Source organism: Labrys sp. ALF-8 (genome assembly GCF_059699065.1).
In genome coordinates this window covers 1-444,844 of record NZ_AP048537.1, presented here as the reverse complement: position 1 = coordinate 444,844, position 444,844 = coordinate 1, and the positions used below count along the sequence as shown (strand labels likewise).

Annotated in this window: 435 protein-coding genes and 4 pseudogenes (1 of these 439 cut by a window edge); 216 read left to right on the top strand and 223 right to left on the bottom strand. The window is 64.3% G+C overall.

All coding sequences use genetic code 11. From position 1 onward, the window contains the following. The 9 genes from AC6H34_RS02195 to AC6H34_RS02155 all read left to right on the top strand — a co-directional run. Positions 1–508 carry the 3' portion of an ABC transporter permease gene (locus AC6H34_RS02195; protein WP_448146346.1) on the top strand. 446 nt of this gene lie to the left of the window's left edge, so 508 of the gene's 954 nt are visible here — the last part of the coding sequence; its start codon lies beyond the left edge, outside the window; the stop codon is at positions 506–508. Between the two features lie 12 nt (positions 509–520). Then, positions 521–1,411 carry an ABC transporter permease gene (locus tag AC6H34_RS02190; protein WP_497537752.1) on the top strand — a complete coding sequence of 297 codons (891 nt, stop codon included), beginning with the start codon at positions 521–523 and terminating at the stop codon, positions 1,409–1,411. Positions 1,412–1,419: 8 nt separating this feature from the next. Next, on the top strand, positions 1,420–2,508 hold the full coding sequence (locus AC6H34_RS02185) for an ABC transporter ATP-binding protein (RefSeq protein WP_448146348.1): 1,089 nt from the start codon (positions 1,420–1,422) through the stop codon (positions 2,506–2,508). A 34-nt stretch (positions 2,509–2,542) separates the two neighbouring features. Beyond that, positions 2,543–3,544: an ABC transporter ATP-binding protein gene (locus tag AC6H34_RS02180; protein ID WP_497539837.1), complete on the top strand. Its 1,002-nt coding sequence runs from the start codon at positions 2,543–2,545 to the stop codon at positions 3,542–3,544. 666 nt (positions 3,545–4,210) lie between these two features. Then, a complete protein-coding gene (locus tag AC6H34_RS02175) occupies positions 4,211–5,494 on the top strand; it encodes an ABC transporter substrate-binding protein (protein ID WP_497537751.1) in 1,284 nt (427 codons plus the stop codon). Positions 5,495–5,548: 54 nt separating this feature from the next. After that, on the top strand, positions 5,549–6,490 hold the full coding sequence (locus AC6H34_RS02170; protein WP_497537750.1) for a carbohydrate ABC transporter permease: 942 nt from the start codon (positions 5,549–5,551) through the stop codon (positions 6,488–6,490). Further along, complete coding sequence (locus AC6H34_RS02165; RefSeq protein ID WP_448146351.1) at positions 6,487–7,320, top strand: carbohydrate ABC transporter permease; 834 nt, start codon at positions 6,487–6,489, stop codon at positions 7,318–7,320. The genes AC6H34_RS02170 and AC6H34_RS02165 overlap by 4 nt, the downstream gene beginning before the upstream one ends. Positions 7,321–7,324: 4 nt before the next feature. Beyond that, positions 7,325–8,452 carry an ABC transporter ATP-binding protein gene (locus AC6H34_RS02160; RefSeq protein WP_497537749.1) on the top strand — a complete coding sequence of 376 codons (1,128 nt, stop codon included), beginning with the start codon at positions 7,325–7,327 and terminating at the stop codon, positions 8,450–8,452. Positions 8,453–8,508: 56 nt separating this feature from the next. Continuing rightward, positions 8,509–9,237 (top strand): SDR family oxidoreductase, encoded by a 729-nt coding sequence (locus tag AC6H34_RS02155; RefSeq protein ID WP_448146353.1) that lies wholly within the window; start codon positions 8,509–8,511, stop codon positions 9,235–9,237. A 143-nt stretch (positions 9,238–9,380) separates the two neighbouring features. Here the strand turns inward: AC6H34_RS02155 and AC6H34_RS02150 are convergent, their stop codons facing one another. From AC6H34_RS02150 to AC6H34_RS02100, 11 genes are all read right to left on the bottom strand, one after another. Next, positions 9,381–10,307, bottom strand: coding sequence for a ketopantoate reductase family protein (locus AC6H34_RS02150; protein ID WP_497537748.1), 927 nt, complete (start codon positions 10,305–10,307; stop codon positions 9,381–9,383). Between the two features lie 176 nt (positions 10,308–10,483). Then, on the bottom strand, positions 10,484–11,512 hold the full coding sequence (locus AC6H34_RS02145) for a GGDEF domain-containing response regulator (RefSeq protein ID WP_497537747.1): 1,029 nt from the start codon (positions 11,510–11,512) through the stop codon (positions 10,484–10,486). Positions 11,513–11,525: 13 nt separating this feature from the next. Then, entirely contained in the window at positions 11,526–12,545 is a 1,020-nt protein-coding gene (cheB, locus tag AC6H34_RS02140) for a chemotaxis-specific protein-glutamate methyltransferase CheB (RefSeq protein WP_497537746.1), read from the bottom strand. Positions 12,546–12,567: 22 nt separating this feature from the next. Then, complete coding sequence (locus tag AC6H34_RS02135) at positions 12,568–14,832, bottom strand: hybrid sensor histidine kinase/response regulator (protein ID WP_497537745.1); 2,265 nt, start codon at positions 14,830–14,832, stop codon at positions 12,568–12,570. Continuing rightward, positions 14,829–15,485 carry a chemotaxis protein CheW gene (locus AC6H34_RS02130; RefSeq protein ID WP_497537744.1) on the bottom strand — a complete coding sequence of 219 codons (657 nt, stop codon included), beginning with the start codon at positions 15,483–15,485 and terminating at the stop codon, positions 14,829–14,831. The genes AC6H34_RS02135 and AC6H34_RS02130 overlap by 4 nt, the downstream gene beginning before the upstream one ends. Continuing rightward, positions 15,482–16,741 (bottom strand): CheR family methyltransferase, encoded by a 1,260-nt coding sequence (locus AC6H34_RS02125; protein WP_497537743.1) that lies wholly within the window; start codon positions 16,739–16,741, stop codon positions 15,482–15,484. The genes AC6H34_RS02130 and AC6H34_RS02125 overlap by 4 nt, the downstream gene beginning before the upstream one ends. After that, positions 16,741–17,205, bottom strand: a complete 465-nt coding sequence (locus AC6H34_RS02120; protein WP_448146360.1) for a chemotaxis protein CheW — start codon at positions 17,203–17,205, stop codon at positions 16,741–16,743. The genes AC6H34_RS02125 and AC6H34_RS02120 overlap by 1 nt, the downstream gene beginning before the upstream one ends. Before the next feature lie 34 nt (positions 17,206–17,239). Further along, on the bottom strand, positions 17,240–18,877 hold the full coding sequence (locus AC6H34_RS02115; protein WP_497537742.1) for a methyl-accepting chemotaxis protein: 1,638 nt from the start codon (positions 18,875–18,877) through the stop codon (positions 17,240–17,242). Positions 18,878–19,284: 407 nt separating this feature from the next. Beyond that, the gene (locus AC6H34_RS02110; RefSeq protein ID WP_497537741.1) at positions 19,285–20,859 is read right to left on the bottom strand and encodes an amidohydrolase family protein; all 1,575 of its coding nucleotides are present in this window, start codon (positions 20,857–20,859) and stop codon (positions 19,285–19,287) included. A 3-nt stretch (positions 20,860–20,862) separates the two neighbouring features. Further along, positions 20,863–21,798: a DUF1989 domain-containing protein gene (locus tag AC6H34_RS02105; RefSeq protein WP_497537740.1), complete on the bottom strand. Its 936-nt coding sequence runs from the start codon at positions 21,796–21,798 to the stop codon at positions 20,863–20,865. Further along, entirely contained in the window at positions 21,795–21,956 is a 162-nt protein-coding gene (locus AC6H34_RS02100) for a ribbon-helix-helix domain-containing protein (RefSeq protein WP_448146364.1), read from the bottom strand. The genes AC6H34_RS02105 and AC6H34_RS02100 overlap by 4 nt, the downstream gene beginning before the upstream one ends. A gap of 244 nt (positions 21,957–22,200) precedes the next feature. Here AC6H34_RS02100 and AC6H34_RS02095 point away from each other — a divergent pair, with 244 nt between their 5' ends. The 3 genes from AC6H34_RS02095 (at position 22,201) to AC6H34_RS02085 (ending at position 24,972) form a co-directional block, all read left to right on the top strand. Further along, positions 22,201–22,947 carry a GntR family transcriptional regulator gene (locus AC6H34_RS02095; RefSeq protein ID WP_497537739.1) on the top strand — a complete coding sequence of 249 codons (747 nt, stop codon included), beginning with the start codon at positions 22,201–22,203 and terminating at the stop codon, positions 22,945–22,947. Continuing rightward, positions 22,944–23,636, top strand: a complete 693-nt coding sequence (locus AC6H34_RS02090; RefSeq protein ID WP_497537738.1) for a flavin reductase family protein — start codon at positions 22,944–22,946, stop codon at positions 23,634–23,636. The genes AC6H34_RS02095 and AC6H34_RS02090 overlap by 4 nt, the downstream gene beginning before the upstream one ends. A gap of 232 nt (positions 23,637–23,868) precedes the next feature. After that, entirely contained in the window at positions 23,869–24,972 is a 1,104-nt protein-coding gene (locus tag AC6H34_RS02085; protein ID WP_497537737.1) for a BMP family ABC transporter substrate-binding protein, read from the top strand. An 88-nt stretch (positions 24,973–25,060) separates the two neighbouring features. Here the strand turns inward: AC6H34_RS02085 and AC6H34_RS02080 are convergent, their stop codons facing one another. After that, positions 25,061–26,110 (bottom strand): LysR substrate-binding domain-containing protein, encoded by a 1,050-nt coding sequence (locus tag AC6H34_RS02080; protein WP_497537736.1) that lies wholly within the window; start codon positions 26,108–26,110, stop codon positions 25,061–25,063. 276 nt (positions 26,111–26,386) lie between these two features. On the opposite strand from AC6H34_RS02080, the gene katG reads away from it, so the two are divergent. After that, positions 26,387–28,594 (top strand): catalase/peroxidase HPI, encoded by a 2,208-nt coding sequence (gene katG, locus AC6H34_RS02075; protein ID WP_448146369.1) that lies wholly within the window; start codon positions 26,387–26,389, stop codon positions 28,592–28,594. 175 nt (positions 28,595–28,769) lie between these two features. Beyond that, positions 28,770–29,288 carry a methylated-DNA--[protein]-cysteine S-methyltransferase gene (locus AC6H34_RS02070; protein WP_497537735.1) on the top strand — a complete coding sequence of 173 codons (519 nt, stop codon included), beginning with the start codon at positions 28,770–28,772 and terminating at the stop codon, positions 29,286–29,288. A gap of 9 nt (positions 29,289–29,297) precedes the next feature. Here AC6H34_RS02070 and AC6H34_RS02065 read toward each other — a convergent pair whose 3' ends face one another. The 6 genes from AC6H34_RS02065 to AC6H34_RS02040 all read right to left on the bottom strand — a co-directional run bounded on the left by AC6H34_RS02065 (position 29,298) and on the right by AC6H34_RS02040 (position 35,130). Then, on the bottom strand, positions 29,298–30,182 hold the full coding sequence (locus AC6H34_RS02065; RefSeq protein WP_497537734.1) for an NAD(P)-dependent oxidoreductase: 885 nt from the start codon (positions 30,180–30,182) through the stop codon (positions 29,298–29,300). Between the two features lie 134 nt (positions 30,183–30,316). Beyond that, positions 30,317–30,943 (bottom strand): Pvc16 family protein, encoded by a 627-nt coding sequence (locus AC6H34_RS02060; RefSeq protein WP_448146372.1) that lies wholly within the window; start codon positions 30,941–30,943, stop codon positions 30,317–30,319. After that, the gene (locus AC6H34_RS02055; protein WP_497537733.1) at positions 30,940–32,136 is read right to left on the bottom strand and encodes a phage tail sheath family protein; all 1,197 of its coding nucleotides are present in this window, start codon (positions 32,134–32,136) and stop codon (positions 30,940–30,942) included. Before AC6H34_RS02055 ends, AC6H34_RS02060 begins: the two co-directional genes overlap by 4 nt. Positions 32,137–32,162: 26 nt before the next feature. Then, complete coding sequence (locus tag AC6H34_RS02050) at positions 32,163–32,771, bottom strand: histidine phosphatase family protein (RefSeq protein WP_497537732.1); 609 nt, start codon at positions 32,769–32,771, stop codon at positions 32,163–32,165. Positions 32,772–32,888: 117 nt separating this feature from the next. Further along, positions 32,889–34,094 carry an MFS transporter gene (locus AC6H34_RS02045; RefSeq protein WP_497537731.1) on the bottom strand — a complete coding sequence of 402 codons (1,206 nt, stop codon included), beginning with the start codon at positions 34,092–34,094 and terminating at the stop codon, positions 32,889–32,891. Positions 34,095–34,098: 4 nt separating this feature from the next. Further along, positions 34,099–35,130, bottom strand: a complete 1,032-nt coding sequence (locus AC6H34_RS02040) for an aldo/keto reductase (RefSeq protein WP_497537730.1) — start codon at positions 35,128–35,130, stop codon at positions 34,099–34,101. 278 nt (positions 35,131–35,408) lie between these two features. On the opposite strand from AC6H34_RS02040, the gene AC6H34_RS02035 reads away from it, so the two are divergent. Both AC6H34_RS02035 and AC6H34_RS02030 read left to right on the top strand, forming a co-directional pair. Continuing rightward, a complete protein-coding gene (locus AC6H34_RS02035) occupies positions 35,409–36,308 on the top strand; it encodes a LysR family transcriptional regulator (RefSeq protein WP_497537729.1) in 900 nt (299 codons plus the stop codon). A 115-nt stretch (positions 36,309–36,423) separates the two neighbouring features. Further along, positions 36,424–37,221, top strand: a complete 798-nt coding sequence (locus AC6H34_RS02030; protein ID WP_497537728.1) for an SDR family NAD(P)-dependent oxidoreductase — start codon at positions 36,424–36,426, stop codon at positions 37,219–37,221. A gap of 24 nt (positions 37,222–37,245) precedes the next feature. On the opposite strand, the gene AC6H34_RS02025 is transcribed toward AC6H34_RS02030, so the two are convergent. After that, positions 37,246–37,770: a TetR/AcrR family transcriptional regulator gene (locus AC6H34_RS02025; protein WP_497537727.1), complete on the bottom strand. Its 525-nt coding sequence runs from the start codon at positions 37,768–37,770 to the stop codon at positions 37,246–37,248. Between the two features lie 228 nt (positions 37,771–37,998). Between AC6H34_RS02025 and AC6H34_RS02020 the strand changes: the two genes are divergently transcribed. From AC6H34_RS02020 to AC6H34_RS01995, 6 genes are all read left to right on the top strand, one after another. After that, positions 37,999–39,039: an efflux RND transporter periplasmic adaptor subunit gene (locus tag AC6H34_RS02020; RefSeq protein ID WP_497537726.1), complete on the top strand. Its 1,041-nt coding sequence runs from the start codon at positions 37,999–38,001 to the stop codon at positions 39,037–39,039. Continuing rightward, positions 39,036–40,115, top strand: a complete 1,080-nt coding sequence (locus AC6H34_RS02015) for an efflux RND transporter periplasmic adaptor subunit (RefSeq protein WP_448146381.1) — start codon at positions 39,036–39,038, stop codon at positions 40,113–40,115. The genes AC6H34_RS02020 and AC6H34_RS02015 overlap by 4 nt, the downstream gene beginning before the upstream one ends. Further along, complete coding sequence (locus AC6H34_RS02010) at positions 40,112–43,156, top strand: efflux RND transporter permease subunit (RefSeq protein ID WP_448146382.1); 3,045 nt, start codon at positions 40,112–40,114, stop codon at positions 43,154–43,156. Before AC6H34_RS02015 ends, AC6H34_RS02010 begins: the two co-directional genes overlap by 4 nt. Before the next feature lie 231 nt (positions 43,157–43,387). Then, positions 43,388–45,013, top strand: a complete 1,626-nt coding sequence (locus AC6H34_RS02005) for a Na+/H+ antiporter (RefSeq protein ID WP_448146383.1) — start codon at positions 43,388–43,390, stop codon at positions 45,011–45,013. 40 nt (positions 45,014–45,053) lie between these two features. Continuing rightward, entirely contained in the window at positions 45,054–46,166 is a 1,113-nt protein-coding gene (gene gbd, locus AC6H34_RS02000; protein WP_497537725.1) for a 4-hydroxybutyrate dehydrogenase, read from the top strand. A 119-nt stretch (positions 46,167–46,285) separates the two neighbouring features. Further along, a complete protein-coding gene (locus AC6H34_RS01995; protein WP_497537724.1) occupies positions 46,286–47,980 on the top strand; it encodes a thiamine pyrophosphate-binding protein in 1,695 nt (564 codons plus the stop codon). A 25-nt stretch (positions 47,981–48,005) separates the two neighbouring features. On the opposite strand, the gene AC6H34_RS01990 is transcribed toward AC6H34_RS01995, so the two are convergent. Next, the gene (locus AC6H34_RS01990) at positions 48,006–48,443 is read right to left on the bottom strand and encodes an Lrp/AsnC family transcriptional regulator (protein WP_448146386.1); all 438 of its coding nucleotides are present in this window, start codon (positions 48,441–48,443) and stop codon (positions 48,006–48,008) included. A 124-nt stretch (positions 48,444–48,567) separates the two neighbouring features. On the opposite strand from AC6H34_RS01990, the gene rocF reads away from it, so the two are divergent. The 5 genes from rocF (at position 48,568) to fosX (ending at position 52,451) form a co-directional block, all read left to right on the top strand. Beyond that, the gene (gene rocF / locus AC6H34_RS01985; RefSeq protein ID WP_497537723.1) at positions 48,568–49,503 is read left to right on the top strand and encodes an arginase; all 936 of its coding nucleotides are present in this window, start codon (positions 48,568–48,570) and stop codon (positions 49,501–49,503) included. A 145-nt stretch (positions 49,504–49,648) separates the two neighbouring features. Further along, complete coding sequence (gene ocd, locus AC6H34_RS01980; RefSeq protein ID WP_448146388.1) at positions 49,649–50,701, top strand: ornithine cyclodeaminase; 1,053 nt, start codon at positions 49,649–49,651, stop codon at positions 50,699–50,701. 195 nt (positions 50,702–50,896) lie between these two features. After that, positions 50,897–51,349 (top strand): DUF6314 family protein, encoded by a 453-nt coding sequence (locus AC6H34_RS01975; protein ID WP_448146389.1) that lies wholly within the window; start codon positions 50,897–50,899, stop codon positions 51,347–51,349. Between the two features lie 77 nt (positions 51,350–51,426). Then, a complete protein-coding gene (locus AC6H34_RS01970; RefSeq protein WP_497537722.1) occupies positions 51,427–51,936 on the top strand; it encodes a hypothetical protein in 510 nt (169 codons plus the stop codon). 65 nt (positions 51,937–52,001) lie between these two features. Beyond that, the gene (gene fosX, locus AC6H34_RS01965; protein WP_448146391.1) at positions 52,002–52,451 is read left to right on the top strand and encodes a FosX/FosE/FosI family fosfomycin resistance hydrolase; all 450 of its coding nucleotides are present in this window, start codon (positions 52,002–52,004) and stop codon (positions 52,449–52,451) included. 98 nt (positions 52,452–52,549) lie between these two features. Here the strand turns inward: fosX and AC6H34_RS01960 are convergent, their stop codons facing one another. After that, entirely contained in the window at positions 52,550–52,933 is a 384-nt protein-coding gene (locus AC6H34_RS01960; RefSeq protein ID WP_448146392.1) for a winged helix-turn-helix transcriptional regulator, read from the bottom strand. Positions 52,934–53,053: 120 nt separating this feature from the next. Here AC6H34_RS01960 and AC6H34_RS01955 point away from each other — a divergent pair, with 120 nt between their 5' ends. The 8 genes from AC6H34_RS01955 (at position 53,054) to rnhA (ending at position 61,907) form a co-directional block, all read left to right on the top strand. Then, positions 53,054–54,118, top strand: coding sequence for an LLM class flavin-dependent oxidoreductase (locus tag AC6H34_RS01955; protein WP_448146393.1), 1,065 nt, complete (start codon positions 53,054–53,056; stop codon positions 54,116–54,118). A 235-nt stretch (positions 54,119–54,353) separates the two neighbouring features. Next, entirely contained in the window at positions 54,354–55,913 is a 1,560-nt protein-coding gene (locus AC6H34_RS01950) for an FGGY-family carbohydrate kinase (protein WP_497537721.1), read from the top strand. A 276-nt stretch (positions 55,914–56,189) separates the two neighbouring features. Beyond that, positions 56,190–57,200: a substrate-binding domain-containing protein gene (locus AC6H34_RS01945; protein ID WP_497537720.1), complete on the top strand. Its 1,011-nt coding sequence runs from the start codon at positions 56,190–56,192 to the stop codon at positions 57,198–57,200. A gap of 274 nt (positions 57,201–57,474) precedes the next feature. Further along, positions 57,475–58,461 carry an ABC transporter permease gene (locus AC6H34_RS01940; RefSeq protein ID WP_448146396.1) on the top strand — a complete coding sequence of 329 codons (987 nt, stop codon included), beginning with the start codon at positions 57,475–57,477 and terminating at the stop codon, positions 58,459–58,461. Next, positions 58,461–59,252, top strand: a complete 792-nt coding sequence (locus AC6H34_RS01935) for an ATP-binding cassette domain-containing protein (RefSeq protein ID WP_497537719.1) — start codon at positions 58,461–58,463, stop codon at positions 59,250–59,252. Before AC6H34_RS01940 ends, AC6H34_RS01935 begins: the two co-directional genes overlap by 1 nt. Before the next feature lie 233 nt (positions 59,253–59,485). Continuing rightward, entirely contained in the window at positions 59,486–60,472 is a 987-nt protein-coding gene (ispH, locus tag AC6H34_RS01930) for a 4-hydroxy-3-methylbut-2-enyl diphosphate reductase (RefSeq protein WP_448151239.1), read from the top strand. Further along, entirely contained in the window at positions 60,472–61,437 is a 966-nt protein-coding gene (locus AC6H34_RS01925) for a homoserine kinase (RefSeq protein ID WP_497537718.1), read from the top strand. The genes ispH and AC6H34_RS01925 overlap by 1 nt, the downstream gene beginning before the upstream one ends. Beyond that, positions 61,434–61,907, top strand: a complete 474-nt coding sequence (rnhA, locus tag AC6H34_RS01920; RefSeq protein ID WP_448146399.1) for a ribonuclease HI — start codon at positions 61,434–61,436, stop codon at positions 61,905–61,907. The genes AC6H34_RS01925 and rnhA overlap by 4 nt, the downstream gene beginning before the upstream one ends. Positions 61,908–62,009: 102 nt before the next feature. Here the strand turns inward: rnhA and AC6H34_RS01915 are convergent, their stop codons facing one another. Then, positions 62,010–62,492 (bottom strand): peroxiredoxin, encoded by a 483-nt coding sequence (locus tag AC6H34_RS01915; protein ID WP_497537717.1) that lies wholly within the window; start codon positions 62,490–62,492, stop codon positions 62,010–62,012. A 34-nt stretch (positions 62,493–62,526) separates the two neighbouring features. Continuing rightward, entirely contained in the window at positions 62,527–63,351 is an 825-nt protein-coding gene (locus AC6H34_RS01910; protein ID WP_448146401.1) for a protein-disulfide reductase DsbD domain-containing protein, read from the bottom strand. A gap of 178 nt (positions 63,352–63,529) precedes the next feature. On the opposite strand from AC6H34_RS01910, the gene AC6H34_RS01905 reads away from it, so the two are divergent. After that, positions 63,530–64,144, top strand: coding sequence for a YqgE/AlgH family protein (locus tag AC6H34_RS01905; protein ID WP_448146402.1), 615 nt, complete (start codon positions 63,530–63,532; stop codon positions 64,142–64,144). A 196-nt stretch (positions 64,145–64,340) separates the two neighbouring features. On the opposite strand, the gene AC6H34_RS01900 is transcribed toward AC6H34_RS01905, so the two are convergent. After that, a complete protein-coding gene (locus AC6H34_RS01900) occupies positions 64,341–67,223 on the bottom strand; it encodes an EAL domain-containing protein (RefSeq protein WP_497539836.1) in 2,883 nt (960 codons plus the stop codon). 669 nt (positions 67,224–67,892) lie between these two features. Here AC6H34_RS01900 and galU point away from each other — a divergent pair. Further along, positions 67,893–68,768 (top strand): UTP--glucose-1-phosphate uridylyltransferase GalU, encoded by an 876-nt coding sequence (gene galU / locus AC6H34_RS01895; protein WP_448146403.1) that lies wholly within the window; start codon positions 67,893–67,895, stop codon positions 68,766–68,768. 256 nt (positions 68,769–69,024) lie between these two features. On the opposite strand, the gene AC6H34_RS01890 is transcribed toward galU, so the two are convergent. From AC6H34_RS01890 to coxB, 11 genes are all read right to left on the bottom strand, one after another. Continuing rightward, on the bottom strand, positions 69,025–69,612 hold the full coding sequence (locus tag AC6H34_RS01890) for a GNAT family N-acetyltransferase (RefSeq protein WP_448146404.1): 588 nt from the start codon (positions 69,610–69,612) through the stop codon (positions 69,025–69,027). Between the two features lie 20 nt (positions 69,613–69,632). Next, on the bottom strand, positions 69,633–70,892 hold the full coding sequence (locus AC6H34_RS01885) for a M16 family metallopeptidase (protein ID WP_497537716.1): 1,260 nt from the start codon (positions 70,890–70,892) through the stop codon (positions 69,633–69,635). Then, positions 70,889–72,301 carry a threonine synthase gene (gene thrC, locus AC6H34_RS01880; RefSeq protein WP_497537715.1) on the bottom strand — a complete coding sequence of 471 codons (1,413 nt, stop codon included), beginning with the start codon at positions 72,299–72,301 and terminating at the stop codon, positions 70,889–70,891. The genes AC6H34_RS01885 and thrC overlap by 4 nt, the downstream gene beginning before the upstream one ends. Positions 72,302–72,616: 315 nt before the next feature. Next, the gene (locus AC6H34_RS01875; protein WP_497537714.1) at positions 72,617–73,366 is read right to left on the bottom strand and encodes an SURF1 family protein; all 750 of its coding nucleotides are present in this window, start codon (positions 73,364–73,366) and stop codon (positions 72,617–72,619) included. Between the two features lie 7 nt (positions 73,367–73,373). Continuing rightward, complete coding sequence (locus tag AC6H34_RS01870; protein WP_497537713.1) at positions 73,374–73,751, bottom strand: DUF983 domain-containing protein; 378 nt, start codon at positions 73,749–73,751, stop codon at positions 73,374–73,376. A 62-nt stretch (positions 73,752–73,813) separates the two neighbouring features. Then, positions 73,814–74,650 (bottom strand): cytochrome c oxidase subunit 3, encoded by an 837-nt coding sequence (locus AC6H34_RS01865; RefSeq protein ID WP_448146409.1) that lies wholly within the window; start codon positions 74,648–74,650, stop codon positions 73,814–73,816. A gap of 29 nt (positions 74,651–74,679) precedes the next feature. Beyond that, positions 74,680–75,282 (bottom strand): cytochrome c oxidase assembly protein, encoded by a 603-nt coding sequence (locus AC6H34_RS01860; protein WP_497537712.1) that lies wholly within the window; start codon positions 75,280–75,282, stop codon positions 74,680–74,682. Between the two features lie 9 nt (positions 75,283–75,291). Continuing rightward, positions 75,292–75,537 (bottom strand): hypothetical protein, encoded by a 246-nt coding sequence (locus AC6H34_RS01855; protein ID WP_448146411.1) that lies wholly within the window; start codon positions 75,535–75,537, stop codon positions 75,292–75,294. Beyond that, a complete protein-coding gene (cyoE, locus tag AC6H34_RS01850) occupies positions 75,534–76,457 on the bottom strand; it encodes a heme o synthase (protein WP_497539835.1) in 924 nt (307 codons plus the stop codon). Before cyoE ends, AC6H34_RS01855 begins: the two co-directional genes overlap by 4 nt. 177 nt (positions 76,458–76,634) lie before the next feature. Then, on the bottom strand, positions 76,635–78,272 hold the full coding sequence (ctaD, locus tag AC6H34_RS01845) for a cytochrome c oxidase subunit I (RefSeq protein WP_497537711.1): 1,638 nt from the start codon (positions 78,270–78,272) through the stop codon (positions 76,635–76,637). Between the two features lie 32 nt (positions 78,273–78,304). After that, entirely contained in the window at positions 78,305–79,177 is an 873-nt protein-coding gene (coxB, locus tag AC6H34_RS01840) for a cytochrome c oxidase subunit II (protein WP_497537710.1), read from the bottom strand. 355 nt (positions 79,178–79,532) lie between these two features. Here coxB and AC6H34_RS01835 point away from each other — a divergent pair, with 355 nt between their 5' ends. Next, positions 79,533–80,078 (top strand): invasion associated locus B family protein, encoded by a 546-nt coding sequence (locus tag AC6H34_RS01835; protein ID WP_497537709.1) that lies wholly within the window; start codon positions 79,533–79,535, stop codon positions 80,076–80,078. 110 nt (positions 80,079–80,188) lie between these two features. Here AC6H34_RS01835 and AC6H34_RS01830 read toward each other — a convergent pair whose 3' ends face one another. Further along, complete coding sequence (locus tag AC6H34_RS01830; protein WP_497537708.1) at positions 80,189–81,838, bottom strand: acyl-CoA dehydrogenase family protein; 1,650 nt, start codon at positions 81,836–81,838, stop codon at positions 80,189–80,191. 158 nt (positions 81,839–81,996) lie between these two features. Here AC6H34_RS01830 and AC6H34_RS01825 point away from each other — a divergent pair, with 158 nt between their 5' ends. Further along, a complete protein-coding gene (locus AC6H34_RS01825; RefSeq protein ID WP_497537707.1) occupies positions 81,997–83,400 on the top strand; it encodes an MATE family efflux transporter in 1,404 nt (467 codons plus the stop codon). 21 nt (positions 83,401–83,421) lie between these two features. Continuing rightward, positions 83,422–84,096, top strand: coding sequence for a DUF937 domain-containing protein (locus AC6H34_RS01820; protein WP_497537706.1), 675 nt, complete (start codon positions 83,422–83,424; stop codon positions 84,094–84,096). Between the two features lie 127 nt (positions 84,097–84,223). On the opposite strand, the gene AC6H34_RS01815 is transcribed toward AC6H34_RS01820, so the two are convergent. Continuing rightward, positions 84,224–84,532 carry a DUF1127 domain-containing protein gene (locus AC6H34_RS01815; protein ID WP_497537705.1) on the bottom strand — a complete coding sequence of 103 codons (309 nt, stop codon included), beginning with the start codon at positions 84,530–84,532 and terminating at the stop codon, positions 84,224–84,226. Between the two features lie 201 nt (positions 84,533–84,733). Here AC6H34_RS01815 and AC6H34_RS01810 point away from each other — a divergent pair, with 201 nt between their 5' ends. Continuing rightward, complete coding sequence (locus tag AC6H34_RS01810) at positions 84,734–85,612, top strand: LysR substrate-binding domain-containing protein (protein ID WP_448146419.1); 879 nt, start codon at positions 84,734–84,736, stop codon at positions 85,610–85,612. A 497-nt stretch (positions 85,613–86,109) separates the two neighbouring features. Here the strand turns inward: AC6H34_RS01810 and AC6H34_RS01805 are convergent, their stop codons facing one another. Beyond that, the gene (locus tag AC6H34_RS01805) at positions 86,110–86,247 is read right to left on the bottom strand and encodes a hypothetical protein (protein ID WP_448146420.1); all 138 of its coding nucleotides are present in this window, start codon (positions 86,245–86,247) and stop codon (positions 86,110–86,112) included. Positions 86,248–86,521: 274 nt separating this feature from the next. Here AC6H34_RS01805 and AC6H34_RS01800 point away from each other — a divergent pair, with 274 nt between their 5' ends. Next, the gene (locus AC6H34_RS01800) at positions 86,522–87,124 is read left to right on the top strand and encodes a TetR/AcrR family transcriptional regulator (RefSeq protein WP_497537704.1); all 603 of its coding nucleotides are present in this window, start codon (positions 86,522–86,524) and stop codon (positions 87,122–87,124) included. A gap of 39 nt (positions 87,125–87,163) precedes the next feature. Here AC6H34_RS01800 and AC6H34_RS01795 read toward each other — a convergent pair whose 3' ends face one another. The 10 genes from AC6H34_RS01795 to AC6H34_RS01750 form a co-directional block, all read right to left on the bottom strand. After that, the gene (locus tag AC6H34_RS01795) at positions 87,164–88,021 is read right to left on the bottom strand and encodes a slipin family protein (protein ID WP_448146422.1); all 858 of its coding nucleotides are present in this window, start codon (positions 88,019–88,021) and stop codon (positions 87,164–87,166) included. A gap of 108 nt (positions 88,022–88,129) precedes the next feature. Continuing rightward, positions 88,130–88,555: a hypothetical protein gene (locus tag AC6H34_RS01790; RefSeq protein WP_448146423.1), complete on the bottom strand. Its 426-nt coding sequence runs from the start codon at positions 88,553–88,555 to the stop codon at positions 88,130–88,132. A 122-nt stretch (positions 88,556–88,677) separates the two neighbouring features. Continuing rightward, positions 88,678–90,222, bottom strand: a complete 1,545-nt coding sequence (locus tag AC6H34_RS01785; RefSeq protein ID WP_497537703.1) for a c-type cytochrome — start codon at positions 90,220–90,222, stop codon at positions 88,678–88,680. A 15-nt stretch (positions 90,223–90,237) separates the two neighbouring features. After that, positions 90,238–91,566, bottom strand: a complete 1,329-nt coding sequence (locus AC6H34_RS01780; protein WP_497537702.1) for an NADH:flavin oxidoreductase — start codon at positions 91,564–91,566, stop codon at positions 90,238–90,240. Beyond that, positions 91,563–92,522, bottom strand: coding sequence for a hypothetical protein (locus AC6H34_RS01775; RefSeq protein WP_497537701.1), 960 nt, complete (start codon positions 92,520–92,522; stop codon positions 91,563–91,565). The genes AC6H34_RS01780 and AC6H34_RS01775 overlap by 4 nt, the downstream gene beginning before the upstream one ends. A gap of 1 nt (position 92,523) precedes the next feature. Beyond that, positions 92,524–94,296 (bottom strand): peroxidase family protein, encoded by a 1,773-nt coding sequence (locus tag AC6H34_RS01770; protein ID WP_497537700.1) that lies wholly within the window; start codon positions 94,294–94,296, stop codon positions 92,524–92,526. Between the two features lie 365 nt (positions 94,297–94,661). After that, positions 94,662–95,909: an ROK family transcriptional regulator gene (locus tag AC6H34_RS01765; RefSeq protein WP_448146428.1), complete on the bottom strand. Its 1,248-nt coding sequence runs from the start codon at positions 95,907–95,909 to the stop codon at positions 94,662–94,664. 66 nt (positions 95,910–95,975) lie between these two features. After that, positions 95,976–96,899, bottom strand: a complete 924-nt coding sequence (locus AC6H34_RS01760; RefSeq protein WP_497537699.1) for a DMT family transporter — start codon at positions 96,897–96,899, stop codon at positions 95,976–95,978. Positions 96,900–97,018: 119 nt separating this feature from the next. After that, positions 97,019–98,389, bottom strand: a complete 1,371-nt coding sequence (locus AC6H34_RS01755) for a glutamate--cysteine ligase (protein ID WP_448146430.1) — start codon at positions 98,387–98,389, stop codon at positions 97,019–97,021. Positions 98,390–98,532: 143 nt separating this feature from the next. After that, a complete protein-coding gene (locus AC6H34_RS01750; protein ID WP_497537698.1) occupies positions 98,533–99,276 on the bottom strand; it encodes a 16S rRNA (uracil(1498)-N(3))-methyltransferase in 744 nt (247 codons plus the stop codon). 119 nt (positions 99,277–99,395) lie between these two features. Between AC6H34_RS01750 and AC6H34_RS01745 the strand changes: the two genes are divergently transcribed. Continuing rightward, positions 99,396–100,004 (top strand): hypothetical protein, encoded by a 609-nt coding sequence (locus tag AC6H34_RS01745; RefSeq protein ID WP_497537697.1) that lies wholly within the window; start codon positions 99,396–99,398, stop codon positions 100,002–100,004. 16 nt (positions 100,005–100,020) lie between these two features. After that, positions 100,021–100,977: a 4-hydroxybenzoate octaprenyltransferase gene (gene ubiA / locus AC6H34_RS01740; RefSeq protein ID WP_497537696.1), complete on the top strand. Its 957-nt coding sequence runs from the start codon at positions 100,021–100,023 to the stop codon at positions 100,975–100,977. A 183-nt stretch (positions 100,978–101,160) separates the two neighbouring features. On the opposite strand, the gene AC6H34_RS01735 is transcribed toward ubiA, so the two are convergent. After that, positions 101,161–101,523: a DUF8817 family protein gene (locus AC6H34_RS01735; RefSeq protein WP_497537695.1), complete on the bottom strand. Its 363-nt coding sequence runs from the start codon at positions 101,521–101,523 to the stop codon at positions 101,161–101,163. Continuing rightward, complete coding sequence (locus AC6H34_RS01730; protein WP_497537694.1) at positions 101,520–102,395, bottom strand: ChuX/HutX family heme-like substrate-binding protein; 876 nt, start codon at positions 102,393–102,395, stop codon at positions 101,520–101,522. The genes AC6H34_RS01735 and AC6H34_RS01730 overlap by 4 nt, the downstream gene beginning before the upstream one ends. 265 nt (positions 102,396–102,660) lie before the next feature. On the opposite strand from AC6H34_RS01730, the gene AC6H34_RS01725 reads away from it, so the two are divergent. From AC6H34_RS01725 to hmuQ, 9 genes are read left to right on the top strand one after another with little or no spacing between them, the layout of a single operon-like run. Beyond that, positions 102,661–104,778 (top strand): TonB-dependent hemoglobin/transferrin/lactoferrin family receptor, encoded by a 2,118-nt coding sequence (locus AC6H34_RS01725; protein WP_497537693.1) that lies wholly within the window; start codon positions 102,661–102,663, stop codon positions 104,776–104,778. A gap of 11 nt (positions 104,779–104,789) precedes the next feature. Then, a complete protein-coding gene (locus tag AC6H34_RS01720) occupies positions 104,790–105,662 on the top strand; it encodes a heme/hemin ABC transporter substrate-binding protein (RefSeq protein ID WP_497537692.1) in 873 nt (290 codons plus the stop codon). Positions 105,663–105,665: 3 nt separating this feature from the next. After that, complete coding sequence (locus tag AC6H34_RS01715) at positions 105,666–106,736, top strand: FecCD family ABC transporter permease (protein WP_497537691.1); 1,071 nt, start codon at positions 105,666–105,668, stop codon at positions 106,734–106,736. Then, the gene (locus AC6H34_RS01710) at positions 106,733–107,539 is read left to right on the top strand and encodes an ATP-binding cassette domain-containing protein (protein ID WP_497537690.1); all 807 of its coding nucleotides are present in this window, start codon (positions 106,733–106,735) and stop codon (positions 107,537–107,539) included. The genes AC6H34_RS01715 and AC6H34_RS01710 overlap by 4 nt, the downstream gene beginning before the upstream one ends. A gap of 11 nt (positions 107,540–107,550) precedes the next feature. Next, the gene (locus tag AC6H34_RS01705) at positions 107,551–107,970 is read left to right on the top strand and encodes a hypothetical protein (protein ID WP_497537689.1); all 420 of its coding nucleotides are present in this window, start codon (positions 107,551–107,553) and stop codon (positions 107,968–107,970) included. Between the two features lie 23 nt (positions 107,971–107,993). Beyond that, entirely contained in the window at positions 107,994–108,665 is a 672-nt protein-coding gene (locus tag AC6H34_RS01700; RefSeq protein WP_448146441.1) for a MotA/TolQ/ExbB proton channel family protein, read from the top strand. After that, on the top strand, positions 108,662–109,111 hold the full coding sequence (locus AC6H34_RS01695) for an ExbD/TolR family protein (protein WP_448146442.1): 450 nt from the start codon (positions 108,662–108,664) through the stop codon (positions 109,109–109,111). The genes AC6H34_RS01700 and AC6H34_RS01695 overlap by 4 nt, the downstream gene beginning before the upstream one ends. Continuing rightward, positions 109,108–110,172, top strand: a complete 1,065-nt coding sequence (locus AC6H34_RS01690) for a TonB family protein (protein WP_448146443.1) — start codon at positions 109,108–109,110, stop codon at positions 110,170–110,172. Before AC6H34_RS01695 ends, AC6H34_RS01690 begins: the two co-directional genes overlap by 4 nt. Positions 110,173–110,200: 28 nt before the next feature. Then, a complete protein-coding gene (gene hmuQ / locus AC6H34_RS01685; RefSeq protein WP_497537688.1) occupies positions 110,201–110,536 on the top strand; it encodes a heme-degrading protein HmuQ in 336 nt (111 codons plus the stop codon). 126 nt (positions 110,537–110,662) lie between these two features. Here the strand turns inward: hmuQ and AC6H34_RS01680 are convergent, their stop codons facing one another. Together AC6H34_RS01680 and AC6H34_RS01675 are read right to left on the bottom strand one after the other, a co-directional pair. Then, positions 110,663–111,505, bottom strand: a complete 843-nt coding sequence (locus AC6H34_RS01680) for a helix-turn-helix domain-containing protein (protein WP_497537687.1) — start codon at positions 111,503–111,505, stop codon at positions 110,663–110,665. Continuing rightward, positions 111,502–111,867, bottom strand: coding sequence for a nuclear transport factor 2 family protein (locus AC6H34_RS01675; RefSeq protein ID WP_448146446.1), 366 nt, complete (start codon positions 111,865–111,867; stop codon positions 111,502–111,504). Before AC6H34_RS01675 ends, AC6H34_RS01680 begins: the two co-directional genes overlap by 4 nt. Positions 111,868–111,995: 128 nt before the next feature. Here AC6H34_RS01675 and AC6H34_RS01670 point away from each other — a divergent pair, with 128 nt between their 5' ends. The 6 genes from AC6H34_RS01670 (at position 111,996) to lpxK (ending at position 116,671) form a co-directional block, all read left to right on the top strand. After that, positions 111,996–112,496 carry a GNAT family N-acetyltransferase gene (locus AC6H34_RS01670; RefSeq protein WP_497537686.1) on the top strand — a complete coding sequence of 167 codons (501 nt, stop codon included), beginning with the start codon at positions 111,996–111,998 and terminating at the stop codon, positions 112,494–112,496. Between the two features lie 98 nt (positions 112,497–112,594). Continuing rightward, entirely contained in the window at positions 112,595–113,392 is a 798-nt protein-coding gene (locus tag AC6H34_RS01665) for a 3'(2'),5'-bisphosphate nucleotidase CysQ (protein WP_448146448.1), read from the top strand. Positions 113,393–113,411: 19 nt separating this feature from the next. Continuing rightward, positions 113,412–113,654 carry a DUF4170 domain-containing protein gene (locus tag AC6H34_RS01660; protein WP_448146449.1) on the top strand — a complete coding sequence of 81 codons (243 nt, stop codon included), beginning with the start codon at positions 113,412–113,414 and terminating at the stop codon, positions 113,652–113,654. Positions 113,655–113,664: 10 nt separating this feature from the next. Continuing rightward, complete coding sequence (locus AC6H34_RS01655) at positions 113,665–114,372, top strand: lysophospholipid acyltransferase family protein (RefSeq protein WP_448146450.1); 708 nt, start codon at positions 113,665–113,667, stop codon at positions 114,370–114,372. Further along, positions 114,369–115,652 carry a 3-deoxy-D-manno-octulosonic acid transferase gene (locus tag AC6H34_RS01650; RefSeq protein ID WP_497537685.1) on the top strand — a complete coding sequence of 428 codons (1,284 nt, stop codon included), beginning with the start codon at positions 114,369–114,371 and terminating at the stop codon, positions 115,650–115,652. The genes AC6H34_RS01655 and AC6H34_RS01650 overlap by 4 nt, the downstream gene beginning before the upstream one ends. Further along, positions 115,649–116,671 carry a tetraacyldisaccharide 4'-kinase gene (lpxK, locus tag AC6H34_RS01645; protein ID WP_448146452.1) on the top strand — a complete coding sequence of 341 codons (1,023 nt, stop codon included), beginning with the start codon at positions 115,649–115,651 and terminating at the stop codon, positions 116,669–116,671. Before AC6H34_RS01650 ends, lpxK begins: the two co-directional genes overlap by 4 nt. A 6-nt stretch (positions 116,672–116,677) precedes the next feature. Here lpxK and AC6H34_RS01640 read toward each other — a convergent pair whose 3' ends face one another. The 5 genes from AC6H34_RS01640 to AC6H34_RS01620 all read right to left on the bottom strand — a co-directional run bounded on the left by AC6H34_RS01640 (position 116,678) and on the right by AC6H34_RS01620 (position 123,889). Then, entirely contained in the window at positions 116,678–116,950 is a 273-nt protein-coding gene (locus AC6H34_RS01640; RefSeq protein ID WP_448146453.1) for a hypothetical protein, read from the bottom strand. 260 nt (positions 116,951–117,210) lie between these two features. Further along, positions 117,211–117,432, bottom strand: coding sequence for a DUF2093 domain-containing protein (locus AC6H34_RS01635; protein WP_448146454.1), 222 nt, complete (start codon positions 117,430–117,432; stop codon positions 117,211–117,213). 149 nt (positions 117,433–117,581) lie between these two features. Next, positions 117,582–119,144 carry an exodeoxyribonuclease VII large subunit gene (gene xseA, locus AC6H34_RS01630; protein ID WP_497537684.1) on the bottom strand — a complete coding sequence of 521 codons (1,563 nt, stop codon included), beginning with the start codon at positions 119,142–119,144 and terminating at the stop codon, positions 117,582–117,584. Between the two features lie 31 nt (positions 119,145–119,175). Beyond that, entirely contained in the window at positions 119,176–120,285 is a 1,110-nt protein-coding gene (locus tag AC6H34_RS01625) for a calcium:cation antiporter (protein ID WP_448146456.1), read from the bottom strand. Positions 120,286–120,457: 172 nt separating this feature from the next. Then, on the bottom strand, positions 120,458–123,889 hold the full coding sequence (locus AC6H34_RS01620; RefSeq protein ID WP_497537683.1) for an AAA family ATPase: 3,432 nt from the start codon (positions 123,887–123,889) through the stop codon (positions 120,458–120,460). Positions 123,890–124,089: 200 nt separating this feature from the next. On the opposite strand from AC6H34_RS01620, the gene AC6H34_RS01615 reads away from it, so the two are divergent. From AC6H34_RS01615 to AC6H34_RS01605, 3 genes are all read left to right on the top strand, one after another. Beyond that, positions 124,090–125,112 (top strand): zinc-dependent alcohol dehydrogenase family protein, encoded by a 1,023-nt coding sequence (locus AC6H34_RS01615; RefSeq protein WP_497537682.1) that lies wholly within the window; start codon positions 124,090–124,092, stop codon positions 125,110–125,112. Between the two features lie 147 nt (positions 125,113–125,259). Then, positions 125,260–126,420 carry a winged helix-turn-helix domain-containing protein gene (locus AC6H34_RS01610; RefSeq protein WP_497537681.1) on the top strand — a complete coding sequence of 387 codons (1,161 nt, stop codon included), beginning with the start codon at positions 125,260–125,262 and terminating at the stop codon, positions 126,418–126,420. Between the two features lie 127 nt (positions 126,421–126,547). Then, positions 126,548–127,978 (top strand): MFS transporter, encoded by a 1,431-nt coding sequence (locus AC6H34_RS01605; protein WP_448146460.1) that lies wholly within the window; start codon positions 126,548–126,550, stop codon positions 127,976–127,978. Between the two features lie 95 nt (positions 127,979–128,073). On the opposite strand, the gene zwf is transcribed toward AC6H34_RS01605, so the two are convergent. Together zwf and AC6H34_RS01595 are read right to left on the bottom strand one after the other, a co-directional pair. Continuing rightward, positions 128,074–129,450: a glucose-6-phosphate dehydrogenase gene (gene zwf / locus AC6H34_RS01600; RefSeq protein ID WP_448146461.1), complete on the bottom strand. Its 1,377-nt coding sequence runs from the start codon at positions 129,448–129,450 to the stop codon at positions 128,074–128,076. A 112-nt stretch (positions 129,451–129,562) separates the two neighbouring features. Next, entirely contained in the window at positions 129,563–130,159 is a 597-nt protein-coding gene (locus AC6H34_RS01595; protein WP_497537680.1) for a GNAT family N-acetyltransferase, read from the bottom strand. A 394-nt stretch (positions 130,160–130,553) separates the two neighbouring features. Here AC6H34_RS01595 and AC6H34_RS01590 point away from each other — a divergent pair, with 394 nt between their 5' ends. From AC6H34_RS01590 to AC6H34_RS01575, 4 genes are all read left to right on the top strand, one after another. Then, entirely contained in the window at positions 130,554–131,897 is a 1,344-nt protein-coding gene (locus AC6H34_RS01590; RefSeq protein WP_448146463.1) for an extracellular solute-binding protein, read from the top strand. 104 nt (positions 131,898–132,001) lie between these two features. Then, a complete protein-coding gene (locus tag AC6H34_RS01585) occupies positions 132,002–132,886 on the top strand; it encodes a carbohydrate ABC transporter permease (protein WP_497537679.1) in 885 nt (294 codons plus the stop codon). Continuing rightward, positions 132,883–133,713: a carbohydrate ABC transporter permease gene (locus AC6H34_RS01580; protein WP_448146465.1), complete on the top strand. Its 831-nt coding sequence runs from the start codon at positions 132,883–132,885 to the stop codon at positions 133,711–133,713. Before AC6H34_RS01585 ends, AC6H34_RS01580 begins: the two co-directional genes overlap by 4 nt. Before the next feature lie 70 nt (positions 133,714–133,783). After that, positions 133,784–134,932, top strand: coding sequence for a Gfo/Idh/MocA family protein (locus AC6H34_RS01575; protein ID WP_448146466.1), 1,149 nt, complete (start codon positions 133,784–133,786; stop codon positions 134,930–134,932). Positions 134,933–134,938: 6 nt separating this feature from the next. Here the strand turns inward: AC6H34_RS01575 and AC6H34_RS01570 are convergent, their stop codons facing one another. From AC6H34_RS01570 to AC6H34_RS01560, 3 genes are all read right to left on the bottom strand, one after another. After that, entirely contained in the window at positions 134,939–135,637 is a 699-nt protein-coding gene (locus AC6H34_RS01570) for a TPM domain-containing protein (protein WP_497537678.1), read from the bottom strand. After that, positions 135,637–136,461, bottom strand: a complete 825-nt coding sequence (locus AC6H34_RS01565) for a TPM domain-containing protein (protein ID WP_448146468.1) — start codon at positions 136,459–136,461, stop codon at positions 135,637–135,639. The genes AC6H34_RS01570 and AC6H34_RS01565 overlap by 1 nt, the downstream gene beginning before the upstream one ends. Positions 136,462–136,669: 208 nt before the next feature. Then, entirely contained in the window at positions 136,670–137,278 is a 609-nt protein-coding gene (locus tag AC6H34_RS01560; protein ID WP_448146469.1) for a LemA family protein, read from the bottom strand. On the opposite strand from AC6H34_RS01560, the gene AC6H34_RS01555 reads away from it, so the two are divergent. Beyond that, complete coding sequence (locus tag AC6H34_RS01555; protein ID WP_497537677.1) at positions 137,268–138,407, top strand: PASTA domain-containing protein; 1,140 nt, start codon at positions 137,268–137,270, stop codon at positions 138,405–138,407. The two genes, AC6H34_RS01560 and AC6H34_RS01555, sit on opposite strands and share 11 nt — an antisense overlap. 37 nt (positions 138,408–138,444) lie before the next feature. Here the strand turns inward: AC6H34_RS01555 and ppdK are convergent, their stop codons facing one another. Then, a complete protein-coding gene (gene ppdK, locus AC6H34_RS01550) occupies positions 138,445–141,111 on the bottom strand; it encodes a pyruvate, phosphate dikinase (RefSeq protein WP_497537676.1) in 2,667 nt (888 codons plus the stop codon). 365 nt (positions 141,112–141,476) lie between these two features. Here ppdK and acuI point away from each other — a divergent pair, with 365 nt between their 5' ends. Further along, a complete protein-coding gene (gene acuI / locus AC6H34_RS01545) occupies positions 141,477–142,463 on the top strand; it encodes an acrylyl-CoA reductase (NADPH) (RefSeq protein ID WP_448146472.1) in 987 nt (328 codons plus the stop codon). 33 nt (positions 142,464–142,496) lie between these two features. Here acuI and AC6H34_RS01540 read toward each other — a convergent pair whose 3' ends face one another. From AC6H34_RS01540 to AC6H34_RS01530, 3 genes are all read right to left on the bottom strand, one after another. Continuing rightward, positions 142,497–143,408: a LysR family transcriptional regulator gene (locus AC6H34_RS01540; protein ID WP_448146473.1), complete on the bottom strand. Its 912-nt coding sequence runs from the start codon at positions 143,406–143,408 to the stop codon at positions 142,497–142,499. Positions 143,409–143,724: 316 nt separating this feature from the next. After that, a complete protein-coding gene (gene glyS, locus AC6H34_RS01535) occupies positions 143,725–145,830 on the bottom strand; it encodes a glycine--tRNA ligase subunit beta (protein WP_497537675.1) in 2,106 nt (701 codons plus the stop codon). A gap of 54 nt (positions 145,831–145,884) precedes the next feature. Further along, positions 145,885–146,811, bottom strand: a complete 927-nt coding sequence (locus tag AC6H34_RS01530; RefSeq protein ID WP_448146475.1) for a glycine--tRNA ligase subunit alpha — start codon at positions 146,809–146,811, stop codon at positions 145,885–145,887. A 334-nt stretch (positions 146,812–147,145) separates the two neighbouring features. Here AC6H34_RS01530 and AC6H34_RS01525 point away from each other — a divergent pair, with 334 nt between their 5' ends. Next, positions 147,146–147,562, top strand: coding sequence for a hypothetical protein (locus AC6H34_RS01525; protein ID WP_448146476.1), 417 nt, complete (start codon positions 147,146–147,148; stop codon positions 147,560–147,562). 40 nt (positions 147,563–147,602) lie between these two features. Here the strand turns inward: AC6H34_RS01525 and AC6H34_RS01520 are convergent, their stop codons facing one another. Beyond that, positions 147,603–147,776 carry a hypothetical protein gene (locus tag AC6H34_RS01520; RefSeq protein ID WP_448146477.1) on the bottom strand — a complete coding sequence of 58 codons (174 nt, stop codon included), beginning with the start codon at positions 147,774–147,776 and terminating at the stop codon, positions 147,603–147,605. Positions 147,777–147,806: 30 nt separating this feature from the next. Then, positions 147,807–148,739, bottom strand: coding sequence for a S49 family peptidase (locus tag AC6H34_RS01515; protein WP_448146478.1), 933 nt, complete (start codon positions 148,737–148,739; stop codon positions 147,807–147,809). A 389-nt stretch (positions 148,740–149,128) separates the two neighbouring features. Between AC6H34_RS01515 and AC6H34_RS01510 the strand changes: the two genes are divergently transcribed. Next, a complete protein-coding gene (locus AC6H34_RS01510) occupies positions 149,129–149,419 on the top strand; it encodes a hypothetical protein (protein WP_448146479.1) in 291 nt (96 codons plus the stop codon). A gap of 175 nt (positions 149,420–149,594) precedes the next feature. Here the strand turns inward: AC6H34_RS01510 and AC6H34_RS01505 are convergent, their stop codons facing one another. From AC6H34_RS01505 to AC6H34_RS01485, 5 genes are all read right to left on the bottom strand, one after another. Further along, complete coding sequence (locus tag AC6H34_RS01505) at positions 149,595–150,356, bottom strand: SDR family NAD(P)-dependent oxidoreductase (protein ID WP_448146480.1); 762 nt, start codon at positions 150,354–150,356, stop codon at positions 149,595–149,597. Positions 150,357–150,395: 39 nt separating this feature from the next. Further along, positions 150,396–151,199: an ABC transporter permease gene (locus AC6H34_RS01500; protein ID WP_497537674.1), complete on the bottom strand. Its 804-nt coding sequence runs from the start codon at positions 151,197–151,199 to the stop codon at positions 150,396–150,398. Beyond that, positions 151,199–152,062, bottom strand: a complete 864-nt coding sequence (locus tag AC6H34_RS01495; RefSeq protein ID WP_497537673.1) for an ABC transporter permease — start codon at positions 152,060–152,062, stop codon at positions 151,199–151,201. The genes AC6H34_RS01500 and AC6H34_RS01495 overlap by 1 nt, the downstream gene beginning before the upstream one ends. 276 nt (positions 152,063–152,338) lie before the next feature. Continuing rightward, the gene (locus AC6H34_RS01490) at positions 152,339–153,502 is read right to left on the bottom strand and encodes an ABC transporter substrate-binding protein (RefSeq protein WP_497537672.1); all 1,164 of its coding nucleotides are present in this window, start codon (positions 153,500–153,502) and stop codon (positions 152,339–152,341) included. Positions 153,503–153,551: 49 nt separating this feature from the next. Continuing rightward, a complete protein-coding gene (locus AC6H34_RS01485; protein ID WP_448146484.1) occupies positions 153,552–154,643 on the bottom strand; it encodes an ABC transporter ATP-binding protein in 1,092 nt (363 codons plus the stop codon). Between the two features lie 107 nt (positions 154,644–154,750). On the opposite strand from AC6H34_RS01485, the gene AC6H34_RS01480 reads away from it, so the two are divergent. After that, positions 154,751–155,593: a helix-turn-helix transcriptional regulator gene (locus AC6H34_RS01480; RefSeq protein WP_497537671.1), complete on the top strand. Its 843-nt coding sequence runs from the start codon at positions 154,751–154,753 to the stop codon at positions 155,591–155,593. A gap of 3 nt (positions 155,594–155,596) precedes the next feature. On the opposite strand, the gene AC6H34_RS01475 is transcribed toward AC6H34_RS01480, so the two are convergent. Together AC6H34_RS01475 and AC6H34_RS01470 are read right to left on the bottom strand one after the other, a co-directional pair. Then, the gene (locus AC6H34_RS01475) at positions 155,597–156,349 is read right to left on the bottom strand and encodes a tRNA1(Val) (adenine(37)-N6)-methyltransferase (protein ID WP_448146486.1); all 753 of its coding nucleotides are present in this window, start codon (positions 156,347–156,349) and stop codon (positions 155,597–155,599) included. Continuing rightward, positions 156,346–156,570: a putative signal transducing protein gene (locus AC6H34_RS01470; protein WP_448146487.1), complete on the bottom strand. Its 225-nt coding sequence runs from the start codon at positions 156,568–156,570 to the stop codon at positions 156,346–156,348. The genes AC6H34_RS01475 and AC6H34_RS01470 overlap by 4 nt, the downstream gene beginning before the upstream one ends. A gap of 192 nt (positions 156,571–156,762) precedes the next feature. On the opposite strand from AC6H34_RS01470, the gene AC6H34_RS01465 reads away from it, so the two are divergent. After that, entirely contained in the window at positions 156,763–157,779 is a 1,017-nt protein-coding gene (locus tag AC6H34_RS01465; protein ID WP_497537670.1) for a polyprenyl synthetase family protein, read from the top strand. Between the two features lie 34 nt (positions 157,780–157,813). On the opposite strand, the gene AC6H34_RS01460 is transcribed toward AC6H34_RS01465, so the two are convergent. From AC6H34_RS01460 to hisD, 5 genes are all read right to left on the bottom strand, one after another. After that, a complete protein-coding gene (locus AC6H34_RS01460) occupies positions 157,814–158,638 on the bottom strand; it encodes an ABC transporter permease (protein ID WP_448146489.1) in 825 nt (274 codons plus the stop codon). Continuing rightward, positions 158,635–159,810: an ABC transporter permease gene (locus tag AC6H34_RS01455; protein WP_497537669.1), complete on the bottom strand. Its 1,176-nt coding sequence runs from the start codon at positions 159,808–159,810 to the stop codon at positions 158,635–158,637. Before AC6H34_RS01455 ends, AC6H34_RS01460 begins: the two co-directional genes overlap by 4 nt. Beyond that, complete coding sequence (locus AC6H34_RS01450; RefSeq protein ID WP_497537668.1) at positions 159,807–160,871, bottom strand: ABC transporter ATP-binding protein; 1,065 nt, start codon at positions 160,869–160,871, stop codon at positions 159,807–159,809. Before AC6H34_RS01450 ends, AC6H34_RS01455 begins: the two co-directional genes overlap by 4 nt. 102 nt (positions 160,872–160,973) lie before the next feature. Further along, positions 160,974–162,023 (bottom strand): ABC transporter substrate-binding protein, encoded by a 1,050-nt coding sequence (locus tag AC6H34_RS01445; protein ID WP_448146492.1) that lies wholly within the window; start codon positions 162,021–162,023, stop codon positions 160,974–160,976. Positions 162,024–162,193: 170 nt separating this feature from the next. Next, complete coding sequence (gene hisD, locus AC6H34_RS01440) at positions 162,194–163,501, bottom strand: histidinol dehydrogenase (protein WP_448146493.1); 1,308 nt, start codon at positions 163,499–163,501, stop codon at positions 162,194–162,196. A 144-nt stretch (positions 163,502–163,645) separates the two neighbouring features. Here hisD and AC6H34_RS01435 point away from each other — a divergent pair, with 144 nt between their 5' ends. The 5 genes from AC6H34_RS01435 (at position 163,646) to AC6H34_RS01415 (ending at position 169,815) form a co-directional block, all read left to right on the top strand. Continuing rightward, positions 163,646–164,191: a cupin domain-containing protein gene (locus tag AC6H34_RS01435; RefSeq protein ID WP_448146494.1), complete on the top strand. Its 546-nt coding sequence runs from the start codon at positions 163,646–163,648 to the stop codon at positions 164,189–164,191. Positions 164,192–164,301: 110 nt separating this feature from the next. Then, positions 164,302–165,369, top strand: coding sequence for a phosphotransferase (locus AC6H34_RS01430; protein ID WP_497537667.1), 1,068 nt, complete (start codon positions 164,302–164,304; stop codon positions 165,367–165,369). Next, positions 165,366–166,664, top strand: coding sequence for an aspartate aminotransferase family protein (locus tag AC6H34_RS01425; protein WP_497537666.1), 1,299 nt, complete (start codon positions 165,366–165,368; stop codon positions 166,662–166,664). The genes AC6H34_RS01430 and AC6H34_RS01425 overlap by 4 nt, the downstream gene beginning before the upstream one ends. 168 nt (positions 166,665–166,832) lie before the next feature. Next, a complete protein-coding gene (locus AC6H34_RS01420) occupies positions 166,833–167,546 on the top strand; it encodes an RNA polymerase sigma factor (protein ID WP_497537665.1) in 714 nt (237 codons plus the stop codon). Next, on the top strand, positions 167,536–169,815 hold the full coding sequence (locus AC6H34_RS01415; protein WP_497537664.1) for a YfbK domain-containing protein: 2,280 nt from the start codon (positions 167,536–167,538) through the stop codon (positions 169,813–169,815). The genes AC6H34_RS01420 and AC6H34_RS01415 overlap by 11 nt, the downstream gene beginning before the upstream one ends. Positions 169,816–169,908: 93 nt before the next feature. Here AC6H34_RS01415 and AC6H34_RS01410 read toward each other — a convergent pair whose 3' ends face one another. The 12 genes from AC6H34_RS01410 to AC6H34_RS01355 form a co-directional block, all read right to left on the bottom strand. Next, complete coding sequence (locus AC6H34_RS01410; protein ID WP_448146499.1) at positions 169,909–170,235, bottom strand: hypothetical protein; 327 nt, start codon at positions 170,233–170,235, stop codon at positions 169,909–169,911. 120 nt (positions 170,236–170,355) lie between these two features. Then, on the bottom strand, positions 170,356–170,874 hold the full coding sequence (locus AC6H34_RS01405) for a F0F1 ATP synthase subunit B family protein (RefSeq protein WP_448146500.1): 519 nt from the start codon (positions 170,872–170,874) through the stop codon (positions 170,356–170,358). Positions 170,875–170,886: 12 nt separating this feature from the next. Beyond that, positions 170,887–171,432, bottom strand: a complete 546-nt coding sequence (locus AC6H34_RS01400; protein ID WP_448146501.1) for a F0F1 ATP synthase subunit B — start codon at positions 171,430–171,432, stop codon at positions 170,887–170,889. Positions 171,433–171,573: 141 nt separating this feature from the next. After that, a complete protein-coding gene (locus tag AC6H34_RS01395) occupies positions 171,574–171,801 on the bottom strand; it encodes a F0F1 ATP synthase subunit C (RefSeq protein WP_448146502.1) in 228 nt (75 codons plus the stop codon). Between the two features lie 45 nt (positions 171,802–171,846). Then, positions 171,847–172,581 (bottom strand): F0F1 ATP synthase subunit A, encoded by a 735-nt coding sequence (locus tag AC6H34_RS01390; RefSeq protein ID WP_448146503.1) that lies wholly within the window; start codon positions 172,579–172,581, stop codon positions 171,847–171,849. A 43-nt stretch (positions 172,582–172,624) separates the two neighbouring features. Next, positions 172,625–173,059 (bottom strand): AtpZ/AtpI family protein, encoded by a 435-nt coding sequence (locus AC6H34_RS01385; RefSeq protein ID WP_448146504.1) that lies wholly within the window; start codon positions 173,057–173,059, stop codon positions 172,625–172,627. Positions 173,060–173,286: 227 nt separating this feature from the next. Continuing rightward, positions 173,287–173,883, bottom strand: a complete 597-nt coding sequence (locus AC6H34_RS01380) for an ATP-dependent Clp protease proteolytic subunit (RefSeq protein ID WP_448146505.1) — start codon at positions 173,881–173,883, stop codon at positions 173,287–173,289. Positions 173,884–173,899: 16 nt separating this feature from the next. Continuing rightward, on the bottom strand, positions 173,900–174,337 hold the full coding sequence (locus tag AC6H34_RS01375; protein ID WP_497537663.1) for an SRPBCC family protein: 438 nt from the start codon (positions 174,335–174,337) through the stop codon (positions 173,900–173,902). After that, positions 174,334–174,648 (bottom strand): ArsR/SmtB family transcription factor, encoded by a 315-nt coding sequence (locus AC6H34_RS01370; protein ID WP_497537662.1) that lies wholly within the window; start codon positions 174,646–174,648, stop codon positions 174,334–174,336. The genes AC6H34_RS01375 and AC6H34_RS01370 overlap by 4 nt, the downstream gene beginning before the upstream one ends. A 303-nt stretch (positions 174,649–174,951) precedes the next feature. Further along, the gene (locus AC6H34_RS01365; protein ID WP_497537661.1) at positions 174,952–178,410 is read right to left on the bottom strand and encodes a chromosome segregation SMC family protein; all 3,459 of its coding nucleotides are present in this window, start codon (positions 178,408–178,410) and stop codon (positions 174,952–174,954) included. A 42-nt stretch (positions 178,411–178,452) separates the two neighbouring features. Then, positions 178,453–179,112: a DsbA family protein gene (locus AC6H34_RS01360; RefSeq protein WP_448146509.1), complete on the bottom strand. Its 660-nt coding sequence runs from the start codon at positions 179,110–179,112 to the stop codon at positions 178,453–178,455. A gap of 93 nt (positions 179,113–179,205) precedes the next feature. Beyond that, on the bottom strand, positions 179,206–179,733 hold the full coding sequence (locus tag AC6H34_RS01355; protein ID WP_448146510.1) for a DUF721 domain-containing protein: 528 nt from the start codon (positions 179,731–179,733) through the stop codon (positions 179,206–179,208). Positions 179,734–179,757: 24 nt separating this feature from the next. Between AC6H34_RS01355 and mutY the strand changes: the two genes are divergently transcribed. The 4 genes from mutY to AC6H34_RS01335 all read left to right on the top strand — a co-directional run bounded on the left by mutY (position 179,758) and on the right by AC6H34_RS01335 (position 184,678). Next, positions 179,758–180,822, top strand: coding sequence for an A/G-specific adenine glycosylase (mutY, locus tag AC6H34_RS01350; protein ID WP_497537660.1), 1,065 nt, complete (start codon positions 179,758–179,760; stop codon positions 180,820–180,822). A gap of 212 nt (positions 180,823–181,034) precedes the next feature. Continuing rightward, positions 181,035–181,499: a DUF4126 family protein gene (locus AC6H34_RS01345; RefSeq protein ID WP_448146511.1), complete on the top strand. Its 465-nt coding sequence runs from the start codon at positions 181,035–181,037 to the stop codon at positions 181,497–181,499. Continuing rightward, entirely contained in the window at positions 181,496–182,866 is a 1,371-nt protein-coding gene (locus AC6H34_RS01340; protein WP_497537659.1) for an FAD-containing oxidoreductase, read from the top strand. The genes AC6H34_RS01345 and AC6H34_RS01340 overlap by 4 nt, the downstream gene beginning before the upstream one ends. 378 nt (positions 182,867–183,244) lie before the next feature. Next, positions 183,245–184,678: an amidase gene (locus AC6H34_RS01335; protein ID WP_497537658.1), complete on the top strand. Its 1,434-nt coding sequence runs from the start codon at positions 183,245–183,247 to the stop codon at positions 184,676–184,678. Between the two features lie 17 nt (positions 184,679–184,695). On the opposite strand, the gene AC6H34_RS01330 is transcribed toward AC6H34_RS01335, so the two are convergent. Further along, a complete protein-coding gene (locus AC6H34_RS01330) occupies positions 184,696–185,829 on the bottom strand; it encodes a site-specific DNA-methyltransferase (RefSeq protein WP_448151242.1) in 1,134 nt (377 codons plus the stop codon). A 247-nt stretch (positions 185,830–186,076) separates the two neighbouring features. On the opposite strand from AC6H34_RS01330, the gene AC6H34_RS01325 reads away from it, so the two are divergent. Continuing rightward, positions 186,077–186,523, top strand: coding sequence for an RbsD/FucU family protein (locus AC6H34_RS01325; protein ID WP_497537657.1), 447 nt, complete (start codon positions 186,077–186,079; stop codon positions 186,521–186,523). 118 nt (positions 186,524–186,641) lie between these two features. On the opposite strand, the gene rnhB is transcribed toward AC6H34_RS01325, so the two are convergent. Further along, a complete protein-coding gene (gene rnhB / locus AC6H34_RS01320) occupies positions 186,642–187,241 on the bottom strand; it encodes a ribonuclease HII (protein ID WP_497537656.1) in 600 nt (199 codons plus the stop codon). A gap of 191 nt (positions 187,242–187,432) precedes the next feature. Between rnhB and AC6H34_RS01315 the strand changes: the two genes are divergently transcribed. Next, complete coding sequence (locus AC6H34_RS01315) at positions 187,433–187,891, top strand: hypothetical protein (protein WP_448146516.1); 459 nt, start codon at positions 187,433–187,435, stop codon at positions 187,889–187,891. Positions 187,892–188,084: 193 nt separating this feature from the next. On the opposite strand, the gene AC6H34_RS01310 is transcribed toward AC6H34_RS01315, so the two are convergent. Then, positions 188,085–189,209 (bottom strand): PA0069 family radical SAM protein, encoded by a 1,125-nt coding sequence (locus tag AC6H34_RS01310; RefSeq protein ID WP_497537655.1) that lies wholly within the window; start codon positions 189,207–189,209, stop codon positions 188,085–188,087. A gap of 198 nt (positions 189,210–189,407) precedes the next feature. On the opposite strand from AC6H34_RS01310, the gene AC6H34_RS01305 reads away from it, so the two are divergent. Then, positions 189,408–189,923, top strand: a complete 516-nt coding sequence (locus AC6H34_RS01305) for a glycosyltransferase (protein WP_497537654.1) — start codon at positions 189,408–189,410, stop codon at positions 189,921–189,923. Between the two features lie 46 nt (positions 189,924–189,969). On the opposite strand, the gene AC6H34_RS01300 is transcribed toward AC6H34_RS01305, so the two are convergent. The 7 genes from AC6H34_RS01300 to uxaC form a co-directional block, all read right to left on the bottom strand. Beyond that, positions 189,970–191,049: an ABC transporter ATP-binding protein gene (locus tag AC6H34_RS01300; RefSeq protein WP_497537653.1), complete on the bottom strand. Its 1,080-nt coding sequence runs from the start codon at positions 191,047–191,049 to the stop codon at positions 189,970–189,972. Between the two features lie 110 nt (positions 191,050–191,159). After that, positions 191,160–192,248 carry a Gfo/Idh/MocA family protein gene (locus AC6H34_RS01295; protein ID WP_497539834.1) on the bottom strand — a complete coding sequence of 363 codons (1,089 nt, stop codon included), beginning with the start codon at positions 192,246–192,248 and terminating at the stop codon, positions 191,160–191,162. Beyond that, positions 192,248–193,285: a Gfo/Idh/MocA family protein gene (locus tag AC6H34_RS01290; protein ID WP_497537652.1), complete on the bottom strand. Its 1,038-nt coding sequence runs from the start codon at positions 193,283–193,285 to the stop codon at positions 192,248–192,250. Before AC6H34_RS01290 ends, AC6H34_RS01295 begins: the two co-directional genes overlap by 1 nt. 39 nt (positions 193,286–193,324) lie before the next feature. Continuing rightward, a complete protein-coding gene (locus AC6H34_RS01285) occupies positions 193,325–194,200 on the bottom strand; it encodes a carbohydrate ABC transporter permease (protein ID WP_497537651.1) in 876 nt (291 codons plus the stop codon). Then, positions 194,193–195,128 carry a carbohydrate ABC transporter permease gene (locus AC6H34_RS01280; RefSeq protein WP_448146523.1) on the bottom strand — a complete coding sequence of 312 codons (936 nt, stop codon included), beginning with the start codon at positions 195,126–195,128 and terminating at the stop codon, positions 194,193–194,195. Before AC6H34_RS01280 ends, AC6H34_RS01285 begins: the two co-directional genes overlap by 8 nt. 5 nt (positions 195,129–195,133) lie before the next feature. Continuing rightward, complete coding sequence (locus AC6H34_RS01275; RefSeq protein WP_497537650.1) at positions 195,134–196,423, bottom strand: ABC transporter substrate-binding protein; 1,290 nt, start codon at positions 196,421–196,423, stop codon at positions 195,134–195,136. Positions 196,424–196,577: 154 nt separating this feature from the next. Beyond that, on the bottom strand, positions 196,578–197,978 hold the full coding sequence (gene uxaC / locus AC6H34_RS01270; RefSeq protein WP_497537649.1) for a glucuronate isomerase: 1,401 nt from the start codon (positions 197,976–197,978) through the stop codon (positions 196,578–196,580). 196 nt (positions 197,979–198,174) lie between these two features. Between uxaC and AC6H34_RS01265 the strand changes: the two genes are divergently transcribed. Next, positions 198,175–198,834, top strand: coding sequence for a GntR family transcriptional regulator (locus AC6H34_RS01265; protein WP_448151243.1), 660 nt, complete (start codon positions 198,175–198,177; stop codon positions 198,832–198,834). 74 nt (positions 198,835–198,908) lie between these two features. Next, positions 198,909–200,177 carry a Gfo/Idh/MocA family protein gene (locus AC6H34_RS01260; RefSeq protein ID WP_497537648.1) on the top strand — a complete coding sequence of 423 codons (1,269 nt, stop codon included), beginning with the start codon at positions 198,909–198,911 and terminating at the stop codon, positions 200,175–200,177. Positions 200,178–200,254: 77 nt separating this feature from the next. Here the strand turns inward: AC6H34_RS01260 and ypfJ are convergent, their stop codons facing one another. Together ypfJ and AC6H34_RS01250 are read right to left on the bottom strand one after the other, a co-directional pair. Next, entirely contained in the window at positions 200,255–201,178 is a 924-nt protein-coding gene (ypfJ, locus tag AC6H34_RS01255; RefSeq protein WP_448146527.1) for a KPN_02809 family neutral zinc metallopeptidase, read from the bottom strand. 164 nt (positions 201,179–201,342) lie between these two features. Further along, a complete protein-coding gene (locus AC6H34_RS01250) occupies positions 201,343–202,176 on the bottom strand; it encodes a uracil-DNA glycosylase (RefSeq protein WP_448146528.1) in 834 nt (277 codons plus the stop codon). A gap of 139 nt (positions 202,177–202,315) precedes the next feature. On the opposite strand from AC6H34_RS01250, the gene AC6H34_RS01245 reads away from it, so the two are divergent. Then, positions 202,316–203,701, top strand: a complete 1,386-nt coding sequence (locus AC6H34_RS01245) for a cell wall hydrolase (RefSeq protein WP_497537647.1) — start codon at positions 202,316–202,318, stop codon at positions 203,699–203,701. Between the two features lie 97 nt (positions 203,702–203,798). Beyond that, entirely contained in the window at positions 203,799–206,543 is a 2,745-nt protein-coding gene (locus AC6H34_RS01240; protein WP_497537646.1) for a DUF2339 domain-containing protein, read from the top strand. A gap of 19 nt (positions 206,544–206,562) precedes the next feature. Here the strand turns inward: AC6H34_RS01240 and AC6H34_RS01235 are convergent, their stop codons facing one another. From AC6H34_RS01235 to AC6H34_RS01225, 3 genes are all read right to left on the bottom strand, one after another. Then, positions 206,563–207,069, bottom strand: coding sequence for a tyrosine phosphatase family protein (locus tag AC6H34_RS01235; protein WP_448146531.1), 507 nt, complete (start codon positions 207,067–207,069; stop codon positions 206,563–206,565). A gap of 104 nt (positions 207,070–207,173) precedes the next feature. After that, positions 207,174–207,782: an HD domain-containing protein gene (locus AC6H34_RS01230; RefSeq protein ID WP_497537645.1), complete on the bottom strand. Its 609-nt coding sequence runs from the start codon at positions 207,780–207,782 to the stop codon at positions 207,174–207,176. Between the two features lie 2 nt (positions 207,783–207,784). Further along, positions 207,785–208,402, bottom strand: a complete 618-nt coding sequence (locus AC6H34_RS01225) for a DNA-3-methyladenine glycosylase I (RefSeq protein ID WP_448146533.1) — start codon at positions 208,400–208,402, stop codon at positions 207,785–207,787. Between the two features lie 183 nt (positions 208,403–208,585). On the opposite strand from AC6H34_RS01225, the gene AC6H34_RS01220 reads away from it, so the two are divergent. Then, the gene (locus AC6H34_RS01220) at positions 208,586–209,593 is read left to right on the top strand and encodes an LLM class flavin-dependent oxidoreductase (RefSeq protein ID WP_497537644.1); all 1,008 of its coding nucleotides are present in this window, start codon (positions 208,586–208,588) and stop codon (positions 209,591–209,593) included. Positions 209,594–209,624: 31 nt separating this feature from the next. Here AC6H34_RS01220 and ygfZ read toward each other — a convergent pair whose 3' ends face one another. Next, positions 209,625–210,476 carry a CAF17-like 4Fe-4S cluster assembly/insertion protein YgfZ gene (gene ygfZ, locus AC6H34_RS01215; RefSeq protein ID WP_497537643.1) on the bottom strand — a complete coding sequence of 284 codons (852 nt, stop codon included), beginning with the start codon at positions 210,474–210,476 and terminating at the stop codon, positions 209,625–209,627. Positions 210,477–210,606: 130 nt separating this feature from the next. Here ygfZ and AC6H34_RS01210 point away from each other — a divergent pair, with 130 nt between their 5' ends. After that, positions 210,607–211,932, top strand: a complete 1,326-nt coding sequence (locus tag AC6H34_RS01210; RefSeq protein ID WP_497537642.1) for a dihydroorotase — start codon at positions 210,607–210,609, stop codon at positions 211,930–211,932. A gap of 12 nt (positions 211,933–211,944) precedes the next feature. On the opposite strand, the gene AC6H34_RS01205 is transcribed toward AC6H34_RS01210, so the two are convergent. Next, positions 211,945–213,468 carry a rhomboid family intramembrane serine protease gene (locus AC6H34_RS01205; protein WP_497537641.1) on the bottom strand — a complete coding sequence of 508 codons (1,524 nt, stop codon included), beginning with the start codon at positions 213,466–213,468 and terminating at the stop codon, positions 211,945–211,947. 156 nt (positions 213,469–213,624) lie between these two features. On the opposite strand from AC6H34_RS01205, the gene AC6H34_RS01200 reads away from it, so the two are divergent. From AC6H34_RS01200 to AC6H34_RS01170, 7 genes are all read left to right on the top strand, one after another. Then, the gene (locus AC6H34_RS01200; RefSeq protein WP_448146538.1) at positions 213,625–213,873 is read left to right on the top strand and encodes an exodeoxyribonuclease VII small subunit; all 249 of its coding nucleotides are present in this window, start codon (positions 213,625–213,627) and stop codon (positions 213,871–213,873) included. Between the two features lie 29 nt (positions 213,874–213,902). Further along, a complete protein-coding gene (gene dxs / locus AC6H34_RS01195) occupies positions 213,903–215,831 on the top strand; it encodes a 1-deoxy-D-xylulose-5-phosphate synthase (RefSeq protein WP_497537640.1) in 1,929 nt (642 codons plus the stop codon). Next, positions 215,831–216,562 carry a TlyA family RNA methyltransferase gene (locus tag AC6H34_RS01190; protein WP_497537639.1) on the top strand — a complete coding sequence of 244 codons (732 nt, stop codon included), beginning with the start codon at positions 215,831–215,833 and terminating at the stop codon, positions 216,560–216,562. Before dxs ends, AC6H34_RS01190 begins: the two co-directional genes overlap by 1 nt. 77 nt (positions 216,563–216,639) lie before the next feature. Then, a complete protein-coding gene (locus AC6H34_RS01185; RefSeq protein WP_497537638.1) occupies positions 216,640–217,863 on the top strand; it encodes a class I SAM-dependent RNA methyltransferase in 1,224 nt (407 codons plus the stop codon). A 179-nt stretch (positions 217,864–218,042) separates the two neighbouring features. Beyond that, positions 218,043–218,558 carry a gluconokinase gene (locus tag AC6H34_RS01180; RefSeq protein WP_497537637.1) on the top strand — a complete coding sequence of 172 codons (516 nt, stop codon included), beginning with the start codon at positions 218,043–218,045 and terminating at the stop codon, positions 218,556–218,558. Between the two features lie 58 nt (positions 218,559–218,616). Then, positions 218,617–220,035 (top strand): FAD-binding oxidoreductase, encoded by a 1,419-nt coding sequence (locus AC6H34_RS01175; RefSeq protein WP_448146543.1) that lies wholly within the window; start codon positions 218,617–218,619, stop codon positions 220,033–220,035. Positions 220,036–220,135: 100 nt separating this feature from the next. Further along, the gene (locus tag AC6H34_RS01170; protein ID WP_497537636.1) at positions 220,136–220,858 is read left to right on the top strand and encodes a 3-keto-5-aminohexanoate cleavage protein; all 723 of its coding nucleotides are present in this window, start codon (positions 220,136–220,138) and stop codon (positions 220,856–220,858) included. 6 nt (positions 220,859–220,864) lie between these two features. On the opposite strand, the gene AC6H34_RS01165 is transcribed toward AC6H34_RS01170, so the two are convergent. Continuing rightward, positions 220,865–221,080, bottom strand: coding sequence for a hypothetical protein (locus AC6H34_RS01165; protein ID WP_448146545.1), 216 nt, complete (start codon positions 221,078–221,080; stop codon positions 220,865–220,867). Positions 221,081–221,095: 15 nt separating this feature from the next. Beyond that, positions 221,096–221,821 (bottom strand): SOS response-associated peptidase, encoded by a 726-nt coding sequence (locus AC6H34_RS01160; RefSeq protein ID WP_448146546.1) that lies wholly within the window; start codon positions 221,819–221,821, stop codon positions 221,096–221,098. On the opposite strand from AC6H34_RS01160, the gene AC6H34_RS01155 reads away from it, so the two are divergent. From AC6H34_RS01155 to AC6H34_RS01140, 4 genes are all read left to right on the top strand, one after another. Next, positions 221,820–222,257 carry an NUDIX hydrolase gene (locus tag AC6H34_RS01155; RefSeq protein WP_448146547.1) on the top strand — a complete coding sequence of 146 codons (438 nt, stop codon included), beginning with the start codon at positions 221,820–221,822 and terminating at the stop codon, positions 222,255–222,257. The two genes, AC6H34_RS01160 and AC6H34_RS01155, sit on opposite strands and share 2 nt — an antisense overlap. Positions 222,258–222,286: 29 nt before the next feature. Then, complete coding sequence (locus AC6H34_RS01150) at positions 222,287–222,694, top strand: TIGR02301 family protein (protein WP_448146548.1); 408 nt, start codon at positions 222,287–222,289, stop codon at positions 222,692–222,694. Between the two features lie 87 nt (positions 222,695–222,781). Beyond that, entirely contained in the window at positions 222,782–223,042 is a 261-nt protein-coding gene (locus tag AC6H34_RS01145; protein WP_448146549.1) for a hypothetical protein, read from the top strand. Between the two features lie 118 nt (positions 223,043–223,160). Then, positions 223,161–223,802, top strand: a complete 642-nt coding sequence (locus AC6H34_RS01140) for a hypothetical protein (protein ID WP_448146550.1) — start codon at positions 223,161–223,163, stop codon at positions 223,800–223,802. A gap of 88 nt (positions 223,803–223,890) precedes the next feature. On the opposite strand, the gene AC6H34_RS01135 is transcribed toward AC6H34_RS01140, so the two are convergent. From AC6H34_RS01135 to AC6H34_RS01125, 3 genes are all read right to left on the bottom strand, one after another. After that, positions 223,891–224,826, bottom strand: coding sequence for a histone deacetylase family protein (locus AC6H34_RS01135; RefSeq protein ID WP_448146551.1), 936 nt, complete (start codon positions 224,824–224,826; stop codon positions 223,891–223,893). A 120-nt stretch (positions 224,827–224,946) separates the two neighbouring features. After that, complete coding sequence (locus tag AC6H34_RS01130) at positions 224,947–225,810, bottom strand: SDR family oxidoreductase (RefSeq protein ID WP_497537635.1); 864 nt, start codon at positions 225,808–225,810, stop codon at positions 224,947–224,949. Between the two features lie 11 nt (positions 225,811–225,821). After that, positions 225,822–227,588 (bottom strand): acyl-CoA dehydrogenase family protein, encoded by a 1,767-nt coding sequence (locus AC6H34_RS01125; protein WP_497537634.1) that lies wholly within the window; start codon positions 227,586–227,588, stop codon positions 225,822–225,824. 385 nt (positions 227,589–227,973) lie between these two features. Between AC6H34_RS01125 and AC6H34_RS01120 the strand changes: the two genes are divergently transcribed. Together AC6H34_RS01120 and AC6H34_RS01115 are read left to right on the top strand one after the other, a co-directional pair. Continuing rightward, complete coding sequence (locus AC6H34_RS01120; protein WP_497537633.1) at positions 227,974–228,942, top strand: L-threonylcarbamoyladenylate synthase; 969 nt, start codon at positions 227,974–227,976, stop codon at positions 228,940–228,942. Positions 228,943–229,152: 210 nt separating this feature from the next. Beyond that, on the top strand, positions 229,153–230,202 hold the full coding sequence (locus tag AC6H34_RS01115; protein WP_497537632.1) for a sulfotransferase family protein: 1,050 nt from the start codon (positions 229,153–229,155) through the stop codon (positions 230,200–230,202). A gap of 48 nt (positions 230,203–230,250) precedes the next feature. On the opposite strand, the gene ald is transcribed toward AC6H34_RS01115, so the two are convergent. After that, positions 230,251–231,369, bottom strand: coding sequence for an alanine dehydrogenase (ald, locus tag AC6H34_RS01110; protein ID WP_497537631.1), 1,119 nt, complete (start codon positions 231,367–231,369; stop codon positions 230,251–230,253). A 156-nt stretch (positions 231,370–231,525) separates the two neighbouring features. Here ald and AC6H34_RS01105 point away from each other — a divergent pair, with 156 nt between their 5' ends. Beyond that, a complete protein-coding gene (locus AC6H34_RS01105) occupies positions 231,526–231,999 on the top strand; it encodes an Lrp/AsnC family transcriptional regulator (protein ID WP_448146556.1) in 474 nt (157 codons plus the stop codon). 181 nt (positions 232,000–232,180) lie between these two features. Here the strand turns inward: AC6H34_RS01105 and ribB are convergent, their stop codons facing one another. The 7 genes from ribB to AC6H34_RS01070 form a co-directional block, all read right to left on the bottom strand. After that, positions 232,181–233,476 (bottom strand): 3,4-dihydroxy-2-butanone-4-phosphate synthase, encoded by a 1,296-nt coding sequence (ribB, locus tag AC6H34_RS01100; protein ID WP_448151244.1) that lies wholly within the window; start codon positions 233,474–233,476, stop codon positions 232,181–232,183. Between the two features lie 188 nt (positions 233,477–233,664). Beyond that, the gene (locus AC6H34_RS01095; protein WP_497537630.1) at positions 233,665–234,015 is read right to left on the bottom strand and encodes an anti-sigma factor family protein; all 351 of its coding nucleotides are present in this window, start codon (positions 234,013–234,015) and stop codon (positions 233,665–233,667) included. Then, positions 234,012–234,464 carry a sigma factor-like helix-turn-helix DNA-binding protein gene (locus AC6H34_RS01090; RefSeq protein ID WP_448146558.1) on the bottom strand — a complete coding sequence of 151 codons (453 nt, stop codon included), beginning with the start codon at positions 234,462–234,464 and terminating at the stop codon, positions 234,012–234,014. Before AC6H34_RS01090 ends, AC6H34_RS01095 begins: the two co-directional genes overlap by 4 nt. 155 nt (positions 234,465–234,619) lie before the next feature. After that, positions 234,620–235,684: a nickel/cobalt transporter gene (locus tag AC6H34_RS01085; RefSeq protein ID WP_497537629.1), complete on the bottom strand. Its 1,065-nt coding sequence runs from the start codon at positions 235,682–235,684 to the stop codon at positions 234,620–234,622. Beyond that, positions 235,681–236,328 carry a DUF1007 family protein gene (locus tag AC6H34_RS01080; RefSeq protein WP_448146560.1) on the bottom strand — a complete coding sequence of 216 codons (648 nt, stop codon included), beginning with the start codon at positions 236,326–236,328 and terminating at the stop codon, positions 235,681–235,683. The genes AC6H34_RS01085 and AC6H34_RS01080 overlap by 4 nt, the downstream gene beginning before the upstream one ends. Before the next feature lie 95 nt (positions 236,329–236,423). After that, a complete protein-coding gene (locus AC6H34_RS01075; protein WP_497537628.1) occupies positions 236,424–237,125 on the bottom strand; it encodes a DUF1045 domain-containing protein in 702 nt (233 codons plus the stop codon). A gap of 21 nt (positions 237,126–237,146) precedes the next feature. After that, positions 237,147–238,733, bottom strand: coding sequence for a gamma-glutamyltransferase family protein (locus AC6H34_RS01070; protein ID WP_497537627.1), 1,587 nt, complete (start codon positions 238,731–238,733; stop codon positions 237,147–237,149). A gap of 102 nt (positions 238,734–238,835) precedes the next feature. Here AC6H34_RS01070 and AC6H34_RS01065 point away from each other — a divergent pair, with 102 nt between their 5' ends. From AC6H34_RS01065 to AC6H34_RS01045, 5 genes and pseudogenes are all read left to right on the top strand, one after another. Next, complete coding sequence (locus AC6H34_RS01065; protein ID WP_448146563.1) at positions 238,836–239,081, top strand: hypothetical protein; 246 nt, start codon at positions 238,836–238,838, stop codon at positions 239,079–239,081. A 25-nt stretch (positions 239,082–239,106) separates the two neighbouring features. Beyond that, positions 239,107–240,000: pseudogene (puuE, locus tag AC6H34_RS01060) on the top strand (allantoinase PuuE); the annotation flags it as partial. A gap of 13 nt (positions 240,001–240,013) precedes the next feature. Then, positions 240,014–240,937, top strand: a complete 924-nt coding sequence (locus AC6H34_RS01055; RefSeq protein WP_497537626.1) for an alpha/beta hydrolase fold domain-containing protein — start codon at positions 240,014–240,016, stop codon at positions 240,935–240,937. A gap of 351 nt (positions 240,938–241,288) precedes the next feature. Then, entirely contained in the window at positions 241,289–241,591 is a 303-nt protein-coding gene (locus tag AC6H34_RS01050) for a hypothetical protein (protein WP_497537625.1), read from the top strand. A 409-nt stretch (positions 241,592–242,000) separates the two neighbouring features. Continuing rightward, complete coding sequence (locus AC6H34_RS01045; protein ID WP_448146566.1) at positions 242,001–242,588, top strand: L,D-transpeptidase; 588 nt, start codon at positions 242,001–242,003, stop codon at positions 242,586–242,588. A gap of 266 nt (positions 242,589–242,854) precedes the next feature. Here AC6H34_RS01045 and AC6H34_RS01040 read toward each other — a convergent pair whose 3' ends face one another. The 3 genes from AC6H34_RS01040 to AC6H34_RS01030 all read right to left on the bottom strand — a co-directional run bounded on the left by AC6H34_RS01040 (position 242,855) and on the right by AC6H34_RS01030 (position 244,185). Continuing rightward, positions 242,855–243,043, bottom strand: a complete 189-nt coding sequence (locus AC6H34_RS01040; RefSeq protein WP_448146567.1) for a hypothetical protein — start codon at positions 243,041–243,043, stop codon at positions 242,855–242,857. 317 nt (positions 243,044–243,360) lie between these two features. Then, on the bottom strand, positions 243,361–243,579 hold the full coding sequence (locus AC6H34_RS01035; RefSeq protein ID WP_497537624.1) for a hypothetical protein: 219 nt from the start codon (positions 243,577–243,579) through the stop codon (positions 243,361–243,363). Between the two features lie 207 nt (positions 243,580–243,786). Next, positions 243,787–244,185: an RT0821/Lpp0805 family surface protein gene (locus tag AC6H34_RS01030; protein WP_448146569.1), complete on the bottom strand. Its 399-nt coding sequence runs from the start codon at positions 244,183–244,185 to the stop codon at positions 243,787–243,789. Positions 244,186–244,277: 92 nt separating this feature from the next. Between AC6H34_RS01030 and pdxH the strand changes: the two genes are divergently transcribed. The 4 genes from pdxH to AC6H34_RS01010 all read left to right on the top strand — a co-directional run bounded on the left by pdxH (position 244,278) and on the right by AC6H34_RS01010 (position 247,606). Further along, positions 244,278–244,928, top strand: coding sequence for a pyridoxamine 5'-phosphate oxidase (gene pdxH, locus AC6H34_RS01025; RefSeq protein ID WP_497537623.1), 651 nt, complete (start codon positions 244,278–244,280; stop codon positions 244,926–244,928). A 103-nt stretch (positions 244,929–245,031) separates the two neighbouring features. Beyond that, positions 245,032–245,781 carry an SDR family NAD(P)-dependent oxidoreductase gene (locus tag AC6H34_RS01020; protein WP_448146571.1) on the top strand — a complete coding sequence of 250 codons (750 nt, stop codon included), beginning with the start codon at positions 245,032–245,034 and terminating at the stop codon, positions 245,779–245,781. A 230-nt stretch (positions 245,782–246,011) separates the two neighbouring features. Continuing rightward, on the top strand, positions 246,012–246,830 hold the full coding sequence (gene fabI, locus AC6H34_RS01015; RefSeq protein ID WP_448146572.1) for an enoyl-ACP reductase FabI: 819 nt from the start codon (positions 246,012–246,014) through the stop codon (positions 246,828–246,830). Positions 246,831–247,024: 194 nt separating this feature from the next. Further along, positions 247,025–247,606 carry a histidine phosphatase family protein gene (locus AC6H34_RS01010; RefSeq protein WP_497537622.1) on the top strand — a complete coding sequence of 194 codons (582 nt, stop codon included), beginning with the start codon at positions 247,025–247,027 and terminating at the stop codon, positions 247,604–247,606. Between the two features lie 79 nt (positions 247,607–247,685). Here AC6H34_RS01010 and AC6H34_RS01005 read toward each other — a convergent pair whose 3' ends face one another. Continuing rightward, on the bottom strand, positions 247,686–247,955 hold the full coding sequence (locus AC6H34_RS01005; protein WP_497537621.1) for a hypothetical protein: 270 nt from the start codon (positions 247,953–247,955) through the stop codon (positions 247,686–247,688). 167 nt (positions 247,956–248,122) lie between these two features. After that, on the bottom strand, positions 248,123–248,380 hold the full coding sequence (locus AC6H34_RS01000) for a PsiF family protein (RefSeq protein WP_448146575.1): 258 nt from the start codon (positions 248,378–248,380) through the stop codon (positions 248,123–248,125). A gap of 198 nt (positions 248,381–248,578) precedes the next feature. Here AC6H34_RS01000 and aroC point away from each other — a divergent pair, with 198 nt between their 5' ends. Further along, on the top strand, positions 248,579–249,694 hold the full coding sequence (gene aroC / locus AC6H34_RS00995; RefSeq protein WP_497537620.1) for a chorismate synthase: 1,116 nt from the start codon (positions 248,579–248,581) through the stop codon (positions 249,692–249,694). 95 nt (positions 249,695–249,789) lie between these two features. Here the strand turns inward: aroC and AC6H34_RS00990 are convergent, their stop codons facing one another. Beyond that, positions 249,790–250,719 carry a DnaJ C-terminal domain-containing protein gene (locus AC6H34_RS00990; protein WP_497537619.1) on the bottom strand — a complete coding sequence of 310 codons (930 nt, stop codon included), beginning with the start codon at positions 250,717–250,719 and terminating at the stop codon, positions 249,790–249,792. A gap of 154 nt (positions 250,720–250,873) precedes the next feature. Between AC6H34_RS00990 and AC6H34_RS00985 the strand changes: the two genes are divergently transcribed. Continuing rightward, complete coding sequence (locus AC6H34_RS00985) at positions 250,874–251,584, top strand: HAD family hydrolase (protein ID WP_497537618.1); 711 nt, start codon at positions 250,874–250,876, stop codon at positions 251,582–251,584. Next, entirely contained in the window at positions 251,584–252,393 is an 810-nt protein-coding gene (locus AC6H34_RS00980; protein WP_448146579.1) for a DUF1499 domain-containing protein, read from the top strand. The genes AC6H34_RS00985 and AC6H34_RS00980 overlap by 1 nt, the downstream gene beginning before the upstream one ends. Here the strand turns inward: AC6H34_RS00980 and AC6H34_RS00975 are convergent. Continuing rightward, complete coding sequence (locus tag AC6H34_RS00975) at positions 252,378–253,286, bottom strand: MBL fold metallo-hydrolase (RefSeq protein ID WP_497537617.1); 909 nt, start codon at positions 253,284–253,286, stop codon at positions 252,378–252,380. The genes AC6H34_RS00980 and AC6H34_RS00975 overlap by 16 nt on opposite strands. A 393-nt stretch (positions 253,287–253,679) precedes the next feature. Here AC6H34_RS00975 and AC6H34_RS00970 point away from each other — a divergent pair, with 393 nt between their 5' ends. Both AC6H34_RS00970 and AC6H34_RS00965 read left to right on the top strand, forming a co-directional pair. Beyond that, a complete protein-coding gene (locus AC6H34_RS00970; protein ID WP_448146581.1) occupies positions 253,680–253,892 on the top strand; it encodes a cold-shock protein in 213 nt (70 codons plus the stop codon). A gap of 104 nt (positions 253,893–253,996) precedes the next feature. Beyond that, entirely contained in the window at positions 253,997–254,596 is a 600-nt protein-coding gene (locus tag AC6H34_RS00965) for a glutathione S-transferase (protein WP_497539833.1), read from the top strand. A gap of 26 nt (positions 254,597–254,622) precedes the next feature. Here the strand turns inward: AC6H34_RS00965 and AC6H34_RS00960 are convergent, their stop codons facing one another. Further along, positions 254,623–255,300 carry a helix-turn-helix transcriptional regulator gene (locus AC6H34_RS00960; RefSeq protein ID WP_497537616.1) on the bottom strand — a complete coding sequence of 226 codons (678 nt, stop codon included), beginning with the start codon at positions 255,298–255,300 and terminating at the stop codon, positions 254,623–254,625. Positions 255,301–255,399: 99 nt separating this feature from the next. Between AC6H34_RS00960 and AC6H34_RS00955 the strand changes: the two genes are divergently transcribed. After that, on the top strand, positions 255,400–256,299 hold the full coding sequence (locus AC6H34_RS00955; RefSeq protein WP_497537615.1) for a DMT family transporter: 900 nt from the start codon (positions 255,400–255,402) through the stop codon (positions 256,297–256,299). 89 nt (positions 256,300–256,388) lie between these two features. Here the strand turns inward: AC6H34_RS00955 and AC6H34_RS00950 are convergent, their stop codons facing one another. Next, positions 256,389–257,015 carry an outer membrane protein gene (locus AC6H34_RS00950; protein ID WP_448146584.1) on the bottom strand — a complete coding sequence of 209 codons (627 nt, stop codon included), beginning with the start codon at positions 257,013–257,015 and terminating at the stop codon, positions 256,389–256,391. A 248-nt stretch (positions 257,016–257,263) separates the two neighbouring features. Next, on the bottom strand, positions 257,264–257,752 hold the full coding sequence (locus AC6H34_RS00945) for a hypothetical protein (RefSeq protein ID WP_448146585.1): 489 nt from the start codon (positions 257,750–257,752) through the stop codon (positions 257,264–257,266). A 188-nt stretch (positions 257,753–257,940) separates the two neighbouring features. On the opposite strand from AC6H34_RS00945, the gene AC6H34_RS00940 reads away from it, so the two are divergent. The 6 genes from AC6H34_RS00940 to AC6H34_RS00915 all read left to right on the top strand — a co-directional run bounded on the left by AC6H34_RS00940 (position 257,941) and on the right by AC6H34_RS00915 (position 262,883). Beyond that, entirely contained in the window at positions 257,941–258,690 is a 750-nt protein-coding gene (locus AC6H34_RS00940) for an SDR family oxidoreductase (protein ID WP_448146586.1), read from the top strand. A gap of 114 nt (positions 258,691–258,804) precedes the next feature. Next, entirely contained in the window at positions 258,805–260,775 is a 1,971-nt protein-coding gene (gene uvrC / locus AC6H34_RS00935) for an excinuclease ABC subunit UvrC (RefSeq protein WP_497537614.1), read from the top strand. A 52-nt stretch (positions 260,776–260,827) separates the two neighbouring features. Continuing rightward, entirely contained in the window at positions 260,828–261,433 is a 606-nt protein-coding gene (pgsA, locus tag AC6H34_RS00930; RefSeq protein WP_448146588.1) for a CDP-diacylglycerol--glycerol-3-phosphate 3-phosphatidyltransferase, read from the top strand. Then, entirely contained in the window at positions 261,430–261,681 is a 252-nt protein-coding gene (gene moaD, locus AC6H34_RS00925; RefSeq protein ID WP_497537613.1) for a molybdopterin converting factor subunit 1, read from the top strand. The genes pgsA and moaD overlap by 4 nt, the downstream gene beginning before the upstream one ends. Before the next feature lie 109 nt (positions 261,682–261,790). After that, on the top strand, positions 261,791–262,255 hold the full coding sequence (locus AC6H34_RS00920) for a molybdenum cofactor biosynthesis protein MoaE (RefSeq protein WP_448146590.1): 465 nt from the start codon (positions 261,791–261,793) through the stop codon (positions 262,253–262,255). Between the two features lie 334 nt (positions 262,256–262,589). Next, positions 262,590–262,883 carry a hypothetical protein gene (locus AC6H34_RS00915; protein ID WP_448146591.1) on the top strand — a complete coding sequence of 98 codons (294 nt, stop codon included), beginning with the start codon at positions 262,590–262,592 and terminating at the stop codon, positions 262,881–262,883. 153 nt (positions 262,884–263,036) lie between these two features. Here the strand turns inward: AC6H34_RS00915 and AC6H34_RS00910 are convergent, their stop codons facing one another. Together AC6H34_RS00910 and ilvA are read right to left on the bottom strand one after the other, a co-directional pair. Further along, positions 263,037–263,216: a hypothetical protein gene (locus AC6H34_RS00910; protein ID WP_448146592.1), complete on the bottom strand. Its 180-nt coding sequence runs from the start codon at positions 263,214–263,216 to the stop codon at positions 263,037–263,039. Positions 263,217–263,340: 124 nt separating this feature from the next. Further along, positions 263,341–264,888 (bottom strand): threonine ammonia-lyase, biosynthetic, encoded by a 1,548-nt coding sequence (gene ilvA / locus AC6H34_RS00905; RefSeq protein WP_497539832.1) that lies wholly within the window; start codon positions 264,886–264,888, stop codon positions 263,341–263,343. 130 nt (positions 264,889–265,018) lie between these two features. Between ilvA and AC6H34_RS00900 the strand changes: the two genes are divergently transcribed. Beyond that, positions 265,019–266,524 carry a caspase family protein gene (locus tag AC6H34_RS00900; RefSeq protein WP_497537612.1) on the top strand — a complete coding sequence of 502 codons (1,506 nt, stop codon included), beginning with the start codon at positions 265,019–265,021 and terminating at the stop codon, positions 266,522–266,524. Positions 266,525–266,613: 89 nt separating this feature from the next. On the opposite strand, the gene AC6H34_RS00895 is transcribed toward AC6H34_RS00900, so the two are convergent. Both AC6H34_RS00895 and AC6H34_RS00890 read right to left on the bottom strand, forming a co-directional pair. After that, the gene (locus tag AC6H34_RS00895) at positions 266,614–268,020 is read right to left on the bottom strand and encodes an MATE family efflux transporter (RefSeq protein WP_497537611.1); all 1,407 of its coding nucleotides are present in this window, start codon (positions 268,018–268,020) and stop codon (positions 266,614–266,616) included. Positions 268,021–268,154: 134 nt separating this feature from the next. Next, complete coding sequence (locus AC6H34_RS00890) at positions 268,155–269,402, bottom strand: MFS transporter (RefSeq protein ID WP_448151247.1); 1,248 nt, start codon at positions 269,400–269,402, stop codon at positions 268,155–268,157. 332 nt (positions 269,403–269,734) lie between these two features. Here AC6H34_RS00890 and AC6H34_RS00885 point away from each other — a divergent pair, with 332 nt between their 5' ends. Beyond that, positions 269,735–270,133: a hypothetical protein gene (locus AC6H34_RS00885; protein ID WP_448146595.1), complete on the top strand. Its 399-nt coding sequence runs from the start codon at positions 269,735–269,737 to the stop codon at positions 270,131–270,133. 233 nt (positions 270,134–270,366) lie between these two features. Here the strand turns inward: AC6H34_RS00885 and AC6H34_RS00880 are convergent, their stop codons facing one another. Beyond that, complete coding sequence (locus AC6H34_RS00880) at positions 270,367–270,537, bottom strand: hypothetical protein (RefSeq protein ID WP_448146596.1); 171 nt, start codon at positions 270,535–270,537, stop codon at positions 270,367–270,369. Positions 270,538–270,690: 153 nt separating this feature from the next. Then, positions 270,691–271,815, bottom strand: coding sequence for a mandelate racemase/muconate lactonizing enzyme family protein (locus tag AC6H34_RS00875; RefSeq protein ID WP_497537610.1), 1,125 nt, complete (start codon positions 271,813–271,815; stop codon positions 270,691–270,693). Positions 271,816–271,972: 157 nt separating this feature from the next. Here AC6H34_RS00875 and AC6H34_RS00870 point away from each other — a divergent pair, with 157 nt between their 5' ends. The 13 genes from AC6H34_RS00870 to AC6H34_RS00810 all read left to right on the top strand — a co-directional run bounded on the left by AC6H34_RS00870 (position 271,973) and on the right by AC6H34_RS00810 (position 284,298). Continuing rightward, positions 271,973–273,163 (top strand): sugar ABC transporter substrate-binding protein, encoded by a 1,191-nt coding sequence (locus AC6H34_RS00870; RefSeq protein ID WP_497537609.1) that lies wholly within the window; start codon positions 271,973–271,975, stop codon positions 273,161–273,163. 109 nt (positions 273,164–273,272) lie between these two features. Next, a complete protein-coding gene (locus AC6H34_RS00865) occupies positions 273,273–274,799 on the top strand; it encodes a sugar ABC transporter ATP-binding protein (RefSeq protein ID WP_497537608.1) in 1,527 nt (508 codons plus the stop codon). Between the two features lie 8 nt (positions 274,800–274,807). Beyond that, entirely contained in the window at positions 274,808–275,776 is a 969-nt protein-coding gene (locus AC6H34_RS00860) for an ABC transporter permease (RefSeq protein WP_497537607.1), read from the top strand. 3 nt (positions 275,777–275,779) lie between these two features. After that, on the top strand, positions 275,780–276,496 hold the full coding sequence (locus tag AC6H34_RS00855) for a FadR/GntR family transcriptional regulator (protein WP_448146601.1): 717 nt from the start codon (positions 275,780–275,782) through the stop codon (positions 276,494–276,496). Continuing rightward, entirely contained in the window at positions 276,493–277,539 is a 1,047-nt protein-coding gene (locus AC6H34_RS00850) for a Gfo/Idh/MocA family protein (protein ID WP_497537606.1), read from the top strand. Before AC6H34_RS00855 ends, AC6H34_RS00850 begins: the two co-directional genes overlap by 4 nt. Then, a complete protein-coding gene (locus AC6H34_RS00845; RefSeq protein ID WP_448146603.1) occupies positions 277,539–278,357 on the top strand; it encodes a sugar phosphate isomerase/epimerase family protein in 819 nt (272 codons plus the stop codon). The genes AC6H34_RS00850 and AC6H34_RS00845 overlap by 1 nt, the downstream gene beginning before the upstream one ends. Beyond that, on the top strand, positions 278,345–279,148 hold the full coding sequence (locus AC6H34_RS00840; RefSeq protein ID WP_497537605.1) for an SDR family NAD(P)-dependent oxidoreductase: 804 nt from the start codon (positions 278,345–278,347) through the stop codon (positions 279,146–279,148). The genes AC6H34_RS00845 and AC6H34_RS00840 overlap by 13 nt, the downstream gene beginning before the upstream one ends. Next, positions 279,145–279,942: an acetoacetate decarboxylase family protein gene (locus tag AC6H34_RS00835; RefSeq protein ID WP_497537604.1), complete on the top strand. Its 798-nt coding sequence runs from the start codon at positions 279,145–279,147 to the stop codon at positions 279,940–279,942. Before AC6H34_RS00840 ends, AC6H34_RS00835 begins: the two co-directional genes overlap by 4 nt. Positions 279,943–280,020: 78 nt before the next feature. Further along, positions 280,021–280,335: an L-rhamnose mutarotase gene (locus tag AC6H34_RS00830; protein ID WP_497537603.1), complete on the top strand. Its 315-nt coding sequence runs from the start codon at positions 280,021–280,023 to the stop codon at positions 280,333–280,335. Positions 280,336–280,339: 4 nt separating this feature from the next. Next, entirely contained in the window at positions 280,340–281,110 is a 771-nt protein-coding gene (locus tag AC6H34_RS00825) for an SDR family NAD(P)-dependent oxidoreductase (RefSeq protein ID WP_497537602.1), read from the top strand. Positions 281,111–281,220: 110 nt separating this feature from the next. Then, positions 281,221–282,186 carry a C-terminal binding protein gene (locus AC6H34_RS00820; protein WP_497537601.1) on the top strand — a complete coding sequence of 322 codons (966 nt, stop codon included), beginning with the start codon at positions 281,221–281,223 and terminating at the stop codon, positions 282,184–282,186. A gap of 165 nt (positions 282,187–282,351) precedes the next feature. Next, positions 282,352–283,383: a ribonuclease T2 family protein gene (locus tag AC6H34_RS00815; protein WP_497537600.1), complete on the top strand. Its 1,032-nt coding sequence runs from the start codon at positions 282,352–282,354 to the stop codon at positions 283,381–283,383. Between the two features lie 234 nt (positions 283,384–283,617). Continuing rightward, the gene (locus tag AC6H34_RS00810) at positions 283,618–284,298 is read left to right on the top strand and encodes a DUF2161 domain-containing phosphodiesterase (protein ID WP_497539831.1); all 681 of its coding nucleotides are present in this window, start codon (positions 283,618–283,620) and stop codon (positions 284,296–284,298) included. On the opposite strand, the gene AC6H34_RS00805 is transcribed toward AC6H34_RS00810, so the two are convergent. Next, entirely contained in the window at positions 284,282–285,442 is a 1,161-nt protein-coding gene (locus AC6H34_RS00805) for a diphosphate--fructose-6-phosphate 1-phosphotransferase (RefSeq protein ID WP_497537599.1), read from the bottom strand. The two genes, AC6H34_RS00810 and AC6H34_RS00805, sit on opposite strands and share 17 nt — an antisense overlap. A 321-nt stretch (positions 285,443–285,763) precedes the next feature. Here AC6H34_RS00805 and AC6H34_RS00800 point away from each other — a divergent pair, with 321 nt between their 5' ends. Further along, positions 285,764–286,177: a VOC family protein gene (locus tag AC6H34_RS00800; RefSeq protein WP_448146611.1), complete on the top strand. Its 414-nt coding sequence runs from the start codon at positions 285,764–285,766 to the stop codon at positions 286,175–286,177. A 75-nt stretch (positions 286,178–286,252) separates the two neighbouring features. Continuing rightward, the gene (locus AC6H34_RS00795) at positions 286,253–286,867 is read left to right on the top strand and encodes a pyridoxamine 5'-phosphate oxidase family protein (RefSeq protein WP_497537598.1); all 615 of its coding nucleotides are present in this window, start codon (positions 286,253–286,255) and stop codon (positions 286,865–286,867) included. A gap of 282 nt (positions 286,868–287,149) precedes the next feature. On the opposite strand, the gene AC6H34_RS00790 is transcribed toward AC6H34_RS00795, so the two are convergent. From AC6H34_RS00790 to AC6H34_RS00780, 3 genes are read right to left on the bottom strand one after another with little or no spacing between them, the layout of a single operon-like run. Next, positions 287,150–288,103 carry a hypothetical protein gene (locus tag AC6H34_RS00790; protein WP_448146613.1) on the bottom strand — a complete coding sequence of 318 codons (954 nt, stop codon included), beginning with the start codon at positions 288,101–288,103 and terminating at the stop codon, positions 287,150–287,152. A gap of 53 nt (positions 288,104–288,156) precedes the next feature. After that, on the bottom strand, positions 288,157–289,518 hold the full coding sequence (locus AC6H34_RS00785; RefSeq protein ID WP_497537597.1) for an MBL fold metallo-hydrolase: 1,362 nt from the start codon (positions 289,516–289,518) through the stop codon (positions 288,157–288,159). Continuing rightward, the gene (locus tag AC6H34_RS00780; protein WP_497537596.1) at positions 289,500–291,401 is read right to left on the bottom strand and encodes a serine protease; all 1,902 of its coding nucleotides are present in this window, start codon (positions 291,399–291,401) and stop codon (positions 289,500–289,502) included. Before AC6H34_RS00780 ends, AC6H34_RS00785 begins: the two co-directional genes overlap by 19 nt. Before the next feature lie 380 nt (positions 291,402–291,781). Between AC6H34_RS00780 and AC6H34_RS00775 the strand changes: the two genes are divergently transcribed. Further along, positions 291,782–292,720: a DUF6454 family protein gene (locus AC6H34_RS00775; protein WP_448146616.1), complete on the top strand. Its 939-nt coding sequence runs from the start codon at positions 291,782–291,784 to the stop codon at positions 292,718–292,720. A 31-nt stretch (positions 292,721–292,751) separates the two neighbouring features. On the opposite strand, the gene AC6H34_RS00770 is transcribed toward AC6H34_RS00775, so the two are convergent. Then, on the bottom strand, positions 292,752–293,231 hold the full coding sequence (locus AC6H34_RS00770; RefSeq protein WP_497537595.1) for a hypothetical protein: 480 nt from the start codon (positions 293,229–293,231) through the stop codon (positions 292,752–292,754). Between the two features lie 252 nt (positions 293,232–293,483). Here AC6H34_RS00770 and AC6H34_RS00765 point away from each other — a divergent pair, with 252 nt between their 5' ends. Both AC6H34_RS00765 and AC6H34_RS00760 read left to right on the top strand, forming a co-directional pair. Then, positions 293,484–293,903, top strand: coding sequence for a hypothetical protein (locus AC6H34_RS00765; RefSeq protein WP_448146618.1), 420 nt, complete (start codon positions 293,484–293,486; stop codon positions 293,901–293,903). Between the two features lie 8 nt (positions 293,904–293,911). Beyond that, positions 293,912–294,385 carry a hypothetical protein gene (locus AC6H34_RS00760; RefSeq protein WP_497537594.1) on the top strand — a complete coding sequence of 158 codons (474 nt, stop codon included), beginning with the start codon at positions 293,912–293,914 and terminating at the stop codon, positions 294,383–294,385. Between the two features lie 58 nt (positions 294,386–294,443). Here the strand turns inward: AC6H34_RS00760 and AC6H34_RS00755 are convergent, their stop codons facing one another. Together AC6H34_RS00755 and AC6H34_RS00750 are read right to left on the bottom strand one after the other, a co-directional pair. Further along, positions 294,444–295,037, bottom strand: a complete 594-nt coding sequence (locus AC6H34_RS00755) for a hypothetical protein (RefSeq protein ID WP_497537593.1) — start codon at positions 295,035–295,037, stop codon at positions 294,444–294,446. A gap of 182 nt (positions 295,038–295,219) precedes the next feature. Continuing rightward, entirely contained in the window at positions 295,220–296,035 is an 816-nt protein-coding gene (locus AC6H34_RS00750; RefSeq protein WP_497537592.1) for an outer membrane protein, read from the bottom strand. An 801-nt stretch (positions 296,036–296,836) separates the two neighbouring features. Here AC6H34_RS00750 and AC6H34_RS00745 point away from each other — a divergent pair. Then, positions 296,837–298,045 (top strand): multidrug effflux MFS transporter, encoded by a 1,209-nt coding sequence (locus AC6H34_RS00745; protein WP_497537591.1) that lies wholly within the window; start codon positions 296,837–296,839, stop codon positions 298,043–298,045. A 19-nt stretch (positions 298,046–298,064) separates the two neighbouring features. On the opposite strand, the gene AC6H34_RS00740 is transcribed toward AC6H34_RS00745, so the two are convergent. From AC6H34_RS00740 to AC6H34_RS00705, 8 genes are all read right to left on the bottom strand, one after another. After that, positions 298,065–299,777, bottom strand: coding sequence for a GMC oxidoreductase (locus AC6H34_RS00740; protein ID WP_497537590.1), 1,713 nt, complete (start codon positions 299,775–299,777; stop codon positions 298,065–298,067). Between the two features lie 477 nt (positions 299,778–300,254). Then, on the bottom strand, positions 300,255–300,548 hold the full coding sequence (locus AC6H34_RS00735; protein ID WP_448146624.1) for a GYD domain-containing protein: 294 nt from the start codon (positions 300,546–300,548) through the stop codon (positions 300,255–300,257). Between the two features lie 351 nt (positions 300,549–300,899). Further along, a complete protein-coding gene (locus AC6H34_RS00730; protein ID WP_448146625.1) occupies positions 300,900–301,682 on the bottom strand; it encodes a lytic murein transglycosylase in 783 nt (260 codons plus the stop codon). Between the two features lie 188 nt (positions 301,683–301,870). Next, the gene (locus tag AC6H34_RS00725) at positions 301,871–302,110 is read right to left on the bottom strand and encodes a hypothetical protein (RefSeq protein WP_497537589.1); all 240 of its coding nucleotides are present in this window, start codon (positions 302,108–302,110) and stop codon (positions 301,871–301,873) included. Positions 302,111–303,241: 1,131 nt separating this feature from the next. Further along, positions 303,242–304,057, bottom strand: a complete 816-nt coding sequence (locus AC6H34_RS00720) for a 2-keto-4-pentenoate hydratase (protein WP_448146627.1) — start codon at positions 304,055–304,057, stop codon at positions 303,242–303,244. Positions 304,058–304,480: 423 nt separating this feature from the next. Beyond that, entirely contained in the window at positions 304,481–305,305 is an 825-nt protein-coding gene (locus AC6H34_RS00715) for a hypothetical protein (RefSeq protein WP_497537588.1), read from the bottom strand. Positions 305,306–305,494: 189 nt separating this feature from the next. Then, positions 305,495–305,722, bottom strand: coding sequence for a hypothetical protein (locus tag AC6H34_RS00710; protein ID WP_448146629.1), 228 nt, complete (start codon positions 305,720–305,722; stop codon positions 305,495–305,497). Positions 305,723–305,915: 193 nt separating this feature from the next. After that, positions 305,916–306,449, bottom strand: coding sequence for a DUF3455 domain-containing protein (locus tag AC6H34_RS00705; RefSeq protein WP_497537587.1), 534 nt, complete (start codon positions 306,447–306,449; stop codon positions 305,916–305,918). Positions 306,450–306,763: 314 nt separating this feature from the next. On the opposite strand from AC6H34_RS00705, the gene AC6H34_RS00700 reads away from it, so the two are divergent. Next, complete coding sequence (locus tag AC6H34_RS00700) at positions 306,764–307,258, top strand: hypothetical protein (protein WP_497537586.1); 495 nt, start codon at positions 306,764–306,766, stop codon at positions 307,256–307,258. 166 nt (positions 307,259–307,424) lie between these two features. Next, complete coding sequence (locus tag AC6H34_RS00695; RefSeq protein WP_497537585.1) at positions 307,425–308,063, top strand: YceH family protein; 639 nt, start codon at positions 307,425–307,427, stop codon at positions 308,061–308,063. 29 nt (positions 308,064–308,092) lie between these two features. Here AC6H34_RS00695 and AC6H34_RS00690 read toward each other — a convergent pair whose 3' ends face one another. The 3 genes from AC6H34_RS00690 to uvrB all read right to left on the bottom strand — a co-directional run bounded on the left by AC6H34_RS00690 (position 308,093) and on the right by uvrB (position 314,288). Then, positions 308,093–309,670 carry an AlbA family DNA-binding domain-containing protein gene (locus AC6H34_RS00690; RefSeq protein ID WP_497537584.1) on the bottom strand — a complete coding sequence of 526 codons (1,578 nt, stop codon included), beginning with the start codon at positions 309,668–309,670 and terminating at the stop codon, positions 308,093–308,095. 211 nt (positions 309,671–309,881) lie between these two features. Further along, positions 309,882–311,525 (bottom strand): hypothetical protein, encoded by a 1,644-nt coding sequence (locus tag AC6H34_RS00685; protein WP_497537583.1) that lies wholly within the window; start codon positions 311,523–311,525, stop codon positions 309,882–309,884. A gap of 123 nt (positions 311,526–311,648) precedes the next feature. After that, positions 311,649–314,288: an excinuclease ABC subunit UvrB gene (gene uvrB, locus AC6H34_RS00680; RefSeq protein WP_497537582.1), complete on the bottom strand. Its 2,640-nt coding sequence runs from the start codon at positions 314,286–314,288 to the stop codon at positions 311,649–311,651. Between the two features lie 288 nt (positions 314,289–314,576). Here uvrB and AC6H34_RS00675 point away from each other — a divergent pair, with 288 nt between their 5' ends. The 3 genes from AC6H34_RS00675 (at position 314,577) to AC6H34_RS00665 (ending at position 317,983) form a co-directional block, all read left to right on the top strand. Next, on the top strand, positions 314,577–315,224 hold the full coding sequence (locus AC6H34_RS00675) for a tetratricopeptide repeat protein (protein ID WP_497537581.1): 648 nt from the start codon (positions 314,577–314,579) through the stop codon (positions 315,222–315,224). A gap of 179 nt (positions 315,225–315,403) precedes the next feature. Further along, positions 315,404–316,207, top strand: coding sequence for a PA3715 family protein (locus AC6H34_RS00670; protein WP_497537580.1), 804 nt, complete (start codon positions 315,404–315,406; stop codon positions 316,205–316,207). Positions 316,208–316,345: 138 nt separating this feature from the next. Beyond that, on the top strand, positions 316,346–317,983 hold the full coding sequence (locus tag AC6H34_RS00665) for an acyl-CoA synthetase (protein ID WP_448146639.1): 1,638 nt from the start codon (positions 316,346–316,348) through the stop codon (positions 317,981–317,983). A gap of 206 nt (positions 317,984–318,189) precedes the next feature. Here the strand turns inward: AC6H34_RS00665 and AC6H34_RS00660 are convergent, their stop codons facing one another. Together AC6H34_RS00660 and AC6H34_RS00655 are read right to left on the bottom strand one after the other, a co-directional pair. Further along, a complete protein-coding gene (locus AC6H34_RS00660) occupies positions 318,190–318,585 on the bottom strand; it encodes a GCG_CRPN prefix-to-repeats domain-containing protein (RefSeq protein ID WP_448146640.1) in 396 nt (131 codons plus the stop codon). Positions 318,586–318,768: 183 nt separating this feature from the next. Further along, on the bottom strand, positions 318,769–319,140 hold the full coding sequence (locus tag AC6H34_RS00655; protein ID WP_497537579.1) for a septal ring lytic transglycosylase RlpA family protein: 372 nt from the start codon (positions 319,138–319,140) through the stop codon (positions 318,769–318,771). Between the two features lie 325 nt (positions 319,141–319,465). On the opposite strand from AC6H34_RS00655, the gene AC6H34_RS00650 reads away from it, so the two are divergent. The 3 genes from AC6H34_RS00650 (at position 319,466) to AC6H34_RS00640 (ending at position 322,385) form a co-directional block, all read left to right on the top strand. Next, positions 319,466–320,416 carry a mitochondrial fission ELM1 family protein gene (locus tag AC6H34_RS00650; protein ID WP_497537578.1) on the top strand — a complete coding sequence of 317 codons (951 nt, stop codon included), beginning with the start codon at positions 319,466–319,468 and terminating at the stop codon, positions 320,414–320,416. Between the two features lie 11 nt (positions 320,417–320,427). After that, on the top strand, positions 320,428–321,390 hold the full coding sequence (gene trxB / locus AC6H34_RS00645; RefSeq protein WP_448146643.1) for a thioredoxin-disulfide reductase: 963 nt from the start codon (positions 320,428–320,430) through the stop codon (positions 321,388–321,390). A gap of 104 nt (positions 321,391–321,494) precedes the next feature. Then, positions 321,495–322,385, top strand: coding sequence for a LysR family transcriptional regulator (locus tag AC6H34_RS00640; protein WP_448146644.1), 891 nt, complete (start codon positions 321,495–321,497; stop codon positions 322,383–322,385). Between the two features lie 364 nt (positions 322,386–322,749). Here AC6H34_RS00640 and AC6H34_RS00635 read toward each other — a convergent pair whose 3' ends face one another. Next, positions 322,750–323,553, bottom strand: a complete 804-nt coding sequence (locus tag AC6H34_RS00635) for a hypothetical protein (RefSeq protein WP_448146645.1) — start codon at positions 323,551–323,553, stop codon at positions 322,750–322,752. Positions 323,554–323,675: 122 nt separating this feature from the next. On the opposite strand from AC6H34_RS00635, the gene AC6H34_RS00630 reads away from it, so the two are divergent. Both AC6H34_RS00630 and AC6H34_RS00625 read left to right on the top strand, forming a co-directional pair. After that, positions 323,676–324,287, top strand: coding sequence for a TIGR02466 family protein (locus AC6H34_RS00630; RefSeq protein ID WP_448146646.1), 612 nt, complete (start codon positions 323,676–323,678; stop codon positions 324,285–324,287). A gap of 183 nt (positions 324,288–324,470) precedes the next feature. Further along, a complete protein-coding gene (locus AC6H34_RS00625) occupies positions 324,471–325,307 on the top strand; it encodes a DUF535 family protein (RefSeq protein ID WP_448146647.1) in 837 nt (278 codons plus the stop codon). A gap of 12 nt (positions 325,308–325,319) precedes the next feature. Here the strand turns inward: AC6H34_RS00625 and AC6H34_RS00620 are convergent, their stop codons facing one another. The 5 genes from AC6H34_RS00620 to dgoD all read right to left on the bottom strand — a co-directional run bounded on the left by AC6H34_RS00620 (position 325,320) and on the right by dgoD (position 329,317). Next, a complete protein-coding gene (locus tag AC6H34_RS00620) occupies positions 325,320–326,072 on the bottom strand; it encodes an SDR family NAD(P)-dependent oxidoreductase (protein WP_497537577.1) in 753 nt (250 codons plus the stop codon). A gap of 262 nt (positions 326,073–326,334) precedes the next feature. Next, complete coding sequence (locus AC6H34_RS00615) at positions 326,335–326,496, bottom strand: hypothetical protein (RefSeq protein WP_448146649.1); 162 nt, start codon at positions 326,494–326,496, stop codon at positions 326,335–326,337. A gap of 38 nt (positions 326,497–326,534) precedes the next feature. Next, positions 326,535–327,272 carry a FadR/GntR family transcriptional regulator gene (locus tag AC6H34_RS00610; RefSeq protein ID WP_448146650.1) on the bottom strand — a complete coding sequence of 246 codons (738 nt, stop codon included), beginning with the start codon at positions 327,270–327,272 and terminating at the stop codon, positions 326,535–326,537. 94 nt (positions 327,273–327,366) lie between these two features. Next, positions 327,367–328,143: an SDR family oxidoreductase gene (locus tag AC6H34_RS00605; protein WP_448146651.1), complete on the bottom strand. Its 777-nt coding sequence runs from the start codon at positions 328,141–328,143 to the stop codon at positions 327,367–327,369. Between the two features lies 1 nt (position 328,144). After that, complete coding sequence (dgoD, locus tag AC6H34_RS00600; RefSeq protein ID WP_448146652.1) at positions 328,145–329,317, bottom strand: galactonate dehydratase; 1,173 nt, start codon at positions 329,315–329,317, stop codon at positions 328,145–328,147. Positions 329,318–329,664: 347 nt separating this feature from the next. Between dgoD and AC6H34_RS00595 the strand changes: the two genes are divergently transcribed. Next, complete coding sequence (locus tag AC6H34_RS00595) at positions 329,665–330,723, top strand: calcium:cation antiporter (protein WP_497537576.1); 1,059 nt, start codon at positions 329,665–329,667, stop codon at positions 330,721–330,723. A 45-nt stretch (positions 330,724–330,768) separates the two neighbouring features. Here the strand turns inward: AC6H34_RS00595 and AC6H34_RS00590 are convergent, their stop codons facing one another. The 7 genes from AC6H34_RS00590 to AC6H34_RS00560 all read right to left on the bottom strand — a co-directional run bounded on the left by AC6H34_RS00590 (position 330,769) and on the right by AC6H34_RS00560 (position 337,438). After that, positions 330,769–332,346 carry an ABC transporter substrate-binding protein gene (locus AC6H34_RS00590; protein WP_448146654.1) on the bottom strand — a complete coding sequence of 526 codons (1,578 nt, stop codon included), beginning with the start codon at positions 332,344–332,346 and terminating at the stop codon, positions 330,769–330,771. Positions 332,347–332,784: 438 nt separating this feature from the next. After that, positions 332,785–333,603: an SDR family oxidoreductase gene (locus AC6H34_RS00585; protein WP_448146655.1), complete on the bottom strand. Its 819-nt coding sequence runs from the start codon at positions 333,601–333,603 to the stop codon at positions 332,785–332,787. A gap of 27 nt (positions 333,604–333,630) precedes the next feature. Then, positions 333,631–334,440, bottom strand: a complete 810-nt coding sequence (locus AC6H34_RS00580; RefSeq protein WP_497537575.1) for an HpcH/HpaI aldolase family protein — start codon at positions 334,438–334,440, stop codon at positions 333,631–333,633. A 31-nt stretch (positions 334,441–334,471) separates the two neighbouring features. Further along, the gene (locus AC6H34_RS00575) at positions 334,472–335,203 is read right to left on the bottom strand and encodes an amino acid ABC transporter ATP-binding protein (RefSeq protein WP_497537574.1); all 732 of its coding nucleotides are present in this window, start codon (positions 335,201–335,203) and stop codon (positions 334,472–334,474) included. After that, positions 335,184–335,840 (bottom strand): amino acid ABC transporter permease, encoded by a 657-nt coding sequence (locus AC6H34_RS00570; RefSeq protein ID WP_448146658.1) that lies wholly within the window; start codon positions 335,838–335,840, stop codon positions 335,184–335,186. Before AC6H34_RS00570 ends, AC6H34_RS00575 begins: the two co-directional genes overlap by 20 nt. Further along, on the bottom strand, positions 335,837–336,559 hold the full coding sequence (locus tag AC6H34_RS00565; protein WP_497537573.1) for an amino acid ABC transporter permease: 723 nt from the start codon (positions 336,557–336,559) through the stop codon (positions 335,837–335,839). The genes AC6H34_RS00570 and AC6H34_RS00565 overlap by 4 nt, the downstream gene beginning before the upstream one ends. 66 nt (positions 336,560–336,625) lie before the next feature. Next, a complete protein-coding gene (locus AC6H34_RS00560) occupies positions 336,626–337,438 on the bottom strand; it encodes a transporter substrate-binding domain-containing protein (protein ID WP_448146660.1) in 813 nt (270 codons plus the stop codon). A 421-nt stretch (positions 337,439–337,859) separates the two neighbouring features. Between AC6H34_RS00560 and AC6H34_RS00555 the strand changes: the two genes are divergently transcribed. Continuing rightward, entirely contained in the window at positions 337,860–338,606 is a 747-nt protein-coding gene (locus AC6H34_RS00555; RefSeq protein WP_448146661.1) for a FadR/GntR family transcriptional regulator, read from the top strand. Continuing rightward, on the top strand, positions 338,599–339,261 hold the full coding sequence (locus tag AC6H34_RS00550) for an RraA family protein (protein ID WP_497537572.1): 663 nt from the start codon (positions 338,599–338,601) through the stop codon (positions 339,259–339,261). Before AC6H34_RS00555 ends, AC6H34_RS00550 begins: the two co-directional genes overlap by 8 nt. A gap of 37 nt (positions 339,262–339,298) precedes the next feature. Here the strand turns inward: AC6H34_RS00550 and AC6H34_RS00545 are convergent, their stop codons facing one another. Together AC6H34_RS00545 and AC6H34_RS00540 are read right to left on the bottom strand one after the other, a co-directional pair. After that, positions 339,299–339,742: a BA14K family protein gene (locus tag AC6H34_RS00545; protein ID WP_448146663.1), complete on the bottom strand. Its 444-nt coding sequence runs from the start codon at positions 339,740–339,742 to the stop codon at positions 339,299–339,301. Between the two features lie 135 nt (positions 339,743–339,877). Next, complete coding sequence (locus AC6H34_RS00540; RefSeq protein ID WP_448146664.1) at positions 339,878–340,678, bottom strand: extensin family protein; 801 nt, start codon at positions 340,676–340,678, stop codon at positions 339,878–339,880. A 156-nt stretch (positions 340,679–340,834) separates the two neighbouring features. Between AC6H34_RS00540 and AC6H34_RS00535 the strand changes: the two genes are divergently transcribed. Next, the gene (locus AC6H34_RS00535; RefSeq protein WP_448146665.1) at positions 340,835–342,082 is read left to right on the top strand and encodes an MFS transporter; all 1,248 of its coding nucleotides are present in this window, start codon (positions 340,835–340,837) and stop codon (positions 342,080–342,082) included. Positions 342,083–342,356: 274 nt separating this feature from the next. Beyond that, a complete protein-coding gene (locus AC6H34_RS00530) occupies positions 342,357–342,974 on the top strand; it encodes a LysE family translocator (protein ID WP_448146666.1) in 618 nt (205 codons plus the stop codon). A gap of 15 nt (positions 342,975–342,989) precedes the next feature. Here AC6H34_RS00530 and AC6H34_RS00525 read toward each other — a convergent pair whose 3' ends face one another. Then, positions 342,990–343,898, bottom strand: coding sequence for a LysR family transcriptional regulator (locus AC6H34_RS00525; RefSeq protein ID WP_448146667.1), 909 nt, complete (start codon positions 343,896–343,898; stop codon positions 342,990–342,992). 113 nt (positions 343,899–344,011) lie between these two features. Here AC6H34_RS00525 and AC6H34_RS00520 point away from each other — a divergent pair, with 113 nt between their 5' ends. The 3 genes from AC6H34_RS00520 to AC6H34_RS00510 all read left to right on the top strand — a co-directional run bounded on the left by AC6H34_RS00520 (position 344,012) and on the right by AC6H34_RS00510 (position 346,107). Further along, positions 344,012–344,725, top strand: coding sequence for an SDR family oxidoreductase (locus tag AC6H34_RS00520; RefSeq protein ID WP_448146668.1), 714 nt, complete (start codon positions 344,012–344,014; stop codon positions 344,723–344,725). A gap of 10 nt (positions 344,726–344,735) precedes the next feature. Further along, positions 344,736–345,113, top strand: a complete 378-nt coding sequence (locus AC6H34_RS00515; protein ID WP_448146669.1) for a VOC family protein — start codon at positions 344,736–344,738, stop codon at positions 345,111–345,113. A gap of 142 nt (positions 345,114–345,255) precedes the next feature. Then, positions 345,256–346,107 carry an EamA family transporter gene (locus AC6H34_RS00510; RefSeq protein ID WP_497537571.1) on the top strand — a complete coding sequence of 284 codons (852 nt, stop codon included), beginning with the start codon at positions 345,256–345,258 and terminating at the stop codon, positions 346,105–346,107. On the opposite strand, the gene AC6H34_RS00505 is transcribed toward AC6H34_RS00510, so the two are convergent. Continuing rightward, positions 346,091–347,065 carry a LysR family transcriptional regulator gene (locus tag AC6H34_RS00505; protein ID WP_497539830.1) on the bottom strand — a complete coding sequence of 325 codons (975 nt, stop codon included), beginning with the start codon at positions 347,063–347,065 and terminating at the stop codon, positions 346,091–346,093. The genes AC6H34_RS00510 and AC6H34_RS00505 overlap by 17 nt on opposite strands. Before the next feature lie 154 nt (positions 347,066–347,219). Here AC6H34_RS00505 and AC6H34_RS00500 point away from each other — a divergent pair, with 154 nt between their 5' ends. Both AC6H34_RS00500 and AC6H34_RS00495 read left to right on the top strand, forming a co-directional pair. Then, positions 347,220–348,200: an amidohydrolase family protein gene (locus tag AC6H34_RS00500; RefSeq protein WP_497537570.1), complete on the top strand. Its 981-nt coding sequence runs from the start codon at positions 347,220–347,222 to the stop codon at positions 348,198–348,200. Positions 348,201–348,461: 261 nt separating this feature from the next. After that, on the top strand, positions 348,462–349,808 hold the full coding sequence (locus AC6H34_RS00495) for a GntT/GntP/DsdX family permease (RefSeq protein ID WP_448146673.1): 1,347 nt from the start codon (positions 348,462–348,464) through the stop codon (positions 349,806–349,808). A gap of 84 nt (positions 349,809–349,892) precedes the next feature. On the opposite strand, the gene AC6H34_RS00490 is transcribed toward AC6H34_RS00495, so the two are convergent. Next, a complete protein-coding gene (locus AC6H34_RS00490) occupies positions 349,893–351,653 on the bottom strand; it encodes a DEAD/DEAH box helicase (protein ID WP_497537569.1) in 1,761 nt (586 codons plus the stop codon). Between the two features lie 340 nt (positions 351,654–351,993). On the opposite strand from AC6H34_RS00490, the gene AC6H34_RS00485 reads away from it, so the two are divergent. After that, positions 351,994–353,586, top strand: a complete 1,593-nt coding sequence (locus tag AC6H34_RS00485) for a rhomboid family intramembrane serine protease (protein ID WP_497537568.1) — start codon at positions 351,994–351,996, stop codon at positions 353,584–353,586. A 119-nt stretch (positions 353,587–353,705) separates the two neighbouring features. Here AC6H34_RS00485 and AC6H34_RS00480 read toward each other — a convergent pair whose 3' ends face one another. Further along, positions 353,706–355,199: an MFS transporter gene (locus AC6H34_RS00480; RefSeq protein WP_497537567.1), complete on the bottom strand. Its 1,494-nt coding sequence runs from the start codon at positions 355,197–355,199 to the stop codon at positions 353,706–353,708. A 297-nt stretch (positions 355,200–355,496) separates the two neighbouring features. On the opposite strand from AC6H34_RS00480, the gene AC6H34_RS00475 reads away from it, so the two are divergent. The 4 genes from AC6H34_RS00475 (at position 355,497) to AC6H34_RS00460 (ending at position 357,950) form a co-directional block, all read left to right on the top strand. Continuing rightward, positions 355,497–356,081, top strand: a complete 585-nt coding sequence (locus AC6H34_RS00475; protein WP_497537566.1) for a TetR/AcrR family transcriptional regulator — start codon at positions 355,497–355,499, stop codon at positions 356,079–356,081. Positions 356,082–356,151: 70 nt separating this feature from the next. Then, positions 356,152–356,901, top strand: coding sequence for a 3-oxoacyl-ACP reductase family protein (locus AC6H34_RS00470; protein WP_497537565.1), 750 nt, complete (start codon positions 356,152–356,154; stop codon positions 356,899–356,901). Positions 356,902–357,067: 166 nt separating this feature from the next. Then, positions 357,068–357,520: a MarR family winged helix-turn-helix transcriptional regulator gene (locus tag AC6H34_RS00465; RefSeq protein WP_497537564.1), complete on the top strand. Its 453-nt coding sequence runs from the start codon at positions 357,068–357,070 to the stop codon at positions 357,518–357,520. 28 nt (positions 357,521–357,548) lie between these two features. Further along, entirely contained in the window at positions 357,549–357,950 is a 402-nt protein-coding gene (locus tag AC6H34_RS00460; protein WP_448146680.1) for a DUF1398 domain-containing protein, read from the top strand. Positions 357,951–357,964: 14 nt separating this feature from the next. On the opposite strand, the gene AC6H34_RS00455 is transcribed toward AC6H34_RS00460, so the two are convergent. Further along, positions 357,965–358,609 (bottom strand): LysE family translocator, encoded by a 645-nt coding sequence (locus AC6H34_RS00455; RefSeq protein ID WP_497537563.1) that lies wholly within the window; start codon positions 358,607–358,609, stop codon positions 357,965–357,967. Between the two features lie 120 nt (positions 358,610–358,729). Between AC6H34_RS00455 and AC6H34_RS00450 the strand changes: the two genes are divergently transcribed. The 3 genes from AC6H34_RS00450 to alkB all read left to right on the top strand — a co-directional run bounded on the left by AC6H34_RS00450 (position 358,730) and on the right by alkB (position 360,986). Further along, positions 358,730–359,434: a helix-turn-helix transcriptional regulator gene (locus AC6H34_RS00450; RefSeq protein ID WP_497537562.1), complete on the top strand. Its 705-nt coding sequence runs from the start codon at positions 358,730–358,732 to the stop codon at positions 359,432–359,434. 103 nt (positions 359,435–359,537) lie between these two features. Next, positions 359,538–360,335 (top strand): DUF72 domain-containing protein, encoded by a 798-nt coding sequence (locus tag AC6H34_RS00445; RefSeq protein WP_497537561.1) that lies wholly within the window; start codon positions 359,538–359,540, stop codon positions 360,333–360,335. A 3-nt stretch (positions 360,336–360,338) separates the two neighbouring features. Continuing rightward, positions 360,339–360,986: a DNA oxidative demethylase AlkB gene (gene alkB, locus AC6H34_RS00440; protein ID WP_497537560.1), complete on the top strand. Its 648-nt coding sequence runs from the start codon at positions 360,339–360,341 to the stop codon at positions 360,984–360,986. Between the two features lie 18 nt (positions 360,987–361,004). Here alkB and AC6H34_RS00435 read toward each other — a convergent pair whose 3' ends face one another. Further along, positions 361,005–361,895, bottom strand: a complete 891-nt coding sequence (locus tag AC6H34_RS00435) for a LysR family transcriptional regulator (RefSeq protein WP_448146685.1) — start codon at positions 361,893–361,895, stop codon at positions 361,005–361,007. 387 nt (positions 361,896–362,282) lie between these two features. Between AC6H34_RS00435 and AC6H34_RS00430 the strand changes: the two genes are divergently transcribed. From AC6H34_RS00430 to AC6H34_RS00420, 3 genes are read left to right on the top strand one after another with little or no spacing between them, the layout of a single operon-like run. Beyond that, positions 362,283–362,537 carry a DUF3175 domain-containing protein gene (locus tag AC6H34_RS00430; protein ID WP_497539829.1) on the top strand — a complete coding sequence of 85 codons (255 nt, stop codon included), beginning with the start codon at positions 362,283–362,285 and terminating at the stop codon, positions 362,535–362,537. A 12-nt stretch (positions 362,538–362,549) separates the two neighbouring features. Continuing rightward, complete coding sequence (locus tag AC6H34_RS00425) at positions 362,550–362,870, top strand: plasmid stabilization protein (RefSeq protein ID WP_448146687.1); 321 nt, start codon at positions 362,550–362,552, stop codon at positions 362,868–362,870. A 39-nt stretch (positions 362,871–362,909) separates the two neighbouring features. After that, positions 362,910–363,617, top strand: a complete 708-nt coding sequence (locus tag AC6H34_RS00420; RefSeq protein ID WP_497537559.1) for an MgtC/SapB family protein — start codon at positions 362,910–362,912, stop codon at positions 363,615–363,617. A 94-nt stretch (positions 363,618–363,711) separates the two neighbouring features. On the opposite strand, the gene AC6H34_RS00415 is transcribed toward AC6H34_RS00420, so the two are convergent. The 5 genes from AC6H34_RS00415 to AC6H34_RS00395 all read right to left on the bottom strand — a co-directional run bounded on the left by AC6H34_RS00415 (position 363,712) and on the right by AC6H34_RS00395 (position 370,458). After that, entirely contained in the window at positions 363,712–364,263 is a 552-nt protein-coding gene (locus tag AC6H34_RS00415) for an SRPBCC family protein (RefSeq protein ID WP_448146689.1), read from the bottom strand. A gap of 80 nt (positions 364,264–364,343) precedes the next feature. Next, positions 364,344–365,606, bottom strand: a complete 1,263-nt coding sequence (locus tag AC6H34_RS00410) for an RNA polymerase sigma factor (protein WP_497537558.1) — start codon at positions 365,604–365,606, stop codon at positions 364,344–364,346. Further along, entirely contained in the window at positions 365,603–365,977 is a 375-nt protein-coding gene (locus AC6H34_RS00405) for a YciI family protein (protein WP_497537557.1), read from the bottom strand. The genes AC6H34_RS00410 and AC6H34_RS00405 overlap by 4 nt, the downstream gene beginning before the upstream one ends. A 226-nt stretch (positions 365,978–366,203) precedes the next feature. Beyond that, entirely contained in the window at positions 366,204–367,088 is an 885-nt protein-coding gene (locus AC6H34_RS00400; protein WP_448146692.1) for a response regulator, read from the bottom strand. Beyond that, positions 367,081–370,458 (bottom strand): hybrid sensor histidine kinase/response regulator, encoded by a 3,378-nt coding sequence (locus tag AC6H34_RS00395; protein WP_497537556.1) that lies wholly within the window; start codon positions 370,456–370,458, stop codon positions 367,081–367,083. Before AC6H34_RS00395 ends, AC6H34_RS00400 begins: the two co-directional genes overlap by 8 nt. 466 nt (positions 370,459–370,924) lie before the next feature. On the opposite strand from AC6H34_RS00395, the gene urtA reads away from it, so the two are divergent. The 5 genes from urtA to urtE all read left to right on the top strand — a co-directional run bounded on the left by urtA (position 370,925) and on the right by urtE (position 376,850). Beyond that, on the top strand, positions 370,925–372,229 hold the full coding sequence (gene urtA, locus AC6H34_RS00390; protein WP_497537555.1) for an urea ABC transporter substrate-binding protein: 1,305 nt from the start codon (positions 370,925–370,927) through the stop codon (positions 372,227–372,229). A 205-nt stretch (positions 372,230–372,434) separates the two neighbouring features. Beyond that, on the top strand, positions 372,435–374,027 hold the full coding sequence (urtB, locus tag AC6H34_RS00385; protein WP_497537554.1) for an urea ABC transporter permease subunit UrtB: 1,593 nt from the start codon (positions 372,435–372,437) through the stop codon (positions 374,025–374,027). Continuing rightward, on the top strand, positions 374,024–375,163 hold the full coding sequence (gene urtC, locus AC6H34_RS00380; RefSeq protein WP_497537553.1) for an urea ABC transporter permease subunit UrtC: 1,140 nt from the start codon (positions 374,024–374,026) through the stop codon (positions 375,161–375,163). Before urtB ends, urtC begins: the two co-directional genes overlap by 4 nt. Before the next feature lie 94 nt (positions 375,164–375,257). Then, positions 375,258–376,031, top strand: a complete 774-nt coding sequence (urtD, locus tag AC6H34_RS00375) for an urea ABC transporter ATP-binding protein UrtD (protein ID WP_448146696.1) — start codon at positions 375,258–375,260, stop codon at positions 376,029–376,031. Between the two features lie 123 nt (positions 376,032–376,154). Beyond that, positions 376,155–376,850: an urea ABC transporter ATP-binding subunit UrtE gene (gene urtE / locus AC6H34_RS00370; RefSeq protein ID WP_497537552.1), complete on the top strand. Its 696-nt coding sequence runs from the start codon at positions 376,155–376,157 to the stop codon at positions 376,848–376,850. Positions 376,851–376,860: 10 nt separating this feature from the next. On the opposite strand, the gene AC6H34_RS00365 is transcribed toward urtE, so the two are convergent. Next, positions 376,861–377,526: a TetR/AcrR family transcriptional regulator gene (locus AC6H34_RS00365; RefSeq protein ID WP_448146698.1), complete on the bottom strand. Its 666-nt coding sequence runs from the start codon at positions 377,524–377,526 to the stop codon at positions 376,861–376,863. A 400-nt stretch (positions 377,527–377,926) separates the two neighbouring features. On the opposite strand from AC6H34_RS00365, the gene AC6H34_RS00360 reads away from it, so the two are divergent. Beyond that, a complete protein-coding gene (locus AC6H34_RS00360; RefSeq protein WP_448146699.1) occupies positions 377,927–378,277 on the top strand; it encodes a hypothetical protein in 351 nt (116 codons plus the stop codon). Positions 378,278–378,426: 149 nt separating this feature from the next. On the opposite strand, the gene AC6H34_RS00355 is transcribed toward AC6H34_RS00360, so the two are convergent. The 4 genes from AC6H34_RS00355 to AC6H34_RS00340 are packed head-to-tail and all read right to left on the bottom strand — an operon-like array spanning position 378,427 to position 382,362. Next, a complete protein-coding gene (locus tag AC6H34_RS00355; protein ID WP_448146700.1) occupies positions 378,427–379,251 on the bottom strand; it encodes a sugar phosphate isomerase/epimerase family protein in 825 nt (274 codons plus the stop codon). A gap of 3 nt (positions 379,252–379,254) precedes the next feature. Beyond that, complete coding sequence (locus tag AC6H34_RS00350; protein WP_448146701.1) at positions 379,255–380,088, bottom strand: carbohydrate ABC transporter permease; 834 nt, start codon at positions 380,086–380,088, stop codon at positions 379,255–379,257. Then, positions 380,085–381,008 carry a carbohydrate ABC transporter permease gene (locus AC6H34_RS00345; RefSeq protein WP_448146702.1) on the bottom strand — a complete coding sequence of 308 codons (924 nt, stop codon included), beginning with the start codon at positions 381,006–381,008 and terminating at the stop codon, positions 380,085–380,087. The genes AC6H34_RS00350 and AC6H34_RS00345 overlap by 4 nt, the downstream gene beginning before the upstream one ends. A gap of 4 nt (positions 381,009–381,012) precedes the next feature. After that, positions 381,013–382,362, bottom strand: coding sequence for an ABC transporter substrate-binding protein (locus AC6H34_RS00340; RefSeq protein WP_497537551.1), 1,350 nt, complete (start codon positions 382,360–382,362; stop codon positions 381,013–381,015). A 192-nt stretch (positions 382,363–382,554) separates the two neighbouring features. On the opposite strand from AC6H34_RS00340, the gene AC6H34_RS00335 reads away from it, so the two are divergent. Continuing rightward, positions 382,555–383,709, top strand: a complete 1,155-nt coding sequence (locus AC6H34_RS00335) for a Gfo/Idh/MocA family protein (protein WP_497537550.1) — start codon at positions 382,555–382,557, stop codon at positions 383,707–383,709. A 148-nt stretch (positions 383,710–383,857) separates the two neighbouring features. Here the strand turns inward: AC6H34_RS00335 and glpK are convergent, their stop codons facing one another. After that, positions 383,858–385,354: a glycerol kinase GlpK gene (gene glpK / locus AC6H34_RS00330; protein WP_497537549.1), complete on the bottom strand. Its 1,497-nt coding sequence runs from the start codon at positions 385,352–385,354 to the stop codon at positions 383,858–383,860. An 85-nt stretch (positions 385,355–385,439) separates the two neighbouring features. Then, the gene (gene glpD / locus AC6H34_RS00325; RefSeq protein WP_497539828.1) at positions 385,440–386,957 is read right to left on the bottom strand and encodes a glycerol-3-phosphate dehydrogenase; all 1,518 of its coding nucleotides are present in this window, start codon (positions 386,955–386,957) and stop codon (positions 385,440–385,442) included. 574 nt (positions 386,958–387,531) lie between these two features. On the opposite strand from glpD, the gene AC6H34_RS00320 reads away from it, so the two are divergent. From AC6H34_RS00320 to AC6H34_RS00285, 8 genes are all read left to right on the top strand, one after another. Further along, positions 387,532–388,344 (top strand): DeoR/GlpR family DNA-binding transcription regulator, encoded by an 813-nt coding sequence (locus tag AC6H34_RS00320; RefSeq protein WP_448146706.1) that lies wholly within the window; start codon positions 387,532–387,534, stop codon positions 388,342–388,344. A 129-nt stretch (positions 388,345–388,473) separates the two neighbouring features. Further along, positions 388,474–389,550 (top strand): ABC transporter ATP-binding protein, encoded by a 1,077-nt coding sequence (locus AC6H34_RS00315; protein ID WP_448146707.1) that lies wholly within the window; start codon positions 388,474–388,476, stop codon positions 389,548–389,550. Positions 389,551–389,558: 8 nt separating this feature from the next. Next, positions 389,559–390,641, top strand: coding sequence for an ABC transporter ATP-binding protein (locus tag AC6H34_RS00310; protein WP_497537548.1), 1,083 nt, complete (start codon positions 389,559–389,561; stop codon positions 390,639–390,641). Continuing rightward, positions 390,641–391,534, top strand: a complete 894-nt coding sequence (locus AC6H34_RS00305; protein ID WP_448146709.1) for a carbohydrate ABC transporter permease — start codon at positions 390,641–390,643, stop codon at positions 391,532–391,534. Before AC6H34_RS00310 ends, AC6H34_RS00305 begins: the two co-directional genes overlap by 1 nt. Next, positions 391,531–392,328 carry a carbohydrate ABC transporter permease gene (locus tag AC6H34_RS00300; RefSeq protein ID WP_497537547.1) on the top strand — a complete coding sequence of 266 codons (798 nt, stop codon included), beginning with the start codon at positions 391,531–391,533 and terminating at the stop codon, positions 392,326–392,328. The genes AC6H34_RS00305 and AC6H34_RS00300 overlap by 4 nt, the downstream gene beginning before the upstream one ends. A 2-nt stretch (positions 392,329–392,330) precedes the next feature. Further along, complete coding sequence (locus AC6H34_RS00295; protein ID WP_448146711.1) at positions 392,331–392,657, top strand: DUF2160 domain-containing protein; 327 nt, start codon at positions 392,331–392,333, stop codon at positions 392,655–392,657. 51 nt (positions 392,658–392,708) lie between these two features. Beyond that, positions 392,709–394,454, top strand: coding sequence for an ABC transporter substrate-binding protein (locus AC6H34_RS00290; RefSeq protein WP_448146712.1), 1,746 nt, complete (start codon positions 392,709–392,711; stop codon positions 394,452–394,454). Between the two features lie 101 nt (positions 394,455–394,555). Further along, positions 394,556–395,368 (top strand): tetratricopeptide repeat protein, encoded by an 813-nt coding sequence (locus tag AC6H34_RS00285; RefSeq protein WP_497537546.1) that lies wholly within the window; start codon positions 394,556–394,558, stop codon positions 395,366–395,368. Here the strand turns inward: AC6H34_RS00285 and AC6H34_RS00280 are convergent. The 3 genes from AC6H34_RS00280 to AC6H34_RS00270 form a co-directional block, all read right to left on the bottom strand. Beyond that, on the bottom strand, positions 395,354–396,067 hold the full coding sequence (locus AC6H34_RS00280) for a hypothetical protein (RefSeq protein WP_497537545.1): 714 nt from the start codon (positions 396,065–396,067) through the stop codon (positions 395,354–395,356). The genes AC6H34_RS00285 and AC6H34_RS00280 overlap by 15 nt on opposite strands. Before the next feature lie 170 nt (positions 396,068–396,237). After that, positions 396,238–397,668, bottom strand: coding sequence for an aldehyde dehydrogenase family protein (locus tag AC6H34_RS00275; RefSeq protein WP_448146715.1), 1,431 nt, complete (start codon positions 397,666–397,668; stop codon positions 396,238–396,240). A gap of 233 nt (positions 397,669–397,901) precedes the next feature. After that, the gene (locus AC6H34_RS00270; RefSeq protein ID WP_448146716.1) at positions 397,902–398,651 is read right to left on the bottom strand and encodes an SDR family oxidoreductase; all 750 of its coding nucleotides are present in this window, start codon (positions 398,649–398,651) and stop codon (positions 397,902–397,904) included. 113 nt (positions 398,652–398,764) lie between these two features. Here AC6H34_RS00270 and AC6H34_RS00265 point away from each other — a divergent pair, with 113 nt between their 5' ends. Then, complete coding sequence (locus AC6H34_RS00265; RefSeq protein ID WP_497537544.1) at positions 398,765–399,685, top strand: LysR family transcriptional regulator; 921 nt, start codon at positions 398,765–398,767, stop codon at positions 399,683–399,685. Positions 399,686–399,813: 128 nt separating this feature from the next. On the opposite strand, the gene AC6H34_RS00260 is transcribed toward AC6H34_RS00265, so the two are convergent. Further along, positions 399,814–400,206 (bottom strand): cupin domain-containing protein, encoded by a 393-nt coding sequence (locus tag AC6H34_RS00260; RefSeq protein ID WP_497537543.1) that lies wholly within the window; start codon positions 400,204–400,206, stop codon positions 399,814–399,816. 186 nt (positions 400,207–400,392) lie between these two features. Between AC6H34_RS00260 and AC6H34_RS00255 the strand changes: the two genes are divergently transcribed. The 4 genes from AC6H34_RS00255 to AC6H34_RS00240 all read left to right on the top strand — a co-directional run bounded on the left by AC6H34_RS00255 (position 400,393) and on the right by AC6H34_RS00240 (position 405,617). Next, the gene (locus tag AC6H34_RS00255) at positions 400,393–401,643 is read left to right on the top strand and encodes a sarcosine oxidase subunit beta family protein (RefSeq protein ID WP_497537542.1); all 1,251 of its coding nucleotides are present in this window, start codon (positions 400,393–400,395) and stop codon (positions 401,641–401,643) included. Positions 401,644–401,756: 113 nt separating this feature from the next. Further along, the gene (locus tag AC6H34_RS00250; protein ID WP_497537541.1) at positions 401,757–402,032 is read left to right on the top strand and encodes a sarcosine oxidase subunit delta; all 276 of its coding nucleotides are present in this window, start codon (positions 401,757–401,759) and stop codon (positions 402,030–402,032) included. Further along, a complete protein-coding gene (locus AC6H34_RS00245) occupies positions 402,029–405,010 on the top strand; it encodes a sarcosine oxidase subunit alpha family protein (RefSeq protein ID WP_497537540.1) in 2,982 nt (993 codons plus the stop codon). The genes AC6H34_RS00250 and AC6H34_RS00245 overlap by 4 nt, the downstream gene beginning before the upstream one ends. Further along, positions 405,003–405,617, top strand: coding sequence for a sarcosine oxidase subunit gamma (locus tag AC6H34_RS00240; RefSeq protein WP_497537539.1), 615 nt, complete (start codon positions 405,003–405,005; stop codon positions 405,615–405,617). The genes AC6H34_RS00245 and AC6H34_RS00240 overlap by 8 nt, the downstream gene beginning before the upstream one ends. A 9-nt stretch (positions 405,618–405,626) precedes the next feature. On the opposite strand, the gene AC6H34_RS00235 is transcribed toward AC6H34_RS00240, so the two are convergent. Next, a complete protein-coding gene (locus tag AC6H34_RS00235; protein ID WP_448146722.1) occupies positions 405,627–406,043 on the bottom strand; it encodes an Lrp/AsnC family transcriptional regulator in 417 nt (138 codons plus the stop codon). A 162-nt stretch (positions 406,044–406,205) separates the two neighbouring features. Here AC6H34_RS00235 and AC6H34_RS00230 point away from each other — a divergent pair, with 162 nt between their 5' ends. Continuing rightward, complete coding sequence (locus AC6H34_RS00230; RefSeq protein ID WP_497537538.1) at positions 406,206–407,867, top strand: M20/M25/M40 family metallo-hydrolase; 1,662 nt, start codon at positions 406,206–406,208, stop codon at positions 407,865–407,867. Between the two features lie 66 nt (positions 407,868–407,933). Here the strand turns inward: AC6H34_RS00230 and AC6H34_RS00225 are convergent, their stop codons facing one another. Beyond that, entirely contained in the window at positions 407,934–408,248 is a 315-nt protein-coding gene (locus tag AC6H34_RS00225) for an ArsR/SmtB family transcription factor (RefSeq protein WP_448151250.1), read from the bottom strand. A 612-nt stretch (positions 408,249–408,860) separates the two neighbouring features. On the opposite strand from AC6H34_RS00225, the gene AC6H34_RS00220 reads away from it, so the two are divergent. Then, a complete protein-coding gene (locus AC6H34_RS00220; RefSeq protein ID WP_497537537.1) occupies positions 408,861–409,073 on the top strand; it encodes a hypothetical protein in 213 nt (70 codons plus the stop codon). A gap of 9 nt (positions 409,074–409,082) precedes the next feature. Here the strand turns inward: AC6H34_RS00220 and AC6H34_RS00215 are convergent, their stop codons facing one another. Together AC6H34_RS00215 and AC6H34_RS00210 are read right to left on the bottom strand one after the other, a co-directional pair. Further along, the gene (locus tag AC6H34_RS00215) at positions 409,083–409,448 is read right to left on the bottom strand and encodes a Rap1a/Tai family immunity protein (RefSeq protein ID WP_448146725.1); all 366 of its coding nucleotides are present in this window, start codon (positions 409,446–409,448) and stop codon (positions 409,083–409,085) included. A gap of 119 nt (positions 409,449–409,567) precedes the next feature. After that, positions 409,568–411,262, bottom strand: coding sequence for a dihydroxy-acid dehydratase (locus AC6H34_RS00210; protein ID WP_497537536.1), 1,695 nt, complete (start codon positions 411,260–411,262; stop codon positions 409,568–409,570). Positions 411,263–411,643: 381 nt separating this feature from the next. Between AC6H34_RS00210 and AC6H34_RS00205 the strand changes: the two genes are divergently transcribed. Next, entirely contained in the window at positions 411,644–411,949 is a 306-nt protein-coding gene (locus AC6H34_RS00205; RefSeq protein ID WP_497537535.1) for a lipoyl domain-containing protein, read from the top strand. A 29-nt stretch (positions 411,950–411,978) separates the two neighbouring features. Here the strand turns inward: AC6H34_RS00205 and AC6H34_RS00200 are convergent, their stop codons facing one another. Together AC6H34_RS00200 and AC6H34_RS00195 are read right to left on the bottom strand one after the other, a co-directional pair. Then, positions 411,979–413,190, bottom strand: coding sequence for an MFS transporter (locus AC6H34_RS00200; protein ID WP_497537534.1), 1,212 nt, complete (start codon positions 413,188–413,190; stop codon positions 411,979–411,981). A gap of 123 nt (positions 413,191–413,313) precedes the next feature. Then, a complete protein-coding gene (locus tag AC6H34_RS00195; protein WP_448146729.1) occupies positions 413,314–414,936 on the bottom strand; it encodes an ABC-F family ATP-binding cassette domain-containing protein in 1,623 nt (540 codons plus the stop codon). Positions 414,937–415,289: 353 nt separating this feature from the next. On the opposite strand from AC6H34_RS00195, the gene AC6H34_RS00190 reads away from it, so the two are divergent. From AC6H34_RS00190 to AC6H34_RS00170, 5 genes are all read left to right on the top strand, one after another. Continuing rightward, the gene (locus tag AC6H34_RS00190; RefSeq protein WP_497537533.1) at positions 415,290–416,816 is read left to right on the top strand and encodes a sugar ABC transporter ATP-binding protein; all 1,527 of its coding nucleotides are present in this window, start codon (positions 415,290–415,292) and stop codon (positions 416,814–416,816) included. Positions 416,817–416,837: 21 nt separating this feature from the next. Beyond that, on the top strand, positions 416,838–417,833 hold the full coding sequence (locus tag AC6H34_RS00185) for an ABC transporter permease subunit (protein WP_497537532.1): 996 nt from the start codon (positions 416,838–416,840) through the stop codon (positions 417,831–417,833). A 56-nt stretch (positions 417,834–417,889) separates the two neighbouring features. Beyond that, entirely contained in the window at positions 417,890–418,837 is a 948-nt protein-coding gene (locus tag AC6H34_RS00180; RefSeq protein ID WP_497537531.1) for an ABC transporter substrate-binding protein, read from the top strand. A 189-nt stretch (positions 418,838–419,026) separates the two neighbouring features. Further along, entirely contained in the window at positions 419,027–420,061 is a 1,035-nt protein-coding gene (locus AC6H34_RS00175) for a substrate-binding domain-containing protein (protein ID WP_448146733.1), read from the top strand. Continuing rightward, on the top strand, positions 420,058–420,816 hold the full coding sequence (locus AC6H34_RS00170; RefSeq protein WP_448146734.1) for a response regulator: 759 nt from the start codon (positions 420,058–420,060) through the stop codon (positions 420,814–420,816). The genes AC6H34_RS00175 and AC6H34_RS00170 overlap by 4 nt, the downstream gene beginning before the upstream one ends. On the opposite strand, the gene AC6H34_RS00165 is transcribed toward AC6H34_RS00170, so the two are convergent. The 4 genes and pseudogenes from AC6H34_RS00165 to AC6H34_RS00150 all read right to left on the bottom strand — a co-directional run bounded on the left by AC6H34_RS00165 (position 420,758) and on the right by AC6H34_RS00150 (position 423,874). Next, a complete protein-coding gene (locus AC6H34_RS00165) occupies positions 420,758–421,972 on the bottom strand; it encodes an ATP-binding protein (protein ID WP_497537530.1) in 1,215 nt (404 codons plus the stop codon). The genes AC6H34_RS00170 and AC6H34_RS00165 overlap by 59 nt on opposite strands. A 6-nt stretch (positions 421,973–421,978) precedes the next feature. Then, positions 421,979–422,185: pseudogene (locus AC6H34_RS00160) on the bottom strand (hypothetical protein); the annotation flags it as partial. Positions 422,186–422,337: 152 nt separating this feature from the next. Continuing rightward, a pseudogene (locus AC6H34_RS00155) lies at positions 422,338–422,625 on the bottom strand (HAMP domain-containing protein); the annotation flags it as partial. Positions 422,626–423,658: 1,033 nt separating this feature from the next. Beyond that, the gene (locus tag AC6H34_RS00150) at positions 423,659–423,874 is read right to left on the bottom strand and encodes a hypothetical protein (RefSeq protein WP_448146736.1); all 216 of its coding nucleotides are present in this window, start codon (positions 423,872–423,874) and stop codon (positions 423,659–423,661) included. 71 nt (positions 423,875–423,945) lie between these two features. Between AC6H34_RS00150 and AC6H34_RS00145 the strand changes: the two genes are divergently transcribed. The 3 genes from AC6H34_RS00145 to AC6H34_RS00135 all read left to right on the top strand — a co-directional run bounded on the left by AC6H34_RS00145 (position 423,946) and on the right by AC6H34_RS00135 (position 426,100). After that, entirely contained in the window at positions 423,946–424,164 is a 219-nt protein-coding gene (locus tag AC6H34_RS00145; protein WP_448146737.1) for a hypothetical protein, read from the top strand. Between the two features lie 441 nt (positions 424,165–424,605). Next, entirely contained in the window at positions 424,606–425,526 is a 921-nt protein-coding gene (locus AC6H34_RS00140) for a hypothetical protein (protein WP_497537529.1), read from the top strand. A 76-nt stretch (positions 425,527–425,602) separates the two neighbouring features. Continuing rightward, entirely contained in the window at positions 425,603–426,100 is a 498-nt protein-coding gene (locus tag AC6H34_RS00135; RefSeq protein ID WP_497537528.1) for a lysozyme inhibitor LprI family protein, read from the top strand. A gap of 305 nt (positions 426,101–426,405) precedes the next feature. Here the strand turns inward: AC6H34_RS00135 and AC6H34_RS00130 are convergent, their stop codons facing one another. Both AC6H34_RS00130 and AC6H34_RS00125 read right to left on the bottom strand, forming a co-directional pair. Beyond that, entirely contained in the window at positions 426,406–426,732 is a 327-nt protein-coding gene (locus AC6H34_RS00130; RefSeq protein WP_448146740.1) for a hypothetical protein, read from the bottom strand. Continuing rightward, positions 426,729–426,902 (bottom strand): hypothetical protein, encoded by a 174-nt coding sequence (locus AC6H34_RS00125; RefSeq protein WP_497537527.1) that lies wholly within the window; start codon positions 426,900–426,902, stop codon positions 426,729–426,731. Before AC6H34_RS00125 ends, AC6H34_RS00130 begins: the two co-directional genes overlap by 4 nt. A gap of 223 nt (positions 426,903–427,125) precedes the next feature. On the opposite strand from AC6H34_RS00125, the gene AC6H34_RS00120 reads away from it, so the two are divergent. Continuing rightward, complete coding sequence (locus AC6H34_RS00120) at positions 427,126–427,431, top strand: hypothetical protein (protein WP_497537526.1); 306 nt, start codon at positions 427,126–427,128, stop codon at positions 427,429–427,431. Positions 427,432–427,587: 156 nt separating this feature from the next. Here AC6H34_RS00120 and AC6H34_RS00115 read toward each other — a convergent pair whose 3' ends face one another. Next, the gene (locus AC6H34_RS00115; RefSeq protein WP_497537525.1) at positions 427,588–427,935 is read right to left on the bottom strand and encodes a GNAT family N-acetyltransferase; all 348 of its coding nucleotides are present in this window, start codon (positions 427,933–427,935) and stop codon (positions 427,588–427,590) included. 426 nt (positions 427,936–428,361) lie between these two features. On the opposite strand from AC6H34_RS00115, the gene AC6H34_RS00110 reads away from it, so the two are divergent. Genes AC6H34_RS00110 through AC6H34_RS00100 form a run of 3 tightly spaced genes read left to right on the top strand, consistent with a single transcriptional unit; the run spans position 428,362 to position 433,662 of the window. Further along, positions 428,362–428,664 (top strand): hypothetical protein, encoded by a 303-nt coding sequence (locus AC6H34_RS00110; protein ID WP_448146743.1) that lies wholly within the window; start codon positions 428,362–428,364, stop codon positions 428,662–428,664. Positions 428,665–428,718: 54 nt separating this feature from the next. Further along, a complete protein-coding gene (locus AC6H34_RS00105; RefSeq protein WP_497537524.1) occupies positions 428,719–429,843 on the top strand; it encodes a ComEC/Rec2 family competence protein in 1,125 nt (374 codons plus the stop codon). A 57-nt stretch (positions 429,844–429,900) separates the two neighbouring features. Then, positions 429,901–433,662 carry a CHAT domain-containing protein gene (locus AC6H34_RS00100; RefSeq protein WP_497537523.1) on the top strand — a complete coding sequence of 1,254 codons (3,762 nt, stop codon included), beginning with the start codon at positions 429,901–429,903 and terminating at the stop codon, positions 433,660–433,662. 260 nt (positions 433,663–433,922) lie between these two features. Here AC6H34_RS00100 and AC6H34_RS00095 read toward each other — a convergent pair whose 3' ends face one another. Continuing rightward, the gene (locus AC6H34_RS00095) at positions 433,923–434,204 is read right to left on the bottom strand and encodes a hypothetical protein (RefSeq protein ID WP_497537522.1); all 282 of its coding nucleotides are present in this window, start codon (positions 434,202–434,204) and stop codon (positions 433,923–433,925) included. Positions 434,205–434,292: 88 nt separating this feature from the next. Between AC6H34_RS00095 and AC6H34_RS00090 the strand changes: the two genes are divergently transcribed. The 4 genes from AC6H34_RS00090 (at position 434,293) to AC6H34_RS00075 (ending at position 436,649) form a co-directional block, all read left to right on the top strand. Further along, positions 434,293–434,496: a hypothetical protein gene (locus AC6H34_RS00090; protein WP_497537521.1), complete on the top strand. Its 204-nt coding sequence runs from the start codon at positions 434,293–434,295 to the stop codon at positions 434,494–434,496. 104 nt (positions 434,497–434,600) lie between these two features. Next, entirely contained in the window at positions 434,601–434,801 is a 201-nt protein-coding gene (locus AC6H34_RS00085; protein ID WP_497537520.1) for a hypothetical protein, read from the top strand. Between the two features lie 191 nt (positions 434,802–434,992). Next, entirely contained in the window at positions 434,993–435,286 is a 294-nt protein-coding gene (locus tag AC6H34_RS00080) for a hypothetical protein (RefSeq protein WP_497537519.1), read from the top strand. A 94-nt stretch (positions 435,287–435,380) separates the two neighbouring features. Continuing rightward, positions 435,381–436,649, top strand: a complete 1,269-nt coding sequence (locus tag AC6H34_RS00075; protein WP_497537518.1) for a DUF8462 domain-containing protein — start codon at positions 435,381–435,383, stop codon at positions 436,647–436,649. An 86-nt stretch (positions 436,650–436,735) separates the two neighbouring features. Here the strand turns inward: AC6H34_RS00075 and AC6H34_RS00070 are convergent, their stop codons facing one another. From AC6H34_RS00070 to AC6H34_RS00005, 14 genes and pseudogenes are all read right to left on the bottom strand, one after another. Beyond that, complete coding sequence (locus AC6H34_RS00070; RefSeq protein ID WP_497537517.1) at positions 436,736–437,098, bottom strand: hypothetical protein; 363 nt, start codon at positions 437,096–437,098, stop codon at positions 436,736–436,738. Positions 437,099–437,114: 16 nt separating this feature from the next. Next, positions 437,115–437,309, bottom strand: coding sequence for a hypothetical protein (locus tag AC6H34_RS00065; RefSeq protein WP_497537516.1), 195 nt, complete (start codon positions 437,307–437,309; stop codon positions 437,115–437,117). Further along, the gene (locus tag AC6H34_RS00060) at positions 437,278–437,571 is read right to left on the bottom strand and encodes a hypothetical protein (RefSeq protein WP_497537515.1); all 294 of its coding nucleotides are present in this window, start codon (positions 437,569–437,571) and stop codon (positions 437,278–437,280) included. The genes AC6H34_RS00065 and AC6H34_RS00060 overlap by 32 nt, the downstream gene beginning before the upstream one ends. Beyond that, positions 437,568–438,221, bottom strand: a complete 654-nt coding sequence (locus AC6H34_RS00055; protein ID WP_497537514.1) for a hypothetical protein — start codon at positions 438,219–438,221, stop codon at positions 437,568–437,570. Before AC6H34_RS00055 ends, AC6H34_RS00060 begins: the two co-directional genes overlap by 4 nt. Before the next feature lie 163 nt (positions 438,222–438,384). After that, positions 438,385–438,738 carry a ubiquitination-like system serine protease family protein gene (locus AC6H34_RS00050; RefSeq protein WP_497537513.1) on the bottom strand — a complete coding sequence of 118 codons (354 nt, stop codon included), beginning with the start codon at positions 438,736–438,738 and terminating at the stop codon, positions 438,385–438,387. A gap of 7 nt (positions 438,739–438,745) precedes the next feature. Continuing rightward, positions 438,746–439,267, bottom strand: a complete 522-nt coding sequence (locus AC6H34_RS00045; protein WP_497537512.1) for a glycoside hydrolase family 108 protein — start codon at positions 439,265–439,267, stop codon at positions 438,746–438,748. A gap of 46 nt (positions 439,268–439,313) precedes the next feature. Continuing rightward, positions 439,314–439,844, bottom strand: a complete 531-nt coding sequence (locus tag AC6H34_RS00040) for a hypothetical protein (RefSeq protein ID WP_497537511.1) — start codon at positions 439,842–439,844, stop codon at positions 439,314–439,316. Next, positions 439,841–439,972, bottom strand: a complete 132-nt coding sequence (locus AC6H34_RS00035; protein WP_497537510.1) for a hypothetical protein — start codon at positions 439,970–439,972, stop codon at positions 439,841–439,843. Before AC6H34_RS00035 ends, AC6H34_RS00040 begins: the two co-directional genes overlap by 4 nt. Before the next feature lie 159 nt (positions 439,973–440,131). Further along, positions 440,132–440,470 carry a septal ring lytic transglycosylase RlpA family protein gene (locus AC6H34_RS00030; RefSeq protein ID WP_497537509.1) on the bottom strand — a complete coding sequence of 113 codons (339 nt, stop codon included), beginning with the start codon at positions 440,468–440,470 and terminating at the stop codon, positions 440,132–440,134. A 49-nt stretch (positions 440,471–440,519) separates the two neighbouring features. Further along, on the bottom strand, positions 440,520–441,455 hold the full coding sequence (locus tag AC6H34_RS00025; protein ID WP_497537508.1) for a hypothetical protein: 936 nt from the start codon (positions 441,453–441,455) through the stop codon (positions 440,520–440,522). A 53-nt stretch (positions 441,456–441,508) separates the two neighbouring features. After that, complete coding sequence (locus AC6H34_RS00020; protein WP_497537507.1) at positions 441,509–441,925, bottom strand: hypothetical protein; 417 nt, start codon at positions 441,923–441,925, stop codon at positions 441,509–441,511. After that, positions 441,925–443,739 (bottom strand): hypothetical protein, encoded by a 1,815-nt coding sequence (locus AC6H34_RS00015; RefSeq protein ID WP_497537506.1) that lies wholly within the window; start codon positions 443,737–443,739, stop codon positions 441,925–441,927. The genes AC6H34_RS00020 and AC6H34_RS00015 overlap by 1 nt, the downstream gene beginning before the upstream one ends. Positions 443,740–443,747: 8 nt before the next feature. Continuing rightward, complete coding sequence (locus AC6H34_RS00010; protein ID WP_497537505.1) at positions 443,748–444,410, bottom strand: hypothetical protein; 663 nt, start codon at positions 444,408–444,410, stop codon at positions 443,748–443,750. 8 nt (positions 444,411–444,418) lie between these two features. After that, a pseudogene (locus AC6H34_RS00005) lies at positions 444,419–444,844 on the bottom strand (hypothetical protein); the annotation flags it as partial.

Here is a 444,844-nt window from a genome sequence, read left to right as displayed (position 1 = left end):
CCTGATCACCATCTATCTGTTCGCCGTGAAGCTTCAATGGCTGCCGGCAGGCAACCGGACGACCGTCGGCGGCAGCGGGACCTTTCTCGACTACGTCCATCATCTCATCGCTCCGGCTCTCGTGCTCGCCCTCGTCGAGGTAGCGATCTGGAGCCGCTACATGCGCACCTCGATGCTCGATGTGATCCACCAGGACTATATCCGCACAGCGCGCGCCAAAGGCCTGCCCGAACGCACGGTGCTGTTCCACCACGCATTCCGAAACGCGCTGCTGCCGATGATCACGCTGGCGGGGCTCGAAGTGCCGACCCTTCTGGGCGGAGCGCTCGTCACCGAGACGGTATTCACCTGGCCGGGGATGGGCCGCCTGTTCCTCGATTCACTGGGTTATCGCGACTATCCGGTGGTGATGGGCATTCTGATGTTCTCCGCCATCCTCGTCCTGCTCGGCAATCTCCTGGCGGACCTGCTCTGCGCGGTGGCCGATCCGCGCATCCGGCTGACATAGGGGAGACGCCTCATGACCCACGCCGCTCCCTCCCTCCAGACTGCCCGCCCCGCGCTGTTCCGCCCGCGCAGCCGGGCCGTTCGCCGCTTCCTGCGTCATCGCCTCGCAGTCTTCGGTGCGATCGCCATCATCCTGCTCGTCCTGGCGTCGATCGCGGGGCCCTGGATCATTCCCTTCGACCAGCTGCATATCGATCTGCGCGCCCGATTTTCGCCGCCTCCCTCGGGCGGGCACCTGTTCGGCACGGACCAGCTCGGCCGGGATCTCATGGTCCGCTTGCTGATGGCCGGCCGGATCTCGCTGGCCATCGGGTTCGCCGCCATGCTCATGAGCACCGCCATCGGCATTCTGGTGGGCGTGACGGCCGGCTACTATGGGCGCTGGATCGGCGGCGCACTGATGCGTTTCGTCGACGCCGTGCTCTGCTTTCCCTCCATCTTCCTGCTGCTGGTGCTGGCCGCGTTCATTCATCCGAACGTCGTGACGCTGACCCTCATCATCGCCGCGACGAGCTGGATGGAAGTGGCGCGCGTGGTCGAGAGCCAGATCCGCACCCTGCGGGAGCGCGACTTCACGGCAGCCGCCGAACTTCTCGGCGCGTCGGGGCGCTACATCATGTTCAACGAGCTGCTCCGCAATGCGGTGGGACCGATCATCGTGGCAGCGACCCTTACGGTGGCGCGGGCAATCCTGATGGAAGCCTATGTCAGCTTCCTCGGCTATGGCATCCAGCCGCCGACGGCGAGCTGGGGCAACATGCTGAACAATGCCCAGCAATATCTCGGCTCCGCCCCCTGGCTCGCCATCTTCCCCGGGCTGATGATCACACTGGCGGTGACCAGCTTCAACTTCGTCGGCGATGGCTTGCGCGATGCCCTCGACGCTCGTTTCGATCTGGCCTGAGGAGCGGCATGCCCGGTATCGTCCCGCATCGACAAGCAGTTCTCACCACCGCACCGGACAACGGAGGGGGTGTCCCGGCGAGCAGCCCAGCTCCCGTCCTGGAGGTGCGCAATCTCTCGGTGACCTTCCGCACCGAGAGCGGTCCTGTCCGCGCGGTGCAGGACGTATCGTTCACGCTTCGAGCCGGCGAGACGCTGGCGCTGGTCGGGGAGTCCGGGTCTGGCAAGAGCGTCACCAGCCTTGCCATCATGCGCCTGACGCCCCCGGCGCCCAAGGTTACCCTCGGCGGGTCTGTCCTGCTTCACGGAGGCGATGCGCCCCGCGACCTGACGACCCTCGGACGCGAGGCGATGCGTGCCGTGAGAGGCAACGAGATCTCCATGATCTTCCAGGAGCCCATGACGTCGCTCAACCCGGTGCACCGCGTCGGCGACCAGATTGCAGAGGCCGTCATGTTCCATCGGAATGTCGGGCGGCGGCAGGCTCTTGCGCGTGCCGAGGAACTGTTGGAGCAAGTGGGCATCCCGGAGGCGCGGCGGCGACTGCAGTCCTATCCCCATCATCTGTCCGGCGGCATGCGCCAGCGCGTCATGATAGCCATGGCGCTTGCCTGCGATCCCCGCGTCCTGATCGCCGACGAGCCGACGACGGCGCTCGACGTTACCGTACAGGCGCAGATCCTCGAACTCCTCAAGGAATTGCAGGCCACCACCGGGATGGCGATCGTCTTCATCACCCATAATCTCGGCGTGGTGGCGGAGATCGCCGATCAGGTCATGGTCATGTATGCGGGCCGAATCGTGGAGCAGGGCGGCGTCGTGCCGGTGATGAAGGAGCCGCGCATGCCCTATACGCAGGGGCTCCTGCGCTCGATGCCGCGCATGGATCTAGCAGGCGAGCCCGGCACCATGCTGGAGGCGATACAGGGCAGCGTTCCCGACCCGCTCGACCTGCCCCCGGGGTGCGCCTTCGCCCCCCGCTGCACCCATTGCGAAGCGGGCGTCTGCGACAGGGCGATACCCGCCCTGGAGCCAACGGAGGCGGGCCATATGGTTCGCTGTGTCCGGTGGCGAGCGCTGGCTGGAGCGGAGGCCTAGAATGTCGTTGTCCGAGGATCCAGTTGCGATACAGGTGGCAGGCAAGTCCCTGCTGCGGGTGCAGAACCTCAGGCAGTGGTATCGCATCAGTTCGGGCTTCCTCGGCAAGCGGGACCTGGTGCGCGCCGTCGAGGACGTGTCGTTCGACATCGGGCGCGGGGAGGTCCTCGGCCTGGTCGGTGAGTCCGGGTCGGGGAAGAGCACCCTGGGAAGGGCCGTGCTCCGCATGACGGAGCCGACGGAGGGCCGAATCCACCTCGAGGGCAGGGACATTACCCATCTGAGCCGCCGGGAATTGCGGCCGCTGCGCCCGCGCATGCAGTTGATCTTCCAGGACCCGTTCTCCTCGCTCAATCCGAGAATGACGGTCAGGCAGATCATCGCGGCGCCGCTCGTCATTCAAAGGCCGGACCTGGGCGAGCCGGCCCGGAGCGCACGCGTCGTCGAGGCGCTCGAACTGGTCGGACTTTCCGGTCAGTATGCGGATCGTTACCCGCACGAATTCTCGGGAGGCCAGCGGCAGCGGATCGGCATTGCCCGCGCCTTCGTGACGGAGCCCAGCTTTCTGGTTGCCGACGAACCCGTCTCGGCCCTGGATGTGTCGATCCAGGCACAGATCGTCAATCTGCTCGTCAGCATCCAGAAGAGGCTGAACCTGACGATTCTCTTCATCAGCCATGATCTGGCGGTGGTGGGATATCTGTGCGATCGGGTGGCGGTGATGTATCTCGGGCGCATCGTCGAAATCGCCCCGACGAAGGCGCTGTTCCGCTCCCCGCGCCATCCCTACACGGAGGCGCTGCTGTCGGCGGTCCCCGTCCCCGATCCGACGGTAAGGCGGTCCCGGATCATTCTCAGGGGCGATGTTCCGAGTCCGATCAACCCGCCCTCGGGATGTGGTTTCCGCACCCGCTGCCGCTATGTACTCGATGCGTGCGCCCAGGCCGTGCCGCCGTTGCGGCAGACGGCAGGGGGGCACTCGGTCGCATGCATACGCGACGACATCGAACTGACGGGCGCGGGGCAGTCCGCCTGAGGCGGCGTCATGACTTCGGGCGTACGCGTGGCCTGCGCGTAGATGAGGGCGCATGGCAATTTCTGTCAATTCCTTTCACATGGACGACCGGCCGGCACCTGATCCATGTATGGATATTTGATGCAATAATCTGTTCATTTGAAAAGTTTATGTCAGATATTTTTCCCTATATTCCAATTATCCAAAGATATAGGTGATATATGAAAAATAATATGTGATGTTTTTGAACTATTTTGAGATTTTACATATTTTATACGTGCGATCATGATTTTTATTGAGCTTGTTGGGGGCACTCGAAATCGCAAGTGACTGCTGTGGAGCCCGTTTTCGAAATCTTATCTTTTTCTGTTTTGGCTTCGCTCGAATTTTGATGGCCAAAATAGAAAGATATTGACAGAAATTGGAAATATCGTTCTTAATTCATTCGAGGGCATGCACAGGTTGGCATGGCCTCGGCAAAAGAGGCGCCAAGCGCCCATAAGGCTCCGTGGAGGCTGCGGCCCATATCGCCACCCATGGCGATCAATCAGCAGCGTCTCGCTGGAGCGCCCAAGCCCGCCCCCGACCAAGGGGCGGTCGCTCGAGACGGCATGACGACCGAGCTTATGCGCGAAGGAGGAAACGCGGGTAAGCTTCTAAAATATAATAAACCGAGGAGGAAATATCATGCGAGGCAGGAAATTGCTGGGCGCAAGCATGCTTGCGTTTGCTCTTTCGACGATGTCGGCACTGGCACAACAGAAAGAGGTGACCGTCTGGTCATGGTTCGTTCAGAGCACCATGCAGAAGTCCATCGATGCCTTCCAGAAGGCGCATCCGGACATCAAGGTTACATATACATACTATAACTACTCGCCTGAATATATCACGGCCCTGAAAGCTGCGGCCGCCTCTGGCAGCCTGCCGGATGTCATCGGCCTTCAGCCGGGATCCCTGACGCAGCAGTACCGGGAGAATCTGGAACCCGTCGACCAGCTGGCCGCAAAGACCTGGGGCGAGGGGTGGCAGGACAAGGTGTTCCCCGTCAACCGCCGCCAGATGCAGATGGGCAACCCGGCAGGCGACAAGAACAACTACATCGTCCCGCAGGAGTCCCAGGTTCTCTGCATCTGGTATAACCGCAAACTCTTCGACCAGTTGAAGATTTCCGTTCCCAAGACCTATGCCGACCTCAAGGGCGCAGCCAAGGCGCTTACCGACGGCGGCTACATTCCGATGTTCCAGGGCGCCGCCGACGGCTGGCAGAACGAGAACGTCTTCCTGATGCTGGCGAACCAGTTCTCTCCCGGCATCATCGACAAGGCGCAGGCCGGCCAGGCTCCGTGGACCTCCCCCGAACTGGTGTCGGCGATGAAGGCCTGGAAGGGCCTGTTCGACGACGGCATCTTCCAGCAGGGTGCTCTCGGCGCCCATGCCTATCCGACAGGCGCGCAGCTGTTCGCCCAAGGTCGCGTCGGCATGATGGCCCTCGGCTCCTGGTGGATGCAGGAAAGCAAGTTTCCGCCCCCGCTGTCCGAGTTCGTCCAGAACATGGACGGCTTCGACTTCTTCTACCTCCCGGCCGTCAAGGACGGTGGCGCCGCCAGCCCGCCGGTCGGCGGTATCGATATCGGCTATGGCCTGACGAAGAACGGCGCGAAGAATCCGGAGGCCTGGACCTTTCTTTCGGAGCTGACCAACGGCGTCGGCCTGCAGGAGGCTCTCAACGATCTCAACGATCTGCCGGCGTTCTCGGGGCACGAGCCGAAGGGCGATATCACCGATCATGTGAAGGAGATGTCGGCGCGGTTCATGGCCGATCTGCCCAAGGCGGAGAACCAGCGCTTTGCCTCCCCCGCCGTTTCCGAAGCCCTGGACAACGCGCTTGCCGGTGTCGCGGCGGGCAGCCTCGAGCCGGAGGCGGCGCTTGCCTCGGTACAGGCGGCGACCGACAAGGCAAACGGCAAGTAGCACTCTCCCGGCCGGGCGCTCGGCGCCCGGTTCCCTTCCCGGAGATGATTGAATATGCACGCAGAGTCCGGGCAGGCGGGACCGGTCGTCCTCGTCGCCGAGAGGCGGCCGCGCCGCAGCCGCCTTGCCTCCTACGGCTTCGTGATACCGGCGACGACGCTGTTCGCCGTCTTCATCGCCTATCCCATCCTGTGGGTGCTGGGCCAGAGCCTGTATGGCAGGAATGCGGCCGGCGTCACGGCGTTCACCGGCGTCGCCAACTACGTCGCGGTCCTCGGCGATGCGACCTTCTGGATCGTCGTGCGCAACATGGTGCTCTGGGCCGTCATCACCATTCCGGTGCAGATGCTGATCGGCGGCCTGCTCGCCTATTTCATCGAGCGTCACACCCATCGACTGCGCGGCTTCTTCCGCACGGCCTTCTTCCTGCCGGTGGTGACCTCGGTCTCAGTGGTTAGCCTCGTCTGGGTACAGATCTACGCGCCCTATTACGGTATCGCCCAGGAGTATCTGAAGCATCTGGGCATCGTCATGTCGAACTCGCCCATCGGCGATCCCAAGACGGCCATCTACGCCCTCATCATCGTCAACATATGGCAATGGACCGGATTCTCGATGCTGATGTACATCGCCGGCATCGCCAACATGCCCAGCGAGATACTGGATGCCGCCCGCATCGATGGCGCGACGGGCTGGCGCCTGGCGGTGCATGTCGTCGTTCCCATGCTCGCGCCCGCGACGAAGTCGCTGCTGCTGCTCGGCATCATCGGCACGCTGCAGACCTTCCCGATCGTCCATCTGATGACGGGGGGCGGTCCCAATCGCGCCAGCGAGGTCTTCGGCACCTACATCTTCAAGCAGAGTTTCGTGATCGGGGACACGGGCGGCGGCGCCGCTCTCTCCGTCATCGTGCTGCTGCTCGCACTCATCCTGTCCCTGGCGCAGATCATCCTTCTCGGCGCCCGCCTGACGCCTGCGGCGAAGGAGCGACCATGACTGCGCTCGGACGAAACCGGCTCCATGCGATCGTGGTCCATGCCGTGCTCTTCGCGGCACTGGCGCTGTGGATGGTGCCGCAGATCTACATGCTTTCCATCGGCCTCAGGACACCGGCGCAGGCCTTCGATCCGGCGCTCGTCACCTGGCCCGTCACCTTCGACAATTTCGTCACGGTGATACGGGACAACCCGCTGAGCAGGATCTTCCTCAACAGCCTCATCGTGACGGTGGCGACAGTCGTCATCGTGGTCGCCGTGTCGTCGCTCTTCGCCTTCGCATGCGCGGTGCTGCGCCTGAGGGGGACGCTGGTCCTCTACACGACACTGCTAACGACCCTGATGGTGCCGCTCGCCTCGCTGGTGCTTCCGCTCGCGATCCTTCTGAAGAACTTCGGCTGGATCAACACCTATATCGGCCTTGTCCTGCCCTATGCCGCGCTGGGCGTGCCGTTTGCCATCGTGATCCTCAAGGCTTTCATGGAGGATTCCCCGCAGGAACTCTTCGAGGCCGCGCGTGTCGACGGCTGCACTTCCTGGCAGACCTATTGGCATGTTGCCCTGCCGCTCGTCCGGCCGGCGCTCGTCTTCGTCACGATCTGGCAGTTCATCGTCACCTGGAACGAGTTCTTCCTCGCTTTGATCGTGCTGACCAGGGCGGAGATGAAGACGCTGACCATCGTGCCGATGCAGTATTCGGGGCTCTACATGGCCAATCCGGGTGCCCTCTTCGCGATCCTGACGCTGATCGCGCTCCCCTTGATCCTCCTCTATGTGCTGGTCCAGCGCGCCTTCGTCCGAGGCCTGCTCGCCGGTGCCGTGAAAGGCTGAACCCATGGCGACGCTTTCGATCGACAATGTCACCAAGCGCTTCGGAAGCCTCACGGTCATCCCGGAGCTTTCCCTCACCATCGAGCATGGCGAGTTCTGCGTGCTCGTCGGGCCTTCCGGCTGCGGGAAGTCGACGCTCCTGCGCATCATCGCGGGCCTGGAACCCATCACCTCGGGAAGGATCCTGATCGACGGCGCCGACATGAGCGAAGCCGAGCCGCCGGAGAGGGGGGTCGCCATGGTGTTCCAGTCCTACGCGCTGTATCCGCACATGGACGTCAGCCGAAACATCGGCTTCGGCCTGGAGATAGCCCGTACGCCGCGGGCCGAGATTTCCGAGCGTGTCGCGAGGGCCGCCGAAAAGTTGAGGCTGTCCTCCTATATCCGGCGCAAGCCGCGGGAGCTTTCGGGGGGGCAGCGGCAGCGCGTCGCCATCGGCCGGGCGATCACCAGAAAGCCGAAGCTCTTCCTCCTCGACGAGCCTCTGTCCAACCTCGACGCGGCGCTCCGGGTGGGAATGCGCCTCGAGATCGCCCGGCTGAAGGCCGAACTCGGCTCGACGATGATCTACGTTACGCACGACCAGGTGGAGGCGATGACGCTCGCCGACCGCATCGTGGTGATGAATGCCGGCCGTATCGAACAGGTCGGAACACCGTTGGAGCTCTACGAACATCCGGCCAACCTCTTCGTCGCCGGCTTCATCGGATCGCCGGCCATGAACCTGCTGAAGGGAAGGGTGGAGGCGGTCGAGGGGAGCGGGGCGAGGATACGGCTGGAACTCGGGACGGTGGTGCCGGTCACGGTTTCGGAAAGTCTTGAGCCGGGGGACAGCGTCACGCTGGGCATCCGCCCCGAGCATATCTCCTTCTCCTTCGGCGAGGGGCCCGGCGACCATGTGGGCGTGGCCTACATGGTCGAGATGCTGGGCAGCGACACCTTCATCCACTTTCGGCACGGCGAGGAGGGATTGGTCATCCGCGATGGGATGGGTCGCCGCGCCCGCGCCGGCGACAGGATCGCCATGTCGTTCCCGGCGGACGCCTGCCATCTCTTCAATGCGGCCGGCCGCCGGATCTCCGTGGCGGCCGGCGTTCCCGCAATCGACACCCCTGCGCCGGCGCATCACTGAGCGGCGCAGGGTTCATTCAGAAAGTTCGCGCAAGAACACTCCCAGGAGGAAAACGAATGACTGACTTCAACGGACGCACCATTCTCGTAACCGGGGGTAGCGGAGGAATCGGGGGCGCCACCGTACGTCATCTCAAGGCGGCGAACGCCGAAGTGATCGCCAGCGGTCGCTCCAACGAAGCACTCGAGGAGATCGCGAGGGAAACCGGTTGCCGCACGCTGGTGTTCGACCTTGCGTCGGAGCAGGAGATCCGCGGCGCGCTCGAAGGCCTGGACCTGTGGGGCGTCGTCAACTGCGGCGGCTTCGGCGGCGAGATAGCGACGCCGATGGATACCGACATTGCGATCTTCGACAAGGTCATCAGCATCAATGCGCGCGGCGCCCTGCTCGTCACGAAATACGCAACCCAGTCGATGGTCCGTCTCGGCAAGGGTGGCGCTATCGTCAACGTCTCCAGCCAGGCGTCGCTCGTCGCGCTCGACGGCCATATATCCTACGGCTCCTCGAAGGCGGCGCTCGACAACATCACGAGGGTATCCGCCCTCGAACTCGGCAAGTACGGAATTCGCGTCAACAGCGTGAACCCAACCGTGGTCATGACGCCGATCTCGTCCGGCCACTGGAGCCAGCCGCATGTCGCCGAGCCTTTCCTCAAGCAGATGCCGCTCGGGCGCTGGGCGACGGTGGACGAAATCGCCGCCCCCATCGTCTTCCTCCTCAGCGACGCCGCCTCAATGATCACCGGCGTGTCCCTGCCCATCGACGGCGGATATACCTGCCGGTAGCCACCAAGGACCGCCTCAATCGGATCGCTGGTCGAGCCTGAAAAATTCAGTCTCGATCGGCGTTGCCGAGCACCGGAGCGGAGATCCCGGTCGCCATGGGAAGGGCCCGCATCCTCCAGATTCCCCTCTGTTGCGATAGCTTACTATTCCTCGGCATGTCCCGCTCGCCGCCGGGTCCCCTCGGGCGACGTCTCCAGCAGCTTGACCATGACCTGGAGCGCCCGGTTGGCCGGCGTGGGAATGCCGAGTTCCTCTCCCTTCCGGACGACATAACCGTTGAGGTGATCGATCTCCGTCGGCCGTCCGCGTTTGAGATCCTGGGCAGTCGAGGAGTATTGATCCGGCATCGTCGCGGCGAGCCCGAGAACGGTGCCCAGCAGGTGCTCCGGCAGGCCGATGCGCAAGGTTCGGCAGACTGCACGGCATTCCTCGAAGACATCCTCCATGACCTTCGACACGCCGTCGACCCGCATCATGGCACCATAAGGGGCACCGGAGACGGCGGAGAGGGCATTGTATGCGCAATTGACGATCAGCTTTGCCCATAGCGCCTCGACGACCGTTTCGGAGACGGTGGCGGGGACGCCGGCCCTGACGAACATCTCCGCCATCGCCTGGCTCGAAGGTGAACTGCCGATCGCGATGTCGCCGCGGCCATGATGCCTGACATGACCCGGAGCGACGATTTCGGCAGCGACATAGACCGCGGCGGGGATGACCGGCCGCGCGAGGACGGCTTCCAGGCGATCGGCATTGTCGATTCCGTTCTGGAAGCAGAAGACAACCGCGTCCGCCTTCAGATTGGGAGCCATTGCCCTTCCTGCCTCTTCCGTATCGAAGGATTTCACGCAGCAGAGGATGACATCACAATCGGCAAGAGCGGATGGATCGGTATCCGCCTGTGCCGGCACGGCATGGCGGGAGCCCGAAGTTTCGAGGAGCAGGCCGGATGCCCGCACCCGCTCGACGAGGGCGGGGCGCCCTACGAGGCTGACTCCATGACTGGCCTTCGCGAGCATTGCCCCATAGTAGCAGCCGACAGCGCCGGCCCCCATGATACCGATCTTCATCGTTCCTCTCCGAGATGATGCCCATCTGCATGCAGCGGATGCTCGTTGCAATAGGAGAGAGGCCGCAGGTGCGCAGTCTGTAGAGACCGGCGTTCGGGCAGGACATCGGCCGGTTTCCGGATCGCCTGATCGGGAGTCGCATTCCGTTCCGACTGATGCCGGGAAGCAGGCGGGACCTACTCTTTCGGTGGAGCAGGGGCCTCGTGGAACACCACCCTGTCGCGACCCTCGAGCTTCGCGCGGAACAATGCCTGGTCAGCATTGTAAAGCAGTTCGCCGGCTGAGTTACGCTCGTCCGGCAAGGCGTTGGCGACGCCGATGCTGATCGTCACGCGTCCCGTCCCGTGCGGGATCTCGAGGTCGCGAACGGCCTGCAGCATATGTTCCGCAACCTGTCGTACGCCGGCCTCGGATCCGTTGATGAGGACGGCGACGAACTCCTCGCCACCGAAGCGGGCGGCCAGGTCCGTGGGACGCGTGAGGCTGTCCTGGATGACCCGCGCGACCCGCTTCAGCGCTTCATCGCCCGCGAGATGGCCATAGGAATCATTGTAGCGCTTGAAGTTGTCGACATCGATCATCAGGACTGAGACGGGCGTCTGCCTGCGCCGTCCGCGTGCCCATTCCAGGTTGAAATATTCGTCGAAGTAGCGCCTGTTGCCCAGGGAGGTGAGGCCGTCGATGCGGGTGAGACGCTCGAGTTCGAGATTGGCCTTTATCAATTGCCGCTGGCTCTCGCGCAGGGCCCGGTAGGCCTGGTTGCGCTGCACATGGTCGAGATAGGCGCGCGTGTGGTAGCGGATGCGGGCGATCAGCTCGATACGGTCAGGCAGCTTCACCAGGTAGTCGTTGGCGCCCGCATTGAATGCTTCGCCCTTGACCGCCGGTTCGTCCTTGGCCGAGAGCACGATGACGGGCACGGCCTGCGTCGCCGGGTTCTGGCGATACTGGCGTACGAGATCGATCCCGTCCATGCCCGGCATGACGAGATCCTGGAGGATCACCGTGGGTTTCGTTTCGTTGGCGATCCGGATCGCTTCGAACGGATTGGTGCAATAGTGGAAGTCGAGTTCGGGCTGACCCGCTAGGGCGCGGCGGATGGCTTCGCAGATGATCATCTGGTCGTCGACGAGGAGGACCATCGACAGGTATTTGTCGGCGGGCCCCGGGACGGGTTCGAAGTCGAGATCTGAATCTTCCGACATTGGCAGAGGTCCTTCAGACGGTGTGGCCGCAGGCCTGGACCAGGCGGGGCGCTATAAGATCGAGAGGCAGTATTTCGGCGGCGGCTCCGATCGCCGCGGCGGCCTTGGGCATGCCGTAGACAGCGCTCGTCGCGGCATCCTGGGCGATGGTCAGGTATCCCTTGTCGCGCAGCAGCTTGAGGCCCTTGGCGCCGTCGCGCCCCATGCCGGTCAGCAGTACCGCGACGACATCGCCGCGCCAGCGCCGCGCAACGCTTTCGAAAAAGACGTCCACGGAGGGCCGATAGAGATTGTCCCGCGGCTCGGATGTGTATGTCAGTTCCCCCGTCGATCGGAAGACGAGATGATCGTTCGTCGCGGCAATGAATACCGTGCCGGTTTCCAGCCGGTCGCCATCCCTGGCGGAGCGGATCGGCAGGGCGGTATGCTGCCCGAGCCAGCTTACCAGGCCCGGAACGAACTGCGCATCGACGTGCTGGATCAGCACAATAGCAGCCGGCAGATCCCTAGGCAGCTTGCTGAGCACGGCGGCGACGGCGGCAGGCCCCCCTGCCGAGGCCCCGATTGCGATGAGGCGACGCGCAGGAGCGAAGGAAGCCCGGGTGTTCCTCCCGTTTCCCCTGGTCAGCGGACTGTCCTTCACGAGTTTTGCGATATTGGAGATCTTGAGCAGGAACTGGTTTGCCTGGACCGAGGTTCCCCCATCCGGGGCCATCGTCGGCACCTCGATCGCGTCAAGCGCGCCGAATCCCATGGCGTCGTAGACCTCGGGCACGTTGGCATCGATGCTCGCCGTCACGACGAGGATGGGGCAGGGGGTGGCGGCCATGATCCGCCGAGTGGCTTCGACGCCACCCATCTCCGGCATGGTCAGGTCCATGAGAACCAGGTCCGGCAGGTCGAGGGCACAGGCCTCCACGGCCTCGCGCCCGTTCGTCGCGACCCAGGCCACGTGATGCTCTGCCGTGGTTGCGATGGTGCGCCTGAGCAATTCGACCGCCATGGGCAGGTCGTTGACGATACCGATCCTCATGATGGGGGACTCGCGGCTGTCTTCATTCGTTGGCCTCCCCGATGAGATCGGCGACGGCACGGATCAGGGTCTCGTCGTGAAAGCTGCCCTTGGCGAGATAGTAGTCGGCCCCGGCATCCAGGCCGCGGCGGCGATCCTCTTCCCGGTCCTTGTAGGACACGATCATGACGGGGGTCCCGCTGAGCCGTACGTCGCTCTTGATGAGCCTGACCAGTTCGATGCCGTCCATGCGCGGCATGTCGACATCCGTGACGACAAGGTCGAACGGGTCAGAACGCACTGCGTTCCATCCATCCATGCCGTCGACCGCGACCTCGACCTGATAGCCGCGCTGATCGAGCAGCTTGCGTTCGAGTTCGCGCACGGTCAGGGAATCGTCGACCACGAGGACACGCTTGCGCTGCTTGCGGGCGGCTTCGTCCGAGCTACGCTTCAACGCGCGCAACTGCCTGGAGGACGCCAGTTTCTCCACCGAACGCAGGAGGTCGTCGATATCGACGATCAGCACCGGCGAACCGTCATCCATGAGCGCCGCCGCTGCGATGTCCTTGATCTTGCCGAGGCGCGTATCCAGCGGACGGACGACAAGCTCGCGCTCGCCCACGAAACGGTCGACGATCAGCCCGTAGGCATGATCGTGATCACCGATGACGATCACGGAAAGCTGGTCGCCGCCCGGCTGCCACTCCTCCCGCTCCAGCACCTCGTGGGCGGTGATCAGGCCGATCTGGCGGCCCTCGAACCGGAAGTGCGGGCGCCCCTCGACAAGCTCCACGACTTCGCGAGCCACGCTCGATGCGCGGATGATGCCGACCAGCGGAAAGGCGTAAGGCTCGCGGTCGATTTCCACGAGCAGGGTGCGTACCACGGAACGGGTTATCGGCAGTTCGAGCTGAAAGCTCGTGCCGGCGCCCAGCTTCGAGGAGACGTTGGCGAAGCCTCCCACCTGCTTGGCCATGGCGCGGACGGCGTCGAGACCCACGCCGCGACCCGAGATGTCGCTCACATTCGCCTTCAGGGAAAAGCCGGGGAGGAAGAGGAACTCCAGAAGTTCTTCCGGACTCAGGCTGACGGCTGATCCGGCGCTGGCCAACTGGCGGGCAACGATGCTTTCCCGCAGGGCGGTGAGGTCGATGCCCCTGCCGTCGTCGCTGACGATCACCTGCAGGCGGCCGGCGCTGTGCCGGGCCTCCAGCCGGATCGTGGCCTCTTCCGCCTTGCCGGCCGCCAGGCGCTCGGCCGGCGTTTCGAGCCCGTGATCCACCGCATTGCGCAGGAGATGTCCGAGCGGCGCGTCGAGCTGCTCCAGGATGTCGCTGTCGATGGTGGTGGAGCCGCCGACGATCTCCAGCCGGACGATCTTGCCGAGCGCCAGCCCGAGGTCGCGGACCATGCGGGAATAGTGCCTGACGCCGTCCTCGAACGGGCGCATGCGGCTGGCGAGAGTCTCGTCGTAAAGCCGGTTGGCCAGGTCGCTGACGCGTCTGTCTATCGAATCGAGCTCATCGAGCCGCTGCGCGAGGAACTCCTGCATCGCCGCGAGCTTGCGCTGCGCGCTCGACGAGGCAGACTGTTCGCCCGCCTGGATATCCTGCTGCCAGGATGCCGATGCATCGAGGGTCCGGGCGAGATCAGACTGCAGCCGCTTCAGCCGGGTGAGTCCGTCGGCGAAGGGTCGCAGTCGCCTGGCCTCGATCAGGGCCTCTCCAGCCAGGCCGAGCAGGCGGTTGAGGCTGCCTGCCGTCAGCCGGACGATGCGATCCGATGCCGCATTGCCCGAGGCCGGGACGGCCGGCTCGGCGAACTCGACCCGCTGCGGCGGTTGGCTGGACTCAGCCTGCAGGAAGGATTGGGCGGCGGGCGGAAGCGCGGTGTCCGCTGCCGGCGCATCGGGCGTCGAGGCATGTTCCAGCGCCTTCACGAAGTCGACGACTTCGGGCGCTTCTTCGTCCGTACTCAGTTCCGGCTGCGATGAGAGGGAGCCGAGCAGATCGACGCCCTTCAACAGGACGTTGATGTGCTCGCGCCCGAGTCGAATCTGGCCGCGCTGGGCGCCGACGAAGCACTCCTCCATCGCATGCGTGACGGTGACCGCCGGCATGAAATTGATGATGCGCGCCGCCCCCTTCAGGGAGTGCGCGGACCGCATGCAGGCTTCGAGGTGATCGGCCGCGGTCGGATTGCGCTCGAGCGCGAGCAGCCCGGTCGTCAGGGCATGGGACTGCGTCTCGAGTTCGGCTCGAAACAGGTCGAGCATGGAGAACTGGCTGAAATCCTCCCCGCTCATGCAAGACTCCGATCCAGCATGTCCAGCACCAGTGCCGCGTCGAGGCAGCCGACCGTTCGTCCTTCCCACGCCAGCATCGAGGTCGTGAAGGTCGAAGGAGCCTTGCTGATCGTCGCGGGGACGGCAAGGCGCATGCTCTCGCTGCTGCGCCGAAGGCCATGCACTTCGTCCGCATGGAAGACGATCCGCCTGTGCTCGTCGCCGATCACGACCATGCGCCGCAAGCCGTCGGAACGGGCGGCACGAAGCTGGGACGTGCTCCCCGCGACATGGAGAAGTTCGCCGAGCGAGGCGCAGACGAGCAACTCGCCGCGAACGTTGACGAGGCCGAGCACGACGGTGTCGCGACGATGGGGAAGCGAGTGCACCGGCCTTGGTTCCACGACGTCGTGACAGGCGTCGGCGGGCAATGCCAGCCACTCCTCTCCGATGCGGAAGATCATGATGGCGCTCGCCTCTTCCGAAGCGGAGCCCTCGGTACCGGCGGCCCGGTCATCGCGGGCGAAGTGACGGGCCCATTCCTCCCTGTATCCGGCGGGGAGAGGGCGATCGAGCAGGTTCCTGGCCATCTGCGAGGCATTGGGTGGCGTCGCGGCGTCTCCGCCGTCCTGGATATCCTGATCCGGCCGGCGGGCGTTGGCTGGGGCCGTCATGACTTGCGCTTCCTTTGTTCGATCTTGGCAAGACGACCGGCAAGGGCCCTGGCAGCTGCGCTATCCCCTCGTCTCTGCAGCAGCAGGCCAAGATGGGCGAGCGTTTCCGCGTGGTCGGGCGCGAGATACAGCGCCTTGCGATAGTTCTGGATCGCCTCCTCCGCCGCGCCGTCCGCGTCGGAGATGAGACCCATCAGGTAGAAGATCTCGGACGATGGCCCGAACTGCGTCAGATGGGCATCGGCGGTCTGCCTGGCCTCCGCCAGCCTGCCCGTATCGGCCGCCCGCTCGATCGCGGCAAGGCTGGCTGCCGCCCTGTCGACCGAAGGCACGGTGGGTATTTCCTTGATGATGCGCGGCGTACTGAAGGGCCTTGCCGGCATTTCCTTCATCGCGGGTACCGGTTTGGGCCTGCGCATGCCCGCAGCCGCGATGCTTCTCGCAGACGGCGAAGGTTGCGGATTGCCCGTCGGCCGTTCCGCCTTGCGAAATGCAAATGCTCGTGGGGAACGGATGGAGACATAGCCGCAGGTCGCTGGAATGCCGGACTCGCCGGGGCCGACCAGCAACAGTCCGGCCGGCGAGAGCCACCCTCCAAGTCGGTGCAGGGCCTTCTCCTGGGTATCCCGGTCGAAATAGATCAGCAGGTTGCGGCAGAAGATGATGTCGTAGAATCCCTGCCCGATGGGGGGGATCCATTCGAAGAGGTTGGCCCTGATGAAGGTGACCTGCGCGCGTACCCTGGCATTCGGCTGGAGCCCGACATCGACATTGTCGAAATAGCCGGCGCAGAAGCCGAGATCGCCGCCGCGGAACGAGTTGCGCCCATAGATGGCACGCTCGGCCTTTTCGAGATTCTGGCTGCTGACATCGATCGCGTCTATCCGGAAGTCCTCCGCCGCGAACCCGGCTTCGAACAAGGAAATGGCGATTGAGAACGGCTCCTCGCCGGTCGAGCAGGGGACGCTCAGGAGCCGTATCGGGCGGTCGAGGCCGGGAGTGGCCTGGAGATGGCGAGAGACGGTCGCGAAGGCCTCGCGGTCCCGGAAGAACCAGGTCTCGGGCACGATGACCGCATTGATCAGTTCCTGTCGCTCCTGGAACGATGTCGCCAGATGCTGGCGATAGATCTGGATGTCGGTCATCCTGCAGGCATTCATGCGCTGCTTGACCGCGTGGTCGATGACGGAGGAGCCCACCGTTCCGCTGTGCAGGCCGATCGCCTCCTTCAGGAACAGTTCGACCGCATCGGACATCACGACACCGCTTCGATCTGCCGGAACAGCGCATCGCGGATGCCGGCCGGCAAAAGAGCTTCCACCCGGACCAGCTGGAGGATGCCGTGATCATCGGTCGCGACGGGGCCGAGATAGGGCGGCGTGCCGGCGTCGACGCCCGACGGTCCGAAGTCGCTCGCATCGCGGGCGATGATCTCGGTCGCGCGCTCGGCGACCAGGCCGAGAAGAGGCTCGCGACCGCCTTCTGCGGGATAACGCACGAGGATGATCCGGGTGCTCATCACTTCTGCCGAGGGGCGGCCCAGCGCGAGGACGCACAAGTCGATCAGCGGGACCGGGCGGCCGTGATAGCTGATCGCGCCGACGACACCGTCAGGCGTGCCGGGAATGGCCTTGGCGGCAACATAGGGCAGCACCTCCTCGATCTGTCCGACATCGAGAACATAGCGGTCCTTGTCCAGGTGGAACATCAGGAGGAGCATCGTTCGACCCTGCTCTGGTAACGCCGATTCCCCGTCACGCTCTCAGCTTGAAGCGCGATATGCTGGTGCGCAGGCCGCTCGAGACCTGGTTCAACTCGTCGATCGCGCTCGTAGACTGCTGCAGGGATTCCACGGTCTGCTGGGCTGCCTCGCTGAGCTGGACCAGGGCCTCGCTGATCTGGACCGCGCCGGCGGCCTGGGCCTGCATGCCTTCGTTCGCCACCTCGAACCGGGGCACGAGTCCCTGGACCTGATCGATGATCTCGGAAAGTCGCCCGCCGACCTCCTGGACTTCCGACATGCCGCGGCGCACTTCCTCGGAAAACTTGTCCATCCCCATGACGCCGGCGGCGACGGCCGACTGGATGTCCCTGACCATCTGCTCGATGTCGTAGGTCGACGTTGCGGTCTGGTCGGCGAGGCGGCGGATTTCAGTGGCGACAACCGCGAAGCCGCGCCCATATTGCCCGGCCTTCTCTGCTTCGATGGCCGCATTCAGCGAAAGCAGGTTGGTCTGGTCGGCGACCTTCGTGATGGTCGTCACCATCTGGTTGATGTTTCCGGCCTTCTCGCTCAGGACGGCGAGCTTGGCGTTGATGGCGGCTGCGGCGTCCACCACATGGCGCATGGTGGCCTCCATGCGCGACAGGCCTGCCTGTCCCCCGCCTGCCAGCGTTGCCGTCTGCTCGGCAACGGCGGACAATTCGTCCATGGAACGGGCGAGCTCGTTGGAGGTAGCGGAGATCTCCTTTGCCGTCGCCCCGATTTCCGTGGTTGTCGCGGCGATTTCATGGGCGGTCGCCTGCTGCTGCTTGGAGGTCGCGGCGACTTCGGTGATCGATGTGTTGACCTGGATGCTGGACTTCTGCACCTGGCCGATAAGACTTGTGAGATCGTCGGCCATCGAATTGAAACCGGAGCCAAGAGTGCTGAATTCATCTTGGCGTCCCAGGTCGAGGCGCTCGCTGAAATCGCCATGCCGCATCGTCTCGACGGTGGAGAGCAGCCGCCCCAGCGGGTTCATCACGGCGCGGAAAAGAAGATATCCGCACAACACGGAGAGAATAAGCGCGGCAAGGAAGCCTATTCCCAGGCCATAGACGGCCACGAGAACGGCATCGACGATGCGCTTGGTCGAATTGTCGGATTCACTCCGATTGTAGCCGAACATCGCGCCGAGCGAGGATGTTATCTTGTCGTAGGGCTGCTCCAGCCGATCCCGGATGTCGTGGCGGACATCGGGCACGGCGCCCGCGGTGCCTGCGACCAGGCCACGCTGCAGAATCTCGTCCTCCGCCGGAAGGATCTGGTTCGCGATCTCCTGAACGGTGTCATAGTTCTTCTGGTCCTGTTCAGTGTCGATCGTCGTCTTGTACTTGGCTATCAGCTCTCGAAGGCTATCGCGGTTGGCCTTGATCTCATTCTCGACACGTGTCCGGTCCGGCTGATTGTCCTGGAGCGCGAATTCCTCGACGAGCCCATAGGCCTTGGTCCAGGAGGACTGTAGTTGTGCACTATAGTAGAGCGCCGGAACCGTACTGGATTCCAGGGTGGTTGCTTCCTTCTCGATCTGCAGGAGCCAGTAGTATATAGCCAGCGTCATGATCGAGATAATCACCAGAATGATCGCAAAGCTTAGAAGAATACGATTCTTGATCGTCAGTTTTTTCATGGGCTTGCGATCTCATTCGAGTTTTGCAGTCGTATTGGCCGGTGACGCGAGCACGCACCGGAAGTGCGGAATCCCTGCGGTCGCCTCGAATCGGGAAAGGCGCCCCACACAAGACTTATCACCCTAATTCTTTTTAGGGATTTCAATAGCAATTAAGGTTTATTTGGCCAAGAAGCGATAGGGTTGCGAGGGTGAAATGCTCATCCTGTCCGCATCTCGATGCGGGGCCGGACGAGCCCGGCTGAAGACGATTCACTCCGGCAGCTTCACCGCTGGAAAGTCCCACGTCGCATGCGGACGACACCTGTTGGGCCGCCGGCGTTTCGTGATTTCCGGAATGGCCGTGCCTTCCGCGACTATTCAGCCGGCTCCGCCATCGTCGTCCGGCTTCCTCGGTTTGCGGGACTTCAGCGCGATCGCTGGCTTTCCTCGTGGAAGCGGTTGTAGCGGTAGGACCTGGCCGCCGGGTTCTCGGGGCAGGTTCTGAACCAGTCTTCCAGGTACAGCGCGAGCCGGTCCGTCATCAGACGGGCGTTTTCCTCGGCCGGGGAGGGCGGCGCCGACAGGCGGGCGGCAATCTCCGCCAGTACGGCGTCCCGGTCGATCGAGATGGTCCTGCCGCGCTCGACCACCTTGCATCCAGCCACGAACACCGTATCGACGGCCTTTTCGCGCGCCCTCAACACCACGGCATCGAGCAGGGATGTCCTGGCGTCGAGCCAGGGACGGGCCACCGCATCCCAATCGAGCAGCACGATATCGGCCGCCCGGCCGGGGTCGAGGCGCCCGATCCGATCGGCGAAACCGGTCGTCTCGGCCGCATGTTCGCTGGCCATCCTGAACACGGCTGCAGGCGACAGGCGGCGGCCCCAGAGGTCGGAACCACGATGCAGTGCCCACACCAGCCCCATTTCGGTCAGCATGTTGCGGTCGTCGTCGATGTTCGACTGGTCGATCCCGAGTGCCACCCGGATGCCCCGCCGCGTCATCTCGGTGACCGGGGCGATGCCGCTGGCGAGGCGCAGGCCAGAACTCGCGTTGTGGCAAACCTGGCAGCCATGCCCGGCGAGGAGGTCGAGATCGTCCGGGCTTACCCAGATGCCGTGGCCGAGGGTGAGATCGGGCCCGAGGCAGCCGAGATGATGAAGATGCCCGATTGCCGAGCGGCCGGTGCGCCGCCAGGCGAAATCGGCCTGCCGTTCGGTTTCCACCAGGTGCATGTGGATCTTGGCCTGGTTTCTTCGCGCCGTATCAAAGATCGCCTCGAGGCAGGCATCGCTGCACCAGTGCAAATTGGCAGGGGCGAGTTGCAGCGAGACACCCTCCCGATCGCGCTCCCGCCAACGACGAGCCGTGTCTTCGAAGAAGGCCATGTGGCGATCGACGGGCGCCAGGCTGGAGGCGAGCTCGGCGCCGAAATGACGTGAGAGGTCATCCGGCAGGCGCGCGAGGAAGGCATCGTCGTCCTCATAGGTGAGCTGGTTGCGGTCCCGGATCATGAAGGACCACGACACCCGCATGCCGATTTCGCGATAAGCCGAAATCACCTCGTCGGCTGTGGCCTGCCAGGCGTCCTCCGGTCCGCTCAGGCCCCCCTGGATATGCTGCACGGCGGTCGTACCGCTCTCCAGCATCTCGATGGCGGAATATAGCGTGTCGAGGCGATGGCCGACCCGCCGCATGCCGCGAAAATGAGGCAGCCAGAGTTCCAGTGGCGCAAAGGGCACTCCCATCATCAGCGGGGTAAGCCCGAAATGATGGTGGGCATTGATCAGGCCTGGCATCGCGATCATGCGCGAGCCGCCTTCCACCGGCAGGTCCGGGTAGGCCGCGATCAGCGCCGCGGCCTCTCCGATCTCCGCGACCTTGCCATCGACGACACGGATGGCGGCCCCTTCGGCGATCCTGGCTGTTCCGTCGTCGCCGACGCCCCGGATCACAGCCCTGGTGCGGATCAGGAAGTGGCCTGGCCCTTCGCGCATGACTCAGCGATCGCCGATGGCGGGCGCGCCGCTCTCGGCGGCCCCGAGGAAGCGCTGTTCCCACCAGGTGAACAATACATCGCGCAGGGCTGCGCCGTCGTCATCGCCGTAGACTGGCAGGCGTAGGCCATCCAGCATGGCGGCTTCCTTCCCGGACAACGGCACCGCCACCTCCTCGATCGTGATCGGCACGTTCACGAATTCCGGCATGTAGGAGGGATCGCGCCTCAGCGCCCGGTCGGCCTTGATCTCGGCATTGCGGAAATCCCGCGGTGTCCGCTGGCTTTTGAGAACAGGTACCTTGGGAACGGCGTCGAGATCGGCGTCCGTCGCCTCGAAGACGGTGAGCTTGATGGGCTTGAGCGAGAAATTGCTGGTGCGCATCACGTCCGCGCCGCAGACGTTCGGCACGGCCAGCACGTCGACGAGAGCGAGGAGATCGACATGGTCGCCTGCCTTCGTTTCCTGCCGAGTGATGGTTGCGCGTCCCTCGAGCGTCACCTCGGTGCACATGAACAGGTTGAAGCTGTCATGGACGTCGTCGGGGGTCAGGCCGTATTCGCGCTGCGCTTCGGCCTGGATGTCATGGCAATTGGTGTGGGCATCGAAGCCATAGGCGCTTTCATAGACATAGGCGCTGCAGCGGGGGAACAGGACGTCGTTGCGCCCGTAGCTGTCTTCCAGGATGTAAAGAAGCGCGCGCTCGCGTGGAGGAGCGGACCACAGGAACGCGCCCTTGGTCGGGTTGAAGCCGTGCACGGTACGTGTACGACCGCAATGCATGAACTCCTTGTAGTCATGCAGGTTGAAGCAATTGAAATCAACGCATTGGAGACCTTCGACCTGCTCGATGCGCAGGATCTGGCCCGCGAGAAGTTCGATTGCCTTGCCGGTGCCCGGCTGCATCACCCATTCGGACAGAATCCGCCGCTCGTTCATTTTGCGTCTCCGGTGGCCGCGGCGCGCTTGCTGGCATATTCGCGCAAGGCCAGTCGCACCAGGGAGGCGCGGTCGGCGGCAAGGCCCTGTGCAATCGTGCGGTCGATCAGCTCGAGTTGCTGCTGATTGAGTTTCAAAGTCACGATTCGATCAGTCACGCCCATCTCCCGGGTATGCATCTTGTATACGACATGTGTCTCCGCTATCGCCGGAGCCATAGCCTGCGGGCAGGTTCTGCCCTTTCGAGTGTTTAGTTTTCTGCGCATTTCGGCAAAAATGAAGCCTAAACATTAGGCGGCCGTGCCCTAAATTTCCGCATCTCGCATACTTGATGAGGATATTCTCGTATACAATAATGATGCTGTTCTCTTCGGTATCCTCTGTCCGCAACGGCCAAACGCCATGTCTCGCTCTTCGCCCCGTGCCGATGTCGCCTATCAGGCCTTGCGCCAGGCGATCATCGAGCAGGCGCTCCTGCCGGGCGCCAAGCTCCCGGAGGACCAGATCGGAGCCCATTTCGGCATGAGCCGAACGCTGGTGCGGGCGACGCTGGCCCGCCTGCATGCCGAGGGACTCGTCGATGCCCGGCCCAAGCGCACCGTCACGGTGGCCCAGCCAAGCCTGGACGAGGCCCGGGAGGTGTTCGAGGTGCGCCGCGCCCTGGAGCGGGAGGTGGTGTCGCTCGTCATTCGCCGCTGGCGCCCCGAATATGGCGCGGAACTGGAAGGTCATGTGCGAGAGGAAAATGCCGCCAAGGCGCGGCATGACGAGCGCGTCTCGATCCGTCTGGCCGGCGAGTTCCACATCAAGCTGGCGGCCATGTCCGGCAACGGCCTGCTTCAGCGCTATCTCGGTGAGATCGTTTCCCGCTGTTCCCTCATCCTCGCGCTCTACGGCCGTCCGCATTCCTCGGAATGCGCGGTCAACGAGCACTCGGACATCATTGCGGCGCTGAGGCGGGGTGACGCGGAGGGAGCCATTCGCCTGATGGACGAACATGTCGGCTCCGTCGAGCGTCGGGCGTTGCTGGCGGACGGTTCGGGCGAGGAAACGGATCTCGGCTCCGTCCTGGCACGATATTCCCATGAAATAGAAGCTGGAAGAAGCCTGCCTACGCTGGCCGCCAGCAGGAAGAGGCAGGCACGATGAGGCCGCCTGACGAGAGTACCACCATGCATCACCACTTCGACTTCACGGCCCTGTCGGCGCGCGACCGCTACAAGCTGCTTATCGGCACCGTCATCCCCCGGCCGATCGCCTTCGTCACGACCGTGGACGAGAAGGGGCGGGTGAATGCGGCACCTTTCAGCTTCTTCAATGTCCTGTCGGCCGATCCCGCCATCGTGGCCATCGGTGTCGAGAACCACCCCGACATGCGCTTCAAGGATACGGGCCATAACATTCGGATGACGGAGGAATTCACCGTCAACATCGTCGATGACGCGATGGTCGATGCGATGAACGTCTGCGCCGTACCCTTTGCGCCAGATGTCGACGAACTGGCGATGGCCGGGTTGACGGGCTTGCCCGGCACGCATGTCGGTTGTCCGCGCATCGCGGAAGCCCCGGCGTCGCTCGAGTGCCGCCGCTACATGACACTCGAGGTGGGAAAGTCGCGCGAGATCGTGCTGGGACTGGTGCTTGGCTGCTTCGTACGGGCCGGCACGGTCGATCCCCTCACCAAGCATGTCGACCAGCGGGGCATGGATGCCATCGGACGCCTGGGAGGACATGGTTATTCGCGCATCCGGGATCAGTTCGACCTGCCGACCTTGTCGGTGGAGGAGTGGGAGCGGCGGCAGGAAGGGAGCCTGAAGCCGGACGTCGTGGGCGGCTGAGCGCGCCGCAACGTCACCAACGGCCGGACCAACGCGGCCGATTTCACAAGAAACGAGCATTCACGGCGCGGTTTTTCCGCGCCGTGGGAAACCCGTGCGCAAGACCAGCATCGAGCGGACGCCCCCAGCGGCGGACCGTGCCCGAACCAAGGGCCCGCAGAGGCTCTCCAAAATCGTCCAGACCAGAGCAACAAGGCCGCTGCATGGTGCGCGGCCGAGCCAGGGGAATGCCATGACCGACACCTTTCTCAACCGCCGCAGTTTCCTTGCCGGGGCAGCCGGCTCCGCCCTCGTTCTTGCCGGGGGGCAGCGCGCCCGTGCCGCCGATGGCGTTACCATCGGCATGATCTATGTGGGGCCCAAGGACGATTTCGGCTGGAACCAGGCGCATGCCGTCGGCGCCAAGGCTCTGAAGGACCTCCCTGGGGTCACATTGCTCGAAGAGGAGAACGTGCCTGAGACGGTCGCCGTCATGCAGACGATGGAATCCATGATCAATGTAGACGGAGCCAAGTTGCTGTTCCCCACCTCCTTCGGCTATTTCGATCCCTTCATGATCGAGGCAGCCCGCAAATATCCCGATGTCGAGTTCCGTCACCCGACCTCGCTCTGGGACAAGAGCAAGCATCCGATGAATCTGGGCGGCTATTTCTGCTATCTCGACCAGGGCCACTACGTGAACGGCATCGCCGCCGGCCTGTCGACCAAGTCCAACAAGATCGGCTTCGTGGCCGCCAAGCCGATTGCGCTGGTGCTGCGCAACATCAACGCCTTCACCCTGGCGGTGAAGAAGGTGAATCCTGCCGCATCCGTCCATCTGGTGATCACCGGCGAATGGTCGCTCCCGGTACGCGAGGCGGAGGCGGTGAATGCTCTCATCGACTCGGGCTGCGATGTCATCGCCAGCCATGTCGACAGCCCGAAGGTGGTGATCCAGACGGCCGAGGGGCGCGGAGCCAAGAGCTGCGGTCACAATGCGGACCAGTCCATGCTGGCGCCGAAGGGCTTCATCACGGGCGCGGAGCTCAAATGGGGCACGGTCTACAAGGCGTATGCCGGCATGATCGCCAAGGGGGAGAAACTGCCCAACGTCAACGAGGGCGGTTACGACAAGGACATGGTTCAGTCCACCGCCTTCGGGGCCGGAGCCACCGAAGAGGCGAAGGCGGCCGCCACCAAGGCGATGGCTGAGGTGAAGGCCGGCGCGCCGATCTTCGTCGGGCCCATCAAGGACAACAAGGGCAAGCAGGTCATCGCCGGCACCCTCGGCCTCTACGAGCCGACGCTCTGGAACATGGACTATCTCGTCGAGGGGGTGGTCGGCTCCACCAACTAGCCCGCGGTCGCGGCAAGTTCGCTCGCCCTGTCGGTCATTCCCGGCCTTCGTTCGCCGGGAATGACGGCCTGTCCTGCCGCAGCCCCGGTCAGGTCCTGGCCGCCGTGGTCTTGGTGGCGGCCTTTGGGGATGACGAGCGCCTGCCTTTGGCAGCGAGGGCGACCCTTTCCCTCTTGTTCGCGCGCCCGTCTTTCCCGCCATCGGCTTCGGCGGCGAGGGGCAATGGGGGTGATTTGTGCCGCTCCCGCAACAGGGCAGCCGAATCCCGCACGATGTCGGAGATCTGCAGCAGCTGGCTGACCAGCGGGCTGGTCTTGCGCCAGATCATGCCGATGGTCCGGGAAGGCTGGGGACCCGTGAAGCGGGCGATGGATACGGACGCCGAGCGCGTTTCCATCGCTACGGCCATCTCGGGAATCAGAGTGACGCCGATGCCCGCGCCGACCATCTGGACCAGGGTGGACAGTGAACTGCCGTCCAGCAGTTCGCGCGTCAGCACCGAATGCATGTTGCAGAAGGCCAGCGCCTGGTCGCGGAAGCAATGGCCTTCCTCAAGAAGGAGCAGCCTCATCTCGCGCAGCATTTCCCGATCGGGCACGGGCTTGCCCTCGTCTTCCCCCGGCCGCACCAGCACGAAGTCCTCTGTGAACAACGCGACTTCGGTGAAGGAAGGCTCGGAGACGGGCAGGGCGACGATGGCTGTGTCCAGGCGGCCGTCCGCCAGCTCCTGCAGCAGCTTGGGCGTCAGGGTCTCGCGCACATGGATGTCGAGCCCGTCATGCAACCTCATCAGGTTGCCGATCAGGGTCGGCAGCAGATAGGGCGCGACCGTGGGGATGACGCCGATGCGCAGCGGTCCAACCAGGCGCTCACGCGAGGCTCTCGCCAGATCCTCCAGTGCGTCGACCGACCGCAGGATGTCGCGGGTGCGGAGAGCAAACTCCTTGCCGAAGCTGGTGAGCTGCACCTGGCGCGGCCCGCGCTCAAACAGCGCCGTGCCCAGCGAATCCTCCAACTCCTTGATCTGCATCGACAACGCCGGCTGGCTGATGGCGCAGGCATCCGCGGCGTGCCCGAAATGGCCATGCCGGGCCAGCGCCTCGAAATAGCGCAACTGCCTGAGTGTCAGGTTTGCCATAACTGTGCCTTATCGCCGCAATCAGAAAACCCAACTTAAACTAATCAAAATGCTTTGGTAAAGCTGTTCCAATCTGGGCGATGCGGGAGTACCGCATGGCGCGGATGGTGTTGTTGCAAGGCGTACATGGTGCGGCCGAGCGGGGCAGAAGGGGCATCCCGCCTCCCTGCCGTCGGGGCGTGCGGTACTGGCCATGACATGGGATTGTCTTCCAGGAACTTCATAATTTCCTGGTGATGGACAGATGAATCAGCGTGACCACGATCGGAGGAAATCATGGACGGAAATGATACGGCGACCGCGGGCAAATGCCCTGTGGCGCATGGGACGCGCCCGAACGTCATTCAGGGACGCTCGAACCGGGACTGGTGGCCGAACCAGTTGAATCTCAAGATTCTTCACCAGAACTCCTCTCTCTCGAATCCGATGGGCGAGGCCTTCAACTATACGGAGGAGTTCAAGAAGCTCGATCTCCAGGCCCTCAAGAAGGACCTTCTCGCCCTGATGACGGATTCGCAGGACTGGTGGCCTGCCGACTTCGGGCACTACGGACCGCTCTTCATCCGCATGGCCTGGCACAGCGCCGGCACCTATCGCACCGGCGACGGCCGTGGTGGCGCAGGAGCCGGTCAGCAGCGCTTCGCGCCGCTGAACAGCTGGCCGGACAACGTCAACCTCGACAAGGCCCGCCGCCTGCTGTGGCCGATCAAGCGCAAATACGGCAACAGGATCTCCTGGGCCGACCTGATGATCCTCACCGGCAACGTCGCGCTTGAGTCCATGGGCTTCAAGACCTTCGGCTTCGGCGGCGGCCGCGCGGACGTCTGGGAGCCGGAAGAAGACGTCTACTGGGGCAATGAGGACACCTGGCTCGGCGACAAGCGCTATACCGGCGAACGGAATCTCGAAAATCCGCTCGCAGCCGTGCAGATGGGCCTGATCTACGTGAATCCGGAAGGTCCCAACGGCAATCCCGATCCCCTCGCGGCGGCGCGCGACATCCGCGAGACCTTCGCGCGCATGGCCATGAACGATGAGGAAACCGTTGCCCTCATCGCCGGCGGTCATACCTTCGGCAAGACCCACGGCGCAGGCGATGCAACCCTGGTCGGCCCCGATCCCGAGGCTTCCGGTATTGCCGAGCAGGGCCTCGGCTGGAAGAGCAAGTTCGGTTCGGGCAAGGGCGGCGACGCGATCGGCAGCGGCCTCGAGGTCATCTGGACGACGACGCCGACGAAGTGGAGCAACAACTTCTTCTGGAACCTGTTCGGCTATGAATGGGAACTGACGAAGAGCCCCGCTGGTGCGCATCAGTGGCAACCCAAGCATGGCGCCGGTACGAATACGGTGCCGGATGCGCATGACTCCTCGAAGCGTCACGCACCGTCCATGCTGACCACGGACCTCGCGCTCCGCTTCGACCCGGAATACGAGAAGATCTCGCGGCGCTTCCACGAGAACCCTGACCAGTTCGCGGATGCCTTCGCCCGCGCCTGGTTCAAGCTCACCCACCGCGACATGGGGCCGCGTGTCCGCTATCTCGGCCCGGAGGTCCCGGCCGAGGAACTGATCTGGCAGGATCCTCTTCCGGACCTCGACCATGCGCTCATCGACGCGCAGGACATCCGCGACCTCAAGAGCAAGATCCTCGCTTCGGGTCTGTCTGTCTCCGAGCTGGCTTCGACTGCCTGGGCTTCGGCCTCGACGTTCCGCGGCTCGGACAAGCGCGGCGGCGCCAACGGTGCACGCATCCGTCTGGCGCCCCAGAAGGATTGGGAGGCCAACCAGCCTGCCCAGCTTGCGAAGGTGCTCGGCGCTCTGGAGGAAATCCAGAAGGCGTTCAACGCCGCGCAGACGGGCGGGAAGAAGGTGTCGCTCGCCGATCTGATCGTCCTGGGCGGCAGTGCCGCCATCGAACAGGCGGCGAAGAACGCCGGGCACCAGGTGGAAGTTCCCTTCACGCCGGGCCGCACCGACGCGACGCAGGAGCAGACCGATGTCGAATCCTTCTCCGTGCTCGAACCGATTGCCGACGGGTTCCGCAACTTCCTCAAGACTGAGTTCTCGATCTCGGCCGAAGGCCTTCTGATCGACAAGGCTCAGCTCCTGACGTTGACTGCGCCCGAGTTGACGGTTCTGGTCGGCGGCCTGCGTGTGCTCGACACGAATGTCGGACACTCCCAGAACGGGGTCTTCACCAAGCGGCCGGGGGCTCTCACCACCGACTTCTTCGTGAACCTGCTCGACATGGGCACGGTCTGGCAGGCTGTTTCGGACGCCGAAGCCCTGTTCGAGGGTCGCGATCGCGCCACGGGCGAGCTGAAGTGGACCGGCACCCGCATCGATCTGGTCTTCGGCTCCAACTCGCAGCTGCGCGCGTTGGCGGAAGTCTATGCCTCCGACGACTCGCAGCAGAAGTTCGTGCGGGACTTCGTGTCCGCCTGGACCAAGGTGATGAACCTCGACCGTTTCGATCTGGTCTGATCCAGGCCGGTTGATCGACAGAACGATCGGACGCCCGCCGTCACGCATGACGGCGGGCGTCCTGCATTTGGGGGGCCGCCCGCCAAAGCAGGAAACGGGCGGCGAGAGCGCGCGCCATCGGCTATGGATCGGCCATGAAAACGGGGATGTCCCCCATCAGGACGAGGGTTTGGCCATGGCCATGAAGCAAGGCGCCGTGCGCAAGGAATATGTATGCAAATGGGTGGATACGCCGGTCGGCCGGCTCAGGCTGGTCGCCAGCCGGGACGGCCTCGCGGCAATCCTCTGGGACAACGATCGTCCCGGGCGGGTGCGTCTCGACATCGCCGGGGAGGCGGAGGACCATCCCATTCTCCTGGAGGCCGAAAAGCAACTCGGTGAGTATTTCGGCGGCAGGCGCAAGGCGTTCGACATGACGCTCGACTTCACCGGCACCGCCTTCCAGAAGAAGGTATGGGCGGCGCTGCTCGCCATTCCCTTCGGCGAGACCCGCAGCTATGGCGAGATCGCCCGGCAGATCGGCAGCCCTCGCGCGGTGCGCGCGGTCGGCGCGGCGAATGGCCGAAATCCGATTTCGATCATCGCGCCCTGCCATCGGGTCGTCGGCTCCGGCGGCAGCCTTACCGGCTTTGCCGGCGGGCTCGACGTCAAGGCCCGGCTTCTTCGCATGGAGGGCGCGGAGGTCACGGCATGAGATGGCCGGTCAAGATTCCTGCCGCCCGTCCGTCCTGGCCTCGATGGCACGGATGACGGCGGCCATGTCGGCCTGGCCGAGACCCAGCGCTTCGGTTTCGCCATAGAGCGCATGGCAGATGTCGAGCAAAGGCGAGGATATCCTCGCTTTTCGGGCGGCCTCGGCCACCAGGCCGCTGTTCTTCAACACGTCCGAGATCGCCGCCTGCACCGTGAAGTCATGCGCGACCAGCTTGGCGATCTTGATACGCGAGACATTGCTCGCCATCGGGCCTGCATCGAGGACGGCCTGGAACTGCAGCATGTCGAGCCCGCGGCGTTCGGCGAAGTGCGCGGCTTCCGCCAAGCCCGTGACAGTGGTGATCAGGTAAAGATTGACGGCGAGTTTCATGGTGAGGGCGCCGGGAACCTTCCCGCAAAGGAACGTCTGGTGGCAGATCGGCGCGAGCAGCGGACGGACCTGCGCGATGGCCTCCTCGTCCCCCGCCAGCATGCCGACCAGTTGACCAGCCTCCGCAGGCTTGCGCGAACCCGAGACGGGTGCCTCGATATAGCTGCCACCGGCCGCCGCGATATCCTCGGCGAGAGCCTGCGATGCTTCCGGGGAGATGGTGCCCATCTGCACGATCACACGGCCGGCCAGGCGCTCCCGAAAGCCGGAGGTGCCACGGCCGAGGACGGTATCGATGGCGGCTGCGTTCGCCAGCATCAGGATGACAACACGGCAGCGCCCGAAGACCGCGTGAGGATCGGAGGCGACCTCGGCGCCCGCGACGCGGAGGATCTCGCTCTTGTCGGGCGTGCGATTCCAGACCAGAAGCGGCGTTCCCGCCCTAACCAGATTGAGGGCCATGACCTCACCCATCACGCCCAGGCCGATGAAGCCGATGGCCATGTTTCCTCCTGGCAGCCCGTCATCAGGATCCAGAGGGTAGGCGCTCCCGGCACGGACGTCTTGAACGATCCTGCGCGGAAGCCGGCTGCCCATGTCAGGCTGGACGAGCCGTTCGGCCTGAACGCATTTGTGCTTCAGGGCGGGCTCGGGGTTGGCACCACCGGTGCCCCCGGGCCGGCCTGCGCGTCGATATCCTGGAAGGCCAGCGTCACGACGTAGAAGGCGCTCGGGCAAAACGGAGCCCGTGCTGCGATCCACAATCCGGCCGTGCTGTCGATGCCCAGGGGCTGGGACTTGATGGTGAGGCTTTCGAAGCCGGCGATCAGATTCTCGGCGGATAGCGCCCGGTACATCGGATCGGGATGCCCGGAAAAGCCGGCGAGGGCCGTGCGAATGAGAGGGGCGGGCGGGGAGGGAGTTTCCTGCAGCGCTTCGATCGCCGCGCCGAGTCCGATGTCACGCCCCACGCCCGAACCGTGCCCGCTCACGAGATAGGAGAGATCGAGCAGCAGGGGCGGCTCGCCGGGGCGGTTGCCGAGTGACCCGCGCTGGAAGCCGGGTGCATTCCGGAGCGATGCGTTCGGCACGGCCTGGCACAGGAAGAGATTGACGCTGGGTTCTTCCATGCCGCTCTTCGGTGGCGGCCCGATGGTGACAGGGGGCGGCGTGAAGCCCAGGGGCTGTGCAGTCTCACGCAATGTGTCTTCGATGATGTAGCGCAGGATTTCGCCGGTAGCGGCGATGGCGAGAGGGGCGTTCATGGCGATGGCGGATCTCCTGTCTGTCCGGCCAGTTGCCTGACCGTCACGATCACGAATTCGGCGGGTCTCAAGGGCGCGAATCCGACGACCACTGTGACGATGCCATTGTCGATATCGCTTCGGCTCGTCGTCTCGGCGTCGCATTTCACGAAGTAGGCCTGGCTTGGCGAGCGGCCCTGGAAGACGCCTTGCCGGAACAGATTCTGCATGAAGGCGCCGACTGTGAGGCGGATCGCAGCCCAGGTCCGCTCCTCGTTGGGTTCGAAGGTGACCCATGCGAGGCCCTGGCGCAGGCTTTCGGAGATGAAGAGGGCCGTGCGCCTCACAGGCACGTATTTCCACTCGCTTGCCAGATCATCTGCACCCAGAAGCGTGCGGGCGCCATAGACAACGGTGCCATGAGCGGGAAATGCCCTGATTCCGTTGAGGCCGATCGGATTGAGCAGCGCCTGCTCCGCGTCGGTCATGGCCACGACCGGGCCCTGGACGCCGGCGACTGTCGCTGCGGTGCCCGCCGGCGCCTTCCAGACGCCGCGGCTGTCGTCGGTACGGGCGACAATGCCAGCGATGGCACCGGAAGGAGGGCAGGACCGGCGGGAACCCGGGGCGAGCGGATCGTCGATCGAGAGCCAGGGGAAATAGGCGGCCGCATTGGCGCTGGAGAGGCCGAAGCCCGTCGTCATCCAGGCCGCTGCCTCATGAGCGTCCTGCACGTCGGGCGGGGTATCGACGATGAGGAACGCCGCCTTGTCCTCGCATAGCGTGCAGCCAGCCCGATAAATGTCGCGATAGTCGGGACGGGCGGGCGTGTCGGGATCGGCCGGCCGGGCGAGGACGGCGTCCGGCAGGCAGAGGAGGTTGAAGGGCTCGGCTGGACGCAAGGCCTCGACGCCCTCGATCAGGGCTGTTCCCTCCAAGGCCGTCGCGGTTCCGGGAGGCACCCGGACGACCAGCGCCTCGCTCCCTCCATTGAGGAAGAATTGCTGGACGGCGTAGGACATCGCGCTGTCTCGGGAGAGGCCGCCGAACCGGCGTTCGAAGTCACCCCAGCCAAGGACCGTAATGGGCGTCAGCTCGGGCCCGGAAAGGGCGGGGCCGACAAATGCCGACACAGCGGTAGGAACAGGCCGTATCGTCCTGACCCCGCCTGCCGTCTCTTCGATGAATACACCCGTAGACTTTGTGTTGGGCATGGCGGCCCTCCAGCTTTGGCCCGCCGTCAGGATGCCGCAACCGGTGCCTCCTCATCAATCCGTTTCCAACCGTGCAGCAGCCTGTGGCTCCGGGCGTCGAAGGCGAAGTAGTTCCCACCGCCGCCACCGGGCTGGTCATGGGTGCGGCTGATCGGTACGGCCAGCAGATGACAGAGCAGCAGCGCACCCACGCCGCCATGGGCGATAATGGCGATGTCGCCTTCGCCACGGTCGCTATCCAGGATCCCGGTCACGGCCTGGACGATGCGCGCCTGGGCGTCCACGGCCCGCTCCCAGCCACGGACGCTGAGCTCTGGATTGGCGAAGAAGGCGTTGGCGGTCTCCTCGAACTCCTGCGATTTCAGGTAGCCGGTGGCGGATCTGTCGTTCTCGTGCAACGCCTCGACGATCCCGACGGGGAGGTCGAGATGGCCAGCGAGGATATCGCCGCCGTTTCGCGCCTTCTCCTCGTTGCTGGCATAGACGGCGCCGATCCCCGCCACGAAGCCGCGGCGGTTGAAGGCCTCGTGGCGGGCGCGGCCGCGCGCCGAGAGCCGCCAGTCCGGCACCGGGACGGCGGCGTCGATCTCGACGTCCGCATGCGTGATGAAATAGACGATCCGCGCTGTTTCCACCGCTGCCCTCCCGCGCCGCTGTCCTTGCCCGGCTGGCGCTCTTCGTCTTCAGGCCGAATCGCCGAGAATAACAAAACGCCTCGATATCAATGGCTTGAATTGAAAAGCTATCCTAACCTATAGGCGTTTTGCCCTAGGCTCCACCAGGAAGAGGAGTAGCGCAAGCGCTCCCATGGAACCCCCGGTGGCGGCCGTCGCCGTCCAGCCGCCCCAGTGATAGGTCAGGGTGCCGAGCACCGACCCCATGGCGCCTCCGATGAAGGTGCAGGTCATGTAGAAGGCGTTGACGCGCCCGCGCACGGCCGGCGGCACGGAGAAGATGATGCGCTGGCTGACGACCTGGTTGGCTTGCACCGCCGCATCGATGATCACGGTCAGCACCACCAGGAGGGCAAGTGCCAGCGCCGCCGCTGCCCAGCCGGTGGCGTAGAAGGCGAGGGCGATCGTCAGCATGGCGCCGGCCGAGGTCGCGCGGCTCAGGCCCCTGTCGGCCAGGCGCCCGGCGATCGGCGCCGCGAAGGCCCCTCCCGCTCCGGCGAGGGCGAACAGCGCGATGCCGTGCTCGCTCATGCCGAAACGCTCGGCCAGCATCACCGGCGAAGCTGTCCAGAACAGATTGAAGGCCGCGAAAAGCAGCAGCTGGTAGGCCGCGCGCCAGCGCACCACCGGCAGGTCGCGGACGAGGCTGAAGATGGAGCCGAGAATCTGGCCGTAATGCATGCCGCCATGCGGCCTGTACCGCGGCATCATGCGCGTGAGGGCGAGGCCGATGAAGATCATCAGCACGGCCGAGCACCAGAACACCGCCCGCCAGCCGAAGCTCGCCGCGATGAAAAGGGAGATCGGTCGAGCCAGCATGATGCCCGTGAGCAGGCCTCCCATGATGTTGCCGACCACCCGACCGCGCTGGGCCTCGGGCACGAGATGGGCGATGAAGGGCAACAGAACCTGGGCTCCCGTCGAGCACAGCCCGATCAGCAGGGAAGCCACGAAGAAGGGCACGGCGCTGGTGGAGACGGCCGCCCCCACGAGGCCGATCACCGTGCAACTGAGCGTCGCCAGGACGAGAAGCCGGTTCTCGACGAGATCGGCCAGCGAGACCAGGAGGAACAGGCCGAGTCCATAGCCGATCTGGGTGACGCTGACGACGGATCCGGCGATGTCGGGGCCGAGCCCGATGGCAGGCGCGATGGAAGCAACCAGCGGCTGGGCGTAGTAGAGATTGGCGACGAGGGCTCCCGTCGCCAGTGCCACCATGCTGATCAGGGCCGTGGACGGACCCCGATCCTCGCCGATGGCTGCGGTCTGAACTTGATCGACCATCGGCTCAGCCTTGCGCCGCGGGCAAGCGATTGGCGCTCTGGCGCTCGATCATCCAGCCGGGATATTCGGGCGGCAGGGCACTTACCTTGTCGAGGCGCGCCAGTTCCTCCGCCGTGAGCCTGATGTCGGCGGCGGCAAGGTTGTCGTCCAACTGCTCGGTGGTTTTGGCGCCGATGATCACCGACATCACGAAGCGCTGGTGCAGAACCCAGGCCAGCGCGATCCGTGCGACCGATACGCCGCGGGCATCTGCGATCTCTCGCATGACGTCGACGCAGTCGAAGGCCCGGTCCCTGTTGACGGGTGGGAAGTCGAAGGTGGCGCGGCGGGCACCCTCCGGACCCTTGCCGTCGCGGTCGTACTTGCCCGAGAGCAGGCCACCCGCGAGCGGACTCCAAACCATGAGGCCGAGCTTCTCGGCCTCGAGCAGCGGGGCGATCTCACGCTCGAGGTCGCGGCCGGCGATGGTGTAGTAGGCCTGCAGCGTCACGGGACGCGTCCAGCCATGCCTGTCGGCGACGCCGAGCGCCTTCATGATCGTCCAGGCCGACCAGTTCGAGACGCCGACATAGCGTACATGGCCCTGGCGCACGAGATCGTCGAGGGCGCGCACCGTTTCCTCGATGGGCGTGACCTGGTCGAGGCCATGGATCTGGTAGAGGTCGATATAGTCGGTGCCGAGCCGCTTAAGGCTGGCCTTGACCGCATCCATGATGTGGCCGCGTGAGGCGCCCCGGTCGTTGACGCCCTGTCCGACGACGCCGAGCGCCTTGGTGGCGAGCACGACGTCCGTCCTCTTGTGGCCGGAATTGACGATGGCCTTGCCGGTGATCTCCTCCGAAAGGCCTTCGGAATAAACATCCGCCGTATCGATGAAATTGACGCCTGCATCGAGGGCCTTGGCCACGATGCCATCGGCCACCGACTGGTCGAGTGTGCCGATATTGGTCCAGAAACCACGGCCGCCGAAAGTCATCGTACCCAGGCAAATTTCCGACACGAGCAGGCCGGTGCCGCCGAGCGTATTGTAGCGCATGGAATTATGTCCGTGAAAATAAAGGGATAGCTCTCGTTACTGAAGTAACGGGAAAGGCGAGAGGACCCGCGAAGACACATCGCTTCCGGGTGGTCTCGACGGGAGGAGCATAAGCCCATCCCTTCACCATCATAACCCGTTCGATGCTCCACAGGCTGTTTAGCTGTGCTATATAATCAGGCCTGGCGCACGAGCGCTCCGATCGTCATTGCGCCCGCAGCGGCGGTTCCTGTTCCACGCGATGAGGCGACCGCTTCGGCGGCCGATTCCGTTTTTCCATGGCCCGCAGCGATTCCTTCGATGGTCTTTCCGAATTCCTCGCCATCGTGCGGCAGGGCAGTTTTCGAGCGGCGGCGATCGAGCTCGGCGTTACCGCCGGTGCGGTGAGCCAGGCATTGCAGTCGCTGGAGCGACGGCTCGGCCTGCCGTTGTTCCACCGCACCACCCGCAAGGTCTCGTTGACCGAGGCCGGCGAAAGGCTGCTCGTCCAGCTCGCGCCGGCCGCCGACGTCATCACGACGACGCTGGAGGAATTGGCACAGCTGCGCGCCGATCCGTCCGGCACGCTGCGTCTTCTCGTCCAGCGGGCCGCCCTGCCGCATGTGATCGAGCCGGTGATGCCGGCATTCCGTCATGCCTGGCCGGATCTCAAGGTGGAGATCACCGTCGAGGACACGCAGGCCTCGATCGTGGCGGGCGGCTATGACGCGGGGATCCGGATCGGGGAATTCATCGATCGCGACATGGTTGCGGTGCGGGTCTCGCCTTCCTTCAGCTGGCTGGTCATGGGTGCGCCGTCCTATTTCGCCAGCCATGGCCGGCCCGAGATTCCCGAGGACATCGCCCAGCACCAGTGCATCCGCTATCGCCGTCCCGATGTCGGCGACGTCTATCGCTGGGAGTTCGAGCGTGACGGCCAGTCGCTCAGCATCGATCCTCCGGGGTCGCTCCTGGTGAACGACTCGAGCCTCGTCAGGTCGCTGGCGGTCCAGGGGCTCGGCCTGGTCTACACCTCGACCCTGCTGGCGGCCCGGGAACTCGAGGCCGGGCTGCTGCAGCCGGTGCTGAAGGGCTTCGCACCCTCGCGCGATGCCTTCTTCATCTACTTCCCGCGTGCCAGCCGCAACCAGCCCAAGCTGCGGGCCTTTGTGGAGGCCTGTGCGAAAGGCGTGCGTTGAGAGACGCAGCCGGGCCATTTACAAATCGGCATAGGTCGGACGAAATGGGGGTATGACCCGGCCGCCGCCCGGTCGAGCAGGAAGGCGCCCGACAGAGCGCTGCGAGGACAGGACCATGCACGACACCGACGAAACCGTTTCCACCAACCTAGCTGGTTTTTTTGGCCTCGCCGGCAAGGTGGCCGCCGTGACAGGTGCGGGAAGCGGGATCGGCCTGGCGGCGGCGCAGGCCCTTGCAGCGGCGGGAGCACGGGTCGTTGTGCTGGACAGGGCAACCGTCGAGCCCGATGTCCTCGCTTCCATCAAGGGCAGCGTCCCCGCGTCCTCGCTGGTCATGGATGTCGTCGACGAGGAGCAGGTGAACGCCGCCTTCGACGAGATCAAGGCCACGCATGGGAGTGTCGACATCCTCGTCAACAATGCAGGCCTCGCCATCCGCGACGCTGCGATCAACCTCAGCCTCGAGGCCTGGGAAAAGGTGGTCGCGGTCAACATGACCGGCGTCTTCCTTTGCGCGCGGACGGCGGCACGGCAGATGATCGCCGCCGGCCGGGGCGGGGCCATCATCAATACGGCGTCGATCATGGGCCTGTCCGGCGGCGGGCTCTATCCCAACATCTCCTACCAGACCACCAAGGGCGCCATCGTCAACATGACGCGGGCGCTCGCGGTGGAGTGGGCACCGCACAACATCCGCGTCAATGCGATTGCGCCGACCTATGTCCGGACGCCCTTCATCGCCCCCTTGCTGGCGCAGCCGGACCTGATGCAGCGCATCGAGGCGATGACGCCGCTGCGCCGCATCGCCGAGCCGCACGAGATATCGCCGGCCATCCTTTTCCTGGCCGGGCCGGGAGCGGCGATGGTGACGGGCCATACGCTGCCCGTCGACGGCGGGTTTCTCGCGCAGTAGCGCGGCTCCGCCGGGGGAAGCAACTCAGCAAGTCTTCGCCGCGAACTCGTCCAGCTTGCTGAACAGGGCCTCCAGTTCCTCGTCGCTCGACTGGAAGAAGTTCATGCCGCGGCCTACCAGGATCCCGAAGACGGCGAAAAAGAACAGCGTGCGCTCGACGCCGGTGCCGCTGCCATCGCGGGTGAGCCGGCTGGTCAAGGCGCTGAACAGGCCGCGAACGGCTTCCGCGGCTTCCGGAAGCTCCGCGGAGGCGACGAAGAGCCGGGGGGAGACGCCGCCTTTCTCGCGCATGATCTGCCGAGCGTGAATTGCAAGCGCTTCGGCGAAAGTCCTTGTATAACGGGCAGTTTCTTCAATTTCCGCAATCAGTTTCTCAATATCGCGGCGGATCGCCTCGGCGACCAGCGCGGTCTTGGCCGGAAAGTGATGCAGGACGCCGCCCTTGCTGACGCCGGCTTCGGCGGCGACCATGTCGATGGTCAGGTTGTGCACGCCCACTCGTTCGATGACGATACAGGTCGCGGTCAGCACCTGATCGATCGTCTCCATGCTGCGCTGTTGAGACTTGCGTGCCCGGACGGCCTTCGGTGGGGGAGTGGGTTGGGACATAATTCTCGAAACGATGCTTTTAAAAAACCGTCTGGACGGTTTTGTTTTTAACTGTTAAGTGACCGCAATGCAACCCTGTTAGTCACCCTGTTCCAGGATAAGGCGAGGATGTCTATGAGATCCAGAGCGTCATGGCGGACGACGTCCGCTTCGTGCCTGGCGATTGGAGTGGCCCTTGCGGGAACCACGGTCGTGCCGGCCGTGGCCGGCGGGCCGCCCGCGCGTGTCGAGGCGGTCACCGCGAAGGCCGGCAACTTCAGCGACGAAGTCAGCCTGATCGGCGACATCGAAGCCCAGGTCCAGAGCGACATTTCGTTCCGTGTCAGCGGCCGGATCGTCGAACGGCTGGTCGATGTGGGCGACCACGTCACGCCCGACCAGGTCCTGGCGCGGGTGGACGGCAAGGAGCAGCGCATCGCCCTCGATACCGCGACGGCGGCCCTTGCTTCGGCACAGGCCCAGCTCCAGCAGAGCGAAGCGACATTCCAGCGCCAGAAGACCCTGATCACGAGCAACGCCACCTCGCAGTCGTCGCTCGATTCCGCGCAGGAGAGCCTGAGCGTGGCACAGGCTGCGGTGGCGGCGGCGAAGGCCCAGGTGGCGCAGGCCAAGGAACAGCTCGGCTACGCCGATCTGCGCGCCGGCGTATCGGGTACCGTGACCTCCCGCAGCACCGAGGCGGGACAGGTGGTGCAGGCCGGGCAGACCGTCCTCAGCATCGCCCAGGATGGTCCGCGCGATGCGGTCTTCGACGTCTACGAGGCATTGATCGACAAGCCTCCCGCTTCGCCCGCCGTCGACATTTCGCTGGTTGCCGACCCCAGCGTGGCGACCACGGGAACGGTTCGGGAGGTTTCTCCCATCGTCGATGCCCGCAAGGGCACGATCCGCGTCAAGATCGGCCTTGCGGAAACCCCGCCCGCGATGACGCTCGGCACGGCGGTGCGCGGCCATGCCGGCCTGGCGCCTCAGCGGCGCTTCGTGCTGCCGGCCTCGGCGCTGTTCATGTGGCAGGGGAAGCCGGCGGTATGGACCGTCACGGCCGACACCAGGCAGGCCGAGCCGCGCACGGTGACGCTCGACCGCTATACCACGCAATCCATCGTCCTCGCCGACGGCGTCAGGGATGGCGACGTCGTGGTCACCAAGGGCGGCCAGCTGCTGCGCCCGGGCCAGGTGGTCGAGACAGTCGAGGTGAAGGCGCAATGAAGTCAAATCTCCTTTCCGCCACCGTGGGAGCGATGCTTCTCGGCCTGGCGTGGCCGGTGCTCGCCCAGGAACCGGCGCGTCCGGTGCTCACCGTCACGGCGCATTCCCGGGACACCGCGACGTTCGGCCCCTTCATCGGCAGCGTCGACGCACGCTATCAGACCAATCTGGGCTTCCAGGTCGGCGGCCGCATCATTTCGCGCGAGGTCAATGTCGGCGACCGCGTGAAGCAGGGCCAGAGACTGGCCGCCGTCGATGCAACCCTCCTGCGCCTCGCGGTGCAGTCGGCGGAGGCGGATCTCGCCAATGCCAGGGCACAGCTTGCCAATGCCGTGCTGACGGAGAATCGCAGCAAGGCGCTGGTCGCCACTGCGACCGCCTCGAAGGCACAGGTCGACACGGCCGTGGCCGCCCGCGAGACAGCCGATGCCAAGGTCACCCAGTCGGAGGCGTCGCTGCGCCAGGCCCAGAACGTGCTGAGCTACGCCGAACTCGCGGCGCCCTATGACGGGGTCATCACCGCCGTGAACTCGGATGTCGGCAAGGTCGTCGCGGCGGGCGACATCATCGTCACGCTGGCACGGCCGGACGTACGGGAGGCCGTGGTCGACGTGCCCGACTATCTCGCGACCGAGCTCATCCAATATCCGCGGTTCGACGTGATTCTGGCAGGCGATCCCTCCGTGAAGGCGGGCGCCACGCTGCGCCAGCTCGCCCCGGCATCGGATGCGGTCACCCGCACACGCCGGGCGAGGCTAGCGCTCGACAATCCGCCTGACGGCTTTCGTCTCGGCTCCACCATTTCCGTCTCGGCGGTTCGCAGCGTGCCGCCCTATATCGCCGTGCCGCGCACGGCCTTGGCCGGCGATGGGGACAAGCCCTCCGTATGGATCGTCGATGCCGCGAGATCCATCGTCGCTTCCCGGCCGGTGAAACTCGTCTCGACGAAGGACGGCTATGCCGTCCTCGACGGCCTCAAGGACGGCGACATCGTCGTGGTGGCGGGCGTCGACTCCCTTCAGCCCGGGCAGTCCGTGCAGCTTCCAGTCACCCAGCGTCCCGAGGGCCAGAAATGAGCAGTTTCAACCTGTCCGACTGGGCCCTTAGGCATCGTTCCTTCATCTGGTACCTGATGATCGCCTCCGTGATCGCCGGCGCGCTGTCCTATCCTCGCCTTGGCCGCGAGGAAGACCCGTCCTTCGACATCAAGACCATGGTCGTGCAGGTGCAATGGCCCGGCGCGACCCTGGACGAGACGATCAACCAGGTGACCGACCGCATCGAGAAGGAGCTGCAGCAGATCGGGGCGCTCGACTATACCCGCAGCTACACCAAGCCGGGTAGCGCCACCATCATGGTGAACTTCAAGGACACCACCAACGGGCGCGCCCTGACCGATGCCTTCTATCAGGTGCGCAAGCATGTGAACGACATCTGGTACACCCTGCCGAGCGGCGTGCAGGGGCCGTTCTTTAATGACGAGTTCGGGGACGTCTACGGCAACATCTATGCCTTCACGGCCGACGGCATCAGCTTCCGCCAGTTGCGCGACTATGTGGAGACCGTGCGCGACCGCGCTCTCTCGGTGCCCAGTGCCGGCAAGACGCAGATCCTCGGCGCGCTGGACGAGGTGATCTATCTCGATTTCGATACGGCACGCCTCTCGAGCCTGGGCGTTGACCGCCAGTCGGTGATCGCCTCGCTGCAGGCACAGAACACGGTTTCCGCCGCTGGCGTCATCCAGGCCGGCCAGGACAGGGTGAGCGTGCGCGTCGGCGGCGGCTTCAAGTCCGAGGAGGATCTGCGAGCCATCAATCTGCGGGTCAACGACCGCTTCTTCCGCCTGAGCGACGTCGCCACCATCACGCGCGGCTATGAGGATCCGCCATCCTCGCTGTTCCGTTTCGACGGCAAGCCGGCGATAGGCCTCGCCATCGCCATGGCGCCGAACGGCAATCTGCTGCAATTCGGCGAGGACCTGAAGAACGCGATGACGGAAGTGACCGCAACCCTTCCCATCGGTGTGGGCGTGCATCTGGTCTCGAACCAGCCAGCCGTGGTGGAGGAGGCGATCTCCGGCTTCACGCGGGCGCTGATGGAAGCCGTCATCATCGTCATGGCGGTGAGCTTCGTCAGCCTCGGGCTGCGTGCCGGCCTGGTGGTGGCGATCTCGATCCCGCTGGTGCTCGCCATCGTCTTCCTGGTGATGGAATATACCGGCATCTCCCTTCAGCGCATCTCCCTCGGCGCGCTGATCATCGCGCTCGGCCTCCTGGTGGACGACGCCATGATCACCGTGGAGATGATGATCAGCCGCCTGGAGCATGGTGACACCCTCGCCAAGGCGGCGACCTACGCCTTCACCTCCACGGCCTTTCCGATGCTCACCGGCACGCTGGTGACGGTCGCAGGGTTCATCCCCATCGGCCTCAATTCGAGCTCGGCGGGCCAGTACACCTTCACCCTCTTCGTGGTGATCGCGGTGGCGCTGCTGGTTTCCTGGATCGTCGCGGTGCTGTTCGCTCCGCTTCTCGGCGTCACCATCCTGCCGAGGACGATGAAGAAGCACGAGGAGAAGCCGAGCTTCCTCGGACGTATCTTCAGGTCCACGCTGCTCGCCTGCATGCGCTGGCGCTGGCTGACCATCGCGTTCTGTCTCGCATTGCTCGGTGCCTCGGTGGTCGGCATGGGGCATGTGCAGCAGCAGTTCTTCCCCTCGTCGGATCGCCCGGAACTCCTGGTCGACATGACGCTGCCGCAGAACAGCACCGTCGCCGAGACCAAGGCGCAGATGGACCGCCTGGAGAAGACGCTGGAAGGCGACGGGGACGTCGAACGCTGGAGTTCCTATGTCGGGCAGGGAGCCGTGCGCTTCTACCTGCCGCTCGACCAGCAGCTCGCCAATCCGTTCTTCGGGCAGGCCGTGGTTGTCACCAAGGATATCGAGGCGCGCGAGCGGGTGAAGGCCAGGCTGGAAGCGCTCGCCCGCGACCAGTTCCTCGGCATCGACATCCTCGTCCATCCGCTCGAACTCGGCCCGCCGGTCGGCCGTCCCGTGCAGTATCGCGTCAGCGGTACCGACATCCAGCAGGTGCGCGAGCAGGCCGTGAAGCTGGCGGGCGTGATCGCCAGCGATCCCAATCTCGGCACGATCACCTATGACTGGAACGAGCCGGGCCGCGTGCTGCGCGTCGAGGTCGACCAGAACAAGGCGCGCCTGCTCGGCGTCACGTCGCAGGACATCGCCTCCATTCTCAACGGCACGCTCGCCGGGAGCGCGTTCACGCAGGTCCGCGACAACATCTATCTCGTCAATGTCGTGGGCCGCGCCACGGCGGATCAGCGCAATTCGGTGGAGACGCTCGAAAACCTGCAGATCTCGCTGTCCGGCGGCACCGTGGTGCCGCTGAGGGCCGTCGCCAACATCGGCTACGAGATGGAGCAGCCGATCGTCTGGCGCCGATCCCGCCTGCCGACCATCACCGTCCGGGCGGCGCTCGTGGGGGATATCCAGCCTGCCACCGTTGTACAGCGCCTCCAGCCCAAGATCGATACCTTCGCCGGTCAGCTTCCCGATCACTACAAGGTCGAGATCGGCGGTGCGGTGGAGGAAGCCGGCAAGGGCCAGTCGCCGATCATCCAGATCGTGCCGATCATGCTCCTGGTGATGGTCACGGTGCTGATGATCCAGCTCCAGAGTTTCCAGAAGCTCTTCCTCGTGGTGAGCGTGGCGCCGCTTGGCCTGATCGGTGTGGTGCTCGGGCTGCTGCCCTTCCACCAGCCGCTCGGTTTCGTCGCCATCCTCGGGGTGCTGGCCCTGATCGGCATCATCATCCGCAACTCCGTGATCCTGGTGAAGCAGATCGAGGATCACGAGAAGGAAGGCCAGGACCGCTGGGATGCCGTGGTGACCGCCACAGTGCATCGCATGCGCCCGATCCTGCTGACGGCGGCCGCCGCGAGCCTGGGCATGATTCCCATCGCCCGGGAGGTCTTCTGGGGGCCGATGGCCTATGCCATGATCGGTGGCATCCTGGTGGCGACGCTGCTGACGCTGCTCTTCCTGCCGGCGCTGTACGTGGCCTGGTACCGGATCAAGGAGCCGAAGGGAGCGTAGGGCGGGCTTGTCGAATCCTCAGCGGTTGAATGAGATGAGGCCGACGGGAATATGGGCGCCTAGTGTGTTTCCCTTACCCGTCGACGGGTCGAGGGGAACTTCGCCGGCGCACCCCCTCCGGACCGTCTGCTCCGGGCCGGTCGCGGGTGCTTGCCGCCTTCGGCTCTGATTGCGTCTGGACGCCGGAATGCCTAGCATCCCGGCGATTTCTGTGGGGGGATCCTGACAGCCGTGGACGTCGCTCTCGCCATCCTGCTGCTGCTGTTCATCCTGACCCTCTGCGGGGCCCTAGCGAGCTTCGTGAAGGTGCCGCTGCCCATCCTGCAGATCGGCATCGGCCTGGCCCTGGCCTGGCCGGTAGACGGACTGCACCTGACGATCGATCCCGAGCTCTTTCTTCTGGTCTTCATTCCGCCGCTGTTGTTCGCCGACGCCTTCGTGGCGCCCAAGCGCGAATTCAAGGCCCTGAAGGTACCCATTCTCGGCCTAGCCTTTGGTCTGGTGTTCTTCACCGTCTTCATCATCGGCTATGCCCTGCACTGGCTGATTCCAGCCATGCCTCTGTCGGTCGCCTTCGCCCTGGGCGCGGTGCTGTCGCCCACCGATGCCGTCGCGGTGTCCTCGATCGTCGATCGCAACCGCGTGCCCAGCAGGCTGATGCAGATTCTAGAAGGGGAGGCGCTCCTCAACGACGCATCGGGCCTGGTGGTGTTTCGCTTCGCCGTGGCCGCCACCCTCACGGGTCAGTTTTCGCTGGCCGAGACGGCGCGCGTGTTTTTCCTGGCCGTCGTGGGCGGTATCCTGGCTGGCTTCGTCGCCGTTTTCCTTTCGGTCCAACTGCTCAGGCTGCTCAAGAAGCGCGACGGCACGCCATCCGAGGCCGTGGCGATCCTCACCGTGCTTCTGCCCTTTGCGGCCTATCTCCTCGCCGAGCATTTCGAGGCATCGGGGATCCTGGCCGCGGTCACGGCGGGCCTGACCGTCGGCCGGGCGGGTTATTTCCGCCACATGAGCGTCGGGGCCCGGTTGCAGAGCAGCGTCATCTGGGACACGTTTCCCTTCGCTTTCAACGGCGCCATCTTCCTGCTCCTGGGCATCCAGTTGCCGACGATCCTGCGCTCGGTGCCGGCGGAGCTTTCGGCACGGTTGCCGGTGATCGAGCCCTTGCTCACGGTGCTGCTGCTCACCTTCGCCCTGATCGTCATACGTTTCGCCTGGATATCCGGAGGAATTGCCTTCCGGCAACTGGTGGGACGTCTGCGTGGGCGCACCGAACCGCGGGAGGGCCTGCGGGTGAAGATTGCGACCTCGGTTGCCGGCGTTCGCGGCGCGGTGACCTTGGCGGGCATTCTCTCCCTGCCGCTGGCGCTGCCGGACGGTTCGCCCTTTCCTTCCCGGGATCTTGCGATCTTCCTGGCGGCCGGCGTGATCCTTTGTTCGCTCGGGCTTGCCAGCCTTCTCCTGCCCACGATCACACGTGGGCTGAAGATGGCCGCGGACGACCCGATAGAGGAGGAGGAGCGCTTCGCCCGCATCGCTGCGGCCGAGGCCGCCATCGAACAGGTCGAGATCCTTGCCGCCAAGGCGGAGGTGGCCGGCCGATTGGTGGCGCGCGACGTAGCCGGCCGGCTCATCGAGAATTATCGCCGCCGTGCCGCCTTCAACGATACCAGCGAGGACATCCACAGGGAGGCACGCGATGCGTCCGATATCGAAAAGGAACTCCTGACAGCGGCGCTCAATGCAGAGCGGACTGCCATCCGCAAGCTCCTCCTGGAAAACCGCATCAACGACGAGACCCTGCACAAGCTGCTCTCGGAAACCGTCCTCGCCGAGGCGTTGCTCGCACGCACCTGAAGATCGAACCCCAACATCCATTGATATCGAAGACATTGCCATGGCCACCATCAGCTATCTCACCCGTATCGAATTCGACGAAGGCGCGGTCTCCAGGCTCCCGGCCTTGCTGGAGGGACTTGGCGTCGAGCGCCCGCTGCTGGTCACCGACCGGGGGCTGGTGGCCACCGGCATGATCGAGCGTATCGCCGGGCTTTTTGCCGAGCGGCCGGCGATTTTCGACGGCACGCCCGCCAATCCGACCGAGGAGGCGACGCTGCAGGCCCTGGCCCGCTATCGCGAGGCTGGCTGCGATGGCCTGGTCGGCCTTGGCGGCGGCTCCTCGATCGATCTCGCCAAGGCGGTGCGGCTGCTCACCGGGCATGAGGGGCCGCTGGCGCAATACACGCTGGTCGCGGGTGGTGTATCCCGCATCCATGGCGGCATCTGCCCGATGATCGCCGTGCCCACCACTTCGGGTACCGGCTCGGAAGTCGGCCGTGCGGCGGTGATCATCACGGCGGAGGGGCGCAAACTCGGCATCATCAGCCCCTTCATGCTGCCCAGCATCGCGCTCTGCGATCCCGAACTCACCTATGGCCTTCCGCCCCATCTCACGGCGGCGACGGGCATGGATGCCATTTCCCATTGCCTCGAGACCTATATGGCGCCCTCGGTCAATCCGCCGGCGGACGCCATCGCCATCGACGGTCTCAAGCGTGGCTTCGGTGCGATCCGCGCCGCCGTTGCCGATGGCGCGGATCGCAAGGCCCGCTGGGAGATGATGATGTGCGCGCTCGAAGGCGCGATGGCTTTCCAGAAGGGCCTCGGCGCCGTGCATGCGCTCACCCACCCGCTTGGGGCCATACGCGAGCTCAACCTGCATCACGGCACTCTCAATGCCGTCCTGACGCCGGCCGTGCTGCGCTTCAACCGTGGCGCGATCGGCGGCAAATGGGACGTCCTTGCCGGCATCCTCGGCGGTGATCCCGCCGAGGTCGTTGCCACACTTTGCCGCGACATCGGCCTGCCGTCGGGGCTTCGCGCCATGGGCGTCACCGAAGCGATGATGGAGCAGGTCTCAGGCGAGGCCCTCAAGGACCACTGTCATGCCACCAATCCAAGGCTGGCGACGCGCGAGGAGTATCTCGAATTGCTGCACGAGTCGGCCTGATGAGGATTGCCGGGACACGCCGGGCCATGACAAAAAAGCGGGGGCTGCGCCGCTTCGTCGAAAGGTTCTCGCGTCTCGGCGTCGTCGGATGATCCGGATATCCTCCCAGGAGATTTGGCATGACGAGGAAGGCGATCGTTCCCGTGGGGTCCGTCAGTCCGCGCCGGGGAGCGGCCGTGCTGCTGGAACTCCTCCGCAACGAGGGTGTCGACTACATCTTCGGCAATCCCGGCACCACGGAACTCCCGCTGATGGACGCCCTGGTCGATACGCCGGACATCAGCTACATCCTCGCCCTGCAGGAGGCGAGCGCGGTGGCCATGGCGGACGGCTACGCCCAGGCGGCTGGCAAGCCCGGCTTCCTCAATCTCCATACCGAGGGCGGCCTGGGCCACGGCATGGGCAACCTCTTCAATGCAAGCATTTCGATGACGCCCCTGGTGGTCACCGCGGGCCAGCAGGACTCGCGCCACACCATTACCGACCCCCTGCTGTTCGGCGATCTCGTTCAGGTCGCCCGTCCGGCGGTGAAATGGGCACAGGAAGTCACCCACGCCGACCAGTTGCCGATCCTGGTGCGGCGCGCCTTCCACGATGCGAGCGCACCACCGCCCGGTCCCGTCTTCCTGTCGCTGCCGATGGATGTGATGGAGGAGATGAGTACGATCGGCATCTCCGAGCGCTCTGTGGTGGATCGACACCCGGTCGCGGGCTCGCTCGACAGGCTTGCCGAACATCTCGCCTCCATCACGCCGGGACGTCTCGCCATCATCGCCGGCGACGAGATCCACGGCAGCGACGCAGCCCAGGAAGCCGTGGTGATCGCCGAGATGCTGGGAGCGCCTGTCTTCGGCTCGTCCTGGCCTTCGCGCATACCTTTCCCCACCGCCAATCCACTCTGGCGCGGCAATATGCCGACCAAGGCCGTGGACATCGCCCACCGGCTCGCTGACTACGATGCGATCTTCGCGCTCGGCGGCAAATCGCTGATCACGATCCTCTATACGGAGGGGTCGGCCGTGCCGCCCGGCTGCGCGGTGTTCCAGATGTCGGCCGACGTGCGGGACCTCGGCCGGACCTATCCGACGAAGCTCTCGGTGGTGGGCGACATCAAGCACTCGCTGCATGCGCTTGCTCCCCTGCTCGTGAAGGCGATCGCCGGCCGCACCGAAGTCTATTCCGCGCTATTGCGCCAGGCCGCGCTGGATCAGCAGCAGCGGTGGCATGATCTGGCCGACCTTGCCGCGACCCAGACGGACATGGTCCCCGTCACGCCGCTGGTTGCCGCCCAGCAGGTCGTGCGGGCGATCGGGCCCTATGTCGCCATCGTGGACGAGGCGATCGCCACATCCCTGCATGTGCGCGGCTTCCTCAACAGCTCCTCGCCACGCCAATATTCGTTCCTGCGGGGCGGGGCGCTCGGCTGGGGCATGCCGGCGGCTGTCGGCTGCTCCCTCGGGCTCGGACGAGAGCCGACGGTCAGCATGGTGGGGGACGGCGCCGCCCTCTATTCCCCGCAGGCCCTCTGGACGGCGGCGCACGAAAAGCTGCCGGTGACCTTCGTCGTCATGAACAACCGGGAATACAACATCCTGAAGAACTTCATGAAGGGGCAGGCGGACTATGCCTCGCATCGGCAGAACCGCTTCATCGCCATGGATATCGACGATCCGCCGATCGACTATCAGGCGATGGCGCGATCATACGGCGTGGCGGCGCGGCGGATCACGCGGGCAGGGGATATCGCCGGCGCGGTGGAAGCGGGAATTGCGAGCGGCCAGCCGAACCTGATCGAGATCGTGATCGGGACCTGACGTCTGGTCAGCGCTGGCGCGATTGTCACAGCCGCGCCTTCGTGCTCCTGGGCGTCGCGAGCAGAAGATTCGTCTCCGACGCGTTCACGCCGGGAATCAGCCTGATCCGCCGCAGCACCGCGTCGAGGTCCGTCAGGCTCTGCGTCGCGAATTCCACGACGATGTCCCACTTGCCGTTGGTGGTGTGCACCGCGCTCACCTCCGGAAAGCCTCCGAGCGTATCGATCACGCGGTCGGCGGCTCGCCCCTCGACTTCTATCAGCACGATGCCGCGCACGGGCATGGAGATGGCGTCAGCGCGCAGGATCACCGTGTAGCCGATGATGTCGCCGTGCTTTTCCATGCGCTCTATGCGCGAGCGCACCGTGGCCCGCGACAAGCCGAGCTCCACCGCCAGGTCGGAGATGCTGCGGCGGCCGTTATGGCGCAACAGGGTGAGCAGTTGCTGGTCGATCTCATCCATGGATTTCACAATGGCTAGGGCTTAGCGCCAATTTGATAAGCCATATTATCACTATTGCCAATTTGTATTGTTCATATCGCCAATCTCCCTCGGTACAATGCGTGGAAGTCAAACGAGGTTGGATATGCCGTCGACATCATGTGTTCTCCTTGGTGCGCCCGTGCAGGAAGGCGCGGGCCGTCTCGGCTGCGACATGGGTCCCAGCGCCTTTCGGGCCGCGGGTCTTGCCGCCGCGCTGGAAGAACTCGGCCACAAGGTCTCCGATCGCGGCAATCTGGCTCCGGCCAGCCCGCGTGTGCTCAGGCATCCGAACCCGGCCGTGAAGAACCTGCCGGAGATCGCGGCCTGGACGGAGGCGTTGGCGGATGCCTCCTACCGGATGAGCGCAGAGGGCATGCCGATCGTTTTCGGGGGTGACCACAGCCTGGCCGCCGGCACGCTCTCCGGCCTCAGCCGCCGCGCGGCCGAACAGGGCCGGGAGTTCTTCGTGCTCTGGCTCGACGCCCATCCCGACTTCCATACGCTCGACAGCACCGTCAGCGGCAATCTGCATGGCTGTCCGGTGGCCTACGCCACGGGACAGGCGGGTTTCGAGGACTTCTTTCCGAACCTTGCGACGCCGGTGAAGGCCGGCAATATCTGCATGATGGGCATTCGCAGCGTCGATCCCGCCGAGCGCAAGGCGCTCACGGCAGTTGGCGTCACCGTGCACGACATGCGCGCCATCGACGAGCATGGCATCGCTCCGCTGCTGAAGGCCTTTCTCGCGCGTGTCGAGACGGCCAACGGCATCCTGCATGTCAGTTTCGACGTCGATTTCCTCGACCCCGGCATTGCACCGGGCGTCGGCACGACCGTGCCCGGCGGCGCGACCTTTCGAGAGGCGCATCTGGTCATGGAGATGCTCCATGACAGCGGGCTCGTGCGAAGCCTCGACCTCGTGGAGCTCAATCCCTTCCTCGATGAGCGCGGCCGCACCGCGATCCTCCTCGTCGACCTCGTCGCCAGCCTGATGGGTCGGCGAGTGATGGACCGTCCGACAAGGGCGGGAACGGCCTGAGTCCCGGCCCTCCCTTCATGGGAGGGGCGATGCGAAGCTTCAGGGTGGAGCGGGAAACTCCACCGTTTGCAAGTCCACTTCAACGCGGCCGCACGGCCAGCCCTCCCGGCGCAGCCCGAGAGGAGGGCGATATCGGAGCAAGCCTATGCTGCCAAAACTCAATGTAGTGCCCTTCGTCAGCGTCGACAGCATGATGAAGCTGGTGAATACCGTCGGCGTTGAGCGCTTTCTCGTCGAACTCGCAGGCTTCGTCGAGGCGGACTTCAAGCGCTGGGAGAGCTTCGACAAGACGCCGCGCGTGGCTTCTCACAGCGCTGAGGGTGTGATCGAGCTGATGCCAACCAGCGACGGCGAGGTCTACGGCTTCAAATACGTCAACGGCCATCCCAAGAACACCAGGGAGGGACGCCAGACCGTGACGGCCTTCGGCGTCCTCGCCGATGTCGGCACGGGCTATCCCGTGCTGCTGACGGAAATGACCATCCTGACAGCGCTGCGCACCGCCGCCACCTCGGCACTCGCTGCCAAATATCTGGCGCCGAAGGGCGCGCGCACCATGGCCATCATCGGCAACGGCGCGCAGTCCGAATTCCAGGCTCTTGCCTTCAAGGCACTGCTCGGCGTCGATCGCCTGCGCCTCCACGACATCGATTCCTCCGCCAGCCGGCGCTGCGCCCGGAACCTCGCGGACTTCGGCTTCGAAGTCACCATCTGCAGCACGGTGGAGGAGGTCATGCTCGGTGCCGAGATCGTCACCACCGTTACCGCCGACAAGCAGAACGCCACCATCCTCACCGACAACATGGTCGGGCCGGGCATCCACATCAACGCCGTGGGCGGCGACTGCCCGGGCAAGACCGAACTGCATGCCGACATTCTGCGCCGTTCCGGCATCTTCGTGGAGTATCCGCCGCAGACCCGCGTCGAGGGCGAGATCCAGCAATTGCCGGTCGACTATCCCGTCACCGAACTCTGGCAGGTGATGACGGGGGCGGCCGAGGGACGGGTCAACAGCCGGCAGATCACCCTGTTCGATTCCGTGGGCTTCGCCATCGAGGACTTCTCGGCCCTGCGCTATGTGCGCGAGCAACTCGCCAGGACCGGCCTCTATGAGGAACTCGACCTCCTCGCGGATCCCGACGAGCCGCGCGATCTCTTTGGCATGCTGCTGCGCGCAAACCAGCCGGCGGCGGCCTGAGTCTCCAGTCATAAGAAGAAAAGGCGGCACGGTTTCGGCCGCGCCAGACTGTCGGGAGCGGGCTGAGATGATCGGCCCGCTCTTTTTCTTTCGATCGGTCGACTCGCCTCAATCCCGCCCGGCCTTGCATTCGCCGCTTCGGGCTGACATTCCTGCGCGCCTCTCTCGATGAACCGACATCCGCGACGAGGAACCATGTGGCTTCGCCATGCCATGCTGCCTGCACTCGACGGCCAGTGGTCGCTCGACCGTATCGTCGAGGAACTCCACACGGGCAAGCCGATGGCCGCGATGCGCGGCACCGCCGTCTTCACCCTAGGCGCCGATGGGGAGGCGGCCTACACCGAAAGCGCGACACTGGCGCTCGAAGGTGGTCCAGTCATGCCGGCGACACGCCGCTATTTCTATCGCCAGGAAGAGGACGGGCTTTCGATTTTCTTCGATGAGTCCCGATCCCGGCTGCTCCATCGGCTTGTGCTCGAGCAGAAGGACGGCGGCCTTGCCGGCGCCGACCTCCATCTCTGCGCGCCCGACCGCTACGATAGCCGCTACGAATTCCGCCTCGACGGCGGGTTTGCCGTGACCCATGTCGTCGAAGGGCCGCGCAAATCCTACGTAAGCCGCACACTCTATGGCAGGCCGGCCTGAGCTGCGGCTTTATTCCCGATTGGATATAGCGACCGAGGCGTTATGATCGCGCGATCTCGTGCTGCCGGAGATCGCATATGCGCCCGCTCGCCCATTTTTCGTCGCTTGCCCTGGCCCTTTCGCTGATGGGGGCGTCACCGGCCTTTGCCGATGACGGGGCCTGCAGGAACTTCAAATGGGATCTCGCGCGCGAGCAGGCCTGGTTCCAGGCTTCCCCGCCGTCGCTCACCTCGGGCGCGACCTTGGCCAAGACAGAGGGGGCGGCGGCGCTGCAGCTCAGCCCGGTCGATGGTCTCGCCTTCGTGGTGGCGCCAGAACACAAGCCCGCCGTGGCCACCTTCGGTGCGATCATATCCACGCCGGCGCTCGACAAGCCGGCCGTCTACCAGGTGACCTTGTCGGACGAAGGGTGGATCGACGTGATCCAGGACGGCACGACCATAAGGTCGGGTGCCTTCAGTGGCCAGAAGGGCTGCCCGGGCCTTCGCAAGAGCGTTCGTTTCGACCTGAAGCCGGGTCCGGTGACGATCCAGATCAGCGGTGTGAAGGCGCAGACGATCAACGTCGCGCTAGGCCCGGCGGATTGAGCGATCGCCCTCAATTCCGACGCAAAGCCCGGCTCCCTTCGGATATCCACGTCAGGGAGGCATTTTTGATTCAGGGCTTGAGCCATCTGACCTTTATCGTGAAGGATCTCGATCGCATGGAGGAGATCCTCACCGTCGTGCTCGGTGCACGCAAGGTCTACGACAGCGGGAGCGAGACATTCTCCCTGTCCAAGGAGCGCTTCTTCCTCGCGGGCGAGGGCGAGGATCTCATCTGGATAGCCACGATGGAGGGCGAGGCGCTACCGGGGCGCACCTATAACCATGTCGCCTTCAAGATTGCCGACGCCGATTACGAGGATCGTCTCGAACGCATCCGCCGGCTCGGCCTCGATGTCCGCGAAGGCCGCGCGCGTATCGAAGGCGAAGGACAGTCGATCTACTTTTACGATGACGACAATCACATGTTCGAGCTGCATACAGGTACGCTCGACGAGCGGCTGAGACGCTATGCTCACGGGAAAGCCGGAAGTGCGGATCTTCCGGCCCGCTCCTGACAGCGGGATTGCTGGAGGGATGCAATCGGCTCTGTCTTCGCCGCTTTCTCGACGGCTTCCCCTTTTCCAGGGTTGGACGAAGACATCCGGGCTTCCAGTCACGCTCGATCGAAAAGCTCGCGGGCCCGCAGGATCGCCGGACGGTTGGCGAAGGCCCAGCGTCCCAGCGCATTCACGGGCTCGCGCAGGGAATGGCCAAGTGGGGTGAGTTCGTAGTCGACCCGCGGCGGAATGCTGGGCGTGACGGTCCGGCTTACCAATCCGTCACGCTCGAGCCCCTTGAGCGTCAGGGTCAGCATGCGTTGCGAGATGCCGTCGATGCTGCGCTTGATCGCGCTGAATCGGCGCGGTCCGGCGCTCAGCGACATCACGATCAGAATGCTCCATTTGTCGCCGATGCGGGAGAGGATCTCCGTGACAGGACGGCAGCTCTCGGCAACGTTGCCGGGATCTATGGTTACATCGGTGTCACCGAGCGCCATGAATGTGCCTCCTTGTTCGTGCCGAAGCTGTATCTTATTTAGCCCAAGTTACGTTTTGTAACTAAAAATTTCACATCACATGCCGCGGGTCCGGCCACCCGCGACGAGGCTTCGCAAACCATGGAACTCGGGCTTTACACTTTCGGGGAAACCACCGCGGATCCGACCACAGGCGTGGTCATCAGCGCCCAAGAGCGCTTCGCCAACCTGATGGAGGAGGTCCAGCTGGCCGATCAGGTCGGCCTCGACGTCTTCGGTATCGGAGAGCATCATCGACCGGATTTTGCTGCCTCGGCTCCCGCCGTCCTGCTTGCCGCCGCCGCCATGCGCAGCAAGCGGATCCGGCTCACCAGCGCGGTCACCGTGCTGAGTTCCGACGATCCGGTGCGGGTGTTCCAGGAATTCTCGACGGTCGATCTTCTCTCCGGCGGGAGGGCGGAAATTCTCGCGGGCAGGGGCTCTTTCATCGAGTCCTTCCCTCTCTTCGGCTATGACCTCAAGGACTATGACAGCCTGTTCGCCGAGAAGCTGGACCTGCTTCTGAAGATCCGCGAACAGACCACCGTCAGCTGGCAGGGGCGGCATCGCCCGGCGCTCGATCGCCAGAGCGTCTATCCGCGCCCGGTACAGCAACCCCTTCCGGTGTGGGTGGGCGTCGGCGGCAATCCGCAATCGGTGATCCGGGCCGGTACGCTGGGCCTGCCCATGGCCCTGGCCATCATCGGTGGCGAGCCGGCCCGCTTCAAGCCGCTGGTGGAGCTCTATCGGGAGGCCGCGCGGCGCGCCGGGCACGATCCGGCGAAACTGCCCGTAAGCATCAACTCGCATGGCTATATCGCCGAGGACAGCCGGCAGGCTGCGGACGAGATCTTCCCCTATTACGTTGACGTCATGGGCCGCATCGGCCGGGAACGCGGCTGGCCGCCCCTCAGCCGTGGCCAGTTCGAGGCCTCGCTTGCGCCGACCGGCTCCGAATTCGTCGGAGACCCGCAGCGGGTCATCGACAAGATCCTGTACGAGTACGAGTTGTTCAGGCACGATCGCTTCCTGCTGAAGTTCAGCATGGGCAGCATCCCCCATGCTAAAATGATGAAGTCGATCGAGCTGTTCGGCACGGTTGTCGCGCCTGCGGTGCGCAAGGCGCTCGCAACGTCCGAGCGCGCCGACATCCTCGCCATCTCCTGAAGCGCGATGCATTGGGACGAAGGCCGGCCCGAAGGCCTCGCCCGAAATGAGGAGTCGCCTGCAACCAAGGGTTCAGTGCAATTCGCCGACGCCATCGCGGCTGGAGGGGATGGGAAAGCCCCTTCTTTCAACGCTCGGGAGATTTAACCTTTCACTTTTGTATGAAAACAAACAAAAGCGTTGATTTGTGATTGCCGCCGTCTAAGGTGTGCCCGTTTCTAAGGAAGGGCACCTCATGGTCAGTCGCTATGTCATCGGCCTCGACTACGGCACGGAGTCGGCGCGGGGCGTGCTGCTGGACGCCGATAGCGGCGAGCAGGTCGCCAGCCATGCCCATTCCTATCGCCATGGCGTGATGACGAGGATGCCGGACGGCCGCACCCTGCCGCCGTTCTGGGCGTTGCAGGACGCAGCCGATTACATCGAGGCGGCCGAGGCCATTCTCTCCGCATTGGGGCGGGGCAGGCAGGTAGAGGGAATCGGCCTCGGCTTCACCGCGAGTTCGCCCCTGCCGGCAACGAGAGAGGGGGGGGCACTGTCGCAATTGCACCCGCAAGATCCCCACGCCTATGTCAAGCTGTGGAAGCATGGGGCGGCACAGGCGCAGGCCGAGGCGATCAATGCGCAAGGCGGCGCCTTTCTCGACAATTTCGGCGGCAAGGTATCCGGCGAGTGGCTGCTCGCCAAGGCCGCCCAGATCGCCGAGGAAGCACCGGAAATATGGGACGAGACGGGCCGGTTCATCGAGGCTGGCGACTGGCTGGTCTGGCAGTTGACGGGCAACGAGACCCGCAGCCTCGGCCTCGCCACCTACAAGGCCCAGTATTCGGCCGAGTCGGGCTATCCCTCTCATCTCGTGCCCGGGCTTGCCGACAGGCTTTCGGCGCCGAAGCGGGTGGGATCGTCGGGCGGCCGCCTTTCGACAGCGTGGCGCGAGCGTACCGGCATTTTCGGCGAAGCCGTGGTGGCCGTCGCGGTGATCGATTCCCATGTCGTCCTGCCCGCGGTGGGCGGCGTCAGCGATGGCTGTCTCGTCGGGGCGCTCGGCACTTCCGCGGTCTACCTCGTGCTTGGCAAGGATTTCAGACCGCTGCCGCCGGGAATCGAAGGGGTAGCCTTCGACGGGTCCATGCGGGATCTGTGGTGCTACGAGGCGGGGCAGGCCGGCTTCGGCGACACGCTCGCCTGGTTCGTCCGGACCTTTCCGCGTTCGCAGGACCCCGCCGAGAATTTCCGCCTCTACAATGAGGAGGCAGCGACGCTCGCCCTCGGCGGTAACCATCTGCTCGCACTCGACTGGTGGAACGGCAATCGCGTGCCCCTGGCGGATTCCGGGCTGAGCGGCCTGCTCATCGGCTTGAAGACCGGCACAACCGCCGCCGGGATCTATCGGGCGCTGCTGGAATCGCTCTGCTTCGGCGCCCGCAGCATCTTCGACCTGTTCGTCGCGGGCGGCTTCGCCATCGAGCGCATCCTGCTGTCAAGCGGCCTTGCCCTCAACAATCCCCTGCTGATCCAGATCATGGCCGACGTGTTCGAGCGCGAGGTCGAGGTGCCGCAGATCGACAATCCCACCGCCGTCGGCGCGGCCATCCACGGGGCGGTGGCGGCTGGCGTGGTTGCAGGCTACCCCGAGGGTTCTGCCCGTTTCGGAGCACGCAGCTTCCGGCGCTATCGTCCCGACGACGATGCCGCCTCGGCCTATCGCGGTCTTTACCGAAACTACAAGGCCCTCTGCGATAGCCAGCAGCTGCGCGGCGTCATGCACGATCTCAATCGCATCGGCACGGACTGAGCCCCTGCCGCCATCGCGGGGCTGGGCAAGGCGTCATGAGGGGAGCGGGCATCCCCCCTCGTCCCGAGCCCGCAGATGCGCCATTTCCAATGATGCGGCAGGAAGGCCCGCGCCTCGAATTGGCGCCGACAGACAGGCACGGTTGTTATGCCTAAAAACAATCAAAATATATTTGCATTCATTCAGCGATGATGCATTAATCGCCTGCCTTCGCTCGCAAGGCCATCATCGAGAAGAGAGCGACAAGCTCCAACCATAAAACCCTGGGAGGATTCCATGCCATCATTTCGTCCGAGCCGTCTGTCCACCACCGCCCTGCTGACCACGGCCGCTCTCGGCCTTGCGGTATCCTTCACCGCCGCCGATACGGCCAGGGCAGCCGATCAGGTGATCGTGGGCCTCGTCACCAAGACCGAGGTCAATCCCTATTTCGTGAAGCTGCGCCAGGCCGCCGAGGCGGAGGCCAAGAAGAAAGGTCTCAAGCTGATCGCGCGCTTCGGCAAGTTCGATGGCGACAATGAAGGCCAGGTCGCCGCCATCGAGGATCTCATCAGCGCCGGCGCCAAGGGCATCCTCGTAACGCCCAACAATTCCACCGGCATGCTCGGAATCATCAAGAAGGCGCGCGATTCCGGCATCCTCGTGATCGCCCTCGATACCGCCACGGATCCCGCCGATGCCGTGGATGCAACCTACGCCACCGACAATTTCGAAGCCGGCGTCAAGCAGGGCTCCTATGCCAAGGCGGCGCTCGGCGACAAGAAGCCCGTGCTCGCGATGCTCGACGGCACGCCGGGCGGCACCGTCGATACCTTCCGGCATAACGGCTATCTTCAGGGCTTCGGCATCAAGGAAGGCGATCCGGTCATCGCCGGTTCCGCCATCACCAACGGTGCGCAGGACAAGGGCCAGACCGGCATGGAGAACCTCCTGTCGAAGAATGGCGACATCAACGTGGTCTACACCATCAACGAGCCTGCGGCCGCGGGTGGCTATGCCGCGCTGAAGTCCTTCGGCAAGGCCAAGGAAGTCATGCTGACCTCGATCGACGGCAGCTGCCAGGGCGTGAAGGACGTCAAGTCCGGCAAGGTGGCCGCCACCGTGATGCAATTCCCCTACAAGATGGCGGTGGCTGGCGTGGATGCGGTGGCCGAGTATGCCAAGTCGGGCAAGAAGCCGACCGGCTTCATCAACACCGGCTCGGAACTGATCAGCGACAAGCCGATGAAGGGCCTCGAGTCCAAGGATACGGCCTGGGGTCTCAAGAACTGCTGGGGCGGCGAGTGAGTCCGGCGCGCCGGTCCCGTGACCGGCGCCGCTTCCTTCCGCATGCCGGCCTTCGAGGCCGGCATGCCCTCTGCCTTCGCACCGACGTCGAGAATGCCTGTCCGGCGAAGCGGAGAGAGGCACTGAAGATATCGCCAGTGCTTCGCCGCACTCGCAATAACGAGCATCACCCTGCTTCCAGTGCCTTCCCGGACAGCGTCCTGGCACCGGCAGTCCCTTCCGGGGAGACTTTCGTTCCCCGACCAATCCTCATATCGGCCTAGTCGAGGATTTGATGAGCACGACCACCGTATCGGCGCCCGAAAAGGAGCGCAGCCTCCTCGCCCGCATCTTCGCAACGCCCGCAGCCGGCCCTTTCCTGGTGCTGGCGGTGTTCTGCGTCATCTTCACCAGCATCAACGACCGTTTCCTGGCGCTGCAGAATATCTCCCTGATCCTCCAGCAGACGGTCGTCGTCGGCACGCTGGCGATTGGGCAGACGCTCATCATCCTCACGGCGGGGATCGATCTTGCCGTCGGCGCGATCTGCGTGCTCGGCACGATCGTTGCCGGCAAGATGGCGGATACCGGCTACGATCCCGTGCTCTCCATGGCCTTCGCGGTTCTGCTCTGCACGATCTGCGGCGCCGTGGCCGGCGGACTGATCAGCGGCCTGAGGCTGCCGCCCTTCATCGTCACCCTCGGCACACTCGGCATCATCACCGCGGCCCTGCGCCTCATCTCGGCCGGCGGAGCCTTTCCCGTGGACGATGAATTCCTGTCGTGGACCGGCAACGGCGAAAGAGTTTTCGGCTTCGTGGTGACCTATGGCGTCATCGCCATGCTCCTGCTCTACGTCATCGTCTGGTATGTGCTGAACCAGACCAAATGGGGCCGGCACGTCTATGCCATCGGCAACAATCCCGAGGCGGCGCGTCTCGTCGGCATCCCCGTGCGCCGGCATCTCCTCTCGGTCTACGTGCTGGCCGGGTTCATCTACGGCATTGCCGCCTGGCTGGCGCTGGGCCGGATTCCCAACGCCGATCCGAATTCCCTCCAGACGGCGAACCTGGATTCGATCACGGCGGTCGTTATCGGCGGCACCTCGCTGTTCGGTGGACGCGGAGGGCTTCTCGGTACCCTGATCGGCGCGCTGATCGTCGGCGTGCTGCGCAACGGCCTGACTCTCGCTGGAATCGATCCGCTCTGGCAGGACCTGATCACAGGCATCCTGGTCATCGTGGCCGTGGCCTTCGACCAGCTCTCGCGCGGGAGGCGCTGATGAACACCAACGCTCCCGGCGAGGTCATCCTCGAGGCTCGCAATGTCGTGAAGCGCTACGGCCATGTGACGGCTCTCGACGGCGTCGATTTCGAACTGCGCAGGGGAGAAATCCTTGCCGTCGTCGGCGACAACGGCGCCGGCAAGAGTTCGCTCATCAAGGCGCTCACCGGCGCCTTGAGGCCCGACAGCGGCGAGATCCTGCTCGACGGCGAACAGGTGCATTTCAGGGGCCCGCTCGACGCCCGCTACCGCGGCATCGAGACGGTTTACCAGGACCTCGCCGTGGCGCCCGCGCTCGACATTTCCTCGAACCTCTTCCTCGGCCGCGAACTGCGCATGCCGGGTATCCCGGGCACCGTGTTCCGCCGCCTCGACAAGCGCAAGATGCGCGAGGAGGCCAGGAAGGCGATGGCGGAGCTCAAATTCCGCCTTCCCTCGATCCATAACGCCGTCGAGGCCCTCTCGGGTGGCCAGCGACAGGGCGTGGCGGTGGCGCGGGCGGCGCTGTTCGCCAAGAAGCTCGCCATCATGGACGAGCCCACCGCCGCTCTCGGCGTGCGTGAAACCGGCCAGGTGCTCGAACTGATCCGCACCATAAGGGACCGCGGCCTGCCGGTGGTGCTGATCAGCCACAACATGCCGAATGTGTTCGAACTCGCCGACCGCATCCACATCATGCGGCTCGGCAAGCGGGCCGCGGTGGTGAGTCCGAAGACCCATTCCATGGCCGACGTGGTGGCGATCATGACCGGCGCCGCGAAGGTCGAGGACTTCGAGAAGCGCGGCTAGCGGCCCCGGGATCGCGGGACAGGAGTGGCGGTCTCCGGCCGCTGTTCCTGGAAACGAGGCCTTGGCAGACGCTGGTCCAATGCCGTGCTCTTTCCTGCAATTCGAGCGCCTGCAAGGCTTTCATCCGCCTTTTCCGTCGCGTGGGTAAACCGTTTTCGGGCGGCGGACAAGATGTCCGCGATCCCAGGATTCGCTTGACGCGCCTCGCTCATGAGCCCCATATCCGGCGCGTGATGACTGCTGAAAAACCCGCGCTCAAGATCCTGCTCTGTTCGCCCCGAGGCTTCTGTGCCGGCGTGGTGCGGGCCATCGACGCCGTCGAGCAGGCTCTCAAGATCTACGGCCCGCCCGTCTATGTGCGCCATGAGATCGTGCACAACAAATATGTCGTCGAGAACCTTAAGGCGAAGGGCGCGATCTTCGTCGAGGAACTTGACGAGGTGCCGCAGACCGGGGCGCCGGTAATCTTCTCGGCTCATGGCGTGGCCAAGTCTGTTCCGGCCGCCGCGCAGGCGCGCAATCTTTTCGCCATCGACGCGACATGCCCGCTGGTGACCAAGGTTCATCGCGAGGCCGAGATCCACTACAAGCGGGGTCGCGAGATCGTGCTCGTCGGCCATCGCGGCCATCCGGAGGTGATCGGCACCATGGGCCAGCTGCCGGAGGGCGCGGTGCGCCTGATCGAGACGGTGGCCGATGTCGCCGCCTTTGAGCCGGCCAATCCGCAGGCGCTTGCCTATGTCACGCAGACCACGCTTTCCGTGGACGATACCCGCGACATCGTGGAGGCGCTCAAGGCGCGGTTCCCCGCCATCGTGGGGCCGCACAAGGAGGACATCTGCTATGCCACGACCAATCGCCAGGAGGCGGTGAAGGCCGTGGCGCCGCAGGTGGAAGCCTTCATCGTGGTAGGCGCCCCGAACTCATCCAATTCGCAGCGCCTGCGGGAGGTCGCGGAGCGCTCGGGTTGCGTCATCGCGGAACTGGTGCAGCGGGCGTCCGACATCGACTGGAGCCGCTTTGGCAATCTTGCCTCGCTCGGCGTGGCCGCCGGCGCTTCCGCACCCGAGGTCCTGGTGGAGGAGATTCTCGACGCCTTCGCCGAGCGCTATGTCATAACGGTCGAGACCGTTTCGACGGCGGACGAGAGCGTGTTCTTTCCCTTGCCCCGGGATCTGAGGACCGGCGATCTGCGCCAGCCTGAAAGTGTGGCGCGCTGATGGCCGTCTATACCGAAGTCAATGATGAGGATCTCGCCGGTTTCGTCGCCCAATACGATATTGGCGGCGTCCTGGCCTGCAAGGGCATTGCCGAAGGGGTAGAGAACACCAACTACATCCTTCGAACCGAGAAGGGGGCCTATATCCTCACCCTTTACGAGAAGCGGGTGAACCGGACGGATCTGCCCTTCTTCATGGAGTTGATGGAGCATCTTTCGAAGAGCGGCGTGACCTGCCCGACGCCGATTCACCGGCGCGACGGCAAGGTGCTGGGCGAACTCGCAGGTCGTCCGGCCGCCATCATTTCGTTCCTTGAGGGCGTGTGGATCAAGCGGCCGAATGTAGAGCATTGCGGTGCCGTCGGCAGGGCGCTCGCCGCCATGCACAACGCCACCATCACCTTCCCGATGAGCCGGCCGAATGCCCTCTCCCTTGCGGGCTGGCAGACACTAGCGAGCCAGGCGGACGGCCGGGCCGACAGCGTGCTGCAAGGCCTTGCCGCCACCATCGCCGAAGAGATCGCCTTCCATGAGCGGCATTGGCCGCAAGGCCTGCCCAACGGGGTCATCCACGCTGATCTCTTTCCCGACAATGTCTTCTTTCTCAAGGGTAGGCTCTCGGGCCTGATCGATTTCTATTTCGCCTGTACCGACATTCTGGCCTATGACGTTGCGATCTGCCTGAATGCCTGGTGCTTCGAGTCCGACCATGCCTACAACGCCACGAAGGGGCGGGCGTTGCTGGCAGGATACCGCGCGGTGCGGCCGCTTTCGGATGCCGAGATGAACGCCATTCCCGTGCTCGCGCGCGGTTCGGCCCTGCGCTTCATGCTCACCCGGCTGGTCGACTGGCTCAACGTGCCGGCGGGCGCCCTCGTCAAGCCCAAGGATCCGCTGGAATATTGGAAGAAGCTGCGCTTCCATCAGCGCGTCACCAGCCCGGCCGAATACGGATTCGATCTATGACGGAAAAGAAGGTGACGCTCTATACGGACGGTGCCTGCTCCGGCAATCCGGGGCCGGGCGGCTGGGGGGCGATCCTGATGTTCGGCGAGCATCGCAAGACGCTGAAGGGCGGGGCGCTCGAGACCACCAACAATCGCATGGAACTGCAGGCGGCGATCGAGGGATTGGAAGCGCTGAAACGCGGCTGCACAGTGGATCTGCATACCGACAGCCAATATCTGAAGAACGGCATTACCGGCTGGATCCATGGCTGGAAGCGCAACGGCTGGCGCACCGCCGACAAGAAGCCGGTGAAGAACGAGGACCTCTGGCGCCGCCTCGATACCGCGCTGGAACGCCATGAAGTGGAGTTCCACTGGGTGAAGGGGCACGCTGGCCATCCCCTCAACGAGGAGGCCGACCTGCTGGCCCGCGAGGGCATGGCGCCCTATCTGCAGGAAAAGCGCGACCGCGCCGCTGCGCTGTCCTGATCCGGGTACGCGGGCATCTTGCCCGCTCCTGGAAACGACGGCTTGGAAGAAGAGTAGAACGGGCGCGATGCCCGTCCACTCGGGGCAGTCCCGATATCCCGCTTAGAGCGCCTGCAGGATGGTGTCCGCGCCGGAGATATCCAGCTTGCCGCCGTCGTCGAGATTCAGAACCTTCACCACGCCGTCCTCCACGAGCATGGCGTAGCGCTGGGAGCGCGTGCCGAGGCCGGCGGCCACGCGATCGAGCTCCATGCCGGTCGCCTTGGCGAATTCGCCGCTGCCGTCCGCGAGGAATTCTATCTTGCCGAGGCCGCCCGTGGCCTTGGCCCAGGCCTGCATGACGAAGACGTCGTTGACGGCCGTTACCGCCACGGTATCGACACCCTTGGCCTTGAACGCATCGTAGTGTTCCAGATAACCCGGCAGGTGGTTGCGATGGCAGGTCGGCGTGAAGGCGCCGGGAACAGCGAACAGGACCACCTTCTTGCCGCCGAAGATGTCGGAGGTAGTACGGGGCGCGGGCTGGTCCTGCGTCACGACGCGGAACGTCACTTCGGGAAGCTTGTCGCCGGGCTTGATCGTCACGTGAGTCTCCATTGGGGAGGGATTGATCGCGGGGTTACGGCAAACGATATAGGCTTTCGATGCCGCCCCCGCCAGTCGAGAGCGTGAAGCGAAGTTCATTTCCGCCGAGCGTGGCATTCTTCGGCAATCCGTCGAGCTGAAGGACGAATTGCTGCGGGTTAGCCTTGTCGGCACCCGGAGCGGGGTTCGGCATCGGTAGATACCATTTCGCCGGCGCCTCCACGAAAAGCGAGGAAGCAGACGGTGCCTTCACGTCGATGGTCAGCCTTGCCGGCCTGACGGAGGTGTCGAGGGTGACCTTGCTGATTGCGGACGGCCCATCGGCGCCGATCGCCTCCTCTTTGGGGATGCGCTTCCCGGCCTCGGCGATGGCATCGGCGCCTTCCCCGCCTTGTGCCCCTGGCGCGAGAGTGAGCTCGGCGCTGCCCTTGGCCGGAACGCAGATCTCGTGGCAGATCGCATAGTCCAGTGAAAGGACGAGCCTCACGGGCCGGGTGGGATCGGCCGCCGTCACCTTCAGCGGCAGCACCACGTCGTCCTTGTAGACGGCGGAGGAGCCCCCCTCGTCGTCAAAGCGGGAAGGGGCGGGCCAGAGCACGGCTACACCGCCGAGATTCTCCGACTTCGACCAGTCGAAGGTCGGAGGAATGCCGGCATCGCCGGGGCTGCGCCAATACGTCTTCCAGCCCTCGTCGAGCCGGATCTCCAGGCCTGCGGGGCCGTTTGCCGGTGCGTTGCCGGGCAGCAGGCGGATGGCGGCGCCATCCACGGCGGACCACGCCGATGCCTCGGCGGCGAGAGCGGCGGCGGACGGGCCCATCAGGGCTATGGTGAGGGCGGCAAGGGCGAGGCTACGCATCAATCCAGGGTCGAGATTCGAGGGCCAGATATCGCAAACGGATAGCTGCGAATGGTTTATTGTACCAGCCACGAAGGCGTTACCCCCTCGTGAAGTCGCCAAAGAGGGGATGCTGCTTCGCCATGGTTGACCAAAATTATGCCTTAACAAAGCCGGTTCGATGCGGCACGATTACGGCATGAAGAGCTACATTCCCTTCGGCAATGATTCTTCCGGCGGATTTCTCGACGGCAAGATGCTCGTGGCCACGCCCGTGCTGCAGCATGATGAACGCTTCGCCCGTGCCGTCATCTATGTCTGCGCGCATTCGGCCGAAGGCGCCATGGGTATCGTGGTCAATCAGCCTGCCAAGAACATCAAGTTTCCCGACCTGCTGAAGCAACTCGGGGTCATCGAAGGCCTGTCCGATCTGAGGGCCCCGCGAGGGGAACCGATCCGCATCGTCAATGGCGGGCCGGTCGAGTCCGGCAGGGGCTTCGTGCTTCACACAAACGATGTCTTCATCGACAATTCGACCATGCCGATCGAGGACAATATCTGCCTAACCGCGACTCTCGATATCCTGCGCTCGATCGCGCTCGGCGAGGGACCGGAGAAGGCCCTGCTGGCGCTCGGCTATGCCGGTTGGCAGCCAGGCCAGCTCGAGCGCGAGATCCAGGCCAATGGCTGGCTCCATTGCGATGCCGACGCGGCGCTGCTCTTCGACGCCGATGTGGATACGAAGTATCTCCGCGCGCTGAAGAAGCTCGGTATCGAGCCGGGCATGTTCTCGCCTGACGCCGGCCACGCCTAGTGCAAAGCGCGTTTGGGTAGAAACGCCACTTTTCTCCAACTCTTTGTTCTTCGACGCGTCTTTGCGTTCTGCCGATTCCGTCAAAACGCAAAACGTTTTGCGCTGGGAGCCTTTCCGGCACCGCGGACGTGCGGCGGGCGCTTCTTTCCGTAAGTTCGTCGTTTCCAAGAGCCGGCAAGATGCCGGCAATCCCGGTTTACGCTCTCAAGCGTACGGGCCCCGCGATCAGGCGTCGTGCTTCTTCCGCCGTAACCGGATCGCCGAAGGCCTCGCCCTGGGCAAACTGACAGCCAAGCTCGGCCAATTCCTCGGCATCCGAATCGATCTCGGCGCCGTCTGCGATGACCTCCATGCCGAGGTCTCCCGCCATGCCGATGATGGATTTCAGGATCACCGGCCGGCCGCGGCTGTCCGGCTTCACGAAGCTCGGGTCGATCTTGAGCATGTCGAAGGGAAAACGCTGCAGATAGGACAGGCTCGAATAACCCGTGCCAAAGCCGTCCATCGCGAGTCCCACGCCCAGATCCGAGAGCTGAGCCAGGATCTGGGCAGCATATTCCGGATTCTCCATCACCAGGCTTTCGGACACTTCCAGCTTGAGCGAGCCGCGCTCGATGCCGGCGCGCGCCATCACCGCCTTGATGTCCTGCACCAGGTCTTGCCTCAGCAACTGGCGGCTGGAGATGTTGACCATGCCGAAGAGCGGCGGGTCGACTTCGACGAGACGCTGCCAGATCGAGAGCTGGCGGGCGATGCGATCGAGGACGAACAGACCGACATCGACGATTAGGCCGGTTTCCTCGGCCATGACGTTGAACTCGGCGGGCGGCAGGCGGCCAAGCTTGGGATGCTCCCAGCGCACGATGGCCTCGAAGCCGGCAATCGTACGATCCTGCAGGTGAACCACGGGCTGGAACAGCACCTTCAGTTCATCGCGTTCGATGGCGCGTCGTAGATCCGCTTCCAGAGACGAACGGTCGGGGCGCTCGACCCGCAGCGCGGTGCGGAAAACCTCGATGCGGTCGCCACCGATCTTCTTGGCGTGATACATCGCGATCTCGGCATCCTTGATCAGCTCATCCGCCTTTACCGGAGCCTGGGGATCGTAGGTGGCTATGCCGATCGAGGCGGTGAGGAAGATCTCGCGGTCGGCGACGGCGACCGGCGCGCGCAACGACCGGCGGATCGCTTCGGCAAAAGCCGAGATGCGCTCGGGATCGGGCTCCGAGAGCAGCAGCATGCCGAACTGGTCACCGAAGATGCGGCAGACGCTATCACGCGGCTTCAGGAGGCGCGAAAGGCGGCGCGAGACCGTGAGAAGGATGGAATCCCCGACGGAGTGGCCCACGGCATCGTTGACCTGCTTGTAGCGGTCGAGATCCAGCAGCAGCACCGTCGGCTTGATGGACGGATCGTTCTTGGCGAAGGTGAGGGCGGTCTCCAGGCGGTCGGTGAACAACTCGCGGTTGGGCAGGCCCGTGAGGTTGTCCCGCACCGCATCATGCAGGAGCCGTTCCTCAGCCGTCTTCTGCTCCGTGATGTCGGAGACGGTGCCGACGCAGCGCACGACTTCGCCGTCGGAGCCGACCACGGGGCGGGCCTTGAGGTTCAGCCACATGTAGTGGCCATCGGCGGCGCGGATGCGGAAATCCTGACTGACGCGGCCGCGGCGCTGGTCGATGACCGCATCGAGCGCGGTGCGGAAGCGGTCCCGGTCGAAGATGTGGACGAGTTCCAGCCAGCCGCTGGCAGGTCCGTCGAGGGCGCCGGGGGCCACGCCGAGCAACTGGTCGGCCTCGGGGCTGACATAGATGCGGTCCGCGGGGACGTCCCAGTCCCAGACCACATCGCCGGAGCCGGTGAGCGCGAGGGCCTTGCGCTCGGTGTCCGTCATAAGGCCGGGCGCGAAGGCGCTGCCGGCAAAGGCGTGCTGCATCACCGTGAAGCCGATCAGCATCACCACCAGCACCAGGCCGCCCGTCAACGCCGGCTGTACGAGGTCGTTGGTGAGATGGCCCATGATGGTCAGCCCCGCCGCCGCCACCCAGCCAAGCAGCAACGTCCAGGTGGGGATGAGCATCACGGCGCGGTCATAGCCATAGAAGGCCAGGAAGAGGATGATCAGGAGACCCACCACGGCGAGCGTGGCGATAGAGATGCGGGCGACGCCGGCCGCAACCGGTGCGTTGATGACCGCGAGGCCGACGAGGGCGGCCAGCGCCACCAGCCAGAGCGCGGACACCACGCTGTAGCGCACGTGCCAGCGATTGAGATTGAGATAGGCGAAGAGGAAGACCAGCAATGTCGCGGAGAATACCGCCTCGGCGCCGGCTCGCCAGACCCTGTCGCCGTCGGGTGCGATGGCCAGGAATTTGTGCAGGAAGCCGAAATCGATGGCGAGATAGGCCAGCACCGCCCAGGCCAGCGCCGCCGCCGCCGGGAACATCGCCGTACCCTTGACCACGAAGGCAATCGTGAGGAAGAGCGCCAGCAGGCCGGCGATGCCGAGCACGATGCCCTTGTAGAGCGTCAGCGAGTTGACCTTGTCCTTGTAGGCGTCGGGATCCCATAGATAGAGCTGCGGCAGCTTCGCGGTGCGCAGTTCCGCCACGAAGGTGATGCGCGAGCCCGGGTCCAGCGTGACTCGGAAGACATCCGCATCGTCGTCGTCCTGGCGCTCAGGCTGGAAGCCCTGGCTCGGCGTGATTTCGGCTATGCGAGAGGCGCCGAGGTCCGGCCAGACCAGCCCCGATCCGACAAGGCGGAAATGCGGGGCCACGACTATGCGATCGATCTGTTCGTCCGTGGTGTTGGCCAGCGCGAAGACGATCCAGTGCGGATTGGTACCTGGCTGCTTGGAGCGCACCTCGATGCGGCGCACGATGCCGTCGGCCCCTGGCGCCGTCTGGATCTGGATGCGATCGCCCTGGCTGGAATAGCTCTCGACGGCAGGCAGGAGGTCGATCGCATCGACATCGCCATTCACCGAAACCGGCTCTAGTGCATGCGCGGCGCCACCGACAATGGCCATGACGAGCATCATGACCATGGCGGCTGCGAATACGCGAATGAACTGCAACATGCGATCTCCAGCCAGAGTTTGGCACCCCCGCACCAGCCTCCGGTCCTTTATCCTTGACGGGCCTACCCCACTGCCACTCGATTGTGTCGAGAACCAGTAGCCAGCTATGGCAAAATGGGCAAGCCGCAGCCTTTCGGATTCGTGAGGACGTCAACCGGAATGATGCGCCGCGGAATTCGGACCGATGGCGGCGCCGGAGCTTGTCTTATCTTTGAAATATTTCGCAGTAATTCTTATGGTTGAGCTCTCTCGTTGCGAGAGTACCACTTTTTTGGCATTAAAGTCGGGCGTGCCCCCTTGGCCTGCCATGAACCGGGAATCGAGGTTTGACGAGATGAAGAGAGGCGAGATGAGAAGGGCGCGCATAGCGACACCGCAGATTGCACCCTCCTGTTTTCATTTTCCAGCCAAGATCGTTCACCTCTAGAGCGTTTTGCGTTTTGGCGGAATCGGCAAAACGCAAAGACGCGTCGAAAAACAAAGAGTTAGAGAAAAGCGGCGTTTCTACCCGACACGCTTTGCTCTCGTCGAACTCCATGCTTCTTGACCGCCTCCCGGTTGCCGCTCGTATCGAGTGTCGATAGGGTCGGCTCGCATCTCCCCCCGGGGAGGTCACAACTGCCTCTGGAACAACAAGGTCCCCTCGGGGTCTATCGAAGGTTTCTCATGACGCGCATTCGTAAAGCAGTGTTTCCTGTCGCCGGCCTCGGCACCCGCTTCCTGCCCGCAACCAAGTCCGTACCAAAGGAAATGCTGACAGTGGTGGACAAGCCGGTCATCCAGCATGTGGTGGATGAAGCCCGCGAGGCCGGCATCGAGCACTTCGTTTTCGTCACCGGCCGCAACAAGGCCGTCATCGAGGATCACTTCGACATCGCCTACGAACTCGACGCCACGCTCAAGGAGCGGGGCAAGATGGAAGCCTATGAGGAGTTGCAGCGAAGCCTCCCGGGCGCCGGGCAGACGAGCTTCACGCGCCAGCAGGCCCCGCTTGGTCTCGGCCATGCCGTGTGGTGTGCCAGGGACATCATCGGCGACGAGCCCTTCGCCCTGCTGCTGCCCGACATGCTGCATCACAGCAAGGGCAAGAGCTGCCTCGCCGAAATGGTGGAGGCCTATGACCGGGTCGGGGGTAACCACATCGCCGTCTTCGAGGCACCGGAGGACCAGACCCATCAGTACGGCATCGTCGGCAAGGGCGAAGGCGTAGGTGGCAACGCCTTCGAGATCACCCAGATGGTGGAGAAGCCCAAGAAGGGTACGGCCCCGTCGAACCTTGCCGTTTCAGGCCGCTACATCCTGCAGCCTGAGATCTTCGGTCTTCTGGAGAAGCAGGAGCGCGGTGCGGGCGGTGAAATTCAGCTCACCGATTCCATGCTGAAGCTGGCCCAGCAGCAGAAATTCTACGGCTCCGTCTTCAAGGGTCGCATCTTCGACTGCGGCATGAAGATCGGCTTCCTCACCGCCAACGTCGCCTATGCCCTGGAGCGCGACGGGCTCGGCGACGAACTGAAGGCGGAACTGAAGGCCCTCCTGGCCTAAGGGGACTGCACTACATCGAAGGGCGTCTTTCGGATACGGAAGGCGCCCTTCCTGTGTGGCGGGTTATCCGGCCGAAAGCGGCTGGAACTCGAAGTTGCGGTCGAGAGCCGACGCCTTCCAGTCCGGCCGATGCGACGTTTCCGAGATGGCGGTCGGAGACCGCCACTCCAATCCGGCGTCTCCCTTGCAAAGTCAGCACCGAGGGCAAGGCTGCCTGCGACTCCAGGAAAAGAGTCTCGGCCCAAACGCATTCGGTTCAGCGTATGGGATCATCCGCCAGGATGGCGTAGAGCAGATGGTCCCGCCAGGCGCCGGCTATGCACAGATAGGATCGCGCATAGCCCTCACGAATGAAGCCAACCCGTTCCAGCAAGCGAATCGAGGGCTCGTTCTCCGGCAGGCATGCCGCTTCGACGCGGCGCAACCGCAGACCATTGAAGGCGTAGGGCAGTACGGCACGAACGGCGTCGCTCATATAGCCCTGGCCAGCATGGGTCTTGCCCATCCAGTAGCCGAGTGAGGCGGTCTGGGCCACGCCGCGGCGAATCTGACCGAGAGTGAGGCCGCCCACCAGCGCGCCATCGCTCTGGCGAAAGATGAAAAAGGGATAGGCCGCGTCAGCCCGCACATCCTGGCTGTAGCGCTTCAGGCGGGCGCGGAAGGCCATGCGGGTGAGGTCATTCGGCGGCCAGGTCGGCTCCCAGGGGCGCAGGAATTCGCGGCTTGCCGCCCTCAGGGCGGCCCATGCCTCGAAATCGCGCATCTCCGGCGCACGCAATTCCACCCTGCGGCCCTGGATGGGAGGCAGCACATCCGTAAAGGAGAACGGCCGCAGGAAGGACATTCAGGAAAAATCCTCGCCGGTCATGCTGCCAACCTGGTCCGGATCTTGTCGAGGCGGGGGAGCTTCTTCACAGGGCCGATGGCGGCCAGGGTCGGGGTCGAGGCCAGCAGGGCTTCCCCGGCCTTGCGCACGTCGTCCACGGTGACTGCGTCGATCTTGGCGATCAGTTCCGATGGGGGCAGGGGGCGGTCCCAGATCAGGATATGGCGCGCCATCTGCTCCGCCCGCATGGAGGAGGATTCGAGCGCCATCAGGAGGCCTGCCTTCATCTGCGCCTTGGCCCGTGCGATCTCCGCTTCGCCCGGCGCCTGCGCCGTTGCACCGGCCGTGTCGAGTATCACCGGAACGAGATCCTGCAAATCGTCCGGGCCTGCACCGGCCGAGATGCCGAACACGCCGGTATCCGAATAGCCCCATTGGAAGGCATAGATGGAGTAGCACAGGCCGCGCTTTTCGCGCACTTCCTGGAACAGCCGGGACGACATGCCTCCGCCGAGGATATTGGTGAAGACCCCGAGTGCAGGACTCAACTCATCGCGATAGGAACGTCCGCCAAAGCCGATCAGCACATTGGCCTGCTCGTGATCGGTCTCCTCGACATGTTCGCCGCCCTGATACGTCGCCGCTGAAGGCGCCGGGCCGCTGCCGTCGGGAAGGCCGGCAAACAGGCGGGCGGCATCCTCGACGACGCGGCCATGATTCACGGCTCCGGCGGCCGCCACGACCATCCGGCCGGCACGATAATGCGTATCGAGATAGGCTTGAATGGCCCCGCGATCAAACGACATCACCGTTTCCGGCGTGCCGAGGATCGGACGGCCGATCGGCTGGCCCGGAAAGGCGGCCTGGTTGAACATGTCGAACACGAGGTCGTCCGGCGTATCCTCGGCCGCGCTGATTTCCTGCAGGATGACGTTCTTCTCCCGCGCCAGTTCCTGCTTGTCGAAGACCGACTGCGTGAGGATGTCAGCCAGGATGTCGAAGCCGAGGGTAACGTCTTCCTTCAGCACGCGGGCGTAGTAGGCGGTCTGTTCTCCGGAGGTGGCGGCGTTGAGTTCGCCCCCCGCGTTCTCGATCTCCTCCGCGATGCGCTTGGCATCCCGGCTCCGTGTTCCCTTGAAGGCCATATGCTCGAGCAGATGGGCCAGGCCATGCTCCTTCTCGCCTTCCGAGCGCGCGCCGGCACCGGCGAACACGCCAAGCGAGGCGGTTTCGAGATGTGGCATGGCATCGGTGACGATGGTGAGGCCCGACGGCAACCTGGTGACTTCGACACTCATGCCGCTTCACCCTGTGCGGCGCGCGAATGCTGGCGTACGAAGGCCTCGATGGCGCCCTGGTCGTTCGGGAGCACGGTGAAGTGCTCCGGCCGCTCGTGGAGATCGGCGAGGAAATCCGGCAATTTGGGTTCGACGCCGGAGGCGGCCTTCACCGCGGCCGGGAACTTTGCCGGATGGGCCGTGCCGAGCACCACCATCGGTACGCTGCGGTCGGTCTCGGACTTCCAGGCCGCAACGACGCCCACGGCGGTATGCGGGTCGAGAAGATAGCCGCAACTGCGCCAGACCAGGCCGATAGCCTTGGCGACCTCCTCCTCGTCGGCGCGTTCCGCGTCGAATTCGTCCGCGATCGTGTCATAGGCAGCGCCGTCGACCACGAAGGCGCCGGACTGGGCAAGGCTCGCCATCAGTCGCCGGACCTGGACCGGATCCCGGCGATGCGCATCGAACAACAGGCGCTCGAAATTGGAGGAAACCTGGATGTCCATCGAGGGCGACGTCGTCTCGACCACGCCGCGCGCCTCGTAGACCCCGGTGGCGACGGTGCGCGCCAGGATGTCGTTGACGTTGGTGGCGATCAGCAGGCGCTCGATCGGCAGGCCCATGCGCTTGGCGACGTAGCCGGCGAAGATGTCGCCGAAATTGCCGGTGGGCACCGAGAAGGAAACAGGCCTGTGCGGGGCTCCGAGCGCCACCGCGGCCGTGAAATAATAGACGACCTGCGCCACGATGCGGGCCCAGTTGATCGAGTTGACGCCCGACAGGCCGATCTCGTCGCGGAACTCGAGATGGTTGAACATCGCCTTCAGCTGGGCCTGGCAGTCGTCGAAATTGCCCTCGAGCGCCACGGCATGAACATTGGGCGCATCGACCGTGGTCATCTGCCGGCGCTGTACATCGGAGACGCGGCCATGCGGATAGAGGATGACGATGTCGACCTGATCGAGCCCGCGGAAGGCCTCGATCGCCGCGCTGCCCGTATCGCCGGAGGTGGCGCCCACGATGGTGGCGCGCTTGTTGCGGGCCTTGAGGGCGTGATCCATCAGGCGGGCGAGGAGTTGCATCGCCACGTCCTTGAAGGCGAGCGTCGGGCCGTGGAACAGCTCCTGCACGAAGAGATTGTCGCCGATCTGCACCAAGGGCGCGACGGCCGGGTGATCGAAGCTGGCATAGGCATCCTGCAGCATGTGGCGCAGCGCCTGCGGAGCGATCTCGTCACCCACGAAAGGGGTGATCACCGCTTCGGCCACCTGCCAATAAGGTTTGCCCGCGAAGGAAGCGATCTGGGCATGCGAGAGGACAGGCCATGTCTGCGGCACATAAAGGCCGCCATCACGGGCAAGGCCGGCGAGAAGGGCATCGCAGAAGCCGAGGACGGGTGCTTCGCCCCGGGTGGAAATATAACGCACGGGTCTATCCTTTTCGGTGCCGGCTCACGGCAGCCTGGTCCAGGCAGTTCGGGGCATGAAGATCGCTCCCGGGTACTGTCGCCATTCTCGCAAACAAACGTCCAGTTTGCAGGACGGCGGCTGAAGATCCTCGAAACCACGAACGCGGGCGTTCATGGGATCCCGGTTTTCCGCTTCACTCCAGCCTGAATGACGAAGCATTCCGGCCTCGGCGAGAGGCCGTTCGGCCCCGATCCACTTGCATCATGCTCTGAGTTCCATCCTGTAATCCGCATGACGCGTGTGGGCAAGGCGCGTATCGCCGTCTCGTTGTCCCTAAGCGTCCTTGCCGCGCCGCTGTCGCAGGATGAGGACGACGTAGACGGCCAGCAGGCCGATGGCGAGCCCGAACCAGGTCAGCGCATATTGCAGGTGATTGTTCGGGAAGGAGAGGATGGTTTCTCCACCCTGCGGCAGGCCCCCCGGTGCGCTCTGGTCCGCGTCGATGAAGAAGGGGGCGACATGCAGCAGCTTCTCCGCCCTGGCGATTCCCTCGATGTCGCGGGTGAACCAATCGCCGGTGGCGGGGTTGTCGGCCGGGGTGAAGAAGTTGCGGTCCTCCGTCCACCGGGCGAGGCCGGCGATGGTGACAGGGCCCGCAACGAGGCCTGCCTGTCGGGTCGCTGGATCCTTGCCGCTCTCTGGCACGAAACCTCGATTGATCAGGATGGTCGAGCCGTCATCGCGAACAAGCGGTGTCAGCACCCAATAGCCGACGCCCTTCTGCGGCCCTTTTGCGTCCGGAAGATTGGTGAAGGAGCGAATCTCCTTGGAGTGGTCGAAAACGCCGCTGACCTGCCAATGGCGATATTCGACATCGTCCCGCGTCAGGCTCGGCCACTGCGCCTCCGCTGGAGGAGCAACCGGAGCAGCGGTGGTTCGCTCGCTGACCTCGCGAATCAGGCCTTCCTTCCACTGCAGCCGCTCCAGCTGCCACACGCCGAGCGCCACGAGGAAGGCGCCCATCGCCAGCATGAACAGGGTGGGAATCAGCAGCGAACGCTGCCGGGGCGCGGGCGCGGTCATGCTCGGCTCACTGCTCGAGCCGGCCCTCGGCCGCCTGCTTGGTGTATTGCAAGGCGACCAGAATGCCCTTCATCACGCGCAGCAGCGAGAGGCACACAATCAGCGAGAGAGGCAGCCACAGCAGTATGTGCACCCAGATCGGCGGCGAGAAGGTGAACTCGACATAGAGTGCCAGTCCCAGGATGATGAAGCCGGCGACCAGGATGACCAGTACGGCCGGGCCATCGCCCGAATCCGCGAAGCTGTAATCCAGGCCGCAAGCGCTGCATTTCGGCTTCAGGCTGATGAAGCCGGCGAACATCTTGCCCTGGCCGCAGCGCGGGCAGAGGCCGCGCGGGCCGGTCCGGAACGGCGAAATCGGCGCGTAGTGGTGGTCCTGCGACATGGGGTTCTCCAAACTGAAACGGCCGGGTAATCCCGGCCGCCTCAACAACTGCTATGCCGGGCTCAGCCGTGCACGCCGCCGGGGCCATGGCCCCAGATATAGATGCAGGCGAACAGGAACAGCCAGACCACGTCGACGAAGTGCCAGTACCAGGCGGCGAATTCGAAGCCGAGATGGTGGCGTAGCGTGAACTGGTCCAGGCTGGCTCGCCACAAGCAGACAGCCAGGAAGATCGTCCCGACGATCACGTGGAAACCATGGAAGCCCGTCGCCATGAAGAAGGTCGAACCGTAGATATGGCCCGAGAAGTCGAACGGCGCATGGGCATATTCATAGGCCTGGCAGGCCGTGAAAAGCAGGCCGAGGATAACGGTGAGGATGAGCCCGTTGCGCAGGCCCTTCTTGTCACCTTCGAGCAGGGCGTGATGCGCCCACGTCACCGTCGTGCCGGAGGTGAGAAGGATCAGCGTATTGAGCAGGGGCAGGTGCCAGGGATCGAGCGTCTCGATGCCCTTGGGCGGCCAGACGCCGCCGGTCAATGCCGTGCGGGCGACTTCCTGCGCTTCGCCGGGAAATAGGGCGACGTCGAAATAGGCCCAGAACCAGGCGACGAAGAACATCACCTCCGAGGCGATGAACAGCATCATACCGTAACGGTGATGGAGCTGCACGACCGGAGTGTGGTCTCCTTCCGCCGCTTCCTTGATGACGTCCCACCACCACATCATCATGGTGTAGAGAACGCCGATCAGGCCGACGCCGAATACCAGAGGGCCGGCCGAGTAGTGGTGCATCCAGGTGATCAGGCCGATGGCCAGGACGAAAGCCGACATCGAGCCGACAAACGGCCAAGGGCTCGGATTGACGAGGTGGTAATCATGGTTCTTGGCGTGAGCCATGGCTTTCTCCAGATGCCGGTCGCCCGGATTTACAACTGCGGTTTCGTCTTGCTCGGCTCTGCCGTCGCGACAGGAGTCACGGGTGGCTTCGCCGGATAATAGGTATAGGAAAGCGTGATTGTCTTCACGCCCCTGAGATAATCCACCTTGTCGATCGCAGGATCGACGAAGAAGACCACGGGCAGCTCACGGCTCTCCCCCGGCGCCAGGGACTGGCTGGTGAAGCAGAAGCACTGGATCTTCGAGAAGTAGGCCCCCGTCTCCTGCGGCGTCACATTGTAGGCGGCCGAGGCGTAGGTGGTTTCGTTGGAGAGATTGGTGATCCTGTAATAGACCGTCCTGACCTCGCCGGCCTTCACCGTCACCGAACGTTGCTCGGGCTCGAACTTCCAGGGCAAGGCCGGATTGATGTTGGAATCGAAACGCACTTCGAAGCCGCGGTCGATGGTCTGGGCGGGCGCCGCTTCGGCCACCCTCGTCGTGCCGCCGAAGCCCGTAACCTTGCAGAACAGGCTGTAGAGCGGCACTGCCGCATAGGCTGCACCGACCATGGATGCCACGAAAGCCACGCAGCACACGGCGATGAGGCCGTTGCTGGCCTTGGGCTTGGATGCCTGGGGGCGTTCGGGCATGCTCATCCTTCAGAATCCCTGGTCGCCGATGCCGGGGCCCTTGACGAAGCTCACTGCGTAGACCAGCAGCACGAAGGCGATCAGGGCGCCCGCGAGCGCGATGCTGCGCCAGTGGAGCCTGCGCGCCTGGTCCGGCGGGAGCTTGGCCATCCAGCTGTCCCGGGGCGGGCGCTGGTAGGCGAGAGGGCGGAACAGGATGATCAGCACCAGGACGATAAGCGCCGGGCCGACGAACCACAGATGGTTGCTCATCATGCCATTATCCTCGCAATGACGGCTTCGCCCAGGAGGCAGGCGAACAGCACGAAGAGATAGAGGATCGAATAGCCGAACATGCGCTTGGCGGGAGCCATGTCGTCGGGCTTGCGCCAGATGTCGATGGCCAGCCAGAGCATGCCGAGGCCTCCGAGACCCGACACGATGCCGTAGGTCCAGTGCGCGAAGCCGAGGAACCAGGGCAACATGCCGATGGGTGCGAGCAGCACGGTGTAGATCAGGATCTGCCTGCGGGTCTCGCGGGCACCCGACACGACCGGCAGCATGGGCACGCCGGCCTTCTCGTAGTCGCCCGACTTGAACAGGGCCAGCGCCCAGAAATGCGGCGGCGTCCACATGAAGATCAGGGCGAACAACACCAGGCTTTCGACGGACACGGTTCCGGTGGCTGCCGCGTAGGCGACGACCGGGGGCAGGGCGCCCGCCGCGCCGCCGATGACGATGTTCTGCGCCGTCCAGCGCTTCAGCCACATCGTATAGACGACGACGTAGAAGAAGATGGTGAAGGCCAGCAGCCCCGCGGCGAGGGCGTTGGTGAAGACGCCGAGCACGAGTACCGAGGCGCAGGACAGGATGATGCCGAAGGTGAGCGCTTCATTGGGATCAACGCGGCCGGCCGGAATCGGGCGATTGCGCGTGCGGCTCATGACAGCGTCGATATCCGCGTCGTACCACATGTTGAGCGCGCCCGAGGCCCCGGCGCCAACCGCGATCGCGATCAGGGCAGCCAGGCCCACCACGGGATGGATATGAACCGGCGCCATCACCATGCCGGTGAGTGCCGTGAAGACCACGAGAGACATCACGCGCGGCTTGAGCAGGGCCACGAAATCGCCCGCCGAGGCGATGCTGATCGCGGAATCAGCCTCGTCTGTGTGGCCGTTCGTGGGCATGCCGATATCGGTCAACGCTGTTTCCTTCTTGCCAGGCCCGGATGGTGGCCCGTTGGTGCTTGACGTTTCTTGCTTGAACCTTCGTCGCTCGAAGGCTCGAGGAAGAAACCGATGCCCTCCCGTCGGGAGGCGAGAAGGCGGCCGCTGCTGCGGCCGCCCTCGAAAGTTCTTCGTTCGAGGTGCTCAGCGAATGCGGGGCAGGGTCTCGAACTGGTGGAACGGTGGCGGGGAGGACAGCGTCCATTCCAGCGTGGTGGCGCCTTCGCCCCAGGGATTGGCCGCGGCTTTTTCCTTGTGCTTGAAGAGCGCGTACCAGTTCACATAGAGGAACCAGATCACGCCGGCGGCGAAGATGAAGGCACCGAGCGAGGAGACGAAGTTCCAGCCGGCGAAGGCGGGATTGTAGTCGACGACATGGCGCGGCATGCCGGCGAGGCCGAGGAAGTGCTGCGGCATGAAGAGCATGTTGGCGCCGATGAAGGCGATCCAGAAATGCACCTGGCCCATCCAGTCCGGGATGACGTAGCCGAACATCTTCGGGAACCAGTAGTACCAGCCGGCGAAGATGGCGAAAACGGCGCCCAGCGACAGCACGTAGTGGAAGTGGGCCACCACGTAATAGGTGTTGTGCAGCGAGCGGTCGACGCCGGCATTGGCCAGCATCACGCCGGTCACGCCGCCGATGGTGAACAGGAAGATGAAGCCCGTCGCCCAGACCATGGGTGCCTTGAAGTCGATCGAGCCGCCCCACATCGTGGCGATCCAGGAGAAGATCTTCACGCCCGTCGGCACCGCGATCACCATGGTGGCGAAAACGAAGTAGGCCTGCGTGTCGACGTCGAGGCCGACGGTGTACATGTGGTGGGCCCACACGACGAAGCCGACGACACCGATGGCGACCATGGCGTAGGCCATGCCGAGATAGCCGAAGATCGGCTTGCGCGAGAAGGTCGAGATGATGTGGCTGATGATGCCGAAGCCGGGAAGGATCAGGATGTAGACTTCGGGGTGGCCGAAGAACCAGAACAGATGCATCCACAGGATCGGATCACCGCCATGGGCGGCGTCGAAGAAGGCGGTCCCGAAGTTGCGGTCCGTCAGCAGCATGGTGATGGCGCCGGCGAGGACCGGCAGCGACAGCAGCAGCAGGAAGGCGGTAACCAGCACGCCCCAGGCGAACAGCGGCATCTTGTGCAGCGTCATGCCGGGCGCGCGCATGTTGAAGATGGTGGTGATGAAGTTGATGGCGCCCAGGATCGACGAGGCACCCGCGAGGTGCAGTGCCAGGATCGCGAAATCCATGGCCGGGCCGGGCGTGCCGGTGAGCGAGGACATCGGGGGATAGGCCGTCCAGCCGGTGCCGACGCCGTAGTCGGTCGGGCCGGGGCCGCCGGGAACGAACATCGAGATGATCAGGAGGCCGATCGCCGGGATCAGCAGCCAGAACGAGATGTTGTTCATGCGCGGGAAGGCCATGTCGGGCGCGCCGATCATGATCGGCACGAACCAGTTGCCGAAACCACCGATCATTGCCGGCATCACCATGAAGAAGATCATGATGAGGCCATGGGCCGTCACGAAGGCGTTGAACGTATAGGCGTTGGAGAAGATCTGCTGGCCAGGCACGGCGAGTTCCGCACGCATCATGACCGACAGGAAGCCGCCGATGATGCCCGCGACGAGCGCGAAGATCAGGTACAGCGTGCCGATGTCCTTGTGGTTGGTCGAATATACGTAACGGCGCCAGCCGGTCGGATGATCATGCGCATGATCATCATGGGCATGGTCGTCATGCACCGATGCATCGGGGGCAGTGGCCATCTTTGGTATCCTCTAGTCGAGCCGTCAGGCCGTTACTGTACAATAGCGGCCGCCGAAGCGACCTTCGTGGGGCTGCCGCCGTTCAGGGCGGTCTTCTTGCTTGCGGCCCACTTCTGGAACTCCTCGTCGCTGACCACGCGCACGGCGATCGGCATGAAGGCGTGGTCATGGCCGCAGAGCTGCGAGCACTGGCCATAATACCAGCCTTCGCGGGTCGCCTTGAACCAGGTTTCGTTCAGGCGGCCGGGAATGGCATCGATCTTGATGCCGAAGGAATTGACCGAGAAGGCATGGATCACGTCGGTCGATGTGACCTGCACGACCACCGTCTTGTTGACCGGCACCACCAGCTCGTTGTCGACGGCGAGCAGCCAGGGCTTGCCCTCGGCTTTCACCTTGTCCTCGTCGCGGCGCATGGTGGAGGTGTAGGTGAAGTCGCCGTTATCCGGATATTCGTAGTCCCAGCTCCACTGGCTGGCCGTGGCCTTGATGGTGAGATCGCCCTTCGGAATGACCTCTTCCATGTAAAGCAGCTTAAAGGAAGGCAGCGCGATGCAAACCAGCACCAGGATCGGCAGCACGGTCCATGCCACTTCCAGGCCCGTATTGTGCGTGACCTTGGAGGGAACCGGATTGGCCTTCTTGTTGAAGCGGAAGACCACGTAGAGAAGCAGGCCCGCCACGAACACGGTGATCGGGACCAGGAAGTACCAGAGCACGTAGTGATGGAACCAGCGAATGTACTCCATCACGGGGGTGGCGGCTTCCTGAAGGCCGGTCTGCCAGGGCTGGGGTTCGCCCAGTCCCCCGCTCTCCTGGGCGAAGGCCGTGCCCAGCATGAGGCCCCATGCCAGGGACGACAGCGCCGCCGCCCAGCCCATTTTGTTCTTAAGATGGAAAGCCATCCGCCTTCTCTCCAATTCCCCGCCAGTCGCCGGTGCCCGAGATACGTCACCTTGGCACGGTGCCGGCCCTTGAGCGCCAATCGTAGTTTATCTGGCGCGCAGATTTCACGGATTGGAACTCATGTAAAGCACACGGTCACTCAAAAACCACAATCCACAGCGCATCGCAATGGCTGGGAGTCACGCGTTTGTGCGGCAATTGGGCGCGAAAGCGCCACAGACTGTCTGCAGGCTGGTTCCCGCACCGTCACGGCAGCGTCCTTGACAGGCCGGGCCTGTCTGGTACCCGTCGCGGCTGAGTTCCAAAGCGGGCCCGCGGGCCCTGATTCGGCGAGGACATAACTTGCTGGCACATATGCTGAATAATGCCCTGTGGGCGCCCTTGCGACGTCTTGCGGGTCTGTCTCTTGCCGGCCTCCTGCTGGCCGGTGCTCTCGCCGGAACCGCGCAGGCCCAGAACGACACGGAACAGTATGGCGCGCTGCGCTCCAAGCATGACAACTGGCAGGTCCGCTGCGATACCCCGCCCGGTGCCCAGCGCGAGCAATGCGCCCTGGTCCAGGCCGTCACGGCTTCCGATCGCCCGAACATCGCGCTGTCCGTCCTCGTCCTGCGTACCGCCGACCAGAAAAGCCGCCTGCTGAGGGTGATAGCGCCGCTCGGCGTCCTGCTGCCGGCCGGCCTCGGCCTGAAGATCGATAACCAGGATGTCGGCCGCGCCGGTTTCGTGCGCTGCATGCCTACCGGCTGCCTTGCCGACATCGTGCTCGACGATGCGCAGATCGGCATGCTGCGCAACGGCAAGGAGGCGACCTTCATCATCTTCCAGACACCGGAGGATGGAATCGGAATTCCCCTGACGCTGAAAGGCTTTGGCGAAGGTTTCGACGAGCTGAAGTGAGGGGATGACGGAGTGGTGGCTACCGATCGCCATCCTCCTGTCAGCAAGCATAGGGGCTCCAAGACGGCACTCGGCTATTGCTGTTCCAGGCTTGCGCGCTCCCCGGAAGGTCAAGGGCCGCCCCCGGGGACCCTCTCCAGAATCGATTCCAGGTTCAGCCCTGCCGGCAGCGCGCCGTAGCAGCCCCGCATGCCGCCGCCGAGTCGCCCGGCGACGAAAGCTTCCGCCACCGCTGCAGGCCCGTGGCGCAGCAGCAGCGATGCCTGCAGACCCAGCGCCAGGTCCTCGACCAGCCTGCGGGCCCGTCCCTCGGCCGTGGCGAGGTCGCGCAACGCGTCTCCAATCTGGGCGACGAAGCGGTCATATGCACCGTCGTGCCCCCGCGCCGCCTCGAGTTCGGTCCGTAATGCCTCCTCGACTGCGCGCTCGCGCGCGAGCGCGCGCAAGACATCGAGAGCGTTGACGTTGCCCGAGCCTTCCCAGATCGCATTGACGGGGGCTTCCCGGTAGAAGCGCGCAAGGGGGCCGTCCTCGACGAAGCCGTTGCCGCCCAGGCACTCCAGCGCCTCATAGCTGTGGTTGGGCAGGCGCTTGGTCACCCAGAACTTGGCGATGGCTGCGCCGATGCGGGCAAAGGCCGTTTCTTCCGGCGAAGCCCCGTCGAAGGCGCGGGCCACACGCATGACGAGGGTGGTCGCCGCCTCTGCTTCCAGGACGAGGTCCGCCAGGACAGGCTGCATCAGGGGCTGCTCTATCAGAAGCCGGCCGAAGGCCTTGCGATGAGCGGCGTGGTGGACCGCCTGGACGGCACATTGGCGCATCATGCCGGCACAGACGAGAGCCGCATCGAGCCTGGTCTGGTTGACCATGGCCATGATGGTGGCGACACCCCGACCTTCGTCGCCGACGCGCCAGGCCAGCGCTCCCGCATACTCGATCTCTGCCGAGGCGTTGGACCGGTTGCCGAGCTTGTCCTTGAGTCGCTGGATCAGGACCGGGTTGCGCCTGCCATCGGGCCGCCAGCGCGGCGTGAAGAAGCAGGTGAGCCCGCCCGGTGCCTGGGCGAGGGTGAGGAAGCCATCGGACATCGGCGCGGAGCAGAACCATTTGTGTCCGGTGAGCTCGTAGTGCTCGCCGCCGAGGGGCACGGCCCGGGTCGTGTTGGCCCTGACGTCGGAGCCGCCCTGCTTCTCCGTCATCGCCATGCCGATGGTGGCGCCGCGCTTGGCCGCGACGGGCCTCGATGCCGGATCGTAGGCATTGGCGAGGATGCGCGGCGCCCACTCCTTGTGGAGCGGCTCGTTGTGCCTGAGCACGGCGAGGCTGGCACCCGTCATGGTGATCGGGCAGCAGACGCCGGGCTCGACCTGCGTGAGCATGTATTCCAAGACGGCATGGGCAACGAATGCTCCCGGCTGCCCCGAAGCCGGAAGGGAATGGATGCCGGCTTCCAGGCCCCGTGCCATCAAGGCGTGATAGGAAGGGTGGTACTCGACGAAATCGATACGCTGGCCAAAGCGATCATAGCTGTGAAGCTCCGGGGGATGGCGATCGGCCGCCTCGCCGAGCACTATGGCATCCGCCGTGCCGATCGCGGCCCCGAAGGCACGGGCGGCGTCCTCGGCCCAGCCGGCTCCCTCGCGCCTGATCGCTTCCCGCAATCCGGGATTGGTTTCGAACAGATTGTAGTCGATCAGGGGCGGAACCTGGTTTGCGACCTGGTGGGTCGGCAAGTCGCTGATCGGATCCTGCGCAATCATGCCCGGCCTCCTGCGTGCACGGTCCAGATTACCGTGGGGGAGAGTCCATGGCGAGGGTGTGACGGCGATATCTGTTTCCTCGGTCGTCGGAACGGCCTATATGCCGCGGCGAAAGCCTCCTCCCGGCAGGCGAGGATGCGAGCGAGACTGGACAGCCCATGGATTCCCCCCAGGCCGACGTCAACCTGCCCGCCGGGGGCAGGGCGCAGCCGGCCACGATGTCGCCTCCGGCCAAGTTCGTCACCGGCTCCATCATGCACCATGTGATCGTGATGACCTCGACGGGTTCGATCGGACTGATGGCGGTGTTCGCCGTCGACCTCATCAACCTGTGGTACATTTCCCATCTGGGCGATACCGTCGCCACGGCGGCCGTGGGTTATGCCTCGACCGTGCTGTTCGTCACCACCTCAATCTGCATCGGCATCATGATCGCGGCCGGAGCGCTGTGTTCGCGCGCCCTTGGGGCGCGTAACCGACCCTTGGCGCGCCGGTACGGCGCCTCGATCCTGGTGTGGATGCTCGTGGTGACGGGAGTGTTCGCCGTCCTCACCTTTCCCCTCATCGGTTGGATGCTGCGCCTGCTGGGCGCCACGGGCCGCACGCTGGACCTGGCGACCCTCTACCTGCAGATCACCATGCCGACTGTGGTGCTGATGGGACTTGGCATCGGCCTCTCCGGCGTGCTGCGCGCCGTGGGCGATGCCAGGCGCGCCATGTATGTGACGCTGTCGGGCGCCGTGGTCGCCGCCATCCTCGACCCGATCTTCATCCTCTGGTTCGGCCTCGGCGTGGAGGGAGCCGCCATCGTGATCGTGTTCTCGCGCCTCGCCCTCGCGCTGGTCGGCTGGTACGGCGCGGTGCGCGTGCACGATCTCGTCGGCCGTCTTTCCGTCAGGCAGGCGCTCGAGGACGCGTCGCCGATCGCGGCGATCGCCGGCCCGGCCGTCCTCGCAAATCTCGCTACGCCCGTCGCCAACGGCTACATGACCGCCGTTCTCGCTCCCTTCGGGGATGGTGCCGTGGCAGGCAACGCGGTGATGGGGCGGCTCATCGCCTTCTGCTTCGGCGGCATCTTCTCGCTGTCCGGCGTGGTCGGACCGATCTTCGGCCAGAACTATGGCGCCGGCCGGCTCGACCGCGTGCACCGGACGCTCTCGAATGCCTTCCTCTTCACGACGCTCTATGCGCTGGTCGTGTGGGCTGTGCTGGCTCTGTGCCATCACCTGGTCATCCGCCTCTTCAATATCGAGGACCCCGAGGCCGCGCGCCTGATCGAGTTCTTCTGCCTGTTCGTGGCGGGATCCTGGGCCTTTCACGGCCTGCTCTTCGTGGCGAACGCTTCGTTCAACAATCTCGGCTTTCCCATTGCTTCGACGGTGTTCAACTGGGGCAAGGCCACGCTCGGCACCATCCCCTTCGCTGTCCTCGGAGCGAAGCTATGGGGAGCCGAAGGAGCCCTGGCGGGGCAGGGGGCAGGCGCGGTGCTGTTCGGCATAATTGGTGTATGGTGGGCCTACAGGTCGATCGGGCAGCTGAAGGCGCCCGTCGCCGAGGCTTGATCGGATGGGGCGGAAACAAGCATGAATACTCTCTTCGATCTCATGAACAGCGCACAGGACGGCAGGGCAGTCGACAATATGGCCCGCCAGTTCCAGCTCAGCCAGGAGCAGGCCATGGCCGCGATGCAGGCCCTTCTGCCCGCCTTCTCGCTGGGCATGAAGCGGCAGGTGGAAAATGCCAGGACGGCACCGGTCCTGCCCAACTTCTTCGGCCTCACGGGCATGCCCGAGGCCGATGCCTTCCAGAACGCGGCCCAGGCCTTCACGCAGCAGGCTGTCCAGCAGGGCCAGCAGATCATGGCGGCCCTGTTCGGCTCCCCCGAGATGGCGCGGGCCCTGTCAAAGCTTGCGGCGGCCCAGAGCGGCGTGGCGGCACCGGTGATCGCGGCGATGATGCCGGCGATGGCATCGATCCTCGTGGGCGGACTGGCTCACGCCGCGACACCCCGCTCATCGGGCAATCCGATGGCAGACATGGTCTCCTCCATGATGCAGGTATTCCAGCCGCCCGCTCCGAAGCCGGAACCGGCCATCGACCTGGCGGCGCTTTGGGCCCCTTTCCTCGCGCCCTACCAGCCCCCCAAAAAGGCCGAGCCGAAGGACATGTTCAGCCAGATGCTCGAAGCCGGCAACAAGGTGCAGAAAGCGCAGGCCGAGGCGATGCAGTCGTTCTTCGAGACATGGTGGGGCAAGTAGGGCCGCGCTGCGCATGGAAAGCGGCGGGCATCGCCCATGAAAAAGCCCGCTTCAGGCGAAGCGGGCTGAGGTGCGGAAGTCACGCTTCCGGGGCGTTCTGCCGCAGGGGTAGCGGCCAGAAGTCGGGTCAGCCTCCCAGGCCGACGAAATTGTCGTGCTTTGCAGCCTTGGAGGCGCGGCGCCAATCCATCTGCGCCTCGACGAGATGGGCCGAAGGATCATGCCAGAAGGGCTGGGCAAGCGCTCCGTCGACATCCATGTGCGTAATGCCGAGGTCACGGAGAATCGCAGCGTCCGCATGAGCCAACTCGTTGATCTCTCGGCGGTTTTTGAGCGCGACGGCAATGGCCGATACCTTCGTGGCGACAGCTTGAAGCGCCACGCGGAAGATCGAGACGTGGGAGGAGGACTTGCTGTTGACGGTTACGGTATTCATCGGACTCTCCATCGGCGGCCGGTGATGTAACGACCCCGCACGGGCCGTTCCAATCATCACCAAAACTGAACGGTCGGACTATGAAACATTGTCATTGATCAATCCAACGAATGTTTCTAATGTTCAGCATAAGCGATTGTTATCGAAGCTCCTGGAGGGCCTCCTGAGGCCCGTCCCTCAAGCAGGAAGGAAAGGTGCATCATGGCTGTCTTGCTGGATATCGATCAGCTCCGCACCTTCATCGCCATTGCCGAAACCGGCAGTTTCACGCGCGCCGCCGAGATCGTGTTCAAGACCCAGTCTGCCGTCTCCATGCAGATGAAGCGGCTGGAGGAGCGCATCGGCAAGCCGATCTTCGAGCGCGACGGGCGTTCCTCCAAGCTGACGGAGGACGGCGAGAAACTGCTCGACTATGCAAGGCGCATCGTCAAGCTCAACATGGATGCGGTCGGCGCCTTTTCGGAGAACGAACTCACTGGTCGCGTCCGCCTCGGCGTGCCCGACGATTATGCCGATCGCTACCTGCCGGACATCATGGCGCGCTTTTCCCAGGCCAATCCGCGCGTGGAAGTGACGATCATGTGCGAGCCGACGCCGATGCTCGTCGACCGCATCCAGGCCAATGACCTGGACCTGGCCATCATCACCCATGTCGAGCACAAGGGGCCCGCCGAGTTCGTGCGGCACGAGCGGCTCCTGTGGGTCACCTCCAGTCGGCATCAGGTGCACAACGAAACGCCGCTGCCGCTGGCGCTGGGACGCGCGAGTTGCTGCTGGCGACAGGCGGCGCAGGAGAAACTGGAAAGCCTCAGCCGGCAATACCGCGTGCTCTATTCGAGCTGGAACTCGACGGCGGTGGGGGCCATGGTCCTCGCCGGGCTGGCGGTTTCCGTATTGCCCGAGAGCGCGCTCAAGCCCGGCATGCGGGTGCTTGGGCCCAGCGACGGCTTCCCGCCGCTACCCTCCTGCAAGATCGGGCTCCTGCGCAACTGGCGCGAACAGACGTCCCTTGCCGATGCGCTGGCGAACCTCATCATCCAGAGCCTCGACAATCTCGCGCAGAACGAGGCGGCCGAATAATCCGCGGCCGCCCGACCGCAAGTCCTCTTTCGACCCCTCCTCGCTGCTTCAGGAAGTGGGCCTGAACGGAAGATGCCGCCAGCGTGACGGCTGCCGGCATCCTGACTCCATGGCGCCTTATCTGGCAGGTTCGGCCGGTCTGGCAGGCCTGCGATTCGCGGCAGGGCGTATCGATTGGGGAGGGGCTTTTCGCGCCGCCGGGATCGATCCGGTGATGCCCGGGTCGGTCTGCCGATGCTCGCCGTTCCAGCCGTTTTGGTTCCACATGGGCATCGCCGCCGGCGCGCTTGGCCGTTCTGCCTGGCCGTAGCCGTAACCTCGCTGGATGGCCCAGAAGCTGTCCATTTCGTTTGTGCCGCCTGCGTGAGCCGCGGGGCCAACAACTATGCTTCCAAGTATCAGCAATAGAGATGTTGCAAATAACTTCATCATTCAACTCCCTTTTGTCCCGTTTTTTTACCTCCTGGATGGGGACGTCCCTGGTTATTCGAAATCCGTCACGCCGCGGCCAGGAAATGAGCCTGGCTGTGGGCGTCCGAGACCGAGCGGTCGACGGTTTCGTTCCAGATTGAGATGAGTGTGATGCCCGTGATGAAGAAGCACGCCGCAATCAGGGCGTAAATAAAGACCTTCATCTGGAAAGTCCTTCAACTATAAATTGTAAAGCTTGTATGGGCTTCGATATTTTGAAGCTGTGAAATAATATCCCGCGTTAGGATGTCGGATATAATAAGAGGTATGATGAATATAGCTTGTGGGAGGTCTAGAAATACCAAGCGGAGGATCGTTGAAAATTAAGGCCTCACGGCTCCCACATCAAAACACATTCTTTGCGTTTCCTCTTTGTTGACATTGTCAACGTACGCCTTTTTGTTGACGCTGTCAACGAGAGTGGTTCATTGTATGGGGATGGGTATTCCACGTTGCGATCATCTGCTCATCGCGGCAGCGGCGCTGCTGGACAAGGCGGGTCCTGCGGCCGTGACCCTGCGCGATGTCGGCCGTGCCGTCGGCGTATCCCACAATGCCCCCTACAGGCACTTCGCCAGCAAGCAAGATCTGCTGGCTTCGCTGATCGCGCGGGAACTGCGGGACGTCTGCAAGGAGGCCGAGGCCCTGGAGCGGCGGCCTTCGCCGCAAACGCTGATCCTCACTTTCGCCCGATGGGCGCTCGCCTATCCCGAGCGCTTCCGGTTGATGATCTTCCACTGGCCCGATGGGGCACACGCGGATCTGTGCGAGGCGAGGTGCCGCTGGCAGGCCATGTTCATTCGCGCGATCGAGATCCAGCAGGCTGCAGCCTTGTTGCCCACCGGCGATCCCGAGCGGTTGAGTTGTCTCATCCGCTCGACCGCCCTGGGGGCGATACAGCACTATCTCGCCACCGGCGGGAAGGATACGCCTCCCGCGGAAGTCATCGGCGATCTCTTCGGTTACTTGGCGCGGGGAGCGCAGCGGGCACCGCCGACGAATGCCGCTCTTGCCGCTGGCCTGTCCGGCGCGGTCGATTGACCGCCGAACGACGACGGAAGCCGTTTCCCCCTATCGAGGTCACGCGGCGCTCTTGAGCGGGCTCGGCTGCCCCTGGCTGGCCAGCACGAGTGCCGAGGCGGGATTGAGGCTGTCGACCATGGGCGTCGGAATGAGAATTGTCGCTCCGCGCTCCTTGGTCGTTTCGTAGATGATGTTCATCGCGCGCAGCTGCAGTGCCGCCGGATGGCTGGCATAGGTTTCCGCCGCCTCCACGAACCGGCCGGCCACCTCTGCTTCGGCCGAGCCGAGGATGACCCGAGCCTGTTTTTCACGCTCGGCCTGGGCCTGACGCGACATCGCATCCTGCAGGGCCACGGGAATCGCGACGTCGCGGATTTCGACCGACATCACCGTGATGCCCCACTCGGCCGTCTTCGCGCCGATGACGTTGCGGAGCTGCTCATCCGCCGCCTTGCGGTCGGAAAGCAGCGAGGACAGCATGGAGGAGCCGATCATCTCCCGCAGCGAGGTCTGGGCCACGCGGTCGATCGCTTCGCGGTAGTTCGTGATCTCCAGCGCCGCCCGGCGTGCGTCATGCACATGCCAGAAGATGATGGCGTCGACATTGACCGGGACCGTGTCGCGCGTCAGCGCCTGCTCGGCATTGAAGGCGGTCGTCTGTATGCGCTCGTCGATGATGGCGACGACGTTGTCGATAACGGGAATGATGAGGAACAGACCCGGGCCATAGACGCCCTGCAGGTTTCCGGCGCGCAGCACCACGAATTTCTGCCAGGTGTTGGCCATCTTCAGCGCTGCCGACACCAGGAGGGCCAGGAGGAAGAAAATCCCAGCGAGCCAGAATTGACCGAGATAGCCAAAAGCCGCGCCGACGATGAGCAGGACACATGTTGCGAACAAGGTAATGGGATTCATGACGAGAACTCCCGCGGAGCAATCCCGAGCATGGCGGGCCGGGGCCGCAACCTCGCCTAGGATATGGCGACGGGAGCGCGGCGGGAAAAGGGGCTCGTCTTCCAGTCCCTACGGATGCGTCATCAACCTTGCCGTCAAAAGCTTTCGGTACAGCAGGGCGATCACTGTGGCGAAGAAGCCGTCGAAGAGGGCGAACCACAGGAAGCCGCCGCCGCAGAAGATCCAGATCAGCGCCATCCAATAGCGGCCGATGATTCCGATGAGGTTCGGGGCGCGGGTGATCAGGGGATCGACCAGGCCCGGCACGTAGAGCAGGGTCACGAGCAGCAGCGTCGCACCCCAGCCGCGAACCCAGCCCGTGGGGATCGGCTCCGGCAGGCCCGCCATCTGGGAGACCCACAGGGGACAGAAGATGCAGGCTAAGCCGATGGCGAGATGGCAGAACATGTTGAAGCCGAGCACGAGCCGGTATGTGCGCAACGCCCGGGCTGTCTGGGCTTGGTTCCATCCGATGGTCAGGGTCGCGTCGCTCATGTCAGGCTCCAGGGTCTTCGGCGGCCTCTAGGGCAAAGGCGTTCAGATCGTGACGTCGCTGGTCTAACTCATTGATATCGAGGCATTTGAGATCCACGAGGTTCGATTTCGAGGTGGAGGCGCTAGAATGTCAGGAGATAGGCGAGCAAGTCCCCCTTCTGGGCGGCGGGCAGGTTCGTGCCGTAGAGATGGCCGGTGTTGTGGTTGCCGGGCTTGCTGGTGTCGTAGCAGAAGCCGGTTAGCTGCGTCTGGGCGGGATCGCAGGGGGGTGACAGGAAGCCGCCATTGGCGGGGTCGACCACATCGGAGCCGCGGAGGAAGGCAGCGGGACGCTGTTCGGGCGGATTGAGCAGGTCCTTGAGCGCCGGTACCGAACCATTATGCAGATAGGGGCCGCGGAGCCACAGTCCGTCGAGCGGCATGTTGGCGTAGCCGTCCGTCTTCTGGAAATACTTGAAGGCGTAGGGTGTTCCGGCGAACAGTTCGGTCAACTGGCGTTGACGGAAGGCCTCGGTGTAGCTGTCGAGACGCGCCCGATCGGTGCCGATTCGCTCGATGGGATCGACCTGTCCGAGGGAGCCGCCCTTGAAGACATAGCCAGCCGAATCCTTGTAGCCGTGGCAACCGCTGCACGCATCCATGTAGAGCGCCCGGCCCCGTTCGACGGCGCTGGGATCGGGCGTGAAGGGGGAGGCGGGCGGCTTGAGAGTGAGCAGCCAATCGGCCACCCGGTCGATGGCGGCATGATCGGCTGTTTCAGGCGTGACCCCGGCACCGAGCGCGGCGGAAAGATTGCGCTCCGCAAGGGACGTATTGTTGCCGTCCCAATGCAGATGCATGCCTTCCCTGGGGCCCTGCTCGAAGATCGAGGGAAAGTCGGAGGCGCCGATGACTTCGGCATCGGTGAGGCTTCCCGCTGGTATTCTGAAAGGCCCGACCTTATAGGGGTTGAAGGTGTCGACTCGCCCGGGACCCCAGTCGGGCTGGCGGGCGAGAAGGGGATCGATCTGGTTGAGGCGCCGCAGCAAGCCTTCGCGCAAGCGCGGCAGCACCACGAATTTCCATGCCGCCCTCTCGACCGTGCCGAAGCGGGGTCCTGTTGCCTCAACCGCAGGCATCAGCGTCTCGGGTGCGAGTCTCTCATCCGTGGCCGTGGCCAGGACGAAGCGCACGAAGCTCTCGAACTTCAGATTGTTGGAGGGCATCCCCGGCACGATGACGGGCCGGGCACCCTCCTTCGCACGGTAGGTTCCGGTGTGGCAGACGGCGCAATTGAGCCAGACGAGATCGATGCCGCGCACCGTTCGCCTGGAAACGCCGATGGGCAGGTCGCGCCGGTGCCCGCGTGCATCCGTCTCGTAGAGAAAGCCGAAGGCGCTGTAGTCGTCGCGGCCGTCGAATGCCTCGGGGAACAACCTCGGCAAAGCCATCCAGACCCGGTAGGGGATGCCGCTTTCCGGCTCCGATCCGATCGAGCCGTATTTGAAGTGCTGGACAATATTGCCGTAGCGAGGGGTGCCCTGCCGGGTCAGCATCACGAGACCGGTCAGGGCGAGATAGGCGATCGCCACCGCGATTGCGATCAGCACGATACGCAGAGGCTGCCATCTCCTGCGCCGTTCGGCGAGTTGGCGTTCCACTTCGGTGACGAAATAGGCGTCCGGCATCGTCCCCCTCCGTTCCTATGGGATGACGAGATCGGGTTTCGTGGCGTAGACCGAGTAGATCTGCTGCAGCATGGCCTCGCGATCGGGAAAGCGGCTTTCCTCGTAACAGCCGAGAGGGTTCTTGGCCGCGTTCACCAGGCATTTGTTGCAATAGGTGCAGGCATTCGCCGGCTTGTCTATTCCCGCCTGCCATTGCTGCGGCAGGTCGTTGTTGGCGATGAGCGATCGGGCAATGGAAACGCCGTCGCAATAGTGTGCCTCGATGGCTTTCCGTACCACCGATGCAGTCTGGAACCCCCCGGTAACGATGACCGGAACCTTCAGGGCCTGCCTGAACTTTCGGGCTTCCTCCAGACTGATGCCCTCGATGCCGTACCCCCTCTGCAGGCGGAACCAGATCCAGCGGAAGATGGGGCGCAGCACCGGATAGCGGAACAGCAGGAAATTGCGGAAGGTATTGAGACCGGACGCGATCATGGCGTCGTAGACGACGGCGAGCGTCTCCAGCGACAGGTCGCCCGGCGGATTGAGCGGGTGGGGAAATAGCGATCCCATCGACACATGCACGGCGTCAACGCCGGCCGCCTCGCAATAGCGGGCGATCTCGATGGCCTCGTCGATGGTGTTGCCCCTCTTCTCCCAGGGAATGACATTGTTGTGGTCGGCGGCGCCGAGCTTGACCTGGAGGTGGAAATCGCGGCCGACATGGCTGCGGATCGAGCGGATCACTTCCAGCAGGAAGCGGGCGCGGTTCGGCAGCGAACCGCCATAGTGGTCGGTGCGGTCGTTGATGCCGGACGACAGGAACTGGCTGAAGAGATAGCCGTTTGCCGAATGCAGCTCGACGCCGTCACAGCCAGCCTCGCGGGCTCGCCAGGCCGCGCGGCCGAATTTCTCCACCAGGATACCGATCTCGCCCGCCGTCATCGCCTGGGTGGGAAAACCGTGAAGCGTCTCCGCCTTGTTGGTCGAGCTGGCGGTCGGGACATGCTGGTTGGTTACTCCAGGCACATCCATCTGCCGCCCAGAATGGCTCAGTTGCATGATGAAGCGGCAATCGTGCCTGTGCACCGATTCCACGATCCTTGCCCAGAGTGGGATGTGGGCATCGGTATGGTTGGTGCCGTAATTGGCGGCGATCCGCCCCTCGATAGCCACCGGCACGAAGGAGGTGATGATTGCGCCCACGCCTCCCCTGGCGAATTTCGTCTCCCAGTTGAGCCGGGTCTGCGTCGGCGAGCCGTCCTCGTTGTCCCAGCGGCCCGAGATGCTGGAACGGAAGATGCGGTTCTTCACCGTGAGATTGCGAAATTGAAGGGGCTGGAAGATCGGATCCGCGCTCATGGACCGCCCTCCGGTACCGGCTGCTCGGCCGCATTGTCCGGCTCGGGCCGGATATCCTCGGGCGGAACATGCGGCCGATCGCTCGCCTGCACCCAGATCAGCGAGAGCAACTGGAGCACGAAGCCGGAGGCCGGGCAGAAACTCCAGCTTCTCTCCTGGAAGGCCACCTTCGGGTCGAAGGCGCGCTCGGCCGCGACGCCGAGCTGGTAAACCACGAGCGACCCCGGTTTCAACGATGCACCCGGGATTTCGCCGACGCTTTTTGCCTGGCGCAGGACGGAAACGGGCGCGACGAGGCAGGCCATGGCCGCCGCCGTATCGTCCAGCGTGGAGCGTCGCACCGGGTCTGCATAGCTCTCCCGCATGCGCGCGAGGCTCTTGACGATGTTGTGGATCGCAATGCCGATGCCATGCACGGCTACGGGATCATTCCCTACGGACTCGGCCAGCAGGTGACGATCGGCATTCAGCGTTCCGGTGAGGGTCGACCAGACCCAGCGCAGTGGGTTCTGGCTGCGCGCGGCGCCGTCGAAGCGCGTCGCCGCCTGCCACAAGCGGGGAGAACTGGTGAAGTCGGGGTTGAACAGGCGGCCGATCAGCGACTGCAGGGCAGGGCCGACCACCGTTTCCGGTGCGCTGCCCTTGACGTAGGCGGCCAGAGGCTCGATTGCCTCGATCAATTCCGGCGTGGGTGTCGCCGCATGGCGTAGCCTCTCGGAAAGCGCCGCCTGGTTGGCCCGCCGTTCGGTGTCGTCCCGCGCCCTCATGGTGGGAAAGTGGATTCCCTTGATGGCGAAGACATGCATGAGCCGCCCCGCCAGGACACGATTGAGGAGAGGGCCACGCCTTTCATAGTTGCGGTCCAGCCTCGGATCCCCGTCATCCTCCGCGATCGTGCGGTGATCGTCGACCAGCGTGATGTCGACCAGCAGGGGGATCCGGATGTGGCGGCTCATTTCAGCGCCTCGCCTTGGTCCAGGGGAAGAACACGTTGCGCACGACGGCGAAATCCGGCGCGAGTTCAGGCAGATGGCGTTCGAACACGGTGCGCAGCGAGTTCTGCTGGACCCAGTCGAAGCCCGCCGGGGTGTAGACCTCCGGCCGGAAATCCTCGGTGAAGAAGCGGTCGCTCTTGAGGCGGCGCGAGGCCATCAGGATGAAGATGCGGAAGACGGTGTCGGAAAAGCCGAAGCCGGGCGGAGAACCATTGCGAGCATCGCTTTCGGCAAGCGTTCCGACCAACAGGTCCACTTGCTCGACGCTGGCATAGACCTCCTGCAGTTCCCTGCGCCAGGTTTCGTTGTTGGTGAGTTCCTCGAAGTTCTTCGGCACGGGCGCGCCGATCTGGCGGCGGAACTCGCAATAGCGGGGGACGCCGCGCTCGCGATCGCGCAGGACGTCGACAGCCGCGAGGTCGATGAACACGGTGTCGTCGGCCCTCTTGTCGAGCCGTCGCAGCGCATTGGGAAAATTGTGCAGCACCAGCGCGCCGGGATGGGAAGTACCCAGGCTGTAGGCCACGTCGAGGAGCGAGGCCCGCTGATAGACGTCTCGCGCCTTGTTGGCGAAGACGTCCGCGAGGCCGCAGTCGAACAACGCGCCATCATCCTGGTGGCCGCGGAAGGAGAACCCGTCCGGAATGAGCGAGTGCAGGCGGTAGGACGCGGCGAACTCCTCCGTCATCGCATAGGGCGCGGTGTGGTGGTTCTTGGGCGAGCCGGGAATGCCGGAGAGGATTTCGCCGTCGCCGATACGGCCATAGGCGTTCCTGAACTCTTCCCCGAGCAGGCCGAAGAAATTGCCTCGCATGGCAAACCGCCCCGATGGCGAGTTCATGAGGGCCGGGGTCCATTCCACCGTATGGATCTTGGCAAGCAGGGCGGCGTTGACCAGCCTGGCCTTCTGGAACAGCCATTCTCCGCCCTGGCTGGGAAAGTCGACCCTTATGCGGTCGACGATGGAGTTATGCTCGCGGGCGAAGAGCGTGTGCAGTACGGAAAGTCCGATCCACCAGTTCCCGTTGACGCCGGCAAGCTCCTGCCCTTGGAATTTGGAGGTGGGATCCGGCGGCAGCAATCCGTTTTCGTCGAGGGGGAGCTTCCCGTCGGGACGCATGAGCGCGGGATCGGCAACGAAGATGCCGTTCCCGTCGAATGTCCGCCTGTCCGGCTCAGTGCGGATGAGAATCTGGCGTTCAAGCATCGAGCCGTAGATCTGGGAGGCATCCCACCAATGCGTCTCGGTGTTGACATAGGCGGCGGGCCGGCTTTCGGCCCCGGGGGGCTGTGGGTCAGGCCGGGTGCGAAGCACTTCCATCTCGCCGCCGGGCCAGTCGTCGCCCTCCGGCACGGAAAACAGATGCGGGTCGGCGCGGTCATTGGGGCCATGGCTCAGCCAGTCATGCACCATGAACTGGATCCACGCGGCGGCGAAGACGTTCAGATGGGGCACGGGCACGAACTTGTCCCGAGCCAGGAGCCTTGTGCTCACCAGGCGCGGATTGGGTTCGTAGAGCGTGGGAGGCTTCTCGCCATAGGTGAGGGCGAGCGGCATGTTACGGCCGAAGCGCGCACCCGCGCGGCCCATCCAGGGTTGTGCGAGGTCATTGTAGCTGCCATCGGCTGTCCGGAAACTCTGGATGTCGAAGCCGTCGGCAGGAGGCGGAGGTACGGGCGCAACCTCAGTATCGTGGAGGTTGTTTTCTCTCAGTATACCACGATGGCCAAGCATAATCGCAACGCTGAGCGGAAACGGCCAGCGATACCAGACAGCGATTTTACTAGTGAGGCGCATTAGTACAATAAGGAAGCGATCTACAATATCACCCATTGGATCCTCCCGTGTAATCGGGATAATGCGGAGAATCGTTCGGGTTGTCGAGTATTTTGGAAATCTCGAAGACTGCACAAATCACGGTATCGTCACGGTATAGAACAGTCTCGAATTCTTTGGGACGATTCAGGATGTAAATCGTTATACCGTCGATAATTTTTGCGTTTCAGAATAAAATTGATGAAAATGATCGACTTGCTCGCCTGATCGTCTCCGATGGGAAAAAGGGAGGCTCAACCCCCGCGAGTGCGTTCGGTGCGTTGTCAGCCCGCCCGCTTGCGCTCACGCATGACGGCGGAGGAGCGTTGGTGGCGGGCGATGGTACTTTCGATCGTCTCCGGCCGCATCTGCGCCTCGATCACCAGCAGCGCCGCGCCCAGCAGCAGACCGGTACGCATATCGGATTGGCTGACTGCGATGGTGAGGTTGCGTGTGGCGAGAGGAAGGGAGCGCTGGTAGACGAGTTCCCGGATGCCGGAGAGGAGATCTTCGCCCGCTCTTGCCAGCGTGCCGCCGATCACGATGACGCTTGGATTGAGTACGCTGACGACGTCGGCCGTCACCTCTCCCAGCACGCGTCCGGCCTCGCGCACAAGGCGTATGGCATCGGGGTTGTTGGCCTGGGCGAGATCGATGACGTCGCGCGCGGTGGTCGCCTCGAGGCCGCGGATGCGCAGATCGCGCGCGATGGCCCAACCGGCCGCACGCGCTTCGACGCAGCCGAGCTTGCCGCAGCGGCAGAGCGGCGCGGGCTCTCCGGAAAACTGGATGTGGCCGATATCGCCGGCCGCTCCCTGCGCACCGCGATAGAGCCGCCCGTCCGCGATGATGCCGCTGCCGATGCCGGTGCCGGCCTTGACGAACAGCAATTGGCCGACGTCGGGCCAGAAGCGACGGAACTCGGCGAGCGTCATCAGATTGACGTCGTTTTCCACCGAGACGGGCGCATCGAACTCGCGATGCAGCCAGGCACGAATGTCGAAATCGTCCCAGCCGGTCATAATGGAAGGGCCGACGACGCGTCCGGCCCCATGATCCACCGGCGCCGGCAGGCCCACGCCGATTCCGACCACATTTTCCGGCCGGCGGCCGATACGCTTGAGCAGCAGCCCGAACTGCTCGACGATCCAGCCGAGCACCGGCGCCGGGCCGCGACGGATATCTACGCTCCCGACGGCTTCCGCCAGGATCCGGGGTTCCAGATCGGTGACGGCAAGGCGCACATGGCTTTCGCCGACATCGGCGGACAATACCACGCCGAAACTGTTGTTGAGGCGAATGACCCGGGCGGGACGACCCCCGCTGGGCAACGCATCCGGGGCCTCTTCTATCAGCCCCGCATCGAAGAGGGCGGCGAGGCGCTCGGTAACGGTGGAGCGCGAGAGGCCGGATGCCTCCATAAGCGCGGAGCGTGAGCGAGCCCTGCCGGTAGCGATCAGCCGAAGGATAGCGCCTGCGCCGGCCGCCGATCCCGCCTCCTCATGCTCCTTGCGATCCTTGCCCACGCGCATTCCGCCTTTCTGGGACGATCTTATGCGCGAAATCAGACATAAGCCAGCGGAGATGAGGCGGCGGGATCAGCCTTTCTTCGCAAGCATCAGCAGATTGCCGGCCAGGACGATGACGAGGCCCGCGATGGCCGGAGGCGTCCAGACATAACCTTCGTAGAGGGTCGAGATCGCAAGAGCGATCACCGGGAAGAGCACCGTGGAGTAGCCGGCGCGGCCGGCCCCGATGCGGACGAGCAGTGTCAGATAGGCGGCAAAGGCGGCGACCGAAGAGAGCACGGACGACCAGAGCAGGGCTGCGACATAGCGGATATTGGGCTCGATGGCGAAGTGCTGGCCGCGCGCCAGGCTGAACATCAGCAGGAACAGCGCGCCGTATACCATGCCCCAGGCGGTGGCGGAGGGCAGGGGAATGGCGCGGGCGCGCAGGCCGACCGAAAGCATGTTGCCAAGGCAGAAGCAGAGCGTACCCGCGACGCACAGAAGCAGGCCGGTGAGGGCCGGGCCTGAAAAGCTCGCACCGCCGAGTTGCGGAGCGAACATCAACGCGACGCCGGCAAACCCCATGAGGCCGGCGATCACCATGCGGGGCCGTGGCCTCTGACGGAAGATCAGTGCCGCGAGGACAAGGTTGAACACCGAAGCCAGGGAAAACACCACGGCGAGCAAGCCGGAAGGGGTCGAGAGGCCGCCATAGTAGAAGCAGAGGAAATTGATCGAGAACAGCGCCAGGCCCATCAGGGCGAAGCGCAGGTGATCGGCTACGGCAAAGCGCAATCTGCCGCGGGTGGCAGCCACCCAGCCGAGCATGACCAGGGCCGAAATGAGAAATCGCCAGAACAGCGAGACCTCCGGCGCAACGACGCCGAGCTGCATATGCAGGGCAATCCAGGACGTCCCCCAGACGAAGACGACAAGGGCATAGAGCACGAAATCGAGCGTGCCGAGCGCTGCCGCATCGCTCGGCCGGCCCTTGAGGACGGTGTCGGACATGCAGCCATTATCGAGCCTACCGGCCGAGCGGTCCAATCAACGTCGCGAATGGGATTGATCGCATAGGTTGATGGAAGCTATCCGCACGCCCGCATGGAGATGGCGCCCGGGCCGCGGCCTCAGTAAGCTTTTTCGTCGAAGATCGGATCTATCCGGCCGCCCCATTCGCCATGGAAGCGGGCCAGCATGGCGTCGGCCGACGTCACGCCGCTTGTCACGATGTCGTCGAGGCCATCGAGGAAATGCTCCTCGTTTCGACCCTCCCAGTCCTCGATATTGCGTGCCTTGAGTCCCTTGCGGGCAATGGCGAGGGCGCGCAGGGCAATGTCCCGGATGCTTTCGTTCCGGAAGGGTGTCCTCAGCGCCTGGCGGCTGACGCAGTCGCGAAGTGCCTGGCGCTCCGCCTCGCTCCAGTCCTTCACCAGATCCCAGGCGGCCTCCAGCGCATCGGTGTCGTAGAGCAGGCCGACCCAGAAGGCCGAAAGGCCGGCGAGCTTGGACGTGCGGCCGGCATCTGCGCCGCGCATCTCCAGATAGCGCTTGAGGCGCACTTCGGGGAAGAGCGTGCCGAGATGGTTGGCCCAGTCCGAGATGGTGGCGTACTCGCCCGGCAGTTGCGGCAGCTTGCCGGCGAGCAGGTCGCGGAACGAGGAACCGGAGACGTCGTGATAGGTATCGCCGCGCTTGACGAAATAAAGCGGCACGTCGAGCGCCCAGTCGACATAGCGCTCGAAGCCCATGCCGTCCTCGAAGGCGAAGGGCAGCATGCCGGTGCGGTCGAGATCGGTATGGCGCCACACTTCCGAGCGCATGGAGAGAAAGCCGTTCGGCTTGCCGTGCATGAAGGGAGAATTGGCGAAGATGGCAGTAGCGATGGGCTGGAGCGCCAGGGAGACGCGCAGCTTCTTCACCATGTCGGCTTCCGAGGAGAAGTCGAGGTTCACCTGCACGGTGGAGGTGCGGTACATCATGTCCAGACCCATCACGCCGACTTTCGGCATGTAGTTCGTCATGATCTCGTAGCGGCGCTTGGGCATGCGCGGCGTCTGCTGGCGCGTCCAGACCGGCGACATGCCGAGCCCCAGGAAACGGATGCCGAGCGGCTCCCCGATCTCGCGCACCTGGGCGAGGTGGGCGTGGATCTCGGCGCAAGTCTGGTGAATCGAGTTGAGAGGGGCGCCCGAAAGCTCGAACTGGCCGCCCGGCTCCAGGGAAATGGCGCCGCCGCCGGTGACGTCGAGCATGCCGATGATGTTCTCGCCTTCCATGATCGGCTCCCAGCCGAGCATGGCCTGCATGCCTTCGAGCAAGGCGCGGATGCCGTTGGGACCCTCATATGGCACGGGCTCGTGGCTGCCGACACGGAACGGAAACTTCTCGTGCTCGGTACCGATCCTGAACTGGGATTGTGGCTTGATGCCCTTGTCGATCCAGGCGACCAGTTCGTCGCGCGAAGCAATGGGAGTTGAATCGATAACGTCGCGGGCCATGAGGGAAACCTTACAAAACGGCGCGGACCATAGACACAGCCATGCGACATGACAATTGCGGCCACCCGCACGATCGCGTCAAAAAGACGACAGCCGCGATTCGGAATGTCGATTTTTCGTTCGGTGAAGCATTGGCGGCGTCTTCAGGCGGCTCGCCAGTCGCCGTGCGCGGCTTGGACAAGGGCGAGCGCCGCTACCGCAGCGGTGTCGGCGCGCAGGATTCTCGGCCCGAGCGACAGCCGCGTATGGGAGGCAAGCCGCATGATGGCCTGGCGCTCGGCTTCGTCGAAACCGCCTTCCGGACCGATCAGCACGGCGATCGGGCCATGGGGCATGGCAGCCAGCGTGGCCAGCGGGTCGGCGAGGGCGGCGCCTTCGTCGCAGAAGACCAGATGCGCCGACGCGTCCCAATCCTCGATCACCTTCGCGAGGTTCCGTTCCGGAAAAACCTCCGGCACCGAAATCACGCCGCACTGCTCGGCGGCCTCGATCGCGTTGGCCCGCATGCGCTCGAGGTTGATGCGCGAGACCTGCGTTCGCCGCGTGATCACCGGCTCGATGGTGCCGACACCCATTTCGACGGCCTTCTGCACCATATAGTCGAGCCGGGCGTGCTTGAGGGGCGCGAAAAGCCAGCGCAGCGACGGAGTTGGCGTCTGAGGCCGCGTCTGCGCCTGCGCCGAGAGGCCGAGGCGCTTGCCTTCGAGGGTCACCCCGGCGGCAAATTCGCCGTCTCGCCCGTTGAAAACGAGGATGCGCTCGCCTGCCTTCAGCCGCAGGACGTTGCCCAGATAGTTCTGCTGTGTCTTGTCGAGCGCGATGGCTCGCCCTTCTCCGAGGGGAGAATCGACGAAGAGCCGCACCGAGAGAAAATCATACGCCGCCATGCCAACGACCTACATTACAGGGAATTCAGGATGCAATTTTGCCTTCAGGGCGCCCTGAACTTGCGAGATCAATAGTTCCTCTGTATCGAGAGTTCACCCTCAATCTCGCGGATGTCCTCATGTTGCGTCTTGTTTCGGTCTCTCTGTTCGCTGGCGTCATGCTGGCGGCGACACCCGTTGCAGCCCAGGAGCAACAGCCTCAACAGCCTGCGCCTCAACAGCCTGCGCCTCAACAGCCCGCACCCCAGCAGCCAGAGCAGCCCGCCGCGCAGCAGCCGGAACAGCCTGCTGCCCAACAGCCGGAACAACCCGCCGCCCAGCAGCCGGCGCCCCAGGGTGCACCGGCCGGCAACGAGTTCTGCGGCAAGGATCTGCAGCCGATGCTCGCGCGCCGCGAGGAGATCGCGAAGACGTTGCAGGCGATCAACAAGCGTCCGCGGCCGAAGACATTCGAGCAGGCCAAGCGGACCTTCAATGATTTCTGCGGTAGTCTGAGTTCCTATATCGCGAACGATCAGAAGATCCTGACCTATATGTCCTCCAACAAGGATTTCTGCGGGATCACCGACCAGAACATCGAGCAGATCACGCAGGACATGAAGCAGACGCAGACGACCCGCACCAAGATCTGTTCTCATCCGCCGCGCCAGCAGGCCGCACCGGCCGCGCCCAAGGGCGGTGGTGGACCGGCTGCTCCGAAGCCCCCGGTCAACCTGCGCCTGCAGTAAAGGCGGGGAGGGCGCGATGGCTCGGCTCATTGCCCAGGCCGGCCTGCCTGAAAAGGTAGCCGACGCGCCTGCAGGCAACTGGGTCGATCGCCATGCGCCGGCCTTCCTGAGGCCCTTCCTGCGCCTTTCCCGGGCGGACCGTCCCATCGGCGGCTGGCTGCTGATGTGGCCCTGCTGGTGGTCCGCGGCGTTGGTGGCGCTCCACCACGGAACGGCGGGCCAGGCGCTCTGGCATCTTTTCCTCTTCCTCGTCGGTGCCTTCGTGATGCGTGGAGCAGGTTGCACGCTCAACGACATCGTCGACCGCGATATCGACGTGCAGGTCGAGCGCACGCGCTCCCGGCCGATCCCGTCCGGCCAGGTCAGCGCCAAGGCCGCGCTCGCCTGGCTCGGCGTCCAGTGTCTCGTCGGCCTGGCAGTCCTCCTGCAGTTCAATGCCTTCGCAGTTTGGCTCGGCATTGCCTCACTGGGCGTGGTGGCGATCTATCCTTTCATGAAGCGAATCACCTCGTGGCCGCAGGCCGTGCTCGGTCTCGCCTTCTCATGGGGGGCGCTCATGGGTTGGGCTGCCGTAACGGCGGGCCTCGCCCTGCCGGCGATTCTGCTGTTCGCCGGCTCGGTCTCGTGGGTGATCGCCTACGACACCATCTATGCCTGCCAGGACAAGGAAGACGACGCCATCGTTGGCGTGCGCTCCACGGCACTGCTGTTCGGAGAACGGGCAAGACTTGCGGTGGGCGGCTTCTATGCTGGATGCGTGGTGCTGATTGCGCTGGCTCTGGCATTCAACGATGCCTCGCCCCTGTCCTTCCTCGGCCTTGCCGGATTCGCAGTGCATCTCGCCCAGCAGGTCTTCCGGTTCGACCATCGAGACGGCACACTGTGCCTGCAGATCTTTCGCTCCAACCGGGATGCGGGGGCGATCCTATTCGCCGGGCTGATGGCCGATTGCCTGTGGCAGTGGGCATTCTGAAGAGCCGAGCCGGACGATCATCGTTCTCCATTTCCAGGCTTGTCCCGCCAGTCCCCCCAGCGCCAACATTGCCGAACCTGCCCGGAAGGAGGCCCGGAAATGACAGGAAACCGGGCCTCTCCTTGGGCCGCTCTCGACCCGTGCTCTGAAAAAGCGGCGATCTTCGGCCGCCGCCGCGGGTTTTCAGATCCTCTCCGAAAAGCGGATCAGGTTGCCATGGCAATCGGTGATCGAAAATTCGTGGGTGCCCCAGGGTTTCTCTTCCAGGTGGCCCTTCCGGTGCACGATGCCCAGCGCATTGAAACGTTCGTAGAGCAAGCCGATGCCGGTGACTTCCAGCCAGCAACTCGTCGCCTGAGGCACGCGGCGGTTGCCCGTCAGCCAGAAGCTCAGGCGTACGCCGTCACGGTGCAGCAGAAGGAAGGAAATATCGCTGTGCAACACCTCGAAGCCAAGGCGGGCGTAGAAATCGGTGGTTTCCTCGAAACCGAGGGAGGCGAGGGTCGGGATGGCGCCGGTCAGGCGCGCGGTCGCGGCCTGATTCATGCTGCCACCGCCTTTTCGAGCAGGCGTCGCCAGGCGCTCTGCTGTTCCGTCGTGGCTTGAGCACTTGCGGCCAGCCGGGCCGCTTCGCCCCCGCCCGCCAGATGCAGGACCAGAGTGGCGGAATCACCTGTATCGACCGTCGCGGCGGACAGGCCGTTCTCATTGAGATGCCAGTCGAATCCAGGGTCGAGCACATTCAGCCAAGGTCCCATCCGCACGATGCGAATCAGGGTGCCGATATGGCTCTGGCGGACACCGTGATTGGCAACCTCGAGGCGCATGGGAAGCGCCCCGGCAGCACAGCTTTCAAGCAGCGCCTGGAGATCGACCGAATGGTGTGCCGGGATTGCCGCCGCCGACGTTGTGGCACGTGCAAACGGCATGGCCTCGACTTTTTCAGGCCAGGTGAGGTCGGCCAGCAGGCTTTCGAAGGCGGTGTGATCGGCCTTGTCGCGCGCATAGATCTTCCACAGAGCCGTACCCGCGGCGTCGAAGAGCTGGATGCTGCGAAGCGGTCCCTTGGGACCGACGTCCTTGACCTGGAAGGCGTGCGCCACGCTCGAAGGCAGCAGCGCAAGGGAGAAATCGTCACCTTCGAAATGGATGGCCCCATCCCGCTCGACTCCCTCGCGGAATGCGACGTCCTTTTCATGGACCGCCGCGTCGTTGCGGATCAGCGACATGACGGTACCAAGGTGCGGCAAAGCAACGCAGAGCCTGTCTACCCGAACGGCCAGGCGGGACACGCCATCGCCGATGCGGGTCTCCAGCAGGGCGGCCTCCGACACGCCCAATTGCGCCGCCGCGTCGCGGATCCGCAATCCAGTCTGGGCTTCCCGAAGTGCCTGCCACCGTTGTTTTAGCTCGCTCATTTCCGTGCCTTCTCCGAGTTCTCAACAGCGCAAAATAGAAAAGTTCAAAACTGCGCTGCATATCCTGTTCTTGCAGTTTAGAATTAAGAAAAACTGTTCCGATTTTAGCAATAAGATCAGTTACTAATTCACTTGACTTGCTCTAATTGCTGGCCCAAATCGCAAAAATTGTATGAAACAGCGTTTGCTTTCACAAGATAAATTATCTGTGGCGCAGTTTTGAGTGGTTTTACGTTACGGGGTCGAGATGGGTGGGGTATATTCCATGCGCAGTCGCAGTCTGGCGACAGTAGGAGCGCTTGCTTTGGTCGTTGCCGCCGGGGGGATGGCACGGGCTCAGCAGGCGCCGAGCGGGCAGCCGATCAATGTTTCAGATGACACGATCGTGCTGGACGAGCTGTCCTTCACGGTCAACAAGACGCCGCAGCGTCTGATCGACACGCTGGGCGGTGTAAGCCAGATCACGCAGGCCGAGATCGACCGGGCCCAGCCCACGACCATATCGGACTTGCTCCGCACCGTGCCGGGCGTCACCACGCAGGTCACCGCCAACGATCCGGGACAATCGATCAATATTCGCGGCATGCAGGACTTCGGCCGCGTGAACGTGCTTGTCGACGGCGCGCGACAGGACTTCCAGGTCTCGGGGCACGGCGCCAACGGCACCTTCTATCTCGACCCTGAATTCATCAACAACATCGACATCGTTCGCGGACCGATCTCGAACATCTACGGCTCGGGCGCGATCGGCGGCGTGGCATCCTTCACAACCCGCGGCATCGACTCCATCCTGGCTCCCGACGAGCGATGGGGCGTCGAGCAGAAGGTCGGCGTGAGTTCCAACGGCCTCGGCGCCTTCACCTCGACCTCGGCGGGCTATCGCTACGGCGATATCGCCGATATCTACGGCCAGTTCCTCTATCGCGACCATGGCGATTACCGCGACGGCTCCGGCGACCGGGTGCGCGACAGCGGCCAGGACAATTTCGGCGGCCTGCTGAAGTTCAACTACCACCCCGGCGACGGCCAGACGGTCAGCCTGAGCGCACTCAGCCAGAAGTTCGACTATTCGAACTACGGCTCCAGCGACGAGGGCTCGCGTTGGCGCAACAACGTCGTGACCTCGACCTTCACCGCGGGCTACAAGTTCGAAAGTCCGGACAACCCTCTGATCAACTTCAACGCGAAGGCCTATTACTCGCAGACCGAATTGAATCAGACGCTGGTGGCTCCCGACGCGACCTATGCCGCCCTCGGCGCCCAGCCCGGCGACAAGTTGTACGATCGTCTAGGCACATTCGGCTTCGACGTCTACAACACCTCCCGCTTCGCCACCGGCGACTTCAATCACGCGCTGACTTATGGCTTCGACGCGGCCTTCGACCGGGTGAAGACCGAAGACCACGCGGGCGGCTATGTCTCCGCGCTTACGCCGTCGGGCAATCGACAACTCCTCGGCGCCTATATCCAGGACGAGGTGCGTTACCAGGACTGGCTGCGCGTGCAGGGGGGCCTGCGCTACGACAATTATCACTTGTCAGGCGGCGATTATGGCTCGAACGGCTCGCATCTGTCGCCCAAATTCACGGTGGGCGTGACGCCGATCAAGGGCATCGAACTCTATGGTACCTATGCCGAAGGCTACCGCGCGCCGTCCATCACAGAAACGCTGATCGCGGGTACTCACCCGTTCCCGGCCTTCAACATCCTGCCCAATCCGAATCTGAAGCCCGAGACCGGCCACAACTTCGAGATAGGCACCAACGTCAAGTACGACAATGTCTTCAAGCAGGGCGACAACTTCCGCGCCAAGCTCACCGGCTTCCTGAACAATGTCGACAACTACATCGACATGCAGGCGACAGGCGACTCCTACCTCGTGCCCTTCATCCCGGGCATGCCGGTCAGCGTCTGCCAGGTCGCGCCGCAGCTCTGCTTCCCGATCCAGTCCTATCAATATGTGAACATCGCCAAGGCGCGCCTGATGGGCGTCGAATTCGAAGGCGCCTATGACTGGGGTGGCGGCTTCCTTTCGATCGCCGGTTCGCACACCAACGGCAAGAACCGTGAGACCGACCAGCCCCTCAGCACGGTGGCGCCCAACAAGTTGAGCGGCACGCTCGGCCTGCGCTTCCTGGAGGATCGCCTCACGGTCGGTTCGCGCCTCACCCTCGTCAGCGCGACCTCGCAGCGGGTCACCACGCCCAGCGGCGGCTATGGCCTCGTCGACGTCTTCGCCACCTACAAGTACAACGACAATGTCAGCGCCAACTTCGCCATCGATAACCTCTTCGACCGGCGCTACAGGGCCTTCCTCGACTCGGCCAACTCGCCGGGCTTGGCCGCCAAGTTCTCGCTGACCGTCAAGCTGGCAGGAAAGTGAGGGCCCGGGCAATGCGCGACTTCCGTCCCAATCGCCGTCTCGTCCTTGCCGGTGCCATGGCTCTGCTGGCTCTGCCCGGCGGTGCCCGGGCGCAGGCCGGACGGCGCGTGGTCTGTGCCGGTGCCGACGTGACGGAGATCGTGGCCGATCTTGCCGGAGCCGGCGTCATCCAGGGCGTCGATACGACTTCGCATATCCCGCCGGAGGTCAGGAACCTGCCCTCCATTGGCTATCTCAGGCAGATCTCGGCTGAAGGCATCCTCTCGCTCAGGCCGGATCTCCTTATCGCCAATCGCGATCTCGGCCCGCCCAATGCCATCGAGCAGATCCGAGGTGCGGGGGTACGTATCGAAATCGTCGACTTCCCGTTGAACGGAGAGGGGATGGCCGTGAAGGTTCGCCATATCGGCTCCATTCTCGAAAGGGAGAAGCAGGCCGATACGCTGGCAGGCACGGTAGCTGCCGCCATGACCGATCTTGCGCGGCGTCTCGACGGCGTAGCGAGCCGGCCGCGTGTCGGCTTCATCCGAGGCATCGATGGCGGAACGCCGATCGCCGGGGGCCGGATGGGGCTGGTCGACGCCACCTACGCCCTTGCGGGCGGCAGCAATGCCTTTGGCGATTTCACCCTGTTCAAGCCCGTGTCGCGAGAAGTGCTCGCGGCCGCGCCGCCCGATTTCATCGTGGCGGATGGGGGAAGCGTCGAGTCTGCCGGCGGTGCGGCTTCCTTCATCGACCAGCTCGGCCTGACTTCGGCTTTCGCCGGGCATCAGGAAAGGCTGGTCGCGGCCGATCTCGCGACGTTGTTCGCCTTCGGTCCATCCGGCGCCAGGGAGATCACGGCGCTTGCACGCCGGCTGCATCCGGATCGCTTCGTGGGTTGAGACATGAGCCTGATGCCAGCCCGCACCCAAGCCGATATGCCGGCCCTGCCGGAACTGCTCTCGCCGCGCAGGCGCGAGCAGTTGATGCTGGCTGCTCTCCTGGGCCTGCTCCTCGTCGCGCTTGCCGCCGGGCTGGTGCTCGGGGGGCTGCGCATTCCGGTATCGGCCTGGTTCGGAGCCGGGGAGGAGCACGCCTTCTATTCCGGCATCCTCTTCAACATCCGCCTGCCGCGCGTCTTGCTGGGCGGCTTCGTCGGCGCTGGGCTGGCACTGTCGGGCGCGAGCCTGCAGGCCCTGTTCCGTAATCCCCTGGCCGATCCCGGGCTCACCGGGGCGGCATCGGGCGGCATCCTGGCCGTGGTGGCGGGGATCGTTCTGATCGGTTCCTGGGGCGGTACCCTGGGCCGCGGGTTCGAACCTTATGCGCTTCCGCTGGCCGCGGCGCTGGCCTGCTTCCTGACGACGTTGGCGACCTACATGCTCGCGCGCGACCGCGACGGTCACGTCAACATTGCCAATCTCCTGCTGGCCGGCGTCGGCATCAATGCCCTGGCGATGGCGTTCGTCGGCCTCTTCGTCAGCATTGCCGACGATGCGCAACTGCGCTCCATCCAGTTCTGGATGATGGGATCGCTTGCCGGCGCCAATTGGGTGGCGGCAGCGGCCACTTTTCCGACCCTGGCAATTGCGGCCGTGGTGCTGATGCGCCAGGCGCGGGCGCTCGACGCCTTCACCCTCGGCGAGGGGGAAGCCTTTCTCGCGGGTGTCGACACCCGCATCCTCAAGCGGGCGGTGATCGGGGCGACGGCCCTTGCCGTCGGCGCGTCCGTCGCCTTCACCGGCATGGTGGGGTTCGTCGGCCTGCTCGCTCCCCACTGCGCCCGTCTCCTGGGCGGGCAGCGCTATCGCTACGTGCTGCCGGCCTCGGCCTTGCTGGGCGCAGCACTCGTGATCCTTGCAGATGCCGTAGCTCGCACCGTGATCTCGCCGGCAGAACTGCCGATCGGCGTGGTGACCAGCCTGCTCGGCGCGCCGGCCTTCATCGCCATCCTGCGAAAGGCCCAGCGCGCATGAGTCTGATCGTCCAGGACCTTACGGTGAAGCGCAACGGCAGGGCCGTGCTGCGTGACGTTTCCTTCGAGGCAAGGCCCGGCCGCGTCCTCGTCGTGATGGGTCCCAACGGAGCAGGCAAGACGACGCTGCTGGCAGCCATCGGGGGCGTGTTGCACCCCGCGCATGGCGAGATCCGCTTCGCGAGTGAGGTGCTTCATGCCCTTAGGCCCGAGGCTATCGCAGCCCGGCGGGCCTACATGGCCCAGCATTTCGAATGCGCCTTTGCTTATAGCGTGGAAGATATCGTGGGGCTCGGCAGGCTCTGCCATGCCGGGACGTCCCGCGCGGCGCAGGACGGGGCCGCGATCGCATCCGCTCTCGCCAGGGCCGATCTCAAGGCCTTCTCGCGGCGGGCCATCACGACGCTTTCGGGCGGCGAGCGCCAGCGGGTCGCCTTCGCCAAGGCGCTGGCCCAGATCCACGACCGCGCCCTGGCCGGCGAGCCGCACCTGGTGATCCTGGACGAACCGGTGTCGAGCCTGGATCCCGAGCACCAGCACCGGCTGCTCGGCGAGGCACGGCAACTGGCCGGGCGCGGGGCTACCGTGGTGGTGACGCTGCACGACCTGACGCTCGCCTCGATCTACGGGGACGACGTGCTCCTTCTCGATCGTGGCCAGATGGCTGCGCATGGCGCCATGGCCACGACCCTGACGCCATCCCTCATCCGCGAGGTCTTCAAGGTGCAGGTCGGCAGTGCCTCCCAGGAGGCAGGCTCCGTCATCCTGCATGCCGTCGCCCAGAACCAGGACCAAGCTGCGTGAAAGAACACTCAATGAAGAAACTGCTCTCCGGCCTTTCGATCGCGGCTCTCGTCCTCTCGCCGCTGCCCGCGCTTGCAGCGGATCTTTCGATCGAACTCAACAAGCTCGAAACGCAGAACGGCAATTGCCGCCTGACCATGGTGATCGTCAATGCGCGTACGGCTGCGGCACAGAGCCTGCGGGCCGATCTCGTAATGTTCGGAACCGACGGGGTGGTCGCGAAGCGTCTCGCGGTCGATCTTGGTCCGGTGCCGCCGAGCAAGACCATCGTGAAAGCCTTCGATGTCGCCGGCCTGGCCTGCGAGGGCATCGGAAGCATCCTTCTCAACGAGGTGCCGGCCTGCCGGTTCGCAGGTGGTACCGAAGCGCCTGCCGCCTGCCTTGATGCCGTCGCCGTCAGTTCGAAGGCGAGTGCCAAGTTTTTCAAGTGAAGCCTTTTTGAAGCGAGATCGCCATGACCGAGACCGCCACGCATTTTTCCTTCGTGAATCTGCTGCTCAACGCCGATCCGGTGGTGAAGGCGGTGATGCTGATCCTGGTCGTGGCTTCGGTTTTGTCCTGGGGGCTGAGCTTCGAGACGATCCGGCGACAGGCGCGGCTGCGAGGCTTCCTGCGCCAGGCCGCCAGCAAGGGGCTTGTCGGTGCACCTGTGCTGGCGCAGACCCTGCTGCTGCGTGGCCGTCAGTCGGCGGATATCAGCGTGCCCGGAGAAACCGGCGGCGAATATCGGGCGCGGATCGAGCGCGCCATGCGCGAAGTGGCAGGGGGGCTGATCAGCGCCAGCGATGCCGGCCTCTCCGTGCTTGCGACCATCGCCGCCGTGGCGCCTTTTGTCGGACTGTTCGGTACGGTGTGGGGCGTGATGAACTCCTTCTCCGCCATTGCCGGCACGAACGACACTTCGCTGGCAACCGTCGCCCCCGGCATTGCCGAAGCGCTTTTCACCACGGCACTGGGACTCGTTGCCGCCGTTCCGGCTGTCGTCGCCTATAACCGCCTGTCGCATGCCATGGCCGATCTCGGACGGCGGTTCGAGCAGATCCTTCGCCGGGAAGCCGAACTGATGGCTGCGCGCCGTGGTGCGCCGACCGTTGCGGCAGTCGACTACAGGGAGGCGGCCGAATGAGCTTTTCCCTCCAGGACCCGGAAGGCAGCGACGGCCTGGGTGCGCCCCGGGCCGTATCGGACATCAACGTCACCCCCTTCGTCGATGTAATGCTGGTGCTGCTCATAGTCTTCATGGTGACGGCCCCGATGCTGGCCGCCGGCGTGAAGGTCAACCTGCCCAAGGCGAGCGGGGCGGCTGCTCTCTCGCCTGCCAAGGAGCCTCTTCTGGTTTCGATCAAGGCGGACGGCTCAGTCTTCATCGGCCAGGATGCCCGCAGCGGCGCCGATTTCGATGCAGCCATCAAGGCTCGGGTCGCAGAGGACCCGAAGGTGATGGCGCATATCCGCGCCGACGCCAGCGTGCCCTATGAGAAAGTGCTCGACACCATGGCGGCGCTCAGCCGCGATGGTGTCGGCCAGCTTGCCTTCATCGGCAAGGCGGACAAGAGCGCCGGGCAGCCATGATCGCGGCGGAGATCTTTCGAGACTGGCGGGCGGGCATGATCGCGGGTGCGACACTCCTGCATCTGACGGCACTTGCAGGAGCGTGGGTGCTTATTCCGCCAGGTACCGAAACACGCCTCAACCGGCCGATCGAAGCCTCCTTCGCCCCGGCGCCGTCATCCGACGCCGTGAACATGAACAGCGCGCCGCTGGCGCAGGAGGTCGATTCGCCGAATACGGTCACCGAGGCCGCATTGGAGGACACTGCCGAGGTCGTGCCCCCCGATGCAGTGAGGACGGAAGAGGTGACCCCTCCGCCGCAGGAGAGCGTGAAACCGGATGCCGTGGACCGGCAAGTGAACACGGCGGCTGCCGAGCCGCTCGTCCCGCCGGAGAAGGTGGTGCCCGAGGCGTCAGACGCGCCCGCGACTGCTGCTGTGCAACCTGCCTCGTCCGCTCCGACCCCGCCGCAGCAGGTGGCTGTCCTGGCTCCGGATGTGCTGACCTCCGCAAGTCCGGTGGAGAGCACGGAAGTTCCGCTGGTATCGTCGCCGCAGGACCCCGCGCGGGACGTCCCCGCCAAGCCGCCGGCCGAATCGCCGAAACACAGGAAGCCGGAAAAGCCCAGGCAGGTTCATGCTCCAAGGAAGAAGACCGAGCCGCCGATGAAGGTTCAGCCGCCCGTCAAGGAGCAAATCCAGGAAACGCGCTTTGCGAAGCTCGATACGAGCATCCAAGTGAGGCGGGCGCAGAAGGGTGGGGCAGGAGCGATCTCCGATGTTGGCGTATCCGATAATGCCCTTACAAGCGGTGCCGTATTGAAGGACTATCGGGCCGTGCTATTCGCCGCAGTAAATCGCCGCTTAAGAGCAAGAAACATAGATTGCCGAAGCGGCGCTACCGTTCGACTAGGTGTGGTTGTATCGGTACAGGGCAGCCTCAGTTCTGTTCAGTTGGTGGGTGCTTCAGGCGATTCAAGTTTTGACGGAACCGTAGCAGCGATCGTGCGCTCTACATCACTATCGGAGCCACCACCCAAGAAGATCGCGACGACGCTTCGTCTAACTTGCCCCAATACCTAGATTTTCAACACCAGAAAGGAAGTCCTCCATGTTCATCGCCATGAACCGTTTCCAAGTGAAGAAAGATTGCACCGCGGATTTCGAGGCCGTTTGGCGCGACCGCGAAGTGCATATCGACAAGCTGCCCGGCTTCGTCTCCTTCCATCTCCTGCGCGGTCCGGAGCGGGAGGATCACATTCTCTATTCCTCGCATGTGATCTGGCGCAGCCGAGCCGATTTCGAGGCCTGGACCCAGTCCGAAGCCTTCCGTCTCTCGCACCGCAACGCCGGCAATGGGCCTGCCCTGACGTTGGGCCACCCCGTTTTCGAGGGTTTTGAAGTGCTGCAGAGCCTCGACGCTCAGGCGACGAGCAAGGCGGCATAGACGGCGCGTTTCCCTCCGGGCGGAGGGGGCAGGGACGAGGAGCCACGGCTGCGAGCGGGGATGGTGACCTCCAGGCCCGGTCGCAACGTGGTGCCTCGCCCCCATCATTTACTTTCCTGCCGACACCTATGCTGCCATCTTCCTCAGGATCTCGGCCGTCTGAGCGTTGGCGGGAAAGAAGGATTCCAGTGCGAGTTCAGACAGGGTGATGTCGACGGGCGTGCCGAACACGGTCACGGTCGAAAAGAAGGACAGCAATCCAGCCTCCGTCTGCAATTCGAAGGGCACGACGATTCCGCCATAGTCCCTAGCCGCGGCGCGTTTGCCCGAAGGAACCGGGTAGGCGGCAAGTTCGGCCAGCAGGCCGGCAAGCGTCGCATCGCCCGTGACGGAGATCTGGTGGCGCAGGCGATCGAGCAGGTGCTCGCGCCACTCAGGCAGATTGACGGTATGAGGCGCTAGGCCTCCCGGATGCAGGCCCAGCCGCAGCACATTCACCGGGGGCTTGAGCAGATCCTCGTCGGCGACGCCCGCAAGCAGTGGCGCAACCGCCTTGTTGGCGGCCACAAGGGTCCAGTGCCGATCGACCGCCACCGCCGGGAAGGGCTCGTGACCCGTGAGGACGAGATCGATGGCCCGGCGGGCCGGTCCCAAGGCGGGATCCTCCAGCGCACGTTCCAGGTATACAGGCGCATACCCTGCTGCGAGCAGAAGGTTGTTGCGCTCCCGCAGGGGCACATCCAGCCGCTCGGCGAGATGGAGGACCATGTCGCGGCTCGGGCGGGAGCGTCCGCTCTCCATGAAGCTGAGATGGCGCTGGGAGATGTCCGCCTCCAGGGCGAAGTCGAGTTGACTCAGGCGTCGGCGCTGCCGCCACGCACGCAGATGCTCGCCGATCCCGCGGACCGGCCTGCCTTCAGGCAGGCCGCCGGGAGGGCGAAGCGGATCGGCGTCGGCCAGCCCGCTCATGCCGCGGCTGGGATCTGGTCGAGGAAGCCGCTGACCCGGCGCAGACGCCCATACTCCAGTTGCACGAAGTCCGTGCCCTTGATCGGTGCCTCGCCGCCGTTCGGCCCGAGTTGCCAGGAGAAGCGGACATGATCGCCATAGCCGTCAGCTTCGCCGACGAGGGCGAAGCGGAAGTCAGGAAAGCGCTGCTGGACGGCGGCTATCAGGCCATCGATCTGCTCCGGGCCTTCGCCCCGCATCAGCGGATCGACATAGACGGCATCCTCGGTCCAGGTCGCAGCGAGAAGGGCCTGGCGGCGGGCGGGATCCGCCTCGTTCCAGGTGGCGATGTAGGTTTTGGCGATGGTGGCGGGATCGGACACGGCAAGCTCTCCTTCATGATCGCCTGATCGCTTCAGGCCCGCTTAGCATGGCCGGCGGCGTGAAGCCTCTCAATTACGTCGCAGGTAATCATGCTACATTGCTCCGGGGACGAGGGGCACGAGCGGGAATGATCGCGATCGACATGGGACGGACCCTGGACGATTTCGAGGCGGCCAGGAAGTTGATAGCTGTCATGGGTGTGTGGGATCTTGCCGAGACCCGGGCACAGGGCTGCTCGGGGGCGGACCTGATCGAACTCTACTACAGCGATACCGCCGAGACGCTGATGAGGAAATTCTCGGCCAATGGGGTTCTTCTGCTCGCCCGCTGGGCCGGCGAGCCTGCCGCGTGCATCGCATTTCAGCATGTTGGCGACGCGACGGCCGAGATACGACATATGTTCGTCAGGCCTGAGTTTCGGGGCCGGGGATTTGCACGCATGCTGATGGTGGCGCTGCTCGAGCGGATGCAGGATGCCGGGCTTGCGAAGGCCAGGTTGGAGACGGTCACCTTCATGACGCAGGCCATCGCTCTCTATCACTCCCTCGGATTCCGACCCTGCCCGCCCTTCTACGCGCCCTCGCAGGATCTGGCCGCCATTACGATCTTCATGGAGCGTTCTGTCTGACTTGCACGGAGAGAGGATTGAACCGGTGGTTCTTGCTTGCGTGCGCTGCCCCGCTCGCCTAAATCCGGGCCATGGATGCAAGGGATGATGCAAGGCAGATGGCTCCTCTTCTGACGGCCGGCGAGGCGCTGCCGCTGTTGATCGAGGCTGCGCAGGAGGCCGGGGAAATCGGGCTGCGTTTCGCACGCGACGGAGCCCAGATCTTCGACAAGCCGGACAACTCGCCCGTCACCGAAGCCGATCTCGCCATAGACGCCCATCTCGCGGCGCGTCTGCGCGGCGTTTCCAGTGCGATCGGCTGGCTGTCGGAGGAAGCGGCCGACAGCACCGAAAGGTTGTCGAAGCGCCAGGTCTGGGTGCTCGATCCCATCGACGGCACGCGGGGGTTCATCGCCGGCAACGGCGAGTGGGTAATTTCCGCCGCGCTGGTCGAAGATGGCCGTCCGCTTGCCGGCGTGCTCTTCCGGCCGACCAACGGAGATCTCTACAGCGCGGGCCGTGGTCTGGGAGCCTTCAAGAATGGCGTTCTCATCGAGGCTAGCGCCGGCACGCTGTCGCAAACCCGCCTGATCGCCGGCCCGAAGCCGATGTTCGATCTGGTGCGCGAGGACCTGCCGCCCGAGGTGGAGCGTGCCGCGCGCCTCTCCTCGCTTGCGCTGCGCATCGCTTATGTGGCCGAGGGACGTCTCGACGCCGCCTTCGCCTCCGGCTCATCGCATGACTGGGACATCGCCGCGGCGGATGTCATCCTGAGCGAGGCCGGCGGCCGCCTGAGCGAGGTTCGCGGCGAGGAGGTGACCTATAATCGGGCCGAGCCTGTGCATGCACCGCTGGTGATGGCGGGCCTTGCCCGGCAGGAGGCCCTGGTGGCGCTGTTCCGCGGCGTGAAATTCTGAAACATCCCAGGAGCTTGGAATGAGTGAACCACAAAAGCAGTTGCTGCATCTCGTTTTCGGTGGCGAGCTTTCCTCGATCGACGGCATTGAGTTTAAGGACCTTGCCGGCCTCGACATCGTGGGCATCTTCCCGAACTATGCCAGCGCCCAGGCGGCCTGGAAGGCGAAGGCGCAATCGAGCGTCGACAATGCCCAGATGCGCTACTTCATCGTGCATCTGCATCGCCTGCTGGATCCCTCTACAGACAAGACCAAGGACTGATGCCCTCTGAATGATCAAGAGCATCGGTCAGTCGAAATTCATCCAGAAGAGCCTAGGCGAGGGCCTCGCGGCCTGGCTGAAGCTCGTCCATGCCACGACCCGCTTCACTGATGTCCCCACGGATCTCTACAGGTCGATCCGTGACGAATATCCCTATATCGTCGCCATGTGGCACGGGCACCATTTCCTCGTGCCCTTCATGCGGCGCGAAGGACATGAGTTCAGGATCCTGATCTCCCGCCACGGTGACGGCGAGATCAACGCCGTTGCGGTGACGCGCCTCGGCCTCGGCCTCGTTCGCGGTTCGGGCGCCAAGCGTCCTTCCCGCCAGCGCCACAAGGGCGGAGCGGAAGCACTGCGGGAGTTGGTGGCGACGCTGAAGGGCGGTCAGTCTGTCGGCGTGACCGCGGATGTGCCCCGCGACGGCGGCATCGCCGGCCCGGGCATTGTCACCCTGGCGCGCCTGTCGGGACGGCCGATCGTTCCGGTGGCGGTGGCGACATCCAACATGATCCAGCTCTCCACCTGGGACAGGGCGGTAATCAACTTGCCTTTCTCGCGCGGCGTCTTCGTGGTGGGCGATCTCGTGCATGTACCCGCCGACGCCGACAGGGACATGATGGAGGCCAAGCGCCAGGAGGTGCAAGCCAACCTCGATGCCGCCCATCGCACTGCCTATGGCATGGTGGGGCGCAAGTTCGTTCGGGCCGGCTCGTGAGTGGCGCCCATCCCCTGAGCTTGCGGCTCTACCGCATGGCGACGGCGGGATTTGGGCCTTTTTCCGGGTTGCTGCTCGCGCGGCGACAGCGGCGCGGGAAGGAAGATCCCCTGCGCCGGCCCGAACGGACCGGCATCGCGAGCATGCCGCGTCCCGAGGGGCGGCTGTGCTGGCTGCACGGGGCTAGCGTCGGCGAATCCATCACCTTGCTCCCGGTCGCCGAGCGGCTGGCGGCGCAGGGCTACCGCATCCTAATGACGACGGGCACCGTCACCTCCGCCGCGCTGATGGCCAAGCGGTTGCCGGCCGGAGCAATCCATCAGTTCGTACCGCTCGACATACCCGCCTTCGTTCGGCGTTTCCTGCGCCACTGGCGGCCGGATCTCGCCGTTTTCCTGGAATCCGAGATCTGGCCGACCATGGTTCAGGAGACGAAGGCGGCCGGGGTGGCGCTCGCGCTCGTCAATGCGCGCATGTCGCCACGCTCTTTCGCCCGCTGGCGACGGGCTCCCCGCACCATCGGCACGCTGCTTGGCTGCTTCGACGTCATCGCCGCCCAGAGCGCCGATGACGGCGAGCGGTTCCAGGCGCTCGGCGCAACTCATGTAACGGTCTCCGGCAATCTCAAATTCGACGCCCCCGCACCCTCGGCCGACGAGACGAAGCTTGCGGAACTGCGCGAGGCCGTCGGTGCAAGGCCCGTGTGGCTCGCTGCGGCGACCCACGAGGGCGAAGAGGCGCTTGCGGGCGGGGTGCATGCCCAGCTCGAGAACCGCTTCGCCGGTCTTTTGACCCTCGTCGTGCCTCGCCATCCCGAGCGCGGACCCGCCATTGCCGCCGATCTGGCGGCGAAGGGTCTCGTTGTCGGCCTGCGTTCGCAGGGAGCCGTGCCGCGGGACGACATGGACGTCTATGTCGCCGATACCGTGGGTGAGATGGGTGTGTTCTACCGTCTTGCGCGCATCGTTTTCGTAGGCAAGTCGCTGTCCGGGGAAGGTGGACAGAATCCGATCGAACCGGCCAAGCTCGGTGCGGCTGTTCTGCACGGTCCTTTTGTGCAAAATTTCCTTGGGGCATACGGGGCGCTTGACGACATGGGTGGGGCAATCGTGGTTCGCAGCAGCGAGGAACTTGCGTCCGCCGTTGCGCGCCTGCTGGCCGACCCCGCCGAAGTCGAACGGGTGGCGGCGGGCGGCGCCCATGCCATCGCCACATTGACGGGTGCACTCGATCGCACCATGGCCGCTTTGGCGTGGCTGATGGCGAAGCGGGCATCATGAGCAGCCTCTTGCCGATCAGTCTCAAGGCCCCGCAGTTCTGGTACCGGCCAAGAGGCTGGCTGGCGCGCTTGCTCAACCCGATTGCGCATGTTTACGGCGGCCAGGTGATCGCCCGCATGCGGATGCAAGGCACGCGCGCCGGGGTGCCCGTGGTCTGCATCGGCAATTTCACGCTTGGCGGGGCCGGCAAGACACCGCTGGCGCTGGAGGTTGCGGAGATCCTCAGGCAGACCGGCCAGAAGCCAGCCTTCCTCACCCGTGGCTACGGTGGACGAGAGAAGGGGCCGCTCGTCGTCACGTCCGATGCTTCGGCCGATCAGGTCGGCGATGAGGCGTTGCTGCTGGCCCAGAAGGGGCTCACGATACTCTCGGCCGACAGGCCGGCAGGCGCCGCGCTTGCGGTGTCCCAGGGGGCCACGATCATCGTCATGGACGACGGCTTCCAGAACCCCTCGCTCGACAAGGATTGCTCGATCATCGCGGTGGATGGGGAAACTGGTATCGGCAACGGCATGGTCTTTCCGGCGGGACCCCTGCGGGCACCGATCCATGACCAGGTGCCCTTTGCCTCAGCCGTGGTGGTGATCGGACCGGGCGATGCGGGCACGGTCGTACACGAGTTTGCGCGTGGCTCGGGTCTCGCGGTCTTCCGGGCGCGCATAGGTCTCGATCCCTCGGCGCCATCGCTGCGTGGCAAGCGAGTCCTCGCCTTCGCCGGTATCGGCAGGCCGGAGAAGTTCTTCAAGACGCTGGCCGACATGGGCGCGATCATCGCCGCCACAGAGGTCTTTGCCGATCACCATGCCTTTACCGAGGAGGATGCCGGGCGCATCGCGCTCAGAGCCCAATCGGCACGGTTGGTTCCGGTGACGACCACGAAGGACATGGTGCGCCTGTCCGGCGGTCCTGCTCGCATCGGTCTGGCTTCGATTTCGCAAGTCGTGCCCATCCGCCTCTTCTTCGAGGAAGAAGCGGAACTGCACGATTTTCTGGTCAAGCGCTTCCGGCTTGGCGGGTAGCTGCCCTCAATGCGCAGTCTCGGCGGCCGGAACCGCCAGCGTGTCCGGCAACTCCCCGAACTGGGCGATGATGGCGGTCCTGATGCCACCCGAGCGTCGGTCCCGAGACCGAGAGAAGGCGATGGCGCCGTCATAGCGGCCCGCCATCACGGCCGACTCGGCGCGATACTGGACCGATGCCCAGTTGGACGCATCGACAGGCCGGAGCGCCACCAGTTCCCCGGCGATGTTACGGACGAAGGGCAGCACGCCGTATTCGGTATCTGCGCTGTCAAACATCGGACTATCCCTCGAATTGTTGACGGCCCCTTCGATGCGTCGGGGCAATCAATCAATGCCGCATGGCGCGCCTCGCATGCGTGTCATTCCACACAGTCCGGGTGAACGGCAAATGCCCGGTCCGATACTCCCGGCGAAAACAAGGGGGTGAAGGGAGATCCTGGGTGAGGCGGCGGCGAGGTTCCGTGTCGAGAATGCGATACGGTCACAATGTGCCACCGCGGGCGTGGACTGCCTGTTCCTTTGGGAACGCGTGCCCGTCAGATGACGCCGAGGCTCTTCAGGCGCTCCAGCGCTGCTTCGCGCGTGGCATAGGCCTCCTGGCGCTCGACGCTCCAGTAGCGCAGTTCGTCGATCGGGATGTGGGTACCCGTCACTGCACAACGCACATAATTGCCGGGCTTGAGGATGCGGAAATCCGCATCGAGAAACTGGATCTGTGCTTCGCCGGGCATCGACATGCGGCTTTCGTGACGATTCATCGAGAGTATGGCCTGGGTTGGAAGGGTTTGGCGGCGAATATAACAGACCAAGGCCTTCCACACGACCCCAAAAACAGGTTTGATTGCAGCACGGTATCGCAAGTCAGAACAATGAATTATTGTCAATTTCTATGATTAAAGTTTAAATATCAGTCGTCGAACAGGCCCGGCTGCTTGTCCGCGAACCGGGGTTTCGGTTTCGCCGGGGGCGGTGGGGCGCTCTTGCCCATGGCGAAGTGGCCATCGGCGAATTGCAGGTCGAGGCTCGCGGCAGCTCTGGCCGCGGCGACGTTGCGCACGGGCCGGCCATCGCCGTCGCGAACCAGCGCGAAGCCGCGCTGCAGCACGCCTTGGTAGGAGTAGGCATCGAGCAATACCGAGAAGCGAGCGAGATGCTCGCGCTGTACGGCCGTTCGGGTGGTGGCGGCTCGCAGGAGGCGGTTGGCGAGATTGGCGAGGCGTTCACGCCCGGCTTCGCTACGGCGCGAGAGGAGAAGTGGCGCGAGCCGGGCTGCGCGTGCGGCGAAGGCCTCGCGCTTGCGGGCGAGGGCGATGCGGGTACTTGCCTCCAGGCGGTCCGCCACTGCGTGGAATCGGTCCCGGCTGCGGTCTAGCCGGTTGGAGGGACTTTGCGCCAGCAGGCGGCGCGAGATCGTGTCATAGAGCTGGTGATGGCGCCGCGTGTTGAGCAGCAGGGCATGCACGAGGCGGCCGGCCGTCAGATCAAGTCGCTGGCGGGGCGTGGCCAGCAGGGTCTCGCCGCTGGGCAGGGCTCGGCCGAGATTACGAAGGTCCTGACGGCGGCGTTCGATCATGCGCAGGGCGTGGCCGGTGAGACGGGTGCCGAGATCATGGAGATTGGCCAGGAGATCGGCCCGCACCGGCACGGCCATCTCGGCGGCGCCCGTGGGCGTGGGGGCTCGCCGGTCGGCGACATGATCGATCAGCGTCCAGTCGGTCTCGTGGCCTACGGCGGAGATCAGAGGGATCGAGCAGTTCGCGGCGGCGCGCACCACGATTTCCTCGTTGAAGGACCACAGGTCCTCCAGGCTTCCGCCACCGCGCGCGACGATGAGAACGTCGGGACGGGGGATGCGGCCGACTTGAGGCAATGCGTCGAAACCACTGATGGCGTTGGCGATTTCAGCCGCGCTCGTCTCGCCCTGCACTCGGACGGGCCAGACGATGACATGGCGCGGAAAACGGTCGGAAACGCGGTGCAGGATGTCGCGGATCACCGCACCCGTCGGCGACGTGACGACACCCACGACGCGCGGCAGGAATGGCAGTGCCTGCTTCCTGCTCTCGTCGAACAGACCCTCCGCGGCCAGCTTGCGCCGGCGCTCCTCGAGGAGCGCCATCAGGGCGCCGAGGCCGGCCGGCTCCAGCCTGTCGATGATGATCTGGTATGAGGACTTGCCGGGGAAAGTCGTGAGGCGGCCATGGGCGATCACCTCCATGCCTTCCTCGGGGCGCTGCCTGAGGCGCGCCATATTGCCCTTCCAGATCACTGCGTCGATCTTGGCTCCCTCGTCCTTCAGGGCGAAGTAGGCATGGCCAGAGGCCACCGGGCCGCGATAGCCGGAGATCTCTCCCCGTACGCGCACATAGCCGAAGGCATCCTCCACGGTGCGCTTGAGAGCGCCCGAGAGTTCGGAAACCGTCCATTCGGGCGCATTGGAGGGCTGAGAATCAGGCTGAACATCCGACATGGGCGCATTCTACACAAAGCACCGGACGCGCCTAAGGCTGGAAGCTCAGGAACAGGAAGGTGGCGAAGATCACCAAATGCACGAAGCCGTAGAGAATGTTCGTGCGGCCGGTGGCGAAGGTCAGCGTGCTGACCAGGAGGGTCAGAGCGAGCAATACGGTGCCGGACGCGTTGAGCCCGAGGGTCAGGGAGGTGCCGAGATAGAGCGTCACCACCGCGACGGCCGGAAAGGTCATGCCGATGGTGGCGAGGGCCGAGCCGAGCGCGAGGTTGAGCGATTTCTGCAACGCGTCGCTGCGGGCGGCCTGCACGGCGGCGATGCCCTCGGGCAGCAGGATGAGGATAGCGACGATAAGCCCAGTGATCGCCGGCGGCGCGCCAATGGCGAGACGCCCGGCTTCGGCCACAACCGCGAATTTCTTGGCGAGCATGACGACCGCGACGAGCGCGAGCAGGAGCAGGATGAAGCTGCTCCATAGACGCCGCTTCGAGGGATCGGCGTGCAGGTCATGCTCGGCGGCGGGCGAGATGAAGTAGTCGCGATGGCGCACGGTCTGGATGTAGAGGAAAGCGCCGTAGAGCACGATGGTGACGAGGGCGAAGAAGACCAGCTGCGGATTGGAATAGACCGGCCCGGGCGTCTGCTGGGTGTAGTTGGGCAGGATAAGGGTCAGGGTCGCCAGCACCATCAACACCGTGAGATAGGCACTGGCGCCGGAGACGCGGAAGTTCTGCTCGCGGTATTTCAGGCCGCCTACCAGGATGCACAGGCCCGTGAGGCCGCTGCAGACCGTGATCACCACGGCGAAGACGGTATCGCGCGCCAGCGTCGGGCTGCCGTCCTTGCCGGACATCATGACGGAGGCGATGAGCGCGACTTCGATGATGGTGACGGCGGCGGTGAGGATCAGGGTGCCATAGGGCTCGCCGCTCCAGTGGGCGAGCACCTCGGCATGGTAGACCGAGGCGAAGATGGTGCCGAAAAGTATGGGCACCAGCAGCACGGCGAGGACCTGGCCTCCGATGCCGGGTGCCATCTGATCGGCAAAGCCGAGGCTTGATGCCAGGCCGTAGAACGCAAAGGCGAGGAGCGGATAGATCCAGGCCGTTATCGGCATCGTCGCGGAGCGGGTGGCTGTCATTCTCGATCTCGAAGGGACTGAATCTGGCATGAGAGGAGGAAAGGCCAACGCATTGACCATTTGCCGAATTTGTCTAGTTCAGCGGATGCATTTTGTCATGTGCCGTACGTCGGCGAGGGCCCCGCGATCCGGCTGCCCCATTGACAAGGTGACTTGCCGAGGCAAGACACGCTCAGGCCGGATTGCCGGCCGCGGGCTGCCGGCGGGCCGCCGCGGACATCAGGTCGAAATCGCCGCCCAGCACCGCATCCAGCCGCCCGGTCCGCCACCCCGCCGCGACATCGCGGACGAGGGGCGCCGATCCCTCGCGATAGCGCCGCACGATGGCGTTGCCGGCGGCAGGCCCGGCCAGGAGTTTGGCAGCGGCGGTGTATTCGCCACCCTCCACGAGTTCCTGATCCGGCCCGACCGCGACCACGACCCGCGCGACTGTACGTCGGCCATTCTCGGGCGCGGGATCGTCGAGCACATGGAGTCCGGCTTCCGTCGCGAGCGTCCTGAAGGCACCGAAACCCGTGATATGGAGGATCGGGGCGCCTTTGCCGTTGTGCGGCAGGAATTGGAGCAACTGCATGCGCCGCTTGTCGGCCCAGCCACGATACATTCCAGTCAGCCTGCGGCACCACTCCGTCGCGCCGTCGCCGTCGCCGCCGGCATCGAGGGCGGGCTCGATGCGCAGCAGCGCGTCCACAGGCGCCTTGGCGAGGATATCGTCGATCCCCTGGCGCAGGTTATGGAGCTGAAGGGCAAGGCGGGCTGCAAGTTCGCGCGAGGCGCGGGCGGGATGGCCTGTCGCTGCCCGGTAGCGCTGGTCGAGGCGTTCGGCCGTGCGGCTCGCTTCCTTGACCCGGTCCAGCAGTTCCAGCCTTGACAAGACGTCGTGGCGGTCCTCGCGCGACCAGAAGCCCGGATCGGCCAGCTCCGAGCGGAACCCATCGCCCAGGCCCATCAGGGTTTCGCCGGCAAGCTCGTCGCGGATCTCGCACCAGCTCGCAGCCAGGAAGGCCCGTTCGGCGACCGAACCCGTCGGCCGGAGCATGACGGCCGGCAGCGAGAGCGTGCCGTCGAGTTCCGCCTCCGCTACCGTCTGTTGCGTGGGGTCAGCATTGGGATCGACGAACTCGACCTCGACGGCTTTGCCGTTCGAACGCACGAAGAGGAACTGGTCGCCTTCCGGAAAGCGGTGCTCGACCAGCGTCGCGGCAAGCGGGGCGAGCAGGAGCTGATCGATCGCCCTCTTGAGGGGCCTGGCGCCCATCTCCGGCGTGAAGCCGCGGTCGAGCAGGAACTCGATGGCGCTCGCCTCCCATTCCACAGCCCAGCTGCGCTCGCGCAGCCCACGCCGTTCCTGCACCAGCGCGAGTTCCTTGTGCAGGATGCCCCGCATCAGCTCGCGTGAGAGCGGGCTGAACACGATGATCTTGTCCAGGCGGTTGACGAATTCCGGCCGGAAGGTCTGGCCGATGGTCTTGAGCACCTGGTCCTCGCCATAGGCGCCGGGAACCGGCCGAAAGCCGAAACCGCCGCTGCGATGGGCGGTGGCGCCGAGATTGGAGGTGAGGATGATGAAGCAATGGCGGAAGTCGGCCTCGCGTCCATCGGCATCGCTGAGGCGTCCGTCGTCGAAGATCTGCAGGAAGAGATCCCAGCAATTGGGATGGGCCTTCTCGAACTCGTCCAGCAGGATCACCGAAAAGGGCTGCTTGCGAACCCGGTCGATCAGCGCGTCCGAGCCGCTCTCTCCGCGCTGGCCTAGTATCTTGCTGGTGGACTCGGCGGTCTGGAATTCGCTCATGTCGAGCCGGATCATGCGGTCGGCCGAGCCGAACAGGAAGCTCGCCAGTGTCTTGGCGAGTTCGGTCTTGCCCGTGCCGGTCGGGCCGGCGAAGAGGAATACGCCTATGGGCCGGCCGGGATCGGTGAGGCCGGCCTTTAGCATCGCAATGCGATCGACCACCGCTTTGACAGCCTCGTCCTGCCCGATGACGCGGCTGGTGAAGTAACCGCGTACGCCCGCCAGTTCGACACGCTGCGTGGTATCGAGGATGACCTGAGGCAGGCCGGAGACCTGAGAGAGGGTGGCGATGACGCTTTGGGCCGTCATCGTGGTCTCGTCGGCGTGGAGCGAGCGCGCCGCCGCACGCTTGAGGAGATCGAGGACCGCGCCCGGCAATTGGCCGCTGCCGAGATAGTGCTGTGCCAGCTCCATGGTGGCGGCGACCGCCTGCTCGGAGACGGTAACACCGCTGATGTCGGTGATGCGCTGGCCGAGCTGCGTGGCGAGCTTCAGCGTCTGGCCCTCGGTCATGACCTCCAGCGGCAGGACCTCTATGACTGAGCGGAGCGACGGCCGGGCCTGGAACAGCCGCGTCGCGGAGGCCTGGCTGGTTTCACCGACCAGGACAAGGTCTCCGGCGGCGACCGCCGGCATGATCTGGTCGAGGATGCTGGCAGTCTGGCCCTGGTGGGTGCCGCTGGTGGCCAACTGGCCGAGGTCTCGCACGAACCAGACGATCTTGCGGCGCGTATGAAGGGCATCGATGATCTGGCGTATACGCCCTTCGAGCTGGCCGATGTACATCTGGTCGGCCATCAATTCGTTGCCGCTCGCCGAGAACACCGTCCAGCCGGCCGTCTCCAGCCGCGCGCCGAAGAGGCGCAGGAAGGCGCTCTTGCCGGCGCCCGGCGCACCGATCACCAGCACCGAGCGCGGACGCGGCGCCACGACCGCGCTCTCCGCCATGGAAAGCTGTTCTTCCCATGCAGGTGGCGCGATCAGGAGCCGGTCGTCCTCGGCCTCGCTCCACAGCGAGCCCACCTCTGCGAGGAACTTGCGGTTGATTCGCGTCCCCTGCCATGCCTTCAGGGCGGCCTGCAGAAGGGGCGCGAAAGGGTGCTGGATCCTGGCAAGCACGGCCTCGACCGGTTCGATGTCGAGTTCCGCATGGACCGTCAGGCGGCTGCCGAAGCTCGGCTGGTCGCCGAGTTCGGCGCTGCGGTTGAAATAGGCCTCGAAGAAGCCGGGAATGACGGGATTATGCTGCCACCAGTGCGGCGCAGCGAGGACGGCTAGGCCGATGGCCGGGCGCTCCTGGAGGGTGGTGAGCAAATGCAGCGCAGAGGGCAGCACGAAGGGACGGACATGCGGCAGGTGACGGAGCACCGTTTCGCCGAGCGAATGCCGGGCCGGATGGTCGCGGAGCACCGTGAAGGCGGCGCAGGCCAGCGGCCAGTTCGCACCGAGGGCATGCGCCTTCAGGAGCTCAAGAGAGACGTCGGGGCGGCGAAAAACGGCCAGGACAGCCTGGAAATCGGGGATGTCGACCAATTCCCTGGGATCATTCACCTCCTCGGCCTGCGGCGCCAGCGTCTTGGCGAGCCGGGCTATCGTGGCTTGCACGTTTTCCTGAGGCGGTTCGGCCATCGGTTCGATCTGCTGCACCACCTGTCGAGGGGGCGCAGCGGCTTCGAGCGGCTCCGCAACGACGGGAGACGGTGCCGGGGTGGGGGGGACAGATGCGGTGGGGCGCAGGCGCTGCACCGCAAAGCCGGAAGCGGCGCCGGCGACGGCACCGGCGATGACGCTGAACAGGAAATCGGACATGCTGTGCTTGCTTCCGGAGACTGCGGAAGCGAAGTGGGACGGCAATATGCGGTGTTTGGCAAGAGCACCTGGTACCAATGCGCAGGTTTGTTTGACGCTTGGGAAGGCTGGCCGACCACGCCTGGTCGTACGGGCAGGCCTTGCCAGCACCTGCCTTCGTGTGGACCATGGTCTTCAATCAATCTGAAAGGGAGGCAGCCATGAAATCCGTTCGTCTCGAGGCCGTTGGGGCGTTGCATCTGCGGGAGGGTGCGCTTCCGAAGCCGGGGCCGGGCGAATTGCTCGTGCGTGTGGAAGCTTCCGGCATCTGCGGCACCGACAGGCATCTTTTCCTCGGAGAATTCCCCTCCAGGCCGCCGGTCACCCTCGGCCATGAATTCTGTGGCATCGTGGAGGATATCGGCAGCGAGGTGGAAGGGGTCCGCAATGGCATGCGCATCACTGGCGATCCCAACATCGTCTGCGGGCGGTGCGCCCATTGCCAGGCTGGCCGCATCAATCTCTGCCGCAACTTGCGCGCCATCGGCATACACCGCGACGGCGGCCTCGCCGAATATGTGCTGGTGCCGCAGAAGCAGGCCTACGAGTTGCCGCTTTCCCTCAAGCCGACCCACGGCGCCTTCTGCGAACCGCTCGCTTGCTGCCTGCACGGCGTCGACCTCGCTGCGATCCGCCCGGGCTCGACGGTCGTCGTCCTCGGAGGCGGCGTGATCGGCCTGCTCGTGGTGCAACTTGCCAGGCTCGCCGGCGCGGCGCGCGTGGTGCTCTCCACCCGCCAGGAGGCGAAGCGCCGCCTGGCGGAAGAGATCGGCGCCACCGACAGCGTCGATCCCTCGGCCGGCGATTTCATCGAGCGGGTCACCGGAGCAGGCGGCCTCCTGCCGGGTGGTGCGGATGTTGTGATAGAGTGCGCCGGCGTGGCCGAGACCGTGCAGCGGAGCTTCCGGCTCGCAAGGCCCGGCGGCAGCGTGATCATTCTCGGCGTGATGCCTCAGGGCGTGAGCGTACAGGTCGAGCCGTTCGATATCCTCTTTCGCGAACTGAAGGTGTTCGGCTCCTTCATCAATCCCTTTACGCACAAGCGCGCGGCGGATCTGGTGAGCTCAGGGGCGATCCAGCTCGACAAGCTGATCTCGAAGGAGGTGGGCCTGGACGAAGTGCCCGGCATCATCGCGAAGCCGGCCGGGCCGGGCGAGGTGAAGGTGATGTATGTGGCTGGGTGAGGAGGGAGGAGCGAACCCGCGCCGCCACGGCGGGAGATTGTCGGGGCCTACTCCAAGGACCCGCGCCTTTCAGGCTGAAGCTGCTCGACATCGCCAATTGCAGCCCGGCATAATCCGTCTTTTCACTCTCCTGCCTGATTCCATCCCATGCCCCGCAAGCCTCCGTTTCTTACCAAGGCCCAGGCCCGCCGCGTTCTCCTCCATGCCCAGCGGCTCGACACGTTCGCGCCCTTCGGGGATGACGCACAGGCGACGCCTTCCGCCGTCGTGCATCTAGGCTATGTGCAGATCGACACCATCAACGTCATCGAGCGCAGCCACCATCACATCCTGTGGACCCGCATTCCCGCCTACAGGCGGGCGCATCTCGCGCAGGCGCAGAGCACGGACAAGTCCGTGTTCGAATACTGGACGCACGCCCTGTCCTATATTCCCACGGCGGATCTGCGCTTCTTCCTTCCGCAGATGAAGCGCTACCACGAGCGGCCGGACAAATGGTTCGAGAGCGTGACCAAGGCCGAGATGCGCAAGGTGCTGAACCTCATCCGCAAGGGCGGCGCTCTCACCATCCGGGACATCGACGACGACGTGCTGGTGGAGAAGGATCATCCCTGGGCAAGCCGCAAGCCCTCCAAGCGCGCACTGCAATTCGCGTTCTATACGGGCGTGCTGGCGATCGCGGCGCGCGAGGGCATGCTCAAGACCTATGAGCTGATGCAGCGTCACTTCGGCTGGGATGTGGAACCGGCGCTCAAGCCCAGGCCCGCAACCGAGCGCCAGATTCTCGACTACCTGATCGACCGGGCGTTGCGCTCCCAGGGTATCGTGACGCTGGATTCGATCTGCCATCTCGTACCGAGCCTGAAGGGGGCAATCCGCGAGCGCATCGAAGCGCGCCTGCGCCGGAAGGACATCATCGCCGTGGATGTGGAGGAAGCCGGCAAGATCGAGCATTGGGCCCGGCCCGAAGCTCTCGAGGCGCTCTCGGCTCCACCGGCCGAACTGGTGCACATTCTCTCGCCGTTCGATCCCCTGGTGATCCAGCGCAAGCGCCTGAAATTCTTCTTCGACTATGATCATCGCTTCGAGGCCTATGTACCTAAGGAAAAAAGAGTTTTTGGCTATTTCGCCTTGCCCGTCCTGGCAGGCGAGGACATGGTCGCAGCCATCGATCTCAAGACCGATCGCGCAGGCCGCAAGCTCCTGATCCAGCAATGGAGCTGGGTCGGCCAGGGCGAGGAGGGACGGCACAAGGCGGCGATCGAGGAAGCGCTGGGGCGGTTCGAGACCTTCCAGCTGGAGGATTGACTTTCCCGGGACGGTCGGACGGCGGCTGTCGCGGCCGGCACAACCTTTGCGTGCTTGTCCCCAATGCCTTCTTCTGCTGGAAAGGCCCAATCGCCCGCAGCCGGCGAGCCCCAGGAAACGCCCACCCATGACCCAGGCCACCCTCAGCGCGTCCGGCGCCATCCCGACACCGTCCGACAATGCGCTGGCGGCCGGCGCAATTGCGGCACGCCTCGACCGTCTGCCGCAGACTTTCACTGTGTGGAAGCTGATCGTCCTGCTCAGCCTCGGCTTCTTCTTCGAGCTCTATGACCTGCTCTACACCGGCAACATCGCGCCGGGCCTGGTCAAGGCAGGTATCCTGACGCCGACGACGCCCGGCCTGTTCGGTAACAACGGGGTTGCCAGCTTCGTGGCGGCTCTGTTCGCGGGCCTGTTCATCGGCACCATCGCCTGCGGCTTCCTGGCCGACCGGTTCGGAAGACGCAGCGTCTTCACGGGGTCGCTACTCTGGTATACGGCTGCCAACATCGTGATGGCCTTCCAGGATACGGCCTTCGGACTCAACTTCTGGCGCTTTGTCTCGGGCCTGGGCCTCGGTGTCGAGATGATCGTCATCGGCACCTACCTCTCCGAGCTCGTGCCGCGCCGGGTGCGCGGGCGCGCCTTCGCCTGCTGCCAGGCCGTCGGTTTCACCGCCGTGCCCGTGGCGGCGTTCCTCGCGTATTTCCTGGTACCCAACGCGCCCTTCGGTATCGACGGCTGGCGCTGGGTGGTGCTGATCGGAGCGAGCAGCGCGATCTTCGTCTGGTGGATTCGCCTCGGCCTGCCGGAAAGTCCGCGCTGGCTGGCACGGCAAGGGCGGCTGCGCGAGGCCGAAGCCATCATGAGCGATCTCGAGTTGCGGGTGGCGGCCGAGCACGGTGGGCCGTTGCCCGCGCCAGCCTCCCCGGAGCCTGTGCAGCAGCAGAAGGGGCGCTGGGTTCAGATGTGGGAGTCGCCACTGCTCAGCCGGACCGTCATGATGATCATCTTCAACATCTGCCAGACGGTGAGCTTCTACGGTTTCCTGAACTGGGTACCGACGCTGCTGATCAAGCAGGGCATCACCACGACGTCGAGCCTGTTCTACACGGCCATCATCGCGCTTGCCTCGCCAGTGGGGCCCCTCATCGGCTTCTTCTTTGCCGATCGCTTCGAGCGCAAGAGCGTGCTGGTGGTCATCGCCCTGGTCATCATCGTGGCGGGCCTCGCCTTTAGCCAGGCGACGGCGGCGGCGGCCATCGTCGCGCTCGGCGCCTGCCTGACCATCGCCAACAACATCATGTCCTATACCTTCCACGCCTACCAGCAGGAGCTCTTTCCTACAGGCATCCGGGCGCGCGCAGCTGGCTTCGTCTATTCATGGAGCCGTTTCTCGGCGATCTTCACCAGCTTCATCATCGCTTTCGTGCTGCAATATTCCGGCGTGACCGGCGTCTTCGTCTTCATCGCCGCGGCCATGCTGGTGGTGGCGCTCGCCATCGGCCTGATGGGGCCGCGGACGAACAGCCTGGCCCTGGAGGAGATCTCGGAGTGAATCAGGGCATCCCGCTTGGTCTCTGGAAACGATAATGGTTCAAGAGCGGGCGGGACGCCTGCGGTCCCGGCAATGGTGTCTTCGCGGTGCCGGGCTCAGACCTTCGGGTCCACCCAGCCAAATGGCGGCTCGAAGCCCGCCATGGTGGGCGGGCCCCAGGTTCCGGGCTGGTACGGCGTCACCGGCACGACATTGCCGATGACGGGATCGAAGATGCGCCAGGCGATCTCGGCGGCATCCTGGCGGGTGAACAGGGCGTTGTCGCCGGCCATCGCATCGCCGATCAGGCGCTCGTAGGGCTGCAGGTCGCCGCTGCCGTCATCGACCGCCATCAGTTCCACGGGCTCGCCCGACAATTCCTCGCCGGGCGCCTTGATACGGGATCCGAGTCCGATGCAGATCTGCGGGCTGAGGCGGAAGCGCAATTCGTTGGACGGGCCCTGGAGCTTCTCGCCGAAGACATCGTGCGGCGGCTTCTTCAACCGCACCACGACCTGGGTGCAGCGCACGGGCAGGCATTTGCCCGCGCGGATGTAGAAGGGCACGCCCTCCCAGCGCCAGGAATCGATGAACAGCCGCACCGCGGCGAAGGTTTCCACTGTGGAATTCGGCGCCACGCCGGGCTCGTCGAGATAACCGACGAACTGGCCGCGTACCACGTCCTGCGGCTGAAGCGTGCGGATCGCCTTGAAGATCTTCACCTTTTCCTCGATCAGGTCGTCTTCCAGCCGGCCCGCGGGAGGCTCCATGGCAAGCAGGATCATCACGTTGACGAGATGGTTCTGGATCACGTCGCGTATGGTGCCGACCTCGTCGTAGAACTTGCCGCGGCCCTGCACGCCGAAATCCTCGGCCATGGTGATCTGCACGCTCTCCACATAATTGCGGTTCCAGATCGGCTCCAGGAAGGCGTTGGCGAAGCGGAAGTAGAGCAGGTTCTGGACTGCTTCCTTGCCGACATAGTGGTCGATGCGGAAGATGGCACTCTCGTCGAAATACTTGTGCAGGACGGCGTTGAGCTCCTTGGCGGAAGCCTGGTCATGCCCGAAGGGCTTTTCGACCATCAGACGGGCGTTGTCGGCGCAGCCCGAGGCCTGCAGCCCCTTGGCGACGGTCTCGAACAGGCTGGGCGGGATGGCGAGATAGTGGAGAGGGTGGGTAGAGGAACCGAGCGCGGCCTTCAGCTTGGCGAAGGTCTCGGGGCTGCGATAGTCGCCGCTGACATAGTGCAACTGGCCGGAAAGGCGGGCGAACACCTCCTCGTCGAACTTGTCGCCATATGCCTTGATCGTGCTTTCGCGCGCCCGCGCCTTGAGCTGGTCGAGCGTCCAGGGGTCGAAGGCGACGCCCACCACCGGTGAGGTGAGCACCCCGCGCCGGACCATCGAATAGAGCGCGGGAAAGATCTGCTTGTAGGCGAGATCCCCCGTGGCGCCGAAGAGGACGAGGGCATCGGAGTGAACTTGGGCCATTTATCTGCTTCCATGCTTGTGGCGCCGCCAGCCTTGGCAGCTGGTATCGCTACGATGACGGGATGAAAAGGGGAATGTCCGTGACGCCCATCGCCGGACTTCGTACACCGCCTTACAACCGCTTCCCCATATAGATGCTTGCCGGTCGGGCGATCTCCCGGAAGCCAGCCTTCTCGTAAAATCCCAGCACTTTCGTATTGCCGGCACTCACTCCGAGATGGAGGCCTGCGACGCCTCGCGTGCTCAGTTCAGCCGTCACGGTCTCGATCAGTCTGCGGCCCCAGCCGCCTCGCTGGATCGGGGGAAGCAGGTTGATGTGGAGGTGCGCGGGGTAGGCTGCGAGCATCGCCGGATCCTTGCCCTCGGGATGCCGGATCAGGTTGATCGCGCGGGCGTCGTTGGGCCTTGTCGGCACGAGGCCGGCGATCTCCTTGCGTATGCCGGGCCACCATTCGCGTTCGAGCCTGTCGAAGAAGGCGGCCGTATCGGGCGCGGCGACGACATAGCCCATCGCGCCTGCGCCGCCATCCACCACGAAGGCGAAATCGGGTTCGAGCACCTGGTAGGGCACGGCCCAGATGAAGCCGGGCAGGCGAGGATCGGAATAGAGATGGTTCGCATCCGAGCCGTTGTCGGCGGTCTTGAGGCAGATGTCGTATATCGCGTCGCGGTCGGATTCTGTGGCGCGGCGGATGGCATAGTCGGACACGGAGAGCTCCTCGGACCTGGGGCTGGGGACGACCCTAGCCGCTGCCTGTTCGCCGGGCAATGCTTGGCGCGGCCGTGGGCGAAGAGCGGAACGTCAACCTCTCCGCCGAAAAAACGGAAGCGCGGCCCTTGGGAATTTGCATGTCGAACGCTGGCCCTGCATTCCCGTGATCCTGTTCTTTTCTTGCGCGGCGCAATGAAAACGGAGTGGTTGGGAATTTGTTCCGTAGCGTCATATTTCTTCAACAGAAACCGATTCCACTGTTATGAATTCGCTCATAAATGCACCTTGCCAAGTAAGGCAATCGGTTCAATGGTAGCGGCGACGATGAGGGAGGCGCTGTCGCTTCTACTTGGCGGCACGTATCCATGACTCGCAACGCAGGGAGGATCCGATGTTGCGGACTGGGACGTCGTACAAACTGAAATTCACTCGATTGCGTACCCTTTTCGCTCCGCTGGCCGCCGTCGGCTTCCTGGGAGCGACGCTTGCCGGCGCACAGGCACAGACGCTGACGACATGGGACGACTACACGCTGCCCTCGCAGACCACCGTGATCCAGACCCTCAACTCGAAATTCGAGGCAGCGCATCCCGGCGTTAAGATCAACCGCACCGGCCGCACCTTCGACGATCTCTCCATGACGCTGAAACTGACTCTTTCGTCCGGCGACGGGCCCGTCCTCACCAAAGCCAACCAGGGCGCCCAGGAGATGGGAGCGATGGTCAAGCAGAAGCTGCTGCTGCCGGTGGACGAGTACATCGCCAAATATGGCTGGGACAAGAAGCAGTCAGACAGCGTGCTGGCGCGTGATCGCTGGTCCGACAAGGGCGAGTTCGGCGTGGGCCCAACCTACGGCATCTCCGGCCTCGGCGAGATGGTGGGCCTCTACTACAATTCGAAAGTGCTGAAGGAAGCAGGCATCGATGCACCGCCCGCCACCTTCGAGGATCTCGTCAAGGATGTCGACACGCTGAAGGCGAAGGGCACGCCGGCCTTCATGATGGGTACGGTCAAGGGGCACATGGCGCTGCACATGTTCGCCGCGGTATCCCAGGCGATGATCGGGGCCGGCGACCGCAAGGCCCTCGACGATATCATCTATGGCCGCGGGGGAAGCTGGAACACGCCCTACAATCTTGCCGCCGCCAAGCAGGTGCAGACCTGGGCCGACGGTGCGTTCAATGACGGCTACCAAGGCATTTCCGATGACGATGCCGCCCAGCTCTACGCGGGCGGGCAGGGCGCCTTCCTGCTCACCGGCACCTGGCGCCTCGGCGACCTGCAGCAGAATCCCGATATCCATTTCATGGCGGTGCCGCCTCCATCCGGCGTGAAGAACGGCCTCGTGGTGGGTGGCATCGATCTCGCCTGGACGATCACGGCGCTCGCCAAGGACAAGGCGACGCAGGATCTCGCCGGCGACTATCTCAACTACATGGTCTCGGATGAGGCCGCCGCCACCTGGGCTGCGGCAGGCTATCTGCCGGCGGTGGCGCTGGAGCATCCCGACCAGGTCAAGGTGCCCCCGCTGCTCGGCGAGACCCTCAAGGTTTGGGACGCGGTAACCGCCGCCAACGCCCTCGGCCACTATCCGGATTGGGCGAGCCCGACGATGCTGAAGACCCTCTCCGACAATCTCGCCCGCGTATTGGCGAAGGACATGACCCCGGCGGATTTCGTCTCGGCGGTCGACAAGGACTACCAGGATTACATGGCGAGCCTGAAGAAGGGTTAGGGCACGAGAAGCAGCCGGCGCGCCTTCCCCCAGCTTCGCGGGGAAGGCGTCCGCGCCCTGAGCCGCATATTCCCGACCCTCCCAAGAAGGCAGTCCCCGGCCCGATGCTCGATGCTTCGAAATTCCGCAACCTGCTCTACGTCCTGCCGTCGCTGCTGGTCTATGCCGCCTTCGTGCTTCTGCCGATCCTGAGCTCGATCGGCCTCGGTTTCACGCAATGGGACGGCATCAGCCTGCCGAAATTCGTCGGCCTGCAGAACTATGCGACCCTCTTTTCCGACCCGGTCTTCTATGTCTCGCTGCGCAACAACCTAGTGCTGCTCGTCTTCTACGTCGCCCTGCCGCTCGCCATCGGGCTCGTCCTGGCGGTGGTCGTCACCTCGATCCGCACCACCGAGCAACTCGCCCTGCGCACGCTCTACTTCATGCCCTATGTGATGCCCACGGCGGTGCTCGGCATCATCTGGCGCTGGCTCTACAATCCAGCCTTCGGGCCCCTCAACCAAGCCCTGAAGGCGGTCGGCCTCAAGGTGATAGCACTCCCGTGGCTCGGCAGCTTCGTCTTCGCCTTGCCGGCGGTGGGCATGGTGGCGACCTGGTACTACGCCGGCTTCTGCATGGCGATCTTCATGTCTGGCCTGCAACGCATCGAGCCCTCGCTCTACGATGCCGCCAAGGTGGATGGAGCGACGCCGATCCAGTCTTTCCGCCATATCAGCGTGCCCTCGCTGCTGCCGGAGGTGCGCATCGTGCTCCTCCTCACCATCATCGCCTCGATCAAGAGCTTCGACCTGATCTTCACCATGACGCGCGGCGGCCCGGCCAATGCGACTCTGGTGCCGAATCTCTACATGTATCAGCTCGGTTTCGATCTTGGGCGCTACGGTTATGCCTCGGCAGTGGCCGTGATCGGGGCGATCCTGATCTTCGTGGTGAACGGTGCGATCCACCGCTTCATGCCCGCGCACAGGGAAGAGACGCAACCATGAGCGAGGCGCGTATCGGACCCTCGCTCCTGCCCCTGCGCGTACTGCTATGGGTCTTCTCGATCCTCACCGTATCGCCCTTTGCGCTGCTGATCCTCACATCCCTGAAAAGCCGCACGGATCTCCTGGCCGGCGCTTTCGTGCTGCCGGAGCGGCCCCATTTCGAGAATTTCGCGACGGCCTGGATCGACGGACATTTCAGCGCCTATTTCGTCAATTCGGTCGTGGTGGTGATTCCGGTGGTGGCGGCGAGCATCGTCCTCGGCATCTTCTCGGGCTTCGCCTTCGCCTTCCTTACGCTCCCCTTCAAGCGTACGATGTTCGTGGTGCTGACGATCGGCATGATGGTACCCACGGAAGCCTTCATCATCCCGCTGTTCTACGAGTTCCACTGGCTGGGGCTTCTCAATACCTATTGGGCTTTGATCCTGCCGCAGACCGGCATGTCCATTCCCTTCGCCACCTTGTTCATGGCCAGCGCCATGCAGCAGGTACCCAAGGAACTCGTCCAGGCTTCGGTGATCGACGGCGCTACCCGGTTGCAGGTGCTGCGCTTCGTGCTGCTGCCGCTCCTGAAGCCGGCGATCTCGACGCTCGCCCTCTTCCTGTTCATCTGGACCTGGAACGAATTCCTCATCCCGCTCATCCTGGTCAACAACGATGCGGTGCGCACGCTGCCGATCGGCATGCTGTTCTTCCAGGGCAAATATCTGGTCGACATTCCCGTGCTGACGGCCGGCGCGGTTTTCATCATCGCGCCGATCATCGTGGTCTACATGATCTTCCAGCGCAATTTCATCGCGGGCCTGACGGCCGGGGCGGTGAAGTGAGGGCACCTGGCGAGATCGGAGGGGCAACGCCACCTTCCACGGGAAGATCTGAAGTAAGAGGATTTAAGTCATGAAGGTCGGCATCATCGGGCTCGGTTATCGCATGGGATATCTCGCCCGCATCTTTACGCTGATGGTTCCCGGCTTCACGGTGGTCGGCTATGTCGACCAGGCGCCCGCGGGATTGGGCTATCTCAAGGAGCACGGCGTCCCCGTAGGCCATGCCTACGACACCCTGGAAACCCTCCTTGGCAGCGAGAAGCTCGACCTGCTGATGGTGGGGTCACCCAACGCCATGCATCTCGGCCATATTCGGGAGGGGCTCGCCCATGGCGTGAAGGTCTTCACCGAAAAGCCGGTGGTGACATCACAGGAGGATACGTTCGAGCTCCTGGAACTCCTGCGCCTTCATGGATCCGACAGCGTCATGGTCGGACTCGTGCTCCGCTACGCGCCGCTCTACCGCGACCTGCAGAAGGCCAAGCGCGACGGATCGCTCGGCGACATCGTTTCGATCGAGGCTTCGGAGCATCTCGCGCCCTATCACGGCGCCTTCTTCATGCGCGATTGGCGCCGCTACCAGCGATACTCCGGCGGCTTCATCCTGGAGAAATGCTGCCACGATATCGACCTCTACCAGGGGCTGGTCGGCGTCCGGCCGGCCCGTGTGGCAAGTTTCGGCGGCCGCAAGACCTTCCTGCCGCACAACGCGCCGGAAGCCCTGGGCATCAACGACCTGGAAGTCTACCATCGCAAGCCGAGCGGCTGGATGAGCACCGACAAGGTGTTCGATTCCGACGCCGACATCATCGACTATCAGGTGGCGATGATCGAGTTCGAGAACGGCGTGGCGCTGAACTTCCACACCAATCTCAACGTGCCCGACCAGTTCCGCCGCTTCTGCGTGATCGGTTCGAAGGGCATGGCCGAGGGTGACTTCGTGCGTAACTACTTCCGCGTGCACGACGCGCGCACCTCGCAGAAGCTCGTCGACAAGAGCTACGAGGTGACCGAGCTTTCGGCCCATTACGGGGCGGACGAACAGATGGCCGCGGACATCGGCAGGCACCTCACCGAAGGCATGCCGCTGCCGGTCTCGGTGGTCGATGCGCTCGCTGCCGGCCTTACCGCCATCAAGATCGACGAGGCCCGCGATGCCAGAGCGGTGCTCGACCTCACCGACACATGGAAGCACTTCGACGACGCGCTAGCGGGGTGACCGGCACTACAACTCCACCACCCGGTTGGGCAACTGGTCGACGGGTAGGCTCTCGGGTGGAAAATGCCGGGCGAGGATGTCGCCGCACTGGTCGATGGCCGCGGCCAGCCCTTCGACGACATGCCCGGCCCCGGCCGCCTTGGTCAGTTGGGCTACCGTATCGTCCCAGACATCCTGTTCCACGCGCGAATCGATCCCTTCGTCGGCGATCAGCACGGCCTGGCGCTCCGCCAGGGCGATGAACAGCATCAGGCCGGTGCGGTCCCTGGTCTGTTCCAGGCCCTGTGCCAGGAACTGGCTACGGGCGGCGTGGAGCACCTTTCGACGGCGCATCGCCGGCGGCGCGAGCCAGAGGCGCACGCGTCGAGGCCAGGCGAGCATGGCGACGACGGCGAAAACGGCGATCTGCAGGAGGCTGAGGGCGCGCAGGCCCAGCGCGACGGCGGCATCGGCATCCGTGCCGGTGAGATTGCCACTGGACCAGTCCGTGCCGATCACGGGCCAGCGGTGAAGGTCCGGCGCGAACAGGCTGACGACGAGGGGGGTGAGAAGGACCGCGACGGCTGCGAGCGTGACGGGGATCCACCGATAGGTCGCTACCGAATGGGCCACGATGCAGTAGATCTCGCCCGACGTCCTGGCCTCGGCCGCGGTGATCGCGGCGGCGATGCGGTCGTGGTCCTGTTGTGTGAGCAAACGCGTCATTACCAGCTCCCGCTCGATCCGCCGCCACCGAAGGAGCCGCCGCCGCCAGAAAACCCGCCGCCGCCACCGCCACCGCTCCAGCCCGAGCCGCCGCCCCATCCGGAGGTCGGGATGAAGATCGGGCCGGAACCGCGCCGCTTCGCGCCGGGGCCGGGCGGGCCGCCGCGGGTATTGTTGATCCAGCCGGACACGATGACGAAGATCACGAAAGTGAAGAAGATGATGATGAAGATGGTCTGTGGGTCGATGCCCTGATCCTGCTGCTCGGCACTCTGGCGCGCGCGCTGCCTCCACTCGCTGTCGTCGTTGAGCAGGGTATCTTCGATGGCGGCGACGCCGGCGCGAATGCCCCCCGGCATGTCGCCGGCCTTGAACTTGGGCAGGATGGCCTGCTGGATGATCACGCTGGAGAGTGCGTCCGTCAGCGTGCCTTCCAGGCCGTAGCCCACCTCGATGCGCACCTTGCGCTCGTTGGGGGCGACGATCAGCAGCACGCCGTTGTTGAGCTTGTTCTGGCCGATCCCCCAGGTTCGGCCGAGCTGGTAGCCATAGTCGGCGATATCGGTTCCCTGCAGGCTGGAGAGCGTGACCACGACCAACTGGTCGCTCGATTTCTGCTCGAGCTCCTGCAGGCTCTGTTCCAGGCTCGTGCGTTCGCCCGCTGGAATGATGTTCGCCTGATCGACTACACGGCCGGTGAGGGATGGGAAGGTGAGGGCGAAGGCGGAAGAGGCGAAGAGGAGGACGAGAAGGGCAAGGGTGAGCGCGGCCCAGACCGATGTGCCGGTCCGGAGGGGGTGGGAAGGCCGCGCTTCTATTGTCATGCCCAGGCTTGTCCCTGGCATCCAGGAGCCACCTTTTCCGGCGCGCATGCGTCCCAGCGGAGCAGGTCCGGTGATGCCAAAAAGTCGAGGTTCCCCCGATGTTTCGGCCTCGCTCTTCAGACCGGCATGGAACCGCCGGCGGTGCCGGAGGAATGCGGGCCCGCAGACCGGCACAACATGCACGCCCTCATCCATCCGCGCCATGACCTCAGTTGTTGTTGAAGTTCACCTTTGGCGGAGCCTGGTTCTCCGGCGTGGTGGTAAAGGTCTCCATCGGCTTGGAGTCGCTGTAGAAAATGGACTTGTAGATGCTCTGCGGGAAGGTGCGCAGGTCGGTGTTGTAGACGCGCACGGCCTCGATATAGTCGCGACGTGCCACCGCAATGCGGTTTTCCGTGCCTTCCAGCTGGGATTGCAGCGCCATGAAGTTCTGGTTCGACTTGAGGTCCGGATAGGCCTCGCTAACGGCGATCAGGCGGCCGAGCGCTCCGGCCAGTCCCTGCTGCGCATCCTGGAACTGCTTGAACTTCTCCGGATCGGTGATGGTGCTGGCATCGATCTTGACGCTCGTGGCCTTGGCGCGGGCCTCCACCACTTCCGTCAGTACTTTCTCCTCCTGCTTGGCATAGCCCTTCACGGTCTCGACCAGGTTCGGCACCAGGTCGGCGCGGCGCTGGTACTGGTTCTGCACCTCGCTCCAGGCGGCCTTCGCCTTCTCCTCGTCGGTGGGAATGGTGTTGATGCCGCAACTCACCACCAGGCCGCCAGCCACGACCACGAATGCGATAATCGCCAGAATACGGAGAATGCCTGACATATTCCTCACCCCGTTCAACCAGCCCCAGCCGGTTCCTGCCTCCACCTATACCGGGGCGAGCGCCGCGATCAAAGGGTGCAGGCGCCGCAGCCCACAATTGAGCGCCCCACGTCACCGTTGCGTCACGCGCCTGTTCCCTGCGGAATGCCTATCCCCCTATATTTCATGTCTATCGCTCAAGGCGGGAGAGGACGGGAATCGGGCGCTCGAATATCTTGCGGCCGTTTCGCTGGAAGATGGGTATTTGGAGAAGTCGACGATGAAATACCGGAGCGGCTCCGCATGGGCGGTCAAGAGCCTTCCCTTGCTGGCGGCAATGGCGCTGACGCCTGCTGAAGGTCGGGCGGCGGCGGTGGGTATGGGCGATACGCCGATCACGCCGGTCTCGGAACTGCACGGGTTCAAATTCGTCCGGCTGGCGAAGCTGCCGTCCGCGCCTGGCGATGCCGGCGACAAGGACACTTGCAGCAATTTCATCGTGCAGCCGGCGACGGCAGCGGGCCGGCAGGTCGCCGCCCGCGGTTGGTCGGTGACCGGCGAAGCGAAGGTGGGCGCATTGCAGGCCGTGAGTTTTGCCGGCCGTTTTGAGCAGGGCACCAGCGGTACCTGCTCCATCTCGGACGGCAACGTCGCGATTTATGACAACGACCAGTTGATCGCCATCGCCTATGTGGAGCGCTCCGCCAGTGATTCGATCGGCCATGTCGCCGGGCTCGAAAACGGCAGTGCGCGCGTCTGGGACGGTGACTTCCTCAGTTCTCCCCTCGGCGATATCGAACTCACGGACGATTCCCAGCTACGGCTCGGCAAGATGGCGCGGGAGGAGAGCCTTTGCGCGGGCAAGGCCATCGTCCCCAACATCTACGGCATGTCCATCGACAAGGCTCGGACCGCCCTGGCGGAGAAGGGGTGGAGCCCGGCGCCAGGCGAGCCCAAGACCGATCCGGCGCAGTTCGGCCGGGAGATCGCCCTGATCAAGCAGGGAATCATTGAGACTGATTCCTGCTCGGGCACCGGATTGGGCTATTGCGGCTTCAACTATCGCGGGCCTGCCGGTTCGCTCTCCGTCACCACGGCGGGCGAAAACGACCCGCCGAAGGTCGTGGGCTACGAGGCGAATTGCCGGTGAGGCGGCAGGGGGTGCGCCTCGCCGTTTCGTCGTTCCCTCAGCCACGCCCGGCCAGCGCGGCCTGCGCCGCGGCGAGCCTTGCGATGGGCACGCGGAAGGGAGAGCAGGAGACGTAGTCGAGCCCCGTCCTCTCGCAGAAGGCGATCGAGGCGGGGTCGCCACCATGTTCGCCGCAGATGCCGAGCTTGATGCCCGGGCGCTGCTTGCGGCCGCGCTCGGCGCCGATCTCCACCAGTGCGCCGACGCCTTCCTGGTCGATCGACACGAAGGGATCGACGGCGAAGATGCCCTTCTGCACATAGGTGCCGAGGAAGGACGCGGCATCGTCTCTGGAGATGCCGATGGTGGTCTGGGTGAGATCGTTGGTGCCGAAGGAGAAGAACTCGGCGCTCTCGGCGATCTCGCCAGCGCGGATGGCGGCACGCGGCAGCTCGATCATCGTGCCGACCTGGTACACGAGCTTGACGCCACGCTCCTTTTCAACCGCCCGCGCCATGGCATCGATGCGCGCCTTGACGAGGTCGAGTTCGGTCTTGGTCGCGACCAGCGGCACCATCACTTCGGGCGTCACCGGCTTGCCTGACTCGGCGGCGGCTTCCACCGCCGCCTCGAAGATAGCGCGGGCCTGCATCTCGGCGATCTCGGGGTAGGCGACGGCGAGGCGGCAACCACGGAAACCCAACATCGGATTGAACTCATGCAGTTCCTGGGCGCGAGCCTTCAGCTTGGCGGCCGAGGCCCCCATGGCGGTGGCGACCTCCTCGATCTCCTCGTCCGTGTGCGGGAGGAACTCGTGCAGCGGCGGATCGAGCAGGCGGATCGTCACCGGCAGGCCCGACATGATCTCGAAGAGCTGGCGGAAGTCCTCCCGCTGCATCGGCAGGAGCTTGGCGAGCGCGGCGCGGCGGCCCTTCTCATCGTCGGCCAGGATCATCTCGCGCATGGAGATGATGCGGTCCGCGTCGAAGAACATATGCTCGGTGCGGCACAGGCCGATGCCCTCCGCGCCGAATTTCCGGGCCTGGCGCGCATCGGCGGGCGTTTCGGCATTGGTGCGCACCTTCATGCGGCGCGCGGAATCAGCCCACGACATGAGATCGGCGAACTCGCCGGAGAGTTCCGGCTGCACCATGGCGATCCGGCCGGCGAGCACCTGCCCGGTGGATCCGTCGATGGTGATGATGTCGCCCCTGCGGAAGGTCTTCCCGCCGGCGAGCAACGTGCCGGTCGCGTTGTCGACGCGGATGTTGCCCGCGCCGGAAACGCATGGCTTGCCCCAGCCGCGGGCCACCACGGCGGCGTGCGAGGTCATGCCGCCGAGGCGGGTGAGGATGCCGGCGGCGGCCAGCATGCCCTTGATGTCCTCGGGGCTGGTCTCCTGGCGGACGAGGATCACGCTCTTGCCCGCCGCCTTGCCGGCTTCTGCCTCCTCGGAGCTGAAGACGACCTCACCGGAAGCGGCGCCCGGGGAGGCTGGCAGGCCGCGTGCGATCTCGATGCGTTCGGCCTTGGGGTCGATGGTGGGGTGCAGCAATTGATCCAGCGCCATGGGGTCGATGCGGGCAACCGCTTCTTCCTTGGAAATCAGGCCCTCCTTCACCATCTCCACCGCGATGCGCAGAGAGGCCTTGCCGGTACGCTTGCCCGAGCGCGTCTGCAGCATCCAGAGCTTATCGTCCTCGACCGTGAATTCGATGTCCTGCATGTCACGGTAATGCGTCTCGAGCTTGTTCGTGATGGCGACGAACTCGCGGAAGGCGGCAGGCATCGCCTCTTCCATCGAGGGCTTGGTAGAGCTCGACGCCACCGCCGCGGCCTTGGAGATCGGCTGCGGCGTACGGATGCCTGCCACCACGTCCTCGCCCTGGGCGTTGATCAGGAACTCGCCATAGAGTGCATGTTCGCCGGTGGAAGGGTTGCGCGTGAAGGCCACGCCGGTGGCGGAGGTCTCGCCGCGGTTGCCGAACACCATGGCCTGGACGTTGACCGCCGTGCCCCATTCCTCCGGGATGCCGTGCAGCGTGCGATAGGTGATGGCGCGCGCATTCATCCAGGAGGAAAACACCGCGCCGATGGCACCCCAGAGCTGCTCCTGCGGATCCTCCGGGAAGGGCGCGTCGAGCTCCTCCTTCACCAGCGCCTTGTACAGGCCGACGAGCACCTTCCAGTCCTCGGCCTGGAGATCGGTGTCGAGCACATAGCCCTTGCGCTCCTTGTAGGTGTCGAGGATCTCCTCGAAATGGCCGTGGTCGACGCCGAGCACCACGTCGGAATACATGGTGATGAAGCGCCGGTAGCTGTCCCAGGCGAAGCGTTCGTTCTTCGAGGCCGCTGCAACGGCCGCAACCGTGGTGTCGTTGAGGCCGAGGTTGAGCACCGTATCCATCATGCCGGGCATCGAGGCGCGGGCGCCCGAACGCACCGAGACAAGCAGGGGATTGGCGGCGTCGCCGAACGCCTTGCCGGTAATGCGCCCGATCTCGGAGAGCGCGGCCTCGACCTGACCCTTCAGTTCCGGTGGATAGGAGCGACCGTTGGCGTAGTAATAGGTGCACACTTCCGTGGTGACGGTGAAGCCAGGCGGCACCGGCAATCCGATATTCGACATCTCCGCCAGGTTGGCGCCCTTGCCGCCCAGGAGGTTCTTCATGCCCTGTTCGCCTTCGGCCTTGCCGTCGCCGAACCCGTACACCCACTTCGTCATCACACTTCCTCGATGATTGCGACGAGGCCGATTGCTTCGGCTCTTATGGTGCGGCAGGCTTTTCACAGCTGGACGGTAAATTCAATTCCCCAATGTTGAATTTGCGGATTTCGGGCCGATAACAAAATATATCTGAATGTAATCAGAGATTTATAGCGCTTTGGTCGGAAGAAATGGCGAGGGTGCGCTTTCCGGCCCCCCTCGAAGCGATGCGAACCGGTGAAGAGAGGCCGGCCGTGCCTTTGCACGCAGCCCGCTCGCCCCGCCGTTTTCCGGACAGAAGGAGGCGTCCGCCCTCCCAGTTTCCCCTTGCCTTCTGCCGCTTCCGCCCCGAAAACGCGTATGCCGTCTTTGCAGGAGTTCCCATGTCGACTTTCAAGGCCCTCGTCGTCACCAAGCCCGATACCGGTTATGCCTGCAATTTCGCGGATTTCGACGAGCGCGACCTCATGGAGGGCGACGTCACGGTGCGGATCACCCACTCCACCGTCAACTACAAGGACGGACTGGCGATCACGGGCAAGGGGCCGGTGGTGCGGCGCTTTCCGATGATTCCCGGTGTCGATTTTGCCGGCGAGGTCATAGCCACCTCCCATAAGGACTGGGATCCAGGCGACCATGTCATTCTCAACGGCTGGGGCTGCGGCGAGACGCATCACGGCGGCTATGCCGAGCGTGCGCGCGTCAGCGGTGACTGGCTGGTGCGCGTGCCCTACGGCATGACGCATGCCCAGGCGATGGCGGTGGGCACGGCGGGCTATACGGCCATGCTCAGCCTGATGGCGCTGGAGGCGCATTCCATCACGCCGGCGCGCGGGCCGGTGCTCGTCACCGGCGCGGCAGGCGGCGTCGGCTCGACGGCGGTCGCCCTGCTGGCCCGGGCCGGCTATACCGTTATCGCTTCGACGGGTCGGGCGGAAGAAGCCGACTATCTCAAGAATCTCGGAGCTTCCGAGGTGGTGGACCGTGCTGAATTCACGGGGGCGCTGCGGCCGCTGGGCAAGGAGCGTTTCGCCGGTGCCATCGATACGGTAGGCTCGATCACGCTCGCAAATGTACTTTCACAGATCAAGTACGGCGGCGCCGTCGCCGCCTGCGGCCTTGCCGGAGGCGCTGACCTGCCGTCCAGCGTCATGCCTTTCATTCTGCGCGGCGTGTCGCTGCTCGGTGTCGATTCGGTGCAATGCCCCGCGGTGGTGCGCCGAGAGGCATGGCGCCGCATCGCCAATGAACTCGACCGCGACAAGCTCGACGCCATGACGACGTCCATTCCCTTCGACGACGTGAAGGAGACGGCGTCGAGCATCCTCGATGGCAAGGTGCGCGGCCGCGTGGTGGTCGAGATCGGGTAAGGCGAACGCGGACGTTTCGTCCGGCCTCGGACCCTACGCGGTTCCTTCCAGCACAGGGCGCAGCTTTGTCAGGGCTTCCCAGGTGTGGTCCATGAAGGCGCGGACCCTCGCCGACTGCCTGAGGTCGGGATGCGTCAGCAGCCAGATGCCGGCGCCGATATCGGGCAGTAGGGCGGACAGGCGGGTGAGGCCGACGGTATCGCCGATGAAGCAGGGCAGCAGGCCCACGCCGCTGCCGGCACGTAGCGCTTCCGCCACGCCCAGGATGGTGTTGATGCGCATGACGATTCGCTCCGTCGGTACTTCGCGCTCGATCCAGCGTGCCGGCGGAATATTGGAAAGGTTTTCGCCCGTGGCGATCCATGGTTCGGCGAAGAGATCGCCGAGATCGGTGCCCTTGAGCCGCTCGGGCCCGTAGATCGCCCAGCCGATGGTGCAGACGCGCCTGCCGACGAGCGTGTCGGGAGGCGATGACGTGGCGCGGATCGCTACATCGGCATCGCGCTTGGACAGGTTCAGCGGCGCATTCGAGACCACGATGTCGAGCCGGATATCCGGGCAGGCATTCAGGAAGCCGGCAAAGACCGGCATCATGAGGTGCGCCATGATGCTGTCATTGGTCGTTACGCGCAGTTCGCCCGAGGGCTTGACGTCCCGCCCGGCGATGCGGCGTTCGAAACCGTTGATGTCGTCCGCCATGCGGGTGGCGAGGGCGACCATTTCCTCGCCGGCAGCCGTCAGGGAGTAGCCGCTGCGCCCCCGCTCGAAGAGACGGGCGCCCAGCATGTCCTCGACGGCATTGATGCGCCGGAACACAGTCGAATGATTGACGCCCAGGGCCTCCGCCGCGCCAACCAGTGACTTCGTGTCTGCAACGGCCCGAACATAACGATAATCGTCCCAATTGGTTGACGGCCGCGGTACAGCGGATTCAGAAACGGACATTCCGGAGACCCTGACAAAGACCATCCCAGTTGAAGTGCGGGCGCAATTGTTAGCATCGGTATGCAATGGCGCAAGATCATCGTTGCACGAATTCGCATACTCTTGCCTGGCGGATCGATCCGGAAATCGACGTATCGGCCATACCTTTGGCCTATCACATCACGACTATGGAGCAATGAGCGACGCTTCGTTGCAGAGGGCGGAAAGCCGCCCTGCGGTCCATGAACGCCGAACTTGCCGGGCCTCTTCGCGGCCCCGGCGCTACGGCCGGCGCATCGCGCGCCGGCACGTCCGATGAAGGCCGAGGTGTGAGCCGCTATCCTTCGATCCGCGAGAAATCGGCAACGCTGCGGGTTGCCGTCCTGATTTCCTCCAGAAGCTTCAGGCGGTTGAGGCGCAGTCCTGCATCCTCCGCATTGACCAGGATCTTCTCGAAGAATGCGTCGACCGGCCGGCGCAGGCGGGCGAGGGCGGTCATGGCCCCTTCATAGTCCTCCGAGGCAACAGCCGCCGCCGCCGACTGCTTGGCCTGCTGAAGGGCCTCATAGAGCGCCTTTTCCTCGGCTTCGGTGAGCAGTGCCGGATCCGCGCCTCCCGCATAGGCGCCAGCGCCGTCCTTCTTTTCCTCAATTCGCAGAATATTGGCCGCGCGCTTGGTGCCGGCCAGGAGCGCCTTGCCGTCCTCCGTGCCGAGGAAGCGTCCAAGCGCTTCGACCCGCCGCACCACCAGCAGGAGATCGTCCTGTCCGCCGAGCGAGAACACGGCGTCGACGAGATCATGCCGCGCGCCCTGGTCGCGCAACTGGACCTTGAGGCGATCGGCGAAGAAGTCGAGAAGGCTGCCGGCTACCTTGTCGCCATTGGCGAAGGGTACCTTGCCGATGGTGGCGAGAAGCGGCAGGCGCAGCCCGTTGTCGAGAATGATGCGGATCACGCCGAGGGCGGCGCGACGCAGGGCGTAGGGATCCTTCGTTCCAGTGGGCTTTTCGTCGATCGACCAGAAGCCGACCAGCGTGTCGAGCTTGTCGGCGAGTGCGACTGCGATGGCCGTGGGATCCGTGGGAACCGCGTCATTGGCGCCCCTGGGGCGCCAATGGTCCTCGACGGCCGCGGCAATCGAAGCATCCTCGCCCTGCGCCTCTGCGTAGTAGCGTCCCATGAGCCCCTGGAGTTCGGGGAACTCGCCGACCATCTCGGAGGCGAGGTCCGCCTTGGCGAGCCTTGCGGCACGAGCCGTCAGCGCGGGATTCGCACCCACCTGCGGCGCGATTGCTTCCGCCAGGCCGGCGATGCGCTCGATGCGCTCGGCCTGCGTGCCCAGCTTTGCATGGAAGACGACGTTGGAAGCGATGATCTTGGCCAGCCTCTGATCGAGCGGCTTGCCCTTGTCCTCGAAGCCGGGGAGGGGCTTCTGATCCGTCTCCCAGAAGAACTTGGCGTCGGACAGGCGCGCGCGGATGACGCGCTCGTTGCCGGCGACGATGGCCGCGCCGCCGTCCTTTGCCTCGATATTGGCGATCAGGACAAAGCGGTTGGCAAGGCGGCCCGTCTTGGGGTCGCGCACCACGAAGCACTTCTGGTTGGCACGGATGGTGGCCTGGATCGCCTCGTCCGGAACCGACAAGAAGCTCGCGTCGAAGGCGCCCATCAGCACCACCGGCCACTCGACCAGGCCAGCCGCTTCGTGGAGGATGGCATCGTCCTCGACGAGTTCCAGTCCCTGGGCGAAGGCAAGGTTGCGGGCGTCGTTCAGGATGATGTCGCGGCGGCGAGCAGGATCCAGCACCACCTTGGCGGCTTCGAGCTTGGCGACGTAATCCTCGAACCGCTTCACCTTGATTTCGGCGGGCGCCATGAAGCGATGGCCCCTGGTGACGTCGCCGACATCGACGCCTTCGATTTCGAAGTGCACGATCTCGGGATCCTCCGTTTCGGGGCCGAAGGTGCAGATGATCGAATGCAGCGGCCGGACCCAGCGTAGCGTGCCGGCTCCCCAGCGCATGGACTTCGGCCAGGGAAAGGTCTTCACCACTTCCGGAACGATCTCGGCGATCAGGGCCGGCACCGGACGGCCCGGCTTTTCCACCACGGCGACGTAGAACTCGCCCTTCTTGGGGTCGCTTTCGATCTTCGCCTGGTCGTGCGAGGCAAGGCCCGCCGATTTCAGAAAGCCCTGGACGGCGCCTTCGGGCGCGCCGACGCGCGGCCCCTTGCGCTCCTCGCGGCTGTCGGGCTGGCGGATGGGAAGGCCATGCACGGTCAGCGCCAGGCGACGGGGCGTGGCATAGGCAGAGGCGCCCTCATAGACCACGCCGCGCTCCACCAGCGCATCCGTGACCATTTTCTTGAGGTCGTCAGCCGCCTTTGCCTGCATGCGGGCAGGGATTTCTTCGGAGAAGAGTTCAAGGAGAAGATCGGGCATGGTTCTGTCGGAAGCGAGTGGGAATCAGGGGGTGATAGATCGAGTGAGGGGATCTCAGCCCCCGCCGCCTGCCGCGGTCTTTACCCAGGCCTCGCCGCAGGCCTTGGCAAGCTCGCGCACCCGCAGGATGTAGCTCTGGCGCTCGGTCACCGATATGGCGCCGCGGGCATCGAGCAGGTTGAAGCGGTGGCTCGCCTTGATGCACTGGTCGTAGGCAGGCAGGGCCATTTCATGGCGATTGCCCTTGTCGCCGGCCGCGAGCAAGGCACGACATTCCTTCTCGGCGTCGATGAAGTGCTGCTTCAGCATGGCGATGTCGGCATACTCGAAGTTATGGCGCGAATATTCCTCCTCCGCCTGAAGGAAGATGTCGCCATAGGTCACCTTGTCGGCGCCCTCTCGACCATTGAAATTGAGGTCGTAGACGTTCTCGACCCCTTGCACATACATGGCAAGGCGCTCGAGCCCATAGGTGAGCTCGCCGGAGACGGGATTGCATTCCTGTCCCGCGACCTGCTGGAAGTAGGTGAACTGGGACACTTCCATGCCGTCGCTCCAGCATTCCCAGCCCAGACCCCAGGCCCCCAGCGTCGGGCTCTCCCAGTCGTCCTCCACGAAGCGGATGTCGTGCAGCAGAGGGTCGAGGCCGATGGCTGCGAGCGAGCCGAGATAAAGCTCCTGCAGGTTAGGCGGCGACGGCTTCAGGATGACCTGGAACTGATAGTAGTGCTGCAGCCGGTTGGGATTTTCGCCGTAGCGCCCATCCTTGGGACGGCGGGAAGGCTGTACATAGGCTGCGTTCCACGGCCTCGGTCCGAGCGAGCGCAGCGTCGTGGCGGGATGAAAGGTGCCGGCGCCCACTTCCATGTCGTAAGGCTGCAGGACGACGCAACCATAGTCTGCCCAATAGCGCTGCAGGGTCAGGATCAGGCCCTGGAAGGATCGTTCCGGGCGCATGTGAGGGGGCAGGGCGTCGGCCATGTCAGTTCTCGAACCAGCTCTTGTCGGGTCGCCAGGCTTTGTCGTCCGGCGTGAAATAGCGCCAGACCCTTAGAGCAAGAACGGAACAGGGGGAACCCCTTTGTGCATGGCGGGCAGGAACCCCTCCGGCTGCATTGGCGGGTGCGAGGTTCTCGCGAGGGTGTGACGAGTTGCACGGACGACTGCCTGCAACCATGGGAAGGTGAGACAACGGGACACCCGGGCGCTCTCACGATGAAAGCCGGTCCGGCCACGAACTGGAGTCGTCGCTGCACTCTTGGAATGAGTGCCGTTCCGGCTGGTCCCGGCAACCCCTCGGAGGAAGGAAACTGACATGCCCAGGCAATATCTTCTTCGTACCGGCCTCGCCGCGTTGCTCGTTCTCGGCTCCCTCGCCGGTTCGGTATCGTCATCCTTTTCAGCAACCACCGGTCCCGGCGCGGGAAACTCCGGTTCGCGCGGATCTTCAAATCCGGGTGGCGGCAATGGCGGCAATGGCGGCGGCTTTGGCGGCGGCAGCGGGGCCGGCATGCCGGATGCGGTGCGTGTCGTAGCCCCCAATGATTGTACGCCCGGCGCAGCAGCTTGCCAGCGTCGGCCGCCCCGAGTGTTCCGTCCAAGCGTTAAGACAGTCGAGCAAACCCGCTGCAGCAACTACTGGCGTCTCGTCGAACTTGACGATGGGTCGATCATCGAGGACCGCACCCAGCCCATGCGCAAGCATTGCCGCGTGATCCGCACCTTCGATTGAGAGGTTGCGGCAGAACCAGTGGCCCCACGGGGCCGCTGGCTTATTCGGGACGATAGACGCCGCTGCGTGGGTCGCGGCGCAGGTTGACGGCTTCCTGCCTGACGGGCTGAGGCTTGTAGAGTTCGTTATTCACCCGCTCCCACTCGCGCTTGACCAGACGGACGAGAACGACGGTGCCGACGAGGCTGGCGAGTGCAAGAACGACAGGTTGCATGGCGTACCCTCTCAATTCACATTTCGGTAACTATAGACCGAAACGCGCACGAATTGCACGCCCTTCTAGCGCGGCAAGGATTCCCTCGGTTAATTGCTCGCTTTCGGCGGCCGAAAAACGGGTGCCGAAGCCCAGGCGCCTGCTGAGGAAGCCGCGCGGTTCGGTCACCGTCTTGAAACGCGTTTTCTCGCCGAAACGCCCGCGCATCACGCTTCTGACATCACCGATGGCATCGGCAAGTCCGAGCTCGATCGCTCGCGGCGCCAGCCAGAACTCGCCGGTGAACAACGTGTCGTCATCGGCCTTGAGCCTGTCGCCCCGGCGCTCCCTGACCAGGGCGATGAACATGTCGTGGATGTCTTTCTGCAGGGCGGTCAGCCGCTCCACGTCCTCCGCCTTCTCGGGGCGGAAGGGGTCGAGGAGCGTCTTCGACCGGCCTGCCGTATGCACGCGGCGCTCCACGCCGATCTTGTCGATCAGCTTGTCGAAGCCGAAGGAAGCGGAGACGACACCGATCGAGCCCAGGATCGAGGCCGGATCGGCGACGATCTCGTCGGCGGCGCAGGCGATCATGTAGCCGCCAGAGGCCGCTATATCCTCCACGAACGCGTAGACGGGCAGCTTCTTTTCCTCGGCCAGGGCGCGAATGCGCCGCATGATCAAATGCGACTGCGCCGGCGAGCCGCCCGGCGAATTGACCACCAGCGCCACGGCCTTGACCCCTTTGACGGCGAAGGCGCTGTCGATCACCTTTTCCAGCCGCGACATGCTCAGTCCGCCGCCGAAACGGGCGGCGGCGCCGATGGCGCCGGAGAGCGGCAGCACGGCCACCACCGGCGTGCGCCGACGCCATTTCTCAGGCACGAGCGTGCAGGCGCGGGCCAGACTGCGCTTCAGGAACCCCTTGGGCTCCGCCTCGTGGGCGGGCGCGACCGGCGGGGGCGTGGTATCCGTGATGGTCAAGGCAACATCGTCCTCTCATGACAGCAGGCTCGCGGCGGATTCGGTCGCGCCCTGGAGCGCTTCCGACCCCCTCCATATAGGGATCGAATTCCATTTGCAGCAGAAGGCGCCATGACGGCGCAACTCGTCGGCCAGCTGCCGCTGCGTTCCCTGAACGGCAGATGAACAAGTCGATCAAGGCTGGTTCATGCGGAGTTGTAAATAGTGTCGACGTCGATCCGGCGCAGCACTTTTTTCAAAACTGGTATATCGCAGCGGGAAGTAATGTGACGCGATCTATTGCCTGCCGTTCTCAGCAGAGGCAGCGATGGGCATCATCGTCGGTGGGCCTTGTCGGGCGCGGTCCAGCTGTTGTTGACGTAACTTACGATCATTCTCAGGAGGAACTCATGTTTCGCAAATTGGTTCTGGCCGCCGCGATCGCAGTCGGCATGGGCGGCAGCTTGCTAGCTACGCAGGAAGCCCAGGCTGCCGTCGCACATCCCAACGCGCCAGCAACGGCGATCCAGGCTGTCCAGCAAGCCGATCCCGCCGCCCGCGGCGTGGAGCAGGTTCAATATCGTCGCTACTACCATCGTCCCTACTATCGCCAACACCGCGTCTGCCGCGTTCGCCGCGTTCGCGTGCACACCTATTATGGCTGGCGCTGGGTCAATCGTCGCGTTTGCTGGTGGCGCTGATTTCTAGAGCAAAGCGCGTTTAGGCGGAAGCTTGGCTTTGCTCTAACTCTTTGTTTTTCTGTGTGTCTTTGCATTCTGCCGATTCCGTCAAAACACAAGACACTCCAGGCCTGGTTGAACTGGGCTTGTCTTTCGAAGCTCTCCGGAACGCATTTCCGGAGAGCTTTTTGCCGAGTCAGGCAATGCTTTCGCCGCCATCCACCACCAAGGCCTGCCCGGTCATGAAGGAGGAACGGTCCGACACCAGGAAGAGAATTGCTTCCGCGATCTCGTCGGCCGTCGCCCAGCGCCCCATCGGGATTTTCTCGCGCACATAGGCCTCGATTGCCGTTCGGCCGCCCATCTGCGCGATGAAGGGATCGTTGAAGGGCGTGTCGACCCAGCCGGGGCAAAGTGCATTCACGCGCACATTGTACTTGGCGTAGTCGATGGCCATCTGGCGGGTCATCGCGACCACCGCGTGCTTGGAGGTGGCGTAGGCGATCATCTCATGGTCGTAGAATACGCCGGAGTTCGAGGCAGTGTTGAGAATGACGCCCCGCCCCGCGGCGATCATCGCCGGCATGGCGAGCTTCGCCGCATGAAAATGGGCTCGAACGTTGATGCGCCACGAGGCATCGAGCGCATCCAGGCTGACCTCTGTCAGCGGCCCTCCGACCTGGATTCCGGCATGGTTGTGCAGGATGTCGAGGCGGCCATGGCGATCGAGGGTGACGCCGATCAGCCGTTCCACGGCCAGATCGTCCGCGACGTCGGTCGACACCGCCTCCGCCCTGCCACCCCGATCGCGAATGAGGCTGGCCGTCTCCTCGCCCCTGGCCGCCTCGCGGTCAGCGATCACCGTCAGGGCGCCCTCGCGCGCCATTGCGATGGCGCCCGCCCGCCCGATGCCCGAGCCCGCGCCTGTGACGATGGCGATGCGGTCTTCCAGAATCATGATTTTCCCCCCGACGGAAAATGAGGTGCCACGATGCGTCTAGCGGCGCTTGCGCAGCAGCGCCTGGGCAAGCAGCACCATTGCGACCGAGGCGACGAGCACCAGGGTGGCGATGGCATTGATCTCAGGCGTCACGCCGCGCCTTATCGAGGCGAAGACATAGATGGGCAGCGTCGTCTGCGCGCCGGCGACGAAGAAGGCGACAATGAAATCGTCGAAGGAGAAGGTGAAGGACAGGAGCAGGCCGGCGAGGATCGCCGGGAAGATCTGCGGCAGCACGATCGAGCGGAAGGTGGTGAACGGCGTCGCGTAGAGATCGCCCGAGGCTTCCACCAGGTCCCGGCTCAGGCTTCCGAGCCGCGCCCGCACGATCATGGTCACCAGGGCCATGGAGAAAAGACCGTGCGCGGCAATGATGGAGCTGTAGCCAAGCCCGAGGCGGGGCGGGCTGTCGCCCGGCCATATCGCCGCCAGGACGGGGTTTACGATGGCGAACAATTGCACCAGCGCCACCAGCGTGGCGATGCCGATGACGACGCCCGGCACGACGATCGCTGCGCCGAACAGCGCATCGAAGACCGCGCGTGTGCGGCTGCCCACGCGCGCTAGGCCGAGTGCTGCGGCGGTCCCGAACACGGTGGCCAGGATCGCGCTCGTCGAGGCGACGATCAGGCTGTTCTGCAGGGCTTCGACCAGGAAGGGATTCGAGAGCGCGGCGCCGTACCACTGGGTCGAGAAACCGACGATCTCACTGGCGTTGCGCCCGGCATTGAAGGAGAACAGCACCATCAGCGCGATGGGCAGGTAGAGGAACGCGAAGACGGCGGCGACGAAGGCTTTCATCAGATCAGGTCCACCTGGCGCGCGCCCGAAACGCGTGCCGTGATGCGGTTCGCGATCATCAGCACGATGACCGAGGCCACCACCAGCGTCACCGCGATCGCCGAGCCGAACGGCCAGTTGCGCGATTGCAGGAAGAGGTCGACCAGCGCGTTGCCGATGAAGAAGACCTTGCCGCCGCCGAGCAGGGTGGGGATGAGATACTCACCCAGCAGCAGGATCATCACCAGCGAGAAACCCGTCATCACCCCGGGCAGGGAGAGCGGCAGCGTCACGCCGACAAAGGTGGAAAAGGGCGTGGCGCCGAGATCGGCAGACGCTTCCAGGAGCCGGCGGTCGAGGCGTTCCAGGCTGACATAGATCGGCAGGATCATCAGCGGCAGATAGCCATAGACGATTCCCACAAGCACCGAGCCGGGCGTGTTGAGCAGCCGTATGTCGGGAATGCCGATGAAGTCGAGCAGGGCGGGGATGCCGCGCGAGCCCAGGATGTACATCCAGGCGTAGCTGCGCATCAGCAGGCTGGTCCAGAACGGGATCACGACCAGCGCCAGGAGCATGAGGCGCCAGCGCGCGGACACCTTGAGCGCGAGATAGTAGGCGACGGGATAGGCGACCAGCAGGCAGGCTAGCGCTCCCGCCGGCGCCAGAACCATGGTGTTCCAGAAAGCCGTCGCCCGCGCCCCGAGATTGGCATACTGGGCCGCCGTGAAGGCCGCCTGATAACCGCCTTCGGGCGCGCGTTCGCCAACGCTGAAGACCAGGACCGCGACGAAGGGCAGCACGAGGAAAACGATCAGCCAGGCCGTCGCCGGAGCGAGCAGCAAGGTTGTCACGAGAGTGCGGCGTACGGTTCTGGAGGCCACGTCGGTCGAGTCCTGGTTCTGGCCATGACGAAAAATCGCGGGAAGCCCTGGCTCCCGTCATCGCCGGTACTGTTCCGGTGATCCAGGCACGCCCCGGCACTTGCAGGGGGTATGGCTGGAAAACCGGAACAGCGCCGGGCATGACGAGATCGAGCTTTCTTGGGCGGTGCCGTGATTTCTTGTCAGGGTCTCCATGAAGTGTCGCAGGAGCGACGCGTCGGTAGAAAACTGCCGGCTTCAGGGCGCGCCAGCCGGAGCCAGGCGCGCCGGTGCCGATCACGCCGCCTTGAAGCGGGCCATGAGCTCGGCGCGGCCGGGATCGGTCAGCGTAGCCGCCGCCCCGAATTCCAGCGGCGCCAGGAGGTCGGCGGCCGGATACAGGATGGGATTGCTGAGGAAATCCTTTGGCAGCAGGGCGTTCACCCTCGAATCCGTGCATGGCGCGCCATTGGCGAGGTGCTCCTTGACCGCGTTTTCCGGCGTCATCAGGTAGTTCAGCAGCGCGTAGCCGGCCGCCTTGTTCGGCGCATCCTTGGGGATTGCGTAGAAGTCCGTCCAGATCTCGCCTCCCTCCTTGCCGAGGATGTACTTGACATGGGGCAGGTCGCGATTGAGCTGGGCGCCGTCATTGGTCCAGCACATGGTCATCCAGGCATCGCCAGCTCGCATCGGCGGCTGGTAGTCGCTCGAGACGGCGTAGAGATGCGGCTTGACCTTCATCAGCAGCTCTTCGGCCTTGGCGAGTTCGTCCGGTTTCAGCGAGTTGAAGGAATAGCCGTAATATTTCAGTGCGTTGCCGATGGTGGTGAGCTGGTAGTCATGCACCATGGTGCGGTTCGAGCCTTCGGCCATGGCGGTATCCCAGAACTCCTTCCAGCTCGACATCGGCTTGGTAAGCTTCTGGCTGTTGACGGAAAAGCCGGTGGTGCCCCAGTTCTTGGGCACCGCATAGACGGTGCCGTCGATGGTCCCTTCGGCTGTGAAGCGCTTGTCTTCAGTGCCGGCGCTGTAGGCGGGCAGCTTGCTCATGTCGAGCGCTTCGATGATGCCGAGCTTCTTATAGGTGGAGATGGTGTAGTTCGTCGGGACGAACAGGCTCCAGCCCGAAGCGCCGGCCTGGAGCTTGGCGAGCATTTCTTCGTTCGAGCCGAAGACGTTGACCTCGACGGCGACGCCTGTCGCCTTGGTGAAGTTCACAAAGGTCTGCGGATCGTGATAGTTCGGCCACGTAGCGATCGACATCTTGTCGCCGAGTTCGCCGGCGGCATAGGCGGGAGCCGGCATCAGGCCGTTCTCCCGTCCGAGCACGGCCATCGCCATGCCGAGGCCCGTGGCGCCTAGAAAGTGCCGGCGGCTGATCGATCCCTTTCTGAAGCGCAGCAGGTGCTCGACAAAGCTCTCGGCCGAAATAGGCAGGCCGTCCCGATATGATTTCGACATGGCTCACTTCCCTCTGGTGATGCCGCTTGCCGCGGCTTTCTGAAGATCGTCAATTGCTGGCGAAGGCGAGCGGCGCTCCCTGAGCAAAGCCAATGGAGACCGTATCGCCTGGACCCTTGAGCGCGGGCTCGTGGGTCAGGTGATCGGCGGCGACGAGCACCATGCCGACGCCGCTGACCTCGATGGCGTATTCGGCGGTCGAGCCGAGGAAGATGCGGTTGTGGACTGTGCCCTGGAGGCTCGGTCCATCCGTGACGCCGAGCCGCATCGCCTCGGGCCGTATGCTGACGCTGACCTGTTGTCCGATCCGCAGACGCGACCGGGTCCGGGCGGCCAGGGAAGCCCCGTTGGCGAGCGTGATCTGGGCTTGGGTCTCGCCAGCCTGGGCCACGATACCCTTCATGAGATTGGTCTTGCCGACGAAATCGGCGACGAACAAGTCCGCGGGGTCGTCGTAGATCTCGCTGGGCTGGCCGAGCTGCACGATCCTACCCTTGTTCATCACGCAGACGAGGTCGCTCATCGACAGCGCCTCCTCCTGGTCATGCGTGACCAGCACGAATGTGATGCCCAGATCCCGCTGCAGGTTCTGCAGTTCCAATTGCATTTCCGTGCGCAGTTTCTTGTCCAGCGCGGCGAGTGGTTCGTCGAGCAGCAGCACTGCGGGCTTGTTCACGAGCGCACGGGCGAGGGCGACCCGCTGCTGTTGGCCACCGGAGAGTTCATGGATGCGCCGCTTGCCGTATCCACCGAGGCGCACCATGGCGAGGGCCTCGTCCACGCGCTGCCGGATCTCGGCTGCTGCAATGCGCGGGCGCGCCTGACGCAGCCCGTAAGCGATGTTGTCGCCGACATTGAAATGCGGAAACAGCGCATATTGCTGGAAGACCATGTTCACCGGGCGGCGGAACGGCGGAATGCCGGCCATGTCCCGGCCCCGGATGCTCACGGTGCCGGAGCTCGGCTCCTCGAATCCGCCTATCATGCGAAGGCAGGTGGTCTTGCCGCAGCCCGACGGACCAAGCAGCGCCACGAAAGCCCCTTTGGGGATTGCAAGGTCGATGCCGTGCACGGCGGTCACTTCGCCATAGGACTTGGTGACGGCTCGAAAGGCGATATCGGGCAGTGCCTTGTCGTTCACAAGCTCGATCCGTGGATGGGTATGTTTGAGGGACTGGTTTTCCAGTCTCGGCCCGATAAAGCTAGCGGGCGCTTTGCCAGCCGTATATACCCACCGGGGGGTATAAGATGCCCGTTTCTTTTGCAGAGGTGGTAGAAATCAGCAATGCAAATCCAAGGCTGAGGGCAGCGACCGGCCTGGCGAAGGCCATTTCGTCGGCCGAAAAGACCAGCGGGGATTTCGAGCGTGCCCTGCTGGACTGGCTTCGTCTTCACGTCCATTGCGATCATTGCGTGGTATTCGGCTATCGCGGTTCGGCGCGCCCGCCTCTCCTGTTCGAGACCTTCTCGCCCGCCGAGAGCTACATCTACGTCGCTCTCTACCAGGAGGGGCCTTACCTGCTCGATCCGTTCTACCATGCGGCGGTCGACGGCAAGGAGGGCTTCCACCGCATGAGGGAACTCGCGCCCGATCGCTTCTACACCAGCGAATACTATCGTTCGTACTACAGCCAGACCGGGCTCGCCGAGGAGGTGGGTTTCTTCATACAATTGCCGGAGCGCACGTCGGTGGTGTTGTCCTTGATGCGCGTGGCTGCCTCCGGGCCTTTCGGCACCGCCGAGGTTCGCGTGCTGCGAGATCTGACGCCGGTCGTCCTCAGCCTGTGCGCGCAGCATTGGCGCGATCTGCCGGATCTGGCCGGCGCTCGCAACCGCACGGCCTTTCCCGTGCTGCCGGGCACGGAGTTCGATCGTGCCCGCCTATGGGCGAGCCAGTCCCTGACGGCGCGCGAGGGCGAGATCGTCAACCTCGTGCTGCAGGGGCATTCCTCGGATTCGATCAGCCGGCTGCTGCAGATCAGCGTGGGTACCGTTAAGGTGCATCGCCGCAATATCCACCAGAAGCTGGGGATCCATTCGCAGGCCGGCCTGTTCGCCCGATTCATCGAACTCCTCAACGAAACACGATGACATCTAGGACCCCCAGTCGATGCTCGACTCTCCCCGATGCAGGGCTTCCGCCGGGCGGGTGAAGGCACCCGCGGCGTCATGCAGGACGAGGGCGGGCAACAAGGTGAAGGGAGATCGGGAATCGCGCCGTGCGCGAAGCAGGATTCGCACGGCCGCCTCGTCTGCTCGTGGCAGCACGGGCTTGACCCGGATGTCGCCGAAGCGCCTGTCCAGCGCTGCCAGAAGTCGGGGCAGGGCATCGGCACGGTGGATAAGGGCGAGTAGGCCCTTTGGTTTCAGCAGGTCGTGGGCGCAGCGGATCCAGGGTTCATCCCCGCCAACGCCATGTATGTGGGCGCCGGAGCGATAGGCATCCGGCGGCGGTCGGACGGTCCCGGGGATATGAAAAGGCGGGTTCATGATGACCTGATCGGCGCTCGCCGGCTGCAAGGGACCCCCTCGGGACGGGCGCAGGGTCACGTCGGCTTCGAGAACGTCGACACGTTGGCCGAGTGAGTTGGCATCGATATTGTGCCGCGCCAGGCTCGCGATCGCCGGATCGATCTCCACCAGGCGGACATTGCAGCCGGAAAAGCGCAGCGCCAGTGCCAGCCCGGCCGCTCCGACACCGGCACCGAGATCGTAGACGACTTCGCCGGCGGCAGGAGCGGCGCAGGCGGCAAGAAGCGCCGCATCCGTTCCCGCCCTGTGTCCCCGGGCGGGCTGGGTCAGACGCAGGCGTCCGCCGAGGAAAGCGGCAGTGGAGGTTTCGCTCACTGCTCGCGCAGCTCCTTGCCGAGCCCCGCTTCCCGGAGCCGCATGCGGGCCAGGCCGCTCTGGTCGGAGTCGACCAGGATGCGGCGCTGGATCATGCCGAGCGAGCCCTCGAGCACGCTCATATGCGTGTCGAGCACGAGATGCACGACACCTGCTTCCTTCAGCAAAGCCTCGATATAGGAGATCAGGACGGGATCATTGGTGCGGACGATTTCTTCCATCAATGGATTGTCGCGGCAATCACGGGAAGTTGCAACGGCCCGATGCCGGTCTCAGATCCGCCCCGCGGCCGCCGAGCGTGTTTTCGCCCGGCCAAAGCGCCATCTTCAACAGCGGCGGAGGAGCGCGACAACTGCGTGCTTGTGCGTGAGGCCTCTCATTTCTATGGTGCGCGCGTAAACGGAGTCGGAATTTTGGGTGTCGTTGTCGCATTCGAGGACAAATCGGGGCCGCAAGGCTCGATTGAGCCGATCGTCAGCCTGACAAAGGCTGATATGGCGCGGGTCAACGCCACAATTCTGTCGCGGACCGGTTCGGACGTGACGATGATTCCCGAAGTCGCCAATCATCTGATCTCGTCCGGAGGCAAGCGCCTGCGCCCGATCCTCACCTTGGCGACGGCTCAGCTCTCGAACTACCGTGGCGATGGGCACATCAAGCTCGCAGCCTCCGTGGAGTTCATGCACACCGCCACGCTCCTGCATGACGACGTGGTCGACGAGAGCGACATGCGCCGCGGCAAGCCCGCCGCCCGTATGGTCTGGGGCAACGAGGCAAGCGTGCTGGTGGGCGATTTCCTGCTTGGCCAGGCCTTCAAGATGATGGTCGAGGTCGGCTCGCTCAAGGCGCTCGACATCCTCTCCACGGCGGCGACCGTGATCGCGGAGGGCGAGGTCGCGCAGCTGGCCGCCGCCAAGAACACGGCGACCACCGAGGACGAATACCTTGCCGTGATTCGCGGCAAGACCGCAGAGCTCTTCGCCGCTGCCTGCGAGGTCGGCCCGGTTCTGGCCGAACGTCCGAAGGACGAACAGGCCGCATGCCGTTCCTTCGGCATGAACCTCGGCATCGCGTTCCAGCTCGTCGACGATGCGCTCGATTACGGCGGCTCCGATGCCAAGCTCGGCAAGAACGTCGGCGATGATTTCCGCGAAGGCAAGATCACATTGCCCGTGGTGCTGGCCTTCCGGCGAGGTAATGAGGCCGAACGTGACTTCTGGCGCCGCACGCTGGAGCGTGGCGAGATCGACACGGCCGACCTCGAACATGCGATCGGCCTCATGCGCCGCCACAACGCTCTCGAAGACACGATCGAACGCGCGCGCCACTACGGCGCCATGGCCAAGGACGCGCTTGCCTTGTTCGCCGACAGCCAGATGAAGTCCGCCCTGGCCGACGTCGTGGAGTTCTGCATCAGCCGCGCGCACTGAGATTTCGGGTTTGGCGCTTCTCGACGAGGAGGCGCTATTCCTCCGGCACGAGCGTTCTGCGCTGCCGCAACACGGCGAGAATGGCCGTTCCCCGCACCGCCAAGGCCAGGACCAGCGTCACGACGATGATGAGGAAGGCGGCGGCGGCGATGGCCGGGCTGATGTTCTCGCGGAGCGAGGAAAACATCTGCCGCGCGAGGGTCGTCTGGTTGGGGCCGGCAACGAAGAGGGTGATGACGACCTCGTCCAGCGACGTCGCGAAGGCGAACGCTGCTCCCGTGAGGATTCCCGGCAAAGCGAGCGGGAAGGTCACTCGCCGGAACACCGTCGCGGGTGCGGCACCGAGGCTCGCGGCCGCCTTCTCCAGAGCGGGATCGATCGCCGCGAGCGAGCCGGAGACGTTCACCAGCACGAAGGGCACGCACAGGACGGCGTGCGCGATGATAACCCCGAGATAGCTGCTTGCGAGGCCGAGCCGGGCGTAGAGGATCTGCATGCCGACGCCCAGCACCACGGCCGGCACCACCATCGGCAGCAGGAAGATCGAGCGCAGCAGGCCCGAGAAGGGCACGAGATTGCGACGCAGCCCGAGCGCCGCCAGGGTACCCACCGCCGTCGACAGCACCGTGGCGCCGCTGCCGATGATCATGCTGTTGACGATGGAGCGCTGCCAGGCGTCGCTGGTGGCGAGCGTGTCGAACCACCGGGTCGAGGGACCGGACATCGGATAGGTGAGGAAGATGCTGTCGGTGAAGGCAAGCGGCAGGATAGCGGCGAGGGGGATCACCAGGAAGGCGACGACGAGGGCGCCGAAGGCAAGGCGCAGCGCATTGAAGGGCAGTCGGTTGGTATTCCTCATGGCTGCACCATGGGCGTGCGCGAAAGTCGGCCATAGATGAGATAGAGCACCGTGGTCGGCACCAGCAGGAAGATGCCGAGCGCACCGGCCATGCCCCAATTGGCCGTTCCGGTCGCGTAGAAGGCGATGACCGACGAGATCATCTGCTCGTTCGGGCCGCCGACCAGGGCGGGCGTGATGTAGTAGCCGAGCGCCACCATGAAGACGAGCAGCGAACCCGAGAGCAGGCCGGGCATGGCGAGCGGCAGCATGACGTGGCGTACCGCCTTCAGCGGCGGCGCGCCCAGGGATGCGGCGGCCGGCATCAGGTTGCGGGGGATGGCGATCAGACTGGCATAGATGGGCAGCACCATGAAGGGCAGCAGCACATGCGTCATGGCGATGAGGATGCCGGTTCGGTTGTAGATCAGCGGCAGCGACGCATCGATCAGCCCGAGAGCCTTCAGCGTCTGGTTGATAAGCCCGTTCTCCTGCAGGAGAACCATCCACGCCGCCGTCCGCACCAGCAGGGAAGTCCACAGCGGCAGCAGCACGGAGAGCAGGAGAACGTTGCGCTTCCAGCCGCCGACACTGGCGACGAGCATGGCGAAGGGCAGGCCGATCAGGGCGCAGAGCAGCGTGACCTGCAGGGCGATCACGAATGTGCGCAGCATGATCATGCGGTTGACCGCGAGATCGGGGGGAACCGGAGCGATGTTGCCGTCGTCGCCCCGCTTGAGGTCGACGGCCGCCAGCAGGTTGGCGTCCGTGTAGGCCGGCATGCTGCGCTTGAGGGCAAGCCAGAAGGCGGGCTGCGTCCAGCGTGTATCGATGTTGGAAAGCGCCGGCGGGCTGTTTTCGGGCGCGTTCCGAATGGCGGTGGCGGTCTTGGGGAGGAGCGTGCGGAAGCCGGACTGCTGGCTGTTGAGGGCCCGCACGGCATCGCCGAACTGTTCCTGCGGGATGGGCGCCCTGAGATCCTTCGCCAGCGCCGCCTGCACTTCAGCCGGGGGCGTGCCCTCGCCGCCCCAGCCCGCGATCGCCACCGCCGTGGCCGGGAATGCGAGACGCACGGTGCCGCCCTGCACCGAGGTCGTGATCATCATGCCGAGCGGCCACAGGAAGAAGATCCCGAGAAAGGCGATGAGCGGCAGCAGAAGGAGGGCGGCTCTCAGCCGCGGCGCGCGGCTCATGGCAGGACCAGCGTGCAGTCGTCGACGCTGAAGCCGGCGAATGCCTCGGAGCCGACGGCGCGCAGGCTCTCGCGGCGGTCGGCCTTGGCGACCAGGCGCTTCCCGCTGCAGGCAAGATGCAGCCGGACGTGATCGCCGTGATAGACGTCGTCCTCGATGCTGACGGGGAGGCTGTTCGGCTGGGTCTCGCCGTCGCCGACATGCAGGCGCTCGGGCCGGATCGAAACCAGGACCGGCAGATCCGCCTGAAGGGCGAGATCGGTGCGGCAGGCGACGGTCCTTCCGAGCGCGAGCTCCACGGTGGCGAGGCCGTCGGCGCAGGATTTCACCCGCCCCTCGAGGAGATTCGTCTCGCCGATGAATTCGGCGACGAAACGCGTGCGCGGTCGATCGTAAAGGCCCGAGGGCGTGTCGAGCTGCTCGATCTTGCCGAGATTGAGCACGGCGACCCGGTCGGACATGGTCAGGGCCTCGCCCTGATCGTGGGTCACAAAGATCACGGTAAGGCCGAGATTGCGGTGCAATTCCCGGATCTCGAGCTGCATGTGCTCGCGCAACTGCTTGTCGAGTGCGCTCAGAGGCTCGTCCATGAGCACCACCTTGGGCTCGTAGACGAGGGCGCGGGACAGGGCGATGCGCTGCTGCTGCCCGCCCGAGAGCTGGGACGGCTTGCGCTCCTTAAGATGGCCCAGGCGGACAAGATCGAGCGCTCGGGACACCCGGCTGTCCCGCTCCGCCCGGCCGACGCCGCGCATCTTCAGCGGAAAGGCCACATTCTCGGCAATCGTCATATGCGGAAACAAGGCGTAGTTCTGAAACACCACGCCCATGTTGCGCTTATGGGGCGGCAGGTTCTCCACGCGCACACCATCGACCTTCAGGGCTCCGCTGGAAGGAGCCTCGAATCCCGCCAGCATCATCAGGAGCGTGGTCTTGCCGGAGCCCGATGGCCCGAGAAGGCTGACGAATTCGCCTCGCCCGACGTGAAAATCGAGATTGTCGACCACTTTCATCGTGCCGAAGGACTTGCTCACGGCATCGAAGTGAATGAAGGATTCCATCAGGCCTGAACTGCTCCTGCGGGGACGTGTAACGCCACAATACTCCGTCATGGCGCGTTGCATAGCCGGAGCCTTCGCTCCGGCCATGCGCAGGAGGCGGTCCTACTGGCCGAGCCAGGCGTTGAAGCGCTTGGTCAGTTCCTCGATGTTGTCGTTCCAGAAGTCCGTATCGATGGAGATGGTGTCCTTGGTGTTGGCGGGCGACGTCGGCAGGTCCGCCGCAAGGTCGGCCGGAACAGCGGCGGCCGCTGCCTTGTTGGGAAGCCCGTAGGCGATGTCCTGGGGCAGCTTCACCTGGTTATCGGGTTCGCTGGCGAAGGCGATGAAATCCATCGCCGCGTCCTTGTTGGGGCTGCCCTTGAGGATGACCCAGCTGTCCACCGCATAGATGCTGCCAGGCCAGACGCCCTTGAAATGGGTGCCCTCGGTCTTGTTGATGCCGCTGATGCGACCGTTATAGGCCGAAGTCATCACCACCTGGCCGGACTTCAGCAACTGGAGCGGCTGGGCGCCCGATTCCCACCAGACCATGTCGCCCTTGATCTGGTCGAGCTTCTTGAAGGCGCGGTCCACGCCTTCGGGCGTCCGCAGCACGGTGTACACGTCCTTCGGAGCCACTCCATCGGCCATCAAGGCGAACTCGAGGGCATATTTCGGGCCGCGGCGCAGGGCACGCTTGCCCGGGAACTTCTTGGTGTCCCAGAAATCCGCCCACGACGTGGGCGCTTCCTTGAGTTTGTCGCCGTCATAGGCGAGCTGCGTCGACCACACGATGGCGCCCACGCCGCAATCGCTGACGGCACTGTCGATGAACTTGTCCTTGCCGCCGAGCTTGTTCCAGTCCAGCGGCTCGTAGATGCCGTCGGCACAGCCGATGGCGAGTTCTTCCGCCTCGACCTGGACGGCATCCCAGTTGGGCGTACCTGCCTTGACCTTGGCTTCAAGCACGCCGATGCCGCCATCCCAGGCCTCGTCGAGGACAGGCTTGCCGAGCTTGTCGGAGAAGGGTTTGAAATAGATCTTGCGCTGGGCGTCCTGGTAGTTGCCGCCCCAGGAGACGACCGTGAGATCGCGGGCCGAGGCCGTGGCGAGGCCGGCAAGAGCCGTGCCGAGCGCGAGGCCGGATGCAAGAATGATGTGTCGGATGGTCATGGCAGTCTTCCCCATTGCTGCGTTGCTCTGGACTTTACGGGCGTGATCACCGGCAGCACGTCCTGCCTGGCCCACGCCCTGTTTTCGCGCATCGATCGTACGCGGATTGTCGCCATCGGAACCCGCAAGGCCGCCTGTGGCAATGGCGGCGTTTACGGCCGGTGAAAAAACTAGACACCCAGCTCGGCAAGGAGCTGCTTCGGCGCGAGACGCAGCGCCGCGGCACGGCGATGTCCCTCCAGTCCCTCGCTTGCGCTCTGGCGGGTGGCAGGGGGCGCCACGGCGGCGACGCCGCGCTCGTCCAGCCATTGATGCGTGCAGGTCTTGACATAGGAACCTACCCACAGGCCGCCCGTGTAACGTCCCGCTCCCATCGTCGGCAGCGTGTGGTTGGTGCCGCAGCACTTGTCGGAATAGACGACGCTGGCCAGAGGGCCGATGAAAAGCGAGCCGTAGTTGCGCAGCTTTGTCGCCGTGGCATGCGGATCACGCGTATGGACCTGCAGATGCTCGGCGGCGATGAAGTCGGAATAGGCCAGCATGGCCTCCTCGTCCTCGCACAGGACGATCTCGCCATAATCCCGCCAGGCCGGTCCGGCGACATCGGCGGTGGGCAGGCTCAGGAGCTGGCGCTCCACCTCGGCCTTCGTCGCCTGCGCCAGCGGCTTGCTGGTGGTGATCAGGCCGACGCGGGTGCGCACGTCGTGCTCGGCCTGCGCCAGCAGGTCTACCGCTATGGTGACCGCGTCGCCGGACTCATCCGCCACCACGAAGATCTCGCTGGGCCCGGCGAGCTGGTCGATGCCGACCTGGCCGAAGACCTGGCGCTTGGCTTCGTTCACGAAGGCATTGCCGGGCCCGAAGATCTTGTCGACCGCGGGGACGGTCTGGGTGCCGTAGGCCATGGCGGCGATGGCCTGGGCGCCGCCGACCCTGAAGATGCGGTCCGCGCCCGACAGATGGCAGCCGGCGATCATCGCCCGATGCGCGCCGGGCGGCAGGCAGGCTATGACCTCGTCGCAACCGGCCACCTTGGCGGGCACCAGCGTCATAACCGGCGCCGAAAGCAGGGGATAGCGCCCGCCCGGCACATAGGCGCCGACGCGGGCGATGGGAATGATGCGATGGCCGAGATGCAGTCCGGGCAGGGCCTCGATCTCCAGCGGCGCCAGCGTGGCGCGCTGGGCCTCGGCGAAGGCCCGTACCCGCTCGATGGCGAATTCGGTATCCGCACGGGTCTGCGGATCGAGCGCCTCGACGGCATCCCGCCGCTCCGCCTGCGTAACCTCGAACGCCTCGATCTCGACCTTGTCGAACTGCCTCGAATAGTCGCGCAGGGCCTCGTCGCCCCGCTTGCGGACATCCGCGATGACCTCCTTGACCGTGGCTTCGACGGGAGCGTTGTCCGATTGGGCGCTGCGCTCGGGTGTCTTGATGCGGGTGATCCTGGTCTCGATCTGCGGGTCGAGCATCGGCATTGGCGGCCTTTTGGTTGATGTAATGATGATTGACTGTCCCGCTGCCCGCGGTTTCCCGCAATTGCATGAAACGCTGATGGTCAATAAATTCACCACCAGCGGCGGAATGCGCCGCTGTTGATTCCCGGGACGGCGGAGGAAAGCATGAAGATCGGGGACAAGCTTCGCGAATTGCGGCAGCGTCGCAAGCTGAGCGTCAGGGAGGTGGCGGTGCGTTCGGGTGTCTCGCATTCCTCGATCTCGCTGATCGAGCGCGACATGATCAGCCCGTCGCTCGATACGCTTCGTGCCGTGCTGGACGCTCTGGGTACGACTCTTTCCGGTTTCTTCCTCGATCTCAAATCCACCTTGCCGCAGAGTCCCTTCTATCGTGCCGCCGATCTGACCGAGATCGGCCATGCGGAGACCATTTCCCACCGTGTCATCGGCCTCGACTATCCGAACAAGTCCATGCTCGTGCTGCACGAGACCTACGCGCCCGGGGCAGACACCGGCGAAGCCTATGCCCACTCCGCGCAGGAGGGCGGCATGGTTCTCAGCGGCGCCATCGAGGTGACCGTCGGCACCAATGTGCAACTGCTGCTGCCGGGAGACGGCTACTATTTCGACAGCCGCCTTCCGCACCGCTTCCGCAATGTCGCGGACGGCCGCAGCGAGATCGTCAGCGCCATCACGCCGCCCACTTATTGATGTCTGGCACTGGTCGATTTACCGACCACCTTTTCGCGCGGGATTCGGGAGGGGGTTGCCCCGGCCTCTGCCGGATGGGAAACGAAACGATACGTGGGAGAATCTCCTCAATGTCGGGCACGCCCGCTGTCTCCGTCCTGAACACCAAGGCGCCTCCGGTCTCCGAGGAGAAGGCACGGCGGATTGCGCGCGAGCACTACGGCCTCGCCGTCATGGCCAAGCCCCTGATCGGCGAACGCGACAGCAACTTTCATCTCAAGGCCGCGGACGGCCAGGACTACCTGCTGAAGGTGGCGAATCCGGTCGAGGACCAGACGGTTACGGATTTCCAGACGCGGGCGCTGATGCATATGGCGACGCGCGATCCGTCCCTGCCGGTGCCGCGCGTGGTCGAGACCGGGCGGGGCGAACCCTATTTCTCCCTGGCCGTGGACGGAGGCCAACCACGCATCGTGCGCATGCTGACCTATCTTCCCGGAGTGCCCCTGGCCAGGGTGGAGCGCAGTCCCGGCCTGCCGCGCAATCTCGGCCTCGGCCTTGGCCGTCTCGACCTCGCGCTGGCGGGGTTTTCGCATCCGGCGAGCGGGCATGAACTCCTGTGGGATCTCAGCCATGCGGCCAAGCTCAGGCCGCTCATCGCCCATATCGATGACAGCGAGCGGCAACGCCTGATCGGACGCGTGCTGGACCGGCTCGAGAGTACGGTCTTTCCACGCACCGCTTCCTTTCGCCGTCAGGTGATCCACAACGATTTCAACCCCTCCAACATATTGGTGACCGGTAGTGCGGACGGCCCGCAGGACCGGCTCGCCGGCATCATCGATTTCGGCGACATGGTCGAGGCGCCGCTCGTGAACGAGGTTGCCGTCGGAGCATCCTACCATGTGGCGGAGGAGGGCGACTTCCTGGCCCCGATCAAGGCCTTCGTCGCTGGCTATCATGCCGTGCTGCCGCTGGAGGAAGGCGAAGTCGACTGTCTGTTCGATCTCCTCCTTGCCCGCATGACCCTCACGGTGGTGATCTCCGCCTGGCGTTCGACCCTGGAGCCGGACAATCGCGACTATATCCTGCGCAATGCGGGCCGGGCCTGGACGGGCCTCAGCCGGGCGCACGCCCTGCCGCCGGCGCAGGCTGCCGAGGAATTCCATCTTCATCTTGCAAGGGAGCGCACCCCGTGACCATGGTCAACGCCTTCGATCCCGCCAGGGTTGCCGATTTCGCCGAGGACGAGGCGGCCCTGATCGCCAGGCGCCAACGCCTGCTCGGCCCGGCCTACAGGCTGTTCTACGCCCATCCCGTGCAGGTCGCGCGTGCGGAGGGAGTCTGGCTCTACGGGCGGAACGGCGAGGCTTATCTCGACGCCTACAACAATGTCGCGAGCGTCGGCCACAGCCACCCGCACGTGGTGGCGGCACTCGCCCGGCAGGCGGCGACGCTGAACACCCACACGCGCTACATCACCGAGGGGATCCTAGACTACGCCGAGCGCCTGCTCGCCACCATGCCCGCCTCCATCTCAAACGTCATGTTCACCTGCACGGGCAGCGAGGCGAACGACCTCGCCCTGCGTGTCGCCAAGGCGGTGACTGGAGGGACCGGGGTCATCGTGACGGAGAACGCCTATCATGGGGTGACGGACCTGCTCGCCCAGATGTCGCCGTCGCTGGGGCCGAGCGCGCCGATCAGTTCCATGGTCCGGATGGTGGCGGCACCGACGGGGCTGGCGGATGCCGGCGCCGTCTTGGCCCGAAATGTCGGCGAGGCGATCGACGACATGGCGGCGCACGGCATCCGGCCGGCGGCCCTCCTGGTGGATACGATCTTCTCCAGCGACGGCGTGTTTGCCGATCCCGCCGGCTTCCTGGCGCCGGCGGTGGAGGCGATCCGCCGGGCGGGCGGGATATTCATCGCCGATGAGGTGCAGCCGGGCTTCGGGCGCACCGGTGCCGGCATGTGGGGCTTTGCCCGGCATGGGCTGACGCCCGATATCGTCACCATGGGCAAGCCGATGGGAGACGGCCATCCGATGGCGGCGATGGCGGCGAGACCGGAGCATCTCGAGGCCTTCGGGCGCAATGTGCGATACTTCAACACGTTTGGCGGCAACCCGGTCTCATGTGCGGTGGGCATGGCCGTCCTTGATGTCATCGAGGCCGAAGCCTTGATCGCCAATTCCAGGGATGTGGGGGCCTTCTTCAAGGGCGAACTCGAAGCTCTTGCAGCCGTGGACGGCCGCGTCGGCGCGGTGCGTGGGGCCGGTCTCTTCATTGGTGTCGATATCGTGGACGCCGGGGGTGCGCCCGATGGCGCGGCGGCGGCGGAGATCGTCAACGGGCTGCGGGAGCGCCGTGTGCTCATCAGCGCTACGGGCCGGCGCGGCCATAGCCTGAAGATCAGGCCGCCCATGGTGTTCTCCCAGCAGAATGTGGAGCTGTTCATGGACAGGCTCCGGGAGACGCTGGCAAGCCTGTAACGGGCGCCGCGACGCCCTCCGCGCAAAAACTTCAACTCCCCGCCAAGGAAATCTGCGGGCACTGCGTCTGATGGCACAGTCGGCAATCATGCCGGGAGGTATCGATGCAACTGTGCCATCATGAGCGGGCGGGCAGCCGTGCCTCCCGCGAGCAGGGGGAGGGTCGGCATGTCCGCCACGGCGACCATTGATCTCGGCCTGCCATCGCCATGGCCGCTGATGTCCAGGCTGCTTTCCGTGCTGTCGGTGGCGGAGGGAGCCGAAGCGCCGCGGCGCGACGATGTGGCGACGGCCGGCGTACCGGCCGTTCTCGACGACAGCGACGCCGTGCTCGTCACGCTGGCCCTCAAGGGTGACAGCCGGGCCTTCGAGAAGCTGATCCGCCGCCATCACGACATGATCCACCGTGTCGCCTGGCGGCAGACGGGTCTCATGCAGGAGGCCGAGGACATCGTGCAGAACGTGCTGATGCAACTGGTCGAGAAGCTGGCCAGCTACCGTGGCGAAGCACGTTTCACCACATGGCTCATCGGCATCACCATCAATGCCTGCCATGACCATCGCCGCCGCAGGTCGAGCTTCGGACGCATGCGCGAGGCCTTTTCGAGCTATGCGAGCCTTGGTGGCGCCTCGCCCGACGGACGGGACCTCATGCGGCAGAACTGGCTGAAGAGCATGCTTGCCGGCCTATCGCCGGAGCTCAGGGCAACCGTGGTGCTTGTGGCGGGCGAAGGGCTCAGCCACCGCGAAGCCGCGGCCCAACTCGGCATATCCGAAAGTACCGTCTCGTGGCGAATGCATCAGGTGCGCAAGCAGTTGAGTGGAGAAGAGACGAAGGAAGACGCTGCAACGCGTCGGAAGGAGATCCGCGATGAGCGTTGATCACGATTTCGACCATACCGAACTCCCCGAGGCACGGCCGTCGGATGCCGCGCGAGAGCAGGCGATCTTCAAGGCAATGATGCGGTTCGAGGACAGGCGGCGTCGGCAGGGGATAGTCGCGCTGCGGCCGTACCGCTTCAGCTTCGGCTCGCTGCTGCCGCGCCCGGGCCTTCGCATGGCCCTGGCGACGGGAGCGGCTCTGCTGATTGCCGTGCCGATGGGCGTGGAGACTATGCGGATCGTCAGTCCCATGAACGCTCCTGCCGAAAAGGGGACGGGGCCGCACGGCCAATCTCTCATGGGCAGCCAGGAAACCTTGCGTGTCTCCGCCGACGATCGGGAGAGGCTCGATCCGCCTGCCCCCACGCCGAAACGGCAAGGACGGAACGAGCAGGCGGGCGATGGGGAGCCCAGCATACAGTCGGCGCCCAAGCCCGGTGCGGTGGAGCAAGCCGCGCAAGTCTCGTCTGGGCCTGTCCATCCTGGCCGGGGTGCATCAACGCGCACCATGGCAACTGAAGCAGATAGGCCAGCGCTACCCCCCCCACCGCTCGCGCCTTCCGCGAGTGCTACGCCCGACGCCTCGGATCCCCCGGGGGATGACTTGAAGAAGGATATAGGACGGCCCGCCCAACCGGAGGCGAAAGCCGGCGGACGCGCGATTCCGGGGGACACGGCGAACGACGAGGCTGCCCTTGCAGCGCCGTCGCTGCCGGAGCCGAATGGTCCGGTATCGCTCTATTCCCGGCAACGCACCGACATGCCTGTCCAGGAAGGCATTGGCGGAGGCGAGGCATCAATCACCAAGCCCGCCGAGATCGGCCGCGACAAATTCGCGAACGCCCCCGAGAACGCCTTCAAGGCCGTTGCGCAGGAGGCGGTATCGACCTTCTCGATCGATGTCGACACCGCCTCCTATTCCTATGTCCGCGCCGCGCTGAACCAGAATGTGCTGCCCCAGCCGGACGCGGTGCGCACCGAGGAGATGATCAACTATTTCCCCTATGACTATGCTCCGCCGAAGAGCGCCGGCGAGCCCTTCGCCACCGAGGTGGCGGTGATGCCCAATCCCTGGGTCTCCGGCCACAAGCTCATGCGGATCGGCATCAAGGGCTATACCTTGCCGGCCACCGAGCGTCCGCCGGCCAATCTCGTCTTCCTGATCGACACGTCTGGATCGATGGATGAACCCAACAAGCTGCCGCTGCTGGTGAAGTCGCTCGGCATGCTCCTCGATACGCTCAGGCCGCAGGACAGGGTCTCCATCGTGGCCTATGCCGGGTCCGCCGGTGTCGTCCTCAAGCCGACACGAGCGTCCGACAAGGTGAGGATCGAACAAGCGCTCGGCCGGCTGCAGGCCGGTGGCTCGACGGCGGGCGGGGAGGGGATCAGGCTTGCCTATCAGCTTGCCGAGGCCAATTTTGACGCCAAGGCCGTGAACCGGGTCATGCTGGCGACGGATGGCGACTTCAATGTCGGCATCACCAGCCCCGACGAGCTGAAGGGCTTCGTCACTCGCGAACGCGACAAGGGCATCTTCCTTTCCGTGCTCGGCTTCGGCATGGGTAATCTCAACGATGCCATGATGCAGGAGTTGGCCCAGAACGGGAATGGCGAGGCGGCCTATATCGATACGCTCAACGAGGCCCGCAAGGTGCTGGTTGACCAGGCGACTTCGACGCTCTTCCCGATCGCCAAGGACGTGAAGATCCAGGTCGAGTTCAACCCCGTGACGGTGAGCGACTATCGCCTGATTGGCTACGAGACCCGCATGCTCAGGACAGAGGACTTCAACAATGACAAGGTCGATGCCGGCGAAGTCGGATCGGGCGCCAGCGTGACGGCGATCTACGACTTCGTGCCGGCCGGCGGGCCGCGCCCGGTCGACGACAGCCGTTACCAATCCTCGGCCGCCGGGATGTCGGCGACCAGAGCGCAGCCGGACAAGGCGGACGAATACGCCTTCCTTAAGATTCGCTACAAGCTGCCGAAATCGGACAGGAGCACGCTGATGACCACTCCGGTGACACATGCCGGCGAGGCCGGGACGATGTCGCAGGCTCCCCTCGATGCCCGCTTCGCGGTAGCCGTGGCCGGTTTCGGCGAGTGGCTGCGCGGGGGCAGGTACACGGGCAACCTGACGCCGGACGATATCATTGCGCTCGCCAACGGCGCGAAGGGCGAGGATCCGTTCGGTTATAGGGCCGAATTCGTCAACATGGTACGTGCGGCCAAAACCGCGAAGGCATTGCCCCCAAACGCGCGGTGACCGGAGATGAGAGCCTCCCCGGATTGCCCGGGGAGGCTCGGTGGCCGGGACCGCGGACGTCTTCGTCCGCGGTCCCGGCCTCGGCGCTTCTTCCTACTTCCCGTCATATTCGCGCTTCTTCACCTTGCGGATCTGGGCGAGCTGGCCTTCCAGGATCGCAAGCGTGTCCGCCTCCTCCGCCGTGAGTTCCTCCGGCTTGAGGCGGCGGATGAGGATTTCCAGCGCGTCGCCGATGCGGCCGAGCTGGCGGCCATAGGAGCCGACCTCGTCGAGGATGGCCTGTTCGATGTCTGGGCGCGGCGTCTGGCCGAGATTGACATTGATCAGGCCGAACTGGCCGCCGTTCTGGTAGAAGGTCCACGGATTGATCGCCTGCCAGAGCGTGTCGGGCGCGATGGAAAGTCCGAGAGAATTAGCCATGGAGGGTCCCCGGTTCAGCGAGGACGCCAGAGTTTCACGCAGGCAGGATATCGGCGTGACAGGCAAACAAAAAAGCCACCCCGAAGGGCGGCTTCCTTGATTCGAGAATACAACTCCGGCTCAGTTGAGCTTGGCGCGTACTTCGTTGAGGGCGGCGGACATCAGGTTGCCGGCGCTGGCGGCAGGCTGATCCGACAGGATCGAGGTCGCGGCCTTGACGGCGGCATCCGCTGCCGCGGCCTTGACCTCCGCAACGGCGGAGGCTTCGGCCTGCGCGATCTTCTGGTCCGCCAGCTTGGTGCGGCGGGCCACGAAATCCTCGATCTTGGCGATCTGCTCGGCCTTGTAGCGCTCGGCCTCCGCCTTGGCGGTCTCGATCATCTGCACCGCCTCGGCCTCGGCTTCCTTCTGCTTGCGCTGATAGTCGGCCAGAAGCTTCTGGGCGTCCTCACGCAGCGAGCGGGCCTGGTCGAGCTCGGCACGCACGGCGTTGCCGCGGGCATCGAGGCCTTTGCCGATCTGGGCGAAGCCACCCATCTTCCAGGCGATGACCAGGAAGATGATCGTCCCGATCAGGATATAGAACTCCGGACCGGCAGGATCGAACACCTCGTGGAGCATTTCTCCGAAATATTCCATGGGATGCCCTCCTCAGTTCGCCACGGCGGCTTTGACGGCCGCCTGCAAGGCTTCCGGCTCGGGAGCCTTGCCGAGCAGCTGCTCCACGATAGCCGCGGTGGCATCGGAGGCAATGGCGCTCACATTGCTCATGGCGGCCTTCTTGGTGGCAGTGATCTGCCCTTCGGCGGCTTCCAGCTTGGCCGAGAGATCGGCCTCAAGGGACTTCCGCTTGGTATCCGTCTCGGCGCTCACGGCGGCGCGGGTCTCGGAAGCGATGTTCTGAGCCTTGGCGCGTGCCTTGATCAGCGAGGTCTCATAGGCGGCAATGGCTTCGTCGCTGTCGGCCTTGGCCTTCTGCGCCGCTGCCAGATCCGAGGAGATCTTGCTCGAACGGTCGGCAAGGATGCCGGCGATGCGCGGCAGCGCAACCTTCGACATCAGGAGATAGAGAAGCCCGAAAGCGATGACCAGCCACAGAATCTGCGACGTAAAGGTCGAGCTATCGAAAGGCGGGAATGCGCCCTTGGCTCCATGGGCATCGCCTGGAACCTCGGTTCCTGCGGTTGATTCAGCCATGAAACACCTTCAACGAATGCGTCCCAGCGCCTTGCAGGGGTCGGACACAAACAGATGGAATGCTGCCGGCTTGCGCAAACAAGTTACGGCTCCGCGACTTGTCAGCCGCGAAAGCCGTCCTCGAAACGCAGGCCGCGTGGATCAGACTGCGAAGAGCAGCAGCAGAGCGACGAGCAGCGAGAAGATGCCGAGAGCTTCCGTCAGAGCGAAGCCGAGCAGCAGCGTGCCGCGCTGACCATCGGCAGCAGACGGGTTGCGCAGGGCGCCCGAGAGGAACTGGCCGAAGAGGTTGCCGAGGCCGATGCCGGCGCCGGCCATGCCGATGCAAGCGAGACCAGCGCCGATCAACTTAGCTGCGTTGGCGTCCATGGATGGAACTCCTGTTGGGTAGGGGTTTGTTGAGACTAGATGTGATCAATGACCCGGATGCAGGGCATCATTGAGGTAGATGCAGGTGAGCGTTGCGAAGACATATGCCTGCAACACGGCCACCAGCGTTTCCAGCGCCACGAGGGCGATGACCAGAAGAAGGGGCAGGGGCGAAAGGATCGCCGTGAACACGCCGGCACCCGCCAGCATGACGATGAAGCCTGCGAAGATCTTGAGGGCGATGTGGCCCGCGAGCATGTTGGCGAAAAGACGGACGGAGAGGCTGATCGGGCGAGAGATGAACGAAATCACCTCGATCACCACGAGAAGGGGCAGCAGCCAGCCCGGAACGCCCGACGGCACGAACAGGTGCAGGAAGTGGGTGCCGTTCTTGTAGAAGCCGTAGAGGATCACGACGCTGATAACCAGGGCGGCGAGCGCGAAGGTGACGATGATGTGGCTCGTGACCGTGAAGAAGCCGGGGATCAGGCCGAGCACGTTGCAGAACAGCACGAACATGAACAGCGAGAACACGAAGGGCATGAAGCGCATGCCCTCATGGCCCGCCGAGCTGCGCACGGTGCCAGCCACGAATTCATAGAAGGTCTCGGCCAGGGACTGCCAGCGGCCGGGAACGGTGGCGCGCGCCGAGGTCGTCGCGATCATCACCAGCGCGATGAGGATCACCGCGATGAACATGAAGAGGGCCGAATTGGTGAAAGCAATGCTGCCGATATGGAAGAGCGGCTTGATCTCGAATTGGGTAATCGGACTATGCATCGCCTGCCAGGCCCTGTCTTCATCTATGGCGCGAGGCGCCGGGTCATTCCTGCTTGTCGGGTGTTTTGCCCAACATATTCGAGGCGCGCAACAAATTCCGGATACCAGCCACGAAGCCGAGCATCAGAAGAATGATGAGCCCCCACGGTGAGGTGCCGGCGAACTTGTCCACCACCCATCCGATCAGCCCGCCGGCAATGATGCCGGCGACGAACTCGGACGACAGACGCATCGCCTTGCCGATCGCGGAGGGGTCGCCCTCCTGCTTGCGCAGCTTCGCCGCTTCGGCTCGTTCCCCGGCCTTGACGGCTTCGAGGCGCTCGTCGAGGCGGCGCAGACGTTCGGACAGCTCTTTTTCACTGGGATTGTCTTTGCCGGAATTCCCGGCCTGGTTTGCTTCGTCGCTCGCCATTGCGGCAACATGCTCCCTGGCCGGCAAAATGGCGCCGGACACCCCCCTTGAAAACGGCGGGACCATACCGACCGCTCCTTACGGTGTCAAGGCGAGGAGAAAATTGATCAAGTCATTGAGAATAAATACAAAATGGGTGAAGGAGAGGGAGGCGTGCGGCTTTTATGCACGCTGCAGCCTATGGTTGGGGTGGCATTGTCGATGGTATGGGGGCCTCGGATGGGCCATTTTCCCCTTCAGCTGGGTGAACCATGCCGGTTCGGCGACAGGCGTGAGGTATTTGCGGCCTAGAATCAGGCCGCCTCCAGGCGCTGGGGCGAGATACTGTCCACAAGGCCCCAGGCGAGGGCCTCTTCCGCCGTCATGAAGTTGTCCCGGTCGAGCGCCGCTTCGACTTCCTCGATCGAGCGCCCGCAATGCCTGGCGTAAAGGCCGTTCAGCCGGGCGCGCATCTTCATGATGTTCGAGGCGTGGATCAGGAGATCGCTTGCCTGGCCCTGGTAGCCCCCGGAAGGCTGGTGCACCATGATGGATGTGTTGGGCAGGGCGACGCGCCTGCCCGGTTCCCCGGCCATCAGGACGAAGGAGCCGAGCGAATAGGCCGACCCCATGCACAGCGTCGAGACGGGGCTCTTGATGAACTGCATGGTGTCATAGATGGCGAAGCCGCTGGTAACGGAGCCCCCAGGCGAATTGATGTAGATCGAGATTTCCTTTCGCGGATTCTCGGCTTCCAGGAAAAGGAGCTGCGCGCAGACCAGGGCCGAAACATCGTCGTCGATCGGTCCGTTGATGAAGATGATGCGTTCCCGCAGCATTCGGGAGAAGATGTCGAAGGAACGCTCGCCGCGCTGCGACTGTTCGACGACCATCGGAATGAGGGCGTTCATCGTATCCTTCTCCGGTTCAGGCTGCCCGAAGCATCACGACGGGCTGGTTCAGGTTTGCGGCGACCGGCTTCAGCACGAAGCCGCCGTGGGTGATGCGCACGAGCGTGCCGCCCTCGCGGGCCGGGGCGAGATCGAAGGTGACGATGCTGTCGAGCCTGCTGGTGCCATCGTCTTCCCGCCAGGCATAGCGCAGGTGGCGCGGGGGATCGCTGGACAGCAGCCTGCACTCCACATCGCCGGCGAGACCAACCGCCCGGCCATCGAAGCGCACTTTTCCCTCATCCGTCAGGGATTTCGCCGGTGCCAGCCAGGTGGCGACATTATCCGGCACGGCGAGGGCACGCCAGACCTTCGCAAGCGGCTCGTCCAGCCTGCATTCGAAGACGAGGTCTTCCGGCTGTTGTTCGCTCGCCCTGTCCGGCCGCTGTGTCGTCGGTGCATCACCAATCGTCATTGGTCCATATCCTTGAGCACGGTCCTGAGCCTTTCGAGCCTTTCCGGCCAGAAGGCTCGGTAGCGGTCCAACCAGTCGGCCAAAGGCGTCAGCGCCTGCGGGACGGCACGGTAATGTGCGTTGCGGCCCTGGCGCCTCTCCGTCACCAGTCCCGCCTGCCTGAGTACGGCCAGGTGCTGCGAGATGGCCGGCTGCGAGACGTCGAAGCCCGCCTTGAGCTCTGAGACGCTCATTTCCCTGCCGGCGAGCCTTTCGAACACGGCGCGGCGGGTTGGATCGGCGAGGGCGCGGAAGAGATCTGGCTGGATCATGTGATATACATAAGCATGTACTTATGGATTCGGCAATGGAAATTTTCCGGGTGCGTGGGCATCCCGTTCATGGGCAGGAATCCGTCGCCGAAGCCGGGGAAAGATGCCTGTCCTCTCAGAGCTTGGATTGGCTCGTATGGACGCACGACGCTCGACAAGGAGAAAGAGAGGGCCCGATGCCCTGCGTCCGGCAAGCCTCCAGCAAGCGCATTTCGCCTTCAGACGGAGGCGTCATGAATCAAAACCGCTTGTTATTCCTGCATATCAGGCCGGACGACCGGTTCTGCCCGACCGCGTTTTGTCCTAGACCGCTTCCAGGAATTTCTCGGCCTCGCTGAGGCTCACGGAGACGAGCTGGCTCACCCCGCGCTCCGCCATGGTGACGCCGAAGAGGCGGTTCATGCGGGCCATGGTGATCGGGTTGTGGGTAATCGTCACGAAACGTGTTTCGGTCTGCTGGATCATGGAGTCCAGCAGGTCACAGAAGCGTTCCACATTGGCGTCGTCCAGCGGCGCATCGACTTCGTCCAGAACGCAGATCGGCGCGGGATTGGTGAGGAACACCGCGAAGATGAGGGCCATGGCCGTCAATGCCTGCTCGCCGCCGGAGAGAAGCGACAGGGTCTGCGGTTTTTTGCCCGGAGGGCGGGCCAGCATTTCGAGGCCGGCCTCGAGCGGATCGTCCGATTCGGTGAGCTGCAACTCGGCCGTGCCGCCGCCGAACAGGGTCTGGAACAGGCGCTGGAAATGGCCATTGACGATGTCGAAGGCGGCCAGAAGCCTCTCGCGCCCCTCGCGGTTCAGTCCGGCGATGGCCTGGCGCAGGCGCTTGATCGCCTCGATGAGATCGTCCCGCTCGGCCACCAGCCCGTCGAATTGGGTCTGCACATCCTTCTGCTCGTCCTCGGCGCGCAGGTTGACGGCACCCAGGCGCTCGCGTTCCCGCTTGGCCTCCTCGAGCGCGCGCTCGACGTCCCGGCGATCGGGAATCGGGGTGTCCGGCGCGAGATTGGCGAGCTTGAGCAGGCCCGTGGGCGCGACGTTCAAGGCTTCCTCGATCTCCGAGACGATCTGGGCGCGCCGCGCGCGCAGGGCATCGAGCTTCTCCTCGGAGCGTACCTGTTCCTCGCGGGACTGGCTGAGGGCGACAAGCGCGTCGCGGCCTTGGCGATCGGCCTGGGCCAGTCGGCTCTCGGCCTCGGCGAGGCGGTCGGCTGCGGCCTTGCGCGCGGCTTCGGCTGTCTCCGTTTCGCTCATGAGCGCTCGGCGGCGGGCGGCGAAGACCACGGGGGCATCGTCGAAGCCGGCGCGTTCGACCTCCAGCTCGGTGAGGCGATTCGTGAGGGTTTCGATCTGGGCCGTGCCGCCTTGCTGGCGTTCCGCCCAAGACCTGGCTTCCTGCAGGATGGCCGACAGGCGCCGAAGACGCAGTTCTCCCTCGCGTGCGAGGGTCTGGGCCTGGGCGCGTGCTTCGGCCACGGCCCCGCGGCCCTGCGCCACGGTGCTGCGTAACGCCTGGAGCCTGGCATTGAGCGCGCCGCCATCAGGCAGCGACGCTAGGACTTCGCGCGCGGCTTCGCAGGCTTCTCTTGCCTCCTCAAGGTCGTCGCCGAGACGGTTGCCGGCTTCCGTGAGGGCGGATAGGCGGCTGGCGAGTTGCGCGGCCTGGCGTTCGGCGGTTGCGGCTCGTTCGCGCAGCTGCTCGGCCTCACGGTTGAGCATGCGCCAGGTGTCCCGGGCGCCGCGTTCGCGCTCTCCGGCCTCGCGCAGGGCCGCCTGCGCGGCCTCCGCGGCCTGTCGTCGGGGTTCGACCGCTTCGCGCGCGGCCTCCGCTTCCTGTTCCAGTTCGGCAAGGCGATTGCGCTCGGCGAGCCGTCTCGCCGCGGCAGAGGGAGCCTCGGCGGCGGCCACGAAGCCGTCCCACCGCCACAGGTCGCCCTGGCGGCTCACCAGACGCTGGCCGGGGGCAAGCAGGGCCTTGAGGCGCTGGCCGTCCTCCTTCGGGACGATGCCGATCTGCGCGAGGCGGCGCCGCAGGCTCTCTTGGCCTCGCACGAAGGCGGCAAGGGGCTCGACGCCATCGGGCAACGCGGGATCGCCGGCGGACGGTTCGGCACCGGACCAATGCGCCGGCGCTGCGAGATCCGTCGGGGCGTCGATGTCGTCGCCGAGAGCAGCGCCAAGCGCTACTTCATAGCCCTTGGTGACCTTGAGCTTGTCGGCGATGGGCGGATATTTGGCGCCGGCCGGCGTCAGCACCAGCTTGGCGAGCGTGCGCGCCTCCGTTTCCAGCCGGCTGGCGGAGCGCTCGGCTTCCTGCAGGGGAGTGCGGGAGGCGACTTCGGCTTCCCTCGCGCGAGCATGCTGGCCCTCTGCCTCCATGGCTGCCTGCTCGGCCTCGCCGAGACGATGCTGCATTTCGGCGAGTTCTTCCCCCAGGCTCTCGGCGAGAGCCGCCGCGTTGGACCCGGCCTGCAATGCCTCGCTCTCGCGCCGCACGTCGGTCAGCTGGCGTTCCAGCCTCATGACACGGTCGCCTGTCTCGCGCTCGCTGCGTTCGGCCTGGGCACGCCCGGCCTGCAACTCGGCATAGTCGGTCTGCGCCTCGCCGAGCGCTTTCTCCTCGGCAGCGAGGTGGGTCTCGGCTTCGTGGAGGACTTCCTGCGCCTCGGCTGCCAGGTCTCCCGATGCCTCCTGCTCGTCCTTGAGGGCGGCCTCCTCGCCGGCAAGGCGCTCCAGCATGGTACCGGCATCGGCGATCATTGCCTTCTCGCGAGTGATGTCGGCTGCGGCCTGCGTGATGCGGTGGTCAAGCTCCACCTTGCGCTGCTCGGCGCGCCGTTCTTCCTGCTGCAAGGCCTCGCGCGCGGTCGTCAGGCGATGCAGTTCGGCGGCTGCGGCCGCTTCCGCCTCGCGCAGGGGCGGCATCTCATGGGCGGCGATGGCGGCAAGGCGCGCGGCTTCCGCCTGCGCGCGGGTGCGCTCCGCCACCGAGCGGATATCGTGGTCGAGACGCTGCTCCGCTTCGATCACCAGCCGGCCCGCTTCCTCGAAGGCTATATGGAAGAGCAGTGCCTCGGCCTGGCGAATCTCGTTGGAGAGGCCGCGATAGCGAAATGCCTGGCGCGACTGACGCTTGAGACCCTCGAGCTGCGATTCGATCTGGGTGAGCACGTCCTCCAGGCGTTCGAGATTGCTCTCGGCCGCTTTCAGGCGCAGCTCGGCCTCGTGGCGGCGCGAATGCAGGCCCGAAATGCCGGCCGCCTCTTCCAGGATCCGGCGGCGCGACTGGGGCTTGGCGGCGATCAGCTCCGCGATCTGCCCCTGGCGCACCATGGCGGGGGAGCGGGCGCCGGTGGAGGCGTCGGCAAAGATGAGCTGCACGTCGCGCGCGCGGACCTCGCGCCCGTTGATGCGGTAGTTGGAGCCGCGATCCCGCTCGATGCGCCGGGAGATCTCCAGGATGTCGACATCGTTGAAGGCGGCGGGGGCCGTGCGGTCCTTGTTCTCGACGGTGAGGATGACCTCGGCCATGTTGCGCGCCGGCCGGTTGCCGGAGCCGCCGAAAATGACATCGTCCATTTCGGCGGCGCGCAGATTCTTGTGGGAGCTTTCACCCATCACCCAACGCAGGGACTCGACCAGGTTCGACTTGCCGCACCCGTTCGGCCCGACGACACCCGTCAATCCGGGTTCGATCAGGAAGTCCGTCGGTTCGACAAACGACTTGAAGCCGAGAAGCCTGAGCTTGGTTAGTTTCATTCATCACCCCGCAACCAGGCCTCGCGAGGGCGACGGCTGCTATCAGGACTTGATAAACGGATCCGCGGTCTTGGCGAACTCATCCAACGTGATTTCACCACTCTTCTTGATACCATTGATGAAGAAAGTCGGCGTTCCGTCGATATTGAAGACTTTCTCGCCGCGATCCTTCACCGCGCTCACGCCACCATAGAGCGTCTGGTCTTTCAAGCAGGCCTGGAACTGTTCCTGTGTAAAACCCGACTGCTTGGCGATGGCGAACAGGCCCGGCAGCACCTGCTTGGGATCATCGACGAAGGCCCAGTTGTCCTGCTGGGCGAAGAGGACGTCGAGCACGGTGTAATATTTGTTCGCGTCGTTGTTGGCGATGCAGCGGGCCAGCATGAAGCCGGCGGTGGCGCGGGGATCGAGGGGAAACTCGCGCATCGTCCACAGCACCTTGCCGGTATCGATGTACTTTTCCTTGATGGCCGGGAAGACGTCCTTGGCGAAGCGCGCGCAGTGCGGGCAGGTCATCGAGGCATATTCATAGACCTTGACCGGCGCGTCCGGCTTTCCCAGGGCGATGTCCGGGATCGGGCCGGGGACGGCGAGCTCGAGGAGGCTTACCTTGTCGTCGGCAGCCAGGGCGGGCAGGGCCGGCAGCGCCGAGGTCGCCGCGAGGGCTGCGATCAGGGTGCGGCGGTTAAGGATCGGGCTCATCGGCTCATCATGTCCTTTTCTGGATGTGCATCTGCGCTGCAGACGTGCGGTACTTGAGACGCACAATTATGGCAACAGGCAGACGAGACGGTTTCACGGAGCTGTGACCGGTTTTGAGCCGCGCACCTGCCGCCCGAGCCGCTCCAGCGCTTCCCGCAATCCCTGGTCCTCGATTCCCCCGAGGTCCTTCTCCAACTGCCGGGCGGCGGCGGGAGAAAGCTCCGGAGGCCTGGGGCGCTCGCGGCGTTCGGGATGCTCGACCGGTCCCTGCTTGAGCCGCAGCTTGCCGACGCAGCGCCAGCCGAACACGGCGTTGATCCGCTCGATGATCTGGGCCGCACCCATCTCCACTTCCAGAGCGAAGGCGCTTTCCACCCGCAGAATCAACGTGGCCGGCTGGGCTGGCGTATCCGGCTTGTCCATCTTCGGACGCGGCGGCCATTGGATCTTCAGCGGTTGCGACTGTTCGGCGAGCCGCACCCCGACGATATCCGGCCAGTGGCCGATGATGTCGGCGGTGGCGAAGCCGCGCGCCTTCAGGGCGTCGGCCAGTGCGGGGCCGAGCAGGTCGGAAAAGGGGCGGGCGGAGCGCGCCTTGAAGGAAGGGGACTTGTTGATCATGGGCAAAGCATGGAATGAGGGGCCATGCTGAATCCTGCGCCTTCCGAGGTCAAGTACTCCGATGCCTTGCTGGCCTGGTATGACAGGCACCGGCGGCGGTTGCCTTGGCGTTCCCTGCCGGGCGAGACACCCGATCCCTATCGTGTCTGGCTCTCGGAGATCATGCTTCAGCAGACCACCGTAAAGACCGTAGGGCCTTATTTTCAGACCTTCGTCTCACGTTGGCCCACCGTAAAGGCCCTTGCGGCGGACGATATCGAGGAGGTTCTCAAGGCCTGGGCCGGGCTCGGCTATTATTCGCGGGCGCGCAACCTCCATGCCTGTGCGCGCTTCGTCAGCGAGCGGCTCGGCGGGCGTTTTCCCGATTCGGTCGAGGGACTGCGACAGTTGCCCGGCGTGGGCGCCTATACGGCGGCGGCGGTGGCCTCCATCGCATTCAACCGCCATGCCGCCGTCGTTGACGGCAATGTGGAGCGCGTGGTGACGCGGCTCGAGGCCATCGAGACGCCGCTTCCCCAGGCCAAGCCCGCCATCGCGGCGATCGTGGGACGGCTGACGCCCTTCGACCGTCCCGGCGATTTCGCACAGGCGATGATGGACCTCGGCGCCACCATCTGCACGCCGAAGCGACCGGCCTGTTCCCTGTGTCCCTTCATGCCGCTTTGCCAGGCCCGCGTCGAAGGCACGCAGGAAAGTTTTCCGCGCAAGGCGCCGAAGGCGAAACGTCCCTTGCGCAAGGGGGCGGCGTTCTGGCTGACCCGCCCGGACGGTTGGGTGCTTGTGCGCAAGCGGCCGGACAAAGGGCTGCTGGGGGGCATGACCGAAATCCCTTCGAGCGCCTGGAGCGAGGATTTCGATGCCGCGACTGCCATCGCCCATGCCCCGCTCAAGGCGAAATGGCGCAGGCTGGCGGGAGAGGTGGGCCACGGCTTCACCCATTTCGAGCTTGCCGTCACCGTCTACGCCGCCGACGCCGCAGTGACCACCAGGGCGCCGTCGGATTGCCGGTGGGTTCGCCTCGCCGATCTCGATGGCGAGGCACTGCCGACCGTGATGCGCAAGATCGCTGCGCTGGCTCGTGGCGCCTAGAGTGACGTGGGTCATCCCCGCCAGCATTGGCAACGCGGACGCTTCGCCGATTTGTGAATTATACGTTATTCTTCATTTATATCGATTTTAATTGAATATTGAAAACTAATAACCTTACGATACTTGATTTGATACGCTGCGTAATTTAATTTTTCTCTTGCGTTTGGCGCTCCATCGGCCAGCATGAGACTGGACTCGCAGTTGGGGGCCTCATGGCGTTTGTTGCCGCTCTGTTGATCGGCTTGGTTGCCGGTTTGCGCACTTTTACGGCCCCGGCGGCCATCAGTTGGGCCGCCTATCTCGGCTGGCTTCCGCTGCAGAATTCGCCCTTCGCCTTCATGGGGCACGCGTTCACGCTGTGGATATTCACCCTCCTCGCCCTTCTGGAGCTGGTGGGTGACAAGCTTCCGTCGACGCCGAGCCGCAAGGTGCCGATGCAGTTCGGCGCGCGCATCGTGAGCGGAGCGTTCACCGGGACGGCGATCGGCTTCGCCGGCAGCGGCCTCGGCATGGTATGCCTGATCTCTGGCATCCTGGGTGCCGTGCTGGGCACTTTCGGTGGCCACGAAGTGCGTCGTCGTCTCGCCCTGGCCTTCGGCCGGGATATGCCGGCCGCGCTGATAGAGGACGTGGTCGCCCTCGGCGGCGCCTTCCTGATAGCGAGGTTCCTGCTATGAGCCGGTCATTCGACGCCATCATCATTGGGGCCGGGCAGGCCGGCCCCTCGCTCGCCGGGCGATTCAGCGCTGCCGGAAAGACGGTCGCGATGGTCGAGCGCAAACATGTTGGGGGCACCTGCGTCAATACTGGCTGCATGCCCACCAAGACGCTCGTGGCCAGTGCCTATGCCGCCCATGTCGCCCGCCGCGCCGCCGACTATGGCGTGTCGCTGGGCGGGACGGTCGGCGTCGACATGAAGAAGATCTGGGCACGCAAGCAAAAGGTGACGATGGACGCGCGCACCGGGCTCGAGTCCTGGCTCGGCGGCATGCCGGGGTGCAGTCTCATCCGGGGGCATGCTCGTTTTACCTCTCCCCAAGAGGTCGAGGTGAACGGCGAGCGCCTGGAGGCTCCCGGGATCTTCCTCAATGTCGGCGGCAGGGCTCATGTGCCCGATATGCCGGGCCTGGCCGAGATCGACTATCTCACCAACACCTCCATCGTGGAACTCGATTCGCTGCCGCGGCATCTGGTGGTGATCGGCGGTTCCTACATCGCCCTCGAATTCGCTCAGATGTATCGCCGCTTCGGCAGCGAAGTCACGGTGATCGAACGTGGGCCCCGGCTCGCGTCGAGGGAGGACGAAGATGTCTCGGCGGCGATCCGGGACATCCTGGAAAAGGAGGGGATCGCCGTTCGTGTCGGCGTGGACGATATCCGTTTCGCGCGACGGGGCGAGGAGGCTCTGGTAACGCTGGCGGGAAACGAGGAGATCGTCGGCTCCCATGTGCTGGTCGCCGTCGGCCGTGTTCCGAACACGGACGATCTCGGCCTCGACCGAGCGGGCGTCGCGACGGACAAGCGCGGCTTCATCCTGGTGGACGATCAACTGCGCACCAATGTCGATGGCGTCTGGGCGCTGGGTGACTGCAACGGCAGGGGCGCCTTCACCCACACGTCCTACAACGACTACGAGATCGCCGCCGCCAACATCTTCGACAACGATCCGCGACGTGTGAGCGATCGCATCACGGCTTATGCCCTCTATATCGATCCGCCGCTCGGCCGCATCGGCCAGACGGAGGACGAAGTGCGCCGCTCCGGCGTGAAGGCGCTGATCGGCACGCGCCCGATGACCCGTGTCGGCCGCGCCGTCGAGAAGGGCGAGACGCAGGGCTTCATGAAGGTGATCGTCGACGCCGGCAGCCACGCCATACTCGGCGCGGCGATCCTGGGGGTGGGCGGAGACGAGGTGATTCACGGCATGCTCGACGGCATGTATGCCCACGCGCCGTCGGGCGTCATACAGCGGGCCGTGCATATTCACCCGACCGTGTCCGAACTCGTACCGACCATGATCGGCGAAATGAAACCGCTGGTGTGAAATGAGGAAGCGGTCCGGCTGGCCGCTTCGAACCATGCGCCACGCGCACCGGCGCCCCTATGCAACACGCGCCATTTATACCACGCGATAGTCCGTGTTGGGTCAGGTCTTCAAGCCTGGCCCTTCTGGAGACGCAATAGCGCGCAGATTTCTGCCCTTTCTGCACCTCGATACCTCCCGATCACCTGCTTGTTGATTTTTTGAGTCACGCGCGCGTCACGCCGGAGTCACGCAAAGTCCCCCTGCCACGAGCAGCCGATAGCGGGCGCGCAAGCCCGCTTCCGTTCCTTCGCGAGGGGGAAACAAGTGGCGATGTTTCGTGAGACGGGACGGCCGCCCACTGCGGGCGTCTGCAGCAAAGAGAGACCGATGGGGGCCATGACCGGCAGCTTGCTGAAGACCTACGCCAACTCCGATGCCCTGGACCTGGCCGGTCTCGTGAAGCGGGGTGAGGTCTCTCCCATGGAACTGGTGGAGGCTGCCATCGCGCTCGTCGAGCATCTCAATCCCAAGCTCAACGCCGTGATCCATCGTCTCTATGACGTCGGGCGTGCTTCCGCAGCCATGGTCAACCGTGAGGCGCCTTTCGCCGGCGTGCCGTTCCTCATCAAGGAACTCGTCACCTCTTGGAAGGGCGCGCCCTTCACAAACTCCTCCCGTTACCTGAAGGGAATCGTCGCTGCCGGTGATTCGGAGATCGTGCGCCGGATCAAGGCAGCGGGGCTGGTGACCATAGGCAAGTCGAACGCACCCGAATTCGGCCTCTCCATCGCCACCGAGCCAAAGCTCTACGGCGCGACCCGCAATCCCTGGAGGGATGAGATCACCGTGGGCGGCTCGAGCGGCGGCGCGGCTGCGGCGGTGGCCGCCCGAATGGTGCCGATTGCAGACGCCAGCGACGGGGCCGGCTCGATCCGAATCCCCGCCTCCTGCTGCGGGATCGTCGGCCTGAAGCCTTCGCGCGGGCGCATCACCCTCTCACCCGCCGTGGATTGCTGGTACGGGGGCGTCCATTCCCTGTGCTGCGCCCGCAGCGTGCGTGACACCGCCGCCTATCTCGATGCATTGGCCGGGGGACTCCCCGGCGATCCCTATACGCCGCCCGAACCGGAGGACAGCTGGCTCAGCCTGTCCACGCGGATGCCGAGACGGCTGCGCATCGGCTTCACCGTGACGCCGCCGAACGGAGCCCCCACCGATCCCCGGGTGAAGGCGGCGGTCCTCGCCACGGCGAAGGAACTGGAAGGCTTCGGGCACATCGTGGAAGAACACGACATGCCATTCGACGCCAACGCCGCATGGAAGACCTATGCTCATATGATCGCGGTGGAATCGGCGGCTGAGTTCGAGTGGCTGGAGACGAAGGTGGGGCGCCCGGTCACGAGGGAGGACGTCGAGGCCGTGACATGGGAGTTCATCGAGCGCGGGCGCAGCATCCGGGGCACCGATCACGCCCGTAGCGTGGAGGATCTGCGCCGGATCGGCCGCATCATCGCCAGCGACCTCTTGCCCTATGACATCCTCGTCACGCCGACCCTGACGCAATTGCCGCGGCCGGTGGGGTATTACGACATGGGCGAGACGGACCTCGATCGTTATCTCTCGCGCTGGATGGATGCCGTCTTTGCCTTTCCCTTCAATATCAGCGGTCTGCCCGCGATCTCCCTGCCGCTTGGCTGGACGCCGGACGAGATCCCGATCGGGGTTCAACTCGTGGGACGCTACGGCGACGAGGCCACCGTTCTGGCGGCCTCGACACAATTGGAGACGGCGATGCCCTGGAAGGACCGGCGGCCGCTGGTGAGCGCCTAGGCGCCGCTCCCGGGGGGCTATCCCGCCGATCCCAGTTCCTTGCGCAGCACCGCGCGCAGATCGTCGATCAGCTTCAATTGCCCGTCGCCGCGATAGTGCCAGTAGGTCCAGCCGTTGCAGGCTGGCAGGCCCTGGGCCAGGGCGCCGATCTTGTGGATCGAGCCGACGATGTCGCCGAGCATGACGGATCCGTCGACGCGCACCCGGGCCTCGTGGCGGCCATTCGCGTCGGTGAGGATGTCGCCGGGCTGCAGGAGGCCACGTTCGATCACATGGGCGAAGGGAATGCGCGGCTCGGAGCGCTTCTCCGCTGGCGCCAGCATGGCCGCGTCGTCGACGGGCTGTGCGAGGGCGATGCGTTCGCGCGCATAGGCGATGTAGTCCTGGTCGCGCTCGATGCCGACGAAGTGACGGCCGAGCTTCTTGGCGACGGCGCCGGTCGTGCCGGAGCCGAAGAAGGGATCGAGCACGACATCGCCGGGCCGGGATGCCGATAGCAGGATGCGGGCGAGCAGGGCCTCGGGCTTCTGGGTCGGATGCGCCTTGCGGCCGTCCTCGCCCTTCAGCCGTTCCGTACCCGTGCAGAGGGGGATCAGCCAGTCGGAGCGCATCTGCACATCCTCGTTGCCGGCCTTCAGCGCCTCATAGTTGAACGTGTAGCGCGAGCGCTGGTCGCGCGAGGCCCAGATCAGGGTCTCGTGGGCATTGGTGAAGCGCTTGCCCCGGAAGTTCGGCATCGGGTTGGACTTGCGCCAGACGATGTCGTTGAGGATCCAGAAGCCGAGATCCTGGAGGCTGGAGCCTACCCGGAAGATATTGTGGTAGGAGCCGATCACCCACAGGGTCGCGTCCGGCTTCATCACGCGCTTCACGCCGGCAAGCCAGGCCGCGGTGAAGTCGTCGTAATGGCGCAGCGAGGCGAACTTGTCCCACTCATCGTCGACGGCGTCGACCATGGAATTGTCGGGGCGCTGAAGATCGCCGCCCAATTGAAGATTGTAAGGAGGATCCGCAAAGACCAGATCGACGCTATGCGCCGGCAACCGCTCGAGAGCGGCAATGCAATCCCCTTCAATGATGGTGTCGAGAGGGAGAATCCCACCCGGCGATACGGCCGGGCGAGATTCGCCTTTCTTCGACCCTGGGCTCATCCGAAGCATTGTGGCAGCTCCGGTACGCGAGATACTCATGGGATACTCATACGCAACGCTACTCGACCTACGAGTGGAATCCTCGCCGTGTTTGGTAAATTCCGCGTTGCCATGATGAGAAAAAATTCGTGCCGGATCGGGACGAGTGTCGTAATTCTTCAGACCAAGCGATGGCACGACTCGAATCCGAAGCGCAGGCCGGCTCGTTCAAGGCGTCCTGCGCTTCAACGTGAAACAGGGAAGAAACATGCTCAAGAATATCGATCCGCTGCTCAATGCCGACGTGCTTTATGCCCTCCGGGCGATGGGGCACGGCGATACGCTGGTGATCTGCGACACCAATTTTCCAGCCGATTCGGTGGCTCGCGAGACGGTACTCGGCGATCTCCTGCGGATCGACGGAGTGAGCGCGGCGCGCGCCGTGCAGGCCATCCTGTCGGTGATTCCGCTCGATACCTTCGTGGATGATTCGGCCCGCCGCATGGAGATCGTCGGCTCCCCCGGTGAGATTCCGGCGGTCCAGCAGGAGGTACAGGCCGAGATCGACAAGGCCGAGGGCAAGTCCTGGCCGATGACCTCGATCGAGCGCATGGCATTCTATGAACACGCCAAGAACGCCTATTGCGTGATCACGACCGGCGAGCGCCGCTTCTATGGCTGCTTCATCTTCAGGAAGGGTGTCATCGCGCCGTAAGCGCCATTCCGGGCGCATGGGCCTCCTGCCGTCCCATCCCTGCCGCCGTGTGGCGTTGCAAGGACAGGTCGGGATGCCCGTGCCCCCGGAGGAGTTGCTTTCCCGCAGGCGTCGGCGTTCAGGACCGGATGAGGATCTCCCCGCTTCCGGCGAAATGGGCCTTCAGCCGCCCGAAGGAACGGCGGTGGTGCCGGCAGGGGCCATGGGTGTCGATCGCCCTCGTATGCTCAGCCGTGCCATAGCCCATATGCCGCTCGAAGCCGTAGAGCGGGAACTCGGCGGCGAGTCTGGTCATCAGCCGGTCACGGGTGACCTTGGCGATGATCGACGCGGCCGAGATGGCCGGAACCAGTGCGTCGCCGTCGACGATGGCGCGGGCGGGAATGCCGAGGCCGTGCGGCACGTCCTTGCCATCGATTTCCACCGAGGTCGGCCGGATGGAAAGTCCCCTTACCGCGCGGCGCATGGCATCGAGCGTGGCACCCCGGATATTGAGGCGCTCGATCAATTCGGGGCTGGAGAAGGCCACGGAGACAGCGAGCGCGCTCGTCATGATCGCGGCATAGAGTTCCTCGCGCACGGCGGCGGTAATGACCTTGGAATCGGCAAGCCCCGGGGGAACGTTCTGGGGATCGAGGATCACGGCGGCAGCCGATACCGGACCGGCAAGGGGGCCGCGGCCTGCTTCATCGACGCCGGCGAGAAGAATCTTTGTCATGATCTGCCGTTAGAAGATTCCCGGGGCGAGTTCCAGCCACAACAGCGCCCGCACCCGAGACACAATTCGTGACTTGCTTTGTGTCCGGGGCGTGTCAAACTTGGCTATCGTCTCGATAAGTCACAGGAATATCGCTTTTCCACAGCAGAGCGGCGCACATTGCCGCGGGGCAGGTCCGGATGCAGAAACAGGTGAGCGAGGACGAAACCATGGCCACCGAGCCTTCCGATTACCAGCCGCCGGCCGAGGTCCCGCCCGCCCAGGTGCCGCCTTCCAGCAAGCAGGGTCTGCTGAACGATCATGTCTTCGAGAGGCTCGTCCATGACGAGGAGGATGTCGTCGGCCTGCTGGCCTATTCGCTTTCCATGCAGAACAAGCGCGATTGGCTGCTTGCCTTCCACAAGGAAGTGGGCCGCGATCCGACGCCTTCGGAACTGGCCGCGTACGACATAGGCGAGCGCATCGACCGGCGCCTGGCAACTTATCGAAAACTCGCGGAGTATGCGCTGTCGGGCAATGCCTTCTGGGCCTCCGCAACGCTCACGCCCGTGAGCGAGTTGCCGGGAGCGCCCGCGATCGAACCCTCGGCGGCGCCAGCCGCAAAAGCCACTGGAAAGCCTTCCTGGTTCAGCGGCACGAAATCCCGCTAAAGCATTCCACTCTCACGCGGAATTGCCGCGAAACGTAAAATGATCGTGATTTCCGTATGTTTGACAGCAAGAGCGGTTCGGCCTGACCACATTTCGCGGTGGGAACACTTCAATTTCGGAGGCGGACTGCAACCGCCCATGATTTTCTACTGCTCCAACCTTGAGCGCGGACGTCAGTGACACCTGCCTCCGCTCAGAAAAGCGCGAGCTGTTCGCCAGCCCGTGTCGGCCTAGTGAAGAGATCCGTGCGCAGCTTGAGCCGGCGGGCGTTAAGGCCGAGCCGGGCGGCGGCGAGTTCGAAACGGCGGCCGATGGTCCAGGCATAGGGGCCGGTACCGGTCATGCGCAAGCCCCAGCGTGAATCGTAATCCTTGCCGTCGCGGGCGGACTTCATCAGCGAGAAGACATGGTTCAGGGCATCCGGCCGGTGCTCGGCGAGCCATTCCCGCATCAGTTCCGCCACTTCACGGGGCAGGCGCAGCATGACATAGCCGGCCTCGCGAGCGCCCGCCGCATGCGCGGCGTCGAGAATGCGCTCGATCTCGGCATCGTTGATCCTGGGAATGATCGGCGCCACCATCACAGTGACGGGAATGCCGGCATCCGCAAGCTGGCGCATCGCCTTCAGGCGCAGGGAGGGCGTTGCGGCGCGCGGTTCGAGAGAGCGGGCGAGCTTGGCGTCCAGCGTGGTGACCGAGAGCGCCACCTTGACGAGATCACGCCTGGCCATGCGCGCGAGGATGTCGATGTCGCGCGTGATCAGCGCCGATTTGGTGACGATGCCGACGGGATGGCCCGTACGCTCCAGCACCTCCAGGATCGAACGCGTGATACGCCGTTCGCGCTCGGCCGGCTGGTAGGGATCGGTGTTGGTGCCCATGGCAATGGTGCGTACTTCGTAATTGCGCGCCGAGAGCTCCTTTTCCAGCAAGGCCGCGGCTGCCGGCTTGGCGAACAGCTTCGCCTCGAAGTCGAGGCCGGCGGAAAGTCCCATATGCGCGTGCGTTGGACGGGCGAAGCAATAGACGCAGCCGTGCTCGCAGCCCCGATAGGGATTGATCGAGCGATCGAAGGAGATATCGGGTGAATCATTGAAGGTGATGATCTTGCGTGCCTGCTCGTCCTGAACTTCGGTGCGGAAGGGAGGCAGGTCCTCCATCGAGTTCCAGCCATCGTCCTCCAGGAAGCGCGACAGGCCCTCGAAGCGGCCGCTTGCATTGGAGACGGCGCCGCGTCCGCGCCGCTTGTCGATATTGATGACGGTGGTGCCGATCGGCGCCGCCGAAACGAGAGTATCCTTGATGATGGGCATACCCATTGGAAGCCTCCGGCAAGCCGTGTTCTCGAATCAGATTTCTCTGTTCTCATTAGAACAAAAAGAGAACATCGATGCAAGCTAGTCGAAAATGCCGATAATTTACGCAAAAGCGGTAGGCTGGGCCTCTGACGAAACGGCATGGCCCGTGATATGCGGTCGCCTCGAAAAACGTCTCCTTTTGGTAAATCCCGACTGCGCATGATCAGTGTCGTCATCGCCGCCAAGGACCAGGAATATCTCCTGGCAGAAACGCTCGCTGCCCTCGTTCCGGCCGCGGCCGATGGCTTCGTGCGCGAGGTCATCGTGGCCGATGGCGGCTCCTCGGACGGTACGCGTACTGTCGCGGACGCCGTGGGCTGCGTGATCGTGGAGGGCGAGGCGGAGGCCGGCCTCGAAGCCGCGCGCGCTGACTGGGTGCTGATGGTGGCGCCCGGCGTGCGGCTCGAATCGGACTGGTTCCGAGAGGCCGGCATCGCCATGCAGCGGCTGCAGCGCAACGGCAGCAAGCCGGTGGCGATGCTCTTTCGCGGGGCGATCGACGATTATGGCTGGCAGGCGAGGGGACGTGAACTGGCGCTTAAGCTGTCTCGTTCCAGCCGCCGCAGGCAGGCCGTGCTGGCGCCGCGAAAAGCCCTCCTGGAAGGAAAGAAGCTGGCGGTCTACGCGTTGCGGGCGCGGGCGTTCACCGGCGGGATAACGCCTCCCCCCGAGTGATCCCGGGCGCGAGTGCCGGAATCCTGACAGAGACCGTTGCGCCGGGTTACCTCCTCAGCGTCGTGCCCTGGCCATCGAACACATGACAGCTTGCGGGATCGATGCGAAGCGGCACGCTCTCGCCATGATGCACGCGCAGCTGTCCGGCTGCCGATATCGTGAGGTTCTCGCCGGTGGCCGTGGTGGCATAGAGAACGGTTCCCCCTCCCAGATGCTCGACGAGATGGACCTTGACCTCTCCCAGGGGCTCGCCACCCTCTCCGCCGACCCGGATGTGTTCGGGCCGCACCCCGAACGTCACGGCTTCGCCGCGCCCGGCTCCCGACAGCGGCGCGCCGAGGAGCACGCTGCAGCCCGCGACCTCGATGGCGTCCCCCGTTCCGGCCAGGCGCGCCGGGAGAAAGTTCATCTTGGGCGATCCGATGAAGCCGGCGACGAACTGGTTCGCAGGCGCATTGTAGAGATCGAGCGGGGCGCCGACCTGCATGACGTTCCCGTCGCGGAGCACCACGATCTTGTCCGCCATGGTCATCGCCTCGACCTGGTCGTGCGTGACATAGATCATCGTGTTGCCGAGATCCTGGTGGAGCTTGGCGATCTCCACGCGCATCTGCACGCGCAGCTCGGCGTCGAGATTGGAGAGCGGCTCGTCGAACAGGAAGATCTTGGGCTCGCGCACGATGGCGCGACCAATGGCGACGCGCTGGCGCTGGCCGCCGGAGAGGGCCTTGGGCCGGCGCTGCAGGTAGGTCTCGATCTTGAGGATCCTCGCCGCCTTCTGCACGCGCGCATCGATCTCCGCGCGTTTGTAGCCTGCGGTTTCGAGGCCGAAGGCGAGATTCTTGTAGACGCTCATATGCGGATAGAGCGCGTAGGACTGGAATACCATGGCGATGCCGCGCTTGGAGGCGGGGATTTCGTTCATGCGCTCGCCGTCGACGAGCAACTCGCCGCCCGAGATGCGCTCGAGCCCGGCGATCATGCGCAGCAGCGTTGACTTGCCGCAGCCCGAGGGGCCGACGAAGACGGTGAATTCGCCGGGATCGATGGAAAGATCGATGCCGTGGATCACTTCCAACGTACCGTAGCGCTTGACGACCCCGTCGAGTCTGATGCTGGTCGACATCGTGTCCTCACAACAGTCGGATCGGCCTCACGGCCGACATGCCAACGCGTTCCAATCGAAGATGAAACGCGCCAGAGGAGGTTCGGCGCCTGCGGGCCAACCATGGATACTCACTCCGCCGCTTCCTTCTCGTCAGGCCGCCAGCCCCGATATTTGGGATGCTCAGGCGCCAACGGCAGGGCGACATCGCTGCCGGTCTCGGCGGAGTGGTAGAAAGCCGTCGCGAGTTCCAGCGAGCGGCGGGCATCCGACACGGTCACCGGATTGGGGCCGCGGCCATGGATGGCATCGTGGAAGGCATCGAATTGGCCGAGATAGCGCCGGCCTACGGGCTTGTAGCCCTCCAGCACCGCCTCGATCCTCACGGAGACTTCGTCATTGGCCGACAGGATGCGCCAGGGCTCGTCGCCGGGCGAGTAGGCTTCGCCTCCGCTTTCGAAGGTGACGTTCTCGAACATCAGGCGCAGGCGGCTGATCTCGTCCTGCGAGCCGAGCGTGGCACTCAGCGCGACCAGGGCGCCGTTCTCCATTTCCAGGGAGGCGGCCACGCAGTCCTCCACCTCGATCGCGTTCACCCGCGTGGCGGCACGGGCGAAGAGCTTCGACACCGGACCCATCAGGTAGCAGAGCATGTCGTGCTGGTGGATCGCGTGGGTCATCAATACCCCGCCGAGTTCGGTAGCCCATTTGCCGCGCCACTTCACCTCGTAATAGGCGGGGGTACGCTTCCAATGGGTCTCGACCGTAGCGAGGTAAGGCTTGCCGGCAATGCCGGCCTCGATGATGCGCCTGGCCTTCTGGACGCCGTCGCCATAGCGATACTGAAACACCGGCATCAGCAGGCGGCCGCTCTGCCTCTCGGCCTCGGCGAGGCGGTCAATGTCGGCGACGGAGCCGGCCAGCGGCTTTTCGCAGATCACGTGCTTGCCGGCTGCAAGCGCCTTCAGGGTGAGTTCGACATGGGTTCCGGGCGGGGTGCCCAGATCGATGACGTCGATGTCCTCCCGCGCCAGCAACGCGTCGAAGGACGCGGTTCGCGTGGGAACCCCGAACTCGTCGGCAACCCTCCCGAGCCTTTCCTCGTTGGTGTCGCAGACGGCGGCGAGACGCCAGCGCTCGGGACGCGGCGCGATGCCCTCGACGATATGGTTCCGGCCGACATTGAGGCCGACCACGGCGATGGACCTGATTTCGCTCATCATGCGGTCTCCCCCTGCTTCGTCCGGATGCCGCCGGCCTCCGCGATCTGCTGCGCCTCGATGGCGATCTCCATCGCCTTGAAGCAGCGCGCCTGCGGCATCGCGGTCTCCGTGCGGTCCCTGACATCGGCCAGGAACTGGCGGCCATAGGGCAGGTCCACGCCGGAGCAGTCGATATGGTGCACGCCGTTCCCGTCGGTGAGGAAGAGATGATCGCCACCCTGACGGCCAGCGACGTCGACATACTTGCGCAGTTCGATGGTGCCTTCGGTGCCGACGATGAAAAGGCGGCCGTCGCCCCAGACAGGCAGGCCGTCGGGCGTGAACCAGTCGACGCGGATGTAGCCGGTGACGCCGGCGGGCGTGCGGAGATGGACGTCGCCGACATCCTGCAGGCCGGGCTTGTCGGGATTTGCGCGGTTGCCGACGGAAGCCGAAAGCACCGCGGCATCCTCGGCGCCCGTGAAGAACAGGAACTGCTCGAACTGATGCGCGCCTATGTCGACAAGGATGCCGCCATAGCGCTCGCGCTCGAAGAACCATGGGGGGCGCTGGGGCTTGCGGATGCGATGCGGTCCGAGACCCGCCATGGTGACGATCTCGCCGATGGCGCCTTGTGCTACCAGCTCACCCGCCCTGACGGTGGCCGGCACCTCGAAATGCTCCGAATAGAGGATGGAGACGATGCGTTTCGTCTCCGCCTGCACCTTCTTCACGGCGTCCAGCTGTTCGAGGCTGGTCATGCCGGGCTTGTCGAGCATGACGTCCTTGCCGTGGCGCATGGCCTTGAGGGCGATCTCGGCGCGGTCTCCGGGAATGGCGGCACTGATGACCACCTCGATTTCCGGGTCCTCGTAGAGACGAGCGGCCTCCGCGATGTGCGGGATATCAGGGTAGCGCCCCGCGAACTCGGCGGCCAGTTCCTCCTCCTCGGCATGAAAGCCGGTGCAGATGCCGCCGGCCCGGCGCAAGGCGGCAAGCTGGCCGTGGATATGGTCGTGATTGACGCCGTCGATCGCGAATTTCACAGGGTTCATATCGATTGTCTCGATCTCGCAAGGTCGTTGAAAAATCGCTCAGCGCTTCATGCCGGTGGTGGCGATGCCTTCGATCAGGAGGCGCTGGAAGAACAGGAAGATCAGGAAGATCGGGATCAGCGAGAGGATCGACATCGCGAACAGCGCTCCCCAATCCGAAGCGCCGCTGGCGTCGACCATCGAGCGCAAACCAAGTTGCACCGTGTAGGTATTGATATCGTTCAGGTATATCAGCGGCCCGAAGAAGTCTTCCCAGGTCCAGATGAAGGAGAAGATGGCCGCGGTGGCCAGAACCGGAACGGAAAGCGGCAGGATGATCTTCCAGTAGATGCGCCAGGCACTGCAGCCGTCCATCTGGGCGGCCTCGTCCAGTTCCCTGGGCAGGCCGCGGAAGAACTGCACCATCAGGAAGATGAAGAAGGCATCCACCGCGAAGAATTTCGGCACGACCAGGGGCAGCCAGGTGTTCACCCAGCCGATCTTCTGGAACAGCACATATTGCGGGATCAGGGTGACGTGGTAGGGCAGCATCAGCGTGCCCAGCATCAGCGCGAACCAGAAGCGCTTGCCGGTGAACTCGAGGCGGGTGAAGGCATAGGCCGTGAGCGATGCGGCCATGACATTGCCGATGGTCGCCAGCACCGCAATGGCCAGCGAGTTGAAGAAGAAGGTGCCGAAGCTCACCTGAAGCCCGAACCAGCCCTTGGGGTAGGCCTCGACCGAGACCTGCGAGGGGATCAGCGAGACGTTGTCGCCGAAGAGGTCGTTGGCTGGCCGCAGCGAGCCCGACAGCATCCAGAGGAGGGGATAGAGCATCACGAAGGAAAGAGCGATCAGCACGGCATGGATGAAGGTCGAGCGCAGGATCGAGCGCTCCGGCGTCATGTCGGCGGAGGTTTGAGCGGCATCAGTCATCGTAATGCACCCAGTAGCGCGACGTGAGGAAGGAGAAAGCGGTGAACACGGCGATGATCAGCACCAGGATCCAGGCGAGCGCCGCCGCGTAGCCCATGCGGAAATAGCTGAACGCCTCCTGGTAGAGGTAGAGCGTGTAGAACAGGGTCGAGTTGATCGGGCCGCCGCTGCCCTCCGAGATGATGAAGGAGGGCGTGAAGGCCTTGAAGGCCTCGATGGTCTGGATCACGAAGTTGAAGAACACCACCGGCGTGAGCAACGGCAAGGTGATCTTGAAGAATTGCCGGGCCTTGGAGGCGCCGTCGAGGCTGGCGGCCTCATACATGTCCTGCGGAATCTGGCGCAGGCCCGCCAGGAAGATGATCATCGGCGAGCCGAACTGCCAGACCGAAAGCACCACCAGCGTGTAGAGCGAGTAGCGTGGATTGGAAATCCAGCTCGGCCCGTTGATGCCGAGATAGGCGAGTAGCGAATTGACGAGGCCGTCCGCGGCGAAGAGCTGGCGCCAAAGCACGGCGATGGCGACCGAGGAGCCGAGCAGCGAGGGCAGGTAGAAGACGGCACGATAGATCGGCAGCCCCCTGATGCCCCGGTTGAAGGCCATGGCGAGGGCGAGCGCGAAGATCAGCTTCAGCGGCACGGACAGCGCGACATAGATCAGCGTCACCTTCATCGCCGCGGCGAACTTCGGGTCGCCCGTGGCGATGCGGATGTAATTTTCCGCACCGATGAAGTTGGGGCTCTGCAGGAGGTCGTAGTCGGTGAAGGAGAGGTAGAACGAAGCCAGTGCCGGTCCCAGCGTCAGGCACAGGAAGCCCAGCAGCCAGGGCGCCAGGAAGAGGTAGCCAGCGCCGTTCCGGCTCCACCAACCGGCCGCCGCCGCGTGCGGTCGGCCCGGCGAAGCGATGCTTGCGGAGGGAGCGGTCATCGCGGCTACCCCCGCTTGAGGATCGACTCGGCTTCCGTGATCAGTTGCGTGCCGCCGTCTTCCGGCGTGGAAGAGCCGAAGGCGACTTCCTGGCTCAGGCGCTGCAGCACGAACGCGACCTCGCCCGCGCCCTTGGGCGGCGAGGGCGGGATCGGCCCGACATAGGGATCGAGCTTGCCGACATAGTCGACCATCTGCTTGCTTGTCTCGTCGAGCGAAGGCGTGAGGAGTTCACGCACCTTGGGCGAGGCGGGCACGCCCCGCTCGACGCCGAGCGCCTTGACGCCCTCGGGCTCCTTCACCGTGAAGTTGGCGAGCTTCACGGCAAGGCCCGGCGCCTTCGAGAAAGCGGCGATCGACCACATCTGCGAGGGCTTGTAGTAGTGCCCCGGCTTGCCGCCCGTGGTGACGGGGTAGGCGGTGATGCTGAGTCTTGCCTTGCTCAGGGCCTGCGCCCCGATGAACTGGTTGGCGTGCAGGAAGCTCAGTGCAGCCTTGCCCAGGGCCAGCGGCGAGGTATCGAGGGTGAGCTTGTCCAGAGCCTGGATGTCGGCCGAGACGCAGCCGCCCGCATCGCGCAATGCGCCCCACATCTTGAACCAGTCCCCAGCATCCTTGGCGTCGAAGGCGAGCTTGCCGTCGGCGTCATAGAGAGCCTTGCCGCGCTGGCGCAGCCAAAGCTCGAAGGCGGGCTCGACACCGCTCGCATCGCAGGCGGCGTAGAAATTCCGGCGCTTGTTTCCCTTGGCGAAGGCGGCGCATCTGGACGCGAAGTCGTCCCAACTCGTGCCGAAGGCAGGTGGTTCGGCGCCGGCCTCCTCCCACGCCTTGGCGTCATAGGCGACGGCGGAGGAATTCACGCCCAGGTTGATGCCGTAGAGCTTGCCGTCCACGCTGCAGGAATCGAGGTTGGGCTTGCCGAAGTCGGCAATGTCGAGACTCTTGCCGAGATATTGGTCGAGCGGGAGGATGGCACCGCGCCGAGCATATTCGAACAGATAGCGGTAGTCCATCTGTAGGAGGTCCGGCGCATTCTGTCCGGCGACCTGGGTGGCGAGCCGGGGCCAGTAGTCGCTCCAGCCGGCGGATTCGGTCTTCACATCGATGCCGGCATTGGCCGACTTGAAGGCATCCACCGCCTTGTTGCTGCGATCGGCCCGCTCCTGGGATCCCCACCAGAAGACCCGGATCTGGCTGGCCGACTGCGCCTGGGCATTGCTGTCGAGGAACGCGGAAGCAGCCAGGCCCGCTCCCGCCCCGAGAACCGTACGGCGACTAACGAGATGGTCCCTCATCAATTCTCTCCCTTGCTGGGACGTTTCCGTATCTTGGTCTTTTTTAATTTTGTTGCTTTGGATCAGGAGCCGGATCGATTGTTTCGAACCAGCTTCGCCGCAAATCTCTACTCTACCTCCTCATTGTAACATCGCGGCAACGCTGCTGCCGGGATCAGAGCTTGTAGGCCTTCTTGGCGAGATTGTAGGCGAGGTCGGCCGCCACCTCATGGGCCTCGTCCTCGTCGAGGCGGTGGTCCGAGACAAGGCGGGCGAGATATGCACAATCGACGCGGCGAGCCATGTCGTGGCGCGCGGGAATCGACAGATAGGCGCGGGTATCGTCGTTGAACCCGACCGTATTGTAGAAGCCCGCGGTTTCCACCGCGAGTTCCCGTGCCCTCCGCATGCCCTCGGGACTGTCGAGAAACCACCAGGGCGGGCCGAGCCTGAGCGCCGGGTAGTGACCGGCCAGCGGTGCCAGTTCGCGGCTGAACACGGTCTCGTCGAGCGTGAAAAGGATCACGGTCATGCCCGGCTCATTGCCCACGGCGTCGAGGAGAGGCTTCAATGCCCGCACATAATCCATCGCGACGGGGATATCGGCACCGATATCCGTGCCGAAACGCTGGAAGAGCGTGGGGTTGTGGTTGCGGTAGGAGCCGGGGTGGATTTGCATCACGAGCCCGTCGTCCAGGCTCATGCGCGCCATTTCGGTGAGCATCTGTGCGCGGAAGAGTTCGGCGTCCTCCGCACCGGCGGGACCGGACAGCACGCGGGCGAACAGGGCCTCGGCTGCCGAAGTGCCGATATCGGCCGTTCTCGCACTGGGGTGGCCGTGATCGGTGGAGGTGGCGCCGAGCGACTTGAAGAAGGCGCGCCGCTCGCGATGGGCGGCGAGATAACCCTGCCAGGTGGCCGGCTTGCCGGTCATCTCCAGCAGGTGTCGCACGCCTTCGTGGAAGCCGGCACGCTCGGGATCGACCACGCCGTCGGGACGGTAGGCCGGGAGGACGCGTCCTTTCCAGCCCGAGGCTAGGATCTGCCGATGGGCGTCGAGCTCATCGATGGCGCTGTCGGTCGTCGAGATGGCCTCGATGTTGAAGCGTTCGAACAAGGCGCGAGGACGAAATTCAGGCCGCCTCAATGCCTCGGCGATGGCGTCGTAGAGGCGATCCGCGTTGTCCGGTGCCAGTCGCTCTTCGATGCCGAAGCAGCGCTCGAAGGAATCCTCCAGCCATAGCCGGCTCGGCGTGCCGCGGAAGAGATGCCAATGGCTGGCGAAGAGGCGCCAGATCTTGCGTCCGTCCGTTTCGACGGCCGTGCCGTCCCGGGAGGGGATGCCGAGCTCTTCCAGCCGCACGCCCTGCGAATAGAGCATGCGGGTTACGTAGTGATCAGGCTTGACGAAGAGGGTGGCCGGATCGGGGAAGGGCGCGTCCTCCGCATACCAGCGGGGATCCGTATGGCCGTGCGGCGAAAGGATCGGCAGGCGGGCGACGGTATCGTAGAGGCGCCGGGCGATGGCCCGTGCCTCGGCCTCGATCGGAAACAGCCTGTCGGGATGTAGTGCCATGCTGGGCGTTGCCCTGTTCTGGTGGCGCGTCCTCTTGACGATGGCTTTAACACTAAGATACTAGTGTGTCAAAATTTGAAATAGCGACCCTGCATGGGTCGATCCGGGGCGTGCCATGGAAAGCCGCGGCGACAATCACGCATTGGAAATCCTGGCCGCGCGAGGCAAGGCGGCGCAGTCCGGCCTGCGTTCCTCTATGCGCCGGGTGACCACGGCGACCGCGATCTATGACGATCTGCGCGAGGCCATCGTCAGCATGCGGCTGGTCCCCGGCACCCCACTCCAGGAAAGGGCGCTGACGCAGCGCTTCGGCGTAAGCAAGACGCCGATGCGCGAGGCGTTGATCCGCCTGGCCGAGGATGGACTGGTCGACATCTTTCCCCAGTCCGGCACGTTCGTCTCCCATGTGCGCGTCGCGGAGATTCCGGAATCAACGGTGATACGGCAGTCGCTCGAGCAGACGGCGGTGCGGCGCACGGCGGAGATCGCGGACGCCGCCGACATGGCGCGCCTGGACGCCATCCTGGCTCGCCAGCGCATGCTCGCCGATCTCGGTGACACCAATGCCTTTCACGAAGCGGACGAGGCCTTCCACGAGGCGATAGCCCTGATCGCCGGCTATCCGAACATTCCGCGCCTGCTGCGCCAGGTGAAGGTGCAGATCGACCGGGCTCGCCGACTGACGCTGCCGGTCGCTGGCCGGATGCATCAGGTCATCGGGGAACATCACCTGATCCGCGACGCGATCGCCCGTCATGACGTCGAAGCCGCGTGTGCCGCCCTCAAGGCCCATCTGGGCGTCATGCAACTCGATATCGGTCGGCTTCGCCTCGAATTTCCCGATTATTTCGTTTGATCGGCAGGCGCGCGCCCGGGCGAGGTGTGACCGTATCCACCGTCAAAAGACCAGTCGGCATGAGGAATTTCGCAATGATCAAGGCCTTGGAGAACGTTGTGGAAGGCGGTGAGCGTCACCGCGTGGCGCTGGTGGGCACCGGTCATCGCGGAGCGGGCATGTGGGGGAGGGAACTGCTGGCGGGCTGGCGCGACCGTGCCGAATTCGTCGCCATCTGCGACGTCAACGAACTGCGCGCTGGCCACGCGCGCAACGCCATCGGTACGAACGCTCCTGTCTATACGGATGTGGACGCCATGCTGGCTGCGGTGCGACCCGACATCGTCATCGTCTGCAGCCGGGACGACACGCATGACGAGATCATCGTGAAGGCGCTTGAGGCCGGATGCCGCGTCATCACCGAGAAGCCGATGACGACGACGCCGGAGAAGTGCCGCCGCATCCTCGAGGCGGAGATCCGCACCGGCAATCCGGTCGACGTCACCTTCAACTACCGGTTCGCGCCGACGGCCGCCCGCCTCAAGCAATTGCTGCGCGAAAAGGCGATAGGCACCATCACTTCGGTGGATTTCCATTGGTATCTCGATACCCAGCACGGGGCCGATTATTTCCGCCGCTGGCATGCCTACGAGAAGAATTCCGGCAGCCTGTTCGTGCACAAGTCGACCCACCATTTCGACCTCTTGAACTGGTATCTCGAATCGACACCGCGCGAGGTTTCCGCCTTCGGCACGCAGCGCAACTACGGTCGCAACGGTCCCTTCCGGGGCGAGCGTTGCGGAACCTGCGGCCATACGAGAGAGTGCGACTTCTATCTCGACATGAGCAAGGACGAGTGGCTGGCGATGCTCTACGAGGAGCCTTCGAAGGAGGACGGCTATTTCCGGGACGGCTGCGTCTATCGCGAAGACATCGATATCCCCGACACGATGACGGCGATGCTGCGCTACGAGAACGAGGTGATCGTTTCCTACTCGCTCAACACCTTCATGCCCATCGAGGGGTATCACCTGGCCTTCAACGGTACCGGCGGGCGCATCGAGATCCGGCAGTATGAGCACCAGCCCTTCGACGTCCCCGACCATGACGAAATCCTGCTGATGCGCAATTTCGGCAGCGTCGAGCGCATCCTGGTGCCGCATGCGGCCGGCGGCCATTTCGGCGGGGACGACCGACTTCGCGACATGCTGCTGCGCGAGGGGACGCCCGATCCTCTGGGCCAGCGGGCCGGCGCCCGCGCGGGAGCCATGTCGATGCTCTGCGGCGCGGCGGCGGTGGCGAGCATGAAGGCCGGCCGGCCGGTCAGGTTGTCTGAGCTCGGCGGCCTCCCTGAGCCGGCTTAGCCCGGATGGTCCCGTCGTGAAGAAAAGGCGCGACCCCGAGGCTCGCGCCTGATTCCAGTAGGCGAGGGGGGCTCGCCTTACAGCTGTGCGGCGTTGAAGGTGTTGCAGGAATTGATCTGCCCGCTCTTCAGGCCTGCCGCGAACCAGCGCTGGCGCTGGGCCGACGTACCGTGGGTGAAGCTGTCGGGGACAACATAGCCCTGGGCCTTCTTCTGCAGCATGTCGTCGCCGATGGCCTGCGCCGTCTGCAATGCGCCTTCGATATCGCCCTGCTCGATGAACTTGAAGTCCTGCTGGGTGCGATTGGCCCAGACGCCGGCCAGGCAGTCGGCCTGGAGTTCGAGGCGCACCGAGAGGGCGTTGGCGCCGGCATCGTCGGTCTGCTGCTGGGCCTGATGCACCTTCGGCAGGATACCGAGCAGATCCTGGACGTGGTGACCCACCTCATGCGCGATCACATAGGCCTGGGCGAAGGCGCAGCGTCCTTCGCCGGACGGGCAGGCGTTGAAGCGATTGCGCATCTCGTCGAAGAACTGCGTGTCGAGATAGACCTTCTTGTCGTTGGGGCAATAGAACGGGCCCATGGCCGATTGCGCCGTGCCGCAGGCCGAACTGGTGGCGCCGCTGAAGAGCACGAGCTCGGTTGGCGTGTAGGTCCGCCCGCCCGCCTGCTCCTTGAAGAGCTCCGTCCAGGTATCCTCGGTGGAACCGAGGATCTTGCGCACGAACTGGCCCGACGCGTCGTCGGCGCCGCCCACCTGGCTGGAAGGCCGTTGCTGTTGTTGCTGCTGCACCTGGGGTTCGCTGCCGCTGAGCGTGTTCAGGGCGTTGATCGCTGCGTCGGGACCGACGAGGAAGTAGAGAGCCGCCACGATGACCAGGCCGCCGAGGCCTATGGTCCCGCGACCGCCGGGAAAGCCGCCGCCGCCCCCGCCGAAGCCGCCGCCGTCACCGCGGCGATCCTCGACATTGTCGGAGGCGCGCATATCGTCGAGTTTCATGGCCCTGTCTCCTGATCCCACCATGCGCGCCACGCTGCGGCTCCGCATGTTCGTTCGTTCCAGCCGCCCAAGCCTTAACCAAAAAGTAGGTTTCCGCAAAGCCCGCCGCCAGTGTCTTTGAGGCGACTTCCGTAGGGAAAGCCAGTTTTTCTCGCTCGTGGCGGTCAGTCTTTCGAGAGTGCTGACCGGATGGCGCGGAAATCGCGCCACGCGAGTCGCTTCTGCACCGGCTGGCGCAGCAGATAGGCCGGATGGAGGGTTGCCATCGCGCGAATATGCCGGCCGCCGATTTCATGCTCCAGCCAGCGTCCGCGCAGCTTCAGGATGCCCTCGGTGACACCGAGCAACGCCTGGGCGCTGCGGGCGCCGAGGCAGACCAGGATCTTCGGAGCGACCAGTTCGATCTGCCGTTCGATGAAGGGGCGGCAGATCGTGGTTTCCTGGGGCGTGGGATCGCGGTTGCCGGGCGGGCGCCACGGCACGACATTGGCTATGTAGGCCTTCGTGCGGTCGAGCTCGATGGCGGCGAGCATGCGGTCCAGCAACTGCCCTGAACGGCCGACGAAGGGCTTGCCCTGAATGTCCTCGTCGCGGCCGGGCGCTTCGCCGACGAACATGATGTCGGCATCCGCCGCGCCGTCGGCGAAGACGAGCCTGCTCGCGGTCGCCTTCAATGCGCAGCCCTCGAAGCGATCCAGGATATCGCGCAGTTCTTCCAGGGTCCGGGCGCTGCGCGCCTGCTCGCGCGCCGCAAGTTCGACGGCATCGGGCGTTGCGGTCAGCAGGGCCGAGGCCGCGGTGGCCAGGCGCGGGACCGATGGAGAGGGCTCGGCCGCGCGCGGCGCTTCGGCAATCGGGCGAGCGAGTGGAGATGGGCTCCGGGCGGGCACGGCGCTTTCGGCGAAACGGTCGACGGGCTCTTCGGCGATCGCGGTGTCCACGCCCATGTCGGCATACCAGCGCAGGAGTGCGGCGACATCTTCGGGCGGAATGGACATGGGCATCATCGTGTGAGGATAGAACAAAGCCGTGCCGCTTTGAACCGTCTTCTGCGGCACGTTAACCCCCCATCAAGGTTAATGCATCATCAATGGGCTCACCGTTTCGTCCTGTCGTCCAAACCCGTGAGCACCGTGCATGTTTCTGCGTCGGCCCGTCATCATCGCTCTCCTGCTGTGCGCCGGCGCGACAAGCACGATGGTCTATCGCCGCTGCACGGCGGTGCAGACCGGGCCGACGGTCACGGCCAGCATGCACGGCGCACTCGACAGGCCGGTCGGCATCTTCAGTGTACGCGCGGCAAGCGTCGTCCAGGCGGGACTTTTCAGCATGCCGCAGCTCAGCCTCGCCGATATGAGCGCGGCGCCGCAGGCTGCGAACGGTTCCGGCGGCTTCGTCATGCGTGCGACACCGGCCTCGTTGGTGCTGACTCCAAGCCGCGACGATTTCAGCGAATCCGCAGCCGAGTTGGGACCGCCGAGCGCACCCATCCATGATGGAATGAAGAGGAATGCCGAGGGGTGGCCGATGGTGATGCGGGCCGGGAAGGGCGATCTCAATCCCGAGCGGGGGCCCGTCGCGAACGCTGCCTACACGGCCGATGGAAGCGATGGCTTCTTCATGCCGCGCACGGGAGCAAGGCCGATGGCGCGCATGTCGCGCAAGCTCCAGCCGCCGGAGACCGCCGAAGGACTGCAGCAGTTCCGTACGACCCGGCTGACGTCCATCATCGCTACCCGCATGGCGGAAAGGCTGATGACGGCCGACCTCGCCGTCGGCGGCAGCGACGGCGCGGTACCGCTCGATCATTCGCTGGCGCCGGTCGGCGGCACGTCGCCGGCGGCCAGCCGGCCCGACCTGGCAAATCTCACCAGCGGCACCACCCGCTCGGACGAAAGCGCGCCCGTGGAGATGGCGATGGCCGATCCCTCCGTCACGCAGTCCGCGGTCACCCTGGCCAGCGTACAGCCGATCACGCCCGACGATGCCGAGGCTCTCCCCGATCTGAGCGACGAAGAGGGACTGACGGACGCGCAGAAGAAATCCCGTATTGCCGGACTGCCCGGTTTCGACGACGGCAAGCCGCGCCCGCTCGATCTTCCGCCCGTTGCCTTCACGAAGGCGCAGATCTGTCTCGCCACCGCGATCTACTTCGAGGCGCGGGGCGAAAGCCGGGAAGGGCAGGTCGCGGTGGCGCAGGTCATCATCAACCGCCTGCGTTCCCCTTTCTACCCCAAGAACATCTGCGACGTGGTCTATCAGGGGGCCAGCAACCGGCGTTACGGAGGATGCCAGTTCTCCTTCGCCTGCGACCTCGTAGCTGACAAGGTCACCGAGCAGGCGCCCTGGGAACAGGCCCTGGTCATCGCAGAGCGCGTGATGAACGCCAAGGACTGGATTCCCGAAGTCGGCAATGCCACGCACTACCATGCGAACTACGTCCGGCCGCGCTGGTTGCGCGACATGACGGAGAAGGACAAGATCGGCAAGCACATCTTCTACCGCGTGAAGTGGTGGGCCTGACGGGGGCGAGGCGGCCTGCCTGGCTGCAACCTGACACATCCACAGGTTGTGTAACCGCCGGCATATAAATGGCCTCGATTCCGGCATAAGCAGAAGCATGTCTGAAGATGCCCTGATCCTCGTCGCCGTTCTCCTGGTGCTCGCCGTTCCCATTCTGGCGATCGCGAGCTTCGTGATGTCCCTGGGATTGCGGGGGCAGGTGCGCCGGCTGGAGCAGCAGGTCGCCCATCTCCAGGCGCGGCGCGGCGAAGCCGCGGCTGCTACGCCCACAGTTCGCGAGGCGCCGGTCGCTGTCGCCGTGGCGCCGGCCCAGCATGATACGACGAAGGGGCCGGAAGGCGCGCAGGCTCCGATGCAGCCTGCCATGCCGCCAACGCCGAACGTCCCACGGCCGGCACCGGTCCGGAAGGGAGCGCTTCCGAAACCGGCGGTCAGCCTGGAGGAGCGCCTCGGCACGCGCTGGGCCGTCTGGGTCGGCGGCGTTGCACTGGCGCTGGGCGGTGCCTTCCTGGTCCGGTACGCGATAGAGGAGGACCTGCTCGGCCCGGCTGCCCGCATCATCGCCGGGCTGCTGTTCTCGCTGGTGCTGCTCGCGGCCGGCGAATATCTGCGGCGCCGGCCGGTGGCGCCCGAACGCAGCGGGGTCGCCTATATACCCGGCATCGTCACCGCCGCCGGGACCGTGGCGCTGTTCGCCACCATCTATGCGGCCTACGCCGTCTATGCGTTCCTCGGTCCCGCGCTGGCCTTCATCCTGCTTGGCGCGGTGGGCGTCGCGACGATGTACGCCGCCGCACTGCACGGGCCTGGGCTCGCCGGCCTCGGTCTGGTCGGCGCCTATGGCACGCCGCTGCTGGTTTCCTCCGATCAGCCGAATCCCTGGGCACTGGGCCTGTTCGTTTTCGCGGTGACGGCGGCCGCCTTCGTTCTGGCCCGTGCGCGCCTCTGGCGCTGGCTTGCCGTCACCGCCACGCTAGCCGCGCTGCTCTACGGCTTCGTGCTGATCGACGTCGCCGGTGAGGATACCGGCGTTGTGGTCGCCTATGTCCTGGCGCTGACCGTGCTGGTCGGCGCGGTGCTGATCTATGAACCGCACCGCGGCAGGAGCTATCAGTCCTTCGACTGGGTCGGGGTCGGGGCTCTCGGTGGGCTTTCGATCCTGGCGCTGGCATTTGCGGACGCCGGCTTCTTCTCCCACGAGACGCTGGCCACGTTGCTCGTAGTGATGGCCGCCGCGCTTGCCAGCGCGCTCGCCTTCGACGCCCTGGCGCCGGCCGCCGTGGCGGCTGGGCTGGTTGGCCTTGCCTGCCTGTGGATCTGGCCGGTGGACAGCCAGATCGCCGCCGATCCCGTAATGCTCCTGCCGGGCCATCTCTACCTGCCGTTCCTGATGCCCGATGCGCTGCAGGTCTATCTGGAAATGGCGATCATCCCGGCGGCGGTCCTGTTCGCGGCGACCACAGCCAGCCTGATGCGACAGCCGCGAGCGCTCCAGCCGGGCCTCGCGCTCGCGCTGGCCGGAGCGGGAACGCCGGTCTTCGCCCTGGCGACCGCCTATCTTCGTATCGAAAGCTTCCGCTCCAGCCTGCCCTTCGGCGCGGTTGCGGCCGGCCTGGCCGTGCTCTTCGCTCTCACCACGGAGCGCTTCCTGCGGATGGAAGCGGGCCGGGCGTCAGCAGACCAGCCACGATCGGCCGTAGGGGCGGGCTCGTCCCTCCATGCCGTGGCAAGTTGCTGCGCCGTGGCGCTGACGCTGGCCTTCGTGATCGCCGATTCGCCGCTGACGCTGGCGTTCGGTCTCTCCGGCCTCGGCGCGGCCTGGGTCTCGACTCTGCGTCCGCTGCCGGCCCTGCGCTGGTGCGCGGCCGGCTTCGTGCTCCTTGTCCTGGGTCGCCTCGGCGGCGCATGGATGCTGGCGGGCGGGTTCCTCGATCATTTCCCTGATTGGCGGGAAATCGCCTTGCGCTATGCCATTCCGGCGGCGGCAATCTATACGGGCGGCCTCCTGCTGCGGCGCAGCCGCGTCGACCTGCCGGCCGCGATCCTCGATCTCGGCGCCGTCATCCTCGCCTCCATCGCCGCGACCTTCGCGATCCGCCTCGGCGTGCGGGGACCCGCCGAAGCGCTCGATCCGGGCATGAGCCTGACCGAGGCCGGCCTCTACGCGACGCTCGCCTTCGTTGCGACGGTGGTGCTGGTCTTTCGCTCCTCCGCCACGACCAGCCCCGTCTATCGGATCGCCGCACCGGTCGCCACCGTCCTTGGCCTCTGCCTCGCGCTGGTCGGGCCGCTGATCGTCGCCAATCCGCAGATAGACTGGACCCCGGTTGCCGGCGGCGCCTTTTTCAATACGCTGCTTCCTGGCTATGTGCTTCCGGGCCTGGCAGCGGCGGGTGCCGCGCTCGCCTGGCGCTGGTATGGGCAGGGGGTCGGGAAGGGCATCGACAGCGGCGCCTTCCGAGCCCTGTGCGGCGTATCCGCTTTCGTGCTCGGCTTTTTCTATGTCACGCTGGAGGTGCGAAAGATCTTCGCTGGCGGGGTACCGGGCTTTTCGATCGAATCCTCGGCCGAGAACTGGGGATATACGATCGCATGGCTGCTCTACGGCGTCGCCCTCCTTGCGCTCGGCATCTGGGCCAGGGCGGTGCCGATCCGTTTTGCCTCTGCGCTCGTCATCATGCTGTCGGTGATCAAGGCGTTCCTGTTCGACCTGTCCGAACTGGAGGGCATCTGGCGCGCGCTTTCCTTCATCGGGCTCGGCGCGGCCCTGATCGGAATCGGCCTGGTCTATCAGCGCCTGCTGTTCGGCAAGAGGCCGTCGCCCCCCGAACACCAATCCTGAACGACCCCTTGCGGCTTCCCTACAGCGTCAGCGCAAAGGGAACGCCCTCGAAGCAATCGTTGCCGCGGCCGATGGCGTCGACGGCGGCGACCATGCGGCCCTCGCGGCCGAGGCGGGCGTCGGCCAGGGCAATGATGCGCTTGTTGGGCGTGGCGGTGGGAGAAAGGCGGCGGATGGTCCGGGCCAGCTCGAACTCGTCGAGGTGCGGATTGAGGGCGCAGGCGGTGGTGAAGGCGGCGGCCGTGGAGCGGCTGACGCCGGCGTAGCAGTGCACCACCAGGGGCGTCCGCTGGTCCCAGGCCGTGACGAAGCGCAGCAGCTGCGAGAGGTGGTCCTCGCCGGGCAGGATCTGCCCGTCGGCCATCTCGATGATGTCGTTCATGCCGAGGAAGAGATGCATCCTCTCCTCCACCGCGGCCGGCCGCACCACCTTGGTACCGACATTGAGGAGCGTCAGGATCTGTTTCGCGCCGGTGGCGGCAACGGTGGCATCGAGCAGAGAGAGCGAGCAGACATTGATTTGCATGGATGCGTTCTACCTTCGGATCGCGCCGCCGGGAATCGCAAACTGCCCTGGCACCGCGAATTGTTGGGAGGGCGGTGTCGTGCCCGCGGGCATTTCATTCCGGCCTATCCGAAAATCCGGACAAAGCGATCCAGAAAAATCTGCTGCGCCTCCGCAGCGGGCAGGGGCACGAGCCTGGTTGCATCCATCGGCCTCGGCAAGGGGCGCGGATCGCCGAAGATGCGGCAGGACTCCTCGATGCCGAAGCCCGCGAGCTGCGTCGCTTCCAGGAAGGCGGCAACCTTGTCCGCTTTCTTGGTTAGCGTCTTGACCGCGGGCGGCGTCGTCGCGGGCAGGCCGAAGCGCAGATGGATGGCGCCGAGCAGGCGCAGTTCGACACCCTTGTAGCTTTCGCCGATCACCGCCTTGAAAGGCGAGATCATGTCGCCGATCACATATTCCGGTGCGTCGTGCAGCAGCACCATCAGCCGCGTCGCGTCGGGCAGGCCGGGCTCCATGGCGTCGAGTATGTCGAGCACCAGCACGCTGTGCTGGGCCACGGAGAAGATGGCGTCGCCGCGGGTCTGGCCGTTCCAGCGCGCGACCCGGGCCAGGCCATGGGCGATGTCCTCGATCTCGACATCGAGCGGGGAGGGATCGAGGAGGTCGAGCCGGCGCCCCGACAGCATGCGTTGCCAGGCCCGGTGCTTGGCTGCTGCCTTGCCGCGCGCCATGGTCAGCCCGGATGTCCCTTGCGGCCGAGTTCGGCGCATTCGGCATGCCGGAAGCAGTCGACCAGATGGTCGTTGACCATGCCGACCGCCTGCATGAAGGCATAGACGATGGTGGGGCCGACGAATTTGAAGCCGCGCGCCCTGAGGTCCTTCGAAATCTTCTGCGACAGGGCCGTTTCCGCCGGCACGTCGCCGAGCGAGCGCGGCGTGTTCTGGAGGGGCTTGCCGTCGAGGAAATCCCACAGGTAGCGCGAGAAACCCTGGTGCTCCTCGATGTCCAGCCAGAGGCGGGCGCCGATTATGGTGCCCTCGATCTTCGCCCTGTTGCGGATGATGCCGGCATCGGCCATCAGCGCGGCGACCTTCTCGGGCCTGTAATGCACGATCTTGTCCGGGTCGAAGCCGTCGAACACCTTCCGGAAATGCTCGCGCTTGCGCAGTATGGTGATCCAGGACAGACCCGCCTGGAAACCGTCGAGGATGAGCTTCTCGTAGAGCGCGCGGCCGTCATACTCCGGCACGCCCCATTCCTGATCGTGATAGGCGATGTAGAATGGGTCTGCGCCTGGCCAGGGGCAGCGCCATTTGCCGTCTTCGTGAAGGATAGCTGTGCGTTCCATCACCCTTCTTTGCCATGGGCAGGCCGACTCGGGAAGGCCCGGCATGCCGATCCTCGGATCGGCATGGAGGCTGGACGTCAAATGAGAGGGCACCGGCCCGAGCCCTCCTGCATCACGCCATTGTCTCCTTTGCGGCAGCGCCTATATCAGCCAGACCGTCCTCATTTCAGCCCGCAGATTTTCATGACCCCGATTTCGATCCTCGACCTTTCGCCGGTCTCCGTCGGCAGCACGCCAGGCCAGGCCCTCAACAATTCCCGGCAGCTTGCCCGCCATGCCGAGCGGCTCGGCTACCGGCGCTTCTGGATGGCCGAGCATCACAACATGCCGGGCATCGCGAGCGCCGCCACGGCGGTCGCGCTCGCCTATGTCGCGGAAGGTACGAGCACGATCCGCCTCGGTTCGGGCGGGATCATGCTGCCCAATCACGCGCCCCTGATGGTGGCGGAAGCCTTCGGCACATTGGCGTCGCTCTATCCCGGCCGCATCGATCTCGGGATCGGCCGGGCCCCGGGGACGGACCAGATCACGGCGCATGCCCTGCGGCGCAATCTCAATGCCGATATCGATGCCTTTCCGCGCGACGTCGTCGAACTGATGAGCTATTTCCGCCCCGCCGAGCCCGAGCAGCGCGTGCAGGCCGTACCCGGTGCGGGTCTGGACGTGCCGATCTGGATCCTCGGGTCCAGCCTGTTCGGTGCCCAGCTCGCTGCCATGCTGGGCCTGCCTTTCGGCTTTGCGTCGCATTTCGCGGCTGCTGACCTCGAAGGCGCGATCGACATCTATCGCCGCCGTTTCGAACCTTCGCAGCACCTCGACAAGCCCTATGTCATGCTCGGGCTCAACGTAGTGGCAGCCGAGACAGACGAAGAGGCCAGGTTCCTGCAGAGCACGCGCCTGCAATCCTTCGTCAATCTGCGCACGGGCAGGCCCGGGCTGATTCCGCCGCCGGTGGAGAACTATGAGGAAACGCTCGACGCGGTCGGCCAGGCCGTGTTGCGCCAGAGCCGGTTCAGCTCGGTCGTGGGCTCGCCCAGGACGGTGAAGGCCGGTATCGAGGACTTCATAGCGCGCACCGGTGCCGACGAGGTCATCGCCACCAACATGATCTACGACTTCGGGAAGAGCTTGCGCTCCTATGAGATTCTCGCGGATGTGGCGATCGCACCCGCCTTTGCAGGGGCAAGTTGAGCGCCGAGGGCCCGCCGACGCGAAGCAATCCTCAGGCGCTCGCCTTGTGTCCGGCGGGCGCAGCGTTCCACCAGGCCGGCTTTGCCACGGTCAGCGTAACCTCGCCCGCGGCCAGCGCCTCGCCCTGGCCGATGCCTTCCTCGACCCGGTCCAGACGCAGCAGGGCGAGCCCTCGCGAACCCTCGGAGGAGCCGAGCGTGCCGGCGGGCTTGTCGCCGATGCGGATCTCGGTCCCGGCGGCGGGGAGGGCGAGCGTTCCCGCAACCGGAACGATCCGGGTGCGGGCCGTGCCGCGATGCTGCATGCGGCTGACGACTTCCTGCCCGACATAGCAGCCCTTCTTGAAATCGACGCCATGCAGCATGTCCATAAGCGCCTCGTGCGGGAACGTATCCCCGAAGGCGAAGTCCTTGCCACCTTCGGGAATGCCGAGCCCGATGCGGTTGGCGTGGTAGGCGGCGATGGCGGCCTCTTCTGCGATTCCCACCCCAGGCAGGAGCGCGCGCCCGCCGAGATCGGCATGGCGAGGATCGATGAAGGCGATGCCGGCGACGCCTGAGAGATCGGCAGGGGGGAGGGCTGCATGCACCGTCCAACTCCCGGACAGGTCTTCCACTGCGACCTTGGCGCGCAGCTTGTAGAAATTCAGCCGCTTGGCGAAGTCGGCAGCCCTGGTGCGATCCGTATCGAGAAAAATGTTCCCCTGCGTGTCCGCCGTGGCCAGGAAATCGAACAGGATCTTGCCTTGCGGCGTGAGCAAGGCGCCCCATCGGCCTTCGCCCGGCCTGAGGCCGGCGATGTCGCAGGTGACGAGATTTGCGAGCCAGGAGCGCGCATCCTCGCCGCTGAGGCGGAGCACGGCACGGTCGGGCAGATAGATCATTACGGGCAGTCCTTGTGGCCCTGCCTATATGGCAATCTCTGTGCGCTGCGTGAAGAGGCAGGCAGATTGCCGATTGAAAGACGGCGCGCTCTGGGTGAGAACGGGCCGGACTGAACAGCAGGAGAGCGCCGTGACCCAGACCTTCGACCGCATCTTCAGGCATGGCGAGATCGTCAACCACGACGGCCGGCATCACGGCGATATCGGCATCAGGGAGGGGCGCATCGCCGCCCTGGGCGACCTCTCGCAGGCGAGTGCCGGCGAGGTGATCGACTGCAAGGGGCTCACCATCCTGCCGGGCGTGATCGACAGCCAGGTCCATTTCCGCGAGCCGGGCCCGACCCACAAGGAAGACCTGGAATCGGGGTCGCGCGCTGCCGTGATGGGTGGCGTGACGGCCGTCTTCGAAATGCCGAACACCGATCCGCTCACCATCTCGCCGGAGGCGCTGGCCGACAAGGTGAAGCTCGGCCTGCATCGCATGCATTGCGATTTCGCCTTCTGGGTCGGCGGTACGCGAGAGAATGCGAGGCATGTCGGCGAACTCGAGCGTCTCCCCGCCGCGGCGGGCATCAAGGTGTTCATGGGATCGTCCACCGGCTCGCTGCTGGTGGAAGACGACGAGGGCGTGCGCGAAATCCTCCGGCATACGCGCCGGCGAGCCGCGTTCCATTCGGAGGACGAGTATCGGCTCCGCGAGAGGCGTGACCTGCGGGTGCCGGGCGACGCCTCCTCCCACCCGGTTTGGCGCGATGTCGAGGCCGCCCTCAACTGCACGCAGCGCCTTGTCGCGATCGCCGAGGAGACGGGCGCACCCATTCATGTCCTGCACATCTCCACGGCGGAGGAGATCCCTTTCCTCGCCGAGCACAAGCGACTGGTGACCTGCGAGGCGACACCGCATCACCTGACCCTGGCCGGTCCCGAGGCGTATGAGAAGCTCGGCACGCTGGTCCAGATGAACCCGCCCGTGCGCGACGCGCATGCGCGCAACGGCGTCTGGCACGGCGTGCAGCAAGGCATCGTGGACGTACTCGGTTCCGACCACGCCCCGCATACCCTGGAGGAAAAGGCAAAGCCCTATCCGGAGTCCCCGTCGGGCATGACCGGCGTGCAGACCCTGGTGCCGATCATGCTGGATCACGTGAACAAGGGGCGGCTGAGCCTGGAACGCTTCGTCGACCTGTCCAGCCACGGGCCGAACCGCATCTACGGCATTGCCGGCAAGGGCCGGATCGCCGTGGGTTACGATGCGGATCTCACCATCGTCGACATGAAGCGCCAGGAGACCATCCGCAACGAATGGATCGCCTCCAAATGCGGCTGGACGCCCTATGACGGCATGAGCGTGACGGGTTGGCCGGTCGGTACCGTGGTGCGCGGCGCGCGCGTGATGTGGGAGGGTTCGCTCGACGAGCATTCGCGCGGAGAACCGGTGAAGTTCTGGACGGCGTAGCCGCGCGCGCCCCTATCTCCTCCCGAGTACCCAGCCCAGCGCGGCACCCGCCAGCAGTCCGATGAGATGTGCGGCGAAGCTGATCTGCGGAAGAGCGAGATCTATTGCGGCCTGCAGCACCAGCACCATGCCCACCATGGTGAGGTTGCGCCGGTCGGCAATCGTCCGCGTGGCGAGGAAATCCGTCAGGCGCTGCAGGGCGATGGCGCCGAGCAGCGCGAAGATCGCGCCGGAGGCGCCCACGAGGACATTCGGCTCCGACAGGCCCGCCTCGGTCAACCCGACTACTCCGGCCATGGAGATCAGCCCGCCGACGGCGTAGACCACCGCCATGCGCCAGGTGCCCATGCCGATCTCCACAAAACGGCCGAGAACCCAGAGCGCGAACATGTTGCTGATCAGATGCTCCGACCCCGCATGCAGGAACATGGCGCTGACGAGTCGCCACCATTCGTGCTGGTCGACGACATAGGGCGGCCAGAGGGCCCCGAGATCCACGAGGTTGACGGTATCCTGGCTGTCGCCGCGAGAGACCTCCACGGCGAACATGAGGCAGTTGGCCATGATGAGAACATAGGTCAGGGGCGTGCGACGCCAGTCCGGCCGCCGGAGAGGCGCGTCCCGCCTCACGCGCGCCGCCATGAGGTCGAGCTGGTAGGCGGCTCCCGGTGACAGCAGCGGAGCCGCGTCGACCACCGGCCGCTCCAGGCGGGATACGATCATTTCCCGCTGGATATCGGTGAGTGACGACTGATCGACGCTCTCCAGCCGCCGCCGGGCTTCGTCGAAGCGTCCTGCAGCCTGCAGGGCGGTGGCGTACCAGAACGTCTTCGATACCGGCGGCAGGAGCCTAATGGTGGGCAGGAGCGCGTCGACGGCCGCCACCCGGCCGCAGAAGGAGAGCACCATCAGGATAGGCAACTGCGTTCGTCCCAATGTGGTGCGGTGGCCCAGATAGGTTTGCACGAGCGCATCGAGCTGCCCGGTCTCGCCCAGCGCGCGGATCGGAAAATTGATGCCATCGCCCGGCAGCGGCACGGGATTGGCGCGCAGGAATTCAACCACGCCGGGCCAGTCGTTGCGCTGCCTCAGGGTCTGGAGTTCGACCATCAGCGCCTGTGGCGGCGTGGCTCTGGCCTTTAGGCCGGCCATGGCATCGATGCGCCGTTGAGGGGTCGGCTCGGCCAGCGCGGCGAAGAGGCCTGCGGAGAAGCGGTTGTCGCGATCGGGTCGTAGCAGGGAGGCGAAGCGGGCGAATCTCGCGGCCTCCGTGCTTCGTCCCGCCAGCATTTCGCGACTGGCTCTCAGCATCAGGAGGCCCGGTGCGTAGACCAGGGCCAGCGCCAGGACCGTCAAAAAGCCATAGATGTCCGGCACAAGCCAGTAGCCTGCGGCAGCGACGAGGATCACCACGCTCAGTAGCGCGAACATGCGCCCGCTGCCGGGAACGCGGTGCGTTTCGTTGATCACCATCTGGCCGATCACGACGGCGGCGAAGGAGGCGGCGGATAGCGCCAGGAAAATCTGCAGATCCATGCGGCGCTTTTGCCGGAACTGCCGCCGGGCCGCAACTCGCCCATGGGCCGCCTTTCTTATGCACCGCAGTACAATCGGCCTTGCACGGCTTTTTCTTTATCTAAGGTGGCGGAACGGGCTATAGAGAGAAAAATTCTTTCATGTGACAGGTTGGTTATGGCGGAAAATCCGTCCGATATTGCAACGCTCAGCTTTGAAAAAGCGCTCGCCGAACTTGAACAGATCGTGCGCAGCCTCGAAGGCGGCAATGTGCCGCTGGAAGAATCCATCACGCTATTCGGAAGGGGCGAGCAGCTGAAGGCCCATTGCGACCGGCTTCTGAAGGTGGCTGAAGCCAAGGTCGACAAGATCCGTCTGGATGCCGAAGGCAAGCCAGCCGGCCTCGAACCCCTGCCCGAAGCCTGACCTCTCGCTCGGCTTCCACGGCTTCTCCGGTGAACACTTTGGCACACATTCCCTCTACACCACTGCTCGACACCATCCACACCCCAGCTGACCTCAGGCTCCTTCCCGAGGAAAAGCTCCTGCAGGTGGCGGATGAATTGCGCCAGGAAACCATCAGCGCAGTTTCGGTGACGGGTGGGCATCTGGGTGCGGGTCTCGGCGTGGTCGAACTGACGGTGGCCATCCATGCCGTCTTCAACACGCCCGAGGACCGCCTGATATGGGACGTCGGCCACCAGGCCTACCCCCACAAGATCCTGACCGGCCGGCGAGATCGCATCCGCACCCTCCGCCAGCCCGGGGGCCTCTCCGGCTTCACCAAGCGTAGCGAGAGCGAGTACGATCCCTTCGGCGCCGCTCATTCCTCCACCTCGATCTCGGCAGGCCTCGGCATGGCCGCCGCCCGTGATCTCGATGGCCGCAGCAACAACGTGATCTGCGTCATCGGCGACGGGTCGATGTCCGCCGGCATGGCCTATGAGGCCATGAACAATGCCGGCGCGCTCGGTTCCCGCCTCGTGGTCATCCTCAACGACAACGACATGTCGATCGCCCCGCCGGTGGGGGCGATGTCGGCCTACCTCGCCCGGCTCGTTTCCGGCGGCACGTACAAGAACCTGCGCGATTTCGGCAAGATGCTGGCCAAGCGCCTGCCGCGCTTCTTCTACGACAAGGCACGGCGCACCGAGGAGTTCGCCCGCGGTTTCTGGACCGGCGGCACGCTTTTCGAGGAACTCGGCTTCTACTATATCGGCCCGATCGACGGGCATAATCTCGACCATCTCCTGCCCGTGCTCAAGAATGTGCGCGACCAGGCCGATGGGCCGGTGCTGGTGCACGTCGTCACGCAGAAGGGCAAGGGATACGGCCCGGCGGAGGAATCCGCCGACAAATATCACGGCGTGGTGAAGTTCGACGTCATCACCGGGGCGCAGGTCAAGGCCAAGGCCAATGCACCGGCCTATACGCGTGTCTTTGCCGAAAGCCTGATCAAGGAGGCCGAGAAGGACGAGCGCGTGGTGGCCATCACCGCCGCCATGCCCTCGGGCACCGGGCTCGACCTCTTCCAGCAGGCGTTCCCCCAGCGGCTGTTCGATGTCGGCATCGCCGAGCAGCATGCGGTGACTTTCGCCGCAGGCCTCGCCAGCGAGGGCTACAAGCCGTTCTGCGCCATCTATTCGACCTTCCTCCAGCGCGGCTACGACCAGGTGGTTCACGACGTGGCGATCCAGAACCTGCCGGTGCGCTTTCCCATCGACCGCGCCGGCCTGGTAGGTGCCGATGGCGCCACCCATGCCGGCTCCTTCGACGTCGCCTATCTCGGCTGCTTGCCGAACATGGTTGTTATGGCGGCCGCGGACGAGGCCGAACTCGTGCACATGGTGGCGACGGCGGTGGCCTATGATCACGGCCCCATCGCCTTCCGCTATCCACGCGGCGAAGGGGTGGGCGTCGAGATGCCCGAGGTCGGCAAGCCGCTGGCGATCGGCAAGGGCAGGGTGCTGCGCGAGGGAACGAACATCGCGCTGCTGTCGCTCGGCACGCGCCTGGCGGAGTGCCTGAAGGCCGCCGAGGACCTGGCGGCGCTGGGGCTCTCAGCGACGGTGGCCGACGCGCGTTTCGCCAAGCCCCTCGATGAGGAGCTCGTCCTGAGGCTCGCACGTGAGCATGAGGTGCTTCTGACGGTCGAGGAGGGCTCGGTTGGCGGGTTCGGCAGTTTCGTGGCCCAGTTGCTCGCGGACGCCGGGGTCTTCGACCGCGGCCTGAAATTTCGCTCCCTGGTACTGCCCGACGTCTTCCTCGACCAGGACAAGCCCGAGACGCTCTATGCCCGCGCCGGCCTCGACGCGGCCGGGATCGTCGCCAAGGTTCTCTCTGTGCTGGGGCGCGACTCACTGTCTGGAGCGAAGCGCGCCTGATGCGCAGGCGGGCCGATGTGCTGCTCGTGGAACGCGGCCATTTCGACAGCCGCGCCAAGGCGCAGGCGGCCATCGCCGCGGGCCTCGTCAGCGCCGACGGCAAGCCGGTACGCAAGGCCTCCGAAACGCTGAAGCCTGATGTCCGCATCGAGGCCCAGCCGGCCTTTCCCTTCGTCTCTCGCGGCGGCGTGAAACTGGCCCACGCCATCGACGCCTTCGCAATCGCGGTCGAGGGGCGCGTGGCGCTCGATGTCGGTGCCTCCACGGGCGGTTTCAGCGACGTGCTGCTTCAGCGGAAGGCCGGGCGGGTCTATGCGGTGGATGTCGGGCGGGACCAGCTTCATCCCAGCCTGCGCGGCGATGCGCGCCTGATATCGCTGGAGGGGCATGATGCTCGCCAGCTCGACCGCGCCATCGTGCCGGAGGCAGTCGACCTCGTCGTCGCCGACGTCAGCTTCATCTCGCTGGCGCTGGTGCTGCCGTCGGCCCTTGCCCTCGCGAAGCCAAGGGCGGATCTTGCCGTCCTGATCAAGCCGCAATTCGAGGCGGGGCGGGATCGCATCGGCAAGGGTGGGGTGGTGAAGGACGAAGCGGTGCACGCCGAGGTATGCGAGCGCATCGCTTCGCTTGTGAAGAGGCTGGGCTGGGAGGTGCGCGGCATCGTGCCCTCGCCCATCGAGGGCGGTGATGGCAACAAGGAATTTCTCCTGGTTGCCGAAAGGGTTGGGTGATCGAAGCTGAGATTTGGATTCGGGCCGTTAAGGCAGGGGTTCAGCCGGCTGCGATCCTGCTTCAAGAAGTTGAGAAAGTGATTCATCAAACTGACACATCGGTTCAGCTCACTGTGGAGCGGCTCGGCCATCGCGGAGATGGCGTGGCCGAGGGGCCGGTCTTCGTGCCCTACACCCTCCCGGGTGAACGCATCGAAGCCGACGTCCATGGGGACCGCGGCCGTCTCGTCGCCTTGCAGGAGCCAAGCCCGGATCGTATCGCCCCCTTCTGCCCGCATTTCACCCGCTGCGGCGGCTGCGCCATCCAGCATCTGGCCGCGCCCGCCTATCAGGCCTGGAAGCGAAGCCTGGTGGTCGAAGCCCTCGGCCAGGCCGGTGTCGACGTTCCGGTCGAGGCCCTGGTCGATGCCCATGGCAGGGGCAGACGGCGCGCCACGCTGCATGCGCGCAAGGGCAAGGTCGGCTTCGCCGAGGCGCGCTCGCACGACCTGATCGATCTCAACGCCTGTCCCATCCTGGTGCCCGAACTCAATCGGGGGCTGGACGGAGTGAGAGCGTTCGAGAAGCAGTTGCGGGGGCTCGGCAAGCCCCTCGACATCGTGCTCACCGCGACCGTCACCGGGCTCGACTGCGACATTCGCGGGACGGGACGCATCGACGACAGGATGCGGCTGAAGCTGGCGGATCTCGCGGGAGAATTCGACCTCGCCCGCCTCTCCATCCACGGCGATGTCGTGATCGAGCGCCGTTCGCCAGTGGTGCGGTTTGCGGGCGTCGAGGTTTCGCCGCCTCCGGGCGCATTCCTGCAGGCGACCGAGGAGGCGGACAGGGCGCTCACGGCGCTCGTGCTCGAGGGGCTCGGGGGAACCAGACGCGTGGCCGATCTTTTCGCGGGCTGCGGCACCTTCGGCCTCGCGCTGGCAGCCACGCGCCATGTCCAGGCCTTCGATTCCGACAAGCCCGCCATTGCGGCGCTCGACAGGGCGGCACGACGGGCCCAGGGCCTGAAGCCCATCACCGCCACGGTCCGCGATCTCTTTCACCGTCCCCTGCTTGCGGACGAACTGAAGGCCTTCGACTCCGTTGTCTTCGACCCGCCGCGCGCGGGAGCGGAGGCCCAAAGCAGGCGTCTCGCCTCGGCCAGGCTCAAGCGTATCGTCGGTGTTTCCTGCAACCCCGCCACATTCGCGCGCGACGCGGCCATCCTCATCGCGGGCGGCTATCGCCTGACCAGGGTGACCCCCGTCGACCAGTTCCGCCATTCCGCGCATGTGGAACTGGTGGGCGTGTTCGAACGCTGACGGCAAGTGGGCGGAAGAGCCTCTCTTAAAAAGGCGCGGCATCACAGGCGTCGGGATTCCCGCGCTTTTTCGGGCAGGCTGCCACGAGCGGTATCGAGGCGCGGACCTGTCGCCACTTGCATCCCGCCGGGCCTCTCCTTACCAAGTGAGGCTCCGGTTGAATGCGCGGATGGAATGTCATGGCCGAGTCCTCCTCACTGCCCACCGCCCTCATCGTCATGGGCGTCTCAGGCTCAGGCAAGAGTACGGTCGGGGAGAGCCTCGGCGACCGGCTCGATTGGCCTTTCCGCGATGGTGATTCCTTCCACTCGCCTGCCAATGTCGCCAAGATGCATGCCGGTATTCCGCTCACCGACGAGGATCGCTGGCCCTGGCTCGCTGCGATTGCCGCGTGGATCGCCGAACTGAGAAGGCAGGGCCGCCACGGTATCGTCGCATGCTCGGCGCTCAAGCGGACCTACCGCGACGCCCTGCGCGACGGCCACGACGATGTGTGCTTCGTCTATCTCGACGGCTCGAAAGAACTGATCGCCGCCCGCCTTGCCAGGCGCAAGGACCATTTCATGCCATCGAGCCTGCTAGACAGCCAGTTCGCGACGCTCGAGCCGCCCGGCCCTGACGAGGGGCCGATCACGGTCTCGATCGACCAGGAGCCCGCAGGGATCGTAGCGGACGCGATGCGAAACTTGTCGTGAGCCGAGGAAGACTTGAGGCCGGCTCAATGAATTTAGGAAATTGTCGAGGTAACCAACCATGGCCGTTGAGATTTCTTCCGACCTTCTGGCCCGCTTCGCTGCCATTGTCGGCAGCAGATATGCCATTTCGGACGTCGACGACCAGCAGCCCTTCCTGAAGGAGTGGCGGGATCGCTATCACGGCAAGACGCCCCTGGTCCTGCTGCCGGGATCGGTCGAGGAAGTATCCGCCATCCTCGAACTGGCCGACGAGACGGGTACGCCGATCGTACCCCAGGGGGGCAATACCGGCCTCGTGGGCGGGCAGGTGCCGCATGCCACGGGAAACGAACTGCTCGTCTCCCTCAGGCGGCTGGACAGGATCAGGGCTGTCGATCCAGACAGCAACACCATGGACGTCGAGGCAGGCGTGACGCTGCAAAGGGTCCAGGAGGCGGCCGATGCGGCGGGGCGCTTCTTCCCGCTTTCGCTGCCCTCGGAAGGCAGTTGCACCATCGGCGGCAACATCGGCACCAATGCCGGAGGCACTGGCGTGATCGCCTATGGCAATACGCGCGACCTCGTGATGGGCCTGGAAGTGGTGCTGCCGGGTGGGCGCGTCTGGCACGGCATGCGCCATCTGCGCAAGGACAACACCGGCTACGACCTGCGGAACCTCTTCATCGGGGCGGAGGGCACGCTCGGGATCGTCACGGCTGCCGTGGTGAAGCTCTTCCCCAAGCCGCGCTCGGTAGGGACCGCCTTCATCGGTGTCGACAGCCCGGCGAATGCGCTCAACCTGCTGCATGAGGCACGCGCCAATGGCGGGGGCACCGTCACCGCTTTCGAACTGATGCCGCGCCTGGGCATCGATTTCGTGGTGCGCCACGTTCCCGGTGCCCGTGATCCGATCGCTGCCAAATATCCCTGGTACGTGCTCCTCGAAGTCTCCACGCAGGCGGAGGGGGGAGTGGGCGAGGCCCTGGAGGGCATGCTCATGGCTGCCTACGAGAAGGGCTACGCCGGGGATGCCGTGATCGCTTCCTCGCTGGAGCAGGCCGCCGATTTCTGGCGCCTGCGCGAGCAATTGTCGGAGACGCAGAAGTTCGAGGGTGGCTCGATCAAGCACGACGTCTCCGTGCCGATCCGCCTGGTGCCGGCCTTCCTCGACAAGGCAGTCGCCGCCGTGGAGGCCTTCATTCCAGGCTCGCGTCCACTGCCTTTCGGCCATCTCGGGGACGGCAACATCCATTTCAACGTGTCCCAGCCAGTCGGCGGCGACAAGAAGGCGTTCCTGGACAAGTGGGAGGCGACCAACGCGGTCGTGCATGGGATCGTCGCCGAGTTCCATGGCTCGATCTCCGCCGAGCACGGCATCGGCCAGTCCAAGCGCGCCTTGCTGCCCGGCGTGAAGGATCCCGTGGAGATGGAGATGATGCGCTCGATCAAGGCGACGCTCGATCCCAAGGGCATCATGAATCCCGGCAAGGTCCTGTAGCGCCGTTTCCGCCGCCATGCTGCCGCATTGGCGCTAATAGTTTCGGTTTCCCACGACGGCCTTTTCCCAATCGGCGGGTGGACTTGATGAGGAGGCATTCATGCTGCAGGCATGCCTGAACGGGAACAGGGCACGCGGTTTCCATCCGGCGATCGCCTGCACGCCGGCCGAGCTTGCCACGGACGCGCGGGCAGCCATTGAGGCAGGGGCGAAGGAACTGCATGTCCATCCGCGCGGGGTCGACGGCGAGCAGAGCCTGGAGCCTCACGATGTGGGCAATGCGCTCCTGGCGATCCGTGAGAGCGTTCCCGGCACTCCCGTCGGCATCTCGACTTTGTGGGATATCAGGCCCGGTGGTCGGGCACGCCAGGCGCCGATACGTGAATGGCGGATCCTGCCGGACTATGTCTCCGTCAATCTCATTGAGGAGGATGCGCCCGAGATCATGGCACTGATGATCGGGCGGGGCATCGGCATCGAGGCGGGGCTGTGGTCGGTCGCCGATGCGCTGCGCTTCGTGGCGCTTCCCGCAGCCGAACGCTGCCTGCGGATTCTCGTCGAGATCAACGAGCAGAACGCCGCGGAGGGTCTCGAGGCAGCCCGCGACATCCTCGCCGTCCTGGCGGGCTCGAGGCTTCGCCTGCCCATTCTCCTGCATGGCGCGGATCGGACGATGTGGCCGCTGCATGAAGAGGCGATGCGGCGAGGCCTCGACCGCCGCATCGGCCTTGAGGACGGAGCCACCTTGCCCAATGGCAGGCTCGCGGCCGACAATGCCGATCTCCTGCGCGCCGCCGTGGCCTTGGCGGCCGGCAGGCCCTGACCGCCGTCAATCCTCGTCCGGCGCGCTCCGGCTCACGCAGCCACCCCGGCGATGAAGGCCGCTGTTCTGCGTGTCCGGTGCATCGACGCTCGCCCCATAGCTGCGCGTGCACAGCGTCTCGCCGCGCTCGTCCGCGTTGTAGGTGGCGCTCCCGACGCTGACGCCGGCCGAACAGCCCGAAAGTGCGACGGCGAGGAACAGGGCTGTTATGGCTGGCTTCATGATTGTTCTTCCTTTTCAGGTATTTCGAGACGAAATCTCGTCCTGTATATGCGGTCCGTCATTGCCGACCTTATTGACATGGGGCGCAATGCGCACGAGTTCAAGCAGATCCTCGGGTGGCGGGCGCAGCAGCTCTGCGGCTTCTTCGGGCTTTGCCAGCGGGTCGAGCCAGAGCGATGTCGCTCCCCGCTCGATCAGCACCGGGCTGCGTTCGCCGATCGCTGCCAGCGTGCCATTGGCGTCCGTGGTGAGGATGCCAACCGTGTCGATCTCGCTGCCGTCCATGCCCGACCAGGTTTCCCATATCGCCGCCAAGGCGAGAAGGCCGCGGTCGGGGCGGCGCAGCAGAAAGGGTTGCCTGCTGCGGTCCGCATTCCGCCACTGGTAGAACCCGTCCGCCGGCAGCAGGCAGCGCCGTCGCACGAAGGCATTGCGGAAGGACGGCTTCTCCCGCACCGTTTCGGACCGGATGTTGATCAACAGCGGATAGCTGGCAGTGTCCTTGATGAAGCCGGGAATGAAACCCCAGCGCATCAGGGTGAAGTGGCGTGCCGAGAAATCGGCATGCACCACCGCCACCGGCTGGCTGGGGGCGATGTTGTAACGCGGCGGGAAGTCCGGCTTCTCGACATAGCCGAACCAGTCGCGCACCTTCTCGGGCGGGTGGGTGAGTGCAAAACGGCCGGTCATCGTCTCGATAGTGGTTGCCTGGACGCGTGCCCGTGCGAATAGTGTCGCCATGACAGATGCCAGCCGATCGTATCCCTCCCGTCCGATTCTCGCAGCCAGCGTCGCCATCTTCCGGGATGGCAGGGTCCTGCTCGGAGAGCGGGCGCGATCACCGGGGCAGGGCCTGTTTTCGCTGCCGGGAGGCGTTGTGGAACTCGGCGAGACGCTGGAGGAGGCGGCGCGGCGCGAGGTACGCGAGGAGACCGGATTGGACGTCGATATCGTGGGCTTCGTGCGCCACAACGAGGTCGTCTACCGCGACAAGGACGGCGTGGTGCACCGGCATTTCGTCATCGCCGTTTTTGCCGCCCGGTCGCCGGAGGGCGAGCCAGAGGTAAGCGAGGAGACCCTCGCATTTCGCTGGGCCGATCCCGCAACCCTCGATGGCCTGCCGGTAACCGACCGCCTGGCGGAGATCGTCGCCGCCGCCAGGGCCTTGCTGCCATGAGACTTCGCTCCCTTGTCCCTGGTGGCCGCATGGCCGCTCCGCGTCCCCGGGTGGCGGCCTTGACCCTCGCGTTGATGCTCGGCGCGGTGCCTCTCGCCGCAAGTGCGCAGACGTCACCCCAGGCCGTCCCGCAGCCTCCGCCTTACGAGCCCCAATTGCTGCGCCTGTCCGAGCTCATGGGCGCGCTGCACTATCTGCGGGCTCTGTGCGGCTTTGCGGATGCGCCGGCCTGGCGAGACAAGATGAATGCCCTCATTGACGGGCAGGGCCTCGACCAGGCCGGGAAGGAACGCTACGCCGGTGCCTTCAATCGCGGCTATCGCGCCTATAGCGAGACCTATCGCAGTTGCAACGAGGCCGCCGCCAAGGTGATCCGTGCCTATCTCACCGAGAGCGGTGCGATCATCAAGGATCTCGATTCGCGCTATGGCCGTTAACGATTAATTCCGAAGTGTCTATTCCCGGGACGCGGGCGTGCTATGGTTCCGGCTCGTCCACGGCCGGCGCCGTGGCAGGAATCCGACATGTACGATCGCGTCTCCCAACTGAAACTTCAATTCGCCGCGGACGATGCCCGGCGGGCGGCGCTCGACTACCTGCTGCAGGCTTGGGAAGAGGCCATCCTCGACGGCATCGACGCCGATTGCGTCGCCAATGCGGCGCTGTTCACGGCCTTCAAAGAACTGGTGGCGACCTATGGCGAGGAGCCCGTCGCCCGCTTCGCCGAACGCCTGCCCGAGCGCGTGCGCAGCGGCGAATTTACATCCAAGGGTATTCATCAATAGAACGTGACGGATGCGTCCCGGCCCGAGGCGAGATGCGACATTCGCAATCGCCGCCGTCTATGGTTAGGGTACCTTCCGGCGAACGCCGTGATTCGCCTGTTGCCGGATGATGCTCGCCATGCGCCGAATTGCTACTGCCGTAACCGGCCTCGCTCTGCTGCTCGGTGTCATGCCGGCCTTGGCTGCCAATGACGCAACGCAGAACGCGCCGGGAACTCCGCCCTCCGTCAGCACGCAGACGCCCACCACCACTGTGACGCCGCCGGCCAGCGATGACAATGCAGCCTCGCAGGCCTTGCCGCAGGTATTCTATGGCGATGCCGACCTGCCGGCGCCGGTGAAGGATTTGCGCCAGAAGCTGCTGGCAGCGATCAAGACGGGCGAACTGGAATCGCTGCGCCCGATCATCAACGCCAATGGCGAGACGCCCGAGCTTTCGGGAGGCGACAGCGACGATCCGATCGCCACCCTGAAGCTGCTGGCGGGCGATCCCAAGGGGCGGGAAATCCTCGCCATCATGGAGGATGTGCTGGAGGCAGGCTATGTGCATGTGGATGTCGGTACGCCCCAGGAGGCCTATGTCTGGCCCTACTTCGCGCGCTATCCGCTCGACAAGCTCACAGGCCCGCAGATGGTGGAGCTATTCCGCCTGATCACCGCCGGCGATTTCCAGGACATGCAGGACAAGGGCGTCTATTCCTTCTACCGCCTCGGCATCAGCCCGGACGGCAAATGGCAGTTCTTCGAAGACGGCGATTGAGCCCGGCGCAGAGCGTCGTCCCGGAACCGTCATCCTTCGGGACGGTCTTCTCCTGAAATACAGCCAGGAGCCGGCGGCCGCGCCGTGCTTATGCGTGCATCAACGTTGCGACGTGCACGCCGGCCGATCGTGCCAGGGCGGTGAGATCGTAGCCACCCTCCAGCACGGAGACGACTCGCCCTCCCGCCGTCTTGTCGGCGATCTGCATCAGCGCGGTGGTGGCCCAGGCATAGTCTTCCTCGACGAGGTTCAGACTGCCGAGCGGATCGCGGGCGTGGGCATCAAAGCCGGCCGAGATGAGGATCATGTCGGGAGAGAAGTCGAGGATGCGGGGCAGGATCAGGGCGTTCATCGCCTCGCGGAACTCGGCGCCGCCTTGACCGGCGCGCAGCGGCGCATTGACGATGGTGTCGGCCTCGCCCGTTTCACTGCGGGCGCCGGTGCCCGGATAGAGCGGCATCTCGTGGGTGGACGCGTAGAGGACGCTCGGATCCTTCCAGAAGATCGCCTGCGTGCCGTTGCCGTGATGGACGTCGAAGTCCATGATCGCGATGCGGCCGGCTCCGTGCGCCCTCTGGGCGTGACGGGCGGCGACCGCGACATTGTTGAAGAAGCAGAAGCCCATGGCGCGCTTCGGCTCGGCATGATGGCCCGGCGGGCGCGATGCGCTGAAGGCATTCCTGGCCCTGCCTTCCATCACGCGGTCAACGGCCAGCATGGCGCCGCCCGCCCCGCGCATGGCCGCCTCGAAGCTCCCGGGCGACATCGAAGTGTCGCCGTCGATCTGGACGAGCCCCTCGTCGTCATGCGGGCTCAGGCGCTGCAGGGTCTCGATGTAGGTGAGGGGATGGCACGCCTCGATCGCCTCGAAGGTCGCTTCCGGCGCGAGCTCGCGCTCGAGCCCCTCGAACAAGGGGTCGGCAAGCATGGCCTCCACCGCAAGGATGCGATCGACTCTTTCAGGATGCCCGCGCGGCGTCTCGTGGCGGGAGTAGGCCGGATGCGTGACCAGGAGCGTTGTCATTCAGCGTGGAACCCGTTGCGTCTGCCGGCGCCTTCCATCCTGGCGGATCGAAGGCGTCCAGGCGTCTTTCCTTGCCGCATTTCCTTCACGCGAGATTTCGCTCCGCTTGAAGAAGATGCCTCAGAACGTGCTTTGCCCGATCACAACGCCGGGAGGCGGCGCTGGTTCGTCCGGCACGAAGAAGTCAGGGGCGAGCGTTTCCCCGGGGATCGCCCGGTAGGGTTCGAAATCCGTGATGCCTTCGCCGCTCAGGAACGAATCGTCGATAAGAAAATTGCCCGAAAAAGTGACCGGCTTATGAAAGATGCGATAGGCCGCATCGGCCAGGATATCGGGCTTGCGCGAGCGGCGCATCAGCGCCTCGCCTCCCAGAATGTTCTTGATGGCGGCCGTGGCGATCGTGGTGCGCGGCCAGAGCGCGTTCACGCCGATCTGACCGCGCGTCTCGCCGGCGAGGCCGAGCACCACCAGGCTCATGCCGAATTTCGCCATCGAATAGGCCGTGTGCGGGGCAAACCACTTTTCCTTCATGTCCAGCGGTGGAGACAACATGAGGATATGCGGCCTTTCCGCCTTGGCGAGATAGGGAAGTGCCGTTTTCGATACAAGAAACGTGCCACGGGCGTTGATCTGGTGCATCAGATCGAACCGCTTCATCTCGATATCCGCCACCTTGCTCATCTGGATGGCGGAGGCATTGTTGACGACGATATCGATGCGGCCGAAATGGGAGGCCGCCTTCTCGAACGCGGACTTGACACTCTCCTCGTCCCGCACGTCCACGACCAGCGGCAGGGTCTTGCCGCCAGCCGCCTCGATCGCCTCTGCTGCGGTATAGATCGTGCCCTCAAGCTTGGGGTGCGGCGTTTCCGTCTTTGCGGCAATCACGATGTTAGCGCCGTCCTTGGCCGCCTTCAGGCCGATGGCGAGCCCGATGCCGCGCGAGGCGCCGGTGATGAAGAGTGTCTTGTTCGCGAGGGACATGAAGGCTCCTGTCAGAAAACCGTTTCGAGGCCGGCGGCGACATAGCCGCTCACGGCGCTGATTGCGAGGCCTTCGGACTGTGGCGAAAGCTGCGTGGCGTAGAAATGGGCGGTGTCGATGCGCAGGCGATTGGCGGGAAGGTGGGGGTCGATGGCCGCCGCCGCGAGCGCTTCCTTCGCCACGACCACGCCGCCCGCGGCGATGGCGAACAGGCGAAGGTACGGCGTCGCGCCCGCCAGGGCATCTTCCTGGCGCTCGTGCCTGGCCAGCATGTAGGCGGTGGCCCGTTCGAGCGCATCGACTGCTTTTCCAAGCAGGGGAGCCAAGGCGACGAAACGTGCGTTGGCGCCAACAGTCTCGATCGAAGCGCGCAGGCCGGCGATGAAGGCGGCGACCACCTGGCCTTCGCCGAGCGGCACCTTGCGGGTGGCTAGGTCGATGGCCTGGATGCCGTTGGTGCCCTCGTAGATCGCGGCGATACGGGCGTCGCGGAAATGCTGCGCAGCGCCGGTCTCCTCGATATAGCCCATGCCGCCGTGCACCTGGACACCGAGGGAGGCGACCTCGTTGCCGACATCGGTCGAGAAGGCCTTGGCGACCGGCGTCAGCAGGGCGGCGAGATCAGCAGAAAGTCTACGCTTGGCGACATCGCTTTCGCGATGAGAGCGGTCGATGGCTTCCGCAAGCTGGTAGCAGAGGCCTCGGGCCGCGACCGTCTTGGCACGCATTTCCATCAGCATGCGGCGGATGTCGGGATGCTCGATGATCGGGCTCATCGGGCCTTCACGCCACAGGGGACTCTTGCCCTGGCGCCGTTCGCGGGCATAGGCGAGGGCTTGCTGATAGGCGCGCTCGGCAATGGCGACACCCTGCAGGCCGACCGCCAGGCGCGCATTGTTCATCATGGTGAACATGCAGGCGAGGCCCTTGTGCTCCTCCCCGACGAGGTAACCGGTTGCCCCGCCCTCGTCGCCGAACACCATCACGCAGGTCGGCGAGGCATGGATACCGAGCTTGTGCTCCACGCCGGAGCAGAAGGCATCGTTGCGCTTGCCGGGATTGCCATCGGCGTCGGGGAGATATTTCGGCACCAGGAACAGGGAGATCCCACGCGTTCCCGGTGGTGCGTCGGGCAGGCGGGCGAGCACGAGATGCACGATGTTCGACGTCAGGTCATGGTCGCCATAGGTGATGAATATCTTCTGGCCGAAGATGCGGTAGGTGCCGTCATCGCGACGCTCCGCCCGGGCGCGCAACGCTGCAAGGTCCGAACCGGCCTGCGGCTCGGTAAGGTTCATGGTGCCCATCCACTCTCCGCTCACCAGCCGGGCGAGGTAGGTCTCGCGGATTGCGGGCGTCGCATGGGCCGACAGGGCCTCGACGGCGCCGATGGTCAGCACCGGCCCTATGCCGAAGGCCATGGAAGCCGAGTTCCACATCTCGATGCAGGCCGCATTGAGGAGAAGTGGCAAGCCCTGGCCGCCGAAGTCGGTCGGCCCGGAGAGACCATTCCAGCCTGCCGCGCTCCAGTCGGCATAGGCTTCCCGCCAGCCGGGCGCCGTCACCACGCCCTGTTGTTCCAGCCGAACGCCCGCGAGGTCACCCTCCCGGTTGAGCGGGGCGATGCGCTCCGTCGCGAAGCGGCCGGCTTCCTCCAGCACGGCGTCGACGAGATCCGGCGTGGCCTCGGGGTAGATGCCCTCGGCCTGCATGCCATCCAGATTGGCCACATGTCGCAGGCAGAAAGCGATGTCGGCAACGGGCGCTTGATAGGTCATTCGTGTGTTCTTGTACTCGGTTGCGCGCCTTCAAGCTTGACGGAATGCGCGTCCGGGGGCAATGCCGCATCATGGATCGATCAACAGAACTGAGCTGGATGCACGCGGCTCCCCTCGGCGGGGCGGTCGTGAGGCCCTCGCGCGACCGCCGGGCCGGACCGGTGTCCTGCAACCATCGATCCGATGACGCCCACTGGAGAATCGCAGGAATCCCGGCCTTTCCGCCATTATGGGGCTTGCCCCCACGACAGACGGAGGCGCTCCCTCCCGGGGAAGCACGACGGGATGCCCGGACCGAGCCCGGGCATGGGGGAGCCGGTAGCTCTTCCGGTCGTCACGTTGTGGCTCCTTGCCGCTTCCTGCAACGCTTCGGGGAGGTATCCGCATGAGCCACGCCACACTCCACCTCGGCACCGATTCACCCGCCATCGCCGAAGCCGCGCGCCTCCTGGCGCAAGGAGGCCTCGTCGCCTTTCCGACCGAGACGGTCTACGGCCTGGGGGCGGACGCCACCAATGGCCGTGCGGTCGCCGGCATATACACGGCGAAGGGGCGGCCGCGCTTCAATCCGCTGATCGCCCATCTGGCCTCCTTCGCTCTCGCACGCGGGCAAGGCGTCTTTTCGCCGGCTGCAACGCGCCTGGCCGAGGCGTTCTGGCCAGGCCCTCTCACGCTGGTGGTTCCAAAGGCACCGGCCTGCGCGGTCTCCGAGATCGCCACCGCCGGTCTGGACAGCGTAGCCCTGCGCGTTCCCGATCATCCCGTCGCCCATGCGATCCTGGCGGCCGTCGGCAGGCCGGTCGCCGCGCCGTCGGCCAATCGCTCGGGGCATGTAAGCGCCACCACCGCCGCTCACGTGGCCGCCGATCTCGACGGCCGTATCGACGCGATCGTGGATGGCGGCAGCACGCAGGTGGGGGTCGAGTCGACAATCCTGTCCTGCCTCGGCGAGCGCGTCGCCATGCTCAGGCCGGGCGGCCTTTCGCGCGAAGCAGTGGAAAACGTTCTCGGCTTTCCCCTCGCCGAAGGGCCCGAAGGCTCGGGCGACGAACCCATCGCTCCCGGCATGCTGACCTCGCACTATGCTCCGCGGGCGCATGTGAGACTGGATGCCGAAAGTCCACGGCCCGGCGAGGCCTGGCTCGGCTTCGGCGGCGATGGCGCCGATGGTGCCGCGGTGTCGGCCAATCTCAGTGCGGCGAGCGATCTCACCGAGGCGGCTGCCAATCTGTTCGGCATGCTGCGGGCGCTGGACCGTCCCGGCATCAGCGCCATCGCGGTGGCGCGGATTCCCGCTCATGGCCTGGGCGAGGCCATTCGTGATCGCCTTGAAAGGGCGGCTGCCGAGCGGTGACGGTTGCCGGCCTCGAAGAAGAGGCGCGGGCATGGAGGGCAGGATCGGGGCAGGCATTCGACTCCCGGGGGTAAACGCTTCCTCGGTACATCCGAAATAATACAGAAACATGCCGTTGCGCATAATTGCGGTTGAACTAATCTAGACGCGGAAGCGTCTAGGGGAGACGTGGCGATTGACCGCCCGCCGTACGTAACGGAAAGAAGCCGGATGCCGCATCATATACTCGTCGCCTGCATGCCGAAGTCGGCATCGACTTTCGTTTCCACGGCCCTGGGAGCGGCTGCGGGACTGGAAAAAGTCGAGCTGGTGCCCGAGTATGGACGGCGCGAGCAGGAGTTGTGCGAGATCCGCTTGGCGGAATATTCGAAGCTTGGCTACGTCGCCCAGCATCACACCAAGCATAGCAAGTGGACCGAGCAGCTATGCAACGAATATCGAGTATCGATGATCGTGCTGGTGCGCAGCCTCTTCGATATCGTCATCAGCATGCGTGATCACATTCACCGGGAGAGTCCGGTCAATACGATGTTCTATCTCGAAAAGAAGCATGTCTCTCAAGACGATGCCGAGATGGAACGTATGATCGTGATCCTCGGCATTCCCTGGTACATCAATTTCTATCTTGGTTGGCGTGACTGTAGGAACGCTCGGATATTCGCCTATGAGGATGTCATCGCCTCTCCGGAAAAAGCCATAGGCGAGATGCTGTCGTTTTCGGGTGTGCCCGCGCGCCAGCAGCGGATTGCGGTCGGCATAGAGGTCGCGAGCGGGGAGGGTACCCGCGTCAACGTGGGCAAGACCGGTCGCGGGCGCAGCCTGCAATCCTCCACCGTCTCGATGATCATGGAGATGCTCTCCATGTATCCCGAGATCCAGGATGACGCCTATGTGCAGGCGATGAGGGCGCAGGCGGCGGAGATCCTTGCGTCAAGGTCCGACGAGGGCGAGGCGGCCTTGCCGATTGCCGCGCCGGCTCCTTGTCTGAAGTCGGCGTCGAGCCAGCCTTTCAAGGAGCGGATGCAGCGCTTCGTCCGGCGCAAGGTCAGGCTGTTCGGGGGCACGCGCAACCAGTTCACGGCGGTCGGCCTGCTCACCCTGGCCTCCGCTTATTTCTCGCTTCTGCCCGAACTCATACCGAATTCGCTGGCGGGCGGTCGCGTGGACGATTTTCTGGTGCCGGCTATATGTGTGTTCTTCGCCGCGAGGCTGCTGACACGGATCAAGATCAGGCGGGTGCCGGTAACCAGGAGACGCTGAATGGCACCGGATGGCGGTGTTGCCCGCCACCCGGATTTGCTGGTCGTATCAAGCCGCAATCAGGCTATCGGCCGGCACATAGGCCAGACCGTGCGCCTCCGCGACCGGCTGGCAGGTGATCTTGCCGCCGGCGACGTTGAGGCCGTTGCGCAGATGGGCGTCCTCGCGGAGCGCCTTCTTCCAGCCTTTGTCGGCCAGGGCTACGGCAAAGGGCAGCGTGACGTTGTTGAGCGCGAAGGTCGAAGTGCGTGCGACGGCGCCGGGCATGTTGGCAACGCAGTAATGCACCACGCCGTCGACGACATAGGTCGGGTGGGAATGGGTGGTCGCCTTCGAGGTCTCCACGCAGCCGCCCTGGTCGATGGCGACATCGACGATGACCGCACCGGGCTTCATGGTCTTGACCATGGCATGGCTCACCAGCTTGGGCGCTGCAGCGCCCGGTACCAGCACGGTGCCGATGAGGAGATCGGCACGCTGAACCAGTTCCTCGATGGCCGAGCGGGTCGAGAATACGGTCGAGATCGAGGTGCCGAACTGGGCGGCAAGGCGCTTGAGGGCTTCGGCGGAGCGATCGACCACCGTGACATTGGCGCCCATGCCCACCGCGATGGTGGCCGCGTGAGTGCCCGAAACGCCTCCGCCGAGGATCACGACTTCCGCCGCCGGCACGCCGGGGACGCCGCCGAGCAGGATGCCGCAGCCTCCCTGAGCCTTCTCCAGGCTGTGGGCGCCTACCTGGGGCGCGAGGCGTCCCGCGACCTCCGACATCGGCGTGAGAAGGGGAAGCGCACCGTTGTTGGAGGTGACCGTCTCATAGGCGATGCAGATCGCCCCGGAGGCTGCGAGGTCGCGCGTCTGCTCCGCATCCGGCGCGAGATGCAGATAGGTGAACAGAATCTGGTCGGGTCGCAGCTTCTTGCGTTCCGCGGAGAGCGGCTCCTTCACCTTCACGATCATCTCGGCCTCGGCGAAGATCCGGTCGGGATCCTCGACGATGGTGGCGCCGGCGCCCCGGTAGTCGTCGTCCGACAGGCCCGCTCCCACTCCGGCGCCGGCCTCGATCAGGACCTTGTGCCCGTGGTGCACCAGTTCCGCCACGGATGAGGGGATCAGCCCCACCCGGAATTCATTGTCTTTGATCTCTTTGGGAACGCCGATCAGCATTACCGCCTCCTGAATGTCGCGGCCTTTCTCGTTTTGGAAGGCCGTTTTCGAAAGCGTATGATGGCCGGTAAATTGTGCAATTTCTCGCCGAAATTGCTGGTGTTTCAATAAACCTATCGCATATTATTCGACGTATTTCTCAAACAGACGCATGAAATGTCAAAACCTCCAGCCGACCTCGACAGGCGCGATCGCGCCATCCTGAGCCTGCTTCAGGAGGATGGTCGTCTGAGCAATGTGCAGCTTGCCGAAAGGGTCAATCTCTCGCCTTCGGCGTGTCTGCGAAGAGTGAAATTGCTGGAGGAGCGGGGGCTCATCGCCCGCTACGTCATGCTGCTGAACGAAAAGGCGGCCGGGCTTGCAGGCGTGGCCTTCGTGCTGATCACGTTGGACCAGCAAGGCCGCGGCGCGCTCGATACGTTCGAAGCCGCGATCCAGCGCCATCCCGAAGTCACTGAATGTTGCCTGCTGGCGGGAGCGGCCGACTACATGGTGCGCGTCGCCTATGCCGACGCCGCCGACTTCGAGCGTATCCACACCGAGATCCTGACCCAGTTGCCCGGTGTGGTGCGTGTGCAGTCGACCCTGGCCCTTCGCAGCGTGAAGAAGACCACGGCGCTGCCGGTGTGAGTCCGGGGGCAGCCCATTCTTGAGCCGTCACCCTCGAGGCAGGGAAGAAGGAGGAGAATGCCCGTGCACCTGGCAGACCTAGAGCAAAGCGCGTTTAGGTAGAAACGCCGCTTTGCTCCAGCTCTTTGTTTTTCGACGCGTCTTTGCGTTTTTTGCCGACTCCGTCAAAATACAAAACGCTCTAAACGGTCTCCGTTCCCTTGATCTCGATCCCGAAGCCTGAGAGGCCGATATAGGTGCGCGGCTTGGTGGAGAGCAGCTTGATCGAGGTGACGTCGAGGTCGCGCAGGATCTGGGCGCCAAGACCGACCTCGCGCCATTGTTCGGTGCGCAGGGCCTCGGAGCCGAGTTCCGAGCCATGGGTCACGGTCGGCACGCCTACCGAGCCGTCGCGCAGATAGATAATGACGCCGCGTCCGGCTTCCTTGAACTTGGTGAGGGCGTTGTTGAGCGTGCGGGCGCCACCAAAAATGTCCGTCACCACATCGGCGCGGTGAAGGCGGGTCGGCACGTTCTCGCCGTCTCCGACCTTGCCATAGACGAAAGCGAGATGCTGCACGCTGTCGAAGGGGGTGGTGTAGGCATGCGCGGTCAGGGGACCGATATCGCTCTCGACCGTGAAGGTGGACACGCGTTCCACCAGCTTCTCGCGCGCCTGGCGATAGGCGATGAGATCGGCGATCGAGACGAGGTGCAGACCATGCTTCTCCGCGAAGGCGGAGACTTGCGGCCCGCGCATCACGGTACCGTCGTCATTGGCAAGTTCGCAGATTGCCGCCACCTGAGGCTGGCCGGCGAGCTTGCACAGGTCGGTGGCCGCTTCCGTATGGCCCGAACGCATCAGCACGCCGCCATCCTTGGAGACCAGCGGAAAGATGTGACCGGGGCGCACGAAGTCGTTGGCGCCCATGTTGCCATTGGCCAGTGCGCGCACCGTGTTGGCCCGCTGTTCGGCGGAGATGCCGGTGGTGAGCCCGTGGCGCACGTCCACCGAGACGGTGAAGGCGGTGCCGAGAGGGGCGTCGTTCTGCGAAACCATCGGATCGAGACGCAGGCGCTTGGCTTCCGTTTGCGTCAGGGGAGCGCACACGATGCCGCAGCAATTGCGGATGATGAAGGCCATCTTCTCAGTGGTCAGATGAGCGGCGGCGATGATGAGGTCGCCTTCGTTCTCGCGGTCGTCGTCATCGACCACGACGACGATTTCGCCGCGCGCAAAGGCCTCGATGGCGGCCTGGATCTTCTGGTGGGACACGGAAGTCTCCTTGGGGATTTCCCGGACCGGGGCGAGCCCCAGAAAGTCGTTGGGGGTGACGCTGCCGCCCGTGGCCTCGGCGATGCGCGCGGCGGTCTCACGCGAGATCCAGGCGCTGTCGTCGTTGCACAGGGCGGTGATGCTCGCAGGCGACAACCCCACCGTCTTGGCGAAGGCGCTGCGTGGTGTTGCGGTCTGCTTGAGCCAGGCATCGAGTTTCATGCCCGGGAAGGTAGGCACGCCACGATTTAATTGCAACTGAAAACGAAGAAAATTTCAGTAATACTGAAAAACGAGTTTGAAGGGTGGTCGCATCAGGCGGGACTGCGATCCTGAAATATCAAGTATCCCAGCGGAAGCTGCGTTTCCAGGGCAGCCGAGACTGCAGTTCCGATCGGCTGCGTCGCGAACTAGATTCCCACGAGCGACCGGATAGCCGGCATGGCATAGTGGAGAGCGAGCCCGACCGCGACACCGGCGAGAAAGGTCCCGACATAAAGCCATAGCGCCGTGTCATGATGCCATGCGGCCGGCTTCTCGTTCCGCAGCTTAAGCATCATGGAGAGGGGAAGGGGTTCCCGCGCGATGGGGGCGAGGGCGGCATGCAGCGCTTCGCTCTGGCGTTGCCAGGCTGCGGCGCGCTCGTTTCCCTGCGGATCGGCTTCAAGCGCCTCGCGGGTTTCCCGCTCGACGCGCGGCGACAGGCGTCCATCGATGAGGGCATTGAAGACGCGGTCGGGTATCCGGGCGGAATCGTTCATTTCACGATCCGCAGCACGGCGTGACGTTCGCCGTCGACCTGGCGGGCAAATGCAGCCCTTGCGCGCGTGAGCCGGGCAATGAAGGTTTCCTCGCGCAGTGCCAGCACCGAGGCGGCTTCTTCATAAGGCATGCCCTCGACGCTGATCAGCGCCAGCACCTCGCGGTCCGGCAGGCCGAGACGCTCGAAGGCGCGCAATATGTCGGGGGGCTGGGTCGCGCCGACGCCGGCCTTCGCCATAAGGCGCTGTGGCCTGGTGTTAGCCTCCCGTTCCTCGAGGTCGCGGCGGCGGGCGATGATTACGGTGAGGAGGCGGTGATAGTCGAGGCGTTTGCCGTCATGGCTGGAGAGGGCTTCGAGGACCAGGGCGTCGGCACTTTCGGAATCGCGGCAGAGCGCCCGGGCAAAGCGCCTCAGGCGCTGGACGATCATTTCAACTTGCTGGCCCATCGGTCGATCCTCCGGCCCTTCCGGCTTGCCGCTTCTGCGAACGGATAGGCCGGTACTTCGAGGGTACGCGGAGCCCCTCTACCATGCGTCACATCATACTGCGGCGCTTTGTCATGGCCAAGTATTTTGGTCGGCCCCCGAAAGCGCTGCGTGTCCTAGAAACCGGGCATGGTTATCAGCGTGCTCAGGAGCAGCAGCGCCAGGCCAAGAGCGAAGACCAGGAGTGCGAGGCTGGCCTCCAGCGTGCGAACGGCAACCGCCGCGCCGAAGCTCTGTGGGGCAGCCATGCGCACGGCAAGGCTCTTTGCGGTGACGGCGACGGTGGCGATGATCGCGATGGTGAAGGCCGTGCCGAGACCCATCACGAAGGTCGAGACAACCCCGACGCCGTAGATGCCGAGCTTCCAGGTCAGGACCAGCACCACCAGCGCGCCCGTGCAAGGCCTGAGACCGGCGAGCAGGATCGCCCGGATATTGTTGCGCCGGGCGAGCGGCGTGTCGGTCGGCAGTGCGAGGTGCCCGCAATTCTCGTCATGCGTGTGCACGCTGGCGCCGGGCAGGCCGTAGCGGTCGGCAATGAGGCCCCACAGCGCCCGGCCCTTGCGCCAGAGCAGCCAGGCCCCGACCGCCATGACCATCGCGTTGGAAAGCCGCTCCAGGGCGAGCGTGGTGTTGTCCATGGTGGCCGAGGTGGCGTTGAGCAGCCCGGCGAGGACTGTGACGATGACGACGGCGGAGACGGCCTGCGCCAGCGCGAACGCCCCCGAGAGCAGGATGCCGCGCTTTACTGCCTCCTCGTTGGCGAAGAGATAGGAGGAGATCACCGCCTTGCCATGGCCGGGACCGGCGGCATGGAAGACCCCATAGATGAAACTCGCCGTGACGAGCCCCCAGCCGAGTGTGCCGTTCTGCTTGGCCGCCACCACCAGCTGGTTGATCTCGCGATTGAACTGGGCGGTCTGAAAGTAGAGCCAGACGAAGAAGGGGTTGTCGTTCAGGAAGGCGGGCAGGCTCGGCTCCGGCTGGGTGACCCCGAACGGCGAGGCGCGCTGGGCCCAGGCCTGTCCCGCAGCCAGCAGCAGCGAAAGGCCGGACCATGCCAGAACAAGCGCGAGCCGTTTCCTGCTTCGACCGGCCGCGAAAGCCGCCCTGGGGAAGCGGCGCCCGGCCTGGAATTCATGACGCTCGCCCCGGCGTCGCCGTAGCACGGGCACCCTCACGGGCAATTCACCTGGATGTTGTTGGCGAACTTGGCGCCGAAATCCTTGTTCTCGTCGAGGGCGCTGAAATAGGCCTCATCGAGCTGGAGCGCCGCCTGCTTCTGGGAGTCGCTCGGTGGCTTGGGCCGGATCACGTTGAGGGCACAGCCCTGCGGTGCCCCGGCGATGCTGACGGGATTCTGCTCGGCCAGGTCGAAGGCCACGTAATAGGTGGGATCATAGATCTGGATCGCCAGAGCCTTCTGCCCCTGCTTCTGTGGCGAGGAGAGCGGAAGGAGGAAGTGCAGCGTCAGCACATTGTTGGCATAGGAGAGGTAATAGTCGACCGGCGGGCGGAACAGCAGTTCCTTGCCGCCCAGCTTGGCAAAAGTGAAGTAGCCGAAATCCTTGAGGTTCTCGACATTCGTCTCGGCGAGCGGCGCCAGGGCTTCGCGCGTGTAGCTGCCGTCGGCGCTCTGCTGCATGCCTTGCGTGGCATAGGAGGAGAAGGCCTCGTCGAAGGTCCAGTTCTGCTTCACGCCCGTAACTCGGCCTTGGTCGTCATAGACGACCTCGCTGACCGAGGTGACGAAGACGTGGGGATGGGCATTTGCGGTGCCGGCGAGGCAGCAGAGCAGGAGTGTGCCGAGAAACAGGGCGCGCATGGAATGTCCGGAATCAACAATCAGGCGAACCGGCAGAAACGATTCACCAGGATCGTTTGTAACCCGTCGAGTGGGGCGGAACGATGGCCGCCCCTTCAGCCGAGCATGGCGATGCTCAGCACCCGGAAGCGGCCCCCATCTTCCTGCCTGAAGAGACCGAGACGGTCGAGGTTCAGCCGGGGAGCGACGTTCAGGGCCTTGGCGCGCTCCGCGAGGAGGCTGCCGACCTCACCCGCTTTCGTGATGGCGCCGGTCAACGTCATGTGAAAACGGAACTCCTCCAGCACGTAGGGATACCCATGGGCGTCGAGATAGGCGCGCTGCCGCTCGCTGAGGCGGGCAGGGTTCCGTTTGGCGACCTCGGCCTGGGTGAGAGGAGCGCGCAGGGCGTCGAAATGCCTGACGACGGCGCCTTCCAGGCTGGCCAGCCCCTCGGGCGGGGCGGCGGGAACGAGAGCGAGAAAGGCGCTGTCGGGACGGGAGGAGGCGATTGCCTTCACGATCCACTCACCGAGGTCGACCGGCCTGTGCGCTGCCGCGAAGTCTTCGAGGCTCTTCGCGAGCCTTGTTTCATCGCCGCCGCCATTGAGCCGGAACGGCGCCTTCAGCGTGGCGTGGTAGCCGTAGAGCCTGGGATCGGCGGTCATCGCATGCCAGTCCTCGGCGGTGATGTCGTCGGGCCGCCATTGGGGGACGGTCTCGCCGGTATAGGCGTCATAGCCCAGCACCTCGCTGCCGAAGCGCCAGAGGGCGCTGTCGGGGGCGGGCACATAGTAGACGGCGTAGCGTGTCGGCATTCTCAGCGTTCCGATTGACTGTCAAAGACCCGATGCGCCGCCATCGGCGCGCGGATCATGCATGGCTTCGATGCGGCCGTCCCTTGCGTGGCGGACGAGCGCGCCGGAATGGCCGAACTCATCCGCATAGGCCGCGCCGATGTCGATGGGATGACCGGCTCGTTCGAGGGCGCCGTAGAGCGCATCGTCGAAACGGCTCTCCATGAAGAGTATCGGATGCCTGCTCGTGCTATCCCGCTTGAACACGAAACGCGGTGCGTCGATCGCATCGGCGACGCCCTCGCCAAGGCGATAGCGCGAGAAGACCTGCGCCAGGATCTGCGGCTGGGCGTCCCCGCCCATGGTGCCGAAGGGCATCAGGCGGCCGTCCGAGAAATGCGCCATGGCGGGATTGAGGGTGTGGAAGGGCAGGCGGCCCGGGGCGAGCGCGCGCAGCGAGCGTGGGTCGAGCGAAAAGGCCATGCCGCGGTTCTGCATGAGCAGGCCAGTCTTCGGCAGTACCGTGCCGGAGCCGAAATCCCAGAAGATGGATTGGATGTAGCTGACGGCGATGCCCTGGTCGTCGACGGCGCCCATCCAGACCGTATCGCCTGGCGGTCCGGGCAGGGGGCCTGGCGCGACGCGGGACATGGAGATGGCTGCGGCCTCTCGTTCGAGGAAGGCCGGGGCGAGGAAGGCGGCTGGGTCCGCCGTCATCATCACGGGGTCCGCCAGGATGCGATTGCGCACCGCCGTCGCCCGCTTGCTGGCCTCGACCAGCCCGTGAATGTGCTCGAAGCTGCCGGCACGGCGGATGGCGAGGCGATCGAGGAGGCCGAGGATGATCAGGGTCGAGATGCCCTGGCTGGGCGGCGGCAGGTTGAAGAGCGTAACACCCGGCAGCGGGAGGCTCAGCGGTTCGCGCAGCCTTGCCTGGTAGCGCCGCAGATCGTCGCGCGTGACGAAGCTGCCGGCCCGATCCAGATCCGCAGCGATCTCGCGCGCGGCATCTCCCCTGTAGAAATCATCGAGCCCGGCATGGCCAAGCTGATCCAGCAACCCCGCAAGGGCGGGCTGCAGGAGGCGTTCGCCGGCCGCCAGCGGCTTGCCATCGGCCATGAACTGGGCGGCGAAGCCGGAAGCCGCCCGCAGTTCTTCGAATTCACGGGGCTCGACCCGTCCCTGCGACGGCGAGACCGGGAAGCCGTCGCGGGCATGGCGAATCGCATCCTCCAGGAGGACAGGCAGCGGCAGCCTGCCGCCGAAGGCTCTCGCCATGTCCGCGGCGACCTGCCACCCGCTGATGGCGCCCGGAACCGTGAGCGCCGCCAAGGCGCCGCGCGAGGGGATCTCATCATGGCCGAGGTCGCGATAGGCCCTGATCGTCGCGCCGGCACCCGCCGGACCGCAGGCCTGGATGGCCCGCACCTGCCTCCTGGTGTCCGTCACCAGCCAGAAACCGTCGCCGCCAAGGCTGTTGTTGTGCGGATAGACGACGCCGATGGTGGCGGCCATGGCGATCATGGCCTCGATCGCGTTGCCGCCCTGGACGAGGATGCGCTGACCCGTCTCGCAGGCCAGATGATGCGGCGCAGCGACGGCGGCGTGACCGAAGACGGGCGTTTCCATGGGGTAGTGTCACTCTCATTGCCGTTTTGTCATCCGCCTGAGGCGTAGCAAAGCGCATCCTGATGGTATAGAGCGTTAGGCAAGAACTTCACGGAACGTGCCATGCCTAGCTCTGACAAATCCATCAACTGGACCAGCCTGATCACGATCTGCTCGGCCGCCATCCTCATCGGCACGGAGCTTCTGGGAGCCGCCTGGGCTTCCGGCTGGGCGCTGGCCGGCTTCTTCCAGCTCGGCTCGACGGTGGAGACGATCCTGCAGGTTGTGTTCGCCCTCTGCGCCCTCTACGCGATCTTCGTCTTCCTGAGGCAGGCCAATCGCGTCGAACCGGTCTTCAAGCGCAACTGAGCCCTTCGCCATGCCGATACCGCCGCTGCCCTACCCCCGCGACCTGCGCGGCTATGGCCGCCATACGCCGGACCCACAATGGCCCGGCGGCGCCAAGGTCTGCGTGCAGTTCGTGCTGAACTACGAGGAAGGCGGCGAGAACAACATTCTGCATGGGGATCCCCATTCGGAGGCTTTCCTCTCCGACATCATGGGTGCCGCCAATTGGCCCGGGCAGCGCCACTGGAACATGGAATCGATCTATGAATACGGGGCTCGCGCCGGCTTCTGGCGGCTCTGGCGCCTGTTTACCAGCCGCGATGTGCCCGTGACCGTCTACGGTGTCGCCACGGCGCTGGCTCGTTCGCCGGAACAGGTCGCGGCGATGAAGGAGGCCGATTGGGAGATCGCCAGCCACGGCCTGAAATGGATCGAATACAAGGACGTGCCGATCGAAATCGAGCGGGAGCATCTCGCCCAGGCGATCGCCCTGCACCGCGAGGTCACCGGCGAGCGTCCGCTCGGCTTCTATCTCGGCCGCGCGTCGATGAACTCCAATGATGTGGTGATGGAGGAGGGCGGTTTCCTCTATTCCTCCGACAGTTATGCCGATGACCTGCCGTACTGGGTGAAGGGGCCGAAGGGCCCCCATCTCATCATTCCCTACACGCTGGAGGCCAATGACATGCGCTTCGCCACGGCACAGGGCTTCAACACCGGCGAGCAGTTCTTCACCTATCTCAAGGACACGTTCGACGTGCTCTATCGCGAGGGCAAGGAAGGATCGCCGAAGATGTTCAACGTCGGATTGCATTGCCGCCTGGTCGGCCGTCCCGGCAAATCCGCCGCGCTGGAGCGCTTCGTGGATTATGTGCGCTCGCACGAGGATGCCTGGATCGCCCGGCGGATCGACATCGCCCGCCATTGGCGGGCGATGCATCCGGCCTGAAGCAATGGGTGCGAGCTTCGCCTCGCGTTCCCTCCACGCCCTCTTTCGCCTGATGCAGGTGAAGCGCTGGGCCAACCCGGCGGCACTGAATTTTCTGATCCGCCTCAGCCGCCGGAGCGGCGCGGCCAGGCCGTCGGGCCGGCTGCGCTCCCTGTGTTCCATCCGGCACAGGCAGGTGCATGGCGACCGCCTCTTCGACCTCGTGCCGCGTGCGGGCGGCAGGCCGCCTTTCCATCTGTTCTACCTGCATGGCGGAGCCTATTCGATCGATATCGGCTTCGTGCATTGGCAGTTCGTCGAGGCGATGATCCGCCTCACCGGCTGTAGCGCTCGCGTGCCGCTCTATCCGCTCGCGCCCGAGCATGGCCATGAGGAAGCCCTGGCGAGTGCGCTTGTCCACTATCGTGATCTTTGCGCCGAAGTGCCGGCGGAACGCATCGTCGTCATGGGCGATTCGGCCGGCGGAGGCCTGTCGCTCGCCCTCGCCCAGGCCCTGCCGCCAGCCCGGCTGCCGCAACCGGGCCAGATCGTACTGCTCTCCCCATGGCTCGATCTCACCATGAGCGATCCGGCGACGCTTGCCCACCAGGCGCGCGATCCGGTGATCAAGGCGGAGGCCGCGCTCGCTGCGGCTCGCCTCTATGCCGGCGACCTGCCCCTGGAAGATCCGCGCGTCAGCCCCGTCTATGGGGAGGTCAGGGGACTTGCACCGGTCACCGTATTCACCGGCACCAGTGATCTGCTCTATCCCGATGCACGGCGCCTGATGCAGCGCATGAAGGCTGTGGGACAGCAGATCGAGATCGTGGAATATCCGGACATGGTGCATGCCTGGATGCTGCTGCCGTTGCCGGAGGGGCTGGAGGCGCGCGAGCGGCTCGCCGCGATGCTGCTGGGCAAGTTCGGCGCTGGGCAAGCCGCTCGCTGAGGCAGTCGATCGGGTGGGGTGCGTATGCTGTTCCCTGGGGAATAGCTTGGGGATCGCCGACGCGCGATAAGGAGGCACGCAAGGGCCATCGATCCTTCCGATCATTCCTGGTGTGCGCTTTCGCATAGGAGGGCCGGTGCGAATCCGGTTTCCTTAGGTCACGCCGGTCAACTAGCGGCGTCTTCCGGGAAACAGCGCCCGCAGCGTCGAGAACGCGTGCGACATGCCGATAGGCCCCGACAGCGATGTGCCAAAACGCACAGCGCGGCAAGGGCGTTTCAAATTAACCATTGCCCCATCGACGGAGCCGAAGATCGTTATGAGCCTTCGTCGAATTGTCGGGGAAATTCGATGTTGACCTACAACGCACGCCAGACCTGGAACGACGACGTCGAAGTGTCGTCGCCGGACCTCACGGACCTGCACCGTGCCTACGTGTCGTCGATCCGCCAGCACCAGCAACTCTTGTCCGAGTTGTGCAAGACGTTGTCCAAGCTCGGTGTTGCCATCGACAACTCTCCTCTTGATTCGCAGGAGCGCGATGCGCTCTCGGCCGGAATCGGACTTCATGTCGATTCCGCCCTCGGCATCATTGCCGGCATCGACAGCGCACTGAGCTTTACGGCTCCGACCCGCCCTGCAGTCGCCCACTGATTACGCAGTAGTGCGGCGACCTGCCGTGCCAAATTGCACGTTGTGCGGTGGCACGAGACTTGGCGCCGTGTTTCCAATACCCTTCCACACACAGGGTTCCTTGAGCGGACATGCTTTCACCGAAGCATGTCCGCTCTTTTTTCGTGGTCCGAACAGGATCGTGCTTCCGGAATTCTCGGCATTCCTCCGCCCGTTCCGGCTCTCGCTACCCCAAAAAGCGTATGATATTGGCAACACTTCATATTTTTTGCGCGAACGACATTGACACTTTTCGTCCGTTTCTCTTTCGTGAAGTTAATGTTTTGAAGCTCCCGGCACGTTTTGTTCGCCTCGTGCCGCCGGCCTTAACCGAACAGTAACCATACCAGCGGCGGTACTCATGCCACGCGGTCATTTCTTCGGGGGTACTATGAAGTTGGTTCGTCTCGCACTGCTTGTGGCAGTCACGGTGAGCCTGGCTGCCTGCCAATATGCCAAGACGCCGGATCCGGTGCTTTCGGAACGCGATGCTCAGTTCATGGCGATGATTCCGACCGCCATGGAAGATCCGATGTTCGCCCGATACATGGTGGACAATCCCACCAGCCAGCCTCCGGGCGTGGTGGTCGTCGAGACCAAGCAGCATCTCCTTTACTACACCATGCCGAATGGCAAGGCGATGCGCTACGGCGTGGCCCTCGGCAGCGAGGCTTTCGGGTGGACGGGCGAGGCCGTGATCGACCATAAGGCTGAGTGGCCCGACTGGAATCCGCCGGCGGAAATGGTTGCCCGCTGGCCGCACGTCAAGAAGACGGCCGGTGGCTGGACCAACCCGCTGGGAGCGCGGGCCATGTATCTTTTCCATGACGGCAAGGACACGCTGTATCGCATTCACGGCACCAACGAACCGGAAAAGATCGGGCAGAGCGTCTCGTCCGGCTGCATCCGCATGCGGAATATCGACGTGATCGATCTCTACAATCGCGTCAGTGACGGCACGAAGGTGATCGTGCGCTGATATAGAAGGGCGCCGTCGCCGGTGCCTTTGCTCCTGGTTGGTATCGAAACGACGAAGCCCCGGTTTTGCCGGGGCTTCTTGCTTGGCGACGCCATTTCGTAGCGGGCCGTATCAAGAGGGCCATGCACTCTCGTCCTCCTCCGTCGCTCATGGGAGAAATGGAGGAGCGCAAGGGATTCGCCTCAAGGCGGGCGCAAACGTACGGATCAACCCGCGGAGAGAATTCCCCCGCAGCGTGGCGTACCGCAAAGTAAGACTGGCCTGGCTCAGTCCTGCGCCATCTGCTGAAGGCGGGTATAGGCCGCCTCGGCGCTCATCTGGCGTTGGTCCTTTTCCTTCCGGACGGCGCCGACGGCGGCCGCGAGCGCTGGCATGGCGATCTTGCCGTAACGATCCTCGAGCTTTTCCCGCTTGGCTGGAGCGGGTTGCTGGAGACGCGATCCCTCGATGTCCATGGTACGGTCCTCAAGCTACATACAAGCAGCTCTTGCGTAAATTTTATGCAAGGCTGCCAATTACTTGAGCATAAAATTACAGGAATGTGGCGGCATTTGTGACGGGTCTGCGACATGTATATCCTGAATACGACGCATCCTGCCGGTTTTATGAGGGCTGTTGCAGGAACGTCACAGGTCGGAACCGGTCTATATTCGATAAAAAAGCCACGCCTTCCCAGGCGCGGCTGCGATTTGGAGCCGATTTGGCCGAATATGACGCTTCGGTCACGGGTGTCGGCGCGCGTCGTATTTCGACAAGAGGAGCTGGCGCGGAATCAGGCAGCGAGGTGGTCGTCGTCATCCCGCAGGCAGGCCGGCATTTCATGCTTGGGCTTGGCCGCCTTGGTTTCCTTGCGGGCGACCTGCGCGGCAGCGGCGGCGACGGCAGAGATGCCGATCGCGCGATAGAGATGCTGGAGCTGTTCGCGGGCTGGGCCCTGCGAAGTTTGCTTGTGCTCGACCGGTTGCGGGACCGGAATAGGGGAGGCAGTCATTGGTAACTCCTAACGCAACTGCACGCTCTACTTGCAATCACCCTGTCGGTGCATTGAAGCGAGGTGAGGGCGGGACTGTGAATATTTGACGGCGAAACTATCATGGTTAACGTGATAGGCCCGTGATACTTCGCACAATGCCCGTGTAGGGTACGCCGTGCTTGCTGAACGTAGGCTTAACCGTGCCGGATCGGGCGCAAAGAATCGTCACGCATGGGGGAGGGCCCAGGGCTGGACGCTCACGACTGTCCAGGCGCCGCCGCCCTTCTGGCATCCCTTGCCTTGATACCATTGCGTGTTGCCGCTCTGGCTGAGGGCGGCAACGAAGCTGCGGCAGGTTGTCTTGTTCTCGACGAAGGCATCGGCGACCGGCGTCACGGAGCCGTGCGAGTCTCCTTCGGTATTCGACCACAGGATCGAAGCGCCTGGATTTTGCGGAGCCATCGCCGCCTGAAGGGCCAGCTTGGTCTTGTCCCAGTCGGCATCCGTCATGCTGGCATTGAGGCGATTGTCCTGGCTCGGGATCGAGCCGGTGGCCGTCTTGTCTTCGGATGAACCGAAGATCGGGCCGAGCGGGGTGGAAATGGCGCAGCTACATAAAATCATGCTCGTGAGCAGCACGGAGAGTGGGCCACGAGCGCGTCGCACGCTATAAGCAGCTTTGAAATCGAACCGGCCGAACACCTTGGAGCCACCCCATGACAGTAACGTTAGGTAACCCTGCCACAGGCGAGTTAACATCGGGTGACTCCAAGGACTTTCTCGATTCCCGCGAACCTTTTCTGCTGTTTGCTCAATGGCTTGGCGAAGCAGAAAAATCCGAGCCGAACGATCCCAACGCCATGGCCCTAGCAACCGTGGATGCCGATGGCCTGCCCGATGTCCGGATGGTGCTTCTGAAGGGCCTCGATGACAGGGGCTTCGTGTTCTACACCAACACCCAGAGCGCCAAGGGCAACGAACTGGGCGCCAATCCCAAGGCCGCCCTGCTGTTCCATTGGAAGAGCCTCCGGCGCCAGGTCCGCATTCGCGGGCCGGTGGAGCGGGTCACGGACGCGGAGGCGGACGCCTACTATGCCACGCGCCCGCGCGGCAGCCGGATCGGGGCCTGGGCCTCGCAGCAGTCACGCCCGCTCGAAAGCCGTTTCGCCCTGGAAAAGGCGGTGGCTTCCTACACGGCGAAGTTCGGTCTGGGCGAGATTCCCCGCCCGCCGCATTGGACCGGTTTCCGCATCCTGCCCGTGCAGGTCGAATTCTGGCACGACAGGCCCTTTCGCCTGCATGACCGTCTCGTTTTCCGGCGAGGGGCGCCGGAAGGGGGCTGGTCGCGCGACCAGCTCTACCCCTGATGCGATTTCGTTTTTTTGCCGCATTTCATTCCGGCAGGCCAATGCCTATGTGTGAGGCCGGGGCGCGATCGCGCCATGTCATTTCCAGCGAACGGCCCTTGCCATGACCACCAGTTCTTCCCATACCCAGCGCGCCATGCTGCTCACCGGTGCATCCCGCGGCATCGGGCATGCGACGGTGAAGCGCTTTTCCGCGGCCGGCTGGAGGGTCATCACCTGCTCCAGGCATGCCTTTCCCGAGGAGTGCCCCTGGGAGGCCGGTCCCGAGGATCACATTCAGGTCGATCTCGCCGATCCCGCGAACACGGAGGAGGCCATTGTCGAAATCAAGCGGCGGCTGAACGGCTCCGGCTTGCATGCGCTCGTCAACAACGCGGCTATCTCTCCCAAGAACAAGAAGGGCGGGCGCCTGGGCAGCATCGACACGAGCCTGGCGGATTGGCAATGGGTCTTCCAGGTCAACTTCTTCGCGCCCATCATGCTGGCCCGCGGCCTTATCGAGGAACTGGAACAGGTCAGGGGCTCGGTGGTGAACGTCACCTCGATCGCGGGCGCGCGAGTCCATCCCTTTGCCGGCGCGGCCTATGGTACTTCCAAGGCGGCGCTCGCGGCGCTGACCCGGGAGATGGCTTCGGACTTCGCGCCGCGCGGCATCCGCGTGAATGCCATCGCGCCGGGAGAGATCGACACCTCCATTCTCTCGCCGGGCACCGACAAGATCGTAGCCCAGATCCCGATGCGCCGGCTGGGTACGCCCGACGAAGTGGCCAAGACCATCTACTTCCTGTGCACGGACCAAAGCTCCTATGTGAATGGTGCCGAGATCGCCATCAACGGTGGCCAGCACGTTTAGCCGGGTCTGTCGCTGGTCGAGTGTCGGCGGGCTCCCGTTGCCGTTCGCGCGGGTTTTTCCTAACCGGAGCGTTCCCGGCCCCATCGGCCGCCGACGCCGATGACGGACGCGGCGGTCTCGATCCGGGCAGTGCCTCTCCTTGGAACTCCCCGAAAAAAGGCTGAACGCCCCTTTCCCGCCGCGCGGCCTTCCGTTATTCATGCCGTTCCTTTCGAATAGGCAGTTGCGGAATGACAGCAAGTGGATTGATGGCCGGCAAGCGCGGCCTCATCATGGGTGTGGCGAACAACAGGTCGATTGCCTGGGGCATTGCCAAGGCATGCAGGCAGCACGGTGCCGAGCTTGCTTTCACCTATCAGGGGGATGCTCTCAAGAAGCGTGTCGAGCCTTTGGCGGCGGAACTCGATGCCCTCGTCGTCGGTCATTGCGACGTCACCGATGGCGATACGATCGACGCCGTCTTCGCGGAGGTCGAGGCCAAGTGGGGCAAGCTCGACTTCGTCGTCCATGCCATTGCCTTTTCCGACAAGGACCAGCTCGACGGGCGCTATATCGAGACGACCGAAGAGAACTTCACCAAGACCATGCTGATCTCCTGCTATTCGCTCACCTCGGTCGCCCAGCGCGCCGAGAAGCTGATGACGGATGGCGGCTCGCTCCTGACGCTGACTTATTACGGCGCCGAGAAATGGATGCCGCATTACAATGTGATGGGCGTTGCGAAGGCGGCCCTCGAGGCAAGCGTGCGCTATCTCGCCGCCGATCTCGGCGAGAAGGCGATTCGCGTGAATGCGATTTCGGCTGGCCCGATCAAGACCCTCGCCGCCTCCGGCATCGGAGATTTCCGCTACATCCTGAAGTGGAACGAATACAACGCTCCCTTGCGCCGTACCGTGACCATCGAGGAAGTGGGCGAGGCTGGGGCCTATCTCCTGTCGGATATGTCGCGCGGCGTGACCGGTGAAGTTCACCATGTCGACGCCGGCTATCACGTCGTCGGCATGAAGAATCCCACCTCGCCCGACATCACCCTTGCCGGCAAGGACTGACAGGGCGGCAAGGGTGGGTAGCGCGGGCCGAATCTTTCCCTCACCGAAAAGTTTCTGGACTTTTCCGCGGGATTGTTTTCGGCTCCACAAAGTCGCCTCGGACCTTCCTGGGGCGACACGGAACAGTGGATTTGAGTGTCCGCGGGCCTTCGTGCCTGCTGCGATACCAGGGCGTCAGAACAAGGAACAGGCTCGTGGCGCACACCCTTTATTTCATGCGCCACGGCGAGACGAACTGGAACGCCGAGGCGCGCCTGCAAGGCCAGCAGGATGTCCCGCTCAATGATGTCGGCCGCGACCAGGCGGCGGAAGTGGGGCGCAGGCTTGTCGGCGTCCTTTCGGAGCCGGATGGCCTGCCCTGGCAGGTCAGCCCCCTGGGACGCACGCGGGAGACCGCCGAACTGGCGCGCAAGGCCATAGGCCTGCCGCCGGCACGCTACAAGCTGGACGATCGGCTGAAGGAACTCACCTTCGGCGACTGGGAAGGCAAGACCTGGGCTGAACTGCGCTCGATCGACCGCAACATGGTCAAGGCCCGCTCGGCCGACAAATGGGACTATGTGCCGCCGCGCGGCGAGAGCTACGCCATGCTGCGCGATCGCATCGCCGGGTGGCTGAAAACGGTCAATCAGGACCTGGTGGTCGTGAGCCATGGCGGCGTGGCCCGCGTCCTTCTGACTCTCCTTACCGGCATGCCCGGCAACGAGGCGGCGGATGCCGCCATCTGGCAGGGCAAACTCCTCATCTTCCGGGGCAAATCCGCCGAGTGGATCTGAGGCCATGCCCCGATCGGCTTGCCGGGGCAACTGAAAGGCCGGTCTTTCAACCGGCCTCCATCATTCCGTAAAGCCGCGATCAGGCGCCGCTATGGTGCTTGCAGTTGGCCTCGAAGCGGCTGAGGGCCTTGCCGTGCAGCTTCTTCGCATGGCCCTGCGCCATGCAGGACTTCGAGTAGGAGGTCTTGTGCACGTGCTTCTTGGCGGGTTTCGCCGGCTTCATGGTGTCTTGCGCGGGGGATGCCGCATAGGGAGCCGGGCTTGGCGTGGTCTGGGCAAAGGCGACGCCCGTGCCGAGCGACAGCGCAAAGACCATCGCAGATATAATGGCAGGTCGAAGGATTTTCATGGGGAACTCCTCTTCAGAGCATAACCTCCAGGATAACCTCACCACTCTCCCAACAATACTTCATAGCCTTGGTGAAATTGAGGCTGTCAGGCCTTCGCCTGCCCCGACGATCAATAAAGAAGGCCAGCCGGTGGACTGGCCTTCATCACTGTTCACCCGTCGTTGGCCTAGGCGGCCGGGCCACCGTGGCTCTTGCAGTCGTTGCGGAATTTCTTGCGGGCCTTGCCATGCAGCCCTTGCTTGTCGGCAGCCGCCGAACAGGCCTTGGAAATAGTCTGCTTCTGATCGCTGCTCATGGCTGGCTTGGCCGGCTTCATGGTCGGTGCCGGCGCGGTGGGAGCCGGTGTCGTCTGGGCATAGGCACCGCCGATGCCGAGGGCCAGTACGGCAAGGGCTGGCATGAGCACGTTTTTCAGCATTTTCATGGAGATCTCCTCCCGGAGGTCGAACCTCGAGGACCTGGTTTTGCCACCCACCCGTGTGCTGCCATGAGGGGAAGACTTGGTTAAATTGTGGCGTCTCCCGTTATTCCGCTACGTCATTCGACAAAACTGTGCAAAGCCGTTCCCTGCCGGGCCTTCCATGCTGTAGAAGGCTGCGCAAATCGGTCTCGGCAGGTTCCCATGTCCTTCAATACATTCGGTCAATTGTTTCGCGTCACCACCTATGGCGAGAGCCATGGCGTCGCGCTGGGATGCGTCATCGACGGTTGCCCACCGCGTCTGCCTGTCAGCGAGGCGATGATCCAGGGCTTCCTCGACCGCCGCAAGCCGGGGCAGAGCCGTTTCACCACCCAGCGCCGCGAGCCCGACCAGGTGCGCATCCTGTCGGGCGTGATGGCTGACGAGACGAGCGGCGAGCTGCTCACCACGGGCACGCCGATCAACCTGATGATCGAGAACGTCGACCAGCGTTCCAAGGACTACGGGGAGATCAAGGACAGATACCGGCCAGGCCATGCCGACTATGCCTATGACATCAAATACGGCTTGCGCGACTATCGGGGAGGGGGACGGTCCTCCGCCCGCGAGACGGCTTCCCGCGTGGCCGCCGGAGCCATTGCACGCCAGGTCGTGCCCGGCGTGAGCATCCGCGGCGCGCTGGTGCAGATGGGACCGCACAAGATCGATCGTGCGCGCTGGGACTGGAACGCGATCGACAGCAATCCCTTCTTCTGCCCCGATCCGGTGATGGCTGAGTTCTTCGAGGAGTATCTCGACGGGATCCGCAAGGCGGGCTCTTCCATCGGCGCGGTGATCGAGGTGGTAGCCGAGGGAGTGGCAGCCGGTCTGGGCGCACCGATCTACGGCAAGCTCGACGGCGACCTCGCCGCGGCGATGATGAGCATCAACGCCGTGAAGGGCGTGGAGATCGGTGACGGCTTTGCCGCGGCGGAACTCGGCGGGGAGGAAAACGCCGACGAGATGCGCATGGGCAATGACGGCAAGCTCCTGTTCCTCTCCAACCATGCCGGCGGCATTCTGGGAGGGATCTCGACTGGCCAGCCCGTCGTGGTGCGCTTCGCCGTGAAGCCGACCTCATCGATCCTGCAGACGCGCCGTACGGTCGACCGCTACGGCCACGACACCGATATCGTGACCAAGGGCCGTCACGATCCCTGCGTCGGCATCCGCGCGGTACCCGTGGGCGAGGCGATGATGGCATGCGTGCTGGCGGACCATGTGCTGCGCCATCGCGGCCAGGTAGGAACGCCGGTGGAGTGGCCGTTCAGGAAATAGGGCGGCATCGGCGGCCGTTTCCAGGCGCAGCCTCAAGCGGGGATTGGGGTGGTGATCACCACTCCACCCATCTCGCCTTTCGAACGGAACCGGCCTTACCGCCCGATGTCGTAGCCCTTGTCGCGCAGCTTGACGAGGGCAGCTTCCAGATCCTCGTCGAGCTTGTCGGGCATGATGATGCGCGGCTGCACGATGAGATCGCCCGGGCCGTCCTTCTCCTGAACGCCCTTGCCCTTGAGCCGGAACGAGCGCAGGCCCGTGGTGCCCTTCGGCAGGGTGAGGTCGACCGAGCCGTCCAGCGTGGGTATGCGCACCTTGGCGCCGAGCGCGGCCTCGTAGAGGGTAACGTTGACGTCGACGCGGACATTCTTGCCCTCGGCGCGGAACATGTCGTGCGGCGCCACCGCCACCGTGATCAGCGCATCTCCCGCTTCCCCACCGAAGGGACTGGGCTCGCCCTGGCCGCGCAGGCGAATGGTCTTGCCAGGTGTGATGCCTGCCGGGATCGACGCATCGACCATCCGGCCGGAGCCGAGGTCGACACGAGCCTTTCCACCCAGGGCCCAGATCGTGAAGGGGATCTGTCCGGTGACGTGGATGTCGTCGCCGCGCGGCGGCGCGCCGCGCGGTCCAGCGCCGCCCCGCTGCGCCCGCCCGCCGAACATCTCGCTCAGGATATCGTCAAATCCACCGCCGCCGCCAAATCCGCCGCTGCGGCCTCCGGAGCCGAAATTGAATTCAAAGTTGCCGCCGTCGCGGGAAAAGCCGCCCGGTCCCGCCGCGTTCTCGAAGCCCTGGAAGCGCGGCTTGCCCTCGGCATCGATCTCGCCCCGGTCGAACTGGGCACGCTTCTTCTCGTCGCCGACGATCTCATAGGCGCCGTTTACCTCCGCGAACTTCGCCGCGGCCTTGTCATCCTTGTTCTGATCGGGATGGTACTGCTTGGCTAGCTTGCGAAAGGCCTTCTTGATCTCGGCCAGGCTCGCCGTCTTGGAAACGCCAAGCACGCTGTAGGGGTCACGCATAATCATCCTCCGGCCGGCCCCCTGATGGGCAGTCGGCTGCCGTGGCTCAAAGCCCACGATGTGCTGGAAACATGGGATTTATCAGCGGATTCCGCAATATGCTTGCGAGCCCAAATTACCTGTGCATGAAGAAAGCTTCGAGCTTACGGGATTCATGATGCCGATACGTGCCATTCTCTTCGACAAGGACGGAACCCTGGTCGATTTCCATCTCACCTGGAGTGCCGCCGCCTATGCCGCCATGCAGCGCCTGAGCGGAGGCGATCCGGAGAAGATGGCCCGGCTGGTCGAGATCAACGACTATGACCTGGCGACGCACAGCATCCGTCCGACTTCGGTGCTCGTGGCACAATCCTCGGCCGATTACGGCGTGACCTGGGCCGAAGCCCTCGGCGAGACCGCCGACAGCGCTTTCTTCTCGCAGATGGACCGCATCTTCATCGAAGAGGGCCTCAAGCATGTCACGCCCATCGGCGATCCGCCGTGGTTGCTGTCGAACCTGAAGTCCAAGGGCTACCTCACCGGGATCTGCACCAATGATTCCGAAGCCGGCGCCCGGGCGCATTGCGAGAAGCTCGGCCTGTTGCCCTGGCTCGACGCCGTGCTCGGCTATGATTCCGGCCACGGCCGCAAGCCGGATCCGGGCCCGGTGCTCGGCTTTGCCGAAGCATTCGGGGTCATGCCCCGTGACATCGCGCTGGTGGGGGATTCCACCCATGACCTTCATGCGGTCAAGGCTGCCGGCGGCACGGCCATAGCCGTGCTCTCTGGTTTCGCCGGGCGCGAGGAACTGGAGCCCCACGCCGATCACGTGATCGGCAGCGTGATGGAACTGCCGGCACTTCTCGAATCGCTCGAACACTGATGTTCCGGCGACCCGCTCCGCCGCCGACGAGTTGGGCCACATCCTCGCGCCTGGCGGCCGTGTTCGCCTTCGAAGCCGTCCTGATCTGCCTGGTGCTGCTGCGCTTTCACCTTGCACCGATGAGCGCGGCCTTTGCCGCGCTGGTCGGCAGCCTGGTCGTGGCGGTCCTTGCACTTTCGTTCGCCATGGTCGCCTTCGTGCTGATCTGGCGCAAGGGCGAGCGCGGCTTCGGGCGGGCATTGGCGGGTTTCGTACTGGCGCTGCTGCTGATCGCGCCCGCGGGGTTTGCTTCGTGGCTGGCCTTGAGCGTACCGGCCATAGTCGACGTTTCCACCGATCCGAACGATCCGCCGCCGTTGTCGCACGCCGAGAAGGAGCGGCCCGCCGATGCAAATCCCGTCTCCTACCCGGCCGAGAGGGCGGCCTATCAGCGCAAGGCGCTGCCGCAGATCCAGTCCCTGCTGATCGATATCCCGCCCGACGATATCCGCAAGCTGGTGTTGCGGTTGATGCAGGAGCGCCGATGGCGGGTGGTGGCGGACCTGCGGCTCGCCGAAACGGCCGCTCGCGTGCGCCTGCCCGACATCGCGCCTTCCGATCGCATAGAGGCGGTCGCGAACTCGACCCTGTTCGGCACCACGGATGACATTGCCGTGCGCATCCGGGTGGAGGATGGAAAGACGCGTGTCGACATGCGTTCGGCCGCCCGCTACGGCTCCTATGATTTCGGAGCGAATGCGGGCCACGTCCAGAGGTTCCTGGCCGATCTGCGCGACCGCGCGCTCCTGCCCGATCAGGCCAGCCAGTAGGTTCCCTCGAACGAGGGCGGCCCCTGCGTGCCGGCGCGGCCCTGCTGTACGAGATCTTCGAGGTGGGCGAAGAGGTTGAGTGCCGCAGCGCCGAACAGGGCTGGTTGTATCCCAGTGTAGACTTTTACCGTCAGCGCCGCGATCGTGGCGGGGCCCTGCCGCAGCGCCTCCAGGATCGAGGCTTCCCGCATCAGGCGATGGCGGATCGTGGCCTCGACGAAGCGCTGGGGTTCGGCTACCGGCCCGCCGTGACCCGGGAAGTATCGCGTCTCCGGCCGCCCGATCAGCTTGCGCAGAGATGCCATGTACTCGCCCATGGCGCCGTCGGGCGGGGCGATGATGCTGGTCGACCAGGCCATGACGTGATCGCCCGAGAGCAGTACATCGTCGCCTGAAAGCGAGAAGGCCAGATGGTTGGCGCAATGGCCGGGGGTGGCGATGGCGGCGAGGCGCCAGTCCCTTCCTTCGATGGCCTCCCCGTCCGCCAGGACGACGTCCGGCACGAAGGACATGTCTCCCGCCGCATCGAGGAGATTGACCTCGCCCCGATGCATGGGGCGGGCGCTGCGATGCGGACCGGCGCCGAACGTCCGCGCACCTGTCGCCGCCACGAGGGCGGGAACGGCGAGGGAATGGTCGCGATGGGTGTGCGTGACGACGATCGCCTCGACACGCTCTCCCTCCAGCGCAGCCAGAAGCGCGGCCACGTGGCCGGCGTCGTCCGGTCCCGGATCCACGATCGCGACGCTGCCGTGCCCGACAATATAGGAGCAGGTCCCCGTGAAGGTGAAAGGTCCGCCGTTGGGGGCGATGATGCGCCTGACGTTGGCCGACAAGTCTTCGACGACGCCGGGCGCGGCCGGCTCTCGGTTATACGGAATGTCTTCACTCATGGCCCAAGCATCCATGCGAATTGTCGAAGCAGCAAGGGCCTCGTTCCTTCATTCGAATACTCGCAGCAAGATCGCCTCTTGCGCACGGACGCCCTTTGGATGAAACTCACGGTTCTAGGACGTGTCGTCAGGTATGGTCTCGGTTGGACGGAAGCGATTTTCGCCAGGTGAGAATTCATCGGGCAAGAGCGCGCCGCTACCGAGCGGTGAGGTGAAGAACGGTCGGCTGCTGCGTCGCATCGCTTGCCAATACGGATGTATCGGTCTGTGCAATGCCCCCTCCCATCTGGCCACTTCCGATCCCATCCAGTTCCGGACCATACCTGACGACAGGCCCTTGTGGTGGGGAATGGATCCGGTCGTTCGGGGCTGGATCAGGACCGGGAGTGGAAGATGGCGCAGAGCGGCACCGTCAAGTTCTTCAACGCCCAGAAAGGCTACGGCTTCATTACGCCGGATGATGGTGGGCGCGATATTTTCGTTCACGTCACAGCAGTCGAAAGCTCCGGTCTTGGAACGCTTTCGGAAGGGCAGAAGATTTCCTTCGATGTCGAACCGGACAAGAAGGGCAAAGGCCCCAAGGCAGTGAATCTGGTGAAGGCCTGAGGCTTCTTTCCGACGGGTTGCAGAACCCGCCGGCCGAAATAGAGTATCGGAATTGGATCGCTCCGCCGGGGCGCTTCGTGATTCCAACGCTGGATTTCGGCCTCATGCAACTGCGCTCCTCGCCTGCCTCTCCCTTTGGACGGAAAGTCAAGATCGCAGCCCATTACCTTGGGCTGTCGGACCGGATCACGGTCGTTCCCGCCGATACCAATGACCCGCAGGATTCTCTGCGTAGCCAGAATCCGCTCGGCAAGATCCCCGTCCTCCTGCTCGACGACGGCACGGCGCTGTACGACAGCCGTGTGATCCTCGATTACCTCGACATGCTGGCCGGAGGCGGTCGCATCATTCCCGGCGGAACCGCGCGCTACGAGGTCCTGACCCGGTTGGCGCTCGCCGACGGCATCATGGACGCGTCCCTGCTGCGGGTCTACGAGGGACGGTTTCGCGATCCCGAGCATCACAGCGCGCGCTGGCTCGAGATCCAGACCGGCAAGGTAGAACGCGGGCTGGCGGAGTTCGAAAGGCGGGCAGGCACCTTCGATCCTTCGCTCGATGCCGGCAGCATCGCGCTCGCCTGCGCCCTTGGTTACCTCGACCTGCGCTTTGCCGGCGCCTGGCGCAACGATCATCCCGGGCTTCTGGCATGGCTCACGGAGTTCGAGGCCGGGGTTCCGTCCTACTCCCTGACGCGGCCGGCGTGACCCGATCCGGGAGAAGCGGCGGGCCGTCACTCCCGTCGCTTTTCCCAGGCGAGGCGCAGCTTTGCGCCTTCTCCCTCGAAGCGCTCGTCGGTGAGCCGGCATTGCCGGATGCGGTCGGCGCGGAAGCTGCGGAAGTCCTGCCGCAACTCGCACCAGCCGATGACATGCATCACCTCGACATAGTAGACCACGCCGATCGGCCGGATGACGCGCTCGCTCGGCCGCCCCTCGGCATCGGCGTAATGGAGCATCAGCTTGCGCTCGTCGCGAATGGCCGAACGCACCATGGCGAGATCCACGGTGACGGGCTCGGGCTGGACCCATTGCGGCACATATAGGCTGCTCCTGTCGATGGACTGGCGCGCCGGCGTCGGCAGGACGGTGGCGATCTTGGCACGGATTGAATCCGCGGCGTTCTTCAAGCCCTTGTCGTTGGTGCGCTCGAGCAGGCCCAGCGCTACCACGAGCGCCTCCACTTCCTCGATCGACAGCATGAGAGGCGGCAGGTCGTAGCCCGCGCGCATGACATATCCGATGCCGGCCTCCCCGTAGATCGGCACCGAAAGCGCCTGGAGCGAAGCGATGTCGCGATAGACCGTGCGTTTGGTGACCTCCAGCTGGCGGGCGATGGCCTCGGCCGTCACCGGCTTCCTGGCCACACGCAGAAGCTGGATTATTTCGAACAAGCGGGTGGTGCGGCGCATGCGATTCTTCCGGCGATGATCCGCTGCAAACACTGCTGACAGATTCCTGTCAGCATGGTTCTGCTTGAATCGCCTCCTGTCAACCCATGGAGGCCTGCGATGACTGCCGTATCGAATTCATCTGGCCGTCCCACGCTCGCGCCACATCAACGGGGGCTGCTCCTGGTGGCATTCTCCGCCGTTCTGTGGAGCACGGCGGGCTATTTCACCCGGGCGGTACCGATCGAGTTTGCCAGCCTGCTGTTCTGGCGGGGCCTGTTCGGCGCGGCCACCAGTTTCCTCTTCGTGCTCGCGTCGGAAGGACGTCGCACCTGGCGGGCCTTCCTTGGCATCGGGCGTGTCGGCCTGGCGTTCTGCCTGCTGTCCGGCTGCGGCATGGCCTGCTTCGTGGCCTCTCTGACTTTGACGAGCGTGGCCCATGTCTCCATCATCTATGCCTGCGTCCCCTTCGTCGCAGCCGCCCTTGCCTGGCTGACGATGCGCGAACGCACCTCATGGGCACTGCTGGGAGCCAGCTCGGCGGCACTAGTCGGGGTAGGGGTGACGGTCGCCGGCAGTGCGGGCGAGGGAAGTCTCGCCGGCGACGCGCTGGCGCTCGCGATGACAGTAATCGTTGCGGCGTTCACCGTTCTGCGGCGGCGCTTTCCCGACGTGCCTCTCGCTCCGGCGGCCAGCATCTCCGCCTTGCTGCCGGCATTGGCCGTCCTGCCCTTCCTGTCCGGCTGGCCAGCCGGCGGGCGGGAGTTCACTCTCCTCGCCGCCTTCGGCATCACCAATATGGGTCTCGCACTCCTCTGTTTCACCGTCGGCGCCAAGCTTATTCCGGCGGGGCAGACGGCGCTTGTCAGCGCACTCGAAACACCGCTCGCTCCGCTCTGGGTCTGGCTGGCCTTCGACGAAACGCCTCGCCCGGCCACGTTGATAGGCGGCGGCATCGTGCTTGTCGCGGTGTTTGCGAATGTCGTCTGGGAGAGCCGTGCCGCAAAGCCCGCCGGTTGACGGGGAGGGGGTGCCTTGCCCCGCTTTGAAAAACGAAAAGGCCCGGCGGTTTGCCGGGCCTCGTCGGGGCGTACTGCCTTCCGATCCGATCAGAAGTGATAGTTGACGCCCAGCTTGATGTCGCTGCCGCTGTAAGAGGCGCGGGGAATGGCATCCACGTCGTAGTCACCGCGCGCCAGGCTGGTGTAGTTATACTCGGCACGCAACGAGATCTCCGGCGTCACGCGATATTCCAGGCCGAAACCGGCAGTCCAGCCGACGAGGAAGTTGCTGTCGCTGCGGACATACTTCATCTCGACATTGCCGCCGGCGATACCAGCCTTCACATAGGGCAGGAAGTCGCCGAATGCGTAGCCCACGCGAGGCGTGATCGAGCCGTTGAAGCCGAGAGTTCCGCGGCCGCCCATCCATTTGTCGGTGATGTCGGCGTAGTTGAGCGAACCTTCGATGCCGACGACGATCGGATCATATTGCAGGTTGTAGCCGGCCTGAACGCCGCCGGTCCAACCGGTAGCCTGGTTGAGGCGCCAGCCTGGTGGATCGAAGTCGCCGGAGAAGCCGTAACCGATGTTTGCACCGGCATAGAAGCCGGTCCAGGTCACTGTCGTGGCAGGTGCCTGATAGGCAGGTTCCTGCTCCTGGTAGCGCGGAATGTCGGCAGCATATGCGGAGCCGGCGATCAGCGTCGCTGCCGTGGCAAGAAGAAGCTTTTTCATCGTGAACTCCTGGTACTCATACTCGCGATGACGCCGGTCTCCCAACCCATCGAGCAGTCCTGTTCCGTGGTACGTTAAGACTCTTAAGAGAAAGTTGCCTGATTAGTTCATTAAAGCGATTTAACAAGGCAATATTGTGGCGTATCATGAAGTCATTTTGATAATACTTTGTTAACTATATTTTTGATGGGATATCTATACGTAAGTTGTTGACTCGAAGAACATGGTTGGTGGGAAGTTAATGCTTCTCAAGGAGGAGCCAGTGCCTCCGCCGGGATGTCCCAGGACGCCGCATAGGGCGTCGGAGCATTTGCGAAGTCTGGTTTGACCGCACTCAGATCGTAGTTGAAGGTCGCCGCCTTGGCGGACCAGCGATTATGGCCGGCGCCGCCGCAAGCGAGGCTGTCGCTGGCATTGCCTACGACCGGGCCGGGCAGAGCACAGAGGGACAGGGCCTGCGTGCCGCGCAGCCTGGCAATATCCGCGGCCGCGTCGCCGCTGGCGTCACGCGGGATGGAGCCGACGATGTCGGGGTCGCCATTGCCCTCGGAGCGGCGCTGCCCTTTGGCGTCGGCCTGCTGGGCCGTGCCGGCCAGGACCGGGGCCTTGGTCATGTTCACGAAGCGTCCTGTCCACACCATCGACAGGGAAGCGGGCGCGGCATCGCCAGCCTGCGCTCCCTCCATGAGAGGCTGCGCAGCGATGATCGCACAAGTGAGGAAGGTGACCTTCAGCATTGTGTGTCCCGGCTGGCCCGGTGGGCCCGATATGCCTGTTGAACAATGCTGGTGGATTTTGCGACGTTAACGCTGGGCAGGAACTTGGCTGCAGCGTAAACGAAACATGAAAAGCGACGAACCGTGAATTCCGGATCAATAACAGGCCTTGTCTGTAAAATTTCCGGCTCTGATTGGGAAAGGATGGCATGGTGGAAGCTGGAGGACCGCGGCGTGCACTGGTGACGGGCGCCGCCAAGCGGATCGGCCGCGAGATCGCCCTTGGCCTGGCTCGCCAGGGTTATGATGTCGCCCTGCACTGCAACCGTTCACGCGAGGAGGCCGACGAGCTTGCCGGCGTGATCGATGCTCTCGGACGAAAGGCCCCCGTCGTGGTCGGCGACCTCGGCGCCGGCGATGAGGTAGGCCGCATCGTCGCGGAAGCGAAGGAGGCGCTCGGGCCGCTGACGCTTCTCGTCAACTCGGCCTCGATGTTCGTGCCCGATGCCGTCGGCAGCCTGGAGGCGAAGAACTGGAACAAGCAATTCGCCGTCAATGCCCAGGCACCGATCTTCCTGACCCAGGCTTTTGCTTCCCAGGTCGAGGGCGGCACCCGCGATCCTTCCGTCGTCAATCTGATCGACCAGCGCGTGCTGCATCCGCGCCCCGACTACGTTTCCTATTATCTCAGCAAATCGGTGCTCTACGTCGCCACGCAGACACTCGCGCAGGCGCTCGCTCCCCGCATCCGGGTCAATGCCATCGGCCCCGGCCCCACGCTGCAGGCGGCGTCGCAAACCCCCGAGGAGTTCGCGGCCGAGGCTGCCGGCACACCGCTCGGACATGGAAGTGACGTGGCGGATATCGTCGAGGCGGTGCTCTATCTAGCGGGGGCGAGGAGTGTCAGCGGGCAGATGATCGCGGTCGATGGCGGCCAGCATTTGGCATGGGCGGGATAGGAAGACTCGGGCGCCCCCTCGCTTCACCTGCCCGTGGCCTCGCGCAGTGGGCAATCCCCCCGATCTTTCACGGCACCTCTCGTCACTGCGCGTTCAGCGCCCTATTTTAGCGCCATGACCGACTCGCCCGATCTTCCCGAGACCGAGGAAGCCTCTTCCTCCGTCGATTTCGCCTTCGATGAAAAAGCCGTGCCGACATCCCTGCGGGCAGGGGCCGCCGTCATCCATGCCTTCTGGAAAACGCTGCCGAATGCGCCGGGCGTCTATCGCATGATCGATGCAGAGGGCACGGTGCTCTATGTGGGCAAGGCGCATTCGCTCAAGAAGCGCGTGGCGAGCTATGCGCGGGGCATCGCGCCCACGGCCCGCATCGCCCGCATGATTTCCGAGACGGCGTCGATGGAATTCGTCACCACGCAGACGGAGACCGAGGCGCTGCTGCTCGAGATCAACCTGATCAAGAGCCTGAAGCCGCGCTTCAACGTTCTGCTGCGCGACGACAAGTCCTTCCCCTATATCCTGCTGACGGGGGACCATCCGGCGCCGCAATTGACCAAGCACCGAGGGGCGCGTACGCGCAGGGGCGATTATTTCGGCCCGTTCGCCAGCGTGCTCGCGGTGAATCGCACCATGAACGCGCTGGAGCGCGCCTTTCTCATCCGCTCCTGCACGGACTCGGTATTCTCCACGCGGACGCGGCCCTGCCTGCTGTTCCAGATCAAGCGCTGTTCCGCGCCCTGCACGGGCGAGATTTCGGTCCAGGACTACGGCAATCTCGTCGGCGAGGCGCGCGCCTTCCTGTCGGGGAAGTCGAAGGCCATCAAGGAGCAGATGGCGCATGAGATGGAGGCCGCTTCCGAACTCCTCGAATTCGAGCGCGCCGCCCGCTATCGCGACCGCCTCGCCGCGCTTTCCGCCATCCAGGCGACCCAGGGAATCAACCCGCGTTCCATCGAGGAGGCCGATGTCTTCGCCGTGCACGAGCAGGCGGGGCAGTTCTGCATCGAGGTCTTCTTCTTCCGCACCGGCCAGAACTGGGGTAACCGCGCCTATTTCCCCAAGGCGGACCGCACCCTGTCCGAGGCCGAGGTGCTCGATGCCTTCCTGGGCCAGTTCTACGACGACAAGCCGGCGCCGCGGCTGATCCTGCTTTCCCATGAGGTGGAGGGGGCAGAACTGCTGCAGCAGGCGCTTTCGCTTCGATCGGGCCATCGCGTCGAGATCGCCGCGCCCAAGCGCGGAGAGAAGCGCGACATGGTCGACCACGCCCTCACCAATGCGCGGGAGGCGTTGGGCCGGCGGCTCGCCGAATCCTCCTCCCAGCTCAAGCTGCTCGAAGGCGTGTCGGAGGCCTTTAAACTGGAAGAGGCGCCGCGCCGCATCGAGGTCTACGACAATTCTCACATCATGGGCACCAACGCGGTGGGCGGCATGATCGTGGCGGGTCCGGAAGGGTTCGCCAAGAACCACTATCGCAAGTTCAACATCAAATCCTCCGAGATCACGCCGGGCGACGACTACGGCATGATGCGCGAAGTGCTGCAGCGGCGTTTCTCGCGGCTGATCAAGGAGAATCCGCGCGATCCCACGCAGACGGCCACGGACAGTGAGCCTGAGGAGGGCATGCCGTCATGGCCCGACCTGGTGCTGATCGATGGCGGGGCGGGCCAGATGCAGGTCGCGCGTGAGGTCTTCGCGGATCTCGGCGTCGAGGATGTCGCGCTGGTGGGCGTCGCCAAGGGCGTAGACCGCGACGCGGGGCGCGAGACCTTCATTGTGGAGGGCAAGCCGCCCTTCAAGCTCGCGCCACGCGATCCCGTGCTGTATTTCGTGCAGCGCCTGCGCGACGAGGCCCATCGCTTCGCCATCGGCGCTCACCGGCAGAAACGCTCGAAATCGCTGAAGGAGGGCGGGCTGCAGGAGATCGGAGGCATCGGACCGCAGCGCAAACGGGCCCTGCTGCGGCATTTCGGCACGCTCAAGGCCATCGAGCGGGCCTCGATGGCCGATCTCGAAGGCTGTCCGGGCATCGACCAGGCGACCGCCCGGAAGGTGTATGCCTTCTTTCACGAAAAGGCGACCTAGGGAGCGTCGAAACCTTGTTGACGCAGCGGCCCTCCCTATGTTCCTTCAAGCCATGACAGCCGTCGCGCCCAAAAAGCGGATATCGCCGCTCTCCCTGCCGAACATCCTGACCTACGGTCGGATTGCCGCCGTGCCGTTGGTCGTCGCCTGCCTGTTCTGGCCCGATGTCATCTGGGTGCGCTGGGTGGCCTTCGGGGCCTTCGCGCTGGCAGCGATCACCGACTATTTTGACGGCTATCTGGCGAGGGCCTGGGGGCAGCAATCCTCTCTCGGCCGCATGCTGGATCCCATCGCCGACAAGTTGCTCGTCTCCTCCTGCCTGCTGATGCTGACGGCGACGGGCACGCTGAGCCTGGGCAATCTGGCCGTGTGGGCCGCCATCGTCATCCTCTGCCGCGAGATCCTGGTCTCGGGCCTGCGCGAGTTCCTTGCCGAGCTGCGGGTTTCCGTGCCGGTCACGCGCCTCGCCAAATGGAAGACGACGGTGCAGTTGCTGGCCGTCGGCTTCCTGCTCGCCGGGCCAGCAGGCGAACGCGTTCTGCCGGGCTGCACCGTCATCGGGCTCGTGCTGCTGTGGGTCTCGGCCGTGGTCACGCTCTACACCGGCTACGACTATTTCCGCAGCGGCGTGCAGCACCTGCTGGAGGAACGGGAATGAAGCTGATCTATTTCGCCTGGCTGCGCGAACGCATCGGCGTGCCCGAGGAGGTCGTCGAACTGCCGTCCGACGTCAAGACCGTCGAGGAACTGATGAAGTGGCTGGCCGGGCGGAGCGAGGCCCATGCCCATGCCTTCGAAAATCCCCGGATCGTGCGCGCCGCCATCGACCGGCGCCATGTCAAGCCGGCGGCCTCGCTCGAAGGGGCAGGGGAGGTCGCCTTCTTCCCGCCGATGACGGGCGGGTGAGAACGCCCATGGCCGGGAGATCGAAGGCAGCGACGCCATTCCGGCTGGAGCAAAGCGGAATGCTGGAAGCCATGAACACGAAGCTGGTTGCGCCCGGGACCGGACGGCGATGACCGTAAGGCTCCAAAGTGCTGACTTCGACGTGGCTGCAGAGGTCACGGCGATCACGCAGGGTCGCACCGATATCGGCGCCGTGGTCAATTTCATCGGCATCTGCCGTGCAGGACCGCAGGATGACCGTATCACGGCTATGACGCTCGACCATTATCCCGAAATGGCGCAGGCCGAGCTCGAACGCATCGAGGCCGAGGCACGGGAGCGCTGGCCCCTCGACGCCGTCACCATCGTCCACCGGTTCGGCCGCCTCGTCCCCGGCGACAACATCGTCCTGGTCGTCACGGCGTCGAAGCATCGCCAGGCCGCTTTCGACTCCGCCTCTTTCCTGATGGATTATCTCAAGACCCGGGCTCCCTTCTGGAAGAAGGAGGAGCGGGCGAGCGGCAGTGACTGGGTTGCTGCCAGGGATGAGGACGACGTTGCGGCATCCCGTTGGGACGAGGGAAACTCTCCCTGAGGCAAGAGCCTTGGGGCTGATCCTGCTCCCGCTTGCACTTATCCATCCAGGGCGCTTCGCCGAGCTGTCCGCGCCGTTCAACCGCATGGATTCGTGCACTCGACAGCCGTCGAGCGGATCGATGCTACCCGGATACCAGCCGGCCTGTCCTAGGGGTAGGCGACCACAAGACTTGGAAAACTACCGCGTAATCCACCGGAAAATGCAAAGCATGGCAGCAATCGGGCATTTTGCCGACGGTACTGTGATTGAAACGCCATGAGAATCTGCGCATGTTTGTCGCAGGCGGACGAAATTTCGGGCAACCCACCGCCGGAGGAAGCGGAAGTCGACAATGGACCTCTCACAGATTCTCATCAACCTGGTAGGCGGCGCCCTCGGCGGAGCGGGATCCGGCAAGGCACTGCCTCAGTTCGACATGGGCACCATCCTCAACCTGATCGTCGGCGCAGTCGGCGGCGGTGTGCTGGGCCAGCTCATCACAGCATTGGCGCCGTCGGTTCTCGCCGCCGCGCAGCAGGGCAATCTCAGCATCGGCGGCATCATCAGCAATGTCATCGCGGGCGGTGCCGGCGGAGCCATCCTGCAGGTCATCATCGGCCTGATCAAGAACTCGGTCGCCAAGTAAAGGCATCCGGTAAAGGCACCGAGGCCGGCAAGATTCGAGGGCGCCATCGCCAGCAGGCGGCGGCGCTCTTTTTCTTCGTAACGCAGCCTTCGGCCGAAGCAAGCGCGTAACCTTGTGACCCGCCATGGACGACAGGCACGGTCGTCGCAGGTTTCAGCGCGCGAGGGCGGACGCTATATGCGTGGTATCGGCGCTCACGGCGCTGCCAAGCAACCAGACGCCGACGATCAGCGCCAGGCCTGCGAACAGGCCGACCACGACGTCGATCGTCACGCCGCTAATATCGCTTTCTTCAAATCCGTTCTTTGCGGCAAACAAGCCAGCCAAACGCATCGTACCAACTCCAACAGATGCCCGAAGGTAACGGGGGCTGGTTAAGGCTCCGTCACCACTTAAGATGAATTATTTCGTAGTTTCAGTGAGAAAGCCGTGACAGGGCGCACAGGGCGCGCTTCGTTCAACCTCCGAGGAAGAGGCGATAGGCGTCGTTCGACGTCTCGTCCTCATAGGGATAGCCGAGGGTGGCGAGGCGTGCCTCGAAGCGGCCGCGATCCGTTTCCGGCACCTGCACCCCCACCAGAACCCGGCCATAGTCGGCGCCGTGGTTGCGGTAGTGGAACAGGGTGATGTTCCAGCTCAGCCCCACCTCGTCGAGGAATTTGAGGAGCGCACCCGGACGCTCCGGAAACTCGAAGCGGAAGACGACCTCGTCCGTGAGGCCGGGAACGCGCCCGCCGACCATGTAGCGCACGTGCAGCTTGGCGGTCTCGTCCGCGCTGATGTCGATCACGCCGTAGCCGAGTCGCTCCAACTGGCCGATGATCTCGTCTTTCTCCCGCTTGGCGTCGGCGAGCTTGAGGCCGACGAACACATGCGCCTTGCTGCCGCCCGCATAGCGGTAGTTGAACTCGGTCACCACGCGGCTGCCGAGCACCTGGATGAAGCGGCGATAGGAGCCGGGCTCCTCGGGAATGGTGACCGCAAGCAGGATCTCGCGCGCCTCGCCCACTTCAGCCCTCTCCGCCACATGGCGCAGGCGATCGAAATTCATGTTGGCGCCGCTGTTGACGGCGACGAGCGCGCCGGTGCGCCGGGGCCTTGCCTGGGCATAGGCCTTGAGGCCGGCCAGCGACAGCGCGCCGGCGGGCTCGGCCAGCACGCGTACATCCTCGAAGATGTCCTTGATCGCCGCGCACATGGCGTCGGTGTCGGCGGTGAGCACGTCGTCGAGAAGTTCCCGGCACAGGCGGAAGGTTTCCTCGCCCGCCTGGCGCACCGCGACACCGTCGGCAAACAGGCCGACGCGATCGAGCACCACGCGCTCGCCGCTGGCGATCGCCGCCTTCATCGAGGCAGCATCGACAGGCTCGACGCCGATCACCTTGATCTCGGGCCGGAGGAACTTGACGTAGGAGGCGACGCCGGCAGCCAGCCCCCCGCCGCCTATCGGCAGGAAGATCGCCTCGATCGGATCGGGGTGCTGGTGCAGGATCTCGACGCCGATGGTGCCCTGGCCGGCAATCACGTCGCCGTCGTCATAGGGGTGCACGAAGGTTAGGCCCTGTTCGCGCTCCAGTTCGCGAGCGTGGGCATAGGCTTCGTCGAAGGCGTCGCCATGCAGCACCACGGTGCCGCCCCAATAGCGCACCGCCTCGATCTTGATGCTGGGCGTGGTGACCGGCATCACGATGGTGGCGCGGATGCCGAGCCGGCTGGCGGAGAGCGCGACGCCCTGGGCGTGGTTACCGGCCGAGGCACAGATCACCCCTGCGGCCCTAGCCTCCGGCGAGAGGCGCGAAATGCGGTTGTAGGCCCCTCTGATCTTGAAGGAAAAAACAGGCTGCAGATCCTCGCGCTTGAGCAGCACAGGGCCCTTCAGGCGCTGGCCGAGCCGCACCATCGGATCCAGCGGGGTCTGCTGGGCAACGTCATAGACCCGGGCATCCAGAATTCTGCGGACGTAGTCGGCCACGATACACCTGTCTGTCGATGCGCTGGTATGTATGCCATGACATGTTCACGCGAAAGGCGGTATTCTTAGGCCCCAGCCCGGCGGTTTTTGCATGGCGAGTCACGTTTGATTTGCGTGGGCTGGAAGAGATAGTCTGCCCTGTCGACAATTACCGAGTTGTTTCATGCCTTTCGCTATCCGTTTGTTTTTCCTCGCCGTCTTGACGCTCGCTGGCTTCTCGCCGGCCTGGGCCGCGTCGCGAGCGGCGCTTGTGATCGGGAACGGTGCGTATCGGTCTGTGACGCCGCTGGTGAACCCGCCGAACGATGCGAACGACATGGCGCTGGCGCTGGGGCGGATCGGCTATGCGGTGACGTTGGTGAAGGACGGCGACCTGCAGGCGATGAATGACGGGCTTCGGGCGTTTTTGCGGGATGCGGACCATGCGGACAGCGTGGTGGTGTTCTATTCGGGGCACGGCGTGCAGGTGAAGGGTCGGAACTATCTGATCCCGGTGTCGGCGAAGATCTCGGACGAGCTGGACCTGGACACGCAGGCGCTTTCGCTGGACAAGCTTCTGGAGCTTGTGGACGGGGCGTCGCCGAAGGTGAAGGTGGTGATCCTGGATTCGTGCCGGGACAATCCGTTGACGCGCACGCTGGTGCGGGGTGCGGGGACACGGGGTCTGGCGCGCATCGACCTTGACGCGTCCTCGGCCAAGGGGACGCTGATTGCGTTTTCGACGGCGCCCGGATCGGTGGCGCAGGACGGGACGGGGCGCAATTCGCCGTTCACGACGGCGCTTCTGGCGCATATGGAGACGCCGGGGCTGGACATCCGCCAGATGTTCGGACAGGTGCGGGCGGACGTGGACCAGGAGACGCAGGGCGCGCAGACGCCGTGGGTGAACGAGGCGATCATCGGCTCCTTCGCCATGACCGGCACGGTGAGCGCTCCCCAGCCGGTGAAGACCATCGCCGTGGAACCCCAGCCGCAACCCCAGCCTCAGTTCCAGCCCCAAGCGCAGCCCCTGTTCCAGGCGCCTGTGGATCAGACGCAGCCGGCCACCTCGCAGTCCGGACAATCCGGGTTCCAGCAGCAGGCCTCGCTCAGCCAGGGAAGCGCCGATGGGGCTCAGACCCGCCAGATATCACCGACCTTTCCGTGCGATCGGCGGCTCAATCCCACCGAAGGCGCCATCTGCAACGACGCGGCTCTCGCAACGCTCGATCAGAGCATGGTGGCGGCCTACAACGTGGCCTACGGCGCCCTGCCGAGGGATCTGCAGGCCAAGCTGAAGACCAACCAGACGGCGTGGCGCGCGCAGCGCGACAATTGCGGCGACGATGCCGTCTGCATCGGCGACAGCTACCGGCAAAGGCTGGCCTTTCTGCAGAACGTCACCGCCCAGATCTCGGGATCGGCACTGGTGCAGCCGAGCTTTCCCTGCAATGGCCGGCTCAATCCTTCCGAGCGGGCCATCTGCCAGAACGCCGGCCTCGCTCGCCTGGACCAGGCCCTCAACGCCGCCTTCAAGACGAAGTTCCGCTTGCTGCCGACCTATCTTCAATCGCAGCTCAGCGACAACCAGGCCGCCTGGCGCGCTGCGCGCGACCGTTGCGGCACCGAAGTCTCCTGCCTGCAGACCGCCTACCTGGAACGGCTGACCTACCTGCAGTCGGGCCAATAGCTCCAGGGACCGCAGCCCTCCAGCCGGCGCCTTGAACCGCTAAGGCCGCAGAAGGGGGAGAGAGGCGAGCCGGAAGCCGCCATCCCCAGTCAGTGCGCCAGCTTCAGTCGGTCGCGCATCATCCAGCGCCCCGTCATCAGCACGGCCACGGCCGAGAGGCCGCTGACCAGGCCCAGCCAGATACCGACCCCGCCCAGGCCGATGGGGAAGGCGAGGACGATACCGAGCGGCAGGCCTGCCACCCAATAGCCGAAGGCGGCGATCAGCATTGGCGCCTTGGTGTCGTGCAGGCCGCGCAGCATGCCCGAGGCGACGACCTGTGCGCCGTCGGCGATCTGGAACAGGCCGGCGAAGACCAGGAACAGGGCGGCGCGCGCCACCACCTCGGCATTGGCGGGATCGGCCAGATCGATGAAGTTGCCGATCAGCAGACGCGGAGCGGTAAGCATCAGCACGGCCGTGGCGCACATGAAGCCCACGCCGAGCACATAGGGGGTCCAGCCCGAGAGCGAGATCGCGTGCCTGTTCCTGGCGCCGAAGGCAACACCCACGCGCACCGTCGCTGCCTGGCCGAGGCCAAGCGGCACCATGAAGCTGATCGAGGCGATCTGGATGGCGATGCCATGGGCGGCAAGATCCGTCTCGCTGAGATGACCCATCAGAAAGGCGGCCGCGTTGAACACCGTCACCTCGAAGGCAAGGGTGATGGCGATGGGCACGCCAAGCCTGAGGATCTGCCAGAACCGCTCGAGATCCGGCTGCCCGAAGCGATGGAACAGGCGATGACGTCGGAACGGCCCGCCGAAAGCCAGGAAGGCGGCCAGGATCAGGAACAGGACCCAGGTCGCGACGGCCGTGGCGATGCCCGAGCCCAGAGGCCCGAGTGCGGGCAGGCCGAGATGACCGAAGGTGAGCGCCCAGGCAAGGACGCCATTGATGACGATGCCTGCCAGCGCCGACCACAACGCCGCGCGCGGATGGCCCATCGCCGCCGCCGCCGAACGAAGGGCGATATAGCCGATGAAGGGCGGCAGAGACCAGGCGAGCCCCTTGAGATAGTGCGCGGCGGCGGCGGCGATGGCCGCCTCCTGGCCGAGCATGCGCATGATCGCCTCGGCATTGAGCAGGCAGACGAGGCCCGGGATGCAGACGAGGAGCGCGACCCACAGGCCCTGCTGCACCGTACGGCGGATGTTGTCGCTCACACGGTCGTTGGCGCCGAGCGCACGGGCCACCATCGGCGCCACGGCCGTCACCACGCCGAGGCCGATAATGGCGAAGAAGAAGAAGAGGTTGTTGGCGAGCGTCACGGCGGCAAGCGCCTGCGAGCCCAGTTCTCCCACCAGGATGAGATTGGTGGTGGTGAGCGCGAGCTCCACCAGATTGGTCAGGATCAACGGCCAGGCCAGGAGGAAGGTTGCAATCGCTTCCTTGCTCCAGCTCTGGTTGCCGTCGAGGCCGGCCTGAGGCCCCGAGAGCGGGGACACGCTACCCATTGGTCGTTTCCATTCCATCTTCAGAATTGGAGCGGGGGCCCCTGGCAGTCCTGCCAGCGCGGCCCCCGCTCGTCCGTAGGCCGGTCCATCGGCCGGCAATTCCCCGAAACGCCGGTCGCCAGACCGGCGGTCGGTCAGTCGAAGGTTTCCACCACTTTCTCCACCACCACGGGCTTGGGACGCTCGATATTCGGCAGGAAGATCGTCAGCAATCCGATCATCGGCAGGAAGGAGCAGACCTTGTAGACGAACTCGATGCTGGTGTGATCGGCCAGGAAGCCGAGCGCCGCCGCGCCGAGCCCGCCCATGCCGAAGGCGAAGCCGAAGAACAGGCCGGCGACCATGCCCGTCTTACCCGGCACGAGTTCCTGCGCGAACACGATGATGGCGGAGAAGGCCGACGAGAGGATGAAGCCGATCACCACGGCGAGGACCGTCGTCCAGGTCAGGTTTGCGTAGGGCAGCGCCAGCGTGAAGGGCAGCACGCCCAGGATCGACACCCAGATCACGTATTTGCGGCCGATGCGGTCACCCACCGGACCGCCGATCAGCGTGCCGGCTGCCACCGCGAACAGGAAGATGAACAGGTGGAACTGGGCATCCTGTGCCGATACGCCGAACTTCGAGATCAGGTAGAAGGTCAGGTAGCTCGACATCGAAGCCATGTAGAAGAACTTCGAGAAGATCAGCAGGAGCAGGATGGCGATCGAGGCGATCACGCGGCCGCGCGACAGCGGCGCCACGCTCGCATGGGCTTTCGGCTTCATGCCGGCGGTGTTGCGGCGATAGGCCGAGTACCAGTTGCCCACATTCCACAGGATGATCATGCCGACGAGGGCGATCACCGAGAAGGTCGCCACGGAATGCTGGCCGAAAGGCAGGACGATGAAGGCAGCGAGAAGCGGGCCGATCGACGTGCCGAGATTGCCGCCGACCTGGAACACCGACTGGGCGAGACCCGGCTTGCCCCCGGAAGCCATGCGCGCCACGCGCGAGGATTCGGGGTGGAAGATGGACGAGCCGACGCCCACGAGCATCGCCGCGATCAGCACCGTCTCGAAATTCGGCGCATAGGCCAGCAGCACCAGCCCGCACAGGCTGACGCCCATGCCGGCCGTCAGCGAATAGGGCTGAGGCCGATGATCCGTATACAGGCCGACGAAGGGCTGCAGAAGCGAGGCGGTGAGCTGAAAGGCGAGTGTGATCAGCCCGATCTGGCCGTAGCTCAGAGCGAAATTGTCGCGCAGCATCGGATAGATCGAGGGGATCAGCGATTGCAGCGTATCGTTGAGGCAATGCGAGACGCTGATCGCCAGAAGTATCGAATAAGCCGTCCGTTCGGCGCTGAAACCCGGTGCGGCCGAGGGGGCGGCGGAAGTCAATGTCGCTGCTTTGGCATCCATGCGTCGTCACTAGTCCCGCGACGCCGAAGAGGCGGCCATCGCAAGCTATCCCTTTGCTGCGGCACGAAAAATCGGCGTCCCAGCAATTGCCGGGGCCGATTGTGCCCAAATCCGCCAGGCTGGTGCGGGGAAATGAATAAAGAAAAGCGCGGGAGCCGCCCGCCTCATCGTTCTAGCCGATTGGCGCTGGCGAGGGAATATTTGGTCGGTCGGTCAAATATGAAAACTGGTTATGGGACTCATCACAACTATGCGATGGAAGACATGACGAAGGGCGGTGGGCTATACCCCGTCGGTCGAAGAGAACTGCCATGAAACGTCTTGCTGCTGCATTCCTGACCGGTTCACTCGTCCTTCTCGAAGTTCATTCAGCCAAGGCAGGGCCGCGCGAAGACTTCCTCGCCCATCTCAAGGATGCGATCCGTCGGGACGACATGGGCTGGATCGGCTCCCATCTCAGCTTTCCCGTCACCATCCGTGGCAAGCGACGGCTGGTGCTGCGCAGCCGCGCCTCCTTCACCGCCTTCGATCCGGCGCTCATCGGCCCGAAGCTGCGCGCGGACATCCTGGCGGAGAAGCCGGAGGATCTCTTCCTGAACTGGCAGGGCATGATGATCGGCTCTGGGCAGCACAATGTCTGGGTGTGCGATGTCTCGCCCGATCCGGCGAAGCCGGATTATCGCATCTTCGCGATGATCGGAGCCAATTGAAGGGGGCGCCTCCAGCTCATTGGCGCCGGGCTGGATCGCCTGGACCGGCCCCTGACGGCGAAGGTCGAGGTCGTTGCTATCCTTCGGCCGACACGATCAGGCGGACATCCCGTTTCCGGGGTGGACGACCGGTGCGCTCAGGGGGCAAAAAAAGAGCTCCATCACGGTGACCATGATCGCGCTCCGGGCTTTTCTGTGCGGGGCCGCCATTGCCGGCGGCGCGCTCCGCGAAATCAGATGGCTTCGTTCTCGGCCGCGGCGACGCGGTCGAGATGGCCGCGATAGATGCCGAGGTCGAGCATCTCGCGGTAGCCGAGCTGCCTGCGCACATTGGCGATGCGGCGGCGGTTGCGGAAGGCAACAACCCGGGCGGTGATGGCATTGATGAGGGACACGGTGGTCACTGTCGTCGTTCCAAAAAAGAGACTTCGTTTCTTGGCGCGGTGTATACGCGAATTGGGACAAAATTTGTGCAAAATCGCACGGCGCTGCCTGTATATCGGGCATGTGATTTATGCATGGTTTAGAAAGGCTTACGCACCCTTCCGTTTGGGAATTCAAAGCCTTGTCAAATACTTGTCCACCACGCTCATGCGCGGCTCCGCGCCGTGGCCCGGCCGGAGCGGCGCGCAGAGCAGCCCGTTGTCGTGCCAGATGGGTTCCTCGACCAATTCGAACTGCATGGGACCGGGCACCGGCTTGAGCTCGAAAAGCACCGCCGACCGGGTCGCCAGGGACAGGTGCAGGCTGGCGCCGGTGAGCACGGCGGTCGACCATGCGTGGGCGTTGACGATGCGGCCGGCATCCTCGATCGCCCCCGCTGCCTGGCGGAAACCGGTGATCCCCTCCACCCTGGCCGGATCGATGCCGAAGATGTCTACCGCCTCCGTATCGAGCCAGCGCCTGTAGCCGGACGGCTGCCATTCCCGTTCGCCTGCGGCGATTGGAACGCTCACCGCCGCCTTGAGGGCAACGTGATCCGATATGCGGCTGGGATGGAATGGTTCCTCGATCCACGCGATATCATGCTCGGCCATGCGGTTGACGGTTCGCACGGCGGTCGGCAGGTCCCACACCGTGCCATTGCCGGCGTCGACCATGATGCCTCCGGCCTTGCCGATTTCCCTGCGCAACGCGGCGACGAGCGCGACGTCATAGTCCGGATCCCTTCCGGCCTTGGAAAGGCCGCGCTTGCCGAGCCCCAGCTTGGTGGAGCGGAAGCCGTTGGCGAAATGGGCTGATATTTCGCGCACGGATTCCTCGATCGTCGCCTGGTTGACGTGCAGGCTGGCGCAGGCAGGCAGGGTTTCGTGCTGGGCACCGAGCAGGGTGACGAGGGGAACGCCCCGGTCCTTGGCGGCAATGTCCCACAACGCCATGTCGACCGCCGAGAGTGCGAAGGCCGCGATACCGCCCTCACCATACCACCAGCTGTGCTTCTTCATGGCTTCCCAGCAACCCGGGATATCCGTGGCTTCCCGGCCGTTGAGCAGAGGCAGGAAGCCCTCCTCGATGATGGCGACGGTGGCCTTGCACGCCTCCGGCCACATGGCGATTGCCTCGCCCCAGCCTCGCATGCCGGCGTCCGTATCCACCGCCAGCAGCACCGTCATGCGCAGATTGTTGAAATCGTTGGGTTCCGGCCATCCGAGCACATAGGGCGTCATTCCGGTGATGCGCACGTTTCACTCCCTGGCTCTTCTTATCCGCCACCCGGACTCTCGCCGTGGTCATACGGGATGACATTCGATCTTGGCAGTCCTGGCAAGCCGTGTTATCGCTGAAGAAATATAATTGGTCAGGCCAAAAGACAAGACTGACAGCCCTTGGGAGGGAGCAATGAAGCGCATGAACAGGCGTGGTGTGCTTATCGGTGCGTTGCTGTTGTCGTCGGCATTGCTGGCGCCGGCGGCCTCCGCTGAGGATTTCCATGGTTTCGACCCCGAAAAGGCGGACGGATCCGTTCCGAGCGCCCAGCAGCTCGCCGACATGGTCAAGGATGCGGCGTCAGTCTCAAAGCCCCGCAACGGCACCTCCTTCGTGATCGGCTTTGCCAATCTCCAGCGCGACATCGCCTTCTGCGTGAAGGTCGAACAGGGGCTGGTGGCCAACGCCAAGGCGGCCGGCATCGACTTGCAGGTCGCGGACAATCGCCTCGATGGGGCTACCGCGCTGGCCAATGCGCAGAGCTTCATCCAGCGCAACGTCGACTACGTCGTCGAGTTCCAGACCGACGCCAATTTCGGCGCCACGATCATGCAGCAGATGAACGACGCCAACACCAAGGTGACGGCGATCGACATTCCGATGCCCGGTGCTACCTTCTTCGGTGCCAACAACCCGCGCTCGGGCTTCATGGGCGGCTCCTATCTGGGCCAGGCGGCCATCGCCAAGTTCGGCCTCGACAAGGTGAAGCAGGGCTATCTCGTGATCGGCGAACTGCCGCAGTCGGGGGCGATCCCCGCCATGCGCACGGGCGGGCAGGTGGCCGGCTTCCTGGCGGCCGTCGACGGTTTCCCGCAAGGCCAGATCATCAAGATCGACTCCAAGAATACCCGCGAGGAGAGCTTTGCGCAGATGAACAACGTGCTCGGCCGCATACCGGCGGGCGTGCCCATCCTCATCACCGCCATCAACGACCAGGCCGCCACCGGCATGCTGCAGGCTGTCAAGCAGGCCGGCCGCGATGCCGATGCGCTGGTCGTCGGCATGGGTGCGGACGAGACGCAGACGCTCGTGGACGAACCCGACTTCATCGCCTCGGTCGGCTATTTCCCCGAGCGCTACGGCAACTACATCATTCCGCTCGCCCTGATGCAACTCGCGGGCAAGAAGACGCCGGACACGGTGCTGGTCAATCATGTGATGGTGACCAAGGCCAATGTCTGCAAGTTCTACACCGACCAGAAATGCACCTCCGGCGAGACGTTCGACTACAAGTTCCCGGCCGACAAGTTCACGCAGCACCTGGCTTCGCTGCGCCAGTCGCCTGACCTGAAGGGCTTCGAGAACCTAATTCCGAGCGATTGAGGAGCGTATCGGTCGCCGTCCGATAGAAGGGGACAGGCCGGAGGTGCCGAGTTCCAAGGCAGATCTTCCGGCCTGACTCCGACGAGCGGCAAACCGAGAGGGCACCATCATGCCGAGCGGCACTCCGCGATTGCAGATGCAGGACATCGGGAAGTCGTTCGGCGGCGTCCCCGTGCTGTCCCAGGCCGACCTCACGGTCGAGCCGGGCGAGGTGGTGGCGCTCCTGGGTTCGAACGGGGCAGGCAAGTCGACGCTGATGAAGATACTCACCGGTGTCTACTCCCGGGACCGTGGCTCGATCCTCGTCGACGGGCGGGAAGTGATGTTCACCGCACCGAGCCAGGCCGTGGCGGCGGGCATCCGCCTGCTGCCGCAGGAAATCTCGATCATGCCCGACATGACCGTGGCCGAGAACATCTTCCTCGGCGAACTGCCGATGAAACGCAGCTTCGGATTTTCGGTGGTCGATGATGCGGTCATGCGCCGGCGCTCGCGCGAACTCCTCGACCAGCTCGGCTTCGGCTCGATCGACGTGGACAGTCCGGTCAAGCGATTGCCGGTGGCCGAGCAGCGCATCGTCGAGATTGCCCGCGCCCTGGCCGGGGAGGCCTCCGTGCTGATCATGGACGAGCCGACCGCCGCCCTCACCGAGCAGGAGGCGCAGATGATCTTTCGCATCATCCGCCGGCTCAAGCGGCAACAGGTCTCGGTAATCTACATTTCTCACCATCTTTCGGAAGTCTTTGAAATTTCTGATTCAATCGCGGTTTTGCGGGACGGGCGCAACGCCGGTTCGTTCGTTACCGCCCATACCAGTCGCGACGAGGTGCTCACCGCGATGCTCGGCAATGCGGTCGGCGATCTCTATGTCACCAAGGCCGGAGACAGCTTCGGGCCGGATGTGCTTGAGGTCAAAGGCCTTTCCGTGCCCGGCGAGCTCTCGGAGATCTCCTTCTCGATCCGGGCCGGCGAGATTCTCGGGGTGTTCGGCCTGGTGGGCTCGGGCGTCGAGGTATTGGGCCGTGCCCTGTTCGGCGTGCTCGGCCCGCTGCAGCAAGGCAGTGCGACGCTCGCCGGCAAGCCTTTCAACCCACGCACGCCGATGGAGGCCAAGCAGGCGGGCGCTGGCTTCGTGGCGGCCGAGCGCAAGAAGGAAGGCATCATCGCGGACCTCACCGTGCGGGAGAACATCGTCCTGCCCTTCCAGGAGCGTTTCGTGCGGTGGGGCAATGTCTCGCGCGCGGCCGAGGAAAAGCAGGCCAAGCACTGGATACAGGGGTTGGGCATCCGCACGCGCGGGCCGGAGCAGAAGATCCGTACGCTGTCCGGCGGCAACCAGCAGAAGGTGTGCATCGCCCGCTGGCTGGTGGACGGTATCCAGCTCCTCATCCTCGAGGAACCGACGCGCGGGGTCGATGTCGGTGCGCGCAGGGAGATCTATGCCAAGCTGCGCGACCTCGCCGACCGGGGCTTCGCCGTGTTCGTGCTGTCCTCGGATGTCGAGGAAGTGGCCGGCGTTTCCGATCGCTCCCTCGTGCTCGACCGCGGCCGCATCGCCGGCAGCTTCGGCCGGGGTGCCAGGCCGGCCGAGCTGATGGCAGCCACCAGTTCCGATCCAGCCTTCCACGACGCGTGAGAGATCCCATGGCCCAGCAATCCGGTACGATGTCTTCGATGCTCGCCAAGCCCTGGGCCGGCGTGGCCGTGCTGCTCGCGCTCTATCTCCTGATCATCGCGGCCTTCTCGCTGCTCTCGCCCTTCTTCCTCGACTGGCGCAACATGCTCACCATCGGGGCGACCGTCGCCTATATGGGGCTGATGGCGGCGCTCGGCACGCCGCTGATCATCGCCGGCGGTCTCGACCTCTCCGTGGCTGCGGTCGCGGGCCTCACGGGCGTGGTGATCGCACTGCTCTACAGCGCCGGGCTGAACATCTGGCTTGCGGCGGCCTGCGCACTTCTGGTGGCGGCCGCCATCGGTTGCTTCAACGGGCTCCTGACCACGCGTCTGCGCATGAATCCCTTCATCGTGACGCTTGGGGTGATGTCGATCGTATCAGGCTCGGCCCTCGTGCTGACCGGCGGCCTCACCAAGCCGCTGATGATCGGCAGCTTCAACTGGATCGGCAGTGGCCGGCTCTTCACCATTCCCGTGCCCCTGATCCTGATGGTCATCACCTTCCTCATCCTGTGGCTGGTGCTGACGCGTACCCGTTTCGGGCGCTACGTCTATGCCACCGGCGGCAATCCGGAGGCCTCGCGGCTGATCGGCGTGCCGGTGGTGAGGACCCTGATGACCCTCTACGTGCTTTCGGCCCTGTCGGGAGGCTGTGCCGGGATCATTCTGGCAGCCCAGCTCGGTGCGGCCGGCCCTGCTGCGGCAGCTCAGAATTTGCTTACCGTAATTGCCGCCATCATCCTCGGCGGCACCTCGCTGATGGGCGGACGGGGCAGCGTCTGGGGCACGCTGCTCGCCGTCCTCATCCTCGGCACGCTCAACAACGGCCTCACACTGCTCGGCATATCGAGTTTCTGGCAGGACATCACGCGCGGGGTGGTCCTGCTGCTCGCCGTCGGCCTCGACCAGTTCAGAACCCATGCGCTGGGGGATTAGCACATGGCGGAACCCGAGGAATTCCTGCCGATCGAACGCAGTTCCATCGCCGAACAGGTGGCCAAGAAGCTGCTCGACCTGATCCGGACCCGCAACCTCAAGCCGGGCGACATGCTGCCGACCGAGCGTGAACTCGCCGCGATGATGCAGGTGAGCCGTCCCAGCGTGCGCGAGGCGATCCGCGGCCTGCAGATCCTCGGCGTGATCAGGGTCAGGCAGGGCTATGGCATCTATGTCTCGCCGCTCGATGCCTCTGACCTGCTTGGGCCGCTGCAATTCCTGCTCACCCTCAACGCCGAGAACATCGACGCGCTCTACGAGATCCGCCAGCTCGTCGATACCGGCATCGCCCGCCTTGCCGCCGAGCGTATTTCGGCTCCCGATCTGCTCCGGCTGAAGCAGCAGGTGACGATCCAGCGCGACCTTCTCTACGACCCGCTGAGCTTCCGCGCTTCCGACCTGACGTTCCATACGATCATCATGGAGGCTACGGGCAATCCCTTCATGGTGCGCACCGCGAGCTCCCTCTATCTGCTGGGCGCGGAATATCGCCGCGTCGCCTCCGAGACGCCGGGCGTGCTCCGGCAATCCCTCGCCGACCATGAGGTGATCGTGGCTGCGCTCGAAAAACGGGATGGGGAAGCGGCCTCCAGGGCGGTGGCCAGTCATCTCGACAACGTCCATCGCTCCACCGTCGACGCCATGGAGAAGGATCAATGACGAGGAAAGCGCGCATCGGCGTGATCGGGGCCGGCTGGTGGGCGGCCGTGAATCACATTCCGGTGCTGAAGGCCAATCCCGATTGCGAGATCGTGGCGGTCAATCGCTTCGGCACCGAGGAACTGAAGGAACTGCAACAGGCCTTCGACATCCCCCTCGGCTTCGAGGACTGGCGGCGGATGCTGGACGAAGTGCCGATGGATGGCGTGGTCATCGCTTCGCCCCACACTTTCCATCACGAACATGCCGCGGCAGCCTTGGCGCGAGGCTGCCACGTCGTGGTGGAAAAGCCGCTGACGACGAGTGCCGGGGATGCACGCGACCTGGTGCGCCGGGCCATCGACGCGCGACGCGAGATCATCGTTCCAACGGGCTGGAACTTCAAGGACTGGGCAGAGAAAGCCCGTGAACTGGTGCAGGACGGCGAGATCGGCGAGGTCCAGCACGCGGTCCTGCAGATGGCCTCCGCGCTGGAGGACCTGTTTGCAGGCCGGCCCATGCAGGAGACCGAGGGCCACATGTTCCGCCCGCCGGCTTCCACCTGGGCCGATCCGAAAAGGGCCGGCGGTTACGGTTGGGGCCAGCTCGTGCATGCGCTGGGCCTGTTCTTCCGCATCACCGAACTCGAAGCCTCGGAAGTCTTTGCCGCGACGGGGAAGTCTTCGGCCGGGGTCGACTACTACGACTCCGCCGTGCTGCGTTTCGTCAACGGGGCAACCGCGGCGATCTCCGGCGCGGCGACCGTGCCTAAGCACCGCGGCTTCCAGATCGACCTGCGCCTCTTCGGTTCGGAAGGCATGCTCCTGCTCGACATCGAGCGAGAGCGCCTGGAAGTGCGGCGCCGCGATGGGCGGGACACGGTGGTGCCGATGGCGCCGGGCGAGGGGGGCTACAGCTGCGAGGCGCCGCTTGCAACCCTTGTCGATCTCTGCCTTGGGCGCCCCGTGGCGAACCGCTCGCCGGGGCATACCGGCATGCGCGCGGTGGAGGTGCTCGACGCTCTCTATCGCTCGGCGGCCTCGGGCCGCATGGAGGCTGTTTGATGACGATGGAACTTTCCCTGGCTTCCTGGTCGCTACGGGCCTGCAGCCTCGACGAGGCGGCCGCCATCTCCAAGGCACTCGGCATCGGTGCGCTCGACATCGGCTACTTCTACGGGCCGGCCCTGGACAAGGCCGAGCTTCTCGCCAATCCCGCCAGGACGGCGGAGCGCCTGCGCGGCCTCGGCATCGACCTGCCGAACTTCTATCATCTGTTCGGTTCCACCCTATCGGACCGCAACCTCGCCAATCCGGCCAACCGCCAGGCAAACGAGGCGGATCTCAGGATCGTCGCCGGCTTCTGCAAGGATGCGGGCATCCCGACCATCTTCGTGCTGCCGGGCGTGTGCAATCCAGGACAGGGGCGGGCCGAGGCTTTGAGGGAATCGGCCGAGAGCCTGCGCCGCCTGCTGCCGCTTGCCTTGGAGCAGGGCGTGCAGCTCACCATCGAGCCGCATGTGCATTCCTATCTCGAAAGCCCGCAGCTGGTGCTCGATCTCATGGGGGCGGTGCCGGGCCTCAAGCTCACGCTCGACTATGCCCATTTCGTCTGCATGGGCTGGCGGCAGGACGAAATCGACGTGCTTGCCCCGCACGCCGCCCATGTGCATCTGCGGCAGGCCAAGCCCGGCGCGCTGCAGACCAAGGTGCATCAGGGCACCATAAATTTCGAGGCGCAGCTCGCCACCTTGCGGGACGCGGGCTATGGCGGACGACTGTCGCTCGAATATGTCCACCAGGACTACATGGACACGCTTCATGACGACGTGCTCACCGAAACGATCGTGCTGCGCGACCAGGTAAGGGCATGGCTGTCATGAGCGGAGAAATCGCAATCGTCGTGGGCGGCCTCGGCGGCATCGGTGCCGCCATCGTGCGCAAGCTTGGCGAGGATGGTTTCCATGTCGTTTGCGCCGACCGGGAAGCTGCACCGGCCAGGGCAGGCGAGAGGGCTTCGGAAGGCGTCGAGATCGACATCACCGACCCCGCATCGGTGGAGGCCGCTTTCGCGGCCGTCGAAAGCCGGCATGGCCGCCTCGACGTGCTGGTCAACGCCGCCGGCATCCATATCCAGAAGCTGCTCGTCGACACAGATCCGGAGGAGTGGGACCGCATACAGCGCGTCAATGCCCGCGGACCGTTCCTGACCTGCCGTGCCGGCGCCCGGCCGATGATGCGGGCAGGACGTGGGCGCATCGTCAATCTCACCACGCGGCTCGGTTCCGGCAATCCCTATTCCTCGGCCTATATCGCCTCGAAGAACGCCCTCTGGGGCCTCACGCAATGCCTTGCCGTCGAACTCGCGGGCTACGGCGTCACCGTCAACGCCGTGGCGCCGGGGCATGTGGGACCTGGTACCGGCATGGAGAAGCAGTTCCGCGAGAAGGCGGCGATGCTCGGCATGAGCTGGGAGGCATTCGAGGCCCAGGTGATCAAGACGATTCCCGTCGGACGCTGGTGCCGGCCGGAGGACGTGGCGGCGGCCGTCTCCTGGGTGGTTTCGCCCGCTGCCTCCTTCGTGACGGGCGAGATGATCAACGTCACCGGCGGCTTCGTCGGTTATGGCATGGCGCCGCCGGTGGAGGAGCGCTTCACGGGAGGGCCGGCATGAGCGGCAAGGATCTGCGCCGGGGCGGACTCGACCGTCTCACCATCGAGGACATCGTCTCGCCCGGTTTCTCGACGCCCTGGGACGCGCCGATGGTGCCTCCCTTTCCGTTCACCTTCCGCAATGTCGAGGTGCTGACGCTTGCCTGGCGCACGACGGAGGCCGCCGTGGCGCGCCTGTTGCCTCCGCCCCTGGCGCCGACATCGGACGTGGTGCTGGCCCATATCTATCGCATGAACGATGTGGAATGGCTGGGTGCCTATGGGGAGAGCAATGTCTCCATAGGCTGCCGCCTTCCGGGCACGGACATCGCCGGCTCCTACTCGCCCTATCTCTTTCTGTCCTCCGATGTAGGCGTGGTGCATGGCCGCGAGGTGCATGGCCAACCGAAGAAGCTCGGCAATCCCAGGCTGGAGGTGCGGAGTGATCTCATCGTCGGCGTGGTGGAGCGAAACGGCATCGACATCCTCACCGGCACGCTGCCGACCAAGCAGCAGCCCGACAGCGTGGAGAGCCTCAACCGGCATTTCGACTTCGCCGAGAACATCAACCTCAAGGCGGTCGATCATATCGACGGCCGCCCGGCCATCCGCCAGCTTACGGCGCGCAGGCTGTCGGGCGTCACCGTGCACGAATGCTGGGGCGGGCCGAACACGGTGGAACTGCGCCCGAATGCGCAGGCGCCGATCCATCGCCTGCCCGTGGTCGACATGCTCGACGGCCTGCACTGGCGCGCTGACTTCACCCTCGTGCCGGGGCGGATCGTGCATGACTATCTGGAGGGGCGGGTAGAATGAGACGCCTGCGGCTCCGGGAGTGCCGGTTCATGCTGCCCCTTTTCATGCCAAACCCACATCCCTAGGGAGCGACGCCCGATGAGCCATCACGCCTGGGTCCTCGAAGTCCGTCCGGGCTATGAGGACGACTACAAGAAGCGCCATGACGAGATCTGGCCGGAGATGCTGGAGGCGCTGCGCAAGGCCGGTGTGCGCAATTACAACATCTTCCGCCACGGCCTGACGCTGTTCGGCTATTTCGAGACGGACGACCTGCAGAGCACCATCGACGCCCTCAGGGAGGATCCGGTGAATGCGCGCTGGGGAAGCCATATGGCGTCGATCATGAAGATCGAGATCGACGAGCAGCGCGGCTTCCCTTTCCTGCTTCCCCTGCAATGGCACATGGATTGAGACGATGGCGTGGGATCTCGCGGCAGAAACCGTCATCGTCACCGGAGCCGGCAGGGGTATCGGCGCCGCCGCCGCGCGCCTCCTCGCGGCATGCGGTGCGCAGGTCGTTATATCCGCTCGTAGACTTGAGGATGCCGAAGCCGTTGCAAGCTCCATCCCGAGTGCCCAGGTTCTTGCCGTAGGCTGCGACGTCTCGCGCAGCGAGGATGTCGCCCGCCTCGTGCTGGAGACCGGCCACCGCTTCGGCCCCGCGACGGCGCTCGTCAACAACGCCGGCGTCGTCGCGCCGATCGGGCGTCTCGACACGCTTGATCCAGAGGCCTTCGCCGCCTCGATCCGCACGACCCTGGTGGGGGCCGCCTTCGCGGCGCGGGCCGTGCTGCCGGCGATGGTGGAGGCAGGCCGGGGGCGCATCGTCAACCTGTCCTCGGGCGCCGCCCATCGCCCGCTGGAGGGCTGGAGCGCCTACTGTGCTGCCAAGGCCGGGCTCGCCATGCTGACGCGCTCCATAGCGCTCGAATACGGCGACCTCGGCATCAAGGCCTTCGGCTTCGCACCTGGCGTGGTGGATACGGGCATGCAGGCGGAGATCCGGGCCTCCGGCCTCAATCCGGTCAGTCGCCTGCCGCGTGCCTCGCTGGCGCCCGTCGAGGAGCCTGCCGAGGCGATCGCCTTCCTCTGCTCGGCGGCGAGCGACGACTATGCCGGGCAGGAAATCGACATCCGGACGGACGGCTTCAGGACGGCGGCAGGGCTTCCGGCCCTGCCGGCATGACCGCGCAGGCCGCCTCCCGAGGACGCAACGTCTCAAGAATGTCGACCTCGCCACATCGGTATGCCGGTGTGGCCGTGGAATCGAAGCTCCAAACCGGACGGAGGATCGCCATGTCCGAGAACGACCGTCTCGTCGTCGTTACCGACTATACCTTTCCGTCCCTGCAGCACGAGGAGGCCGCGTCCGGAGCTGCCCGCTTTGCCGCCCATCAGTGCCGAGATGCGGAAGCCGTAGCCAGGGCGGTCAGGGATGCCGACGTTGCCCTGGTCCAGTTCGCACCGATGACGAGGGTGGCGCTGGAGGGTCTGGCACCCGGTGCCCGCGTCATCCGCTACGGCGTCGGCTATGACAATATCGATGTGAAGGCGGCGCTCGAACTCGGCATCGAGGTCGCCTATGTTCCCGACTATTGCACCGACGAGGTGGCCGACCACACGGCCACGTTGCTCTTGGCGGGCCTGCGCAAGCTTGCCGCCCTCGATGCCAGCGTCCGGGCAGGCGAATGGGCAGCCGTGGCGGTGTGCAAGCCGATGCGGCCTTTCCGGGACTCCACGGTGGGCTTCCTGGGGCTCGGCCGTATCGGTCGGGCGGTCATGGAGCGATTGCGGCCCTTCGGCTTCGCCTTCATCGTCTTCGATCCGGCGTTGTCCGAGGCGGATGCCGCGACTCTGGGTGCTCGGAAGGCCGCGACGACTGATGGGCTGTTTGCCTATGTCGATGCTCTGGCGCTGCACGCTCCTTCGAGCCCGGTGACCCGCGGCATCGTCAACGCGTCCACGCTCGCGCGCATGAAGCCCCACGCGATGATCGTCAATACGGCCCGTGGCGATCTCATCGATGCCGCTGCTCTCGCGGAGGCTCTGCGCAGCGGACGTCTCGGTGGCGCTGCACTCGATGTCTTCGACAGGGAGCCCCTGCCGGAGGATCACGTGCTCCGGCGTGCACCGCGGCTGCAGCTTTCGCCCCACGCCGCCTGGTATTCCGATGCCTCGATCGATCGTCTTCAGGCGCTCGCCGCCGAGGAAATCCGCCGCGCCCTCGCCGGAGAACCGATGCGCTGCCCGGTGCCCGCCTGAGCCCGACAGGCCCCGGCAATCCCTGGAGGGCAGACCCCGGGCACCAACGCTTCTTTCACGATCATGTCCTACCCATACGGTAGGTTTGTGTTCAGCTCCATGCTTTATTCCTTGACGCATGGACGGGATGGACGTGGATTTCCGCGACCGCGACGGGAGGATCGAATGAACAGGAAATGGCTGGCGGCCTTCGCCTTGTCGACTTTGATGCCCCTGGCCGCTCATGCCGATGAGCCCATGAGCGGCATGTTCACTGCCCATCAGGCTTGCCCCGCCGTTCTGTCGATCCGCAAGCAGACCAATCCAGGCGAGGTGAAGCTCACGCCGGAGCAGAGCTACAGGCTGCTGTCGGCCAACAAGCCCGATCCGACCTACTATCGCGTCGAGGTCGATGCCGCCCAGCCTGCCGAGCGTTGGGTGCCGGTTGGCTGCGGCGAGGTGAAGGGGGAGGGCGGCGGTGTGGTTGCGCCCGCGCCGTCCCAGCCTTCGCAATCCGCGCCGGGCAAGCAGGGAGGCAACACGCCGGCCGGCGGCGGCCGGGGGGCGTCCTACGTCTTCGCCATCAGCTGGCAGGCGGCTTTCTGCGAGGGCTTGCCAGGCAAGACCGAATGCAAGACGCAGACGCCCGACCGCTATGACGCCACCCATTTCACCTTGCACGGCCTCTGGCCGCAGCCGCGCGGCAATGCCTATTGCGGCGTGCCGCAACAGGATGTCGAGGCCGACAAGGCCCATCGCTGGGAAGACCTGCCCGAGCCGGAACTCGCGCCCGCTACCCGCACCGCCCTCGAACAGGCCATGCCGGGGACGGCCTCCTTCCTGGAACGTCATGAGTGGACCGAGCACGGCACCTGCTTCTTCGAGAAGTCGGCCGATGCCTATTTCCGGCGGGAAGTGGCGCTTATCGGCCAGATCAACAATTCTCCGGTGCAGAAGCTCTTCGCAGACAATATCGGCAAGGAGATCGAGACCAGCGACATCCGCCAGGCCTTCGACCAGGGCTTCGGCGATGGCGCGGGGGATCGCGTGCGCGTCGCCTGTAAGCGCGACGGCAACCGGCGCATCATCGTCGAGCTGACCATCGGCCTGCGCGGCGACGTGACCGATGACGCCCCTCTCGCCGGCCTGATCGCCGGAGCCTCGCCGACGGATCCGGGTTGCAAGTCCGGGATCGTGGATCCGGTGGGGCTGCAGTAGGGAAGCGGGTTCGCGGTGCTTGACCGAGAAAATCGCGGCAAGTTTGCTTCCGTCATTGCCGGGCTGGTTCCCGGCGAGGCGGCGCCTTGATCCCCGGGGCAAGACCGGGCATGACAAAAAGGGGGCGCCTGCCCATCTGCCGCCGCTGATGAGGCAGGCTCTTCGGACTTGCGTGGCCGTGAGACTGAATGAAACGACACAAGGCAGGTCTGAAGTCCCGCCGATCGGAGCCACATCCTGGAAACTTCGCTATATCTCCCGATCAAAAACTTTCTGGAAGCTCTTGATTTCACAGTGAAAGGTGAAATCGGGGGCTGCGATGTCCTGGCACTCGGCGACGGGGAGCCGCCGGTGCTCGTCGTCTGCGAGCTCAAGCAGAGCTTCAACCTCGAACTCGTGCTGCAGGGCGTAGACCGGGCTGCCGCCTGCGACGAGGTCTGGCTTGCCGCGCGGGTCTCGGTGCGCGGCAAGGGGAGGGAAAGCGACAAGCGCTTCCGCAACCTTTGCCGTCGCCTCGGCTTCGGCCTGCTCGGCGTCTCGGACCAGGGCGAGGTCTCGATCATCGTTACACCCGAGGCACCGTTTCCGCGCCGCGAACCCAGGCGGCGCTCGCGCCTGCTGTCGGAACATCGCAAGCGCCAGGGCGATCCCGTGACAGGCGGTTCCACGCGCGTGCCTCAGATGACCGCCTACCGGCAGCAGGCGCTCGCCTGTGCCGCCGCCATGGCCGAAGGCCCGTTGCGCCGGCGCGATGTCGTCAGGCTGGTGCCGGATGCTCCGAAGATCCTGCAGAGCAACGTCTATGGCTGGTTCGAGCGCGTGGAGAAGGGCATCTACGGCCTGACGCCCAAGGGGCGCGAAGCCCTCGATCGCTGGCCGCAGCCTGCCCCGCTTCCGCTCACACGAACGGCGTGAAGATATCCGCACGCCGGGGCAGGAGGCGTTTGAAATAGCGGCGGCCTTCCTCGGAGATGGCACTCGCGCCGTCGAAGAAGCCGTCCGGCATATGACGGGTGCGTCCGGCGACCCGGTCGAGCGCCACGATGCGGGGCGCCGTATGGTGACCATCGTAATGCAGCACCACCGAGCCGCTTCCGGCCGTGAAGGCGCTCTGCGCGGCGAAGGCGCCGGCTTCGAACGCCTCCTTGGCGTCCGTCTCGTCGATCACGCCGAGATAGCCGCGCGGCAGATAGCCGAAGGTATCCACGCGGGCTCGGGCCTTGGGGAAGCGCTCCTTGAGCGCCCGCTGGATCTCGATGCCGAGATCGCCTCCCGAAAGCTGGAGGTTGCCGTGGGCATCGCGCTCCACCGAGCCCGCCGCCAGCGCCTCGGCCAGCGGGCGGCCGGCCTCGTCCTGCACGCCTTCCGACATCGAAACCACGCAGCGCCCGATGCGCGTGTACACGGCATCGACATCGTCCAGGAACTGCGCCACGGAGAAGGGCTTCTCGGGCGAATAGATCAGATGCGGCGCATCGTCCCGCGATTGCTGCCAGCCGGCGGCGGCAGCGCTGAGGAAGCCGGCGTGGCGGCCCATGACGATTCCGACGTAGATCCCCGGCATGGCGCGGAAATCGAGGTCGACGCTCACGAAGGCATTGGCGACGAAGGTGGCCGCCGAGATGAAGCCGGGGACGTGGTCGTTTTCCATCAGGTCGTTGTCGATGGTCTTGGGCGCATGCACGAAGCTGCAGGAACCGGTCGACTGCCTGCGCAGGATCTCCAGCGTGCCCGCCGTGTCGTTGCCGCCGATATAGACGAAGGCCCGCGCCTCGGCCTTCTGCAGGGCGGCCAGGATGCTCTCGCAATAGTTGGCGTCCGGCTTGTCGCGCGTCGAGCCGAGCCCCGAATTGGGCGTGTGGGCAAGACGCTGCAGATCCGACTCCGACAATTGCGCAAGGTCGACGAGATCGCCCCGGGTCAGGCCCCTCACGCCATGGCGCGCACCGAGGATGCGCAGGGAAGGATCGTGCCGGCGGGCAGCCACGATGGCCCCGCACAGCGTCTGGTTGATGACGGCGGTCGGGCCGCCTCCCTGCGCGATCACGATGGACGACATGAAACCTCCCTTTGTCGTGGCGCCTTCAGGCCAGGCATATGCGGGCTTGCCTCAAGGATGCGATGAGACGCGGCCTGGGAGCACGATGCGCTTCCATGGAATCGAATTGCGCTCCAGGCCGGGCCTCTTGTGGACGCCGGCCATACAAGCGGAGTTCGCGCCGCCTTACAACCTGCGCATCATGCCCGGTTCGTGTCGGCAGACGGGAGGATATCGCAGGGGGCTTGACGCCGTCCGCCGCCAGGCCTGCAGTGATCCAAGGCCCGCCGGGAGGAACCGCACTTCCGCCCCTGCGTTGGTCTCCACGACAGCGAGGAAGCCATGCCGCGTCTCAATCGCATCATCGAGACATCCATCTATGTCGAGGATCTCGACCGCGCCGCGCGTTTCTATGAGGTGGTGCTGGGGCTGGAGGCGCTGCTGAAGCTTGAGCGCCTCTATGTCTACGACGTCGGCGGCTCCAATGTCCTCCTGGTCTTCAAGCGCGGCGCATCGGGGGAAGACATGGTCATGCCCAATGGCCTGATCCCGGGCCATGACGCCACGGGCCGCATTCATGTCTGCTTCGCCATCTCGGCGGACGAACTTGCCGCTTGGGAAGAGCGGCTCGCCCGGCACGAGGTCGCGATCGAGGGCCGCGTCGACTGGCCGGCCGGCGGGAGGAGCATCTATTTCCGAGATTCCGACGGCCATATGCTCGAGTTGGCCACGCCTGGAATGTGGTCGATCTATTGAGAGGGCGAAACTCCCTGCGTCCCATTGTCCGCAATAGCAGTCGGCACTAGGTTCCTGCCTAGAACGGAGACCGCCATGTCGCTCATTACCTCGATCGCCGAGCTCGAAGCTCTCTATGCCGATCCGGTGTCGCCCGCCGCCAACATCAAGGTTCTGGATCACATCTCCGATCATTATCGCGCCTTCATCGAGGCCTCGCCATTCCTGTTGCTGGCGACCGTCGGCCCCGCAGGGGTCGACTGCTCGCCGCGCGGCGATCCTCCCGGCTTCGTGCGCGTGGCAGACGCCAGGACGCTGCTGATCCCCGACCGGCGCGGCAACAACCGGCTGGATTCCCTGCGCAACATCGTGACGGACCCTCGCGTCCACCTGCTCTTCCTCATTCCCGGCATAGGCGAGACGATGCGCGTCATCGGCCGGGCCGTCATCTCGACGGACCCGGAGCTTTGCGCCAGCTTCACCATGGAGGGCAAGGCGCCGCGCAGCATCCTCATCGTCACGGTGAAGGAGGTCTATCCCCAATGCCAGAAGGCGCTGGTGCGCTCGAAGCTCTGGGATCCCGCCACCCAGATCCCGCGCTCGGCGCTGCCTTCCATGGGCGAGATGCTGGGCGCCATCACCAAGGGAACCTTCGATGGCCTCGCCTATGACATGGCCTATCCGGAGCGATTGAAGCAGACGATCTATTGAGCGCGTTTCTTGAGCAAAAAATGCGGCCAAGCCGAACCGCGCGTCCAGCCAGACATCCGGAAATCACCGGTATTTTGCGATTCATGACGATTCCGTCCGAAGGGCAAATGCGCTGGCAGGGCCTTCAATGCCAGGCGATAGCCCAGGCCACTCCGGCGCGAAGATTCGACTGTGAAATACCCTAGAGCAAAGCGCGTCTAGGTAGAAACGCCGCTTTTCTCTAACTCTTTGTTTTTCGACGCGTCTTTGCGTTTTGCCGATTCCGTCGAAACACAAAACGCTCTAGAACGCGAGCGCCAGGTCCTGGATTCCGGGCTTCACGTCCAGGGTGACAGAGGTTTCCAACGCCCTGGCGTCCTTGCTCGCCCTGGCCGCAACGGCGTGGATGCCTGCCGTCAACGGCCCAACAGTCGTCTTGCGGCCCGGCCCGCGTGCGGCCTCGGCGCCGTCGACAAGGATGACCGCCTCGCCATCGAAGTCGCCCGAAATCTCGATATTGAGATATCCGGGCCTGCGGGCATCCTCGGCGGCTTTCGCAGCAGCCGTCGCATCGGCCGCCGCTTTCTGGGCGGAGGCGAGCAACTGCTCCATCTGGGTGCTGACCGCCTGGCTGCCGTTCTTCGCCGCTTCGCCGAGCTCCGAGAGCGAGGCGAGAAAGGCGGTGCGCCAATCCGTCAGCTCATCGGTCGCGAGCTTGTCCAGGTCATTGTTGAAGCCTTGGGCCAGGGCGACGATATGCTCGCGCGCAACCTTGCGCCCATCCTCGCTGTCACCGCCATTGCGCAGCGCCGTCAGTTCCTTGAGCAATTCGAACTGGAACCTGCTCCACAGGTCGCGGATGCCGAGCACGACGGTGATGTGCCTGAAATAGGCATTGGTCTGGTCCGTGCCGCGTTCGTAGAAGGTGACGGCCCCCATCACCGCATAGATGAGCAGCACGAGGAAGAGCAGACCCTTGTCGTAATCCCTCAGGCTGCCCCCGAATGCCTCGGGGACAAAGCGCAGGCAGGTCGCGATGGCGGTCAGGAGAAAGGCCGCGGCGCCGGCGAAAGCCAGGAACTTGCGCGAACCGTTGACCCAGTTCGTGCTCTTCTCCCGAAGTCCCTTGTAGTAATCCGCCCGTTCGGAGCCAAGTGCTTCGAGCTTTTGGTAGATGAAGGCCAGGAAGGAGGGAAAGTCCAGGTTTTCATAGTCCTTCGGATCGAGCGAGATCGATGAGAACGTGTTGCCCGGCATGAGTTCCTCCCCCGCGACCGGACCCATCGCGCGCCACGGTCCGGTTCCTCCGTCTACACTTCGATGTCCACATAACCGGGACCCTTGAGCGCACGCTCGAAATCGGTCCTTAGCGGCTGAGGGGTGCCGAACCAGGGTTCCTCCAGCGACCTGAAGCGCGACTGCGCGAGGATATCCGTGCCGTCGCTGGCGAAGAGGTCCTTGTAGTTGCGCGTGCCCCGCACCCTCCTGCCGATCTCCACCAGCAACGCGCAGCGCGGGATGGGCTTGTACTTGCCTCTCTCGGTCGACACCACGGCCTGGGCGGCAGGGGGCGCACCGTCCGCCGGCAATGGCAGGATGGCATCGAGGATATCGGCCGCCTCCGTCCTGGGGGCCTCCCCGTTGTCCTTCCAGGGAGTGGCGTTCTCGCTGCCGTGGTGGCCGATCTTCAGGAAGTCCACGCCGTCCTGAAGAAGGGCGCGGCGCTTGTTCCACATCACGTTCCACGAGCCGTTGGACTTGCCCTCGGCGAAACGCGTATCCCATTCGGCGTCGCCGACGAATAGCAGCCGCTTGCCCTGCCATTCGATGCGCAACACCACGCTCGTATTGTTTGTGACCTTGCTGGAGAGTTCCGCGAAGGCGAGGGCGCCCGACATCATGTTGGAACGCAGCTGGCGGAAGTCCGAAGCGCTGATGTTGCCCGGCAGTGCGGGTTCGGCGAAGGAGCTGGTCAACCTGGCGGCGAAGTCCTCAGCCGAGGGCGCGGCGGCGGCGAGCCGCTGGAGGGTGGGATCGGCTTCCTTGCCCAGGTAGTAGTGGTCGATATCGAACTCGGGCGCGAGGACGCGGATGGTAGCCCCCGCGAGGCCCAGCTTGAGCTCGGGATCGTCGCTGCTCTGTCCCGCATGGACGTAGGTGGGCTGGATGCCGCTGGCCTGCGGAAGCGAGACGCGCAGGGCCTCCATGGCGCCGTCATTGTCGATGGAGAAGGAAGAGACCAGGTTCTCCAGTTCCGGGCTGAGGGCCAGGCCAAGTTCGGCCACGCCGCGCATCGCCGCCGAGGCGAAGGCGTGGAGGCTGCGTGTCTTCCCCGCCTTGGGATGATTGGGGTCCATGGCGGCGTTCATCCAGATCGCGCCGATGCGGAAGGGCGCGAAGAGCTTGGGATCGAAGCCGGCGATGTGATCCTTGTGTTCGTGGGTGACGACGATGAGATCGAGCCTCTTCCGCCCGTCGCCCGCATCGGGCAGGATCTCCGCCAGATGCTTCAGGGCCGTCTCCAGATAGGCCATGCCGCTCCAGGAGCCGCAGTCGACCAGCATGTGGAAGTCGTCGGACCTGCCATCGGCCTGCCTGGCACCCGGGATGCGGCAATAGATGCAATCGCCCAGGCCGACATCGAAGGCGCGGATCAGGAGCTTATCTGCCATTGGCGCTCTCCCAGCTTTTCATCGTCGTCATGGTCGTGGATGGCGAAGTGCGGGCTGAGTTCGAAGCGCAGCAGCCCATCGACCTCGCGCGCCGTCAGCGGCGGGATGTTCTTCTCTATGAGGCCGAGGCCGCTGGTGACGCCGTCTCCCACCAATCCCGCCCTGATGCGCAGCGCAAGTGCACCAAGATAGTCGCGGCGCCTCGCCCTGCCGGTCTCAAGCTCGGCCTTCCATTTGGCCGTATGTCCTTCCTCGGCTCCGTCGAAGCTCTCCGAGCCGGGCTTGCGCGCCCAGGCCAGGATATTGCCGTTCTCATTGAAGGCGAGCGTGCCGCCGCAGAGCAGGCTGGTGGTCTGCCCCTGGAAACGCCCGAACTGGGGATCGCTGAGCGGCAGGTCCTCGCGCCAGACATACTGGATCAGGATCTGCCGGGGCTGGCGCTGGCCATAGCGATCGTATTTCTCGGCGGTGAACACGTCGGACACGATGATGTCGGCGCGGCGGGGAATGAAGAGCTTTGCCCTGTTGTCGTCGAGGAAGCGGTAGGCGGATGCGCGCGACGTCGCGAGCTGCCTGACATCGTGGAAGACGTCGACGTCCAGCCGCTCGAACACCACCGCGGGCCTGAGCAGCACTTCCCTGTCGGCCTCATCGAGGATGCCCCGCCTGATGAAGATCTCGACCATCTGCGCGCGGTAGCCCTGCGGATCGGTGGGGTTGTTGATCTGCTCGGTTCGCAGGACCGCCAGCGCGTAGTCGCGGAAGGTGACTTCGACGGGCGGCAGCAGGTCCAGCGGCTGGATCGCCATCACCTGCATGCGCTGGATGGTCCACCAGAAGGCATCGGCAGCGCCGACCTTGCGCTGTTCGCCGGTGGCGGGATCGTCCGAACGCTGGAAGTACTGCTGCGAGATGGCGATCAAGATGTCGAACATCGCGCCGGTCATCACCTGGGACAGGCGGTGCGGCTCCCGGTCGCCTTCCAGGTCCTTCATGGTGAGGTTGTTGGTGGCGCTGCGCAGGTAGGGACGGTCCTGGGTCGCCTTGCCGAACTGGGGCGCGATGTTCGAGAGCATGCTCTGGCCGCTGAGGTCGGTGCCGATCTGTGCGATGAGTTCCTTGCGGAACGAGTTGTTGCGGAAGACCAGCAGGATGGCCGTGAGATCGCCCATGAATTCGTGGAAGGCGGCGGTCTGCGGCGAAACAGCCTCGAGATAGTATGGGCGGATGCCGTCCAGCACCGCATGTCCGAATTCATGGCTCACGATATCCGTGGACAGGCAGGTCTGCACGCGTTGGCCCGTCTCGGCATCGTCGAAATAATAGAACTGCAGGGACTTGCTCTTGCGGTCGTAATAGGCGTTCTGCCCGTAGCCCGCATGGGGAACGATGATCAGCCTGTTGCCCTCGAAGCCCCAGAGGATGCGGCGGCCCAGCGCCCAACTGCTTTCGAAGAAATCGAGGGCGTTCTGTGCCACCGCCCAGGCGCTGACCTGGTGGAACTGCATCTTATCCTTCGCGCCCTGGTCCAGCTTGCTGCCTTTGTAGTAGAAGGCGTTTTCCTTTGGTTTCCATTCCGCGGGGTCGTTCAGCGTTCCGGTGCCGCCGTCGAAATCGACCACGGCGAAGCGTGCGCTGGTGGGCCCGCTGGTGATGCCGGGCTCCCACGGAACCCGGAAATCGGTGTCCATTTCCTCGCCGGGCAGCTTCGTCTGCAGGCTCGGATCCTTGAAATAGACGTGGAAGGGGATGCGCAGATTGAGGTTTTCCAGCGTCTCCCGGCCGAGGAAGCGGGCGGTGGCATAAAGAGCCCTCCGATCCTCGCTGCCCAGGCGGACGCCCGGCGTGCTCGCATTCTTCCCGGTATCGGCCTTCTGATCCATGTGCACCCCCCCGTGTTCGGCCCGCGGTTTCAGGTCGGCAGACGGAATTCCGTGATCCGCCCACATTGAATATGCGTACCGTCGTACGAATTGAGCGTGACATTGGTAGTTATTCGCGTAGATCTGGTGATTTTTTGTTTTATTTTTAAGTATAGCAAATTATTCCAGTGCTTCAAACAATATATGTAAATCATATAATTATCTCATGTTGCATAATTGGTAACACTCGCAACTAATGTGGATTAAGTGTCCTTCCCGGATTGGGATGGGGGCGCTGGAGGTCGGTATTCGATGCTTTGCCTCCCGGGAGGTCGTCACGGCACGGGTCACATGGCTGTCAACCTACCGCCCTAAGGGGGAACAACCCTGGGAGGTCGCCGATGATCGTGAGAACTCTTGCCGCACTCATGCTTCTCCTGGCCGGCGTGCTGCCGGTTGCGGCCGGGGAGGGAGGCGTGGCCGAGCGGGTGATGAAACTCACCCGCGGTACCGTGTGGAAACAGGTGGCGGCCATCCCCATAGCCTTCCCGACCTTTCATCCGCAGGGCATGGTGAGGATCGGGGAGGATTTCTTCGTCTCCTCGGTCAACATCATCAAGCCGACCACGAAATATGATGCGCCGCGGAACGGGCTGGACCGTGACGCCGGCGAGGGCGAGGGGCATCTGTTCAAGTTCGGCAAAGATGGTCGGCTGCTCGCCGACCTTGAGCTGGGCGAGGGGAGCATCTATCATCCCGGCGGCATCGACTATGACGGCAGGTATCTGTGGGTTCCCGCGGCCGAATACAGGCCCAACAGCCAGTCGATCATCTATCGGGTCGACCCAGCCACGATGCAGGCCACGGAGGTCTTCCGCTTCAACGACCATATCGGCGGCATCGTGCATGACACCGGCAGCAATACGCTGCATGGCGTCAGCTGGGGTTCCCGCCGCTTCTATGCATGGCCGCTTGGCGCCGATGGCAAGGTCGTCCATGCGGACGCGAAGCCGGAGGCGCTGCGCGTTTTGAATCCCGCCCAATACATAGATTACCAGGACTGCCATTTCGTCGGCGGCAGCCGGATGCTCTGCTCGGGCCTCAACGCCTATCGCACCGCGCCGGATGCACCGCAATTCCGCCTGGGCGGGCTCGAACTCGTCGATCTCCGGGACAACCGCCCGCTCTGGCAGGTGCCGCTCGAACTGTGGGCGCCTTCGGGCCTGCCCATGACCCAGAACCCGGCCTTCATCGAGGCAACGGCAGGCGGTCTGCGGGGATATTTCATGCCCGACGACGACAAGTCGACCCTCTTCATCTATGAGGCGGCGACGCCGTGATGGCTCGACGTCGCGGCTCGCCGCGAGGCGGTCACAGCCCTGCGGCGGCCATGATCACATAGGCTTCGCCGCCCTTGCGGTCGTGGCGCAGCACATAAGTCTGGCCGCGCAGCGTGACCTTGATGGGGTCCGCACCGGCGAGGCTGGCGGCGGAGACGCCGGCTGCCTGCGCGACCACGCTGCGGAACTGTTCCGCGACATCCGGGCCGGGACTGCTCTCGGCCGTGACCGCGCACTCCTTTCGACCGCGCACCTGCAACGAAAAGGCACCGTCCGGCGCCATGCCGACCGTACTGGCGCCGAGATCCATCTGCGGCTTCACGCCATATTTCTTCGCCGCGGCCATGGCCTTCTCGAAGGAAGGGGCGGTGGCGAGGCAGGCGTCGCGAAACAGCAGGACCGCCTTGTCGGTGACGGGCTGGGCCGGGGCCGGGAAGGACTGGAGCAGAGCGATCGCCAGCGCGGGCAGCAGGGCTCTTTCGAAGCGGGAAACCTTTGGCGGGTTGGACATGGGGATGGCTTGATCCTGTTGCGTTTGCCAGAACCTAGACGCCGCCGACGGGAAGGGCAAAGGGCGGCGGGCGCCTGCGCACAGCCTCGTGCCGCTCATCCCCGCCGCCATGGAACGGGTGGATCCATCGATATTTGCCTATTCTTTGTTTTCTAGAAAGAAAACTATAAAACATTGGGGTATGAAGAAAATCATTATTGACAAATATTTTGATTATGCTCGGATGCACCCGTCATAGGGGGAATGGCAATCATGACAAGGCTGGCAGTTTTTTCGCTCCTCGTGGCCTGCGCCGCGACAACGGCGCTCGCACTCGCGGACAGCGCCTCGGCGGGGAGCCTCACGCGTACCGCCGCTCGAGGCAAGGCGACCGTCATGGTGCCGCTGTTCGCCTGGACGCCCGAGACCTGTGCGATCTATCCGGTCCAGGACGTCAAGATCGAGCAGGCACCGCAGCACGGCACCGTTTCCATCTCCAAGGCCGGCGTCAAGCTGCCCGCGTCCTTCGGCGTCTGCGCGGGAACCGCCGTCAACATGCCCTGGGTCGTCTATCAGTCGGCGGGCAATTACAGCGGGACCGACCATTTCACCGTCTCCTGGCGCTCCTACGCGACGACGCTGGAAAATACGAGCCGTTACCAGGCCTATGATGTGGCGGTGACGGTTAAGTAGGAGCCGCGATGAATGCGCCCGTGCCGCGGCATCGGTGCCGCCTCGATGTCTTCGCCGACTATCATCAGTTCTATCTGTGGGACCCCGACCTCTCCGACCGCCAGCCGCCGCCCACGTGGACCGACGAGGACGTGACCAATCGTGCCAAGGCTGCGGGAGGCGCGGTGGTGATCTGTCCCGTGCGTAACATGAACGTGCCGGTCGAGCTTGGCATCTGGGATGGGGAGCCGGCCCTCGACACCGTTCAGTGGCAACATATCGTGGAGGCGCCGCTCGTCAGCACCGGGATGATCGAACTGCACGAATGCACCGGCGGCGCCCTGGCTGCCTTCAGCGTGGAGGCAGGCGACTTTACGGTCCGCGCCCTCTATCGCGGCCTCGACACTCTATCCGAGGATGGGCTGGCTGGAGGGGATCACTATGAGGTGCAGATCTGGCGGGCGCGCTGCCCGGCACTCACGGTGGTGAAGCGGTGGCCGTGAGCATCCGGACCGAGGCGCGGCGTTCCGCAGCGCGAATGACGGCAAGCGAGCGTCGGACCTATCGCTTGCAGCGCCAGAAGCGATGCCCATCCCTCGTATAGTAGACGCGGGTGCAACTGGCGGCGCTGACCGAGTTGCGCGCAGGCGGCGCCCGGTCGGTGTTGGCCGGCCTTTCCGGCGGTACCGGCGGTGGAGAACCCGTCGAAGCCATGGCTCCGGTACCCGCCTCGTCGGTGCCGGCGGCGCCCGCTTCACCCGTGCCCGAGGCGACAGGCGGCTGCTCCGTTTGTGCCGCCGCCCCGGGTTCGCCAGCATCGGCCGGATCGAGCGGCAACAGGCGCTGCAGGGCCTCGACGCGAGGCGTGACCACGGCTGCGATCTTGTCGAGGTCCGCCTGGCTGCAGGCCACCGATGCGATGTTCTCCAGCGCCGTCATCTGGCCGATCGCGATCGACGCCTGCACCGGCGTCACCGACAGCGGGCCGCGCTCGATGCGCATCACGCCGAGATTGGCGGAGACGAGGGCGCGCTTGACCGCGCTACAGGTCACCTCGTCGGCGGAAGCGGCGCCCGGAAGCATCCATAGCAGGCCCAGTGACAGAGCGACGACGGTCCTCGACAGAGATCGCTCCGCGCTTCCGTAAGGGTTCATGCTGTTCTCCGCCCTCTTGGGGCCGCTACTATACTCGGCTATGTTTCGCGAGGCCAGAGAGGTGGAGAGGCGGGGAGTCCCCGTGGCCGAGGCTGCTTCCCGCAGGGACGTCCCGTTATCACGCCCCGTCGAAGGCCGGGGCGGCGCAGTCCAGCCACGGGGAGCAGGCCGTCACTTGCCGTTCAAAAGCGACGGCTCAAGGTCAACTCGATATCCTGGCTGTTGAAGTTGCCGGAGGCGTGGGAAAGACTGCGAAAGTTGTCGATATGCATCCGGGACCAATCGTAGTGATACTCCAGCCCGGTCGCCCATTGCTCGTCAATCTTGTACTCGATGCCGGCTTTCAGATCGGCTCCCCAGGTCACGACGTTCTCATCGATCCGCGGCCCGAAGACGCCGACAGGATCGAAGGCCGTAATGCCGGAATGGCCGGTTCCGGAAATATGCCAAATGAACATGGCTGGACCCGCTCCGACGTAGGGCGTGATCCTTCCCCAGCCGCCGTAGCGCGCGATGCCGTCCACTGCCAGGCGGAAGACGCCGGATCTCGCCGGCAGCTGCTCTTCCGTCACGCTCGGCGTGCCGATCAGATCGACGAACCCCGGATGGGTGAGCGTGACAGGCTGGTGCTTGAATTCGGGCCTGGAATAGGACAAGGCCGCCTCCAGCCCGAACCACGGAGTGTTCTCGAAGAAATGTCCAAGCCGGAATCCCAGGATGGGCGTCGATCCCAGGCTGAGATCGGTTAGGGAGGCGCCGCGCAGCAATGGAAAGCCACCAATGGGATCTGGAGGATCGGGGTAATTGGTATTCTCGTTTCCCTTGACGCCCGTCACTTTCGCATCGAAGCCATAGCCGATGCTGCCGCCGAAATAATTCTCCGCGAGCGATGCGCCACCAAGGCCGCACCAGATGCCGAAACCGATCATGAGATGTGTGACGACGGCGGCTGGGCGTCCGACCACTGAAAACATCGCAAGCCACCGTTTCGCAAGCATGGCCGAATTCCGGCATCATGCGCGAAGGTAGGTGGCATGAGTTAGGCGGAAATTAGATCGCACGCCCGAGCGACCGACGTTCCAGTTCTCTCGTCCGCCTGTGGCAAGCCGCGCCACTTGCGGCATCTCTCCCGCTCTTTCGCATTGCGGCGGCGTGCGCCATTGGATCGGTCGGCCCGGCAACTGCGGGGGGCAGTTGAGCCGGGCCTGGCCGCTGGGCGGAACGGCGAAGTAGCCCGCGGTTGCAGGGCCGATAGCACAGGATTTGGACAGCAGAATTAGGGAGGCCCGCCACATGCCGGCCAGGGAGGCAGGTCTCCTGGCGATGCCGGCCGAGGCCGTCATCTGTTCCGTGCAATTTGCGTCCACATGATCCAACCCAGGAGAAACGCACCAAGGCCGATGCCGGCAAACATCGCCACGCGGGCAGTAGCCAAGGCCACGATGATTGAAACCAGGACACTTATCAGGGCGTTAAGGATGCTCGACAAAAGTCACAACCATTGAATCATGAACCCGGCTCCAGGATATTGGGCCAGGATGTGAGCGACTATATGCCAGGGACTGGCCTGAAGTTTGTCCAACATCTGGAAGGTTCCCTTCCAACTCCGCCTGCATCGCCGCTGCGCTGCGCCGCTCCCCAATCTGGTCCTCCAGCGGTCGGGGAGGGAGCCCATATGAGCAAGGCCACGGCAGCGGCCCGTCACGAAAACGAGTACGAACGATGCGATATCGATTTGAGATATGCCCATTGAAACAAAAGGTTGGGAATAACGAACCAACCCGCGCCGGGGGTTCGTCATGACCGATACGACCACCCGTGCTCCCGTGGTGGGCAGACTGGGGCGCAAGGAGTTCATCGCGCTCGTCGCCGGCCTCGTCGCCGTCAATGCCTTCGCGATCGACATCATGCTGCCCGGCCTGCAGCAGATCGGCGCGAGCCTCGGGGAGGCCGATCCCAACCGCCGGCAGCTCGTGATTCCCGCCTACCTGCTCGGCTTCGGTCTGCTTCAGCTCGTCTTCGGACCGCTGTCGGACCGCTTCGGCCGGCGCGGCCCCCTCCTGGTAGGGCTGGGCGTCTATTGCGTTGCGGCGCTCTGCGCCTTCATGACCACCGATTTCGACGCGCTGATCGCCCTGCGCCTCGTGCAGGGCGGCGGTGCAGCGGCTTCCGCCGTGATCGCCACGGCGCTGGTGCGCGACGTCTTCGCCGGCAACGAGATGGCGAGGATCATGTCGCTGGTTTTTACCGTGCTGATGCTTTCGCCGATCCTGGCGCCCTCGCTCGGCCAGGGCCTGATGACGGTGATGGACTGGCGCGGCCTGTTCGGCTTCATGGCCGGACTCGGCCTGATCGTCATCGCCTGGGTCTGGTGGCGCCTGCCGGAAACGCTCCAGCCCGGGCACCGCCGGCCCCTCAGCCTGCGCTCGGTGCTGGAAGGCTTCGGCATCGTCTTCGCCAACAGGGTTTCGCTCGCCTATATCGTCGGCATGGCGGCCCTGTTCGGGGCGTTGATGGGCTTCCTGAATTCCTCGCAGCAGATCTACCGCGACGTCTTCGGCATCGAGACGCTGTTTCCGCTCTTCTTCGCCGGCGGTGCCGCGTTCTCGGCACTGGGCGGGGTGGTCAATGCGGCCCTGGTCAACCGCTTCGGCATGCGGGGCATCGCCTGGGTAGCGCTCGCGGTATTCGGTGCGGCCGCCCTGACGATCCTCGTCGCCGCACTCCTGCACGCGCTGCCGCTCTGGCTGTTCTTTTCGCTCAGCGCCGCGCAATTCCTGGTCTTCAGCATGATCCTGTCGAATTTCGGCGCGCTTGCGATGGAGCCGCTGGGCGAAGTGGCGGGCACGGCCGCCTCGACCCAGGGCTTCCTGCAGATGGTGCCCGGCGCGGCCATCGGCATTCTCATCGGCCAGATGTTCGACGGAACGGTGGTACCCATGGCGATCGGCCACGTCGCCATGGCGACCCTCACGGCGCTGTGCCTGGTCACCATGGCCCGGCGCTGAGGGCGGATGTCGGCCGGCGTCACTCCGGCACTCCGCTCCGCTGGAGTCGGAATGGTGCCGCCGTGCGGTCAGGGGCTTCGCTTCCCGCGCCGTCAAGGGCCGCCAGCCGGCTCTTCAGGTGGTCCGCGAGGCGGAGCGTCAAGGCGATGATGGTGAGGGTCGGATTGGCATGGCCGCCTGTCGCGAAGACGGAACTGCCCGCCATGTAGAGATTGGAAACCCCGAAAACCCGGGCATTCTCGTCGACGACTCCGGTCTCGGGCGTCGCCGCCATCCGGGTGGTGCCGATCAGATGGTAGTTGCTGGCGAGATGCTCCTCCCGGACGGGTTCGCCGCTCGTCAGCCAGGGCGCCAGCCGCGCCGCTCCATATCCCAGGCGGCCGAGTTCGCCGGCGATGGCCTCCGCGAACTTGCGGGCGGTGGTCCGCTCGGTTTCCGAGATGCGCCAGTCGACCACCGTGCGCGGCACGCCCAGGGGATCGCGCTCGGCGGACAGGGTGACCCGGCTTTCGGATTGGGGTTCCTGCTCCAGGTCCGCGACGACGCTGATCGTGCCGCCGGGAAACAGCGGCTGGCGCCCGGCGACCTGTTTCGTCCAGGTCACGGCGAGCATCGGGAAGATGCCGAGGATGAGCCGTCCGACATCCCTGAGCGCGCCGGGATAGATATAGTAGCGGCCCTTCACGGCATTGCGCAGCCGTCTGCCGGCGCTCCAGGACGAGGAGCTGTAATGCATGCCCGCGCTGGCATTCAGCAGCCCGTGGCGGCGCTGGGCCTGCTCGGACAGGGCGAAGCCGAGCTGATAGTGGGCCGCATCGGCGCCATTGCCCGAGAATTCGTTGAAGTCGTGCTGCAGGCGCAGCGATTGGGCCCTGCCGGTCTCGAGGGTGAGAATGGTGCCGCGCGGATGCTGGCTGAAATAGCGCCCGATATTGTCCCCGCCGGGCAGGCCGCCTGCCAGCTTCGTGTTGAGGTTGAGCAGGATCCTCGCATTCTCGATGCCGCTGCAGCAGACCACGAACAGCCTTGCGCCGACCTCCAGGCTTCGCCCGTTGAGAGCCTTGAAACGGGCAGTGCGGATCGCGCCGTCCTCGGCCGCCGGATCGAGATCGACGAGGTTGGCGTGCAGGACGACGCTGACGTCGCGGGCCTGGCGCAGGGTCGCGCGGCAGGCGGCACCCCAGTCATAGCTTCGGCGCGGACCGAGCCTCAGGCGGCGCGACACCCAGCCTTTCCTCTCCGGCGGCGCGAAACGCCAGACATAGGGCGTGATGTCGGTGCTTTCGAAGTGGGGAAGCGTCCGGCCGGCCAAGGCCAGCGTGCTTTCGTCGTCCAGCCATGGCCCGTCGAAATTGAGGGCCTTCCGGGCCCTGTCGTAATAGCGCCCCACGTCATCCAGGGCGATCGGCCAGGATGCGTTGGGTATCCAGCCGCGCGTCTCGAAGTCGATGGGATCCATCATGGCGGAGCGGCCGCCCCAACGCGTCGCCGAGCCGCCGAAGATCCTGTGCCGTCCTTCCGTCAGCCAGACGGGATGGCCGATGCTGGTGCCCTCATAGAGGCGCTGCGTCCGCCCCTCGTCCCGGAGGCCGCCGGATTCGGCGAGGCAGATGGTCAGGCCCAGGCTCATCAGCTCCGTCGCCAGCGTAATGCCCGCCGGCCCCGCGCCGACGATGCAGATGTCGGCGGACAGGTGCTTCAGCCCATCGTCACGTTCGAGGTCAAGGAACATGGCGAAGCCTTCGCGAGGCCGGCATCGGGTTGCCGGTGTCCGGGACGAAGCGGGCCGCCCGGTGCGCCTCATCGAGGCTGCGGGGGAGGGGGCGCACGCCATCGCGCGTCATCGACCACGCGTCCGGTTCTGGAAAGTCCCGGCCGGCGAAGTCTGCTCCGTGGACAGGCGCAGTCGGTAATTTCGGGCCGGATGCTCCCCGATGAACAGGGTCCGGCGGCCTGATGGCTAGAATATCGCCTGTAACCATTGTCCCCGACGCGGCGATTACAAACCGTAATAATTCTGCACGACTATGTCTACAGCTGTGACATCTTGCGGTCCAGCGATAGTTGCCCTGAGAATTATTGGAATTGTATCACCCGTCGCCGGCGGCGCCTGGCTTTCGACCTTCATGCGGGGCCAGCGCAGGAGCCTATGCCCCGATGGGGTCGGCCGGACGTCGCCGCTCGCGGCTCCGCCGGCCGGCTGTCGGCATCACGACATCTTGCCGATGATGCTCTTTATCTCGCTGGCGTCGAACGCCCTCAGCGTCTGGCTCCGGACATTGCCGAGGGACGCGATCGAAAGGTTGAGCGCGGTCATGGTGGCGTCGTCGGCAGCTTCGGCGATGATGACGACGTCATGGCAGCCCAGTGTCCAGAGCATGTGATTGACCTTAACGCCGGCTTTCTCCGCCGTGGCCTTGTAGGCATCGGCCCGCTTGGCCGTGTCACGGACGGCTTTGGCACCCTGATCCGTGAAATTTACGAGGACTACGAAATATGCCATTTCGACCTCCTGCCTCCGGAGGCGTGCGGGCGCATTCGGCGCATCCGCCGCTCCCGTGGTCGTTATAACACCGGGGCGGCGTGGCATGCCTGCGCAATCTGAAGATCGCGGCTAGTACATTCGGCGTAATACTCGAACCTTCGCGCATGAAATTCGAGATCGCGCGTAGTATCGCGGCGGTTTTCTCGCCCGGATCATTTCGGTCCGACTTCCGCCGAGCCGAAGCCCGGCTCGAACATCTCCTCGCTGCAAGGGCGTCTTCGTCATTCCTGCGCCGGCCGGCCAAATGCTCCGCAAGCGCGCCGCTCATACGAGCAACGCGCTCGCGCTCCGGTCGGAATTGGAGACGCCTTACTCGCCGTCGATGCGCTTGCCGATCAGGGCGATGGCCTGCTGGTAGACCGATGCGGCGTTCCAGCCCTGGATGGCGCCGAAATTTGCCTCGCCCGGCTGGTAGCCCCCGCCGGCCCGCCAGCCATGGGCCCTCAGGAAGTTGGCCGTCGACTTGAGCGCTCCCGCCGAGCTGTCCAGGTTGCCGACGCCATATTGCAGGACGTTCTTGGGCATGAACTGGGTCTGGCCGATTTCACCATGCATCGAGCTGCGCTCGCGCGGGGAGAGCGTACCCCGGTCGACGAGCTTCAGCGCGGCGTAGAGCTGGTCGGTGAAGAATTCCGGCCTGCGGCAGTCATAGGCGAGGGTGGCGACCGAGGACACCATGTCCTGGTTGCCATGCACCGCGCCGAAGCCGGTCTCCATGCCCCAGATGGCGAGGAGCGGGCCGGGCGGCACGCCATAGCTCTGCTCGATCGAGGCGAACAAGGCGGCGTTGGTTTGCTTCAGCTTCCTCCCGCGCGCGATGATGGTGGCGCCGCCGCGCTTGGCCATGAACTGGTCCAGCGACAGGCGGAAGCTCTTCATGCCGCGATCGGCCCGGATGGTTGCCGTAGCGTAGTTTGCACCCATCAGGGCGCCGATGCCCCTGGAACCGATGCCATTGGCCTGCGCCTCCTTGGCGAAGGACTGCTTCCAGGCCTCAAAACCGGAAGCATCGCGCCCGCATTGGGCAGCGGAAGCCTCCCCGGCGACGACAGACAGGGCCAGAGTGACCGCAGCAACAACCGCAATACGCATTTCGCCTCCCAGGACGCGGATTATTCTCGTGCAGATGAATACAACTGCGATGATTCAGCAAGTGAAAGACGATGACTTTTAGGACATCTGGTGCCGTGGGGAACTTATAGGGACAGTTTCTTAACTGAATCCACACTCGCCCAACGAATCCGATCGGAGGCCACCCGGCCGGCGATTGCCCGTTCAAGTCACGCAGACGCAGGGAAAGGGGGAACCCGGCACAGTAACGAGGGCTCGCCGGGTTCAAAGGAGACGGCAACGTGCTTCGCCTTGATCCGCCCAAGAACGCCGTAGCTTGAATCAATATTGAGAGTGATCCCGTCGCCGTCAGCTTCAAAGCTCAGCGTGAACAGGATTGTGGCCTCCCTGAATTCGAACAGTGCGCCCGAACCAGGCACACAGCGCCGCGCCGCCTTCCAGTTGGTCAATCGCGATCCCTGCCATCCGCATCTCCGGGCGGGGGCACGGGCGAGGGAGGGCCGGTACGGAAAGAGGAGGGGCATGCGGGCGATTTGGGCGTACGCTCACCGTGACGGAGGCCACGGCTTCGCCTTTCCGCGCCCTGACGGGCCGGAGCATGAGGAAGATCGGGGCGACCGGCGGCCGCAGATCCGGCCGCGAGTCCTGTATCCGTGGAGAGCTGGCTGCCTGTCGATGCGGCCGCCGTCGCCCCTTCCTTCACCCCTGGCCCGCGCGCCGACATCAACGCGGCAGGGCCGGGGCGTCGCTTCCATCGCCCGGGCGCCTCGACACTGGCGCGCCCTTGCGGGCTCACCGTCCGAGGACTTCCAGGCCGCCGGATGGAAGGCATGCCGGGGACGGGAGGGCGCGGCCCCTCTCATCCCAGCCATGCCGGCCGGACGATGATCGCCGTCATGTCCTGCGGGCCAGGCAAGACAGCGGCTGCATTCATCGTCCCGCCCACGGAACCGATGGCGGGGATCGGGCACCCGGAGCGATTTCCCGCCCCGCCTGCCGGCGCCGACAGCCCTGTCCTCGCCGCCACCGCCGCCCTGCCGGCGAACCGGCAGGGATCCGATCGAGCCTGCGGGACCGGCCTCGAAAGCCTGTCCAGGAAGCCTCTCCCATCGCAGGGGACCGCAAGGGCGGTTCCACGGACCGCCGATCCCCCAAGGTTCCTCATCAAGCCCCAGGAACAGGCCGAACGGACCGGATCAAACCTCTGGCGCTGCCGGAGGCGAGAATCCCTCGCTGCCCGAAGACGGCGAGCCGACCTGCATGATCCCCCGCCTTCCCGTCCCATCGGGCGGGAAGGCGGCGCGGCTGGCGTGCCGCCGGCGCAAACCGGGATCAACCGGGGTGGGCGGAAGCGGCGGTCCGATCGGGTACCGGATCGAATTGCCCACGCTTCACTCCAGCCGCGAGTAGGCCACAGGGGCGCGCGCTTGTCAAGATTTGTTCCTATTTTGTTCTAAGCATGAGACAGCGTACCAGGCCTGGCGCGTTCTCCTCTCAGGCCGGGTCCAGCCGGGATCGAAAAATGCCTCTGTTATCGATATTCTGATCTGGAGAAACGACGCCGTCTGAACCCATTTTCTCTAGGCAAGGCGAACCTCTATGCCGGCGAAGTCGATTCCTTCGACCGATGCGCGCCAGCAATCGTTCGGTCCTGCCGGCAGGGCCTGCGTCAGCGTGCCCGTGCTCACCCATTCCCCCGCCCGCAGCGGCTCGCCGCCATGGCACGCCAGTTCTTGGACGAGCCGTCCCATCGCCTTGATGGGGCTGCCGAGGACCTGGGCGCCACCTCCCCGTGAACACGCACCTCCGGCTTTCGAAAGCGTGACCTCGAAGGAGGAGAGTGCGGCGGCCCACCGCTCGCGCGCCTCGACGATCGGATGCCTCGCGCCGAGGAGCAGGGCCACGTGCACACCAGTGGCTGCGGCATCGGCGGCCGTAAACCGCCAGCCCGGAAAGATGGAGGTGCAGATCTCGAAATCAAGCGCTGCCCATTCGATGCAATCCAGCAGTTCATCGTCGCCCATCCCGGGCTCGGGCGTCCGGCAAAGCCCGAGCGCGACTTCGGTTTCCATGCGGATATTCGGCCGGGTGCCGATTGAAAAACAACCGCCCGGCAAGGGCAGGTCGAGCGTCGTGGCGTCGTAGAGATAATTCCAGATCGGCCCGGAAATGCCGTAGCCGGCCCATGCCGCGGTGTTGGTGAAGCCAATCTTCCGGCCAACTACCTTTTCGCCGCGGGCCTCCCGCCGTCGCCGGATCTCGTGGACGACCTGGTAGGCATCGTCGAGGCCGAAGCCGGGAAAACGATCGGAAAACGGCGCTACCTCGCGCGGGTCCACCAGGGTGGCGAACACTTCGTCGGCAATGATCGACAATGTCCTGTCGGAGACGGCCATGCCTTCACCATGATCTCATTTTCAGCGCGCTCAAATACTGACGAAACGGCAGATTGACCCTCCGGCTATCGCGATAGTGGCACTTGGGGGAGATCGTTTAGTGAAAAGGAAATGCAAGTATCCTCCGCATGTGTGGCGAATATAACACAACCATAAGTGGTTAAAAAACCTGGAGCCCCTATATCGGCCTGCACCCCGGCTATGGCTGGGGCCGCGAGAGCGACAATCAGAGCCGTCTGTTTTCGCGGGTCATCGCCGCTGCCGACAAGTTCGACATGGACGCAGATCGCAGAATTATAGCGATGATGGCCGTGGTTGGGGGCGGTCATCCCCTTGGACAAGGCTGTTCCGGAAGCGTCCGTGTGAAGAGGATAAGCGCCGGTGGCCGCGGAAGAGCCCGGCGGAAATCGTCCCGCCGGCGGATTATTCCAACGTCGCCAGGATCGCTTCGATATCCGTGCAATCCTTCTCGATCGGCTTGTTGCCGTTCGCCGTGATACGTTCTCCGATTGCATTGGCTTCCTGATGGGCCTTCACCACCCTTGCGACGGCTTCCGGCGACTGGTCCTTCATCATGGCCTTGGATGCGGCTTCGGTGACCGCCAGTTCCTTGCCGCGGAACGCCTTCAGCGAGCAGATCCCGTCACTGGTCGCGGTCGCATCCCCGTCTTCCTCGGCGTTCGCCTCTTCCGGTCCGGCTGAACCCGCTGGCGCCTGCGGATCGAGCAGGGCCACGGTCGCGACGGCCTGATCGCAGGCCGGCGCGAACTGGCCGGCCTTGTCCGCCCGGTAGACGCAGTAGAAGTTGTATTCCCTACCGTCGAGCACGGTGGCGACGAAGCGCTTGATGGCGCCGCGCTGCTCCATGAGGATGTCGACCGCCGGCTGGCCGAGCATGGTCGTCATCTTGTGGGACTTGTACCTGACGGAAGGCACCACCGCATTCGCCTTGACATACTGGTCGGCCAGCGCCTGGGCCGTGGCCTGCGTCACCTCGGTCACGCCGGTTGCCGGCCGCGAATAGAAGTTGATCAGCACATCGCCATTTTCGGGGGACGATGCCTTGACGCCGACCGGGTCGCCCGTGCCGTCGGCGAACTCGGTGTCGATGCCGAAGCTGCCGGGATACCGGAAGCTGTAGGAGCCGTCGCCAGCCGTGAATTCGCGCATGTCCTGCTGCGCGGACAGCGGCGTTGCCGCGAGCATCATGAAGCCGCAAAGCAAACCGGCTCGACTGGCAGATCTCATCGTTTCCCCGCACCCAGCTTATATGACGTAAGGTCATATGCATGATCGGGTGCCCAGGCGCAACCTCATTCCCAGGCCGTACCTGACCGCCTCCGGGGGGGCGTGGGTGGGCGCCACGCGATCGCGGCGATGGTGCATTTGATTGGGGCAGCCGGCGTCTTCGCCCCATCGCCGGCTTTCGCCTCGTGCCTACTTTCCGCGACGCCGGATCGAGGATGCCAGATAGCCCAGTGCAAGCGTCATGGCGGCGGTCGCGATCCCGACGCTGATCACGCCTGCCGGGGTTATCCTGGCGCTGCCCTGCAAGGTTATGTGCTTGCCCACGCGCAAATCGAAAACCGACTTGATCTCCTCGGGATGCGAAGGAGTTGCGGGCGAAGGTTCTTCCTGTGCAGCTTTTTCTTCAACGACCGACATCGAGATCCCCGCCCGACCATGCTGCGCCGGCAAGACGACCGCGGCCCAAGCAATAGTGTATCACCGTAGCGTAGTGCGAGCGGCATTTCTCGAAAATATCATGAACGGCCTGGCGGAATTACGGTGACGGCGTTCCCCGGGCGCTTTCCGGAACCATGAAAGCAGGCGGACCGTTACAGTAATCTGCGATGGCTCATTTCGCCTTGGCGTAGAACGCATAGGTCGCCGTGTAGGGCACGCCCACTTTCGTGTCGGTTCGCACGGGCGGTGTGGCGGGGGCGACGCCGCCATGGGTCTCGATCCGCTGCACATAGCCGATCCTGCTCAGCGCGCCCGCCGCCGGATCGGCGGTGACTTTGACGAGAAGCCAGGGGATATCGGCGCCGGCCTTCCTGGCCGGCACCGTCACCACGGGCGTATCCTTGTCGCGGACGACCTTGCTGCCGTCGGCGGCTTCCCAGGACGGACCGGCATAGTGATGGATGGTGCCCTGCCGCGCCGTCAGCTCCGCCACGGGGGCCTCCAGCACCCATTTGGGCGCCGCGCCGGCTTCCGCCGTGCTGGTATAGACCTGCATGCCCCTGGCCTTGGCGGTGAAGGCCAGCGTGTAGCCGGCCGGCGGCTGCAATGCGGCCGGTACGACCTCCGCCGCCCTCGAAGCCTGCGTTCCTCCGGCGAGCAGCATCGCGGCGGCGACGAGTGCATAGGTTCCTTGCATGGGCATCATTCTCTCCTGGCCCGGTCCCGGGCGGGTGCATGTCGCGGCCGGGGCAGCATGGCACGGGTGCCATGGGCCGGCAACAGCGGGGTGTGTCACCGGTATCCAGTGGCGACGTTCTTCGGGTGCTTGCGCAAGAACAAAACCAATAAACCGCTCGATTCCGGTGAGAGAAGCTGAATACAGTCGAAGCATGACAAACTTTACTTCTTGGAGAACAATGGGCGGATTGCAGCAAGGGCGGTTGACGCAAAGTTGTCCGTCGGCTTGGATGGCTTCCTGACAAGCAAGACTCGCTCATGAAGTCTTTCCGGGGGAACAGGATGATGGCGCGGTTTATTGTACTGGCCCTGGGCCTGGCGGCCATGCTCGCGGGCTGCGCGCCGCATGCCGGCATGAACGACGACACCGCCACGCCGCCAAGCCCGCAGACCAGGCAGCGCTTCCAGGGCGGCACCACCAACATGACCTTCAGCGCCCATGGCACGCAGGTCGAGTTCGTCAGCAAGGATGGCCGCACGGCCCTGTGGTATCCCGGCAATGGCGTCATCCTGCACGGCCGCTGGAAGCTGGCCGGCGGCGATGCGCTCACCGGTTTCGGCGACAGGATCTGCTTCCAGTATGGCTCCAACACCTACAATCCGCTGACCCTGCAGAGCGGCGGCGGATGGGAGTGCGAGAGCATCGCGACCTATGAGGGCCATGTCGTCGAACGGACGGCGGGTGACCCCTTCGGCCTCGACAAGCGCGGACCCGTGCCCTTCGTCCTGCCGCCGCAGCGCACGACCTTCGCGGAACTGCTGAGGAAGCGGCGATAGGCCGCCGAACCGCGGGGAGGGCGGATTCGATACGCCGTCATTCCAGCGGGCTCCCGGGAAGGCGGCACCGAGGATGGCGGTCCGGTTGAGTTATGGCCGGCGAGCGGATACCACTCGGTGCCGGCATCCGCCGCAACGCCATTCCCTGAACAGGCCGTCGCTTCCCATGTCGAACGATCTCTTCCCCCTCAACGCCCTGGAAGCCCGCGTCCTGGGCTGCCTGATCGAGAAGCAGCTGCTGACGCCGGACGCCTATCCGCTGACATCGAACCTGCTCCAGGCAGCGACGAACCAGAAGACGTCCCGCGAGCCGGTCATGGCCCTGGACGCGGCGGAAATCGGCCGCGCGCTCGCCACGCTGGAGCGGAAGGGGCTTGTGCGCCGGGCCTTCGGCTCGCGCGTCGAACGCTACGAGCACCTCGCGGGGCAGGTCCTGAACCTCACCAAGCAGCAATCGGCCCTGCTCGCCGTCATGCTCCTGCGCGGGCCGCAGACCCTGAACGAGCTGCAGACGCGAACCGAACGCATGGCAAGCTTCGCCTCGGCCGAGGCGATGACGCAGGAACTGGACCTGCTCGGCAGCGCGCATCCGCCGCTGGTGAAGGAAATCGGCCGGGCGCCCGGGCAGCGTGAGGACCGGTATGCGCAGCTGATGTGTGGGGATGTGGAGGTGGCGGCGATTGCAAGCCCGCCGCCGCGCGCATCTGCGCCATCGGTCTCGGCCCTCGCCACGCTTGAGGAGCGGGTGCGGGTGCTGGAGGAGGAAGTTGCGGACCTAAGGGCTCAGTTAAGGGGGATAGGGTAAGCGGCGGAGTGCAGTCCATAAGGTGCCTCTTACTCATTCTTACGCTTGCAGAGTAGTTCATCAAGGCGACATGCCGCGCGAAAAACGGCGCTTCGTAAATTCTTGTGAGATGAAGATTGCGATTTGGCACGCTCGTAGCACTTCAAAAGCAGAGCCTTCAATGTTTCGAGGCTGTTGTGCCCGTCCGGTAATCCTTGCACTGCAAGCGCAAATTTGTGGGCTTCCGAATCATCTTTGGGCTCTTCAATCAGCCCCTCGCCGAAGGCCTTTACCAATTGCTTCGGCCTTCCGTTATTGACGTTATAGGCACTCCGCTTTCCACTAAGTCGCGCAACTGCGCCATCGCGATGTGTCGGCTGACTCGCAGCTTCCTGTTTCAATTGCTCGATCGCACCGGCCGGGGAGATTCCAGCCTGACGAACGTAGAACCATATGGGCTGCCACTCCCGGCTGGAATGCGCTGAGTGCGCCAAGTAATCGAGTGGATGCACAACCACTTCGCCGGAGAGGAAGTTTCGTAGCACGGCGTCGGCCGTAATGTTGGCGCGAACGATCTTTGTTGTGATGGCGTCCCCGTTAGCGGTGACATCACCGACAAGTTTCAGCGTTGGTGCACCCGCCTTCTCGTCGAACTCGCCTTCTCGAATGAACTTGATTTGGTCGAGCAAAGCAGGATCGATGACAATCGCTCGCTTGCCATCATCAAGAACGCCCTCGCTTAGATCTGCTATTAGGGTGTGCTCCGGACCGAGGGCGAGCAACCGCTCAACAAGTGGCAACACGTCCATGCGCGCTGCCGCATCGCGCGCGTCGAGGATTGCGCGAAGGTCGCTGTATTTGATCCGTTCGCAGCTACCTGGATACCGAAAGAAGATATCGCCCTCCTTCAGTACCTTGCCATCGCCGCAGCGTACTATAACAGGCCGTCCAGGATGCTGCTCAACATACATCACGCCGATAGTCTTCGCTCCAACAATGGTTACTACGGTCCGTACGGCAGGCGTCGGGTCCAGATAGGACCGGATCAGCTTTGTGAAGTCGGCGGGGTCTGCCTTTACGAATTCATCGTTGCTCAAGCCGATCACGGCGTAGCTCTTATCGCTTATGTCCGTCGCCGCGCCGTCCTTGTCATGGACACCAAAGAAGATGTACCCGCCTTGATTGTTTGCGAGCGCTGCAATCGCCCGAATCCATTCCCAGCAATGCTTGAAGCCGAAATTCGCCTTGCATTCGTGCTGGTCAGTTTCGCCACTATTCAGCCGCCAAGTACCCCCAGCGTCTGCAGAGAATTGTCCAGAAATGACGCCCAAGTCCATCGGCCCTTTTGGTCCCTCGATCTTTGGCATCGATGCGATTATTGTCGGTATGCCAACTGCCCCTACATGCCCTTCCGGTTTTGGCGCAGCAATGAAAGCATCCAATTTGCTATCGCTCGCCTGTGCAACCTCGGCACCATAAGAGCCATCGCGAATCTGCGACACCCGGCCCGAGTTCACGGGGCGATCCGGGCGATTAAAGAAGAACTGGATGTCTCTGTTCTTCATGCCTCGTGCGAGCATCGCTTTGATCAGCCCGATTTCCTGATCTGTAATGCTGCGTTTGGGCATTCGCTGGACCTCGACCCCTGGAAATATGTGTCTAGCGATCCGCTTAGAACAAAACGATTTCGTACATTCAATTCATTTTTGCTGCAATTCCCTATAAATTTGGGCGACAGCTTAGCGTATTCGTTAAGGTACGCCTTCGCCGTATTTCGATAGAATGAATATAATTAGCAAGCCGCCATTGGGAGGCAAATAGCCAATAGTAGATTAATACTTAAGTAGTGTTATTGTTGGGGAGGTGGGATGGCATTTTTCCTACAACAAATTTGTCGTTTTCATCCCAGAAATAATAAATTCTTATTTGATTGTTATTGTCATAGCCGTTCCCGTATTTTATGTGATCATACATTATCCGTTGAATACCACCGTACGGTACAGAATATTCAGGTCTCTTCTTCGCTTCATCACGGTTTGCAAAGCAGCCAGTATCTTCCATGCTCAACTCGGCAAGCTTCTCCTTGGCGAGGCGTTTCGCTTCTATGCCTCCCCCACGACGCGAAGGTACAACGTAGTCACGAATAACCAGCAACGCTTGCTCGATGCGGGGAAGCATGTTGTCACTTCCGTTCTTTTTGCAATCTTTTAATGCGGCTGGATGAATATATATTTGATCTCCAAGAACCTCCTCCGCCCAAGACTCAAGGTCATCATAGGAAACTAACGCTCTATCTTCTTTATCAAATTCAATAACGGCTGCAGGATGCTCGTTCAACCGATGTTCAAGCACTTTTATTTTTGATTGGAGGCGAGAAATCTCGTCTTTCAGACGTTCAGCATCAGCCTGAGCTGCAAGTCTTTTGCCTTCCTCATCTAAAGCAAGAGACTGCCAAGTATCTCTATCTTCCGCCAGTTCTCTTTTCTCAACCTTCAAATATTCAATATCTTCCCCGGGGGATATAGGATCGCCTTTTGCTTGGCGGTTAGAAAGTTCACGGTTCATCGCTATATCGCGAACAACCGAATAGCGCGGAAATACCTCGCCTTCACCAGAATCCAGAAATGAAGACGGCAATATACGGGCTGCCAAATCTCTAACTAAACCCGATGAAGAACTATCTTCGGGAAAATAAAGAGGGTGCTGAAATGGATCCTCTGCCTCGTCGTGCAACCCAGGGGTATAAAGACGCACCGAACCGTTAAAGACGGACATGCGTTTTCCTATTGATTTAGTTAATTCCCATGATCCTTCATTTGAAATATGAATGATGTGAGCGGCTCCTGCTACTTTATTTGCCAGCTCGCCTGGATTCAAATAGTATTCACCAACTTCATTCTCAGATATTACAAGAACAGGGAGTCTTCTATTCCGATTGTAAAGAAGATCTACAAGCTCTGGGACGTCAAATCTTGAGAGTCTCTCAACATTATCGGAAACCTGTCGACCATCTGCCTCGGCAGACAAGGTCTCTACGACGTCACGTACCACTCGAGGTCGTGTAATTTCAAATGGTGGGCTATCTCCGCGGAGTACACAAGTCAGCTGCGCACCAAAGCGAGTGGTATGACCTGTTCTTCGTTCAACGAAGTATTCAGAAACCCACGTGCGGGGGTATTTGGCATCTGGAAAGTCTAGTCTCGATGCCCATAACGAACCGTCAGTAGCATCGATACGTGCTGCTTTCGATGGGTTGGCGCCCAGCACATCAGTAACGTCGAAGGTTTCACCATTCCATGCCGCGGCGGGTAGCTTAACGTTAGAGCGAGAATTCATCCATTTGACGACAAGCGCTATGCAGTTATCAAATGCAGTCTTGTCCGTAAGCTCGAACCAAATACGCGAGACAGGTCTGATGTTCGTGCGCTTGGCACCAGACAGTGGGCTGATTGAGCGTAGACTGCCTTGAGATGCATCGTGCATTTAAATCTCAGGTATAAGATGAAATGTAGAATCAACGTTAAATGTAGCGCTAAAGTCTGCCTGAGGCAAAGCAGCCTACAGCATATGTAGGAACCCAAAATCCCCTTGCGTTTATGTTAAGGTCTACCGCTTCCAACCCCGCCCAGGCTTCCCACCGCCCTTCCTCCTTGCCTCCGCCCCCAGCGGCACCTCCCGATCCGTGCCAGGCCCCATCGAGTCCAGCCCCGGCTTGGCCGCCCTTGTCCTCGGCAGGTTCGCGGCATCGCCATACGCCTTTGGCCCCGCATAGGCCCCAGCCTTCGCACGCACGTTGACCTGCCTGGCAGCCCCGTCGTCCGCCACGGCCATTTCCGTCTCGCGCAGGCGCTTGAGTTCGTCGCGTAGCCTGGCCGCTTCCTCGAAGCGCAGGTCGGCGGCGGCGTCGCGCATGCGCTTTTCGAGGTCGGCGACCACGGCCTCGAAATTATGGCCGATGGTCGAGACGTTGTCGGCCAGGCCCTTGTCGACGGTGACGCGGTCGCGCTCGTAGACGGAGTTGGTGATGTCGGCGATGGAACGCTTCACGCTTTCCGGCGTGATGCCGTTGGCGGTGTTCCAGGCCATCTGCTTCTCGCGGCGGCGGTTGGTCTCGGCGATGGCGCGCTCCAGCGAGCCGGTCATGTTGTCGGCATAGAGAAGTACACGCCCGTCGACATTGCGGGCGGCGCGGCCGATGGTCTGCACCAGCGACGTTTCCGACCTCAGGAAACCCTCCTTGTCGGCGTCGAGGATGGCGACGAGGGCGCATTCGGGAATGTCGAGGCCCTCGCGCAGCAGGTTGATGCCGACAAGCACGTCGAAGGTGCCGAGCCGGAGGTCGCGGATGATCTCGATGCGCTCGATGGTGTCGATATCCGAATGCATGTAGCGCACGCGCACGCCGTGGTCGTGCATGTATTCGGTGAGGTCCTCGGCCATGCGCTTGGTCAGCACGGTGACGAGGCTGCGATAGCCCTTGCGCGCGACCTCCTGCACCTCGCCGAGGAGGTCGTCGACCTGGGTGCGGGCCGGGCGGATCTCGCATACTGGATCGATCAGTCCGGTGGGGCGGATCACCTGCTCGGCGAAGACGCCGCCGGTGTGCTCCAGCTCCCATTTGCCGGGGGTGGCGGAGACATGCACGGTCTGCGGGCGCATGGCGTCCCATTCCTCGAAGCGCAGCGGGCGGTTGTCGAGGCAGGAGGGGAGGCGGAAGCCGTATTCGGCCAGCGTCGCCTTGCGCCGGAAGTCGCCCTTGTACATGGCGCCGATCTGCGGAACCGTGACGTGGCTCTCGTCGGTGAAGACGATCGCGTTGTCGGGCAGGTACTCGAACAGGGTCGGCGGCGGCTCGCCCGGCTGGCGGCCGGTGAGCCAGCGCGAATAGTTCTCGATGCCGGCGCAGGAGCCGGTGGCCTCCAGCATCTCCAGGTCGAAGGTGGTGCGCTGCTCCAGGCGCTGCGCCTCCAGCAGGCGGCCGCCGGTGTAGAGCTGCTGCAGGCGCACCTTCAGCTCGTCCTTGATGCCCTTGATCGCTTGGTTCAGCGTCGGACGCGGCGTGACGTAATGCGAGTTGGCGTAGACCTTGACGAATTGCAGGTCCTGGATCTTCTGGCCGGTGAGGGGATCGAACTCGGCGATGCTCTCGATCTCGTCGCCGAACAGGTTGATGCGCCAGGCGCGATCCTCGTAATGGGCGGGGAAGAGCTCGATGGTGTCGCCGCGCACGCGGAAGGTGCCGCGCGCGAAATCGTTGCTGATGCGCTTGTATTGCAGGGCGACGAGGTCGGCGATGAGCTGCTTCTGCTCCACGCGCTCGCCCACGCTCATGGCGAAGGTCATGGCGGTGTAGGTTTCCACCGAGCCGATGCCGTAGATGCAGGAGACGGAGGCGACGATGATGACGTCGTCGCGCTCGAGCAGGGAGCGCGTGGCCGAGTGGCGCATGCGGTCGATCTGCTCGTTGATGGAGGACTCCTTCTCGATATAGGTGTCCGTGCGCGGCACATAGGCCTCGGGCTGGTAGTAGTCGTAGTAGGAGACGAAGTATTCCACCGCGTTGTTGGGGAAGAAGCTCTTGAACTCGCCATAGAGCTGCGCCGCCAGCGTCTTGTTGGGCGCCAGGATGAGGGCGGGGCGCTGGGTGCGCGAGATCACCTGCGCCATGGTGAAGGTCTTGCCGGAGCCGGTGACGCCGAGCAGCACCTGGTCGCGCTCGTGATCGGCCTGCAGGCCCTCGACCAGTTCGGCGATGGCCGTGGGCTGGTCGCCGGCCGGCTGGTATTCGGAGACGAGGTCGAGCCGGATGCCACCCTCGCTCTTGTCGGGGCGGGAGGGGCGATGCGGTGTCCACACCGGCTTGCCGATCAGGCGCGGATCGCCGGTCTCCAGGAGATGGCTGAGCGCCTGGATGGTGCCGGCGGAGCCGCCGAGCTTGTCCAGCCCGTCGGGATCGAGCTCGGGCTCGTCCTTCGCCTTCTTGCGCTTCGCCGCCTTGCCTTCCATCTGCGCGCCGCCGGACGCCAGGGGAACGCCAAGCTTGGCAGCCAGCGCCGGATCGAGCCCGGTGACGCCCGTGTCGAACCCGGCCTGCGGCGCTTCGCCGAAACCTTGGGGCGGACTCGACTTGCCCTCCTTGAGGAGGCCGGGATTGAGCAGCGCCTTCAGATGCTCGTCGAGCGAAGGCAGGGGCGGGCGCGCCGCCTTGGATTTCGGCGTGCGGGGCTTCTTGGGCGTATCGGACATGCACAGATAATGGGGTGAGTCACGCCCGGGGAAAAGGCCCAACTGGGGAAACTTGCTGACAGCGCCCTGTCAGCAGGCTGTTCCCGCACGCGCGAGGGGCGCCAGACCGCTCCATGTCGATCGAGCCCCGACGTCATTCCGGCCGCAGCCGGCGGCCGGCGAGCCTGGAATGACGGTCCCGCGCTTCGTACTAACCGCCGATGTCCGGCACGATCGTATAGCCCTGGTCGATCAGCCGCTGCTTCATTTCCTCGAAATGATGCCGATAGCCGGCGGCGACGTCCGCAGGTGGAGCTCGACCCCGGCCTGTCGCGGGCCTGGACGGAGCTGGGCTGCGCCCATGCGGCGGAAGTCTGCGGCGGGCATTCGACGGATCTGGAGCGGACGATCCTCCAGTGGGAGCACTGCCTGCGCCGGGCCTTGTCGCTGGATCCGGGAGACAACCATGCCCGCATCCTCCATGGCGACCTCGCGGCCCTGCGCGGCGATCCAGCCGCCGCGGCGCTGGAATATGAGCGGGTGCTCGCGGCGACGCCCTATGACGCGGATACGCTGGCGCTGCTGGCCGGCAGCCTGGCGCTGGTCGTCGGCGATCCGGAGCGGGGCTGCGAACTGGCGCGCCGGGCCATTCGCCTCAATCCACATGTGCCCTGGTATTTCGGCATGCTCGGCCGCAGCAACTTCGCGGCCGGGTATTACCGCGAGGCGGTGACCGCGCTGCGGCAGGCCCCGCCCGATTCACCGCCCACCCTTTTGTTCCTGGCCATGGCCCATGCGATGCTGGACGAGACCGCGCAGTCGGCGAAGCTCGCTGCCCGGCTAGCGAAGGAGTTTCCGGAGCTCAGCGCGGACGTCTTCGTGCGGAGCTATCCCGTCACCAACCCGCCGGCGCTCGCCGCCATGAGGGAGGGGGCTCGCCGCGCCGGGCTGGCCTGAAGCGTTTCGAGTCTCGATCGAACCGGGGCGTCCTCGACGCCCTTTCGCAGTGGCCAGGAAAGACGATCCCGCGATTCGATCCGAAGGTGAAATTCGCCGGGCGCGATCGGTGCTCTCCGGCACACGCATTGCAGTCGAACGCAGGTAAAGACCGGCCGGTCTTCTCTCAGGTATCGCCCATGCGCGCCCTTCTGGCTTCCCTGCTCCTGCTTCTCCCGTTTCCGGCCTTCGCTTGTGACATCGCCGAGGCCCTGATCAAGCATGCCTATCCGGACGCGGTCGCGGCCGATGGCGGCTACACCGTCAAGGGCTCCGCCTATGTCCGGCGTATCGATCCCCGGGCCGTGGCATGCAAGACTTGGCCGTACCGTCCCGAACTGACCCTCGCCGCCGTACCGCTGAGCGAGGCGGCCCCGGCCAACGAGGGCGAGGTGAGGGGCGACGTCGAGGTGATGGCGGTGGATACCGCCACCGGTGAGCCGGTCGCCCGGCTGGTGGAGGAGGGCATGGCCTTCGCGGATGCGGTGCAGTTCGACGACGTCAGCCTCGACACCGCGCGCTACGACCTCAAGCCCGGCCTTCGCGCCTTCGGCGTCAAGGTCACGCATTCAGGCAGCTCGCGCATCTTTCCCTACGCCGACGAGGTGCTGCGGCTCTACACCCTGCAGGGCGCGACGCTCGTCCGCGTCCTGGACGGGCTGATCGTCAGCGTCAGCACCAACGAGAACGACGGCAACTGCAACGGCGTCGGCGAGACCACCAGTCGCAGCATCACCCTCGGCCAGCCCGGCCGCGGCGGTTATCGCGACCTGCGCATCGACGAGAAAAGGGTGGCCGAGACCACCAGGGACACGGGCTCCGATTGCGAGAGCACGTCGAAACCACTGCCGGGCCGCTCCCATGTCCTGCGCTTCGGCGGACAGGGCTACGAGATCCCGAAGGGCGTAAAGCCCGAGGACCGCCTGTTCGACTTGGGGGAGTGAGGCGGTCGCCGTAAAGTTCACGCCTGTGAACAGCGTGGCCGGGCTTGCGCTAGGTCAAGGAGTGTTCATTCTCCGGGGTTCACGATAAAGTTGCCGGCAAACGGCAACGACAAGCCGAGATCCGCAGGGGGAGATTCCATGCCGACCGATTACGAAACCGGTCTGGGTCGCAATGCCGCAAACTATGCGCCCATTACGCCGGTCGACTTCATCGCCCGCGCCGCCGAGGTCCATGGCGACCGGCTGGCCGTGGTGCATGGCCCGATCCGCCGCACTTGGGCCCAGACCTATGAGCGGACGCGGCGGCTCGCGAGCGCCCTGCAATTGCGCGGCATCGGCAGGTCGGACACGGTGGCCGCGCTGCTGCCCAACACCCCCGCCATGGTCGAGGCGCATTTCGGCATTCCCATGGCCGGCGCCGTGCTGAACGCCCTCAACACCCGGCTCGATGCCAGTTCGCTCGTCTTCATGATCCGGCACGGCGAGGCGCGGATGCTGATCGCCGACAGCGAGTATGCCGACACCGTCCGGCAGATCGCCCGCCAGGCGCCGGATGTGGAGATCGTCATCGTCGACGACGTGCTCGGCCCCGGTCCGGCCGACGTTCCGGGCGCCATCGACTACGATGACATGCTGGCCACCGGCGATCCCGACTATCGCTGGCACACCCCCGACGACGAATGGAACGCCATCGCGCTGAATTACACCTCGGGGACGACGGGCAATCCCAAGGGCGTAGTCTACCATCATCGGGGCGCGGCTGTGAACGCCATCTCCAACGTGCTCGAATGGGACATGCCCAAGCATGGCGTCTATCTGTGGACGCTGCCCATGTTCCACTGCAACGGCTGGTGCTTTCCGTGGACGGTGGCGTTGCGCGCGGGCGTCAACGTCTGCCTGCGCAAGGTCGATGCCAAGGCCTGCTTCGACCTGATCCGGCAGGAGCGGGTGACGCATTACTGCGGCGCGCCCATCGTCCATTCGCTGCTCGTCAACGCGCCGGATGCCTTGCGGGAGGGGATCGACTGGACCGTGAAGGGCATGGTGGCCGGCGCGCCGCCGCCTTCTTCCATGCTGGCGCGGGCCGCGGCCATCGGTTTCGAGATCACGCATGTCTACGGCCTTACCGAAGTCTACGGCCCGGCGACGGTTTGCGCTGAACAGGCGGCGTGGCAATCGTTCAGCCCGCGCGAGCAGGCGGTGGCGCGGGCGCGCCAGGGCGTGCGCTACCACCTCGAGGCCGGCGCCACCGTGTTCGATCCCGACACCATGCAGCCCGTGCCGGCCGACGGCGAGACGATCGGCGAGATCATGTTCCGCGGCAATATCTGCATGAAGGGCTATCTCAAGAATGAGACAGCGACCGAGAAGGCCTTCGCGGGCGGCTGGTTTCACACCGGCGACCTCGCGGTGCTGTCCCCCGACGGCTACATCAAGATCAAGGACCGCGCCAAGGACATCATCATATCGGGCGGAGAGAACATCTCCAGCGTCGAGGTGGAGGACGTGCTCTACCAGCATCCGGCCGTGCTGGCCGTTGCCGTGGTGGCGCAGCCGCACGAGAAATGGGGCGAGACGCCCTGTGCCTTCGTGGAACTGAAGGATGGCCACACGCTGACCGCCGAGGAACTCATCGCCTTCGCCGGCGAAAGGCTGGCCCGCTTCAAGGTGCCGAGGACCGTGCTGTTCGAGACCCTGCCCAAGACCTCGACGGGGAAGATCCAGAAATTCGAACTGCGGCAGCGCATAGGCTCGACGATGGCCATCGACGTGTAAAAGGAGAGCCTGCGCCACGGGAAGCAAAAGGGCAGCCTGGAGGCTGCCCTTGCGTTTCTATATCGGCTCAAGCGATGCCGGGATGGACCGCCTTGCCGTCCCGGCCTTAGAGCAAAGCGCGTTTAGGTAGAAACGCCGCTTTTCTCTAACTCTTTGTTTCTCGAGGCGTCTTTGCGTTTGCCGATTCCGTCAAAACACAGAACGCTCTAGTATTCGCCGGGATCGTAGTCGTTGCGCCGGTAGCCATTGTCGTCGCGATAGCGCGGCCCGTCATAACGCGGCGGGTCGTAGCGGGGTGCGTCGTAGCGGGGCGGGCCCCGGTCCGGCACGCAACGGCCGACGGGGTTGGGGCGATACCCGCGTCCGCAGCGATAGCGCGGACCGCCGTAGCGGTCGTCGTAGTAGCGCGGCTCCACGCGGCGCTCGGGTACGCAGCGTCCCCAGGAATTGAGGCGGAAGCCGCGCCCGCAGCCGTCGCGCACGTCCTGCACAAAGGGGGATTTTTCCGCTGCCGACGGACCGACCGGCATGGCGGTTGCGGATGCCGTAGCGGCGAGCGCGCCTGCGAGCGCCAGGGCCGCGGCGATCAAGGTCTTCTGCATAATACCTCCTGAAGAACCAAGCGTTGTGGCGCCATAGGTGCACAACCGGCATGAATGGAATGTGAATGGAGGCGATCCGTAGTTCCGTAGAGGAATTCTCAGATGGTTTGAGATAAGCCATGCAGGACGAAAAAAGGGGCGGCCCTGAAGCCGCCCCAATTCATGTCTTCTGCTTCCACCCCGTTACCGGGGTTCAAGCCGCGCGATCTTCACCTTGGCGGTGCCGGTGCTGACCATGCCGACGGCCCGTGCGGCGCCATAGGACAGGTCGATCATGCGGCCGCGACGGAAGGGGCCACGATCCGTGACGCGTACAACCACGCTCTTGCCATTCTTGAGGTTCGTCACCTGGAGCTTCGTCCCGAAGGGAAGGGAACGATGCGCGGCCGTGAGGCCGGCCGGGTTGAAGCGCTCGCCATTGGCAGTGCGGCGACCGCCCATTTCCTTGCCGTAGTAGGAGGCCACTCCGACCGAGTCGGCATGACCGGAAACCGTCAGTGTTAACAAAGTAATAACAGCGGCAGAAAATGTAGCGTTCGTCGTCTTTGACGTCATTCAGTCAAGCTCTCAGTAGTTGGTGATAAACCGGTTTATAGGGTGAAATGTGTTCTCAATATGATTGACAAAAAAGCTCCGACTTTCTCAATGACTTACGGCTATAGCCATGGGTCTTGCAGGCTATTCTGACTGTGCTTCGGGAGTAAAAATGGCGGTGCTGCGTCGTGCCATATTCGCACCGCCGCGGAGTGTGTTATGAGGCTCCCTCGAAAGATGCGAGACAGCCGAAGGAGGAGCGCGGTTTTCGTCCCGCCCGGACCTGCCGGGACCGTGACGAGGGCCAGCGTTGCTCCGATTCCGGTGGGGCTCCTGGGACATCCGCATGGCACTGATTTGGACCCTTACGGACGGCAAGGCGGGGGATGCGCTGCAATGCCTCGGCGTGGCCGAGGCCGTGGTCGCGGAGGCAGGCGGCCGTGTGGTCCAGCGCACCGTCGCGCCTCGCGCCCTCTACGCGCTGGCCATGCCCTGGGGGCCGCCGGACCCTGCGGATCTCGCCCAACTCGCTCCGCCCTGGCCCGACGTCGCCATCGCCTCCGGCCGGCGGTCGGTCGCCTACCTGCGGTGGCTCAAGAAGCACTCGCCGGACACCCTCACCGTTTTCCTCAAGGATCCGCGCACCGGGGCCGGAGCGGCCGATTTCATCTGGGTGCCGGAGCACGACCGGCTGCGTGGCGACAACGTGCTGGCCACGCTGACCTCGCCCCACCGGCAGAACCCCGCTGTGCTGGCGGCGGCGCGGGTGAGGGCGCGGCCGGAACTCCTCGCGCTGCCGCAGCCGCGCGTGGCGGTGCTGGCCGGGGGGCCGTCGAAGGACATCGCCTTCGACGAGGAGGATATTGCAGCCTTTGCAGCGGCGCTGGGCGAACTCGCCCGCAGCGGGGCCGGCGTCATGGTCACGCCGTCGCGGCGCACGCCGCAGAGCCTGAAGCGGGGAATCGAGGCGGCGCTCGAGGGGCGGCAGGCCTGGATGTGGGAAGGCGAGGGGACCAACCCCTATGCCGAGATGCTGGGACTCGCCGATGCCTTCGTGGTGAGCGCCGATTCAACCAACATGCTCAGCGAGGCAGCGGCGACGGGCAAGACCATCCATGTCTTCATGCCGAAGGGAGTGCCGAAGAAGATCCTGCGCTTCATCGGGGGGCTGATGGAGCACGGGGCTGTGGTGAAGTTCGAAGGGCATCTTGAAAATCACCCCTATCAACCCATAGATTCAACGCCCCTCATCGCGCAGGAGATCCTGGCGCGACTATCCGCGCTTGCGCAACATTGATTGGAACCGATATGGCGACCCGTCATTCCAAGCTCATCATCCTCGGCTCGGGCCCGGCGGGCTACACGGCGGCCATCTATGCCGCGCGCGCCAATCTCTCCCCGTTGCTGATTTCCGGCATCCAGCCCGGCGGCCAGCTCACCATCACCACCGACGTCGAGAACTATCCCGGCTTCTCCTCGGTGATCCAGGGGCCCTGGCTGATGGAGGAGATGCGCAAGCAGGCCGAACATATGGGCGCGGGCATGGTGTCCGATCATATCTCCAAGGTCGATCTGTCGCAGCGTCCCTTCCGGCTGGAGGGCGACCTCGGCGACGTCTACCTGGCCGATGCGATCATCATCGCGACCGGCGCCCAGGCCAAGTGGCTGGAGATGCCGTCCGAGGAGAAGTTCCGCGGCTTCGGCGTCTCGGCCTGCGCGACCTGCGACGGCTTCTTCTTCCGTGGCCGCAACGTCACCGTAGTCGGCGGCGGCAATACGGCCGTCGAGGAGGCGCTCTATCTGGCCAATATCGCCGCCAAGGTCACGGTGGTGCATCGCCGCGACCACTTCCGCGCCGAGAAGATCCTGCAGGACCGCCTGTTCAAGCACCCCAATATCGAGGTGGTGTGGAACACGGTGCTGGACGAGATCGCCGGCAGCGAGGTGCCGCTGGGCGTCACCCATGTGAACCTGCGCAATGTCGAGACCGGCGTGGTGACCCGCCACGATACCGACGGCGTGTTCGTCGCCATCGGGCACAAGCCCGCCTCTGAGCTCTTCGCAGGTCAACTGGCCTTCAAGAACGGCGGTTATATTCAGACCGTTCCGGGGACGACGGCTACCTCCGTACCCGGGGTCTATGCTGCCGGCGACGTGGCCGACGACGTCTATCGTCAGGCCGTCACGGCGGCCGGCATGGGCTGCATGGCGGCCCTGGAAGCTGAGAAATGGCTCGCGGCCCAAGAAGTCCACAGGGAAGCGGCGGAATAAATCGTTTTCCGCCGTAAATTCGCCACCCATTTCAAACTTCTCTGCAATGATCATATACTCTCCGCAAACAGGAGTTGAGGGGAGCGGGTTGAACTGGGGGCTTCATGGATTGGGATAAGCTCAAGGTCTTTCATGCGGCTGCGGAAGCCGGCAGCTTTACGCATGCCGGCGACGTGCTGGGGCTGTCGCAATCGGCTGTGAGTCGCCAGGTATCGGCGCTTGAAGGGGACCTGCGTACGCCGCTGTTCCATCGACATGCGCGCGGCCTGATTCTCACCGAGCAGGGCGAGATGCTGTTTCGCACCACGCAGGACGTGATGCTGAAGCTCGAATCAGCCATGGGAGCACTCACCGACAGCCGGGAGCGGCCGAACGGGGAATTGCGGCTGACCACGACTGTCGGCCTCGGCACCTACTGGTTGACGCCGCGCATCGGCGAATTCCTCGACCTTTATCCCGACATCCGGCTGAAGATGCTGCTCACCGAGCAGGAACTGGATCTCGGCATGCGGGAGGCCGACGTGGCGCTGCGCCTGCGCCAGCCCGAACAAGGCGATCTCATCCAGCGTCGCCTGTTCACCGTGCATTTTCACATCTATGCCGCTCCCGAATATATCAAGCGTTTCGGCCAGCCGCGCTCGATCGACGAAATCGACCGGCATCGCATCATCACCTTCGGCGGCACAGCCGGCAGTTTCATCCAGGAGATCAACTGGTTGAACACGGCCGGGCGCGATCCCAAGGATCCGCGCGATCCGGTGTTCGAGATCAACAATCTCGGCGGGGTGAAGACGGCGGTCGAGAGAGGTGTGGGCCTCGCCGTGCTGCCGGACTACCTGGTGGGGCGCGAATCGCCGCTGGTGCAGGTGCTCACCGATGCGGAAATGCCGCAGCTGGAAACCTATTTCGTCTATCCCGAGGAAATGAAGAACCTGGCGCGCATCCAGGTTCTCCGGGATTTCCTCGTGAGCAAGGCTCAGCGCTGGTCCTATTGAGGCCGATAAACCGCTTTACGCGGCGCTTGTGCGCCGTAGCTGCCCCCGGGAGCGGCGTGATTAATTATTAGGCGAGGCTCCTGCGTTTTTTCACGGCAATTGCATCTATGCGCGGCACGCAGGGCCGGCATGTGAAAGAATGCATTGCGGCAAGGAGCCGGCAAATATACTCTCCTGATTGTCAGACGTTCGGGCCATCATCCTCCCGGTGGCGACCTTGAGCTTCTGACGTTCCCCTCTGGATGGTGACTTTTGGACTTTGTCCAAGCTACGGCCGGGTTCGTCCCGGCCGTCTTTTTTTGTGCCGATGGCTGAAACGGTAGTTTCCCGCAGCCTTGCGCCTGGCACCTATTCTACGTGACAACTATGTGACAACCGTAACGTGCTGGCCCGTTTGCTTGCGGAGACCGGGATCCGACAGCCGCATCGCTGCGATCTCGCTGGCATGTGCATCGAGATCGCGCAACGCCCGCCTGAGCATGGCGCCAAGATCGGCCTTGAGATAGGCGAACGCCGGGCCGGGTGAGATCTGCTTCACCTTCAGGAAAATCGCGAGGGCGAAGACGAGGTCCGACTCCGGCAGATAGCCTTGTCGCGAATAGCTCCAGCCGTCGGCATGAGTCTGCATGTTGAAGGCACTATTGGCGAGAAAGACGCCGAAGCCCAGATAAACGGCGGTGATGTCGGTGAGGTGCTCGTCTTCGTCCGCGTCGACCGGCGGGGTCTCGGCGGCGCTTTTGGCCAGCAGATGATGCGCGAGCTCATGCGCCATGGTGGCGATGAAGGACTGCGGATTGTCGAGCAGCTTGGCGCCATAGCTGATCTGGGGTGCCTCCTGCCGGCCCCAGCCCCAGCTATAGGTGCCCGCCGCGTGCTTGCCGTGGTTGATGACAAGGCCGCCGGCCTGCGAGGGCGGGCTGTCGGTCTGCACCAGCGCGATATCGGATTCGCCGAGGCCGCAATAAGCCTTGACCTGGCCGAACAGCCGGAGGGCCATCGCATGGCCCTTCTGGTCGTCGGTCTCGAAAAAGTCCTTCGAAGGTAGCACCAGTTGCGCATCGGCGAAGCGGGAGTGCTGCCCGTGATTGCGGACCAGCCAGGCGAAATTGTCGAGATGCCAGCGCGCCGTGTCCGAATCCAGCAGGGGCTTGCGTCGAAAGGGCCACATGATCCGTGCTCCGGGAGTGTCTGCGGAAAGAGGTATGGCTCGAAAGTCTCCTCGAAGGGAAGGGGGCATGCCAGGCGGACAATCCGGTTGACGGCGAGCCCGCGCCCTGCCACTGCCACGCCATGGCTGACATCAAGACTCTTTTCGTTACGAAACTCTATCGCGCCGAGTTGGACGAGGCGCAGGCTCCGATTGCGGAAATCGAAGCGACCTGCCGTTCTCTCGCCGAGGACGACGAGGCCGGCCAGGCCTGGTGCGAGAAGAACGGCTATCCTGGCTACACCTCCTATGCCTCGCTCAACGATCTGCCCTGGCGATTCCCGGCTATCAAGAAACTCGTCAAGGCGCTCGACGCCCATGTCGCCGCCTTTGCCAGGGAACTCGAATTCGATCTCGGCAAGGAAAAGCTCAAGCTCGACGACATCTGGGTGAACGTCCTGCCAGAGGGGGGGGTGCACACGTCGCACATCCACCCGCGTTCGGTGATATCAGGCACCTTCTACGTCGCCACGCCCAAGGGCTCCAGCGCTTTGAAGCTGGAAGACCCGCGGCTAGGCCTGATGATGGCGGCGCCACCGCGCAAGACCAAGGCATCCAACGAGCAGCGACCCTTCGTCTATGAGGTTCCCCAGGCCGGCACGGTATTGCTGTGGGAGAGCTGGCTGCGCCACGAAGTGCCCGTGAATTTCTCGGAGGAAGAGCGTATCAGCGTAAGCTTCAACTATAGGTGGTAGAATTTCGCCGGCAAAATATTGGATCTCCCCCGAGTAGATAATTCTGTCATAAGTTTCCTGATATATCGCCATGTCGACATCTGTTTGTAGTTCAACCAAATGGATATGGCATTGCTGGGAATTTCAGAAAAAAGCCTGTCCGAACCTCGTTTTTCGTTCGGAGCAGTGGCGGATTCCCTAAAGTTGCTGACATCGCGGCGCTTCAGCCAGGCGGAACGCATTTGGCTGCTCCGCTCGCTGCTGTCGCCGGTGGCCTCAATGCGCTGGAGTGCCTTCATCGGCAAGATCTACGAACGCCACGCGCGGTGCGCACCCAATACGGCCGTTCTCTCGCGCCCGTTGCGCAACTTCGGCAGGCGCGGACTGTCGCCCGGACATCGGGTTGCCCTGATGTGCCGCCATCACGCCATGATGGACGGAATCTTCCGGCCCGAATTGTTGTCCGCGATCTATACCAATACCGTCAGCGACCTCGCCGTCCTGAAGTCGAAGGGCGTCAACTTCCGCATCGGCCTGTGCAATTCGGCGCGCATGACCATGCCTCGCGAAGGCGAACTCGTCGTCTTCTTCCAGAACATCGACACCGGTGCGATCCTCGCCAAGAAGAGCGTGTTTCTCGGCGTGGCGGAGAATTCCCCCATCCTCGTCATCGGCGGCCTCCAGGGCAGCCCTGGAGCCAAGACGGCGATCATCGCGGCAACCCGGCGCCTGCATGGCCTGCGCCCGAAGGACGCGGTGCTGCTCGCCCTGCGAGCCTTCGCCTACGACATCGGCATTGGCGAGGTGCATGCCGTCGCGAATGCCACGCATGTGATCACGGCGGACAATCGCCAGCGCAAATTCAGCGACTATGATGACTATTGGATCGAGCGCGGTGCCACGCCGGCTCCTCCCTATGGCTTCCGCATGTCCTCGCGTATCGAAACCATTGAAGGCGACAAGGGGCGCGACGACGTCAAGCGGCAGGTCGTGGCCGCGGTGGACGCCGCCGTCGCGGGCTGGATCAGGCATCAGGCCTGACGTCGCCGCGGCTCAATAGGTTGCGCGTCCACCCGAAGCGTCGAACACGGCACCGGTTGCGAAGGAGCACTCCTCGCTGGCGAGCCAGGTGATCATGGCGACGACCTCGTCGACCTTGCCGAACCGGCCCATCGGGATCTTGGAGAGCATGTAGTCGATATGCGGCTGCGCGATCTGCTTGAGGATGGGTGTCTCCACCGTCGCGGGCGCCACGACATTGGCGGTGACGCCGGTTTTAGCCAGTTCCTTGCCGAGCGCCTTGGTGAAGCCGATCACCGCCGCCTTCGATGCCGAATAGGCCGAGGCCGTCGGATTACCCTCCTTGCCGGCGATCGAGGCGAGATTGACGATGCGGCCATAGCCGCGCTTCTTCATGATCGCCGCCACATAGCGATTGGCATAGAACAGCCCGTGCACGTTGATGTCGAAGATGCGCTTCCATTCCTCGATGGGGTAGTCGATGGCGGCGGCATTGCGTCCGGCCACGCCTGCCGAGCAGATGAGGACGTCGATCTGGCCCAGATGCTGTTCCGATGTCTTCGCCGCCGCCTCCACGGCAGCCGGATTGGTCACATCAACGACGATGCCGAATGTACCCGGGCCGATCTGCGCCTTGGCACCGCCGATACGGCCTGCATCGACGTCCCAGATCATGACCCTGCCGCCCTCGGCGGCGATCCGCTTGGCGCTGGCGAGGCCCAGGCCCGACGCCCCGCCGGTGACGACGACGCTGCGCCCTTTGAAGCGGCCGGCGAAGGGAGTCATGGCACGGAGCCTCCGATGCTCTGCGTAGTCGCCTCTTATCCTATGTCAGCGGCCCGGTCCCGCAAGCCCATATTGTGCGCGGAGATCATGCTGGTCGCGACCGCCCATCACCGCCTCGGAAAGGGACGCCAAGTTTCCAGCCTGGCACCCAGCCGATGGCGGATTGCATGGCCACAGCTTCCAATGCGAGGCAGGCAGACAAGGATCGCGACTACCTCTACAACCATGCTCCCGCCGGCCCTCCCATGACCGGTCAACCCGGCTATGTGCCGCCTGCCGGCAGCGACAGCCAGGCCTCGACGCCGATGAACCGCAAGACGACGGAGGCGACGAGCACCACGGACGACGGCACCACCGTCACCCGGTCGCGCCAGCGCTGTTCACCCTTCTGGGAATGGGATCCCTGGCCAGGAGGCCTGTGCATTCCGGCCGATGTGACCCGGGCATTGCAGCCCGCGCGGATCAACTGCGCACCAGATCCTCGGCCGCGAGGTCCAGCAGGCGATTCATCGCGCCGCGGGCGCCCGCCGTGTCGCGATAGCGGATGGCATCGAGGACCGCCTTGTGCACCGACAGCGTGCGAGCCTGATCTTCCATCAGGCTCGTGGTGAGCATGAAGGTCGCCTTCAAGGCGGTCTCGATGGTGCCGATGAGGCTTCGCAGGACGATGTTGTGGCTGGCCGCGATCACGCCGCGATGGAAGGCGAGATCGGCCTCGCAGCAGGCATCGAGATCGTGGGGGATGGAGGATTCCATGCCGAGATAGGCAGCCTCGATGCCGGCGAGATCGGCCGCGCTGCCGCGCCGCGCCGCCAGTTCCGCGGCGGCCGGCTCGATGATGCGGCGGGCTTCCATGAGGCTTGCGACCAGTTCGCGGTCGTGGCTGAGATCCGGATGCCAGGAGAGCACCGACGGGTCCAGCATGCGCCATTCCTCGCGCTGGCGCACACGGACGCCGACGCGCGGCCGCGTCTCCAGGAGGCCCTTGGCCGATAGCACCTTGATCGCTTCGCGCACCGACGTGCGGCTGATACCGAAGGAAGCGGCGAGCTCGTCCTCGCGGGGGAGCGTCTCGCCAGGCTGGTAGCGGCCGCCCAGCACCCAGCCGCCGAGCGTGCGCACCACGCTGTCGTGCACCTTGCCGCCATCGGCCAGGGCATTGGAGAGAACGGGAAGCAGGGCGTCGCTTTGCTGGGTCATGACGGAGCCTAGAGTATTGTCGGACGGCGCGGCAAGCAAAGGGATCGTGGCGGTTACGAACAGCCGGCAGCGTCGGTGCGGCGCACTCGCCTGGCTACTCGTGGTACAGCACCGAACGCCCCCCATCGATGACGATGCAGGCGGCATTGATGAAGGGGGCCTCGTCCGACGCCAGGAACAGCGCGGTCATCGCCACCTCTTCCGGCCGGCCTATCCTCCTCGGCGGATGCAGGTCACAGGCGCGCTGCCGCTCGGCGGCGGGATTCTCGAAGGTGTTCCAGTACTCGACCGCGATCGGCGTCTCGATATAGCCGGGCGCGATGGCGTTCACCCGGATGTTCTCGGCTGCATACTGGATGCCGAGTGCCCTGGTGAGGCCGAGCAGCCCGTGCTTGGCGACCGGATAGGGAAAGCAGTTCGGAATGATCGAGAAGGAGTGACTCGAGGCGATATTGACGATGGCCCCGCCCTTACGGGCGATGAGGTGCGGCAGGACGGCCTTGGAGACTGTCCACACGCCCTCGAGATCGACCGCGAAGCAGCGCCGCCATTCTTCTTCCGAAGTGTCGAGCGGCTCATGGAAGACGTTGATGCCGGCGTTGTTGACGAGGATATCGACTGGCCCGAGGTCCCGCTGCGTCGCCTCGACCATGGCGGCGACCTCGTCCGGCTTCGTCACGTCCGTCCTGGCGAAGGCCGATCGTCCGCCCAGCAGCGACAGCCGTTCCGCCACAGCGCGGCCCGTCTTCTCGTTGGCCTCGGCGATCATCACCGCCGCTCCCTCGCGGTGGAAGGCGATGGCGATGGCCTCTCCAATGCCCTGGCCGGCGCCGGTGACGATGGCGACCTTGCCCTGGAGCCTGCCGGTCATGTTACCAGTCCACGATGGTGCCATCGTCGAGGACGGCGTTGAGGGTGTGGATCACTTCCGGCGCATAGGGATGGCGGGCGCATTCGGCTTCGTCCACCTCGATGCCGAGCCCTGGCTGGTCCGGCACCTGCCAGAAGCCGTCGACCAGGCGGATCGGCCCCTGCACCACGTCAAAGTACCAGGGCACGGCCCCTACCATCTCCTCCTGGATCACGTGGTTGGGCGTCGAGACGGCGAAATGCAGGGCCGCGACGCCAGCGATCGGTCCGAGGGGATTATGGGGAGCGACGCCGATGCCGATGGTATCGGCCATGGCCGCGATCTTCTTGGCTTCACCCAGGCCGCCGCAATGGCAGATGTCCGGCTGGGCGATGTCGATGGCGCGGGCGCGGAACAATTCGTCGAACTCGCTGCGCTCCACCAGGCGCTCGCCGGTTGCCAGAGGCACTTTCGTTCGCGCGGCGATGCTGGCGAGGCCAAGCGTTTCGCCCGGCGGCAGGGGCTCTTCCACGAACATGGGGCGGCCGGGTTCGAGGGCCTCGATATAGGCGAGTGCAGCGCCGACCGAGGCAGGGCGGCCATGGAAATCGACCATGATCTCGATCTCCTCGCCGACCGCCGACCGCAATGCGCCCATCAGCCTCTCGACCTTGCTGACGTCGGGCAGGGGGGCGTGGAAATGCGTGTAGGGAATGAACACCGCCTTGAAGGCCTTGTATCCCTTCTCCACCACCTCGCGGGCGCGCTCAACCAGCGGCGCCTCGTCCATGGATTCATAGACCGCGCGCATGTCGCCGAGACCGAGATGAGTGTAGACACGCACCTTGTCGCGCACCTTGCCGCCGAGAAGGCGCCACACCGGGACGTTCAGGTGCTTGCCCAGGATGTCCCAGAGGGCGATCTCGATACCGGAAATGGCGCTCATGCCGATGGCGCCGAGCCGCCAGAAGGACTGGCGCTTCATCGCCCGCACGGCCTGTTCGATATCGCGGGGATCGCGTCCGATCACCAGCGGCGTCAGATCCTTGATCGCACCGACGACGGCCTGGGTCTTCCATTCGAGCGTGGCCTCGCCCCAGCCATGGAGCCCGGGCTCGTCCGTCTCGATCTTGACGAACACCCAGTTGCGCATTTCCGCGTTCACCACGCGGGTGTGGACGGCGGTGATTTTCAATTCAGCATCCTTGGTGCATCGATCTTTTAATTATCGTATTATTTATCACATAAATCACAATTAGAGATCGACGCAAGAGGTCCGATATGTCAATTTATCATGAGATTTCAGGATTTTTCTTAATTTGTGAACCGGCGTGGCCTGATATCTCGCGTAAAGCATAATAAATTATCGTATTTTATGATGTTGTGGGCGCAGGCCTTCGAGACGCCAGGCACCTTTTCATCGCCGGCTTCATCGCTCCCGCTTGTTGGCCCGCCTTCAGGCGGGAGGTCCTTTCCACCGTTCCAATGGAAGGCTAGGTTTCGGGGCGGGACAAGCCCGGCGGCTTGCCAGCGGGGGACGCCATGCTGACCAAGCGCGATTTCATCACTCTTGCCGTCGCGCTGCTTGCGTCGACCGGTACCGGGATTGCTGTCTATGCCGGTCTTCCGCATGTGCTGGTCTTCGTGAGCGGCGCCTTCGCGCTGGCGGGCCTCGCGGCGCTGATTGGTGATTCCACGGACCATCTGGGACGACATCTCGGGCCGGCCGCTACGGGGATCGTGCAGTCTGCGGTTGGCAATCTTCCTGAGCTTTGCGTCTGCATCTTCGCCCTGCGCGCCGGCCTCGTGGAAGTGGTGCAGGCCTCGCTGATCGGCTCCATCCTCGGCAACAGCCTGCTCGTTCTGGGTATCGCCTTCCTGGCCGGCAGCGCGCGCCACAAGGTGCTCGTCTTCAATGCAGCCGGTCCCCGAATGATCGCGGCCCTGCTGCTGCTGGCCGTCTCGGCCCTGATGCTGCCGACGCTGGCCTCGATCATGCATCTGCCGGCGGGCGCCCACGAGGACAGGCTCGCACTCGTCTGCGCCGGCGTGCTTCTGGTGGTTTTCTTCGTGTCGGTGCGCGTCATGCTCGACGGCAGCGAACGCACGGTGCCCGCGGAGGCCCGGGATCACGAGGATGGCTGGCCGCTCTGGCTGGCTCTCACCATTCTCGCACTGGCCGGTGTCGCCGCACTCTTCGTGTCGGACTGGTTCGTCGAGGCCCTGACACCGGCCATCGAGGTCTTCGGCATTTCGCAAGCCTTCGCCGGCCTCGTCATCGTCGCCATCGTCGGCAATGCGGTGGAGAATGTCGTGGGCATTCAGTTCGCGCTTCGCAACCAGGCGGAGCTTGCCATCAGCGTGATCCTGAACTCATCGCTACAGGTCGCTCTCGCGCTGATCCCGGTGCTGGTCTTCGCGAGCTATCTGATGGGCGGGACGCCCTTCACGCTGGTGGTGCCGCCCATGCTGGCGGTAGCGCTGATGCTGTCCGCGATCATCGGCGTGGTGGTCACGGCGGACGGACGCGCGGACATGGCCGACGGAGCGGCGCTGGTCGGCCTCTATGTGATCATCGCGGCGATCTTCTGGTGGGGGTGATGGGGATGGCGGTCACGGACCGCCATCCGGGTTGTCGGGCCGCGTTTACGCCGCGAACCAAGCCTTTTCCGCAGCACGCTGGTCGCACATGTCATAGCGCGGATGCGGCGCGACGCCGGCGACCTTCTTGGCATAGCCGTCGAGATAGTCGCTGACCGCGTAGACGACCATGCCGCCGTCGTCGTGGATCATCTTCTGCGCCTCGTTGTACATCTGCCGGCGCTTGGCGTCGTCTTCCTCGACGCGGGCGGCGATCACCAGCTTGTCGAAGTCGGGGCGCTTCCAATGCGTATCGTTCCAGGCCGCGTCCGACAGGAAGGTCTGCGAGAGCTGCAGGTCGATGGCCGGCCGGTCGCCCCAGTAGACGGCGCAGAAGGGGTCCTTCAGCCAGACGTTCGACCAGTAGCCATCGCCCGAAACGCGCGTGACCGTGAGGTCGATGCCGGCCTGCTTCATGGCCTCCTGGTAGAGCACGCCCGCATCCGTGGCGCCGGAGAACGCACCTTCGGAAACCTTGAGCTCGAGCTTGGGGCTGCCGGCCTTCTTGTAGTGGAACGCAGCCTTCTCGGGGTCGTAGGGCGTCTGGGGCAGATCCTTGTCGAAATAGGGGTTCATCGGGCTGATCGTGGTGTCGTTGCCGATGGTCGCGTAACCCATATAGACGGTATCGACGATCTTCTTGCGGTCGATGCCGTATTTCAGGGCGAGGCGGGTGTCGAGATTGTCGTAGGGCGCGGTGTCGCACAATGCGGCGAAGCAGTAGCGGTTGCCCGTGCCCTTGCTCTGCACCAGTTGCGTGTCCGGCGAGGCGGTGACGATCTCAACCGTCTTGGGGTCGATGCGGTTGATGGCATCGACCTGTCCGGCCAGCAGGGCCTGCATGCGGGCGGTGGCGTCGGGGATGTACTGCAGTTCCACTCCGTCGAAATTGCCGCATCCTTCCTTCCAGTAGTGACCGGTATTCTGGGTCACCACGCGCACGCCCGGCTCGAAGCTCACCAGCTTGTAGGCGCCGGTGCCGTCCGGCTTGGAGAAGTCCGTGAAGCCGTTGGGAATGCCGAGGATGTGGTAGTCCGTGAGGTTGTAGGGCAGGTTGATGTTGCCGGCGCTCAGCGTAATCTGGATCTGGTTGGGTGAGAGCTTCTTGATCTCGGAAATGCCGCTCAGCAGGTCCTTGGCGGCGGACTTGGTGTCGCCGCGGTGCAGGTTGAGCGAGTAGATGATGTCGTCGGCATCGAGTGTCTTGCCGGAATGGAAGGTGACGCCCTTGCGGATGTTGAAGATCCATTCCTTGGCGCCGGGCTTGGCTTCCCAGCTCTCGAGCAGCTCGCCGACGGCCTTGCCCTGCGAATCGATCTCGATGAGTCCGTTCCAGATCTGGTAGCCGTAGTTCAGCGGGATCGAATCCGCGAAGGCGCGCGGGTCGAGACCGTCGGAGGCCGAGCCGCCTTCCATGCCGATGCGGAACGTGCCGCCTTTCTTTGGCGCATCGGCCGCCCGTGCCGGCTCTCCAAGAGCACCGAAGGCGCCGAAGCCAAGGCCGAGCGCTGCCGCGCCCTTCATCAATTCGCGGCGATCCAGTATGAGGCCCGGGGCATTCTGCGGATAGGTCTTGTCTGTCATGAGCGCGGTTTCCCTGAGACGGTCTTGAGGGGGCGGTAGCTTACGTTACGCAAGACCTCCCCAGGGCAGCATGGTGTTTCGGGATCCGGCAGGCAAGTAAACCAGAAGCGACGGCCTCTGCGGGACATGCGACGTCTGCTGCGATTTCATGAAATCAATCAGGATGTGCGGCGGGTCCGCGAATTTGCGCATGGAACAATCCGCTCCGCGGGGGAGACTGTGGCCAACCCTCTTGCCTGAGATCTTTGCCACCGACGCCGAACGAGGCAGGGGCCTAATGAAGCGCACGCCGCCGTCCACGCGATGCATGAGGCCCGTGCGGGCCTCGCTTGTGAATTCGCCGCGCTCCCGCGCCCGACGGTGGCGAGCGCGCGGCGGATTGTCGGCTGAAGGAAGGCGAGGGGGCAGGCCGTCTTCGCGCGCTGCCCCCAGGAGGTCTCACCAGGCGGTGAAGCCGCCGTCGACCACGACGTTGGAGCCCGTCATGTACGAAGAGGCATCCGAGGCGAGGAAGCGGACGACGCCGTTATATTCGTCGATCTCGGCCTGGCGCCCCATTGGTACGCGTTCGAGGAAGGCATCGATGAATTCCTTGTCGAAGGTCGCGGTCTTCACGCCGCCGAAGGAGATCAGGTTGACGCGCACCTTCTTCGGCGCCCAGTAGGTGGCGAGATAGCGCGTGAGGTTGACCAGCCCCGATTTCGAGGCGGCGTAGGATACGGCCTTGATGAACGGCACGCCGTCGCGCTTCTCGCGATAGGCGTAGAGAGCCTGGTTGGGCGAGACGATGCCGTAGATCGAGCCGACGTTGATGATCGAGCCCCGCCGCTCACCCGCCATGCGGCTGCCGACGACCTGACTCGTCAGCATCACGCCGGTGAGGTTGGTGTCGATGATCTCGTCCCAATATTTCTGCGGATAGTCCTCGAAGGGCGCGTTCTGCTCGGCCGAGCCGTCCGGCTTGGAATCGATGCCGGCATTGTTGACGAGGACGTGCGGCACGCCCCAGTCGGCGACCAGCCTGTCGGTTGCCTCCTCGAGCGCCTTCTTGTCGCGCACGCTCGCCTCGTAGACGCGGATGCGGTCGGTCAGGCCGGGAAACTTCTCGGCCAGCTTGTCGCTCGCGAACGGACGGCGGCTGAAAATGGCCACCTTGGCGCCTGCTTGCGCCAGGGACCTGCTGAACTGGGTGCCGAGCTGGCCGAGGCCGCCGGTGACGACGACGACACGGCCGTCCACGCTGAAAGGATCGCTCATGATTTCATACTCCGGATGTCTATGGTTTCAGGCGGTCCTGGCAGCAGTGTCGATCGCCTCGCGGGCCCCGCGGCAGCCTGCGTTGAGGAACATCACGTCATTTCCCATGATGATCATGTCGACGCCCTTCTTCTTGAGGGCGATCACATTCTCGGCCACCGGCGGAATGCAGGGCGCCATCACCTTGATGCCGCGGGCGTGGCACTTCTCGATCAGCTCCGCGAGCTTCTCCTCGACCTCCGGATGCGACATGGAATAGTCGATCGAGATCTGGCGCGAGATGGAATAGTCGGCCGGCCCGAAATTGATGACGTCGATGCCCTCGACTTCGAGAATCTCGTCAATGTTGTCGAAGAACTCGTAACTCTCGGCCATCGGTATCACGAGGCGCGTTGCGTTCTCGTGCTCCATGTATTTCGACCACTGAAAGCCCGGACCGGCGAAGCCGGCCGCACGGCAGGAGGCGTCGCCCCCGCGACGGCCGAACGGCGGGAACTTGGCGGCCTTCACGATGGCACGCGCCTGGTCGGCATTGTTCACCTGCGGCACGATCACGCCGGTGGCGCCGAACTCCAGCGACTTGCGGATGTCCCATTCATTGGTGCCACGCACGCGCACCAGCGGCGCGATGCCCGAAAGCAGGGCGGCGAGCACCAGCTTTTCCATCTGGCCATCCACGTTGACCGGCGTGTGCTCGGCGTCGATGAAGGCGAAGTCGAGCCCCCAATTGGCCGCAACTTCGACGGCGGTGGTCGAGCCGGTATACATCGTGGCGCCGAACACGGGCTCTCCACGCTTCATCTTGGCGGCTAGATTGGTATTTTCGGGCGGTGCCAAAGGTCTTCTCCTGATTTGCGAAGGCTGGAACTTACTTGAGGTCCGGCGCGATGAAGCTGCGGAGCTCGGGTGTGCGTGGATTGGCGAAGATCTCTTCCGACCGTCCCTCTTCCCAGACGGTGCCCTGGTGCATGAAGACGGTGCGGTTCGCCACGCGCCGGGCGAAGCCCATCTCATGGGTCACCAGCATCATGGTCATGCCGGCTCTGGCGAGCTCGGAGATGGTCTTGAGAACTTCGCCGGTGAGCTCTGGGTCGAGCGCCGACGTCACCTCGTCGAACAGCATGACCTTGGGTTTCATGGCGAGGGAGCGGGCGATGGCGACACGCTGCTGCTGCCCGCCGGACAACTGGTCGGGATAGGCGCCGGCCTTGTCGGCGAGGCCGACGCGGGTGAGGACCTCATGCACCAGCGCGGCGCTCTGTTCGCGCGGAAGGCCCTTCACCACCCGGGGCGCCAGCGTGATGTTCTCGGCGACGTTGAGATGAGGAAAGAGGTTGTAGCTCTGGAACACCATGCCGACCTCCCGCCGCAGCGCGCGCAGGTTGGCGCCGGAGCGGTCGACCTTGTGGCCGGCCACCTCGATCGCGCCCTCCTGGAAAGGTTCGAGCCCGTTGATGCAGCGGAGCATCGTGCTCTTGCCCGAGCCCGAACGACCGATGATCGCGACCACGTCTCCATTGGCCACAGTGAGGTCGATGCCGTTCAGGACGGGCAGGGCGCCATAGGATTTACGAAGATTTTCAATGCGTAGCGCCAGCATGCTTCCTCTCCTTCAAAGCTTCGCTCCACCAGGACAGCGGGTAGCAGACGGCGAAATACATGACCGCCACGGTCAGGAAGACGTGGAAGGGCTGGAAGGTCATGTTGTTGAGGAGCTGGCCCGCGCGGGTCAGTTCCACGAAGCCGATCAGGGCGGTCACGGAGGTGTTCTTGACGATCTGCACCATGAAGCCGACGGTCGGGCCGAGCGCGATGCGCATCGCCTGGGGCAGGATGACGTATCGCAGCTTCTGGACCGGCGTCAGCGCCAGCGAGTCGGCCGCTTCCCACTGGGTGGGCGGTATGGCTTCGATGCAGCCGCGCCAGATGTCCGCGAGATACGCCGTGGCATACATGGTGAGCGAGATCGCGGCCGCCGCGAATGGCGGGAAATACAGACCGAGGAAGCTCAGCCCGTAGAAGGCGAGGAACACCACGATCAGGAGCGGGGTTGCCTGCACGAGCTGGATATAGGCGGCGATGATCGCCTTGAGCCACCGCGGCCCGAGTGCGCGTCCCAGGGCGAAGACGAGGCCGAAGATGCCGCCGAACACGAAGGTCAGGATCGACAGGCCGACCGTCCACATCAGGCCATGGAGAAGGAAGACGACGCTGGGCCATCCGAAGGTCTGGATCATGCTCGGCCCTCCCTCGTGTCGAGCTTGAGCACGGCGCCGGCAAGGCCCGCCTGTGGGTCGCGGCGCCGGAAGAGCCAGAGGCCGATCAGCCAGTAGACCAGGCGGAAGCAGAAGGTGACGCAGATGTAGATCGCCGCCACGACCAGGAAGGTTTCGAGGCTGCGAAAGGATTGTGATTCGATCTTCGAACCGGCAAGAGTGAGTTCGGTCGCCGATATCGACGAGGCGATCGAAGTGCCCAGCAGCGTAAGGGTGAGCTGGCCGGTGAGGGCCGGGTAGACTACGCGAAGGGCCGGGACGATGATGATGTAGCGCATCACCTGCAGGCGCGAGAGGCCGAGGGCGAGGCCGGCTTCGATCTGCGTGCGGGGGATCGCCAGAAGGCCGGCCCGGAAGATTTCCGCCGAATAGGCACCGAGATTGAGCGAGATCGCCATGATGGCGGCATGATCGGCGCTGAGGCGAAGGCCGACATAGGGCAGGCCGAAAAACAGGAGGAAGAGCTGGACCAGCAACGGCGTGTTGCGGAAGGCTTCCACATAGGTGGCACCGGCGGCGGCGCTCCACCGTGGCCCGTTCACGCGTGCCAGCGCAACGCCGAGTCCGATGGCAAGCCCGATGGCGATCGATTCCGCCGACAGGACGATCGTGTTGATCGTGCCATGCACGAGATCGGGCGTCCGGGCGAACACCGGCGCAAAATTCATCTCATAGGCCATTGCAAGCTCTCCCTGGCGGTGCCGGACGAGGATCGCCCGGCACGCCTGGATGCATCCCGAGGACGATCAGAAGGTCGGCAACTTGCCGCCGGGGATCGGGACGCCGACCCACTTCTTGTGGAGTTCGTTGAGACGCCCGGTGATCTCTTCGTAGTAGATGAAGTTGTTCAGCCACTGATGCAGCTCGCCGGCGTCCTTCCGCACGGCCATGGACCAGTACAGCGTGAAGATCGGCACTTCCGTCTTCACCTCCAGATTGGTGAGGTTGCGCTTGGCGATCACGTCGTTGGCGACGGTCGCCACTGCGGCAGTGGCGTCGACCTGCCCGGAGATCAGGGCCTGCATGGCGAGGGCGTCGTCGTCGAAGCGCACGACCTCTGCGCCCTCGATGTTGTAGCCGCTGACGGCGGCATCCTGCGTGCTGCCCTTGGGCACGGAAATACGCTTGCCCTTGAGGTCGTCGAGCGACTTGAGGGGCATGTCCTTGGCCGCCACGAAACGCATTTCGTAGGCGCCGTAGGGATTGGTCATCAGGAACGTCTTTGCCCGCTCGGGCGTCGCCGTCATGTGGGCGATCAGCAGATCGACGCGGCCCGATTCCAGCGCGGCAGCGCGGGAGGCGTTGTTGACCGGCACGACTTCGAGTTCGACCCCGAGATTCTTGGCCACGTCGCGGGCGAGATCCACCAGGAACCCATCGGTGTTGCCGGAGGAGTCGACTGTGTCATAGGGCGGAATGCCCGTCAGCACGCCGATGGTGACCTTGCCCTTCTTCACGAGATCGGCCGTGGTCTGTGCGTGGGAAAGTGCTGCGGGAGCCGTGAGCAGGCACGCCATCCCGAGCGTGGCCACGGCGCGGCGCAATAGCCGTCCAATCATCGATCCTTCCTCCCTCTCATCGCCGCCGGCTTTCCGGACCGTCGTGTCCGGGTGCAGGCTGCTTGCGCTCCGACGTCCGGGATCGAATTCCCGGCACGGTTGTTTACGGGCGGCTACTTTTGGCCGCTCACTCTTGACATATGACTTATGTCATGAGTTATTGTCAACCAACTTAAGCAGGCGGCCTGCACGAAGCCGACCGCGACAAGGCGGCGCACCGGCTTCCGGCCGCAGGCGACCGGAGTTCGACAGGGAGGCAGGATTGATGGACGCAGCAGCTTCGGTCGGCGCCGACGCGAGACCAGCGCATGTTGATATTCTCACCTGCCGCTGTTGACTGGGATCGCAGACGGATAAGCGTCGGGTCAATCCGTCGCTTGACGCAGGCGAACTGGATCATTGCGCAAAGAAGAAGGCCTTGATGTCCACGAACAACAATCGAAGCCGTGACAAGCTGCATTCCTCGGTCGCCGGCGCTTTCGAGGCCCGGATCCTGTCGGGTGAACTTCCGATCGGCGAGCACCTTCCCTCGGAAGGCGACATTGCCCGCGACTTCGGCGTATCGACGCGTTCCGTGCGCGAGGCGATGCAGATACTCGAGACCAAGGGCCTGGTGCGGCGGCGGCACGGCGGACGCACCAGCGTGGTGCGGGCCGACGTGGGCGAGTTCATGGGGACGCTGGCTGTGACGGTCCGCCAGCTTCTCGCCAGCGATCCCGACTATCTCCTGCAGTTGATGGTCGCGCGCCGAATGATCGAGACGGAGGTGCTAGGCATCCTGGCGGCCAGGGAAACCCCCGTGAACGAGGAGGTGACGGCCGCGCTTGACGGCATGCGCCGCGCCCGTGATGCCGGCGACTTCACCGGCTTCACCGTGCAGGACGCGGCGTTCCATCTTGCCCTCGTCCATTCGGCCGGAAACAAGATCCTCTCGCTGTTCTACGACAATCTCTACGGCCTCATCACGGATGTCATCGCGGTCTCCAGTCGCGTGCCGACCAAGTCTCTGGAGGCGGCGTATGCCGAGCACGAGGACATCTACACCATGATCCGCAACCGCGACGAAGCCGGCGCCAAGGCGCTGCTGCGCGCCCAGATCGACAACAGCGCCGCCTATCTGCGCGTCGCTATCGAGAACGCCAACCGCAAAGAAGAGAGCAATGCCTGACTTCGATTACACCGACACCGATTGGGATTCGATCGCCCGCCTGCGCAAATGGTACTCCGGCGACGTCCACGACTCGATGGAGCATCTGGGCCTGTGGGGTCATCTCGAAGGCATTTCCCTGCTCGGCAGCCTGCAGCCGGGCGAAGTGGTGTGCGGACCGGCGGTGACGGTGCAGTTCGAGCCCTCGGATCGCAAGGGCGAGCCGCAGGACGTCTATCACAATGCCATCGACAATGTCCCCAAGGGTGGAATCCTAGTCTGCGAGGCGTCCTGCGCCGGTGGCTCGTGCTCGGGTGAGCTGATGAGTTCGGGGGCCAAGGTCCACGGCGCGGCCGCCACCATCGTCAACGGGACCGTGCGTGATCTCGCCCAGGTGAAGGCGCTCGGCTATCCCCTGTTCGGCACGGCGGCCAGTCCCGTCGGCGTCACCGGAAAGAAGGAGCCGAAACACTCGCAGGTGCCGGTGAGGATCGGACGGGTCACCGTCAATCCGGGCGACGTGATCTTCGGCGATATAGACGGGGTGGTGGCCATTCCTAGGAACCGTTTGCGCGACATAGCCGACGCCGCCGATGCGCTGGGGCGAAACGAGGCCGAGGCACGCCGTAGGATTCTGGCGGGCGAGAAGCTCCAGGAGATCTGGCCCGTCGCCTGACGGCGCCGGATCTCCTGTCCGGGTTATCGCCCAACCGTTACGGGCATGGATGCCTCAGTCCATCATAGCCCAGATAGGTGCCCGTGGCGGGGTTATAGGATCTGAAGCGGGCAGCGCAGGAGCCGCCGGCATGGTAGTGCCGGTGGCTGAGCGCGCCGCCGAGGATCGCTCCGACGGCCAGGCCGGCGACGCCGGCGGCGACGGCGTCGCCATCGTCATAACCGTCATAGCCATAGTAGCCATACCGATAGGGCCTCCAACCATAGCCTCCGCGCCAGCCACGGTTGCGTCCGTACCAGCCGTAAGGGCGGCCGCCCCTGTAGTAGCCGGGGCCGGCAAAGCGGCGCGGTCCGGGCGAAACATAGGCGCCGTGGCCGCTCGGACGCCAGATCCCGCGCTGGCGGGCTTCGGCGGGTGGCACGGCGATGACGCTTCCGGCGACAGTAACGGCGGCAAGCAATCCGGCAACTATCTTACGCATGATAAAACCTCTTCGAATGAACAATAAAACACACTTACGTTGTGTAACATTTGGTGACTGATCTCGTTCCTTTCCATACCTTTTGGAAATATTAAATCTTGTACAGCTTGTGCGAGTGAGCGCGGAAAGGATGAATTATTGGCAGAAACGGCTGGTTCCGTTACTGCCCCGCGGTTCCAGATCCATATGCCAGTGATTGGCATGCGACGGGTCTGCTCCCGGGCCGAGGGCGGTGTGGAAGTAGCCGCAGGCGCCGGCCCTGACGGCGCGGTCGAAATCGCGGTCGTGCTGGTCCTCGGGAGTGCCGACCCGGTAGAGGCGCCCATCGCCGAGGCGGAACTGGGCGATGTCGATCGCCAGCCCCTGGGCGTGTGCGCTGAGCTTTGCGCCGGCGACATTGTTGCGGGGCCTGCATTCCAGGCCCGCCCCCGTGCCGATCGCGGTGATCGGCTGGCCGTAGCTGCCCTTCGCGAGCGGTACCAGGAACTGGTTGACGAAATCGGCGAGCGTCTCGGCCGTGGCGCAGGCGATAAGCGGGCGGTCGGGAAAGTCGATACGCGTTCCGCCAGAGGTGAGGGAAGTCAGCGTTATCGGCTGGTCGACAACGCAACGCGGATCCGCGAATGCGGCCGGTGTTCGCGCCTCGGCGGTGACCCCGCGGTCGCGCAGCCGTTGCAGGCAGTCCCCTGCAGGGGGCGGAGCCGGTTGCGTGGGAGGCGGGGCGGCCGTTGCGGGGGTGATCTCTGCCGGCTTTTGAGGCGGCGGCTCCGGTCGAACGCTTTCCGGCGGTGATTCGAGGGACGGCCGTGGCGGAGGCAGGGGGAGTGCCTGGCCGCCATACGTCCGGGCATGAGGCAAGCTGCGAGGCGTCCCCGCGCCGGCGGCCATTACAAGGGCGAAAGCAATTGCGAGGCCGCACCACCTGAATTTCGTCAATCCCGCCGCCCTCCTTGTCGAGGGGGAACACGGGCTCCGTGCCTTCGGTTCCTTCGCCAGGCTCTGGCGCGAGCGGTGCGCGTCCTGCTATAGGCGGCAGGAACGCACGCCACGCGAGCGGCGGTTCGGCAAGATCATATCAAGGAAACGTCCGTCGTGGCTGTTTTGCAGAACGAGGCCGGAAGCTCCGGCGACGTCGATTCTCCCTATGCCTGGCTGCGTCTGGTATTGACGGTCATCCTGGGGACGGTGGCCTGCGTCGGCAACTGGTCCGTCGTGGTGGCGCTGCCTGCCATCCAGGTCGAGTTCGATACGCTGCGCGGCGGCGCATCGCTGCCTTATACTTGCGCCATGCTCGGCTTCTCCTTCGGCGGGGTGGCCATGGGGCGGCTGGCGGATCGCTTCACGATCGTGGTGCCCGTGCTGATCGGCGCAGTCACGCTTTGCGCCGGCTATGTCGCGGCCTCCTTCACCGCCTCGATCTGGCAGTTCGCGCTGGTCTATGTCTTCATCGGCATCGGTTCGGCCGCCGGCTTCGCGCCGCTGATCTCCGATCTGTCCCACTGGTTCAGGAAGCGCCGGGCTCTCGCCGTCGCCTTCGCCGCTTCCGGCAGCTATCTCGCGGGCACGGTTTGGCCGCTGATAGTCGAGCATTTCCAGACGACGCAGGGCTGGCGTGCCACGCATGTCGGCATCGGCCTTTTCGCTCCCCTGGTGATGGTGCCGATCGCATTCGCCCTGAAGCGGCGCCCCGCGACCACCGAGATTGCCGCCGCGGAGGCCGCGACGCACGCCGCGCGCCGGGAACTCGGCCTGAGGCCGAACGTGCTCCAGGCGCTGCTCGTCGTCGCGGGGTTTGCCTGCTGCATGGCCATGTCGATGCCGCAGGTCCATATCGTCGCCTATTGCGGCGATCTCGGATATGGCGTCGCGGTGGGCACGCAGATGCTGTCGCTCATGCTCGGCCTGGGCGTGGTGAGCCGCCTCGCCTCGGGCGTGGTGGCCGATCGCATCGGGGCCGGCCCGATGCTGATCCTGGGCTCGTCCATGCAGGCGGCCGCCCTGCTGCTCTACCTTTTTTTCAACTCGCAGTCCTCACTCTATGTAATATCAGGGCTTTTTGGCCTTTTCCAGGGCGGCATCGTGCCGATGTACGCTGTGATCATCCGCCAGTTCCTGCCGCCGCGCGAGGCAGGCACGCGCATCGGCCTGGTGCTGATGGCGACGGTGCTCGGCATGGCCTGCGGCGGGCTGCTGTCGGGCATGATCTTCGACGCATCCGGCTCCTATCGCCTGGCCTTCCTGCACGGCTTCCTGTGGAACTGCGTGAACCTTGCTCTAGTGAGCTGGTTGATCCTCTGGCCCCGATGGAGGCAGCGCCGGCAGGCCGTCGTCGCGGCATAGAAGGATGTTCGGTTGCCGCAGCCCCGGCGAGGTTGCCCACGCCCCTGGCCTGCCTTCCGTTTCTCGCGTATAGAGGGAGCATGGTGACAGAACGGTTCCATGTGCTCCTGCAACAACGCTGCCAGACTTTGGCGGCGGTTTTTGCGCGCGCGTGGGTTTCCGGTTCCTGCTGACAGCAGGCCATCGCCATCCTCGTACGCAACCCCGCTCGAAATTCGGCGGGGTTTTTCATGTCAGGACTCCCCGCCGGTTCAAAACCTTCCAGGAGAGTGCCATGACCGATCCAGGTCTCTATCTCGCCTTTCTCGGCGCCGTCCTCGTCCTCATGCTGATACCGGGGCCGAACGTGGCGCTGATCGTCGCCAACAGCATCGCCCACGGATCGCGCTACGGCCTGCTCACGGTGGCCGGCACAAGCACGGCCATGGTGCTCCAGCTGTCCCTCACCGCTCTCGGCATGTCCGAAGTGCTTGGCACGATGGGGGCGTGGTTCGAGGTTCTGCGCTGGATCGGCGTCGCGTATCTGGTCTGGCTCGGGGTCAAGCAGTGGCGGTCGCCTGCGGTCGATCTGCCGGCAGGCAGGCCTGAGGCCAGATCGCCGCGACGTATCTTTACGCGGGCGTTGCTGGTCTCGCTGACCAATCCCAAGACCCTGCTGTTCTACGGCGCCTTCTTTCCGCAGTTCGTGAACATGGAAGCGCCCGTCGGCCTGCAGGTCGTCATCCTCTCCGCGAGCTTCCTCGCGATGGCGGTGTTCGTGGACAGCGGATGGGCGCTTCTCGCGGGCCGTGCCCGCGGCCTGCTCGCATCGCGGGCACGCTTGCGCAACCGCCTGTCGGGCGGACTGCTGATCGGAGCGGGGACAGCCCTCGCCATGGTCCGTATCAAATGAACTGCCCGATGGCGGTCAGGCGGGATCGCCGCGCACGCCCGCCGGTGCCAGGGACTTCAGCCTTGCGGCCAGGAAGTCCACGCAGAGCCTGACCTTTGCGGCCGTCAGCCGGCTGTGTGGAAAAACGGCATGGATGGGAGCCGCCGGGAGCCTGAAACGCGGCAGCAGGATCTCCAGGCGGCCGGCCGCGACATCGGCGCCGATGTCCCAGACGGATTTCAGCGCGAGGCCGGCGCCCTCCAGCGCCCAACGATGGGCAAGTTGGCCATTGTTGGTGCTGAAGGGACCGGCAACATGAACCACGGTGCCGTCGGCGAAGGTCCAATGGTCCAGTGGAGGGTCGCCATAGGTGATGCAGTCATGATCGACGAGTTCCTCGATCGCGTTCGGTCGGCCCCGCCTGTCCAGATAGGCCGGCGAGGCGCAGATCACCCGCACGTTGGGTGCGAGACGTCGGGCGACCAGGCTGGAATCGGCGAGGGTCCCGAAACGGACGGCAAGATCGTAGCCGCCTTCCACGATGTTCTCGACGCTGTCCGTGGTGTCGAGATGAACATGCAAACCGGGATGTTCGGCGTGGAACTCCCGCAGCAGCGGCGCCAGCCAGCGTGTGCCGAAGGCAAAGGTGGAGGTGACGCGCAGCAGGCCCACGGCGGTGTCGCGGCCACCCGTAGCCTCCATCTCCGCGTCGGCGATTTCCGCCAGGATGCGGGTGCAGCGGGCATGGAAACGGGCGCCTTCCTCGGTGAGGGCCAGCGTGCGCGTGGTTCGGTTGGCGAGCCTCACGCCGAGCCGTTCCTCGAGCCCGGCCAGGCGGCGGCTCACCACCGCCAGCGAAAGCCTGAGATCGCGCGCCGCGCCGGACAGGCTGCCCGCGGCGACCACCCGGACGAAGACCAGCATGTCGAGGAGGTTGTCGGCCATATTCTTGCTCTAGCAGCAAGAGTGCTTCAATGGAAATGACTATTCTTGTGGAAGGCGCCATGGCCTAAGTTTGGTCCTGCAGCACCAATGGATCGAGTGCAAGGAGAGAACCCATGAGCATTCTCAAGGACAAGCGCGTCCTCGTCGTCGGCGGCAGTTCCGGCATCGGGCTCGCCGTCGCGATGGACGCCAAGGCCGAGGGAGCGGACGTCACCGTACTCTCGCGCTCGAAGGAAAAGCTGGCCGAGGCGGCCCGGCGGATCGGCGAGGGGACGCGAGGCATCGCGCTCGATACCGCCGACCAGCCGGGCATCGAGGCATTCTTCAGCGACAACGAGCCTTTCGACCATATCGTCATTTCGGCCGCGCAGACGCCCACCGGCCCCATCCGCAAGTTAACCCTGGAGGAAGCCCATGCCGCGATGGAGAGCAAATTCTGGGGTGCCTACCGCATAGCGCGCGCCGCGAGGATCAGCGAGCGCGGCACTCTGACCTTCATCTCCGGGGTGCTTGCCACGCGTCCCTCCGCCAGTTCGGTGATGCAGGGCGCCATCAATGCAGCCCTGGAGGGCCTGGCTCGCGGCCTGGCGCTCGAATTCTCGCCCGTGCGGGTGAACGCGGTCTCGCCGGGGCTGATCGATACGCCCCTGTGGTCGCGGCTCGACGACGATGCGCGCGAGGCGATGTTCGCACGTGTCGGCAAGAGCCTCCCGGCCCAAGTCGTCGGCCAGCCGCAGGACGTCGCCAACGCCGTGCTGTTTCTCATGAAGACACCCTTCGCCACCGGCACGACGGTGCGGGTCGACGGCGGGGCGGCGATCGGCTGAGGGCAGGATCATGGCACTCGATCACGTAACGCTGCGCACGGCCGACCTTGAGGGAACCCGTGCGTTCTTCGAGGCCGTTCTCGACCTCGAGGTGGGTTACCGGCCTCCTTTTCCTTTTCCCGGTTACTGGCTCTACGAAGCCGGCGAACCGATCGTCCACCTCATCCCGGGTGGCGGCGGCCTGCCACATCGCGAGGCCGAGACCATCGACCATGCGGCCTTCAGGCTGGCGGACTATGACGGCAGCCGAGCCCGGCTGGAGAAACTGGGCCTGCGCTACCAGACCATGGACCTGCCCGACCTTCGAGAGCGGCGGCTGTTCATCCATACGCCGGGGGGCATCCTGCTCGAGCTGGTTTTTCGCGAGGAACCCCTCGCGAATCTTTGACACAAAACTGTCATGGTGACATGGAGGGCACTGATAGTGCTGCCGGATTGCGCGCAGCTCCCCGCAATCCTCTCCATGTTCGCCCCTGCAGGCAACGGCCTTGGCCGCCGGTCGGGCGCCTCCACGAAGAAGTGCCCTCCCGATGGAATTGCAGCTGCCGGTCTTTCTCGCTGTCCTTGCTGCAGCCGCGCTGCATGCGGGCTGGAACGCGCTGGTCAAGATCAGGCTGGATCCGTTCCTGGCGATGACGCTGATCTGCGTCTCCTGCGGCATCATCGCGTTGGCGGCGCTGCCGATCACAGGTCTTCCGAACCCGGAGGCCTGGCTTTGGGTGGCGATCTCCACGATCCTGCACCTGTTCTACTACCTCTTCCTGGCGGAGGCCTATCGGCGGGCTGACATGAGCCAGGTCTATCCGATCGCGCGCGGTGCCGCGCCGCTGGTGACCACTGCGATCTCGCTCGCCTTCATCCATGATCCGATGACCCCGGGGAGCGTCCTCGGCATCGCGCTGCTCGGCCTCGGGGTGCTGCTGATCTCCCTCAAGGGTCAGCGCGGCAAGGTGATGCCGAGCCGGGCGGCGGTGGTCTACGCATTGCTCACCGCCGGGACCATCTCGCTCTATACCATCGTGGACGGGGTCGGCGCCCGGGCTGCAGGCAGCCCGAACGCCTACGCCGCTGCGCTCTTCGCGGTGGACGCCTATCCGATGCTGGCGATCTGCCTGTGGCGGAAGGGACTGGAGGGCATTCGACCGGCCTTCAAGTTCCTCATGCCGGGTTTTGCCGGCGGTGCGATGTCGCTTGCCGCCTATTGGATCGTGATCTGGGCGATGACGGTGGCGCCTATCGCCCTGGTCGCGGCGACCCGCGAGACCAGCGTGCTGTTCGGCGGACTGATCGCCGTGATCTTCCTGAAGGAACCGTTCACGCCGGTGCGCGGCATGTCGGCGGCTTTGATCCTGATCGGGCTGGTCTTCATGCGGTTGGGATAGCTCGGAACGGGGCATTCGCCCTCGTCCCTGGCGAGCCCTTGCCCGATCTGGGGCCGCATACGTCCAGTACGACGCCGCGAAGCCAGCGATGAGCGGGATCGCCGTCCAGCCGCGGATGCCACATCTGGCAGACGGTGATCGGCGGCGTCCGCACGGGCAGGGGGAAGGTCGCAAGCGTCCGAGCAGCGCCGGCCCCGGCCAAGGCGAAGGCTGCGAACGATTCAGGGACGAGCGCGACGAGGTTCGAGGCGCGCGCCACCGCGAGCACTGCCGAGAAGCTTGGAACGATAGCGATCACCCTGCGGGCCAAGCCGAGCGCGGCCAGCGCCTCGTCCACCGGGCCGTTCGCGTGTCCGCGCCGCGAGGCGACGACGTGCTCGCACGCGGCGTAGAGTTCAGGGGTCACCTTACCGCCTGCGAGAAGCGGATGCGCGGCCCTCACGGCGCCGATGAAGCCATCCCGGAGCAGAGCCTGAACGCGCACTTCCGGACCCGTGTCACCCATGACCCCGATATCGAGATCGATCGATCCGTCGCGGAGGCGGGCGACGTCCTTGTCCGATTTCGGCGAGAACCGCAACCTGACGCCCGGCGCCGCTGTCGCGACCGCGACGATGAGGCCGGCGGCGAAAGCTTCGACGAAGCTGTCGTTCGCGCGAATGGTGAACGTGTGCTCCAAAGCCTTCAGATCGAGTTCGGCCTCGGCGGGACTCAGCAGGGCCAGGGCCTCCCGCGACACCGCGGGGACACGCTCGCGGAGTTCGCTCGCCCGCGGTGTCGGTACCAGACGCCGACCCGCCCGTACCAATAGCTGATCACCCGTCGTGGCCCGCAGGCGCGCCAGGGTGCGGCTCATGGCCGAAGTGCTCATGCCCAGCCGCCGGGCCGCGCCCACGACGCTGCCTTCTGCGAGCAGTGCATCGAGTGCAGGCAGGAGGTTCAGGTCGACATCCGGCATGGCGATCTCCCGTGGCGCAGTCGACCTCAAGCATCGAGTGGAATGGCGTCTTGTGCAACTATGAACTGCGTATGCTGCGCCTTCCGCACTTTTGATGGAGCCGGTATCGGTAGGGCTCGCTCCTTTGGAGCGTTGTCTTGCGGAGGAGATGGCTATGAAGCTGATTGCGATCGAGGAACACTTTCTCACCCCGGATGTCCGGCGTGCCTGGGCGGAGGCGCCGACGGTGTTCGGGGACGATGGCGCGAGCCTGCACCTGGGCGAGATGGAGGACCGGCTGGATGATCTCGGAGCCGGCAGGATCGCGCTAATGGACGAGGGCGGGGTCGACATGCAGGTGCTCTCGCTTACCACGCCCGGCTTGCACGATCTGGCGCCGGCCGCGAGCGTCGACCTCGCATGCCGCACCAACGAACTCGTGGCCGCGACCGTTGCGGGGAGACCGGACCGCTTTCAGGGCTTTGCCGCGCTTCCTACCCCCGCGCCCGAACGGGCTGCGCTGGAACTGGATCGAAGCGTTCGGCAACTGGGCCTGAAGGGCGCGATGGTCTGCGGGCGCACGGGTGAAATGAACCTCGACCATCTCGCCTTTCGTCCCATCTTCGAAACGGCGGCGGCCCTGCGGGTGCCCGTCTTCATTCATCCACAGATGCCGCAGCGCCCCGTGAGGGAGGTGTACTATTCGGGGTTTGGCGATGCCGTCGATCTGGCCTTTTCGACCTACGGCCTGGGTTGGCACTACGAAGCCGGGATTCAATTCCTGCGCCTGGCCCTGGCGAGGGTCTTCGACCGGCTCCCCGACCTGCAGATCATTCTCGGCCACTGGGGCGAGGTCGTGCTGTTCTATACCGAGCGGCTCGACTCCCTGAGCAGGGTGGCGAAGCTCGATCGATCGATAAGCGACTATATGCGTCACAATCTCTACGTGACCGCCAGCGGAATGTTCAGCCCGTCCTATCTGCAGCGGGCCATCGAAATCGTCGGCGCCGACAGGATATTGTTCTCAACCGATCATCCCTACCAGTACAAGCCGGGCGGGCGGGCTCGGGCCTTCCTTGCACAGGCGCCGTTGAATGCGCAGGACAAGGAGAAGTTCGCATTCGCCAATTGGGAGCGGCTCACGGGAGCCGCCTAGCCGCCGGATATCCAGGCAGGCACGCCCCTTGTACCGAACCCGCCCCTCGTTCTGCGCGATGGAGCGGAAAGTTTCCCCTTGGGAGTACTGTCTGTTCACGCCAGACAAAGCGCTTGAAAAGAGCGAAACTTGCTCCGAACACTTGCCTTGGAAGAAATCGTGATTCCTCTGAATCGCGATTTCTTCCAACGCTTTAGCTCGGAGCACTTTCTGGCTGCGAAGCCCGGCGAGTGTTTCCGGAAACACTGCCGGGTAAAACACATGACTCCAACACTTTTATTGCTGGCGGCCGTGGCCGCCGTCATCGGCATGGTGATCCTGATCGCCTATTTCCAGATCAATCCCTTTATTTCGATATTCAGTCTCTCCGTGATCCTGGCACTCGTTGCCGGCATGCCGCCCGGCGATGTCGTGAAGTCCTTCGAGACCGGTGTCGGCAATACGCTCGGGCATATTGCGATCGTCATCGCGCTCGGGACGATGCTGGGCGCGATGCTGGCCGAGTCCGGGGGCGCGGAGCAGATCGCGGTCACTCTCATCCGCATCTTCGGTGCCAGGAACACCCATTGGGCGATGATGTTTATCGGCTTCATCGTCGGCCTGCCTGTATTCTTCGAGGTGGGATTCGTCCTGCTGATCCCGATCGCCTTCAATGTCGCACGCCGCACCGGCACCTCGATGCTGATGGTGGGCCTGCCGATGGTGGCAGGCCTTTCGGTCGTGCACGGCCTCATCCCGCCGCATCCGGCAGCGCTTCTGGCCGTGCAGGCCTATCAGGCGGATATCGGCAAGACCATTCTGTTCGGCATCATTATCGGATTGCCGGTCGCCGCACTGGCGGGGCCGATCTTCGGCGGCTTCATTTCCCGCCGCATGAAGATCGACGAGAACAATCCGATCGCGGAGGCGCTGGTCAAGAAGAGCGATCCGGCCCGCCAGTTGCCCAGCTTCGGCGTGACCATGCTGACGATCCTGCTGCCGGTCATCCTGATGCTGGTGGGAAGCTGGGCCGACCTGATCATTCCCGGAAAGAATGCGGGGAACGCGATCCTGCACTTTCTGGGCAACACCGACATCGCCCTGCTGTTCGGCGTGATCCTGAGCTTCGTCACGCTGGGAACGATGCGTGGATTCACGTCCGACATGATCCTGCATTTTACCACCGATTGCCTCGCGCCCACGGCTGCGATCACGCTGCTGGTGGGGGCTGGCGGCGGATTTGGCCGCATCCTGATCGACAGCGGCATCTCGAAGGTGATCGTCGACATGGCTCTCGGCGCCCATGTCTCCGTGCTCGTATTGGCGTGGCTGCTTGCCGCGATGATCCGCGTCGCCACCGGCTCGGCCACGGTGGCGATGGCCACCGCCGCCAATATCGTCGCTCCACTGGCGGCGCAGTCGCCCGGCACTCATCCCGAATTGCTGGTGCTGGCGACCGGGGCAGGGGCTCTCATCCTGTCCCACGTCAATGACGGCGGCTTCTGGCTGGTGAAGCAATACTTCAACATGACCGTCCCGCAGACCTTCCGGACCTGGACGGTCGTCGAGACCATCATCTCGATCGCCGCTCTTATCCTAGTTCAGGCTGCGGCCATGCTTCTCGGCTAGGGAAGGGCCCGAAAGTTCGGCGCGCCGGGTCGATCCCGGCGCAGACCTCTCGATAGCCTGTGGTGGGGCACCGACAACGCAGCGCTACTCGTCACGCTCCCGTCGCTTGCCGGGCTTGCCGCCCTTCCTGTGGGGCTTTGATCCTCGTGGGCCCTCATCCCCGCCCCGGTCCCGGTAGGGCTGTATGCGGATGTTCTCCTCATCCGGACGGCGCGCGTTGGCGGCGAAATGCTCTGCAACGTCCCTGGCGATCTCCACCACCGTCTCGTGATCGAAGATGCGGATGTTGCCGATATCGCGACGCTTCACGCCGCCCCGCCTGCACAGCATGGGGAGCAGCCATTTGGGGTCCGCATTGTTGCGCCGGCCGATGGAGAGACGGAACCGCACGGTATCGTCGCTTTCCGCCGGATGCTCCTCGCGTTCGAACCGGCGGGGGCGCTCGCCACGCTCCGGCCGATCCTCGCGCTCGAAGCGGTGCGGGCGGTCATCCCGTTCAAAACGCGTCTTTCGATCCCGGCGCTCGGGACGCTCGCCGGGATCGCTCACCTCCTCGGGTTCGGGCAGGCGCGAGCGATAGACACGGGCGAGCGCGGCGGCGATATCCTCGGCACTGCGGTTTTCCAGCAGCAGCCTGGCGATGGCGAGGTCTTCCTCGCCCGCCGCTTCCGTCAGCATCGGATCCTGCAGCATGCGCTCCCGGTCGAGTACGCGGATCTCCTCCGCAGTCGGCGGCCCCACCCAGATCGGCTTCACGCCTGCCTGGCTGAGCATGATCTCGGCCTTGCGCCGACGCGAGATCGGTACCAGGAGGGCACTGATGCCCTTGCGGCCGGCGCGTCCGGTACGGCCCGAGCGATGCTGGAGCTTCTCGACATCGTGCGGCAGGTCGGCATGGATCACGAGGCCGAGATTGGGCAAGTCGATGCCCCGTGCCGCCACGTCCGTGGCGATGCAGACCTGGGCATGGCCGTCGCGAAGGGCCTGCAAGGCGTGGTTGCGCTCGTTCTGGCCGAGTTCACCCGAGAGAAGCACGGCGGAAAAGCCGCGTTCACGCAGGGTGGCGTGCAGATGGCGGACCGACTCCCGCGTGTTGCAGAACACGATGGCGGTGGTCGGGGCGACTTGCCGCAGGAGGTTTACGACAGCGTGCTCCGTTTCCTTGGGCAGGATGCGGATGGCGCGATATTCGATGTCGGCGTGACCGCGCTCGGCCGCCTTCACCTCGATGCGCAAGGCATCCTTCTGGTAGTCGCGCGCAATCGCGACGATGCCCTTCGGCATGGTGGCGGAGAACAGAAGCGTGCGTCTCTCCTCCGGCGTCGCCTTGAGGATGAATTCGAGGTCCTCGCGGAAGCCGAGATCCAGCATCTCGTCGGCTTCGTCGAGCACGACGGCTCGCAACGCGCCGAGGTCGAGGCCGTTGCGTTCGATATGGTCGCGCAAGCGTCCCGGCGTGCCGACGACGATATGGGCTCCGTCGGCAAGCAGGCGGCGCTCCCGCCGCGGATCCATGCCGCCGACGCAAGAGACGATGCGCCCGCCGGCAGGCTTGTAGAGCCAGGCAAGTTCCCGCTCGACCTGGATGGCGAGTTCCCGGGTGGGTGCGATGATGAGGGCGAGCGGCGCAGCGGCCTCCCCGAACCGTTCCGCGTCGCCCAGCAGGTCGGAGGAAATGGCCAGGCCATAGGCGACGGTCTTGCCGGAGCCGGTCTGGGCGGAAACCAGAAGGTCACGCTCGCCGGCCTCCTCGGCAAGGACAGCGGATTGAACCGGCGTCAGTTCGTCGTAGCTGCGTTCGGCCAGGGCCTGACGCAGGGCCGGATTCAGGGAAGAAAGGGTCACGGGGGAAAGCCTCAAACGGGGCGAATGAAACGCCAAAGCGAGCCACTGCGGGCAGGGCTCGGGCGAGAAATTCCTGGGAAATCACGAGTTGTGGTGGCCATACAGCAAAATCCCCCGAATTGCGAGCATGAATACGGTGGTCTGTCCTGCGTCGGCAGCATGGGATCGGGGGTTTCCGATCGATATTCGCCTGTCCGGCAAGCCTCTCTCTTACGCGAACAGCCATTCCTGCCTTGCCGCCCGGCGGGAAATCTGTGCGGGCGACATGAAACGCGTTGCAAAGAAGCGGGGCGCTCGTGCATGCATGCCATGGGGGAAGCGGCGGTTGGATGACGAACGGATGAACGAGTCTGCAACGGCACGCGAGCCCTTCGCACGCTACTATGCCCGCTATCTGGTTGCCCGCAAGGGCTACAAGCTCGGCGTGGTTCCGGTGGCGCAGGAACTGCTGCAGCATTGCGATTACGTGCTGACGAGCGCCAACGGCAACTCCCTTTCCATCATCGGGATCGTCGACCGCGAGAGCGAGCGTGCCAAGACCTTCGACATGCAGCCCGCTGATCTCGCCAGGGTCGCGCGCGAGACAGTGGAGGCCCAGCGCACGCCGATCATGCTGAGGATCTCCATAGTGGAGATCGGATCCTTCGAGGTGGACAAGGCAAGCCGGGCGCATCTCGCCGCCTACAAGGGCCGCGGCAAGGGCTATCGCACCGTGGCAATCGGGGTGGATACCGTGGCCCGGAGGGCTTGGCCGCTGCCGCCGTTCGGCCGCCGCTTCAGCCTGGCCGGACAGGTCGAGAGGCTGATGAAGGCACCGCGCCTTTCCGTCACGGACCTTGCGGGACCGCAGCTTGCCCTCTCGTTCGGGCGGCCGATCTTCACCTTCGTCCTGATGGCGCTCCTCGTCGCCGTCTTCATCTGCGAGCAGGCCTTCGGTATCGGCAAGGCGGGCAGCCTCGCCGCGCCCACGCTCGCCACGCTCCAGACTCTCGGCGGCCTCAGCTATCCGCTGGTCATGGAGGCCGGCCAATGGTGGCGGATCTTCACTGCGCCGCTCCTCCACGCCGATCTTACCCATATCGGCTTCAACTGTTTCGCTCTTTTCCTGATCGGAAGGCTGCTTGAGCCGCTGATCGGCTGGCGTTGGACGGCGGCCGTCTTTGCCGTCAGCGCGATCGGCGGCTCGCTGATGTCGCTCGCGGTCAACCCGATCAACGTCATCGGCATCGGCGCCTCAGGCGGTATCGTCGGCCTTTTCGCAGCCGCGCTCGCCGTGTCACTGCGCATTCCCGCCGGTCCGATGCGGGCCGGGCTGATCATGCAGGCCATCTACGGCCTCGTACCGGCCCTGCTGCCCTTTCTCAACGTGGCGGTGAGCGGCGGCAAGGTGGACTACGGCGCGCATTTCGGCGGGGCGATCGGCGGCGTCACCATGGGTTTCATCCTGTTGAGCCTGTGGCCGGCACGACTGCCGCGTCCCCGCTTGGCCAATCTGGGAGCGCTGCTGGCAGTGCTCTTCTTCGCGGTGGCGGCAAGCGCCCTGCCGACCATCGCGGCGCAGTACCGGGAGAACCTGCAACTGGCGCCGGACCTCGCGTCGGCCTCGCTCGATCGGGAGGGCGAGGTGAAGCGCCTGCTTGACCGGTATCCCAGCGATCCGCGGCTGCGTTTCGTACACGCCCAGAACCTCCTGAAGCAAGAAGACCTGGCAGGCGCCGAGGCGGATCTGCGGGCGGCCCTCTCTGATCGCGCCCTGCTCGACAATGCTGCCGTCTCGCCAGATCTCGAAAATCAGATACGCGCCGTCCTAGGCGCCATCCTGCACGAAGAGGGCCGGAAGGATGAGGCGGGGAAGGTAGTCGCGCCGGTCTGCGCCACCGAGAAGACGGGTTCGATCGCAGACTACCTCCGGAAGTTCTCTCTCTGTCAGTAGCGCAGGATGCGTTGAGGTCGAGATGGCTTCCGGAGGACTTCGTTCTCGGTCAAGCGCTTGGCAGTTGCTGGTGTTTTGCTCCGGAGCACAAATAGCGCCCTGTCCGGCACCAGGCCATGTCAGTGTCCGGTCACCGGCCCGATATCGCCCGGGTGGTGACCTCCCGCGGGCGGCCTGACGCCTTCGATGAGCCAGGCCGATGCGATCAGGCAAGCCGCGACCGCGGCCATGGCGCCCGCAAAGGCCTGGGTGATGGAGGCCGTGTCGGTAAACGGGCCGAGCACGCTGTAGAAGAGTCCGCCGATCAGCGCGAAGGAAAGGGAACCCGAGATCTGCAGCATGGTGTTGACCAGTCCTGCCGACAGGCCCGCCCATTTGTGATCGACGCGCTCCAGCACCGAGCGGATCAGTGTCGGCATGCCCAGCCCCTGGCCGAGGCCGATTGCAAAGAGCGAGGCAGCCATGGGCCAGTAGGCGCCTGCCAGCGCTCCCGCCGAAAGGCCGAGGCACCCAAGGCTGACCATCACCATCGCAAGCGCGGGAGTGTGGCGGCCGAATTGGCCAAGCAGGGCGGGGAGCGCCAGGGAACTCAGGATGAAGCCCGCCGCATGCGGCAGGATCGCCAGGCCTGCCTCCAGCGGCGTCTTGTGATAGCCGGCTTGCTGGAGGATGGCGAAGACAAGGAAGAAGGCCGCGGGCGCATTGAAGAAAAGTGCCGCTGCCAGGCCTCTCCGCAAGCCCTGGTCTTCCAGCAGCGATGGAACCAGCAGCGGCGAGCCGCCGCGCGCGACGACGCGGTTTTCGAAGCGCCAGAAAGCGAGGAAGAACGGGATGGCGGCTGCCAGCATGGCAAGCGACCACAACGGCCAGCCCCGCTCGCGTCCCTCGATCAACGGCACGATGAGGCAGGTGAGGGCGCTGCCCAGGAGCGCCACGCCGCCGAGGTCCAGGCGCGGAGCCTTGCCTTCCCTGTTCTCGCGGATCAGCACGAAGGCGAGCGGGGCCACGATCAGCACAACCGGCAGGTTGACCAGGAAGACGCTGCGCCAGCCGAGCCCGAACGGATTGGCTGCGATCAGGAGGCCGCCCAGCAACTGGCCGAGCACCGAGCCGAGACCGAAGGTGGTGGCATAAAATCCCATGGCACGGGGGCGCTCCCTCTCGGGAAAGAGCGTGCGGATCGACGCCAGTGATTGCGGCATCAGGATCGCGGCGAACACGCCCTGCAACAGGCGACTCGCCACCAGCATGTCCGGTGACCACGCCAGGCCGCAAAGAAGCGACGCGATGCCGAAGCCGACGAGACCGGCAATGAAGACGAGGCGGCGGCCGAATATGTCGCCGAGCCTTCCGCCGGTGATCAGCAGGACCGCATAGGCCGAGGCATAGGCCGAGAGGACCATCTGCACGGAGGAGGAGGAGGCGCCAAGATCGTCCTGGATCGAGGGCAGGGCGACGTTGACGATGAAGAAATCGAGTGGCGAGAGCAGCGTGCCGGCGAGAAGGACGAACAGCGCCGCCCAGCGGCGAGGATCGGGCAGGGAGGCGACGGTCGGCGTCGCTGCCTGGAGCGGGACCGCCATGGAGCAGGCCGCCTCCTGTGCAATAGTCATAACATCCTCGAACCCGGAACCGGACGGCTCCGAAATACATAAAATAAGGCTGGATTGCTTGGAAAAGCAGGCTGGACCGAACTTGTATAACAAATTCGATCGCTGCAGCAGTGACAGTTTGGCGCGGTTGCCATGCGTAATCGGATCCCGGCGAGCCTGTGGCCGGAACCCTCCCCGCAGGCCCTGTTTACGGTGAGAATGGACCTTGGAATGAGCATTTCGTGCCCATTTGCCTGAATATTGTGCATCGCAACAAAAATTCTTGACAACGCGATCCGAAACATATGTTGTCGATGCATGGCTAGACCCAGGGAATTTGACCGCGACGAAGCGCTCAAACACGCCATCTCGGTGTTTTGGGCCAAGGGGTTCGAGGCAGCCTCGACCGAGGATCTGCTGGCGGCGATGAAGATCGGCCGCCAGAGCCTCTATGACACTTTCGGCGACAAGAGGCGGCTCTATCTGGAAGCTCTCGCGCGCTATCAGAATGTCAGCGTCGCGAACCAGATCGCCTTGCTTGAATCGGAAGCTTCGCCGTTTAGCGGCATTCGCCGGATGCTGATGGCGATGGCCGAGGCCGATCCCGCCTTCCGGGCGTTGGGCTGCATGGGCGTGGGAGCGATCTCCGAATTCGGGCAGGCCGACGCCGAGATCAGCGCGATGGGCCGGCAGAGCGGCGAGGTTCTCCATGCGGCCATCGAGAAGGCGCTGAGAAAGGCACGTGCCGAGCGCGAGGTTTCCGCCGATATCGATATTTCCGGTGCGGCTTATTTCATCCAGTCAACCATGCTTGGCCTCAAGGTGAGCGCCAAGGCAGGCCTCGACACCACGGGGCTGCGCCAGATCGTGGAATTCGCCATGGAGGCCTTGAAACGCAGGTAGTGCTTTGCCGGAAAAGCCGGCTCTTTTTTATGCCTAATTATGGATTGTTTAGTCAAAAATGAGGAAAATTATGTTTGAAAACAATGGATTGACTGGCAAGGTGGCGCTGGTGATCGGCGGTTCGCGTGGTATCGGCGCCGCGATCGCCAGGCGACTTGCAGCGGACGGGGCGGCGGTTGCCTTTACCTTCGCTTCGTCCCCGCGCAGGGCCCAGGAAGTCGTGGCCGACATCGAGGGCGGGCAGGGGAAGGCGCTCGCGATCCAGGCCGACAGCGCCGATCCATACGCGGTCCAGGCGGCCGTCGCCCGGACGATCGAGACCCATGGCAGGCTCGACGTGCTCGTCTGCAACTCGGGCATCCTCACCCATGGCACCGTGGACACCTATCCTCTGGAGGATTTCGATCGCATGGTGGCGGTCAATGTGCGCTCCGTCTTCGCGGCCGCTCAAGCGGCATCCCGCCACATGCGGGAGGGTGCCCGCATCATCGTGATCGGCAGCATCGTCGCGGATCGCACGGCCGTCGCGGGCGCAAGCGTCTACTCGATGTCCAAGGGCGCCGTGGCCGCACTCGTGCGCGGCATGGCACTCGATCTCGCCCCGCGGGGGATCACGGTCAACACGGTCCAGCCGGGACCGACGGCGACCGACATGAATCCGGCCGATGGCCCGCATGCCGACTGGCTGAAGGCCCGTATTCCTCTGGGCAGGCTCGGTGAGGGGGCGGAGGTGGCGGGTTTCGTCTCCTATCTGGCGGGCCCCGAGGCAAGCTTCATCACTGGCGCAAGCCTCAACATCGATGGCGGCTACACGCTTTAGGATTCGCGCCTCTTCCGGCTTGGCAGCGGGGGCGGCGGCCAAGCCAGAGGCGGGCAATCCCTGGATATCAATCGCAGGATGGATATCAGGAGGCGATTCGCGCGCTGCTATTGGTTGACTAGGAAACTGATTTATACTAGTTTCCTAGTCAACCAATGGAGCATCCATGCTGACACCCAGCCCCCTCAAGGCGCATCTCGGCTATTGGCTGCGTTTCGTTTCAAACCATGTCTCCCACGCCTTTGCGCTGAAGGTCGAGGCACACGGCGTCACTGTGGCGGAATGGGTTTTGCTGCGGGCGCTGTTCGACCGGGACGGGACGGCGCCCAGCGGGATGGCGCAGGCGCTCGGCATGACTCGCGGAGCAATCTCCAAGCTTGTCGACCGACTGGCCGAGAAGGAGTTGCTGCGTCGCATGCCGGGTGAGACTGACAGGCGCTACCAGGCGCTCGAACTCACCCCAAGGGGCAGGGCGCTGGTGCCCGTGCTGGCGGCTTTGGCGGACGAGAACGAAGAGGAGTTCTTTGGCCATCTGCCCGTGGAGGAGTGCGAGCGCCTCGCGGAGGCGATGCAGGCCATTGTCCGCCATCACGGACTGCGCAAGCTGCCGACGAGCTGAAATATCGGATCGGAAGGGGAGGACTATCATGGATGCGCAGACGCGCCTCGTCATGGAAGAGTGCAGCAAGGGGTCGGCGGAGGGGCGCCTCAGCTTTCCCGACGTCGTGATGAAACTGTCGGCGGCGGGGGTGGAAATGTACCATGCCGATTTCCGAAGGTCGGAGACCACCTACTACATGCCCGATGATGCCAGCCACGTGGTCGCGGTGGGATTCGAGCATGCTTCTCCTGCCCGGCAGTTTGGGCCGTCCGGCGTCGAGGCGGCGATCCGCGCCATCCAGGCACGCAGGATCGACTATCGACAGTTCTGCGAGGCGATCCTCGCGGCGGGATGTGTCGGCTATTTCGTCTCCCTTTCCGGGCGCCGCGCCATCTATTTCGGCCGTGGCGGCGAGAGCTTCGTCGAACCCTTCCCCCAGGCAGCGTGAGACGCCGCCCATGCTCACGCGGCGTAGAACGTCCTCACGCCCTCCACGAAACCCAGGCCTGCGATGCTCACCAGCAGCAGGCCTGCCGTGCGGCCGGTCCACATGGTAAGCGCAGGGTTGGAAGTAATGGCGTCGCGTCCACGCGCCGCCATCAACGCGAGAGAACCGTAGATCGCCAGTTGCACCATCACGGTCATCGCACCCATGACCAGCGCCTGGGGCCAGAGCGGGCCGAAGGCAGGTTTCAGGAATTGCGGATAGACGGCCAGCACGAAAAGCCATGCCTTCGGGTTGAGGAGGCAGGTCGCGAGGCCCTGGCCGAAGATCACGATGGGCGAGGTTGCCTTGCCGCCATCGACGGTATCCACCGTGATGGAACTGCGGACGAGCTTCAGCCCGATCCAGACCATATAGGCGGAGCCCAGCAGAACCATCGCGGTCGACAGCATGGGTACAAGCTGGCTGAGCACGGCGACTGCCGCCATGCCGATGAGGGTGTGGCAGGCGCCCCCGGCCATGATGCCGAAGGTTGCCGCAAGGCCCGCGCGGCGCCCGCCCGTCAGCGCGCTGGCGATGACGAAGATCATGTCCATGCCCGGCACGGCGACGATGCCGGTAAGGAGGATGAGAAAGATCCAGAGGTTTTCAGCATAGCTCATGTCAGTTGGTCCAAACCGATCGAGCCCGTGGATACGAGGAAGTCCTGCTTTCTCAATCGGTTGGGTCACGCTATAGAGGAGCGCAACTGACAGGGATGTGTCAGTTGCGATGAGGTCGCCATGCGCAAGGCTTCACGCCTTTTCGAAATCATCCAGATCCTTCGTCTTGCCCGCAGGCCCGTGACGGCGGCCCGGATCGCCGAGGCACTGGAGGTCACCGTCCGCTCGATCTATCGCGATATCGGGGCGTTGCAGGCGATGCGCGTGCCGATCGAAGGGGAGCGCGGCATCGGCTATATCCTGCGGCCCGGTTTCGATCTGCCACCCCTGATGTTCTCGATCGAGGAAGTCGAGGCCATGGTACTGGGCCTGGCCTTGATCGAGAGAACCGGCGATGCCGAGCTTACGGCAGCTTCCAGGAGAGCCGGGGCCAAGGTGGCGGCGGCGGTCCCAGCGCCATTGCGGCAGGTTCTGTCTTCCCGAACCCTGCATGCCTGGGGCGGTGCGGCTTCCGCGCCCGAGGCTATCGATCTCGCGCTCGTGCGCAGGGCCATCCGGGACGAGGAAAAGCTGCTCTTCGACTATCGCGACGAAGAGGGGCGGGCCAGCCGGCGCGTCGTGCGGCCTCTGGCTCTCATCTACTACTCCGAGGTCTTCGTGATCGTCGCCTGGTGCGAGTTGCGCGCAGCGATCCGAAATTTCCGCGCCGACAGGGTAGAGAACTGCGCGGCAACCGGCTCCTATTTCCACAAGGAGGGCGACAGGCTTCGGGACCTGTGGATAGCCGGCTGGGATGCCAACAGCGGGCGGGGAACAGCGGTGTGAGGGCATTCGTGGCGTGCCGTGTGGCTGCGGCGCAGGTTTCGGGTTGCCGGACTCGCCGTGCTATGGTCGGGTTGTCGAGGAATGGACAGTTTGGAGACTTCGCATGACGGGTCAAATCCGTGTCGGCATCGGCGGCTGGACCTTCGAGCCCTGGCGCGGCACCTTCTATCCCGGCGACCTCGCCCAGAAGCGCGAACTTGAATATGCCAGCAGGCAGGTCACGGCGATCGAGATCAACGGCACCTATTATGGATCGCAGAAGCCGGAGAGTTTCGCCAAATGGCATGACGAGACACCCGATGATTTCGTCTTCTCGATGAAGGCGACCCGCTTCGCGACGAACAAGAAGGTCCTGTCCGAGGCGGGAGAGTCGGTTGAGCGCTTCATCAAGAGCGGCATCACCGAGCTTAAGAAGAAGCTCGGTCCCATCAACTGGCAATTCATGCCGACCAAGAAGTTCGACCCGGCGGATTTCGAGGGATTTCTCAAGCTTCTTCCGAAGAGCCATGACGGCCATGCCCTGCGGCACGTCGTCGAAGTCCGCCACGACAGTTTCAAGGTCCCGGAATTCACCGACCTGCTGCGCGCCTACGGCGTAGCCGTGGTCTATACCGACAAGCCCGATTTTCCTTCGATCCCGGACGTCACGGCACCTTTTGTCTACGCCCGTCTACAAAATGCCTCCGAGAGCGAGGAGACCGGATATTCGTCGCAGGCCATCGCCAAATGGGCCGAGCGGGCCAGGTCATGGGCTTCAGGCGCCGAGCCGGACGATCTGGAGCGCGTCGGCGCCGCCGCGCCGAAGCAGCCAGACGGGCGCGATGTCTTCGTCTTCATGATCAATGGCTTCAAGCCCAAGGCGCCGGCGGCAGCGAAGACGCTGATCGGCAAGCTTGGCTGAGCCATGACGGACCTCTTCGCCCATGCCGGGATTGGCGGGCCGGCACGCGAGCCGATCGCCGAAGGCGCGGTGCTGCTGCGCGGCCTGGCGCTGGCGAAGGAGGCCGAGATGCTTTCGGCGCTCGATGACGTCGTCGCTGCCGCGCCGTTCCGCCATATGGTGACGCCCGGCGGATTCATCATGTCCGTCGCGATGACCAATTGCGGCGCGGCCGGCTGGGTCACCGATCGCCGCGGCTATCGTTATCAGGGCGATGATCCGCTCAGCGGCAGGCCGTGGCCCGCGATGCCGGCGGTCTTCCTTGGCCTGGCTGCCGGGGCCGCCGATGAGGCGGGCTTTCCCGGCTTTGCCCCCGATGCATGCCTGATCAACCGTTACGAGCCGGGCGCGAAGATGTCCCTCCACCAGGACAAGGATGAGCGGGATTTCCGCCAGCCCATCGTTTCCGTATCGCTTGGCCTGCCGGCAACCTTCCAGTTCGGCGGCCTTGCGCGCAGCGACAAGACGATGAAGGTGGCCCTGGAGCATGGCGACGTGGTGGTCTGGGGCGGCCCGGCCCGGCTCGCCTTTCACGGTGTCTTGCCGCTCAAGGACGGTGAACACTCGCCGCTGGGCCGCAAGAGGATCAATCTGACGTTCAGGCGGGTGTAGCGGCAAAGGCTGGCGCCTTCAGGCCTTTTTCGCAAATTCTCTCGTCACCCAGTCGATGAACACCCGCACGCGCGGTGAAAGCTGGCGGCTGTGGGGATAGAGGAGCGAGACCGGCGTCGGCGTCGGCGGATAGTCCTTCAGCACCTCGACCAGCGTGCCGGCCTCAAAATAGGGGCCGAGGCGATAGCGCGGCACCTGGATCAGGCCGAGACCGGCCAGCGCAGCGCCGAACAGGGTCTCGGCCCCCGCCACCGTGACGCGAGTGGGCAGGCTGATGTTGCGTAGGATGCCGTCCGTCTGCAATTCGAGCGGAATGACGTTGCCGGTCGCGGAGGACACGAAGCCGACCATATGATGGCCTTCGAGATCGTCGGGAGTCATCGGCGTGCCGTGACTGGCGAGATAGGCGGGGCTTGCGCATGTCACTTCGGGCAGCATGGCGACGCGGCGGCCGACCATGGAACTGTCGTGGAGATCGCCCACCCGCAGGACGCAGTCGATGCCCTCGCGCACGAGATCGACGAAGCGATCGCCTTCGCTGATGTGAAGTTGCAGGTCGGGATAGCGCGACAGGAACTCCGGCAGGGCCGGCAGGATGAAGAATCGAGCCAGCGTGCCGTGGACGTCGACGCGCAGGAGACCCCGCGGCTTGGCATTGGAAAATGCGGCCTCGGCATCCTCGACATCGGCCAGGATGGTGACGCAGCGCCGATAATAGGCCTCGCCGTCGAGCGTGGGGCTTACGTGGCGCGTCGTCCGGTGCAGGAGTCGGGCCCCGAGCCGTGCCTCGATCTGCTGGACCGCTTCCGTCACGGTGGAGCGAGGCAGGCCAAGATCCTGGGCAGCGAGGGTGAAGCTGCGGCGCTCCACGATGCGCGTGAACACCCTGATGGCATCGAAGCGGTCCACTGTTCCCGATCTCCGTATGATAGTGCCCAATAGTGGATGATTGTCCGCGCGGCGGGAAGCGGCATCATGGCGGGCGCAAGAGAGCCTTCTCATGAGGGCATGCCGGTTGCCGTTGGAACCTTCCTCTGTCGACGAGCGTTCAGACCTGGACAGCAGCCCGTTTCGGTGCGGCGAACCGATCTACTCGACGTCGTGCCGTTGAATGGGTGGAGGACCAACCTTCAGGAAATGGAGAGTTGCATGCCTACCAAGCAAGCCAGGAAGCCCGAAGGCGAGACAACGCGCGGGGCTCGTGCCGGGTCGAGGCCGCGCAAGCGCGGCGAGACCACGAAGACCCGCCAGGCGAAGAGCAAGTGGTCCGATGAGGTCACCAGGAAGAACGATGCACTGGACCTCGAAAAGGGAGTTTTCACCTCCGATAGTCCCGGGACGATAGCGCGTTCGCTGAAGCGCTCGGCCGACGCGAGCCGCCGCCGGAAGACGGATACCTTCCGCTCTGCCCTGTCGATGCTGACCTTCTACATCAACCGCGCCGGAAAGAACCTCTCGAAGGCCCGCCGCGGCACGCTAACCGCCGCCAAGGACAAATTGCGTCAGCTGTTCGGTCGCAAACGCAAGCTTTCAGTCAAACGCGTTCAATGAAGGAGCACGCCCATGCCTCGGGGAGACAAGTCGAAATATACCGACAAGCAGGAACGCAAGGCGGATCATATCGCGGAGAGCTATGAGGAGCGCGGCGTCCCTGAAAAGGAGGCGGAGCGGCGCGCATGGGCGACCGTCAACAAAGATGACGGCGGCGGCAAGAAGCCCGGCGGATCCGGCCACGGCACGCATACCGATCATCCTGCTGCCCACAAGGGTGGCGAAATCGGCGGCGTCGCTTCCGCCCGCCGGTCGGCACTCGCCCGCTCGGCGGCCGCAAAGAAAGCGGCTGCCACGCGCAAGCGCCACGCCGATCATCACGCGCACTCCTGAGCGGGCGATAGGCGCGAACCGATCCGTGCGGCAATCCCCATGCTGATGCCGCTCAATCCCGGCTGGGAAGACATCGGCCTGCGTCTTCTCGCCACCTTCCTCGCGGCCGGTTTCATCGGCCTCAACCGTGAGGCGAGAGGGCATGCGGCCGGATTGCGCACCACGATGCTGGTCGCCCTGGCGGCGGCGCTCGCGATGATCCAGGCCAACATTCTCCTGCCGACTTCAGGCAAGGCGGATGGCGGCTTTTCATCGATGGATGTCATGCGCTTGCCACTCGGCATCCTCACCGGCGTGGGCTTCATCGGTGGTGGCGCCATTCTCAAGCATGGAGCCTCCATCAGCGGCATAACGACCGCCGCCACGCTGTGGATCGTCACGGCGATCGGCCTGTGCTTTGGGGGCGGGCAGTACGCGTTGGGGGCGGTGGGCACCCTGCTCGCTCTCGTGGTGTTGTGGGGCATGTCGCGGATGGACACGCTCATCCCGCGCGAATATCGGGCCATTCTCGTCATCGCCATGCCGGCGGGCACGCTGCCGCCGGATCTCTCCGGTACGGTTTCCGCGCTGGGCTACGAGGCCCGCTTCCGTGAGCTGCGGCGTTCTGCCGAAGGCGGCATGGAGGCCAGCTTCGAGATCCGCTGGAAGCAGCGGGAAGACTCACCGCCCGCACTCGGCCTCCTCACCACGGTCGGCGCCGACTATCCCGTGCGATCCTTCCATATCGTCTCGCCGGCCAGTCAATGAAGCTTCTCATCGCGACGCAGCCGACAGTCGAAATGGCGGTCTCAGGTTCAATCCGTGTCGATAGGCGCCGGCACCCTTGGTTCACGGATCGCCGTCAGGAAGCGGATCCATCCGGGCGGATTGTTTCCGCCCTCAGATTGGCGAGGCCTTGTTCGAAGTCCTTGCCGATCAGTTTGTCCATATCCACGAACAGGCCCATCAACTTGGCCATGTAGGGTGACTGGCCCTCCATGGCCCAGCTCACCCGGGTGGCGCTTCCTTCCGGAACGAGGGTGAAATCAACCTGATTGCTTGCCCGGAATGGCCGGATGAAATCCAGCTTGATCGCCACATGCGAGGGGGGCTGGGTATCTACGATTTCCATGCGGCCCTTGCCGGCCTTGCCATTGCCTTCCCAGTCATAGACTGCGCCCTGGCCGGAAAGGGAGCCCGCGTAGCTGCGCTGGAGGTCGGGGTCGAGCTTTTCATAGGGCGACCAGCGCGTCCATTGGTGGAAGTCGTTGACAAGCGCAAAGATCCGCTCCGCAGGAGCCGGGATCAGGAGCGAGCGCTCGACGCGGAAGCGGTTGGGGCGGGTTGAAGCAAAAGCTGCCACCCCCACGACGAGGATGAACAGGATGAGCACGATGAGCAGGAATGTGGACATGGCCGCTCCTCTCTTTCTGGTTGAGGGGGTTGGCACGGAGATTCACGCTCCGGCACCATCACATTGACGAGGCTTGTTTTTCAGCTCGATGCACTACGGTCGTATTCCGCCGTCAGCCGGTCGATGTGCTGCCGGATGTGGTCGGCCTCGGCGGTGCTGCCGGCCAGGGCTATGGCCTGGTCGAAGGCACAGTGTGCCTCCTTGGCCCGCCCGAGCTTGAGGAGAAGGGCACCTCTGAGACCGTGGAAATAGAAGTAGCCGGACAGGCGAGGCTCCAGCGGCTCGATCATGGCGAGCGCCGCCTCCGGCCCGTTCGTCTTGGACACCGCCACCGCTCGGTTGAGCGTCACGACCGGCGAAGGCTGGATTTCCTCCAGGAGGGAATAGAGAAGATCGATCTGGCGCCAGTTGGTATCCGACGGCGCGGCGGCGCGGGCGTGCACGGCCGCAATAGCCGCCTGGAGCTGGTAGGTGCCCGCCTGGCGATGCCGCGTGGCCTTGTCGATCAGGGCCAGCCCCTCGGCGATCATCTGCCGGTTCCACAGGCGGCGATCCTGGTCTTCGAGCAGCACGAGCTGCCTGTTGTCGTCGAAGCGTGCCGGCGAACGTGAGTGCTGCAGCAGGAGGAGGGACGTCAGCCCCATGACCTCCGGCTCACTCGGAAAGAGGCGCAGCAGCAGGCGGGCAAGGCGGATGGCCTCGTCGCAGAGCTGCGAGCGAGTGTCGTTGGCATCGCCACCGCCGGAATAGCCTTCGTTGAAGATCAGGTAGACCATCGCCGCAACGGCCGCGAGCCGCTCGGCCCGCTCGATCGCTCCCGGCGCCTCGAAGGGAACGTCGGCCCGGGCAATGCGCGCCTTGGCACGGGTGATGCGCTGCTCCATCGCCGTCTCGCCGACCAGGAAAGCGCGGGCGATCTGGCGGACGTTGAGCCCGCAGACGATGCGCAACGCGAGGGCGATCTGCTGTGTCGCCGGCAGTTCCGGATGGCAGCAGATGAAGAGGAGGCGGAGGATATCGTCACGATAATGCTGGCCATCGAGGCGATCCGCGAGGGCGGATTCTGCGTCCTCCAGGTCGGAGATCTGTCCCTCCTCCGGCAGCGCCTCCTGTTTCTTCTCGCGGCGCTTGACGTCTATGCCGGAGTTGCGCCCGGCAAAGATCAGCCAGGCGGCCGGATCGCGCGGCGGGCCGTTGGTGGGCCATGTCCGCAACGCACGCAGACAGGCTTCCTGGTAGGCTTCCTCCGCCGTATCGAGATCGCGGAAATAGCGCAGCAGGGCGCCCATCGCCTGCGGACGGGCGGAGATCAGCGCGCCGTTGATCCAGGCAGCGTCCGTCATGTGGGCAGGACCCCCTGCTTGAAGATGGAGAGCGGCCGGATCTCATAGGATCCAATGCTTGGGTTGGCCTTGGCCAGTTCCTTGGCGATGCCGAGGGCTTCCTCGAGATCGTCGCAATCCACGACATAGAAGCCCAGCAGTTGCTCCTTGGTTTCGGCGAAGGGGCCGTCGATCACCAGCGGCTCGCCACCCGTCTTGCGCAGGGTGGTGGCGGCGGTGGTCGGCAGGAGGCGCACGACCGGCCCCAGCTTTCCGGCCCTGGCGATCTTCCCGTGGACCTCGTCGAGGCGCGCCAGGACGGCATCATCCTCTTCCTTGGTCCAGGCACCGACGACGTCTTCGTAATTGTAGCAAAGGATCGTGTAGAGCATGCGGAGCTTCCCTCTTGCGCCAAGGACGAGTGAGTGAAGAGGTAGCCGACATGTGGCAGGAGTACAATTTTCGCGGGGATCGTCCGGACATGGAGGGGCGACCGCCGGTCGCGCTTCTTCTCACGCAAACGCCTCGTTTCCAGGGCAGGCGCGCCAAGTCCGCGGCTTCCCCGCCAGGTCGCTCCTACGGGCGTCCAGCCGTCCCCAAGGGGCGGACGTCTCCCATCTAGCGCCCGCTCACCACCCCGCTCGCCAGCACGGCGGCCGAGGCCCGGTTCTCCACCCCGAGCTTCACGTAGATCTGCTCCAGATGCTTGTTCACGGTGCGCGGGCTGAGGCCGAGAATGTCTCCGATGTCCCGGTTGGACTTGCCGCGGGCGATCCATACCAGCACTTCCGCCTCGCGTTGGGTGAGGGCGAAGCGCGCGCGGAGCTGGTCCGCCTCGCTCGCCGCCTGATCGATCGAGAGGCGGAAGAGGAACTCGTCGGATGAGGTCTGGCCCATGAAGCTGAGCTGCATGCCCTGCGCCGCGTGTACCGTGCCACCGGAACGTGCCGCCTCCATCAGGGCCGAGGGCAGGCGCACCTGTCCCTCCGGTGGCGGAAATGCTTCGGCGAGCAGCCGGTGCGCCTGCGGCGTCGACCACAGGATATCGCCCGTCCGCGTGACGGCGAAGAGGAAACGGCCCGTGGCATCCAGGGCGGCATAGGCGCTCTGGGATGCCCGCGCATTGGCGAGGTGCACGCGGATGCGGGCAATCAGCTCCTCGATGTTGATCGGCTTGGTGAGATAGTCCACCCCTCCCGCCTCGAGGCCCCGGACGATATGCTCGGTCTCGGTGAGGCCCGTCATGAAGATCACCGGCACCCCGCCAATGGCGGCCGTGGCCTTGATGCGGCGGCAGGTTTCGAAACCATCCATCTCCGGCATCACGGCGTCGAGCAGGATGAGGTCGGGTGTGATGCGGCCTGCGATGGCGAGGGCCTGGCCTCCGGAAGTGGCGGCAAGCACGGTGAAGCCCGCTGGCTCCAGCGCATCGGTCAGCATCGCCAGCGCGTCGGGCGTGTCGTCCACCACGAGGACGATGTTGCGGGCGCGCGCCTCACTCATGGGTATCCCCTTGCGCCCCCACCGCCTCCAGGACCGCCGTGTAGCGCTCGAAGTCGAAGTTGCGCAGGTGGCCGCGTATGGCTTCGATGAAGGGTTGGGCGGCAGGATCCGTTTCAAGCTGCGCAAGCTTGGCCTCGATGCCGCGGACATAGCCGATCCGGCCAAGTTCGAGCAGTTCCTCCACATGCCTGTCGCCGGGACTGACCAGCTCGGGTGCGGCCGTACTTGCGGAGCTTTCTGCGCCACCGTCAGTAAGCCACTGCAATCGCATCAGAAAGCCGATTCGTTCCAGCAGCTGGGAGAGGTCGAACGGCTTCGGCAGCATGTCGTCATGTGCCCTGTTCTCCTCGGCAGCGGGCATCGACTCGCCGATATTGGCCGACAGCATCAGGATGGGGGCCGTGGCACCGGCATTGTCACGCAGGCTGCGCGCGAGGTCCCACCCGCTCATGCCCGGCATGGAGATGTCGAGTATGAAGAGATCCGGCGCTGCATGCTCCGTGAGGGCCAGGCAGGTAGGTCCGTCGCGCGCGGTCAGAATGCCGAAGCCGAGAGGTTCCAGGACGGCTCGCATCAGATCCTGGTGATCGGCATCGTCGTCGACGACAAGGATGGTGCGGCGGCGGCCCGCATAACCCTTGACGTTGACGGTCGCCGGCGGGGAGACGGCGGCGATGGTGGAGAGCATCATCCTCACCTGGAAGGTCGAGCCTTCGCCGGGAGTGCTGGCGACGGAAATCTCGCCGCCCATGATCTGCACGAGAAGCTTGGTGATAGTCAGCCCCAGTCCGAGGCCCGGCTGGACATTTGGGGCGAGGCCGGTCTCGTGGCTGCCCCGCTCGAAAGGCTCGAAGATGCGCTCGAGCTCGGAAGCGGGTATGCCGCTGCCGCTGTCCTCGACGGCGAAGGTGGCGATCTGGCTGCGATAGGAAACCCTGAACGTCACGCCGCCTGCCTGGGTGAACTTGATCGCGTTTGAGAGCAGGTTGATGAGGATCTGGCGCAGGCGCTTCTCGTCGACGCGCACAGTGTCCGGCAGGGCATCCGGCCGCTCGAAGCGGAAGGCGAGGCCCTTGGCCTCGGCCTGCAGGCGGAACATGTCCACCAGCTGCTCCAGGAATTCGTTGAAGCGCACGTCATTGCGCTGGAGCTGGAAGCGGCCGGCCTCGATCTTGGAGATATCGAGCAAGCCATCGATCAGACCGGAGAGGTGTTCGGCACTGCGGCGGATCACGCGCACGCCGCCCTGTCGATTGGCGGGGATCGTGTTGTCGCGCTCCAGGATCTGGGCATACCCGAGCACGGCATTAAGCGGCGTGCGCAACTCGTGGCTGAGACCGACCACGTAGCGGCTCTTGGCGAGGTTCGCGGCCTCCGCGACATCCTTGGCGCGCTGGAGGGCGGCATCGGTTCGCCTGTGCGCCTCGATCTCCTTGAGCAGTAGCGTGGTCTGGCGGGCCGATTCTTCCTGTGCCACGCGGCGGCTCTCATGGGCCAGCACGAAGAACCACGCGACTACGCCCGAGACGATCAGGAGAATGAAGAAGGAAACCCACAGCGCCTCGTTGATCGCCGCCGCATGGCCGCCTCCATAGCCCGCCGCCTGGAAAGAAATCAGGTAAAGGATGATGCCTATTACACTGATGAAAAGAGAGAATATGCCGACGAACTGTACGATGCGCGGGCTCAGCCTGCTGCTGATGAATGCGGGCAGCGTGACGTCTATCGCGCGGCTGAGCTGGGCCTGCATGCGGGCGTTGGGCTTGCACAGATCGTGGCAGCGCGCGTCGAGCGAGCAGCAGAGCGAGCAGATCGGCCCGGAATAGGCCGGGCAATGGGCCATGTCCTCCGGCTCGAAGGCGAGTTCGCAGATAGAGCAGGTGATCTCGCTGCGCAGCTTCCAGGCCGCGCGCGGCTTGCGTGCGAGATAGTACCTGCCGCGGGTGAGGATTGCGATGGCGGGGGCGGTGAGGAGGGCGACACCCAGCGCCACGAAGGGCGCGAGTGCGCGGAGCACCTCGCCGAAAAGGCCCGCCGCAGCAAGAAGGGCGCAGACCGCGGCGATCGCCATCGAACCGGTGCCGACCGGATTGATATCGTAGAGATGGGCGCGCTTGAACTCGATGCCTTCGGGGGACAGGCCAAGCGGCTTGTTGATGGCGAGATCCGCCACGATGGCGCCGAGCCAGGCGACGGCCACCACCGCGAACAGGCCGAGGATCTGTTCGAGTGCCTTGTAGATGCCGAGTTCCATCAGGAGGAGGGCGATGGCCACGTTGAAGACCAGCCAGACCACGCGACCCGGATGGGAGTGGGTGAGGCGTGAAAAGAAGTTCGACCAAGCGAGCGAACCCGCATAGGCGTTCATCACGTTGATCTTGAGCTGCGAGACGACGACGAAGGCGGCGGTCAGCACCGTTACCGCATAGGGCCACGGCAGCGCGTAGCCGAAGGCGATCCGGTACATCTGCGCCGGTTCGGATGCGTGCTCCGGGGCGACGCCATGTCCGAGGACCAGCACCGCAAGGAAGGAACCGAACAGCAGCTTGGGTGCGCCCAGCACGATCCAGCCCGGCCCCGCCGCCAGCAATGAGAAGGTCCAGGCGAAGCGAGAGCCCGCCTTTGGCGCCGGCAGGAAGCGCAGCACGTCGACCTGCTCGCCGATTTGCGGCATCAGGGCCAGGATGACCGAGGCGGCGCCGCCGAATTTGAGGATGTCGAGCGCGTTGTTGCCGTCATGCAGGCCGGGAAATGTCAGCCAGCGTGTGATGCTGCCGGGATCGCTCGCCAGGATGAATCCGACGGGCAGGATGTTGAGGATGATCCACAGCGGCTGCGTGATGAGCTGGAAGCGGCTGATCCAGGTGATGCCATGAGTCACCAACGGGATGACGGCCACCGCGCTGATCACATAGCCAACGGCAAGCGGAATGCCGAAGCACAGCTGCAGCGCCGTCGTCATGATCGACGCCTCGATGGCGAAGAGGATGAAGGTGAAGGTCGCGTAGATCAGCGAGGTGATGGTCGATCCGATGTAGCCGAAGCCCGCGCCGCGCGTGAGCAGGTCTATGTCGACGCCGTATCGCGCGGCATAGCGGCTGATCGGCAAGGCGGTTGCGAACAGCAGGGCGCCCACCACCAGTGTGGCGGCCAACGTGTTGGTGAAGCCGTAGGAGAGGGTTATGGCGCCGCCGATCGCCTCGAGCGCCAGGAAGGAGATGGCTCCGATGGCTGTCTGCGCGACGCGCGGCGAGGACCATTTGCGCGCGCTCTTGGCGGTGAAGCGCAGAGCGTAGTCCTCCAGGGTCTGGTTTGCCACCCAACGGTTATAGGCGCGCCGCACGGGAAGAATGCGTTGGCGGCCTGGCATCGGTGGCGAATCTCCTGGAGTCCTGCAGAAAGTCAGCCGGCATTTCAGTGCAAGGTCTGTGCCGGATGGGCATCATCGGCATGCCGGTCTTCAGGGCGAGGCTGAAAGCTCAGGCAAGCCCGGTCCATCGTCACCGTCGGTCTTGTCCAGGGGAGGGCTCGGTGGTCCCACCCTGCTGGAGACAGGCATCAGGATGTCGGGGGCAAGCCCGTGCGTGGCAAGTCTCGCCGCGAGGGCCCATTCGGTCTCTTCTGCCTTGCATGCAGCCACGATCGCCGATCCGGCTGCCGGAATTGTGCCCAATTATTGGGCGTGCGGCGTAAATTAGCAGCATTCGCGACCGAATACGTCAATCAACGTATGTGCTGCGACGCACAAAGAGCGTGAACTCCCTGGATCGGCATCGCTGTTCGTGCCGTTCCCATCCAGTCCAGGTCCGCCTCACATCGAAGTTAAGGGGAGTTCGATGAAACAACCGGTGATCAATCGCCGTACCGCTCTGTTCAGCCTGGCGGGTGCCGCCAGCGCTCTTGCCCTCGGCACCCGAGGCGTCATGGCCGCCGACGACACCATCAAGGTCGGCGTGCTCCATTCACTGTCGGGCACCATGGCGATCAGCGAAACCACGCTGAAGGACGTCATGCTCATGCTCATCGACGAGCAGAACAAGAAGGGCGGCCTGCTCGGCAAGAAGCTGGAGGCTGTCGTGGTCGATCCGGCATCCAACTGGCCTCTCTTCGCCGAGAAGGCTCGCGAACTGATCACCAAGGACAAGTGCGTGGCGACCTTCGGCTGCTGGACCTCGGTGTCCCGCAAGTCGGTCTTGCCAGTCTTCGAGGAACTGAACTCGATCCTGTTCTATCCCGTGCAGTTCGAGGGCGAGGAGTCCTCGAAGAATATCTTCTATACGGGTGCCGCTCCGAACCAGCAGGCAATCCCCGCCGTCGACTATCTGATGGCGAACGAGGATGTGAAGCGTTGGGTACTCGCGGGTACGGACTATGTCTATCCGCGCACCACGAACAAGATCCTGGAAGCCTATCTCAAGGCCAAGGGCGTCGCCGCCGAAGACATCATGATCAACTACACGCCGTTCGGTCAGTCCGACTGGCAGACGATCGTCTCCGATATCAAGAAGTTCGGCTCCGCCGGCAAGAAGACGGCCGTCGTCTCCACCATCAACGGCGATGCCAACGTGCCCTTCTACAAGGAGCTCGGCAATCAGGGAATCAAGGCCACAGACATTCCGGTCGTGGCCTTCTCGGTGGGCGAGGAAGAACTCGCCGGCATGGACAAGAAGCCGCTGGTCGGCCATCTCGCCGCCTGGAACTATTTCATGTCCGTCGATACGCCCGACAACAAGGCCTTCATCGACAAGTGGCATGCCTTCACAGGCAAGGCCAACCGCACCACCAACGATCCCATGGAGGCCCACTATATCGGCTTCAACATGTGGGTGAAGGCGGTGGAAGCCGCCGGTACCACGGATTCCGAGGCGGTTCAGGATGCCCTCATCGGCATCTCCGTGCCCAATCTCTCGGGCGGCCTGTCGACCATGATGCCGAACCACTACATCACCAAGCCGGTGCTGATCGGCGAGATCCAGGAGGATGGCCAGTTCAACATCGTGCAGCAATCGCCGATGGTTGTGGGCGACGAGTGGTCCGACTACCTCGACGGCTCCAAGGACATGATCGCTGATTGGCGCAAGCCGCTCGCCTGCGGCAACCTCAACGTCAAGACCGGCAAGTGCGGCGGCAAGGCTGCCTGATTTCACTGTGCCGATAGACACGGGCGGCGGACGAGGTTCAAAGCCGCCCGTCGCCTATCGTCCTTCGCCCTTGCGGGAGAAGGTCCTGCAGGACGGATGCGGGAAGCGACCTGTCCCGAAAGGTTTCGCTGCTCCTCCTCTCTCCTCGGGGCACTTTTTCCGCAAGGGGGAAGGCCTTGGCCCATCGAGGGATCGGTATCGACCCATGCACGCTTTTCTTCGCATCGCCGGCCTGGTCGCCTTCCTGCTCATGGCGGGGCTGTCCTCCGCATTTGCGGATGCCGCCGCCCAGTCGAAGCTCGCTTCGGAGAAGTTCGACGACATCGAGGCAGGCGTAAACGCGCTCGCCACGTCCGGTGACCCACAGGCCGCCGCCGTGATCGCGGCCCTCGCGGATGGCAAGCTCACCTATGATCCCGGCAGCAAGGCGCTTTATTACCAGAAGGGTTCCGACGTCATCGAGGGAGCGACCGGCAACAAGGCTGCCTCGCCACCCGCGGGCCTGAAGAAGGTCAAGGTCAACAATCGCGTCCGCCGCGCCATCGAGGCCGCGCAGGGCGCCCTGACCCTGATGGCGCCCGATCCCGCCAAGCGCCTGGCAGCTGCCGATGCCGTGTTCAAGTCCCACGACGAGGCGGCCCTGCCGGCTATCGAGAAGGCCATCGCCGCCGAAACCGATCCGGCCGTGAAGCGTTCGCTGGAACGGGCGAAAGCCGCCGTGGTCTTTCTTTCCAACAGCACCCCTGAGGCCGATCGGGTCGCCGCCGCCGGCCTCATCACCAGCCGGGGAGACCAGGACGCGCTCGGCCTCCTGCAGTCGCTGCCGGCCGATGCCCCGCAAGTCGTGAAGGATGCGGCGGCCGCCGGCGTCAAGTCCATCAACGAGACGCTGATGCTGTGGAGCGGAGCGCAGAACCTGTGGTTCGGCCTCTCACTGGCCTCGGTGCTCCTGCTCGCGGCCATCGGCCTTGCCATTACCTTCGGCGTGATGGGCGTCATCAACATGGCCCATGGCGAGATGGTCATGCTAGGCGCCTACACCACCTTCATGGTGCAGCAAGTGAGCCGCAGCTTCGCACCCGGCTTCTTCGACTATTCGATGCTCGTCGCCATTCCGCTGGCCTTCCTGGTGGCGGGGGCGGTGGGCGTGCTGATCGAGCGCACCATCATACGCTGGCTCTACGGCCGGCCGCTCGAGACCCTGCTTGCCACGTGGGGCGTCAGCCTGATCCTGCAGCAGGCCGTGCGCACGATTTTCGGCCCGACGAACCAGGAAGTCTCGGCGCCCGCCTTCATGACCGGCTCCTTCGCTCTGGGCGGGCTCGACATCACCTGGAACCGCCTGTGGATCGTGGTCTTCGCCGCCCTTGTCTTCACGGCGCTGCTGCTGCTCCTTCGCTTCACCAAGTTCGGGCTCCAGATGCGTGCGGTCACCCAGAACCGCCGCATGGCCTCCGCCATGGGCATCCGCACGAACTGGGTGGATGCCTTCACCTTCGGCCTCGGTTCGGGCATTGCGGGCCTTGCCGGCGTGGCGCTGTCGCAAATCGACAACGTCTCGCCGAACCTGGGCACCGGCTACATCATCGACAGCTTCCTGGTGGTGGTGTTCGGCGGCGTCGGCAATCTCTGGGGTACGCTGGTGGGGGCGCTGACGCTGGGCATCGCCAACAAGCTGCTCGAGCCGTTCGCGGGCGCCGTGCTCGGCAAGATCGCATTGCTTGTGCTCGTCATTCTCTTCATCCAGAAACGCCCGCGCGGCCTGTTCGCGCTCAAGGGCAGGGCGGTTGAAACATGATCACTGCCAGACTCCTCGCCGACCGCCGCGGGCTGATCTTCCTCGCCGTCCTCGCGCTTCTCGCCGTGCTGGTGCCGATCGGGCATCTCGCCATGCCCGAGACTTCGCCCTTCCATGTGCCCGACTGGGTGGTGGCGCTGCTCGGCAAATATCTGTGCTACGCCCTGCTCGCCGTCGCGCTCGATCTCGTCTGGGGCTATTGCGGAATCCTCTCGCTCGGCCATGGCGCCTTCTTTGCCCTCGGAGGCTATGCGATGGGCATGTATCTGATGCGCCAGATCGGCCCGCGCGGCCAGTATGGCAATCCGGTCCTGCCAGACTTCATGGTCTTCCTGAACTGGAAGGAACTGCCGCTGACCTGGTACGGCTTCAATTTCTTTCCCTATGCGCTGCTCATGGTGTTCCTGGTGCCGGGCCTGCTCGCCTTCCTGTTCGGCTGGCTCGCCTTCCGCTCGCGCGTCACAGGCGTCTATCTCTCCATCATCACGCAAGCCATGACCTATGCGCTGATGCTGGCCTTCTTCCGAAACGACATGGGATTCGGCGGCAACAACGGCCTCACCGATTTCAAGGACATCCTCGGCTACGACATCACCGCGGCATCCACCCGAACCGTGCTCCTGGTGCTGACGATCATAGCCCTCGCCATCGGCTACCTGATCGCGCGCACCATCGTCACCTCCAAGCTCGGCAAGGTCCTGCTGGCGGTGCGCGATGCGGAAAGCCGTACGAGGTTCCTCGGTTATCGCGTTGAAAAATATAAGCTCTTCGTCTTCGTCGTCTCCGCCTGCATGGCCGGCCTCGCCGGGGCGCTCTATGTGCCCCAGGTCGGCATCATCAATCCCGGCGAGTTCACGCCAGCCAATTCGATCGAGGTGGTGATCTGGGTGGCCGTGGGCGGCCGCGGCACCCTGGTGGGAGCGGCGCTCGGCGCCGTGCTCGTCAACCTGGCCAAGACGATCTTCACCTCGGGCATCTTTGCTCCCTACTGGCTGTTCGTGCTCGGCGGCCTGTTCGTCGTGGTCACGCTGTTCCTGCCGAAGGGTGTGATCGGCACGATCGGGCAGTGGCAGGAGAAGCGGCAGGCCCGCAAGGCGGTGGAGGCATCGAAGCTGTCCGAGGCACCGGCGGAGTAAGGCGGGGAGCGCAGACCTGCCGTCCGCTCCTCCTCATCGAACGACGATACGTTTCCAAGATGCGGACAGGGTGTCCGCGCTCCCAGGGGTTCCCATGAACGCACCCGTCAAGCCTGATCCTGCAGCCCTTACCAGCGCGCTGCTCTATCTCGACGGCGTCGAGGTTTCCTTCGACGGTTATCGCGCCCTCCGCGGCCTTTCGCTCACCGTGGCGCCCGGCGAGATGCTCGCGATCATCGGCCCCAACGGCGCAGGCAAGACGACCATGATGGACGTCATCACCGGCAAGACCCGGCCGGACACTGGCGATGTTCTCTTCGAAGGCAAGATCGACCTCACCAAGCGCGACGAAGCCGATATCGCCCAGCTCGGCATCGGGCGCAAGTTCCAGAAGCCGACAGTGTTCGAAAGCCAGAGCGTGGAGGACAACGTCCTGCTTGCGTTGAAATCGAAGCGCGGCGTCATGGCGAACCTGTTCTGGGCCGCCACCCCGGCGATCCGGGAAAAGGTCGACGAGGTACTGGAGACCATCCGCCTCACCAAGCTGCGTACGCGGCTGGCAGGTTCGCTTTCCCATGGCCAGAAGCAGTGGCTCGAGATCGGCATGCTACTGGCGCAGGATCCGAAGCTCCTCCTGGTGGACGAGCCGGTGGCCGGCATGACAGATGCCGAGACGGCGCAGACGGCGGTCCTACTGAGACGCATCGCCGAGAACCATTCGGTGGTGGTGGTCGAGCATGACATGCATTTCGTGCGCGACCTCGACGTGCGCGTCACCTGCCTGCACGAGGGCGCCGTGCTGGCCGAAGGCACGCTCGATCAGGTCAGCAGCAACGACCGTGTCATCGAAGTCTATCTGGGACGGTGAGGGGATGGGCAGGACGAAGCTGATTCCGAGGGGAAGGAAACGCGGCGCCCGCCCTTCCCATCAAGGGGAGGGTGGCAGCGCGCACGTCTTCCGTCCTGTCCTGGTTTGCAGGGGACTTTCATCATGCTCGAAGTAACCGAAATCGATCTCCACTACGGTGCGGCGCAGGCATTGCGTTCGGTTTCCATGAAGGCCGTGCCGGGACGGGTGACCTGCGTGCTGGGCCGGAACGGCGTCGGTAAGTCGTCTCTCCTGCGCGCCCTCGTCGGCCACCAGCCGATCAGCAAGGGCCGGATCACCTGGAACGGTGCAGATCTCTCCGGCTTGAGTGCCTCGGACCGGGCACGGCGCGGAGTGGGCTATGTGCCCCAGGGGCGCGAGATCTTCGCCCTCCTTTCGGTCGAGGAGAACCTCAGGACCGGCTTTGCACCGCTGAAAAGGGCCGATTGCTACATTCCGGAGGACGTCTTCTCGCTCTTTCCGGTACTCAAGGACATGCTGCGCCGGCGCGGCGGCGATCTTTCCGGTGGCCAACAGCAGCAACTTGCCATCGGCCGGGCGCTGGTGACGCGGCCCTCGCTGCTGGTCCTCGACGAGCCGACCGAAGGCATCCAACCTTCCATCATCAAGGATATCGGCCGGGCCATCCAGTTCCTGCGCGAGAAGGGGAACATCGCCATCGTGCTGGTGGAGCAGTATTTCGATTTCGCCCGCGAACTCGCCGACGATTTCTATGTCATGGACCGCGGCGAGGTCGTTATGTCCGGCACTCGCGAAAGCATGGTGGAAACGGAAGTCCGCAAGCGTATGTCGGTTTGACGGAGCCGGCCTAGCCGAACAGCGTGAGCTGCTGGGGCTTCTCCGCTTTTTTGCCGTGCTTGTCGTCGACCAGTGGCTTCAGCATTGCCGCGATGCGCTTGGCGAGGAGGGCTTCGTCGGCCCGGGCCAGCGGGGCGCTGCCGATGACGTTGCGCAGGAGGTCGAAACCGGTGACGAGCGCGAGGAACAAGGCGGCGCGCTCGTTCGTGTCCCGTCCCCCCAGCATGCCGGCGAGCGGCCCCTCGAACTGGCGCGCCAGAGCCTCGCGCAGGATGGCGGCGGCGCGGGGATTGGAAGCCGAATGCAGCATCAGGCGAAAGGGATCGGGCCTGCTCTGGTCGGTCCTGCCGATCATCGCCTGCGCCACACGGTCGGCGAGGGAGGCGGCATCGCCGCTGAACAGGCTGGTATCGGCGAAGGTGACCTTCACCGCCTCGGCGAACATCTCCTCCTTCGAACCGAAGTAGCGGTTGACGAGTATGGCGGTCACCCCGGCTTCCCCTGCGATTTCACGCAGGCCCACGCCGTCATAGCCCGCCCTGGAAAAGGCCACGAGCGCCGATTGCAGTATCGCCTCGCGCGTCGCGGCCGCATTGCGCGGACGTTTCGGGGAGGAGGACGCCTTCGCAGGGGCCGGGGAGTTGGGCTTGGCGGCAGGAAGTTTTTTCTTGGCCATGACGGCGCCTGTGTCGACTTCGATGCCGGACCAGTATACGGGCGTAAAAAACCATGCAAGGCGAACGGCTGCACCATCCACTGCCAAGGGCCGCGCCGCGGCTCCAGGCCGCGCGACTCGGCCGCATGGGTATCGCGCACGACTTAGCGCCTGAGCAATTGCTATGATGATGGGTAATTGCCCGAGTCAATTTTGTGACGAGTTTGCTCGATTATGACACAGATTGCACAATTGCTGCGCGCGCATGGTCAAACTAAGTGCATTGATTCTAAAGATAAATCGATATCCGCGCCTAGGTAAAACCAGTACGGCGCGCTATAGTTGCTTGCTGCCTGCATTGACGGAACCAAATGAGCCCTGCCTGCGTTTTGTGAGCAGGGTCAATCGATAGGGTGGAGCCATGCAAGACAATTATTCCGCAATTTTCTCTCCCGAGGAGATCGAATTCCTGCGCACCAGCGCGGACGAATATGGCTGGTATGTCTGGACGGACGAAACGCGCCCCATGATCGAAACGCTCTGCGCCCGCCGTCTGATGGCGGCCAATGGCGACTTCAAGGTCGTCGCCAAGGAGGAGCATCAGCGGGCCAATCTTTCCGGACACGGGCCGCGTGCCGCCGACACCGTCCAGCGTTATTACGAGTTGATCGGGGCGGGGCGTATTGCATTTCATGTCCTGCAGCACCGTCGTCCCGCCATGAAGGCACCGGCCCTGGCCGAGCAGCGCGGCTCGCATTCCGCGCATGCCTGATCCGGGCGGCACCATGTGATTTCTCCACCCCACGGAATGGAAGCCTTGCCCTTTTCGGCAAGGCGCAGGCTACCGCGCTGCGTGGAAGACAGTCAGACGAAACTCTCGGAGCCCTCGTGGCTCTTTTTCTTTGCGCCCCGCGGTCACCGTCACCCGAAGTGCCCGCGCAAGGTTTCGCGGTTGACCTTCACCGCCCCGGTCGGATCGGCCGCCGCAATATCGGATTCTTCCTCGAGAACGAGCCAGCCGTTGAAGTTCGGCGCCGCGGAAACAACGTCGACGACCGCCGGAAGGTCGCATACGCCCTTTCCGAGCATGGCCCAGTTTCCCTCCGCGTCGACATCCTTGAGATGGAGATAGCGGATGCGATCCTGATAGGTGCGCAAAGTGTCGAGAATATCCTGGCCGCCCCGCAGGATGTGGCCTGTATCAGGCACCCAGCCGACCAGCGCCGGATCGAGCAGGCCCATGATGCGGTCGTAATCCTCGCGCGAATACAGCAGCGTGTTGTGATGGGAACTCGGGTGGACGGCCACGCCGACACCGGCTGCCTTTCCGCGCTCGCCTGCCGCATTGTAGAAGCTGCCTGCCGTGGCGAATTTCCCGTCGAGAGGGCCGGCGCTCATCACGGTGGCGCTGCCGAGTGACAGGATGGCGCCCGGGAAATGAGAAGCGAAGCGCAAGGCCCTGTCGACCATGGCAAGGTCCGCCGCTACCGCGTCCGGCTCCGTGAAGCCGGACGTGCTGCCGCAGGCAAAGGCAACCAGCGACAGGCCGTTGGCCTCAAGGGCACGAGCGAAGGGCTCGGGCCGATCAGCATAAGGCGGGATCATGGTGTCGGTGATCTCGATGCCCGCGTAACCCGCCTCCCCGATGGCGCGCAGCAGGTCGTCGGCATTGCCCTTGAAGGCGCTTCCCAGCATCTCCCAGGTGTAGGTCTGGCAACCGGCCTTGAGTGTCTTGCGTTCTTCCATTGTCTACTCCTTGACCGCGCCCTGAGTCAGGCCCTCGATGATGTGGCGCTGGAAAAACAGGACCAGGGCGATCAGGGGTACGGTTACGACGACCGAGGCCGCAGCCACGTCGCCCCATGGCACGTAATAGAGGTTGGTGAAATTGGCGATGCCCACCGGAATGGTCTGGTGGTCGATGGTGGACGTGAACGCCAGCGCGAACATGAATTCGTTCCACGCCGCGATGAAGGCGAGCAGGCCCGTGGTGACCAGTCCCGGCAGCGACATCGGCAGGATGATGCGGATGAACAGGCCCATGACGCCGACGCCATCCATTCGCGCGGCTTCGTCGATCTCGCGCGGCAGCGTGTCGAAATAACCGAACAGCACCCATGTCACGAGCGGCAGGCCGAGGGCCAGATAGACGATGATGAGGCCACTATAGGTATCGAGAAGGTCGTAGTTGGAGGCGGCTAGGTAGAGAGGCCCGACGATGGCGATCTGGGGGAACATCGAGACCGACAGGATGAGGCCGAGCACGCCGAAGCGTCCCTGGATGTTGAGGCGCGACAGCGAGAAGGCGGCCAGCGCGCCGATGGCGAGGCAGAACAGCGTCGTCAGGCCGGCCACGATCACCGAGTTCAGGACGTAGAGCTGGAATTTCTTGACGAAGAAGACATTGGCATAGTGTTCGAGCGTGGCCGGTGACGGCCAGAAGCTGGGCACCGGGTCGGTCAGTGCCTTATCCAGTTGCAGGGACGTCGAGAACTGCCAGACGAACGGGCCGGCTGACCAGACGAACAGGAGGCAGGCTCCCGCGTAGATCGCTGCGCTATGGAGAGCGGTGCGGCGCCTCATGACTGCCTCCGCAACTGGGCCACGATGAAGACGCCGAAGCCGAGGGCGATGATGGTTTCCGTGATGAACATCGCCGTCGACAGGGCCGATCCGTAACCGAACTGCAGGGTGGAGAAGAGCACCTTGTAGCTGAGCGTGGACAGGGTCTCCGTCGAGTCGGCCGGGCCACCCCCGGTCAACACGTAGACGAGGTCGAAGATGCGGAAGGCGTCGAGGGCCCGGAACATGCCCGCGATGAGGAGGGTGGGGAAGAGCAGGGGCAGGCGAACATACCAGAACACACGCCAGGGCGAGGCACCGTCCATGGTGGCGGCCTCGGTCAGCGAACGCGGCACCGTCTGCAGACCGGCGAGAAGCAGCAGCGCCATGAAGGGCGTCGTCTTCCAGACGTCGGCGATGATGATGGTCTGCAGGGCATGCTCGACCGAGCCGTACCAGTTGATGTTTCCCTCGATCAGGCCAAGCGACTTCAGGAGATAGTTGATCATGCCGTGCTGGCCGTCGAACAGCCAGCCGAACATCTTGGAAGTCACCACCGTCGGCATAGCCCACGGCACCAGCATTGCCGCGCGTACCAGGGAGCGTCCCGAGAAGTGTTCATAGAGCAGGAGCGCCATGCCGAGGCCGAGCACGGTCTCCAGCAGGGTGGAGACGACGGTGAACTCGACGGTATGGCGCCATGCGTTCCAGAAGGCGTCGTCGCCAAGCAGGGTCTTGTAGTTGGCGAGCCCTATGAAGGCGTCCTCCTGCGTGACCAGCGAGGTGTTGGTCAGCGACAGCCAGATGCCGTTCAGGATCGGATAGACGGAAACGAGCCCCAGCGAGACCAGCAGCGGGAGCACCAGCAGCCAGGGCGTCAGATCGGGGAACCGCCAGCCGGCCCCACTGCGGGGACCGGCGGCGGAGGCTTCGACTGCCATTACCTCATCCTGCGACGATGGACGTGATCTTCTCATTGGCCGCGTCGAGTTCGGCCTTGATGTTGCCGCTGACGAGGGCCTTGGAGACGCCGGACTGGATGGCCAGCGTCACCTGCGCGTATTTCGGCGTGACCGGCCGCGGCGTGGCCCCCACGAATACGGACTGGAGCTGCTGCATGAAGGGCTGCTCCTTCCCAAGCTGCGCGTTCTCGAACACGGCAGGCCGGGTCGGCGCCAGGCCGAGCTGCAGGGCATAGTGCAGCTGCGTGTCCGGCGACGACATCCAGGTCAGGAAGTCCACGGCTGCTTCCTTGTTCTTGGTGGCGGCGTTGATGCCGTACTGATAGCCGCCCAGGCATGCCGCGCTTTTTCCGCCCGCGAAATGGGGAAGGGGCACGACGCCCACCTTGTCGACCACCGAGGAGCCGGCCTTGTCCTGCGCGATGGCGTATACATAGGACCAGTTGCGCAGGAATGGTGCACGGCCGGCGGTGAAGGGCTGCCGGGAAGGTTCTTCGTCCCAGCTCAGCACGTCGGAGGGGCTGATCTTGCTCTTGTTGATGGTGTCATAGAGGAATTGTACCGCGGCGACCGCCTTCTCGTCGTTCAGCGAGCCCGCCTTGCCATCCGGCGTCAGGATCGACCCGCCGTTCGACGCGATGGCCTCGACGAGGTCGCATACCAGCACTTCGGCCTGCTTGCCCTGCCACAGGTAGCCGAAATCCGCCTTGCCAGACTTCTGGATTTCCTGGGCGATGGTCGTCAGTTCATCCCAGGTCTGCGGCGGCTTGGCCCCGGCCGCTTCCAGCAGGTCCTTGCGGTAATAGAGCATGCCGGAATCGACGTGCCAGGGCAGGGCCGTCAGTTTGCCGTTATACGTGCAGGCCTGGATCAGGCCCGGAAAATACTGGCTGCGGACATCGTCCTTGTAATATTCGTCCAGCGGCATGGCCCAGCCTGCGCCGGCGAATTCCGCGATCCAGACGACGTCCTGCGTGAACACGTCGGGAGTGCCGTTCCGGCGCGCGAGCTGCTGCACGAGCGCCTGGTGCACCTCGGTGGAGGAACTCGGCGGCGGCAGCTCGACATATTTCACCAGCACCTTGCTCTGCGACTGGTTGTAGGCGTCGACGACCTGGGCGATGGTTTCCTTGCCGAAGAACTTCGCGCTGGCGAAGGTGATCTCGGTGCGATCGGCGGCACGGGCGCGCCGGGGCGGGCCGAGGGCCAGTGCGCCTGCTGCGAAGCCCGCGCCCTGCAGGAATTTCCGGCGGCTGGGGCCGGGAAGGGACAGCTTGGATGCTGAGGCGGCGGCTTCGGCCTCCGGACTCAAACGCGTGTGACGTTCCGGCATGACATTCCTCCCTTGGGTGCAACACATCCCTGAAATTTTTTTCACATGCTTGGCTTCCAAGGGCGTCGTGTCAAGCGTATAGCGTCAGGATCGTGCAAAAAATTTCATTTTATTCCTAAGCGACGTGGTGTTTATTTCTAAAAAAGCGCAAAAATGCGCAATTGGCGTGGCAGACGCCGAACGGAGGAAGCGATGGGTAAACTCGGGATTGGCGTGATAGGTTGCGGAAATATTTCGATGACCTACCTGCGCAACGCGGCGCTTTTCCCTGGTGTGGAGCTACGGGCCTGCGCCGACATGGCGCCCGAGGCAGCCAAGGTCCGGGCCGGTGAATACGGCATCCGGGCTCTGTCGGTAGAGCAATTGCTGGCCGCGGAGGATATCGGCCTCGTGCTCAACCTCACCGTGCCGAACGCCCATTTCGAGATCAGCCTCGCGGCGCTGGCGGCCGGCAAGCACGTCTTCACCGAAAAGCCCTTGGCGGTGACGGTCGGTCAGGGACGCATGCTGGTGGACGAGGCGAAGCGTCGCAACCTTGCACTCGGATCGGCGCCCGATACGTTTCTGGGCGCTGCCGGCCGCACGGCTCGCCGCCTGATGGAGGAGGGCGCGATCGGCCGGCCGACTACGGGCACGGCCTTCATGATGACCCGCGGCATGGAGCATTGGCACCCCAACCCCCAATTCTACTACCAGCCCGGCGGTGGCCCGGTGCTCGACATGGGACCCTATTACCTGACCATGCTGGTCAATCTGCTCGGTCCGGTCCGCCAAGTGATGGCGATGTCGGCGACGGGGCAGGCCCAGAGGCTGATCACGGCGCCAGGCCCCTATCAAGGTACCTCCTTCACCGTAGGTACCCCGACGACCTTGATGGCGCTGCTGGAATTCGCCAATGGCGCCATCGTCAACGTCGGCATGAGCTGGGACGTTTTTCGCCACTCCAACCAGCCGATAGAGCTTCATGGCAGCGAAGGTTCGTTGCGGCTTCCCGATCCGGACACGTTCGGTGGGCCCCTCGCCATCAGCCGGAGAGGTGATGCGTGGGAGGAGATCGAGACCGCTGGCAAGCCCTACGGGGCCATCAATTGGCCCTACAAGGCGCCCGATCGCGCCAATTATCGCATGCTGGGCGTGGCGGACCTGGCGCGCAGCCTGGTCGACGGGCGTAGACCCAGGGCCTCGGGCGAACTCGCGCTGCATGTCCTGGAGATCATGGAAGGCATTCTGGAGGCGGGCCGCAGGGGCGCGGCCGTGGCGATCCCGCTGGGGCCCCAGCCGGCGGCGCTGTCCGAGGAAGAGGCGGTGGAACTGGCAGGGAGCGCGAGCGCTCTCGTCCGCACCTGAACCGAGGGTCCCCTGGTCTGTGATGACTTCGGATCGAGGCGGGCTCCATGAACGCAACCTTCGGAGGCTGTGTTCATGGATTCGGATCTCCCTTCGGCTGCCCGGAACGGCGTCACGGACACTATCGAAGGCATGGCGCTCCGGCCTGCTACACCGCCCAGTCCAGCGACCGGTTGACGGCCTTGGTCCAAGCGGCGAACAGCTTGGCGCGCTGCCCCTCGTCCATGGTGGAGTGCCAGCGCCTGTCCACGCCCCAGTTGGTTACGATATCCTGCGTGGAGTTCCAGTATCCGGTGGCGAGGCCCGCGGCATAGGCGGCGCCGAGGGCGGTGGTTTCGATCACCTTTGGCCGGACCACCGGGACGTTCAAAATGTCGGCCTGGAACTGCATCAGCAGTTGGTTCACCACCATGCCGCCATCGGTACGCAGTTCCCTGATCTGCACTCCGGAGTCCCTGGTCATCGCGTCGAGGACCTCTCGTGTCTGGAAGGCCGTGGCCTCCAGGGCAGCGCGTGCGATATGCCCCTTGTTGGCGAATCGCGTCAGGCCGGCGATCACGCCGCGCGCGCTTTCCTTCCAGTGCGGGGCATAGAGGCCGGAGAAGGCCGGCACGAAATAGACATCGCCGTTGTCGGGTACCGAAGCGGCCAGCGTCTCGATCTCGGGCGCCGTCTTCACCAGCCCCAGATTGTCGCGCAGCCACTGGACCAGCGCGCCGGCGATCGCGATCGAGCCCTCCAAGGCATAGACCGCCTGCTGGTCGCCGAGCTTGTAGCCGAGCGTGGTGAGCAGGCCGAAATTGGAAGGGTAGGGCTTCTCGCCGGTATTCATCAGCATGAAGCAGCCGGTGCCGTACGTATTCTTGGCCTCGCCCGGCTGCAGGCAGGCCTGACCGAACAGCGCCGCCTGCTGGTCGCCGAGGATGCCGGCGACCGGCACGCCGGCCAGGATACCCCGCCCCTCGCCGTAGACCTCGCTCGAAGAACGGATCTGGGGCAGGCAGGCGCGCGGGATGCCGAACAGGCTCAGGATATCCTCGTCCCAATCCAGGGTTTCCAGATGCATCAACTGCGTGCGCGAGGCATTGGTGACGTCTGTAATATGGAGGCCGCCCTGCGTGCCGCCGGTAAGGTTCCAGAGCACCCAGCTGTCCAGGTTGCCGAAGAGGAGGTCGCCGGCCTCGGCAGCCTTCTGGGCGCCATCCACATGGTCGAGCAGCCAGCGCAGCTTCAGGCCGGAAAAGTAAGTGGCGAGCGGAAGTCCCGTCTTGGCCCGCAGCCTGTCCTTGCCGCCCTCCTTGCTGAGGCCGGCCACGAGCTGGTCGGTGCGGGTATCCATCCACACCACCGCGTTATGTACGGCGGCACCGGTCCTGCGGTTCCACAAGAGCGTGGTTTCCCGCTGGTTGGTGATGCCGACTGAGGCGAGATCGGCGGCGCTGAGACCCTTACGGGCCAGAGCGCCCGTAATCACGCTCTGTGTGTTGCGCCAGATTTCGGCCGGATCATGCTCGACCCACCCCGGTTTCGGGTAGAACTGCTCATGCTCCTTCTGGTCGAGCGAAATGATCTCGCCCTTGCGATCGAAGATGATGAAGCGCGTGCTCGTCGTTCCCTGGTCGAGCGAGCCCACATAACGAGACATCGTTTCCTCCCGCACCGTTTATCATGGCGCCGCCCGTCGCCCGGACGGGGCAGCTTCGGAGCCGACCTGAAGGTCGATGCTCCCATCAGGCTCCGGAGAGCACGACCCTCCGGCTCGCCAGATAGGCGTCGATTTCCCCGGCCACGCTCGCTGGCAGGTGCAGGCCGAGCTTGGACCGGCGCCAGAGGATGTCCTCTGACGTGATGGCCCACTCTTCTTCGACGAGGTAGTCGATTTCCGCTTGACTGAGTCCCAGGCCGAAATCCCGGCCAAGATCGGCGAGGCTGCTGGCCTTGCCGAGAAACCGCGTGGCACGGGTGCCATAGGCCCTGGCGAGACGCCGGGCAAGGGCAGGGGGCAGAAACGGCTTGTCCGCCTGGAGCCTGCGGATGAAGGCCTCGAGGTCGGCCGCGGGCATGTCCCCGCCGGGCAGGGGAGCATCGGCCGTCCAGGGCTTCCCTCTCGTACCCAGGATCTTCTCCACGTGCTGGAGCATGTGTTCCGACAGGCGGCGATAGGTTGTGATCTTGCCGCCGAAGATGTTGAGGAGCGGCGCGCCGGCGGCGTGCTCCTCCTTGATCACGTAGTCGCGCGTGGCGGCCTGTGCCGCGCTGGCCTTGTCGTCATACAGCGGGCGCACGCCCGAATAGGTCCAGACGATGTCGTCCGGGGTGACTGGCTTGCGGAAATACTCGCTGGCCGCCTTGCACAGATAGTCCGTTTCCTCCGGTGTGATCGCCACGCTGGCCGGATCACCCCTGTAGTCCTGGTCGGTCGTGCCGATCAGCGTGAAGTCGTCTTCGTAGGGAATGGCGAAGATGATGCGGCCGTCCGGGTTCTGGAAGATGTAGCACCGATCGTGCTCAAACATCTTCCTCACCACGATATGGCTGCCCTGCACCAGGCGGACCTGATGGGGTTCGTTGTGGGAGAGTACGCCTTCCATCACGGCGTCCACCCAAGGTCCCGCGGCATTGATGATGAGCCGGGCGGCGACTTCGTTCTCCGCGCCGCTGCGCTCGTCACGCAGGCGAACGCGCCAGAGGCCGTTCTCCTGACGGGCCGAGACAACCTTGCAGCGGGTGCGGACCAGGGCTCCGCGGTCGGCGGCGTCGCGGGCGTTGAGCGCCACGAACCGGGCATCGTTCACCCAGCAGTCCGAATATTCGAACGCCTTGGCGAATATCGGCTTGAGGGGCTTGCCCGTTTCGTCCGTGCGCAGGTCCAGCGTGCGGGTTGCCGGGAGCTTCTTGCGCCCACCGATATGGTCGTAGAGGAACAGGCCGAGGCGCAGCATCCAGGCCGGGCGCAGGCCCTTGAAGTAGGGCAGCACGAAGCGTAGCGGACGGATGAGGTGCGGGGCGTTGCGCCACAGGATCTCGCGTTCCATCAGCGCTTCGCGGACGAGCCGGAACTCGTAATACTCCAGATAGCGCAGGCCGCCATGGATTAGCTTGGTCGCCTTGGACGAGGTGCCGCTCGCAAGGTCGTTCATCTCGGCCAGGTGCACCTTGTAGCCGCGCCCCGCTGCGTCGCGGGCGATGCCGCAGCCATTGACGCCGCCGCCAATGATGAAGACGTCGAAGGGGGCATCCGCCGTCATGGCCGAAGCGCCGGATTGAGGATGTGTCATGGCAGTCCGCCGCAGCTGTCCGAGTTCCACCGAAAATCGCAATGCCGTTCGCCGGCTGTCGGAACAGTCGTAATCACGGCGCCCCCTCCCTGTCAGGAACCGCCAAGATTGCGATCCCGGTCCTCGACGGTGTTGCCCACCATACGAAGTTCGTACGCGGTATCTTTATGTTCGTTTTTTCCTCACTTCCAGCGAAAAACGAAAACGCATGCTCTTTCATCGAAAAGCGCCGATCGCGAACAAGCCATAAAAGGTAATTTAATACCGTTATTACAACTGACGCGAAGCCAGACCGATGGGTTGGGCTGCCTCTGCCGCCTTGCATTGATAAGATTCGCATCTTTTTTCAAAACAAGCGATCATAACGAAAAGGCGAGTGAATGGGAGGAAGGAGGTCCTTCAATGGGAGGCGACGTCGATCGCTGCGGTGATCCGGATGGGAGATGTTCCGTCCTGTGCGGTTTTTCCTTGCCTCATGGCGTCGGGTCGTGGTGCCAGAGCCACCCAGCCCTTTCCTTGCCTCTGACCCGGATGAAATAGCACCATGGCCCTGCCCAGTTCGAAAACCACCGCCCGCAGGCAGCAGGAGATCGTCGAATGGCTGCGAATCAAGGGGCGCGCGACGGTCGAGGATCTGGCCGCTCATTTCAAGGTGACGCCCCAGACCATCCGGCGCGACCTCAATGACCTGAGCAAGGCGCAGATCATCGTGCGCGTGCATGGCGGCGCCATGGTCTCGTCCGGGGTGGTCAACCTCAGCTATGAAGCCCGAAAGATGATTGCGGGCGAGCAGAAGAAGCGCATTGGCGAGGTCGCGGCCGCTCTTATTCCCGATCATTCCACCGTTTTCATCAATATAGGCACCACTACGGAAGAAGTGGCCCGTGCGCTCGCAGGCCACAAGGGGCTGCTCGTCATCACCAACAACCTGCATGTGGCCGCTGATCTCTACCGTATGGAGGGAATCAACGTTCTCGTGCTGGGCGGATCCGTCCGCCAGTCGGATGGCGGTATCGTGGGGGCGCAGGTCGTCGACATGATCGGCCAGTTCCGGGCGGACCTCGCCATTGTCGGCACGTCCGCCATCGATCCCGACGGCACCCTTCTCGACTACGACATCTTCGAGGTACAGGCCTCGCGCGCCATCATCGAGCACGCCCGCAAGGTCATCCTGGTGGCCGACAGCAGCAAATTCGCCCGTTCCGCACCGGTGCGCGTCACGCATCTGAGCGAGATCGACCTGTTCGTCACCGATCGACTGCCGACGGCGACCTTCGCCGACCTCTGTCGCCAGCACAAGGTCGAAGTGATCGAGACTGGCGGCGAATCGGACCTCGACGGCGAAGACGGCGAGTGATTTTCCTTTTCATTCTGGTGATCGTTTTATTCGCTTGCGGACGTTTTGATTTTCGCTCATAACTCGCAATGATTGAAGGAAGGAACGGGCCGCACGCGAGACGGCCGTCCTGAGCGGGGGAAGCGTAACGTGGGTCTTACGCTCGAGAATGTCGGCAAGATGGTTGGCGCGGAGACGCATATCTCCGACGTGTCGCTGAATCTTGAGAGCGGATCGCTCAACGTGCTGCTCGGGCCGACGCTTGCGGGAAAGACCTCGCTGATGCGTCTTATGGCGGGGCTGGACCGGCCGACGACGGGGCGGGTGATCGTCGACGGCAAGGACGTGACGGGCGCCCATGTGCGCACCCGCTCGGTCGCCATGGTCTACCAGCAATTCATCAATTACCCGGCTCTCAGTGTCTACGAGAACATCGCGTCGCCGTTACGGGTGAAGAAGCGTCCCGCCGCGGAGATCGATGCGGAGGTACGAAAGGCCGCCCGTCTCCTGAAACTCGAAGGGATGCTCGACCGCACGCCCCTGCAGCTTTCGGGCGGGCAGCAGCAGCGCACTGCGATTGCCCGTGCCATCGTGAAGCGCGCCGATCTCGTCCTCCTCGACGAGCCGCTCGCCAATCTGGACTACAAGCTCCGCGAGGAACTGCGCGAGGAGTTGCCGCGCATCTTCGAGGCCTCGGGCGCTGTCTTCGTCTATGCCACGACGGAACCGCAGGAGGCCTTGCTGCTGGGCGGCAACACCGCCACGCTGTGGCAGGGCCGCATTTCCCAGTTCGGGCGCACCATCGAAGTCTATCGCCGTCCGGGCGACCTCACCACGGCGCAGGTCTTTTCAGATCCGCCGATGAACGTGTTCGGCGTGCAGAAGCAGGGTCAAAGCCTGCGGCTACCTTCCGGGGAAGCGATACCGGCCACGGGAAGCACAGCCGGCCTTGCCGATGGTTCCTATCGCCTGGGCATACGGCCCAACCATCTCCTCCTGGAGGCACCGGGGGGCGATGCGCTGCGCCTGCCCTCGATCGTCTCCGTGACCGAGATTTCAGGTTCCGAGAGCTTCGTGCATGCCGACTATCACGATCACCGGTTCGTCGCCCTGGTGCAGGGCGTGCGGGAGATCGTGCCCGGCGCCCCGATCGATCTCTTCGTATCGCCTTCGCGGCTGTTCGTCTTCGATGCGGCAGGGCGGCTCGCCGCCGCGCCGGTAACCTAGGAGGGACCATGGCCGAGATCACGCTGAAATCGCTCGCCCATTCCTACAAGGCGGTCCCGTCCCAGCCCTCTGACTACGCGCTCAAGAAAATCGACCATGTCTGGAAGCAGGGCGGCGCCTATGCGCTGCTCGGGCCCTCGGGTTGCGGAAAGACGACGCTGCTCAACATCATCTCGGGGCTGGTGACGCCGAGCGAGGGAGCGGTGCTGTTCGACGGACGTGATGTGACGCGCCTTCCCACTGAAAAGCGCAACATCGCCCAAGTCTTCCAGTTCCCGGTGATCTACGACACCATGACGGTCGCCCAGAACCTCGCCTTCCCGTTGAAGAACCGGGGTATGGCGCGACCGGACATCGACAGGCGCGTCGGCGAGATCGCGGCGCTGCTCGATCTCGAGAAGGACCTGGACAAGCGCGCGCGGGGCCTGACGGCCGATGCCAAGCAGAAGATCTCGCTCGGCCGCGGCCTCGTCCGTCCGGACGTGGCGGCCGTGCTGTTCGACGAGCCGCTCACGGTGATCGACCCGGTCCTGAAATGGGAGCTGCGCTCCAAGTTGAAGGCCCTTCACCGTCGGCTCGACATCACCATGATCTATGTCACGCACGACCAGACGGAGGCACTGACCTTCGCGGATACCGTCGTGGTGATGCATGACGGTGCGGTCGTGCAGATGGGTACGCCCGCCGAACTGTTCGAGAAGCCTGCCCACACCTTCGTCGGCTACTTCATCGGCTCGCCAGGCATGAACCTGATCAGGGCTTCCGTCGAAGGACAGGTGGCGCGAGCGGGTTCGGTGACCATTCCGCTCGGGCGAGCCTATCGCACTCTGCCGGCCGGAGAAGTCGAGGTCGGCATACGGCCCGAACATGCCCTCCTCGCAAGGCCGGGACAGGGCCTTCCGGTCAGCGTCAAGCGCATCGATGATTTGGGAGCCCGTCGCATGGCCCGTGTGGATCTGGGTGGAACGCCCATCATCGTGACGGCTCCGGAGGGGCTGGAACTGGCAGGCGCCGAGGCAAGCATGGTGTTCGATCCGCGCAACCTGCACGTCTATGCGGTCGGCGTTCGGGTGGAAGGGGAGGCGGCCTGATGGAAAAGCCGCTCAACAACCGCGCCTGGTTCTTCGTCCTGCCCGTGCTGCTGATCGTCGCCTTCTCGGCGGTGATCCCGCTGATGACGGTGGTGAACTATTCGGTGCAGGACACCTTCGGCAACAACGAGTTCTTCTGGAACGGCATCGGCTGGTACCAGGAATTGCTGGACGGCACCACCGATCTCGGAAGCCGGTTTCGCGACAGCCTTCTGCGCAACCTTCTGTTTTCCGCCATCATCCTGGTGATCGAGGTGCCGCTCGGCATCCTCGTGGCGCTGTGCATGCCCCGCAAGGGTGTGGCGGTCGCCTTCTGCCTCGTTACCATGTCCCTACCGCTCCTGATTCCGTGGAACGTCGTCGGGACGATCTGGCAGATCTTTGCCCGCGAGGACATCGGTCTTCTCGGCTACGCGCTCAATCACTGGCTGGGGCTCAACTTCAACTATGTGAGCGATCCGATATCCGCTTGGGCCACGGTGGTGGTGATGGATGTATGGCATTGGACCTCGCTCGTGGCGCTGCTGTGCTATGCCGGCCTCGTCTCGATCCCGGATGCCTATTACCAGGCCGCCCGCATCGACGGGGCCTCGCGCTGGGCGATCTTCACCAACATACAGCTTCCCAAGATGCGCCGCGTGCTGCTGATCGCCGTGCTGCTGCGCTTCATGGACAGCTTCATGATCTATACCGAACCCTTCGTCGTGACCGGCGGCGGTCCGGGCAATTCCACCACCTTCATCTCGATCGAACTGGTGAAGTTCGCGCTCGGCCAGTTTGACCTCGGCAAGGCCGCAGCGCTGTCGCTTGTCTACAACCTGATCATCCTCGGGGCTTGCTGGGTCTTCTACACGATCATGGTCAACGTCGATGCGGAAAGGAAACCGTCATGAAGGGCCGTTCCGTCATCATGGCCGTGTACATCGTCTGCATCCTCTTGCCCATCTACTGGCTCGTGAACATGAGCCTCAAGACGAACACCGAGATCGTCTCCTCGATGACACTCTTTCCGCAGACGCTCAATTTCGACAATTACATCAAGATCTTCACGGATGAATCCTGGTATTCGGGCTATATCAACTCGCTTACCTATGTGGTGATCAATACGGTTCTGTCGATCGTGCTGGCGCTGCCGGCCGCCTACGCCTTCTCGCGCTACCGCTTCATCGGCGACAAGCACCTGTTCTTCTGGCTGCTTTCCAACCGCATGGCGCCGGCGGCCGTGTTCGCCCTGCCGTTCTTCAATCTTTACTCGGCGGTCGGCCTGTTCGACACGCCCTGGGCCGTGGCTCTCGCGCATTGCCTGTTCAACGTGCCGCTGGCGGTGTGGATCCTTGAAGGTTTCATGTCCGGCGTGCCGCGCGAGATCGACGAGACCGCCTATCTCGACGGGTATTCCTTCCCCCGCTTCTTCGTGAAGATCTACATCCCGCTCATCGCCTCGGGCATCGGCGTGACCGCCTTCTTCTGCTTCATGTTCTCGTGGGTGGAACTCCTGCTGGCCCGCACCCTGACGAGCGTCGACGCCAAGCCGATCGCCGCCACCATGACGCGCACCGTCTCCGCTTCCGGCATGGACTGGGGCCTGCTGGCGGCTGCCGGTGTGCTCACCATCATCCCGGGCGCCATCGTGATCTGGTTCGTGCGGAACTACATCGCCAAGGGCTTCGCCCTGGGGAGGGTGTGACCATGGAAACGCTCCAAACGCTGTGGACCACGCTCAGCGCTCCCGAGTCCTATGCCTGGATGGCCTGGACCTGGCAGGTGGCGCTGTTCTTCGCCACCATCGCGCTGCTTCTGGTGATTTTCACGCTCCTGGCCGTCTTCCGCCCGGAAACGCCCCGGCGCGGTATCCTGGCGATCGCGACGACGCGCGGCGACAGGCTGTTCATCTCGCTGCTGGGAGCAGCTTTCATCCATGTGTTCTGGCTGGCCCTGGCGCCGGCGGAGGCCGACCTGTGGTGGGCCTCGATCATCTCGCTTCTCTTTGCCGTGGGGGTCTTCCTGACGGTCTAGAGGGATAGGGAACGCCGGCCGCCATGCCGGCAATAATGGGGAGGAAAGACCATGCGCTCATCGATAAGGTGCACCGGCCTGTCAGCCGTTGCGCTCGCACTGATCCTAAGCTCCGTCCCGGCCTTTGCCGACGACGCGGCGATCAAGAAGTGGCTGCCTGAATTTCAGCCTTCCACGCTGACGCAGGATCAGCAGACGAAGGAACTCGAGTGGTTCGCCAAGGCAGCCGAACCCTTCAAGGGCATGGAGATCAACGTCGTCTCCGAAACGCTCACCACCCACGCCTATGAGTCGAAGACACTGGCCAAGGCCTTCGAGGAAATCACCGGCATCAAGGTGCGCCACGACGTCATCCAGGAAGGCGACGTCGTCGAGAAGATCCAGACCCAGATGCAGTCCGGCAAGAACATCTACGACGGCTGGATCAACGACTCCGACTTCATCGGTACCCATTTCCGTTACGGCCAGGCCGTCGACCTGACGGACTACATGGCCGGCGAGGGCAAGGATGTCACCAATCCCGGCCTCGACGTCGACGACTATATCGGAAAATCGTTCACCACCGCGCCGAACGGCCACCTTTACCAGTTGCCCGACCAGCAATTCGCCAACCTCTACTGGTTCCGGTATGACTGGTTCACCAATCCGGACTACAAGGCCAAGTTCAAGGCCAAGTATGGCTATGACCTCGGCGTGCCCGTGAACTGGTCGGCCTATGAGGATATCGCCGACTTCTTCACCAACGACATCGGCACCATCGACGGCGTCAAGGTCTACGGCCATATGGACTATGGCAAGAAGGATCCCTCGCTCGGCTGGCGCTTTACCGACGCCTGGCTCTCGATGGCGGGCAACGGTGACAAGGGCCTTCCGAACGGCCTGCCCGTCGACGAGTGGGGCATCCGCATGGAAGGCTGCCGGCCCGTCGGGTCCGACGTTGCCCGCGGCGGTGACGTGAACGGACCGGCTGCCGTCTACTCCATCACCAAATATTTGGAATGGCTGAAGAAATATGCTCCGCCGAATGCGCAGGGCATGACCTTCTCCGAATCCGGTCCGGTGCCGTCCCAAGGCAATATCGCCCAGCAGGTGTTCTGGTACACTGCCTTCACCGCCGACATGGTCAAGCCCGGGCTGCCCGTCATGAATGACAACGGCACCCCGAAATGGCGCATGGCCCCGTCGCCGCACGGCACCTACTGGAAGGACGGCATGAAGCTTGGCTACCAGGACGTGGGTTCGGCCACGCTGCTGAAGTCTACGCCGCCCGATCGCAGGAAGGCCGCCTGGCTCTACCTGCAGTTCATCAACGCCAAGACAGTGTCGCTGAAGAAGAGCCATGTCGGCCTCACCTTCACCCGTGAGAGCGACATCTGGGACAAGAGCTTCACCGACCGCGCCCCCCAACTCGGCGGCCTGATCGAGTTCTACCGTTCGCCGGCTCGCGTGCAGTGGACGCCGACCGGCAACAACGTGCCGGACTACCCCAAGCTCGCGCAGCTCTGGTGGCAGAACATCGGTGACGCTGCTTCCGGCGCCAAGACGCCGCAGCAGGCCATGGACAGTCTCGCCGCCGCACAGGACTCCGTGATGGCGCGCCTTGAAAAGTCGGGCGTCCAGGGCGAGTGCGGTCCCAAGCTGAACCCCAAGACCTCGATGGAGCATTGGGTCGAGGAAGCCAAGAAGAACGGCACCATCGCCCCGCAGGCCAAGCTGGACAACGAAAAGCCCAAGGGCGAAACCATCGACTACGATACGCTGATCAAGTCCTGGCCGGCCAATCCGCCCAAGAAGTGATCTGCACCGACGACGAGAAGAGGCCGGGAAAACCCGGCCTTTTTTCTTTGGATGAGATTGCGATACTGCGGTCGGTCAGTGGGGTGGTTCGGAGACAGCGCATGGAGACCGGTTCCGGGAGCCTCGACATCGTGAGGCGCGCCATCGCGGCATTCAATGCCGGGCGGCCCGGCGAGGCACTGCAATTGTGCGATGCCGGTCTGCGCGGCGCGCCGCGCGATCGTGCGCTCAATCACCTGGTCGCGGCCATCAGCCTCGCCGCGGGAGATGTCGCGAGAGCCGAGGCTGCCATCGGGCTCGCACTTGCGGGCGGAACTGGCAGCGCGCCGCAGCATCTGCTGGCCGCGCGCATCCTCGCGGCCGCGGGAAAGCCGGTGCCGGCACTCCAGCATTGCGAGAAGGCGATTTCGATGGGGGCCTCGCCGGAGGCCCTGCTGGAGCAGGCGCGCCTTCTGACGGCTCTTGGTGATGCCAGGGCAATGGCGGCATGGCAGGCCGTGCTGAAGTCCAGTCCCCGGTCCGGCGAAGCCAAGGCGCGCCTGGGCAGGCTGCTTTGGGAAATCGGCAAGGCCGGAGACGCTGTCCAGTGGCTGGCGCAGGCCGCCGACGATGACGCCCCTGCTTCCGTCTGGTTCGATCTGGGCAATGCCTGCGGAGATCTCAGGGAGTGGGATCGGGCCGCCGGCGCCTTCCACAAGGCCCTGCTCCTGCGCCCCGATTTCGCCGAGGCGGCCGTCAATCTCGGGGCCGCCTTGCAGGAAACGGGCGACATCGAGGCCGCGATGGCGGCCTATCGGACCGCCTACCAGAAGAAACCCTCGACTTTTGGCATGATTGCCATGGCCCTGACGTCGGCGCCGACGGGCCGGCTTTGTCTGGATGCCGCGAACCTGCGCAGGTTACTCGCGGCCTGAATGCCCCCGTCTGTCGCGGAACTGTTTTCGGTAGACGCCCGGCTTTGCCAGCACCTCGGCGACCGTGGATTCATAGGCTGTCCGCTTGGCGCCATCCAGCCGTTCGAAGACGAGTTGGGGAACCTGGCGCGGCACGGGAATGCATTGCGCCACCGGCGTGCCGCGCGGCAGGACGCCCTTGAAACCGCGATCGGTCCAGACAGCCGGGAAATTGATGCCGCCGTCATGAAATAGATCCGCGTCGACCAGACCCGTAATCAGGCGGAATGGCAGGTCGTCACGGTTGATGGGATGGAGGGCGAGCAGCGACCAGCCCTCCTCGAGCTCTATCGTCCAGAAACTGTTGAACTTGAGGGCGGCATGCCCGTCTGCGAAGGGAGCGCCGGCCAGTTGCGAGGGGGGATGGAAGCTGAGCGGCGCTCGCGGATGTCCCTTGCTCGCTGGTTGGGGAATGCGCCAGTCCCAGGAGAACACGCCGTCCTCGACCAGGATGTCGCAGGGCAGGGTGATGATGAAACCGTGGGTCATGGCGTCCACGAAAGGCGGACATTGCTTCACGGTCCGGATCTCGCGGTCGTGGATTTCGGAAAAGGCCTTGGCTGGCATCGCCCGCAACCAGGCAGGCAGAAGCTGGCGGGCCGGCTGAGGCCGGTCCAGATACGCTTCGAGGTGAGGATCGCAGCGAAAGACAACGCGCAAGGTTACGTCACCCTCGGAGAACGTTACGCCGGCATGTCAATCATGGCATCGTGATCGCCGAAGCCAGGATCCCCGTCTTCGAGCCTGCTCCGCGAAAGGAATAGAGCACTCCAGTGCGGAACTGAAGTCAAAAAAGGCCGGAAAGATCCGGCCTTTCGCGATCGGTCGCCTCACGCCGCCTCGTAACCGAGGATGCCCTTGGTCTCGAGAAAATCCTCCAGGCCATATTCTGCATATTCGCGCCCGTTGCCGGACTGCTTGTAGCCGCCGAAGGGGATGCCCGCATCCCAGGCCGGGTAGTTAATGTGGACGTTGCCCGTACGCATGCGCCGCGCCACGTCACGAGCCTTGTTCAGATCCTTGGTCTGCAGATAGGAGGCCAGGCCGTAGACGGTGTCGTTGGCCTGCTCGATGGCCTCTTCCACCTTGTCGTATGGCAGGATGGAGAGCACCGGCCCGAAGATTTCCTCGCGGGCGATGCGCATGTCCGACCTGACGTCGGCGAAAACAGTGGGGCGCACATAGTAGCCGCGATTGAGGTCCGCCGGTCGGCCGGGGCCGCCCGTGACGAGGGTGGCGCCCTCGGCGATGCCGCTCTCGATCAGGCCCTGGATCTTGTCGTACTGGATCTGGCTGACCACCGGTCCGAGATTGGTGCCCGAAGCGTCCGCGGCGCCGACCACGAATTTCTCCGCCGCCGTCTTTGCCAGTGCGGCCGCCTCGTCATGGCGATCGCGCGGGACGAACATGCGGGTGGGAGCATTGCAGGACTGGCCGCTGTTGCCGAAGCAGCCCTGGACGCCCTTGGGGACTGCCACGGAGAAGTCTACATCCGGGAACAGGATGTTGGCCGACTTGCCGCCGAGTTCCTGATGTACGCGCTTGACGGTGTTTGCCGCCGCCTTGGCGACCAGGATGCCCGCGCGGGTCGAACCGGTGAACGACATCATGTCGATGTCGGGATGGGCGGAGAGGGCTTCGCCGACTGTCGGGCCATCGCCGTTGACGAGATTGAACACACCCTTCGGCGTGCCGGCCTCGTCCATGATCTCCGCGAAGATGATGGCGTCGAGCGGTGCGATTTCACTGGGCTTGAGCACCATGGTGCAGCCCGCGGCGAGGGCCGGAGCGACCTTGCAGGTGATCTGGTTCAGCGGCCAGTTCCAGGGCGTGATCAGGCCGACGACGCCGATCGGTTCCTTCACCACCAGCGATGTGCCCTTGGTGTGCTGGAACTCGAAGGTCCTCAGGACTTCCGCCATCTTCTCGAGATGGGCGAGGCCGATGCCGACCTGAGCTTCCAGCGCGAACTTGCGGGGCGCACCCATCTCGCGGGAGACGGCGAGCGCGAGATCGTTGCTGCGCTTCTTGTAGATCTCGATGATGCGGTTGAGGAGTTCCAGGCGCTCTTCGCGCGAAGAGAAGCCGAAGGTCTCGAAGGCGCGACGGGCGGCTGCGACGGCCTTGTCGACGTCGGCCTTGGAGCCGAGGGATATCTGGGCGAAGGCATCTTCATTGGACGGATCGATCACGTCCAGCACCTTCGGAGACACGGGATCGACCCACGCTCCATCGATATAGAACTGCAAATTGTGGCTCATCGTTTGCTCCCTGTACGTGCTTGCGCGTGATATTTGCTTGAATATAGCGACCGCTTTTGCCTTTGCAAAAGGATTTTCAATCAGAAAACAGCGGCTTTCGAAAGGAAAAACATGCGGCGGTTTCGGCCTTTTCAAACGGAAAGCAATTCACTGCCACACTACCATACAGTCTGACAATATCGACGCGCAAGCGAGCGGCAGGTTCCGTCGGCGCCCTGCCGCTCCCGATCGGGTTACAACGTTCCCATGCCGCCGTCGATCATGATCTCGCTGCCGACCGTATAGGCTGCCTCGTCCGAGGCGAGGAATACCACCGCCTTGGCGATCTCGCTGGGCTCGCCGAAGCGGCCTGCCGGAACGAGGTTCTTGATGCCTTCGGCGACGTTCTTGAGATCGGTCTCCGAGAAGCCGAGCTTGCCGTACAGAGGCGTCGCCACCGGGCCGGGGCTCACGGCGTTGAGGCGGATGCCCCGCCCGATGAGTTCGCCCGAGAGCGTACGGATAAGCGATTGCAGGGCCGCCTTGGAGGCGGCGTAGACGCTGGAATTGGGCATGCCGATATGGGCGTTCACCGAGGTGTTCAGCACGATCGAGGCCGGGTTGGCGAGGATCGGCAGCAACGCCTGGATCAGGAAATAGGGGCCTTTCACATTGATGGCGAAGACGCGGTCGTAGTCGATTTCGGTCCACGCCTCGATCGGCTTGAGCAGGGCGATGCCGGCGTTGACGAAGAGGATGTCGAGCCCGCCGAATGCCTGCTCGAGAGTGTCGGCGACCTGCTTCTGGCCGGCCACGTCGGAGGCATCGGCCTTGATGACGAGGGCGCCTTCTCCCAATTCCCTGCGTGCGGCCTCCAGTGTCTCGGGATTGGTGCCGGTCACGGCGACGCGGGCACCTTCCTGGATGAACTGGCGGGCGGTTTCGAGGCCGATGCCGGTGGTGCCGCCGGTGATGAGAGCGCGTTTGCCTTTGAGTCTGTCCATGATCTTCGTGTCCTTCTGCTGGTCGGAATTCGATTGGCGACATGAATATGGCGCAGGGCGTAGGTTCGGACTATTCTGCTCAAAGCGGATCTATCTTCCGGAAAATCCGAACGATGAAACTGGATGGCATTGCGAGTTTCGTGGCGGTCGCCGACGCCGGCTCGATCAGCGAGGCGGCCCGCCTGTTGCGGTTGTCTAAATCCGTGGTCAGCGAAAGGCTGGGCGAGTTGGAAAGAAGCGTTGGGGCTAGGCTGCTCCACCGCACGACGCGCCGCCTGTCGATGACGGAGGATGGCGCGGCTTTCCTCGATCGTGCAAGACGTATCCTGCGGGAGGTGGAGGAGGCGGGCGCCGACCTCGCCGAGAGACGCGGTACGCTCACGGGGCCGATGCGCATCGCCGCGCCCATCACCTTCGGCAACATGCATCTGGGGCCGGCACTGTATCCGTTTCTCGCTGCCCATCCCCAGATCGAATTGACGCTCGACCTCGACGACCGCCGTGTCGACATAGCCTCCGGGGCATATGACGGAGTGATACGCCACGGCATCATCGATGATTCACGCCTGATGGTCTGGCGTCTCGCGCCGAGCCGGCGCTTCCTGGTGGCCTCGAACGACTATCTCGCACGATATGGCACACCGCGTTCGATCGCGGACCTGGACGATCACAGGGGCATTTTCTACACCAATCGGGGCGTGGCGGATTGGCGTTTCGTAGGCCCCGATGGTGCTCAGATCGTGCGAGCCCGCGTGGCATTGCGCGTCAACAATGGCGAAATGATTCGCGATGCGGCATTGGCGGGCCTCGGCATCGCCCTGTTGCCTGCATTCATCGCGGGGCCCGTCGTCCGGGCTGGCCGTCTGCGAATCATCGACGTCGGCATTCGGCCGGAGGGGGAGTCCGTCTTCCTCGCGCACCCCGAAGGGCGGCGTCCCTCCGCAAAATTACGGGCGCTGGCGGACCATCTGCGCCGGGCCTTCGGCGATCCGCCTTATTGGGAGGAGGGGTTGTCCAGCGTCGATCCTGCTTGATATGGGAGCTTCCCATGGGCAGCAGGATCCACGATGAGCGATCTTCCGTTGTCCCGGAGATCGAGCCCTCTCGGTTGGCAGCCCGTGCCGGTCGCCGCGCGTGGGGAAAGGCTGCCTTGACCTTCCCGCTAGTCGGCAAACTCGTAGATCACGTCTGAAAAGCGGCCGGCCGGGAAGACGTAAAGGAGTTTCAACTCGGTATCGAGCGCGTTGCGCAGCGAATGCCAGGCATTGCCGGGAATGAAGATGGCCGCTCCCTTGGTGACCGGGCTTTCCCTGCCGTCGATGGTGAGCACGCCGCTGCCTTCGAGGATTAGATAAAGCTCTGGCTCGGCGTGGCGATGGCGAGGATTGTCCCCCTTCGCAGGCAGCACCGCGATTCCCGCGCACAGGCTGTCGGTCGGCGTGATGTCCCCGCTGAACAGGGTATGCCAGGCTACGCTTCCCTTGGCAGGATCCTCCCAGAACTCGCGCGGCCGCTCCTCCTCCCGGGTGATGACGGGTTGCGATGTGCTGCTCATGGTGCCTCCGCGCGATGATACCGCATCCTTTTTGGGCCGCTGCGGCATTGATCCTCGATTCATCCATACTATGCTCGTAAGGCACTTGCGAACTCAGGAATAATCTTTCACTCTGGGTTAAATTCGTTTTATGCGTTCGTTCCCCATGATCCAGATCCCGCGACTTCATCCCCGGCAGGAAGCCTGATGCACTATTCCGTTTTTTCCCTGCTGAAGAATGCCCTCACCGGCCATCGCGGCTGGAAGCCGGCGTGGCGCGATGCCGAGCCGCGGCTTTCCTACGACGTCATCATCATCGGCGGTGGCGGCCATGGCCTCGCCACGGCCTACTACCTGGCCAAGGAGTTCGGCATCACCAATGTGGCGGTGCTGGAGAAGGGCTGGATCGGCGGTGGCAACGCCGGGCGCAATACCACCATCGTGCGTTCCAACTATCTCTTGCCCGGCAACATTCCGTTCTACGAGCATTCGATGAAGCTTTGGGAAGGGCTGGAGCAGGACTTCAACTACAATGCGATGATGAGCCAGCGCGGCGTGCTGAACCTGTACCATTCCGACGCCCAGCGCGATGCCTACGCCCGGCGCGGCAATGCCATGCGCCTGCACGGCGTGGACGCCGAACTGCTCGACCGGGACGACGTGAAGGCCATGGTGCCCTTCCTGAATTTCGACGATGCGCGTTTCCCCATCCAGGGCGGGCTGCTGCAGCGCCGCGGGGGCACGGCCCGCCACGATGCCGTCGCGTGGGGGTATGCCCGCGGCGCCAGCGATCGTGGCGTTGACATCGTGCAGAACTGCGAGGTGAAGGGTTTCGTGCGCGAGGGAGGCCGCATCGTCGGCGTCGAGACCACGCGCGGCACCCTGAGGGCGGGGAAGATCGGCATGGCCGTCGCCGGCAACACCTCCAAGGTCGGTGCCCTGGCAGGCCTTCGCCTGCCTATCGAGAGCCATGTTCTGCAGGCCTTCGTTTCCGAGGGATTGAAGCCCCTGATACCCGGCGTGATCACCTTCGGCGCCGGGCATTTCTATGTAAGCCAGTCCGACAAGGGCGGTCTCGTCTTCGGTGGCGATATCGACGGTTACAACTCCTATGCGCAGCGCGGAAATCTGCCCGTGGTGGAGGACGTCTGCGAGGGCGGGATGGCCTTGATGCCGATGATCGGCCGCCTTCGCCTGCTGCGCAGCTGGGGCGGCATCATGGACATGTCGATGGACGGTTCGCCCATCATCGACAAGAGCGGCATTGACGGCCTCTATCTGAATTGCGGCTGGTGCTATGGCGGCTTCAAGGCTACCCCCGCCTCGGGCTGGTGCTTCGCCCATCTCATCGCGAAGGACGAGCCTCACCAGGTCGCCAGGGCCTACCGGCTCGACCGCTTCGAGACAGGGGCGGTGATCGACGAGAAGGGCCAGGGTGCCCAACCCAATCTCCACTAGAGCAAGGCGCGATTTCCCGAAGTCACTCCTTTCTCCAACACTTTGTTTTCACGCATTTTCTCAATCGAAGGGTCTGTCGGCTTTTCTGGAAAATGCCTTAGAGGCGCGGTTCGATGCGGATTGCCTGTCCCTATTGCGGTGCGCGAGGAGCGCATGAATTCACCTATCTCGGGGATGCCAAGCCGGTACGACCCGATCCTGCTGCGACGGATGCCGGCAAACTCTTCTTTGATTACGCTTATTTACGCGACAATCCCGAAGGGGAGCATGAAGAGCTCTGGTACCACTCCTCCGGTTGCCGTTCCTGGCTTAGGGTTAAGCGCAATACCCGCACCCACGCAATCTCCGAGGCCGTTCTGGTGCCGGGCGCGACGGGAGTAGTCCCATGAGCAGCGCGGTCTCGTTTCGCCTGCCATCGGCCGGCCTCGTCGATCGTGCCAGCCCCCGCGGCTTCCAGTTCGACGGCAGATCCTACCAGGGCCTTGCGGGCGATACGCTCGCATCGGCCCTCATGGCCAATGGCGTGCGCCTCGTCGGCCGCTCCTTCAAATACCATCGCCCGCGCGGCGTCTTCACCGCGGGACCGGAAGAGCCGAACGCGCTGGTTGAACTGAGGACGGGCGCAAGGCGCGAGCCCAACACCAAGGCGACCACCATCGAGCTCTACGAAGGGCTCGAAGCGGCCAGCCAGAATCGCTGGCCCTCGCTCGGCTTCGACCTGATGTCGCTGAACCAGCTTGGCGGTCCGCTTTTCGTCGGTGGTTTCTACTACAAGACCTTCATGTGGCCAGCTTCCTTCTGGGAGAAGGTTTACGAGCCGCTGATCCGCCGCGCCGCCGGTCTCGGCAGGGCCAGCGGGCAGCCCGATCCCGACCGTTACGAAAAGGCCGCCGCCTTCTGCGATGTGCTGGTGATCGGATCCGGCCCTGCCGGCCTGATGGCGGCGCTGGAAGCCGGCAGGGCCGGCGCGCGCGTCATTCTTTGCGAGGACGATTTTCGGCTCGGCGGCCGCCTGCTGGCCGAACGCCAGGAGGTGGATGGCAAGCCGGGCGAGATGTTCGCAGCGGAGATCGAGGCCGAGCTCGACTCCATGCCGGAAGTTCGCATCATGCGCCGCACCCAGGTGTTCGGCGCCTATGATGGCGGCACCTTCGGCGCGCTGGAGCGTGTGTCCGACCATCTGCCGCTTCCGTCCGGACACCAGCCCCGCCAGCGCCTTTGGCACATCATGGCGAGGCGCTGCGTCAACGCCATGGGGGCGGTGGAGCGACCGATCGTATTTGGTGGCAATGACCGTCCCGGCGTGATGCTCGCCTCCGCGGTCCGCACCTATCTGAACCGCTACGGCGTGGCGCCGGGGCGCCAGGCCGCCATCTTCACGACGGGCGACGACGGCTGGCGAACCGCTGCCGACCTCACCGCAGCCGGTGTCACGGTTTCGGCGATTGTCGATTCCCGTCAGGAGGTTAGCCCGGATGTTTCCAGCTGGGCTTCAAGCATCGGCACCCGCATGATGCTCGGCGCGCGCGTGACTGATGCGAAGGGCGGCGCCCAAGGCATCAAGGCCGTCGAGGTCATCAGCGGGCGCAGCCGCGAGACGATCGCCGCTGATCTCCTCGCCGTTTCCGGCGGCTGGAACCCGCAGGTCGCGCTCACCACCCACAAGGGCAACAAGCCGCGCTGGTCTGACGATCTGGCCGCCTTCGTGCCGGGCGACCTGCCGGAGGGAATGATGGTCGCAGGCGCGGCCAACGGGGACTTCTCGCTGGGGGCTTGCCTGCGTGCAGGCTTTGAAGCGGGCCGCACGGCCGCCACCGATTGTGGCTTCTCCGTCGGTGGAGCGCCGCTTCCGACCTGCAAGGACGAAGCCGTCGGCCTCACGCCGCTCTGGCACGTCGCGGAGAGCCACTCGAAGGCCTTCGTCGACCAGCAGAACGATGTCACCGCCAAGGACATCGAGATTGCCCATCGGGAGGGCTTCCGATCCGTCGAGCACCTCAAGCGCTATACCACGCTCGGCATGGCGACGGACCAGGGCAAGACTTCCGGTGTCGCCGGCCACGCCATGATGGCTGCGCTGGTTGGCCGTCCCATGACCGATGTCGGCACCACCGCTGCCCGTCCGCCGCATCTGCCGGTGGCGATCGGCGCCCTGGCCGGCCCTCATCGCGGCAAGCATTTCAAGGCGACGCGGCTTACCGCCGGCCATGACTGGTCGATTGCAAACGGCGCCACCATGGTCGAGGCCGGCCAATGGCTGCGCCCGCAGTGGTTCACGAGGCCTGGCGAGAAGGACTGGCTGGAAAGCGTCTCTCGCGAGGTGCGGACCACGCGTTCGGCCGTCGGTGTCTGCGATGTCTCCACGCTCGGCAAGATCGACATCAAGGGCGCCGACGCCGGGGCCTTCCTCGACCGTGTGTACGTCAACACCTTCTCCACCGTGGCGGTGGGCAAGGCCCGTTACGGCCTGATGTTGCGCGAGGACGGCTTCGTCATGGATGACGGCACCTCGGCTCGCTTCGCGCCCGACCATTTCGTGATGTCCACCACCACCGCCAACGCGGTGAAGGTGATGCAGCATCTGGAGTTCTGCCGCCAGGTGCTCTGGCCTGAGCTCGACGTCTCGCTGAGCTCGATCACTGAGCAGTGGTCCCAATATTCGGTGGCGGGTCCGAAGGCACGCGAACTCCTGCAGAAGCTCTACGGACCGGGAACCGATCTGTCCGACGAGGCTTTTCCCTACATGGGATGTGGCCTCCTTGCGCTCGGCAATGTCTCCTCGCGTCTCTACCGGCTCTCCTTTTCGGGTGAACTCGCCTATGAGATCGCCGTGCCGGCGCAGTATGGTCTCGCCCTTCTCGAAGCGCTCATGGCGCTGGCGATGGAACTGGGAGGCTGTGCCTACGGTACGGAGGCGCTTGGCGTCATGCGCGTCGAGAAGGGCCACGTCGCCGGCAATGAGCTCAGCGGCCAGACGACGGTCCGGGATCTCGGCCTTGGCAAGATGATGTCGACCAAGAAGGATTATATCGGCCGTATACTTGCTGGCCGCCCCGCGCTCACGGCAGCGGATCGTCCCGCCCTCGTGGGCCTCAAGCCGGTCAATCCGGCCGAACGCCTGCGCGCAGGGGCGCACTTCCTCAAAAAGGGAGCGGCAGCCGAGGCCGGCAACGACGAGGGCTACGTGACTTCGGTGGTCTACTCGCCGATGGTCGAAAGCTGGATCGGACTGGGCCTGCTGGCCGGTGGCCCCGCGCGCCACGGTGAAGTGGTGCGCGCCTACGATCCCGTGCGCAATGGCGATATCGAGGTCGAGATCGTTTCGCCCGTCTTCTTCGATCCGGAAGGGAGCCGCCTCCATGTCTGATGTCGCCCTGGCAGGCACTCTCATTCTCACGGAACGCAGTGCCTTCGAGGGCTTTCTGAAGCCCGTGGGAGAGGGGAACGGCGTAACGGTCCAGGACCGCTCCGACCTTGAACTGGCGGTTGTTTCCGCTCGCCGGGGGCAGGAAGGCGCGCTGGCGGCTCGGATGGACGCGACATATGGCGTAAGGCTGCCGTCGGGCCCCAAGCGGATCGAAGCGGGGCCGCTCGCGATCATGGGGACGGGTCCCGGCACATGGCTTGCGGCCCGTGACGTCGTCCCCGGACAGCCCCAGGCGACCCTCGCCGAGGAGCTCTCGCGGGCGCTTGCGGGTCTCGCCGCCGTAACAGATCAGTCTTCCGGCTATGCCGCGCTGCGCGTTTCCGGCCCTAGGGTGCGCGAGGCCTTCGCCAAGGGGCTGGACATCGATCTGCACCCGCGTGCCTTCGCTCCGGGGGACGTCGCCGTCACGGCCTGTTCTCACATCGGGGTGACGCTCTGGCAGCTCGACGATGCGCCGACCTACGAGATCGCGCTCTTCCGCAGCATGGCCGGGAGCTTCTGGCACTGGCTGAGCGAGAGCGCGGCGGAATTCGGGCTGGCAACGTAGCGCCGATCGTCAGGCCGGGCCCAGGAACAGGTGCGTTTCCGATTTGGCGATGCCTTCCATGCTCCGGACGCCCGTGACAACCCGATGAAACTCGTTGAGATCGGGCACCTCGATCTCTCCGATCAGGTCCCAGCTACCGTTGGTGGTGTGGATGGCGGAGAAGCCGGGGTTCTTGCGCAGCGAGGCGATCACCGTCTTGATGCTTCTTCCGCTGAGTTCGATCATCATGACGCCGCGGATCATGTCGGCGCTGGCGTGATCCCTGAGCCGCACCGTGAAGCCTGCGATGACGCCGGATGCCATGAGCTTTTCCATCCGGCTCTGTACCGTGCCGCGGGCGACGCCGAGAATGCTGGCGAGAGTCGGGATGGTGGCACGGCCGTTGATACGCAGTTCAGCAACCAGCTTCTGGTCGAGATCGTCCATCGCGTCATTCTCTTTTTCGTCAAATCTTTTGCTGATTTAGCAGAGTCCTGGCAATTTCTATACCAGATTGGCGTTTTCGCTGTTCGTTATGCCTGATAGCGTTTCGGATATCACCGGCCCTCTAGCTTTTCACGTCGTGCCGGCAAACATGGGAACAGATCCGTGACGACCGACGCCATATGGGATCCCACAGAACGGGTACGCGAACTCTCCTATCGTCTCGTGGGCTGGGCGAGCGAGACAGGCACTTCGGGCGAAGCGGCCTTTGGCGAAAAGCTGGCGGGATTGCTGAGAGAGATTCCCCACTTCCAGGCAAACCCCGACGACATCACCCTCATCGACAGCCACGGCTCGCCGCCGACTCGCAACGTCGTCGCTCTGGTGCGCGGGAAGGGGAGCCGTACGCTGGCGCTCGCGGGCCATTATGACGTGGTGTCGGTCGACAATTACCGCGATCTCGCAGCGCTGGCCTTCGAACCCGATGCGTTGCGAGAAGCGCTCGTCGCCGATCTGTCGAGCCGGCCTCTCTCGCCAAGCGAGGAACGAGCGCTGGACGATTTTCGCAGCGGCGACTTCATTCCCGGCCGCGGCATGCTTGACATGAAGAGCGGTGTCGCGGCCGGCATCGCCGTGCTCGAGCAGTTTGCGGAGAAGGAGGAGCGGGACGGCAATCTCATCCTGTTTGTGACGCCGGACGAGGAGCGCAATTCGCAGGGCATGCGCAGTCTGCGCCGCGCGTTGCCTGCACTCGCGGCGCGCTGGGGCATCGACATCGTTGCCGGGATCAATCTCGATGCGACCAGTGACCAGGGTGATGGAACGGAAGGAAGGGCGATCTACCGGGGTACTATAGGCAAGCTATTGCCCTTTGCCTTTATCGTCGGCCAGCCCTCCCACGCGAGCTATCCCTTCGAGGGCATAAGTGCCCATCTGATCGCGGCCGAGATCATGCGGGCCGTCGAGGCCAATGCCGAACTCTGCGATCGTGCGGGTGGCGAGGTGTCGCCGCCTCCGATCTGCCTGGAGGCCCGGGACTTTCGCGGCGGCTACGAGGTGACGACGCCGGATCGCACCTGGATCGCGTTCAACTGGCTGTCCCATTCGCGCTCGCCGGAGGAAATGTTCAACCTTTTCCGCTCGAAGGTGCAGGGGGCGCTGTCACGCGCCCTGCAGCATTTCAACGTCCAGGCGGAGCGGTACGCCCACTATATCGCGGCGCCCCAGCCCGCCGGGGAGCGCAGCCCGCTCGTGCTCACCGTTGCCGAGTTGCGGCAGAAGCTCGAACGTGTCGGCGGGCATGCCGCCATTACCGCCGTCAGGAGCCTCGAGACATCCCTGGCCGGCAATGACAATCCTCTCGAGGTCACCCGGCGGCTGGTGGACGAGATGGTGGCGCAGGCCCGCCTCACCGGGCCGGCAGTCGTCATCGGTTTTGGCAGCCTCCACTATCCTCATACGCATCTCGATGCTTCGCGGCCGCTCGACCTGGCCTTTGCGCAAGGGCTCGAGGCAGCCCGCAGCGCCGTGGAGCAGCGACTCGGCACCCGTTTCAAATATCGCGATTATTTTATGGGAATCTCCGATATGAGCTTTCTCGGCCAGGCGCCACCGGAGGCGGACAGTCACATCGTGGCCTCGAATACGCCGGCTGCGCAGTATGTCGACGAGGCAGTCCAGGGGGCTCTGTCCTATCCCACGGTCAATATCGGACCGTGGGGACGGGAGTTCCACCAGAGGCTCGAGCGCGTCCACGCGCCTTACGCCTTCGGCGTGCTTCCGCAATTTCTCTCGGCAATTGCCGGAGAGGTCTTGCGGCAAAGCTAGGGCAGTCGCGTCCGGCGTGGCAGCTTCTTGTCCTGCTCGGGCAGTTTGGCCAGATGGACCCGCCGATCAGGCCTCCTTTGCCTCCAGCATCTCGCCACTGCGATGTCGACCCGACTTGCCGTTCGCCTGCCCGAGCCACGTCTTGCGTTCGACAACCCAACCCTCGGCGAGCTTCAGGGCGTCCGTGGTCATCCGATAGGTCCGCACGCGACCGTTTTTCTCGGAAGCAACGATGCCGCCGGCTTCAAGCACGCTCAGGTGCTTGAGCACGGCGGGCATGCCCATCGAAAGGGGTTGGGCCAGCTCGGTCACCGTGGCCGGCCCCTGGCAGAGCCGATCCACCATGGTGCGGCGGCTCGCGTCGGCGAGGGCGTGGAACATCCTGTCGAGAGATCGCACGTCGGGGCCGGATGCCACGTCAACTGCCTTTCTCGGCCGGGGAGTGGAAGTGTTTGGAAGTATCAACATGGGGCACGACAGCGTGAATGGAGAACTGATCTGAATCGCGAGAAACGGAAGGATCTTTTCGGATTGTCGGTAAGCTCTACTTTTGAATACTTCACCGACTTACTAAGTATTGTCTCAAATAAAAAGACATATACTGAAGGTTTTCCAATTAGGTAAGCTTTATTGTCATTTCATAATCCGTGATTAATGTGTTTATTACCAAGATGGGTGAAGGTAAAAAGAAGCCCGCAATGCGGGCTTAGATAGGGTACCGAGAGAACCGAGCGAAGGTGCGAACAGCACAGCATGGAGGGGATCTGTTCGGAGATCGCTGCGCCATTCGCAATTGCAATGTAGCTGCCTCGTTCTCCCGACACACTCCGTCAAATATGACGTGTTTACGTGGACGTAACGTTATATTTTTTGCTCAGGACCTACCGCACTTCCGAGTCTCTTCGCGAGTGCAGATGCAGCCGTCCGAAAATGGGAAGCGATGAATCCCAGGGGCATCCTGGTCCTTGGGGCCCTGCTTGTGATACCGGCGGAATGGAGCAGCAGACCATCTCGCGCGTTGGCGGGGCAACTGCGGGCACTCTCGGCCCCGTCACTAAGACCATCGAAACCCGGCTTGGCCGCCAGCCCACGCCGGCCTCCGTGCCGCGTGCAAAGCAGGATGCACGGGCGGACGTCGAGGCAACGCTTGCTCAGGCGGAGCGCTACGATACGCAGGGCAGGGCGCGCCTGATGCTCAATCCTTGAACGAGGTACTCAAGGGCAGGGCCATTTTTCGTGGAAAGCATTCCCTGCGAGCGTCATGAAGGATTCCTTGAGACGGTCGGGATGAGCGTCGAGATAGGCTGCGGCAACGCCGGCCATCTGCGGCAGCGAGACGTCGGCCGGTTTGCAGAAGCGGCTCTCCGCCGGCATCAGGCGTCCCATCCCCGAGAGATCGTCTATATCGATCGCGCAATAAAGGCTCGGGAGTTCCAGGTCGGTCGGCGACGCGGCATTGTTGGAGGCAAGGCTCTTGCAGGCGGGCAGATAGTGTTCGCCGCTGCCGGGCACCGTCTGCGCAGCGAGGGTGGTGTTCAGGCCTGCGAACAGGAGGATCGAAAGCAGAAATTTCTTCGTCATCTGAGAACTCCGTCGAAGATCAATAGCGGGGCGGCCCATGCCTGTCTCTCCCCGACTGGTCCGGCGCCTGATGGAAGGCACCACCTGGGCCGTTAGGATGCGGTCGGGGAGTGTCTTCCTCATTCCGGGGGCGATCGCAGAAAATCGAGATCGCAACCTGCTTCCGCCTGCAGCACATGGTCGCGATATAGCCTGGCCCATCCGCGCTCTCCAGGCATGGCCTGCATTTTTGGCTCTCTCGCCTGCAGGACCGTGCTGTCGACCAGCAGGTCGAGCCGCCGCTCCGCCACGCTGATGCGGATGAGATCTCCCGTCTCGATGCGCGCCAGTGGGCCGCCAGCCGCCGCTTCGGGAGAAATATGCAGCACGATGGTGCCGTAGGCCGTGCCGCTCATGCGTGCGTCGGAGAGGCGCAGCATATCCTTGACGCCTTGGCGGGAGAGCTTGGCGGGGATGGGGATATAGCCCGCTTCAGGCATGCCGCAGGCCCTGGGGCCCGCATTGCGTAGCACGAGGGCGTCGTCCGGCCCGACATCGAGGTCCTCGTTGTCGATGCGCTCGGACAGATCCTGCAGACCGTCGAAGACGACCACGCGGGCCGTGCGCTCGAAGAGACTCGCATCGGCCGCCGCTCGCTTCAGGATGGCGCCGTTGGGAGCCAGGCTGCCATGGAGAGCGACCAGGCCGCCTTCCGCGCGGATCGGCCTGTCGAGCGGGCGTATGACCTCGCCGTCGATCCATTCATCTACGGGTGGCAACAATTCTCCCAGCGTCTCGCCGGTGACCGTCATCGCGCCAAGATCGAGATGGCCTTCGAGACGCCGCAGGAGTGCGCCGACGGCTCCGGCATTGAAGAAATCTTCCATGTAACCCTGGCCGGTGGGCTTGAGGTCGACCAATACGGGAGTCGCATCGGAGAGTGCGTTGAGCGTCCCGAGATCGACCTCGAGTCCCAGGCGGCCCGCGATGGCGGCGAGATGCACGACGGCATTGGTGGAGCCGCCGATCGCGAGCAGTACTTTCACGGCATTGTCGATGCTGGCTTGCGTGACCACACCGGCGAGCGTGCGGCCCGACAGCGCAAGCTCCATGGCGGCCGTGCCGGTCGCTTCCGCCGCGCGCAGGCGATCGGCATGCACGGCGGGGATGGCGGCGGTGCCCGGCAGCATCAGGCCCATGGTCTCGGCGACTATCGCCATGGTACTGGCCGTGCCCATCACGGCGCAGGTGCCCGAGGTGGTGGCAAGGCGTCCCTCGATGTCGTCTATGGCTTCCTCGCCCAGTTCGCCGCCGCGGTAACGCGCCCAGAAGCGGCGGCAATCGGTACAGGCGCCCAGGCGTTCGCCACGGTAGCGGCCGGTCATCATCGGCCCCGTCACGAGCAGGATGGCAGGCTTGCCCGCGGATGCCGCGCCCATCACCAGCGCCGGCACGGTCTTGTCGCAGCCTCCGACCAGCACCACGGCGTCCATCGGCTGAGCGCGGATCATCTCCTCCACGTCCATCGCCATGAGGTTGCGGAACATCATGCTGGTGGGATTGAGGAAGACCTCGCCGAGCGAGGTCACCGGGAAGTCGAGCGGCAGGCCGCCTGCCGCGAGTACTCCACGCTTTACCGCCTCCACGAGTTCGGGCACGCCGCGATGGCAATTGTTGAAGCCGCTGGCTGTCCAGGTGATGCCGATCACGGGTCTCGACAGCATCCCGCGCGAATAGCCCATCGAGAGTGCGAATGAGCGCCGCAGATAGGCAGCGAAGCGGGGGTCTCCATAATTGGTCAAGCCGCCTGTGATGCCGGGAGGACTGGCTGGCATGAAGAGATTCCCTCGCTTGCGGCAGTCGATGCAGGAAAAGCCGAAATCCTCGAAGGCGGCATTTCAATGCTCCGAAAGCATCCCCGGTGCATAGTTGCACAGCACACCAGCCTCGGCCACCATGAACCTCATGCGGCGTTGATTTCAACGGCAAGCCCGGGTGACAGTGCTGCAGCCAGCTGTCGCATGCTGCAAGATGTGAAATGCAAAGCTGCGGCGCGGCCCCATCAAGCTGGCGCTATTCTTGCTTCACCGCCTTGGGAACCATCATCGTTCCCGTCGGTTGCGTCGCCTGCTTGACATCAAGGAGGGGTAGGGCTGGCCGTGTTTGGCCTGCCCTGTCTCCAGAACCGTTTTCCCGACCTTCAGAGAGTTCCTCGAATGATCTATCAACTGAGCGTGCCAGCGGCCGTGCCGGGCGTCGACGAAATCCGCATCCTGGAATGGCATGGGGAGGAAGGCAGCAGTTTCGGCAAGGGCGACCTGATCGTTGAACTGGAGACCCACAAGGCTGTGGTGGAGGTCCGGGCGGGGCAGGCGGGCGTGCTGCGCCGGACGCTGGCCGAGGCGGGGGACTGGAAGGGCATCGGCCTGCCGCTGGCCGTGTTCAGCGACGGGGCGGACGAAGCCATGCCTGCCGACGAGGCCGGCTTGTCCGAACTCACCGTCGAATTCGAAGTGACCTGACCGGCGAGGCTTGGCCCGGCAGCTCTTTTTCAGGAGGGTTGCAGCCGTTCGCGAGAACGGGAGGGCAGGGGCGGAAAGGCAAGCGCCACGGCCACCGCGCCGAGCGCGACGCTGAACGAGCCGATGTAGAGCCATCGGAAATCGTTGAAGTTGTCGAAGATCCAGCCGCCTGCCACCGGTCCGAAAGCCATGCCGATGCTCGAGGCCATGGTCGCGGCACCGAAGACGCTGCCCATGATGCGGGCTCCGAAATATTCGCGGGCCAGCACCGCATAGAGCGGCATCACACCGCCATAGGCCGTGCCGAATGCGATGGAAAGCAGATAGAATTCTTCAAGCTTGCTGACATAGAGATAGGCGCTGATGGCGAGGGCCTGCACGAAAAGTCCGGCGACCAGTACAGGTTTGACACCGATCCTGTCGGCCAGAATGCCGAGGAGGAGGCGCCCGCCAAGGCCCGCCAGCCCTTCGACGCTGTAGATGCTGACCGCCGCAAGTGCGGAAATCCCGCAGATCATGGCATAGCTCACCATGTGGAAGATCGGTCCGGAGTGAGCGGCGCAGCACAGGAAGAAGGTGAGCGCCAGCACGATGAACTGAGGCTTACGAAAGGCCTGCGAGGCGGAGAGGCTTGCGGCGCCGTTCGCCGCCAGCGTCGATGCAGTGTCGTAGCCCGAAACCGGAGCGGAGCGTATCAGGAGCGTTGCCGGGATGAGCAGGACCCAGGCGGCGATTGCGATCGCCAGCATGGCGTCGCGCCAGCCGAGTTCGCCGATCAGCCAGGTCGCGAACGGTGAAACCGTCATCGGCGCCACGCCGATTCCCGCCGAGACGAGCGAGACGGCGAGGCTGCGGTTCTTCTCGAACCAAGTGGTGACCGATGCGATCATGGGCGCGAAGAAGGCGCCTCCCGCGATCCCAACGATGATGCCGTAGCTCAGCTGGAAGGCGAGGAGCGAACTGGCCCTGCTGGCCGCCGCCAGGCCGAGGCCCAGCAGGATGGAGCCCGCAAGTGCCACCGGCCGGGCGCCGAACCGGTCGCTTGCCGCTCCCCACGCGAAGCCGGCCACTCCCATGAAGAGGAAGTCGAGCGTCATGGCGCTGGAGATACCGGCATGCGACCATCCGGTGTCGGTCGACATCGGCCACTGGAACACCGCGAGCGAGAACATGGCGCCGGCACCGACGCAGGTCATCAACGCACCGACCGCAACGATTATCCAACCATAGAAGATCCTCATGCCTCTGATCCCCGTTCCCGGTTCGAGCCGCTATCATGCACCGAGGACGCATGAGAGGGGAGCAAACCGACAGGTGGCACGAGAGTATTCGTGTCGGGGCGGCAGTGCACCCGAGATATCGGATCAGCCGTGCAGCCCGGGAGCTTCCTGGCCCGTGCGCGCCACGTATTCGGTGTAGCCGCCACCATATTGGTGGATGCCGTCCGGCGTCAGTTCAAGCACCCGGTTGGAGAGCGCCGCCAGGAAGCGGCGGTCATGGGAGACGAAGAGCATCGAGCCTTCGAACTGAGAGAGGGCGGAGATCAGCATTTCCTTGGTCGCCATGTCCAGATGGTTGGTCGGCTCGTCGAGCACCAGAAAATTCGGCGGATCGTAGAGCATCTTGGCCATGACGAGGCGAGCCTTCTCGCCTCCCGACAATACGCGGCAGCGCTTCTCGACGTCGTCGCCCGAAAAGCCGAAGCAGCCGGCCAAGGCCCTGAGCGACCCCTGGCCTGCCTGGGGGAAGGAGTCCTCCAGCGTCTCGAAGATCGTACGATCGCCGTCCAGCAGATCCATGGCGTGCTGGGCGAAGTAACCCATCTTCACACTGCCGCCCGGTGTCACCGTGCCCTCGTCCGGATCCGAAGTGCCGGCAACCAGCTTGAGCAGCGTCGACTTGCCGGCGCCGTTGACGCCCATCACGCACCAGCGCTCCTTGCGGCGCACCTGGAAGTTCAGGCCATCATAGATGCTTCGCGTGCCGTAGCGCTTATGGACGTTCTTGAGGCTCACGACATCATCGCCCGAACGGGGGGCAGGCTGGAATTCGAAGACGACGGTCTGGCGGCGACGGGGCGGCTCGACCTTCTCGATCTTCTCCAGCTTCTTCACGCGGCTCTGCACTTGCGCCGCATGGGAGGCACGTGCCTTGAAGCGCTCGATGAACTTGATCTCCTTGGCGAGCATGGCCTGCTGCCGCTCGAACTGCGCCTGCTGCTGCTTCTCGTTGAGCGCGCGCTGCTGCTCGTAGAATTCATAGTCGCCCGAATAGGTGTTGAGCGATCCGCCGTCTATCTCGATGACCTTGGAGACGATGCGGTTCATGAACTCACGGTCATGCGACGTCATCAGGAGGGCGCCTTCGTAGCCCTTGAGAAATTCCTCCAGCCAGATCAGGCTCTCGATGTCGAGATGGTTGCTCGGCTCGTCGAGCAACATGGCGTCCGGACGCATGAGCAGAATGCGGGCGAGCGCCACGCGCATCTTCCAGCCGCCGGAGAGGGCACCTACGTCGCCGTCCATCATGGCTTCGCTGAAGCTGAGGCCTGCCAGCACCTCCCGGGCCCGGCCTTCCAGCGCGTAACCGTCGAGTTCCTCGAAGCGCGCCTGGACCTCGCCGTAACGCATGACGATCTCGTCCATCTCGTCCATGCGGTCGGGATCGGCCATCGCTGCCTCCAGCGCCTTGAGTTCGGCGGCGACTTCGCTCACCGGACCAGCGCCATCCATCACCTCCGTCACGGCGCTACGGCCCGCCATCTCGCCGACATCTTGGCTGAAATAGCCGATGGTCACGCCCCGATCGACGGCGACGCGGCCCTCGTCAGGTTCCTCCTGGCTGGTGATGAGGCGAAAGAGGGTCGTCTTGCCGGCACCGTTCGGACCGACGAGCCCGGCCTTCTCGCCCTTCAGCAGGCTCGCTGAAGTCTCGACGAAAAGAAGATGGTTGCCGTTCTGCTTGGAGATGTTTTCGAGGCGAATCATGACGGGTAGCCAGTGGGTTTTCGACGCGCTCTTTAGGCGATGAGGCCAATTCGCGAAAGAGAAGGATGGCAGCCGCGCAATCGATCGTCCGGCCTTCGGCGTCAGGGCCGGGAGCCCTCACAATATTTCAAATATTACAGAGGTGACATCCGGCGTTGAAATCGTCCGTTCACCTGCCCTTGGTTTCTAGAACCCGCCTTGGCCACAGAAGAGCCGGGCAAAGGGAGGGGTATCGTGACGCAAGCCTTGGCTTTCGCAGGACGTCACATCGCTGACGAGCACGGGCAGCGGAACCGTCGAAGTCGTCGACGCCCCGCACAGGTGGATCAGTCAATCTTAGCCCGGTCACTGCCATGACGGCCCCCATTCTCGAAATGCGCAACGTCTCGAAGACGTTCGGCGCGGTCAGGGCACTCAACAATGTGCAGCTCACGCTTTTTCCCGGTGAGGTCCATGCCCTGATGGGCGAGAACGGCGCCGGCAAGTCGACCCTGATGAAGGTGCTCTCCGGCGCCTACAAGCCGGATCCCGGCGCGGAGATCCTGATCGATGAAAAACCCGTTCACATCACCGGGCCGATCTCCTCGAAGGAGGCCGGCATCTCGATCATCTACCAGGAACTGTCGCTGTCGCCGAACCTGACGGTGGCGCAGAACATGTATCTGGGCCGGGAGATCAATCGTGCCGGCGTCGTCGACAGGGCCAGGATGCTGCGCGAAGTGGAACCGGTGCTGAAGCGCCTCGGTGCCCAGTTCACCGGGGCGACGCTGGTGGGCTCGTTGACGATCGCCAACCAGCAACTCGTCGAGATCGCCCGGGCCCTGCATGCTCATTCGAGGATCCTCATCCTCGACGAACCGACGACGGCGCTCTCATCCCGCGAGACCGACGGCCTGTTCTCCATGATCCGCCAGCTCCGCGACGAGGGACTTGCGATGGTCTACATCTCCCATCGCATGAACGAGGTCTACGAGCTCGCCGACCGCGTGTCGGTCCTGAGGGACGGGGGCTATGTCGGCACGCTCGAACGTGAGGCCCTGAGCCCCGACGCCATCGTGCGCATGATGGTGGGGCGGGAACTCTCATCGCTCTACACCAAGGAACACAAGCCCGATCTTGCGGCCAGCAAGCCCGTGCTCGAGGTGAAGAACCTTTCCGATGGTACGCGTATCCGGGATTGTTCGCTCACCTTGCGGGCCGGCGAGGTCGTCGGCCTCGCCGGCCTGGTCGGCGCCGGACGATCTGAACTGGCCCAGGCCATATACGGCGTCCGTCCGCGCACGCATGGAGGGATGACGCTCGATGGTGCCGAGTTCGCGCCGCAGTCGCCGCAGGATGCGATCGACAAGGGCCTCGCCTACCTCACCGAGGATCGCCGGGGCGATGGGCTGTTCCTCGACATGTCCTGTCAGGACAATACCAATGTCGGAGTGCTCAGGCGCGATGCGAAATGGGGCTTCGTGCTCGACAGGCGCAAGGCGCGCCAAAGGGCGCTCAAGGCGATCGGCGATCTGAAGGTGCGCGTGCCCGGTCCGGAATATCCGGTAGGAGGCCTTTCGGGCGGCAACCAGCAGAAGGTGCTTCTCTCGCGCTGGCTGGAGATCGAGCCCAGGGTTCTGATCCTGGACGAGCCGACGCGCGGCGTCGACATCGGCGCCAAGTCCGAGATCTACAAGATCATCGATTCGCTGGCCCAGAAGGGCGTGGCGATCCTCGTCATTTCCTCCGAACTGCCCGAGGTGATCGGCATCGCCGACCGCATCGTGGTGATGCGCGAGGGCGTGATCACCGGCGAAGTGGGCGGAAGCACCGGCATCGCGCCCACGCAGGAGAACATCATGAGCTTCGCAACGGGCGTGGCCGCGCCGTCCCTCAACTGATCCACACTTCGGAGACATGTCATGGCAAATGACGCAATCGCCGTGTCGGGCAGCGACCTGGCACGCCGCCAGAAGATACACAACCTGATCTCCACGCTCGGCATGCTGCCCGTCCTGCTGGCCGTCGCGGTCGGCTTCCAATTCCTGTCGAGCGGCCGCTTCTTCACCGGCCAGAACATCAGCATCGTCTTCCAGCAGGCCTCGGTGAACACGGTGCTGGCCGCGGGCATGACCTTCGTCATCCTGACGGGCGGCATCGACCTCTCAGTCGGCTCCATCCTCGCCGCTTCGGCGATGGCAGGCCTGATCGTCTCCAACATGCCGGACCTGTCCTATCTCTGGATATTCGCTTCGCTCGGCATGGGTGCGGGATTCGGCGTGATCAACGGCCTGCTGATCTCCAGCCTCAGGCTGCCGCCCTTCATCGTGACGCTCGGCTCGCTGACGGCAGTACGCGGCATCGCGCGCCTGATGGGCGGCGACAACACGGTGTTCAACTCGGACATTCCCTACGCCTTCATCGGCAACGACTCGATCATGGGAATTCCGTGGCTTGCCCTGATCGCCGTCATCGTCATCGTCGTGTCCTGGTTCGTCCTGAAGCGCACCGTGCTGGGCACTCATATCTATTCCGTGGGCGGCAACGAAGCCGCAGCGCGGCTGTCGGGCATCAAGGTGCCCCGCGTCTATCTGGTGGTGTACGGCATCTCCGGCCTGATGTCCGGCCTCGGCGCCGTCATGCTCTCGTGCAAGCTGTTCGCCGCGAACGGCCTGCAGCTCGGGCAGGCCTATGAGCTCGATGCCATCACTGCAGTGATCCTGGGCGGTACGTCCTTCGTGGGCGGCGTCGGCTCGATCTGGGGCACGCTGATCGGTGCCCTCATCATTGCGGTCCTAACCAACGGGCTGATCCTGATCGGCGTTTCCGACATCTGGCAATACGTCATCAAGGGACTGGTCATCATCGGTGCCGTCGCCCTCGACCGTGTCCGCCAGAAAGGCTCGGCCCGCACCTGATCGGGTGAGGCCGGCGCAACATCCCTGAGATATCCCCAACCAAGGAGAGGAAAACCATGTCGAAATCAACCTGGCTCGCGGCTTCGCTTCTGGCGCTCGCCGTCACCACGGCCCCCGCTGGCGCGAAGGATCTGAAGAAGATCGGCATTTCGCTGGGCTCGATGGGCAATCCGTTCTTCGTCGCCCTCGCCAAGGGCGCGGAGGACGAGGCCAAGAAGACCAATCCGGATGTCGAGGTGCAGGCCGTCGGATACGACTACGACATCGGCAAGCAGTTCACCCAGATCGACAACTTCATCGCTGCCGGCGTCGATCTCATCCTGCTGAACCCGGGCGATCCCAAGGCCATCGGCCCGGCGATCCGCAAGGCGCAGGCCGCCGGCATCGTCGTCGTGGCGGTGGATACGGCCGCGCAGGGCGCCGACGCCGTGGTGCAGACGAACAACAGCCAGGCCGGCGAGATCTCCTGCGAGTACATCGCCAAGAAGCTGGACGGCAAGGGCGACGTCATCATCATGAACGGTCCGCAGGTGTCCTCCGTCATCGAGCGCGTCAACGGCTGCAAGGCGGTGCTCGCCAAGTCGCCGGGGATCAAGATCCTCTCTTCCGACCAGGATGGAAAGGGCTCGCGCGATGGCGGCATGAACGTCATGCAGGGCTACCTGACGCGCTACGACAAGATCGATGCCGTCTTCGCGATCAACGATCCGCAGGTGATCGGTGCAGACCTCGCCGCGCGCCAGCAGAACCGTTCGGGCATCGTGCTGACCTCGGTGGACGGCGCTCCGGATATCGAGGCGGCGCTCAAGGATTCGAAGGCCGCCATGATCGAGGCTTCCGCTTCGCAAGATCCCTACACGATGGCACGCCATGCGGTCAGGGTCGGCGTCGACATCTTGAACGGCAAGAAGCCGGCCAATCCGGTTGAACTGCTCGATTCCAAGCTGGTCACCCGCGACAATGTCGGCAGCTATGTCGGCTGGTCGGCCCAGCGCACGAACTGAACCTCGTGAACCTCCCAGCGAAAGGGCGTACCTTTCGCACAACTGGGCGGCGCATATGCCGCCCTCCTTTATCCGTCCCGAAGCCCGTGCCGCCATTGCAGTCCGGAGTGTGTTTTGAAAGACGGGCCGGTGCTGTAGTGTCCGCCGCCGTTTCAAGCACGAGAACCTTGGGACAGGGGAGGAGCAGTCTTGATCATCGACGTCGAAAGCACGGGTTGCGGAGGCTTCGCATCGGCCTGGAGCCGGCGGCTTTGCGGCTTTCTCCTTGCCCTGGCTCTCGTCGCGGGAATCGGATGTCCGGGGGCCGAAGCCCGGCAACTGCGAACGGTGGGCGTTATCGTCGCCGATCTCGACAATCCCTTCTTCGCGCAGGTCGGCGAGAGCATTGAGGAGGCGGCCAAGCGCCTCATCGGTCCGGATGTCACGGTGACCGTAAGGTCGAGTGGCTATGATCTCGATCGCCAGATCCAGCAGATCGACGAGTTCATCGCGCAGGGCACCGACCTGCTGTTCATCAATGCGGTGGATACGCAGAATATCGGCGCTGCCGTGGCAAGGGCTCGCCAGGCCGGCATCGTCGTCGTGGCTGTCGACGTCCGGGCCAACGGCGCCCAGGCGACGGTTACATCCGACAACGGAGCGGCAGGGCGCATGGCCTGCGACTATCTTGCGCGGCGGCTTGGGGGCAAGGGAGACGTTCTCATCCTCAACGGGCCGCCGGTTTCATCCGTGCTGGAAAGGGTCCGCGGCTGCAAGGCCGAACTCGCCCGCTTTCCCGACATAAGGGTTCTGCCCGATGACGAGGACTGCGGGGGAAGCCTCGAAGGTGGCCTGTCCCACATGACCGATATGCTGACGAAATATCCCAGGCTCGGCGCGGCCTTCGCGATCAACGATCCGACGGCCATCGGGGCGGATATCGCCGCGGCCCGGGCGCGGCGCACGGAATTCTTCATCGTGTCGGTGGACGGGTCTCCCCTCGGAGCAGAGACGCTCGGCCAACCCGGCACGAGGCTCGCGGCCACGGTGGCCCAGAGTCCCCGTGTCATGGCGGAAAAGGCGGTGGCCTTCGGTATCGATCTGTTCAGCGGTCGCTCTCTCGATCGCGATACGGTCGAGATCCCCGTGAATCTCCTGACCTCGGAAAACATATCGGCCTATGCCGGCTGGGGAGCCAAGGCCACGACGGCACCCGCCGGCCAGGAGAATGCCGGAGCAAAATGAGCCAGGACACCGCCATACGCATCGCCGTCGTCGAGGATGATCCGGCTGTCGCCGGGACACTCGAAGACATGCTCCTGGACGAAGGCTATCGCGTCGTTCTCTGCCCCACGGGCGCCGCGTTGCGGGCACAGCTGGAGGAAGCGCCTGTCGACCTTATTCTACTCGATCTCAATCTGCCCGATGGCAATGGTCTTGCCCTGGCGGGATTCGTGCGCGCGACCACGGCCGTGCCGATCATCATGTTGACGGGCAGGGGCGCTGAGGTCGACCGGATCGTCGGGCTGGAACTGGGCGCTGACGATTATGTCGTCAAGCCGTTCAGCCCGCGCGAGGTGGCCGCGCGCATTCGCGCCGTGCTTCGCCGTGGACGCGCTCCGGCGGCGCTCCCGCCCACCGTGCGGCGCGGCTATCGTTTCGAGGGCTGGACCCTCGATGTCGATCTCAGGCGGCTCTACACTGCCGAGCATGCCCAGGTGGCCCTCACAGGAGGGGAGTTCGACCTGCTGCACAGCATCGTTTCGGCTGCGGGGCGCATCCTCACGCGCAATCAGCTGCTCGACATGACACGCAGCGGCAGCAATGACGACGTGTTCGATCGGACGATCGATGTTCTGATCCTGCGCGTACGCCGCAAGATCGAGCCCAATCCCCATGCTCCGCGGCTCATCGTGACCGAGCGCGGCCTCGGTTACAGGTTCAATGCGGTCGTGGAGCGCTTTGGCTTTGACGACGCACGTCCAGCAGGCCGCGAATAGCGGTGGCCAGTGCCGCCTTGGAGAAAGGCTTGCCGATCAGATTGATGTCGAGGCCCACCTGCAACTCGTCCCGCAGTTTGTCGCGCGGATAACCGGAAGTGTAGAGAACGGCGATCTGGGGATCCGCGCTTCGTGCACAAGCGGCGACATCGTCGCCCGTCACGCCTTCGGACAGGACGAAATCGGTGAACAGCAGGTCGAAACGGTCGTCATCGAGGGCCTTTCGCGCCTCGTCGATCGTTGCGACGGCGGTGATGGAATAGCCGAGACTGAGCAGCATGTCGGCCGTCGTATCACGCACGAGGCGATCGTCCTCGACGATGAGGATGCTCTCCTTGGGAGTCGCGGCGGTACCGCCCACGATCGCCTCGGGGCGCCGGAATCCTTTCGCGGCTGTCGCGGTTCGCCTTGGCAGCGTGATGACGATGCGGGTGCCGGAGCCCCGCGTGCTGGCGATGTCGACCTGCCCACCGGACTGGGTGACGAAGCCGTACACCATGCTGAGGCCCAGGCCGCTGCCGCGTCCCTGTTCCTTGGTTGTGAAGAAGGGTTCGTAGGCGCGTGCCATCACATCGGGAGACATGCCCTCCCCGTCGTCCTCGACGGCAATGCGGACCCGCGAGGTGCCGGAGGCTGGTGCCCCGGCAGCGGACGAAGAAGAGATCCTGATGCGGCCGCCGGACGGCATCGCATCGCGGCTGTTGAAGATCAGGTTGAGAATGGCATGCTCGAGCTGGCCTGGATCGACGAACACTTCCTCGAGGTCCGCCTGCAGGTGGGTCTCCAAGCGGATGCTGCTGCCGAGACTACAGTCGAGCAGCTCGACGAGATTGCGTATCAGCGCGTTGATATCGGTCGTCTCGGGCTGCAGGGCCTGCTGGCGGGAGAAGGCCAGCAGCCTCTGTGTCATGGTGGCGCCCCGCTCGGCTGCGTCGAGCGCGCGCAGGATCCGTGGTGTCAGGTCCCGGCGGTCGTGAAGCGACTCGTGCAGCATCTGAAGATTGCCGCTGACGGCAGCGAGGAGGTTGTTGAAGTCATGGGCGACGCCGCTCGTCAACTGCCCCACGGCTTCCATGTGCTGGGCCTGTCGAAGCTTCCTGTCCATCGTGCGCCGCTCGGTGAGATCGGTGTGGATGGTCGCGAAGCCGCCGTCCATGGGTTGGCTGCGCTGCTCCACCACGCGCCCGCTCGGAAACGTCCATTCGCAGCGGGTCGCCTCGCCCTGGCGCTGGCGGAACATGGCGGCTGCATCGGCCGGGAGACGGGCCGCACCGTCCATGACCGCGCCGGCGGCGAGCATCCGCACAACGATGTCCTCGAAGCGCTTTCCGGCGCGTACATGGGCAGAGTCGAGCTCGTTGACCTCGATGAACTGCGCGTTCCAGGCCGTGAGGCGGCCATTTTTTCGTCGAACACCGAAAGGCCGTCGGCCATGTTGGCGAAGGTCGCCTCCAGCACGCGGCTTTTCGCGATCAGATCGCTCGCCAGCGCTTCGCGGTCGAAGCTCTGTTCCTTGAAGACGTTGAACGCCCGGGCCAGAATGCCGATCTCGTCCGCCCTTTCCACCGCGGGAACATGCGTGGTGCGGTCTCCGCTGGCCAGCCTAGAGATCGCCGTGGTGATGGTTTGCAGGTTGCCGGCGAGGTTGCGCAGGACATAGGTGACCGCCGCAGCGCTGGCGAGCAGGCAGATCAGGGTCAGCAGCAGGATGCGGTTCTTGCCGTTCTCCAGCGCTGCATTGGTGCGTGCGCTTTCAGCCTGGACAGACTGAGAGATATTGCTGGCGACGTCGGCCACCTTGTCGCTCATCTGCGTCGACAGGGCGTGAATGGAGGCCAGCAGATATTGCGTGGTCTGGTGCGCCGCGATTTCTCTGCGCCGGATGTCGAAGACACGCGACTGGAGCTTGACGAAGGCGTCGGTTTCCGGATCTCCCGATGACAGCACGGTCGTGCCGTCTACGGAACCGTCCTTCGGGGTCAGCTCTCGGGAAAATCCCGCAAAGGCCTTCTGCAATTCGCCGATCTCGACCGGGTTGTCATTGCCGATTGCGGCAAAAATGGTTTCCGTGAGACCCTTGAAGGCCTCCAGCCGCACGGAGGATGCGCCGGGGCCGCCGGCCTGGACCCGCAACCTGGCTTCGATCTTGCCGCGCCGCTCGAAGGCATAGGCAAGCTCCAGCATGTCGGAGCGGATATCCAGGCTGTCATGCGTATTCTGGACCAGGCTCTGCAGGTTCGAAGCCATGCGGGAGGCCAGATCATGCAGCGATCCCGCAGGTGGTTTGTCGCCGGGGGCCAGAGGTTCGAGAGCGTCGACCATCGCCTTCAGTTCGGCAAGCTGCGCTTCCAGCTTCTCATTCTCCACGTTCAGCTTGTTCATCACCTGGATCGAGGACAGGAAGGGGGCGATCGAGGCTACGGCCGAACTGCGGCGGGCAAGCTCCATCGCCTTATCGATATTGGGGAGGCTGTGGTCCCGGAGAGAATTGAGTGCTCTCTCCGAATCCGAGAAGCCGCTCCAGCCGATCGAGCCGATGGCCACGCTCAGCCCCACGATCAGGCAAAAGGCGAGCAGCAGCTTCGACCTCACCGTGCGGAACAAGGCGAGGGGCAAGCCACGTCCACCCCTGAACGATCCGAGATTCAATGCGACGACCCCTGCCGGCGTAGTTTGTCGATCCTGCCACGGGAGAGCGGCGGATCCAGGCGTACGGGAACATTTAGAACATCTTGCAAGGTCCTGGGTAGCTCTCTCTATAGACCACTGCCTGCGTGTCGCGGACCATCGCCACCTCTTGCGCAGGGCAGCGCGAAGGCCCGGCGATCCGCAGGCCGGTGCGCTACTGAACAAACTGAGGTTCGTGGGCCAATTCCTCGAAGTGCTCCGCTTCCAGGATCTGCGGTACCTTCCCCGGGTCCCTCAGGGCCGCGACGTCGACGAGCGGATCGGGGTGATCCTTGATTTCGATATAGCGATGAACCGCATCCCGGAGGGAAATGTCATGTCCCTCGAAACTGACTAGTTCGTCCGGGTCGTATTCAAAATCGACTGCCATGGTCCGATCTCCGCTGGCGGATGATGATACGTGTCCATGGAACTCTTTGGATGAGGCGGTGTTCCCTCCGCATGGCAATACGGCATTCCGAAGCGGGACAGATCGTTCATTTTCTCGGTGTCATGGCGGAAGTCTTCAAGAAGGACTTCAACTACGTCCTGCCTCTGGTTGCGTTTGGATCCGTCGTCTTCCGGATGGCCGGCGTTCCGAAGACGCCTGCAATCATCATCGGGTTGTGTATCGGATGCGGCATGGTCGCATTGCTGACCGCGAGTTCGGAAAAGTCCTAGCGACGTCTCGGCTTCCATCGCCCCTTTGACACAAATCAAGGTCTTTTCCTCGGGCACGGGCATGTTCCGGAACAGCCAGTTCTCGTTCCCCGACACGGTAATTGGCAGGGCTTGGCTGCAGGGCAGGCCTTGGGGGCCGCATAAGCGAGGCTTCGCCCGGAACCAAGGGCCCAAGCCCTTGGTTCACTCAAAGGCAAAGGGACTTCCCTTTGTCGTCCATATGGCAACTTGGTAGCCTGATGTTCGATTCGCATCATGGTAACCGCCCGGCTCTCCCAACGAGCCGGGCTTTTTGTTGGTGCGAACCGTTACGGGTTTCGAACGAAGACCTTACTGGCCTATCCTTAGCGGAGAGATGTCACAATACTCTTGCTTTCGACATGCTTACTGGGAGAAGTATCATGCGTCAAATACGGCATGTCGTAGGGAATAAACGATATTATGTTGTCTGCATCGCGGGTGACCGTCATTTACCTATGGCGCAAAGTTAACGAGCCAAGATTTGCCGAGGCGTTTTTCAAAAGCATCGAGCGATATCAGGCTGGCGTTGAGTATGAATTGATCTTTGCCGCCAAAGGTTATTCCGATGGTGAATTCATCGGATTTGAACGACGTCTGGCTAAATTGCCTTGCACGGCGCATAAGATAGTTCGATTCCCCGACACACAACCTCCGATCTCCATTTTTCGAGATATCTCGGCGAATTGTTCGACTGAATTTGTGCTGCCACTTGTTTCCTGGAGCCGAATATTGGCGCGCAATTGGCTTGCCATTTATGTCGACGCGTTCGAGAAGATACCAAACTGCGGTATCGTCGGAGCCTCCGGCAGCTATGAACGCACAAGCGATCTGACGCCATTTCCCAATATCGCGATTCGCTCCAACGCATTCATGGTCCGGGCGGAGCTGTTCAATTCACTGGATGCGGGCAGGCAAGATACGCTGGTCGACGGCAACGCCTTCGAGGCCGGCCCGAACGGCATGACCAAGCAAGTCATTGCGAGGGGATTGCAACCGGTCGTCGTCGACCGTTTCGGAGGCTGCTGGCTCGCAGATGAATGGCCGGAGAAACCCATTTTCAGGGTGGGCGAGCAGGACGGCCTGATCATAGCGGACAATAGAACCCACCAGTATGCCTGTGGGAGCCGGCGCAAGAGAGGGCGGTTGGTGGAGCGTGCCTGGGGTGCCAACGCGAAACTTGAGATCGGTTCACCATTCCGCAAGTTGGTCGAATGGGCGAAATGGAACTACCCGTGCGGTCCGGTCGATCTGATTCCTGATCTCGCAAACAAAGTCGACTCCGTCAGGCGTAAGCTGTGCAAATTGCAGCCAAACCCGCAAGCGAAGGTATTCCCGAGTTGATTGGAGACCTGCCCTGATTGCAGCGTGACGTCGGCACGTTGGACCATCGCCCCTCCACTGGAATGCGGATTGCCAATTGCCACCGCTGCCGGTACTTGAAACTCGTGCTCGCCGGGAGCCGGATGTTGTCCGGTTCGCGCTGGAATATCCGACGGAGGACGCCTTGTTGAGAGCCGGCATTCTTGCAGCAGCCCTGATCCTGGGAGCGCCGTCGTACGCTTCCGCCCAGGATAAATGCGCTGACGCAACCGATCAGAGCACGATGACCGAGTGTGCGGGCGATGCTTTCGGGAAATCGGACAAACAGTTGAACGATCTGTACAGGCAGGTTGAAAAGCGTCTTTCGGACGATGCGGACACCAGGAAGCTCCTCGGCCAGGCGCAGCGAGCCTGGATAAAATTTCGAGATGCCGAATGCGATTTCCAAAGCTCTGCAACGGCCGGGGGCAGTGCCAGGCCCATGGTCATTGCTATGTGCATGGACAGCCTTACCCAGGCGCGGGTGAAGGATTTGCGGGGTTATTTGAAATGCGAGCAGGGTGACATGAGCTGCCCTGTTCCCGCTGCCAACTGACCGCTGCGCAGGTCCAACTTGGATCCGCAGCAATGGAATCTCTTATTGTCGCATACCCTGCAGCAAAATCCGGCCCATCTGACAGCAACACAACACATATAAATCGGCCCTTCACCAAGTCGGGAAGGGTGCGATGGGTCCGTGGGTCGAATTTGCCGGTACGATTTTCATTTTGGTGCTTTTCGTCGCTCTCTACGTCGTCTGCACCTTCTGACGCGGATCCCGACGGATCGCCGGCCCGTTCACGAACGGCTCCAGAGTTCCCGTCCAAGCGCCACGCTTGAGGCAGAAACGTTCGGTCGGGGTCAGGCCTGCCCATCCTTGGCCGCAAAGGCCCGCAGCACCGCGGCGAGGCGGGCTCGACATTCGGTATCTGCCTGGCCGGTAAAGACATGCTGCTTGTCGAGCCAGAGCGAGGCAGTCGCTCTGCCTTCGCCGAAGGCGATCGTAGCTTCACAGCGGGGGAAGATCCGCTCGCGGAGCGCCTTCACGGCATCCACCGACGTTAGAATGGACTTCATGCCTGCGTGGGTCCCGAGAGCGTGCTCGACCTCGTTGCGCAGCGCCACGTCGAATCCGCTTCCGCTCTCGACCCGCTCGGCCAGTGCAAGGATCTCTGTCCTGCCCGTCATGCGTCATCCCCCGAGTCGCCCAGTTCCCGGTCCATGCGGATCCAGCCATCGCGCCAGTGCCTATGGGCCGCTTCCTCCGTTTCGGGGTCGTAGGGGTTCGCATCTTCGCTGTAGCCGTCCAATCGCGCGTCCTCGCCCTCGGAGAATGGATCCTTCGGTTCATTGCTCATCTCAACCATCCAGTCCGGTCCAGATGCCCCCGTTACGACGTGCGGGCATATTCGTGAAAGAACCACCCGGTGGCGGCGCGTGGAGCATTTTCGCCATATCTGCCCTGCCTTCAACCCATCTCGGGTCCCCAGGCAGGGACGTGCGTCCGGAACCTATTCGACTCGAAAAGCATTAATCCGATGCCTTTATGCATAGCGCTGGGGCCATAGAAAGGAGGCGCAAATGTCTCGATCGATCCTCACAGGAATTGCCGCCGCGACTGCGGTATTCATCGCTTCCGTCGCCGCGGCAGCGCCGATGAAGCCACTCCCGATTTCGGGCAGCAATGCGGCAACCCCGATCCGGTACCACGGTGGTTGCCCTCCCGGCTACAAGGTGACCAGCCACGGTGGTTGCAAGATGAGCGACTACCTGCGGCATCATCCTGGACAGAATCCGTACAATTATCATCGCTACGGATACCAGCACCGGTATCCCGACCACCATCGCTACCACCCCTATAATCCGGGGTATTTCCGGAACTATTGAGCGCTTCCGCGCAGGGGCCGGCAAAACCTTGCCGCCCTTTCGCCCATGAGACATCGTGCCTCGGGCTGACGGGAGCCCCATTCGGCCGCGGTACGCATGAAGAACGACGTCATTGATCTTCAAGCCGAGACTGCTCCGGTGGGCTGAACGCCTAGCCTAGAGCCGCTTCACGAAGCGACGCTTGTCCTCTTCGAAGCCTATGGCTCGATAGAAGTCGTGGGCTCCGGCCCGGTGATCTCCACTTGTCAACTCGACAAGAATGCAGCCCAGCCTCAGGAAGTGGGCAGTTGCCTCTTCTACCAAGGCTCGGCCAACCCCCATGCCGCGAGCGTCTGCATCGACGACAAGGGCCATGATCCGCCCCAGGCGCCCCGCTACGTGGAAGAGTTCATGGGCATGGGCGCTCAGGCAACCGATGATGTGGTCTCCCCTGATCGCAACGAATACGGTGTCAGTCGTGGTGGACTGGGAGCGCAGCTTGTGTTCCACCAGGTCTATGGCCATGGGGTACCCGAGTTGGCCCATCAACACGGAGATCGCTGGGGAGTCAGCGATTGTTGCTGTCCGGATGAACATAGTTTCCTCGACAATCTCTGAACGAACCCCGGCGGCCCAAGCTGATACTTCGGCTTTCGATATTGGGTAACAGTGGCGGCAGCATGAAAATGACCCCAGCCGAGCTTTCTTCGCGCAGGTTGCGGGCCGGGGAAGATTTAGCCCGCTACCATCGCTTCGAGCGAGACTTCCGAACCGCCGCTCTCCGAGCGTAGCGCGGCGTGGCTCATATGTAATTGTTTGTGCGGTATAATTTCCAAATGGCGAGCTGGACGGACGTTTGGATCAACGGCGAGGCGAAAGGATAAAGTTCACTGTCGCCGAAATTCCGTAATTCTGCATCTTGACCCCAGCAAGACAGCCGCCGGCGCCGCGGTGTTGGTCCCCAACACGCTTGATTTCGAGGCAGCGGCGGCAAGTTCCATACAGCCGCAGCCCTTCGCTGATTTCACAAGGCTCGTCAGTGGCGCCCTCGGCGATGCAGCTGACCGCATGAAGACCGGCAATGCCACCTGGGCCGCCGAGCGGAATGACATGGCGGCCACGATCAAGAGCGCCGCCTTCGAGCGTGCCATCGCCAACGATCCCGACGCCCCAAGGCCGGCCGAGGCGACGCTGGCTGACATCCGCAAGGCAGCGAGAAGCGTGCTGGAGCAGGTGCGGAAGATTTCGGGGTGACAACTGGCTCGATTAGCCGAAAACTGGAGAGACATTCGCGAGAGCCCGATTGGCATGACCCTGATCACGCTCGATGTCCTGCCTGCCACACGCGGCGATGGACTGTGGCTTGAGTGCCAGCGGCCGGGGCAGCGGCCTTGGCGCATGCTATGTGACGGCGGCCTTCCGACAGACTATCCGTTACTCCGCGAGCACATACGCCGAATGGTGCCGAACGGCCCAGTGGAAATTGATCTGCTGGTGATTAGCCATGTCGACTCGGATCACATCGGTGGTCTGCTTTCGCTATTGACGGATCCTGACTTGGATTTGAGCTTGGGAGATCTCTGGTTCAACGGCTTGCCCCAACTGCCTGAAGTCGAAGACCGGGCATCTCGCAGCGTGGCGGAGGGCGAGCAGTTATTGGCTCTGCTCGGCGATCGAGCGAATGGCAAGCGCTTGCCCTGGAACGAACGGTTCGGTCGCGCCGCCGTGGCGACCGTGGGGGATGGCAGCTTTCACGTGATAGACTGGCCGGATGGGCCGAGGTTGACGCTGCTGTCGCCCACGCCACGTCGTCTGAAGGCCCTGCGCAAGACCTGGACCGCCGAGTTACTTAAATTGCAGCGTGGCGAGCCAAGCCAGGAGGAACCAACGGCCGTTCCGCAGGCACTGGAAGACCTGGAGGCCCTAGCAAGGCAGCCCACCTCACTGGACGCCTCGGCGGCGAACGGCAGCAGCATCGCCTTCCTGCTCGAATATGCGAACCACCGACTGTTGTTTGCCGCCGATGCCTTCTCCAGCGTCCTGGGACCCGCATTAACGGCCCTGGCAAATTCTCGCGATTGCGAGCCCATTAAAGTGGATATTTTCAAGCTGCCGCACCATGGCAGCAAGGGCAATGTTACAGCCGCACTGCTAGGGCTGGTGCCAGCAAGGCATTATGTGATCTCCACCAATGGTGAGCGCTTCAACCATCCTGACGATGTGGCTTTGGCCCGGGTGGTTACGCAGCCTCGACCAGATGGGCAGGCTGTGACGTTGTGGTTTAACTATGCGAGCACGGCCGCGCAGCGTTGGGATCGTCCGGATTTGCGTGAACGCTATGGCTTCGCCGTGCAGATGCCTGGTGCTCTAGCTTCACCCGGGATCCGATTGCAGTTGCCTGATCCGCCGTCTTGTGAACGCGACCCGTCTTGAACGTCGGATTACCTTCCAGCGGGCGAAAGCGCGCCGGCTCAAAGGGAGGACGCTTCAATGAGTTTAGCTGAAGTGTTGCGGCGCCTGGCTCCCTTGTTGCCCAGTTTGACAGCGGAGGACGGTCGCGGGCGGCCCGGTGCTGCCCTGGAGATCGCGCTTGGAGCGGCGAAGGAAGAGCCTGGCGAAGCGGTGTCGTGGCAAGTGGCGGCGGCTTGCGCCTGCTTGGTTGCCGGTGAGCCATTGCGCGCGCTGACCATGTTGGACGCCGTAAATATAGACGATGCCGAGACCGGCCGACAGGTAAGAGCATTGCGGGTCTGGGCGAGGGCAGCGGCTTACAATTTGTATCCGGATGGCGCTGGCGCCGAGCTCCCGCCCAACTTTCCGCGCGAGGCCTTGGTATTGCAGGGCGCAGGGGGGCCGAGCCAAAACCCCGAGACAGTATTGCTGGAGGCTTTGACGTCTTCCATGACCGGGTTGTTGTCGGCCCGCAGCCTCTTGAACAATCCCGAAATGGGAGCAACGCCTCTCATCGCAGATGTGGGGCAAGACCTACGGCGGCGGCTGTCCCTGCTCGCGGATTTTGCCGGCAGTGTGGGTGCGACCTCGATGGCGCGGTGGGCGACGATTGCCTGTGCCGATATTGCCGCGCGGATGGGCCAACTCAACCTCGGCCTCCAGGAATTGGCCGTGGCGCGCGAGGTGGCGGAGGCGGATGGCGATGCGTTGACCGTGGCGCAGTCCTGGCAACGGGAGGGCGACTGGTTTGCTACCCCGGGAAGTGCACCGGAGATCCTGGGCCTGCGCCTGGAAGACCAGTCCGTTCCGACTGGCTCGGATCGACGAGATAACACGCGGGCCGCCCGCGCCTACGCCGAGGCGGCTGACAGGCTGCACGGCGTCGACGCCCCGCGTGCGCAAGGTGCGCTGGCCCTGCGCCGTGCTCTGTTGGCCGGTCGAAGTGGAGGTTTCGAGGATCAGCAGGCTTATCTGCGGGACGCGGTAATGGCCTTCGCTGAAGCGGGGGATGCCGGTGGCATTGGCATATCTTGCGTGCACCAATGGTTGGCCGCTCTGCAACGTGGGGCATTGCGGTCCGTGCGTATCGTTGCGCCGCTCGAATGGAACGCTCCCCATGGCGCCCTGAAATCCCTGGTCGACTGGGCGAGCATGCGCGGTAGCCCGAGCATGGTGGCCGGCCTGGGGCGGCTGTTGCAGCGGGCTGGTGAAAATTGGACTCGTGAAGGCAAGCATGAGGCTGCGGAACTGGCGCTGCGGCTGGCTCACCCCTTGCTTGCTCTCAACGAAGCGATTCCGTCCTGGGAGATACCCGAGGCATTGGCCAGGCTGGATACGCGACGCGGCCTGCACGCACGTGCCATCGTGCGACGACTCCAGATCCTGGACCGGCTGCCGCCTCCACCTGACCCAGCCACCAATCTGCACGGCTGGCTCAGCGATGTCTGGATGACGTCGGGCTTGGTCACCATACCGACCGGCATAAGCGGGATAGGAACGATCGCCATAGATCTCGTCGAGCGGGGCGCCATCCGGCTGCGTCGGCTGCTGGAATGTGCCGGCTTGAAATCGGCGGAACTGCCAGTGCCCATGCGTGATCCCGACGAGTTGCTACGCCAGTTTGCCGAGACCATTCGGACAGCACCGGAGACCGCTTTGAAGAACTGGGCCTCCAGCAGGAATCTCGGCGACAATCAGCGACTGATGCTGCTGCAGGCCGCCGCCGTAGCAGATGAGACCCTGAAACTGTCGGCGCCGATGGCAGCTCTGCTGCGCGCGCGGCTTGCCCAGCGCTCGGGTTGGGAAGAACAAGCCGAGGCCTGGTACCGGGCGGCTTACACGGCGGCTTCTCAATTGCCGAAGAGCGCGCGATGGCTGGAGGTGCTGGTGTTGCAGGCCTGGAACCGGCCGGATCAGACCCTCGCCGCATGGCAGTCCCTGGCGACGGACACCAATCTGCCTGCCGCGCTACGTGCAACCCTGGCGCTCAGGGCTGGCGATGGCGAGGGGGCGCGAGCGCTGCTCGCCTCCTTACCTGTGCCGGCCGCCGAACAACCGGCGGGCGCCTCTTGGCAGAGCTGGCTGTCTCTGGCCGAGGCTGCGCTTGCGGTGGCCGATGCACCGGCTGCGGTCGCGCATAGCCAGCGAGCAATCGACGATTTCGAGCACTGGCTCTGTACCCTTGTGCGGGACGCGGATCGGCTCGATGCCTGCGATGATGTTAGCGTGAATGTACTCTATAACGTCGCGGCACGCTCCTACCTCGCTCTAGCCAAGGCAGCCGAAGACGAACCGACGGCAGGCGATGCGGCCGGACATCGGGCGGCGGCCTTCGCTTTGGCGGAACGGCACCGCAGTCTGCTGCTGCCGGCCGCCGCCACGCCCCTTGGCATCAACGGCAAGACTTGGCGTGATTGGCAGATGGCCGCAAGCCAACACACCACGGCTTATCAACGTCTCCTTGCCGCCTTGATGACCGGCGCGCGGCAAGCGGACCAGTCCGGTAGACCCCCGCCGGGCAAGGCCGAAAGAGAGTTGCTGGCGGCGGCCGAACAAAAATTGGCGGACATCGAGGGCGGTCTGAGCGACGAGGAACTGTCGATCATTCGGGACGCGCAGGCCCCCAAGGGTATCGAAGCGGATATTACCTATAGGCTGCAGCAGATACTGCCACCTGGATGTGCTCTCCTGCTGACGACAGTAGCGGCCGATGACATTGCAAGCTTCTGCCTGACCACTGCTGCACTCCGTTCTCACTCGGCGAAATTAGCGAAACGTGTGGAAGGTCCGCTGCAGCGCTTGCTGCGCGCCTGCGCCAACGGTGCGACGGCTGCAATGATCCAGATGGATGCCGAACTTCTTTCCAGCCAACTGTTGGCGCCCTTCGCCGTCGAACTGAGTGCTTGCGATCGCCTGATCGTGGTGGCTGGTGCCTCCCTCCAGGCGCTGCCGTGGCACTTGTTGCCACTGAACGGCGCGCCATCGGGCGCGCGCCTCGCCATCTCAATTCTCCCAGCCGCCACGCTGTTGCTTCGAGACGGGATTGACCGGCCCTTGGCGGAAGGCGAGAGGTTGGTGGTGGGCGACCCCGCCTTCGACCCGGTGGCGCATCCTGGATTGCGCCGCCTGCCGGGGGCGGCTCAGGAGGCCGGCGCGGTGGCCCGGTTGTGGCACGCAATGCCGCCCTGTATCGATGCCGATGCGCGGAAGGAAATCCTGTGTTCTCTGATGCCTGGCCGGGCCTTGCTGCACTTAGCCGCCCATGGTCGCCTGGACAATGTCGCGCCCTATGATTCGTCCATCGTCCTAAGCGGTCGGGACGAGTTGACCGTGTCCGACCTGATCGGACTGCAGCTCGACGCCGACCTCGTGGTACTCAGCGCCTGTGACACCGGACGGGGCACTGCGACCCTCGGCGGCGACCTGATCGGCCTGGGTCGTGGATTGCTGACCGCTGGAGTGCGGCGACACATCGTATCGCTATGGCCGGTTGACGACATGGCTGCTTGCGTGACCATGGTGGCGTTGCATGAACGCTTGAAGGACGGCCTGCCGCCGGCGCTTGCATTGGCAGAGGCCCAACGTGAAATGCAGGGACTGAACGCTGCCGCGTTGACCGCCCGATACGCCAGCCTAGGCGGCAGCAGTCACGAGACCTCGGTGCCCGTCAAGCGCGGTCATGTCATGCGGACACTCCCAGCATATCCGGAGCCGGATTCCGACATTGCCGAACAGGAGGAAGGGGCGCTCAGCGGAAGCGATCCTTCGATCTGGGGAGCCTTCGTATTGATGGGATGCTAGAAGGCATCATCGCGTTCGAAGCGCATCCTTGGTCAGGCCGTGGTGAAGCCTGAAGACCAATAGAATTCGAACCTCTATTCCCGAACCGGCCAAACCGGCGTGGGAAAGTGGCTAACCATTTGATATAATGACACGAAAGATGAAATGGCGCGCCCGAAAGGCCCGAAACTATCGGGACAATTCAATAGCTTAAGACCGAGACCTGTCGCACCTTTTGCCATCGAAACACACAGCTTTTTGCTAGTTCCTGTCGCACCTTTTCATGACCTATCGCCCGGCCAAGCCTCCACGCCGATCTCCAGATTGACCCAATTCGGCGTCTGAATGGTGCAGCCCTTCCGGCCGCACCGGCAATGCAGCGCACGCCTCAGCCGATTGCTCGACGCCTTCGGCCCCCAGAGAATCACATAGGGTGCTATCGCCAGCGGCCGACGATTGCCGCAGTAGTTGCATATGGCCCAGACCCAACCGCCGTCGGCGCGCTGGAGGTCGGAGAGAGAGGGCACGTCGCTATCGCGCAGGGTTTCCCATTCGAGAGGCATGGGCGCATGATCAGCGAGTCAAAGGCCTCAAGCAAGGCGGCGAGATCATTGAGGAGATATTCGGCGCTTGTAACCGAAGGGGAGAAACATGAAGCCTATCTTAGTTAAGTTCACCAGTACGGTAGCCAACAGGCACGAGGTGGCCATTAATATTGTTAGAATTACGCGCATTGAGCCGGTATCGGATAGGGGAACGAAGATTTTCTTTGACGGCGAGACCAGCGTAGGAGTTGTTGAAAAGCTTGACGAGGTTATTAATCGTATCTCGCTTGCTCTGAAGACGGCGGAATGAGACAAAAACGAAAGATGCGCCCCTCCAGCCTGAACGCCAGAGGGGCGGTAGCTAATAGCATCGTTCTCGCTGGGTCTTAGCGTAACCTCGGAGGGCGTGGATTGATGCCAAAGACCCGCAACGCCGATCCGATTGAGCGCATCTGTCGTGCCCTTTGCCAATTCCACGGCCACTCTGAAAACCTCAAGATGGATGGTCGCCCGATGTGGGAGAGCTATCGCGAGGAAGCCATGACGATGCTCTGGGCCCTCAGGGAAGGCGACTGGCTGCCGAGCGGATTGACGGTGACAAAAGAGGCGAAGTAAGGTGGCGGAGTTCCGGCCAGAGGCAGCGATGGATCGTGTGGCCCCTGGCCGGTTCCCACCGGGAGGCTTGTCCCCTACAACCGGCTGAAGTGACCGTAGCAGAGATTCGGAACCGTGTACGATTAATCGAAGGCTACCCTGTCAGGGAAGTCCAGTTGAAGGAATCGGCCTGACCGCGCTACGCCGTCGACATGGCCTACGAAACCGCCCTCGAACAACTCCGCACTCGCAACCCCACGCACGACGGTACGCGCTGGGAACAGGCAAAGCATGATGCCACGCGCTTCGTCGAGAAGTGGGGCGAGAAGGCCGAGGCGTTCGGCTGGCCCGCTGACGAGTTGTTCGGCGTCGACCCGATCGCGCCGCTCACGCGATACGAGAACATGGGGCTCGTGTGGCTGCTCCAGGGGCGGCAAGTCGACGACGTGACGGAGCAGTTTGTGCGGATCGGGCGGACGAGGCTGTTTAGGAAGCCGCTACCGTAGGGCTATGGCGAGCCAATTTAGAGCCTTGTCTAAATTTATAGTCTGGGGTAAATTTAGACTAGTTCCTAAACGACACTAAAAAGGGCCTCCTCCGATGAGCGATTTGCCGCCACCGCCTCCTCCACCAGTGAAAGCGCCGATCAATCCGTTCCGCCCCGGAGCTGGCCAACAACCGGTCTATTTGGCCGGTCGCACGAAGGAACAGGATACGTTCAGGAAAATGCTTTCCCAAAGCCCTGTGTCGCAGAATGTGATTGTGACCGGATTGCGGGGCGTCGGGAAGACAGTGTTACTGGAGACTTTAAAGCCCATTGCTCAAAACGACGGGTGGCTGTGGACGGGTAACGACCTTTCCGAGTCGATCAGCTTAACGGAAGAAAGAATCGCGCGTCGCCTTGTGGTCGATCTCTCTAGTCTTCTCGGGCCGCGAGTAAACATCACTGTTAATCAGCAATCTGCTGGCTTCACCGCTCGCGAAGAGCAGGTTCAGAGGCCGCTGAATTTCGATGATCTTTGGTCGATCTATGAGAGGCAACCAGGTCTTACCATCGATAAACTTCAAGCAGTTTTCAATTCCGTCAGCGACCTAATCGAGAACTCTGAAATTAAGGGTATTGTATTCGCTTACGATGAGGCCCAGAATTTAGCTGATCACGCGGTGGCTAAGGAGTATCCTCTTTCCTTGATATTGGATTTATTTTCTTATCTCCAGCGTCAGCGTAGAAACAAGAGCTTCTTCTTGGTGCTGACGGGTCTTCCAACGCTCTTCCCAAAATTAAACGAAGCAAGAACTTATACCGAGCGGATGTTTCATGTCATCCAACTTGAAAGTCTGGCGGAAGCAGATGCAAAGGCGGCTGTTGTAGAGCCACTTACTCTCACCAAAAGCCCACTCGGTTTTGCCGACTCAACAATTAATAAGATCATCCAGATGTCCGGTGGATATCCCTATTTCATCCAATTCATCGGCAAGGAAGTTTTCGATGTGTGGATTGGAAAAATCAATGAGGGATTGGCTGCCTCTGTTCCGATGAAGGAAATACTTGAGAAGCTAGACCAGGACTTTTTTGCGCCAAGGTGGGTGAGGGCAACAGACCGTCAGCAGCAGTTTATGCAGGTTATCGCGACGCTGCCTAATGCAGAGGGAGAATTCTCCGTGCCGGAAATTGTGGCGGCATCTAGAGCGGCATTAAAGACAGGCTTCAGTCCGAGCCACGCTGTTCAGATCCTCCAGGCCCTAACCGAACGTGGGTTGATCTATAAGAATCGACGTGGAGCGTATTGTTTCGCGGTACCACTGCTCGCACGCTTCATTAATCGCCAAGCATGGGACCCAGAGAGCCTAGCGACCCCGAAGCAATAGGCGTTGACGCAAAAAGAGCCCGCCACCCCGAAGGGCAGCGGGCTCAAATACCTGCGCGTCGCGTCAACGATGGGTCGGCAGGGTAATCAGGGGCCACCGCGCTTTCCGACGACTTCACGCACCAGGGCATCGAGCTTGTCCCCGAGCTTTTCCAGCGTATCGGACAGTCGCTCTTCGACAGCAGTGACGGCATCCAGTGAGGCGTATTCGCGCGCCATCTCGAGCCGGACGGTCGTGACCTCGTCGCGCAAACCTTCGACGCGGCCGGTTATATCTACGCGAACGGCCTCGATGCGAGACAGTGCCTGTTCCCGGACACCTTCGATCTTGCGGTCACACGCTGCACGGACAGCATCAATCCTCGACCACAGGAACCAGAGTGCCCCGGCAATGATAGCAAGAGCCGCGAACACGGGGGCGAGGTCGCCCCATTGAATTGCACCACTCATTTCAGGTTCCGGAGATCTAGGGTTTCAGACCGCGGCACAGGCGGCTTTCTCGGTCGAGACGATCGAGGTCACCAACAACCGGGAAGGCATCGGGGTGGGCATCGAGATAGTCGGCGGCCCGGTTGAGAGAAGCCGCCGGCAGGGGATTGGGGCAGATAGGTGCAAGCTGGCGCTGGATCTCAGCTTGTCGGTTGGTTGCTGCCTTCGGCACTCCCACCACTGCTTTCGGCGGCTGCACGTGCGCGCAGCTGGGCAGCAAGATCACTGGCATCAGCAGCAGGAACAAGTTTCGAGCGCGCATCGGCTACTCCAGTGATGACTTGTTGGGTTTCGTTGGCGGCGTCCGAGACGGAAGCATCCGCTATCGCCTCGTCCGTCTTCTGCGTGGCCTGCCAGGTGGTCGCCCAGTCGACGGCGGCCTTGCCGAAGGCGTCCAGGAACAGAGCCAGCAGGGCAGACCAGAACGCGCTCACGATGCAGGAACTGCCGCCGGCGCCGGAGATGCTGCCGCTGTGGTGGCGCCAGTGATCGTCGGAGTGCCGTTGACCAAGGTCACCGAAGCCGTGGCGTCGAGGTTGAGCCGCGCGATGATCTTCTGCGCGATGGCATCGAGGCCGCCGAGCCAGTTGATCAGCCAATCCGGCGCATGCGTCGCCACGTAGTTCAGGGCCTGGGCGAGCACAGCATTGCCGACGTTCACGTTAAGCGTCTTGCCGGCCGTGGCGCCCTCGACGGCATTGATCGCGTAGGAGATCGCCTTGTTCAGCAACTGGTCGGCCTGCATCGTGGTCGCGATCTGGTAAAGGCTTGCCGGCAACCTTCGGAGGAGCCAGAGAACCACTACCGGCGTGATCTCGAGGATCAGGGAGCCGAGGTTGTTGATCCAGGTGCCGTAGGGCAGCGAGAAGATGGTGCCGGTGGCATCAGTCGCGGTCGTCGTGGCGGTCTGGGCGAATGCGGGAGCCACCATGGCGAGCAGCCCGACTGCGGCCGTAACTGCCCACAGAGGCAGGAACGGGGCAACCAGGCCAGCGGCGAGGATGACGATGCCGGCGAGAGGATGGAGAAAGACAGACGTCACCAGCGCGAGCGCCAGCAGCGCCGCGAGATTGAAGCGGTTCATAGGACGGATCCTGTTGCGGGAGATTTGCTCGGCAGCCGGCCGGGCGCGGTTCAGTGCTGAAACCCAGCGGCGAAGCTGTAGAGGATGAAGATCACGCCACCGGCGAGGCCGAAAACTACGAGCGCGCCGACGACGCCGAAGGCAACGGCTTTCAGGGCGTCCTTCATGATGCGGCCTCCGGCTCTTTCAGAGGTACGGTCTGGCCGGCGAGCGCATGCGTGCAGTCGCCGAGGAACTGGATTTGGCCGTCTGTCACGAAGGAATGGCAGACCAGAGGGAGCGCCTTGCCATCAGGCCCGCGCACCCATTCGCCCGTCCACTCGCCTTTCTCGTCAAGCTCGACCTGAACACCATTGACGAGGATCGAAGGCGTGAAGGTTGGCCGCTCATAGTTGCCGTTGAAGCCCCAGACGGGATGCTGGGCACCCTCAACGCGCACCTGATGGTGCTCTTTGCAGCCCGGGCAAAAGAAGGCGACGCGACCGTCCTCGATGAGGAGAAGGACACCGCGCTTCATGGCTCGGTCACCGGATCATCGCCAGGGCAGTCGCCTGGACGTGATTGACGCGGTTGGTCCAGCCACGGCCAAAGGTCAGCCAAGTCTTGAGGCGGCGCATGAAACCAAGCCGACGGGAACAGAGCTTGCGAACGAGTGTGGCTCGGTCGTTGGTGCCCTGGACGGCGCGAAGCGTGTTGATGCCGATATTGCCGTCGACCTTCACCCCGACGCAGGCCTGCAGGTCCTTGATCGCCTGGACGGGACCCGAATTCGCGGCCTCGTCGAAGACGACATAATCGATCGGTGAGGGCAGTTCAGCATAGCGGATCGGCTGGGCGTACTGCTTGTCGAGGATCTGCGCCGCTTCGGCTAGGGTGAGGGCCGCGACCTCCGTCGGCATGGCCTTTCGCCCCAGCTTGCGCCAGGCACCAAGGGTGGCGGCCGTGATGCCGAATTTCGTCGCGCCGCCCGGATCCTTGGGGTGGTTCACATAGCCGCCCTCGGAGCCGAAGACGAGCTTGATCGATTGGGCGAGGGTATCGCTCATCGGAAATGGCCTCGATAATTTTCTCGGATGAATTCGTAGGGCGGCTTCAGACGTTCAGGGCGAGAAATGCCCCCCAGATGGCGCCGGTAAGAAGCTCGCCGACGGCGATGCCTCCGGTTGGCCGGACGCGCCAGCCGAGCTCATATGCCGCGACCTGCAAGGGACCGATCAGGATCCACGGCCAGCCGAAGCAAATCGACATCGGTATCAGGAACAGCGTCGTCCGGAGGCCGTAGGCGATCCAGGGATTGCCGGTCTTCAGGAACAGGGCCTCGTACCAGCTCGGCTGGCGGACATTGATGGGGCCGGGCCCGCGCCCAAGGCCTTGCAGAAAACCCCAAGCGGGCGTCGACCAGGCGAGCCAGCAGAGTGTGAAGAGGATCGCAGAAGCCCATCCTGGCAGGCCGAAGGTGGAGACGTTCGCGAGCCAGGCCATGAGCGCAACGAATGGCGCCGCGTTCATGTCTCCGTTGCCGGGCAGCTTGTCCAGGAGCCCGACGATGCGAGATCCGAAGAGACCTCCGCCGCCGCGGACATGATTGATGATGGCGAACGCCGGGACCAGGAGCCAGATCATCGCGGGAGGCTCCCGGCGATGGTACGCGCCGTCTTCGCCGACATGTCATGGCTCTCTATGCGATGAAACGAGGCGCAACTGGTGAGGGCAAGCGCCAGCGCCCCGGCGATGACCAGAGTTTTCAGCATGTGTGCTCCTGGGAGTTCTGCCCCTGGTGGGCAGTTGCTAATTCTCGGCTAAGTCCACCATGTTCGGGTCTGTGACCTCTCGATCCCAACAAGCCCCATTCGAGAGGTCGGAGGCCCGATTAAACATGTGCCCCCAGCCCATGTCGGGCCTCCGCCCCATCAGCGTCCGATCGTTTCGATCCGCACCCGAGCGAGCCCGTTAAGCCCGATCGCGCGCGCCGACGCTGGGTTGAGATCGACGATGCGCCCACGGATGAAGGGGCCACGGTCGTTGACCCTACAGACCACGGACCGTCCGGTTCGAAGTTCGGTGACACGCAATCGCGTGCCGAACCGAGCCGTGCGATGGGCACAGGTCTTTTCGGAGGTGGGGAAGCGCTCGCCGTTGGCAGTGCGCCGGCCGGACTCGTAGCCGTACCAGGACGCCAAACCCACTTCGGCGCGTGCGTGACTGATCGCGCCGGCGAACGCCAGCACGGCAAGGAAGATGGAACGCATGATTGCTCCGGGGAGAAAGACCGCCCGGAGGCGGGAGACAGGATAGGCGTCAGCCGATCGTCGTGGCGTCCTCGTCCCGGGAACGCATATACCGATCGATGTCGTGGCGGAGCTCGATCTTGTTCCCGGCGAGCTCCATCACGCCGTAGGTGTTCCGCTTCAGATCGGTGGTCGGATCGAAACCGTGCTTCTGCAGGATCTGCCAGCGGTCGACATAGGCGCGCTTGGCCTTATCGCCATGAAACGAATGCTCGATCGTCCCGGGAACATAGGAGATATTCTTGGCGATCTGCTGCGAGGCTCGCTTCTGCCAGAGGCGCAGCGGCGCCTTGTACGCCTCGGTGAGGTTACCCGGGATGCTGTCGTCTACGCGACCGATCAAGGCCATGGCCATGTGATGATCGGCGGCACCAAGTGCGGCCGTCTCGACGAGGCCGCCAACCCATTCGAGCGCTTGGCGTGTCCAGCACCAGGCATAGCCGGGATGGCCGAACCGATATGGCCCATTCTTCGCGTTTGGTCCCTGAATGATCGGCTTGCGTTCGTGGGCGAGCCGGCAGAAGGAACGATGCAAGTCGATATGCTCGCCGTGCGGACCGAGGTCGTAGCAATCCGACCAAGGCTGCAGCACGTGATACTGCTGCAAGGCGTGAACGGTTTCGGCGGCCCAGTGCCGGGCCCGGAAGCGGATATCGGCGTCGAACGTCCCGATATATTTGGCCTCAGGCGGCAGTCTCGATATGCCAAGGTTCAGAAGCGATTCCTTGTTCCAGACCAAGGCGCCGGCATTGGCGCGCACATGGATATGCTGGACCCGGTCGCTGAACAGCTCGATTGAACGATCACCGAAGGTGCACTCGACTACGGTGAGCTTCACACCGCTGTCGAGCATATGCTCCTCGAACTCTCGGTATAAACGAAGCCGACTCTGCCATCGGATCGGGTTCGCAATAGCGGTCACGACGTGCAGAAGATCTGCGCGCATAAATGGCTCCTGAAAATGGATAAACCGGGGTGATTCTTGGGGCGACGACGACTTCAAGTCGCCGTCAAGGTTGCGCCTTGGACCCAGATCGCGTCGGCCTGGGCATCCGTCATTCCCTTCGCGGTCAGGAAGGCCTGGACGAACGGGTGATGGCGGTGAAACTCGCTGGTGCCGGAGAGCAACATAGTCGCCGGGAACTGCTGATCGGTCGGCAGCGTCGCGATGAAATCAACGAAGGGCTGAGGCATCGTGCCCGTCAGGGCAGCCTGTGCGGCTTCCTGCGTGATGATGTTGTTCAGCGCGGCTACGGTGAAGAACTGCCACCGCGAAAGTACCTCCGGCACCGGTGGCGCCAGAAACGCCACCACGGCCGGATCGTTGTCCGCGAGCCACTCCACCGCATACCCGGGCTGGGGATTGGCATAGGTGCCGGTGATTGCCCCAGTTGCATCGCGTTTGACATAAGGCATCAGCCTCTTCCCCTCATGTCGACATAGCCGTAGGTGACAATGTAGACGTTGGTGCTGGTGGTACTGTTGTTCACGAAGCCGATTTGCTGGCTCGTGTTCGTCATCAGCCGAAGGCGCTGGGGCACCGAAGACTGCACTGATGACGAAGCGATGGCAGTGAAGAGAGGATTTCCCGTCGCATTCGATGCTTCCGCCGTGACGTACGGGGAATAGGCGTAGGTCTGGACGAAGGTCGACGCGTTCGATGTCCTGAACATCACGTCGGCCAGCACGTTCACGCCGGGCGGAACGCTCAACGCCACCAACTGGGGCGTTGTCACGGTGATCGCGGCACTCGCGTCCGTAACGGACGTCGACCAGAGGAACGTGTCGCCGATCTGGGTGAAGGCTAGGATCTGGGACGAGGCATTCGTCTTGATCGACCCAATACGCCGGCGCGCGGTGTAGCCGCTTGGCATGGTCGGCGACGACAAGCTCGTCGAGCAGAGTGCGTCGACGTTGTTGCTTGCGTTCGAGATCAGGAAGATATGGTACCAGGTGCTCGCCGCGACGGTGCCGGTGTCCAAACAGCCATTGCCGGTACCGGCCGTCCAGGTCGAGGAGATCGACTTCGTGATGGCACTGGCCAGCACCATGTTTTTGGCGGTGCTGCCATCATCGTTGACCGCCACACCCGACGCGATGTCGATGACCGTATTCGGGGTCGTCGCGTCATTCGAGAGCGTCAGCTTGTAGATCGTACCGGGCGCATAGACCGCCGTGGCATTCGGAAGGTTGATGAGTTGCGACCCATCGACCGCAGGCAGCTTGGCGCTGCCGTCCAACTGCACGATGTTGTTGGCCGCGGTGCCGACATTGAGAGGGTAGGCGGTCCCGGGAGAGACGCCGTTGAGCTTCGTGCAGGTCGCAGCCCCGGACGCGGCCAGCGTGCAATCGCCGGAAACCGTCTTGGGGAGCGGCGCTGCGCTCGTCTGGCCGACGAGAAGCTGCCCGTTCGTCATCGCCGCCGTGGGCGTGACAGCTGCAGTCCCGTTTCCGAGCAGGATCCCGTTCGCCGTCAGGGTGGCGGCGCCGATGCCGCCGTTTCCGACCGGTAGGGTGCCGGTGACGTTCGATGTCAGGCTGACGGTCGACAGCTTGCCGATCGAGCCGCCGCCAAGGTTGGTCCAAGCCGTCGCGGCGGCCGCCACATCGGACAGGTTGTTGGCCGGCGCCAGCGGCGTATAGCCGAGGTTTCCAGCGGCGGCTCCCGTTGCCAGCATCGCCGAGGTAACGGGCGGGATCCGGGCCGTGCCGAGAATTCCGGAATTCACCTGGTCGGCCGAGATGCTCTTGTTGGTGAGCGTCTGGGTGTCGCTGGTACCGACAATCGTTCCGGTCGGAAGGGTCTTGCCGCTGTCGACCAGGACGCCGCCGTTCGTGGCGCCGAAGGTGGCGATATCGCCAATGACTGACACCGACGGACCGGTGACATTGCCGTTCTGAATCGGCCCGATCGTGCTACCATTGACCTGGACGAACAGACCGGTGTTCGTAATCCAGATACTGCCGTCGGCGGGCGCGGTAGGAGCCAGTCCGGGTGTGACGACGAGCCCAGCAGACTGCGCCGTCGGCGACAGGGTCTTGAGCGGCCCGAACATGGTATCGCCGCCACGATTGACGGGCGTATACCCCAGGGTGTCCTGCTTGCCGGCGAAGAGGGCGTTCCATTGCCCTGGTGTCAGGACCTGGCCGTAGGTCAGGTTTGGCGAAGTCTGGGCGAGCGCCAGCGCTGGCCACATGAGGGCCAGTAGCGCCAAGATGCGAAGCTTCATAGCGGGCTCTACGCGTTGATGCCGGGAATCTCGACCGGCCAGAAGTCCAGGACTGGCGACGGCAGTCGGGTCGCGTTCAGATCGTCGAGAATGGACGTGACCGAGGCCTGAAACGTCTCGATCGCTGCTTTGAGCTGAGAGGCCTTCGTCACCGCTGCACAACTTGCCTGAAGCGTCGTCAGGGCGATGTTGAGCTTGATCGTGCCGCTCTGGATCGCCCCGATCGTGGCAGCAAATGCGGAAGCTGCATCGTCGCCCTTGATGTACAGAGCGGCCAGCGCCGAGAACTCCTCCGCATAAGGGCCTGTGGTCGGTGCCTCGCCACCGTTCCCACTGAGAATGGTGGCGGCGGTCTGCAGGGAAGCCTTCCTGATCGGATCGGGATAGATCTGGCTCAGGATGTGCTCGCAGACTGAGACACAGACCCGAAATGCCTCGCTAGCAGTCGCCGACAGATCCGGCTTCGGTTCTGCGACCGCTTGCGGCCGCGCGGATACGAGCCAGCGGCCGTCCCGAAACGCGCAGGTCTCGGCCTCCGAGTCGAAGGACGGCGGCTCGATCGCCGTCGCATTCGCGGGGATCAGGAAGTTCCCTTCCTCGATCGGGCAAGGATCGGCCGTTCCCGGACCGACGAGGATGCCGGTCTCGGGCTCATAGTTCCAGATCTGCATGAGGAGCCTCAGTATTTGATGCACGCCAGAAGGGCGATGTTCTTCGGCCTGGTCTCGGTGCCGCCCGTCGCCGTCGTAGTCATCGAAGGGCCGTTCTGGACCCCACCGACGCCTGCATTGACGAGCCGGCCCGGAACCACGGGGCCAGTCGTGATCGTTGTGACCTGCGTATTCCAGACGTTCCCGCTGCTCTGGTCCCAGGTGAAGTGGATATGGCTGGCGAAGAGATCGCCCTGCGTGCTGCCGAAGGCGCGGCCCGGATCGACACCGACGCCATCATCGAAGGCCCGCATGAAGTAGCCGCGGAGATCGGGAATGGTGAAGTTGGTCGTGCCGTCGCCCGGCCCGAACTGGCCGGCCGTCTTGAGGCCTTGCGACGAAGCGAGGTTGCCGCTGACCTGGGCGAACGACCACAACGCGGCATAGGTCGTCCG

Excerpts from the sequence above, each read along its gene's own strand:
- AC6H34_RS01745 (WP_497537697.1), top strand. The coding sequence starts at position 99,396 with ATGTTGCGTCTTGTTTCGGTCTCTCTGTTCGCTGGCGTCATGCTGGCG.
- AC6H34_RS01935 (WP_497537719.1), top strand. The coding sequence starts at position 58,461 with ATGAACACCAACGCTCCCGGCGAGGTCATCCTCGAGGCTCGCAATGTC.
- AC6H34_RS00795 (WP_497537598.1), top strand. The coding sequence starts at position 286,253 with ATGTCGCTCATTACCTCGATCGCCGAGCTCGAAGCTCTCTATGCCGAT.
- AC6H34_RS00190 (WP_497537533.1), top strand. The coding sequence starts at position 415,290 with ATGACGGCCCCCATTCTCGAAATGCGCAACGTCTCGAAGACGTTCGGC.
- AC6H34_RS01390 (WP_448146503.1), bottom strand. The coding sequence starts at position 172,581 with ATGCATAGTCCGATTACCCAATTCGAGATCAAGCCGCTCTTCCATATC.
- AC6H34_RS01250 (WP_448146528.1), bottom strand. The coding sequence starts at position 202,176 with ATGTCCATTCCGCCCGAAGATGTCGCCGCACTCCTGCGCTGGTATGCC.
- AC6H34_RS01560 (WP_448146469.1), bottom strand. The coding sequence starts at position 137,278 with ATGTCAGGCATTCTCCGTATTCTGGCGATTATCGCATTCGTGGTCGTG.
- AC6H34_RS00075 (WP_497537518.1), top strand. The coding sequence starts at position 435,381 with ATGAGCGATTTGCCGCCACCGCCTCCTCCACCAGTGAAAGCGCCGATC.
- AC6H34_RS00860 (WP_497537607.1), top strand. The coding sequence starts at position 274,808 with ATGGCCCAGCAATCCGGTACGATGTCTTCGATGCTCGCCAAGCCCTGG.
- AC6H34_RS00815 (WP_497537600.1), top strand. The coding sequence starts at position 282,352 with ATGAACAGGAAATGGCTGGCGGCCTTCGCCTTGTCGACTTTGATGCCC.
- AC6H34_RS00560 (WP_448146660.1), bottom strand. The coding sequence starts at position 337,438 with ATGATTGGACGGCTATTGCGCCGCGCCGTGGCCACGCTCGGGATGGCG.
- AC6H34_RS01135 (WP_448146551.1), bottom strand. The coding sequence starts at position 224,826 with ATGACAACGCTCCTGGTCACGCATCCGGCCTACTCCCGCCACGAGACG.
- AC6H34_RS01295 (WP_497539834.1), bottom strand. The coding sequence starts at position 192,248 with ATGAGCGAAATCAGGTCCATCGCCGTGGTCGGCCTCAATGTCGGCCGG.
- AC6H34_RS00910 (WP_448146592.1), bottom strand. The coding sequence starts at position 263,216 with ATGCGTTTGGCTGGCTTGTTTGCCGCAAAGAACGGATTTGAAGAAAGC.
- AC6H34_RS01155 (WP_448146547.1), top strand. The coding sequence starts at position 221,820 with ATGACAGATGCCAGCCGATCGTATCCCTCCCGTCCGATTCTCGCAGCC.
- AC6H34_RS01345 (WP_448146511.1), top strand. The coding sequence starts at position 181,035 with ATGGCGTTTGTTGCCGCTCTGTTGATCGGCTTGGTTGCCGGTTTGCGC.
- AC6H34_RS02085 (WP_497537737.1), top strand. The coding sequence starts at position 23,869 with ATGACCGACACCTTTCTCAACCGCCGCAGTTTCCTTGCCGGGGCAGCC.
- urtB (WP_497537554.1), top strand. The coding sequence starts at position 372,435 with ATGCACGCTTTTCTTCGCATCGCCGGCCTGGTCGCCTTCCTGCTCATG.
- AC6H34_RS00730 (WP_448146625.1), bottom strand. The coding sequence starts at position 301,682 with ATGCGTATTGCGGTTGTTGCTGCGGTCACTCTGGCCCTGTCTGTCGTC.
- AC6H34_RS00835 (WP_497537604.1), top strand. The coding sequence starts at position 279,145 with ATGAGCGGCAAGGATCTGCGCCGGGGCGGACTCGACCGTCTCACCATC.
- AC6H34_RS00530 (WP_448146666.1), top strand. The coding sequence starts at position 342,357 with ATGACCGATCCAGGTCTCTATCTCGCCTTTCTCGGCGCCGTCCTCGTC.
- AC6H34_RS00870 (WP_497537609.1), top strand. The coding sequence starts at position 271,973 with ATGAAGCGCATGAACAGGCGTGGTGTGCTTATCGGTGCGTTGCTGTTG.
- AC6H34_RS01165 (WP_448146545.1), bottom strand. The coding sequence starts at position 221,080 with ATGAAGCCAGCCATAACAGCCCTGTTCCTCGCCGTCGCACTTTCGGGC.
- glpK (WP_497537549.1), bottom strand. The coding sequence starts at position 385,354 with ATGTCTCGTTATGTGGGCTCGCTCGACCAGGGAACGACGAGCACGCGC.
- AC6H34_RS02040 (WP_497537730.1), bottom strand. The coding sequence starts at position 35,130 with ATGCGCTACAATACGCTCGGCGGCACCGGCCTGCTCGTGTCGGAAATT.
- AC6H34_RS01150 (WP_448146548.1), top strand. The coding sequence starts at position 222,287 with ATGGCCGCTCCGCGTCCCCGGGTGGCGGCCTTGACCCTCGCGTTGATG.
- AC6H34_RS01030 (WP_448146569.1), bottom strand. The coding sequence starts at position 244,185 with ATGATTTTATGTAGCTGCGCCATTTCCACCCCGCTCGGCCCGATCTTC.
- urtE (WP_497537552.1), top strand. The coding sequence starts at position 376,155 with ATGCTCGAAGTAACCGAAATCGATCTCCACTACGGTGCGGCGCAGGCA.
- AC6H34_RS01750 (WP_497537698.1), bottom strand. The coding sequence starts at position 99,276 with ATGGCGGCGTATGATTTTCTCTCGGTGCGGCTCTTCGTCGATTCTCCC.
- AC6H34_RS01540 (WP_448146473.1), bottom strand. The coding sequence starts at position 143,408 with ATGTCCGTTTCTGAATCCGCTGTACCGCGGCCGTCAACCAATTGGGAC.
- AC6H34_RS02145 (WP_497537747.1), bottom strand. The coding sequence starts at position 11,512 with ATGTCGGAAGATTCAGATCTCGACTTCGAACCCGTCCCGGGGCCCGCC.
- AC6H34_RS01325 (WP_497537657.1), top strand. The coding sequence starts at position 186,077 with ATGCTCAAGAATATCGATCCGCTGCTCAATGCCGACGTGCTTTATGCC.
- AC6H34_RS02110 (WP_497537741.1), bottom strand. The coding sequence starts at position 20,859 with ATGCGCGAAGGGCCAGGCCACTTCCTGATCCGCACCAGGGCTGTGATC.
- AC6H34_RS00955 (WP_497537615.1), top strand. The coding sequence starts at position 255,400 with ATGACTGCCGTATCGAATTCATCTGGCCGTCCCACGCTCGCGCCACAT.
- AC6H34_RS01990 (WP_448146386.1), bottom strand. The coding sequence starts at position 48,443 with ATGGATGAGATCGACCAGCAACTGCTCACCCTGTTGCGCCATAACGGC.
- AC6H34_RS00940 (WP_448146586.1), top strand. The coding sequence starts at position 257,941 with ATGGTGGAAGCTGGAGGACCGCGGCGTGCACTGGTGACGGGCGCCGCC.
- AC6H34_RS00045 (WP_497537512.1), bottom strand. The coding sequence starts at position 439,267 with ATGAGCGATACCCTCGCCCAATCGATCAAGCTCGTCTTCGGCTCCGAG.
- AC6H34_RS01590 (WP_448146463.1), top strand. The coding sequence starts at position 130,554 with ATGTTGCGGACTGGGACGTCGTACAAACTGAAATTCACTCGATTGCGT.
- AC6H34_RS01300 (WP_497537653.1), bottom strand. The coding sequence starts at position 191,049 with ATGTCGACCAGCATCAGACTCGACGGGGTCGTCAAGCGCTACGGTACG.
- AC6H34_RS01285 (WP_497537651.1), bottom strand. The coding sequence starts at position 194,200 with ATGACTGATGCCGCTCAAACCTCCGCCGACATGACGCCGGAGCGCTCG.
- AC6H34_RS01200 (WP_448146538.1), top strand. The coding sequence starts at position 213,625 with ATGGCGGAAAATCCGTCCGATATTGCAACGCTCAGCTTTGAAAAAGCG.
- coxB (WP_497537710.1), bottom strand. The coding sequence starts at position 79,177 with ATGGCTTTCCATCTTAAGAACAAAATGGGCTGGGCGGCGGCGCTGTCG.
- AC6H34_RS01360 (WP_448146509.1), bottom strand. The coding sequence starts at position 179,112 with ATGAGCCCGATCCTTAACCGCCGCACCCTGATCGCAGCCCTCGCGGCG.
- rnhB (WP_497537656.1), bottom strand. The coding sequence starts at position 187,241 with ATGACAAAGATTCTTCTCGCCGGCGTCGATGAAGCAGGCCGCGGCCCC.
- AC6H34_RS00485 (WP_497537568.1), top strand. The coding sequence starts at position 351,994 with ATGAACGAGTCTGCAACGGCACGCGAGCCCTTCGCACGCTACTATGCC.
- AC6H34_RS00920 (WP_448146590.1), top strand. The coding sequence starts at position 261,791 with ATGACCGTAAGGCTCCAAAGTGCTGACTTCGACGTGGCTGCAGAGGTC.
- AC6H34_RS01765 (WP_448146428.1), bottom strand. The coding sequence starts at position 95,909 with ATGCGCGTGGGCAAGGATCGCAAGGAGCATGAGGAGGCGGGATCGGCG.
- AC6H34_RS01455 (WP_497537669.1), bottom strand. The coding sequence starts at position 159,810 with ATGAGCCGCGCGCCGCGGCTGAGAGCCGCCCTCCTTCTGCTGCCGCTC.
- AC6H34_RS00740 (WP_497537590.1), bottom strand. The coding sequence starts at position 299,777 with ATGTTCCTTGACCTCGAACGTGACGATGGGCTGAAGCACCTGTCCGCC.
- AC6H34_RS01950 (WP_497537721.1), top strand. The coding sequence starts at position 54,354 with ATGGTCAGTCGCTATGTCATCGGCCTCGACTACGGCACGGAGTCGGCG.
- AC6H34_RS01240 (WP_497537646.1), top strand. The coding sequence starts at position 203,799 with ATGTCTGAAGATGCCCTGATCCTCGTCGCCGTTCTCCTGGTGCTCGCC.
- AC6H34_RS01450 (WP_497537668.1), bottom strand. The coding sequence starts at position 160,871 with ATGGAATCCTTCATTCACTTCGATGCCGTGAGCAAGTCCTTCGGCACG.
- AC6H34_RS00410 (WP_497537558.1), bottom strand. The coding sequence starts at position 365,606 with ATGACGGACGCTGCCTGGATCAACGGCGCGCTGATCTCCGCCCGTCCG.
- AC6H34_RS00300 (WP_497537547.1), top strand. The coding sequence starts at position 391,531 with ATGAAGGGCCGTTCCGTCATCATGGCCGTGTACATCGTCTGCATCCTC.
- AC6H34_RS00270 (WP_448146716.1), bottom strand. The coding sequence starts at position 398,651 with ATGGACAGACTCAAAGGCAAACGCGCTCTCATCACCGGCGGCACCACC.
- AC6H34_RS01065 (WP_448146563.1), top strand. The coding sequence starts at position 238,836 with ATGCCTAGCTCTGACAAATCCATCAACTGGACCAGCCTGATCACGATC.
- AC6H34_RS00525 (WP_448146667.1), bottom strand. The coding sequence starts at position 343,898 with ATGGCCGACAACCTCCTCGACATGCTGGTCTTCGTCCGGGTGGTCGCC.
- AC6H34_RS01780 (WP_497537702.1), bottom strand. The coding sequence starts at position 91,566 with ATGAGCGCGGATCCGATCTTCCAGCCCCTTCAATTTCGCAATCTCACG.
- AC6H34_RS00195 (WP_448146729.1), bottom strand. The coding sequence starts at position 414,936 with ATGATTCGCCTCGAAAACATCTCCAAGCAGAACGGCAACCATCTTCTT.
- AC6H34_RS01340 (WP_497537659.1), top strand. The coding sequence starts at position 181,496 with ATGAGCCGGTCATTCGACGCCATCATCATTGGGGCCGGGCAGGCCGGC.
- AC6H34_RS02120 (WP_448146360.1), bottom strand. The coding sequence starts at position 17,205 with ATGCTCCTCCTGATGTTCCACCTGGACAAGGACCGCTATGTTCTCGAT.
- AC6H34_RS01605 (WP_448146460.1), top strand. The coding sequence starts at position 126,548 with ATGACCCAGGCCACCCTCAGCGCGTCCGGCGCCATCCCGACACCGTCC.
- AC6H34_RS00460 (WP_448146680.1), top strand. The coding sequence starts at position 357,549 with ATGGATGCGCAGACGCGCCTCGTCATGGAAGAGTGCAGCAAGGGGTCG.
- trxB (WP_448146643.1), top strand. The coding sequence starts at position 320,428 with ATGGCGACCCGTCATTCCAAGCTCATCATCCTCGGCTCGGGCCCGGCG.
- lpxK (WP_448146452.1), top strand. The coding sequence starts at position 115,649 with ATGAGCAGCCTCTTGCCGATCAGTCTCAAGGCCCCGCAGTTCTGGTAC.
- uvrB (WP_497537582.1), bottom strand. The coding sequence starts at position 314,288 with ATGTCCGATACGCCCAAGAAGCCCCGCACGCCGAAATCCAAGGCGGCG.
- AC6H34_RS01585 (WP_497537679.1), top strand. The coding sequence starts at position 132,002 with ATGCTCGATGCTTCGAAATTCCGCAACCTGCTCTACGTCCTGCCGTCG.
- AC6H34_RS01620 (WP_497537683.1), bottom strand. The coding sequence starts at position 123,889 with ATGTCCGATTTCCTGTTCAGCGTCATCGCCGGTGCCGTCGCCGGCGCC.
- AC6H34_RS00420 (WP_497537559.1), top strand. The coding sequence starts at position 362,910 with ATGCTGATGCCGCTCAATCCCGGCTGGGAAGACATCGGCCTGCGTCTT.
- AC6H34_RS01280 (WP_448146523.1), bottom strand. The coding sequence starts at position 195,128 with ATGACCGCTCCCTCCGCAAGCATCGCTTCGCCGGGCCGACCGCACGCG.
- AC6H34_RS01775 (WP_497537701.1), bottom strand. The coding sequence starts at position 92,522 with ATGAGCCGCCACATCCGGATCCCCCTGCTGGTCGACATCACGCTGGTC.
- AC6H34_RS00820 (WP_497537601.1), top strand. The coding sequence starts at position 281,221 with ATGTCCGAGAACGACCGTCTCGTCGTCGTTACCGACTATACCTTTCCG.
- AC6H34_RS00565 (WP_497537573.1), bottom strand. The coding sequence starts at position 336,559 with ATGGCCTATGAGATGAATTTTGCGCCGGTGTTCGCCCGGACGCCCGAT.
- gbd (WP_497537725.1), top strand. The coding sequence starts at position 45,054 with ATGGCCACCATCAGCTATCTCACCCGTATCGAATTCGACGAAGGCGCG.
- AC6H34_RS01975 (WP_448146389.1), top strand. The coding sequence starts at position 50,897 with ATGTGGCTTCGCCATGCCATGCTGCCTGCACTCGACGGCCAGTGGTCG.
- AC6H34_RS01430 (WP_497537667.1), top strand. The coding sequence starts at position 164,302 with ATGTCGGGCACGCCCGCTGTCTCCGTCCTGAACACCAAGGCGCCTCCG.
- mutY (WP_497537660.1), top strand. The coding sequence starts at position 179,758 with ATGCTGAATCCTGCGCCTTCCGAGGTCAAGTACTCCGATGCCTTGCTG.
- AC6H34_RS00085 (WP_497537520.1), top strand. The coding sequence starts at position 434,601 with ATGCCAAAGACCCGCAACGCCGATCCGATTGAGCGCATCTGTCGTGCC.
- AC6H34_RS02115 (WP_497537742.1), bottom strand. The coding sequence starts at position 18,877 with ATGAAAAAACTGACGATCAAGAATCGTATTCTTCTAAGCTTTGCGATC.
- AC6H34_RS00895 (WP_497537611.1), bottom strand. The coding sequence starts at position 268,020 with ATGGGTAGCGTGTCCCCGCTCTCGGGGCCTCAGGCCGGCCTCGACGGC.
- AC6H34_RS02060 (WP_448146372.1), bottom strand. The coding sequence starts at position 30,943 with ATGAACGCCCCTCTCGCCATCGCCGCTACCGGCGAAATCCTGCGCTAC.
- urtD (WP_448146696.1), top strand. The coding sequence starts at position 375,258 with ATGAACGCACCCGTCAAGCCTGATCCTGCAGCCCTTACCAGCGCGCTG.
- AC6H34_RS01970 (WP_497537722.1), top strand. The coding sequence starts at position 51,427 with ATGCGCCCGCTCGCCCATTTTTCGTCGCTTGCCCTGGCCCTTTCGCTG.
- AC6H34_RS01925 (WP_497537718.1), top strand. The coding sequence starts at position 60,472 with ATGGCCGTCTATACCGAAGTCAATGATGAGGATCTCGCCGGTTTCGTC.
- AC6H34_RS01245 (WP_497537647.1), top strand. The coding sequence starts at position 202,316 with ATGTTTCTGCGTCGGCCCGTCATCATCGCTCTCCTGCTGTGCGCCGGC.
- AC6H34_RS00145 (WP_448146737.1), top strand. The coding sequence starts at position 423,946 with ATGGCAATACGGCATTCCGAAGCGGGACAGATCGTTCATTTTCTCGGT.
- AC6H34_RS00900 (WP_497537612.1), top strand. The coding sequence starts at position 265,019 with ATGCCTTTCGCTATCCGTTTGTTTTTCCTCGCCGTCTTGACGCTCGCT.
- AC6H34_RS01680 (WP_497537687.1), bottom strand. The coding sequence starts at position 111,505 with ATGAGCGGGCTGGCCGACGCCGATCCGCTTCGCCCTCCCGGCGGCCTG.
- AC6H34_RS02130 (WP_497537744.1), bottom strand. The coding sequence starts at position 15,485 with ATGACGGCCCCAGCCAACGCCCGCCGGCCGGATCAGGATATCCAGGAC.
- AC6H34_RS00225 (WP_448151250.1), bottom strand. The coding sequence starts at position 408,248 with ATGTTCCACGCCCTCGCCGACGCGAGCCGCCGCACCATGGTGGATCGG.
- AC6H34_RS01615 (WP_497537682.1), top strand. The coding sequence starts at position 124,090 with ATGAAATCCGTTCGTCTCGAGGCCGTTGGGGCGTTGCATCTGCGGGAG.
- AC6H34_RS00265 (WP_497537544.1), top strand. The coding sequence starts at position 398,765 with ATGAAACTGGATGGCATTGCGAGTTTCGTGGCGGTCGCCGACGCCGGC.
- AC6H34_RS01090 (WP_448146558.1), bottom strand. The coding sequence starts at position 234,464 with ATGGGCCAGCAAGTTGAAATGATCGTCCAGCGCCTGAGGCGCTTTGCC.
- AC6H34_RS01160 (WP_448146546.1), bottom strand. The coding sequence starts at position 221,821 with ATGGCGACACTATTCGCACGGGCACGCGTCCAGGCAACCACTATCGAG.
- AC6H34_RS00765 (WP_448146618.1), top strand. The coding sequence starts at position 293,484 with ATGACAAGGCTGGCAGTTTTTTCGCTCCTCGTGGCCTGCGCCGCGACA.
- ppdK (WP_497537676.1), bottom strand. The coding sequence starts at position 141,111 with ATGACGAAGTGGGTGTACGGGTTCGGCGACGGCAAGGCCGAAGGCGAA.
- AC6H34_RS02150 (WP_497537748.1), bottom strand. The coding sequence starts at position 10,307 with ATGAAGATCGGTATCATGGGGGCCGGCGCTGTCGGCTGCTACTATGGG.
- AC6H34_RS01640 (WP_448146453.1), bottom strand. The coding sequence starts at position 116,950 with ATGTTTGACAGCGCAGATACCGAATACGGCGTGCTGCCCTTCGTCCGT.
- AC6H34_RS00615 (WP_448146649.1), bottom strand. The coding sequence starts at position 326,496 with ATGCACAGGCCTCCTGGCCAGGGATCCCATTCCCAGAAGGGTGAACAG.
- AC6H34_RS00655 (WP_497537579.1), bottom strand. The coding sequence starts at position 319,140 with ATGACGTCAAAGACGACGAACGCTACATTTTCTGCCGCTGTTATTACT.
- AC6H34_RS01555 (WP_497537677.1), top strand. The coding sequence starts at position 137,268 with ATGCCTGACATATTCCTCACCCCGTTCAACCAGCCCCAGCCGGTTCCT.
- AC6H34_RS01570 (WP_497537678.1), bottom strand. The coding sequence starts at position 135,637 with ATGACGCGTTTGCTCACACAACAGGACCACGACCGCATCGCCGCCGCG.
- AC6H34_RS01260 (WP_497537648.1), top strand. The coding sequence starts at position 198,909 with ATGATCAAGGCCTTGGAGAACGTTGTGGAAGGCGGTGAGCGTCACCGC.
- ygfZ (WP_497537643.1), bottom strand. The coding sequence starts at position 210,476 with ATGATCTATCTGCCCGACCGTGCCGTGCTCCGCCTCAGCGGCGAGGAT.
- AC6H34_RS01755 (WP_448146430.1), bottom strand. The coding sequence starts at position 98,389 with ATGGCCCGCGACGTTATCGATTCAACTCCCATTGCTTCGCGCGACGAA.
- AC6H34_RS00695 (WP_497537585.1), top strand. The coding sequence starts at position 307,425 with ATGTCGAACGATCTCTTCCCCCTCAACGCCCTGGAAGCCCGCGTCCTG.
- AC6H34_RS01395 (WP_448146502.1), bottom strand. The coding sequence starts at position 171,801 with ATGGACGCCAACGCAGCTAAGTTGATCGGCGCTGGTCTCGCTTGCATC.
- AC6H34_RS01410 (WP_448146499.1), bottom strand. The coding sequence starts at position 170,235 with ATGGCTAATTCTCTCGGACTTTCCATCGCGCCCGACACGCTCTGGCAG.
- AC6H34_RS00340 (WP_497537551.1), bottom strand. The coding sequence starts at position 382,362 with ATGCCGGAACGTCACACGCGTTTGAGTCCGGAGGCCGAAGCCGCCGCC.
- AC6H34_RS01050 (WP_497537625.1), top strand. The coding sequence starts at position 241,289 with ATGTTGACCTACAACGCACGCCAGACCTGGAACGACGACGTCGAAGTG.
- AC6H34_RS01420 (WP_497537665.1), top strand. The coding sequence starts at position 166,833 with ATGTCCGCCACGGCGACCATTGATCTCGGCCTGCCATCGCCATGGCCG.
- AC6H34_RS00140 (WP_497537529.1), top strand. The coding sequence starts at position 424,606 with ATGTTGTCTGCATCGCGGGTGACCGTCATTTACCTATGGCGCAAAGTT.
- AC6H34_RS00825 (WP_497537602.1), top strand. The coding sequence starts at position 280,340 with ATGGCGTGGGATCTCGCGGCAGAAACCGTCATCGTCACCGGAGCCGGC.
- AC6H34_RS00495 (WP_448146673.1), top strand. The coding sequence starts at position 348,462 with ATGACTCCAACACTTTTATTGCTGGCGGCCGTGGCCGCCGTCATCGGC.
- AC6H34_RS01405 (WP_448146500.1), bottom strand. The coding sequence starts at position 170,874 with ATGGAATATTTCGGAGAAATGCTCCACGAGGTGTTCGATCCTGCCGGT.
- AC6H34_RS01945 (WP_497537720.1), top strand. The coding sequence starts at position 56,190 with ATGCCATCATTTCGTCCGAGCCGTCTGTCCACCACCGCCCTGCTGACC.
- glyS (WP_497537675.1), bottom strand. The coding sequence starts at position 145,830 with ATGCCCGATCTTCTCCTTGAACTCTTCTCCGAAGAAATCCCTGCCCGC.
- AC6H34_RS00970 (WP_448146581.1), top strand. The coding sequence starts at position 253,680 with ATGGCGCAGAGCGGCACCGTCAAGTTCTTCAACGCCCAGAAAGGCTAC.
- moaD (WP_497537613.1), top strand. The coding sequence starts at position 261,430 with ATGAAGCTGATCTATTTCGCCTGGCTGCGCGAACGCATCGGCGTGCCC.
- AC6H34_RS00850 (WP_497537606.1), top strand. The coding sequence starts at position 276,493 with ATGACGAGGAAAGCGCGCATCGGCGTGATCGGGGCCGGCTGGTGGGCG.
- AC6H34_RS01505 (WP_448146480.1), bottom strand. The coding sequence starts at position 150,356 with ATGATTCTGGAAGACCGCATCGCCATCGTCACAGGCGCGGGCTCGGGC.
- AC6H34_RS00670 (WP_497537580.1), top strand. The coding sequence starts at position 315,404 with ATGCGCGCCCTTCTGGCTTCCCTGCTCCTGCTTCTCCCGTTTCCGGCC.
- ctaD (WP_497537711.1), bottom strand. The coding sequence starts at position 78,272 with ATGGCCACTGCCCCCGATGCATCGGTGCATGACGACCATGCCCATGAT.
- AC6H34_RS00520 (WP_448146668.1), top strand. The coding sequence starts at position 344,012 with ATGAGCATTCTCAAGGACAAGCGCGTCCTCGTCGTCGGCGGCAGTTCC.
- AC6H34_RS00055 (WP_497537514.1), bottom strand. The coding sequence starts at position 438,221 with ATGAACCGCTTCAATCTCGCGGCGCTGCTGGCGCTCGCGCTGGTGACG.
- AC6H34_RS00760 (WP_497537594.1), top strand. The coding sequence starts at position 293,912 with ATGAATGCGCCCGTGCCGCGGCATCGGTGCCGCCTCGATGTCTTCGCC.
- AC6H34_RS02055 (WP_497537733.1), bottom strand. The coding sequence starts at position 32,136 with ATGCCCAACACAAAGTCTACGGGTGTATTCATCGAAGAGACGGCAGGC.
- AC6H34_RS01960 (WP_448146392.1), bottom strand. The coding sequence starts at position 52,933 with ATGGCGCTCGGTGACACCGATGTAACCATAGATCCCGGCAACGTTGCC.
- AC6H34_RS01375 (WP_497537663.1), bottom strand. The coding sequence starts at position 174,337 with ATGACGATTGGTGATGCACCGACGACACAGCGGCCGGACAGGGCGAGC.
- AC6H34_RS00130 (WP_448146740.1), bottom strand. The coding sequence starts at position 426,732 with ATGACGGGCAGGACAGAGATCCTTGCACTGGCCGAGCGGGTCGAGAGC.
- urtC (WP_497537553.1), top strand. The coding sequence starts at position 374,024 with ATGATCACTGCCAGACTCCTCGCCGACCGCCGCGGGCTGATCTTCCTC.
- AC6H34_RS00345 (WP_448146702.1), bottom strand. The coding sequence starts at position 381,008 with ATGGCAGTCGAAGCCTCCGCCGCCGGTCCCCGCAGTGGGGCCGGCTGG.
- AC6H34_RS01955 (WP_448146393.1), top strand. The coding sequence starts at position 53,054 with ATGGAACTCGGGCTTTACACTTTCGGGGAAACCACCGCGGATCCGACC.
- AC6H34_RS00295 (WP_448146711.1), top strand. The coding sequence starts at position 392,331 with ATGGAAACGCTCCAAACGCTGTGGACCACGCTCAGCGCTCCCGAGTCC.
- AC6H34_RS01335 (WP_497537658.1), top strand. The coding sequence starts at position 183,245 with ATGACCGGCAGCTTGCTGAAGACCTACGCCAACTCCGATGCCCTGGAC.
- AC6H34_RS01725 (WP_497537693.1), top strand. The coding sequence starts at position 102,661 with ATGCGCAGTCGCAGTCTGGCGACAGTAGGAGCGCTTGCTTTGGTCGTT.
- AC6H34_RS00915 (WP_448146591.1), top strand. The coding sequence starts at position 262,590 with ATGGACCTCTCACAGATTCTCATCAACCTGGTAGGCGGCGCCCTCGGC.
- AC6H34_RS01690 (WP_448146443.1), top strand. The coding sequence starts at position 109,108 with ATGATCGCGGCGGAGATCTTTCGAGACTGGCGGGCGGGCATGATCGCG.
- AC6H34_RS00705 (WP_497537587.1), bottom strand. The coding sequence starts at position 306,449 with ATGATGCCCATGCAAGGAACCTATGCACTCGTCGCCGCCGCGATGCTG.
- AC6H34_RS00170 (WP_448146734.1), top strand. The coding sequence starts at position 420,058 with ATGAGCCAGGACACCGCCATACGCATCGCCGTCGTCGAGGATGATCCG.
- AC6H34_RS00510 (WP_497537571.1), top strand. The coding sequence starts at position 345,256 with ATGGAATTGCAGCTGCCGGTCTTTCTCGCTGTCCTTGCTGCAGCCGCG.
- AC6H34_RS01470 (WP_448146487.1), bottom strand. The coding sequence starts at position 156,570 with ATGGAAGAAATCGTCCGCACCAATGATCCCGTCCTGATCTCCTATATC.
- AC6H34_RS01705 (WP_497537689.1), top strand. The coding sequence starts at position 107,551 with ATGAAGAAACTGCTCTCCGGCCTTTCGATCGCGGCTCTCGTCCTCTCG.
- AC6H34_RS00125 (WP_497537527.1), bottom strand. The coding sequence starts at position 426,902 with ATGAGCAATGAACCGAAGGATCCATTCTCCGAGGGCGAGGACGCGCGA.
- AC6H34_RS01070 (WP_497537627.1), bottom strand. The coding sequence starts at position 238,733 with ATGGAAACGCCCGTCTTCGGTCACGCCGCCGTCGCTGCGCCGCATCAT.
- AC6H34_RS00035 (WP_497537510.1), bottom strand. The coding sequence starts at position 439,972 with ATGCTGAAAACTCTGGTCATCGCCGGGGCGCTGGCGCTTGCCCTCACC.
- AC6H34_RS00840 (WP_497537605.1), top strand. The coding sequence starts at position 278,345 with ATGGCTGTCATGAGCGGAGAAATCGCAATCGTCGTGGGCGGCCTCGGC.
- AC6H34_RS02190 (WP_497537752.1), top strand. The coding sequence starts at position 521 with ATGACCCACGCCGCTCCCTCCCTCCAGACTGCCCGCCCCGCGCTGTTC.
- AC6H34_RS01885 (WP_497537716.1), bottom strand. The coding sequence starts at position 70,892 with ATGAGTGTCGAAGTCACCAGGTTGCCGTCGGGCCTCACCATCGTCACC.
- AC6H34_RS01760 (WP_497537699.1), bottom strand. The coding sequence starts at position 96,899 with ATGTCCGACACCGTCCTCAAGGGCCGGCCGAGCGATGCGGCAGCGCTC.
- AC6H34_RS00115 (WP_497537525.1), bottom strand. The coding sequence starts at position 427,935 with ATGGCCATAGACCTGGTGGAACACAAGCTGCGCTCCCAGTCCACCACG.
- AC6H34_RS00965 (WP_497539833.1), top strand. The coding sequence starts at position 253,997 with ATGCAACTGCGCTCCTCGCCTGCCTCTCCCTTTGGACGGAAAGTCAAG.
- AC6H34_RS02015 (WP_448146381.1), top strand. The coding sequence starts at position 39,036 with ATGAAGTCAAATCTCCTTTCCGCCACCGTGGGAGCGATGCTTCTCGGC.
- ocd (WP_448146388.1), top strand. The coding sequence starts at position 49,649 with ATGCTGCCAAAACTCAATGTAGTGCCCTTCGTCAGCGTCGACAGCATG.
- AC6H34_RS01140 (WP_448146550.1), top strand. The coding sequence starts at position 223,161 with ATGCGCCGAATTGCTACTGCCGTAACCGGCCTCGCTCTGCTGCTCGGT.
- AC6H34_RS01120 (WP_497537633.1), top strand. The coding sequence starts at position 227,974 with ATGAGCCACGCCACACTCCACCTCGGCACCGATTCACCCGCCATCGCC.
- AC6H34_RS01490 (WP_497537672.1), bottom strand. The coding sequence starts at position 153,502 with ATGTCGAAATCATATCGGGACGGCCTGCCTATTTCGGCCGAGAGCTTT.
- AC6H34_RS00845 (WP_448146603.1), top strand. The coding sequence starts at position 277,539 with ATGACGATGGAACTTTCCCTGGCTTCCTGGTCGCTACGGGCCTGCAGC.
- AC6H34_RS00745 (WP_497537591.1), top strand. The coding sequence starts at position 296,837 with ATGACCGATACGACCACCCGTGCTCCCGTGGTGGGCAGACTGGGGCGC.
- AC6H34_RS01520 (WP_448146477.1), bottom strand. The coding sequence starts at position 147,776 with ATGCAACCTGTCGTTCTTGCACTCGCCAGCCTCGTCGGCACCGTCGTT.
- AC6H34_RS01045 (WP_448146566.1), top strand. The coding sequence starts at position 242,001 with ATGAAGTTGGTTCGTCTCGCACTGCTTGTGGCAGTCACGGTGAGCCTG.
- AC6H34_RS00505 (WP_497539830.1), bottom strand. The coding sequence starts at position 347,065 with ATGCCGGATGTCGACCTGAACCTCCTGCCTGCACTCGATGCACTGCTC.
- AC6H34_RS01115 (WP_497537632.1), top strand. The coding sequence starts at position 229,153 with ATGCCGCATCATATACTCGTCGCCTGCATGCCGAAGTCGGCATCGACT.
- AC6H34_RS01865 (WP_448146409.1), bottom strand. The coding sequence starts at position 74,650 with ATGGCTCACGCCAAGAACCATGATTACCACCTCGTCAATCCGAGCCCT.
- AC6H34_RS01860 (WP_497537712.1), bottom strand. The coding sequence starts at position 75,282 with ATGCCCGAACGCCCCCAGGCATCCAAGCCCAAGGCCAGCAACGGCCTC.
- AC6H34_RS00575 (WP_497537574.1), bottom strand. The coding sequence starts at position 335,203 with ATGCTGGCGCTACGCATTGAAAATCTTCGTAAATCCTATGGCGCCCTG.
- AC6H34_RS00585 (WP_448146655.1), bottom strand. The coding sequence starts at position 333,603 with ATGAGCGATCCTTTCAGCGTGGACGGCCGTGTCGTCGTCGTCACCGGC.
- AC6H34_RS01940 (WP_448146396.1), top strand. The coding sequence starts at position 57,475 with ATGAGCACGACCACCGTATCGGCGCCCGAAAAGGAGCGCAGCCTCCTC.
- AC6H34_RS00785 (WP_497537597.1), bottom strand. The coding sequence starts at position 289,518 with ATGGCAGATAAGCTCCTGATCCGCGCCTTCGATGTCGGCCTGGGCGAT.
- AC6H34_RS01305 (WP_497537654.1), top strand. The coding sequence starts at position 189,408 with ATGATCAGTGTCGTCATCGCCGCCAAGGACCAGGAATATCTCCTGGCA.
- AC6H34_RS00985 (WP_497537618.1), top strand. The coding sequence starts at position 250,874 with ATGATGCCGATACGTGCCATTCTCTTCGACAAGGACGGAACCCTGGTC.
- AC6H34_RS00210 (WP_497537536.1), bottom strand. The coding sequence starts at position 411,262 with ATGCCAGCCAGTCCTCCCGGCATCACAGGCGGCTTGACCAATTATGGA.
- AC6H34_RS00700 (WP_497537586.1), top strand. The coding sequence starts at position 306,764 with ATGATGGCGCGGTTTATTGTACTGGCCCTGGGCCTGGCGGCCATGCTC.
- AC6H34_RS01715 (WP_497537691.1), top strand. The coding sequence starts at position 105,666 with ATGAGCCTGATGCCAGCCCGCACCCAAGCCGATATGCCGGCCCTGCCG.
- AC6H34_RS01220 (WP_497537644.1), top strand. The coding sequence starts at position 208,586 with ATGACCCCGATTTCGATCCTCGACCTTTCGCCGGTCTCCGTCGGCAGC.
- AC6H34_RS00250 (WP_497537541.1), top strand. The coding sequence starts at position 401,757 with ATGCGGATTGCCTGTCCCTATTGCGGTGCGCGAGGAGCGCATGAATTC.
- AC6H34_RS02010 (WP_448146382.1), top strand. The coding sequence starts at position 40,112 with ATGAGCAGTTTCAACCTGTCCGACTGGGCCCTTAGGCATCGTTCCTTC.
- AC6H34_RS01635 (WP_448146454.1), bottom strand. The coding sequence starts at position 117,432 with ATGAATCGTCACGAAAGCCGCATGTCGATGCCCGGCGAAGCACAGATC.
- glpD (WP_497539828.1), bottom strand. The coding sequence starts at position 386,957 with ATGACGGCGGATGCCCCCTTCGACGTCTTCATCATTGGCGGCGGCGTC.
- AC6H34_RS02065 (WP_497537734.1), bottom strand. The coding sequence starts at position 30,182 with ATGGCCATCGGCTTCATCGGCCTGGGCGTGATGGGTGAGGTCATGGCC.
- AC6H34_RS00960 (WP_497537616.1), bottom strand. The coding sequence starts at position 255,300 with ATGCGCCGCACCACCCGCTTGTTCGAAATAATCCAGCTTCTGCGTGTG.
- AC6H34_RS02135 (WP_497537745.1), bottom strand. The coding sequence starts at position 14,832 with ATGAGCGGGGAGGATTTCAGCCAGTTCTCCATGCTCGACCTGTTTCGA.
- AC6H34_RS00550 (WP_497537572.1), top strand. The coding sequence starts at position 338,599 with ATGCCTGACTTCGATTACACCGACACCGATTGGGATTCGATCGCCCGC.
- AC6H34_RS00255 (WP_497537542.1), top strand. The coding sequence starts at position 400,393 with ATGCACTATTCCGTTTTTTCCCTGCTGAAGAATGCCCTCACCGGCCAT.
- AC6H34_RS00320 (WP_448146706.1), top strand. The coding sequence starts at position 387,532 with ATGGCCCTGCCCAGTTCGAAAACCACCGCCCGCAGGCAGCAGGAGATC.
- AC6H34_RS00200 (WP_497537534.1), bottom strand. The coding sequence starts at position 413,190 with ATGAGGATCTTCTATGGTTGGATAATCGTTGCGGTCGGTGCGTTGATG.
- AC6H34_RS00610 (WP_448146650.1), bottom strand. The coding sequence starts at position 327,272 with ATGACCCAGCAAAGCGACGCCCTGCTTCCCGTTCTCTCCAATGCCCTG.
- AC6H34_RS02090 (WP_497537738.1), top strand. The coding sequence starts at position 22,944 with ATGAGGCCGCCTGACGAGAGTACCACCATGCATCACCACTTCGACTTC.
- xseA (WP_497537684.1), bottom strand. The coding sequence starts at position 119,144 with ATGTCGGATGTTCAGCCTGATTCTCAGCCCTCCAATGCGCCCGAATGG.
- AC6H34_RS00100 (WP_497537523.1), top strand. The coding sequence starts at position 429,901 with ATGAGTTTAGCTGAAGTGTTGCGGCGCCTGGCTCCCTTGTTGCCCAGT.
- AC6H34_RS01870 (WP_497537713.1), bottom strand. The coding sequence starts at position 73,751 with ATGTCGCAGGACCACCACTACGCGCCGATTTCGCCGTTCCGGACCGGC.
- AC6H34_RS00690 (WP_497537584.1), bottom strand. The coding sequence starts at position 309,670 with ATGCCCAAACGCAGCATTACAGATCAGGAAATCGGGCTGATCAAAGCG.
- AC6H34_RS01795 (WP_448146422.1), bottom strand. The coding sequence starts at position 88,021 with ATGAATCCCATTACCTTGTTCGCAACATGTGTCCTGCTCATCGTCGGC.
- AC6H34_RS01380 (WP_448146505.1), bottom strand. The coding sequence starts at position 173,883 with ATGAACGCCCTCATTCCGATGGTCGTCGAACAGTCGCAGCGCGGCGAG.
- AC6H34_RS00335 (WP_497537550.1), top strand. The coding sequence starts at position 382,555 with ATGGGTAAACTCGGGATTGGCGTGATAGGTTGCGGAAATATTTCGATG.
- AC6H34_RS00545 (WP_448146663.1), bottom strand. The coding sequence starts at position 339,742 with ATGCGTAAGATAGTTGCCGGATTGCTTGCCGCCGTTACTGTCGCCGGA.
- AC6H34_RS00855 (WP_448146601.1), top strand. The coding sequence starts at position 275,780 with ATGGCGGAACCCGAGGAATTCCTGCCGATCGAACGCAGTTCCATCGCC.
- AC6H34_RS00595 (WP_497537576.1), top strand. The coding sequence starts at position 329,665 with ATGCTGACCAAGCGCGATTTCATCACTCTTGCCGTCGCGCTGCTTGCG.
- AC6H34_RS01355 (WP_448146510.1), bottom strand. The coding sequence starts at position 179,733 with ATGATCAACAAGTCCCCTTCCTTCAAGGCGCGCTCCGCCCGCCCCTTT.
- ubiA (WP_497537696.1), top strand. The coding sequence starts at position 100,021 with ATGGCTCGGCTCATTGCCCAGGCCGGCCTGCCTGAAAAGGTAGCCGAC.
- ribB (WP_448151244.1), bottom strand. The coding sequence starts at position 233,476 with ATGAAACTCGATGCCTGGCTCAAGCAGACCGCAACACCACGCAGCGCC.
- AC6H34_RS02030 (WP_497537728.1), top strand. The coding sequence starts at position 36,424 with ATGCACGACACCGACGAAACCGTTTCCACCAACCTAGCTGGTTTTTTT.
- AC6H34_RS00630 (WP_448146646.1), top strand. The coding sequence starts at position 323,676 with ATGGCTGACATCAAGACTCTTTTCGTTACGAAACTCTATCGCGCCGAG.
- AC6H34_RS00635 (WP_448146645.1), bottom strand. The coding sequence starts at position 323,553 with ATGTGGCCCTTTCGACGCAAGCCCCTGCTGGATTCGGACACGGCGCGC.
- AC6H34_RS01130 (WP_497537635.1), bottom strand. The coding sequence starts at position 225,810 with ATGTCCCTCGCGAACAAGACACTCTTCATCACCGGCGCCTCGCGCGGC.
- AC6H34_RS01035 (WP_497537624.1), bottom strand. The coding sequence starts at position 243,579 with ATGACTGCCTCCCCTATTCCGGTCCCGCAACCGGTCGAGCACAAGCAA.
- AC6H34_RS00090 (WP_497537521.1), top strand. The coding sequence starts at position 434,293 with ATGAAGCCTATCTTAGTTAAGTTCACCAGTACGGTAGCCAACAGGCAC.
- uxaC (WP_497537649.1), bottom strand. The coding sequence starts at position 197,978 with ATGGCACTACATCCCGACAGGCTGTTTCCGATCGAGGCCGAGGCACGG.
- AC6H34_RS01330 (WP_448151242.1), bottom strand. The coding sequence starts at position 185,829 with ATGAGCCCAGGGTCGAAGAAAGGCGAATCTCGCCCGGCCGTATCGCCG.
- AC6H34_RS00830 (WP_497537603.1), top strand. The coding sequence starts at position 280,021 with ATGAGCCATCACGCCTGGGTCCTCGAAGTCCGTCCGGGCTATGAGGAC.
- AC6H34_RS01190 (WP_497537639.1), top strand. The coding sequence starts at position 215,831 with ATGCGCAGGCGGGCCGATGTGCTGCTCGTGGAACGCGGCCATTTCGAC.
- AC6H34_RS00350 (WP_448146701.1), bottom strand. The coding sequence starts at position 380,088 with ATGAGGCGCCGCACCGCTCTCCATAGCGCAGCGATCTACGCGGGAGCC.
- AC6H34_RS01265 (WP_448151243.1), top strand. The coding sequence starts at position 198,175 with ATGCGCCGGGTGACCACGGCGACCGCGATCTATGACGATCTGCGCGAG.
- AC6H34_RS01075 (WP_497537628.1), bottom strand. The coding sequence starts at position 237,125 with ATGCCGACACGCTACGCCGTCTACTATGTGCCCGCCCCCGACAGCGCC.
- AC6H34_RS00165 (WP_497537530.1), bottom strand. The coding sequence starts at position 421,972 with ATGGACGGCGGCTTCGCGACCATCCACACCGATCTCACCGAGCGGCGC.
- AC6H34_RS01170 (WP_497537636.1), top strand. The coding sequence starts at position 220,136 with ATGCTGCAGGCATGCCTGAACGGGAACAGGGCACGCGGTTTCCATCCG.
- AC6H34_RS00105 (WP_497537524.1), top strand. The coding sequence starts at position 428,719 with ATGACCCTGATCACGCTCGATGTCCTGCCTGCCACACGCGGCGATGGA.
- AC6H34_RS01610 (WP_497537681.1), top strand. The coding sequence starts at position 125,260 with ATGCCCCGCAAGCCTCCGTTTCTTACCAAGGCCCAGGCCCGCCGCGTT.
- pdxH (WP_497537623.1), top strand. The coding sequence starts at position 244,278 with ATGACAGTAACGTTAGGTAACCCTGCCACAGGCGAGTTAACATCGGGT.
- AC6H34_RS01890 (WP_448146404.1), bottom strand. The coding sequence starts at position 69,612 with ATGTCCTTCCTGCGGCCGTTCTCCTTTACGGATGTGCTGCCTCCCATC.
- AC6H34_RS01805 (WP_448146420.1), bottom strand. The coding sequence starts at position 86,247 with ATGAAGGTCTTTATTTACGCCCTGATTGCGGCGTGCTTCTTCATCACG.
- AC6H34_RS00770 (WP_497537595.1), bottom strand. The coding sequence starts at position 293,231 with ATGTCCAACCCGCCAAAGGTTTCCCGCTTCGAAAGAGCCCTGCTGCCC.
- AC6H34_RS00235 (WP_448146722.1), bottom strand. The coding sequence starts at position 406,043 with ATGGACGATCTCGACCAGAAGCTGGTTGCTGAACTGCGTATCAACGGC.
- AC6H34_RS00180 (WP_497537531.1), top strand. The coding sequence starts at position 417,890 with ATGTCGAAATCAACCTGGCTCGCGGCTTCGCTTCTGGCGCTCGCCGTC.
- AC6H34_RS00285 (WP_497537546.1), top strand. The coding sequence starts at position 394,556 with ATGGAGACCGGTTCCGGGAGCCTCGACATCGTGAGGCGCGCCATCGCG.
- AC6H34_RS01525 (WP_448146476.1), top strand. The coding sequence starts at position 147,146 with ATGCCCAGGCAATATCTTCTTCGTACCGGCCTCGCCGCGTTGCTCGTT.
- AC6H34_RS00310 (WP_497537548.1), top strand. The coding sequence starts at position 389,559 with ATGGCCGAGATCACGCTGAAATCGCTCGCCCATTCCTACAAGGCGGTC.
- fabI (WP_448146572.1), top strand. The coding sequence starts at position 246,012 with ATGACAGCAAGTGGATTGATGGCCGGCAAGCGCGGCCTCATCATGGGT.
- AC6H34_RS01820 (WP_497537706.1), top strand. The coding sequence starts at position 83,422 with ATGAATACTCTCTTCGATCTCATGAACAGCGCACAGGACGGCAGGGCA.
- AC6H34_RS02025 (WP_497537727.1), bottom strand. The coding sequence starts at position 37,770 with ATGGAGACGATCGATCAGGTGCTGACCGCGACCTGTATCGTCATCGAA.
- ispH (WP_448151239.1), top strand. The coding sequence starts at position 59,486 with ATGACTGCTGAAAAACCCGCGCTCAAGATCCTGCTCTGTTCGCCCCGA.
- AC6H34_RS01770 (WP_497537700.1), bottom strand. The coding sequence starts at position 94,296 with ATGCTTGGCCATCGTGGTATACTGAGAGAAAACAACCTCCACGATACT.
- AC6H34_RS01790 (WP_448146423.1), bottom strand. The coding sequence starts at position 88,555 with ATGAGCGACGCGACCCTGACCATCGGATGGAACCAAGCCCAGACAGCC.
- AC6H34_RS00775 (WP_448146616.1), top strand. The coding sequence starts at position 291,782 with ATGATCGTGAGAACTCTTGCCGCACTCATGCTTCTCCTGGCCGGCGTG.
- AC6H34_RS00990 (WP_497537619.1), bottom strand. The coding sequence starts at position 250,719 with ATGCGTGACCCCTACAGCGTGCTTGGCGTTTCCAAGACGGCGAGCCTG.
- AC6H34_RS01660 (WP_448146449.1), top strand. The coding sequence starts at position 113,412 with ATGAGTGAACCACAAAAGCAGTTGCTGCATCTCGTTTTCGGTGGCGAG.
- AC6H34_RS00415 (WP_448146689.1), bottom strand. The coding sequence starts at position 364,263 with ATGTCCACATTCCTGCTCATCGTGCTCATCCTGTTCATCCTCGTCGTG.
- AC6H34_RS00750 (WP_497537592.1), bottom strand. The coding sequence starts at position 296,035 with ATGCTTGCGAAACGGTGGCTTGCGATGTTTTCAGTGGTCGGACGCCCA.
- ald (WP_497537631.1), bottom strand. The coding sequence starts at position 231,369 with ATGCTGATCGGCGTTCCCAAAGAGATCAAAGACAATGAATTCCGGGTG.
- AC6H34_RS00070 (WP_497537517.1), bottom strand. The coding sequence starts at position 437,098 with ATGAGTGGTGCAATTCAATGGGGCGACCTCGCCCCCGTGTTCGCGGCT.
- AC6H34_RS00215 (WP_448146725.1), bottom strand. The coding sequence starts at position 409,448 with ATGACGAAGAAATTTCTGCTTTCGATCCTCCTGTTCGCAGGCCTGAAC.
- AC6H34_RS01385 (WP_448146504.1), bottom strand. The coding sequence starts at position 173,059 with ATGGTCCCGCCGTTTTCAAGGGGGGTGTCCGGCGCCATTTTGCCGGCC.
- AC6H34_RS00080 (WP_497537519.1), top strand. The coding sequence starts at position 434,993 with ATGGCCTACGAAACCGCCCTCGAACAACTCCGCACTCGCAACCCCACG.
- AC6H34_RS01275 (WP_497537650.1), bottom strand. The coding sequence starts at position 196,423 with ATGAGGGACCATCTCGTTAGTCGCCGTACGGTTCTCGGGGCGGGAGCG.
- AC6H34_RS02080 (WP_497537736.1), bottom strand. The coding sequence starts at position 26,110 with ATGGCAAACCTGACACTCAGGCAGTTGCGCTATTTCGAGGCGCTGGCC.
- AC6H34_RS02125 (WP_497537743.1), bottom strand. The coding sequence starts at position 16,741 with ATGTCCGATGCGGTCGAACTGTTCCTGAAGGAGGCGATCGGCCTGCAC.
- AC6H34_RS00455 (WP_497537563.1), bottom strand. The coding sequence starts at position 358,609 with ATGAGCTATGCTGAAAACCTCTGGATCTTTCTCATCCTCCTTACCGGC.
- AC6H34_RS00715 (WP_497537588.1), bottom strand. The coding sequence starts at position 305,305 with ATGAGATCTGCCAGTCGAGCCGGTTTGCTTTGCGGCTTCATGATGCTC.
- AC6H34_RS00220 (WP_497537537.1), top strand. The coding sequence starts at position 408,861 with ATGGAGCAGCAGACCATCTCGCGCGTTGGCGGGGCAACTGCGGGCACT.
- AC6H34_RS01565 (WP_448146468.1), bottom strand. The coding sequence starts at position 136,461 with ATGACAATAGAAGCGCGGCCTTCCCACCCCCTCCGGACCGGCACATCG.
- AC6H34_RS00885 (WP_448146595.1), top strand. The coding sequence starts at position 269,735 with ATGAAACGTCTTGCTGCTGCATTCCTGACCGGTTCACTCGTCCTTCTC.
- AC6H34_RS01720 (WP_497537692.1), top strand. The coding sequence starts at position 104,790 with ATGCGCGACTTCCGTCCCAATCGCCGTCTCGTCCTTGCCGGTGCCATG.
- AC6H34_RS00450 (WP_497537562.1), top strand. The coding sequence starts at position 358,730 with ATGCGCAAGGCTTCACGCCTTTTCGAAATCATCCAGATCCTTCGTCTT.
- AC6H34_RS00650 (WP_497537578.1), top strand. The coding sequence starts at position 319,466 with ATGGCACTGATTTGGACCCTTACGGACGGCAAGGCGGGGGATGCGCTG.
- AC6H34_RS01700 (WP_448146441.1), top strand. The coding sequence starts at position 107,994 with ATGACCGAGACCGCCACGCATTTTTCCTTCGTGAATCTGCTGCTCAAC.
- AC6H34_RS00305 (WP_448146709.1), top strand. The coding sequence starts at position 390,641 with ATGGAAAAGCCGCTCAACAACCGCGCCTGGTTCTTCGTCCTGCCCGTG.
- galU (WP_448146403.1), top strand. The coding sequence starts at position 67,893 with ATGACGCGCATTCGTAAAGCAGTGTTTCCTGTCGCCGGCCTCGGCACC.
- AC6H34_RS01875 (WP_497537714.1), bottom strand. The coding sequence starts at position 73,366 with ATGACCGCGCCCGCGCCCCGGCAGCGTTCGCTGCTGATTCCCACCCTG.
- AC6H34_RS02035 (WP_497537729.1), top strand. The coding sequence starts at position 35,409 with ATGGCCCGCAGCGATTCCTTCGATGGTCTTTCCGAATTCCTCGCCATC.
- AC6H34_RS01530 (WP_448146475.1), bottom strand. The coding sequence starts at position 146,811 with ATGGCCGACGCCCTGCCCCCTCACATGCGCCCGGAACGATCCTTCCAG.
- urtA (WP_497537555.1), top strand. The coding sequence starts at position 370,925 with ATGAAACAACCGGTGATCAATCGCCGTACCGCTCTGTTCAGCCTGGCG.
- AC6H34_RS01855 (WP_448146411.1), bottom strand. The coding sequence starts at position 75,537 with ATGATGAGCAACCATCTGTGGTTCGTCGGCCCGGCGCTTATCGTCCTG.
- AC6H34_RS01480 (WP_497537671.1), top strand. The coding sequence starts at position 154,751 with ATGCCCGTTTCTTTTGCAGAGGTGGTAGAAATCAGCAATGCAAATCCA.
- AC6H34_RS01460 (WP_448146489.1), bottom strand. The coding sequence starts at position 158,638 with ATGAGGAATACCAACCGACTGCCCTTCAATGCGCTGCGCCTTGCCTTC.
- rocF (WP_497537723.1), top strand. The coding sequence starts at position 48,568 with ATGCCGTCGACATCATGTGTTCTCCTTGGTGCGCCCGTGCAGGAAGGC.
- AC6H34_RS00980 (WP_448146579.1), top strand. The coding sequence starts at position 251,584 with ATGTTCCGGCGACCCGCTCCGCCGCCGACGAGTTGGGCCACATCCTCG.
- AC6H34_RS00975 (WP_497537617.1), bottom strand. The coding sequence starts at position 253,286 with ATGAGTGAAGACATTCCGTATAACCGAGAGCCGGCCGCGCCCGGCGTC.
- AC6H34_RS01665 (WP_448146448.1), top strand. The coding sequence starts at position 112,595 with ATGGCTCCTCTTCTGACGGCCGGCGAGGCGCTGCCGCTGTTGATCGAG.
- AC6H34_RS01310 (WP_497537655.1), bottom strand. The coding sequence starts at position 189,209 with ATGGGTATGCCCATCATCAAGGATACTCTCGTTTCGGCGGCGCCGATC.
- AC6H34_RS00555 (WP_448146661.1), top strand. The coding sequence starts at position 337,860 with ATGTCCACGAACAACAATCGAAGCCGTGACAAGCTGCATTCCTCGGTC.
- AC6H34_RS00570 (WP_448146658.1), bottom strand. The coding sequence starts at position 335,840 with ATGATCCAGACCTTCGGATGGCCCAGCGTCGTCTTCCTTCTCCATGGC.
- AC6H34_RS00425 (WP_448146687.1), top strand. The coding sequence starts at position 362,550 with ATGCCTCGGGGAGACAAGTCGAAATATACCGACAAGCAGGAACGCAAG.
- AC6H34_RS01500 (WP_497537674.1), bottom strand. The coding sequence starts at position 151,199 with ATGAAAGCCTTCGTCGCCGCCGTCTTCGCGTTCCTCTACCTGCCCATC.
- hmuQ (WP_497537688.1), top strand. The coding sequence starts at position 110,201 with ATGTTCATCGCCATGAACCGTTTCCAAGTGAAGAAAGATTGCACCGCG.
- hisD (WP_448146493.1), bottom strand. The coding sequence starts at position 163,501 with ATGCCGATGCTCGACCCGCAGATCGAGACCAGGATCACCCGCATCAAG.
- AC6H34_RS02105 (WP_497537740.1), bottom strand. The coding sequence starts at position 21,798 with ATGAACGAGCGGCGGATTCTGTCCGAATGGGTGATGCAGCCGGGCACC.
- AC6H34_RS00240 (WP_497537539.1), top strand. The coding sequence starts at position 405,003 with ATGTCTGATGTCGCCCTGGCAGGCACTCTCATTCTCACGGAACGCAGT.
- AC6H34_RS01290 (WP_497537652.1), bottom strand. The coding sequence starts at position 193,285 with ATGAACCCTGTGAAATTCGCGATCGACGGCGTCAATCACGACCATATC.
- AC6H34_RS01020 (WP_448146571.1), top strand. The coding sequence starts at position 245,032 with ATGACCACCAGTTCTTCCCATACCCAGCGCGCCATGCTGCTCACCGGT.
- AC6H34_RS01785 (WP_497537703.1), bottom strand. The coding sequence starts at position 90,222 with ATGCCGGACGCCTATTTCGTCACCGAAGTGGAACGCCAACTCGCCGAA.
- pgsA (WP_448146588.1), top strand. The coding sequence starts at position 260,828 with ATGACAGCCGTCGCGCCCAAAAAGCGGATATCGCCGCTCTCCCTGCCG.
- AC6H34_RS01400 (WP_448146501.1), bottom strand. The coding sequence starts at position 171,432 with ATGGCTGAATCAACCGCAGGAACCGAGGTTCCAGGCGATGCCCATGGA.
- AC6H34_RS00805 (WP_497537599.1), bottom strand. The coding sequence starts at position 285,442 with ATGTCGTCCATCGTGATCGCGCAGGGAGGCGGCCCGACCGCCGTCATC.
- AC6H34_RS01575 (WP_448146466.1), top strand. The coding sequence starts at position 133,784 with ATGAAGGTCGGCATCATCGGGCTCGGTTATCGCATGGGATATCTCGCC.
- AC6H34_RS00445 (WP_497537561.1), top strand. The coding sequence starts at position 359,538 with ATGACGGGTCAAATCCGTGTCGGCATCGGCGGCTGGACCTTCGAGCCC.
- AC6H34_RS02045 (WP_497537731.1), bottom strand. The coding sequence starts at position 34,094 with ATGGTCGATCAAGTTCAGACCGCAGCCATCGGCGAGGATCGGGGTCCG.
- AC6H34_RS02170 (WP_497537750.1), top strand. The coding sequence starts at position 5,549 with ATGCACGCAGAGTCCGGGCAGGCGGGACCGGTCGTCCTCGTCGCCGAG.
- AC6H34_RS00665 (WP_448146639.1), top strand. The coding sequence starts at position 316,346 with ATGCCGACCGATTACGAAACCGGTCTGGGTCGCAATGCCGCAAACTAT.
- AC6H34_RS00640 (WP_448146644.1), top strand. The coding sequence starts at position 321,495 with ATGGATTGGGATAAGCTCAAGGTCTTTCATGCGGCTGCGGAAGCCGGC.
- AC6H34_RS00710 (WP_448146629.1), bottom strand. The coding sequence starts at position 305,722 with ATGTCGGTCGTTGAAGAAAAAGCTGCACAGGAAGAACCTTCGCCCGCA.
- AC6H34_RS00800 (WP_448146611.1), top strand. The coding sequence starts at position 285,764 with ATGCCGCGTCTCAATCGCATCATCGAGACATCCATCTATGTCGAGGAT.
- AC6H34_RS00360 (WP_448146699.1), top strand. The coding sequence starts at position 377,927 with ATGCAAGACAATTATTCCGCAATTTTCTCTCCCGAGGAGATCGAATTC.
- ypfJ (WP_448146527.1), bottom strand. The coding sequence starts at position 201,178 with ATGAAACTCGACGATATGCGCGCCTCCGACAATGTCGAGGATCGCCGC.
- AC6H34_RS02165 (WP_448146351.1), top strand. The coding sequence starts at position 6,487 with ATGACTGCGCTCGGACGAAACCGGCTCCATGCGATCGTGGTCCATGCC.
- AC6H34_RS00735 (WP_448146624.1), bottom strand. The coding sequence starts at position 300,548 with ATGGCATATTTCGTAGTCCTCGTAAATTTCACGGATCAGGGTGCCAAA.
- AC6H34_RS00205 (WP_497537535.1), top strand. The coding sequence starts at position 411,644 with ATGATCTATCAACTGAGCGTGCCAGCGGCCGTGCCGGGCGTCGACGAA.
- AC6H34_RS00470 (WP_497537565.1), top strand. The coding sequence starts at position 356,152 with ATGTTTGAAAACAATGGATTGACTGGCAAGGTGGCGCTGGTGATCGGC.
- AC6H34_RS00590 (WP_448146654.1), bottom strand. The coding sequence starts at position 332,346 with ATGACAGACAAGACCTATCCGCAGAATGCCCCGGGCCTCATACTGGAT.
- AC6H34_RS01695 (WP_448146442.1), top strand. The coding sequence starts at position 108,662 with ATGAGCTTTTCCCTCCAGGACCCGGAAGGCAGCGACGGCCTGGGTGCG.
- AC6H34_RS00465 (WP_497537564.1), top strand. The coding sequence starts at position 357,068 with ATGCTGACACCCAGCCCCCTCAAGGCGCATCTCGGCTATTGGCTGCGT.
- AC6H34_RS00025 (WP_497537508.1), bottom strand. The coding sequence starts at position 441,455 with ATGCGCGCAGATCTTCTGCACGTCGTGACCGCTATTGCGAACCCGATC.
- AC6H34_RS01235 (WP_448146531.1), bottom strand. The coding sequence starts at position 207,069 with ATGCAAATCAATGTCTGCTCGCTCTCTCTGCTCGATGCCACCGTTGCC.
- AC6H34_RS00755 (WP_497537593.1), bottom strand. The coding sequence starts at position 295,037 with ATGAACCCTTACGGAAGCGCGGAGCGATCTCTGTCGAGGACCGTCGTC.
- AC6H34_RS01710 (WP_497537690.1), top strand. The coding sequence starts at position 106,733 with ATGAGTCTGATCGTCCAGGACCTTACGGTGAAGCGCAACGGCAGGGCC.
- AC6H34_RS00290 (WP_448146712.1), top strand. The coding sequence starts at position 392,709 with ATGCGCTCATCGATAAGGTGCACCGGCCTGTCAGCCGTTGCGCTCGCA.
- AC6H34_RS00030 (WP_497537509.1), bottom strand. The coding sequence starts at position 440,470 with ATGCGTTCCATCTTCCTTGCCGTGCTGGCGTTCGCCGGCGCGATCAGT.
- AC6H34_RS01730 (WP_497537694.1), bottom strand. The coding sequence starts at position 102,395 with ATGAGCGAGCTAAAACAACGGTGGCAGGCACTTCGGGAAGCCCAGACT.
- AC6H34_RS00790 (WP_448146613.1), bottom strand. The coding sequence starts at position 288,103 with ATGCCGGGCAACACGTTCTCATCGATCTCGCTCGATCCGAAGGACTAT.
- AC6H34_RS00620 (WP_497537577.1), bottom strand. The coding sequence starts at position 326,072 with ATGACTCCCTTCGCCGGCCGCTTCAAAGGGCGCAGCGTCGTCGTCACC.
- AC6H34_RS00780 (WP_497537596.1), bottom strand. The coding sequence starts at position 291,401 with ATGGATCAGAAGGCCGATACCGGGAAGAATGCGAGCACGCCGGGCGTC.
- acuI (WP_448146472.1), top strand. The coding sequence starts at position 141,477 with ATGTCGACTTTCAAGGCCCTCGTCGTCACCAAGCCCGATACCGGTTAT.
- alkB (WP_497537560.1), top strand. The coding sequence starts at position 360,339 with ATGACGGACCTCTTCGCCCATGCCGGGATTGGCGGGCCGGCACGCGAG.
- AC6H34_RS01655 (WP_448146450.1), top strand. The coding sequence starts at position 113,665 with ATGATCAAGAGCATCGGTCAGTCGAAATTCATCCAGAAGAGCCTAGGC.
- AC6H34_RS01735 (WP_497537695.1), bottom strand. The coding sequence starts at position 101,523 with ATGAATCAGGCCGCGACCGCGCGCCTGACCGGCGCCATCCCGACCCTC.
- AC6H34_RS00685 (WP_497537583.1), bottom strand. The coding sequence starts at position 311,525 with ATGCACGATGCATCTCAAGGCAGTCTACGCTCAATCAGCCCACTGTCT.
- AC6H34_RS01225 (WP_448146533.1), bottom strand. The coding sequence starts at position 208,402 with ATGGAACGCACAGCTATCCTTCACGAAGACGGCAAATGGCGCTGCCCC.
- AC6H34_RS02095 (WP_497537739.1), top strand. The coding sequence starts at position 22,201 with ATGTCTCGCTCTTCGCCCCGTGCCGATGTCGCCTATCAGGCCTTGCGC.
- AC6H34_RS01365 (WP_497537661.1), bottom strand. The coding sequence starts at position 178,410 with ATGAAACTAACCAAGCTCAGGCTTCTCGGCTTCAAGTCGTTTGTCGAA.
- AC6H34_RS00365 (WP_448146698.1), bottom strand. The coding sequence starts at position 377,526 with ATGGCCAAGAAAAAACTTCCTGCCGCCAAGCCCAACTCCCCGGCCCCT.
- AC6H34_RS00865 (WP_497537608.1), top strand. The coding sequence starts at position 273,273 with ATGCCGAGCGGCACTCCGCGATTGCAGATGCAGGACATCGGGAAGTCG.
- AC6H34_RS00405 (WP_497537557.1), bottom strand. The coding sequence starts at position 365,977 with ATGCTCTACACGATCCTTTGCTACAATTACGAAGACGTCGTCGGTGCC.
- AC6H34_RS00150 (WP_448146736.1), bottom strand. The coding sequence starts at position 423,874 with ATGGCAGTCGATTTTGAATACGACCCGGACGAACTAGTCAGTTTCGAG.
- katG (WP_448146369.1), top strand. The coding sequence starts at position 26,387 with ATGGACGGAAATGATACGGCGACCGCGGGCAAATGCCCTGTGGCGCAT.
- AC6H34_RS00040 (WP_497537511.1), bottom strand. The coding sequence starts at position 439,844 with ATGATCTGGCTCCTGGTCCCGGCGTTCGCCATCATCAATCATGTCCGC.
- AC6H34_RS01625 (WP_448146456.1), bottom strand. The coding sequence starts at position 120,285 with ATGACAGCCACCCGCTCCGCGACGATGCCGATAACGGCCTGGATCTAT.
- AC6H34_RS00095 (WP_497537522.1), bottom strand. The coding sequence starts at position 434,204 with ATGCCTCTCGAATGGGAAACCCTGCGCGATAGCGACGTGCCCTCTCTC.
- AC6H34_RS01825 (WP_497537707.1), top strand. The coding sequence starts at position 81,997 with ATGGATTCCCCCCAGGCCGACGTCAACCTGCCCGCCGGGGGCAGGGCG.
- AC6H34_RS01670 (WP_497537686.1), top strand. The coding sequence starts at position 111,996 with ATGATCGCGATCGACATGGGACGGACCCTGGACGATTTCGAGGCGGCC.
- AC6H34_RS00660 (WP_448146640.1), bottom strand. The coding sequence starts at position 318,585 with ATGCAGAAGACCTTGATCGCCGCGGCCCTGGCGCTCGCAGGCGCGCTC.
- AC6H34_RS01815 (WP_497537705.1), bottom strand. The coding sequence starts at position 84,532 with ATGAATACCGTAACCGTCAACAGCAAGTCCTCCTCCCACGTCTCGATC.
- AC6H34_RS01055 (WP_497537626.1), top strand. The coding sequence starts at position 240,014 with ATGGGTGCGAGCTTCGCCTCGCGTTCCCTCCACGCCCTCTTTCGCCTG.
- AC6H34_RS01445 (WP_448146492.1), bottom strand. The coding sequence starts at position 162,023 with ATGACCATCCGACACATCATTCTTGCATCCGGCCTCGCGCTCGGCACG.
- rnhA (WP_448146399.1), top strand. The coding sequence starts at position 61,434 with ATGACGGAAAAGAAGGTGACGCTCTATACGGACGGTGCCTGCTCCGGC.
- AC6H34_RS00245 (WP_497537540.1), top strand. The coding sequence starts at position 402,029 with ATGAGCAGCGCGGTCTCGTTTCGCCTGCCATCGGCCGGCCTCGTCGAT.
- AC6H34_RS00720 (WP_448146627.1), bottom strand. The coding sequence starts at position 304,057 with ATGGCCGTCTCCGACAGGACATTGTCGATCATTGCCGACGAAGTGTTC.
- AC6H34_RS00010 (WP_497537505.1), bottom strand. The coding sequence starts at position 444,410 with ATGCAGATCTGGAACTATGAGCCCGAGACCGGCATCCTCGTCGGTCCG.
- AC6H34_RS01835 (WP_497537709.1), top strand. The coding sequence starts at position 79,533 with ATGCTGAATAATGCCCTGTGGGCGCCCTTGCGACGTCTTGCGGGTCTG.
- AC6H34_RS01810 (WP_448146419.1), top strand. The coding sequence starts at position 84,734 with ATGGCTGTCTTGCTGGATATCGATCAGCTCCGCACCTTCATCGCCATT.
- AC6H34_RS00945 (WP_448146585.1), bottom strand. The coding sequence starts at position 257,752 with ATGCTGAAGGTCACCTTCCTCACTTGTGCGATCATCGCTGCGCAGCCT.
- AC6H34_RS01000 (WP_448146575.1), bottom strand. The coding sequence starts at position 248,380 with ATGAAAATGCTGAAAAACGTGCTCATGCCAGCCCTTGCCGTACTGGCC.
- AC6H34_RS00015 (WP_497537506.1), bottom strand. The coding sequence starts at position 443,739 with ATGAAGCTTCGCATCTTGGCGCTACTGGCCCTCATGTGGCCAGCGCTG.
- AC6H34_RS01145 (WP_448146549.1), top strand. The coding sequence starts at position 222,782 with ATGTACGATCGCGTCTCCCAACTGAAACTTCAATTCGCCGCGGACGAT.
- AC6H34_RS02160 (WP_497537749.1), top strand. The coding sequence starts at position 7,325 with ATGGCGACGCTTTCGATCGACAATGTCACCAAGCGCTTCGGAAGCCTC.
- AC6H34_RS00185 (WP_497537532.1), top strand. The coding sequence starts at position 416,838 with ATGGCAAATGACGCAATCGCCGTGTCGGGCAGCGACCTGGCACGCCGC.
- AC6H34_RS00400 (WP_448146692.1), bottom strand. The coding sequence starts at position 367,088 with ATGAGTGAGGCGCGCGCCCGCAACATCGTCCTCGTGGTGGACGACACG.
- AC6H34_RS01205 (WP_497537641.1), bottom strand. The coding sequence starts at position 213,468 with ATGGATCTGCAGATTTTCCTGGCGCTATCCGCCGCCTCCTTCGCCGCC.
- AC6H34_RS01800 (WP_497537704.1), top strand. The coding sequence starts at position 86,522 with ATGGGTATTCCACGTTGCGATCATCTGCTCATCGCGGCAGCGGCGCTG.
- AC6H34_RS01905 (WP_448146402.1), top strand. The coding sequence starts at position 63,530 with ATGAAGAGCTACATTCCCTTCGGCAATGATTCTTCCGGCGGATTTCTC.
- AC6H34_RS00050 (WP_497537513.1), bottom strand. The coding sequence starts at position 438,738 with ATGAAGCGCGGTGTCCTTCTCCTCATCGAGGACGGTCGCGTCGCCTTC.
- AC6H34_RS00500 (WP_497537570.1), top strand. The coding sequence starts at position 347,220 with ATGAAGCTGATTGCGATCGAGGAACACTTTCTCACCCCGGATGTCCGG.
- AC6H34_RS01230 (WP_497537645.1), bottom strand. The coding sequence starts at position 207,782 with ATGGCGCGCGGCAAGGCAGCAGCCAAGCACCGGGCCTGGCAACGCATG.
- AC6H34_RS01415 (WP_497537664.1), top strand. The coding sequence starts at position 167,536 with ATGAGCGTTGATCACGATTTCGACCATACCGAACTCCCCGAGGCACGG.
- AC6H34_RS00475 (WP_497537566.1), top strand. The coding sequence starts at position 355,497 with ATGGCTAGACCCAGGGAATTTGACCGCGACGAAGCGCTCAAACACGCC.
- AC6H34_RS00950 (WP_448146584.1), bottom strand. The coding sequence starts at position 257,015 with ATGAAAAAGCTTCTTCTTGCCACGGCAGCGACGCTGATCGCCGGCTCC.
- AC6H34_RS00395 (WP_497537556.1), bottom strand. The coding sequence starts at position 370,458 with ATGCCAGGCCGCCAACGCATTCTTCCCGTGCGGCGCGCCTATAACCGT.
- AC6H34_RS01125 (WP_497537634.1), bottom strand. The coding sequence starts at position 227,588 with ATGACCTATCAAGCGCCCGTTGCCGACATCGCTTTCTGCCTGCGACAT.
- AC6H34_RS01910 (WP_448146401.1), bottom strand. The coding sequence starts at position 63,351 with ATGCGTAGCCTCGCCCTTGCCGCCCTCACCATAGCCCTGATGGGCCCG.
- AC6H34_RS01435 (WP_448146494.1), top strand. The coding sequence starts at position 163,646 with ATGAAGATCGGGGACAAGCTTCGCGAATTGCGGCAGCGTCGCAAGCTG.
- AC6H34_RS00515 (WP_448146669.1), top strand. The coding sequence starts at position 344,736 with ATGGCACTCGATCACGTAACGCTGCGCACGGCCGACCTTGAGGGAACC.
- AC6H34_RS01095 (WP_497537630.1), bottom strand. The coding sequence starts at position 234,015 with ATGAACGATTCCGCCCGGATACCCGACCGCGTCTTCAATGCCCTCATC.
- AC6H34_RS00480 (WP_497537567.1), bottom strand. The coding sequence starts at position 355,199 with ATGACTATTGCACAGGAGGCGGCCTGCTCCATGGCGGTCCCGCTCCAG.
- AC6H34_RS00605 (WP_448146651.1), bottom strand. The coding sequence starts at position 328,143 with ATGACCGGCAGGCTCCAGGGCAAGGTCGCCATCGTCACCGGCGCCGGC.
- cheB (WP_497537746.1), bottom strand. The coding sequence starts at position 12,545 with ATGAGGATCGGTATCGTCAACGACCTGCCCATGGCGGTCGAATTGCTC.
- AC6H34_RS02070 (WP_497537735.1), top strand. The coding sequence starts at position 28,770 with ATGGCCATGAAGCAAGGCGCCGTGCGCAAGGAATATGTATGCAAATGG.
- AC6H34_RS00120 (WP_497537526.1), top strand. The coding sequence starts at position 427,126 with ATGTCTCGATCGATCCTCACAGGAATTGCCGCCGCGACTGCGGTATTC.
- AC6H34_RS01040 (WP_448146567.1), bottom strand. The coding sequence starts at position 243,043 with ATGGACATCGAGGGATCGCGTCTCCAGCAACCCGCTCCAGCCAAGCGG.
- zwf (WP_448146461.1), bottom strand. The coding sequence starts at position 129,450 with ATGGCCCAAGTTCACTCCGATGCCCTCGTCCTCTTCGGCGCCACGGGG.
- AC6H34_RS01175 (WP_448146543.1), top strand. The coding sequence starts at position 218,617 with ATGGCCGTTGAGATTTCTTCCGACCTTCTGGCCCGCTTCGCTGCCATT.
- AC6H34_RS00355 (WP_448146700.1), bottom strand. The coding sequence starts at position 379,251 with ATGGAAGAACGCAAGACACTCAAGGCCGGTTGCCAGACCTACACCTGG.
- AC6H34_RS02175 (WP_497537751.1), top strand. The coding sequence starts at position 4,211 with ATGCGAGGCAGGAAATTGCTGGGCGCAAGCATGCTTGCGTTTGCTCTT.
- uvrC (WP_497537614.1), top strand. The coding sequence starts at position 258,805 with ATGACCGACTCGCCCGATCTTCCCGAGACCGAGGAAGCCTCTTCCTCC.
- AC6H34_RS01005 (WP_497537621.1), bottom strand. The coding sequence starts at position 247,955 with ATGAAAATCCTTCGACCTGCCATTATATCTGCGATGGTCTTTGCGCTG.
- AC6H34_RS01580 (WP_448146465.1), top strand. The coding sequence starts at position 132,883 with ATGAGCGAGGCGCGTATCGGACCCTCGCTCCTGCCCCTGCGCGTACTG.
- AC6H34_RS00260 (WP_497537543.1), bottom strand. The coding sequence starts at position 400,206 with ATGAGCAGCACATCGCAACCCGTCATCACCCGGGAGGAGGAGCGGCCG.
- AC6H34_RS01995 (WP_497537724.1), top strand. The coding sequence starts at position 46,286 with ATGACGAGGAAGGCGATCGTTCCCGTGGGGTCCGTCAGTCCGCGCCGG.
- AC6H34_RS01510 (WP_448146479.1), top strand. The coding sequence starts at position 149,129 with ATGTTTCGCAAATTGGTTCTGGCCGCCGCGATCGCAGTCGGCATGGGC.
- AC6H34_RS00275 (WP_448146715.1), bottom strand. The coding sequence starts at position 397,668 with ATGAGCCACAATTTGCAGTTCTATATCGATGGAGCGTGGGTCGATCCC.
- AC6H34_RS01080 (WP_448146560.1), bottom strand. The coding sequence starts at position 236,328 with ATGCGCGCCCTGTTTCTCGGCACACTCCTGCTCTGCTGCCTCGCCGGC.
- AC6H34_RS00020 (WP_497537507.1), bottom strand. The coding sequence starts at position 441,925 with ATGCCTTATGTCAAACGCGATGCAACTGGGGCAATCACCGGCACCTAT.
- aroC (WP_497537620.1), top strand. The coding sequence starts at position 248,579 with ATGTCCTTCAATACATTCGGTCAATTGTTTCGCGTCACCACCTATGGC.
- AC6H34_RS01370 (WP_497537662.1), bottom strand. The coding sequence starts at position 174,648 with ATGATCCAGCCAGATCTCTTCCGCGCCCTCGCCGATCCAACCCGCCGC.
- AC6H34_RS01180 (WP_497537637.1), top strand. The coding sequence starts at position 218,043 with ATGGCCGAGTCCTCCTCACTGCCCACCGCCCTCATCGTCATGGGCGTC.
- AC6H34_RS02155 (WP_448146353.1), top strand. The coding sequence starts at position 8,509 with ATGACTGACTTCAACGGACGCACCATTCTCGTAACCGGGGGTAGCGGA.
- AC6H34_RS01830 (WP_497537708.1), bottom strand. The coding sequence starts at position 81,838 with ATGATTGCGCAGGATCCGATCAGCGACTTGCCGACCCACCAGGTCGCA.
- AC6H34_RS01105 (WP_448146556.1), top strand. The coding sequence starts at position 231,526 with ATGTCAAAACCTCCAGCCGACCTCGACAGGCGCGATCGCGCCATCCTG.
- AC6H34_RS02185 (WP_448146348.1), top strand. The coding sequence starts at position 1,420 with ATGCCCGGTATCGTCCCGCATCGACAAGCAGTTCTCACCACCGCACCG.